Annotated in this window: 391 protein-coding genes, 1 pseudogene, 1 riboswitch and 1 other annotated feature (2 of these 394 cut by a window edge); of the genes and pseudogenes, 99 read left to right on the top strand and 293 right to left on the bottom strand. The window is 47.7% G+C overall.

Translation table 11 applies throughout. The features are described from left to right. From FHS17_RS16150 to FHS17_RS16140, 3 genes are all read right to left on the bottom strand, one after another. Nucleotides 1-951: the 5' portion of an FAD-binding oxidoreductase gene (locus FHS17_RS16150; protein ID WP_167279419.1), read on the bottom strand. Its footprint begins 495 nt before the window's first position; the window shows 951 of its 1446 coding nt (coding positions 1-951); it begins with the start codon at nt 949-951; the stop codon falls past the left edge of the window. 128 nt (nt 952-1079) lie between these two features. Beyond that, entirely contained in the window at nt 1080-2150 is a 1071-nt protein-coding gene (locus tag FHS17_RS16145; protein ID WP_167279418.1) for a Gfo/Idh/MocA family protein, read from the bottom strand. A gap of 111 nt (nt 2151-2261) precedes the next feature. Next, complete coding sequence (locus FHS17_RS16140; protein ID WP_243865401.1) at nt 2262-3191, bottom strand: MBL fold metallo-hydrolase; 930 nt, start codon at nt 3189-3191, stop codon at nt 2262-2264. Between the two features lie 225 nt (nt 3192-3416). Here FHS17_RS16140 and FHS17_RS16135 point away from each other — a divergent pair, with 225 nt between their 5' ends. Next, nucleotides 3417-4562 (top strand): virulence factor, encoded by a 1146-nt coding sequence (locus tag FHS17_RS16135; RefSeq protein WP_167279416.1) that lies wholly within the window; start codon nt 3417-3419, stop codon nt 4560-4562. Between the two features lie 58 nt (nt 4563-4620). Here the strand turns inward: FHS17_RS16135 and FHS17_RS16130 are convergent, their stop codons facing one another. Next, the gene (locus tag FHS17_RS16130) at nt 4621-5763 is read right to left on the bottom strand and encodes a transglutaminase domain-containing protein (RefSeq protein WP_167279415.1); all 1143 of its coding nucleotides are present in this window, start codon (nt 5761-5763) and stop codon (nt 4621-4623) included. Nucleotides 5764-6309: 546 nt separating this feature from the next. Here FHS17_RS16130 and FHS17_RS16125 point away from each other — a divergent pair. Beyond that, entirely contained in the window at nt 6310-8175 is a 1866-nt protein-coding gene (locus tag FHS17_RS16125; RefSeq protein ID WP_415639851.1) for an LTA synthase family protein, read from the top strand. 64 nt (nt 8176-8239) lie between these two features. Here the strand turns inward: FHS17_RS16125 and FHS17_RS16120 are convergent, their stop codons facing one another. From FHS17_RS16120 to FHS17_RS16040, 17 genes are all read right to left on the bottom strand, one after another. Beyond that, nucleotides 8240-9997, bottom strand: a complete 1758-nt coding sequence (locus FHS17_RS16120) for a glycoside hydrolase family 2 protein (protein ID WP_167279413.1) — start codon at nt 9995-9997, stop codon at nt 8240-8242. Between the two features lie 81 nt (nt 9998-10078). After that, nucleotides 10079-12526 carry a glycoside hydrolase family 43 protein gene (locus FHS17_RS16115; protein ID WP_167279412.1) on the bottom strand — a complete coding sequence of 816 codons (2448 nt, stop codon included), beginning with the start codon at nt 12524-12526 and terminating at the stop codon, nt 10079-10081. Nucleotides 12527-12530: 4 nt separating this feature from the next. Beyond that, nucleotides 12531-13370 carry a carbohydrate ABC transporter permease gene (locus FHS17_RS16110; protein ID WP_167279411.1) on the bottom strand — a complete coding sequence of 280 codons (840 nt, stop codon included), beginning with the start codon at nt 13368-13370 and terminating at the stop codon, nt 12531-12533. Between the two features lie 14 nt (nt 13371-13384). Continuing rightward, on the bottom strand, nt 13385-14278 hold the full coding sequence (locus FHS17_RS16105) for a carbohydrate ABC transporter permease (protein WP_167279410.1): 894 nt from the start codon (nt 14276-14278) through the stop codon (nt 13385-13387). Between the two features lie 86 nt (nt 14279-14364). Continuing rightward, the gene (locus FHS17_RS16100; RefSeq protein ID WP_167279409.1) at nt 14365-15777 is read right to left on the bottom strand and encodes an ABC transporter substrate-binding protein; all 1413 of its coding nucleotides are present in this window, start codon (nt 15775-15777) and stop codon (nt 14365-14367) included. 298 nt (nt 15778-16075) lie between these two features. Next, nucleotides 16076-16999: an ArsR/SmtB family transcription factor gene (locus FHS17_RS16095; RefSeq protein ID WP_167279408.1), complete on the bottom strand. Its 924-nt coding sequence runs from the start codon at nt 16997-16999 to the stop codon at nt 16076-16078. A 406-nt stretch (nt 17000-17405) separates the two neighbouring features. Then, nucleotides 17406-17891, bottom strand: coding sequence for a hypothetical protein (locus FHS17_RS16090; protein WP_167279407.1), 486 nt, complete (start codon nt 17889-17891; stop codon nt 17406-17408). A gap of 287 nt (nt 17892-18178) precedes the next feature. After that, complete coding sequence (locus tag FHS17_RS16085) at nt 18179-18499, bottom strand: cupin domain-containing protein (protein WP_167279406.1); 321 nt, start codon at nt 18497-18499, stop codon at nt 18179-18181. Nucleotides 18500-18521: 22 nt separating this feature from the next. Next, nucleotides 18522-20828: a DUF4962 domain-containing protein gene (locus FHS17_RS16080; protein ID WP_167279405.1), complete on the bottom strand. Its 2307-nt coding sequence runs from the start codon at nt 20826-20828 to the stop codon at nt 18522-18524. 48 nt (nt 20829-20876) lie between these two features. Then, complete coding sequence (locus tag FHS17_RS16075; RefSeq protein WP_167279545.1) at nt 20877-21644, bottom strand: SDR family NAD(P)-dependent oxidoreductase; 768 nt, start codon at nt 21642-21644, stop codon at nt 20877-20879. 36 nt (nt 21645-21680) lie between these two features. Next, entirely contained in the window at nt 21681-23525 is a 1845-nt protein-coding gene (locus FHS17_RS16070) for a cache domain-containing sensor histidine kinase (protein ID WP_167279404.1), read from the bottom strand. Beyond that, nucleotides 23522-24556, bottom strand: a complete 1035-nt coding sequence (locus FHS17_RS16065; RefSeq protein WP_167279403.1) for a response regulator transcription factor — start codon at nt 24554-24556, stop codon at nt 23522-23524. The genes FHS17_RS16070 and FHS17_RS16065 overlap by 4 nt, the downstream gene beginning before the upstream one ends. 144 nt (nt 24557-24700) lie before the next feature. Further along, entirely contained in the window at nt 24701-26296 is a 1596-nt protein-coding gene (locus FHS17_RS16060) for an extracellular solute-binding protein (RefSeq protein WP_167279402.1), read from the bottom strand. A gap of 145 nt (nt 26297-26441) precedes the next feature. Continuing rightward, nucleotides 26442-27317 (bottom strand): carbohydrate ABC transporter permease, encoded by an 876-nt coding sequence (locus FHS17_RS16055; protein WP_341805838.1) that lies wholly within the window; start codon nt 27315-27317, stop codon nt 26442-26444. 81 nt (nt 27318-27398) lie between these two features. Then, nucleotides 27399-28283 (bottom strand): ABC transporter permease, encoded by an 885-nt coding sequence (locus FHS17_RS16050; RefSeq protein ID WP_167279543.1) that lies wholly within the window; start codon nt 28281-28283, stop codon nt 27399-27401. A 200-nt stretch (nt 28284-28483) separates the two neighbouring features. Next, entirely contained in the window at nt 28484-29476 is a 993-nt protein-coding gene (locus tag FHS17_RS16045; RefSeq protein ID WP_415639850.1) for an aldose 1-epimerase, read from the bottom strand. 5 nt (nt 29477-29481) lie between these two features. Continuing rightward, nucleotides 29482-31374: a beta-L-arabinofuranosidase domain-containing protein gene (locus FHS17_RS16040; protein WP_167279400.1), complete on the bottom strand. Its 1893-nt coding sequence runs from the start codon at nt 31372-31374 to the stop codon at nt 29482-29484. A gap of 185 nt (nt 31375-31559) precedes the next feature. Here FHS17_RS16040 and FHS17_RS16035 point away from each other — a divergent pair, with 185 nt between their 5' ends. After that, nucleotides 31560-32432 (top strand): helix-turn-helix transcriptional regulator, encoded by an 873-nt coding sequence (locus FHS17_RS16035; protein ID WP_208420400.1) that lies wholly within the window; start codon nt 31560-31562, stop codon nt 32430-32432. On the opposite strand, the gene FHS17_RS30615 is transcribed toward FHS17_RS16035, so the two are convergent. The 12 genes from FHS17_RS30615 to FHS17_RS15980 all read right to left on the bottom strand — a co-directional run bounded on the left by FHS17_RS30615 (nt 32425) and on the right by FHS17_RS15980 (nt 46187). Next, a complete protein-coding gene (locus FHS17_RS30615) occupies nt 32425-33489 on the bottom strand; it encodes a glycoside hydrolase family 76 protein (RefSeq protein ID WP_243865374.1) in 1065 nt (354 codons plus the stop codon). The two genes, FHS17_RS16035 and FHS17_RS30615, sit on opposite strands and share 8 nt — an antisense overlap. Next, complete coding sequence (locus FHS17_RS30610) at nt 33489-34553, bottom strand: glycoside hydrolase family 76 protein (RefSeq protein ID WP_243865373.1); 1065 nt, start codon at nt 34551-34553, stop codon at nt 33489-33491. The genes FHS17_RS30615 and FHS17_RS30610 overlap by 1 nt, the downstream gene beginning before the upstream one ends. Before the next feature lie 27 nt (nt 34554-34580). After that, nucleotides 34581-35735, bottom strand: a complete 1155-nt coding sequence (locus FHS17_RS16025) for a glycoside hydrolase family 76 protein (RefSeq protein WP_243865372.1) — start codon at nt 35733-35735, stop codon at nt 34581-34583. 14 nt (nt 35736-35749) lie between these two features. Next, entirely contained in the window at nt 35750-36673 is a 924-nt protein-coding gene (locus tag FHS17_RS16020; RefSeq protein ID WP_243865371.1) for a carbohydrate ABC transporter permease, read from the bottom strand. Between the two features lie 15 nt (nt 36674-36688). Further along, entirely contained in the window at nt 36689-37576 is an 888-nt protein-coding gene (locus FHS17_RS16015) for a carbohydrate ABC transporter permease (RefSeq protein WP_167279399.1), read from the bottom strand. 84 nt (nt 37577-37660) lie between these two features. After that, complete coding sequence (locus FHS17_RS16010) at nt 37661-38974, bottom strand: ABC transporter substrate-binding protein (RefSeq protein ID WP_208420425.1); 1314 nt, start codon at nt 38972-38974, stop codon at nt 37661-37663. A 122-nt stretch (nt 38975-39096) separates the two neighbouring features. Then, entirely contained in the window at nt 39097-40392 is a 1296-nt protein-coding gene (locus tag FHS17_RS16005) for a glycoside hydrolase family 125 protein (protein ID WP_167279397.1), read from the bottom strand. Nucleotides 40393-40668: 276 nt separating this feature from the next. Continuing rightward, nucleotides 40669-41820 carry a GntR family transcriptional regulator gene (locus FHS17_RS16000; protein ID WP_167279396.1) on the bottom strand — a complete coding sequence of 384 codons (1152 nt, stop codon included), beginning with the start codon at nt 41818-41820 and terminating at the stop codon, nt 40669-40671. A 137-nt stretch (nt 41821-41957) separates the two neighbouring features. Beyond that, nucleotides 41958-42647, bottom strand: coding sequence for an SDR family oxidoreductase (locus FHS17_RS15995; RefSeq protein ID WP_167279395.1), 690 nt, complete (start codon nt 42645-42647; stop codon nt 41958-41960). 24 nt (nt 42648-42671) lie between these two features. Beyond that, entirely contained in the window at nt 42672-43532 is an 861-nt protein-coding gene (locus FHS17_RS15990) for a family 43 glycosylhydrolase (protein ID WP_167279539.1), read from the bottom strand. A gap of 506 nt (nt 43533-44038) precedes the next feature. Next, nucleotides 44039-45055, bottom strand: coding sequence for a LacI family DNA-binding transcriptional regulator (locus FHS17_RS15985; RefSeq protein ID WP_167279394.1), 1017 nt, complete (start codon nt 45053-45055; stop codon nt 44039-44041). Between the two features lie 112 nt (nt 45056-45167). After that, nucleotides 45168-46187, bottom strand: coding sequence for a PocR ligand-binding domain-containing protein (locus tag FHS17_RS15980; RefSeq protein ID WP_167279538.1), 1020 nt, complete (start codon nt 46185-46187; stop codon nt 45168-45170). A gap of 214 nt (nt 46188-46401) precedes the next feature. Between FHS17_RS15980 and FHS17_RS15975 the strand changes: the two genes are divergently transcribed. From FHS17_RS15975 to FHS17_RS15965, 3 genes are all read left to right on the top strand, one after another. After that, nucleotides 46402-47535 (top strand): glycerol dehydrogenase, encoded by a 1134-nt coding sequence (locus FHS17_RS15975; protein WP_167279393.1) that lies wholly within the window; start codon nt 46402-46404, stop codon nt 47533-47535. Nucleotides 47536-47539: 4 nt separating this feature from the next. Then, the gene (gene dhaK / locus FHS17_RS15970; protein WP_167279392.1) at nt 47540-49303 is read left to right on the top strand and encodes a dihydroxyacetone kinase subunit DhaK; all 1764 of its coding nucleotides are present in this window, start codon (nt 47540-47542) and stop codon (nt 49301-49303) included. A 169-nt stretch (nt 49304-49472) separates the two neighbouring features. Beyond that, a complete protein-coding gene (locus FHS17_RS15965; RefSeq protein ID WP_167279391.1) occupies nt 49473-49667 on the top strand; it encodes a hypothetical protein in 195 nt (64 codons plus the stop codon). Between the two features lie 147 nt (nt 49668-49814). On the opposite strand, the gene FHS17_RS15960 is transcribed toward FHS17_RS15965, so the two are convergent. From FHS17_RS15960 to FHS17_RS15930, 7 genes are all read right to left on the bottom strand, one after another. After that, nucleotides 49815-51419, bottom strand: a complete 1605-nt coding sequence (locus FHS17_RS15960) for a response regulator transcription factor (protein WP_167279390.1) — start codon at nt 51417-51419, stop codon at nt 49815-49817. Between the two features lie 86 nt (nt 51420-51505). Further along, nucleotides 51506-53212: a sensor histidine kinase gene (locus FHS17_RS15955; protein ID WP_167279389.1), complete on the bottom strand. Its 1707-nt coding sequence runs from the start codon at nt 53210-53212 to the stop codon at nt 51506-51508. Then, nucleotides 53209-54756, bottom strand: coding sequence for an ABC transporter substrate-binding protein (locus FHS17_RS15950; RefSeq protein WP_167279388.1), 1548 nt, complete (start codon nt 54754-54756; stop codon nt 53209-53211). The genes FHS17_RS15955 and FHS17_RS15950 overlap by 4 nt, the downstream gene beginning before the upstream one ends. 134 nt (nt 54757-54890) lie before the next feature. Continuing rightward, complete coding sequence (locus tag FHS17_RS15945; protein ID WP_167279387.1) at nt 54891-61286, bottom strand: S-layer homology domain-containing protein; 6396 nt, start codon at nt 61284-61286, stop codon at nt 54891-54893. Between the two features lie 77 nt (nt 61287-61363). Continuing rightward, nucleotides 61364-62194, bottom strand: coding sequence for a carbohydrate ABC transporter permease (locus FHS17_RS15940; protein WP_167279386.1), 831 nt, complete (start codon nt 62192-62194; stop codon nt 61364-61366). 19 nt (nt 62195-62213) lie between these two features. Beyond that, nucleotides 62214-63089, bottom strand: a complete 876-nt coding sequence (locus FHS17_RS15935) for a carbohydrate ABC transporter permease (protein WP_341805837.1) — start codon at nt 63087-63089, stop codon at nt 62214-62216. Between the two features lie 72 nt (nt 63090-63161). Then, complete coding sequence (locus FHS17_RS15930; protein ID WP_167279384.1) at nt 63162-64508, bottom strand: ABC transporter substrate-binding protein; 1347 nt, start codon at nt 64506-64508, stop codon at nt 63162-63164. A gap of 238 nt (nt 64509-64746) precedes the next feature. Between FHS17_RS15930 and FHS17_RS15925 the strand changes: the two genes are divergently transcribed. Both FHS17_RS15925 and FHS17_RS15920 read left to right on the top strand, forming a co-directional pair. Further along, a complete protein-coding gene (locus FHS17_RS15925; RefSeq protein WP_167279383.1) occupies nt 64747-66282 on the top strand; it encodes a glycoside hydrolase family 31 protein in 1536 nt (511 codons plus the stop codon). A 25-nt stretch (nt 66283-66307) separates the two neighbouring features. After that, entirely contained in the window at nt 66308-67612 is a 1305-nt protein-coding gene (locus tag FHS17_RS15920) for a Gfo/Idh/MocA family protein (RefSeq protein WP_167279382.1), read from the top strand. 309 nt (nt 67613-67921) lie between these two features. Here FHS17_RS15920 and FHS17_RS30905 read toward each other — a convergent pair whose 3' ends face one another. The 3 genes from FHS17_RS30905 to FHS17_RS15905 form a co-directional block, all read right to left on the bottom strand. Next, nucleotides 67922-70768: a fibronectin type III domain-containing protein gene (locus FHS17_RS30905; protein ID WP_167279380.1), complete on the bottom strand. Its 2847-nt coding sequence runs from the start codon at nt 70766-70768 to the stop codon at nt 67922-67924. A gap of 264 nt (nt 70769-71032) precedes the next feature. Then, nucleotides 71033-72082 (bottom strand): substrate-binding domain-containing protein, encoded by a 1050-nt coding sequence (locus FHS17_RS15910; RefSeq protein WP_167279378.1) that lies wholly within the window; start codon nt 72080-72082, stop codon nt 71033-71035. Between the two features lie 123 nt (nt 72083-72205). Further along, on the bottom strand, nt 72206-72904 hold the full coding sequence (locus tag FHS17_RS15905) for an FHA domain-containing protein (RefSeq protein ID WP_167279377.1): 699 nt from the start codon (nt 72902-72904) through the stop codon (nt 72206-72208). A gap of 499 nt (nt 72905-73403) precedes the next feature. On the opposite strand from FHS17_RS15905, the gene FHS17_RS15900 reads away from it, so the two are divergent. The 3 genes from FHS17_RS15900 to FHS17_RS31120 all read left to right on the top strand — a co-directional run bounded on the left by FHS17_RS15900 (nt 73404) and on the right by FHS17_RS31120 (nt 78286). Next, the gene (locus FHS17_RS15900) at nt 73404-74756 is read left to right on the top strand and encodes an ABC transporter substrate-binding protein (RefSeq protein ID WP_243865369.1); all 1353 of its coding nucleotides are present in this window, start codon (nt 73404-73406) and stop codon (nt 74754-74756) included. Nucleotides 74757-74845: 89 nt separating this feature from the next. Beyond that, nucleotides 74846-75856 (top strand): ABC transporter substrate-binding protein, encoded by a 1011-nt coding sequence (locus FHS17_RS15895; protein WP_167279537.1) that lies wholly within the window; start codon nt 74846-74848, stop codon nt 75854-75856. A gap of 228 nt (nt 75857-76084) precedes the next feature. After that, entirely contained in the window at nt 76085-78286 is a 2202-nt protein-coding gene (locus tag FHS17_RS31120) for an Ig-like domain-containing protein (RefSeq protein WP_167279375.1), read from the top strand. Between the two features lie 127 nt (nt 78287-78413). Here FHS17_RS31120 and FHS17_RS15885 read toward each other — a convergent pair whose 3' ends face one another. The 8 genes from FHS17_RS15885 to FHS17_RS15850 all read right to left on the bottom strand — a co-directional run bounded on the left by FHS17_RS15885 (nt 78414) and on the right by FHS17_RS15850 (nt 88924). Then, a complete protein-coding gene (locus tag FHS17_RS15885) occupies nt 78414-79019 on the bottom strand; it encodes a hypothetical protein (protein WP_167279374.1) in 606 nt (201 codons plus the stop codon). Nucleotides 79020-79174: 155 nt separating this feature from the next. Next, the gene (locus FHS17_RS15880) at nt 79175-81046 is read right to left on the bottom strand and encodes a cache domain-containing sensor histidine kinase (RefSeq protein WP_167279373.1); all 1872 of its coding nucleotides are present in this window, start codon (nt 81044-81046) and stop codon (nt 79175-79177) included. Further along, nucleotides 81039-82676, bottom strand: a complete 1638-nt coding sequence (locus tag FHS17_RS15875; RefSeq protein WP_167279372.1) for a response regulator — start codon at nt 82674-82676, stop codon at nt 81039-81041. Before FHS17_RS15875 ends, FHS17_RS15880 begins: the two co-directional genes overlap by 8 nt. Before the next feature lie 30 nt (nt 82677-82706). Then, entirely contained in the window at nt 82707-83951 is a 1245-nt protein-coding gene (locus tag FHS17_RS15870; protein WP_167279370.1) for an FAD-dependent oxidoreductase, read from the bottom strand. Between the two features lie 74 nt (nt 83952-84025). After that, nucleotides 84026-85579 (bottom strand): extracellular solute-binding protein, encoded by a 1554-nt coding sequence (locus tag FHS17_RS15865; protein WP_167279368.1) that lies wholly within the window; start codon nt 85577-85579, stop codon nt 84026-84028. 152 nt (nt 85580-85731) lie between these two features. Next, the gene (locus FHS17_RS15860) at nt 85732-86604 is read right to left on the bottom strand and encodes a carbohydrate ABC transporter permease (RefSeq protein WP_167279366.1); all 873 of its coding nucleotides are present in this window, start codon (nt 86602-86604) and stop codon (nt 85732-85734) included. Between the two features lie 13 nt (nt 86605-86617). Continuing rightward, on the bottom strand, nt 86618-87529 hold the full coding sequence (locus FHS17_RS15855; protein WP_167279365.1) for an ABC transporter permease: 912 nt from the start codon (nt 87527-87529) through the stop codon (nt 86618-86620). Nucleotides 87530-87892: 363 nt separating this feature from the next. Beyond that, nucleotides 87893-88924, bottom strand: a complete 1032-nt coding sequence (locus tag FHS17_RS15850) for an NADH:flavin oxidoreductase/NADH oxidase (RefSeq protein ID WP_167279364.1) — start codon at nt 88922-88924, stop codon at nt 87893-87895. 218 nt (nt 88925-89142) lie between these two features. Between FHS17_RS15850 and FHS17_RS15845 the strand changes: the two genes are divergently transcribed. Both FHS17_RS15845 and FHS17_RS15840 read left to right on the top strand, forming a co-directional pair. Further along, nucleotides 89143-90024: a LysR family transcriptional regulator gene (locus tag FHS17_RS15845; RefSeq protein ID WP_167279363.1), complete on the top strand. Its 882-nt coding sequence runs from the start codon at nt 89143-89145 to the stop codon at nt 90022-90024. Then, on the top strand, nt 90021-90938 hold the full coding sequence (locus tag FHS17_RS15840; protein ID WP_167279362.1) for a helix-turn-helix transcriptional regulator: 918 nt from the start codon (nt 90021-90023) through the stop codon (nt 90936-90938). Before FHS17_RS15845 ends, FHS17_RS15840 begins: the two co-directional genes overlap by 4 nt. 367 nt (nt 90939-91305) lie before the next feature. Here FHS17_RS15840 and FHS17_RS15835 read toward each other — a convergent pair whose 3' ends face one another. After that, complete coding sequence (locus FHS17_RS15835; RefSeq protein ID WP_167279361.1) at nt 91306-92445, bottom strand: copper amine oxidase N-terminal domain-containing protein; 1140 nt, start codon at nt 92443-92445, stop codon at nt 91306-91308. 217 nt (nt 92446-92662) lie between these two features. On the opposite strand from FHS17_RS15835, the gene FHS17_RS15830 reads away from it, so the two are divergent. Next, complete coding sequence (locus tag FHS17_RS15830) at nt 92663-93058, top strand: hypothetical protein (RefSeq protein WP_167279360.1); 396 nt, start codon at nt 92663-92665, stop codon at nt 93056-93058. Between the two features lie 86 nt (nt 93059-93144). On the opposite strand, the gene FHS17_RS15825 is transcribed toward FHS17_RS15830, so the two are convergent. The 10 genes from FHS17_RS15825 to FHS17_RS15780 all read right to left on the bottom strand — a co-directional run bounded on the left by FHS17_RS15825 (nt 93145) and on the right by FHS17_RS15780 (nt 106231). Next, complete coding sequence (locus tag FHS17_RS15825; protein ID WP_167279359.1) at nt 93145-94233, bottom strand: Gfo/Idh/MocA family protein; 1089 nt, start codon at nt 94231-94233, stop codon at nt 93145-93147. Between the two features lie 66 nt (nt 94234-94299). Further along, a complete protein-coding gene (locus FHS17_RS15820) occupies nt 94300-95517 on the bottom strand; it encodes an MFS transporter (protein WP_167279358.1) in 1218 nt (405 codons plus the stop codon). 317 nt (nt 95518-95834) lie between these two features. Continuing rightward, nucleotides 95835-96611 carry a GNAT family N-acetyltransferase gene (locus tag FHS17_RS15815; protein WP_243865398.1) on the bottom strand — a complete coding sequence of 259 codons (777 nt, stop codon included), beginning with the start codon at nt 96609-96611 and terminating at the stop codon, nt 95835-95837. Between the two features lie 231 nt (nt 96612-96842). Then, on the bottom strand, nt 96843-97310 hold the full coding sequence (locus FHS17_RS15810; protein WP_341805840.1) for a VanZ family protein: 468 nt from the start codon (nt 97308-97310) through the stop codon (nt 96843-96845). A 262-nt stretch (nt 97311-97572) separates the two neighbouring features. Beyond that, nucleotides 97573-98115: a YdhK family protein gene (locus FHS17_RS15805; protein WP_167279355.1), complete on the bottom strand. Its 543-nt coding sequence runs from the start codon at nt 98113-98115 to the stop codon at nt 97573-97575. A 32-nt stretch (nt 98116-98147) separates the two neighbouring features. Further along, nucleotides 98148-98777: a nitrite reductase gene (locus tag FHS17_RS15800; RefSeq protein ID WP_167279354.1), complete on the bottom strand. Its 630-nt coding sequence runs from the start codon at nt 98775-98777 to the stop codon at nt 98148-98150. Nucleotides 98778-98794: 17 nt separating this feature from the next. Beyond that, nucleotides 98795-101227 (bottom strand): heavy metal translocating P-type ATPase, encoded by a 2433-nt coding sequence (locus FHS17_RS15795; RefSeq protein WP_167279536.1) that lies wholly within the window; start codon nt 101225-101227, stop codon nt 98795-98797. Nucleotides 101228-101309: 82 nt separating this feature from the next. Then, the gene (locus FHS17_RS15790) at nt 101310-101513 is read right to left on the bottom strand and encodes a copper ion binding protein (RefSeq protein WP_167279353.1); all 204 of its coding nucleotides are present in this window, start codon (nt 101511-101513) and stop codon (nt 101310-101312) included. 21 nt (nt 101514-101534) lie between these two features. Then, complete coding sequence (locus tag FHS17_RS15785) at nt 101535-101852, bottom strand: metal-sensitive transcriptional regulator (protein WP_091186252.1); 318 nt, start codon at nt 101850-101852, stop codon at nt 101535-101537. Nucleotides 101853-102091: 239 nt separating this feature from the next. Then, a complete protein-coding gene (locus FHS17_RS15780) occupies nt 102092-106231 on the bottom strand; it encodes a carbohydrate-binding protein (RefSeq protein WP_167279352.1) in 4140 nt (1379 codons plus the stop codon). 2023 nt (nt 106232-108254) lie between these two features. Here FHS17_RS15780 and FHS17_RS15775 point away from each other — a divergent pair. Continuing rightward, a complete protein-coding gene (locus tag FHS17_RS15775) occupies nt 108255-108506 on the top strand; it encodes a type II toxin-antitoxin system HicB family antitoxin (RefSeq protein ID WP_167279351.1) in 252 nt (83 codons plus the stop codon). A gap of 524 nt (nt 108507-109030) precedes the next feature. On the opposite strand, the gene FHS17_RS15770 is transcribed toward FHS17_RS15775, so the two are convergent. Further along, nucleotides 109031-111073, bottom strand: coding sequence for a beta-galactosidase (locus FHS17_RS15770; protein ID WP_167279350.1), 2043 nt, complete (start codon nt 111071-111073; stop codon nt 109031-109033). Between the two features lie 180 nt (nt 111074-111253). Between FHS17_RS15770 and FHS17_RS15765 the strand changes: the two genes are divergently transcribed. The 7 genes from FHS17_RS15765 to FHS17_RS15735 all read left to right on the top strand — a co-directional run bounded on the left by FHS17_RS15765 (nt 111254) and on the right by FHS17_RS15735 (nt 117352). Next, nucleotides 111254-112099 (top strand): helix-turn-helix domain-containing protein, encoded by an 846-nt coding sequence (locus FHS17_RS15765; protein ID WP_167279349.1) that lies wholly within the window; start codon nt 111254-111256, stop codon nt 112097-112099. Nucleotides 112100-112295: 196 nt separating this feature from the next. Beyond that, entirely contained in the window at nt 112296-112826 is a 531-nt protein-coding gene (locus tag FHS17_RS15760; protein ID WP_167279348.1) for a MarR family winged helix-turn-helix transcriptional regulator, read from the top strand. 230 nt (nt 112827-113056) lie between these two features. Continuing rightward, a complete protein-coding gene (locus FHS17_RS15755; protein ID WP_167279347.1) occupies nt 113057-114514 on the top strand; it encodes an aryl-sulfate sulfotransferase in 1458 nt (485 codons plus the stop codon). Between the two features lie 11 nt (nt 114515-114525). Next, the gene (locus FHS17_RS15750; RefSeq protein ID WP_167279346.1) at nt 114526-115563 is read left to right on the top strand and encodes an ABC transporter substrate-binding protein; all 1038 of its coding nucleotides are present in this window, start codon (nt 114526-114528) and stop codon (nt 115561-115563) included. Nucleotides 115564-115575: 12 nt separating this feature from the next. Further along, nucleotides 115576-116400: an ABC transporter ATP-binding protein gene (locus tag FHS17_RS15745; protein ID WP_167279345.1), complete on the top strand. Its 825-nt coding sequence runs from the start codon at nt 115576-115578 to the stop codon at nt 116398-116400. Continuing rightward, entirely contained in the window at nt 116397-117176 is a 780-nt protein-coding gene (locus tag FHS17_RS15740) for an ABC transporter permease subunit (RefSeq protein ID WP_167279344.1), read from the top strand. Before FHS17_RS15745 ends, FHS17_RS15740 begins: the two co-directional genes overlap by 4 nt. 35 nt (nt 117177-117211) lie before the next feature. Beyond that, on the top strand, nt 117212-117352 hold the full coding sequence (locus tag FHS17_RS15735; protein ID WP_167279343.1) for an AbfB domain-containing protein: 141 nt from the start codon (nt 117212-117214) through the stop codon (nt 117350-117352). 62 nt (nt 117353-117414) lie between these two features. Here the strand turns inward: FHS17_RS15735 and FHS17_RS15730 are convergent, their stop codons facing one another. Next, on the bottom strand, nt 117415-118956 hold the full coding sequence (locus FHS17_RS15730; protein WP_167279342.1) for an alpha-L-rhamnosidase-related protein: 1542 nt from the start codon (nt 118954-118956) through the stop codon (nt 117415-117417). Nucleotides 118957-119333: 377 nt separating this feature from the next. On the opposite strand from FHS17_RS15730, the gene FHS17_RS15725 reads away from it, so the two are divergent. From FHS17_RS15725 to FHS17_RS15715, 3 genes are all read left to right on the top strand, one after another. Further along, nucleotides 119334-120728, top strand: a complete 1395-nt coding sequence (locus FHS17_RS15725; RefSeq protein ID WP_167279341.1) for an ABC transporter substrate-binding protein — start codon at nt 119334-119336, stop codon at nt 120726-120728. 82 nt (nt 120729-120810) lie between these two features. Continuing rightward, the gene (locus FHS17_RS15720; protein WP_208420398.1) at nt 120811-121692 is read left to right on the top strand and encodes a carbohydrate ABC transporter permease; all 882 of its coding nucleotides are present in this window, start codon (nt 120811-120813) and stop codon (nt 121690-121692) included. Then, nucleotides 121692-122522, top strand: a complete 831-nt coding sequence (locus tag FHS17_RS15715; RefSeq protein WP_208420397.1) for a carbohydrate ABC transporter permease — start codon at nt 121692-121694, stop codon at nt 122520-122522. Before FHS17_RS15720 ends, FHS17_RS15715 begins: the two co-directional genes overlap by 1 nt. A 52-nt stretch (nt 122523-122574) precedes the next feature. Here FHS17_RS15715 and FHS17_RS15710 read toward each other — a convergent pair whose 3' ends face one another. The 4 genes from FHS17_RS15710 to FHS17_RS15695 all read right to left on the bottom strand — a co-directional run bounded on the left by FHS17_RS15710 (nt 122575) and on the right by FHS17_RS15695 (nt 129877). Continuing rightward, nucleotides 122575-123879, bottom strand: a complete 1305-nt coding sequence (locus FHS17_RS15710; protein ID WP_167279340.1) for an ABC transporter substrate-binding protein — start codon at nt 123877-123879, stop codon at nt 122575-122577. After that, complete coding sequence (locus FHS17_RS15705; RefSeq protein ID WP_167279339.1) at nt 123872-125389, bottom strand: response regulator; 1518 nt, start codon at nt 125387-125389, stop codon at nt 123872-123874. The genes FHS17_RS15710 and FHS17_RS15705 overlap by 8 nt, the downstream gene beginning before the upstream one ends. Nucleotides 125390-125394: 5 nt before the next feature. Continuing rightward, a complete protein-coding gene (locus FHS17_RS15700; RefSeq protein WP_167279338.1) occupies nt 125395-127161 on the bottom strand; it encodes a sensor histidine kinase in 1767 nt (588 codons plus the stop codon). Nucleotides 127162-127378: 217 nt separating this feature from the next. Then, a complete protein-coding gene (locus tag FHS17_RS15695) occupies nt 127379-129877 on the bottom strand; it encodes a beta-glucosidase (protein WP_167279337.1) in 2499 nt (832 codons plus the stop codon). 149 nt (nt 129878-130026) lie between these two features. Here FHS17_RS15695 and FHS17_RS15690 point away from each other — a divergent pair, with 149 nt between their 5' ends. Then, on the top strand, nt 130027-131061 hold the full coding sequence (locus FHS17_RS15690; protein ID WP_167279336.1) for a helix-turn-helix domain-containing protein: 1035 nt from the start codon (nt 130027-130029) through the stop codon (nt 131059-131061). A 101-nt stretch (nt 131062-131162) separates the two neighbouring features. Here FHS17_RS15690 and FHS17_RS15685 read toward each other — a convergent pair whose 3' ends face one another. The 8 genes from FHS17_RS15685 to FHS17_RS15650 all read right to left on the bottom strand — a co-directional run bounded on the left by FHS17_RS15685 (nt 131163) and on the right by FHS17_RS15650 (nt 144283). Next, on the bottom strand, nt 131163-132299 hold the full coding sequence (locus FHS17_RS15685) for a bifunctional cystathionine gamma-lyase/homocysteine desulfhydrase (protein WP_167279335.1): 1137 nt from the start codon (nt 132297-132299) through the stop codon (nt 131163-131165). A gap of 14 nt (nt 132300-132313) precedes the next feature. After that, nucleotides 132314-133231, bottom strand: coding sequence for a PLP-dependent cysteine synthase family protein (locus FHS17_RS15680; protein WP_167279334.1), 918 nt, complete (start codon nt 133229-133231; stop codon nt 132314-132316). 43 nt (nt 133232-133274) lie between these two features. Next, nucleotides 133275-133916, bottom strand: coding sequence for a class I SAM-dependent DNA methyltransferase (locus FHS17_RS15675; RefSeq protein ID WP_167279333.1), 642 nt, complete (start codon nt 133914-133916; stop codon nt 133275-133277). Between the two features lie 168 nt (nt 133917-134084). Further along, nucleotides 134085-136325 (bottom strand): ATP-binding cassette domain-containing protein, encoded by a 2241-nt coding sequence (locus tag FHS17_RS15670; protein ID WP_167279332.1) that lies wholly within the window; start codon nt 136323-136325, stop codon nt 134085-134087. A gap of 175 nt (nt 136326-136500) precedes the next feature. Further along, nucleotides 136501-137559: an S-layer homology domain-containing protein gene (locus FHS17_RS15665; protein ID WP_167279331.1), complete on the bottom strand. Its 1059-nt coding sequence runs from the start codon at nt 137557-137559 to the stop codon at nt 136501-136503. Between the two features lie 55 nt (nt 137560-137614). Further along, complete coding sequence (locus FHS17_RS15660; protein ID WP_167279330.1) at nt 137615-142126, bottom strand: glycoside hydrolase family 3 C-terminal domain-containing protein; 4512 nt, start codon at nt 142124-142126, stop codon at nt 137615-137617. A 265-nt stretch (nt 142127-142391) separates the two neighbouring features. Further along, nucleotides 142392-143612, bottom strand: a complete 1221-nt coding sequence (locus tag FHS17_RS15655; protein WP_167279329.1) for an MFS transporter — start codon at nt 143610-143612, stop codon at nt 142392-142394. 71 nt (nt 143613-143683) lie between these two features. Beyond that, nucleotides 143684-144283, bottom strand: coding sequence for a TetR/AcrR family transcriptional regulator (locus tag FHS17_RS15650; protein ID WP_167279328.1), 600 nt, complete (start codon nt 144281-144283; stop codon nt 143684-143686). 179 nt (nt 144284-144462) lie between these two features. Between FHS17_RS15650 and FHS17_RS15645 the strand changes: the two genes are divergently transcribed. The 3 genes from FHS17_RS15645 to FHS17_RS15635 are packed head-to-tail and all read left to right on the top strand — an operon-like array spanning nt 144463 to nt 148274. Next, complete coding sequence (locus FHS17_RS15645) at nt 144463-145572, top strand: GerAB/ArcD/ProY family transporter (protein WP_167279327.1); 1110 nt, start codon at nt 144463-144465, stop codon at nt 145570-145572. Between the two features lies 1 nt (nt 145573). After that, nucleotides 145574-147019 (top strand): spore germination protein, encoded by a 1446-nt coding sequence (locus tag FHS17_RS15640; RefSeq protein WP_167279326.1) that lies wholly within the window; start codon nt 145574-145576, stop codon nt 147017-147019. Nucleotides 147020-147056: 37 nt separating this feature from the next. Further along, nucleotides 147057-148274 (top strand): Ger(x)C family spore germination protein, encoded by a 1218-nt coding sequence (locus FHS17_RS15635; RefSeq protein WP_167279325.1) that lies wholly within the window; start codon nt 147057-147059, stop codon nt 148272-148274. 1 nt (nt 148275) lies between these two features. Here FHS17_RS15635 and FHS17_RS15630 read toward each other — a convergent pair whose 3' ends face one another. Both FHS17_RS15630 and FHS17_RS15625 read right to left on the bottom strand, forming a co-directional pair. After that, the gene (locus FHS17_RS15630) at nt 148276-148494 is read right to left on the bottom strand and encodes a YczF family membrane protein (RefSeq protein WP_167279324.1); all 219 of its coding nucleotides are present in this window, start codon (nt 148492-148494) and stop codon (nt 148276-148278) included. Between the two features lie 138 nt (nt 148495-148632). Beyond that, the gene (locus tag FHS17_RS15625; protein WP_167279323.1) at nt 148633-149676 is read right to left on the bottom strand and encodes an oxidoreductase; all 1044 of its coding nucleotides are present in this window, start codon (nt 149674-149676) and stop codon (nt 148633-148635) included. Nucleotides 149677-149854: 178 nt separating this feature from the next. Between FHS17_RS15625 and FHS17_RS15620 the strand changes: the two genes are divergently transcribed. Continuing rightward, nucleotides 149855-150613: a DeoR/GlpR family DNA-binding transcription regulator gene (locus tag FHS17_RS15620; protein ID WP_167279322.1), complete on the top strand. Its 759-nt coding sequence runs from the start codon at nt 149855-149857 to the stop codon at nt 150611-150613. A gap of 332 nt (nt 150614-150945) precedes the next feature. On the opposite strand, the gene FHS17_RS15615 is transcribed toward FHS17_RS15620, so the two are convergent. After that, complete coding sequence (locus tag FHS17_RS15615; protein ID WP_167279321.1) at nt 150946-151875, bottom strand: glycoside hydrolase family 43 protein; 930 nt, start codon at nt 151873-151875, stop codon at nt 150946-150948. 256 nt (nt 151876-152131) lie between these two features. Here FHS17_RS15615 and FHS17_RS15610 point away from each other — a divergent pair, with 256 nt between their 5' ends. Continuing rightward, nucleotides 152132-153673 (top strand): acetamidase/formamidase family protein, encoded by a 1542-nt coding sequence (locus FHS17_RS15610; RefSeq protein WP_167279320.1) that lies wholly within the window; start codon nt 152132-152134, stop codon nt 153671-153673. Between the two features lie 63 nt (nt 153674-153736). On the opposite strand, the gene FHS17_RS15605 is transcribed toward FHS17_RS15610, so the two are convergent. From FHS17_RS15605 to FHS17_RS15595, 3 genes are all read right to left on the bottom strand, one after another. Then, complete coding sequence (locus tag FHS17_RS15605) at nt 153737-154186, bottom strand: Lrp/AsnC family transcriptional regulator (RefSeq protein ID WP_243865368.1); 450 nt, start codon at nt 154184-154186, stop codon at nt 153737-153739. Between the two features lie 79 nt (nt 154187-154265). Further along, nucleotides 154266-155123 carry a sugar phosphate isomerase/epimerase family protein gene (locus FHS17_RS15600; protein WP_243865367.1) on the bottom strand — a complete coding sequence of 286 codons (858 nt, stop codon included), beginning with the start codon at nt 155121-155123 and terminating at the stop codon, nt 154266-154268. 96 nt (nt 155124-155219) lie between these two features. Further along, nucleotides 155220-155792 (bottom strand): P-loop nucleotide/nucleoside kinase family protein, encoded by a 573-nt coding sequence (locus FHS17_RS15595; protein WP_167279319.1) that lies wholly within the window; start codon nt 155790-155792, stop codon nt 155220-155222. A 150-nt stretch (nt 155793-155942) separates the two neighbouring features. On the opposite strand from FHS17_RS15595, the gene FHS17_RS15590 reads away from it, so the two are divergent. After that, nucleotides 155943-157700, top strand: coding sequence for a glycoside hydrolase family 2 protein (locus FHS17_RS15590; RefSeq protein WP_167279318.1), 1758 nt, complete (start codon nt 155943-155945; stop codon nt 157698-157700). An 83-nt stretch (nt 157701-157783) separates the two neighbouring features. Here FHS17_RS15590 and FHS17_RS15585 read toward each other — a convergent pair whose 3' ends face one another. Continuing rightward, nucleotides 157784-158665: an SDR family oxidoreductase gene (locus FHS17_RS15585; protein WP_167279317.1), complete on the bottom strand. Its 882-nt coding sequence runs from the start codon at nt 158663-158665 to the stop codon at nt 157784-157786. A gap of 313 nt (nt 158666-158978) precedes the next feature. Here FHS17_RS15585 and FHS17_RS15580 point away from each other — a divergent pair, with 313 nt between their 5' ends. After that, the gene (locus tag FHS17_RS15580; RefSeq protein WP_167279316.1) at nt 158979-159368 is read left to right on the top strand and encodes a MerR family transcriptional regulator; all 390 of its coding nucleotides are present in this window, start codon (nt 158979-158981) and stop codon (nt 159366-159368) included. 69 nt (nt 159369-159437) lie between these two features. Here the strand turns inward: FHS17_RS15580 and FHS17_RS15575 are convergent, their stop codons facing one another. From FHS17_RS15575 to FHS17_RS15530, 10 genes are all read right to left on the bottom strand, one after another. Then, complete coding sequence (locus tag FHS17_RS15575; RefSeq protein ID WP_167279315.1) at nt 159438-160070, bottom strand: ABC transporter permease; 633 nt, start codon at nt 160068-160070, stop codon at nt 159438-159440. Between the two features lie 14 nt (nt 160071-160084). Continuing rightward, the gene (locus FHS17_RS15570; protein ID WP_167279531.1) at nt 160085-160981 is read right to left on the bottom strand and encodes a glycine betaine ABC transporter substrate-binding protein; all 897 of its coding nucleotides are present in this window, start codon (nt 160979-160981) and stop codon (nt 160085-160087) included. A 45-nt stretch (nt 160982-161026) separates the two neighbouring features. Further along, the gene (locus FHS17_RS15565) at nt 161027-161701 is read right to left on the bottom strand and encodes an ABC transporter permease (protein ID WP_208420395.1); all 675 of its coding nucleotides are present in this window, start codon (nt 161699-161701) and stop codon (nt 161027-161029) included. Then, a complete protein-coding gene (locus FHS17_RS15560) occupies nt 161698-162921 on the bottom strand; it encodes an ABC transporter ATP-binding protein (protein ID WP_167279314.1) in 1224 nt (407 codons plus the stop codon). Before FHS17_RS15560 ends, FHS17_RS15565 begins: the two co-directional genes overlap by 4 nt. A 259-nt stretch (nt 162922-163180) precedes the next feature. Further along, nucleotides 163181-164173 carry a cation diffusion facilitator family transporter gene (locus FHS17_RS15555; protein WP_167279313.1) on the bottom strand — a complete coding sequence of 331 codons (993 nt, stop codon included), beginning with the start codon at nt 164171-164173 and terminating at the stop codon, nt 163181-163183. 23 nt (nt 164174-164196) lie between these two features. After that, on the bottom strand, nt 164197-164643 hold the full coding sequence (locus FHS17_RS15550) for a CBO0543 family protein (protein ID WP_167279312.1): 447 nt from the start codon (nt 164641-164643) through the stop codon (nt 164197-164199). Between the two features lie 153 nt (nt 164644-164796). After that, nucleotides 164797-165534 (bottom strand): class I SAM-dependent methyltransferase, encoded by a 738-nt coding sequence (locus FHS17_RS15545; protein WP_167279311.1) that lies wholly within the window; start codon nt 165532-165534, stop codon nt 164797-164799. Nucleotides 165535-165554: 20 nt separating this feature from the next. After that, nucleotides 165555-166079 (bottom strand): AAA family ATPase, encoded by a 525-nt coding sequence (locus FHS17_RS15540; protein ID WP_208420394.1) that lies wholly within the window; start codon nt 166077-166079, stop codon nt 165555-165557. A gap of 18 nt (nt 166080-166097) precedes the next feature. Then, complete coding sequence (locus FHS17_RS15535) at nt 166098-166601, bottom strand: AAA family ATPase (RefSeq protein WP_167279310.1); 504 nt, start codon at nt 166599-166601, stop codon at nt 166098-166100. Nucleotides 166602-166649: 48 nt separating this feature from the next. Further along, nucleotides 166650-167522, bottom strand: a complete 873-nt coding sequence (locus FHS17_RS15530; protein ID WP_167279309.1) for a nucleotidyltransferase domain-containing protein — start codon at nt 167520-167522, stop codon at nt 166650-166652. A 334-nt stretch (nt 167523-167856) separates the two neighbouring features. Between FHS17_RS15530 and FHS17_RS15525 the strand changes: the two genes are divergently transcribed. After that, nucleotides 167857-168582 (top strand): alpha/beta hydrolase family protein, encoded by a 726-nt coding sequence (locus tag FHS17_RS15525; protein ID WP_167279308.1) that lies wholly within the window; start codon nt 167857-167859, stop codon nt 168580-168582. A 2-nt stretch (nt 168583-168584) separates the two neighbouring features. Here the strand turns inward: FHS17_RS15525 and FHS17_RS15520 are convergent, their stop codons facing one another. Genes FHS17_RS15520 through FHS17_RS15510 form a run of 3 tightly spaced genes read right to left on the bottom strand, consistent with a single transcriptional unit; the run spans nt 168585 to nt 171320 of the window. Then, nucleotides 168585-169217 (bottom strand): bifunctional 4-hydroxy-2-oxoglutarate aldolase/2-dehydro-3-deoxy-phosphogluconate aldolase, encoded by a 633-nt coding sequence (locus tag FHS17_RS15520; protein WP_167279307.1) that lies wholly within the window; start codon nt 169215-169217, stop codon nt 168585-168587. A 13-nt stretch (nt 169218-169230) separates the two neighbouring features. Further along, a complete protein-coding gene (mutY, locus tag FHS17_RS15515) occupies nt 169231-170433 on the bottom strand; it encodes an A/G-specific adenine glycosylase (protein ID WP_208420393.1) in 1203 nt (400 codons plus the stop codon). Next, entirely contained in the window at nt 170433-171320 is an 888-nt protein-coding gene (locus FHS17_RS15510; RefSeq protein ID WP_167279306.1) for an AraC family transcriptional regulator, read from the bottom strand. The genes mutY and FHS17_RS15510 overlap by 1 nt, the downstream gene beginning before the upstream one ends. Before the next feature lie 136 nt (nt 171321-171456). Between FHS17_RS15510 and FHS17_RS15505 the strand changes: the two genes are divergently transcribed. Then, nucleotides 171457-171795 (top strand): c-type cytochrome, encoded by a 339-nt coding sequence (locus FHS17_RS15505; RefSeq protein WP_167279305.1) that lies wholly within the window; start codon nt 171457-171459, stop codon nt 171793-171795. A gap of 69 nt (nt 171796-171864) precedes the next feature. Here the strand turns inward: FHS17_RS15505 and acpS are convergent, their stop codons facing one another. The 7 genes from acpS to FHS17_RS15475 form a co-directional block, all read right to left on the bottom strand. Beyond that, nucleotides 171865-172260 (bottom strand): holo-ACP synthase, encoded by a 396-nt coding sequence (acpS, locus tag FHS17_RS15500; protein ID WP_167279304.1) that lies wholly within the window; start codon nt 172258-172260, stop codon nt 171865-171867. Nucleotides 172261-172268: 8 nt separating this feature from the next. Beyond that, nucleotides 172269-173078, bottom strand: coding sequence for an ammonia-dependent NAD(+) synthetase (gene nadE, locus FHS17_RS15495; protein WP_167279303.1), 810 nt, complete (start codon nt 173076-173078; stop codon nt 172269-172271). A gap of 30 nt (nt 173079-173108) precedes the next feature. After that, nucleotides 173109-173543, bottom strand: coding sequence for a BrxA/BrxB family bacilliredoxin (locus FHS17_RS15490; protein WP_167279302.1), 435 nt, complete (start codon nt 173541-173543; stop codon nt 173109-173111). An 81-nt stretch (nt 173544-173624) separates the two neighbouring features. Continuing rightward, nucleotides 173625-174002, bottom strand: a complete 378-nt coding sequence (locus FHS17_RS15485) for a DUF3905 domain-containing protein (RefSeq protein WP_167279301.1) — start codon at nt 174000-174002, stop codon at nt 173625-173627. An 11-nt stretch (nt 174003-174013) separates the two neighbouring features. After that, a complete protein-coding gene (locus tag FHS17_RS30900; protein ID WP_279590358.1) occupies nt 174014-174145 on the bottom strand; it encodes a hypothetical protein in 132 nt (43 codons plus the stop codon). A 74-nt stretch (nt 174146-174219) separates the two neighbouring features. Then, nucleotides 174220-175881, bottom strand: a complete 1662-nt coding sequence (locus FHS17_RS15480) for an ATP-binding protein (RefSeq protein ID WP_167279300.1) — start codon at nt 175879-175881, stop codon at nt 174220-174222. A 103-nt stretch (nt 175882-175984) separates the two neighbouring features. After that, nucleotides 175985-176818: an alpha/beta hydrolase gene (locus FHS17_RS15475; protein WP_167279299.1), complete on the bottom strand. Its 834-nt coding sequence runs from the start codon at nt 176816-176818 to the stop codon at nt 175985-175987. Nucleotides 176819-176957: 139 nt separating this feature from the next. Between FHS17_RS15475 and FHS17_RS15470 the strand changes: the two genes are divergently transcribed. Further along, complete coding sequence (locus FHS17_RS15470) at nt 176958-178238, top strand: BaiN/RdsA family NAD(P)/FAD-dependent oxidoreductase (protein ID WP_167279298.1); 1281 nt, start codon at nt 176958-176960, stop codon at nt 178236-178238. Between the two features lie 30 nt (nt 178239-178268). Here FHS17_RS15470 and FHS17_RS15465 read toward each other — a convergent pair whose 3' ends face one another. Next, nucleotides 178269-178661 carry a hypothetical protein gene (locus FHS17_RS15465; protein WP_167279297.1) on the bottom strand — a complete coding sequence of 131 codons (393 nt, stop codon included), beginning with the start codon at nt 178659-178661 and terminating at the stop codon, nt 178269-178271. A gap of 193 nt (nt 178662-178854) precedes the next feature. Between FHS17_RS15465 and FHS17_RS15460 the strand changes: the two genes are divergently transcribed. Then, nucleotides 178855-179751 carry a helix-turn-helix domain-containing protein gene (locus tag FHS17_RS15460; RefSeq protein WP_167279296.1) on the top strand — a complete coding sequence of 299 codons (897 nt, stop codon included), beginning with the start codon at nt 178855-178857 and terminating at the stop codon, nt 179749-179751. Nucleotides 179752-179760: 9 nt separating this feature from the next. Here the strand turns inward: FHS17_RS15460 and FHS17_RS15455 are convergent, their stop codons facing one another. The 3 genes from FHS17_RS15455 to FHS17_RS15445 all read right to left on the bottom strand — a co-directional run bounded on the left by FHS17_RS15455 (nt 179761) and on the right by FHS17_RS15445 (nt 182677). Further along, nucleotides 179761-181455: a methyl-accepting chemotaxis protein gene (locus FHS17_RS15455; RefSeq protein ID WP_341805839.1), complete on the bottom strand. Its 1695-nt coding sequence runs from the start codon at nt 181453-181455 to the stop codon at nt 179761-179763. A 251-nt stretch (nt 181456-181706) separates the two neighbouring features. After that, nucleotides 181707-182450, bottom strand: coding sequence for a twin-arginine translocase subunit TatC (gene tatC / locus FHS17_RS15450; RefSeq protein ID WP_167279294.1), 744 nt, complete (start codon nt 182448-182450; stop codon nt 181707-181709). After that, nucleotides 182447-182677 carry a MerR family transcriptional regulator gene (locus tag FHS17_RS15445; RefSeq protein ID WP_167279293.1) on the bottom strand — a complete coding sequence of 77 codons (231 nt, stop codon included), beginning with the start codon at nt 182675-182677 and terminating at the stop codon, nt 182447-182449. The genes tatC and FHS17_RS15445 overlap by 4 nt, the downstream gene beginning before the upstream one ends. Nucleotides 182678-183061: 384 nt before the next feature. Between FHS17_RS15445 and FHS17_RS15440 the strand changes: the two genes are divergently transcribed. The 3 genes from FHS17_RS15440 to FHS17_RS15430 are packed head-to-tail and all read left to right on the top strand — an operon-like array spanning nt 183062 to nt 185455. Then, nucleotides 183062-184666 carry a flavin monoamine oxidase family protein gene (locus FHS17_RS15440; RefSeq protein ID WP_167279292.1) on the top strand — a complete coding sequence of 535 codons (1605 nt, stop codon included), beginning with the start codon at nt 183062-183064 and terminating at the stop codon, nt 184664-184666. 15 nt (nt 184667-184681) lie between these two features. Next, nucleotides 184682-185242, top strand: coding sequence for a RidA family protein (locus FHS17_RS15435; RefSeq protein ID WP_341805835.1), 561 nt, complete (start codon nt 184682-184684; stop codon nt 185240-185242). A 27-nt stretch (nt 185243-185269) separates the two neighbouring features. Next, a complete protein-coding gene (locus FHS17_RS15430) occupies nt 185270-185455 on the top strand; it encodes a twin-arginine translocase TatA/TatE family subunit (protein WP_167279291.1) in 186 nt (61 codons plus the stop codon). A gap of 426 nt (nt 185456-185881) precedes the next feature. Here FHS17_RS15430 and xylB read toward each other — a convergent pair whose 3' ends face one another. Both xylB and xylA read right to left on the bottom strand, forming a co-directional pair. Continuing rightward, nucleotides 185882-187378, bottom strand: a complete 1497-nt coding sequence (gene xylB / locus FHS17_RS15425; RefSeq protein ID WP_167279290.1) for a xylulokinase — start codon at nt 187376-187378, stop codon at nt 185882-185884. 37 nt (nt 187379-187415) lie between these two features. Beyond that, nucleotides 187416-188729 carry a xylose isomerase gene (gene xylA / locus FHS17_RS15420; protein WP_167279289.1) on the bottom strand — a complete coding sequence of 438 codons (1314 nt, stop codon included), beginning with the start codon at nt 188727-188729 and terminating at the stop codon, nt 187416-187418. Between the two features lie 215 nt (nt 188730-188944). On the opposite strand from xylA, the gene FHS17_RS15415 reads away from it, so the two are divergent. Continuing rightward, the gene (locus FHS17_RS15415; RefSeq protein ID WP_167279288.1) at nt 188945-190108 is read left to right on the top strand and encodes an ROK family transcriptional regulator; all 1164 of its coding nucleotides are present in this window, start codon (nt 188945-188947) and stop codon (nt 190106-190108) included. 42 nt (nt 190109-190150) lie between these two features. On the opposite strand, the gene FHS17_RS15410 is transcribed toward FHS17_RS15415, so the two are convergent. From FHS17_RS15410 to FHS17_RS15390, 5 genes are all read right to left on the bottom strand, one after another. After that, entirely contained in the window at nt 190151-190978 is an 828-nt protein-coding gene (locus FHS17_RS15410) for a hypothetical protein (protein ID WP_167279287.1), read from the bottom strand. Nucleotides 190979-191138: 160 nt separating this feature from the next. Beyond that, on the bottom strand, nt 191139-196937 hold the full coding sequence (locus FHS17_RS15405; RefSeq protein WP_167279286.1) for a hypothetical protein: 5799 nt from the start codon (nt 196935-196937) through the stop codon (nt 191139-191141). A gap of 725 nt (nt 196938-197662) precedes the next feature. Continuing rightward, entirely contained in the window at nt 197663-198871 is a 1209-nt protein-coding gene (locus tag FHS17_RS15400; protein WP_167279285.1) for an S-layer homology domain-containing protein, read from the bottom strand. Between the two features lie 180 nt (nt 198872-199051). Then, the gene (locus tag FHS17_RS15395; RefSeq protein WP_167279284.1) at nt 199052-200272 is read right to left on the bottom strand and encodes an MFS transporter; all 1221 of its coding nucleotides are present in this window, start codon (nt 200270-200272) and stop codon (nt 199052-199054) included. 27 nt (nt 200273-200299) lie between these two features. Then, nucleotides 200300-201379 (bottom strand): lactonase family protein, encoded by a 1080-nt coding sequence (locus tag FHS17_RS15390; RefSeq protein WP_167279283.1) that lies wholly within the window; start codon nt 201377-201379, stop codon nt 200300-200302. A gap of 160 nt (nt 201380-201539) precedes the next feature. On the opposite strand from FHS17_RS15390, the gene FHS17_RS15385 reads away from it, so the two are divergent. Both FHS17_RS15385 and FHS17_RS15380 read left to right on the top strand, forming a co-directional pair. Beyond that, the gene (locus FHS17_RS15385) at nt 201540-201902 is read left to right on the top strand and encodes a LytTR family transcriptional regulator DNA-binding domain-containing protein (RefSeq protein WP_167279282.1); all 363 of its coding nucleotides are present in this window, start codon (nt 201540-201542) and stop codon (nt 201900-201902) included. 110 nt (nt 201903-202012) lie between these two features. Further along, nucleotides 202013-203017 carry an aldose 1-epimerase gene (locus FHS17_RS15380; protein ID WP_167279281.1) on the top strand — a complete coding sequence of 335 codons (1005 nt, stop codon included), beginning with the start codon at nt 202013-202015 and terminating at the stop codon, nt 203015-203017. 47 nt (nt 203018-203064) lie between these two features. On the opposite strand, the gene FHS17_RS15375 is transcribed toward FHS17_RS15380, so the two are convergent. From FHS17_RS15375 to FHS17_RS15365, 3 genes are read right to left on the bottom strand one after another with little or no spacing between them, the layout of a single operon-like run. Beyond that, nucleotides 203065-204033, bottom strand: a complete 969-nt coding sequence (locus FHS17_RS15375; protein ID WP_167279280.1) for a 2,3-diaminopropionate biosynthesis protein SbnB — start codon at nt 204031-204033, stop codon at nt 203065-203067. Further along, entirely contained in the window at nt 204030-205034 is a 1005-nt protein-coding gene (gene sbnA, locus FHS17_RS15370) for a 2,3-diaminopropionate biosynthesis protein SbnA (protein WP_167279279.1), read from the bottom strand. The genes FHS17_RS15375 and sbnA overlap by 4 nt, the downstream gene beginning before the upstream one ends. Beyond that, nucleotides 205031-206293, bottom strand: coding sequence for a phenylacetate--CoA ligase family protein (locus FHS17_RS15365; protein WP_167279278.1), 1263 nt, complete (start codon nt 206291-206293; stop codon nt 205031-205033). Before FHS17_RS15365 ends, sbnA begins: the two co-directional genes overlap by 4 nt. 155 nt (nt 206294-206448) lie before the next feature. Between FHS17_RS15365 and FHS17_RS15360 the strand changes: the two genes are divergently transcribed. The 3 genes from FHS17_RS15360 to msrA all read left to right on the top strand — a co-directional run bounded on the left by FHS17_RS15360 (nt 206449) and on the right by msrA (nt 208879). Continuing rightward, on the top strand, nt 206449-207198 hold the full coding sequence (locus FHS17_RS15360) for a YheC/YheD family protein (RefSeq protein ID WP_167279277.1): 750 nt from the start codon (nt 206449-206451) through the stop codon (nt 207196-207198). 330 nt (nt 207199-207528) lie between these two features. Further along, entirely contained in the window at nt 207529-208194 is a 666-nt protein-coding gene (locus tag FHS17_RS15355) for an ABC transporter ATP-binding protein (RefSeq protein WP_208420392.1), read from the top strand. Between the two features lie 163 nt (nt 208195-208357). Further along, complete coding sequence (gene msrA, locus FHS17_RS15350) at nt 208358-208879, top strand: peptide-methionine (S)-S-oxide reductase MsrA (protein WP_167279276.1); 522 nt, start codon at nt 208358-208360, stop codon at nt 208877-208879. A 41-nt stretch (nt 208880-208920) separates the two neighbouring features. Here msrA and FHS17_RS15345 read toward each other — a convergent pair whose 3' ends face one another. Both FHS17_RS15345 and FHS17_RS15340 read right to left on the bottom strand, forming a co-directional pair. After that, the gene (locus FHS17_RS15345; protein ID WP_167279275.1) at nt 208921-209925 is read right to left on the bottom strand and encodes an acrylyl-CoA reductase family protein; all 1005 of its coding nucleotides are present in this window, start codon (nt 209923-209925) and stop codon (nt 208921-208923) included. Between the two features lie 75 nt (nt 209926-210000). Beyond that, nucleotides 210001-210672: an O-methyltransferase gene (locus tag FHS17_RS15340; RefSeq protein WP_167279274.1), complete on the bottom strand. Its 672-nt coding sequence runs from the start codon at nt 210670-210672 to the stop codon at nt 210001-210003. Between the two features lie 140 nt (nt 210673-210812). Between FHS17_RS15340 and FHS17_RS15335 the strand changes: the two genes are divergently transcribed. Continuing rightward, a complete protein-coding gene (locus FHS17_RS15335) occupies nt 210813-211709 on the top strand; it encodes a LysR family transcriptional regulator (protein ID WP_167279273.1) in 897 nt (298 codons plus the stop codon). A gap of 56 nt (nt 211710-211765) precedes the next feature. Here FHS17_RS15335 and FHS17_RS15330 read toward each other — a convergent pair whose 3' ends face one another. The 3 genes from FHS17_RS15330 to FHS17_RS15320 form a co-directional block, all read right to left on the bottom strand. Beyond that, nucleotides 211766-218230 carry an S-layer homology domain-containing protein gene (locus FHS17_RS15330; protein ID WP_167279272.1) on the bottom strand — a complete coding sequence of 2155 codons (6465 nt, stop codon included), beginning with the start codon at nt 218228-218230 and terminating at the stop codon, nt 211766-211768. Nucleotides 218231-218552: 322 nt separating this feature from the next. Beyond that, complete coding sequence (locus tag FHS17_RS15325) at nt 218553-219101, bottom strand: GNAT family N-acetyltransferase (RefSeq protein ID WP_167279271.1); 549 nt, start codon at nt 219099-219101, stop codon at nt 218553-218555. 18 nt (nt 219102-219119) lie between these two features. After that, a complete protein-coding gene (locus FHS17_RS15320) occupies nt 219120-219956 on the bottom strand; it encodes an AraC family transcriptional regulator (protein WP_243865366.1) in 837 nt (278 codons plus the stop codon). A 122-nt stretch (nt 219957-220078) separates the two neighbouring features. Between FHS17_RS15320 and FHS17_RS15315 the strand changes: the two genes are divergently transcribed. After that, nucleotides 220079-221152 (top strand): Gfo/Idh/MocA family protein, encoded by a 1074-nt coding sequence (locus tag FHS17_RS15315; RefSeq protein WP_167279270.1) that lies wholly within the window; start codon nt 220079-220081, stop codon nt 221150-221152. A gap of 14 nt (nt 221153-221166) precedes the next feature. Then, the gene (locus FHS17_RS15310; protein WP_167279269.1) at nt 221167-222324 is read left to right on the top strand and encodes a Gfo/Idh/MocA family protein; all 1158 of its coding nucleotides are present in this window, start codon (nt 221167-221169) and stop codon (nt 222322-222324) included. Between the two features lie 1076 nt (nt 222325-223400). On the opposite strand, the gene FHS17_RS15305 is transcribed toward FHS17_RS15310, so the two are convergent. Together FHS17_RS15305 and FHS17_RS15300 are read right to left on the bottom strand one after the other, a co-directional pair. After that, the gene (locus tag FHS17_RS15305) at nt 223401-224879 is read right to left on the bottom strand and encodes an alpha-N-arabinofuranosidase (protein WP_167279268.1); all 1479 of its coding nucleotides are present in this window, start codon (nt 224877-224879) and stop codon (nt 223401-223403) included. A gap of 192 nt (nt 224880-225071) precedes the next feature. Next, on the bottom strand, nt 225072-225389 hold the full coding sequence (locus FHS17_RS15300; RefSeq protein ID WP_167279267.1) for a DUF6171 family protein: 318 nt from the start codon (nt 225387-225389) through the stop codon (nt 225072-225074). A gap of 65 nt (nt 225390-225454) precedes the next feature. Here FHS17_RS15300 and FHS17_RS15295 point away from each other — a divergent pair, with 65 nt between their 5' ends. Beyond that, a complete protein-coding gene (locus FHS17_RS15295; RefSeq protein ID WP_341805834.1) occupies nt 225455-226312 on the top strand; it encodes a helix-turn-helix transcriptional regulator in 858 nt (285 codons plus the stop codon). Between the two features lie 2 nt (nt 226313-226314). Here the strand turns inward: FHS17_RS15295 and FHS17_RS15290 are convergent, their stop codons facing one another. After that, nucleotides 226315-227157: an AraC family transcriptional regulator gene (locus tag FHS17_RS15290; RefSeq protein ID WP_208420391.1), complete on the bottom strand. Its 843-nt coding sequence runs from the start codon at nt 227155-227157 to the stop codon at nt 226315-226317. A 111-nt stretch (nt 227158-227268) separates the two neighbouring features. On the opposite strand from FHS17_RS15290, the gene FHS17_RS15285 reads away from it, so the two are divergent. Continuing rightward, nucleotides 227269-228072, top strand: a complete 804-nt coding sequence (locus tag FHS17_RS15285) for a phytanoyl-CoA dioxygenase family protein (protein ID WP_167279266.1) — start codon at nt 227269-227271, stop codon at nt 228070-228072. A 69-nt stretch (nt 228073-228141) separates the two neighbouring features. On the opposite strand, the gene FHS17_RS15280 is transcribed toward FHS17_RS15285, so the two are convergent. The 6 genes from FHS17_RS15280 to FHS17_RS15255 form a co-directional block, all read right to left on the bottom strand. Beyond that, nucleotides 228142-231942, bottom strand: coding sequence for a GH32 C-terminal domain-containing protein (locus tag FHS17_RS15280; RefSeq protein ID WP_243865393.1), 3801 nt, complete (start codon nt 231940-231942; stop codon nt 228142-228144). 99 nt (nt 231943-232041) lie between these two features. Beyond that, nucleotides 232042-232941, bottom strand: coding sequence for an ROK family protein (locus FHS17_RS15275; protein WP_167279265.1), 900 nt, complete (start codon nt 232939-232941; stop codon nt 232042-232044). A gap of 16 nt (nt 232942-232957) precedes the next feature. Then, nucleotides 232958-234436, bottom strand: coding sequence for a glycoside hydrolase family 32 protein (locus FHS17_RS15270; protein WP_167279521.1), 1479 nt, complete (start codon nt 234434-234436; stop codon nt 232958-232960). A gap of 107 nt (nt 234437-234543) precedes the next feature. Continuing rightward, nucleotides 234544-236157 (bottom strand): ABC transporter substrate-binding protein, encoded by a 1614-nt coding sequence (locus FHS17_RS15265; protein WP_167279264.1) that lies wholly within the window; start codon nt 236155-236157, stop codon nt 234544-234546. 78 nt (nt 236158-236235) lie between these two features. Then, a complete protein-coding gene (locus FHS17_RS15260; protein WP_167279263.1) occupies nt 236236-237117 on the bottom strand; it encodes a carbohydrate ABC transporter permease in 882 nt (293 codons plus the stop codon). Nucleotides 237118-237133: 16 nt separating this feature from the next. Continuing rightward, complete coding sequence (locus tag FHS17_RS15255; RefSeq protein ID WP_167279262.1) at nt 237134-238075, bottom strand: ABC transporter permease; 942 nt, start codon at nt 238073-238075, stop codon at nt 237134-237136. A 479-nt stretch (nt 238076-238554) separates the two neighbouring features. On the opposite strand from FHS17_RS15255, the gene FHS17_RS15250 reads away from it, so the two are divergent. Further along, on the top strand, nt 238555-239595 hold the full coding sequence (locus FHS17_RS15250; RefSeq protein ID WP_167279261.1) for a LacI family DNA-binding transcriptional regulator: 1041 nt from the start codon (nt 238555-238557) through the stop codon (nt 239593-239595). Nucleotides 239596-239680: 85 nt separating this feature from the next. Here the strand turns inward: FHS17_RS15250 and FHS17_RS15245 are convergent, their stop codons facing one another. The 18 genes from FHS17_RS15245 to FHS17_RS15160 form a co-directional block, all read right to left on the bottom strand. Continuing rightward, entirely contained in the window at nt 239681-240739 is a 1059-nt protein-coding gene (locus FHS17_RS15245) for an LLM class flavin-dependent oxidoreductase (protein WP_167279260.1), read from the bottom strand. After that, on the bottom strand, nt 240736-242202 hold the full coding sequence (locus tag FHS17_RS15240) for a DHA2 family efflux MFS transporter permease subunit (RefSeq protein WP_167279259.1): 1467 nt from the start codon (nt 242200-242202) through the stop codon (nt 240736-240738). Before FHS17_RS15240 ends, FHS17_RS15245 begins: the two co-directional genes overlap by 4 nt. Then, nucleotides 242199-244226, bottom strand: a complete 2028-nt coding sequence (locus FHS17_RS15235; protein WP_167279258.1) for an ABC transporter ATP-binding protein — start codon at nt 244224-244226, stop codon at nt 242199-242201. Before FHS17_RS15235 ends, FHS17_RS15240 begins: the two co-directional genes overlap by 4 nt. A gap of 16 nt (nt 244227-244242) precedes the next feature. Further along, nucleotides 244243-245136, bottom strand: coding sequence for an ABC transporter permease (locus tag FHS17_RS15230; RefSeq protein ID WP_167279257.1), 894 nt, complete (start codon nt 245134-245136; stop codon nt 244243-244245). A gap of 22 nt (nt 245137-245158) precedes the next feature. Then, nucleotides 245159-246079: an ABC transporter permease gene (locus tag FHS17_RS15225; protein WP_167279256.1), complete on the bottom strand. Its 921-nt coding sequence runs from the start codon at nt 246077-246079 to the stop codon at nt 245159-245161. Nucleotides 246080-246100: 21 nt separating this feature from the next. After that, nucleotides 246101-247762, bottom strand: a complete 1662-nt coding sequence (locus tag FHS17_RS15220; RefSeq protein ID WP_167279255.1) for an ABC transporter substrate-binding protein — start codon at nt 247760-247762, stop codon at nt 246101-246103. Between the two features lie 18 nt (nt 247763-247780). Continuing rightward, nucleotides 247781-249124, bottom strand: coding sequence for an LLM class flavin-dependent oxidoreductase (locus FHS17_RS15215; RefSeq protein ID WP_167279254.1), 1344 nt, complete (start codon nt 249122-249124; stop codon nt 247781-247783). A gap of 592 nt (nt 249125-249716) precedes the next feature. After that, complete coding sequence (locus tag FHS17_RS15210; protein WP_243865365.1) at nt 249717-250940, bottom strand: M20 metallopeptidase family protein; 1224 nt, start codon at nt 250938-250940, stop codon at nt 249717-249719. Continuing rightward, nucleotides 250937-252265: an LLM class flavin-dependent oxidoreductase gene (locus FHS17_RS15205; protein ID WP_167279253.1), complete on the bottom strand. Its 1329-nt coding sequence runs from the start codon at nt 252263-252265 to the stop codon at nt 250937-250939. Before FHS17_RS15205 ends, FHS17_RS15210 begins: the two co-directional genes overlap by 4 nt. Then, nucleotides 252265-252759, bottom strand: a complete 495-nt coding sequence (locus tag FHS17_RS15200; protein ID WP_167279252.1) for a DinB family protein — start codon at nt 252757-252759, stop codon at nt 252265-252267. Before FHS17_RS15200 ends, FHS17_RS15205 begins: the two co-directional genes overlap by 1 nt. Nucleotides 252760-252832: 73 nt before the next feature. Next, the gene (locus FHS17_RS15195; protein WP_167279251.1) at nt 252833-254020 is read right to left on the bottom strand and encodes an amidohydrolase; all 1188 of its coding nucleotides are present in this window, start codon (nt 254018-254020) and stop codon (nt 252833-252835) included. Nucleotides 254021-254031: 11 nt separating this feature from the next. Continuing rightward, on the bottom strand, nt 254032-255042 hold the full coding sequence (locus tag FHS17_RS15190; RefSeq protein ID WP_167279250.1) for an LLM class flavin-dependent oxidoreductase: 1011 nt from the start codon (nt 255040-255042) through the stop codon (nt 254032-254034). Nucleotides 255043-255098: 56 nt separating this feature from the next. Beyond that, the gene (locus FHS17_RS15185; protein WP_167279249.1) at nt 255099-255851 is read right to left on the bottom strand and encodes an amino acid ABC transporter ATP-binding protein; all 753 of its coding nucleotides are present in this window, start codon (nt 255849-255851) and stop codon (nt 255099-255101) included. Beyond that, nucleotides 255848-256558 carry an amino acid ABC transporter permease gene (locus FHS17_RS15180; RefSeq protein WP_167279248.1) on the bottom strand — a complete coding sequence of 237 codons (711 nt, stop codon included), beginning with the start codon at nt 256556-256558 and terminating at the stop codon, nt 255848-255850. The genes FHS17_RS15185 and FHS17_RS15180 overlap by 4 nt, the downstream gene beginning before the upstream one ends. Then, a complete protein-coding gene (locus FHS17_RS15175; protein ID WP_167279247.1) occupies nt 256548-257348 on the bottom strand; it encodes an amino acid ABC transporter permease in 801 nt (266 codons plus the stop codon). The genes FHS17_RS15180 and FHS17_RS15175 overlap by 11 nt, the downstream gene beginning before the upstream one ends. Nucleotides 257349-257387: 39 nt before the next feature. Then, nucleotides 257388-258260, bottom strand: a complete 873-nt coding sequence (locus tag FHS17_RS15170; protein WP_167279246.1) for a transporter substrate-binding domain-containing protein — start codon at nt 258258-258260, stop codon at nt 257388-257390. Nucleotides 258261-258321: 61 nt separating this feature from the next. Further along, nucleotides 258322-258855 carry a GNAT family N-acetyltransferase gene (locus tag FHS17_RS15165; RefSeq protein ID WP_167279245.1) on the bottom strand — a complete coding sequence of 178 codons (534 nt, stop codon included), beginning with the start codon at nt 258853-258855 and terminating at the stop codon, nt 258322-258324. Nucleotides 258856-259013: 158 nt separating this feature from the next. Further along, a complete protein-coding gene (locus FHS17_RS15160; RefSeq protein WP_167279244.1) occupies nt 259014-259898 on the bottom strand; it encodes a LysR family transcriptional regulator in 885 nt (294 codons plus the stop codon). A gap of 130 nt (nt 259899-260028) precedes the next feature. On the opposite strand from FHS17_RS15160, the gene FHS17_RS15155 reads away from it, so the two are divergent. After that, nucleotides 260029-260559 (top strand): GNAT family N-acetyltransferase, encoded by a 531-nt coding sequence (locus tag FHS17_RS15155; RefSeq protein WP_167279243.1) that lies wholly within the window; start codon nt 260029-260031, stop codon nt 260557-260559. 592 nt (nt 260560-261151) lie between these two features. Continuing rightward, entirely contained in the window at nt 261152-262600 is a 1449-nt protein-coding gene (locus FHS17_RS15150; protein ID WP_167279242.1) for a family 43 glycosylhydrolase, read from the top strand. 282 nt (nt 262601-262882) lie between these two features. Here FHS17_RS15150 and FHS17_RS15145 read toward each other — a convergent pair whose 3' ends face one another. Beyond that, complete coding sequence (locus FHS17_RS15145; protein WP_167279241.1) at nt 262883-264577, bottom strand: alpha-L-rhamnosidase-related protein; 1695 nt, start codon at nt 264575-264577, stop codon at nt 262883-262885. A gap of 158 nt (nt 264578-264735) precedes the next feature. Further along, the gene (locus tag FHS17_RS15140) at nt 264736-266124 is read right to left on the bottom strand and encodes a family 4 glycosyl hydrolase (protein ID WP_167279240.1); all 1389 of its coding nucleotides are present in this window, start codon (nt 266122-266124) and stop codon (nt 264736-264738) included. A gap of 167 nt (nt 266125-266291) precedes the next feature. Between FHS17_RS15140 and FHS17_RS15135 the strand changes: the two genes are divergently transcribed. Then, complete coding sequence (locus FHS17_RS15135; protein WP_167279239.1) at nt 266292-267128, top strand: helix-turn-helix transcriptional regulator; 837 nt, start codon at nt 266292-266294, stop codon at nt 267126-267128. A gap of 7 nt (nt 267129-267135) precedes the next feature. Here FHS17_RS15135 and FHS17_RS15130 read toward each other — a convergent pair whose 3' ends face one another. The 5 genes from FHS17_RS15130 to FHS17_RS15110 form a co-directional block, all read right to left on the bottom strand. Next, nucleotides 267136-267906 carry a response regulator transcription factor gene (locus FHS17_RS15130; protein ID WP_167279238.1) on the bottom strand — a complete coding sequence of 257 codons (771 nt, stop codon included), beginning with the start codon at nt 267904-267906 and terminating at the stop codon, nt 267136-267138. Continuing rightward, nucleotides 267887-269725: a sensor histidine kinase gene (locus tag FHS17_RS15125; RefSeq protein WP_167279237.1), complete on the bottom strand. Its 1839-nt coding sequence runs from the start codon at nt 269723-269725 to the stop codon at nt 267887-267889. Before FHS17_RS15125 ends, FHS17_RS15130 begins: the two co-directional genes overlap by 20 nt. A gap of 79 nt (nt 269726-269804) precedes the next feature. Further along, nucleotides 269805-270833 (bottom strand): TRAP transporter substrate-binding protein, encoded by a 1029-nt coding sequence (locus tag FHS17_RS15120; protein ID WP_167279236.1) that lies wholly within the window; start codon nt 270831-270833, stop codon nt 269805-269807. A 99-nt stretch (nt 270834-270932) separates the two neighbouring features. Continuing rightward, a complete protein-coding gene (locus FHS17_RS15115) occupies nt 270933-272228 on the bottom strand; it encodes a TRAP transporter large permease (RefSeq protein WP_167279235.1) in 1296 nt (431 codons plus the stop codon). Then, nucleotides 272228-272725: a TRAP transporter small permease gene (locus tag FHS17_RS15110; RefSeq protein WP_167279234.1), complete on the bottom strand. Its 498-nt coding sequence runs from the start codon at nt 272723-272725 to the stop codon at nt 272228-272230. Before FHS17_RS15110 ends, FHS17_RS15115 begins: the two co-directional genes overlap by 1 nt. Nucleotides 272726-272927: 202 nt before the next feature. Here FHS17_RS15110 and FHS17_RS15105 point away from each other — a divergent pair, with 202 nt between their 5' ends. After that, nucleotides 272928-273245, top strand: coding sequence for a cupin domain-containing protein (locus tag FHS17_RS15105; protein ID WP_167279233.1), 318 nt, complete (start codon nt 272928-272930; stop codon nt 273243-273245). 116 nt (nt 273246-273361) lie between these two features. Here the strand turns inward: FHS17_RS15105 and FHS17_RS15100 are convergent, their stop codons facing one another. Then, nucleotides 273362-273760 carry a DUF1259 domain-containing protein gene (locus FHS17_RS15100; RefSeq protein ID WP_167279232.1) on the bottom strand — a complete coding sequence of 133 codons (399 nt, stop codon included), beginning with the start codon at nt 273758-273760 and terminating at the stop codon, nt 273362-273364. Between the two features lie 335 nt (nt 273761-274095). On the opposite strand from FHS17_RS15100, the gene FHS17_RS15095 reads away from it, so the two are divergent. From FHS17_RS15095 to FHS17_RS15085, 3 genes are all read left to right on the top strand, one after another. Continuing rightward, nucleotides 274096-274899, top strand: coding sequence for an alpha/beta hydrolase (locus FHS17_RS15095; protein ID WP_208420390.1), 804 nt, complete (start codon nt 274096-274098; stop codon nt 274897-274899). 451 nt (nt 274900-275350) lie between these two features. Continuing rightward, nucleotides 275351-275965 (top strand): TetR/AcrR family transcriptional regulator, encoded by a 615-nt coding sequence (locus FHS17_RS15090; RefSeq protein WP_208420389.1) that lies wholly within the window; start codon nt 275351-275353, stop codon nt 275963-275965. A 51-nt stretch (nt 275966-276016) separates the two neighbouring features. Next, entirely contained in the window at nt 276017-278383 is a 2367-nt protein-coding gene (locus tag FHS17_RS15085; protein ID WP_167279230.1) for an MMPL family transporter, read from the top strand. A 46-nt stretch (nt 278384-278429) separates the two neighbouring features. On the opposite strand, the gene FHS17_RS15080 is transcribed toward FHS17_RS15085, so the two are convergent. Both FHS17_RS15080 and FHS17_RS15075 read right to left on the bottom strand, forming a co-directional pair. After that, the gene (locus FHS17_RS15080) at nt 278430-279269 is read right to left on the bottom strand and encodes an SPL family radical SAM protein (protein WP_167279229.1); all 840 of its coding nucleotides are present in this window, start codon (nt 279267-279269) and stop codon (nt 278430-278432) included. 126 nt (nt 279270-279395) lie between these two features. After that, entirely contained in the window at nt 279396-280247 is an 852-nt protein-coding gene (locus FHS17_RS15075; protein ID WP_167279228.1) for a sugar phosphate isomerase/epimerase family protein, read from the bottom strand. Between the two features lie 189 nt (nt 280248-280436). On the opposite strand from FHS17_RS15075, the gene FHS17_RS15070 reads away from it, so the two are divergent. Together FHS17_RS15070 and FHS17_RS15065 are read left to right on the top strand one after the other, a co-directional pair. Next, the gene (locus tag FHS17_RS15070) at nt 280437-282107 is read left to right on the top strand and encodes a ribonuclease J (protein WP_167279227.1); all 1671 of its coding nucleotides are present in this window, start codon (nt 280437-280439) and stop codon (nt 282105-282107) included. A gap of 93 nt (nt 282108-282200) precedes the next feature. Continuing rightward, nucleotides 282201-282383 (top strand): hypothetical protein, encoded by a 183-nt coding sequence (locus FHS17_RS15065; protein ID WP_167279226.1) that lies wholly within the window; start codon nt 282201-282203, stop codon nt 282381-282383. 73 nt (nt 282384-282456) lie between these two features. Here FHS17_RS15065 and FHS17_RS15060 read toward each other — a convergent pair whose 3' ends face one another. The 12 genes from FHS17_RS15060 to coxB form a co-directional block, all read right to left on the bottom strand. Beyond that, entirely contained in the window at nt 282457-282630 is a 174-nt protein-coding gene (locus FHS17_RS15060) for a hypothetical protein (RefSeq protein WP_167279225.1), read from the bottom strand. Between the two features lie 166 nt (nt 282631-282796). Beyond that, the gene (locus tag FHS17_RS15055; RefSeq protein WP_167279224.1) at nt 282797-284098 is read right to left on the bottom strand and encodes an ABC transporter permease; all 1302 of its coding nucleotides are present in this window, start codon (nt 284096-284098) and stop codon (nt 282797-282799) included. Further along, nucleotides 284091-284996 (bottom strand): ABC transporter ATP-binding protein, encoded by a 906-nt coding sequence (locus FHS17_RS15050; protein WP_167279223.1) that lies wholly within the window; start codon nt 284994-284996, stop codon nt 284091-284093. Before FHS17_RS15050 ends, FHS17_RS15055 begins: the two co-directional genes overlap by 8 nt. Nucleotides 284997-285021: 25 nt before the next feature. Beyond that, nucleotides 285022-285921 carry an ABC transporter ATP-binding protein gene (locus FHS17_RS15045; protein WP_167279222.1) on the bottom strand — a complete coding sequence of 300 codons (900 nt, stop codon included), beginning with the start codon at nt 285919-285921 and terminating at the stop codon, nt 285022-285024. Between the two features lie 3 nt (nt 285922-285924). Next, nucleotides 285925-286314: a GntR family transcriptional regulator gene (locus tag FHS17_RS15040; RefSeq protein ID WP_167279221.1), complete on the bottom strand. Its 390-nt coding sequence runs from the start codon at nt 286312-286314 to the stop codon at nt 285925-285927. Nucleotides 286315-286332: 18 nt separating this feature from the next. Further along, nucleotides 286333-287067 (bottom strand): hypothetical protein, encoded by a 735-nt coding sequence (locus FHS17_RS15035; protein WP_167279220.1) that lies wholly within the window; start codon nt 287065-287067, stop codon nt 286333-286335. Between the two features lie 171 nt (nt 287068-287238). Beyond that, entirely contained in the window at nt 287239-287700 is a 462-nt protein-coding gene (locus tag FHS17_RS15030) for a DUF420 domain-containing protein (protein ID WP_167279219.1), read from the bottom strand. 199 nt (nt 287701-287899) lie between these two features. Continuing rightward, nucleotides 287900-288832: a cytochrome c oxidase assembly factor CtaG gene (gene ctaG, locus FHS17_RS15025; RefSeq protein ID WP_167279218.1), complete on the bottom strand. Its 933-nt coding sequence runs from the start codon at nt 288830-288832 to the stop codon at nt 287900-287902. A gap of 83 nt (nt 288833-288915) precedes the next feature. After that, complete coding sequence (locus tag FHS17_RS15020; protein ID WP_167279217.1) at nt 288916-289239, bottom strand: cytochrome C oxidase subunit IV family protein; 324 nt, start codon at nt 289237-289239, stop codon at nt 288916-288918. Nucleotides 289240-289242: 3 nt separating this feature from the next. Then, nucleotides 289243-289860 carry a cytochrome (ubi)quinol oxidase subunit III gene (locus FHS17_RS15015; protein ID WP_167279216.1) on the bottom strand — a complete coding sequence of 206 codons (618 nt, stop codon included), beginning with the start codon at nt 289858-289860 and terminating at the stop codon, nt 289243-289245. Next, nucleotides 289857-291701 (bottom strand): cytochrome c oxidase subunit I, encoded by a 1845-nt coding sequence (ctaD, locus tag FHS17_RS15010; RefSeq protein ID WP_167279518.1) that lies wholly within the window; start codon nt 291699-291701, stop codon nt 289857-289859. The genes FHS17_RS15015 and ctaD overlap by 4 nt, the downstream gene beginning before the upstream one ends. A gap of 67 nt (nt 291702-291768) precedes the next feature. After that, entirely contained in the window at nt 291769-292815 is a 1047-nt protein-coding gene (coxB, locus tag FHS17_RS15005) for a cytochrome c oxidase subunit II (RefSeq protein ID WP_415639823.1), read from the bottom strand. Between the two features lie 359 nt (nt 292816-293174). Between coxB and FHS17_RS15000 the strand changes: the two genes are divergently transcribed. Beyond that, nucleotides 293175-293921: a hypothetical protein gene (locus FHS17_RS15000; protein ID WP_167279214.1), complete on the top strand. Its 747-nt coding sequence runs from the start codon at nt 293175-293177 to the stop codon at nt 293919-293921. Between the two features lie 67 nt (nt 293922-293988). Here the strand turns inward: FHS17_RS15000 and FHS17_RS14995 are convergent, their stop codons facing one another. Beyond that, nucleotides 293989-295134, bottom strand: coding sequence for an MFS transporter (locus FHS17_RS14995; protein ID WP_167279213.1), 1146 nt, complete (start codon nt 295132-295134; stop codon nt 293989-293991). Nucleotides 295135-295203: 69 nt separating this feature from the next. After that, entirely contained in the window at nt 295204-296178 is a 975-nt protein-coding gene (locus FHS17_RS14990; protein ID WP_167279212.1) for an aldo/keto reductase family protein, read from the bottom strand. Nucleotides 296179-296332: 154 nt separating this feature from the next. Between FHS17_RS14990 and FHS17_RS14985 the strand changes: the two genes are divergently transcribed. Then, the gene (locus FHS17_RS14985; protein WP_167279211.1) at nt 296333-296671 is read left to right on the top strand and encodes a winged helix-turn-helix transcriptional regulator; all 339 of its coding nucleotides are present in this window, start codon (nt 296333-296335) and stop codon (nt 296669-296671) included. 419 nt (nt 296672-297090) lie between these two features. Here FHS17_RS14985 and FHS17_RS14980 read toward each other — a convergent pair whose 3' ends face one another. Genes FHS17_RS14980 through FHS17_RS14965 form a run of 4 tightly spaced genes read right to left on the bottom strand, consistent with a single transcriptional unit; the run spans nt 297091 to nt 301364 of the window. Continuing rightward, nucleotides 297091-298386: a GerAB/ArcD/ProY family transporter gene (locus FHS17_RS14980; RefSeq protein ID WP_167279210.1), complete on the bottom strand. Its 1296-nt coding sequence runs from the start codon at nt 298384-298386 to the stop codon at nt 297091-297093. 10 nt (nt 298387-298396) lie between these two features. Beyond that, nucleotides 298397-298621: a hypothetical protein gene (locus FHS17_RS14975; protein WP_167279209.1), complete on the bottom strand. Its 225-nt coding sequence runs from the start codon at nt 298619-298621 to the stop codon at nt 298397-298399. A 1-nt stretch (nt 298622) separates the two neighbouring features. Further along, nucleotides 298623-299813 (bottom strand): Ger(x)C family spore germination protein, encoded by a 1191-nt coding sequence (locus FHS17_RS14970; RefSeq protein ID WP_243865364.1) that lies wholly within the window; start codon nt 299811-299813, stop codon nt 298623-298625. Nucleotides 299814-299837: 24 nt separating this feature from the next. Beyond that, a complete protein-coding gene (locus FHS17_RS14965) occupies nt 299838-301364 on the bottom strand; it encodes a spore germination protein (protein ID WP_167279208.1) in 1527 nt (508 codons plus the stop codon). A gap of 128 nt (nt 301365-301492) precedes the next feature. Here FHS17_RS14965 and FHS17_RS14960 point away from each other — a divergent pair, with 128 nt between their 5' ends. Further along, nucleotides 301493-301636, top strand: a complete 144-nt coding sequence (locus FHS17_RS14960; protein WP_167279207.1) for a DUF6254 family protein — start codon at nt 301493-301495, stop codon at nt 301634-301636. Between the two features lie 252 nt (nt 301637-301888). On the opposite strand, the gene FHS17_RS14955 is transcribed toward FHS17_RS14960, so the two are convergent. From FHS17_RS14955 to FHS17_RS14930, 6 genes are all read right to left on the bottom strand, one after another. Continuing rightward, nucleotides 301889-302791 (bottom strand): carbohydrate ABC transporter permease, encoded by a 903-nt coding sequence (locus FHS17_RS14955; protein WP_167279206.1) that lies wholly within the window; start codon nt 302789-302791, stop codon nt 301889-301891. Beyond that, entirely contained in the window at nt 302788-303201 is a 414-nt protein-coding gene (locus FHS17_RS30590; RefSeq protein WP_167279205.1) for an AraC family ligand binding domain-containing protein, read from the bottom strand. The genes FHS17_RS14955 and FHS17_RS30590 overlap by 4 nt, the downstream gene beginning before the upstream one ends. 85 nt (nt 303202-303286) lie before the next feature. Continuing rightward, the gene (locus FHS17_RS14945; protein ID WP_167279204.1) at nt 303287-304027 is read right to left on the bottom strand and encodes a GTP cyclohydrolase II; all 741 of its coding nucleotides are present in this window, start codon (nt 304025-304027) and stop codon (nt 303287-303289) included. Between the two features lie 66 nt (nt 304028-304093). Then, complete coding sequence (locus tag FHS17_RS14940) at nt 304094-305026, bottom strand: hypothetical protein (protein WP_167279203.1); 933 nt, start codon at nt 305024-305026, stop codon at nt 304094-304096. A gap of 137 nt (nt 305027-305163) precedes the next feature. After that, a complete protein-coding gene (locus FHS17_RS14935; protein WP_167279202.1) occupies nt 305164-305364 on the bottom strand; it encodes a copper ion binding protein in 201 nt (66 codons plus the stop codon). A 20-nt stretch (nt 305365-305384) separates the two neighbouring features. Further along, the gene (locus tag FHS17_RS14930; protein ID WP_167279201.1) at nt 305385-305714 is read right to left on the bottom strand and encodes a metal-sensitive transcriptional regulator; all 330 of its coding nucleotides are present in this window, start codon (nt 305712-305714) and stop codon (nt 305385-305387) included. 171 nt (nt 305715-305885) lie between these two features. On the opposite strand from FHS17_RS14930, the gene FHS17_RS14925 reads away from it, so the two are divergent. Then, complete coding sequence (locus tag FHS17_RS14925) at nt 305886-306617, top strand: glycerophosphodiester phosphodiesterase (RefSeq protein WP_167279200.1); 732 nt, start codon at nt 305886-305888, stop codon at nt 306615-306617. A 5-nt stretch (nt 306618-306622) separates the two neighbouring features. On the opposite strand, the gene FHS17_RS14920 is transcribed toward FHS17_RS14925, so the two are convergent. The 8 genes from FHS17_RS14920 to FHS17_RS14885 form a co-directional block, all read right to left on the bottom strand. After that, nucleotides 306623-307489 carry a YitT family protein gene (locus FHS17_RS14920; protein ID WP_167279199.1) on the bottom strand — a complete coding sequence of 289 codons (867 nt, stop codon included), beginning with the start codon at nt 307487-307489 and terminating at the stop codon, nt 306623-306625. A gap of 131 nt (nt 307490-307620) precedes the next feature. Continuing rightward, nucleotides 307621-308619 carry an ABC transporter substrate-binding protein gene (locus FHS17_RS14915; RefSeq protein ID WP_167279198.1) on the bottom strand — a complete coding sequence of 333 codons (999 nt, stop codon included), beginning with the start codon at nt 308617-308619 and terminating at the stop codon, nt 307621-307623. 69 nt (nt 308620-308688) lie between these two features. Further along, nucleotides 308689-309681, bottom strand: a complete 993-nt coding sequence (locus FHS17_RS14910; RefSeq protein ID WP_167279516.1) for an ABC transporter permease — start codon at nt 309679-309681, stop codon at nt 308689-308691. A gap of 174 nt (nt 309682-309855) precedes the next feature. Then, the gene (locus tag FHS17_RS14905) at nt 309856-311355 is read right to left on the bottom strand and encodes a sugar ABC transporter ATP-binding protein (protein WP_167279515.1); all 1500 of its coding nucleotides are present in this window, start codon (nt 311353-311355) and stop codon (nt 309856-309858) included. Nucleotides 311356-311570: 215 nt separating this feature from the next. Then, nucleotides 311571-312569 (bottom strand): substrate-binding domain-containing protein, encoded by a 999-nt coding sequence (locus tag FHS17_RS14900; protein ID WP_167279197.1) that lies wholly within the window; start codon nt 312567-312569, stop codon nt 311571-311573. Next, nucleotides 312566-314362: a cache domain-containing sensor histidine kinase gene (locus tag FHS17_RS14895; protein WP_167279196.1), complete on the bottom strand. Its 1797-nt coding sequence runs from the start codon at nt 314360-314362 to the stop codon at nt 312566-312568. Before FHS17_RS14895 ends, FHS17_RS14900 begins: the two co-directional genes overlap by 4 nt. Before the next feature lie 9 nt (nt 314363-314371). Then, a complete protein-coding gene (locus FHS17_RS14890) occupies nt 314372-315988 on the bottom strand; it encodes a response regulator (RefSeq protein ID WP_167279195.1) in 1617 nt (538 codons plus the stop codon). 568 nt (nt 315989-316556) lie between these two features. Continuing rightward, entirely contained in the window at nt 316557-317378 is an 822-nt protein-coding gene (locus FHS17_RS14885) for a PaaX family transcriptional regulator C-terminal domain-containing protein (protein WP_167279194.1), read from the bottom strand. Nucleotides 317379-317513: 135 nt separating this feature from the next. Between FHS17_RS14885 and FHS17_RS14880 the strand changes: the two genes are divergently transcribed. Continuing rightward, a complete protein-coding gene (locus tag FHS17_RS14880) occupies nt 317514-318200 on the top strand; it encodes a metal-dependent hydrolase (RefSeq protein WP_167279193.1) in 687 nt (228 codons plus the stop codon). Between the two features lie 23 nt (nt 318201-318223). Beyond that, the gene (locus FHS17_RS14875; RefSeq protein ID WP_167279192.1) at nt 318224-319150 is read left to right on the top strand and encodes an AEC family transporter; all 927 of its coding nucleotides are present in this window, start codon (nt 318224-318226) and stop codon (nt 319148-319150) included. Nucleotides 319151-319168: 18 nt separating this feature from the next. Here the strand turns inward: FHS17_RS14875 and FHS17_RS14870 are convergent, their stop codons facing one another. The 3 genes from FHS17_RS14870 to pruA form a co-directional block, all read right to left on the bottom strand. After that, nucleotides 319169-320857: a glycerol-3-phosphate dehydrogenase/oxidase gene (locus tag FHS17_RS14870; protein WP_167279191.1), complete on the bottom strand. Its 1689-nt coding sequence runs from the start codon at nt 320855-320857 to the stop codon at nt 319169-319171. 108 nt (nt 320858-320965) lie between these two features. Then, the gene (gene glpK, locus FHS17_RS14865) at nt 320966-322462 is read right to left on the bottom strand and encodes a glycerol kinase GlpK (RefSeq protein ID WP_167279190.1); all 1497 of its coding nucleotides are present in this window, start codon (nt 322460-322462) and stop codon (nt 320966-320968) included. A 105-nt stretch (nt 322463-322567) separates the two neighbouring features. Further along, nucleotides 322568-324115 carry an L-glutamate gamma-semialdehyde dehydrogenase gene (pruA, locus tag FHS17_RS14860; RefSeq protein WP_167279189.1) on the bottom strand — a complete coding sequence of 516 codons (1548 nt, stop codon included), beginning with the start codon at nt 324113-324115 and terminating at the stop codon, nt 322568-322570. Nucleotides 324116-324204: 89 nt separating this feature from the next. On the opposite strand from pruA, the gene FHS17_RS14855 reads away from it, so the two are divergent. Then, nucleotides 324205-325119 (top strand): proline dehydrogenase family protein, encoded by a 915-nt coding sequence (locus FHS17_RS14855; protein ID WP_167279188.1) that lies wholly within the window; start codon nt 324205-324207, stop codon nt 325117-325119. Between the two features lie 158 nt (nt 325120-325277). Here the strand turns inward: FHS17_RS14855 and FHS17_RS14850 are convergent, their stop codons facing one another. Further along, nucleotides 325278-326387: a M24 family metallopeptidase gene (locus FHS17_RS14850; protein ID WP_167279187.1), complete on the bottom strand. Its 1110-nt coding sequence runs from the start codon at nt 326385-326387 to the stop codon at nt 325278-325280. A 488-nt stretch (nt 326388-326875) separates the two neighbouring features. On the opposite strand from FHS17_RS14850, the gene FHS17_RS14845 reads away from it, so the two are divergent. From FHS17_RS14845 to FHS17_RS14835, 3 genes are all read left to right on the top strand, one after another. Then, entirely contained in the window at nt 326876-328108 is a 1233-nt protein-coding gene (locus tag FHS17_RS14845) for an aminopeptidase (protein ID WP_167279186.1), read from the top strand. Between the two features lie 521 nt (nt 328109-328629). Then, complete coding sequence (locus FHS17_RS14840) at nt 328630-328809, top strand: hypothetical protein (RefSeq protein WP_167279185.1); 180 nt, start codon at nt 328630-328632, stop codon at nt 328807-328809. Nucleotides 328810-328866: 57 nt separating this feature from the next. Beyond that, nucleotides 328867-329043, top strand: a complete 177-nt coding sequence (locus FHS17_RS14835) for a hypothetical protein (RefSeq protein ID WP_167279184.1) — start codon at nt 328867-328869, stop codon at nt 329041-329043. A 67-nt stretch (nt 329044-329110) separates the two neighbouring features. Here the strand turns inward: FHS17_RS14835 and wsfD are convergent, their stop codons facing one another. Continuing rightward, nucleotides 329111-330529, bottom strand: a complete 1419-nt coding sequence (wsfD, locus tag FHS17_RS14830; RefSeq protein ID WP_167279183.1) for a glycan biosynthesis hexose transferase WsfD — start codon at nt 330527-330529, stop codon at nt 329111-329113. Between the two features lie 184 nt (nt 330530-330713). After that, nucleotides 330714-331223, bottom strand: coding sequence for a DinB family protein (locus tag FHS17_RS14825; RefSeq protein WP_167279182.1), 510 nt, complete (start codon nt 331221-331223; stop codon nt 330714-330716). A 191-nt stretch (nt 331224-331414) separates the two neighbouring features. Here FHS17_RS14825 and FHS17_RS14820 point away from each other — a divergent pair, with 191 nt between their 5' ends. From FHS17_RS14820 to FHS17_RS14805, 4 genes are all read left to right on the top strand, one after another. Further along, nucleotides 331415-332089, top strand: a complete 675-nt coding sequence (locus FHS17_RS14820; protein WP_167279181.1) for a PspA/IM30 family protein — start codon at nt 331415-331417, stop codon at nt 332087-332089. Between the two features lie 117 nt (nt 332090-332206). Continuing rightward, nucleotides 332207-332608 (top strand): DUF350 domain-containing protein, encoded by a 402-nt coding sequence (locus FHS17_RS14815; RefSeq protein WP_167279180.1) that lies wholly within the window; start codon nt 332207-332209, stop codon nt 332606-332608. 30 nt (nt 332609-332638) lie between these two features. Beyond that, complete coding sequence (locus tag FHS17_RS14810) at nt 332639-333145, top strand: DUF4178 domain-containing protein (protein ID WP_167279179.1); 507 nt, start codon at nt 332639-332641, stop codon at nt 333143-333145. Nucleotides 333146-333229: 84 nt separating this feature from the next. Continuing rightward, nucleotides 333230-333964, top strand: a complete 735-nt coding sequence (locus FHS17_RS14805; RefSeq protein ID WP_167279514.1) for a DUF4247 domain-containing protein — start codon at nt 333230-333232, stop codon at nt 333962-333964. A gap of 378 nt (nt 333965-334342) precedes the next feature. On the opposite strand, the gene FHS17_RS14800 is transcribed toward FHS17_RS14805, so the two are convergent. The 5 genes from FHS17_RS14800 to FHS17_RS14780 all read right to left on the bottom strand — a co-directional run bounded on the left by FHS17_RS14800 (nt 334343) and on the right by FHS17_RS14780 (nt 341420). After that, nucleotides 334343-336043, bottom strand: coding sequence for an extracellular solute-binding protein (locus tag FHS17_RS14800; protein ID WP_167279178.1), 1701 nt, complete (start codon nt 336041-336043; stop codon nt 334343-334345). A gap of 66 nt (nt 336044-336109) precedes the next feature. Further along, nucleotides 336110-337024 (bottom strand): carbohydrate ABC transporter permease, encoded by a 915-nt coding sequence (locus tag FHS17_RS14795; RefSeq protein ID WP_167279177.1) that lies wholly within the window; start codon nt 337022-337024, stop codon nt 336110-336112. 70 nt (nt 337025-337094) lie between these two features. Next, nucleotides 337095-338054 (bottom strand): ABC transporter permease, encoded by a 960-nt coding sequence (locus FHS17_RS14790; RefSeq protein WP_167279176.1) that lies wholly within the window; start codon nt 338052-338054, stop codon nt 337095-337097. Between the two features lie 1081 nt (nt 338055-339135). Then, a complete protein-coding gene (locus FHS17_RS14785; RefSeq protein WP_167279175.1) occupies nt 339136-340431 on the bottom strand; it encodes a UDP-glucose dehydrogenase family protein in 1296 nt (431 codons plus the stop codon). Beyond that, nucleotides 340428-341420 (bottom strand): sugar phosphate nucleotidyltransferase, encoded by a 993-nt coding sequence (locus tag FHS17_RS14780; protein ID WP_167279174.1) that lies wholly within the window; start codon nt 341418-341420, stop codon nt 340428-340430. The genes FHS17_RS14785 and FHS17_RS14780 overlap by 4 nt, the downstream gene beginning before the upstream one ends. Nucleotides 341421-341613: 193 nt before the next feature. Between FHS17_RS14780 and FHS17_RS14775 the strand changes: the two genes are divergently transcribed. The 5 genes from FHS17_RS14775 (at nt 341614) to argS (ending at nt 346986) form a co-directional block, all read left to right on the top strand. Then, complete coding sequence (locus FHS17_RS14775; protein WP_167279173.1) at nt 341614-342636, top strand: glycosyltransferase family 4 protein; 1023 nt, start codon at nt 341614-341616, stop codon at nt 342634-342636. Nucleotide 342637: 1 nt separating this feature from the next. Further along, nucleotides 342638-343327, top strand: a complete 690-nt coding sequence (locus FHS17_RS14770) for a glycosyltransferase family 2 protein (RefSeq protein WP_167279172.1) — start codon at nt 342638-342640, stop codon at nt 343325-343327. Nucleotides 343328-343647: 320 nt separating this feature from the next. Next, nucleotides 343648-344601: an L-lactate dehydrogenase gene (locus FHS17_RS14765; protein WP_167279171.1), complete on the top strand. Its 954-nt coding sequence runs from the start codon at nt 343648-343650 to the stop codon at nt 344599-344601. A 41-nt stretch (nt 344602-344642) separates the two neighbouring features. After that, nucleotides 344643-344963 carry a thioredoxin family protein gene (locus FHS17_RS14760; RefSeq protein WP_167279170.1) on the top strand — a complete coding sequence of 107 codons (321 nt, stop codon included), beginning with the start codon at nt 344643-344645 and terminating at the stop codon, nt 344961-344963. Nucleotides 344964-345007: 44 nt separating this feature from the next. Beyond that, nucleotides 345008-345243, top strand: a binding site (T-box leader). A 48-nt stretch (nt 345244-345291) separates the two neighbouring features. Beyond that, a complete protein-coding gene (gene argS, locus FHS17_RS14755) occupies nt 345292-346986 on the top strand; it encodes an arginine--tRNA ligase (protein ID WP_167279169.1) in 1695 nt (564 codons plus the stop codon). A 42-nt stretch (nt 346987-347028) separates the two neighbouring features. On the opposite strand, the gene FHS17_RS14750 is transcribed toward argS, so the two are convergent. The 3 genes and pseudogenes from FHS17_RS14750 to FHS17_RS14740 form a co-directional block, all read right to left on the bottom strand. Then, on the bottom strand, nt 347029-347421 hold the full coding sequence (locus tag FHS17_RS14750) for a hypothetical protein (RefSeq protein ID WP_243865363.1): 393 nt from the start codon (nt 347419-347421) through the stop codon (nt 347029-347031). 46 nt (nt 347422-347467) lie between these two features. Next, nucleotides 347468-347788 (bottom strand): annotated as a pseudogene (locus FHS17_RS31240) (RNA polymerase sigma factor); the annotation flags it as partial. Nucleotides 347789-347997: 209 nt separating this feature from the next. Then, the gene (locus FHS17_RS14740; RefSeq protein ID WP_167279166.1) at nt 347998-348276 is read right to left on the bottom strand and encodes a hypothetical protein; all 279 of its coding nucleotides are present in this window, start codon (nt 348274-348276) and stop codon (nt 347998-348000) included. 173 nt (nt 348277-348449) lie between these two features. On the opposite strand from FHS17_RS14740, the gene FHS17_RS14735 reads away from it, so the two are divergent. Beyond that, a complete protein-coding gene (locus FHS17_RS14735; protein ID WP_167279165.1) occupies nt 348450-349463 on the top strand; it encodes an LLM class flavin-dependent oxidoreductase in 1014 nt (337 codons plus the stop codon). A 268-nt stretch (nt 349464-349731) separates the two neighbouring features. Here FHS17_RS14735 and FHS17_RS14730 read toward each other — a convergent pair whose 3' ends face one another. Together FHS17_RS14730 and FHS17_RS14725 are read right to left on the bottom strand one after the other, a co-directional pair. Further along, complete coding sequence (locus FHS17_RS14730; RefSeq protein WP_167279513.1) at nt 349732-350478, bottom strand: SDR family NAD(P)-dependent oxidoreductase; 747 nt, start codon at nt 350476-350478, stop codon at nt 349732-349734. A 19-nt stretch (nt 350479-350497) separates the two neighbouring features. Further along, nucleotides 350498-351403 (bottom strand): DNA-3-methyladenine glycosylase family protein, encoded by a 906-nt coding sequence (locus FHS17_RS14725; protein WP_167279164.1) that lies wholly within the window; start codon nt 351401-351403, stop codon nt 350498-350500. A gap of 155 nt (nt 351404-351558) precedes the next feature. On the opposite strand from FHS17_RS14725, the gene FHS17_RS14720 reads away from it, so the two are divergent. Then, on the top strand, nt 351559-352128 hold the full coding sequence (locus tag FHS17_RS14720; RefSeq protein ID WP_167279163.1) for a bifunctional transcriptional activator/DNA repair enzyme AdaA: 570 nt from the start codon (nt 351559-351561) through the stop codon (nt 352126-352128). Further along, nucleotides 352125-352634 (top strand): methylated-DNA--[protein]-cysteine S-methyltransferase, encoded by a 510-nt coding sequence (locus FHS17_RS14715; protein ID WP_167279162.1) that lies wholly within the window; start codon nt 352125-352127, stop codon nt 352632-352634. Before FHS17_RS14720 ends, FHS17_RS14715 begins: the two co-directional genes overlap by 4 nt. Before the next feature lie 95 nt (nt 352635-352729). On the opposite strand, the gene FHS17_RS14710 is transcribed toward FHS17_RS14715, so the two are convergent. From FHS17_RS14710 to FHS17_RS14625, 18 genes are all read right to left on the bottom strand, one after another. Beyond that, nucleotides 352730-355102: a glycosyl hydrolase family 95 catalytic domain-containing protein gene (locus FHS17_RS14710; protein ID WP_167279161.1), complete on the bottom strand. Its 2373-nt coding sequence runs from the start codon at nt 355100-355102 to the stop codon at nt 352730-352732. 27 nt (nt 355103-355129) lie between these two features. After that, the gene (locus FHS17_RS14705; protein WP_167279160.1) at nt 355130-359929 is read right to left on the bottom strand and encodes a X2-like carbohydrate binding domain-containing protein; all 4800 of its coding nucleotides are present in this window, start codon (nt 359927-359929) and stop codon (nt 355130-355132) included. Nucleotides 359930-360135: 206 nt separating this feature from the next. Continuing rightward, nucleotides 360136-361806, bottom strand: coding sequence for a right-handed parallel beta-helix repeat-containing protein (locus FHS17_RS14700; protein WP_167279159.1), 1671 nt, complete (start codon nt 361804-361806; stop codon nt 360136-360138). Between the two features lie 96 nt (nt 361807-361902). Beyond that, nucleotides 361903-363546, bottom strand: a complete 1644-nt coding sequence (locus FHS17_RS14695) for an extracellular solute-binding protein (protein ID WP_167279158.1) — start codon at nt 363544-363546, stop codon at nt 361903-361905. Nucleotides 363547-363679: 133 nt separating this feature from the next. Continuing rightward, on the bottom strand, nt 363680-364588 hold the full coding sequence (locus FHS17_RS14690; protein ID WP_167279157.1) for a carbohydrate ABC transporter permease: 909 nt from the start codon (nt 364586-364588) through the stop codon (nt 363680-363682). A gap of 17 nt (nt 364589-364605) precedes the next feature. Next, nucleotides 364606-365541: an ABC transporter permease subunit gene (locus FHS17_RS14685; protein ID WP_167279512.1), complete on the bottom strand. Its 936-nt coding sequence runs from the start codon at nt 365539-365541 to the stop codon at nt 364606-364608. 376 nt (nt 365542-365917) lie between these two features. Then, entirely contained in the window at nt 365918-367576 is a 1659-nt protein-coding gene (locus FHS17_RS14680) for an extracellular solute-binding protein (RefSeq protein WP_167279156.1), read from the bottom strand. A gap of 31 nt (nt 367577-367607) precedes the next feature. Then, complete coding sequence (locus tag FHS17_RS14675) at nt 367608-369914, bottom strand: helix-turn-helix domain-containing protein (RefSeq protein ID WP_167279155.1); 2307 nt, start codon at nt 369912-369914, stop codon at nt 367608-367610. A 208-nt stretch (nt 369915-370122) separates the two neighbouring features. After that, complete coding sequence (locus tag FHS17_RS14670) at nt 370123-370902, bottom strand: SDR family NAD(P)-dependent oxidoreductase (protein ID WP_243865361.1); 780 nt, start codon at nt 370900-370902, stop codon at nt 370123-370125. 248 nt (nt 370903-371150) lie between these two features. Then, on the bottom strand, nt 371151-372551 hold the full coding sequence (gene thrC, locus FHS17_RS14665) for a threonine synthase (protein WP_167279154.1): 1401 nt from the start codon (nt 372549-372551) through the stop codon (nt 371151-371153). Between the two features lie 111 nt (nt 372552-372662). Beyond that, on the bottom strand, nt 372663-373715 hold the full coding sequence (locus FHS17_RS14660; protein WP_167279510.1) for an undecaprenyldiphospho-muramoylpentapeptide beta-N-acetylglucosaminyltransferase: 1053 nt from the start codon (nt 373713-373715) through the stop codon (nt 372663-372665). A 769-nt stretch (nt 373716-374484) separates the two neighbouring features. After that, nucleotides 374485-374859, bottom strand: a complete 375-nt coding sequence (locus FHS17_RS14655) for an ArsR/SmtB family transcription factor (protein WP_167279509.1) — start codon at nt 374857-374859, stop codon at nt 374485-374487. Between the two features lies 1 nt (nt 374860). Beyond that, nucleotides 374861-375295: an SRPBCC family protein gene (locus FHS17_RS14650; RefSeq protein ID WP_167279153.1), complete on the bottom strand. Its 435-nt coding sequence runs from the start codon at nt 375293-375295 to the stop codon at nt 374861-374863. 18 nt (nt 375296-375313) lie between these two features. Continuing rightward, nucleotides 375314-375712, bottom strand: a complete 399-nt coding sequence (locus tag FHS17_RS14645; RefSeq protein ID WP_167279152.1) for a hypothetical protein — start codon at nt 375710-375712, stop codon at nt 375314-375316. 81 nt (nt 375713-375793) lie between these two features. Further along, nucleotides 375794-376876, bottom strand: coding sequence for a PQQ-dependent sugar dehydrogenase (locus FHS17_RS14640; RefSeq protein WP_167279151.1), 1083 nt, complete (start codon nt 376874-376876; stop codon nt 375794-375796). A 101-nt stretch (nt 376877-376977) separates the two neighbouring features. Then, nucleotides 376978-377613, bottom strand: coding sequence for a DUF2306 domain-containing protein (locus FHS17_RS14635; protein ID WP_167279150.1), 636 nt, complete (start codon nt 377611-377613; stop codon nt 376978-376980). An 86-nt stretch (nt 377614-377699) separates the two neighbouring features. Beyond that, nucleotides 377700-378590, bottom strand: coding sequence for a DUF72 domain-containing protein (locus tag FHS17_RS14630; protein WP_167279149.1), 891 nt, complete (start codon nt 378588-378590; stop codon nt 377700-377702). 150 nt (nt 378591-378740) lie between these two features. Next, entirely contained in the window at nt 378741-379520 is a 780-nt protein-coding gene (locus FHS17_RS14625) for a glycerophosphodiester phosphodiesterase (protein WP_167279148.1), read from the bottom strand. Nucleotides 379521-379800: 280 nt separating this feature from the next. Between FHS17_RS14625 and FHS17_RS14620 the strand changes: the two genes are divergently transcribed. The 3 genes from FHS17_RS14620 (at nt 379801) to FHS17_RS14610 (ending at nt 383091) form a co-directional block, all read left to right on the top strand. After that, a complete protein-coding gene (locus tag FHS17_RS14620) occupies nt 379801-380766 on the top strand; it encodes a carbohydrate ABC transporter permease (protein ID WP_167279147.1) in 966 nt (321 codons plus the stop codon). After that, a complete protein-coding gene (locus FHS17_RS14615; protein WP_341805832.1) occupies nt 380763-381602 on the top strand; it encodes a carbohydrate ABC transporter permease in 840 nt (279 codons plus the stop codon). Before FHS17_RS14620 ends, FHS17_RS14615 begins: the two co-directional genes overlap by 4 nt. A 79-nt stretch (nt 381603-381681) precedes the next feature. Next, nucleotides 381682-383091 carry an ABC transporter substrate-binding protein gene (locus tag FHS17_RS14610; protein WP_167279146.1) on the top strand — a complete coding sequence of 470 codons (1410 nt, stop codon included), beginning with the start codon at nt 381682-381684 and terminating at the stop codon, nt 383089-383091. Between the two features lie 100 nt (nt 383092-383191). Here the strand turns inward: FHS17_RS14610 and FHS17_RS14605 are convergent, their stop codons facing one another. The 4 genes from FHS17_RS14605 to FHS17_RS14590 all read right to left on the bottom strand — a co-directional run bounded on the left by FHS17_RS14605 (nt 383192) and on the right by FHS17_RS14590 (nt 388699). Then, nucleotides 383192-384361, bottom strand: a complete 1170-nt coding sequence (locus FHS17_RS14605; protein ID WP_167279145.1) for an aminotransferase class I/II-fold pyridoxal phosphate-dependent enzyme — start codon at nt 384359-384361, stop codon at nt 383192-383194. Nucleotides 384362-384381: 20 nt separating this feature from the next. After that, a complete protein-coding gene (locus FHS17_RS14600; protein WP_167279144.1) occupies nt 384382-385293 on the bottom strand; it encodes a D-alanine--D-alanine ligase in 912 nt (303 codons plus the stop codon). Nucleotides 385294-385332: 39 nt separating this feature from the next. Further along, complete coding sequence (locus FHS17_RS14595; RefSeq protein WP_167279143.1) at nt 385333-386796, bottom strand: aminotransferase class I/II-fold pyridoxal phosphate-dependent enzyme; 1464 nt, start codon at nt 386794-386796, stop codon at nt 385333-385335. Nucleotides 386797-387082: 286 nt separating this feature from the next. Continuing rightward, a complete protein-coding gene (locus FHS17_RS14590; protein ID WP_243865360.1) occupies nt 387083-388699 on the bottom strand; it encodes an S-layer homology domain-containing protein in 1617 nt (538 codons plus the stop codon). A gap of 231 nt (nt 388700-388930) precedes the next feature. On the opposite strand from FHS17_RS14590, the gene FHS17_RS14585 reads away from it, so the two are divergent. Together FHS17_RS14585 and FHS17_RS14580 are read left to right on the top strand one after the other, a co-directional pair. Beyond that, entirely contained in the window at nt 388931-389035 is a 105-nt protein-coding gene (locus FHS17_RS14585; protein ID WP_167279142.1) for a sporulation protein YjcZ, read from the top strand. A gap of 276 nt (nt 389036-389311) precedes the next feature. Beyond that, nucleotides 389312-389941, top strand: coding sequence for a M15 family metallopeptidase (locus FHS17_RS14580; protein ID WP_167279141.1), 630 nt, complete (start codon nt 389312-389314; stop codon nt 389939-389941). A 396-nt stretch (nt 389942-390337) separates the two neighbouring features. On the opposite strand, the gene FHS17_RS14575 is transcribed toward FHS17_RS14580, so the two are convergent. The 8 genes from FHS17_RS14575 to FHS17_RS14540 form a co-directional block, all read right to left on the bottom strand. Beyond that, entirely contained in the window at nt 390338-390946 is a 609-nt protein-coding gene (locus tag FHS17_RS14575; RefSeq protein WP_167279140.1) for a polysaccharide deacetylase family protein, read from the bottom strand. A 90-nt stretch (nt 390947-391036) separates the two neighbouring features. Next, on the bottom strand, nt 391037-391444 hold the full coding sequence (locus FHS17_RS14570) for a VOC family protein (RefSeq protein WP_167279139.1): 408 nt from the start codon (nt 391442-391444) through the stop codon (nt 391037-391039). A 50-nt stretch (nt 391445-391494) separates the two neighbouring features. Then, a complete protein-coding gene (locus FHS17_RS14565; RefSeq protein ID WP_167279138.1) occupies nt 391495-391950 on the bottom strand; it encodes a hypothetical protein in 456 nt (151 codons plus the stop codon). 14 nt (nt 391951-391964) lie between these two features. Further along, on the bottom strand, nt 391965-392396 hold the full coding sequence (locus FHS17_RS14560) for a hypothetical protein (protein WP_167279137.1): 432 nt from the start codon (nt 392394-392396) through the stop codon (nt 391965-391967). 90 nt (nt 392397-392486) lie between these two features. Further along, nucleotides 392487-392960 (bottom strand): MEKHLA domain-containing protein, encoded by a 474-nt coding sequence (locus tag FHS17_RS14555; protein WP_243865359.1) that lies wholly within the window; start codon nt 392958-392960, stop codon nt 392487-392489. A 29-nt stretch (nt 392961-392989) separates the two neighbouring features. Continuing rightward, on the bottom strand, nt 392990-393679 hold the full coding sequence (locus tag FHS17_RS14550; RefSeq protein WP_167279136.1) for an HAD family hydrolase: 690 nt from the start codon (nt 393677-393679) through the stop codon (nt 392990-392992). Between the two features lie 86 nt (nt 393680-393765). Beyond that, a complete protein-coding gene (locus FHS17_RS14545) occupies nt 393766-394230 on the bottom strand; it encodes a heme-degrading domain-containing protein (protein ID WP_167279135.1) in 465 nt (154 codons plus the stop codon). A gap of 124 nt (nt 394231-394354) precedes the next feature. Beyond that, a complete protein-coding gene (locus FHS17_RS14540; protein ID WP_167279134.1) occupies nt 394355-394618 on the bottom strand; it encodes a hypothetical protein in 264 nt (87 codons plus the stop codon). A 144-nt stretch (nt 394619-394762) separates the two neighbouring features. Here FHS17_RS14540 and FHS17_RS14535 point away from each other — a divergent pair, with 144 nt between their 5' ends. Further along, nucleotides 394763-395104, top strand: coding sequence for a winged helix-turn-helix transcriptional regulator (locus tag FHS17_RS14535; protein WP_167279133.1), 342 nt, complete (start codon nt 394763-394765; stop codon nt 395102-395104). Nucleotides 395105-395280: 176 nt separating this feature from the next. Next, on the top strand, nt 395281-395970 hold the full coding sequence (locus tag FHS17_RS14530; RefSeq protein ID WP_167279505.1) for an SDR family oxidoreductase: 690 nt from the start codon (nt 395281-395283) through the stop codon (nt 395968-395970). A 159-nt stretch (nt 395971-396129) separates the two neighbouring features. Here the strand turns inward: FHS17_RS14530 and FHS17_RS14525 are convergent, their stop codons facing one another. From FHS17_RS14525 to FHS17_RS14515, 3 genes are all read right to left on the bottom strand, one after another. Further along, nucleotides 396130-396951, bottom strand: a complete 822-nt coding sequence (locus FHS17_RS14525; RefSeq protein ID WP_208420385.1) for a squalene/phytoene synthase family protein — start codon at nt 396949-396951, stop codon at nt 396130-396132. 435 nt (nt 396952-397386) lie between these two features. Then, nucleotides 397387-398037, bottom strand: a complete 651-nt coding sequence (locus FHS17_RS14520; protein WP_167279132.1) for a DNA-binding response regulator — start codon at nt 398035-398037, stop codon at nt 397387-397389. 251 nt (nt 398038-398288) lie between these two features. Further along, a complete protein-coding gene (locus tag FHS17_RS14515; RefSeq protein WP_167279131.1) occupies nt 398289-399038 on the bottom strand; it encodes a YheC/YheD family protein in 750 nt (249 codons plus the stop codon). Nucleotides 399039-399254: 216 nt separating this feature from the next. Here FHS17_RS14515 and FHS17_RS14510 point away from each other — a divergent pair, with 216 nt between their 5' ends. Both FHS17_RS14510 and FHS17_RS14505 read left to right on the top strand, forming a co-directional pair. Next, nucleotides 399255-400304, top strand: coding sequence for a YheC/YheD family endospore coat-associated protein (locus FHS17_RS14510; protein WP_167279130.1), 1050 nt, complete (start codon nt 399255-399257; stop codon nt 400302-400304). Nucleotides 400305-400317: 13 nt separating this feature from the next. After that, complete coding sequence (locus tag FHS17_RS14505) at nt 400318-401385, top strand: CapA family protein (protein WP_167279129.1); 1068 nt, start codon at nt 400318-400320, stop codon at nt 401383-401385. 218 nt (nt 401386-401603) lie between these two features. On the opposite strand, the gene FHS17_RS14500 is transcribed toward FHS17_RS14505, so the two are convergent. From FHS17_RS14500 to FHS17_RS14425, 16 genes are all read right to left on the bottom strand, one after another. Further along, nucleotides 401604-402113: a C40 family peptidase gene (locus FHS17_RS14500; RefSeq protein ID WP_167279128.1), complete on the bottom strand. Its 510-nt coding sequence runs from the start codon at nt 402111-402113 to the stop codon at nt 401604-401606. A gap of 299 nt (nt 402114-402412) precedes the next feature. Further along, the gene (locus FHS17_RS14495) at nt 402413-403525 is read right to left on the bottom strand and encodes an alpha/beta hydrolase (RefSeq protein ID WP_167279127.1); all 1113 of its coding nucleotides are present in this window, start codon (nt 403523-403525) and stop codon (nt 402413-402415) included. 55 nt (nt 403526-403580) lie between these two features. Next, on the bottom strand, nt 403581-404597 hold the full coding sequence (locus tag FHS17_RS14490) for a KamA family radical SAM protein (RefSeq protein WP_167279126.1): 1017 nt from the start codon (nt 404595-404597) through the stop codon (nt 403581-403583). A 184-nt stretch (nt 404598-404781) separates the two neighbouring features. Then, nucleotides 404782-404918: riboswitch (cyclic di-AMP (ydaO/yuaA leader) on the bottom strand. 84 nt (nt 404919-405002) lie between these two features. Then, nucleotides 405003-405377 (bottom strand): hypothetical protein, encoded by a 375-nt coding sequence (locus tag FHS17_RS14485; RefSeq protein WP_167279125.1) that lies wholly within the window; start codon nt 405375-405377, stop codon nt 405003-405005. Between the two features lie 37 nt (nt 405378-405414). Next, nucleotides 405415-406242 (bottom strand): bifunctional hydroxymethylpyrimidine kinase/phosphomethylpyrimidine kinase, encoded by an 828-nt coding sequence (thiD, locus tag FHS17_RS14480; protein ID WP_167279124.1) that lies wholly within the window; start codon nt 406240-406242, stop codon nt 405415-405417. A 27-nt stretch (nt 406243-406269) separates the two neighbouring features. Continuing rightward, nucleotides 406270-407379, bottom strand: a complete 1110-nt coding sequence (gene thiO, locus FHS17_RS14475) for a glycine oxidase ThiO (protein WP_167279123.1) — start codon at nt 407377-407379, stop codon at nt 406270-406272. 41 nt (nt 407380-407420) lie between these two features. Then, on the bottom strand, nt 407421-408200 hold the full coding sequence (locus FHS17_RS14470; protein ID WP_167279122.1) for a thiazole synthase: 780 nt from the start codon (nt 408198-408200) through the stop codon (nt 407421-407423). A 4-nt stretch (nt 408201-408204) separates the two neighbouring features. Beyond that, a complete protein-coding gene (gene thiS, locus FHS17_RS14465) occupies nt 408205-408402 on the bottom strand; it encodes a sulfur carrier protein ThiS (protein ID WP_167279121.1) in 198 nt (65 codons plus the stop codon). Next, nucleotides 408386-409030, bottom strand: a complete 645-nt coding sequence (gene thiE, locus FHS17_RS14460) for a thiamine phosphate synthase (protein WP_167279120.1) — start codon at nt 409028-409030, stop codon at nt 408386-408388. The genes thiS and thiE overlap by 17 nt, the downstream gene beginning before the upstream one ends. A gap of 41 nt (nt 409031-409071) precedes the next feature. After that, nucleotides 409072-410094, bottom strand: coding sequence for a thiazole biosynthesis adenylyltransferase ThiF (locus FHS17_RS14455; RefSeq protein WP_167279119.1), 1023 nt, complete (start codon nt 410092-410094; stop codon nt 409072-409074). A 294-nt stretch (nt 410095-410388) separates the two neighbouring features. Further along, nucleotides 410389-411417, bottom strand: coding sequence for an ABC transporter substrate-binding protein (locus FHS17_RS14450; RefSeq protein ID WP_167279118.1), 1029 nt, complete (start codon nt 411415-411417; stop codon nt 410389-410391). A gap of 39 nt (nt 411418-411456) precedes the next feature. Beyond that, the gene (locus FHS17_RS14445) at nt 411457-412209 is read right to left on the bottom strand and encodes an ABC transporter permease (RefSeq protein WP_167279117.1); all 753 of its coding nucleotides are present in this window, start codon (nt 412207-412209) and stop codon (nt 411457-411459) included. Continuing rightward, the gene (locus FHS17_RS14440) at nt 412209-413009 is read right to left on the bottom strand and encodes an ATP-binding cassette domain-containing protein (protein WP_167279116.1); all 801 of its coding nucleotides are present in this window, start codon (nt 413007-413009) and stop codon (nt 412209-412211) included. The genes FHS17_RS14445 and FHS17_RS14440 overlap by 1 nt, the downstream gene beginning before the upstream one ends. 11 nt (nt 413010-413020) lie before the next feature. After that, nucleotides 413021-413707 (bottom strand): thiaminase II, encoded by a 687-nt coding sequence (tenA, locus tag FHS17_RS14435; RefSeq protein ID WP_415639826.1) that lies wholly within the window; start codon nt 413705-413707, stop codon nt 413021-413023. A gap of 249 nt (nt 413708-413956) precedes the next feature. Further along, a complete protein-coding gene (locus FHS17_RS14430) occupies nt 413957-414136 on the bottom strand; it encodes a DUF3934 domain-containing protein (RefSeq protein ID WP_167279114.1) in 180 nt (59 codons plus the stop codon). Between the two features lie 86 nt (nt 414137-414222). Beyond that, complete coding sequence (locus FHS17_RS14425; RefSeq protein WP_167279113.1) at nt 414223-414825, bottom strand: TetR/AcrR family transcriptional regulator; 603 nt, start codon at nt 414823-414825, stop codon at nt 414223-414225. Between the two features lie 149 nt (nt 414826-414974). Here FHS17_RS14425 and FHS17_RS14420 point away from each other — a divergent pair, with 149 nt between their 5' ends. Together FHS17_RS14420 and FHS17_RS14415 are read left to right on the top strand one after the other, a co-directional pair. Further along, a complete protein-coding gene (locus tag FHS17_RS14420; RefSeq protein ID WP_167279112.1) occupies nt 414975-415874 on the top strand; it encodes an ABC transporter ATP-binding protein in 900 nt (299 codons plus the stop codon). Continuing rightward, nucleotides 415874-416686 (top strand): ABC transporter permease subunit, encoded by an 813-nt coding sequence (locus FHS17_RS14415; RefSeq protein ID WP_167279111.1) that lies wholly within the window; start codon nt 415874-415876, stop codon nt 416684-416686. The genes FHS17_RS14420 and FHS17_RS14415 overlap by 1 nt, the downstream gene beginning before the upstream one ends. A gap of 43 nt (nt 416687-416729) precedes the next feature. Here FHS17_RS14415 and FHS17_RS14410 read toward each other — a convergent pair whose 3' ends face one another. From FHS17_RS14410 to speD, 5 genes are all read right to left on the bottom strand, one after another. Beyond that, complete coding sequence (locus FHS17_RS14410) at nt 416730-417527, bottom strand: hypothetical protein (RefSeq protein WP_167279110.1); 798 nt, start codon at nt 417525-417527, stop codon at nt 416730-416732. Between the two features lie 314 nt (nt 417528-417841). Further along, entirely contained in the window at nt 417842-418372 is a 531-nt protein-coding gene (locus FHS17_RS14405) for a hypothetical protein (protein ID WP_167279503.1), read from the bottom strand. Further along, complete coding sequence (locus tag FHS17_RS14400) at nt 418362-418955, bottom strand: P-loop nucleotide/nucleoside kinase family protein (protein ID WP_167279109.1); 594 nt, start codon at nt 418953-418955, stop codon at nt 418362-418364. The genes FHS17_RS14405 and FHS17_RS14400 overlap by 11 nt, the downstream gene beginning before the upstream one ends. Before the next feature lie 13 nt (nt 418956-418968). Continuing rightward, a complete protein-coding gene (locus FHS17_RS14395; protein WP_167279108.1) occupies nt 418969-419457 on the bottom strand; it encodes a CYTH domain-containing protein in 489 nt (162 codons plus the stop codon). A gap of 150 nt (nt 419458-419607) precedes the next feature. Then, nucleotides 419608-420417, bottom strand: a complete 810-nt coding sequence (speD, locus tag FHS17_RS14390) for an adenosylmethionine decarboxylase (RefSeq protein WP_167279107.1) — start codon at nt 420415-420417, stop codon at nt 419608-419610. Between the two features lie 153 nt (nt 420418-420570). Between speD and FHS17_RS14385 the strand changes: the two genes are divergently transcribed. Beyond that, the gene (locus FHS17_RS14385) at nt 420571-420789 is read left to right on the top strand and encodes a hypothetical protein (protein ID WP_167279106.1); all 219 of its coding nucleotides are present in this window, start codon (nt 420571-420573) and stop codon (nt 420787-420789) included. A 97-nt stretch (nt 420790-420886) separates the two neighbouring features. Here the strand turns inward: FHS17_RS14385 and FHS17_RS14380 are convergent, their stop codons facing one another. From FHS17_RS14380 to FHS17_RS14360, 5 genes are all read right to left on the bottom strand, one after another. Then, on the bottom strand, nt 420887-421264 hold the full coding sequence (locus FHS17_RS14380) for a DUF779 domain-containing protein (protein WP_167279105.1): 378 nt from the start codon (nt 421262-421264) through the stop codon (nt 420887-420889). A 5-nt stretch (nt 421265-421269) separates the two neighbouring features. Continuing rightward, on the bottom strand, nt 421270-422790 hold the full coding sequence (gene adh, locus FHS17_RS14375; protein ID WP_167279104.1) for an aldehyde dehydrogenase: 1521 nt from the start codon (nt 422788-422790) through the stop codon (nt 421270-421272). Between the two features lie 187 nt (nt 422791-422977). Next, nucleotides 422978-424861 (bottom strand): molecular chaperone HtpG, encoded by a 1884-nt coding sequence (htpG, locus tag FHS17_RS14370; protein ID WP_167279103.1) that lies wholly within the window; start codon nt 424859-424861, stop codon nt 422978-422980. Between the two features lie 123 nt (nt 424862-424984). Then, entirely contained in the window at nt 424985-425323 is a 339-nt protein-coding gene (locus FHS17_RS14365) for a hypothetical protein (protein ID WP_167279102.1), read from the bottom strand. Nucleotides 425324-426020: 697 nt separating this feature from the next. Next, nucleotides 426021-427385, bottom strand: a complete 1365-nt coding sequence (locus FHS17_RS14360) for an MATE family efflux transporter (protein ID WP_167279101.1) — start codon at nt 427383-427385, stop codon at nt 426021-426023. 174 nt (nt 427386-427559) lie between these two features. Here FHS17_RS14360 and FHS17_RS14355 point away from each other — a divergent pair, with 174 nt between their 5' ends. After that, nucleotides 427560-428435 (top strand): AraC family transcriptional regulator, encoded by an 876-nt coding sequence (locus tag FHS17_RS14355; RefSeq protein ID WP_167279100.1) that lies wholly within the window; start codon nt 427560-427562, stop codon nt 428433-428435. Then, on the top strand, nt 428432-428725 hold the full coding sequence (locus FHS17_RS14350) for a cupin domain-containing protein (protein WP_208420384.1): 294 nt from the start codon (nt 428432-428434) through the stop codon (nt 428723-428725). Before FHS17_RS14355 ends, FHS17_RS14350 begins: the two co-directional genes overlap by 4 nt. 413 nt (nt 428726-429138) lie before the next feature. Here the strand turns inward: FHS17_RS14350 and FHS17_RS14345 are convergent, their stop codons facing one another. Further along, nucleotides 429139-430218: a glycoside hydrolase family 172 protein gene (locus FHS17_RS14345; RefSeq protein ID WP_167279099.1), complete on the bottom strand. Its 1080-nt coding sequence runs from the start codon at nt 430216-430218 to the stop codon at nt 429139-429141. 45 nt (nt 430219-430263) lie between these two features. Then, nucleotides 430264-432672 carry a glycoside hydrolase family 2 TIM barrel-domain containing protein gene (locus FHS17_RS14340; RefSeq protein ID WP_167279098.1) on the bottom strand — a complete coding sequence of 803 codons (2409 nt, stop codon included), beginning with the start codon at nt 432670-432672 and terminating at the stop codon, nt 430264-430266. A gap of 123 nt (nt 432673-432795) precedes the next feature. On the opposite strand from FHS17_RS14340, the gene FHS17_RS31115 reads away from it, so the two are divergent. Beyond that, a complete protein-coding gene (locus tag FHS17_RS31115) occupies nt 432796-433644 on the top strand; it encodes a helix-turn-helix domain-containing protein (protein ID WP_167279097.1) in 849 nt (282 codons plus the stop codon). Between the two features lie 51 nt (nt 433645-433695). Here FHS17_RS31115 and FHS17_RS14330 read toward each other — a convergent pair whose 3' ends face one another. The 19 genes from FHS17_RS14330 to FHS17_RS14240 form a co-directional block, all read right to left on the bottom strand. Beyond that, nucleotides 433696-434373, bottom strand: coding sequence for a VOC family protein (locus FHS17_RS14330; protein WP_167279096.1), 678 nt, complete (start codon nt 434371-434373; stop codon nt 433696-433698). 101 nt (nt 434374-434474) lie between these two features. After that, a complete protein-coding gene (locus FHS17_RS14325; RefSeq protein WP_167279095.1) occupies nt 434475-435122 on the bottom strand; it encodes a hypothetical protein in 648 nt (215 codons plus the stop codon). Nucleotides 435123-435226: 104 nt separating this feature from the next. Beyond that, entirely contained in the window at nt 435227-437419 is a 2193-nt protein-coding gene (locus FHS17_RS14320; protein ID WP_167279094.1) for an alpha-galactosidase, read from the bottom strand. A 36-nt stretch (nt 437420-437455) separates the two neighbouring features. Next, complete coding sequence (locus FHS17_RS14315; RefSeq protein ID WP_167279093.1) at nt 437456-438475, bottom strand: LacI family DNA-binding transcriptional regulator; 1020 nt, start codon at nt 438473-438475, stop codon at nt 437456-437458. Nucleotides 438476-438621: 146 nt separating this feature from the next. Next, nucleotides 438622-439161: a hypothetical protein gene (locus FHS17_RS14310; protein ID WP_167279092.1), complete on the bottom strand. Its 540-nt coding sequence runs from the start codon at nt 439159-439161 to the stop codon at nt 438622-438624. Between the two features lie 71 nt (nt 439162-439232). Beyond that, nucleotides 439233-439769 carry a hypothetical protein gene (locus FHS17_RS14305; protein ID WP_167279091.1) on the bottom strand — a complete coding sequence of 179 codons (537 nt, stop codon included), beginning with the start codon at nt 439767-439769 and terminating at the stop codon, nt 439233-439235. A gap of 351 nt (nt 439770-440120) precedes the next feature. Continuing rightward, nucleotides 440121-440792: an ABC transporter ATP-binding protein gene (locus tag FHS17_RS14300; protein ID WP_167279090.1), complete on the bottom strand. Its 672-nt coding sequence runs from the start codon at nt 440790-440792 to the stop codon at nt 440121-440123. Further along, nucleotides 440789-441916, bottom strand: coding sequence for an ABC transporter permease (locus FHS17_RS14295; protein ID WP_167279089.1), 1128 nt, complete (start codon nt 441914-441916; stop codon nt 440789-440791). Before FHS17_RS14295 ends, FHS17_RS14300 begins: the two co-directional genes overlap by 4 nt. 65 nt (nt 441917-441981) lie before the next feature. Beyond that, on the bottom strand, nt 441982-443331 hold the full coding sequence (locus FHS17_RS14290) for a sensor histidine kinase (RefSeq protein WP_341805831.1): 1350 nt from the start codon (nt 443329-443331) through the stop codon (nt 441982-441984). Between the two features lie 26 nt (nt 443332-443357). Continuing rightward, nucleotides 443358-444035 carry a response regulator gene (locus FHS17_RS14285; RefSeq protein ID WP_167279502.1) on the bottom strand — a complete coding sequence of 226 codons (678 nt, stop codon included), beginning with the start codon at nt 444033-444035 and terminating at the stop codon, nt 443358-443360. A 128-nt stretch (nt 444036-444163) separates the two neighbouring features. After that, a complete protein-coding gene (locus tag FHS17_RS14280; RefSeq protein ID WP_167279087.1) occupies nt 444164-444544 on the bottom strand; it encodes a 4Fe-4S dicluster domain-containing protein in 381 nt (126 codons plus the stop codon). Continuing rightward, nucleotides 444541-446175 (bottom strand): FAD-dependent oxidoreductase, encoded by a 1635-nt coding sequence (locus tag FHS17_RS14275; RefSeq protein ID WP_167279086.1) that lies wholly within the window; start codon nt 446173-446175, stop codon nt 444541-444543. Before FHS17_RS14275 ends, FHS17_RS14280 begins: the two co-directional genes overlap by 4 nt. A gap of 192 nt (nt 446176-446367) precedes the next feature. Further along, nucleotides 446368-447042, bottom strand: coding sequence for an alpha/beta hydrolase family protein (locus tag FHS17_RS14270; protein ID WP_243865358.1), 675 nt, complete (start codon nt 447040-447042; stop codon nt 446368-446370). Nucleotides 447043-447077: 35 nt separating this feature from the next. Then, on the bottom strand, nt 447078-448148 hold the full coding sequence (locus FHS17_RS14265) for an ABC transporter substrate-binding protein (protein ID WP_243865357.1): 1071 nt from the start codon (nt 448146-448148) through the stop codon (nt 447078-447080). Nucleotides 448149-448194: 46 nt separating this feature from the next. Then, entirely contained in the window at nt 448195-448527 is a 333-nt protein-coding gene (locus tag FHS17_RS14260) for a 4Fe-4S dicluster domain-containing protein (RefSeq protein WP_167279085.1), read from the bottom strand. Continuing rightward, nucleotides 448524-450140, bottom strand: coding sequence for an FAD-dependent oxidoreductase (locus FHS17_RS14255; protein ID WP_167279084.1), 1617 nt, complete (start codon nt 450138-450140; stop codon nt 448524-448526). The genes FHS17_RS14260 and FHS17_RS14255 overlap by 4 nt, the downstream gene beginning before the upstream one ends. Before the next feature lie 80 nt (nt 450141-450220). Beyond that, nucleotides 450221-451120, bottom strand: coding sequence for an ABC transporter permease (locus FHS17_RS14250; RefSeq protein WP_167279083.1), 900 nt, complete (start codon nt 451118-451120; stop codon nt 450221-450223). A 17-nt stretch (nt 451121-451137) separates the two neighbouring features. Next, a complete protein-coding gene (locus FHS17_RS14245; RefSeq protein WP_208420411.1) occupies nt 451138-451935 on the bottom strand; it encodes an ABC transporter permease in 798 nt (265 codons plus the stop codon). 273 nt (nt 451936-452208) lie between these two features. Next, nucleotides 452209-453660: a DHA2 family efflux MFS transporter permease subunit gene (locus FHS17_RS14240; RefSeq protein WP_167279082.1), complete on the bottom strand. Its 1452-nt coding sequence runs from the start codon at nt 453658-453660 to the stop codon at nt 452209-452211. A gap of 179 nt (nt 453661-453839) precedes the next feature. Between FHS17_RS14240 and FHS17_RS14235 the strand changes: the two genes are divergently transcribed. Further along, entirely contained in the window at nt 453840-454526 is a 687-nt protein-coding gene (locus FHS17_RS14235; protein ID WP_167279081.1) for a TetR/AcrR family transcriptional regulator, read from the top strand. 49 nt (nt 454527-454575) lie between these two features. On the opposite strand, the gene FHS17_RS14230 is transcribed toward FHS17_RS14235, so the two are convergent. The 6 genes from FHS17_RS14230 to FHS17_RS14205 all read right to left on the bottom strand — a co-directional run. Beyond that, nucleotides 454576-454872, bottom strand: a complete 297-nt coding sequence (locus tag FHS17_RS14230; protein ID WP_167279080.1) for a hypothetical protein — start codon at nt 454870-454872, stop codon at nt 454576-454578. A gap of 217 nt (nt 454873-455089) precedes the next feature. Beyond that, nucleotides 455090-455770 carry an SdpI family protein gene (locus tag FHS17_RS14225; protein WP_167279079.1) on the bottom strand — a complete coding sequence of 227 codons (681 nt, stop codon included), beginning with the start codon at nt 455768-455770 and terminating at the stop codon, nt 455090-455092. A gap of 3 nt (nt 455771-455773) precedes the next feature. After that, nucleotides 455774-456040, bottom strand: coding sequence for an autorepressor SdpR family transcription factor (locus FHS17_RS14220; RefSeq protein WP_167279078.1), 267 nt, complete (start codon nt 456038-456040; stop codon nt 455774-455776). A gap of 182 nt (nt 456041-456222) precedes the next feature. Further along, nucleotides 456223-460317 (bottom strand): discoidin domain-containing protein, encoded by a 4095-nt coding sequence (locus FHS17_RS14215; protein WP_167279077.1) that lies wholly within the window; start codon nt 460315-460317, stop codon nt 456223-456225. Nucleotides 460318-460637: 320 nt separating this feature from the next. Then, a complete protein-coding gene (locus FHS17_RS14210) occupies nt 460638-460961 on the bottom strand; it encodes a lipid-A-disaccharide synthase N-terminal domain-containing protein (RefSeq protein ID WP_208420382.1) in 324 nt (107 codons plus the stop codon). Between the two features lie 2 nt (nt 460962-460963). Continuing rightward, nucleotides 460964-461373, bottom strand: the 3' portion of a protein-coding gene (locus FHS17_RS14205) for a glycosyltransferase family 2 protein (RefSeq protein WP_167279076.1). 298 nt of this gene lie beyond the right edge of the window; the window shows 410 of its 708 coding nt (coding positions 299-708); its start codon lies beyond the right edge, outside the window — the gene reads right to left on this strand; the stop codon is at nt 460964-460966.

The raw sequence follows: 461373 nt of genomic DNA, 5'->3' as shown, positions 1-461373 counted from the left end.
CTCCCCTGACTGCTCGGTAAAATACTTCGTCTGAAGATCCCAAATCAAAGACTTCCCCCAATCAAACGAACGGTTAAACTGGAACAGCAGCTTGCCCGGTGCGACCAACGGTTCACGAATAATCAGCTTGTTATGCTCCTCCAGCGGCTCAGTACGGTCGAGCGTATAGTTTTTCGCAAACATTTTTGTCAGAAAACGATCAGGTGCTACAGATAATCTGGCGATATGCATTCGGATATCCGGATCAGTCCGCACCTTCGCAAGAAAATAATGAACATAGTCAACTGTTGGCATCGTTTCTGTTGTTGAGGAGTATAACTCATCATCATCCAGCAGCAGCGTGACGTCCAGAATAATGCCAAATAAGCCATAACCACCTAAGGCAAGAGGGAACAGCTCAGCATTCTCGCTGCGGCTGACCTGCTTGATCTCCCCATCTGCCATTAGCAGCCGAAAGGACTCCACGCTTTTGATCATCGAACCATTACGAATGTCACGCCCATGCGCATTCACGCTGATTGATCCGCCAACGGTAAACGTATTTTGGGACTGCATCGTGCGGATAGCCAGTCCATAACGATTGACGGCATTCTGAATATCCTCCCATGTTGCACCTGCCTGGACAGTAATCTTCTTCCCCTTTGGATCAATGGACAATATCCGGTTGTAGCTAGTCATATCCACGACGATACCGTCTTTGTAGTAGGTGTGTCCGCCTTGGCTATGCCGCTGCCCCGCAATCGACACCTTCAAATGATGCTCCCTTGCATCCTTCAGCAGATGAATGAGCTGCTCCTCTTCTTTCCCTTGTACGACACGCTCCACCTTCACCGGATGAAGCCGGCTGTAATCTGTCATCAGATACGGATCCTGATCAGCAGCGCTTGTGTTGTAGTACGTGAAAATTCTGAGTGAAATAAGCAGAATCAAGGCGACCGCCTTTTTGACCATCCTTTCACCTCGATCTATCATTCTTGACTCTATTGGAACATTTTTGAAAGTTTGGCGTCAACTCTCTAAGATAGATCGCGGAACGGCAAAAAAAACAGGCTGCCATGTGACATGACAGCCTGTCCTTATTAATCCCAGTTCAGCTTTACTTCATTGCCTGTACGGGACGATTCATATATCGCATCCAGAATACGGCTGTTTGTGTAGCCCGAAAGCGCAGAAGAGATTGGCTCTTTGCCTTCATTGATACATTCAATGAAATGCTTGCTCAATAATACGCGGTCCTCTTCGCCTTCCAGCGGCTCGATAATGCTCTCAACAACCTCGTCACCTTCATGGGTTACAAATTTGCCGTCATTGCCAACGAGTGCAGCACCGCCCTCTTTGCCCATCAGATGGACGAATGGATCTTGGCTCATGCCAGCTGCATGTGCAGCCCAGCTTACTTCAAGTGAAAGCGTTGCGCCATTGTCCAGCTTAATAAGTGCTGTTGCAAGGTCCTCAACGTCATAATAGCCGTCCCAGTTTGGTGTTCCCCAAGTGCCAATTCCGCGGCGCTCTGGACCAAACTCCGCATACGTCGAGCCATAAACGGATACTGGCTTTGGATTACCCATCAGATACAGGGCTAAGTCAAGCATATGAACACCGATATCAATCAGTGGGCCGCCGCCAGCCATATCTTTACGAGTAAACCAGGAGCCCCAGCCCGGAATGCCTTTCTTTCGGAACCAGCCTGTTTTAACATTATAGATTGGGCCGAGATCGCCATTCACAACCCGTTCTTTAATCGCACGGTTAATACCGGTCCAGCGCATTTGCTGTGCCATCATCAGTATTTTGCCAGAAGCCTTCTGTGCTTCGTAGATCGTGCGGGCAGCTTCAGCATCAATAGCCATCGGTTTCTCAAGTAAGACATGCTTGCCCTGCTTCAGTGCTTCGATTGCGAGTGGCGCATGGAATTGGTTCGGAACACCGATAACAACTGCATCGATAGCCGGATCCTCAAGCAGTGCCTGCGGATTCACATGAACGGTCTTAATTCCAAACTCCTCTGCTCTTTGTACCGCAAGCGGCAAATATGCGTCTGTAATCGCGGCTACATAGACCGACTCTGCACCTACCTTTGCGAATGTTTCCAGATGAACTTTACCTATAGCTCCTGCTCCAATAATGCCAAGACGGATTGGTTGACTCATGTTCTCTAGTTCCTCCTAAAATGAATGATTACCTAATTAGGCAATCAATTATATCCATGTATATATTAAGTATAGCTTGAGGGACTTTGTCCGTCATTGCGCTTATTTGGCTTACTCTTGTTCTCGTTTGTTATTTTCGCTCCGTTTCGGGCAGCGCCATGTCTCCCCATGCGGCAGTACCATAACCTTCTTCTCATCGATTCCTCGTTTAACCCGGTCCCGCTCCAGTCGGTCAAGCGCCTCGCGAGGTGTATCATCGGCAAGCTTGAAGGCGCCGTAATGCATTGGCACGAACCACTCAGCTCCGGTATCTTCGAACGCCTGCAGCGCTTCCTCCGGCGTTACATGCTGATCCCCCATGAACCACTCCGGATCATAAGCACCAATCGGCATCAGGGCAATATCTATCTGGAACCGTCGGCCAATCTCCTTGAAGCCTGGAAAATAACCGCTGTCCCCGGCAAAGTAGATCGTTGGGTCAGAAGATTCCTTCTCCACCGGTTCTAGAATCCAGCCTCCCCAGTGGGAGCTGTTCGTGTCCCAAAGATTACGGCGGGTCCAGTGCTGGGAAGGTACAAAGGTAATACGAATCCCATTTATCACAACGGATTCCCACCAGTGCAGTTCTCTTACGTTTGTAAAACCTTTCAGCCTAAGCTTCGAACGAAGCCCTGCGGGTACAAGCAGCTGCTTACGGCCTTGAAGCCGGCGCAGCGATTGAATATGGAGATGATCATAATGGGAATGAGAAATAAGAATGAGATCAACAGGCGGCACATCATCAATCGGTATGCCCGGCGGTGTTAATCTTCGCTGAAAAGCCATCTGCCCCGCCCAGACCGGGTCGGTCATGATGTTCTTGCCAGCTAACTGAATAAGGAAAGAAGAATGCCCCACCCACGTTAAAGCGGGCTCATTTTTATTATGATGCAGGAATTCCAAATCCGGCTTTACGTTAGGAACGGAATAGGAATAATCTTTCGTTTTCACTTTACGAAGACGTTCTTGCCGCTCTAGCCGCCAACGTTGCAATTGCTTCATGGAATTATGCTGCCGAACTGGCTCGCTATTCGTAAATTTCTGATGCCTCAACCGTTCATCCCTCCCGTTTGTCATGTCCTGTACCTTAAAGATACCAAGTTGAGGATGCCGAGGCAACTGCCTCAAGGCTGACTACTTTCTGATTAGGTCTATTCGCACAAGCGGTTTTTTTCATGTACACTATGATTATAATATCGAGTTAGTGAACAGGAGGGCATAATTAAGATGAAACTTATTTCTATAGAACCAACACCAAGTCCAAATTCCATGAAGCTGAATATGGACGAGTCGCTGCCGCGTGGTGTTAGACAATCCTTTACGAAAAAAGAAGCGGAGTCCGCCCCAGAGCCGCTCCGCTCACTTCTTGCCATAGATGGCGTGCGCAGCATCTTCCGCACAGCCGATTTCATTGCCCTCGACCGCGTATCGAATGCGGACTGGGCGCGTATTCTCGCCGATGCAAGAGCACTGCTGCTCGGCGGGGCTGACGGTGACACCGCAGGTGGAGCCGCACTTGCTGCTGAGAGCTACGGCGAAGCACATGTGCTTGTGCAAATGTATCGGGGAATCCCGATGCAGGTGCGCGTGAAGACGGGCGAGCGTGAAGCACGCTCCGCGCTGCCGCAGAAGTTCACCGACGCTGTAACCGAAGCGGCTGGTGCATCCATGATCCGCGAACGGAAGCTCGAGGAATTTGGTGTCCGTTATGGCGAGCTTGAAGAGATTGCTGCCGAGATCGTCAAGGAGCTCGAAGCAGCATATACACCTGAGAGGCTTCAGGAATTGATCGCAGCAGCACAGGTGCAAGGTCCGGGCGAAGAAGCTCTTGCTCCAGCAAGACCGGCACCACTGTCCGCAGTTGAAATCTCAGAGCGTCTGGATTCGCCGGAATGGCAAATCCGCTATGCCGCGCTTGAGCGGATGTCACCGGAGCCGGAGCTGCTTCCGCTGATCGCAAGAGCACTGCATGACGAGAATATGTCGATCCGCCGACTTGCTGTTGTCTACCTTGGTGATCTTCGTACGCCAGAGGCAATGCCATACTTGTTCGAAGCGCTACGTGACAAATCCGTATCTGTGCGCCGTACAGCAGGAGACACGCTGTCCGACTGGGGCGACCCTGCTGCTACCGGCCCGATGATTGAAGCGCTTCGTGATCCAAACAAGCTTGTCCGGTGGCGCGCCGCACGCTTCTTGTATGAAGCCGGTGATGAAAGCGCCGTGGAGGCTCTGCGTGAGGCGGCGAAGGACGCTGAATTCGAGATTCAGCTGCAAGCGCAGATTGCGCTGGAGCGGATTGAACGTGGCGAGGAAGCCGCTGGATCAGTCTGGCAGCAAATGACTGCGGCCCGGAACCGTGAACAGCAATAAGCATCTTAACCAAAAGAGCCGTATCCCAAGCAGACGCTGGGGATACGGCTCTTTTTTACTATTGATAGTCTAACTGAATCTGAACCAGCATCGAACCATCATTGCTGTATGGCTCGTAACGAGCGGAGTATCGTACCGATACATGCGCTGCCTTGAAGGCAGCCGTCAGATCAGCAGCCAGCTGTGAGCCATGGAGATAGCGGAAATGCATACTTGTCTGCTGCTCCATAACCGCCTCACGAATGTCTTGTTCGAGCTCAACAAGGCTTGCTACCGTATGCTCAGGCTCCGTCCATTGAAGACCAATTGCGGTTTTGAGCTTCTCATACACCGAGGCTTTAGCGCTGTCTGTGCTCTCAAGCTTTTTCAGCTCTTCACTATACGAATGGTTCGCCGTTGGATAGGTTTTCACCCATTGATGATCGACATGAATCTCATCATCTGTCTTCAAATAATAATTGTAGCTGATAGTGGATGCGGCCTGCGTCTCTGTACCAGCCTGCTTAACAATAGGATCATCCCATGTTAGATCCAGATGGTACCAATCGCCATTCAACTGCACCATATTCCAAGCATGGTCACCTGTTTTTACTTTGCCTTCTGCAATCAAAACCGGAATTCCGACAGCTTTTAGCATTTTGTAAGCCAGTAGTGAATAACCTTGACATACAGCCGTTCCTGTCGTTAAAGCGTCATAGGCAGTATAATGCTTCAGCGTTTCATCATACTGCAGCTTTTCAATGATCCAGTCGTGGATGGCTTTTACTTTCTGATGCTCATTCATTCCCGGGGTAATAATCTGGGCGATCGCTTTCGTCACTATCTCGTCAACAACGGCCGTTTGCTCCGTTGTCTCGCGATATCTGGCTTCCAGCTTAATTGTCGACAGATTCCCCCAGCTGCGGATTGTATACAAATAGGAGTCAAGAATGTACGCTGTGTAATCATCCTGTGCCAGCGCCAAATTTATCGTATTCTGCAAGCCGTCAGAAAGCTTGTGCTTGTCTCCTTTATATTGCAGTGTAAAATGTTCGGACCTGCTTTGAAATTGCGATGCCAGCTCCTCTTCAAGCTGATCAATCGTGCCGCCTCTTTCTGAGGCTGACGCAAACACAGAGAACAGATCGGATTTCATGTTCAAACCAATTGAAGCAGCAAGAAGCACTGCTACTGCCGTAACTTTCCAACCTGTTTTTCGCATAGGTACCTCCCGTTTGCGGGAATATTAGTGTATTACTCCATTTTATGCGATTCCCTTTTGTGTTAAACACAGCAGTACCTAAAATTTATATAAATGTTATATCTACCTTCATCATAACGCTAATTCTCACTATGGCAAGATAAGATTTCGTTGTTAAATTATTGATAGTTTCGTATAGCTTTCCAATGTAATTGCTGGAGTGGCTTTTCATCATCTTGCTTTTCATAATAGCAATGAATTATAGTAGTAAAGTAATAATTACTAGCAGAATTTATTTATCATATTAAAGATTTCTACACCGTGCTCGGAGGTTGATGCTTTACCGTCAAACACCCCGCAGCACTTTTTCGTCTGTAGCGATGCATGTAAGTTTGAAAATGAACAAAGCTAATTAAATAAGAAGCAAGTTGCGTGCTGTTTACGGTACATCACGAATGCAGCCGTTCATGTTATAAAGCTTACCCTTCGTTATTACATTAAGGAAAAGGGAGACGATTGGTTTTGAGTAACGAAACAGGATGGAAGGCGCTTCTTAATAAGCCGTTTATGGTCTTTTCCATCATCATGATTTTAAAAATGCTTATCGTCTGGATCATCGTATTTGATGGCGGGACCGGAGATATTATCAAAATGCTGCTCACTGGCATTTCATCTATTGGATTTATTTTCTGCTTAATCGAGTCCTTTGCTTATCGGAAGAAATTCATGACCTATTTAATAAGTGACCTTATTCTAACTGCTATTTATTTTGCTGTTATTATGTACTACAAGTATTTCGGCGTTATTGTAACTTATCATGAATTACGTCAAGTCAATCAGGTGGGAGAAGTGAACAGCAGCGTATTCTCGCTGATGGATCCGTATTTCCTGTTTATCTTCACCGATATTGTCGCTTTGTTCATCCTGTTTGCCAGCAAAAAACGTTTCCGTGCATGGAGCCGCACCTTGTCAGTGAAAGGAAAACGGACCTGGTTCGTCGCTGGACAAGTGCTTGCGGTTGCAGCTTGTGCCACAGCTATTATTCCTTATCGCCAAGATATGAATGAGTTCCAGCAAGCGAAAAACATGGGGATCCTGAACTACGAGATCTATGCAACATTTGCTCCATCTAAAGACTTACCAATCAATGCAGAAGAAGTCACACCTGCGATGGTTGAGCAAGAAAAAGGAAGCGCACAGCCCGCGCAGCCTGCCTATTGGGAAGCTGCTAAAGGGAAAAATGTCATTATCATTCAGCTTGAAGCATTCCAGAATTTCTTGATTAACTTAAAAATCGACGGCAAAGAAATTACGCCGAATATGAATAAGCTGGCTGCTGATCATTTCTACTTCCCGCATTTCTTCCAGCAGGTTGGCCAAGGTAATACGGCTGATGCCGAGTTCGTCGTAAATACATCGCTTTATGTTCCGCCAAATGGAGCTGCCTCTGAGGTTTATGCGGATAAAGAACTGCCAAGCATGCCGAAGGCTTTCTCCGCTAACGGCTATCAGACTGCATCCTTCCATACAAATAATGTTATGTTCTGGAATCGCGATCAGCTGTATAAGGCGATTGGCTGGGACAAATATTATGATGACACCTTCTTTGGTAAAGAGGATCCTGTTGCTTTTGGCCCTTCTGATGAAGTGCTTTATGCCAAATCAGCCGATGAGCTCGCTCGTATGCAGCAAACCGGCCAGCCGTTCTATGTACAGCTCATTTCCATGTCCGGCCATCATCCATTCCGTATTCCTGAAAGCAAGTATAAAATGGAGCTGCCGGAGCGTTATAAAGATACACTTGTTGGCGATTATATCGAATCCCAAAACTACGCTGACTACGCGCTTGGCCAATTTATTGACGAGCTTAAGAAAAATGGCGTTTGGGACAACAGCGTTATCGTCTTGTACGGTGATCACCAAGGCTTGCCGATCTACTCGCTCAACAACGATGAGAAAAAGCTGATGAAAGAAATTTACGGCCGTGATTATACACTGCCTGATATGATGAACATCCCGCTTATTATGTCTGTGCCTAATGAGCAGCATCAAGTGTTTAATCAAGTTGGCGGACAATCGGATATTTTCCCGACTATATCTAACCTGATGGGCGTATCCATTAAAGATCAAGTCCACTTCGGACAGGATCTGCTGAATCATACAAGCAACATCTTGCCTCAACGTTATTATCTGCCTTCCGGTTCGTTTATCTCGGATCTAGGCGCATTTGTACCAGGCTCCGGTTATGCGGATGGAATCACTTATCCGTTAGCAGGCGGACCTGTAACAACTCCGCAGGATACAGAGGACACGTATACGAGAGCACACAGACTGATCAGTATGTCTGACGAATATGTCGCCTCTCTTCCAGAATGGGATAAGAAAGTAGTTAAATCGGAGGACGATGATAAGCAGGTTGCATCAAGCAAATAAACAGTTAAACAAAAAAGGCCTTGCGGGGATTGTACCTGCAAGGCCTTTTGGCTTTTGTATCACACTACATCATATTAACTTCGCGAATTTTCTCGAGCGGGATTTTTGGTTTGCGATCTGCAGTCAAAAGACCGTTAACCTCCTGCTGAACATCAGTAATTTGGGTATAGCAATAGCCTACGATGTAATCCTGGTCCTTAATCGCCTGATGGATATTACGGAACCGATTCAGGAATGCATCATCGGATGTGACCTGATTGCCATATCCCCACCCTGCTTCCGTCTGGAAGGCGATACCGCCAAACTCGCTGACGATAACCGGCTGTCCTTTATATTCGTACCCATCTGCAAAAGCATATTTCCAGTGGTTGAATGATATCTCGTTGTTCAGAAGCTCATCCTTATTACTGTAACGCTTCTCGAACTCTTCCTTTGTCTCCACATAATCATGGAGCGTTAGAATATCCGATACGGTATGCTCCCAGCCATCATTCGTAATAACCGGACGGTATGGATCAAAGCTTTTCGTCAGATGATAGATGGCTTCGGTAAACTTCTGCTGCTTCTTGTCCTTCTTAATGTTCATGACACCCCAGGATTCATTAAACGGTACCCAAGTGATGATAGAAGGATGATTGTACTGCTGACGTACAACCTCCATCCACTCATTGGTGAACTTATGAACGGCGTTGTCATTAAATTCAAAGGTCGCAGCCATCTCCGACCAAACAAGCAGGCCTTTAACATCACACCAGTACAGGAAGCGTGCGTCTTCTACCTTCATATGCTTACGGACACCGTTGTAGCCCATCGCTATAATGAGATCAATATCCTCAATCAGCGCTTCCTCCGATGGAGGCGTCAGATGGCTTTCCGGCCAATAGCCCTGATCCAAAATAAGACGCTGATACAAAGGCGCATTATTAAGCAAAATACGTCCTTTATCGATCGAAATCTTTCTCATGCCAAAGTACGAATAGACATGGTCCAGCTTGGTGTCATCCTTGTACAATATAAATTCAACATCGTACAAATTCGGATGCTGCGGCGACCAGTGGCTATGCATCCAAGGTCCGTTCATTTCATGAACCAGATCGGCATCCAGCTGCAGCCAAGGGCGGTCGATGCTTAGGCTCATACGCTTTACTGGCTTGCCCTTCAGGCTGATGATCGTCTCAAGACGAATGTCAGCCTGCGAGAAGTCACCTTCTACCTGATATTCAAAACGAACCGTACGAGAATCAATATCCGGCGTCATCTTAACAGAGTCTACACGGACGGGCGCTACAAATTCCATCCATACCGATTGCCAGATTCCCGTTGTCTGTACATAGAAGCATTCAAAGTTATCCTTCACCCAGCGCTGCTTGCCGCGTGGCTGTGTAGCATCCATGCTGTCTTCTACTTTTACCGTGAGCTGATTCGCTTCGCCAACTGTGATATACGGCGTAATATCAAAGGAAAATGCCGCATAGCCGCCTTGATGGGAGCCAACGTAGGAGCCGTTAATCCATATTTTCGCGATGTAGTCAACGGCCTGGAAATGCAGCAGCACTCTTGAGTCTTCCACATCTGCCGGAATTTCTAAGGTACGGTTGTACCAAACATAAGGATGATGACTTTCGTCACCAATCCCGCTAGCCTGTGTTTCGTAAGTAAAAGGTACATTGATTTTCAAATCACCAGTGAATGCAGCGGGCAAATGAGTCTCGCCGGTATTCGCGTCATCAAAGGCAAAATTCCATTCCCCGTTTAGATCAACCCATTGCTCGCGAACGAATTGCGGCCGTGGGTAATTTTTGATATACATTTTTGTTGTCATACAGCTTCTCTGCTCCCTGTCACGCTTTTATATTGCTGCGTTGTATTTATGAAATTATTTATGAAAAAATTTAATTATCATTTAATTATCAGTTGTTACTGTCATATTGCTGAACAGCCAGCCTGACGAGCTTGTTCTTAGACCTACCCTGCCATGCAGAAATGCGTTCCGGTCTGTCCATTCCAGCAGCGGCTCCTTCTGCTTACCGTCATACACGCTGATCTTGGCACCGTCCAGCTTGACTCTAAGTGCTCTGGCTTTGCCGTTCTCCAGCTCCAGCACACCTGAAGTCAGCTCCTGATTCACTTCATAGTTGATTTTCCGCAGGATGATTCTGCCGTTACGCAGAGCAAGCTCATAACCGATGAAAGAATCAGCTACCTGATCACGGAATGAAGATTCCATCGTTGTCCGCAGCAGGATCGAAGCTTCACCTTCCGCTGTATCAGTCTGTGTAACCTCGACACCAACCTCCATGTCCGTCCAGCGGGTATCTCCGCCGAAGATCATGGCATTATTGCCGTCCAGCAGCAGTCCAGTCGTCCCGTTATCTTCCTGCCAATCTCCAAAGGTTGAATCCGGGTCGAAGCTGACCTCCTGCTTCCCTTTGGATATAGCTGCTTCACTCGTTTCTATGAACCGGATGTTTGGACTACCTTTCCCGTTCGTGACGGTTAGCCACTGCAGACCTTGCTTTAATGAGAATTGACCAAGCGGAACCTTCATCCATTCTGAAGAGTCATCCTCCGTTACGAATGCCTCCGCCTTCAGCTTCACAGACCGTTTCACACCACCCGCCTCGACCTCAAGCGTCGAGCCAACTGAAGCATCGGATACCATCGCTGCGATGGTATAGTCACCATCCGCGCGTACATTTACCGGGAAGGAAAGCTCAGCATCAGGGCCAGTGAGCTCAGCCGAATAGCTGCCGTCTGGTGTACCTTCTTGATGAATCGTAATACCTTCCTCACCAATCGATGTTGCATGAACTGCCTCCATCGTACCTGGCACTTGCTTAATCGCTTTATTGTCGCTGCTGCCGCCCGCTTCATTGGCGAACGCTGTGTAATGAAGCTCCGGCGTAAGTCCGCCTTTCCAGGCATAACCGATCCGTCCAGCTTTCGCCGTCAGTTGCTTATTGTCGATAAGCAATAATCCGTCCCAATACACTCTCGTACCGTTCTGGTCGGCTTCTACCCGAAGCGTATGCAGCTTGGCTAAGTCCATGCCTTCAGGTAATGCTGCCTGCTGCAGCACCTCATCTGCTGCTGTATCCCGTAAGGCAATCGATTGGCTGCCCGGATCAATGCGAACACTGCGGTAATTGTCTTCATCGGTATAGGAGAAGATCGTTTCTAATTCACCAGCTGCCTTTGAAGCCTGCCCTTTGTCCAAGACTACGTTGTACTCCGCAGTAAACCGGTCTTCCGTCGACGTTTTGCTCAACCAAGCTGCATCTGCTCTTGAAACTTTCACCGATTCCCACTGCTCTGTCTCCGGAATATCGCCAAGCGAATCCCAAAAGGCCGGAAGCGGTGGAGCTGGAGCAGACATGCCATGCGTGGGACCAAGCACCGACATTTTATCGCCGTTGAACGTCAGCCGATCCATATTGAGCTTTCTGACTGGCGGCCCTTCAGCCGATTTGCCTGCCAAATTGTGATAAACGATGTAATAAGCGTCCATATCAGGGCCAAGTACAGTCGCACTGTGGCCAAGTCCGTTAAAATCTCTATCTGTTGAAATAATAATAGGATTATTGTCAGGTATCGTATAAAGGCCGTTTGGCGACTCATGTCCCACCGCGTAGTTCACACGGTAACCCTTGGAGAATACATGGTTGCCGGTATAAGTCATAAAATAAGTACCATTTCGCTTAATAATCATCGAGCCTTCCGTCCAATGCCCAAGGGAAGTATTCAGCTTGTCACCCGCATCCATCGTATAAGGGGCACTCATACTGCTGGCCATAATCCCACCGGATTCCGCATGGGTAAAATACCATTTGGCATCATCATCGATGAAGACGGAACCGTCTATGGTCAGGCCGAGATTCTCAGTCTCCACAGTGAAAGGTCCTGTTGGACTGTCGCTGCGCAGTACATAATGCCCTTTCCCCGCAGGTGAGGTGTACATATAGAAGGAGCCGTTCCAATAGACTACCTCCGGTGCATAAGCACCTTCAGTGAGAGGATCTTCCGTTACCAGCCCTTCATAGCTCCAATTGACCAAGTCATCGGAGCTCCAGGCTTTTATGCCAACCCGCCAATCTTTGGTGCTGCAGTACAGATAATATTTGCCGTTGTACCGGAGCACATAAGGATCACCAATACCGTAATCCTCCCATTCCTGGTCGAGTGTCATTGGATTCTGAAAGGAGCGGTCCATGGTTACGGTCCCTCTAGCCTTCACTTGATCTTGATCTTGATCCTGCTTCTGCGTCATCATCCATATCCCCCCTCCTCCTGCTGCCAGTACAACCGCGATGCCAATGCCGATCAATGATCGTTTCATTTGCGATGCGCTCATGTGATTACCCCTTAATGCCGCTGATTGCCATCGATTCAATAAAGTAGCGCTGCGCCATAAAGAACACGATAACAACCGGTACAAGCGCAACCACCGATGCCGCCATCAGAGACGGGTAGTTCGAGGTGGAGATATAGTTGGACTGCATACTTGCGATAAGCACCTGAATCGTTTGACGCTCTGGCGTATGCAAGTAAATAAGCGGACCCATAAAGTCATTCCAGATACCCATAAAACCAAGTGCTGCCTGCGCGGCAATTGCGGGCTTCGCGATTGGCAGCGCAACCGTTGTAAAGGTACGGAAATATCCGCAGCCGTCGATTTTGGCCGCATCAATCAGATCGTTTGGGATAGCCCCCTGCATAAACTGCCGGAAGAAGAAGATCGTTACGATATTACCGAATAAGCCCGGTACGATCAGAGGGGCAAGCGTATCGACCCAGCCCAGCTCGGAGAAGCCGATATATTGCGGAATCATAACGACTGAGTACGGGATCATCATTGTTCCGAGCAGAGCCATAAAGATCCATTCCTTGAATGGAAATTCAAACTTGGAGAACGCATATGCGGCCATTGCTGCCACAAACAAGCCGACAGTCAGTACGCATACTACGACGATGGCACTGTTCATAAACCCATATAAGAGAGGTGCCTTCGACCAAACATCCTTATAGTTGAGCCAAGTCGACGGATTAGGAATCCATTGCGGCGGAACATCAAACACATGCTTCTGTGTTTTAAGCGAAGTCGATACTGTCCATGCAAGAGGGCCCAGCATAATAACGGATCCCGCAAGCAGCAGCACGAAAATAATTGTATCTATAAGACGGCGTTGATTGGCCATAGCGTAGGGGCCTCCTAATCCTGATACACCCACCGCTTGGACAAGCGGAATTGTACCAAAGTAATGATAAATATAAGGATGCCAAGCACCCAGGCTACCGAGCTTGCATAACCCATGTTGAAATATTTGAACGCTTCTTGGAAAATGTAATACACAATTGTCGCACCGCTGTATTCAGGACCTCCATCAGCAGCCAGTATGTACATCTGACTAAACGATTGGAAGGTGCCGATAATACCCATAACAACAACGTAGAAATGAATCGGCGACAAAAGTGGAAGCGTAATATGCTTGAATTGATGCCAACGGGTAGCCCCGTCAACTTCTGCTGCCTCGTAATAGGTAGAAGAAATGCCCTGGAGACCGGCCAGATACAGCACCATTGTGCCGCCTACACCGCCCCATAATCCCATAATAATGAAGGATGGTTTTACCCAATTCGGATCGCCCAGCCAGTTCGGCCCCTGTGTTCCGAATATTTTCCAAATAAACTCGTTAACCAGACCGTAATCATAGTTCAGCATCCACTGCCACAAGAGTGAAACGGCAATAATAGGTGAGATGACTGGGATATAATAGATCGTCCTGAAAATCGAAATCCCTGAAAGCTTGCGGTTCATCATGATAGCCAGAATCATCGAAATAACCATGCCAACCGGGATGCCAAGAAGCAGGAAGAACGTGTTGTACAAGGACTTATAGAACTTCTCGTCATTAAACATATAGTTGAAATTATCAGCCCCGACAAACTTCGATGGCGTCAGCATATCCCAGGACATAAAGCTAAGCCCAAACGAAGTGAGCAGCGGTGCCAGCCCAAAGATCAGAAATCCGAGAACGGGCGGCATAACGAATATAAGAGACCAGATCATTTCTTTGCGCCGGTATCCGACTTTTGTATTCTTCATTATTAATCCTCCCTGGCCGAAGGTGAGAAGGGCAAAGACGATGAATGATCATCTTTGCCCCACTGCCTCAGCAAGTTCAACCTGCTTTACTTATTGCTTTCGTCATACAGCTTTTGAAGCTTCGGCTGCTCAGCTTTCACAAATTCAGCTGCGCTTTGCTTGCCGTTCCAGACAACGCTTGCATCCTGCCAGAACGTATCAAGCCATTTCGTGTTTTTCGAGCTGTTCTCAATTGGAGGACGGCCGTAATCGGAAATAATATCAAGGAATACTTGGCGGTTCTCTGGTTTTTTGTCCATTTGCAGGAACTCGCCTTTTGCCATATCTATCAAGTTTGGTACCGCTTGGCCAAGCTCATAGTTTTGTTTTTGTGATTCTTGATCAAGGCTGAGGTAAGCAGCAAGGCGGAAGGCATCGTCAGGGAACTCTGTTTTGTCCGATACAACAAAACCAAGTGATCCAAGCCATGTTGCTGTTTTACCTGTGTTCGGGCTAGCTGGCCATGCTGCGATATCCCAGTTGAATGGCAGATCCCAGAAGCCTGGCTGATCCCATGGTCCCATTGGGAACATCGCGATTTTGCCAGCTACGAAACGTGCATAGCCATTTTGTGCTTTCTCGTCATCCGGGGAAGGACTTACTTTATTAACAAGGCTAAGGTCAGCAACAAATTGCATTGCTTGCGCAAATTCAGGAGTGTCGATAGTGATGGTTCCTTTGCCGTCTGTCCAGTCGCCGCCATTTGCCCATACAGCAGATTCAGTGGAGTAACCAGCAACACCAAAGGTATCAATTTTACCGCGATCATTAGCAACGGTCAGTTTCTTCGCATCGGCAATCATATCGTCCCAAGTGTACTCGCCTGCTTTGGCACTTGGATAAGGAAGACCTGCTTTGTCGAACAAATCTTTGTTATAAGCAAACGTCCATGGGCCAACGTCTTTCGGCAAGCCATAAATGTCGCCTTGGCCAGTTGTTGTGCCGTCAAAACGATAACGGTCCAGCCCTGCTGGCCATACATTGGTTTGGTCAACCAGGCTGCTCGAATCCAGCATCGGCTGCAGGTTTTTCAGAACGCCGCTGGCTACGAGCTTGTTAAAGTTCGCGCCACCTGCGTAGAACACATCCGGTGTCTTTTTCGCTGCAATCAGCGTATCAAGCTTTTGATAATATTCAGCTGAAGGTACTACTGTGTACTTCACCTTTTTGTTCGGGTATTTCTTCATATAAGCATCGATCAGCTTTTGGAAAACAGCTTTCTCCGTATCGCCGCCCCAGCCCATAAATTCGATACTGGACTTCGCATCAGCACCGCCATCCGTAGCTGCGTTTGTTGCACCTGTATTCGTAGAATCCTGCTCTGCTGCTGCATTGCTGTTGTTTTTACTGTTGTTCGTGTTTTCCTTGCTGCCACCGTTATTGGAACTGCAGCCTGCCAGCACGATAATGAGGCAAAGCATTGCGGCCATCCATACCTTACCGTTTTTCCATGTCGCCATTTGTTACTTCCCCCTTCATAATGAATGAACGATTCCCCGTAACCCCTAACCCCTAAACAGATAAGTTTTGATCCGTATGTACAGTCCGATCGGCCCCCGCTAGCGTTCCTTAAATCAGGCTCGATTAAACCGACATATTTTTTAATTTGTTACAACTTATTTGTTTATAAACAAAATATACAATCGCTCAATCATAATGTCAACGCTTTCTTTCAATAAATCTGTATCATTCAATAAAAAAGTTCCAGATGCCTGTGTTCCCACAAAACATCTGAAACAATTGGACAATCTATCCCATTTATTCGTATTGCATTCGCATGATGATGCCCTGCGCATAATCGCCAAATGATTTACCGAACAAATTCATACCACCTTGATGTTTAGCGTCCTGCTTCAAACCAATACGGAAAGTGATATATGGCTTCTGATCCAGATTCAAATCACGGAGTGTGGTCAATGAGCTTTTATCGTTGTCGACCGTACTGCGGCTTTCGTCCACTGCCCATGTCTTAAGCAGACCATGCTGGGTACTGGAATCATTCCACCACGGTGGATTCAGCTTGCCCCGATGATCTCCGAAATCGCCCGGCGAAATCCAGGAGCCTACCTCTACATCATTCACCCAGACTGTAATTTCGGAAGGCCAGTCATTATTATAGTTCGGCGCTTCCGAGCATAATTCGAGCGAGAACTCGATTGACTTCACCTTCGCGCCTGCCGGAACCTTCTTCGGAAACCGGTACTCGATCCAGCCCTTGCGGAACCAGATAATCTCTGCCGTCCGGCTGTCCGGATGATAGAAGTTATCCGGCTCGTCCTCCGTAAACAGCATACCTGTCGTATTTGCCATTCCGCAGGTCGGTAGGATATCAAAGTTGATGAAATGGCCAATCGGCATTTCAACTTCAACGGCTTTGCTCGTATTCTGGTAAAAGGCAATTGGATTAAGTATCATGCGCACATCATCGAAATTACGGCTGCACACTTTCATCGCTCCGCGTGAAGCCGGCTGCAGTTCGGTTAAGATCAGCTCCGCTTCCTCAAGCACCTTCACATTGGTCGCCGCTGTGGAGACCGGAATATGAAGGGCTTCGGCAATTTCGATAATGTTCAAATTCGGTTTGGCAAGCAGCAGCTTTATGATGCCGATTCTTGTATGTGTACTGAGAGCATGCGCGACCTTTACGAGACGATCGGGCTCGTCTATCGTTAATTCTAACAACGCAAAGTCCCTTCTTCCTCTTATCTGATAAGTTTCTTACAATAAGATTAGCGCGATCAGCCTGATTTGTCCAGTTTAATTGTAACAAAATATAATTTATTTTTTGTTACAGATTTATTGGATGATAAAATTTTAACTGGCCAGGATAGAGCTATGCTGGATTATATCCAGTATAATTCATTGCAAATGAGCGACAGATTAAGCTGTATTGGATTTAATACAGTAGAATTAGCTCTATTTGAATGATATAACCTTTTACCATGAAATCTACTGGATGAAATCCAATATAGCTGTTTATCTTTTTAGCTAGATCCTGCTCCTGCTGGAAAGAATCCAACGTAAAAAGCCTGACATAGAAAGAGGGTTGTCCCGTAAGTCATCTTTATGACTTATGGGACAGCCCTTTTTATTTTTCATATGGAGCTTTAAGTTGTTTTAGCTCTTCGGCTACTTGTTTCGCCTCTTCTATAGTACTGGCAGGAGAACTGACAACCAGTTCAGATGCGCCATCATAGCTTTCTGAAGTTATAAGCTTATAAATCACAGGGTCTGTTACCTCAAAGGATAATCTTAAACTTTTATGATCAAAAAACCCCTGACCTATAGAAGTTCGTGTTGCGCCTTCGTAAAATCTTAAACTGAATCCATTCGTGATCATAACATTTTCGAGCTTGATATTGTCCCCTAACGTTAATGTACCGATGAAACTATAATTCCGCTTATCATAATGCCCGTCCAGAGTAAGCCTAGTCTCTTGATTAAATTTATCACCGTATATAATTGCAGGATTGTCGATGTGTATTTTCTGATAGGGATCCGTGCAGCCTGTCATAGAGAGAGCGATAAAAAGTGAAATGACTAATATAGTATAAAGGCTTCTCAGCAAAACCACTTCCTTTTCTCATTAGTATTGTAGGTCAGCACTCCATTCTTATTCATCTAAAATTAGTAGCTTTACAATTATAACGAATCCTCATATCGTTATTTAGTTGATTAGAAGCAGAGCAGGGCGCTTTGGCGGACAATAGCGATATGAGGATTCATTAGCAAACCTAGCACTTAACATAATAACGCATAACCATCCTATGAAGTTCCATTTATAGTTGAAATCATCCATCCTTACTAGTTATACAAAAAAATAAAAGGCCGCGATATACGCGACCTTTTTTGTCTAGAACTTTACCCACGCTTCAGCAAATCAAGCCGAATCGGCGTAAACGTATCTAGCAGTGCGGAAGGCTCCAAAGCCTTCGCGCCATGCAGGGCGTTGCTTGGGATATAGATCGTTTCCCCTTGCTTGATGACCGTTACGGTACCGTCGATTGTGAAAGCCATCGCTCCTTGTAGGCAATAGGACATCTGCTCATGCGGATGCCGATGCTCGTAGCCTTCTGCTCCGCTCTCGAAGTGGACCTCCATCATCATAAGACCACCCTCAGCGCACAAGATTTTACGTTTCACACCTGGCTCAGCTGCTTCCCATACTCCAATGTTACTCATGAACGCATCACCGCCTCCTCCGTCAATACGCCTTCGGCACCTCTATCATACGTGTCGTGCCGTTCTCATTCGTGAAATACAAATGAATGCCATGATCCTGATCATCAATGAAATACGAGACAAACTTGTCATCGCCCCTCTTCATCGGCACGAGCAGCGTAACGATGCGATGGCTCTGAGCTTCATTCGTTTCTGCCACCAAATGCCACTGGCTGGGCAGCCCTTCATACTCGGACGGATCTACGTCCGTGAACTGATTATGCTGGCTGATCTCCATATCGCCGGAGGATACATACACAAACCGGCCATCCAACTCTGCTTTAGTGCCAGCGACTCGAAACGTCTGACTTTTTAATTCCATGCCATGCAGCGAATGCATGAGCCAGGAAACACGCGCCGGCCGTTCCAGATCGACAGCATCTACGATGACAGCATACGAGTCGTCCAGCCAATGAACTTCACGGATGAAACGCTTCAAATACGGCGCTGTCTCCCGGTACGCTGCCGTTGCGTTCATACGGACGCTGGCAAAACCGGGCTTAGATACTACCTCTTCGACAATGCCATAAGCCTCCTTACAAAGCACCTTGTCCGTACCTGCATACTGACCCTGGCCATCAATGAGCAGACTGTTTTTTGAGATGGTCTGTCTCCGCCAATTACGGTGCATCGTACTGCCGTGCGCAACGTAATAGCCGCTGTCGATGGCGAGCGGTTCACCGTACGCATGAAGCAGGAATCCGTTCTGGTCACCGTGGCTGTGGCTAAGTGATCCATAAGGACTGCTCTTGACGATCAGTTGGATATGCTCCTCCGGGTCGTCCATCCGACGATGAAAGGCAACCCATCCGACATCGCGGAACCACTTGACAGACTCCATGCTCTCCGGCACCGGAACCACGGCTTGAACAGCCGGATAATCATGGTTGTATATCAAGTCGTCAAACCGGAAATCCCACCATCCATAATTATAAAATTTCGTATCTGCGTCTTTATCCCGCTCCTTCACTTGCTCGTAATACCATTGGTACAGCCCGTTGCCCGTTAATCCCGCGAATTGGCGAATGTTATAGGCGGTCTTCAGGCTTGGCGGCTCTCCGAGAGTGGACTGATCGCCAAAGCTAGCTCTTACTGTATCCGGGCTGTGCACATACAGCGGAAAATCCCCTGTACGCTCAAAGAAGGGTCTTTGGAACAGGTCGATTCCAACATACTGGCGAATCAAATTAAACGCGTCGATCAAGTAAGCCAAACCGGTCGTCCAGTACATCGGACCTTCTGCCCATCCGCCATCCTGCCCGCCCCATGGCGAATACAGGCAAGCGTAATATTCCAGCGTATAATCGAGCCATTCCCGTGCTTTCGGCTCTTCATGCAGCATAGCAATGCAAGCCGGCACGAGCACCGAAGAAAGTGATCGGACCGCATGGCTGTCATAAGGTACACGGTGAATCCTGGACCGATCAATAACATGATGAGCAACCTGCTCCGTACGGATGAGCAAATTCGCGCGAACCGCAGACCGTTCCTCCTCCGACAAAATCCCGTGCAGCCAGTCGTATCCCCACGCCACCGCTCCGGCAATCCGGAACGCGGCTTCATCGTTGTAATCCCTTGAAGTTGTTCCTCTCGGATCCCAGGAGACGACATGCAGCAGCCAGCGTTTTGCTTGTATCAAAATGTCCTCATCCTCGAGCAGCACCCCCGCTACACTCAAATGGCGAATAGCGTACAGGGTTTCCTGGCAGTCCATATACATTTTGCGCCATAGCTTCGCGACACGTTTGTTGTCCGGATATCTCTCCGGCTCAGCGATAAGCTCCCTTTCCATCCATGGCCTAACCGATTTCTCATAGAAGACATCCCAGCCGCAGACGGAAACATCCTCGCGGATCCGTACCCGGAGCGCTTCGATCCGATCAGGCTGCAGCCATAGCCGAGAATGGGACGCGTTCGTATCCGCATATCGCGTCTCCCGCGCAGGCAGCGGCGTCGATGGCAAATGCTCCGGTACAAAGCACGACCTCACCTCACTCCAATCGGATTGCAGCGCCGTTCCATCTTCTTCTGCCAGAGCATACCGCCAGTAATACGTTCCGGACTCAAACACATGATTTGGTGTGTAAAAGTTATATGGAAGTGGTCCAATCTGCTCCGTTGAATCTGACTCAAACCCCTCAGAAGAGGATATCTGCAGGAAGTACCGGTCATCTTCGGACTTCGCAGGCATCCAGGTGAATCTTGGCGGATTCTCCCTTAGCTCAGACTTCTCGTTTGGCTCATAAGGTACGGTCAATAATCCGCTGACCGGTTCGAATAGCTTCCCCATGACAATCCCTCTCTTCGCTCGTCTCTATTACTCTACACGGCCCAACCATCAACGCATGAACATGCCGCCATTAACCTCGATCGTCTCCCCTGTCAAATAAGCCGACAAATCGGAAACAAGGAATAAGGCTGTGCCTGCTACATCTTCAGGTGTCCCCTCTCTCTTCAAAGGAATGCTTTGAATCGTTGCTTCTCTTGCTGCAGCTGGCGTGAATGTAGCATGGAACGCCGTGTTCCCAATAAAGCCGGGAGAAATGGCATTGACACGAATGCCGTTTGCAGCAAGCTCTTTGGCCAGCCCCTTCGTATATGACAGTACCGCGGCTTTGCTCGCGGCATATATCGAAGCACCAGGTCCGCCTCCGTTATGAGCAGCGACAGACGTCATGTTCACAATACAGCCTCCTCCGGCTGCTTTCATGCCCGGAATGACTGCTTTTGAAACGAACACGGCGCTTTTCAGATTCACGTCCATGATGCTTTCGTACAGCTCCTCTGTCATTTCCTCATTTGCTATTCGCTGCACAAGATGACCCGCATTATTAATAAGCAAATCGACAGGACGTCCGAATGCGTTCTCCGCCTCTCCGACAAGCCGCTCTGCTTCCTCGGACTTCGATACGTCGGCCTGTATCGCGACTGCTTCTCCACCGTTATTCCGAATGGATAGAGCCGCCTCTTCGGCTGCCTCCCGGCTATTCAAATAGTTAAGAATGACTTTGGCGCCGGATGAGGCCAAAGCAACAGCAATGGCTCGCCCGATCCCACCACTTGCTCCCGTCACAAGTGCAACTTTACCAGTCAGATCAATGACCATTTCAATCGCCATCCCCTCTCGTCTTCTATGCATTCGCTAACTCAAGCTCCGGTCTAATTGCGAATGAACCTCACTCGGCATTCTCAGCACGATCCGCGTCCCCTCGCCAAGCGAGCTTTCAATGCTAAGCCCAAATTCATCGCCAAAAACCATCTGTATCCGCCGGTGAACATTCACCAGCCCAATCCCGCCACGGCGTCCTTGACTTACCGGTGCCTCTTCAACCAACTGGTTCCGATCTAGTCTTTTTCTTAACTTCGCAAGTCTCTCTTCCGTCATGCCTACTCCGTTGTCCTCCACAATGACAAGCAGCTCGCCATCTTCCAAGCGGGTATCGATTCGAATGTAATGCCAGCCCTCGAGCCCGTCCGCAAACGCGTGATGAAAAATATTTTCCACGATCGGCTGCAGCGTCAGCCTAACCATTCTTGAAAGCAGCAGCGAAGGCGGCGTCATTACTTCAATCTCGAACTCATGTCCAATACGATGAGTCTGAATAATCATAAAATGACGGACGTGATTCAGCTCATTCGCCAGAGTCACTTGTTCGAGGTTAGTCTGAATCGAGTAGCGAAGCATGAACGCCATTGCCTCGACCATTTCAGAAATTTCATCCGAATCCTGTACGATCGCGTAGCAATTAATAGTTTCCAGTGTGTTGTATAGAAAATGGGGATTAATTTGCAGCTGCAGTGCCTGAAACTCCGCCCTTTGCCGCTCCAATTCAATGGCCTGCAGCTGAAGCTTCGTTTTCTGACTAATCAGTTCCGTATCATACACTCGTTCGATCATGTCTGATAGACGGCTTACCATGAGATTGTAGCTGTGAATCAGTCCTCCGATCTCATCGTTACGACGACTGGTCTCAATACGGACCCAGTTTCCTTTCTCGGTCTGGCGCATGCCGTTCTTAAGCGTCCGAATCGGATGAACGATTGAGTTACCGAATCGGTAGGCCAGGAATAACGCAATAACAAGCGTCGCGAGTCCAACCGATATAGTCGTAGACCGAATACCGGAAATCGGTTCACGCAGCTCTTCTAAAGGCATCGCTACTGCGAGGCTCCAAGCGGAATAACCTGATTTATGTGAGACGATCAGCATATCCTTCCCGCTCACCTTTTCAATGAACCGCGTTTTCCCGCCGCTTGCAATCCGTTCGCCAAGGTCTGTCCTCGCCACCTCGCTCCGCGTACTGCTATCGGGCGAGTAAACGATGGAGCCTTCAGCGTCCAGGATGAAGAAGAAGCCGTTCTCACCTAGATCCACATTATTCCACAACGTCGACAGTTCGCTTTCGTTCAACTCGATAGCAAGAATGCCTTTCACTGCGTAAGAAGAGTAACCCCTGATTTTGCGTGCGATAGTGACGACACGTTCGCCATCCAGCATTGCCGTGTTTAATATCGCGATACCTCCGTTATCTGGCGTCTTGGCTTTCAACTCCTCATACCGAGGTGACGGATCTACAGTTATGGAAGAGAAGCTTTGGTTCTGATCAAAAATGGACAGCCCATGGTCGCCCAAAATATAGATCATATGAATTTGAGTTGGATAAGTAATGAAGATTTTCTGAAATACGTCTTGTCTGATGGTTTTCGTGAAGTGGTAATATTCGTAGCTGTCTTTCGGATCCATATCTAAAAACTGTTTGACGGACTGCTGGGACAGAATCGAGTTGCTCACCCTCTCAAACGTTTCGAGTTGAAGATCCGTTTGCGCTCCTGCGTTCTCGATAACCGTGGAAATATATTTCTCTACCTGCTTGTCAATCGCCGCAGACGATTTGAGATAGGTGAAGATGCCGACCGTGGACAGGGAGAACAAGATGACGATCAGAAAATAAAGGAACAGCTCCCTGGAAAGGCTCGGCTTCATCATCCTTTGATCCCGAGCGATTCCCTATATTCAGAAGGTGTGAGCCCACTGTGTTTTTTGAATGTTTTCGTGAAGTGCGGGTGATCGGCAAATCCGACTTCTGCAGAGACATCCGTAATTTTATGATGAGGCATCGAGAGCAGCAGTTTAGCTTTCTCCATCCTTCGTTTTGTCCGGTAGTATACAAACGTTTCGTTTGTCATTTGTTTGAATAACTGACTGAAGTACGTAGCACTGAGACCAAGCTTATCGGCCACTTCCTCGAGTGATAATTCACGGTTCAAATGTTTCTCGATATAGGCTTTAGCCTCTTCGACCGGTTCCTTCAGATTGCCTTTTCGCTTTAGTCGCAATTGCTCCATCATCCCCATCGCCGTATCACAAAGCCAGTCGAAAGCAACAGCATCCCGCTCTGCAGGCCTCTGCGGCGCTTCGAATGGATACACATGGCGTGCGTTCAAGCGATCTGCCAGTTTAACGGCCAAATCCTGCGTCAATTCGCATAACATCCGGGCATCCAGCATGCTGGCTGTGCAGTAGTGCTCCATGCTTGCCATTGCCGCCTTGATGGACTCAGGCTGCAGATGCCAGATAGCGTCTTGCAGTTGAATCAGCCAATCTTCCGTCTTGGACAAAGGAATATACGCCATTTGCCGCCGGGCTTCAAGCCCGCCGATCAGCTTTAATACCGCCTTGTTCACCGCTGCCTTTGTTACTGGCTTGAGCAAATATTCCTTCACGCCAAAAGACATGCATTGCCTGGCATACTCGAAATCGCCATAACCCGAAATAACGACAACAGGTAAGTCGGGATAGCGCTCATTGACTTGCCTGCATAACTCCAGACCGTCCATCTTAGGCATTTTAATATCGGTAAACAGAAGGTCGGGGCGGCTCGCTGCGATTTTCTCGAGTGCGTCTACCCCATTGTCTGCCGTTTCGGCATGGCAAATCGAGTGATCAGATTCCCCGATAAGCTTCTGTAGTCCTTTGCGAATCATCGGTTCGTCATCAACGACTAAAATGCGGTACATGGATGTGTCCTCCTCGTTTGCGAGCGGAAGCTATACAGCTTCAGGAGCAATCGTTTATGGAGTAAGATGCTCCCCCGCTCACAAGTAAAACACCCAGCAAGGAGAGCACCCAATCTCTTACTGACATTCTAGTTTATACAAGCATTATTCGAAAGCGTTTTCTTTACTGTTGTAACGGGTTGTTGCCTCTTCAATTAATTCACTTCCGCCCTTGGATAAGTACTCCTCGAGCACCTTATCATAAGTATCAATCGACTCTTTACCGTATACCATCTTCAGCACGTGTTCCAGTACGAGTGGCGGAAGCTGATCGGATAGAGGGCTCAAATCCGGGTATTTCACAAGTGCTTCCAGACGTGGATCAAACTCTATACCGCCGCGGCCTTCCTTCGTTAGCAGATTGTCGAATGCGTCCACCATTTGTTTGCCTGGCTCCGAAAGCTCAGCAATACGCTTATTGTAGGTTGTGTCCTGTACCATCCACAGCCAGTAGTTCAGGAATCGCTGTTTGTTCGTGCCTGCCTCATCCGTAGGCGGGCTGTACGTAATCGTGCCGCCATCGTTTTGGTAGTCCTCGCCTTCAATCCCGTAGCTGAAGAACAGCTCAGCTTGTTCACTAACCATCCAGTCGAAGAACTTTACGATCTCAGCCGCCTTGTCCTTAGCGCTTATGTTAATAAAGTAAGATCGTGTTACTGGATTGTAGTAGGCATAACCGCCTTTGCCATCGTCGCCCACAGGGGAAGGAATAAGTGCGACTTTCGCGCCGGGAACATTTGTCATCAGCTGTGTACCCCAGATCGGCAGCTCATTAGCGTTCATCGACCACATGCCTGCTTTGCCACTTGTAACGATACTCTTGAAGTCTGCACTTTCGATCGTCGCGAACTCCTTACTGATCAAGCCTTCATCGAACATAGTTTTATACGTTCCGACTGCTTTTTTCATGGCATCAGCATCAAAGAAGCTTGGTTTTACTTGACCATCCGGGAACAGCTTGAATTGATTCAAATAACCAAAGACATCGTAGGAACCAAAGAATGTATCCGCATACTTGAAGTTTTTGCGGCCCATATACGGATGCTCAACTCCAAGCTCTTTGAACGCCCTTAACACGTCGATTGTTTCCTCTACAGTTGTTGGAATTTGTTTGCCCGCTTTCTCTAGCAGGTCGGTTCGGATCCAGGTTGCCCGTCTCGACGGATTGCTGAGCACTTCCGGGATGCCGTAAATGTTGCCAGTTTTCGCATCTGTCAGCCGATCCCATGCCTCTTTCGGGAGAAGCTTAAGCAAGTTCTGCCCATACTGCTCTAGCAGATCGTTCAGCGGCAGGAATACACCGTTTTGTACAGCACCAGCCAGCTCCTGCCCGCTAATCCCGCCGCTGCCTTGAACAACATCCGGAATATCATTTGTAGCGAACATTTGGATCATCTTGTCTTGATACTCATTGTGAGGGATCAGCCTGATATCGAGATCGGTATTCGTCATTTTTTCAAGCTCAACCACGTATTTGTCTTTGTTAATGTCCGGATTCTGCTCCACGTAAGGCACATTAAGCGTTCGCATGGAGATCGAGAATTTAGTTGGTTTAGTTTCTTCAGGCTTATTGTTATTAGCTGCAGTTGAATCAGACGGGGTATTCGACGCCTTGGATGGTTCATTGTTCTTGTTGGAGCACCCGGATATCATCGAGACGGATAGTGCAGCAATCGCGGCAAGTACGAACAGCTTTTTCATAAATCCCCTCATCTCCTCAGTCGAATTTATTTCGATAGAGCGCTTTCAAAAATGATACCCTCAGTATAGTTACGAACGATGTGCAGCCACAATGGAGTTTGTTAAGCTTGGTTTGTCATTTTTTAATATCTGACTGATTCATCAACTAAGATTTAATAGAGCCTATTAACATGCCTTTTATAAAATATCGCTGCATAAAAGGGTACAGCATAATAATCGGAAGGGTGGCAACAAGGATAACAGCCATCTGAACGCCTTGCACCGATTGCGAAGCAATATCGAATGGCAGATTGCCCGTATCGACTAGATCATCGTTAATAAGCAGCTCCCGCAGCTTGACCTGAAGCGGGTACAGCCCGCGCTCATTCAAATAGTACAAGGCGTCCATATATTTATTCCAGTTAGTCACCGAATAGAAAATGCCAACCGTCGCGAGGGCAGGCTTGGACAGAGGCAGCATTAAGCTCCAGAGTATTCTCATCTCGCCACAGCCGTCAATCCTAGCGCTATCGATTAACTCGGTCGGGATTTGCACAAAAAAGGAGCGAAGCACGATTAGGTTAAACGCGCTGATTGCCGTTGGAATCATAAGCGCCCAGAGCGTATTGACCAAATGGATTTCCCTCATAAGAATGAACTGTGGAATCAGTGGCGCTGTGAAGATCATGGTCATTAACACAAACAGAAGCACATATTTACGTCCCACATATTCCGTTCTTGACAGCGGATAAGCAAGCGACGAAGTAGCGGCTAAGTTAATGAGCGTGCCAAGCACCGTAATATAGACAGTAATACCAAATGCCCGCCATATGGAAACATCATCGAACACGTACTGGTAATAATTGAGCGTGAAATCAACAGGCCAGAACATAACGTCTCCTCTGTCGATTGCCGCTGCTCCACTAAACGACTGCGCGATCACATTCAAGAATGGCAGCAGCATCGTAAGCGACAGTCCTGTTAAAAACAAATAATTCGCAATAAGAAACCATTTTCTGCTCCAATGCTCACGCCTAATCACGGCCACCCCTCCTAAAATGAATGATCACCACTATGACCGTACTGCGATTATCGTGATGATTCATACTTCGAAAGCGTTCACCTAATACAACGATTCTCCTGTTGCCTTACGGCTTAATGTGTTGGCGATCACAAGCAGGAACAAGCCAACAACTGATTTGAACAGTCCGATCGCAGTTGCATAGCTGTACTGCATCTGCTTCAATCCTGCTTTGTAAATATAGGTATCCAGGATTTCGCTGTTCGTAATGTTCAATGGGTTCTGGAAGACAAATACACGCTCGAAGCCATAATCCATGAAGTCCCCGATCTTCAGCAGGAACAATACGGTTATGACAGGCAGCAATGCAGGGATTGTAATCTTCAGCGTCTGTTTCCAGCGGCCCGCGCCGTCCATTTCGGATGCCTCGTACAGCTCGGGATTAATACCGGTCAAGGCAGCCAAATAGATAATGGTTCCCCAGCCAACATCGCGCCACAAGCCGGAGCCAACCAATATGGTACGGATAAATGAATTTTCACCGAGAAAATAGATCGGCTCGACACCGAACCAGCCTAGGATAACGTTTACGATACCGGAAGAAGGGGACAGCATTCCCGTGAAAATCCCACTAACGATCACCCATGATAGAAAGTGCGGTGCGTAGACAACTGTCTGAATGATTTTCTTATACAGAACAAGCCGAATTTCGTTCAGAAGCAGCGCCAAGATGATCGGAGCCGTAAACGCAATTAGGATGTCAAGGAGACCAAGCATAAGCGTGTTTTTTAAGATGCGAATAAAATCATAATGCTGGAACATTCGCTCGAAATGCTCGAGACCCACCCATGGGCTGCCGCTGAAGCCGGCGAATAGGTTGTAGTTCTGAAACGCAATAACGGATCCGAGGAGCGGTAAATACTTAAAAACGAGAAAATAAAGAATGCCTGGGATCGAAATCAAATATAACGTCCGGTACTTCCACATGAAACCGAACAAGAGCGGTCCCTCCTTTGTGATGAGCTTGTGTGCATAGTCTTATCCTAGCCGCTTAAGGGGAGAACCAACAATGGAGTCGCTTTAATCTCGCTTGTGTTTTTTTAAGGTCTCGTTAAAAGTGACTGTACAAAAAAAAGACTGTCCCATAAGCCATTGGCTTATAGAACAGTCTACTTTCGTATATAAGACTAGCCTTTGATCACATAAAGTCTGCTGGATTCCTCAAAAATCTCCCCAGGAGCTAGGCTCAGGAGGCCGATCTCATCTGCAGGCAGATCCACATTAGGAGCGTTTACCAGATTGATCTGTGGTTCCGGACAGAAGAAGCCTTCTGTTGCGTTATTGTTCCAGATCATCCACTGCTTGTAGGATGTTCCTACATCATAGACAAGCTTGATGTTAGCCTTGGTATCCGTAAGCTCCATTCGGTTACGTCCGTTCTGCGAGCGGGACGTGTAATGATTATCCATTGCTTCGAAGAATGGATACACGCCTTCGCCTTGCATTTGGAGCTCTTCTTCCTTCAGCGGCTGATATTCCTTAGTAGGAAGCATCCGATCATCCAGTTCCCAGCGCTCGCCGATTGTCATATGAATGCGGTAATCCTGAGCTTGTCCTCCCGGCACGAATGGTGCATTCACCGAGGTATGGAAAGCAAGAAGGCATGGCATATCCGATTGCCCATCATTGCGGACCGTAACCTGCTGAAGCAGACCGTTCTCGCTTAATGAGTAACGAAGCTGGATCGTGTAGTTGAACGGGAAGCTTTCATAAGAAGGATGCTGCTCATCCACTTGAACGGATACAACTACGTAGCTTTCTGTTTTCGTAGATCCATAGTCATCTACCTGCCATGGTGTTTGATAGAGAAAACCATGCAGATGATTGCCCGTTGCAGGCTCATTTACAGCGAACTGAAGCGTCTTCCCAGCCCAAGGGAATTTGCCGTCCTCATAACGATTCGGTGGGAAAAGCACAGGAATACCATGGATCATTGGTCTTGCCTTGAAGCTCTCCATCTCCTCCATTGTTGGCTCATGCAGAAAACGGTGCTCTGCTTCTACATCCCGGAATGCAATCAGATTACCGCCAATCTCCGGAAGCAGCGCCGCTTCATATCGTCCTGAACGCAGCCAGATCGCACGTTCGCCATTAAACAATCCTTCATTCGCTTGATTCATCGTCTTCATCCTTCTCCTCTGCTGTTCATTCTAAATGTCTTACGTTCACCAATCAGCGGGAATTCCCCGATTCGAAGCTTGGCTCCGCCATAAGGTACAAGCTCAAGATTTACTACTGGCTGATCATCTGTTGCTGGAGCAAGCGGCGGAGTTCCCGCGTTATTACCTTCCATCCGCCAATCTGGCACCAGCTTGCCTTGCGCCTCCAGCTTAATTGGAGAATCCACAGCCAAGAATGGCTGATAAGGCAGGTCCCCTTCATTCACGACTACCTTGAACTCGGTATTCGCAAGCAAGCCGTATTTCCATGGTGAAGCCGGATACAGCTCATAGTCATGGAACCGCTCGCGCTTCCGCAGCAGCTGCCAGTTCTCCTCCAGAGGAAGCGCATAAACGAGAGGGCCACGTTCCACGCTTACGGCAAACAGATTACGTGACACCGTTTTCGCTTCCATCGGCAGCGTCAGCTCCACACGATCACCAGTGCGCCATTCGCGGTCAATTGTAGCATATCCTTGCTTGATGGCAACCGTAATTTCTTCTCCATTCACCTTAACAACCGGAGAACTGCACCATCCTGGAATTCGCAGCTGCATAGAGAAGTTTGCCGAACGGTCCAGTTGGATATCGATTTTCACCTGCTCCCGGAAAGGATACTCTCCCGATACACGAAGCTCAGCCTTTACGTCTCCGGCAACCGTTGCATGTACGAGACAAGGAGCGTATGACACCGCTGCCAGTCCACCTTCATTGTCCTGCATCCATAAATGCGAGACCAGCTTAGGCCAGCCTTGATGCATATTTGCTGTACAGCAGCCGAAATTCGGCTCAAGGCCAAACACATTGGCATAAGGTCCGTTGCTCCAGGCGCGTGGTGCGACATTACAAATAATCTGATTCACCTGCTGATCGTATTGATGGGAAGTCCAGTCCGCCGAAATAGCGGCAGGCAGCGCGTTAAAGGCCACTTTTTCCAGCACATCTGCGAACTTTCCATCTCCAGAAATCCGTGTCAGCTGCTCAAGCGTGTACATATATTCAACAACCGCGCATAATTCAACGCCTTGGCTTGGGTCTGTTCCCGACAGCCATTCATCGCCAGAGAACATACCATGCGCTTGGCCGTGGTAGGTCATTAGACTTTCAATCCCGCGGTACACCGCTTCCAGCTCATGGCTGTCCTCTGTCAGTTCGTAGAGCACTCCGGGAGTTTTGAGTCCCATGGCCACATTCACCACATGTGTTCTCCAATCCCACTGTTCTACCTTCCGCCAGAACGGAAAATCGTAAAAAATATCGGTCCAATCCGTTGTCTGTTCCTTCACAATAGAAGCGAGCTTCAGCAGCTCTTCTTTCTTAGTCCGCTTATACAGCCAGACGAGGCAGAGCAAAAGTTCCGCTCCACGGGCTTTCGCCCATCCACGCAAAGGGTGCTCTTCGATCTGTCCGGACACATAATCTGTGAATTTCGTCAGGAAAGGAATGACACGGGAATCACTAGTCGCTTCTTCATACTGCATCATCACCTTGAGCATGATCATGAAGTGCCACCAGTCCTGCTCCTTGTCTATATCGTTATTCACAGTCTCAATCCGTGCCGGCCCGAACATACCATTCTCCTGCTGACTGTTCAGTGCCCACTCGACCCAGCGGCCCGCCTTAGCGATCAGCTTCTCGTCGTTTAAGATATAGGCAAGCGGCAGCAATCCGTCCAAATAATACGGACCACGCTCCCAGCTTTCACCGTTTCCACCAATCCAGCCGTTATCAGGACCTACATCTGCCCAATGCTCCTCCAGATGCCCCGTTAATCCGTCTGCCTGAATCCGAAGCTGGTTGTACAGCCACCCTTCCGCCTGAATACTGCCAAGCGGCAGAGCCTCAAATGCACTCTTCATCGCTAGATTCCCTCCCTTTCTGTTGCAACTCCTTCGAATATACCACTAGAGCCGTCTGCCGATGGATAGACAATCGCAACTACTATTTATCCGATTACAACATAATAGGGATAATCCGCTTATTTACGAATCTCTTGTATTTACTTATACTGGAACCATAATTCCGTGATATGAGGAGAACGATAATGTTTCATTTTGAATGTCCGCCTATGCCCCACTTCATCCAAATTGGCCAAGATACCTACAGCATCGGCAGAAAACATCCCGACCGCAGCAGCATTGGTGTATTTGACCTCCTGTTTGTGACAAGCGGCTGTCTGTATCTGGCTGAAGGCGAGCATGAGCTCACCCTGCCAGCCGGACACTTCGGCATCCTTCGCCCGGATTTGGAGCATCGCACCGTCTCCCCTTGCAGGGAAGAAACGCATTTCTATTGGCTGCACTTCCAGACAACCGGACAATGGCAACACGATTCCTATGAAAAAGAGCCCTTGCCGCCTGAGCAAGAGCATCTATATTCTCCTATCGAATACTTCTCCTTCTATTTGCCTCGATCAGGCTCTGTACAAAGCCTTGGGCTCACAGAAGAGCAATTCCGTGAGCTCCTTCAGCTATATCAGAATCCCTCCGGCAATTCCCGGTGGCAGGAGCAGCAGCAGTTCCATGCTATTCTGCTCCGGCTTCAGGAGGATAGTAAGGAAGAAGCGGCACAAAGCTCTCATCTTCAGCTTGCCGAGGAAGCCGCCCTCTACTTGCGTAAAGTTTACCGCGACCCGCTCAGCTATAAACGGATGGCGGAGGAGCTGCATTTTCATCCGAATTATATCGCCTTATGTATGAAAAGAACGTTTGGCTGCACACCACTTGATTATGTGACCCAATTCCGGATCGAGCAGGCGAAGCGGCTGCTTATTCATACGAATGAACCTGTTGGAACTATTGCGGAGGAGACTGGCTTTGGTTCCTTCCCTTATTTCGTCCGTTGTTTTCACAAGCGTACCGGCAAGACCCCAAAGCAGTTCCGGATGCAGTACCGACAGCACTCGTCTTCTACTTAGGATCCAGAAAACCCGTTCTTTCCAGCTCCGCCATTGCTTCAAACAGCATCACTCCACTAAGCTGACCGCTGAGCTGGACCTCTGGTTCCGGCTCTCCTGTCCAGGATAAACTGAACAATCCGGCCTCTGAACGTCCGCGCTCCCATAAGGAGATTGCATTATGTTGGATCAGATTGATCCATGGCAGCGATAAATCTGGCTGAATGTGAATGAGATTCACAAGATAACGGATAAGGATCCCTTTGAACAGACCACAATCATCATTACCTTCACGCGGCAGCATTCCCGTGTCTGGATCTACAAGCTCCTGAACAGTAGCTGCTGCAGTTCTCTGTGCATCTACTAGATAGCTTTCATCTCCCGTACAGTTGAAAAGCTCAATGCCGGCGCCAATAAAGACACCTTGGCAATACGTATACTTCCAGTCGTAATCGATTTGGCCATCGCCCAGACGGTTCATGCCGTCCCAGACAAAGCCAGTCTTCGGATCAACAAGGCGTTCCTTATTGAATTGATAGATGCGCTGAGCCCATTCCAAATCTTCTTCCCGGCGATCCATTTGATAGATTCGTGCAGCTAGAATAGAAGCAGGAGCATTAGCGGGAGTATTCTTGTAATCCAGCTGATCCTTTTTCCACGCCATTCCGCCGCCCATATTGTCGTTCCAGGCTGTCTTGATATCTTCCCAAAGCTCAAGTACGCCTTCCTTATAGAACGACTTACCTGTCTTATGATAGGCACGCAGAAGCGCCAGTGCCATCCATTCCATATCATCATAGTAGTTATGCAGCAGCGTATCGCCGTTCCACTTCTTTGCACCGCGGAACGCTCGCTCCAGCAGCACTTCATCCTCACTTGCGTCTGTGCGCTCAAGAGCATCGACCAGCACATCCACAACATGCGCATGCCACCAATAAATATAATGATCATTACAGGTACCGTTACATGGCACCACCTGATCCATCACACCACGATCTTCACTCCAGAACAAACGCTTGAAGTCTTCCTGCGCGATCGCAGCGCGTTGTGCCCAATCCACTTTAACTTGTACAGTCATTACTTGCGTGCCTCCTCTGTCTGTTCTGTGTTGATCAAGCCGCGCTGTTCCAACGTTGCCAGCTGCTCCAGCAGCATAATGCCGCTAAGCTGCGTGCTGAGAGTGACACGTTCCTCAGGCTGAATAGCCCAAGAGGTGCTGAATACTTTGCGCGAAGCATCGCTGCCATTTTCCCATAGTGTCTGCCCCTGCTGCTCTAGCAAAGCTGCAAGCTCCTCCCGATCCGCAGATACGGCAGCAAGCTCTCCCAAATAACGGACGAGTATCCCCTTAAACAAACCGCCGTCCCCATTACCTTCATCAGGCCATAACCCGTCACTGAGCAGTTCATCACGAGCTGCCTGTGCCGTACGTTCAGCATCCTGCAAATAATTAGCGTCACCTGTAATCCGGTACAATTCTACGCCTGCTCCAATAAAGACACCTTGGCAGTACGTAAATTTCCAGTCTTTATCGATCGAGCCATCTCCGGTACGGTTCATACCATCCCAGACAAAACCGGTCTCCGGATCAACAAGCTTAGCCTTCAGCCAGTTATAAATGTTGCTTGCCCAAGCCAGATCTTCTTCTCTGCCGAACGCCTGGTACAGCCGTGCTGCCAGAATAGCAGCTGGTGCATTCGCAGGAGTATTTTTATAATCCAGCTGCGACTTCTGCCAAGCAATTCCTCCATCCACATGATCATTCCATCCGGTCTGGATATCGTCCCACAATAGGAGGGCCGCCGCCTTATACTTCTCTACACCGGTTGCCTGGTAAGCCCTGAGCCAAGCAATTGCCATCCATTCCATATCGTCATACAGCTCATTTGGCCAAGCGCCGTCGTTACGCTGCAGGATTCCTTCGTAAAAAGCAGCCAGCCGCTCTCGATAGGCTGCGCTGCCCGTCCGGTTAAGACCATCTGCCAAGGCGTCTACGGCATGCGCCATCCACCAATAATGAAAGATCGTATTACAAGCACCATCCGGGCATGGGATCTCGATGTCATACATGTTAATCGAAGGATTCCAATATAATTGCTCCAATGCCTGCTGCGCTTCTTCCGCCCGTGCTGCCCACATCATAGTTCTCACTCTCCCCTATCTACTGCCCTAATGTAATTGTCCGTTTTTCTCCAATACAGCCATCTGCTCAAGCAGCATAATGCCGCTTAATTCCGTGCTTAACTGCACCACGGGGTCCGGCGTCTGTACCCATGAATTGCTGAATACCGCTTTATCCTCCGCTTTACCGTATTGCCATAAGCTGTCCGCGTTTGTCTCAAGCATACCAATGAGCTCCTTCTGCTCCGGACCATCCGGATCAGCAGCAATCAACTCTCCTACATAGCGAACTAATACACCCTTGAACAAGCCTCCGTCCCCTTCACCTTCCGAAGGGAGCATGCCGGTTGCAGGAGATAGGAATATGTCCTTCAGATTAGCCGCCGTTTGACGGGCATCCTTCAGATAATCCTTATCTTCTGTCGCGTGGTATAGCTCTACGCCGGCTCCGATGTACACACCTTGGCCGTACGTGAATTGCCAGTCCTTATCGATATTGCCATCACCAGTCCGGTTAATGCCATCCCATACGAGCCCGGTATCCGGATCAACGAGCGTCTGTTTTTGCCAGTTGTAAATCTTCCTGGCCCAGTCCAGATCTTCCTCGTTCTGAAAATGTTCATAGAGACGCGCAGCCAAAATCGCAGCTGGCGCATTCGCCGGCGTATTCTTATAATCGATTTGCTCTTTGCGCCATGCGATGCCGCCGCCCATTTCCTCGTTCCAGCCGCCTTTAATTTCTTCCCACAGTTCAAGCGATGCCTGCTTATACCGCTCATCTTTGGTCGCATCATAGGCTCTTAACCAGGCGAGTGCCATCCATTCCATATCATCGTAATAATCGTTTATCATAACGCCGGCATTACGGTCGAGCAGTCCCTGATAAAGCTTGGCGATCTGCTCGGTATACCGTTCATCACCGGTACGTTCATAGCCGTCTGTTAGTACATCAACAGCATGAGCCAGCCACCAGTAATTGAACGGATCGGTACACAGCTGCGCAATACATGGTGCCGCATTACTAAACAGTCCACGTTTCTCGTCCCAGAACGATCCCGAGAGTTCAAGCTGCGCTTCCTCCGCCCGTTCCTGCCATACAGCAGAGGCTGCCGCTGGTTCATTGTTACGTGCGAGCTGCCAGACTAAAGCTGCTGCAAAAACCAGCAGCACAGCCACGCTGGCTATTATCTTCTTTTGTTTCAACTGGATTCCCCCGCTTACCCTTTTGTTCCCGTAAACGCAATACCTTGTACGAAGTACTTCTGAAGCAGGAGGAACAAGACGAGAATAGGTAAAATCGCAATGAGTGCCCCGGCCATCATTGGTCCAAAGTCGGTTTGATGGTTAAACGAGAACGCCTGCAGTCCCATCTGTATGGTTGCTTTCGCCGGATCATTCAGGATGATCATTGGCCACAGGAAGTTATTCCAGCCTCCTTGGAAGGTGAAGATTGAGAGTGTTGCAAGTGCCGGCTTCGTCAGCGGCAGGTAGATGTTCCAGAAAATACGAAACTCTCCAGCGCCTTCGATCCGTGCCATCTCCATCATGTCAGAAGGCAAGGTCAGGAAGAACTGCCGCATGAAGAAGACCGCGAAGGAACCCGATGCACCTGGCAGAATAATCCCCCAGAAGGAGTTCAGGAAGCCATTGCCTCCAGCGCCAAGCAAGTCATTTCCGCCAATAAGCGGGAAATGCTTCAATACATAGAAGCTTGGAATCATCGTAACGATGCCCGGAATCATCATCGCTGCGAGCAGGATACGGAACATTGGCTTATTCAGCTTGAAGTTCAGCTTTGCAAAGGCGTAGCCGCTGATGGAACCAAAGAACAGATTACACAGCACGCCGGCTGATGCCAGGATAAATGAGTTGGCGAAATACCCCGCAAACGGCACCGTTGTAAACGCTGATTTATAGTGCTCTAAAGTAAGAGTGGAAGGAATCCACTTAATCGGCACCGAGAAAATTTCATTACTTGGTTTGAATGATGTAATCAGACTCCAGAAAAAAGGTAAAAACATTGCTACCGCTATCGCCACTGTGACGACGTAGAACAAAACTGTCGCCAACACCTTTTTTAAGGCGTAAGAAGGCGGCTTTGGTGCGCGTACTGCAACAGATTTAACAACAGGCTGTACCATGTGCTGTATGCCCCCTTACACGATTGGCTCTTCGGATTTATTAATGCGCATGTTAATGAATGAGAAGATCAGAATGGCAACTGCCAGCACAAAGGCTTGAGCCGAAGCATAGCCCATCTTAAGCTGGTTGAAGCCTTGATTATAAATTAGGTATACCGGTGTTTTGGTCACGTTGCCCGGACCACCTTGCGTCAGAACAAATGCCTGGTCGAACATCTGAAGTGCCCCGATAATCGCCATCGTGCTGACAAGGAAGGTTGTTGGTCTAAGCTGCGGCCAAGTAATGTAGCGGAAGCGATTAAAAGCAGTCGCGCCGTCAAGTTTAGCCGACTCATATAGATAGTCTGGTACACCTTGCAGGCCAGCGATATAGATGACCATGTTAGAGCCAACTGACTGCCATAAGGTCACCATAATAATAGACAACATTGCTGTTTCCGTCTGAGCGAGCCAAGCCGGACCTGTAATACCGACATAACCAAGGAGATTATTAACTAAGCCAAACTCCGGGTGAAGCAGCCAGATCCATACGGTTGCTGCTGCAACGGAAGAGGTCAGTGTCGGTAGATAGTTCATTGTACGGAACAGCTTAATGCCAAACCGTTTGAAGTTAAGAAGCATGGCAAGCAGTAAGGAAATAATGATGTTGAGCGGTACGAAGATTACGGCATAGAAGAATACATTTTTGAACGTTGTCCAATACAAATCGTCATCCAGCATCTTCTTGTAGTTGTCGAATTTAACGAACTCCATCCGGCTGACCACATCATAATTCGTAAAACTTAAATAGAGCGCCATGACGACCGGTATAATGGTAAAAGCGATAAACAGCAGCATCGTTGGTGTAACGAACAGATAGGCCATGCGGGCCTGATGTTTGTTCAGCTTGCCCATTGAAGACATCAGCACTCCTCCTTTCCTTGTGAGAAAGGATAAAGGGAGGTCTCCCTCCCTTTATCTCTTCCTTATAGCTTTACAGAAGCGGTATTATTTCACGTCTACGTTGTCAGCGAGCTGCTGATCCCCTCGCTCTTGCGCTTTCTTCAGTGTATCCTCTGCTTTTTGCTTCTTCTGCTGGAACAACTCCAGATTCGGAATAAGTGCTTCCGTCTCCATTACGGAGTAGCCAGGGTGAGATGGACGAACTTTTGCGAATTCAAGCGTGTCAAGGAATGGCTTATAGAGCGGATCATCTTGGAAGAACGGATCTTCCAGCGCCGGTTTGTAGCCAGGGATGTTAAGACTTGTTTTTGCCCACAACAGTGCATTGTCTTTGTTAGCCGTCCACCATTTGATGAACTCCCATGCCTCTGCCTGATGCTTCGAAGCTTCTGGAATTACAAGGCCAAAGCCACCCATCACGCCGCCCTTGTCACCATTTGGTCCTGCTGGAGGCGGAACAACCCCGAAGTCCAGATCCTTACCGTATTTCTTATAAGTGCTGAGCATCCATGGACCGTTATAAGTCATGGCAACCTTGCCAGTTGCGAAGGCATCCGTACCTTCACCAAGCCCTTGCTCAAAGCCGACTTTATACACTTTTTCCTCGTTCAGCATACGATCCCAGAAATTAAGCACCGCTAGGCCTTTTTCATTATTAAAGTTTGTTTTGCCATCATCGGTCAGCATTTGGCCGCCCGCCTGTTGAAGATACATATTAAAGAGGCCATTGTCGCCAAGCGAGAAGCCGGCCACTTCGAGCTTGCTGCCGTTCCACTTGGTTGTCTTGACTGCAGCTTGTTCGAGCTCATCCCATGTCGTAGGAGGCTGCGTTACACCTGCATCGCTCAGAAGCTTTTTGTTATAGAAAAGAGCGCGGGCATCAACCGTTAAAGGAAGGCCGTACAGCTTGTCACTATTGGTCAATTCCTTCAGCGCTTCGCCGTAGAAATCATCCTTGTTCAAGCCGTCCTGATTCATGTAATCATCAATCGGATGAAGGACATTTTTTGGTGCATACAGCGGTGTACGCCATCTATCCCAGAGCAGAACGTCAGGTGCGCCGCCGGATGTAGCAGCCGTCAGGAACTTCGTAATCAAGTCCTGCTGCAGCACGTATTTAACATGGATTTTATCCTGCGACTTGTTAAAAGCATCAACCATCGTCTGGAACTGCTTCTGGCCGTCACCAGCCCAGTCACCCCAGAACGTCAGCTCTACTGCCTTGCCGCCTCCAGCATTCCCTGATGCGTTATCTGTTTGCTCGTTCGTACCAGTGTTTGCATTTGTATTGCTGTTACCATTGCTGCTTGTAGATGTGTTTGCGCAGCCAGCTGTTGCTACAACTGTGACCAAGGCCATTATCGTGATCCATTTTTTCACTTTTCATGCCTCCCTTTTTTAGTAACCCAATGAGTTTCTACTTGAACCTTTATATTTCGAAGAAAGCCGCCTTAAGGGCAGAACCTTCTATGAAACCGCTTTTATTTTGTTTGCACTTGAATCCCACAATAATCCAGCAGAAGCTCGCTGAACATCATGTTCGCCCAGGAGAACCAAGGACGGCTGAACTGGTACGGATCATCCACATGGAAGCCTTCATGCATGAAGCCGGTACCGGCTGTTGTTGCCTCCATGAGAGTAAGCAATCTTTCCTTCTCGGAACGATCTTCCGTCGTTAAACCCTGCATCGCCAACGCAATATGCCAAATGTATTGGTCAGGCGTATGTGGACTTCCGATTCCGGCCGCTGCTTCGCCTGCGAAATAATAAGGATTGCTGCTGCTCAAGATAAAGCTTCGAGTATTGCGGTAAATCGGATCCTCCTGTGAGGTATAGCCGAGATATGGAATCGATAAGAGGCTTGGTACATTCGCATCATCCATAAAATTGTAATGGCCAAGTCCATCTGTTTCATAAGCGTAAATTTTTCCAAATTGCGGATGCTCGGTAATACCGTAGGTTTGGATGCCTTGATCGATTTCCTCGCCAAGCTTAGCTGCGCGTGCTGCAAGCTCCTCGTCGCCAAGTACTTCTTCCGCAATTTCCTTCAAATATTTCAGCACAACAACCGCGAACATATTCGCTGGAATGAGATAGCCGTATGTACAAGCATCATCGCTTGGGCGGAAGCCGCTCCATGTCATGCCGGTATAGCCAGTCTCTGTTCCTTTCCCCTCACGGAGAAGCGTATCCGTTGGTGCGCAGTTAAAGCGCTGGAACCGGTAAGGAGAAGCGGTCTCGTGATTTTGCTCCGTTGTCCATAGATTCAAGATCGCATCTGCCGCCTGCCTGAACGTCTCATCAAATTGCGAGGTCCGGCCGGTATTTTTCCACAGCAGATAACTGAGCTGGAGCGGGTAACAAAGCGAATCAATTTCGTATTTGCGTTCCCAGATGGATGGGCCTGTATCTGTCAGGTCATCCTGATGACCTTTACCCGTTGGTCCGTTGTTGAAGGCATTTGCATACGGATCAATGAGCACCGAGGCCATTTGTCTTCGTACCAGACCTTCGATCAGATCAGCCAGCTCGGCATCCTCAGATGCCAGCACCAGAAACGGACGAAGCTGAGCCGCCGAATCACGAAGCCACATAGCTGGTATATCACCTGTTATAACAAATGTCGTACCATCCGGCATCCGCTGAATAGTTGTCTGCAGTGTATTGTGGATCGCCTTCTCGAATATTGCGGCCCAATTGGGGTGGTCCGGTAATTTATCCTTTATACGATCCACCAGTTTTGTGAGGGATGCCGGGATTTCTGTCGATTGAGCCATGCTATTCCTTCCTCCTTGTTGCCGTTAATCAATGATTTGTAAAACGCTTTCATTTGATATTGCTATTATATTGGCATGTATATGGTATGTCAATATGTATTTTTCTATATTGTTTATACCAATCTTTTATACTATTTACACAGGACTAATGGCTCACGAAAAAGCTCCTTATCTCGAAATTTGAGCGTTCTTCCGCCATACTTCGACAAATCACTACCTGGACTCAACAAAAAAACAGCCTCCGAGAATGGAGGCTGTTGTCGCTTTAATCATGTCTTATTGCTTAGCCTGACCTGTCGAGTCGCTGATGACAAGCGAAGCATCCAGCAGGATTTTATTTGGCACGGATTGTCCACCCCAAAGCTTGAGCACGTTCTCAAACGCAACCCGCCCCATCTCATGCTGGTTCTGACTAAGGTGAGTGAACGGATAACGTCCATTCGTCTCTGGACAGTCAAAGCAGACGATTGAATAGTCCTCAGGTACAGACTTGCCCATCTGCCGCACCGCTTGATAAGCAATCTGCCCAATATTATATTCGGTCGCAAACAGCGCAGTAATCTGTGGATGATTAATCAGATGGTCAATAATTTTCTGAATATCCATCTGCTTATTCTCTTCTGTATTATGCTTCGGAAGCGTTGACGTAATATTCTCCATCCAGATCTCACGATCCACAACAATGCCTTTCTCCGCATGGGCTTGAATAAACCCTTCAATCCGCTCCTCAATCGCGGTTGTATCAACCGGCGGAGGGGTCAGAAAGGCAATAAATTTGTGCCCAAGCTCGAACAAATGGTCTGTACCATCCTTCGCTGCGCCTACATTGTCTGTTGCAATTGAACTCGCCGAGATGCCTTTCAAATGGCGGTCGACAAGCACAAATGGGAACTGGTTGATGACCAGCTTCAGGATCTCCGCATTAAAATATTCGCCCTGCGCAGGGAAAATAATGAGACCGTCTACCCCAAGCTCCAGCAGCCCCTTGATCGCTTCCTCTTCAAGTGCCGGATTACCAAACGTCCGCCGAAGGACCAGATAGCAGTTGTGCTGGCGCGAAGCCTCTTCCATGCCATAGATCAATCCGTTGCCGTAGCTGTCCGCAAAGTCAGTAATGACAAGGCCAATCAGCAGCCTGCCGTCTTCTTTACGCGTCTTTTGAGCCGGAACGCTAGCGACAGCGGAATGCTTCGCTTGCGGCGTTGGCTGATCCGACACGAACGAGCCGCGGCCCGGCTGCCTAACAATATATCCTTCAGTGGCCAGCAGCTCAAGCGCCTTCTTGCTTGTGATCCTGCTGACATTGTATTCGTCGCCCAGCTCCTTCTCGGAAGGAACTCGGTCGCCCGGTTCATATTTCTTCTCACGAATGTCTTCGCGGAGTGCTTCAAATATCCGTTCATACATCGGTTTCGATGATTCATTCATCCTGTTCGTTCCCCCGTCTTCCACCTGACAAGTGTTCAATATATATAATAATATATCATGATATATGTTATTTGCCAAGTTGAATTGACATATCAACTTCGGAAGCGGAGAAGGAGAAAATGCAGAGAATGTAGCGTTTAGATTGGCATTTCCTTACCTGTATAATCTACAAAGTTGAACTTCCCTTGAGGAACAATTCGCCCCTCGATAATATCGAGAATTCCCTTCGAGCTTTGCCGTGGATCAGTAGGAGCCTGCTCCCCACCCATGTCTGTCTTCATCCAACCCGGATGCACGCTCACCACTTGAACTCCCCGCTCCTTCACAGCGGAAAGCAGCTGTTGAGTGAACATATTTAATGCCGTCTTCGTTATACCGTATGGATAATCGCCTGGATAAGCATTCGTTATACTTCCCGCTTCAGAGGAAATATTCATAATGGCTGCTCCTGGCTCCGTTAAGAGAGGAAGGAAATGCTTCACAACCCGCATCGGACCAAACAGGTTAATATCAAAAGATTGCAGAACATCGTTCATATCAAGCTCTTCGATAGATGTATTCCGCGCTGCTAGAATCGCTGCGTTATTAATGATGGCACCTAACGTCCGATCCTGCTCCTTCAGGGTAGCCGCCAGAGCAGCTATTCCAGCTTCATCCGTAACATCGAGTTGTACCGTCTCAAGCTGCTCACCATACTGCTCTTGTAAGCCCGCCAGCTTTTGACTTGCCTGTCTTGCTCCTGCTATAACATGATGGCCGCGTTCAAGCGCCTCAACAACCATTTCATAACCAAGTCCCCGATTAGCACCCGTAATTAGTATATTCATTATCCTATTTCCTCCCTTATCCTATTACTCTAGACAGGCATCTACATTAACGATCAGCTTGCCATCGATAAATTCCATCTTGCTAATACATGTCTCACGAAGCACGGTTGTCTCCGGATCAATCAGCCGGTGGTAGCATAATACCCAGCCATCCTCATAGCGGGCCATTGAAGCGTGACCAGTGCCAAAGAACTTCTCTGACGGTGTTGTCACGCGATTATCCTCAGGCGATTCATAAGGCCCAAAGATATGGCCGCTCCTCGCAAAACAGATTTGATAACGCGGATCCCGTGTATCGTAATTGCTCCAAGTCAGCACATACTCGCCGTCGATTTTTTGCAAATGAGGACCCTCATTATAAATACCGTTATCCGTCATAATTGGATCAGCCCCTTTATTACGATACAGCTGATCAGACAGCAATACCGGCTCCGTCTTGAAGGTTACCATATCATCCTCAAGGGGAACGATCCAACACTTTCCTTGCCCCCATAGCAGATACGGCTGGTTGTCATCCTCGATGAATAAATCCGCATCAATACTTTGACATTGATATTGATCCTTCGTAATAAGCGGCCGGCCAAGAATATCCCGGAAAGGGCCAAGTGGAGAATCCGCAACAGCTGCGCCAATCTGCGCTTCTGCAGAGAAATACATATAGTACTTGCCATTGAATTTGTTAATGCCAGGCGCCCAAGCTCTCGAGCTGGCCCACTCTACATCGTTAAGATCCAGAGCAAGATAAGGGCCATCCCAATTAATCAGATCCTTACTGTGAAAAACATGGAATTTCTCGTACAGCCATCCTTTGCTGTCCTTCGTTGGGTATAGATAATAGTCATCGCCGTCTTTAAGCAGGAACGGATCTGCCCATTCTCCCTTGATTGCCGTTTATTGATTCGCCATCATATTCCCCTCCATATTTGCACAATCCGGGATGTTGAGATCGCTTTCATAACTGACTGTCGCTACCAGCTGTCTGGTATTCGTCCAAGTCCCCTATGTCAATTAATGATAACATCTGGGGGAGATTGTTCAATATAAAACTAGAAAATCACGACAAATATGAAAAAAGAAAAGCAGTTCGCACGCCTAATGCTATGTTGGATTTAATCCAGTAGAATTCCAGCTGCTAACCTTACTCTCTCGGCTATGTTGGATTCTATACAGCATAATGAACTCATATCAGCTAGTAGCAATGTATATTGCTTAATTACGTTGGATGGAATCCAGCATAGAGGCTAATTAGCAGCACTAAACTTGCGTATACTGGAGAAATTCCAACATGCGACGAGCAATAGATCATTACAGCGATATAATGTTCAAACCTCCTTCACCTCAATATGCAAAAAATACGTGACAGTCCAATTCCTTTGGGCCGCCACGCATTTTCATATGTTATGTATGCAAATATCCCTAACGGTCTGCCGCTCTACAATCTCATGCGGAACGACTTGGCTTGAAACTGTACGACCCGTTTCAATCATCGTGATCAGCTTGCTGACTGCTTCCTGCCCCAGTTGCAGTAATGGCTGCCCTACCGTCGTCAAGGCCGGATAAATCATTCTAGACAGCCGGATATTATCATATCCGATAAAGGAAATCTCTTCAGGGATTCGGATCCCTTGCTGCATAGCATAATTCATAGCACCAACCGCCATTTCATCACTTGCAGCAAAAACCGCCGTAATCCCTTTATCTTGCTTCAACAGAGTCTCCATCGCTGTCATTCCACTGTCATAATGGAAATCGCCATACACGACACGAGATCTGCGGAATGCAATTCCTTTATCGTACAAAGCATCCCTATACCCTTGTTGACGTAACGTGCCGGCGATCGGATCCTCTTGTGAACCGCTGATCATCCCGATGTCCTTATGTCCCTTCTCGATCAAATAACGGACCGCATCGTATGCAGCCTGCTTGTCATCCACCCTTACGTACGGAATATGGGGATCATCAGTTACTGAAGACACGAGTACAATCGGCACCTTCATCGCCTCAAGCAGATTCTTATGCTCATTATCCAGCACTTCACATACAAATACGATGCCATCAATCTTCTTTTCCCTCAGCACCTGCAAATATTTCATCGTCTGGTTCCCGTCAACGGCCGTATTGCAGACAAAAACGCTGTAGCCGCGCTCCAGCGCATATTCTTCAACTCCCTGCAGAACTGCAGAGGCAAACTCGTTAGTTACAGCAGGGATCATGACCCCTATTGTCTGGGTGCGTCTATTATTCAAGTAACGCGCAATCGCGTTTGGATGATAGCCCATATCCTCAATCGTCTTAATTACCTTTTGTTTGGTTTTGTCGGAGTATCCTGTTAATCCGTTTAGAACGCGAGAAACGGTCGCAATTGATACATTAGCTTCTCTAGCTACATCTCTGATTGTCGGTATCATAGACCATCCTTCTCATTCCCGTTAGTCGTGTCGCAAGTTTAAGTAACCGGTTTCTCAAAGTATATGGGCGTGAAAAAGTTATTGCAATCGCGCAAGTATAGTTAATTTTTTACTAAAACTCTCGATTATTTCGATAGATTTTCCGATAGGCAGCAGGAGTAAGGTTCTCGAATTTCCTAAACGTCTTGATAAAATAGCCTGCATCAGCGAAGCCCAGCTCATCGCTGATCTGATTAACGGCCAGCTCCGTTGTCTCGAGCAACTCCTTCGCCCAGCCAATCTTCAAATGAGGGACAAACACCGAGAAGTTCTCCCCTGTCTCCTTGGTGAAGATCCGGCTGAAATAACTTGGACTGACGTGGCATAAGGCAGCCATGTCCTTCAAGTCAACATTCTCATGCTTATGCCGGAATATATGGTCAAAAGCAGGCTGCAAGAGCGAATTACCAGCCTGATAAACATTAGAAGACTTCTTGATCTTCTTTTCAATTAAGGTGTTCGACAGCTCACTTTGCAGCGCTTGAATATGCTCATAAGAAGAGTCTGGTGCATGTGCCGGATGCTCCAACGTTATAGAATTACGGTACATCTCAAGCATATCGCTCTTCCGAATTGCTTCCTCTACGATATAGTTGCATAGATGGAACAGCATATCCGCAATCTTCTCAACCTCTTCGAAGGACAAGACTGGCAGCGATTCATATTCCTCGCGCAACGCTTTAAACTTTTTATCTGTCTCCACATTTGAAGGTCTCGTTACAATCTGCTCGATTGGCACATCCGGATCTCGAAGCTTAACCTGCCCCGCCATGACGGCACCAATATATTGATCATCGACTACAATTGGAATGGCGATATCAAGAATTTGAAAATGGCACTGATATATATAAGGCTTATTCGACCGAACCGCCTCAAGCCCGCCTCGCGCATCACATTTCTGGCAATAGGAAGATAAAGCGGGATCCTTCCTCACCGCAGAGCAGAATGCCTGGCACTGGCTATGCTTTGATACTGGGACGCCTTTGTAATCCACTGTAATAATAGCCATCTTCGTAACAAGCGACATCGAGTCCTGCAGCTTATGCCATTTATCTATATCCATAATTTGCTTCAAATCATACCGTGAATTCATCATGTTCACCCCAAACGCCCAGCCTAATGTGTACAACAATATTATACTCGAAGGCAGACTGAGGACAAAATAGTACAATTCCAGGTCGTTTTGCACAAAAAAACACCATCAGATACTGCATGAATTTGCGCTTATCGTACAATGAATCCCCTTTCATCAACGCTTATAATGGCAGTAATCAAATAAGCTAATTGATTTCAGGAGGTTATCCATAATGAGAAAAGCATTTATTAGTCCAAGTAAATATGTTCAAGGTGAAAACGAACTGCTGAACCTGGGGTATTTTATTCAAACGTACGGTGATTCTGCCCTTCTTATTGCTCATCCAGATGATGTGAAACGCGTAAAGGACAAGCTGGACTTCACTTCAAATAAATTCAATATTACGCTGGTAGAAAGCGGTTTCCGCGGAGAATGCTCCCGTGATGAGATCGGGCGGCTCAAGGACCTCGCTCGCGAGAAAAACTGTTCCTGTACAATTGGTCTTGGCGGAGGAAAAGCGATTGATACGGCGAAATGTGTAGCGGAGGGCGATGCGCTTATTATTGTTCCAACCATTGCCGCTACTGATGCTCCAACAAGCCATTCTGCTGTTATTTATTCGAATGAAGGAGCTTTCGAGGATTACGCTTACTTCAAACAAAGCCCAAGCATCGTGATGATCGACACTACCGTCATTGCGAATGCTCCAACCCGCTTCCTCGTATCCGGTATGGGTGACGCGTTGTCGACCTATTTTGAAGCAAGAGCAACTTCCCGCTCCTTCTCCAAAGTGAATGCCGGCCTGCCAAACGGCGTTCACGCTGGTGCAGCACCAATTGCACGTGGGACAAAAGCAGCCCAAGCATTAGCAAAGCTGTGTTATGAAACTCTGCTTGAAGATGGTATTCAGGCGAAAGCAGCTTGCGACAGCAACAAAGTGACGCCTGCTCTCGAAAACATCATAGAAACAAACATCCTTTTATCTGGTCTTGGATTCGAAAGCGGCGGTCTTGCGGCAGCCCATGCCATTCATAACGGCCTGACTGTACTCGAAGGCACTCACCATTATTTCCACGGCGAGAAGGTTGCGTTTAGTACAATTGCTCAGCTCGTTCTTGAGAATGCGCCGAAGGAAGAAGTGAATGAAGTACTCGAGTTCTGCGTATCTGTTGGACTCCCGGTATGTCTTGCTGACATCGGTGTAAACAGTATGACGGATGAGGAGCTTGCTAAGGTAGCTGAACTGGCCTGTATCCCAGAGGAATCGATTCATGCTATGCCATTCCCGATTACGGAGGAAGCTGTAGCTGCTGCGATCATTGTAGCTGATCAGCTCGGCCAAGCTTTCAAACAAGGAAGGAACTAAAAACATGAAAAAAATCATGAATCAACCGGAGACGCTTGTAAGAGAAATGTGCAACGGTTTTGTCATGGCACATCCGGGTTTGGAATTTGTCTCTAAATATAAAGTGATTAAAAAGCAGGACATTAATACATCCAAAGTGACGTTGATCAGCGGCGGCGGCAGCGGACATGAACCCGCTCATGCCGGCTTTATCGGCAAAGGTATGCTTGATGCTGCCGTATGCGGCGACGTATTTGCTTCTCCATCTCAAATTCAGGTGTACCAAGCAATCAGGTCTACAGCGAGCGAACAAGGTACACTTCTTATTATTAAGAACTACAGCGGCGATATGATGAATTTCAAAAATGCCGCTAACCTTGCAGCGGAAGATGGCATCCGGGTCGACTATGTCAAAGTGGATGACGATATTGCGGTTGAGGACAGCCTGTATACAGTTGGACGCCGCGGTGTTGCTGGGACCGTACTCGTTCATAAGATTGCAGGTGCAGCAGCGGAAGCAGGCATGACTTTGGAGCAGGTGAAGGCAGCTGCTGAAAATGCGATTACTAATGTCAGAAGCATTGGATTTGCTTTTACCTCCTGTACGGTTCCTGCCAAGGGCACTCCAACGTTCTCGATCGGCGAGGATGAAATGGAGTATGGCGTTGGCATCCACGGTGAGCCAGGTATCCGTAGAGAAAAGCGTATTTCCGCAAACGAGCTGGCAAATCGTATGGTGTCTGAACTATTAGCGAGTCTGAGCTTGAAAGACAATGCTGCAGAGGAAATTGCCGTACTTGTTAACGGCTTTGGCGGCACTCCACTTCAAGAGCTCTACCTCTTGAATAACGCTGTAATGCGTGAATTGCATGCGAAAGGCTTTGCCGTAAATAAAGTATTTGTCGGTAATTACATGACTAGTATCGATATGGCTGGAGCATCACTCTCCATTATGAAGCTGGACGAGCAGCTGAAGCAGCTCCTGAATGCAGAATGTGATACGCCTGCTTTCCTTGTACGCGGCGAAGATAATTCCGAGCCCGTGTCCTATGTGGCGTTGGAAGAGCCAGAACAAGTGGGTAAATCGGTGTCTTACCGTGTAGAGACAAGCGAAGAGTATGCGGTAGTACAAAACAATAAGCTGTCGCTCAACAATATGATTTATCTCATCGATAAGATGAGCGAGATCATTGTCGAGAACGAAGTGCCTTTCTGTGAGCTGGATTCCCATGCCGGCGACGGTGACTTTGGCATGAGTGTAGCTAAAGGCTTCAAGCAGCTGAAAGCAGAATGGAACGATATTATTGATGAATCGCAAGATATCGGCGGCTTCCTGCATGCCTGCTCTCTTATCATAATGGAGCATTGCGGCGGCGCATCCGGTCCAATCTGGGGCTCGGCTTTCCGTGCAGGCGGCAAATATGCTGAAGGCAAAACAGAGCTTTCGGTTGCAGAGGTTGCAGAACTGCTCGACGCTGTTGTGAAGGGCATTCAAGCAACAGGCGAAAGATCGTTTGGCCGCGGCGCTGTAGTAGGCGATAAGACTTTGATCGACGCGCTGATTCCTTATACGGAAAGCTGGAAGTCGGCTTCTGTAGCTGGAACAGAGCTGAAGGCTGCCGGTATTGCAGCTGCTGAGGCTTCTGTTGAAGGTGCCAAACAAACCGAGACGATCGTTGCCCGTATGGGCCGCGCCGGCACGGTTGGTGAACGCAGCATCGGTTATCCTGATGCCGGCGCTTATGCACTTGGTGTTATTTTCACGGGACTATCGGTTGTGTTGAAGTAATAACTGTTAGATTTTAAAAATAAAACTACAGCAGTCATGGGTAAAAGCCTAACTGCTGCTGTTTTATTTTTTGTTTATTTATAAATAAGAAGCGAATAATGAGTTGGGTTTATTGCGAGAATAACAACGAAGTGCAGCATCATATGAGTAAAGGAGAGGCGTTTAGTTAATGTCAAATAAGAAGAACTACTATTCATTCGAAGATACAGCTGGCACTACAATTGAATTTCAAGCCACAAGCTTACAGCAGGCCATGGTAATTAAGAAGAACAAGGCCCTAGAACTTGGGATTCCTAAAGAAGCCTTCGAGCTAGTGAGCATTCGCAAAAAACCTACCCAAAACGAAATCGCTATTTCAGAGTAAATAAACGGTGAGTCCATTAGGAAGCACACTAAACTAAAGCGAGACCAATGGAAAGCCCTAGACAATTGGAGAACATCTGCCTTTGGTTAGGTGTTCTCCAATACCGTTAGTCAATCAGCGTCATAACCCTCCTGCCATAAGTCCTCCTCATAGACTGTTCTTAAACTCTTGCGGCGTCATCCCATATTGCGTTTTAAACAGCTTAATGAAATACTGCGGCTTCTGATAGCCGACTTCATGAGCAATTTGACTGATCCTCAAATCCTTGTGATTCAACAGTTGAACCGCTTTCTCCATTCGCAGGCGCAGCACATAGTTTGAAAAATTCTCTCCTGTTTCCTGTTTAAATAGGTTAGATACATATACGGGATGCAGATTGACATGATCGGCTACCGTTTGAAGGGTGATATCTATAATATTCTCTTGTATAAATCGGCGAATCCGTTCCATCAAGTCTGATCGAATATTGTCCGAACGTCTGTCGCTGTAAGCTTTGATTTGGACATAACTGCTAAACGCCCATTCTTTTAACGGCTCCACACTCCAGCTGGCATCAATTTTCAACATCTTCTCAATATCTCTTCCAAACACATCAAAGATCCGTTTACCTTTCTTGTGCAAATAATAGGAGTAGGCTTGCAGCAAGGTAACGTAGATTTCAACCCCGTATTCACGGGCTCCGCTGCCTGCACCTTCAAGCTCATCAAATATCCGGTTCAGCTTAGTCTCAAATGCCGTCCACTGTTCGAAATCAATTAACTCCATAAAAGTATGGGAACGATAAAGCTCCGCAAGCGGCTGGATTTCAAAAACTTCTTTTTCTTGCGTCGCATGAAAAAAGCTTTCCGTCTGATAGCCTATGTAATCGGTATAGATCGATAATGCAGAGTGGTACATGGGCATGATGTCCTTCGGGAATCCTCCCCAATTGCTAAGCACAATAGAAACCTTCGACTTTAAATATAATTTGATTTGATGTTGGGAGAGCCTCGCCAAATCTTCTATACTAGCTTTGTCCGCTTGTTCTATTTGATTGGCTTGAACCAGGAAAATCAAATAATCATGTGAATCTTTACAATACATCACATTAAACTTGTTCGTGAAAACTTCTTCTACGATGTTAAACATGGCATATTCGATCAAAGAGAGACTATAAAGATCCGTATTCGAATAATCCTCCTCTACTCTCATACATAAGAGGATAGCCTCCTTGTCAACAGAAAAGGGAAGACCATATAACTGGATCTTATTCTTCAAATCAGATAGGGGATAATTTTTGCCTGCTATCAAATCAAATAAGAACATTTCTCTTAATTTGGGCAAGCTCTCTCGGAAGCGATAAACAAATTTTTGTTGATTGAGCAGCTCATTTCCCTCTTCTGTAATCCGATCGATAATATTTCGAAGGGTTTGTTCCAATTCCTCGTTTGATACCGGCTTGAGCAGATAATCGCATACTTGCTGTTGAAGGGCTTCTCTCGCATATTGAAATTCATCATAGCCCGTTATAATAACAGCCTTTGTGTTTTTCCATTTCTCGTTTATTCTGGCAATCAACTCGAGTCCAGTCATCCCGTTCATATGGATATCCGTCACCACAATATCAACGGAGCGGTAATTCAGCAGCTCGAGTGCCTCTTCACCGGAATAGGCCTTATAGACATTGGAAATCCCCATTTGCTCCCACGGAAGCCCAATCGCTAGACTATCAACCAAGTGGGTGTGATCATCCACAATTAATATTTCATACATGCTGCTTATTCCCCCTAAAAAGAATTGTCACCTTTACAGCTTAATTTAAGCTGTGTGTGATGATTCTTACTTCGAAAGCATCAGAATCAGCTTTCCTTACTGCTCCAGCTTAATTGGACGCTAAGTCCACCTAAATGGGATTGACTAAGCTGTAAGCCTGAATCGCTGCCGTACATTAGTCGTAGACGTTGATGAACATTTTTCAGCCCGGATTCTATTTCTTCGCTGCTCGAATAGATCTTCTTGCGGATAGACTCGATTACGGAATAATCAATTCCAGTACCCGTGTCCTCAACGGCTACATGATTCATTCCATCTTCACTCCAGCACCTGATTTGAATCATTCCGTAACCTTGTTGATTATTGAACGAATGAATAATCACATTCTCAACAAGCGGCTGTACAATCAATCGCGGTACTTCAAGATCCTCCATCTGCGGCTCGATCTCGATATGAAATTCAAAGTCATCTCTAAGCATACAATGGATTTCCAAATAGAAATGGATCAAGTCCAGTTCTTCTCGTAACCGCACCATCTTGTTCCCTGTCTTTGTTGTATAGCGATAATATTTGCTTAAATTCATGGTCATCGAAATGGCGGCTTTGTTTTCATTGAGCTCAATCATACTTTTAATATAAGCAAGCGTGTTGTATAGAAAATGCGGGTTGATCTGCGATTGCAGCTGCTTCAGCGTTGCATCCTTCGATCGAAGCTGTTCTTTATATACATCGACGATCAGTTCTTCTATTTTTGAAGCCATGGAGTTAAAACGCTCATAAAGAAACCGATACTCCCCTTTGGGCTTGTCTGTCATTCTGACGGAATAAATCCCTTTTTCGATCAAATTCATGTTCCGAATCATCTTCCGGAATGGAATCTGAATATTACGGTACATAACAAAAGCAAGATAAGCCCCCATAAACAGAAGCATACCGCTTATAACATAAAACATGGTCTGGTTCCGACTAATAGGCGCCATGATATGGCTGATGGGTACGTAATCAACAAGGTACCAATCTAATGATTCCAGCTTTTGATAATGAACCTGAAACTTCGTTTTATCGGATTTCAGTAACAGGTATCCACTTTCTTTCGAGGGATCGATCTCCTTAAGCCGTGGTAAAAACTCGTCAATTTGCTTCACATTAACTGAATAATTATAAATAGGTTCTGCACTTGGATGGTACAGGAACGGATCTCCCGAACCATTGGCTTTAAATTCAGATAAGGCGCTTCTTAGTGATGCTATACCAAATTTCAGAACGACTCTCATATGTGCCTCACCAAACTCCGCTGAGTTCTCAGGATAGGACAATATCTCCATGAAATAATCCTCGTTAGCATCGGAGTAGTATTGCCAAAAAGTATCTTGTGCGGGAAGCTCTTTGGGGAGCGCATTCAAGCTGGAGCTGCTTTTGATGACGATTTGGGTCTTCGGATAAACAACAGCGATCACGGCTTTCCAATCCCCATAACCGGCAAGCCTATTAATTTCTTCAGATACGGTTCGATTGATTCTATATTTACCTAAGACATCGTCCAGCAAATCAGGATAAGCTAAATTTCGTACATCCGTACTTTCGTACAACATTTTCTTATAGGTATCCAACCGGAAAAACAACTGATCCAATTGATTCGCGAACGTTTCAATCTGATATCGCTTTACCTTAATAATCTCGTCCGTTAATACATCCGTACTTGTGCGATTCGACACAGCAAATAGGAGTAGGATTGGGATAAGTAAAATTAACAAAGTAGCTATCAATTTGGTGAATATATTGAATCTGCTCATGATGGATTATCCTCTCCACTTCGGGCCTGGAGCTTAAATTCAGAGAATTGCTTTTTCAATTCGGCAAAAACAATGTCAAAGCCCGCCTTCTTAAGGGCTGCGAGGGCATCTTCATAATATTGATTGTAACTGGCCAGTCCAAAATTGATCGGCTCGAATTTCTCTTTATAGACCGCCATGACTTGCGCGATTTCATTCTTGACGGGGGCCTCGTTGAAATGAAAGCCAAATAGTTTGGAAATGCGAGAGTTCTCGTCGTTCTTCAGCATATCATCGATAATGTCGTCCTCTACACTAGCGGGCGCGATAAAATAGTCCTTGTTCCGCCACATCCATTCGTACATAAGCTGATCATTGGTCAATTGCTTAATTTTACCGTTCTCCAGCTCATAATCCTTGCCTTCTACCCCATAAATAATAAAATTGTAATTTTCTTTGCTATGCAAAATCCAATTCATAAACATCATCGCGCGTTCAGGATTTTTTGATGCGGAGGTAATCATAAAGGCTTCATTGCTTGGGGTCGTAATATACTTGGGTTTCGCCGTTGCAAGATAATACTCACGGAGTCTTGCATTTGGATCGGCATTCCGTGCTGTTTGCAGATTTTCCATGGCTCTAGAGACCGCACCTACACGGAAAAGAAGCTTACCGGCATTCTCCTGGTCGATCTTCGCTGCTGGATTACCTACTAGATTCTTATCAATAATCCCTTTATTCACCCATGACTCACGTAATTGAGCTACTTTTTTGAATAAATCAGATTCCACGTAGCTTAACATCTCTCCAGAATCCTCATCCACCATAAATAACATTCGCTCATCCAACGAAGAATAGTTGCGATCTGTTAATTCACGCCACAACAATTCATGACCGCGATCGGTTTCCAAATAACCGTAATAACTTGGATCTATCGCATGCATGCTTTGGTAAAACTGTTCTAAATCTGAGATCGTCTTAATGTCTGTCATGCCAACCTTCTCCAGCAAATCCTGGCGGACCATAACAGAAGAGAATTTCCCGGCGGACGTAAAGGCTTGAGACGGTATCGCCCAAAGCTTCCCGTCAATCCGGTTCTGCTTGAAGTTTTCATCGGGGATATGTTGAATCAGATCCTGACCATATTGGTCAAGAAGCTCATCTAACGGTTGAATATAACCTTTCGTGGAGTAGACAGAGACAAATGGTGCACCGTACCAGAACAAATCGTAATCTTCTCCCGTTGATAAGGCGAGCTCCAGCTTTTGCTGGTAATTCGACCATGGGATATACGTCAATTCAAGATTCATATTCAAATCTTTCTTCAATCGCTCGTTTAATTCATTCTCAACGAAGTCACCCATACGCGAGGACTGGTCGCCAGGCATAATCATTTTTAGCGTCACAAATGATTCTGGCGCGCCCTCCACTTTGTTATTCGCTAGATCAGTATTAGGGGATCCTTGCGAACGTGATTGGCCTGGGCTATTAGAATGGTTGAATAAGATGTACACAAGAAATAAGAATAGTATCGCAACACTACCAATTACAGCAGCAGGCTTCATCTTATAATGCTTCCCCTTCACCATAGAGTCTCAATGCTAGTCTACACTAATTCTATTAAGGCGAATACGCTTACCATCATAGAACAGGAGCACATGATTACTAACGTCATGTGCTCCTTATTCACTTCAAAAATTTAGTTTATAAATTGTACGAACTGCAAGAACCGTTTGATCATAACAGCTGCTTCCGCTCGACTTGCAAACGCAGCAGGATCGATTGTCGTGTCTGATTTCCCTTTCATAATTTGAGAAGTGAGTAATTCATCAATGGCAGGTTTAGCCCATGCACTAATGGAAACTTTATCCGTATATTTCTCAAGAGCATTTCCATTTACTTCGACGGATTTGTTCACATAGCTCAGCGCTCTAGCTAGCATAACAGCCATTTGTTCACGGGTGACTTGTTCATTTGGTTTGAATGAACCATCCGTATAGCCGTTAACGATTCCCGCATCAACCGCTGTTGCAATCACATCTGTGAACCAGTCACCTTTGGCTACGTCACTAAAAGTGGCGGCCTTATTAGGAACACGGAGTCCAAGGGAACGAACAAGTATAGCCGTGAACTCTGCACGAGTAATTGATTTGTCCGGTGAGAAGCGATTAGGTGCTTCACCGTTTATAATCCGCTTGGCAGCCAACAGTTCGATATCTGATTGGGCCCAATGGCCATCAAGGTCAGCGAACGTTTTGCCATCCGCGCTAGACACCACTGCATAAATGCTATTCCCATTTCGTTTAATGACAACTTCGGTATGCCCCCCGTTATCTTGAAGGACCGATGGAACAAACGTAAATGTCCCTGCAGCCGGGTCGAATAGAAGTGCAGTCGTGTTCGCTTGTTCAAGAGTTCCCGGCACAATAACTGTTCTCTCGAGGTAAGTGCTGCCGAAGTTGGTTATCTCGATTGACTGTCCTTTTGCTTGAGCAAAGATTTTGTAATCCAGAGCAGGCGTAAGTAAGTTCAGCCCTTCTTTACCAGCCTGTTCAGTCAATAGATCCGCCGTCTTGCCTGCAACTTTGTCGATGACAATACTTATCGTCATATCTCCAGTACTCACGCCTAGCTTTTGTGCTAAAGCTGTGAGGCCTAACGATTGGACAGGAACCTTGTAGCTGCCAAAATCCGTCTGTACTAGGATTGATGCGTCTAACCCTGCATCTACAAGCGCTGATGACGGAATGTTGACCTTCACGCTTCCACCATTGTTTTTCAATTCGATAATCACCGAATTTGACTTAACACTAGTTGGTTTGTTGTGAAGAGCTTGGAACGCATCCAGAAGCTTCTTCGAATCAATAGTTGCTTCAATTACACCATTTGTTGATGGAATAATGGTTACCGCATTTTGTCCCAGCTTGATTCCGTTCTCCGTAAACACTGAAGCTGGCTCAGAAGATGTGCCGCCAGTGGACGGGTTCGAAGTTGAACCAGACGCAACCGTCACCTGGAATTGCTGTTCCAGATTACCGTCAGAAGACCTAGCCGTAATAACGGTGCTGCCAACGCCAACAGCCTTGACTAAGCCAGTAGCAGATACATAGGCGACCTTCGTGTTTCTCGAAGACCATACTACTCTTTTATTGCTAGCTTCTGCAGGTGCTACTGTCACACTAATTTGGGCACTGGAGTCTGGAGTCAATTGAATTTGGTTTGACGTATTCGCCGTTAAACCCGTAACCCTTACTGGTGCCGCGGCATCACTATTCGATACGTCTACACGACCCAGATTCAGCCATCCATCACTATTCTGCTCCGCATTAGCGAAACGGAATTTCTTCGCGTCTGCATTGATCTGCTCTAGTGGATTCACGTAACGCATCAATATTTGATAGCTTCCATTACTTAACTCCGGATTAATAGTGGATTCAAACAGCTTGTTGTTATCGAATCCATTCGTATTAGGAAGAACATCCTTCAGATCCCATTCTGGTTCCCATATTTTCACAATGCCATCTTCTGATTGCGCAGCAAGCTCTACCTTCCAGTTGTAGTAGAACGGTGCTACTCCTTTATTTTCAAGTTCTACTCCTACCTTCAAGCTTCCATCCGATGCGTCCAGATAGGTTGCGGGCACATAATATTCATAGCCCATGCTGCGTGATCCTTCTGTAGCTCTTGCTAGTGCCGCAGACTCCAGTGGAGTTTGGAATATTCCTTGTGCAATTAACCAGGATGCATGAGTCAAATCTAGACTTGTGTAGTAATCTTCACCTTGGGCACCCTCGATAGGTGTCGATGGTTCATTGTACACTGGCGGATCATTGTCCCACATCTTCACCTGAATTTCCGGTCTCATCTCTCCGCCCATGCTGTTTGTTTTCCAGAAATCCGTTACCCCAGCATCGTTAACTCTTCCCCAGAAGTGCCAGCCTTGCCCTCCAAGACTTGGCGGGAGTGTCTGGAACGCAAAGGAATCATCATGATAACCAACATCGAAATCTTTGGTTTTGAGGGTACTGTTATCCATCGGGTAACGCAATACGAGCTGTGTTTCGTTGAATGCATTATCCATGTCGGTAAGAACCCGCTTCAGATTGACGTCGGTTGGCATTAAGTTTGGTGATTTGATATTCCCGTCATAAGGGTACGTATGCCATTCACCCCAGAAGCCGATCAATCCGATCATCAAAGATCCGATACGAGGATCGCCGTCATAACGTGCTCCAAGCGCCTCGATGAAATTGTCCAAAGCTTCCATCAAATGTTCATCATTATAATTAGGCGCTAGACTCGTGGCATCCTTACCATTGTTGTATTCCGAATAGGTATACGTCTCCAGCCCTTCATCTAACAGGAATTGCGGTATACCTGAAGGCTTATTCGGATAGTCCAGATAGACCCTAAATACGGCATGATTACCTCTGGATGCTACAGCATCAAGCCGTTTGTCCAGCTCCGTCCAATTAAAGTCATTCAGGTTGTTCATCAGCTTATTAAGCGGCAGATAGAAGAACTCCATGCTATAAGGCAGCTGTGTTGGCTGGTCTCTCCAATCATCGCCCTCCGTGAAATAAGATTCCTCCGCTGCATCATAGAAAGGAAGGAAGCCCTTGAGCGGATTGTCTACAGGTGCACTTTGATAAGCAAGCGCATCCGTTCCTGCAGATGTTGCCCAAGCTGGCGGTGCCGGGTGGTCAACAGGCTCTGTTGTTGAACCTCCCCCTGATCCGCTGGTTCTGCCGGCTAACGCATAGAGGCTAATCTGGTCAATGCTGAGAACATTGTCAGATTGGTTTTTTGGACCAAAGCCGAATTGAATTTGAAGCACTTTGCTAGAGTTGAACACAGCGTCACAAGCGTCGCAGCCTTGCCATGACGATTGGATGAATGAGCTCCAAGGAATTCGAACCATTCCTTTGTAACCTGCAGCGATGGATAGGGAGCCTCCACCAAGAGTGGTTGATACCCAGCCCTCAGCAGCTTGATAGAACTGTACGGTTCCTCCTTGTTTTAAAGAAAACTCGCCTTTTGGCGCATCAGTTACAAGCGAAATGTTCAGGTCCATTGCTTTGCTGCTTGGCGACGTATTGTTGACCCAGAAGGTGAGTCCGTCAAAAGCAGACCAATCTGAATCCGCCTGGTTAAAGGCTGCACGTTTGATGTTTACCCAATCGGATGTCGTTTTGCCCGGAGGAGGAGAAACAGAAAACTTCATTGCTTGACTGCCATTCGAGACATTCACATGGTCAATCGTACGAAGCGTAGACGGCTCTCCGGATTCCCAGTCTATCTTCCAGATATTTTGCAAAGCTGCATCATCTGCATACGATTCAAAATCATCCAATATTTTATCTGCCCGATAGAGCATGATGTCATCTATGGTGATGACGTTATGACTATAGCCCGCTGGCGGGTATCCGAACTGAAGTCCGGTTACTTCGCTTGGATCAAGCGCGGCTGCGCAGTCTGCCTGAACACCGTCGCACTGCCATGCGGATTGAACAAATTGATCCCAAGCAATCTTCACGACACCCTTGAAACCTGCAGGAACATTAAGCGAGCTTCCATTAAATGCTGCAGGGTGCCAGCTTCCATCAGATGAGATCGTTAAGGCCGACCCGCCTTCTTTCAGCCCAAACTCGCCTTTCGCAACAGGGGTTTGAAGTGCGACATTTAAGCTGAAATCCTTATTATCGTTTGTTGTATTGTCCACCCAGAAGCTTAACCCGTCATACTTGGACCAGTCTTTCTTCTCTGTAGGAATGGAATGAATGATATTCGACCACTCCGAATCAGCAATTGCAGTCGAAAGCTTTAAGCCCTTGCTTCCGCTCGACTCTCCAAGTGCTCTTGTAACGGAGCCAGGTTTGTCTGACCATGCTTCCGTCCATGCTTGCCCAAGAGCAGCGTTATCTGCATAGGATTCGAAATCGTCTATGAGCCCCGGTTTGTCAGAACCAGAACCTGAACCAGGATTGGTGCCTGGATCAGTGCCGGGATCCGTACCAGGATCCGTATCTGATTCATACTTGTCTGTAAAGTAGATTTCATCTATATAGATTGTACCGGTAGTATCCCAAGCAGCTTGTGAGATCGCAATGCTCCAGATCGTTTGTGATAAATCTACTTCTTTAGCAGGCAAGTCGATTACGATATCTTTATAGCTTGTTGTTATCGTATCCCCACTGAATTGTGCGAGTGTTTTCGTCTTACCACCAATACTGACATTGACCTGATTCTCTTCGCCTCCGGCGGCTCCTTTCACCCGGATAACCAGTTTGCTTGTATCTGCAAGGTTTCGTCCGATATTGGTCTCCATACGTGACATATTCTTATATTGCAGCGTTAATGCGCCATTCTCAACAACACCAGCGCCATTCCCATTGGCAAAATTGCTAGATCCGGTCCATTGGTTCAAATCATTTGCAGTCTCTCCAGACCAGGCTGGCGTACCGTCATAATCATCTACGAGTAAGCGCTTTGGCGGCGCCGGCGGTGAAGTTGGAGGCTCCGAACAAGGTGAAGTGCAATCTCCTACCCGTACTGGCCCCAAATTCAGCCAACCTGCACTGTCTTGATCCGTATTCGCAAATCCTACCTTTTTCGCCTTATTGCTAATAGCCTCTAACGGATTAACGACCTTCATCACTAAATAGTAGTAACCATCATTCAAGTCTGGTTCAGCAATTGTTGTATCGAAATAATAGGGTTCACCAAATGGGACATATTTCGGATCGCCAGATACATTCCATTCGGGGTACGTTCTGATCTCCGAAGGCATAATTTTGGTCATATCCCATGTTGTATCCCACTGCTTAACAAGCTTACCCGATGCACTCTTAACTCCCAGCTCTACTTTCCAAGGATAAGAGAAAGGTGCAACACCATTATTCTGAATGGTTACGCCAACCTTAAGCGGGTCACCTTGAACAACGTCATTATAGTAGGAGCTCTTCACATTCAAGTCGTAGCCCATCTTTCTCACGCCCGCGGCAACGACTGCATTGTTAGCATCATAGTTGCTGATACCACCCTGGTTAATCATCCACGTCGCATGAGTCAGTTCAATATCATCCATGGCATCATCCACATTAGCGCCGCCAGTAAAGAAATTGCTCTGAATTTCTGGCCGCACTTCACCGCCAACCGATTCCGTTATCCATTTGTTCTCCGAACCAGATTCCAGCATCTTGGTTAAGAACGAATAATAGGCTCCGCCCATACTCTCAGGCTGCGTTACGCTTTGCAGCGGATCACCTTCCTTATATCCGAAGGAGTCGTCGTGATAGCCCATATTGTATTCCGATGCGCCAGGCAGGCCTGGATATCGGACCTCTAACTTCGTTTGATCGAAAGCCGTATCATATGCGGTGAAAAGTTCTTCGATTGTATCTGCACTTGGCATGTAGTTCGGCAGCCCGTCTGCATCATCCTCATCATAAGGGTAAGTATGCCACTCCCCCCATAAACCAACGAGACCCATATGAATAAATCCAATACGCGGGTCTCCGTCATACTTTGCACCAAAAGCTTTAATAAAGTTTGTCAAATACGTTACCATTAACGGATCGTCATAATCAGGTTCGTCCTGGTTAAAGGTATCGTTATGACGCATAGCAACACCACTGTCGTGAATAAACGCCGGTATAGCATCCTCTTTACCCGGATACTCCAGATAGACTCTAATCGCCGCCTGATTTCCTCTTGCCGCAATGGCATTTAGCGCTGGCTCAAGACCAGCATCAAAGGTATAGGAATCTGGGCCATTCATTACCGCTTTCAGCGGGATATAATACCATTCCAAGCTGTGGGGGAATGAAGTCTCCGTTTCCCACGGATAGAACGGGGCAAAACCTTTTAACGGATTGTCCAGCGGGCTTGGGGCATAGGTCAGGTCATGCTTGGTTAGCGCACTATCCACCGCAGGACTCGGATAGGGATTCGTTGGTACACTCGCCGAAGCGGGGGCTGGGTCCGCACTTACTCTGCTTGGACTATTCCCAAAGAACGTACTCAATAGCAAGCTTACAATGAGCATCACTTTTAATGATGATTTCCTAAGATCTTGCACGGATAATCGTTTCATCAAAATCCTCCTTTAAATTTGAAAGCGCTATCAATGCGCAACAAGTTAATCCGGACTCACAGAAGTCCGGATACCTATTAACCTTTTGTCGCACTGAAGGCAATCCCTTCAATAAATTGCTTTTGGAATACAAAGAAGAGAATAATCATCGGAACTACCGCCATAAAGGCACCTGCCATTAACACCGGGTAATCTGTTCCAAACATAGACACTAACGTCGCTATGCCTGATGATAAGGTCATCTTCTCTGGAGAGCTGTTAATAATAAGCGGCCATTGCAGCTCATTCCAAGCCCACTGCAGCTGAATAATAACAATAGCTACTAAAGCCGACCTAACTAATGGAAGCATGATATGCCAATAAATTTGGAACGGGTTGCAGCCATCCAGAACGGAGGCTTCTTCCAATTCCTTTGATATGCCCATGAAAAATTGCCTTAGAAGAAAAGTAGCAAACGGGCTGATCAATGAACAAATCCAAAGAGCAGTAACGGTATTGACGAGTCCCAAGTCACTCATCATCATGTATTGCGGCGTATAGAAAACAGGATTCGGCACCATCATGACCGAGAGAAGCAAAACAAACAGAAAGGAGCTTCCTGGAAACTTTATTCGAGCAAAGGCATACGCCGCCATTGAACTAAAAATAACCGGAAACACGGTCTTCATTACCGCTGAAATAATCGTATTGAGGTAATAATGCGGAAACTCTGATTGCTTGATTGCCTCAATATATCCTCTAAGGCTAGGAGCATCCGGAAAATAACGGATCGGAATTTGCGTAGCCTCCGTCGTTGTCTTCAGCGAAGTCAGTACCATCCATACAAATGGAACAAGCATAGCGATGGCGCTGATAATAAGAATGATATGAACAACCAGATTGATCTTCCTAGGCGATAAGCTGTGCATAGTTAGGTCTCCCCCTCCCTTAGTCGTAGTAGACCCATTTTTTCTGGAATGCAAATTGAATGCCTGTCAACGCAAGGTTAATCATCAGTAATACGTTGATAATGGAAGCGCCATAATTGCGATCATTATAAATGAAGCTGTTTTGGTAATAGGCATATACAAGCGAGCGAACCGACGGAAGCGCAACATTCGTCTTTCCGATAATCAGATAGATAGAGTCGAAGATCTGCGTCGCTCCAATTAATAGGATGATACTTGTGAAAAACAAGGTTGGCGTTAACATTGGAATCGTAATAAAGCGAAACTTGTTAAATCGCTTGGCGCCGTCAATATCTGCCGCTTCATAAAGGGATTTCGGTATCCCTTGCAAGCCTGCGAGAACAAGCAGCATATTCATGCCGATGGCCCCCCACACGCCAACGATAACGAGCACGATCATCGCATAATTGCCATTAGACAGCCACGCAACATGCGTCCCCAATAAATGGTTGATAAGTCCAAAGTCCTTAGCAAATAAGACAACCCATACCATCGCGGCCGCGGCAGGCATAGTCACCTGAGGCAAGAAAAAAATAACACGATAAAGGGAAACCCCTTTGACCTTCGTATTTAGCAGAACAGCAAACAAGGTAGAGAGCACGAGTGTAACGGGCACAAACATAGCCACATAAAGCAGCGTGTTACGTAAATTCTGCCAAAACTCTTGATCATGAACTAACTTGACATAGTTATCAAATCCAACCCAATGGTTAACGGTTCCGAAATTTGAAGAATGCTGGAATCCCAGCAAAATCGATTGAACAACCGGCCAACCCCAGAAAACCAATGTGCCTATGAGAGTTGGCGCAATCATGAAATAGGCCCACACATATTTGCTTCTGGAATTCAAATTCACCACTCCCTATTCATTCGAGACGTTCCTAATTGCTAGGAACGTCTCCTGAATCACTTTCCTTTTGGTCAATACTTACTTTGTATCCGCGATTGCTTGATTCATCATCTCAGCAACCTTCTTCGCAGCTTCTTCTACCGAGATCGCTCCACCCCATGCTTGGGACATAATCTCAGGCTCTTTCGCGAACCATACCGGATACGCCATCGAACCACTTGGATAAGGAGTTGCATCTCCTACTTGCTCCGTGAATACTTTCAGATTCAAATATGGTCTCGAAGTCAGCCATGCATCTTGTGTACCGTTGAATGCTGGTATAGCTGCACCCATTTGAGCTGTAATTTCTGCTGCTTTTTGGGACCCCAGGAACTTAAGGAACTGCCAAGCCTCTTCTTTGTTTTTACCGCTTGCAGCCATAACGTTGCCAAGGCCGTTGATGATATTAGCTCTTTTCACTTTGCCCATAGGCAATTTCGCCCAATCCCATTTCCCCTTAATAATATCGCTGCTATCAATATCGCTGATCCGCCAGGATCCGTCGAAGATCATCGCTAATTTGCCGGATTTGAACATCTCAGTTGCTTCCATATCCGTCATTTGTTGATGAGTTGGAGAAGCTCCGTCAACCGTCATTTGATAACGAGCTTGCAAAGCTTCGATTGAAGCTGGGTCATCGTACCCCGACTTGCTCATATCATCGGCAATAATTTTACCGCCATTAGCCAAAATATCGTTCCAATAGCCGGTTTGCGTGTCCATCTTCGCTCCGAAACCATAGATGCCTTTGTCAGGTTGGCTCAGCTGTTTAGCAACTTCAGCCAGCTTTGCATAAGTCCAAGTGTCATCTGGATAAGCAATGCCCGCTTGGTCGAACAGTTCTTTGTTATATGCCAAACCAATTGTGTCAAAATCCTTAGGAATGCCATAGTTCTCGCCGTTCAGCGTATAAATGGAAGCAAGATTCGCAGCATAGTTGTTCAGATCAATTTCTCCAGCCTCTACCTTACTAGTGATCGGCTCAAGGAATTTACCAGATGCATAGGTAGCGAATTGACCTCCGTGCATCCAGAACACATCAGGCAATGTTCCTGCAGGAGCAGCAGCGGACATTTTTGTCCAATAATCGCCCCATGGGATGACTTCGACCTTCACCTTAATATTTGGATTTTGTGCAGTGAACTCTGTCGCAATGGCTTCCATCGCTGGCTGTTGAATTTTATCCCAAATCGCATAGGTAAGCGTGACGTTCTTTTTAGGCGCTTCAGTTGCTTCCCCGGCATTGTTGCTTGCACTGTTGTCTGGTTTGTTACTCGGTTTGTTGTTCGAGCTGTTGTTCGAGTTGTTGCCGCATGCTGCAGTAATTAAAGATAAGACCATCATCACAGCCACTAACATGAATGAAAATTTGTTTCTCTTCACCATTTGACATCCCCCTAATGAATTTGAGTGTTTAGGCAAAAATTTGCGTAAATGCAAATTGTGTTGCCTCTTTACATGTTTAGTGTAATCGATATGTATAACCGCTTTAAATGCCCCTTTTTTAAGATTACATGCCTTATTGTTAAGATGAAAAAAGGTTTGCATTCGATTACATATTCCTCCATAATATCAGTAAATAATTGCGCAAATTATTTCATAACACAGATTGGGAGTGTCTGCGATGACGATTACTGTATTGCAAAGAGAGCCAGGAGAATTCTGGTGGGGAGGCGTTATAAATGAAGGACATCTTATGCCGTTTGGCGACGGGCCGCATTCGCGTGACTTGCGTTTGACGGACGATAACCAAGCTTCCCCCTTATTACTTTCTAATCTAGGAAGATATATTTGGAGTGAAGAACCGTTTGCTTTCTCTTTTAATGAGGGAACCGTTACAATCAACCACGAGCAGAAGATTAAGCTTGAGGAGGGTCATATTACTCTTCAAGGCGCTTACCAGCATGCATGCATGAACCATTTCCCGCCTTCCGGCGATACGCCTGACAAACTAGCCTTTTTGGCGCCGCAATACTGCACTTGGGTAGAAATGTTTTATGAACCAACTCAGGACAAACTTCTTAATTATGCGAGATCTATTATTGAGCACGGCTTCCCACCAGGTGTGTTAATCATTGATGATAACTGGATGCAAGACTACGGAACGTGGGACTTTGAGAAGCATCGATTTCCCGACCCTGCTGGAATGATTAATTCCCTGCACGAACTAGGGTTCAAGGTGATGCTCTGGGTATGTCCATATGTAAGTCCTGACAGTATCACCTTCCGGCAATTACGTGACAAAGGTCTATTAATGAAGCATGCTGATGGCACCCCTGTCCTAAGGAGATGGTGGAATGGGTACAGTGCGGTCGTTGACTATACAACCACAGAAGGATCCGCATGGTTTAAGCGGCAATTAGATAGGTTAGTAGAAGATTATGGAGTTGACGGCTTCAAGCTCGATGCGGGAGAACCTGTGCTGCCAGGCCTATTGGATGACGTTTCCCAGGATGTTGCATGGTCACGTCCTATCCTCCCAATGGAAGATTGCGAATGTTATGCCCGCTTGGGAATCGGATATTCTCTTAGCGAATTACGCATGTGCTGGAAGCTCGGAGGGCAAGCACTCATTCAGAGGCAGCGCGATAAAACACATACATGGGATGCGACTGGACTCGGGGGATTAATCCCTAATGCCATCGCTCAAGGCTTGATGGGATATGCCTATAATTGCCCTGATATGATTGGCGGCGGAATGGATGGTGACATTAATTCACCGGATTTCTGTTTTGATTCTGAGCTCTTTATCCGTTTTGTTCAATGCTCTGCTTTATTCCCAGTCATGCAGTTCTCCATGGCACCTTGGCGTGTACTAAATGGAGATGAATTATCCTGGTGTATGGACGCTGTACAGATCCGAACGAAGGTAGGCCCTCATCTCTTTGAACTTGCGAGCCTAGCTGCTGAAGATGGACTTCCTATCATGCGCAGTTTGGAATTTGTTTTTCCGAAGCAAGGCTATCATACGATTCAAGATCAATTCATGGTTGGTGACTCCATTCTGGTAGCTCCGGTGTTAATAAAGGGACAGAGAACTCGAGTGATTCAATTCCCGGAAGGCCGATGGCTTGGTGACGACGAAAGCATAGTTGAAGGCCCTGCACAAATCGAAGTGAATACACCTCTTTCCCGGTTGCCATGGTATCGAAAAATATAAATCGTTACTTTGAGGAGATCAGCTTATGAAAACAATCAAACTAGCTGTAATAGGAGCAGGAGCACGAGGCTTCTTATCCTATATGCCGTATGTTCAGAGGTTTCCCCGCGAGGTAGAGGTGGTCGCCGTTGCCGAACCAAACGAAGAGAGAAGAATGAGATTTGCTGAAGCCCTAAACCTAACCTCAGAGCAGCTTTATTCCACATGGGAAGAGTTCTTGAACGAGCCCAAGCTCTGTGATGCGCTCCTTATCTGTACGCAGGATCAGATGCATTACGAGCCTACGGTTGCCGCACTCAGAAAGGGCTATCATGTTCTTCTAGAGAAGCCAATGTCCAACAACCCGAATGAGTGCGTCGAAATGGAGGCCATCGCCCGTGAAGAAGGGCGCTTACTCTCGATCTGTCACGTTTCGAGATACACTCCTTTCTGGCAAAAAATGAAGCAGCTCATCAGTGATGGTTCTATCGGAGAAGTTATGTCCATTCAACATAACGAAAATGTCGGCTACCTCCATTACGCTCATAGCTTTGTCCGAGGCAATTGGCGGAACGACACTCTCTCAAGTCCAATGATATTGGCCAAATCTTGTCACGACATGGATCTGATTCGCTGGATTGTTGATGCAGACTGTACGAAGGTTAGTTCCTTTGGTTCGTTAAGCCACTTCCGGATCGAAAATGCGCCGGCGGGCTCGACTGACCGATGTACGGATGGCTGCGAAGTAGAATCTACCTGTCCCTATTCGGCCTTAAGATTCTATATGCAAGATATTGAAACTAACCCTTTTGCAGCACTAATAGCTGATCCCCCTACCGAGGCAAATAGAATGAACGCCATACTGGGAGGTCCCTATGGCAAATGTGTCTATCGGACGGATAATAATGTCGTCGATCATCAAACGGTAAATATGGAATTCGAGAATGGCGTTACCGTTATGTTCAGCATGAGCGGGTTTACGCGGGATATGAATCGGATCGTCCAAGTGATGGGAACCAAAGGAGAAATTCGCGGCGATTTACTAAGCAGCACTATCGATCTATTTGAGTTTTCAACCGGCATGCAGACTGTCACTCAAATCCCAATCAGCAAAAGCGGTCATCAAGGCGGCGACGACGGGATCATGCGGCAATTTGTCTCCGACCTGCGGAATGAGCGATATATCGATACGTTGACCTCCGCCCAAGCCTCACTGGAAAGTCATCTGATGGCCTTCGCTGCCGAGGATTCCAGGCTGAATGGCGGCGCCGTTGTAGATATGAAGCTGTTCCGTCAATCTTTTGCACCAGCTTCTAGTCCGTCCTCCCTTACGTTGGATATACTCCACTAAAATCAGATAATGAGGATGCTGCCCGAAGCTACGTTGGAATTACTCCAGTAAATATCAAAAAATGGACTTCTGTCATTCAAATGAATGGAATTATACTGTATGCAATCCAACATGGCTTAAGTTACTGTGCGAAAAAGCTTCATTTTAATGTATATAATCCAACATAGCTCAAATCTTGAGTACACTCTGAATACATCACTCCCCCGACAAGGTCATTACGTTGGATCAACAAGAAAGAGAGGCAGCATGATGCTGCCTCTCTTTTCATGTTTGCCCAGTAACTTTTTATTTGAGCCTATTTTGATTCATTTACTCGAAACCAATCTCGTCTATCCAGATGGTGCTGTTGCCTCCGTGCCAAAATGTCATCGTCAATTGGCCAGGGGTGGTGCGATCCACACCTTTTGATACCAGATTAATAGCAATATCCTTATAGCTCGTTGTAACCGTATCCCCGCTGAAATCCGCCAGTGTCTGAGTTACTCCGCCAAGCGTGAGCTGCATATGACTTTGCTCACCGCCGTTTGCACCTTTGATGCGAATAATCATCTTCGAGTAACTGCCGATGTTTTGAGTAATATCCGTGCCTAACCATCCGTTATTGTTATACTCGAGCTTTAATGCGCCTGAATCAATAACGCCTGCATTATTTACGAAACTGTTTGCACCTGCCCATTTGCCAAGATCGTTGCTACCAGGCCAGCTCGGCGAGTTATCAAAGTTATCTACCATCAATGTTCCTCCAGCTGCTGCATTGGTCGTTACATTAATCCCTGCACTAGCAGCCGATAGATTGCCAGCTGCGTCCTTAGCTTTTACCGTATACGTGTATGCTGTGTTGGCATTCAAGCCTGTGTCCGTAAAACTAGTCGCTGTTGACGTGCCGACTTGATTCCCGTTTCTGTAGATGACATACTGCGATACGCCGACATTGTCTGTTGAAGCAGTCCATGCTAAGCTCACACTGCTCGATGTTTTAGCAGATAAGCTCAGATTCGTTGGCGCAGTTGGTGCTTGCGTATCTCCGGCGCTACCGCCGCCGCTGATCTGAATGCGGTCAAAATCAGGAGCCCATCCTGTTGGGTTAGAGAAATGGATGGTATTATTGCCTGCATTCAACTGTACTTGCGTCGTAACGGTGCCAATTGCCGTCCAACTTCCTGTGCTTGGCATATTGAGTGTTGCAGCTGAGCCGCCGTTCACACGTATTTGAGCGGAACGAGCCTCGCCGCTGAGGTAAGAAACGGTCATTGTATACGATCCAGCTGCTGCCGCACTTACTCCGTTAAATTGTAAAGTGCCATCATTATTGCCGACATACCCGACTTTCGAGCCTCCTGAACAGGTGCTGCAAGTGGAAATAACCGCCGCTCCAGTCCGTGTATTTGCAGCAGCCTCTGCTTCATAAGCCGTTGATGTACCTCCTCCTCCGGAAGCGCTAGTGGTCACACTTACAGAGCTGCTTGCACTGGATGTGTTCCCCGCTCCATCCTTTGCTTTGACAGTGTAGCTGTAATTCGTACTTGGGCTAAGTCCCGTATCCGTAAAGGCGGTGCCTGTCGCTGAGCCTGCCAATACGCCCCCACGGTAAAGATTATAGCCGGTCACACCTACATTGTCGGTTGAGGCCGACCACGTCAGACTGACACTACTTGAAGTCGTGCCGCTTACTGCCAGATTCCCCGGAACACTTGGTGCCTGAGTATCTGTGCTTCCGCCGCCACTATAGCCGCCATCATATGCTGTTTGGGTCAGGTTATACGAGAGCGTATTATCTGGCTTTAACAGATTGAAAGGCCCGATATTTTGATCAGCGGGATCCATACCGATTCCCACTTTACCAAGCGGAGTTCTGCCGCCTGTATAGTAGTTCGTATTGGCAAATCTAGCGCTTGGCTTATAACCAAATGGGTCAAGAATGGAAAGCGCCAAGGTATATGTTCCCGCCGGCATATTCGATGGAATGGTAAATGCACCGGAAACCTGTTGAACGGCTGGCGCTTGATTGTATTGACGGGTCGTGCTATTCCAATCGTCACCCGGCATCCAGTTCCGAATGTCAGCACCATTAAATATACCCTTCCAAGCTACGGTACGATCGCTTCTCAACAAGCTGGCTTCTACAGGCCAGTTGTAGTAGAACGGTGCCGACCCTTTGTTCACGACGGAGAAGGAAACATTCATCGAACCGCCTGGCTGCACGCTTCCGGAATATGTAGCCTGGTTGATGACGAATTGATAACCAAATTCCTTCTGCATCAATGCTGCTCCTTGCGAGACAGCGGTATTGCCTGCATCGTACAGATCAATCCATCCCAAGCTTGTTGTATGTGTTTTTTTGATCCAGTCGATGACATAGTTCCGATGGTTCGGATCGCTTAACGTATCATTAGGCGAATCTCCCGGCTGAATTTCCTTCTGTCCCCAATCGTAAGCAACCTCGCCACCGTTAACTTGCGTTCTCCAAACATTTCTTGCAACAATGCCTTCTCCTCCTGAAAGATCATCGATTAAAGCGAATGAATCCCATAGGAAGCCGAAATTATAATTTGTGAAGGTATCGGGATATCGCACTTGAACCTTTTTGTTCTGAAAAGCTTGCGAAGCAGCGTCACCTAACGCGGTCTGGAAGGTGAGCGGCATCCGGTCAGTCCCGTCGGCAAGCTTATCCGGCCAAATATGATGCTCTCCCCAATTCCCCCATAAACCTAACTCAACATAAGCGACTCTGGGGTCATTATCCCATGCTTGACCAAGCTTCTGAATAAAAGCTGTCAGACGGTTTTTCAAGGTTTCCGTTGTCCATTGTGTCGTCACGTCTCCATGAGGAACGCCTTCCGGCCAATACTCCCCGCCATTCGGGTAGACGATAAACACGCGAGGGATGACCTTTTTATTCTGATTTTCAATCCCTGCCCAGGCCGTATTGCTCCAATCCTTAATCTTCTGGACGGAGTCAGATGCTGCATTCTCCAGATCGGTGTATTTGATATAGTGCTTAAACACAGTCCCGTACTCTTGATCCGAAAAACTGGTGTCATTCATGAACCGGGTTGGCCTAAATCCCTTTAATGGATTTTTGAACGCCTCTTGCGTTTCCGTTAAATTAACCGTAATTGGACCAACCGCTGCTGACGCTTTATCAGGAAACGGCAACACAAAACCTCCTGTCAGTAACACAATTGATAGCAAAACAGAAAACGCTTTCAATACTGACCTTGAATAAATCCCCTTCATCAATCATCCCTCCCAGATTAGTGAATTTACGCAAATTAGTTGCGCAACTAATTTGCGCTCTTAGTATATTCTACCATCGTTTGCTTCGTCAATGAGAATCATTCCGAAAATGAAAAATAGCCGTCCTCCGATCATCATATGATCGGAGGACGGCTATTCGGATCCATTCACAAAGAGAGCTTTTTACAGCTTAGCCACTACCTTTGAACATGATTCCCGCTCAATGAACTCGGTCTTAAGACTAATGAAAACCTCTGAGATGTTCTTGTTTGTTATCAATTCAGTCAGTACTTTTACGATAATTGAACTGATATCATATCTAAACCTTCGAACGGTCGTTAATGGCGGAACCATGAACTCCGAGAGCTTTAGATCATCAAAACCAACCAAGGAGACATCCTTAGGAATACGGAAATTCATCTCAGCCAAAGCCTTCATAGCCCCATATGCAATGATATCGTTAAATGCGAAAATCGCCGTTATTGACGGCTGATCACTCATCAATTGTTTCACTGCCTCATAACCATGTGCAGGATCAAATGAGCCCATCACAACATTGGTGTCGGTCCATGGCATTTCTAAATCACGAAAGGCGTCTTTGCATCCATCCAGCCGGTTTGAGTTCACTAGATGATTTTTAGGCCCTGCAATCATCCCGATTTTCCGATGACCCAATCCATGCAAATATCGAATGACCTCATAAGCGCCTTTTCGGTTATCGTAGTCAATATAGTTTTGACCGGACTTATAGACCCTACCATTCGTAAACAAATACGGAATTCCGAGCTTATTAAATTCCTCAAACATCTTATCGCCCACAAAAGGGTCAAATATGATGGCTGCGTCTACTTTTTCCTCACTCAAAAGCTTATAGGCTGGAGAAGAATGCATATCCGTGTAATGCTTCACAATATGAATCTGATGACCGTATGCTTCAAATTCATCCTTTAAGTGATTCAAGTCCGCAGAGGTAGAAGGGTCATTATCAAAGAAGTCATTATCGCCTGGTACGATTACGACGATATTATAGGATATACCTACGAGCTTGGAGGGAGCGGTCCCTGGCTTTAAATGTTCATTCGCAATATCCAATACTTTTCTGCGAGTTTCCTCGCTGAAGTTGCCCTGATTGTTTATGATTCTGGAGACTGTACTAATTGAAACATTTGCTTTTTTTGCAATCTCTTTGAGTTTGATACGAGCTCCCTCCAATTCTTGCGAAAATTTTTGCACAATAAGGAAATTATAGCGTTTAATAATGTGTCCAGTCAATTAAAGCGCAAATTTTTGTGTAAACTTAGGAGACTGCGAATTAAAAGAAGATGACTCCTGAAAACATTCAGAAGTCATCTTCTTTTATGACGTTATTAATTCCGATTCCAGCAGGTATCCGCTGCCGCGCACCGCACTGATTAGGAAAGTATCTTTTCCGTATTTTTTACGTACCCGGTAGATCAAGGCGTTTAATTCGTCAAGCGATACATCTGGGATACCTCCTGCCCCAGGCAAACGTTCCGGCCATACCCTTACTTTGATTTCTTCAAGAGGGACAAGCCGGTTCGCATTCTCATATAGAATGCGAATAAGTAAAAATTCCTTCTCAGACATCGGGATTCGCTTGCCTTCCACCACACATTCCCTCTTCTCCCAATGAAACGACAATGACGATTCCGGGACTTCTGGCTTCCTCGTAGTACTGAACGGTTCAATCTCGATCGTTTGATCGGCAAACAGATACGAAAAATGAATGACCGTCATCCCTTTGGCGAGCTTAATGATATCAAAGTTTTTCAGCGGATAAGGCGTATATGAGGTTAACCGTACTCCGTTAATTTCCGTACCATGACGGCTTCCCAGATCATAAAGCACTGCCTTATCCTTCTCTTTTCTAATTACGAGATGCTTTCGGGAAAGAAAAGGGTTCGTAAAAGCGATATCCGGCGTCATCTGATTAGATAACCGGCCGACCAGCGTCTCATCCTCGTTCAGATTAATGCAGGTGCCCGATCGGTATGGCTCACCGCGAATGACATACAAGCATGCAAAGCCTTCCATTGTTGCACCTCCGTTTTTCTATGACAGATTCCCACCAATTATAGGAAAAACTCTATCATTATCGTATCTCAAACGAAGGTTGATTATAATCGCATTCGACTGACGGAACACTCACGTTTCAATAATAATATGGTAAACTTTACCTCTATCTAATCTGACCAACATGCTCATTTCGTCTTACGTATCGTCATATCGAATTGGCTTTGCTATAATACAAACAGACCAACTGATAATGATTATCAACGAAGAGGAGGAGAAAGCAATGTCTATCCCCCATCCTTTTTATATGCCCGTCTCCATAACGAATTTGAGGTCTGTAAACTATAATAGCGAAGAGGTAGGAACGCCCTTTTCCCGTATCCTAATGGTATGGGGTGGGAACGGTACACTTTGCGTATACGACCAGGAATATGACATTTCACGAGGAAGCGTATTTCTATGCAATACCATTCCACCATTGGATCTAAGGCTTCATTCTCATACATCCATTAGAGGAATCATGATCACATATAAAGGTATCGCAGCAGATGGTTCCAAGCCATTGGGATTAGAGCATCCTGTTCCTCTTCACCGTTGTCCTGCTAATATAATCAGGCTGGCGGGTGAATTAGAAAGCCTGTGGAATGAGCCTAACCCTTCAACTCCATTTCGACTGCAGCAGCTTTTTGTTGATCTTCTTGCCGAGTTGTCAAAGGAGATCGCTGCTAGGACTCAGCCATCCAGCTTCTGGCTTCAGCAGATTCTACAATTTATGAATACACATTATAACGAAGATTTATCAAGAGAACAGATGGCTGGACTGGCCAATATTAGTCCGGAGCATTTTTCGCGCATGTTTCGTAAATATATGGGACGTACCTTTCATGCCCATCTGACGCTGCTCCGAATTCGAAGCGCTCAACGCCGTATTTTAACAGGGGCACCTAATTTAAATACACTTGCACAAGAGGTTGGCTATAAGGAAGGTTTATATTTAAGTCGGAAATTCAAAGAATCCGTTGGACTATCCCCTACCGCCTATCAACGAAAGCATAAACGTATCGCAGCATTAAACCTGAACCACACCGCATCTCTAATTGCTTTAGGTATTACGCCAGAGCTTGGAGTGTATACGAAATGGCTGGAACAAATGCAACAAAGAACAACGGGTAAAGTTGGCCAAAAATTTAATCCCTATGGGCACTCCCCTGTTACGTACTATGATGCAATTGCCGCTGCTAATCCCGATATCATTATCAGCTACAACAACTCCGAGGAACATCATCGCTTCCTTCCTCTCGCTCCCGTCCTAGAACTGCCTTTCTTGACCATGAACTGGCGTGAGCAGTTCCGTCTGATTGCAGACATTGTAAATAAAAGACTGAAAGCGGAGGATTGGTTAGCGCATTATGATGAACGAGTAACAGGTATTAATGATCAGCTTGATCGAGAGCTTGGTTTGCGCGGAACCGCCATTGTATGGGAAATAGGTGCTAATACAGCCTATTGCTTCAGCTCGAGCTATGGAAGAGGCTGCCAAATCCTTTATGATGATCTTGGTTTTCGTCCACCTGCAAAGATACTCGAACAGGGGATATTGGCACGTGGCTATGTTGAGGTCGATATTGAATCCATATCCTCCTACCCTGCAGATCATATCTTTATTACCGCGCTTCCCTCCCACTCGGATATTCGAAAGCGCATCTACCAATTATTCCGTTCAGCAGATTGGTTAAAGCTTGAAGCCGTACGCCAAAATCGAGTATACGTGCTTAATGATACCGAATTGTTCTGCGGATACGACCCGCTCTCTTCTCAAGAGCAGCTTAGCAAGCTAATCAGAGTAATGTCGGAGCATCATAAATTTGCATAACCCCATATCATTAAAAGGTATAGTCATTTGTTTGCGAATCCTTTAAAGTTTGGTTTGAGAATGATTATCATTTTTAAACCGGGGAGGATATACCATTGTTTTCGCAACAAAAATACACTAGGCTTGTCTTTATTTCTATCATACTTCTATTAACCTTTTTCACTGCCGCTTGTGGAGCCGCTGATTCGAATTCGAATAACACCGCCGCAAATGCTGGTAAAAATGTAACCGAAACGCCAGTAGCAGAGGCAACAGAGTCCCCTGCCAATTCGGATGAAGTTAAAACCATCACAACCGTTAACGGAGATATTGAAGTACCCGTTCACCCGCAAAGAATTGTAGCAGAAGAATATTTGGGCAGCTTGATTGCTCTAAATGTGATTCCTGTTGGCGCACCAGGCTTGACACTTGAAAACTATTATTTTAAAGAAGCGCTGCAAGGTGTCGCAGATACAGGCATCTACGGTAAACCATCCGCGGAGCAAATCCTTGGATTAACTCCAGATCTGATTATTACAGCTAATGGAGACAGCTACGCTCAGCTAAGTAAGATAGCACCAACTATTGTGATTCCATTTGGAGATTTGAAAAACGCTCATGAAGAATTGACCTACTTTGGTGAACTGTTAGGCAAGGAAGCCGAAGCGAAAGCTTGGTTAGAAAAATATGATGAGCGTATTGCAGCAGCCAAAGCTAAGGTTAATGCCGTTATTCCTGCTGATGCTACCTTCTCGATTATGGAGAATGCTGATAACAAGACTTGGGTATACGGCGATAACTTTGGTCGTGGCGGTCAACCTGTCTATCAAGCTCTGGGTAGAACTCCCCCTGCTGAGATCAAAGATGAGATCATGGAGAAACAGTGGGCTGAGGTTTCAGCAGAAGTACTCGACAAATATGCTGGAGATTATATCATCTTGACCTCCAACACCTTAACAGTAGACGACTTTAAGAAAGAACCAATCTGGAGCAGCCTCCCTGCTGTCAAAAACGGACATCTCTATGTATGGACAGAGGAGCATTCCTGGTACTATGACCCGATTGCTGTTCTTGCCCAAACGGAAGAGCTTGCCGAATGGCTTGTCAACCAAGCGAAATAAGGATCAATCCTATTTTAAAAATGAAAGCAGCACGTCCTCATCCGAGGGCGAGCTGCTTTTGTTCTATCTGCAACTAAAGTTACTTACCATTCGTTTAAAAACTTGTATGTAAAATATGACAATATGTTTACATACTGTAATGTTTCGCATTTAAGGTTCATTTTCACCTTTCAAATGCCGTAATCAATAAAGAGTAGAAACATTTTCCAAGGAAAGGGAAGGGATGTAGTGAAAGAGAACAGCAAGAGAATTCTGTCGTTCAAGTTAGCCCGCAGATGGATGGCAGCCGCGTTAGTCATGACGCTAGTCATGAGCAATCTGGCTGGAGCCGCCTATGCAGCGGAGGATACCGTGACCGGCATCGAATGGAGCTACGAGGACTCCGATTACAATACCGGCACGTCGTCACTGGAAATGTTCGTGGAGGACGGCACCGTCGGGCTCAACGTACTGGCTACTATATCGGGCGCGACATCTAAAAAATCAGTAACAACAGACGCAACCTGGAAATCATCCAACAGCTCTATCGTCAAAGTCGACAAAGGCGTGTTAAGTGGTGTAGGTAAAGGAACAGCCACGATCACCGCTACCTATAAAGGCTTCTCCATAACCATTAAAGCGACTTCGGATTACGTGTACGACCAAGTCACAATTATGCAGAACGGTCTATCCGCTCCTGCTGCCTTAACGGATGTGCTTCTTGGACAATCACTTGTCTTCACGCTTGATGGAGACGGCGAGAACATTAGCGATGACGCGACGTGGAGCACGTCAAGCTCATCCGTTGTAACCGTCGACAAAGGTGTCATCACGCTTGTTGGCGTTGGCACGGCTACCATTACGGCCAAATATAAAGGCAAATCAGACTCGATTAAACTGACCGTCTCATCGCCTTACAAGTCTATCTTAATCAGTCCCGAACCAACTAATAATCTTCTGGAGCTCGAGGTTGGCGGTGATGATTACCTACTGAAAGCAACCGCGGTACCTAACTCAGGCGGAACGCTGGATGTGACCAGCATTGCCAAATGGACAAGCGCCAATACGAAGGTGCTGACTGTGGACAAAGGTGTCATTACCGCAGTGGGCGCAGGCAAAACAATCGTTACGGTGTCCCACCTCGGAGTAACCGATACACTCACTGTTGTTGTTCGGACGCCATACCAGTCTATCAAGATCTCTCCCGACAAGGAGTACCATTTGCAATTGCAGGATGCGCCTCTACAGATTAAAGCCGAGGTGCTTAGCAATTCGAATGTTACATCAGACATTACGACTGTAGGCGACTGGACATCGTCCGACGTTACCGTCGCTACCGTCTCACAAGGCAAAGTGACGCCAAAAGCAGTTGGCACAACGAAGATCACGGTGTCTTACCGGGGCGTAAGCCGCAGCATGGATGTCACGGTATATCCGAGCATTACCAAGCTGAAAGCAGAAAAAACGACAATTGACAGCTTTAAAGGGATTGAAGATGAGCTGCCGAAAGTAACGGCAACTACGTTCGACGGTTCCAGCATTGACGTTTCGAAGCTTGTGAAATGGACGGTTTCAGACGATGAAATCGCCGATCTAAAGGAAGGTGTCTGGACAGCTAAGCAGCTAGGCGAGACAACCTTCACGGGAACCGTGCAGGATCTGAAGGTTGAAGTTAAGCTTATCGTTCATTTGAAGCCGATTAAGTTATTGACCGAAACAAAGGATCTGAGCATTATTTTGGGCAAAGAGACCGACTTCCCGAAAGTAACCGTCGTCTATGAAGATGGCAAGGAAGCCGATATTTCGGAAGCGATCGAATGGAACACAACCTCCGACAATATCGTGCTTTTAGAGAAAACGATGAAAGGTCTGGAGGCGTCAAGCGTTACGCTGACGGGCACTTACTTAAGTAAAACGGTCTCTGTTCGCGTCAAGATCGAAGAAGAGATTGTAAAGTTAGTCGTCGAACCAACAAAGCTTGAACTGAACCCAGGACGATCCAAGTCGATCAAGGTCACAGGTTACTACAAAAGCGGCAAGAAGGTATCCATCGGCACGAAGATGAATTGGGTCGTCGGAAGCGAGAAGATCGCAACGATCAGCGGCTCCTCATCCGTTAAAGCACTCAATGTGGGGACGACTACAGTGAAGGGTACTTATCAAGGCAAGACGGTTAAAGTCCCTGTCACCGTCACGCCAAAGCTGAAATCTCTGCAGCTCTCCAGCAAATCCGCACAGTTGTTGGTTGGCGATACGCTAACGGTCAACTTGCAGGCCATCTACTATACCGGCAGTCCGGTGACAGCGACGGATAGCGCCGTATGGAGTTCCTCCAATACGTCAATCGCAACCGTCAAGGATGGTAAAATTACAGCGGTCCGCAAAGGCAGCACCACGATCAAAACAGCCTTTGGCGGTAAGACCGCTTCGATACGAATTACGGTGAAATAACACGCGTGTCGTACAGATAAATAAACAGCCCTGCTCGCAACGTCTTTGACGTATGGGCAGGGCTGTTTTTCATAGCTTATGCTTTATTTTCACTTACCCAAGATTTTAAATCTTTTTTCAATTTACTTCAAAGTTTCTTACCACGCCTCTTTAATGAAACGGCCAGTAGGATGAGCAATGTAAGGAAAGCTGCTAGAGCTATTATGATTATGATGAATGAGCTATCTGTTCCTTTGTTATCAGAAGAAGTGTCTGAAGGATCCTTTTGAGGGAGTGTGATCTTGGCGGGTTCATAGCCTTCTCCCAGTACTTTAAGATCCTCTTGTGCGGCTGCAAGAGTCTTATTCCCTTCACATAGTCCAGTTTCAAGATGATCAGGTTCCCCATATGCAAACACGATAAATTCTTCATTCACGTCGAAATTCTCATATCCGCAACTCGCTGAACTCCTTGTTGTGTAAACAGTCGTCTGAGAGCTTACCTCTCCCTTCCACACTGTTTTCACTTCGAATTGAACCTTTACTGCATCTGCAGTGGATACTAGGTTTCTTTTAGCAGGTTCGGTTATACTCACTACTTTCCCCGTAAAAATAGCGGTTTTTCGGTTCAACTGATCCTCGATGTTAGGTGTTGTTGCACAAGAGCATGCATGGACAGGTTCACGCTCAACCATAAACCATGTGCCAAACACGACTAAATAAATTAGAAAGAATTTAGGTAACAACTTCCGCATTTTATCACTCCATCCGAATTCCAACATTTACCTAATAGACGGAGTTAGCCTAGTTTTGTTGCAGCACCAATACTATCATCCTGCTAACGAATCAATTGGTATACAAAATAAAGAAGCCGCATTTTATGCGGCCTCTGTTGTACGAATGCTTCGTATTATTCTTGCGGCAGTTCTGCTCGCAGGCGAATGGTCACCGTCGTCCCGGCCCCTAGCTCCGAAGTAATGGAGAGCCCGTAGTGATCTCCCGCGTACAGCTTGATGCGCTCGTTCACATTAAACAGCCCATAGGAGCTGCCGATTCCGTCCATTTTCTCCTCTGGCAGCGGTGCTGCCCGCAGCAGCTGCTGGCTGCGTTCCTCATCCATTCCGATACCGTTATCGGATATCGTAATAATCAGATCGCCGCTCTCCTCTTTGACGATAATGGAGATCAAGCCACGTTTATGCTTCATTTTCCGGATACCATGCAGCAGTGCGTTTTCAACGATGGGCTGCAAAATCAGCTTCGGAATCTGACAGCTTGCGATCTGCGGATCTACCTCAAACTGGACATCAAACGTGTTCGGGAACCGGCTTTGCTGGATATTAAGGTACACCTCTGCCAGACGAACTTCATCTTCTACACTGACGATGCTCTTGCCCTTGTTTAGACTTAAACGGAAATATTTCGCCAAGCTGTCAATCATCTGACTAATATCCGTCGCGCCCTTGCCGATGGCAATCCAATTAATCATATCCAGTGTATTATACAGAAAATGAGGATTAATCTGCGCTTGAAGCGCCTGCAGCTGAGCCTCACGTTCATGAATTTCGGCCAAATATTTCTCTTCGACAAGCGTACGTACACGCAGGATCAGGTGATCCACACTTCGTTCCAGCACGAGAAAATCACTATTCGATACAACTGCCAGCTCTTCTAGACTATCAGTCCCTTCCCTGCGGATAACCGTAATGACCTTCCTCACCCTTTGGTTCATTCCCCGTACGATAATGGCGAGCAGAACAAACGGCAGCAGTGTGAACAATGCGAAATATTCCAAAAGGGAAGTCAGGCTTGACCGCTGAGTCAGCTTTACCGCCTGCGGCGACAGTTGGCCCCCGTTGCTTTGCGCTACCAGCTTCCAGTTCGTAGGAGAAACGGTTGTAAACATGACTTCATCCGAATTCTTGTGCAGCCGGAAGGCATGGCCGTCACTGTCACGGCTCGCATTAAGCCGATCTCTTATCTCGCTGTCAATCTGGGTCCCAATCCGTGCCCGGTCAGTGTGATCAATAATGGTACCTGCCGAATCCACCAGGTAGACCTGCGTTCCAGATGAGAATTCGAGTTTGGATAATAAGTCGGAGACCATCTTCTCCTTCACATCAATCATCATAACTCCCGAAATTCTATCGTAATGATCAGGATCACGCAGCATCCGGGCTGACGAGAGCACATCGACATTACCCGCTTCCAGGAAGGTTTGCTCATAAATACCGCTCCAAACAATACTGCCATTGGCTGCAATAATATCGTTGTACCAAGGCTTGTCCATCAAGCTTTCAAGTGAGAAAAAGTTCACCTTCTCTCCCGCGTACAGCTTCGACTTGTCCACGAACAGCCTTACACGGAATACATCTGAATTCGATTGAACGGATTCAACCAAATTCCGCAGATCCTTGACTACTTCAAGCTGGGTATCAATGAGGCTGTCGGTATCACTGACGGATAAATATTGGTGCAATTTATTATTCATGAAGGCAGCATCGCTGATCTCTTCAATATGCTCCAGCCTGTAGGACAAATTGCTTCCCGCCTGTTCGAGCGTCAGCTGCATCGTCCGCATGACCTCGTTCTTCAGAATCGTAGCGGAGCGTTCATAGTAACCGTATAAGATTACAGCTGCTGGAATCACAATGAGTATGAAATAAGCGATCAGCCACTGGCGAGGGATCGCAATACGGCGAAGAAGGCGACGGATCCATCCGCCACCTTCATTCTTATATGAGCGCTTCTTCAGGCGCGCCTCCCCTGCCTGCCTATACATATTTCTCCCTGTAGCCGCTTGGGGTTAAACCTGTCATCTTCTTGAACAGCTTGGTGAAGTAGCTCGGATCTGTATAGCCGATCGCATAACATATATCGTAAAACTTGTATTGCGGATCACGCAGCATCTCCTTCGCCTTCTCCACACGTACTTGCGTCATATATTCGCCTACCGTCTGTCCTGATTCTTGTTTGAATAACAGGCTGACATAAGTAGGAGTCAGAAATACCTCCTTGCCGATATCCGTTACCGTCAAGTTGCCATTCGCATAATTGCGATCAATAATGGCTTTGACACGCTCGACGAGATTAGCTACCTTGCCCGTGCGTTTCTCGCGGATACGCTCACAGACAGCAAGCAGATAAGATTCAAGAATCTGCCTGATCTCTACAAGCGTCTCCCGCTCGAACAGAGACTCCCATACCGAGGATTCCACCGTTTCCAGCTCTTCGGACTGCATATTTAATTCCAGCAGCAGCTGACCTGCGGCCAGAAAAATTTGCATACAGACATTGCGTCCATACTTTAATCCGTCAGGACGGTTACGATTCAAATCAACAAAGATCGAATCCAACACTTCGTGCAGCTTCTCTGAATCCGCTGCTTTTAGCGCGGAGGTAAGCTCTTCGTTATAAACAAATTCGTACCGGCTGGAGCTTCCGCTATGCTGCTCCGGTGTTTCCAGACTATCCATCGTAATGATGCGATTTTTCCCCAAGTACCACTTATGATTAACCGCTTCGCGCGCTTGCTTGTAGCAATTGGTCAAGTTGCCCAGACCCGTTACACGGTCGCTGATCCCGATGGTCACACTAATTTTCAGCCAGCACTCAAGATTGTCGCGGATCTTGCCGGCCAGCTCAAGCAGAACCTCCGCGGCATCTCTTACTCCTTCGCCATCCATGTTCAATCGCAAAATCCCAGCAAACTCACCCGTATGATGTTCAAAAACATAGCCGTCCATATGAGTGTCTATCAGCTCCTGGCAAATATTATTGATCGAATACCAAAGCAGCTGCCGGTCTCTCTCGCTCCGGACGCTTTCGACAGTAGCCAAATCATCAATCGAGATGACAAACGCCCAATAGGAAGCATCTTCAGGCAAGTTTAGCTCAAGAAAATGGATCCTCTCCCGAATGTCTTGTTTCTGAACACCGCTGTTGATCAGCGACAACAGGAACCTTTCCCGCAGCAGCGGCATTCCTTCCTTCAGCCTTACCTGAAGCTCTTCCTTCCTCTGCTGCTCGGTACGCGCTTCATCCAGATCGCTTACGACACGTTTCAGGACAGAGCCTAACTCCTCCAGATTTACTGGCTTGAAGATATAGTCGACTGCACTGACTTTCATCGCGGATTTCAAATAATCAGCGTCATCATACCCGCTGACAAATATAATTTTCACCTGGGGATAATGTTCGTTAATCAGGCGTGACAACGTAATCCCGTCCATATTCGGCATGCGGACGTCCGTCAGGACAAGGTCGGGGGTTTCCTGTTCAATCATTTCGTAGGCTACATCCCCGTCGTCCGCCTCTCCCATAATTTCAATGCCGAAAGAGGACCAGTTGAAGTAAGATTGCAAGCCCGTCCTGACCGTTATCTCATCATCAACAATGAGCAGCTTATACATGGTCATGTCCTCCTTCTTAAGCGGTTACATCTATTTCATAAACTTAACACCTTGATCTTCCAATATGTTATGCAGTTTGTCCATGGATACCTCTTCCATTCTGACAGCGTTATCAATTGACAGAGAAGCAGCGATACCAGCAGCCTGCCCAAGTGCATAACAAGTTGCCTGCACACGCATTGAGGACATCGCTACATGAGTAGCGGAGATTGAGCGGCCCGCTACGAGAAGATTATCGAAAGCTTCCGGCACCATGCAGCGATAAGGAATATCGTAGCCGTCGATTTTGCGCTCGTCAGTTGTTTTCTTCGCATCAGGGCTATGAATATCGATCTCATAATTCGTTTGTGCAACAACGTCCGAGAATCTGGCGCCGCTGGTCAAATCCTGCTCGGTTAACGTATAGAGACCGACGATCTGGTTAGTCTCACGGGTACCGGTTTGAGGTGCGATATGGGTCAGAGCATAATTCTCAAAGCCGGTCTTCTGGAGATAGTAAGCAATGGAGAACACCTGTCTGAGCGCTTCCGTCTCTGCGTAATTAATGTCTTCGATCTTGGATCCATTCGCTTTGACACGCGACATGTTGACGAGCAGCGAACCGTCATTGTTCTGCTCCCAATACAATCTTCTGCCTTGTGGCAAATCGGATAACTCTTTGTATTCATAACAGCCTTCCGGCAAAATTGGCGTTACCGGCTTGCCCGTGTTTTGCATCATAAACATAAGAGTCATCGGCTGCGTCAGCCCATCACTTTCACGACCTGTCGTGTATGGTACACCAGCGTCGATTGCCACACGAGCATCACCCGTACAATCGATAAACGTTTCTCCTTCAAATGCTCTTAGACCCTCCCGGGTCGACAAGATAACGGCTTTGATCTTACTGCCCTCCTGAACCGTACCGATAAATTCACAATGGAAGTAGACATCCACCTTTTCTTTCTTCATCTTCTCATTCATATATTGGCGCATGAGGAAAGGTGAATATTGCGGCGCTATCGATTCGTCATGACCTGCCGGAAGTGACTCAGCCAGCATCTCGGCAATCAGCTCTCGGTAAATACCTGTCACGTTGCCAATCGGCATAAAAACACTAACGTTAGCGATAGTCCCCATACCGCCAAGCTGTGCTGTTTTCTCCAGCAGAACAACTTTTTTGCCACTGCGGGATGCGCTAATGGCAGCGGCTGTTCCGGCTGGGCCTCCCCCTATAATGACAACATCAGCATGCTTGTAAGTTTCAACTTCCCGCGAGAAAGAATAGCTAGTCATATTAATTTCTCCTCTCCAATTTGAACGCAATAGAGGGCTTTTGAATAAGCCCTTCTTGCTGAATTTTTAATTACTTATTTCGAAGTGTACCAAGCGTTAACTTCTTTGGCGCTTGCTTCTCCGCCTTCGGCATTAAACTTCTTCTGGAAATCAGCTAGACCATCGATTTTTTCTCCGCCAGCAATAAGCTTGACCGTATAGTCCCCGGACATCGTCTCGAGCTTCAGGTTATTTTTAGAGTAGTTTTCCAAGTATGGTGCAACACTGAGCTCATTCAGAATTTTATCGGAATCGGCTGTCTTGTTGTTAAGTGTGTCAAATGCTTCGAACATAACCGGATTTTTGTGTACACGTGCCTGCCAGTATTGCGGATAGTTGGCTTCGTCCGTTCCAACCATATAGTTGTTCGCCAGGTTGCGTTCGTCGTTAAAGATCGGAAGAATTGGCATGTACGCGCCATTGTCAACCGTATAATGCGTGCCTTCTACACCAATAGCAAGTTCTTTGAAGGTATTTGATTCAAGACTTGCATTAATCCATTTGATTGCGTCCTCTGGATTCTTTGCGGATTTCGGAATAAAGCTCAGACGGTCAAAGCCTTTGTTCGCTCCAAAACCGGATTTGCCATTAGGACCTTTAAGTGCAGGCAAGTAAGTGAATTTAGCATCAGGAACCGCTTTCGTGAGTGCGTCGGATACGCCCGGAATGTCCGCCCAGTGGATAGCAATAGCTCCTGCTTTGCCGCTGGAGAATTTCTCTTTGGCAGTTGCGTCTTTGTTCACGACAAACTCTTTATCAAGCAGTCCACCTGCATAGAGACCTGCAACATAATTCGCATAGTCAGGGAAGGACGGGTCAAGAACACGAGGAACAAGCTGTCCGTCAACATCATTCCATGGGTTAGGCATACCGAAAGCGCCTACAAGATCATCAATCATTGGCAAGTCACCTTTGATGGTAAAAGGAACGTCCTGGCTGCCATTGCCGCCTGGATCCTTGTCTTTAAATGCCTGCAGAACAGCTTGGAATTCATCTGTTGTTGTTGGCATCTTCATGCCAACCTTGTCGAGCCAGTCTGTACGAATAAGAATGCCTGTACCTACAGGATAGGTAATGATGTTCGGAATGCCGTACAGTTTACCGTCAACCTTAAGAGCATCCATCGATTGCTGAGAGATCGCGGTTTTAATATTTGGACCAAATTGATCAATTAGAGGTGTCAGATCGATAAGTGCACCTTTTTTCGCATAATCCGAGTACAGAGCCATATCGATGTACGAAGTAACGATATCGTAAGGCTCGCCGGATGCCATAAGCAGATTCAGCTTTTGCGCCGGGTTATCCTGCGGAAGCATATCGTATTGCACTTTGTAGCCCGTCTTTTCTTCAAGCAGCTTCGCTACCGGATAATTGGCATAATCTTCGCCTTGGAAGACATCGAGGCGCTTCAGCGTTGGAAGATTGGCATTGGAGTCTGTAGCTGCAGCATTGTCTGTGGTTGCTGCCGGTGCATTAGATGCCGCCGCATTATTAGCATTGTTATTCGAATTCGATGAACAAGCGGCCAAGGAGCTAGCCAGAACAACCGTTGAAGCAGCAATTGAAAGCACTTTTGTCATTTGTTTCATGTGTGACCCTCCATTTAGATATAATTTATCATCAAACCGCAATTATTGAAGTGGAACCCTTCAATAATTGTCGGTAAACCGCAATTATTGAAGTGATATTCTTCAATAATTGTCGGTAAAACGCAAGAGTTGAATACGAAGTTAGGGTTGACTCAACCTTTTACGGAGCCAATGAGTACACCTTTAATGAAATACTTTTGCAGGAACGGATAGACAAGCAGAATTGGGACGGTAGAAGCAATAACGGTCGCAGCCCTTACTCCTTCGGCTGGGACATTCATCATATCCTCCGCGCTCATCTTGAAGCTTGAGGAATCGGCGTTCATCACAATATCCTGCAAGTACAGCTGCAGCGGCTTTAGCGAAGTGCTGTTGATATACAGCATGGGGTTAAAGTAGTCATTCCAGTAATAGACCGCGTAGAAAAGTCCGATTGTCGCGAGCACTGGACCGCTGAGCGGCAAAATAATGCGGAACAGAATCGTATAATTGCGTGCACCGTCAATCTTTGCAGACTCTTCCAGGCTTGGCGGAAGACTTTCAAAATAGCTCTTAATGACGAGCATATTAAAGACGCTGATTAATGCCGGCAGAACGAGAGAACCAAGGTTATCAATCAAGTCCAGCTGACGGATAAGCAGATAGTTCGGTATGATACCGCCGTTAAACATCATCGTAAAGACAAACAATATGATGATGATGCCGACACCGGGCAGCTCTCGCTTGGAGAGCGGGTAAGCCGTCATTGCCGTAATTAGCAATGAAGCTAGTGTGCCTGCAACAGCCACGAGAGCTGAGATCAACAGGGCATGCAGAAATTGATGGTTCGTTACGACGTATTGCAGCGTATCAAGCTGGAAGCCGACGGGGAATAGATTAACTTTCCCGGATGTGATCGCCCATTCTTCACTGACCGACTTCGATAACACCGTGATAAAAGGAAGAAGCGTCGATAAGCCCATCGCAATCAAAATCACATAAATGACGGTATCGAGTGCATAATCACTGATTTTTTTACTGTGCATGGTATTGCCCTCCCTACCAGATACTTCTCTTTAAGAACTTCTTGCTAAGCATGTTGCCGCTAATAATCAGAATAAAACCAACCAAGGAGTTAAACAGGCCAACCGCTGTGCTGAAGCTGTAGTCCTGCTGACCAAGACCCATCCGGTAGACATAGGTTCCGATGACATCTCCGGAATCATAGACTAGCGGGTTGTACATCGTTAGAATCTGTTCAGTACCGGCTTCGAGCAAGCTGCCGATCCGAAGAATTAACATCAGTACAATGGTTGGCATAATGCCTGGAAGCGTTATCGAAATCATCTTGCGAATGCGTCCAGCCCCGTCAATCGAAGCTGCTTCATATTGTTCCTGATCAATGCCTGCGATTGCAGCGATGAAGATGATGGCGTTCCAGCCGATTTCCTTCCATCCAGCTGTGAATACAACAACACTTCGGAAGAATGAATTATCCTGGAGGAATGAGATCGGCTTACCTCCAAAGGCTATGATGATCTGGTTAACCAGGCCGTCTGTTGGAGAGAGAAGAGTGACGAACAAGCCGGAAATAACCACCCACGACAGAAAGTGGGGCAAATAAATAATCGTTTGGATCGAGCGCTTGAACAGCATTTTGCGAACCTCGTTGAGCAAGAGCGCAACGACAATCGGAATCGGAAATAAGAGCACGATCTTGTACATGCTAATAAGCAACGTGTTCGTCAGTACCTGGAAGAAATCATCCGAGTGTATTAGCTTCTGAAAATGCTCGAAGCCTACCCATTCGCTGTCTCCAATCCCGCTGAAGATGTTGAAATCCTGAAATGCAATGACAACGCCGTACATCGGCGTATATTTGAATACGAGTAAGAAGATTAATCCTGGTACAAGCAGCAAATACATATCCCAATTGCTGAGCGCCAGCTTCCAGCGGCTGTTTCTATTCAATTTTCCTCACCTGCTTTTCTCTAAATGTTATATCTGTATTGTAAGAGATCAGGTGGGGCCGTTCGTAGAATGTAATCCTTTGATTTCTGGTTGTTTTCTATAAATTAATGAAAAATACTATGGTTAAATAGCAAACTGCGCATTCGAATGTTCTTCCGATCGCCATTGCTCGAGGATTCTACTCTTTTGAACTATGTTCAAAGTGATGGAATCCTCAGAGCAAAAGCGAGCGCTGCGCTTCTCCAGAGCATTTGAATTCTCCGTTTGGGTTTACCCTATAGAAAAAGACCACGGATCAAAGGATTTGAGGGCATAAAAAAAACGGTGCAGGATTGTCCCTGCACCGTTTTTTGAATCGCTATATTAGACTTTTGGGAAGCCCAATTGGTATTGTCTAGGCAGTTCGGTTTCTTTGTGGAGCACGGTTGCTGCTTCAAGAGTCCAATAAGGATTGCGTAGCATACCTCTGCCTACGGCTACGAGATCGGCGTCTTCGTTGCCGATAACGGAGTTGGCGAGTGTTGGTTCATCCAGTCTGCCTACTGCAATGACCGGAACATTGAGCGCTTCTCTAATTGCTCGTGCGAGAGGCACTTGGTAAGCGGCATGTGTTCCTGGTCTGCCCGCTGCGGCGATTGGCCCTTCTCCGCCTGCACTAATATGGAACAGATCAACACCAGCTGCTTGATATTCTTTGGCGAATGCAATACTTTCGTTGATGCCGTATCCGCCTTCCACATATTCTTTTGCAGAAATCCGCATAATTAAAGGCATATCTGCGGGCATTTCGCTTTTCGCAGCTTCAATGACTTCTTTGCCAAACAACGTCAGCTCTTGACCATATTTATCCGTTCTCTTATTCGTCAGCGGGGAATGGAATTGATGAATTAAGTAACCATGGGCACCATGAAGTTCAATTGTATCTACGCCCGCTTGAACAGCTCTGCGTACAGCCAGACGGAATTTCTCAACCATCTCTTCAACTTCTTGCGTAGACAGAGCTCTTGGGGTTTTGGATTTCTCATCAAAAGGAATCGCAGATGGCGCTACAGGTACTTCCGCATCTTCGGCTTTACGTCCCGCATGTGCGATTTGTATACCTACTTTTGCACCGTGCTGATGGCTGGCTTCAATAATACGGGCTAATGCCGGAATTTGCTCATCAGACCATAACCCGAGATCGAAATCCGAAATACGGCCATCCGGTTCAACATCGGTCATCTCTATAATAATTAAACCTGTGCCGCCTACGGCGCGGCTTACATAATGCGTATAATGCCAGTCGTTTGCAATACCGTCTTTTTCGGCTACCGAGTATTGGCACATCGGCGGCATAACAACACGATTTTTAAGGGACAAGCCCTTGATCTCATATGGGGTAAATAAGTGCTTCAAATTCAATCTCTCCTCTATTCATTCATTCCATGAATTCCATGCCAACTACAATAATAATGTACCCAGCATTGGACAACTCATGATATGGCTTTATGAAATGGATGATACTGAGCCATTATACATCCACCATGACAATAAAACGAATTATATAAATTGTAATGATTCATAAATATATTTATAATTCGATTATGGATAAAACGCAGGGGATGAATAGATTAATGGTAGATTTTGAATGGTACAGAAGCTTTATTGCAATCTATAAGCACCACTCCGTTTCTGAAGCGGCCAAGACCAGGATGATGACACAACCAGCTATGAGTCAGCACCTCGCTGCCTTGGAAGCGGAAGTAGGCGAGGCTTTATTCGCACGGGTGTCCAGAAGGCTTGTCGCAACTGAACGGGGAAAAGAGCTCTATTCCCGGTTAGCTCCACTTGTTGAATCGCTGGAGGAAGCAACCGCCGGGCTCAAATCCGCCTCCCTTCCAAATAACAAGGTGTTCCGAATCGGCTTGTCCCTGGAGTATTTCCAGGAGTGTCTTCTTCCCAAGCTTACGGATGCCGGCATTTGCAGTGTGTCTTACTTTGGAACAGCTGATCAACTAATTGAGCTTTTGAAGGAAGATCAGGTCGAGCTGATTATTACGCCCAAGAAATTCGCCGTACCCGGCATTGAGTATGAATGGCTTATGGAAGAGACGTTCACGATTATCACTCCAGCTGCTTTTACCATTCCCGAGCTTCACAATTTGAAGGAAATAGAAGAATGGCTGTCCGCGCAAAAGTGGATTTCATACGGGCTGGAGCTCCCCATAATTAGACGTCTCTGGAGAGAGCATTTCAAGAGACGGCCTCTTATTAAGCCAAAGCATGTGATTCCCAATATGCATGCTGTTATCAAAGCCGTCGAGGCGGGAGCAGGCATCAGTGTTGCCCCTACCTATCTGTTCGAGAATTCGAATACCAACCTTCAAACTTGCTTCGATAGTTTAACGGTTAATAACGAGCTGTTTATCGGTTATAAGAGCAAGCACAAGCATATGCATGAGCTGCAGGAGATCATTTCGATTATTCGAGATGAAAAGGTGGTGATTCTTTCTTGAAGCTGGAAAGACTGATATCCATTACATATATGCTGCTGAACAATGAAGTCGTTTCTGCATCGGAATTGTCATACAAATACGGCGTCTCGCAAAGAACCATTTACAGGGACATAGAGGCAATCTGCGCAGCCGGTATTCCTGTTGTATCCTATCAAGGCGTAAACGGCGGTTATGGGATCATGAAGGAATACAAGATGGACAAAAGCCTTCTAGGTTCCGATGATATTGCCTCTTTAATTACCCTTCTGAATAGCACAACAACCATATTTCAAGATGAGCGGGTTCAGGAGACGATTCAACGCCTGAAGACCGTGCAGACCGATAGCAGCAAGACCCCGAGCCTGACGATGGATCTAGGAAGCTGGAGATCTTATGCCTGTCTGCTCCGAATTCTCCGCTCGGCTATTAATGCCGGTCAGCTCGTCCACTTTCATTACATCAATGCCAAGGAAGAACGGCAGGACCGAATCGTTGAGCCTGTCAGTCTGGTGCTTAAATACGACACTTGGTATTTATATGGTTACTGCCGTTCGCGCAGCGATTATCGGTTGTTCAAGCTGACGAGAATGTCGGAGCTAACTGCCTTGGAGGAAGTGTTCGAACGGAAGCACACCGTCCATGCCGATAATATTTTCTCAGGCGGCGTGTATGATCACGACCAGACTGAACATGCCGTCATTCATTTCACGGCTGGTTCGCTTGCCAAGGTGCTCGACGAATTTTATCTGGACGAGAAGCAGTTCAATGAAGACGGAACACTTACGCTAACCATTGTCCAATCCATCGACACCGACTGGCTCATTCAAAAGCTGCTTACCTTCGGCGAGGACGCCGTTGTGCTCGAACCACCAATGCTCAGACTTCGGATCAAAGAGAAAATCGAAAAAATGTTGGACCGTTACGGAGAAGTGTGACACTATGCTGTCATACTTTCTTTTTTATAATAATGGAAATCGTTGGATTGACCATTATTATAAAAGGGAAGTGAATACGTTGTTAAATCATCCTTTTTTCTTTGAAGAGCAGATGAGACTTAAAAATTGGGAACTCAAACAAATTGATAAACATGCCTGGAAATGGGTTCACTTTAATAAAAGGAAGCCTGCGCTTCCTCTGTCTCTCATGATGTCGTCGTTGTGGGCTTTCTTATTTGCTCGCTTTTCGGAATAAACAAGTTCTTCTCCTTTATTCTTACCATACAAAAAAAGTGCTTGCCATTAATGGAATGGCAAGCACTTTTGGGTGAGTTAAGCCGGCTTAATAGCCAAAGCTATTTGCATGTTATTGCCCGGACTCGGCGGCCTGAGCGGTTACTTTGATATCATCAAAGTAAAGGGTAGTCAGCCCTTCGAATCCTGAATCCGCGCCAATAAGAATAAAAATCTCGCCCTTGGCATTTGCCGTCACCTTAGCGCTGTAATCAAACTCAACACGCTGATAACCATCCTTCTCCACATCAGGTTTAGCAGCATTGCCAATTACCTTGACGTCCTTGCCGCCGGTTCCTTGACTGCCGATGTCCACGTTCATTCTGTAGTACTGCGATCCTTCGGAAGAGGTTGGAACAGATAACGGTTCGTTCGCAAGAATACCAGCCTTCAGGAATACGGATTCAGCTGGAGAGCCGCCAATTCCGATCATTCCTCCTCCCGCGTCGGTATACATCGCAAACTTCAAATTAACGTTATAGGAAGCATTTGGTTTGAACCCTTCCATGCCTTTGGAAAGATACATAAACAGATCATCGCTGCGATTATGCCCCGAGAGCTTCAGACCATAATTAGCGGTATTGTTTTGGACGGGAAGTAAGTTACGGGCGAAGTCCAGTTCGTAAATCTCTTTATCATAATCGACCGGCATATCGGCAAAGCCCCCCTTCCATCCTTCCGTATCCTTGGCAAATGGATAATTAAAGTTTATTGAACCAGGCGATTGCGCTTGATTTGCGAGAGTGATCGTATCGGTTGCAGGCTCCCATTGCAGACGGACGCCCATCAGTGTTGCCAACGACCGGGCAGGGACGAACACAGTGCCCTTTGCCTGGCGCACCTGCTCGGGCAGCTTGATTTTCTCTCCCTTGGCATTCACCGCATATGACGAATTCAAAGTGAACTGAATACTGCCGAAGCCTGCGCCCGACAAGGTAATCCTCTGGTTCTTGTTATTCCAAGTTATCGACGCGCCTAGAGATTCAGCAGCAGCTCTGACGGGAACCATCGTACTTCCGTTCTTAACAAAAGGGGCTGAAAGCAGGCTATGCTTACCGGTGCTATTGCTATAATGAACATCGTTTATTTTAAAAGTAACGGCAGAGGGCGCGGCAGATTTGCTCTCGGCTCCGTATGCTAATGGCGCGCTGCTTGCAGAAATGACGGTCGCAAATACAAGACTGGACAGCATGAGATTTTTTCTATTTATCATTTATATTCTTCCTTTCTCTGCTCAGATGTAACTATCTAGACGTAATGATTAATTTAAAAGTTACAGCTGTTACAGTGTTAGGTAAAATAGAACAATTGCGGATTCAGGGTATAAATGACGTCTATAGCAAATCTAAAATATATTAATCACGTATATGATGCCTTTTCGTATTATAGTGAAACTATCAAAACACATGAAATGGATGAAGGAGAGAATTATGATGGGACATTACTATAAAAAGGCTCACATTTTTTGGGATGATGTAATTGAATCTGTTGTGATTCGGTGGAATTCCTTTGCTATAGGGGACGATTTCCGCGAACCTTTAGATAAATTGATTGAATTGGCTGTCGTTAAGAAGGCAAAGAAAGTTTTATTTGATAACAGTCATTTATTGACCTTGGAAGAAGACATGAAATGGTTGTATGATGAGTGGCTCCCCAGACTATTGAATGCAGGCATTCAATACACAGCTGCTGTTAACCTAACGAATTCATTCTCCCACAGCGGTTTGAATAGAGAAGCTACTGAAAAGGATACAACAACATTGCTGTACCATGAATTCGAAGGTGTACACAATGCAATAGTATGGTTATCAGAAATTGCTGCGTGATAAACAAGAGAAACCGCCCTTCTCAGGGCGGTTTCTCTGCTCCTCGAAATACCGACGAGCTGAATGTCATAGTAATGCGGTTGTTATCATTCGTTATCAGCCCATGGTTGTCGAATTGATACTACTGTCTCCCCGGATCTAATGGCCTGCTCAATCAGCATTCCGATATAGTGGTCCTGCGAAGCTTCCGGAAGACCATAAAATCCGGGTCCTCCCTCGGCATAAACCGCCATCTTCTCCAAACAGACCGCAATAGCAATTTCATCGTCATAAAGCCTAGCAGGCATGTAAGGGTTTTCGTATACCCATCGTTCTCCAGCCATAATTCCTTTAAGGAAGTAGCCTTCCGCGTTCTCATACTCACCTTTATTCATTCGCTTTAATTCCATTTGAATCTGTATGCAGGAAGGATCTTGTATGCTGATCCGATTATCGAATATTTCCCCCCGCTCCCCCCGTACGCATAAATGGTTCGAACGGGTCCATGAACGATGTTGATCCTTGGTGAAATCGTAAATCCCCAGCTTTCCGCCAAAATTCAACCAAGCCAAATCTCTCTCCGACTTGATTAATTTATCTTCTGCAGGCGGACCGCTTCGGTTCGGTCCAGCGACCCAATCAGATTCAAACCTCATTCCCTTTATAGTGACTTCTTCAAAGCGCACTCCCAGCATTTTCCGAATTAAGCTTACTGCATGATATAAATGAGATATGGATACCGTCACTTGATTAACATTGCCTAACTGTCCAGACATAATAAAGTTATGCCGGGCTTCCTGTATAGGATGAAACTGGTACTGTTCAGCAACTTGAATTCGCGCACCTTGACGGGTAAGCTTGTCGTGGAGCTGCAGTAAACCGTCCAGATCAGGTGCGGGAGGTGTTTCAGTAAGTACAGGAATTCCTCGTTCTGCCAGCTGCAGCATATAATCGATAGCGGCAGATGCATGGATAGATAGTACAACAAAGTCCGGTTGTTCATTAACCAAGAGCTGATCCAGTGTCCGGTAACTAGTCACTTTCCATAACTCTTCCATCGCCCTGCCCTTGGATTCATCACGAATGACCATTCCGCTAACACGAAATTGCTCAGGAAGTGCCTGTGCAATTCTTAGAAAATATTGTGCGCGAAAGCTTCCGCCGCCTATGATGCTGAATGTTATGGCTTTCCCCATTTATTTCACCGCCTTCTTCGGTTATAGTTCCGTTTTAATCAAGTACTATTTTGAAAAAACATTCTATCATGCGTTTTTTGAAGAGGTGCCTGATGCTATACTCGATGATTTGCCAATACCAGGCAGTTTTCTTAGCATCACTTGCCCTAGTAAAGCAGTCACACACCCCAGCAATCCAACGATCACAAAGCCCTCCCGCAAGGTTAGCCAATCCCCCGCAGCCCCCATAAATAAAGGACCCACGAACATGCCCAATCCATAGATCGCTTGATAGAATCCCATAGCCGTAGCTCGTTTCTCCGGCACCATATGCTTGATGCAAAGAGACATAAGAACGGGAGACGTAAAGCCCCTGCCAAAGCCGGCAAGTGATTGGGTCACAATAAGAAACCATAAGGAGCTGGTAAAAGGAATAAAGACCGTAAACAAGCCGCTCAGAATGAACCCTAGAATAATAACCCTTCGTTCTCCAAGCTTACGGGCCAAATGCCTGCCGCCTATCCAGGAAGCAAGTGCTGTAGGCAAAGTTGAACAGAATGTAAGCAGCCCCATATCCAGCTTGGTTGCCCCAAGTGACTGGGCAAACACGGGGGTAAAACCGAAGACGGTTGCAAACGTCAGCATTTGAAATAAAATCGAGAGAAACGAGACGGTCAGAAGAGTGCGGTCACTTGCCACCTCTTGTATCCCCTGCAGGGTTATAGGGGCCGCCTGATCATCGAACTTCTCCACGATGAAGAAAGAACCCGCTATCCCAACCAATCCAACAGCGGCTCCAATGAGGAAAGCCGACTCCCAGCCATATTGATCCGCAAACCATCCCCCGCATAATATCCCCAGCATCTGTCCCAAAGAATTATATACGGCAATCGTTCCCATGGCACGGGTCGTTTCGTCATTGGCGTAGTAGCTGGCAAAAAGAATTGTAAAGTCCACCCATGTCGAAGCCGCGATCCCCGCCGCAACTCTAAGGAATAGGATCCAGTTTAGATCATGCGTCAATAGAATACCTGCCCCTGACAGGGTAGAGAACAATAACCCGATCATTATAAACAGCTTCCGCTTATGAATCCGATCACTCAGGATGCCAACCGGAATACGTAACAGCATTTGGCTTAGCCCGTACATCCCTACGATCAGTCCTGCCATCTTATTCGATGCACCCATGCTTTCTACATATGCGGTTAAAATTGGAACACAGGTATACATCGAGAACCAGAATAACAAAGTAACTGCACAAAAAAGCGGAACCCGGTAATTGGCAGGCTGAATTTCAGAACGCATAGTCCACGACCCTTCGGCATTTAAATATTAAGCGTCACTCTATGTATAAAACTAGACTCCTGATCCATTATAGAACGACCGCTTCCCATCTGAAAGAAGTGAAAATATTATCAGCATGTTACCTCGAGTATAGCTACTCCATAGAATCGACATCACCAAACCGATTCCTGGGATGGACCTCCGATGTGCCTGCTCCATCCGGCCGAAGGCTCCCCTCTGACTCAGCCAATACCTGGTCCAATAGAAAAAGACTGCCGATAGTCGGCAGTCTTTGAGCGGTCAATTCCGGAAGGATCAGTAAAATCGGCGTCGTGTTGCTAGCTGGAATGAATGGTGATCGTCAGTTCTTCCTTGAACCCAACCCTTTGATAAACCTTTCGTCCCATAGGGGTTGCATGGATAACCGCCAGCTTCGCGCCTTTTTGTTGTACGACATCTAATGCATGTGTTAGCACCGCTTGAGCCATTCCTCTAGAGCGGTAGGCTTCTACCGTTGCAATGCTATAGATTCCTGCGACATCGCCATCGATAAAAGTACTGAGCGTAGTCACAGGCACGCCTTCCAAGTAAGCAATATAATGTTGAATCATGGACGAATTCTGACTGGGGCCATCTACAAACACTTTGCAAAAAATATCTGCCATCGGCTCTGGAATGCTAAATCCGGCCAAGATGGTCTTTCTATAGTCCTCCAACTCTTGCGGTTCCCGTACAGGTCGAACCTCCAGACCCGGTATTTCCGGTAAATCCAACCGCCATCCCTCCAGATCAAGTCCCAAGCCGAAAAGCACGTCGCTCTGCTTCAAATCATTAGCTGCAAGTGCTTGATTAACGACTTCATCAGGCTTGTGAGAGTAAGTCAGCCAACGCAATTTCTGGCCGCGATTATGGTACATTGACTTAATGGCTTTAATTTCTTCTATAAGGTCGATCCCTTCTGAATGCTCATAGTTAACTACACTATTGAATAATTCAAAAGGGACATCAGATTCAAAGCGTTGTGTGCGATCCGTTTTAATAAAGGTGAGCAGCTGACTGAGTTCGCCTAGTCTTTCATAAGCGCGAATTAAGTTATTAACGATTAGATTTTGCATTGACGACAATTCAATCTCCTCCACCATTTCTTTTTCCAAACATAAGTGCCAAGTAATTGTAACCCCTCGCTCGGCCACTGCTGTGGTTCGAGCGTCACCAATTAGACAAAAAACGTAAATGATCTATATGCATACATTAGACCACTGGACAAACCTTGTAAAGTGTATACATAACAAAAAAAGTACCCAACCTTGCAAGGAAGCAAAGTTGAGCACGTGCAATAAAGATATTCAGAACCTCATTTTTATCATGAATAATAAGAAGTATATAACTGGTAACCCTACGATGGCAGATAGTACGGTTATTACAGTTTGTACTTTCTTTTTATCTCGTATTACAAATAATAAAGACTTATACACTACGATACCAATCCATCCAACTAAACCATTTAGAATGATATCATTAATATCTGCTGCTCCAATGCCTAATAGCCCTAGAATGACTTCAACAAATAAACTTACCATACATATAAACAACAGATTGATTATTACTTTTTTATTGCTCTTAAATAATGCCACATATACACCAAGGGGAATAAAAATAAGTATATTGCCAACCACATTACCAAAAGCGAATTGTTTTAAGTTAGCAGAGCTGCCGGATATAAATTCACTTATGCTATTGAAAGGAATGAGATTCATTGATCTAACTAAAGTCCTTTGGCTGTTAAATAGCTCTCCTTTTTTTCCCTTCTCAATTTTTTTCTTAACTACCTCAGTTTAATATGATCCTCCCGTTTATTCCATATAAGTTATGCTATCCTACCCACACGTTTAACAACAAGACAGCGGCCTATTAATTATCGGCAGCTGTCTGTTGTGTCTTATGGAATATGCAATAGTAATCGGTTCCTATGCTTGGCGCACTAAAAAAGAGTCACAAACAAAATCCCACTCCTTTGACGAAGCGGGATTTTCAACAGATCTATTTTTATTACGCTATCCATCCATCATCGGTAAATCATTCTACTAATGGTGACAACTCACTTTCCGTTACCCACATATGATTTTTTACCGGTGCTCCGCCAGTTGTTGGTGTGTAATCAACCATGTACACAGTAGTTTTCTCAGCAGATACAATCTCACCTGTTGCTCCCTTCATCCCAGGCATATGATCAGCATCAAGGATAACTTGAGCACCTGGTTGCAGATCCTTTTCCCCGGCGTCTTTTATTTCTTGTTGGATTACCCATTTATGATCGTTTACTTTTTCCCCGCCATTTGTAGGCGTATAATCCACTACATACGCTGTTGTTTTATATGCCCCAACAATCGTTGCCGTTGCACCTTTCATCCCTGGCATGTGATCATCTTGTATAACAGCTTGACTTCCAGTTTTATAGGTAGGGTTTATTTCCTCTTTTAAACCTGCGGGTACTTCACCCGAACCGGAATGGTTCATTTCGGAATGTTCCATATTGGAATTCACCGCGTTTTTTCCACATGCGCTTAATACTGCAATCATTACGATTGCAATCATGATTAATATCGTTGTTCTTTTCATTTCAATTAGCCTCCTAGTGATTATCAGAGTAATTAATTAAAACAATGACCAGTTACTTTGTGTAACTCTTCTATTGTTAAACGTTGTACGAATTTCGAAAACTTCTCTTTCTTTTTGCCCTGCTCTTGAAAAACCTTAATCAGGCCAGTAACAACGGGAATGACTTGATCCTCAGGAAGGCTAGAAACGAATAGCTGTCCAAGACGGGCTTTTATCCCCTTGGCTTCGCCACCGACATATACATCGTAAACTTTATTCATTTTGATCACTGAGATATCTTTTAGCAAAGGTTCGCTCGTACCAAGTGCACATCCGGCAAATCCGATTTTTAATGGACTTGGTACCTCTTTTCCGGCAACAGCCTGATCCAACCTTTTCGCCAGATTTAAACCAGCGTCTTCAGCTCCCCTGCAAAAATTGCAGGCAATTAAGTTTTTGGTATAGAATCCTGCTGGTTGAATGTCCAAACCTGCCAGTCTTAATTGGTCTTGTACGGCTTCGAATAGGTTTTCGTCCAATTCTACATACAATTGCTTAAAAGTGGTTAGTTCAATCTTAGCATCAGCACCCACTATGGAACCAAGCATAGCGAGTTGTTCGGGCTTAAAGAGAGAGCCGCCTTCCTCGAAGCCCGGAGAAACTGCAAACTTCTTGTACGCCAATCTATCCACGCTCCCTCTTATAATTTTACCCGTTGCAAACGGAGTGCATTAAGCACTACAGACACGGAGCTGAAAGCCATCGCCGCCCCTGCTAGCCACGGAGCCAAGAAGCCAGCCGCTGCAATCGGGATGCCGATCACGTTATAAGTGAGTGCCCAGAAAAGATTCTGCTTTATATTGGTCATCGTTTTCTGGCTTATCAAGATAGCATCCGGAATGCTGTTCAAGTCACCACGCATCAGCGTCACATCAGCTGCTTCCATAGCCACGTCGGTACCCGTACCAATGGCCATACCAACATCGGCTGTTGCCAGTGCAGGGGCATCGTTGATGCCGTCGCCAACCATGGCTACTTTTTTGCCTGCCTGCTGCAGCTTCCTTATTTCTACTGCCTTGCCTTCTGGCAAAACCTCTGCAAGCACATGCTCAATTCCAACCTGATTGGCAATTGCCTTTGCTGTTCGTTCATTGTCACCAGTAATCATGATCACCTCAAGCCCCATCTCTTTGAGCCGCTCAACTGCACGCTTTGAACTATCCTTGATGGTATCGGCAACGGCAACTAGACCGGAATAATGACCGTCAATGGCAACCAGCATTGCCGTTTTTCCCAACTCTTCCAGCACAGACATTTGCTCAATGGCCGTATCTACCTGTATCTGATTATGGGCCATCCATTTACGTGTTCCGATAAGCACCTCTTTCCCACTCGCAACTGAACGAATGCCAAATCCCGGAACTGCTTCGAATGCTTCAGGTTCTAAGAAAGCGATATTTCGTTCCCGTACACCAGTAACGATGGCCTCCGCAAGCGGATGTTCTGAGTTTTTCTCGGCAGAGGCTATGAAAGCAAGAAACTCTTCTTCTGGAATGGATGAAGCAACGATTATGTCTGTAAGTTCAGGTTTGCCTTTTGTCACTGTACCTGTTTTGTCCAATACAATTGTGGTTAATTTCTGTGTTGATTCCAGATGTTCTCCGCTCTTAAACAAGATACCAAATTCTGCTGCGCGACCAGACCCCGCCATGATTGAAGTTGGGGTGGCTAAACCAAGTGCGCATGGGCATGCAATTACAAGTACCGCAATAGCCTTTTCAAGAGCTCCGGCGAAATCGTTAGGATCTATTATAAAAATCCATACCAAGAAAGTGGCGACTGCAATTCCAACAACAATTGGCACAAAAGTACCTGATATGACATCAGCTATACGTTGGATTGGGGCTTTTAATCCTTGTGCCTGCTCAACAACTTTAATAATTTGAGCAAGGGCCGTTTCTTTCCCGACCCTTTCCGCTTGAATCCGAAGCATACCGTTTTTATTGATTGTTGCCCCGTTTACAAAATCATCCTTCTTTTTGCTGATTGGCATGCTTTCACCAGTGAGCATAGATTCATCCACCGTGGAGGAGCCTTCCAATACAATGCCGTCAACTGGTACTTTTTCGCCGGGCTTTACGATGATAACATCACCCACGGCCACGTCATCAATTGGAATAACGACTTCCTGCCCTTCTCGAATCACTAAAGCCGTTTTCGCTTGCAGGCCCATTAACGATTTTATCGCTTCCGATGACCGGCCTTTTGCTAAAGCTTCGAACAACTTTCCAAGGACGATTAGCGTAATGAGGACCGCGCTGGTCTCATAATACATGGCTGGCGTGTTATGAGCATGTGCTTCGTTGGACCAGTCTATCGTCAAATACAAACTGTAGAAATAGGCTGCCGATGTACCAAGGGCCACAAGCACATCCATATTGGCGGTTCCTCCGCGAAGCGCTTTATATGCGCCCATATAAAAAGTACGACCAATGATAAATTGAACAGGAGTAGCTAGCAGCAGTTGGAACCAAGGGTTCATAAACAAATCCGGCACCCAGATCCAAGACGTAAATGAAAAATGTCCAACCATCGCCCAAAGCAGCGGCAGCGATAAGACAGCCGACAACAAGAACCTTTTTCGCTGCGCCTGAATTTCTTTTTTTCGATGGTCTTCTGTCCCTTGCCGCTCCTGTTTAACTTTTGCCGTATATCCGATCTTCTCTACTTTTTTCATGATATCTAAAGTGGATACTTCTGCCGGCAAATATTCGACCCGAGCTGTTTCTAAAGCCAGGTTTACGGTCGCATTCGTTACGCCAGCCATTTTGTTAAGCCCCTTCTCAATTCGCGCAGCACACGCAGCGCAAGTCATGCCGCCAATGTCAAAATCAACAGCTTCTTTTACAGTATCGTAGCCGATATCCTGGATTTTCTTCTCAATTAGAGGGAGGCTCACTTTATCCGGATTGTAGGTCACAGACGCTTTTTCAAGAGCAAAGTTTACATTTGCCCCGGTAACGCCCTCCATTTTATTTAAACCTTTCTCTATTCGATTTGCACATGCTGCGCATGTCATGCCCGTTATTTGCAATGTTGCCTGCTTGTTTTGCTGTGCTTCAGTGCTTTGCATCATTTTATCACCCTTATTCATATATACCCCATGGGGGTATTAAAATTTGTGAAAAAAAGGGCCACCAGCGTGGCCAGATTATTTAACCCACAACGTCATACCCTTGTTCTTCAATCGCTGTTTTAATATCATCCATGGATAATTTATTTTCGTTATATTCCACGGTCACTTTGTTATTTGACAGATCTACAAGAGCAGAACCTCCGATTTCTTTGATCGCTTTCTCAATAGAATTCACACAATGTTGACAAGACATTCCGTTAACATTCATTATTACTTGTTTCATTGATAATCCCTCCAAGTCAAATTATTTCATTAATTTATTTACCGTAATCAATAGCTCGTCAATGACTTCATTTTCCCCAGCCTGAATACGCTCCACCACGCAACTTTTCATATGGCCCTCGAGCAGCAGTTTTCCTACACCGTTTAAAGCCGACTGAATTGCAGCGATTTGATTCAACACATCATCACAATAAGTATCGCGTTCGATCATGGCTTTCACTCCGCGAATTTGTCCTTCAATTCGATTTAACCGAGAGATTAAACTCCCCTTCATTTTATCCGAATGATGACTCTTTCTTTCGTTATCTGAAGAGCAGCAGACATCATTGATTTCGTTCATTGCAGCTTCCTTTTGGTTTACCAAAATGATCACCTCACATCCGAACTATACAATACCCCCCTAGGGTATGTCAATTGAATGATTGTATTTCGTTCAAAAATAGGAAAAACGGTTGGTGAGAGAAAATATACTGCCTTCATAATTTCTTATTCAATAACGCAAAACGTCCCCGCACCGAAGCTCCTTCGGTACAGGGACGTTCTTATTAGTTAGACGCCTCTTGGCATGGGCATTGTCGGCTACTTGCCCAGATTTTCGCTCCACACGTCAATGAGTGCGTTAACGCTCCGATTAAGCGTTGTCTTGGCTTGATCGGAAACCTCTTCCTGCTTCTTCTCTTTATTCAGCTGACTCAGCAAATTCTCCAGATGCTTGATCCCCTGCTTCCAGTCCGGCTTCTTCTTGCTGACCGCATCAGCTGCATGCTCAAGCTCCTTATCCAGCTGCTTCCGGATCTTCTCGTCTAACTGTCCGGCTGAGCCAAACAAATCCAGCAATTGACCGATTGCAGGAGCGTTAATGGAAGCAGGGAGAACCGTGAAATTATCATAGCTTGTTTCATTCATGAATGTCCGCATGCCGACCTTGCCGTGTGTAAATGGACTGCCGCTAGTGTCTGTATAGTCGATAACCGGCTTACTCATATCATCGACATACACTTGGATGCGTGCACCCTGCGCAACGACTTTTACATGCTTCCATTCACCTGTCTTCACCTCGAGCGGCGCCCCTGTCAAATAGGACCAGCTGTAATTCAGCTTGCCGAGATGAACGCCCTGATTGTTCAGGTACGCGACATATCCTTGCACGAAGTTCGCATTGTTCTGATTCAGCTCCTTGCCATGAGCCGGGTTGCTCGCACGGAACAAAATGCCCCCGTCACCGGAATCGCTAATCAGCTTGATATCGGACTCCACGCTGTAATCCGACCAATTAGCATCACCGATCGTCGTCTTCGCGAAGCTGCCGACCGCTGCCTGATATTCGCCGGTATGAACAACCTTCGGTTCGATTGGATTCTGATGAATCCGTATTCCTTGGAAGTCGAATTCACCCTTAACGGTTTCGACCTTCAAGGTATGTGCGCCCGCCGGGAGATAGATGCCTTGCTTCGTTGTTGTCGCCCAGTTCTCCCAGGTGACGGAATTCGGAATATCGACTTCACCGGTTAGATCGGTTACACCGTCGAGCCACAGCCGGACCTTCGCACCGTCCATCGATGTAGCGGTCACGAAATCGACGTTGTACACGCCGGCCTCGGCAATATCTACGTTGTAGGCCAGCCATTCGCCGGTAGAGTTCCACCCCACATTGTAGCTGCCACCCGCATTTCGGCGGATGTCGACCGCTTCATTCCGGTATTCCGTACCGATGTTAGCGGGAGTAAGATCATGGTAGCCCGTACCTTCCCCACCTGCCTTATAATCAGCAGCCTGGATAAAACCGGGCAGCACGTGCGGCTTATCGAATTGGGTGAGCGACAGTCTCGTCATATCAAACTCGCCTTTCACAATTTCGACCTTCAGTTCATGATCGCCGGCCGGCAGCAGGATACCGGATTTCGTCACCGACTTCCACTTATTCCAGTCGCCGGAAGCAGGAACGCCTAGTACGCCTGTCAAATCAGTCGTGTCATCCAGCCATAGCCGGACTTTTGCATCCGTAAACGTCGTAGCTGCCCATAAGTCGAGATCGTACAGTCCCTCTTCCGCGATGCGGATGTTGTACTTCAGCCATTCGCCTGTTTGATTCCAGCCTACGATCTGATCGCCGGATGCAGCGGATCGAATATCGACCTTATCGCTGCGGTATTTGCCCCCAATGTTCGCAGGAGTCAAATCATAGTAGCCTATGCCTTCACCGCCGGGCTTGTAGTGCTCGGCTTCGATAACGCCGGGTACTGGTATCGGCTGATCCATCCTCGTCAGCGCTATACCTGCAAAATCAAATTCTCCGCGGACCGTCTCGGCTTTCAGCGTATGCTTGCCTGCCGGGAGTGTAACACCGGATTTTTGCACCACATTCCAGATGTTCCAGTCACCGGTCTTCGGAATGTCCACGATGCCGGTAAGATCCGTCGTATCGTCCAGCCACAGCCGGATCTGACCTCCATCCAGCGTAGTAGCCACTTTGAATTCTGCGTTATAGGAACCGGCTTCCGCTACGTCAATGTTATACTTCAGCCATTCGCCCGTCTGGTTCCAGCCGACGTTGTAACCGCCGTCGACCGGATTGGAGCGTATGTCGACCGAATCTCCCCGGTACTGGCCGCCGATGTTTTCGAGTGTATTTTCATGATAACCGACACCTTCGCCGCCGGAGATATAGTGGACCGTACCAATCGCACCAGGGATCGGATGATAAGCGTCGTAAGCCTCCTCCTCCTCGGCAATGTCGCTCTTCACGCTCCAGAAACCTTCATACCGTTTCCAGCCGTCATCCTGTCCATCATCGAAGTTATCAAAGAGAACGGGAACGTCCACGTGCCGGTGGAATGTCAGTTTATCCAGCGATATAGTGCCCGATACCGCAGCGACCTTCAAGGTATGAACCCCTGCTGGCAGTCCTACCCCTTTCAGCTGTGCGGTTTGCCATCCTGCACCAGCAGCGTCAGTGTCTCCTGCCAGCTCAAACTCGCCCAGCGGCTGTCCACCATCCAGAGTGAGCTGTACCTTGCTGCCCGGGGCTGCATCCGCATAAGAAAGATCGATATCGTATTTGCCTGCTTCCGCGATGTTCAGCCGGTATTGAAGCCATTCGCCTTTCTCAAAAGCGGTGATATGTGAGGTGCCGTCATCTGCTTTGCCCGTATCCACACCTTCTCCGCGGTAATCGCCGATTGTACTAGGTGTCTGGTCGTGATACCCGACCCCTTCGCCGCCTGACAGGTAATGAACGGCCTCGACTTGACCCGGAACCGGTTTCACGGCGTCAAAATCGCTGCTGCCATTCACGTCGTTGCTGAAAGCAGCATAACCGAAATTAGCCTTTGCATTCTCCGTGACATAACCGATGCTGCCGCCGTCAAGCATCACGCTGCGCGTCTGCTTCAGCATACCGTCGACGTAGATCTTGAACGTATCTCCTGCTTTCTCAACCCGGATATTGTGCAGCTTCGTATAATCGTACCCTTCCGGAAGTGTGCTCGCCACCCATCCCAGATCGGCGCCGTTCACCCGGAACTGCGTCTGCAAGGAATTGCTTGCTGGATCTAACAGCGCTGTGCCGAAATCGTTATCGCCCTTGTAGGAGAATACGACCCCAAGCCGCGGGCTGCCGGTATCGCTGGACTCAGCCAGCTGCAGGTTAAATTCTGCCGTATAGCTGCTTCCGGTCGTAGCAGTGGTCACCAGTCTGCTAGTACCGGCGGTTTGCTGCCGCAGATGGCCGGAATCAACACTCCAGCTGCCACTGTCCGGATTCGTCCACGCCGGGCTGAGTTCCGCGCCATTGAATCGGTCCTCGAAATCTGGCATCTCCGGATCCGGCTGCTCGGTTGTCGTTGGCCCGAGCACCGACATTTTATCCCCGTTGAACACGATCCGGTCCATCCCCATATGGCGAAGAGGTCCGACAATGCCCGGTCCTTCGAGATTATGGTAGATGATATAGCGGGCATCCAGGTTCGGGCCAACAACGACCGTATTATGGCCGAGACCGACTGTCGGACCTTCCGTACTGATCAGAATCGGGTTATCCGTATCACGCACGAATCCCGTAAGCGGGTTTGTGCTGACCGCGTAGTCGACCCGATAGCCATTGCTGAATACATGATTGCCGGTATACGTCATATAGTATTTGCCGTTGCGCTTGAACAATGTAGAACCTTCCGTCCAACCGTTCATGCTGGCACCTGTATTGACGCTGTTGCCGATCGTCGTCGGCGTAGGCATCGTAGCCGCGAGAATTCCCGCTCCGTTCGCATGATAGAAATACCACTTGCCATCATCGTCAATAAAGACGTTGCCATCGATCGAATGGCCCAAATTGCCCGTCTGCACTGTAAACGGACCTGTCGGGCTCTCGCTGCGCAGCACGTAATGACCTTTGCCAGCAGGAGAGGTATACATGTAGAAATATCCGTTCCAATAAACGACTTCAGGAGCGTAGGCTCCCTTCGTAACCGGATCTGTTGCGGCCAATCCTCCATAGCTCCAGTTGACAAGGTCTGGCGAGCTCCACACTTTGACCCCGATATCAGTATCTCTCGTGCTCACATACAAATAATAGGTACCATTAAACTTCAGCACATAAGGGTCGCCAAGTCCATATTGTCCCCATTCGTCTGGCAGCGATGCCGGATTCTTATAGGCGAATGCCGCCTGCGGGGCAATCAAGAGCAGCACACACAGAATTGCCACTAAACTTCGTTTCAACATCAAACTTATCACCTCATCGAATTAATTAAAGCGCTTTCATCAATGACTGCTCGTGTTGATTTTCACCTTACACCACCGTTGTCTCATCACCTCATCTTATCCAATTAATCTAATATATCGAGAGTATATCGGCATTTTCCAGGCAAAGTCAACAGTTTGTTTCAAATATATTGAATTATTCAATGAAATTTTCGCGTTTTTAGTTTTTAATACAATATTATTGTAACAAATGAGATAACTAAAGGAGCTATCCACGACAGCTCCTTCAAGATTTTAGTTAATCAACATCATCAACCTGACTTCCTGCTTGAGCGGCAGACAGTCAGGACTCATTGCGGCTGTTTTCGTTAGCTGTAACTTTGTATTTGTAGGTTTGGCCATTATTAAACCAGCTGTAGTCGAGTAGGTCGTCTCGAATCATGAACGGTTGCGATAAGAACTCCGTCGCGGTAAATCACTTCTGGTGAGAGAAAATAAAGTTGTTTATCGGGGATCCAGTAGAATCAAGGGTTTTCAGGGATTCAATATGGCCATAAAAAATTTAAAGTAGTTTAATGGAATGAGATTAAACCAACAACGCAGCCGGAATTGTGAAAATAAAGGTGTTTAATCAGGGCCAATAATATGCCAGATTTGAAATTAAAGTTGTTTAATGCTAAATGGCAACCAGAGCAAACAAAAAAAGTGCCCAAACCTTGCAATAGAGCAAAGATGGGTACTTTTGTTTATATCTAAGCCTCTATGAGGCCTTACATGAGTGGAATCAATAACTCCATACTGGGTTGTCACTGTTCCTGTCGGTGATATCTGTAATTTCACGTTTACACATCTTTACTACCTAAGTAATGAAACTTCTTTGCTCATTGTTTTAACTATTTCATAGAATTCTGCTTGCGCCCATCATAGAACAAGCAACAAGTTCCGCAATAGCACAATAATAAGCGTTGTCCACTTCAGGCAGCAGGTGATAAAATGGATTCGAAGCTCATAGGGGTGTTCACCTCCAGCCGTCTAATCAGCGAACGCAGGACGGCAACAGCAAGCCTCTCAGCTCTTTCCGATGCTGAGGGGTTTTCTTTATTTTCGGGGTTACGCCACTTATATCCCCTTACTATTAATGAGGCTAATAAATGCGGATTTGGGCCGTACTGCCCGATTCGGCTGGAAAATGGAAATAGGCACCGGCTTAGTTGTGCTCGGCCATGTCAGCGCCTGCAGATTCGCCACCGCCAAATTCTCATATGGCCGACCTTGACATATACGACTGCTCACTCGCATTCGACACGCTATTTCCAACGTAATAGCCGCCGGCCAGATTAGCGTTAGCCCTGTTTAGCGGCCAGGGTTTGGCGTACCGGTTCTGCTGGGCAATGGAGACGGTACTTATTCCCAAATTCAGATATTCTCGTATACTGACCCTGCAGGAGAAGGTGATTCCCGAGCCGGGTTCGTTCGACGTCACCTTCGACACCGTACGCGGGTGTAACTACGCAGAGGTATTGTTCCGCAAAGGCCCTTATAGCGGCATCTCTATAATCATTACGTTAAACATGTTACTTCTTTAATTCAGCTGAGAGTTACAACGCTGAATTATAAGAAAGCATTACTGGACGAACAAGCAAAGAAAAAGGACCCAAGCGTTTCGCAGCGCTCGAAGTCCAGCCGTAGAAAGTGATTTACAAAAGGAGGGTTAATCCCTCCGCCTTACGATTCTTTATAACAAACCGGAGAGTGATTTGCAAATGGATGCTGTAAAGATGATTCTAACCACCGCAACGCTAATTGTATTAGCCGCCACTATAATTATCATGATCAGAACCGAGCGCCTAAAAAGGAAGAATAAGCGGTAATCAGTGCTAAAAGGGATAAGGAAAAAGATGCAGCGTGGCGCAAGGCGAACAACACACGGCTAGTGGCCGATATAGACAAGGAAACGGCAGTCGAACTTAAGCTGGCTTAAATCAAAGAATATGTCATATCAGGCATGGCTAAAAAATAAGATAGCAAAGGCGTTGAGCGAATAATGATATTGTATCCGATTATTTTAACGTATGAAGAAAACGACGGTTATCTGGTCTATGTGCCAGGCATGGAGATCAATACACATGGGGCTACAATTAATGAAGCTGCTGAAATGGCCGTAGACGCGATTACACATTGCGGACTAGCCTATAAGGATCTAGGCAAAGAGATCCCTACACCTGCAACTGACCCGAAACCTGCAGACGGTGAAATGCTGGTATGGGTACAGATTGATTTTGAACGATACGTATAGAATTAAAGTACGGCCCCTTCAATGGGGCCTTTTGCATATCAAAGAAAGGAGACATAAAAAGGATGAAAACGATAGTTCAGATGCTACAAAAACATTTGGAGGAAAACTATACATTGCGCAAGGATCATCGTGGAAGGTGGACGTAGTAATGTCCAAACCTCCGAAAATCGTACTTAATAGCTCTTATAATTATAAAGAAACCATAAACCCAATTTATGTATAATTGGAACTATTCTGCCTGTTAATAAATGTGCAATCAGGGGAAACAACTTTATTTTCAATTAAAGAACTTTGTTTTCTCACACCAACTTCTACCATTCGTATATTCAGAATGAATTTTTGTAACGCTCCTGTAATATTCCACTCAGGTTCATTTCATGATTGGCTCCTATAATAAAGGACAAGACCCCCCTTTATTTATATATTTCTCTTTTATAGCCTGTGGCCCCCGTGCCACAGGCTCTTTTGTTTCTTAAATAGAGCAGCCCCCGTGGGATTATCCCGCGGGGGCTTGCTCTTTATTATTAAAGCTCCAGAATTATAACACCGTACGCCGGCATCTCAACCTCATTCTCAATTGTTGCTCCTGTTAGAAGTTCTTTTGTTGCCCGCTTCACTTGAAGAGCAGCTGGCTGATCCGAGTAGTTCAGCAGGAAAGCATACGATGCATCTTCTGAAGAACGAATGCCAAGCTCTACTGCGGCAGGAACTTCTAACCAGTCTGCGATTGGAGTAGCGATGCTCAGCTCATCCAAGATAGCATCTACAACCGGCTCACTGTAAGCTGCGCCGTAATACCATACCTCACCTTTACCAACTGTACGCCGGGTTAAAGCTGGCTCACCTTTGTAATATTCCGACGCATAATGAGCTACTACCTCCGCTTCCGAATTTTGAACGTTCAGTACCTCATTAAAAGCAACGGCTTTTGTTCCTGAAGGAACACGCCCTTCCCAATTCAACTCTGCCGGTTGAATCGTCCCTTTGATTAAAGTGAAGTCCTCCACCGTTATGCCGCATAGCTCTGCAACTGGACCTGGGAACGGCCGCATGTAGCATTGTCCCGTCGGATTCTTATAGCCTGTACGTGCGCCAAAGAACAACTTGCCGCCTTGCTCCACATATCTCGTAAGGAGTTCAGCTGTCTCATCCGTCATAATCGCCGCATGCGGGTAAACGATCACTTTATATTTCGATAAGTCCTCTAAAGTTGTGTTCGACCGTAAGGTAAGGAGATCGGCTGGGATATGACGGTATTGCAGCTGCTTGTACCAGGAGCCCTTACTTTGCCATTGCAGCGGGCCATGCCATTTGTCCATCTCTCCATCCCAGAGATTATCATAATCCTGCATGATGGCCACTTCCGCTTGATATTTCGTCCCTGCAATTAAGGCACCAATCTTCGCGAATTCCCCGCCAACCTGTGCAACTTCTCTAACCCGTCTGTTCGGCCGATTGTGGTAATCATTGATCCCATGCCAATAAATTTCTGTCCCCATCGTTGCTGTACGCCAACGGAAGTAGACCAGTAGATCCGTGCCATGCAGAACCGATTGATAAGACCATAACCGAATTTGCCCTGGTCTTGGAGATCCCATCTCTATCCGGTCTACCCAGCCGCCTGGACCAGATTGCTGCTCCATCACGCAGAAGTTTGGCGAGATCGAACGAACTTTAGACAAACTCATGCTCCAGCCACGATCTTTGAGTGAGTTCTCATCATTTCCCGGGAAAATCGTCGAAAACTGCGGGTACGAATCGTAAGAGAAGAAATCGAGCAACTCATCGGTCAGCTCATGACTGTCCAGATGTCCGAATAAACCGTTTGTTGTCACCCAATGCTGCGGTGCTAGCTCACGGATAATGTCCGCTTGAAGCTTAGCAAACGAGATGACATTATCCGAGATAAAACGCTTCTCATCTAACGCCAGATGTGGATTGGGCGACTCGGTCTGCGACAGGTGCAGCTGCTCCCAAGCCGTATATGTCTGACTCCAGAAGACGGTTCCCCAAGCTTTATTTAAATTGTCCAAAGTCTCATACTTCTGTCTGAGCCACACCCGAAATGCGGCATGATCAGCCTCGGCATAAAACACATTCTTCTCGCAGTTGAACTCGTTATCGATCTGCCAGCCAATAACTGCAGGGTGATCCTTGTAAGCGCTGACCATGTTACGCACGATAATCTCACAAAGCTCACGGTATTTCGGACTGGAATAATTATAATGACGTCTCATGCCGTGCTTGATGAGCTCACCATTCTGATGGGCGTTTAATACTTCCGGATACTTATGCGTCAGCCATGCCGGCGGCGTTGCCGTTGGAGTACCTAAGATAACCTTCAGCCCATATTGATGTGCCAGGTCCATCACACGAGTGAAAAAACTAAAGTCAAATACGCCTTCCTCCGGCTCCAGCATCGCCCATGCAAATTCCGCCATCCGAATGACCGAAATATTCATCTCCTGCATCCGGTGGAAGTCATCTTCCCACAATTCCTCCGGCCAGTGCTCCGGATAATAACATACGCCTAACGTTAACTCGTCCATTTGGATCGATTTTGCCATTTCAAGTCACCCTCCCAGCATCTCTTGTACTACCCTCTATTTTAGTTGAAGCCCGATCAGTTAGGATATGACAAAAACATGCGATGTGTATTAATATATTGTCATAATGATCAAACAACGAGTTTGTTAATAGCCATTCCATAGAAATATTTATGAAAATATTGCGTTATGAGGTGCTTGATGAAGGAACATATTTTTCTACCTAAGCCCATCTTCCAAAGGCATAGCTGCTTCCCGGATTTTATCGGAGGCTACAGTGATTTTCCCGAGCATGATGTCAATCGCGAATATGCCACTACTGAAAATAATCTGGACCGCTACTATAATCTGCATATTGTTCTTGGAGGCAAGGGTTATCTGCATTCGGACAGCATGACGTATGAATTGACTGAGGGACAAGGCTTCCTGTATGGTCCCGGTCTCCGGCAAACGTATCATGCTGATTCCCGGGATCCATGGAATATTCGTTGGGTCCATTTTTTCGGCGTTCGCCTGGAGGAATTATTGGACGGGAAAGGGCTGGATGAGCCATGGCTGTTTCAATTATCTGATCCCGCTCCTGTAGGGTCGTTGATAGATAGACTGCTTCAGCTAGGCAGAGGCTATGAAGTAGATGATGAATATGCGGCTGCCGCCACGCTGTACGAGCTGCTCACCAGAATTCAAGCCACCGCTGCCCAGCTTAATGTGTCTGTGAATCAAGCTGCCGACAAAATACGTGCAGCGGCCAACTATATACGCGCCCATTGCAGCGACCCCTTCACACTGGAACAGGCCGCAGCCATTGCCGGGTTCAGCCCGCATTATTTCAGCCGCAGGTTTAATAAAACGTTTGGCAAATCTTTTTCCGATTTTTTGATGGAATCCCGAATCCTACAGGCGAAGCGCCTGCTTGCTTCTACCAGCTTGTCCATTAAGCTCATTGCACTGGAAACCGGTTTTTCTCAGACCAGCTACTTCAGCAAATGTTTTAAGAGCCTCGAGGGAATGACCCCTCTGCAGTTCCGGGAAATGCATAAAACCTAATATTTTTAAATACCACTTGACGTATCGGAATTATGGAGTTAATATCAATCCATAATCCTTCAACGTTCATTCTTTTAACGTTGAACTAATTTCATAAAGCCGATTGGATAACCAAAGGCCCAACTCACGTACCTGAACACAGGACGTCTGTTGCGGCCTTTTTTGTTTTCTTAGAGGAGGGAATCAACTAGTTATCATGACAGATCTCATATCTCAAATGGAAGAAAATGATTGGCTGTTCAGGCGGATGGTTCGAAGATTCGTGAAGGAACGGGACAAAATCTCAATTGAGGACATCGCACTGCCCGGCTTTCTTATTCTTCGGACCATACAGCAAAGCGGCTTGCAAAAGCTTGGAGACCTTGCGGAGCAGCTGGATCTAACCTCCGGTGCAATTACCGCGTTATGCGACAAGCTTGAAGCGAAAGGCTTCGCTGAGCGGCGTCGTATGCAAGGTGATCGAAGAAATGTATGGCTGGACATTACAGAAGAAGGACGACAGGTGTTAGAACGATATCCTAATCTCGGTCAGCGAGGTGTGAAGCTGCTATTTGGCGGCTTTACCGAGGATGAACTAGCATGTCAGAAAGAGATTTTCGAGAAGATTTACGCCAATCTGGAAAGCTTCTCCGAGGATTACATGGCACTAATTAAAGAATACGAGCAGCAGGAAAAGCCAGCAGTACGGAAGCCGGCAGCGCCAAACAAGAATTTTTTGAATTATTAATCTACTTAATTTCATTAGGCTTATTCTTACGAAGTATGAATCATCACGAACAGCCATCCGGCTGTTTGGGTGACAATTCATTAGGCTTATGCTTACGAGGTATGAATCATCACGAACAGCCTTCCAGCTGTTTGGGTATCAATTCATTAGGCTTATGCTTACGAGGTATGAATCATCACGAACAGCCTTCCAGCTGTTTGGGTGACAATTCATTTAAGGAGCTGTTGAACATGGGACATCCCACTATTTATCCAACTGGAGCAACTGTTTATTTGCCTGAGAAAGCGTGGAGCGGCTACACAATCTTCCAAGCAGCTAATGTAGGTGCACTGCTGATTGATATGAATGGTAAAGAGGTTCATCTGTGGAAAGGGCTTCGCGGCTTCCCGAACAAAATTTTGCCAGGTGGTTATGTGGTAGGCAGCACGAAAGAACGTGATCCGAAATATGGCTTCCAGGACGAAGCCGATCTTGTCCAAGTGAATTGGGAGGGCGAGATTGTATGGAAATTCAACCGTCTGGAGTACATAGAGGATCCAGGCTATGAGCCGCAATGGATGGCACGTGCGCATCATGATTATCAGCGCGAAGGCAATCCAGTCGGCTATTATGCACCAGGACAGGAGCCGCAAACAAATGGCGGACGCACTCTCATCCTTGCCCACCGCAACGTGACAAAGCCTGAGATTTCGGACAAATTGCTGCTGGACGACGTCATTATTGAAGTTGATTGGGAAGGCAATATCCTGTGGCAATGGGCGGTAAGTGATCATTTTGAAGAGCTGGGCTTTGATGAGGCTGCCAAAAATGTTCTGTTTAACGATCCAAACGGTCGTCACTTCGGCAACGACACTGGCGGCGATTGGATGCATATCAACTCCGCTTCCTGGGTTGGCCCAAATAAGTTCTACGAGGCTGGCGACGAACGTTTCCACCCGGACAACATTATCTGGGATGCGCGGGAATCCAACATTATCGCCATTACAGACCGTCAAACCGGCAAGATTGTATGGCAGCTTGGTCCGGACTACTCCAAGCCGGAAGTGAAGCATCTTGGCTGGATCATTGGTCAGCATCATGCTCACATTATTCCGCAAGGTCTGCCTGGCGAAGGCAATCTGCTCGTATTTGATAACGGCGGCTGGGGCGGTTACGGCGACCCGAATCCAGCATCCCCGGATGGGCTGAAAAATGCTGTACGCGACCACTCGCGTATTCTTGAGATTAATCCTGTAACGCTGGAAATCGAATGGCAGTATACGCCAACTGAAGCTGGATTTACGGCTCCACTCGATTCCTATCGTTTCTACAGTCCATATATCAGTTCGGCGCAAAGGCTGCCTAACGGCAATACCCTCATTACAGAAGGCGCAGACGGCCGGATCTTTGAAGTTACACGTGAGCATGAACTAGTCTGGGAGTATGTCTCCCCTTACAAAAATCCATTTATTAAATCCAATATGGTCTACCGGGCTTACCGTGTTCCTTATGAATGGGTACCGCAGCTTGAAAAACCAGCAGAAGAGGCCATCATTCCACTTGATGTTGCGGATTACCGCGTACCAGGCGCCGCAGCAAAAGGAACTAACTCGGTTGTAGAAGTGGTCGGAACTCTATCTTTCGAAGAGGGTGCGTTCTGCGTACCGACCATTGAGGAAAAACCAAATCAATCTGATGTAGAAAGCTGAGGGGAAATTCCATGAAAAAGTTTGGAATCCTAGCTACAGTCATAGCCGTTACTTTCACCCTTGCCGCATGCGGCGGCAAGGACAATCAGCCCAGCCAGGCGGCGGCTGATCCAAATAACAATCAGCAGGCAGCAGCTGCAGCTGATCCTATCAAAATTAAGATTGCCGACACTTCAACCAATCCCGTCTTCCGTGTTGCGAAGAACAAAGGCTTCCTCGAGAAATACGGCATAGATGCTGAGATTATTACCTTCGCTACACCGGCAGAAGGCATTAACTCCTTATTCATCAAACAGGCGGATATCGGCTGGGGCGCAGATTTTCCGTCACTCAATGCTGTAAGTAAAGGTGAATTCTCCATTATCGGAGCAACAGGTACGGATACTGAACAAGCGGCAGCACAATGGAAACTTTTCGTCCGTGACGAGATTACATCTGCAGCAGAACTGAAGGGCAAGAAGCTCAGTACGCTGCGCGGCACTTTCCTTCCTTATCTGTGGGAGGTGTATCTGAAGGATAATGGTGTAGCCATTGATGATACCAAACAAATTGGCCAAGGCGGCTTTGACGAGTCTTATGTCGCTCTCAAAAAGGGCGAAATCGACGCCAGCTGGGTTATAGGTGCGACGCTTGTTGATAAATTCAAGGCGATTGAAGGTGTTCACGAGTTGACCGATATGTCCAAGACATCGGTCCGAATCGGCGGTACTCTTATCGCTCCTAATTCCTTGATTAAGGATCATCCTCAGGCGATTGCAAACTTCCTGAAGGCACTTGATGAAACCTCGAAGTTCATTGCGGCTAACCCTGATGAGACGGCTGATATCCTGTTCAAAGAAACAAAACAGCCGAAGGAAGCAACCATTCGGGATTTGGCGACCAACAACTGGACAGTTGGCTTCACCCAGCAGTCATTCGACAGCTTGACGAATCAGAAAAACTATATGGTTGGAGCAGGCATTATCCAGAAAGACTTCAACTTAGCCGATAAGCTGAGCCTGGACGGTATCAAACAGGCCCTTCCTGATTCATTCACCTACAAAGAATAGGAGGGATTACAGATGCTGAATACAAATACAAATACAAATCCATCTCCAAATACGATTACGATTGAACGGCTGAATAAGAGCTATTCCGAGCTGAAGCCGGGCACGAGTGGATCTGTACACTATATCATTAAGGATATTGATCTGGTCGTGAAGGGCGGAGAGTTCTTCGTTCTGCTTGGCCCAAGCGGCTGCGGCAAATCTACGCTGCTTAATATGATTGCAGGCTTTGTCTCCAAGACTGGAGGCAGCCTGCGCGTTGGGAACGACGAGGTCGACAAGCCCGGCAAGGAAAGAGCAGTTGTTTTCCAACAGGCGGACTCCTCCCTCTTCCCTTGGCTGACCGTACGGCAAAACGTAGAATTTGGCCTAAAAATGAAAAAGATGCCTAAAGAGCAGCGGAAAGAGATTTCGGATCGGTATATTCGGCTGGTCGGATTGTTTGGCCACGAGAACAAATTCCCTCGCGAATTATCCGGCGGCATGAAGCAGCGTGTCCAGCTTGCCCGCGTATTAGCTAATGATCCAGCCATTCTCTTGATGGATGAACCATTTGGCGCGCTTGATGCGATGACAAGAAGAATCATGCAGAAGGAACTAAGCCAGATTTGGCGGGAGACCGGAAAGACCGTTATTTTCGTCACACACGATATTCAGGAAGCGCTGCTGCTTGGCGAACGGATCGCCGTGATGTCTACCGGTCCTAATGCTCGTATTTCAAGCATCTATCAGGTTCCGCTCGAGTATCCGCGTGACCCGGCCTCACCTGCGCTAAACGAGCTGCATCGCCGGATTCAATCTCACTTTGATGCCGAGCTGGAAGGAGGACTGTATCCGTGAAGATTTTACAGAAAAAATGGGTTACCATTCCTCTGCTCTGGCTGTTGACGTTCATCGTCTGGCAGATTGGTGCATGGATTTATGGTCCAGAGATTATTCCCGGCCCAGTCGCCACTTGGCAAGGTGCGCAGGAACTAATGAGCGACGGCTCCTTGATGCGATATATCGGTATTAGTTTTTACCGAGTATTTGCCGGATGGGCGTTAGGCAGCCTTATTGCGATTCCGATTGGACTAACCATTGGCAAAGTAACCGCGATCCGCGTATTCGCGGAGCCTTTCCTTAACTTCGTCCGGTTCATCCCTCCTATCGCTTTTATCACCTTGTTCCTGGTGTGGTTCGGTATTGGGGAGCAGTCGAAGATCGCTCTTATTATGTACGCGACTTTATTTATCGTCATCATTAATACCTTAACTGGTGTACTCGCGATCGAGGAAGACCGGATTCGTTCGGCAAGAAGTATGGGCGCATCTGAGTGGCAGATTTTGCTCCATGTCGTTATTCCCGCTACAACGCCTTATATCTTCACCGGTATTCGGCTTGCGATGGGTACTTCCTATATGGCGATTATTGGTGCTGAGATGATTGCCGCGAACGAAGGCGTTGGCTTCCTGATCTGGAACTCCAGACTGTACTTCCGAACAGATTGGATCTTTGTCGGCTTAATCAGTCTTGGCCTGATGGGCTTCCTAACAGACCGTGTTGTCGGCTGGCTCGGCAGCAAGCTGCTGTTCCGGTATGGTGTTATCTACTCTACCGCGGTTCGCCGGCGTTAGAATATGGCTGCAACAAACAAAAGGAGCTGTTTCCTATGGCCACAATGGCCTGGAGAACAGCTCAGTCGTACAACAATCCTACCCGCTACATCCGTCACTACAATTATGTGCTGAGGATCGACCTGATCTCTACGACACAGGAGAAAGCCGATACGACTTTCCGGGAAGTGACTTAACTAGTTGTAAAAAAGCAGCCCTCTCTTCTTCCTAATTGGAAGTGGAGAGGGCTTCTCTCATATTAGATCAAATATTTCCGGATGAAATACGTAGGTGTACAGCTCCACGCATGGCAATAGCTGTTGATCAGGTTGCTGCCGTATGGGGACAGCTTCTTGTCCTCCGGATTATACAGCTCCCAGAACGTATCCGCTCCATCCTTGATCATCTCTCCCCAATAGGCTTGCATCTGCTCGGCAGCTTTCTCGCTGCTGCCTACCGAGAATAAAGCTTCAATTAGATGATGGTACATATAAGGTGTGGTCATCCCGATTGCTGGCTGCTCCTCGAACAATCGGTTGAGTAACGCGGCATTCTCTTCCACAGGCAGCACTTCAGCGAGTACTAGCCAGATTTGCGAAGCCCACGAAATCTGACGTTTGACCCCGCTAACAAAGAAGCCTTTCTTGTCATCCCATAGCTCCGTTACTGCCGCTTGGGTTGCCCGTTCAATCTGGCCCTCAATATATTGCTGCTTGTCCGTCAGACCAAGGATACGTGCCAGCCCCAAGCCCCGTTTCAGACAATAAATAAGAACGCCCTGCGTTGGCGCCTGCTTGTTCAGATCCGGATGCCAGTCGATAAAGCTCCACCAGGTCTCATCATCACGTACAATTCCTTTCTCATCCAGCCGCTGCACTGCTATCTCGATCTGCTCCAGCGCAATTGGCCACAACTCCTGCAGCGTTTCCAGATCTTCGGATGCTACATAATAGTCATACAGACAAGCTACGAAGAACAGTGAGTAATCATATAGCCTTGTATCATCCACATGAGCATGCGGCTTCTCAAATACACATGCCCCAACTGCTCCATCCGGAAGGCGCATCCCTGCAAAAAGGTACAAGCAGCGCTTCACCAAATCGAAGTTATTGAAGGTAAGATAGTTCGCCTGTGCCTGCAGCCTTAGATCACCAATCCATAAGCGCCGGTCCCGCTTCGGGCCGTCCTCAAACACCGATTGCATACAGTCCTGCAACGTCTTGATTGCTATTTGGTCCATCAGAGCGAGCTCATCAGACAGCTTTTCCGGCAGTGGAGCAATGTTAGACGGATCACCGGAAGTAACTGCTATACACGCCACTTGCTCGAACGACACGTTATATTTCTTCGATGTATCAAGAACATCAATCTTAATAAACCGGAAGGTGTACCGTCTAGGGAGCTTAATTTCAGCCGGCAGAACATCAATAAAGATCGTTTCCTCCTGCAGCCACGAGCTGCTCAGCCAGCCATCATAGCTGTCGAAAGGCTCTGCGATTTCACATGGCATTTCACCAAGCGTCAGCTTCAGCTTCAGCGGTGCATCAGGTGGACTGCCTACCGCTTTTACCTTTAAGCTCACATACCCGACAAGATGACCTTCGAAGTCCAGAACAAAGCTGTCTCCCTTGCTGAGAACCTGCTCCTGCCAGTTCTGCTTCTCCGCCTGATCAACTCTCCACCCTTGAAAAGCCGTCTCATCGGCAACAATCTCAACTACTGCTTTTGGCTCTGCCAGTGAAGTAACTAGTTCAGGTATTAAGGCCTCTGCCTTATCGACCATGGATTGATTAATTAGCATGGATAAATCCCCTTCCGAAATTCCTGCTGTTAACGCTATATTCAATATTCCTTACGATCATCGTATGCGCTTACAAACCATAACACAATAGTCTTACTTTTTGGATAAACATCCGATTTTTTTAGATGTTTAAGCAAGATAATGTCTGCTATTTTTAGGTGCGGTGTACGATTAATTTGGGCTGCCTCCCCAAACCCCGCGTAACTGCGCGGTGACCTAAAAAAAGCAGACACATCTAAAAAATGCGGCGCTTAACAGTAAAAATGAAAGCCTTTACACTTAGGTCCACAGGGCTCCGGAACCCCGAACATCCAACCTAATCAGCAATTTCTTGAACCGTAGTTTACGCTCGAACATTACAAGGAGGGTATATCTTAATGGCTCAATCTAAAAAGAAAACTATTCTCGCTCTGACAGGAGCAGTACTTCTCACTTCCGCTTTAACAGCATGCGGCAGCAATAACAATAATAACAACACAGCTGCAAACGCTAATGCGAGCAAATCTCCTGAAGCAAGCCAGAACGCAGCAGCCGAATCTCCGGCTGCATCAAATGACACTGCCTCGGAGCGTTACGAAAAGCCGGTCACTCTGAAGCTGATGATCGACAACCAAACTTCGACAGACGGCATTAAAGCAGTTGCTGACGAAATCGAGAAGCGTTACAACATCAAGACTGAATTTGACCTCCGTCCGGGTGGAGATGAAGGCGACAACCTGGTCAAGACCAGACTCGCTACCGGTGAAATGGACGACCTGAGCTTCTACAACTCCGGCTCCTTGTTCAAGGCGCTGCAGCCTGAGAAATATTTCATAGATTTGACCAGTGAACCGTTCATGCAAAATGTACTGGATTCCTTCCTGCCGACAGTAAGCGTTGACGGTAAAACCTATGCGGCTCCAAGCGGCGCATCGCAAGCTGGTGCTTGGCTTTACAACAAAAAGGTGTATGCGGAGCTTGGCTTGAGCGTTCCGAAAACATGGGATGAGCTGAAAGCAAACAGCGATAAAATCAAGGCTGCTGGTAAAACAGCCGTCATTGGTTCCTACAAGGACAGCTGGACTTCGCAATTAATTTTCTTGGCTGACTACGCAAACGTACAGGCAGATGCCCCAACGTTTGCCGATGATTTCACGAACAATAAAGCCAAATTCGCTGATACACCAGCCGCACTGCGCAGCTTCCAGAAGCTTTCCGAAATGAAAGATTATATGAACAAAGATTACCTTGCAACAACTTATGACCAAGCGCTCAAAATGCTCGTTGACGGTACTGGCGTACAATATCCGATGCTGACTTTTGCACTCACTAATATCTTTACAACTTACCCGGATAAAATCGACGACATCGGCGTATTCGCACAACCAGCTGACAGCGCGGACAAAACCGCTCTGACGGTATGGATGCCTGCTGGAATCGCAATCTACAAAGACGGCAAAAACATCGAAGCTGCGAAAAAATGGATTAACTTCTTCGCTTCACCGGATGGCATGGCACTTCTGGCAAGCAAAGCGAAGCCGGAAGGTCCTTATGTGATCAAAGGTGCTACACTGCCGGATGATGCTTACGCAGGCGTTAAAGAAATGATGCCTTACTTCGATAACGGCAATAACGCACCGGCACTCGAGTTCTTGTCTCCGCTTAAAGGACCAAGCCTGCCGCAATTGACCGTTGAAGTCGGCGCAGGCATGAAGTCCGCAGAAGATAATGCAAAAGCTTATGACAAAGATGTTGAGAAACAAGCGAAGCAGCTCGGTATCTCCGGCTGGTGAGTTAGCATAAACAAGCAGCCCTGCCCTGCTCATCAGGCAGGTCAGGGCTTTTGTAAAGAAAGTAAGATGGGAGAGATTCACCATGCAGAAGGCTTCCATAACAAAGACTTCCAAAAAGTTTTATACGTATAAGTTTTTGTTGCCCGCCGGCATTATCTATTTCGTACTATTCCTGCTGCCTACCATCATGTCCTTCTTCTTCAGTATGACGAGATGGGATCTTGTGGACTGGGATTATATCGGCTTTGATAACTATAAGACGTTCTTCTCGGAATCATCGCTTAACATCGGGTTCCGCAATACACTGATTTACGCAGTTGTAACCTGCGGCCTTAAAGTCGTCCTGGGACTCATACTTGGGGTTGCATTGACATCCGGTCTCCGGATTAAAGGATATTTGCGCTCTGTCGTCTTCTTCCCGACTCTGTTATCTACGATTGCCGTTGGTATTGCCTTCAGCAGCATGATGCATCCAACGCAAGGTCTGATTAATAAAAGCCTGTCTCTGGCAGGCATCGTTGGTCCTGACTGGCTTGGTGATACAAGCATTGCCTTGTTATCCGTCGCTATTGTTGATGTGTGGAAAGGCGTCGGCATGGCTACCGTTATTTTTATCGCGGGCATTATGTCCATTCCAGAAGAATATTACGAAGCGCTTCAGATCGACGGCGGCAACTCATGGGACAGATTCAAGCATATTACGAATCCGCTTGTTGCTCCCGCGATGAACTCTGTCATTATTCTCGCCTTTATCGGAGGCTTGCGTTCCTTCGACCTCGTATGGGCGATGACCAAAGGCGGACCGGGCTTCAGTACGGACTTGATCGCTTCTATCATTTATAAACAATATCAAGGCGGTTTCTACGGCCTTTCTACAGCGGGCAACGTGATTCTCTTTATCGGCGTATCTCTGCTGGCCTTCCCTCTGCTTAAGCTGCTGTCGAAAAGGGAGGTTGATTTGTAATGAAAATGAAAGGCACCAAACGGCTTATTTTCGAAATCATTGCCGTTCTCTTATCTATCGTCATCTTCTGGGTACCATTCATATTTGTCATTATTAACTCGCTCAAAAACAAGACGGATGCCTCGCTTCTTGATTTGAGCTGGCCAACTTCCATCCAATGGTCGAACTATAAGGAAGTCCTTACTGCCCAAGATCATATGGTTCTGCGCTCGTTCATGAACAGTACGCTCATTACGCTGCTGTCCATCGTTGTTCTAATCGTGGTCAGTGCCATGACCGGCTATGTGCTGCAGCGCCGTAACGACCGCTGGTCTGGCATTATCCAGTTTCTTGTCATGGCCGGGCTTATGATTCCGCCTGCTGTTGTTCCAACCATATGGGTGCTTGATTCTATCCATCTGTTCAAGACGATGACCGGGATCGTAATGGTTGAAGTTGCACTTGGCATCTCCTTTGCCGTCATGCTGTACCGCAGCTTTATGGCAACCATTCCAAGAGAAATTGATGAAGCGGCTGTCGTCGACGGCTGCGGCAGCTTGAGGATGTTCTTCCAGATGATCCTCCCGCTCCTTATGCCGGTAACGTCAACGGTTGTCGTCCTGTCTTCCGTCGGCATTTACAATGACTTTGTTAACCCGCTCTACTTCTTCCCGGGAGCGAAGAATGCCACCATCCAGCTGACGCTGTACAATTTCACCAGCATGTACAATACATCCTGGAACCTGCTGTTCGCAGATATTATTCTAATCTCGCTTCCGCCGCTCATCCTCTTTATCTTCTTCAACAAACGGATCGTTGCCGGCATGACAGCCGGTGCAGTCAAAGGTTAGACGAACAAGAAGATCCCGCAACCTGCGACGGCTGCGGGATCTTCTCTACTTATTATTGCTGTTTATCCAATGCAGCTTGTAAATCCTGCATATACATCTCCGGCGTATAGTCTTTGCTTGCAATCAGCAGCTGGGCGTTATTCCAGGCGATCGTCTGCGTATCGGGATCAAACAAAGCCTCAAACCATAAGGCGCCATTCTTTACGCTGTCGATCGTCTTCTGTGCCAGCTGCGTAAGCCTCGGCACATCGGCCGGCATATTTTGTACATTAAAGCCTGATATAACGCCATATTCTTTCATCGCTTTATCCCCGTAACCCGTAAACACCGCTTTCAGCCATTCTTTCATGGTATCGTCATAAGAAGCTGCCGATAATGTAGTGGCAAGACCTGCATTCATCAGCCAGTCGTCCTTGGTCCCCACACCGCCGTTGACCAGGGGAATATTGAACAATCCAATAGCATCCGTCCCGATCTCATTTTTGAGCGAGCTGTTGAAATCCCTGAGGCTCCAGCTTCCGGTATAAAACATAGCCACTTTTCCCTCGAGGAATAACGTTGAGGCTTCATCCGTCTCCGTTGTATTCACATATTTGCCGAAATATCCTTGCTGCGCCATCTGTTGAACAATAGCCGCCGCTTCGACAAATCCGGGCTCTGTCACCTTCAGCTCCTTACGGGCTACACGCTGCATCGCATCGTAGCCATATTTCCGGATGACGTAACCGTTTATGAGCCGGGTAATCGGCCATTTATTCGCACCAGCCAGCGCAAACGGCTGAATACCATGTGACTTGAACACCTCCGCCACATGAAGCAGATCATCCCAAGTCTCTGGCACAGCTAGTCCATATTCAGCAAACAAATCCTTGTTATACCAGAACCCCTCGATATTGATCTCGAGCGGAAGGGCATACAGCCCTTTGTCTCGAACCATTGATTTCAGCAGCTTCACGGCCGCCGGATTTAATTCATTTTGCAAGCCAAGCTCACGAAATACTTTCTCGATATCCAGAATAAACCCGTTATCGGCCAGCTGCTCCAGCGGTCTGCCGGATTCATAGGAGAAAATCTCCGGCAAATCATTGCTTGCCGCAAGCAGCTGGATTTTTTGCACAAGATCCGAGGTATTGACGCTCTCGAATTCATATTTGATATTCGGATGCTTCTTCTCATATTCACGTGCCTGTTCGCTAATGATCCGAGGCTGCTGCTCCTCAAGATCGGACGATACATAATGAATAACCCGTGTCGGATCAGAGATTTGTTCATCGGATCCATAAGAGCCGCCAGAGCAGGATACCAGAAGCAGACATATCGCTGTTAATACGCCTATAGCAGAAGCCGGCTTACTCATGATCGCCCACCTCCTGTACCGGCTCATGCGATTTGCTAATGCCATGCCCTTCCCGGAACTGCCCTGGCGTTACGCCTGTATATTTCTTGAATAGCTCCGTAAAATGCCTGTAATTATAGTAACCAACCTTCTTACTGACATCATTAACAAGCATGCCTCTCAGCAGCATAATCTTCGCTTGCTCCATCCGCAGCTTGGTTACATATTTAATATAGGAGGTTCCTACCTTCTCCTTGAACAGCAGGCTTAAGTACGTCGCATTCATGCCGACATGCTCTGCCACCTCCTGCAGGGTGAACGACTCCAGGTAATGTTTTTCAATAAAAGCAAGGGCTTTCTCCACCGCATTATGCTTGGATGCATGCTTATCTTCCCTCATAAAATTATGAAGCTGCTCCATCTGCTCCCGAAGCCACTCGAACATCTCGTCTCTTGACGACATTCCACCAAGCTCCCAATGCGGTACAAGTGTCCGGGCCTCCCCGCCTGCTTCCATCGCAACCTGATACCCGATATAGGCAAGCTTCATAACCTCTTGTTCCACCAGCTCCGGACTCAACCTCTCAGCTTCCATCCAACGTTTATAGTCATCCAACTGGCGAAGCAGCCCGTCCTTATTGCCCGTTCTCATGCAAAAGACGATTTCTTCCTCACGCTCGCTGAGACCCTTCGGCAGACTTTCCTCGGCAGGCTCGAAACGGGTCCAGCCCTTCTCCTCCAGAAATACCGCGTAACGTAAAGCTCGGACAGCTTCCTTGAGGCTTGCTCCTGCTTCCGCCAGATCCGTATAGGTTTGGCCGGAACCAACGGTTTCCTGCATCTGGGGAGACATGATCGTAAGCTGCTCCCATAATTCCTCAGCATGGAGCGTGTAATGAAATACCGCCATGATCCATTCCTTCCCATACGAAAAGGAAACGATGCGGTAAGAAGGATGCTCATCCAGGAGATTTAGCCTGCCTGTTGATGCAAATACAGTAACTCCCGTTACCCGCTCCGCCTCCGCTTTGCCAAAGGCAGCCCTCCAACCAGGAATGGCTTCCGTGCCAAGCAGCAGCAAATCAAGAGTCGCCTTCTCCAGCAAAGCTTCTTTATTGGCCGATACCTGCGTCTTTAATTGGGTATGCTCCTGTTGATGGCCAATTCTCTCGATGGTCCGTACAATGGCCTCATCGATTTTCTCCAGTGTAATCGGCTTATCCAAATAATCAATGACCCCAAGCTTTAACGCCTTACGGATATATTCGAATTCATTAAACCCGCTGAACACAATACAGGCTGTATTGGGCTTTTCCTTCGCAATCTCTTCAATAAGCTGCAGTCCGGTTAACCCGGGCATACGAATATCGGTCATGACAATGTCAGGCGCAAGCTCCCGAACCATTTGCAGAGCGGAGATGCCGTCATCGGCTGTGCCGACTAGCTCAATGCCGTATCGAGACCAGTCAACCATCATTTGAAGCCCTTGTGTCACGATATACTCGTCGTCGAAAATAACGGCCTTTAACATGACTCTCAACCCTCTCTGATTTCATTTGGCCGGAATCTGATCTCAACGACCGTTCCTTTTCCCGGTTCACTGCTTACCCGAAGCGAGCTTCTCTGACCATAGTACAGCATGATACGTTCCCGGACATTTACAAGCCCATACCCCTTCTCCGTAGCCTGAATATCCTCCATCCCAACGCCATCATCTTCTACCGTGAAGACAGCCGTTCCGTCCTCCATTCTGCCTGTAAGCCGAATCGTTCCTTCACCAATCTTCGGCTCCAGCCCGTGATAGATGGCGTTCTCCACCAGCGGCTGCAAAATAAGCTTCAGAATTTCAATGCTCATAAGCCCTTGCTCAACATCCACTGTGTATTGGAACCTCGACTTATATCGAAGGTTCTGTATCGTCATATAATGCTCGATATGCTGGAGCTCCTTGAATACCGGAATCGTTTCTTTCCCTTTGTTCAGACTGATCTTGAAGCTTTCCGATAAAGCAATGGTCATCTTGGCGATATCCGCGTTATTTTGCAGGATAGCCATCCAGTAAATTGAATCAAGCGTATTATAGAGAAAATGCGGCTTTATCTGCGCCTGCAGCGTCCGAAGCTCCGCTTCCCTCTCTTTTAATTGTGAGTGAATCAGTCTTTCATTGAGCTGGATGTTCTCCGTCGAAATTTTACGGAACGTCTCCCCAATTGCCCCTACTTCATCCTCCTCAAAGGAAATCAGATGTACAGAGGCACCGGAGCCTTTGGACCAGTCAACCATCATCTTCTTCAGTTGCAGCAGCGGCCGGGTAATGCTTCCCGAAACAAACATCGACAGGATAATGGCAATAAGCGCAATAAAAGCAGCAATAAGAGTTGTATACGTACCAATCCGGTTCGAATCCTGCAGCAGCACATTCGCCTTCACAACATGCAGGAAGGTCCAATTCGTTGTCGCGTTATGATAACCAACCGTCAAATAGCCATGCTGATGCAGCTCCTGGAGTACTGCAGCTTCTCCATCCTCCCGATCGATTAGATTCGCAATAGAATCATTTTGCGCATATACGCTGCGTGACAGCTCCCCGGTCGTATCCAGCACGACAAAATCCCCGTCATCCCCCATCGCTTGCTCAAATATCGTTTTCTTCAAATTAATAATCAGCAGCCCAATGACACGGAAATTCGCCGGGTCACGCAGCAGCTTCACGCTTGAAAAAGACATGCCTGTATTGCCCGAGTTAAGGGACTGAAGCACATTGTAACTGAAAAACACTTCTCTGCCGTTAGCAGAAGCAGCACGCTTGTACCAATCTGTCTGACCAATTAACTCCCGGCTTGTCTCATCATCATAAATACCCGCATTAGCTTCAACACTTCCGTAACAGACGGAATGGAAGCCGCGATCAAATAAACAAATCGAGTCAATATGGCGGGTATCAATTAAATTGCGTACAACGAGATTTTGCAGACGGTTAGCCGTCCGGATATCAAGTACATGGCTTTCATCTGCCGCACTATCCTTCAATTCTTCCCGAAGCTGATCATTCGCCAGAATCAGCCGGTGCATATTAATCACGTTTCGAAATAATAAATCCGCCACTTCGCTGGCTGTCTGCAAATTATGCTTGTTATTGTCCAGGTGGTTATGCACGATCGTATCCTTCGAGATATTAAACGAGATATATCCTAGGATAATGAGCGGCGGCACCGACAATAAAACAACGGCCAGGAGTATTCTTGTACGAAGTCTGCGGGGACGATACTGCCTTAGAAGCGAGGATAAGGAAAATAAACGCATCCGCTTTGATCTCCTTGGCCGATTCGGCTCGTAATGATGTTTCCTTCATTGTAAACGAATACATGGCGAATATCACGGCGCCTTTTTTTAGGTGGAGTGTCTGCTTTTTTTGGATTCGTTGGGTGGAAAAAAGCTCTGTAAGACTCCTTAGGGAGCTTACAGAGCAATTACAGAGCAATGATTGCTTACAGTATTCAGGCTTACCTAATAATGGCTGTTAGTATACCTGCTTCCAGCCGTGTATGACGCTGTCACAGCGTTCGACTGCCTGAGCAAGCTCCAGAGACGGGATGACAGTTGTCTGTAGAACAAGCTGCTCGGAGGACTCGCCAATTAGAATAGTGAACTCTCCAGCTGGAACCACCCATTTATTGCTTGTAGTATTCCAAATGCTGAAGGCTCTTGGGTTTAGAAGCATTTCCGCTTGGACTGCCTGTCCTGCCGGAACCGCTACTTTCGTGTAGCTCCTCAGCTGCACCGGCGGTTCACCAGCAGCTGCCGGGAAGCTCAGATACAGCTGTGAGACGGCATGGCCGTAGATCTCACCTTCATTTCGAATCTCGAAGGTAACTCGTAAGAATGGTATTCCCGCATGCTCCATTTGCGCCGTTAGCAGATCACCATAGCTGAAAGAGGTGTATGAAAGACCATGGCCAAACGGGAATAACGCCTTCTCTCCGGATGCAGCAAACCAGCGGTAACCAACGTCCAGCTTCTCGGAGTAAACCGTGTCGAGCCCTATGCCCGGATATTGTCCTTTCGTCACGATTGGACCTTTTTCACTTGATGCCGGGAAGCTGATCGGCAGATGCCCTGACGGATTCGTATCACCGAACAATACTTTGGCTATCGCCTCTCCGCCTTGCTGACCGGGATACCAAGCTTCCACAACGCCTTTCACTTTGTCCACCCAAGGCATCTCAACCGGGCCGCCGGTATTCAGCACTACAATCGTATTCGGATTAGCTTCGGCGACCGCTTCAATTAATTGATTTTGTGCGCCGGGCAGCCTTAGATTCGGCTTATCGAAATTTTCGGTCATGTAGTCATTTACGAATACAACTGCTGTATCCGCCAGCGTTGCTGTCTTAACTGCCTCTTCTATTAAAGCTTCATCCGTTCCTGCATACCACTCCAGCGTAATAGAAGGAAGAGCTGCAGCTTCTCCGCTGGAAGAGGTATAGTGAACCTCCATTGTGACACGGCTTCCTGCTTCTAATCTCTTGACTCCGGTCTGGTAGAGAGACTGAAAATTCCAGTTGTCGATTATAAGCTCTCCATCTACATATAAACGGGTCCCGCCTGAAGCCGGGACGTAAAACGTATAATCTGCCGTCTTCTTCGGAATCAGTGTACCAGTCCACTTCGCAGATGGAGTATGTGGAACACCGTCAAACTGCCAGTTCAAGCAAAGCTTCTCCATCGTTTGTGTGCGCACAGGCTCACCGCTTAAATCTGCAGAATCATATGCCTCCATCAGCAAACCATTCTCGAACGCTTCGGCCGGAATCGTATTGCCTGCATTCGGAGACGGATAGATAAAGGAAGGGCCAGAAGGAACAGGCGCTGTACCAGGTACGTAGCTAACCCGCCCATCAGGTCCAGCACGATGCTCGATAGCTTGAAACGGAGTAACCGAGCCTGCATAAGGCACATGGGCGCTGCCTCCGCCTGATGCAATCAGGTTTACAGCCGCTTGTCCGATAATCGCAATGGAATTGACTGGCGCAAGTGGAAGGATGCTGTCATCGTTCTTCAGCAGAACAATTGATTGTTCCGCAAGAAGCAAAGCTTCCACATCATGCTTGGAATAGACTTTCCTTTCACTGCCTGCTTCGTACGATTCCTGGTCAAATAAGCCGAAGCTGAACATTTTCCTCAGGATGCGGCCGGCACTGTCATCAATCTTCTCCATCGGTACTTGCCCGCTGGCTACAGCCTGCTTTAACGGTTCGCCGAAGTACCGCTTAAAGGGAATGGTAAGCTCATAGTCCAGCCCAGCGAATATCGACATGACTGTGCTTTGGGTAGCTAGAAAATCGGAGACAACAAAGCCGTCGAACTCCCAATTTTCTTTCAGTACCTGATTGAGCAAATGGTGGTTCTCTGCACCGTATGCTCCGTTGATTTTATTGTAGGAAGCCATGACGGATGCGGCATTGCCTTCTTTAACCGCCGCTTCGAAAGCAGGAAGATAAATCTCGCGCAGCGTCCTCTCATCGATAATACTGTTCTGCACCATACGGTCTGCTTCCTGATTATTGGCTGCGTAATGCTTGATGCAGGCCATGACGCCCTGCTCCTGAATCCCTTGAATAACAGCCGTTCCGGTTACAGCAGACAGCATCGGGTCCTCGCCGTAACCTTCAAACGTCCGTCCATTAAGCGGAGTTCGAGCGATATTAACCGTTGGACCAAGCAATAACGATGTCCCGCGCTCCCGAGCGTCTTTGCCTATAATCTCCCCATATTGAAAAGCGGCCTCTTGATTAAATGCTGCCCCCATTGCAATTGGAGCAGGCAGCTGCGTCCCTACCTTTTCATGAGGCCCAGTCACACCGCCAGGTCCGTCGTTCAGCTTTAGCAGAGGAATGCCTAATTTTTCATCAGGTGTGCCGCCATGCATCATGGCTAGCTTATCATCAAGCGTCATAGCCGCAAGCAATTCCTTCACTCTTTGTTCAATGCTAAGCGTTGTGTCCATCCATCGTTTCATCTTCTGTTCAACCCTCTCCAGCATTCTTCGATTGCATGCAGTGTTCATATCGCGATATTCTTATTAAAACGCTTTCTATCACTCCTAACAACTCCGCTTTTACGGATATCGTTCTCCGATTTACAGATGATGAAGACAGGGGGATTATGGTGAACCACCAACAACTGGATAGGTATTTAAAAGAAGTCAATGAGACGGAAGCAAGGCAGCTCGAGTGGAAGGAGAATGTGAATGACATTCCTTCTGCACCACGGCAGCGGGAAATAAACGTCCCCTTCCGGATGCCAGATTCTCCTTTTTTCACCAATGGACCGATTCATATCCGCAAGCATAACCGTTTTGCTCCAATGCCGCCGCATTATCATGATTTTATCGAGCTGAATTATATCTATTCCGGAACGTGCAGGCAGACGATTAATGGTGAAGAAGTAGTACTTCGAGAGGGACAGGTTTGTCTTCTGGATTCCGAGGTCGTTCACAGTATCGAAGCTATGGGGGAAGAAGACCTGCTCATTAATATAATCATGAAGAAAGACACCTTCACTTCCTCCTTCTTAAGTCGCTTCGGATCGAGGGGAATTGTCTCGGATTTCCTGGCTAATGCGATTACGGAGAATACGAATCATAACCGGTACATCGTCTTTGAGTCAGAGGGGCATGCGGACCTGCAGCTATTCATGAAAAATATGATGGGTGAAGCGTTTGGCAGCCGGGTCTACGCACAGGAGATGATCTATAACTACACCATGCTCATCTTTACAGAATTAATGAGAGTTTATACTGTCAGAACGAACAACGGCTTGCAAGGGGCTGCCAAAGCCGACCTGATCCAGATTCTTGATTATATCGAGAAGAACTATCGGGACTGCAGCCTCACCCAACTGTCGAAGGCCTTCAGCTTTAATGCCAATTACATCGGCAATATGCTCAAGAAGAGAACCGGCAAAACGTTTATCGAGCTAGTCAAAACCCAGCGTCTGATCCATGCGGCTGGCCTGCTTGCGAACACAGACCGTCCCATCGAGGACATTGCCCATGATGTGGGATACAGCAGTCTCGGATTCTTCTACCGAATATTCGCCGAGCAGTATCAGATGACTCCTATGGCTTATCGGAATGATCGGCGAACTGGTGCAACTCAAATTCAACATAAGTCCGGCCAGGGTAACCGCAAGTTAAATTAGACTGTAGTAAATCCAACTTACACCTCCTGATCGGACTTAAAGAGCAGCAAAAAAGGCTGTTCCACCAGCCACACTGGCTTGGAACAGCCCCACTCCCCACACTACTCTCCCAAACTCTGAGCCAGATCTTCGATCAAATCCTCTTGGTCCTCGATGCCAACCGAGATGCGGATCAGCCCATCGGTAATGCCAAGCAGCTCTCTTCGCTCCTTCGGAATTGACGCATGCGTCATTCGTGCAGGAACAGAGATAAGGCTTTCTACCGCGCCTAAGCTTTCAGCCAGTGTAAAATATTTCACTTTCCGCAGCACTTCCGCCGCCCGCTCCGCGCTTCCGACATCAAAGGAAATCATTCCGCCGAAGCCAAGCGCCTGCTGCTTCGCCAGCTCATGCTGCGGATGATCTGGCAATCCAGGATAATAAACCTTCCGTACCGCTGGATGGTCAGCAAGAACACTAGCGATTGCGCGGGCATTCGCCTCATGCGCCTCCATACGAAGCCCTAATGTTTTCATCCCTCGCATTAGAAGCCATGAATCATGAGGGCCAAGCACGCCGCCAACGGCATTCTGAATATAATGCAGCTCTTCGCCCAGCTTCTCGTCAGCCGTTACAACCAAACCAGCAACAACATCGCTGTGCCCGCCCAAATATTTGGTCGCCGAGTGAACAACAACATCAGCGCCAAGTGTCAGAGGTGTCTGCCAATACGGCGTGCCAAACGTGTTGTCTACGATAAACATCAGGCCATGAGTCTTCGCCCAGGCGGATACGGAAGCAATATCCGTCAGCTTCAGCAGCGGATTCGTTGGCGTTTCGACCAGCAAAGCTTTGGTATTAGGCCGTACCGCCTCCCCTAGTGCAGCCAGATCCGCCGTATCCACGAAGGTAGCCTCGATGCCAAGCCGCGCCAGCACGCGAGTTACGATCCGGAACGTTCCGCCATACACATCATCGGTTACAAGCAGATGATCACCGCTATTGAGGCGGGACAACACCGTATGAATAGCGGCCATTCCCGAACTAAAAGCAAGCCCGCGCGCTCCTCCTTCGAGCTCCTTGATCAATTCCTCCAGGGCATGCCGTGTTGGGTTGCCCGTACGTGAATATTCGTAACCGCGGTGAACGCCAATATCATCCTGTTTATAGGTGCTGGTCTGATAGATCGGCACACTTACCGCACCTGTATGCGGATCAACCGGCGTGCCGCCGTGGATCAGCTTCGTTAATCGCTTCATCCTTCGCAGCCTCCTTACTCCCCGTAAATCTGCTTGCTGAGATACCTCTCGCTGCCATCAGGGAACACCGTAACAATCCGGCTATCATGCGGGGCAAGCTCCGCTTCCCTCAGAGCAGCTTCAAGCGCAGCACCGGAAGAGCTGCCGACAAGCAGTCCTTCCAGCCTTGCCAGCTCCTTCACACGGGCAAAAGCATCATCATCCGTTATCGTATGAATAGCATCGAAATAGGAAGGATCCATAAACGGAGCCAGCTTTTCCACGCCAATTCCCTCCGTCCGGTGGGAACCTGCCGCTCCGCCTGCCAATATCGAACCCTCCGGTTCAACAATCACAGTCTTCACAGACGGACTTTGCTCCTTCAAATAGCGTGCTGTCCCCATAAAGGTACCGCCGGTTCCCGCACCTGCAACAAAGATATCAATCTGCCCCTCCAGCTCCTGCCATAGCTCCGGACCAAGCGTTGAATAATAGGCAGCAGGGTTAGCCGGATTGGAGAACTGTGACGGTGTATACGCTCCCGGAATGCTCCGTACAAGCTCTTCCGCTTTACTTATTGCTCCGAGCATCCCTTCTGAGGTTGGAGTATGGACAACTTCCGCACCAAGCGCACGCATTAATGTCTGCTTCTCGATGCTGAATTTCTCAGGTACAACAAACATCACTTTATAGCCAAGCCCAATCGCGGCAAGTGCCAAGCCAATTCCAGTGTTGCCGGCTGTCGGCTCTATTATGGTTCCCCCAGGTTTCAGCTCTCCCCGCTCCGCCGCGTCGTTAAGCAGCGCAAGCCCAAGACGGTCCTTCACGCTGCCCCCGGGATTCATCATCTCCAGCTTAGCGAATAACCGGATACCTGCGGGTAATGGAAAACGGGTCAGTTCAACGATTGGTGTATTTCCGATCAGCTCATGGACATTGCGATATACAGCCATGTAAGCATCTCTCCTCTGCTGTTCCCATCTGGAGGTGCAGTTTCTAGGCCAGCTTGACTGCTTCCAGCAGCCAGACATAACGATTGAGGCGGGTAAAGCTGACCGTAAATCCATGCCCCATAAACAGCTTATTCAGGATCTCCAAAGACGTATAATATTCCGTGCGCAAATCTTGATAAAGATTCAAAAATCCCGCTTCAAGCGCAGATTGTTCAATCTCATGCCGCTCCTCCGCACTGGCAAATGACGTATCTGCGAATACAACACGCCCTCCAGGGGCAAGCAGCTGGCTGTACAACGCGACTGCCCGCTCTTTCTCCACATCCGTCAGATGGTGAAAAGCATACGTGCTTACAATCGCATCAATCGAAGACGGCAGTGCCGGAAATTCCAAAAAGTCGCCGTCCAGGAGCTCCATCGGCAGTTCCCGCTTGAGTACTTCACGGCGCATCCCTTCTGAGGGCTCTATTCCGTATACTTTATCGCTCTTCGCAAGCAATTTCTCGGTCAAATTACCTGTGCCAACGCCAAACTCTACAACCGTGCCGCTTACCCTCTCCGCTACCGCTTCAAGGATGCGGTCATATCCTTCGAATACTTCCCGATATTCCACATCTTCCCCGGCAACCGTACGATCATAAGACTCCGACCATTCGTCAAACAGCGCTGTAAACTCTCTGCCCATCTGTACGTATGCTCCCCTCGTGCTGCCACAATGTGTTGCTTGCTATCAGCATATGTAGCCGGGCTCTATTTGTTCTCAATATCCAATCCGTTTAATCGGGTTTAAAAAAAGAAACAGCCCTGCTCAGCTTGACCAATAGCATCAAGTGAACAGAGCTGTAAATCTATCCTACAAATACTTTGCCGTAACCGAACGCTCGCAGGTCAAGATCCCTTCCGGCGGTCCTTCGTATATCATTTCCCCGCCGCCTGAGCCGCCATCCGGCCCCAGATCAATAATCCAATCGCTCTTGCGAATCACGTCCAGATTATGTTCAATCACAATTACTGTATTGCCTTTCTCAACCAGCTCATTGATAATATTCAAAATGTTGGACACATCCGACATATGAAGACCTGTTGTTGGCTCGTCGAGAATATAGATATTGCCTTTCTTGTTCAGCTCTTTACCCAGCTTCAGCCGTTGGCATTCGCCGCCTGAGAGCGTTGAAAGCGGCTGGCCTAAAGTCAGATAACCAAGACCCACCAACTCCAGACCCTTCAGCTTAGTCCGGATGTCTTTAGCTTCGAAGAAGTCTTCTGCTTCAGCAATCGTCATTTCCATGACAGCAACAATATTTTTCCCTTTGTACTCATATTGAAGCACTTCCTGCTTGAATCGGTTGCCGTTGCATTCGCTGCATTCGATCTCCACCTTATCCATAAACGACATGTTCAGCTCAATCGATCCTGTTCCGTTGCAGGCCTCACAGCCGCCCTCGGAGTTAAAGCTGAACAGCCCGGCTGACACGTCATTAGCATCCGCAAATGCTTTACGGATCGACCCCATAATATCAGAATAGGTTGCTGGATTGGAGCGGATATTGCCGTTTACTGCGCTTTGATCAATCCGAATCGCCTCGGGAAAATCATGCGCAAACACTTGATTAACAAGGGTACTTTTACCTGAGCCCGCTACACCAGTAATAACCGTGAAGACGCCTTTAGGAACGGAGAGGCTGACGTTCTTCAAATTATGAAGGCTGCTCCGCTTGCTTTCATAGAATTCCGAGACTGGCCTAGGATTAGCATTTAATTCCTCATGACGAGTTAAATACTCGCCTGTAAGGGTACCCGATGTTAGCAGACCCTCGTAGCTGCCGCTGTACATAATCTTTCCGCCGCCTGAGCCAGCTTTGGGTCCAACATCAATGATATAATCTGCCACTTGAATGACATCCGGGTCATGCTCGACGACGAGTACAGTGTTGCCTCTGTCACGGAGCTTGACCAGCAGTTCATTCAGACGGTATACATCTCTTGGATGCAGACCCGTACTAGGCTCATCGAAAATGTACATTAGCCCGGTTAAGCTGCTCGACAGATGCTTGACCATCTTCACCCGCTGGGATTCACCGCCGGACAATGTTGCCGTCTCCCGAGTTAAGTCCATATAGCCAAGTCCGATTTCAACCAGATTTCGGAGGCGCTCCACAAGACCATCCACGATCGGCTTTGCCACCGGGTTGTCGAGGCGTTGCAGTACATGAATCAGCTCATCCAACTGCAGGACGGTCATGTCGTAAATCGAATAACCCATCATTTTAGAGGATAGAACCTTCTCGTTATACCGTTTGCCCTTGCAGACAGGGCATCTGCCGGTCGTTGTAAACTTGCTTAGCTTATCGGCACCTTTGGAGGAAGTTACCCTGTCGGTCTTTACATTCTGACGCATAAACCGGACTGCAAGCCCCTCATAGGTAGCGTTAATATCGCTCTCCTGATAAGTGACGGTAACCTTTTGCGGCTCTGCGAACAGCAGCTTGTCCAGTTCTTCTTCACTAAAGTCTTTAATCTTCTTATCGTTATCGAAGAAACCGGATTCCCCGTACGTCTTCCACTGCCAAGTACCTGGCGCAAAAGCCGGAAGCAGAATAGCTCCTTCGTTTAAGGATTTATCCATATCCAGTGCGGCTTCCACATTTAGCGTAATCGACCTGCCGATCCCTTCGCATTCGAGGCACATACCGCTTGGATCATTAAAGGAATAAGCATTGCTGTAACCGATATGCGGCTCGGCAAAACGTGAAAACAACAGACGCAGCAAAGAGTTAATGTCCGTCACTGTACCAAGCGTAGAACGGGCATTACCGCCAAGCCGTTTCTGGTCAATTACAATCGCCGTAGCTAAATTTCTAATTTCATCAGCTTCCGGCCTGCTGTAACGCGGCAGGAAAGTCCGGATAAAGCTGCTATATGTTTCATTTAACTGCCTTCCTGCTTCCTGGGCAATCGTATCAAATACGATGGATGACTTGCCTGAACCGGATACCCCTGTGAAGATCGTGATCTTTCCTTTCGGGATCTGTACACTGACGTTCTTGAGATTGTTCACTCTTGCGTTAACGATTTCAATAAAATCCTGATTCATAGATTGGTATAAGCCTCCTTCGGATTTGGCACTACTCTTTCAGGCAGATGTTCAGTCTATCAGTAGGAGATACGAGATTTCAAGCGAAAATATTCAGTATTCGCAAACTTTACGCAGAATATACGAAGAAGCCCGGAATCACTAGGATTCCGGGCTTCTAACTGTGCAGTATCAGCTACTTTTTATAATCAACAATTCGCAGGATCATCGTCACAGCTTCGGCCCTATTCGCAGAATCTGCAGGTACAAACTTGTTATTACCCCGGCCGTTCACAAGACCGGCTTTAACTGCAGCTGCAACAGCCTCCTTCGCCCAAGACGGTATGCTGACTGCGTCTGCGAATGTAAGCTGACCGGCTTGCTCCGTATCCAGCTTAAGCGCGCGAACGGCTATGACAGTCATTTCCGCACGGGTGATCGGAAGATCAGGACGGAACGTTCCGTCTGCAAAGCCCTTGATCCAGCCTGCAGCTACTCCGCTCTCCACATAAGGCTTCGCCCAATTGCCGATTTTGTCATTATCCTTAAAGGCTGCAGCCGAATTATCCCCATTAAGAGGTAATTGCAGCGCACGCGCCATCATCGTCACAAATTCCGCCCTTGTAACCTGCTTAAGCGGTTTAAACGTACCGTCTGTATAACCATTGACGAAGCCAAGCTTAGCCGCTCTCGTAATGGCCTCCTTCGCCCAGAAGTTTGCAGCAACATCTTTAAATTCGCCGCTGACATTCGTGGAAGCCAGGATATTCACCTGTACGGTTTTATTTGGCGTTTGCTTATCGGCTGTCAAATCCGAGCGGACAATCTTAACGGATTCAATAACTACCGAAGCCTTTCCTTCTGCTAATCCATTAAACGTAAAGGCAGCTAGAGACTTAGCCCCGGAAGCACCTGAAACTGAACCCACCTTCGTATAAGCGAACGTCACTTTATTTCCCGATTTAATAGGAGAGATTGCGAAGCCGTTTTGTTCGGATGTACTGTTTTTCGGCAAAACATTATTCGCTGATTGAAAGGAAAGCTTGCTTGTATCATAAGAAAGGACGATCTCATAGCCATAGACATCCTTCAAGTCATTCCCGTTAACCGTTACGATTAAAGCATTATTTACGCTGACGCTCGTCTTATCCGTACTGATAGAATAAGAAGCTTCTGCCGCTGACACCGAATTAACCGCAACACCGGATAATAGCAAACATAAGGCGATTGTAGATAAGAACCATTTCCGCAGCATCGATAATCTCCCCCATGAAAGCAGGAGGAAGGGTCACCCCCTCCTCCTCTTTGAATTAAGATTGCAGAATTTTTTGCGCGATCATGACGAGGTCGGAAATATCGATAACGCCGTCATTATTAAGATCCATCCGTTTTATCGCATTCCAATCTGTGGATTGCGATGTTTTGCCATAGTTGACGGACACTTGAGCCAGGTCGAGCACGCTGATTCTATTGTCACCATTCACATCGCCTACAACCTGCGTTACAACAAGCTGCTTGAACGCTTGAAGCGCTTGGCTAAGGGCTGCAACAGCATCTTGAACCTGCTGCTCAGTTGGTGTACCTCCAGCAACTGTAATCGCTGCATCAATTGCCGCTTGCAGAGTTGCTTTGGAGCCTGCAGGGTATTGACCAAGTGCTGATCCTTCAACTGCAGCATCATGGAAGGCTTGTGCTTCTGTGATTTTATCAAGCAGCGCATGATTATTGACGTACAGAATTTGAACGCTTAACGAATCACCCGGTTCTGCCGTAATCTCCGTAGTACCATCCGAGAATAAAGCGTTTGTAATCGCGAAGGCTGCTGTTTGGTTTTGCGTAAGCGCCTTGGCTTTCAAATTCAACTTAATCACATTACCATCGGCCGATACGGCATGGTCCGGACCTTCACTGACAAGCAGGATCCGCACGGTTCCAGGATTATCTGAATCTGTACCAACAATGCTCACACCATCCGTCAGAGACTCCGCACTTAGGAACTCAACCGCGCTTGAATCATAGCTTACCTCAATATCCTGAGCGAGCAGCGGTGAAGATACATGGCTTAAACCAATGTTAAGGCTAAATGGAGCATTGGAGTAGACTTGATTGACTCCGTTCAGGGAGGCTTTAAAAGCTCCCGCTGCGTTGACAACCAGTGAGTTAGTGACGGAAATCGAAGTCGTATTGGCATCCGCAACCGTAATCGTCACCGTATACGGGCTTGCTTCATTGGTTCCTTCAGCAGGAGTTCCGGTAATTCTTCCGGTCGCTGGATCGAAGGTCAAGCCATCTGGAAGTCCCGTCACGCTCCACGTATAAGGAGCGGTGCCGCCAACAGCACCAAGCGTCAACTGCTGATCGTAAGCACTGCCGATCTCTGCGCCCGGCAGAACCGCATTAGCAGCTGGAGAGCTTATCGTAAGCTCATTTTCCGTTACCTGCATATTGTCGATACGCAGATCCGGCGAGTCGAACACGACATATACCGTGTGCTGCCCTTGCGGTGCATCATCAATTGTCGCTTCAACTTCGGTAAATCCAAGCTCTCTAACCGTTTGATCCGCTGCAGTCGGCATCGTGTAGGTGGATACACTCGTTACCGGCACTGCGATTGTTGCAAATGGCTCATTGGTCGGAGAGTCGGCTCTTAACGTAATGTTGCCGCCGCTTCCATTGCTCGCAACGCTGGCTACTAGCGTGTTCGCTCCGGTAAAGTCAGCTTTCGGCAGGGCAACCCAGGAGCCTTGTTTCTTCGAATTAACGGTGTAGTATTCACCTGCAACTTTGTCGTCTCTCAAGCTCTCTACCGTCCGGGCTTTGGAAGCCTCCGAATAGTTCACATAGCTTGCAGCAAAGGCATGATCGAACACATTAAACTTATCTGTTGCAGGGAGGGTAGAAAGCTGATCACCTGCAATCGTAATATTACTTGTGTAGCGGATATCGTCTGACGAGTGGCCTACCATAAGCGAGTAGGAGCCGTCCTCTACGATGTAATCTCCCTTATTCACATCCCAGATAGCGAGATCCTTAGGATCTACAGTCAGAGTAACCACTTTATGTTCACCTGCTGTGAGTGATACTTTCTCGTAACCAACAAGCTTCTTCTGAGGTGTCTCGGCACCGTATGCGGAGCCGTTTTTCTTCGCATACAGCTGTACTACTTCTGATGTTGCAATATTGCCCTCATTCGTAATTTCAACGGACACGTTGAATGGAGAGCTGCTGTTGGTTGTAGACGGAGAGACGAAGTCTTTGTAAGTAAATTCAGCGTAACCAAGTCCATATCCGAATGGGTACGTAACTGGAGCACTCGTATACATGTACGTTAATTTCGTTTCAACCGGATCTGCATTAAACATATCAACCGTATAACGCGGATCGATCTGGCTTAATGTTGTTGCATTGCCTTCTGGAATCGAATACTTATCGATTGCTGGAAGTGCAGACATATCTGCATACCAAGTGGAAGACAATCTTCCCGTAGGTGCATAGTCGCCATAGAGTACATCGACAAGACCTTGGGCATCGAACTCGCCGGAATATGGCTGTTCGATGATGGCAGATACGTTAGGGTCATTCTGAATAGCTTCCATAATAACCGGCGAGCTTGCAAGCAGTACCACAATCGTTTTCTTGTTCTTCGCTGCGAAAGCCGCGGCTGCGTTCTTCACCAGCTTGTAATCATTAGCCCCAAGGTACAAATCGGCACGGTCATTGCCTTCTGCCGCACTGTTGCTTGGATGCGCGCCTACGAATACAAGGGCATAATCTTGTGTTTCTGCCATTGCTGCTGCGTCCGCGCCTGCTTCCTTCACTGTTGTTTTCTCGAACTTCACGTCATCGCCGCGTATATTCAAATTCGATTGATTACCGATAGCTGCAGCGGCAGTTGCGATCTTGCCATCCCCTGCAGTTGTCAGGAATCTGCCGCTGTATACGCCAGTCTGGAAGCCTAATCCGCCGGAGATAATGGAGACGGAATTGTCCGCATTGCTCTCGAAGCGAAGCTTGGCAGGCACAGTGCTGTTATTGCCCAGAGAAGTAAGGGTAGACCAGTCCGGGTTTGTCAGCAGCAGGTTTGCTGTTGCCGTATTCCCAACGGCCGAGTTATTTGCGGTTGGAGCTGTAACCCAACGGCTGTTCTCCTTGGAGACAAGACTTGTCGCTTGCTGACCCCAATCATAAACCTCGAACAGCTGGGCGTTGTTGAAGGTCTCTCCAGCTGGCGTATAGTCAGCTGACAGTTGTGCTCCTGCAGCCGTTCCAGCAGTCAAGTACTTGCCGTTTGCCTTAGATTTAAGCGCGATAACTTCGCCGCCTGTATTAAATTGCACATTGGAAGCGCCAATCGTGTTCAAGATAGAGAATAATGGTGTCTTCCCTGCCGTCGGAAGGCTTGGAGTGCTCGCCGAGTATTGGGCTTTCATACGCATATCGGCATATGCTCCGATGACAGCTGCCTTTTTATTTTTCGCCAGCGGGAGCGCATTGTCCGTATTTTTCAACAGTACAACGGTTTCTCTCGCTGCCTGCTGAGCAACCTCTTGATGGGCTGTGGTGCTAAAGCTGGTGAGATTAGAGGATACATCCTTTGCCTGGCTGGCAAACGGATAATATTTAGGAATACCGTTCTGATCCACTTCGTTAAATATACCTGCGCGGACAAGCTGATTAATAAGTGGACGACCAGATGCTTGAACATCCTGCAAGGTAATACCGTACAAACCTTCTTTGACAGCGTTCGCCAGCGTCACGACATCTGTCTTATCCGTGCCGCTTGCCCGAACAGATTCCGAATGACCAAGCACCATAAGCGCAAGCGCATGTTTGCGGTCCAAGGTGTATTGCGTGTCATAACCATTCCCGAAGCTTGTGTTATACAAATGCTGCTCCCCGTTAAAGTCCGGCGAGGAGTACATGCCATATTTGGCCATGTTATCGCCCAGAATCATGTAAGGAGAAATAATATTAGGAATACCGTTTGTACGCCCGAATGAGGTCATGATGCCAGATACTGAACCCGACTGTAATCCCTTAAACGCAGATGGAGTCTGATACTCGTAAATGGATCTTGCTCCGGCTGCCGTACTGGAAGATTGCCGGTACCACTCCGCGTTGTACATGGAGAAATGCTTGGTTCCTACAATTGCCCGGATCCAGAAGCCGTCTTCACTCGACCTTTGATCCGTACCGGACAGGCCTGCTGCCATATTGTCGATCATCGTTGCCGACAAATACGGATCTTCACCATAGCCCTCTGGGAAACGTCCGTTAAGCGGGTTAATACGCATATCCGATAACGCGGTGAAAGCAATCAGTCTGGACGTATTAGAACCGTTGTGAATATTAGCTGTGCCTTGTTTTACATTGTTTTGGCTGATTTTCTCACTGCCCATCACTTGCCCTACTTGAGTCAGAAGCTCCTTATTCCAAGTCTGCCCCAAGCCTACAAGTGCAGGAAAATCCGTTGATACTCCGTACACGTTATCTGCCGCAGATATGCCCCCGGGTACGGTCTTCCCCTTGACCGGATTGTCATCCATAACGAACGTATAATTGTCGCGGATACCCGTTGCATACAAGGCTGCACCTTCAAGCCCGACATAATTAAAGTAAGTATCGACGAATGCATCCAAGTGCGAAGGAACTCCATCAAACAATGGCATTCCATCAAAAATGCCGCCAACCTGCGTGTTAAAGTTAACCGCATCTGCTGAGACTTTACCGGGCATTACCTGCAGTGAACCGCTAAGCAATAATGTACCTGCCAATAAGACCGACGTTACTTTTCTTCTCTTTAGCCCCTTCGTACTGACCATGCTGACACCATCCTATTCATCCCAATTTAATGATTGTGACTGACGATGGATGCTTGCTAAGCTTGCAACGGCTAGCCTTCCTCCTCTCGGAAGTATACAACTGATTTGTCGACACCTTTAGTGTAAACGCTTACTTTAAAGTCGGTAAGCGCCTCATTTTTTGGGATAAGTTGCTCTTTTTTTTGATAATGGCATTAAATAAAAAAAACAGACGCCGGTATAAAAAATACCGACGTCTGCAGGAAAGAACGGAAAATCAATGAAATTACGAAGTTGAACGTGCTCCCTGCAGGCTGCGCTTCTTCTCCCGCAGGGTCAGCATGAAGCTTAGCAGCAATACAATACAAGCTAACCCGTACGGATAGTTAATATCGATATCAAACAAGAATCCTGCGATGATCGGTCCAGCAATATTGCCAAGACTAGTGAAGGCTGAGTTAAGGCCCGCTACATAACCCTGCTGATCCTTGGCTACCATCGACATCTGTGTACTGATCGCGGGTCTTAGTATATCGATCGCCAGGAAAATAATAAACGTAACGGCAAACACCATCCAGAATTGATGGACAAACAGCGTCAGCGCAATAAACAATCCAGCGAACAACAAGCAGATCGAAATGACACGCTTCTCGCCAAACTTTTCCAAAATCCAGCTGAAGATGGTCACCTGGACCACAGCACCAGCGATCGAGCCAAACGTTATAATAAAGGCGATATCCTTAGGCTCATAGCCGAATTTATGATCAACGAACAATCCAAATACGGTCTCAAAATTCGCAAGCCCAAAGGACAAGACAAATACAATAATCAAGCTTAAGAAATAAGGCTCGCGATAGGAATGCTTCAGCTGGCTAAGAAAGCCGCCCTGTCCTTTTGCTTTAATTGTAGACGGGGCATTGGAGGACTCTCCCACTTCCTTTACCGGTCTCGACTCCCGCAGACTCACCAGATTGATGAAGGCTGCAACAAGACCTGCTGCCCCCGCAGCATAAAACGGTGCACGAATTCCGAATTCGGCAATATAGCCGCCAATACCAGGACCGATAATAAATCCGGTTGTAATCGCTGCGTTGATAAAGCCCATTCCCTTGGCACGTTCTTCTTTGGTTGTAACATCAGCTGCATAAGCCATAACCGCAGGCATAATCATTGCTGCAGCAATGCCGCCGAGCAACCTCGACACAAACAGCAGGACGGAAGAAGAAGCAAATCCGAACATTGCTTCTGATACAGCAAAAACAATCATCCCAATGACGATCATCTTTTTCCTGCCGAATTTATCCGACAGACGTCCGGCGAGCGGCGAGAACAGAAGCTGCGTCAGCGAAAAGGCAGCGACGAGAAGGCCTACAATCCCTCCCGTAATGCCCAGCGTCTCCATAAACTTCGGCATGATTGGGATAACGAGCCCAATCCCCGTGAAGACTAGCAGTAAATTAAACATCAGGATGAGCATTGCTCCACGATTTTTAAGTAATAACGTCATTCTTTATTCCCCCGGTTTCCAAGCTGTCATAATACTGAATATTCATTCTAGATTATTGCGTAAAAAAAGGCCTAGCGGCCCGTCTTGGCAATGCCGTGCAAGAACACATCTATCGCCAGCCGGTAAGCCGCCAGCGCTTCATACCGTTCCATTCTTCTCGTATGCTGATTTAGACCGTACATCAGACTATCCAGAATAATAGCGAGTCCGGTCACATTCGTCGTTTCGAATTCACCATTATCGATCCCCCGCTGCAACAGCTCTCGGTTAAAATCAATATAACCTTTAACCATCTCATTAATGCGCTCTTCTACTTCAGGATTTTTCTCTGCATTGTAAAAAAACTCATCAACGGCTTTAGTAAGCGGGTGATTCAGCTGATCTTCCGCCAGATGCTCTGCCATCCCATACAGCTTATCGATGGTTGTCGGGTAAAGAGGCTCCTTCGCCAGCCAGTTCACTTCCCACTCCGTATTCCAATCCTCGATCAGATGCAAGAACAGTCCTTCCTTGCTTTTGAAATGATAATAAATGTTGCCGGCACTGCAGCCGGTCGCTTTCACAATATCTTCAATGGAAGTCGCCTTGTAGCCCTTTTGCACGAATAAAGCTCGGGCGGCATCAGCTATCTTCTTCTTTGTCTGCTCGGTTTGCTGCTGCTTCTTATTCATCTAGTCTTCACCTCACTTGAGCTCCGATCATTCATACTGAACATTTATTCAGTATTGTAATGGATACACGCTGAATTGGCAACTCGCCAATTGAATGATTTACTTAAAGGTTACATATTCCAGCTTGTTCTTGGAAATAATTAGCGAGAAAATCTGCTGACTTCGGGAGGGAAATGATGTTGGGGAACAAACAAACCATTAGCTCTAAGCAGCTGCTTTCCCTAATGATATTGTTCGAGTTCGGCACGGCTATAGTCGTTCATATCGGACTTGAGTCAAACCATGCCACTTGGCTGTCCATCTTGATCGCACTCCCTGGAGCACTCCTTCTATATGGACTTTACCGGTATTTATATCGTCAATATCCAGACCTCATTGTGAGTGGTTATATCCGAAAAATCGTCGGTCCCTATCTCTCATGGCCATTAAACTTGTCTATCCTTGCTTATTTTATATACAACGCTTCCCGCAATCTGCGGGAAGCCGGCGATTTACTAATCGCTTCCGTCTATGATGAGACTCCACTCTTTATTATTAATACGACTATGGCACTTGTCATGATTTATGTACTTAGCAAAGGAGTTGAGGTTTTATTCCGGCTTGCCCAAGTCTATATATTGGTCATCCTGTTTCTTGGAATAACCGGGCTGCTAGCCGTATCTTTCTCAGGTGAAATGGAATTTTCAAATCTATTTCCGATTAACGGAGGAGACTGGCGTAATGTCATCCAAACCGCTTACCCGTCTATACTCCTATTCCCGTTTAGCGAGCTGTTCGCCTTCTCAACCATCTTCCCGCTGCTTAATAACTCTAAGGAAGCAGGAAGAACGGGAACTGCCGCCATTCTCTTCAGCGGGTTAGTATTATCCCTGACACAAGGCGTGCAGCTTCTCGTGCTTGGAAACAGCATCTATGTCCGCTCTACCTTTTCGCTTCTTACCACGATATCGGTCATTAATGTGGCTGATTTTCTGCAGCGGCTGGATGCGATCGTTATGCTGTTGCTGATTATATGTGTATTTTTCAAAATGAGTTTGTACTGTTACGCCGTGATGGCCATATGGGGTGATTTATTCCGGATTCCCAATACTAACAAGCTTGCCGCACCTGTGGGAATTGTCATCCTCTTTATGTCTATATTCTCGGCTTGGAGTTTTCCGGAGCATACGGATGAAGGCCAAAGATCTTCGATGGTGATGTTGTTTCTTGTAACCGTTGCTATCCCCTTGTTCCTTCTACTCGTACACTTTGCCAGAAAAACATTCCGACGCCTCAGGGAGGTTAGCTAAAATGAATAAAACCATTTCTGCAGACCGGATCAGCACGAATCTGGAGATGAATCTACACGAGATCAAAGCTTCCTTAGGTTCAAGCTCAGATCTGGTATTCAAAAGATTTACTCTTGAGGGCATTCAGGCTGCCGCGGTGTATGTCGACGGGCTTATCGATAGACATATTGTTCATGATTTGTTGTTTGATTCTTTTTTCTCGCTTACCTTTGACGTTCCATCTAAGTCTCCTCTTGAACAAATCAAGCATAAGGGCTTGTCCAGTATTAATGTTCAATCCATGAGCACCATAAATGATATCGTTCTAGCTATTCTTTCCGGTAATACCATCTTGTTGCTGCAGCAGTGCGAAGAAGCTTTAAGCTATGAGACATGTGGCGGAGAAGTAAGGCCCGTAACGGAGCCTTCCTCTCAAATCGTAATTAGAGGGCCAAAGGACGGCTTTAATGAATCCATCAGCACGAATGTCGCACTTGTACGAAGAAGGATAAAAAATTCTAATCTTTGGCTGGAAACGATGCAGGTTGGATCTGTTACGCATACGGAAGTAGCCATCATGTATCTCAATGGTACGGCGAAACAGGAAATCATTGATGAAGTCAGGCGGCGCCTGCAAAACATCGATTACGAGTCCATATTGGAATCTGGCTATATCGAAAATTTGATTGAAGAGCAGACCTATACCCCTTTTCCGACCTTGTTTAATACGGAAAGACCAGATACGGTAGCCGCGCATATTTTGGAGGGGCGGATCGCTGTTTTCGTAGACGGCACGCCATTTGCACTTGTTGCTCCAACGACATTTTTCATGTTTTTTCAGTCTGCAGAAGATTATTATCATCGAACAGACGTTTCCTCGGGCATTCGATTGTTAAGGTATATCTCTTTATTTATTTCCATGTTTGGCCCGTCAATTTATATCGCTTCCATCACGTTCCACCAGGAAATGATCCCTACGCCTCTGCTTCTGTCATTAGCCTCACAGCGGGAAAGTGTTCCCTTCCCTGCTTTAGTCGAAGCGCTGATTATGGAAGTATCCTTCGAGATCCTTCGGGAGGCAGGCATACGGATGCCAAGGGCAATTGGGCAAGCCGTATCCATTGTTGGAGCATTAGTACTAGGACAAGCAGCGGTCCAGGCCGGGATCGTATCCTCAGCAATGGTTATTGTCGTTGCTCTAACGGGGATTTCCAGCTTTACGACCCCTTCCTTTAATGCCGCTCTGTCCATTCGGTTATTGCGTTTTGCCGTCATGTTTTGTTCTGCATTTCTAGGTTTTTTCGGCATAGCGATGTTCAGCATCTTAATGATCGCTCATATGTGCGGATTACGTTCATTTGGTGAACCCTATTTGTCGCCTCTTACTCCGCTTCGGCCCAATGAGCTGAAGGACACCTTTGTCCGCAGGACGTTCAAACGATCCTCATCAAATCGAAGACCCAATTAACTTACCCTGAGCACATCTAACGGAAGGAGGCCATGCTGTGAAACGAATCGTTGCGATTCTGGTTCTGCTCTCGGTTTGTTTACCTGTAACCGGATGCTGGAATAGCAGAGAGCTAACGGATATGTCCATCGTCGTTGGCATGGGGATTGATTCTGTCCCTAATTCCAACGATTATTCCGTATCCTTTCAGATCGTGAATGCCGGAGCGTTATCCGCACAAGGAGGAGCTCAGGTCGGCATGGGCGCTCTTCCCATTGTAACTTACAGCAGTCAGGACAATTCTTTATTTGGTGCTCTTCGTAAAGCGTCAAGAAAAGTGCCAAGACGGCTCTTTTTTGGTCATATCCAGCTTGTCGTTATTGGTGAGGAGGCAGCAAAAAAAGGAATTAATGACTTGTTTGATTTCATGGAGCGGTCACACGAGGTGCGTCTAAGCTCTACAGTTCTCATCTCCAGAGGAACAACTGCTGAAGAGATCGTGAGTATTGTGACTCCACTGGAAAAGACCCCTTCTATCGGAATCTCCAGAAAATCACGGATTACTTCTCAAGTGTGGGCGGAAAATGCCGACACCAATGTGAAGGAGATCATTAATGATCTTGTTGGGCCAGGGGAGCCCATTATCGGGGGAATTCAGATTATTGGAGATCGCAAGCTTGCCTCTACGGAAAGAAACGCAAAAAACGCCCAGCCGCCTTCATACGTCTTAATAAACGGTATTTCGTTAATGAAAAAAGGTAAATTGATTGGATGGATGGATAACCATTTGGCCAGAGGAGTCATGTGGACGAGAAATGAAATGAAAGGAACCGTCATGAATCTTCCCTGCGAGGAGGCAGGTACAAAGGATGTTGTTGTCGTTGTTCGATCGATAACAAAAGTGAAGCCAAGCCTTCAAGAAGGCAAACCTAAATTCCTTATTCATATCAAAGAGGAAGGTGTCCTTGGTGAAACGACTTGTTCGGATGATCTGAATAATCGAGATGCCATGAAGCGAATCCAGGACAAATGGGCGGCCCAAACGAAGAAGGAGGTCGCAGCAACCATTACAGCTGCGCAGAAGGCGGAGTCGGATGTGCTTGGATTTGGTTCCTTCCTGCAAAAGTCTTATCCTAAACAGTGGAAAAAGCTTGAGAAGAATTGGCCTCAGACGTTTGCTGAGAGCGAGTATGAAATCCAAGTAGAGACTTATATTCGAAGGGCTGGAATGAGAGGGTCTTCTTTCAAGAAGCAAATGATCGAGGCGGAAGAATAACTTATTTCTTTTTTCCGTTCCAGACCATGATAACAAATGGTGAGATGGCAGCAAGCGGGATCAAAATATATTCAAATGGTGTTACGATGGAAAAGGTATGGCGAATGATATTTAGTGCCTCAGCTAACGACATTCCTGAAATGAGATCTGACAAGACAAGGATCGCCAACCCGATCAAGGCTAACAGCAAATATGACCATGCATATTTCAAATACACCATCCCACCTCCCTCTGATTAACTATTTCCAGTTTCCCGTTTTTTTCAAGATAATATGTATTCATGCAAGTAAACAAGTCAAAAAGCGCTTACCACGGAATGACCATGTTAAGCGCTTTTCTACTTCATGCAATAGTTGCTTTAATTAAAAGGCAAAGCTCTTTTCTCCGCGCTGCTTTGCATCGCGAGTTCAATGACTCTGATCGTATTCCTTGCATCTTCCGCAGCAACCGGCACAGGCTTATTGTCCGTTATCGCTTGGAACATCCCCTCATAGAAGCGTTCATAACTTCCTTGGTGGGTCTCAACCTTACTCGTCTCAGCTTTACCGTCAGCCATTAAAGTAAGCTCGCCGTACCACTCTACCCGGTCTTTGCCCCAAGCAGGCTGCCCTGGCAGGCCGCCTTTTCGCAGCGTCTCCTCTTGCGAATCCAGACCATACTTGATAAAGGTGCCTTGGCTGCCGTGCACCTGGAACCTTGGTCCATGCTGCATAACAAGAGAACCGCTATGGAGAATAACCCGCATATTCTCATACGTCAATACAAGGTGGAAATAATCAACGACCTCAGAGCCTGTTCTTTGAGCAAACAGATCCGCATACACACTTACCGGCTTCCCGAACAAATGCAGCGCTTGATCAATCAGATGTGCACCCAAATCGTATAGCATTCCGGAACCTGGACCAGCCTGCTCTCTCCATCTGTCAGATACTTGCGGCCGGTAGCGGTCATAATGCGTCTCGTATGAGGCGATATCTCCTAATTCACCGGAAGCAATAAGGCTCTTCACAGTGAGAAAATCATTATCCCATCTCCGGTTCTGATACACGCTGAGCTTCTTGTTTTGTTGTTTTGCCGTCTCGATCAGATCTTCTGCTTCTTCCGATGTGATAACAAAAGGCTTCTCTACAACAACATGTTTACCAGCAAGCAAGGCTTGCTTGGCAAATGGATAATGCGTCTGATTAGGCGAAGTGATAATAACGAGATCGATGCTCTCATCAGACAGCAAGTTATCCAATGAAGCAACGACTGCCGCATTCGGTAAGTATTGCGCCGCCTTGTCCGGGTTGCTTGAGACGACCTTCACAATGTCCATTCCATCTATAGATTGGATAATTGGAGCATGAAAGACTTGTCCTGATAATCCAAAACCAACTAATCCTACGTTCACTTTGTTCATTTCCGTACACTCCTTCTCCGTCATTTACTTTTCATCAGTATAAGAGATATCATGCAGGTTTTCAATAAAATTTAATTATTACACTTAAGAATATAAGCGAAATACGCATAAAATAATTGTACATAAGACACCTGCTTGCTTATAATGAGAGAAGAAGCACTTATAAGGTGGGCACAATATGAACCAAGAAGAACGGATCAAATCGATTATCGAATATTTGAAGCTGAATCAAAATATAAGTATGACCGATATTTGTAAGATGTATGAGGTCTCCTATGATACAGCCCGGCGTGACTTGGTCAAAATGGAATCGGAGGGTCTGATCCTCCGCGTACGAGGCGGTGCGATATTGCCATCCATGACCAAACATATCAACAGCTATAAAGAACGGCTCACCGATGCTGGCAGCAAGCGTTCCATTGCTTTGTCCGCGGTATCGCTAATCAAGAACGGTGATTATTTGATGCTGGATACAGGAACAACGACGCAATATATTGCGGAGTTTATGTCCACCCAAGACAACGTCGTGGTCACCAATTCGATTGATATCGCCGCTATTCTTTGCGACAAGCCGCATACAACAACCCACATGCTTGGCGGCGAGCTTCACGCCTGGCATCGATATGCATTTGGCCCACGCACCATCGAGATGCTAAGCGATATCCGAGTAGATAAGCTCTTTTTGGGGACATGCGGGATTACTACCGAGGGCTTATTTGCACCTACAGTGGAAGAGGCCTACATGAAACGGGAAATGATCAAGCGGGCTAATCAAGTTATTCTTCTGGCAGACTCGGCCAAATTCGAGAAAAACCTTTTTCACCGCGTATGTCCATTTGACGATATCGACGTACTAATCACAGACGCCGAGCCGCCTGCTCCATTTAATAAAATATGCAGCGAATACGATATTCAAGTGATTGTTACATCGGAGTAAACAGCTGCTAATAAGCACAGCAAAAGAGTCTGTCTCATAAGTCATGGTCTCTTTGTTAGAGAGAGTCTAAAGTGCTGCGTAAAAGGGTTTGGACCTCCGATCGCTGTTGTTCACGGATTTCTTGATTACAACTCGCGTAGCGGTTGAAATCCGAGAACAAAGGCGAACGCTGCGCTTCTCCGGCTCAAACCTTTTACTCCGCACTTCGTCTCCCTCACTCTGCATACCCGTTCCTAAAAATACAGCCTTCGTTTGGAATAGGGATGGTAGGAATAAATTAAAAAAAGGCTGCCCCATAGTCATTGTAATGACTTATAGGACAGCCCTTTGTTTTAATTGGCGGCCAACGTGCCCCATGCTTCCACTAATGCTTTATATTCATCACCAGTAAGGTTCAAGAACGATCCATGTCTCTTCTTTGCTGCTCCAAGGTCGTACTCTTCCGTGTTCAAAACACGGAATTGACCGCTAGATAGGTCCTCTGTAATAAGCGGCAAATACCCTTTGCCAGCTGCATACTGATCCACCATCAGACACCATTCATTCCGGTCATTAAATTTGAATACCTCAGGTCCTTCAACCCCGAACAGATTGTCCAAAACAGATGATCGCTTAGCCACGAAAGCATCACGGGATAAAGAGCTGCTCTCTTCTACCGTAATACACTTCGTTGTTTCATCCTTCGAGTAACGGTAATACGTATTACCCTCTTTGATAATCGTCGTGTCAATGACATGATTGCCACGCTCGATATACTTCTCAGGCCTCGTGAAAGTAACAAAATCCTTCGTTCTGGAGCTGTAAATGATCTGCTTAGGCTCCTTGTCTCCCTCTTTCACCATCGAAGCCCAGAACATGAGATGTTCACCGGCTTCCTCATCAAAGATTGTCTCCGGCGCCCATACGCAGCCCGCATCCGGAACATCAAGCTCCACACTTCTTTCCTTCGACCAATTCACTAGATCAGAAGACTCCCAAACGATAATTGAGCGGCTGCCGCGGTGTTGCGCGGTGTCCCAGCCTTTATCATTTGCAATCCGCAGATCCGTAGCAATGATATAGAACTTATTATCCAATGGAGAACGGATGATAAATGGATCCCGCACTCCCTTTTCACCAATACCAGATTTTAATACAGGCTGGCTTTGATTTAGATCATTCCAGTGCAGCCCGTCCTGACTTACAGAGAAATAAACCTGCTCTCCATCCTCATGCTCGCCGGTAAAATGCACAAAAAGATAAGCTTCATAATCCAATGTCATCTTGTCCCCCTCCTACCTCTACATATTAGGATATAACGGGGCAGCTTGATAATCACTTTTTATGCTATGAATTGACCTATTGTACTTAACGCTAGCTGTTAATTAAATTTTTAAACAAAATAACCACATTCACTTAATATATCAAATTTTAAAACTATAAAAAGTTTATATTGTTAATCCCAAAACCTTCTGCTATACTCAGCTCATTAACATGTTAGGAAAACTCACACACATTATTAGAAAAGGAGTTTTGAGTATGGGGAAACGGATGTCATGGAAGATTGGAACGGCTTTATCTGCATTGATGGTGCTTAGCTCGCCTGCTTATGTCGCGAATGCTGACACGAAACCTCTGCCAAAAACACATTATCTTGCAGCAAACGCAGATAATGTCCGTTGGGGGAATATCGGAAAAGGCGATCCTGTGCTTACGGTCAATTCCGGGGACATCGTAACGGTCGAAGCGATCACTCATCATTCCGGCGATGATTATGAGAGAATGATTGAGGGTGATGCCGGCGTAGAGGATATTTTCCACTGGGATAGTGTTGAGAAGAATGAGGATCTACGTGGACCTGGTGTACATATTATGACCGGACCTATCGCTGTCGAAGGGGCAGAACCGGGGGACGTCCTTGAAGTGAAAATATTGGACATGAAGCTTCGACCTAACGGCAACGAGAAATATGCAGGCAAAACCTACGGCGTCAACGCTGCCGCCAACTGGGGGTACTTATACGGCGACATGGTCGAGGAACCAAAGAAACGTGAGGTTGTCACGATCTATGAGATGAGTTCTGACGGGGTAACGGATTATGCCACCGCAGTATACAACTTCAAGTGGGAACCTCAGACCGATCCGGATGGCAAAACACACCCAACGATCGATTATCCAGGCGTGATCGTAGACCACGACAAAGTTGAAGAGAACTTTAATGTGCTGAAAGGCGTGAAGGTTCCGGTAAGGCTGCATTTTGGCACGATGGGTGTTGCTCCAAAAGAAGCAGATATCGTTGACTCCGTCCCTCCATCCTACTTTGGCGGCAATGTTGATGATTGGCGCGTAACCGAAGGCGCATCGATGTACTATCCGGTTTCCGTACCAGGCGCACTTCTGTCGGTAGGCGATCCACATGCTGGCCAAGGGGATTCGGAAATTAACGGAACAGCAATCGAAACATCGGTGACTGGCGATATTCAGGTCATTCTTCATAAGAAAGCAGATCTGGACAAGAAGCTAAGCAACCTCAATTACCCGCTGCTCGAGAATGAGAACGAGTGGGTTGTACACGGCTTCAGCTATGCGAACCACTTGGAAGAGCTTGGAGATAATGCGCAAAAGGACATTTATAACAACTCCTCGATCGATAAAGCAATGAAGGATGCTGCGCTTAAAACAAAGGATTTTCTGATGAAAGGCATGGATCTAACCGAAGACGAGGCTTACTCCCTCATGTCAGTATCCACTGATTTTGGCGTGACGCAGGTAGTTGACGGTAACTGGGGAGTTCATGCCGTGATCGGCAAAGAGCAGTTTGGTGAGACGGAACAAAAAACAGTAAGCCTGCGTAGCAGCTTTGAAAGCTTTGGTGCGAAGGTCGGCTGGGATAACGCAACTCAAACCGTTACCATTAGCTATAACGGCAACAAGCTTGCCTTTAAGTTTGGAGAAACAAACGCAACGTACAATGGAGAAAAGATTCAATTGATCGCCCCTGTAAAGCTGTCCGACGAAAAAGCAGTAGTCAGCGACTACTTTGCAAGCTTCTACAAATCCGTATTATCGAAAACAAATTAACTAGAAGCACTCATCCCTTACTAAAAAGAACCGCCGGACTTCTAGCCTCCGGCGGTTCTTCCTTTAAATATTCAAGCCGTCCTGATTCTTGTGACGCTTGAGCAGAATTTGGTTCTCGACGCGCAGGATCCCTTTCAGCGAATAGATGGATTCATGCATGAATCGATCCACCTCGTCCATGTCCTCCACCAAATAATGAACATGAAGAAGACAAGGCCCTGTCATTTCATATAGAACAACGACACGTTCATTCGCCTTTAGTGATTCCAGAATTTCATCCAAATGCGCAGGCTCTACCTCAAGCTCCAAGTAGGCGGATATCTTTTTCCCCAGCTTCTCGGCATTGATAACAATCGAGAACTGCTCGATAATGCCTTGATTTACAAGCCTATCGATCCGTTCCTTCACCGCTACCCCCGACAAGCTCACTTCCTTGGCTAAATCGGTATATGAAATCCGGCTGTTCTGAGACAGCCTGAGCAAAATATGATTATCGATCGAATCCAGCAGCATGGCCATCACCTCTTTAGACGTTATTGTAACAGATCTAAAGAAAGATCGTAACATGGCCAGACAATGTGCTGTTAAGCCGTTATCTTGTTTTCTCCCAAAGTCTTCTAGCTGTATTCAAAAAGAACAATGACTGCTCCCATCGGTCGCTAATTTCATTGGTACGTCCGGCGTATTCATCTGTCGTAATCGCATAGGATGGCGGACCAAGCTCTACAACAAATGGCAGCACAGCTCCTTCTACCGCTCCCGATCGCCAATTATTCATGCCATCGCTCCACCAACGCTCGAAGTGTCTCATCATAGGGTGTTCCCCTGTTTTCCCTACGTCGACCTGCACTTGCTCACCATTAGACACCCGGGCGTGGAAAGCCGAGCTGCGTGTCAGAACCGTCTGAATGAACTGCTCCGCTTCATCCGAAATGGTATGCAGCTCGCCAGCCACCACATAATGAGATAGATCAATCGTCAGGCGAAGAGTATCAAGCGCTTTAATGTAATCAATCGTACGCAGGAGATCCTGCGTAATTGTACCGTGATGCGTCTCGATATAGGTTGGAATTCCTGCCTCCCGCGACAAAACATCAATAGAACGAAGAAGCTGAACAGCAGGTTCATCTATAAGAAAAGGCGTCATCACTTGAACGTTGATATGTTGAATGCCGCCATATTCTTTTGCCCTTTTCAGGAATTGCTCCATGTCTTCAGAAGTCTTCGGGTATGCATTCACACTAAATGATAATTGATGACGCTCCAGAAGACGTCTCCATGTATCTTCATCCTGTGGAGCCGGGATAAATCCGTTAATACCGTCAAAACCCGCTTCCGCAATCATTTCTACCTGTTCTTGGGCACTGCGTTCCACAGTGGCTGCTAATCCTGACATCCCCCACCATGACATCTGCACATCAAGTCTCGGATTTTTATTATTCTCTTTCAATGTCTTCTCCCCCTCACAATAAACCCTATCCTCTAGTATATTTATTAGGCATAAAGAGGGGCAGTAACGATCCTGCTTTTCACTCACTGTATCCTGCTATTCATTTCTCCCAAGCGCTGTGATAACACGCTCTAGTAAATCCGCATAATCACAATCGGTTGTTGTATTCAACTCAACAATTGTTCCGCCAATTGACATAGGCTCAAGTTTCTCATGTAAGAGCCGTTCCTTATTGCCCTCTTGTTCAATCCACTCCTGGTCCTGATGACCAACATGCCGTTCTGCAGATCCCATCCGGGAGTAATAGCGTTCTAACAGCACTTCTCCATCGGCTCTGCACATGATCTGAAACGGTTCATAATCATACGCCTGTTTCAACTTGAGAAACTCAGCACCTCTTAATTCCGGCCTGCCAAAAAAGCCTTCAATAATCATCGACTGTCCAGCTGCCAGCAATGTACCTGCAAAAGAATATAAAAACGTAAAGGCTGCTGGTGCCAGCAAAGGCGGTGATCCATGGGTCCCACAATCTAAAGCATCAAATAGAGTCTCATAAATACCATCCCGAGACAATAAGGGCAGCCGTACGTCTTGAGAAAGCCGCTTTGCTAATGTTGTTTTTCCTGCACCAGGAAATCCATTGACGACAATGATTAAAGGTTTATTCATAATTGTCTTCCTCCTCCATTAGTTAACCATATGGTTTATTAATTAACCTTTGTATTGACATAATGAATATCCTAAAACATAATATGAACTAGAATCATAAAGTCATTACTTATTATATTAACCTATCGGTTAACAAAAGGAGAGAAAAATATGACCAGCACGCACAAATATGTTAAGGATTATCCGCGGCCGCAATGGGTGCGCGATGAATGGCAATTATTGAACGGTGAATGGAGCTTCCGCTTTGATGATTCATTTGAAGGCGAACGCAGCAAGTGGTACAGCAAGCTCGATGCGGACCTGAAAATTCAAGTCCCGTTTACATATGAAACAAAAGCAAGCGGAATCGGCGAGGAGAAATTCCATCCGTGCGTCTGGTACGAACGCAATGTCAATATTCCTGAGGAAACGGGAGACAAACGTGTGATTCTCCATTTCCAAGCGGTAGACTATTTGGCAAAGCTATGGGTGAACGGCGTTTATGTCGGTTCGCATGAAGGCGGATATGCCGCGTTCTCCTTTGATATTACAGATGCTGTGCAGCTTGGCGGAGACAACCGTATCACGGTCTGTGTCGAGGATACCAACAGCACCATGCAGCCGCGCGGCAAACAGCGCTGGACAGATAAAAACTACGGTTGCTGGTACGTACAGACGACTGGCATTTGGCAGTCCGTATGGCTGGAATACGTTGATGTATACCATGTTAACAGAGCGAAAATTACACCTAAGCTGGAAGAAGCATCGGTTACGTTCGAATACGAGCTGGGCTGCCGCTCCTTCGAGGGTTTAACTCTGCAGACGATTATTCGATATGACGGCGAACTAATCCGCTCCATGGAAATGAATGCAGACCGAAAGTTTCTGAAGCTGGACTTAAGCGTCATGAACGATGTTAACGAATGGAAAATTCATTCCTGGCACCCGAATCATCCGAATTTGTACGATGTAGAGGTTGTTCTGAAGAAAGACGGCCAGCCGGTTGATACCGTATACTCCTACTTCGGTATGCGTCGTATTCAAATTAAAGGTGATCGTATTTTACTAAATAAACAACCGCTTTATCAACGTCTTCTGCTCGATCAAGGCTACTGGGAAGATACCCATCTGACTCCTCCGTCTGAGGAAGCAATTATTGAAGATATCGAGAAAACGCTGGCGCTTGGCTTCAACGGCGTACGTAAGCATCAGAAGCTCGAGGATCCAAGATACTTGTACTGGGCAGACCGCAAGGGCTTGCTCGTCTGGTCAGAAATCGCTGCTACTTACGAATTTGGTGATGACGCAGTAGAGCGGTTCACTAAAGAATGGATGGAAGTTGTTCGCCAGCACTACAACCATCCAAGTATCGTGACTTGGGTGCCATTTAATGAATCGTGGGGCATCGGACAAATTTTCACAGACCGGAAGCAGCAGCAATTCACGGAGTCGATCTATCATTTGACTAAAGCTTATGACCAGATGAGACCTGTTGTTGTAAATGACGGTTGGGAGCATACCATCTCGGACATCATCACGCTGCATGACTACGAGGAGCTTGGCTCCGTGCTCGAAGCACGTTACAAGGACAAGGACGCGCTGCTCAGCAATGACTTCGCCCATGATAAACACCGCTACCCATTCGCTAACGGCTATAGCTATCAAGGCCAGCCAGTTATTATCAGCGAATACGGCGGGATCGCGTTTACGAGCGAGTCTGGATGGGGCTACGGAAACCAGGTGAAAACGGAAGAAGACTTCCTGACCCGTTATGAAGGTATCACCCAAGCCATTAAAAACCTGGATTACGTCAGCGGCTTCTGCTACACCCAACTGACCGACGTACAGCAGGAGGTTAACGGGTTACTCACCATTACTCGTGAACCAAAGATTGATATGGAGAAAATCAAGAAAATCAATTTGAAATAATAAAAAATGATTAAAACAAAGAAGGTACTGCTCTCCGGAAATCTGGAGTCAGTACCTTCTTACTGGTCATTTGGACTTTATTATTAAAGGAAGTAATGTCCCTCTTCGAGGTCCACAATGAGTCCAGTGTGTGATGGCCGCCAGCCCAAGATTTCTTGAGTCCGTGCACTAGACGCCCAGCTGTCAGCTTTGGCAGCGAAGGAAAGCCAGCCAAAGTGGTTGTCAGCCTCTTCGGGAGAAACACTAACCAACGGCAAGTTCAGGTGACGGCCAATAACGCCTGCAATTTCACGGAACGGAATCCCCGCATCGCCTACCCCGTGTAACCGCGCGCCAGCCGGTGCGGCTTCCACCGCCAGCCTGAACAAGCTTGCCGCATCAAGACGATGCACGGCTGGCCAGCGGTTAGACCCGTCACCGATATATGCAGAGACACCTTTGCTTCTAGCGATATCGATCAGGACCTTTACGAAGCCATGATCACCGAGACCATGTACAGACGGCGCGAGACGAACAACCGATGAGCGCACTCCTTGCTCAACCAGCTTCATCGCTGTTTGTTCGGAGCGCCGAGGTGTAGATGGAATCGGAGCAGCTTCCTCTGTATTAAGACGTCCCGGAGGCAGCATTAGCGTACCCGATGTACCAACGAAAGGTTTGCCTGTGCCTTCAAGTGCTGCTCCAATCGCCTCGATCGCCAGTCTATCGGTCTCAGCAGCCGCTTCAAAGTTCAAGAAATCGTGATTAAAAGCAAGGTGAATAACACCGTCCGCTGCAGCGGCGCCTTCGCGCAGGCTGTCAAGGTCATCCAGAGCCCCCCGATGTATGTCCACTCCATTTTCTTTCAACTCTTGGGCAGCCTTGTCCGAACGGGCAAGTCCAACAACCTGATGTCCTGCAGCGAGAAGCTCTTGAACAACCGCTGAACCGATGAAACCTGTAGCTCCAGTGATAAATATACGCATAATGAATTCCTCCTAAGATGAATTATCACCCAAATAGCCGTGTTATGGCCATTGTGATGATTCATTGCTTCGTAAGCATAAGCTTGATGAATTATCACCCAAATAGCCGTGTTATGGCCATTGTGATGATTCATTGCTTCGTAAGCATAAGCTTGATGAATTATCACCCAAATGGCCGTATTATGGCCATTGTGATGATTCATTGCTTCGTAAGCATAAGCCTGATGAATTAATAAGTGACCTACAATTGAAAGGATAAAGTATAGAGCGCACTCGATAGCAATACCTTTTGAATGAATGCTATAATGAAAAAATGGAAAATTATTATTCGAGCAGACAAGTCTCTGAAAGAACCGGGCTAAGCATTCACACCTTGCGATATTATGAGCAAGTAGGTTTAATTGATGGGATCACACGAGACAGTAACGGGTATCGTCAGTATTCGGAGTCTGATATCTTTTGGTTCCAGGTTTTAAATTATTTTCGATCCATCGGGATGACGATCCGGGAGATGCAGGAGTATGCTTCCTTCAACAATAGTGAGGTCCCTACCATAACAGCGCGGCGAGAGTTCATGGAAAGTTACCGCAGGAAAGTTGTAGATCAGATGGCGGAGCTCGAGAGGTCGCTGGATAGAATCGATGAAAAAATCACCTTTTTTAAAAATCTGGAGGATTCAAATAAGCTGCTGCAGGACAAATAATCAGCATACAAAACAAAGAGAAACCAGCATCTGAAACAGACGCTGGTTTCTCTTTGTTTTGAAGACGATTTATCTGCTCGCAACCTTCGTCGCATTCTGAAGCCGCTCTAAGGCAAGGTCAGCAAGCAGCGCCAGAATCGCGGCAGGTATAGCTCCTGCGTACAGACGAGCAGAGTTATTCATATTGATACCTGAATAAATTTCCCGTCCCAGGCCGTCTCCGCCTACAAGCGGAGCAATGGTCGCAACTCCAATCGCAATAACTGCTGCGATTCGTATGCCCGTCAGCATGAATGGCAGCGCAAGTGGCAGTTGAACATTCATCATGATCTGCAGCGGGCTCATGCCGACACCTTTGCCCGCTTCCATAATCGACTTATCCACTTGGGTCAATCCAACGTACGTATTCCGAATGACCGGCAGCAGCGAATATAAGAACAAACCAACAACAACGGTTGTCGTCCCAAGGCCAAAGACAACCATCAAGAGCACCAAGAGCGCAAGGCTGGGGAATACTTGAATGATATTCGCCACCGTCAGAATAATCCGCGCGCTCACCCGATTTCGTGATGCCAATATCCCAAGAGGAATGCCAACGACAAGCGCAAGCAGCAAGCCAATCAGCACCATCATAATATGCTGCCCTGTGAATACAAGCAGATCAACCCAATTTTCTCGCACATAGCGGAAAAACAATTCCATCTCACTTCACTCCATTACTTCAGCAATCCGATCTTTTTCAAGTAATCCTCGGCTACCCTTTTCTCATTACGTTTGTTCACATCAACCTCGTAGTTCAGATCAATCATTGTCTTGGCATCCAGCTTGCCGATGAGAAGGTCAATGACCTCCTGCAGCTCCGGATGTTTCTCCAATACTTCCTTCCGAATAACAGGAGAAGCATCGTAAGGCGGGAAGAAATGCTTATCATCCTTGAGCGTAACGAGCTCGTACTGCTTGAGGCGTGCGTCTGTGGAATAGGCGACTACGATATCCATTTTATTCGTTGCAATTGCACTGTAGACAAGCGCAACCTCCATTGGATACACCTTGCCGAATGAAATACCGTATACTTTCTGGAAATCTGCATAGCCGTCACCCGCACGTTCAAGCCATGACGTATCGACACCAAGCCTCATCGATTGTGCTTTATCTTTCACATCAGATATGGTCTGAAGCTGCTCCTTCTCTGCCAAATCCTTTCGAACTGTGAATGCATACGTATTCTCGAAGCCATAGGAATCGAACCATTTGAGCCCATAATGCTTATCGAAGCCCTCTTGTGCCTGCTTTAGAATACTAGCCCGATCATTCGTACGCTCAATCGGAAAATAATTATCTAGAATAATTCCCGAATAAAGCGACGCCATCTGAATGTCATCCCTTGTTAAGGCATCAAGTACAACCGTGCTTGTCGCCAAATCAGGCATAACCTTCACCTTCATATTCGTCCGGTCCTCAATGAGGAGCTTGTACATATTCGCGATGATCTTCGGTTCAGAGAAGGTCTGCGTCCCGATTATAATCCTATTGCTGTTACCGCAGCCTGACAGCAAGATACAAACTGCGATTAACGCAGCTCCAAACGGCGCAAGTCTCGCCTTGCCTTTCATTCGTATTAGCATCTGTTTATGTCTCATTCCAATTCCCCCATGCTGTCATACCGTACCGGATGCCGGTGCGCTTCTCGTCTTGGCTGTGACCCATTTCTCCGCGAGTCCCAGAAGGAAATCTGCTGCAAGTGCCAGAAGAACAGCCAGAATAGCTCCAGTCACAATCAGTTCTGTCTTATTGACACCCATACCGGAGAAGATGAGCTGCCCAAGTCCGCCAGCTCCTATTAATGTCGCAAGCGTTGCCCAGCTGATAATATATACCGTTGTTACTCGCAGCCCCGACATAATGTAAGGGAAAGACAACGGCAGCTGGACGCGAAGCAATCGCTGCAGGCGGCTGTAACCCATCCCGCGAGCCGCTTCAATGATATTTGGATCAACGGCCTTAAAGCCGGAGTACGTGTTGCGCATAATCGGCATTATCGAATAGAGAAACAGCGCGAAGACAGCTGGCGTACGGCCGATCCCTAGCAGCGGAATCAAAATGGCGAGCAGCGCCAGGCTCGGAATCGTCTGCAGGACATTGGCAATGGTGAATATGATACTGTTTAGCCAGCCAATCCTGCTTCCACCAAGCCATATGCCAACCGGGATTGCAACAATCGCTCCAAGGATTATGGAAAGGGCAGAAATATAAATATGTTCACGCAGAGCAATCAGAATATCCCCCTGTCTGCTCGACAAGAAAGATCCATAATCAGACAGCCACTCCATCATGTGCGCCCTCCCCCTTCTTGATCAGCCTCAGCCGGTTCAAGCGGAGCTTCCTCCTTCAGCTTTTCCGCTTCCGCAGTAAGCTCCTCCAGACTCATATCGTCCGGATTATACATCTCAGCCATATGCCGCACGACACTCCCCCTCGTAACGAGCCCTACTAGTTGTCCATCCCGAACAACAGGTACATAAGGCAAGCCGTGCTCATTCATCAGTGTCAAAGCAAGCGCAACCGATGAACCAGATTCCACAACATGAACAAAAGGTTTCATAATGTCGGCCAGACGACTGTCTTCATGTCTATATCCCTGCAGAACATTGAATATAGAGACATAACCGAGCAGCTCTCTTTTTTTACCAACAATAATTAAGGAATCCACCCGATGCCTTTCCATGAATTGGATAGCAGCCGCCATCCCTCGCTCAGGTGAAGCCGTAACAGGATTGACCGACATGACGTCATCAACGATCATACCAGGGTCAAGAGTATCGTTCGTCAGATGCTTCTTGCCGATAAAGCTCGTAACGAATTCATTCGCTGGATGACGTAAAATATGCTCAGGTGATCCAGTCTGTACAACCTCCCCAGCCTTCATCAATACAATCGTATCGGCGATTTTGATCGCTTCATCCATGTCATGCGTTACGAACACAATCGTCTTCTTCAGTTCCTGTTGAAGGCGGATCAGCTCATCCTGCAGCTGTTCCCGGCTGATCGGATCAAGCGCACTAAACGGCTCATCGAGCAAAATGACATCTGGATCAGCTGCAAGCGCTCGAATAACACCAATCCGCTGCTGCTGTCCACCACTAAGCTCCGAAGGATACCGATTCCGGTATACATCAGGATCGAGATTGACCATACTCAGAAGCTCATCGACCTTACTCGTAGTAACCTCTTTATCCCACTTGAGCAGCTTTGGTACAACCGCTACGTTTTTCGCAATATTCATATGCGGGAACAATCCAACATTCTGAATGACATAGCCGATGCTTCTGCGCAGTTCAACAGGATCAATGCTGGAGATGTCCTTGTCACGAATATAAATTTTGCCGCTGGTCGGATTGTTCAAACGGTTAATATGCTTCATAAGAGTGGACTTACCACAGCCGCTTGGACCAATCAATACCGTCAATTCGCCTTCTTTGATTTCCAAATTAATCATCTTTAATGCTTCAAATCCATCATCGTATGTTTTTTTGACGTTCTCAAATCGGATCATCTATTGTTCAACCTCCGAATTTTCTTATGCTTAGACTTTCCGATTCGTGGACATAAAATGCCAGCTGTACAAGATTAAGGTGAATTTTTCTTGAGAATTACTATTACCCCTTATCGCTACCGGAAAAATGCATTTCCTAGTTATTACACTCTATATGGAATGTTGAAACACTTTAAGTGCAATAAAACAAAAAAAGTGCCTAACATTACAAAATGTTAAGCACTCTTTGTGACCGCTTTTTTAAAATCGCTTATTTCTTTTATGTATTAACCGGCTCCGGATTCCAGTTCCTCACTCCGTTATCTTCAAGAATTCCTATCGTTACATCCGCGATCTCCGTTTCATTTAGAAGGGAATCTTTAATTTTGAATTTAATATCATCTGCATCAGCAAGCGTTAATCCGGGTCGCAATTCAACTTGCCCCTCTACGTGATAATAACGCCCCTCTTGAAGAACTCGCATTTGAAAAATATCAGTAACATAAGGATTTGAAAAAATAATCTGGGCAACTTTATCCTCCACATCCTTTGGGGCAGAAACACCAATAAGGCCAACCATATTGTCGTAACCAACTTTAAAAGCAACACCAAGCATTAGTAAGCCGATCAGGAGTGTAGAAATTCCATCAAGCAGTGCAAAGCTAGTAAACGATGTTACAACAACCGCAAGAAGAGCTAGGAGTGCACCTGTTGTAGCTACCAGATCTTCGTAAAACACTAAACGTGTTGGGGGCGCGGCCCGACCCACATTTTTAAAGGCTTGCCGTACCATCGCTAAGCCCTTTGCTTCTACCCTTGACTCATGAACGATTTCCTTAGTCGCTTTTATTAGTACAAATCCATCAACTGCTACGGATAAGAGTAATACAATAAGGTTCAACCAAAAACCATGTGATTCCGATGGAGGATGAGCTAATAAATGAAAGCCTTCTTTAATTGTCTCATAAGCCATAACGGTTACAACAATAACGGCCACCATACAGAATAGGTTGATTACACGCCCAAACCCGGTTGGGAATTGACGAGTAGGCTTTTTCTCTGCTAAGACACTTCCGGCATATACAAAAGCCTGATTCACTGTATCGGCAATGGAGTGCATGGTTGATGCAAACATTGCTCCACTACCCGTAGTTACAGCAGCAAAACCTTTAATAATTGCAATTCCGGCGTTACCAAGTGCAGCAGCTGCTGAAGATGTGTTTCCTTTTTTTAATACATGAATAAACCTGTTTTGCGTACTTTCTGATTCCATTAGAAGCTTTACCTCCCGAATAATTACAGTTTCCTATTTGATTTGCTGTACAGGTATACAATTGAGAATGCCACAATGTATGAAATTAAAGTCCAAGTGATATGCCAGCCATTGTCATATACAACCCTTCCCATCGCTACAAGGACGTACTCCGCAACCGTAATCCCTATACTCCAAATACAAATAAAAATAATAGGTGACCAAATACGTCTCTCAATAAAGTAGATGAGGAATATTCCCCATACTGGATACAAACCTAAATTATATGGTATCGCCGAGTAGGATTCGTTCTCATCAAAAATCGGCTTAACAATCCAAAAGCCATGTTTTACAAAAAAATCGTTAAGAAGAAATGCCATGAGCGAGCTAATTGGTAAAACACGAAGGACTAATTTTAGTTTATTGGGAAGTTGTGCAATAACAAGGCATATCCAAGGAATGATGAACCCAACGATAATATTAAAAATCATAATTACACCTTACCTGCTCTTTTTACAAACAGTATGGTCAAAAGTTAACCTAAAAAGACGAAGAAGCAGCCGATCATCTGATCGACTGCTTAATGGAACTGCAATTTGAACATTCAAAGCTGGCGAAAAACTACTCCTTGATATGCCAGGTTCTTAGCTAACTCCTTTTGTTCGGCTAGCGACAAAGACAAATTCAAGACCCGGACGATCGGGAGCTTCTCGAACCTCATCCACGGATAGTCCCACTTCCAGGAGTGAATTCACAATCTCTTGGCGGCTTCGAAAGCGTAACGTCGAATCTGACGTGATAAGAGCACCATCGCTCTCGAAGATATAAGTCCACCGGAAGGATACGAAGGAATTTTCAACATTAGTGACCTCGACCCATCCCTCCACATTGCCATAGCTGGGCACCATAATGCAGCGATAGGTGTTCTCCTTAGTCCATCTCTGCCATGCCTGCGCGCTAGGGTCCCGTACTTCAAAAACGAAACGTCCTCCAGGGCGCAATGATTCGTGCACTGCACATAGGGTTTCCTTCCACTCTCTATCAGTCAGGAAAACCTGGGCGACGTTGCCGGTCATAATCGCAATGTCCACTGCCCTAGGAGAAAGGTGTGTCGCATCGCCAAGAATCCACTCGACACGGTTGGCCCAAGTTTTCGTTCGAGCCACATGAAGTGAGGCTGCGGCTGGATCAACTCCGATCACCTTGATACCCTGGGCTGCGAGACGACATGCAAAAGTTCCTGTTCCACAGCCGATGTCGAGCACAGAATGCGCTCCAAACTCGTTAACTATTGCCTCATAAGCATCGAGGTCGGAACGGTCAGAATCAAATGCGTCATAAATGGCTGCGAGACGAGAATTTTCGAAAAGTTCATCGGCCATAGAAACATACCTCCATATATCTATTGATAGGGGAGCTCTCGCTCCTCGTTAGTCAAATCGACGGAAGTTTCAAGTTCCTCTGGTGAAGGTGGCTCAAAAATTTGCATCCATTCTTTAAGTTTTGCTTTGGGTATGAAAAAAGTTTCCCCTTGGTTCATCACATTTCTAGCTTCTAGACGTTCCAACAACACCTCTTCAGGCACATCAAGAAAATGAATTTTAAACTCAACTCCAAGGTTATTAGCTCGAGAACGAAATTCGTCTCGTTGACTTCGAACCCAGCACCCAAAATCTAAAATAACATCAACACCAAGAATTAAAACTCTAGATGCCACTTCCCACATGAGGGATTCCACAGCATCATGTCTAGAGTCATGCTTTAATTCGTCAGCTTCCGTCATGTTGTCCCCGAAGTCATGTCCAAATACACGGATATGCCATTCATCAGGAGTAAGGCGAATGGCAGAGTATTTCGTTTCCAGTTGACGAGCCAATGTAGTCTTACCGCTACAAGGCAGACCAACCATTAAATGAAGGGACGTCACGAGATTCCACCTCCTCTATCATTGACGTGTATTCCCTTCGCTTTGACGGACAATCTCGTCAACGACTTGCGCGATCGGTGCGGTGGCGTCAATTATAATTCCGTTGCTCGGAATGTCTTCTTTCGTCTGGTGCAATCGTGCAATGAGTTCCCGCTCCGTTTTCTTTCCACCCCACTCATTTTCCGGTCGTTCTTCAAGCCGCCTGTTCAATGTGTCAAGATCGACCTCGAGGACAAACACGCCGTCAAACAAATCTATGAATTTCGAAAAGTTCCTTGAACCACCGCAGAAAAATGTTACCGGCTCATCCTGATTGTCGACCAAAGCATTTACTTTATCTACATGCCATATGTGGTTCTCGTGCGTGGCTCCATCCGTCCGTGTACCAGTTTCTGGATCGCCTTGATAAGCCAATTCACGATCACCATTAATAGCATGGTATCCGCGCCGCTGCAATTCTTTGCAGACCGATGTTTTGCCGGTGCCGGAGACACCTTCAATTAGATAATTCCTAATACCCATAACTAAACCCTTCTTTCAACCGGATAAGCACATAAAGTATTGGATTTCTTACATAGGATTACCAGGCTCATTATAATACCAAACCCTGGGATTCATAAGATTTTCTGTTTCCTGAATTAGCTCACGTATTATGTTAATCGCTTTATTTAATCCATTTTGATCTTCTGTGATTAAAGTAAAAGCCTCATTAATTCGATAGAAGTATTTACTTGGCACTGAGCTAAATGTATCGGCAATAGCTGCAGCTCCCTTTTCATTCATCAAATAGGTTTCGTTTAATGCAAACAAAACCTGATTTAAACAAGATACTGACCTGAAGCAACATCCGGCGACATAAGATAAATCTTTTTTGTAGATCCCCTTATAACCATTATCTAAAGCAAAGGATGCCTCCCAGAAAAATTTTTGGATGGTAGCTTCTCGAAAAACGGTTGGATATGGGGTTGTTCTACTTTTCAGATTACCTACAGCCCCGAACGGATCCCATAACACTTTACAAAGCGCTATCTCAGCCAAATAAATAGAGTTGGAAAATCCATGCGGATGTCCTGGTTGATAAGCCATTGTGATATTCCCCATGACACATTCCTCAATGACATATGACACTTTATTTAGATCTCGAAATAAAAAATCAACCGGAAATTGATTAACTTTCAACCAGCCGCCGCCATTAATCCATGGTCCCCAGCCGCCTATTTCCGTAACTAGGTTTTCTCTATGGTCATCATCAATTGCCGCCGCAACCAGGCGAAGCTGGGTAATGTCCAGCCCTTTTTCGGGATCATAGTAGATACCAATATCAATATCAGATTCTGGGCTTTCCGTTCCCCTAGCTCTTGAACCGCCGAGAACCAGAGCACTTATTCCACTGACTTGTTTTAACCTGTCAACAATATTCGAAACGGTGTTCTGCACATTCATAATTCTCGCTCCAATCTTGCGTTCGATTATGTCCAGAATAATGAATTACTGTCTTCTCTTCAAGGGAGAGAATGTATAAAAAGCTTAGTATCTGAGAGAATGCTCATAGAGTCACTAGATTGTAATCATCCTGTAACATGGCACTCAGATTCCTTTCATTTACACAATCTATAATAAAGGACATGACCCCCCTTTATTATATTTCTCTCTTGCAGCCTGTGGCCCCCGTGCCACAGGCTCTTTGTTTTTTTAAGGAGAACTTTAAGTTTAGGAAGATTTCCACAGGAAATGATGATAGTCTAAATAGGTGATTGTTATTTGTCGGAGGGGAATTATGAATCCAAATCAAACAAGTATTGCTGATGTGCCTTGCTTGCAGTTCGAGCCCGCAGGACAGCCAATTGGCACCGTTCTCTTATATCATGGCTGGGGCTCTTCAATGGAAAGCTATCAGTTCTTCGCCTCCCTTATTACAGGCTGGGGTTACAAGGTTGTTGTCCCCGAACTGCCGTATCACGGACAGCGGGGCAAGCTGGATTATGCGAATCCAGAAGTGCTGGAAAAGCAGTTCCTGGAGATTGTGTTGCAAGGGGTAAAAGAAGCTCGCTCAATCGTCGATGAGATCTCAGATTCCAGCGCCCGTATCGGCATCATCGGTCATTCGGCTGGTGGATTTATCGCGGCTGGATCATTTGCGAAGCATGCGGCGCTGCAAGCTGCCGTCGTCATTAATGGATCCTGTGCGTGGATACGATTCGAGGAGAAATATCTTGAATATATGGGCAAAACGCCGCTCACCCCAGAGGAGCGAACGGCGCTTAGAGCCCATGATCCGTTCACGCAATTAACGTTTGAGGATGAGCGGGCATTGCTGCTGCTTCACGGCAAAGAAGATACAACCGTTCCGATCGACAGTCAGCGTTATTTTATGAGCAATAAGTCAGCTATCGCATCCCAGCAGCTCCACATGATTGAATACAGTGGAGTGAATCATCAGATTACACTCAAGATGCTCGAGCAATCTAAGCTATGGCTGGATCGTCATGTAGCACGTCTATAGTTCTACAAAGGACGGACCGCATCAACAAATTGACGGGCACGCTCTGTAATCAGTTCATACTTGCCTTCACGAACCCATTCCAGGTTCAAGAGCTTGCCGCCCAAACCAACAGCATTTGCTCCAGCGGCAAAATACTCAGCAATATTATGTAGGTCTACGCCGCCAGTCGCCATAATCGGGATCGAATCAAGCGGTCCACGGATTTCGGTTAAATATTTGGTGCCAAGCGTCCCCATCGGGAACAGCTTCACTGCTTCGGCACCAGCTTTCCAGGCTTTCACGATTTCCGTTGGCGTCATAACGCCCGGCCATACCGATACACCCTTCTCAAGTCCGTAGCGAATAACTTCCTCATCCAGATTCGGTGAGATGAGGAACTGTGCGCCAGCAGCGACAGCCGCCTTCGCCATATCCACATCCAGCACCGTTCCTGCGCCTACGGATGCTTGACCGTCGAACCGGCTCCGCCAACGTTCGATCATGACAGCAGCTCCCGGTGTATTCATCGTAATTTCCATCAGGCGAATACCGCCATCAATCAAGGCTTGTCCAGCAGCATCTGCTTGATGGTCTTCAATTCCTCTTAAAATAGCTACAATCTTATGCTCCAGCAATAAATCCAGCATTTCACTCATGTTATTGTCCCCTTTACGTCCAATAATCTCGCAATATGCGTAAGAATACATTTGGAAAAGCTAATGTCTCCATATCCTTCGGACCAATCCAGCGATATTCGTCTCTTAAGCCGTCAACCTCATAGGCTGCCGCTGTCTCTGCGGCCAAGCTTGCGCCTGATGCCTCTGCCATCTCTGCATGAGGACCTAAGTCAGCCAGATAAACACGCATCTTCCAATGAATATGGCTGAAAATATGATCCGTATCCATAAACCAACCGCGAGGGCGAATCAGGATGCCCGTATCCGTTTCCAACGACCGTGTCAGCCATTCTCCGGCTGCCGCATATTCCGTGCTGCTGCCGCTGCCTTCACCTGCCGCCTCAACCACTTGCTCTTGCTCCTTCGGCACCAATAAATGCGGTAGCTCCCACATCTGGGCGAGCAGGCCTGTCTCCGGACGCTGACGGACCAGAATCTTACCTTCGTTTACACCAGTACCGGCAACAATAACGGATACCCGCTTCTCAGGACGAGGCGGCTTCGCCTTTGTCTTAATTGGAAGCTCTGTTTCTCTTCCGGCAATGCGGGCTGCACAATGCTCCATTACGGGACATGGCAGGCAGCTTGGCGACTTTGGCGTACAGACAAGTGCACCAAGCTCCATCAAGGCTTGGTTGAAATCACCAGCTGCCCCTTCAGGAATTAAGGATGCAGCAAGCTTTTCGATCCCGACGCGAGTGGCGGGCTTCGCAATATCTTCCTCCAAGCAGAAGTATCTGGACAGAACACGCATCACGTTGCCGTCAACAGCCGGCTCTGGACGATTAAAGGCGATACTCATAATCGCGCCAGTTGTATAAGGGCCGACCCCTTTTAAACCCGCTACCGATGCCTTATCATCCGGCACCACTCCGTCATAACGCTCGACTACTTCACGCGCCCCTGCCTGTAGATTACGGGCACGCGAATAATAGCCAAGTCCTTCCCAGCACTTCAGTACTTCCGGTTCTGGCGCTTCCGCAAGCGCACGAACGGTCGGGAACTTACTCATGAACCGTTCATAGTAAGGGATAACAGTATCTACCCGGGTTTGCTGCAGCATAATCTCAGACACCCATACCCGGTATGGATCCTGATTCATCCGCCACGGCAGATCCCGCTTTATCCTTCTATACCAGATCAACAGCTCACGGCTGAAATAGGCTTTTGCCTCCTCGTTATTAATGGCTTCCATTAATCTGTCACCTCATTATTTCCATCGCCTGGTTTAATATTATGAATATCCACCTGCATCAACCGGCGATATTGCTTGGGTGTAATCCCCGTCTGCCGTTTGAGCAGCCTTGGCAGATAATGATTAAGCATACCTACCTTACTTGCAATATCGGAGATCGGCAGATCAGTCTCCTTCAGCAGCTTCTTCGCCATTTCGAGACGTCTTTCCGTCACATATTGAATAGGTGAGCAGCCCATTACCGTCTTGAATGAGGTAATCAAATAGTTCGGATGAAGATAGGCGACCTTAGCCAAATCCTCAATTTGAATATTATGATGGAGGTTTTTCTCAATATAATCAATAACCTCGGCCCATTTCTCTCCGCTTTCAAGCATCTCATAATAATTAGCTTTGGACAACATAAGAGCACTATTATCAATGTAGAAGGACATTAACTCCAATATCGCTGCTTTTAACCTCAGAGGGCTTGTAATCGACTCCTGATTAAAAGCATCCATCATACGCAAAATGATGTTTATTACAAACTCCCCATCTGGTAACGGAACCGAGGCTGTGAATGGTATTCTGAGCAGCTTAATAAACTTGAAATCCTGTGTATCCAAGGAAAAATGGCACCAATACAATTTCGCCTTTTGTTGTACGGTAATTTCATATGTTTCATTTGTTTTGGGTCTGAGCAAATACAATCGCTTAGGTTCAATGTTATGAGTAACACCGTTAATCTCGACAACAGCTTTTCCCTCAGTTGCATAAACAAACCGGTAAAAGTCCATACCATCCCGACTGTCGGTCCATCCAACATCTCTTTCGGAATAGGCAGCCATAATAACCTCTGGATCTAGCAGAGAAAATTGCCTTTGTAATATTCGTTCATTCGTGTCCATGACTACCCCTGTTGTCTTGTCTAGTTTTCGTAAATTATTTACTTTATTATATAGTCTATGGAGATAAAATCATATGGAAGTTAAATCATTTATTTAGATTCATTTTAATCTAGAGAAGCAGAAAGAAGGATCATCAATGTTTTCCAAAGGAATTCTACTCTCTACAACCGTTGCTGTACTGCTTACTGCCTGTGGAAATAATGGAGGGACAGGCTCCTCAGCCATCTCAACCAGTCATATGGACGCACCAGAAAAGACAGGAGCTGTCTATCGGGCCAATTGCGTCAGCTGTCATGGTTCAGATCTGCAAGGACGAATGGGCACACAGACCAATCTTCAGAAGGTTGGTGCAAGAATGACTAAGCCCGAAATCGTGGAACAGATCAAGCATGGCGGACGCTCTATGCCGCCCCAGGATCGGCTGACAGACGAACAGATCGAGGGCCTCGCCGAATGGCTTGCAGGCAAATCCTGAATGAGAACAACAAAAAAAGGCTGATCGTTAAGCAGCTGCAGCAGCCGCTTAACGAATCAGCCTTTCTATCTATTCCACCTGTTCCACAATCGCCACTGCCGAAGCAATAGAACGATCATGTGTAATCGTAATATGAATGCGATACCTTTCGCGCTGCATCTCCAGCCGCTCCCAGGCAGCGCCGGACAAATAACACTCCGGCTTCCCGGCAGGCCCTCGCAAAATCTCAATATCATTAAACCCTGCTTTAGCACCAATGCCGCAGCCAAGCGCCTTCACTACAGCTTCTTTCGCCGCAAATCGTCCTGCCATAAATTGCGCCAGACGTTTGCCATCATAGCCGTCAGCCAGATCCCGCTCCCGGCTTGTTAACACTCGCCCCAGGAACCTCTCGCCTGCCTTGCCCGCAAGCAAAGCAGCTATCCGGTCCATATCCGTTACATCATGCCCGATACCTGCAATCATCGTTTGGATCAGACGCCCGGAATCGGAGAACGTTTATGCTCAGTACGCAAGTATTGCTTCTCAAGCTTCGCTTTCGCTTCCGCTCCGATTTCTTGGCCTTCGAGATAAGCGCTGTTCTCATCATACAGAATGCCCAGCTCAGACTCGTCGGTCTGTCCTTCCCAAAGACCCGCTGTAGGAGCTTTGTCCAGGATGCTTTGCGGCACACCTAGCACGCTTGCCAGTTGACGTACTTGACGCTTGTTCAGCGAGCTAAGCGGTGTAATATCAACCGCTCCGTCTCCCCACTTCGTGAAGAAGCCGGTAATAGCTTCGGATGCATGGTCCGTACCAACAACAAGCAGGTTCAAATCAAAAGCCAGCGCGTACTGGACAACCATCCGCGTTCTAGCTTTCACATTCCCTTTGCCGCCGCGGCTTAGATGGCGGGACATCCCGATTGATTTGAAGGCATGCTCTGTCTCAAGCGCAATCTCATCTACCGCTTCACCGATATTCGTCTCCACCTTATACTTCAGCTGAAACGCTTCCGCTGTCGCATAGCTGTCTTGAATATCTACCTGCTCCCCATAAGGCTGGAACACGCCAAGAGTCATATACTCCTGGCCCGTCTCAGCAGACAATTCATCCGTTGCCATCTTGCATAAACCAGTTGTAACCGCGCTGTCAATACCGCCGCTGATGGCGATCAGGAGGCCCGTTGTACCTGACTTCTTCACATATTCCTTTAAGAAGTCTACACGTTTCCGGATCTCCACAGCTGGATCAATCTCCGGCTGGACGCCGAAGCGCTCGATTATTTCCTGTTGTAAACTCATAGCACAGGCTCCCCCTACCCAAATAGCGAATTAACGGCAGAAACGGTCAAATGCGTTTGTCAGATCTTCCGCAATCTCAGCAGCAGAACGATTCTCGATTTGATGACGTTCGATAAAATGAACAAGCTCGCCATCTTTCATCAGAGCGATCGATGGGGAAGAAGGCGGGTACGGTGCGAAATATTCACGAGCCTTAGCCGTAGCTTCTTTGTCTTGACCTGCAAATACTGTGTACAGGTGATCCGGTGTAATATCATGTTGCAGCGCCTCAGCAACGCCTGGGCGGCATTGTCCTGCAGCACAGCCGCATACGGAGTTAACAACAACAAGTGTTGTTCCTTTTGCTTCTGGCAGCGATTCCGCTACTTCTTCAGGGGTACGAAGCTCTTTGATCCCGATTCGGGTCAAGTCATCACGCATTGGTTGAACCATATCCAGCATATATCTTTCAAATGACATCGACATTTGAAACACACTCCTTTTTAATAACCTAATTTTAGTTACTATTATACCGCCCGCTATGAAAATAAAGCAACCGGAGTGCACTCACTCCGGTTGCTTTGGTGACTCTTCTTCCGTGCTGAGGAGGGGATCTCCAGCCCGGTAAGCACTATTTTTGTCCAGATGCATAAAAATCCCCGCCTGAGGCTCAATTCCCTGTTCGAAATATTCCCTGTTCTCGGCGGTTTGGAACCCGATATCCTTATACGGATGAACCCACTGGTCACCAGCCATTACAGCCGGATCCGTATCGGTGCTCCACTGATTAAGCGGCGAATCAGGTGAATCATAGTCATGATCCCCGATTACAACTCCATGTTCGTTCACGAACGGCTCATGCGGGCCTCTTCCCTCACGAAACTCCGGAAGGAAGGCGATCTCGAACGGATCAAGTGACGGATCGTCCTCTTTGCCCTTACCCATTGATGTATACCTTAAATCGAAGGGCGGTTTGGCCCATCCAGCTTCTTATCGAAGCCTGCCTCGCCAGGAGCTGCCGAGCCGGCTTTATTTTTAGCTGCTTGCTGGGACTGCTCGTTTGAGTTGCCTTTTTTGTTTTGTACCATCGTAGAGGACCTCCTATGTGTGACTGATCTTCCAACGATAGTATGTACGCAAGTCTCAAGCATTATGTTTGGAGTTACGCCGATTGACGTGTAAACGAAACGATAAAGGTTGTTCCGACCCCTTGCTCCGATTCAACGTTAATTCGACCATTGTGGCGTTCTGCGATACTGACACATAGCGGAAGGCCAAGTCCTGTTCCTTGCGTCTTGGTTGAGAAGAATGGATCAAAGATCCGCTTCTTTTGCTCTTCCGATATACCAGTCCCTTGATCTTGAATTCGAAGCACAATTTCTTCTTTGTCAGCTATGTAAGTCGTATGTATATACAGACGGCCTTTCTCGTTCATGGCTTCCATGCCGTTGCGAGCCAGGTTCAAGAGCAGCTGCTTGATTTCTTTTTCATTAAGCGGAATAAAGGGAATGTAATCGCAAAGCTCTACATCAATGGTCTGACCCCGCATATTGGCATCCGCGTTTAAAAGCGGAACCATTTCTCGGATAATATCATGCAAGGAGCCTTCCTCCATTGTCAGTGCCCTGTTCTGGGCCAGCGACAAGAAGTCACTAATGATCGTATTCGCTCGGTCCAGCTCGTCCATCACGATGCGGAAATAGGCCTGCTGATTGTCGGGGCTTCGCTCCCGCATGAGCTGCACGAAGCCTCGAATAACCGCCATTGGGTTTCGGATCTCATGCGTAATGCTCGCTGCCATTTGTCCGATCAAGCTGAGTCGCTCCATCCTGCCAACTTCACTACGCAGTAAGGATAATTCCGTAATATCCTGTGCTAGCAGCACCGCTCCTGTAACGACATTCGTTTGCAAATTGCGGATACAAAACGCCGTCTTAAGCAAAGTGCTGTTATCCTCGATCTGCAGAAATTCATGAACAGGGCTTTGGCCACGAAGGGCTTCACGCAGCAGCCTAATATTCGTTTCATGCTTTCCTTCGCAAAAAAATTCATGGAAGTATTGTCCGATAATATCGCTGAGTTCGTACTGTCCATCAATCAATAGACGTATACCCATCTTGTTCACATGGGTGATCTTTCCATGCTGGTTAACAAGAATGATCGCAATATTGGTCTGATCAATTAATTGCTGGAGTTTCTCTACTTCCTGCTGATAGCTGTTAGAGACCCGTTTCACATCATAATGAAGCTGAGTATTCTCTTTATAGCTCTCAACTGCATAGACCGATATCCATGAAGACATCACCGACATAACAAGCATGAGAATGAAGAGCAGTACAAACTCCGTTGTCACAGGCATATTTGTCGTTATAACAGCAACCGTAAAGGATAAAACTACAAAACCACATATACCCGAGATGAGCTGCATCACCATTCTAATCTTGCTGCGCTGGTTCGCCCGCTGGAATGGTCCTATTACAGCCAACATGCCAATAATAAAGATCAGCATAAAGGCAACAAATACAATTGTTTCCCCGGTACTATCGAGATATGGAATTCGAAGCGCCGTATATACGCCGCTTAATAGTAGAAGATAGTATGGTCCTCCATACAAAGAACCAATTAATAATGGTGTAAGCCTGAAATTCAGTTCACAACCGTAATAGTCCTGCGTAAAAATCATGCACAATGCCATAGCAATACAGCTGGACAAACCCATAACGACGGGAATACTCCGCCAATATCGGCTGGAGTTATGCCATAATTGAAAGGCAAAGGCAGGCACTAGCGTAATAAAGAATTGTAATAGCAATTCTTTTAACACAGACGATCAGTCTCCCCAAAACGGATTCTATATTTATGCGTCATGTTATAGTAAATAACCTGTCTTTCCCTGATAGTCCGATTAAATCATACCTCTCATTATTTTACAATCGCTTTGTAATCCAGTTAGTAACAATATTTAATAAATGAACAGCAAAAATATCATTATGAAGCTCATGATAGCCGCCATCATACGTAACAAATTTACACCGGTCTTGAAGACGATCAGCTACCTCTTTGCTTGCCGCATACGAAGTTACCTTATCGCCCGTCCCATGAACCAGTAATACAGGAACCTGCAGCTCATCGCTATGCGCGATAGCCCACTCTCCAGAGTCCGTCATAATATGGAATGTCCTGATACTAATGGAACTATGGCATAGCGGATCATTCATAAACGGAATGGCATGATCGTATCCAGGACGATACAGATCATCCGGGCTGATCCCCGTTGACAAAGACAGCTTTGGAACAACACGTACGAGAAGTCGGGCGAGCACCTTCATTACAGCATTTGGCCCTTTTGCAAGACGCAGCCATGGGCTGCTCAGAATTAGACCATCAATATCGGGTTGAAGACGCAACACACAATTGATGGCAACATTGCCCCCCATACTATGTCCGTAAAGAAAGCATGGCAGATGCGGATGACGAGCGCGTGCCTGCTCCATCAACAGCGATGTATTCTGAACGGCTGCTTCTATAGAAGAAACATGCCCCCGTTGACCAGGTGAACGGCCATGCCCTTCCTGATCATGGGCTAACACCGCATAACCATCGCTTGTCAGTCTCTCCGCTACAGAAGCATAACGCTCTCCATGTTCGCCCATCCCATGCACGATACATACGACGCCTCGTGGCTCTTTCACGTCAGGCAGCCACTCTCTTGCATATATCTCCCCATTTGCTCCGCTGAACCGCCAGTCCGTCCGAATCATGTGCCTCGCTCCTTTATGGTTGAACGTGTGATCGTTATAATTCAATTATACTTTCTTCTATTTTAGAAAAGAATGTTACAATGTATCTCAAGTGTAAACGTTAAACGTTATATATGTAGGAAAGGCAGTGGAATAAAAGATGTTTGATGTCATTATTATTGGCGGGGGGCCATCTGGCTTGATGGCTGCTGTAGCAGCCAGCGGCGCAGGCGCTTCAACCCTTCTTATAGATAAAGGCGATAAGCTTGGGCGTAAGCTTGGTATATCCGGCGGAGGCCGGTGCAACGTCACGAACGCGAATGAAATGGATGAGCTGATCAAGAATATCCCCGGGAACGGACGGTTTCTGTTTAGTGCCTTGAACCAATTCGGCAACCGCGAGATTATCGCCTTTTTCGAAGGGATGGGCATTGCCTTAAAGGAAGAAGACCGTGGTAGGATGTTCCCAGTGTCAGATAAAGCAAAAACTGTTGTAGATGCATTGATTCGGAAGGTAAAAGAACAAGGCGTCGAGATCCGCACAAATATGCCAGTAAAAGAAGTGCTGTACGAGAACGGTGCGGTTCAAGGCATTAGACTCGCTTCTAATGAAGTAATCCATACCAAATCGGTCATTATCGCAACCGGCGGCAAATCCGTCCCACATACAGGCTCAACAGGTGATGGCTATCCTTGGGCGAAAAAAGCTGGTCATACGATTACCGATCTGTACCCAACAGAAGTACCACTCACCTCTGCTGAGCCATGGATTCGCAGCAAAGAGCTTCAAGGTTTATCGCTGCGCAATATTACACTAAGCGTCTGGAACGCAAAGAATAAAAAGCTGGTCTCCCATGAAGGCGATATGATCTTCACTCACTTCGGCTTATCCGGACCTGCTGCTCTGCGCTGCAGTCAATTTGTTGTTAAAGAGTTAAAGAAAGCTGCCGAAAGCGCAGAAGAAAAAAATACCGTACTAGTAACTATTGATCTGCTTCCAGACCGCTCGGAATCCGAGATATTCGATGAAACACTACAGCTCGCGAAGCTGGAGCCTAAAAAGGCAATCAAAAACGTACTGCGCACCTATATCCAGGAAAGATTGCTGGAGCTTCTGCTTCGTCAATGCGAGATCAGCGGCGATACAACGTTTGATCATATTCCAAAAGAGCCTTGGCGCGAGCTTGCAAAAAGAATGAAGCAATTCCCTGTTGCAGTGAACGGGACTTTGTCGATAGAAGAAGCTTTCGTGACAGGAGGCGGGGTGCATCTGAAGGAGATTGATCCGAAGACGATGCAATCAAAGCTTGCTCAGGGTCTTTTCTTTTGCGGCGAGGTACTTGATATCCATGGCTATACTGGAGGCTATAATATTACGGCTGCCTTCACGACAGGCCATAGTGCAGGAACAAGCGCAGCATCCTCTGCTTTAAGCAGCTGATGCTGCGCTTTTCTTTTTGTCCACGCTTAGCTAAATATGAACATCCCCTGAGAAATGACCATACTCCCCGGGATCCGGCAGAAATTCATTGCTCGTATCCGCTTCATCATCCCAATTATGCAAGCCAGGAGCTTCTTCGGCCTCTACCCAATCCTCATTCACGATATGTGCAGGAATCGTAATGGCATTCATGGAATAGGCGGAATCCGTTACCGCACCACTCTGGATTGCAGACTGTTCCACCAACTGACCGCCATGAGACATGGCAATTTCCAGTGCCGATGTTAAATCTACACCATCCACATGAATATGCAGACGGTTTCCTTCGTGCATCAATGGTTCATAGCCAAGCTCCTGCAGCGTATCCCGCGCCAGTGCAGCGCTGAAGGAGTCTGCGAAATCAAATAAAATTGCTGAACTCATCGCCATCATCTCCTTTCATTTGCTTCCAGAAAGTTAGGCTTCCCCAACATCAGCCATTTTATTGACCAAAAGGTGTTGTTATTTCGGCAAATCTTTATATAATGGTAGTTATACTAAGTGACGTTATATTTATTAACATTTGATGTTATGTATAGGTTTTGCTGTAAAATACTTCTAGGATGGTGACGTTCAGATGGATAATGTGTTCTATTTATTAGGTGATCCGATGTTTATCGTCGAGTTGGAACATAATCGATGGTATATACGCGATATAAATTATGCCTTCACAACGTTAACCGGGTACAAGAAATCCGAATTAATGGATGCTGACCCTGACGGGCTGTTAAGAATAGGTTTTTCCTTTGGCGGGCTCATGACACGACTAGGCGAGGATAATGAACCATCGATTGAGCAAGTACTGATCTCGAAGTCGACCGCTTCAGTCCCTGTACGGTTCACCAGCCGGCGCCTCCCCTCAAGCGAACAAAACTGCTTTATTATTATTTGTAAGGATTTATCCGAAGAGAAATATATCGAAGAATTCGCAATGGATAATCAGGTACTAATGAGCATCGGAGTGTCTGGACAATTCCGGGTTACAAGTGCTAACCGGTATTACTCACCAATCAAACAGCGAGGGGCCAACCTGATTAATCAGGTCATATTCGACCATGTCGCAGAAGAGAGCCGCAAGCCGCTGCGCCGTATTATGGAATACGCCCGCACCCATGGTACAACTGAGAACACAGAGATCCGTCTGCATGTGGGAGACCAGATGCGGATGACAACCGCCGTCATTAAACCCTTTTACTCCGGCAATAAAGAATTTAAAGGTTATGTCATCTTGCTGACAGGAATACTCCAGCCCGTGCCGGTACGGGAAGAAGACCCAGCTTATAAACTACGTATGCTGATGTTAACCAAGAACATAACAGCTACTTCACTTGCCCAATCGACGCTCATTTCCTTAACTACCATATCGAAAATTCGGAATGGTAAAATTAAAAAGCCCCAGCGTCTCACAGCCGAACTAATAGCCGGAGAGCTGGGGGTAAAGCCGGAATCGATATGGAGTGGCTACAAACGATAATTCGATTGACTAGAATCGGAACTTCATCACCTGATCGTTCAAATCTTGAGCAATATTCGTCAAACCGCTCGCGGCCGAAGCAATCTCTTCCGCCGAAGCGGTTTGTTTGTCTGCACTAGTCGCAACCGTTCTAGCAATATCATAAGTACGATGTGCAATCTCCACCAATTGCTCAATGGATGCTGATACTTCCTCGGAGCTTACGGCAAGCTGCTGAGCTGCCGCAGCAACCTCCTCGATTTTTCCTGACACATCACCGGTTGCTGCTGTAATCTGACGGAACGATTGCCCTGCAGCATTCACATTCTCCAGTCCTCTTATTGTTTCCGTGCGGCTGGCATTCATTTTATCAACTGTTACTGTCGTATCGGCTTTAATCTTTCCAATAACATTGGCGATGTCGGATACGGATGCTGCCGTTTGCACAGACAACTTGCGCACCTCTTCTGCAACAACCGCAAACCCTTTGCCCGCTTCACCAGCACGAGCCGCCTCAATAGCCGCATTCAGAGCGAGCAGGTTTGTCTGCTTCGAGATCGAGCCAATAAAATCTGTTATTTTGCCAATATCGTTCATATGCTTCTCAAGCAACGAGACATGCTCGGCAGCCGACCGAACGGTCTCATCAATTACACTCATCGTCTGAACCGCCTGCCCAATCGTGTCGGAGCCTTCTTGTGCTTGCCGCTCCGCCTTTGACGAGAGCTCTGCAGCTAAGGAGCTACTCTCCGCAATTCGCTGCGTCCCAAGTGCCATCTCTTCGGTAGATCTTCCGATTTCCTCAAAGCTGTGCAGCTGCTCTTGCGAACCGGATGCTGCTTCCTTGAACATCGCGGCCGCCTGCTCCACCGTACCTGCATTTTGCTCCGAAGCAGCCAGCATTTCCTCTGATGAAGCAGAGATATTGGTCGAAGCCGTTTGTACGCTTTGCATCGTTTCACGAAGCGATACTACCATCTCATCAAGAGCACGTACCATAACACCAATCTCATCCCGTGTTCTTACCTTAGGAATAGTGACGGATAAGGAGCCGCCGGCCACCTCGGCAAGTACATCTGAAGAACGTTTGATCGGAAGCGATATCGTCCTGCGTATGTAATACAGCAAAGCCAGCACCAGCACCAACGCTGAGCCAAGACTGCAAGCAATAGCTAATACCGCTTCGCGGTTAATCTTCTCGCTTGAATTCTCCGCTGCTTTCGCCCCTTCTTCATTCATCCGGATTAATGTATTAATATAGGACTGCATCGTACTGAATGATTGCTCGGATGCCATCAAAGCATCGGTAATCTGCTTCTCATCCTCTTGATTAGAATAGCGGATCACGTTGCGGTATAAAGCCAGATAGGCTTTCCATTCACCTTCCAGATTACGGGATAAGTTCATATCATCGCCGGATTTCGGAAGAGCCATAAATTCCTGCAGCTTCTTTTGCAAAATGACAATCGTGTACTCTCCATCCTCCACCAGCATCTTACGTTTCAACGGATTACTCTCACCCGCCATCTTGTATTGAATCGTCAGCATGTGCTCATTCAAATAATTGATCTCATTGATCGCTTTGATATTAGCGAGCCATACCTGCGATATTTCCTGCGCATTGTCCGTCAGCTTATCCATCCGATCAAAGCTGAGTGCGCCATTGCCCGCCATAAGGATAACAATTACGAGGAAGGATAACGTCAGCCGCTGACTGACTGATATTTTCCACTTCCATTTACTAGTGAATGTTGGTTGAATATGAAGCCCTCCCCTGGACTTGCTCTGATATAATGTCAGTATATCTCACATATAGATAACAACCAACATCTTCCGCTAGCGATAAAACGTCGAATACACCGCATTTGCTCATTTTTTGTCTATCACAATCGAATTAACGAACAAAAGGTTAAAGCTTTTACTTTTTAATAAAAAAACAGCCTCGGCATGAATGCCGAGGCTGTTCTGCTGTAGGTTTATGCTTCAACCAGCGCTGTCGTTTTCCTTCGTCCGTATACCACACGCGACAGTAGTACACTGATCTCATAGAGCACGACGAGTGGAACAAATACGAGCAAATGAGAGATGAGTTCTGGAGGCGAAATTAGGCTCGCCACGATAACAAGCACCAGATATGCGTACCTTCTCATTTTATGAAGCACCTGTGGAGTAAGGATTCCAATCTTCGTTAAGAACATAACAATGACGGGCAATTCAAACGCTATAGCAAGCGGTATAACGATATTCATCATAAAACCGAAATATTGAGCAACTCCGTAGGTTTCGACCAAGTCCATACTTTTTGTAATTTTGGAAGTGAAGGAGAAGCTCATTGGAAGAACGACAAAGTAACCAAATGCAAGTCCGGTAAGGAAGCAAATAACACTATAAGGAACATAACGCAAAGCGGCTGTACGTTCCTGTTGATGAAGCCCTTGTTTCACAAAGCCCCACAGCTGGTACAAAATATAGGGCAGCGACACCGTAAGTGCAATAACAAGTGCAATGGACATATACATCCGAATGCCGTCCCAAGGCGAGAACACATTCCAGGTCATCTCAGAGCCAGGCGGCACACTCTTCAAATAACGTAGTAACTTAGGCGCCAAATACAAGCCGCCCCCCATTGATAACAATACGACAGCAAGACTTCGCCAGATGCGACGCCTAAGCTCGGTCAGATGCGAAAGCAGCGTCATCGTTTCCTCAATCCTCTTCATTCGCTGCACAACCTTCCCGGTTTTCTAAGCTCAAAGGTATGGAAGCCATCCCGAAGCTTATCATTAATTTCTTTTAAGCGATCCACATCTTCAAAAGAGTACTTGCGTGCGCCTCCCTTGGATCTCCCCGGGAATATCAATTGCTTCTCCTCATAATAACGAATTTGCCTTTCCGTCAAGCCAGTTAAGTCACTTACGATTCCAATGCCGATTACCTTGTCTTTCATCGCCGGACGCCTCCTCTAACGAACATGTAAGGAAATCTAACATAAGTTCTCTTGAACGAGATATTATCAGGGCTGCCAAATTCCGTCAATGGGACTGATTGCCCTTGTCAGACAACCTGGTGTCAGATGAGATTATGTAACAAAACGAACAGAACAGATGTTCAAACGCTCATTTTACTTGAGTTTTTATGAAACTCACTGTCTCAAAACACACCTATATATGGTTATAATTACCTAACAGCTATTTAGTGATCGATTATTTTTATTGATTATATAAATTTTATCTATGTCAACCTTCCTGACAAAACGTTGGCTAACACTTGAAAATCCGTGTTACATTTTTTCCCGAGAGAAGCAAACGATCAAGCGAAGGAGCTGAAGGGCATGGAAACAAAAGAGACACCTAATGAACTATCGCGCAGACAATTTCTGACGACAGTCGGCAAAATCGGCGGGGCAGCCGCGGTATTTAGTGTGATGGGGACAATGGGGCTGTTTACACCGGAAACGCTGAAAGCAGCAGACTATACACCCCCATCCAGCTGGGATCTGAAAGGCACGAGCCGTTCCGGTAAAAAAATCGTGATTCTCGGCGCAGGTCTCGCTGGTCTAACAGCTGCTTATGAGCTTGGCAAAGCAGGTTATGACTGTACCATCCTGGAAGCTCGTGCTCGCTCCGGCGGGCGGAACTGGTCTGTACGCCGCGGTACAACTGTTACGGAAATGGGCGGCCAAAAGCAGGTTGCACGCTTTGATGACGGCATGTATTTGAATGCAGGCTGTATGCGTATCCCTCAGTTCCATGTCACGATGGATTATTGCCGTGAGTTCGGCATTATTATGGAGCCGTTCAATAACGTCAATGATAGTGCCTACTATTACAATGAGAATGTCGGCGCCTTATCCGGCACTCGAGTTCGGAAACGAGCTGCAAAGGCTGATTATAGAGGCTTTGTCAACGAGCTGCTCGCCAAAGCTATCAATCAACCCGGCCTCGATCTTCCGGTTACCGCAGAGGAGAAAGCGAAGGTTGTTGCTTATCTCCGCTCCGAAGGCAACCTTGATGCCGACTTGTTCTACAAAGGCTCGTCCCGCGGTGGTTATAAGGATGAACCAGGATCAAGACTCGATGCCGGTGTCATTCGCGATCCATTCGACATGAAAGCGATCATTAACTCCGGATTCGGCAATTTCTTCTCAAGTGAATACAGCTACGATCAACAAATGATGATGTTCCATCCGGTCGGTGGAATCGATGCCATTCCGAAGGCTTTCGAGAAACGGCTTGGCAACAAGATCAAGTTCAATTCCGAGGTCAGTGAATTCAAGCATGTCGGAGAAAAGGTACAGGTTACCTACAAAGACCTCTTGAATGGAGAAACGAAACAGATCGAGGGCGATTATCTCATCTGTACGATTCCACTCACCGTGCTGAAGAACATCAAGCATGACCTCTCTCCAGAGATGACTAAAGCTATCAATAATACCAAGTACGCTAACGCCGGTAAAATCGGTCTGCAGTTCAAACGCCGGTTCTGGGAGGAAGACGACCAAATCTATGGCGGTAACACGTTGACGAACATGGATATCTCCTCTATCTACTATCCGCCAACGAACTATTTTGCCAAAAAAGGCTTGCTGCTTGGCTATTACGCTCAAGGTTCAAACGCGGATACAATTGGTGCTTTGTCCTTTAAGGAACGCGAAGCACATGCGCTCGCCCAAGGCGGGAAGATTCATCCGCAATACTACAAGGAATTCGAATCATCCTTCTCCGTTAACTGGAAGTCGATTAAATATAATGAGGGCAGTTGGGTATCTTACTCTGCGGATGACCGCAAAACGAACTATCCAGTGCTCTGTAAGCCTGACCGCCGCGTATATCTTGCCGGTGAACATATCAGCTATATTACCGCTTGGATGGCAGGCAGTATTGAATCCGCGCGTGAGGTTGTCACAGACATCCATGAACGCGTCATGAAGGAATAGCCTAGGAGGGGTCAAATGATGAAGATGACAGGTAAAATGAAAGTTATCGCAGGTGCCGTTATTATTTCCTGTATGGCCGCAACGGCCAGTGTATACGCAGCGGTTACACCAAACAAATATCCGCTTGCACCGATTCATGAGCCTGAATTTTACGGCAGCCCGCAGTCTTCGATCTCAAGCGCGGTAGCGATGCCGGCAGGCACTGCAACCTTCGAGACGAGTGGCACGGTCCCTTCTGTCATTAACAAAGAAGGCAAAACAATCTACGATCGTTATGGCAATACAGAGACGCAAGGCCTTAGCATTCTGAAAAACATCGAAGCCCAGCTGAAAGAGCAAGGCTTATCGATGAAAGATGTTACTTATCTGCGCGTATACATAGCGCCTGATGCTGCCAAAGAAGGCAAGTTCGATTTCGACGGATGGAACAAAGCTTACGCTAAATATTTCAACACAAAAGAAAATCCGACTAAGACAGCCCGATCTACCGTTGGTGTAGGTGGACTCGTCAACTCCGATTGGCTTATTGAGATCGAAGCAGTAGCGGCCTATCCAAGCAATCATAACCAAGACTAATAATAAAAATCGAATGGAGATGATCGTATGTTGCAAAACGTAGGTTTCCCAGGACTCATGATGATTCTTGTAGTGGTATTGATTATATTTGGACCTTCCAAGCTGCCTGAACTTGGCCGTGCAGTAGGCCGTACGCTTCATGAATTCAAAACATCGGCTAAGGAACTCGTGTCGGATTCCAAAGAAGAAGTATCGACTGAAGCGAAGTCTTAATCCACCACATGCAAAAAAAGGCCGTATCCCGTCGCAGAGCTGACCGGGAACGGCCTTTTTTTCCTTGTATTACTTACTTCCATTCTGCTTTTTCAAGAATCTTTGGCGTAGCATTTGAAGTAGTAATGTAATCCACTCGGCGAACATCACCCCTACATTGGAATTTGTCCAACGTAAATCATCCCAAACTCCCACTGACGCTAGCTATCTTGGATTCTATCCAGTAACTTTTTCCATAATAGACTCCTTTCTGTCCAAACCAGCCGATCCCATTGGGAAGAATCCAATATAGCAAAGGCCATCGGTCTCGGTGCACCATTTTGCTGGATGAATTCCAACGTAGACGGCCATGATTCGCAAAAAAAGAACCGTTCCTCCCAGTTAAACGGAAGAAACGGTATCAACTCGCGTTATAGAGTAAAGCTATTAACCCCGGTAAGCAACAAGCGCTTCGTTCATGCCGCGCGTTTGTGCATACACTTGCTGGTAGATGCGGAACAGCCCTTTGTACGTTTCAACAGCTTCAGGCTGTGGCTCGTACGAAGCAGCATGCTTCACGAACTTGTCTGCACAAGCTTCAAGGCTTTCGAACCAGCCGCAGCCGTACGCTGCCAGCATTGCTGCACCAAGGCCTGGGCCTTGTTCATTCTCAAGTGCAACAACTGTTGCGTTGAAGATGTCCGCTTGCATTTGCAGCCATACTGGATTTTGCGCGCCGCCTCCAATGGAGATGACTTTATCGACTGTCTTGCCAACGCTGCGGAATAGATCTACGGACTCGTTAAGCGAGAACGTAATCCCTTCCATAACAGCACGGGCAAAATGAATCCGCTCATGCGAGCCGTCCACGCCAATAAAGCTTGCGCGGATTGCCGGATCGGCATGTGGTGTACGTTCGCCAACGAGGTAAGGCGTGAACAAAAGTCCGCCAGCACCAGGTTGTACTTCACCTACACCTTGCAGCATTTCATCAAACGATTCGTTAGGAGCAAAAGTCTTCTTGAACCAGCTCAGGCTGTAGCCTGCTGCCAAAGTAACGCCCATTGCATAGAAGGAGTCTTCTTTGCCGTGGTTGAAGAAATGGACTTTGCCTTGGAAGTCTTTGTTCTTGTCATTTTCATAAGAGAGAATAACGCCCGAAGTACCGATACTCGACAGGGTCAAGCCTTCGGACAAAATACCTGCGCCAATCGCTCCGCAAGCATTGTCGGCGCCGCCGGCAAATACTTTCGTCGAAGCCTTAAGGCCCGTGCGCTCAGCAATCTCAGAAAGCAGCGTACCTACTAGGCCATGCGATTCTACTAGCGGCGGGCAGAAGCTTGCAGGCAGACCGAATGCAACCAGCACATCGCTGCTCCATTCTTTTGCAGCAACATCAAGCAGCAACGTACCAGCAGCATCGGAAATATCCATATGCAGCTCGCCAGTTAATGCATAACGTACATAGTCTTTCGGCAGTACAAACAGCTTTGCTTGCTCGAAGGCTTGCGGCTCATATTGACGAACCCACAGGATCTTAGGCAGCGTGAAGCCTTCAAGCGCCGGGTTGCGCGTAATACCAAGCAGCTTGTCGCCAAGCGTGCGTTCGATCTCACGGCATTGCTCCGTCGTACGTGTGTCATTCCACAGAATGGCATTACGAACAGGTTTGTTTTCTCCGTTCAGAAGCACGAGACCGTGCATTTGACCAGAGAAGCTAATGCCTTCGATTTGTTCAGCAGAAATTCCATTAGCTGAAGCAACCTCATGAAGAGCTTCAATTGTAGCAGTTACCCAATCTTCCGGCTTTTGCTCGCTCCAGCCGGAATGCTCGTGGAACAGCGGATAGCTGCGGGATGCTTCCGCAGCTACCATTCCGTTCTTGTCAACGAGCAGTGCCTTAACAGCACTAGTACCTAAATCTATACCAACAACATAACTCATTGACATAATCCTCCCGTTATCCGGTTATAATCAGCGATTAAACGCTGAAGATAACTTCGCTGAGCATCAGTCTCATGCGCTCTTGTTTACCGGATTTGTTAACGATTGGGTTGTTTTGCATTGCGTAAGCTTCCAGGGAAGCCAGGGATGCTTTACCAGCAACAACTTCAGCGCCGATGCCGGATTTGAAGCTGCTGTAACGATCTTCAACAATGTTGTCGAAGATTCTTTCTTCGATCAGCTTCGCAGCAGCTTTCAGCCCCCATGCGAAGGAATCCATACCAGCGATGTGAGCCAAGAACAGATCTTCAGCTTCGAACGAACCACGACGTACTTTTGCGTCGAAGTTAACGCCGCCACGGCCGATGCCGCCAGCTTTCAGAACTTCAAACATAGTCAGTGTAGTCGAGTACAGGTCAGTAGGGAATTCATCTGTATCCCAGCCAAGAAGCAGATCGCCTTGGTTCGCATCAAGCGAGCCCAGCATGCCGTTGATTGCAGCTGTACGGATTTCGTGCTCGAAAGTATGACCAGCAAGTGTTGCATGGTTCGCTTCAAGGTTCAGCTTGAAATAGTCTTTCAAGCCGTATTTTTGCAAGAATGCAATTGTTGTAGCGGAGTCGAAGTCGTATTGGTGTTTAGTTGGCTCTTTTGGCTTAGGCTCGATCAGGAATTGTGCGTCGAAGCCGATTTCTTTCGAATAAGCGATAGCCATGTGGTACAGACGAGCCAGGTTATCAAGCTCGAAGCCCATATCTGTGTTCAGAAGGTTTTCGTAACCTTCACGGCCGCCCCAGAATACATAGTTTTCTGCGCCCAGCTCTTTACCAACTTCAAGGCCTTTTTTCAATTGTGCACCAGCGTATGCATATACGTCGGCGTTACAAGTAGTACCTGCACCGTGAACATAACGCGGGTTTGAGAACATGTTAACTGTATTCCAAAGCAATTTCTTGCCGGATTGTTGTTGTTGGTCTTTCAGCATAGCAACAATTACGTCGAGGTTTTTGTTCGACTCTTGCAGTGTTGCACCTTCAGGAGCAATATCCACATCATGGAATGCATAGAACGGCGCGCCGATTTTGTCCAGGAATTCGAAGTTAGCTTCTACGCGTGCTTTCGAACGATCCAGACCATCGAATTTATCCCAACCACGGAACATTGTTGCATTACCAAACGGGTCAGTACCGTTAGCGTTAAAAGTATGCCAGTAAGCAACTGCGAAGCGAAGGTGCTCTTCCATCGTTTTGCCCATTACCACTTGGTTTGGATCATAATGTTTGAATGCAAGCGGATTGTCGGAACCTTTACCTTCGAATTGGATCTTGCCGATGTTAGCGAAATAAGTCATGAGATGAATATCCTCCTTTAAAATGTACGAGTATAATTGCAATCTTCTCGTTAGCTAAATGTGTTTTGAAAACGCTCACCAATAATATAGCACCTGCAACTTAGTTTGTCTATTAAACAAACTAAGTTTTTATGTTAAAATATTTTACAACAGCCTCACTTCGCAAATTCTGATACAATAGGCTGAATGGACGACATGGACGGAGGCAACTGCAGTTGAAAGTGACGACGACAGGCGATTTGACACTGATCAAAAAAATAAATACTTCCATCGTGCTCGAAGCCGTGCTGAAAAATGCCCCCCTCTCACGGGCGCAAATTTCCGAGCTTACTGGGCTGAATAAAGCGACTGTCTCCAACTTGGTGCAAGATTTGATCGACAGTCATCTTATAATAGAGATTGGTCCTGGGGAATCAAGCGGCGGCCGCAAACCGGTTATGCTGCTGTTCAACGGACAAGCGGGTTATGCTGTAGGCATCGACCTTGGTGTTAACTATATTCGCGGCGTGCTTTCCGACCTTGAGGGCAATGTTATTGCAGAATTGCAGAAGAGCCTCAAGAAGCATCAGCTTGAGTTTACCCTTAAGGAACTCGTTCAATGTATTGAAGAACTAATTGGCAAAGCACCGGTAAGTCCGTATGGCATCGTTGGGATTGGCGTAGGTGCTCCTGGTATTGTTGATGATCAAGGCTCGATCCTATTTGCTCCTAACTTGGAGTGGAAGCATATTGAACTGCAGAAGCTGCTTGAGGAGCGGTTCCAGCTTCCAGTGACCATAGATAATGAAGCTAATGCCGGTGCGCAAGGCGAGCAAAAATACGGTATTGGCCGCGGTATCGCCCATCAAATCTATGTCAGCGTCGGGATTGGTATTGGTACAGGCATCATACTTAATAAAGAATTATATAAAGGGGCGACCGGATTCTCCGGTGAGCTTGGGCATTTGTCCATTGAATACAACGGTAAGCCTTGCCGCTGCGGGAATGAAGGCTGTTGGGAGCTGTATGCTTCCGAGAATGCCCTGCTCGAGCAGGCTGCTCCGCTTGGCTTTGATAATTTGGAGGATCTGCTTGAAGCAGCAGAAACAGGCAACGAAGAGATTCGCGCCTTGTTTTATAAAATTGGTGAGTATATGGGTGTAGGCATTTCGAATATCGTCAACGTGTTTAACCCGGATGTTGTCATCATCGGCAACCGGATGAGCCGGGCGAAAACATGGCTGGAGGAAGCGGTTCAGTCCTCCGTCGCACGCCGGACTTTGCCTTATCACCGCGAGCGGCTGAAGATTTTGTTCGCTGAGCTGCAGGATCAATCCGCTGTACGCGGCGCGGCGTATTATGCGATCAGCAAGTTTTTCACGAAAATAAAGAGTGGATAGAATAATGGCTGCCCCTGTTTAGGGACAGCCATTATTTTATTATTAAACTTTATGATCTATGCTGAACGTAATGTTTTTTGGTTTCAAAACTTCATTCACATCAATATACTCAGCAATTTCTTTTGTTGTACCAACGAATGTTGTTCCTATGTATTCATCATAATAATAATACTTCACGATTGTAATATCGTATTGATCGTAGTTCATCCCGCCATAATGATCCCGCGAGTTATATGCAGATTCTTCAGGTGGACCTGTCCACGTATCAGATGCTGTGTAAGTTTTAGAAGCTGTCCCGCTTTCAGAAAGGTTTAAAGCAGTCTTAACAAGTTCTATAACATGACTATTATAAGTCCCTTTTATAAATAATGCGCCAGTAACAGAAACGTTTTGTGATGGGCTGCCGCTTGAATGCCCATTTGCAACACTCACAATAAACTTCTGATTATCTATTGGCCCAACACTGATCCCTACTGCAGTCAGTTTATCAATGGCATAGACTGTTTTTTTATAGACACGATGATCACCGGCACGTGAAGTGGATGTATCATCGTTACCTAAGTGTAACGGGTCAACAAATGATACTATCGCATTCTGAGTAACGCCAGTATCATATTCTTTGTAGCTAGTAATCTCTGAGTCTTCCCCAATAATAGCTCTGAGGGAAGCAGGAGTTGCCTTCTCCTGTTCAACTGCTGGAATGGACTTTTCGGTCTTTTTAAATTCAATTACAGAGGCATCTGCTAAATGAGTTTCAGCATTGATAGAGTCTAGATTCGTCGTTTTATCGGCTGTTGAAAAAACTTTCGTCCCCAATAGTAAGGCTGCAGCGGCAATTAGGACTATTAGGGGGTATATCGATTTCTTCAAAATCCTCAATCCTTCCAATCTCGGTTTGCTCTCATAACATCACTACATAATACCTCACTTCCATAATTTATGAAATCTATTGTTGCAAAACTAGCTTTTCCAAAAAAAACAGACTCCGTTTTATTCGGAGTCTTGTCCAGAGTGGGACAGCAATATTCCATTATTTCAATCGATGTACGCCTACGATATCGTACACATTCCCTTCAATTTGTATCGTGACCAAGTCCCGCTTCACAATGCCATTATTATAGTAAGCGGTAAATTCAAAGTTCAGTGCCCCTTTCACAAACTCCTCGAATGAAGCATCCCACATTTCCCCTTGCCAGCTAGTGCGGGAGGAGTTCGATGATGACAATGACTCAGAGTAAGTCTTCATCTTAACCTCAACTCGATCAACTTTTGTTGCGGTCCCCGTATTTGTTGTTACTGCGGAAAGCATAAATTTCTCCCCCGACCAGAATACGTTATAACCGCGTGGCGACAGCTCGCTGCCGCTTTGCTTCTTGTTGAATTCTTTTCTCTTATCATCCCATTGATCTGTATGCTTCACGTATCCTGTTAATCCAAGTGCGAGTACTTTGACTTTCTTCTCTGTTTGAACAGTTTCCATCCCATCGCTTACGGCAAGCAGCATCGTCCATTCCCCTGTTTCGGTCATACGATATGCCGGCCCCGTTGATGGATAAGGATACTTGAAGGAGTAAGAGAAGGTCTTTGTTACGCCACTTGGGCTAGTAAGTTGATACGTAATTGATAGATCATTGCCGTCAGGATCGTCTACTGCAGTTGTGAATGCAACCGTATCCCCTTCATAGACAGGTTTTGGCGACCAGTCGAAATCAGCTGTCGGCGGGCGGTTCGTCGTAAAATAAATGTATTGATATTTCCCCATGTTACCGGCAATATCCCAGTCTACAACCATCAGACGGTACTTGGCTCCAGCAACTAGTCCACCTACCGAATAGCTGGTTGTCGAATTAGATAGCGGGATGCTGTTTTCCACTGTTCCATTACCGTTCAAATCGATGTTGGTTGTTGAACCGTTATCATTAACCTTTTGCATGTAAAAGGCTCTTGTCGCATGCCCCGATGACGGATCTGCATCACTGAACGGATTAAAGCTGACTTTCACCGAAGTTGGTTTGATATCGAGCTGCTCATTCGTATCATCTGGCGGAATGGTATCTACAAAGAAATAGCCATTCTCGGAATAACTGCCCCACGCAAAGCTGTCATTCGCCCTCGCCCTCCAGTTATGAAGTCCTTCCTTCAGCGCAGATGATGTATAGGTTGTTGTGCTGATCGCACTATTTGTATCTACAACAAGTTCGCCTGTCGCATTATAAAATACCTCATAATCCACTTTGGACACCGGCTGTCCATCTACATCAGTAACAGATACTTTCAGCATCGGCTTGTTATTATTCGTAAAAATGGGAGCTGAAGCTTTCAGTCCATTAAAGCTAAGCAGATGAGTTACTGGCGGTGTATTTAGGATGAAATACACGGTATTGCTGTCATCCGACCAATAACCTTTCGAATACACGCGGCCCTGTACTTTTATTTTCCGCCCCTGCTGAATGCCTTCATCCAGAATAAAGGACGTATCATCACCGGGGTAAGTTCCTTCCATAATCGTTGCTCCATTGTCCACATAAGAAACTTTTAGATAAAACTGCTCCTGCTGATCATGGTCAACGTCATTATAAGTCCAACGCACAATTGGTTCACTGCCAAGCAAAGTTGGAGCAGCTAATGTACCACTTGGGTAAGTAATGACCATTTGTGGTCGATGTTGATTCGCTGTCGGGAGTGCATCTTTGTAAACTCGAGTTTCCGCCCAATAGGACCACACCCCAAAGCCATCCTGCACTTGCTCTTGAATGATCAGTTCTACACCAGGGCGGCTGTAAAGCTCGCGCTTGCCGGACGTCCATGTTGTTTCATCTGCCCATCTTGTCCGGAATGAGCGATTTGCTAAGTAATCCGGAATATCCGGATCGTAAGAGGTATCAAAAGTGGAGTAATCCAAGGTCTCCCCTTCCGGATACACAATACCCGTGAAACGAACATCCGGCTGCGCGTTCGGCCGTCGATGCACATAAAGCTTTTTAGTCACTGGTTCAGACCATTCTTCATACTCATCTATCCCTGGATTGTCTTTTGCCTTAAAGGTGATGTTATAGAGACCCGGCTTATCCAGCATTGGAAGCTTGGTATCGAAGGATTTTCCATCAAATGCACTCAGTCCAAGTGAATTAGCGAAGTAATTCGGATCATGCTGGTAACTCCAATTTTCTAATGACTCCGGATCCTTCTCGATGTCGTCAAAGATAGCATCATACTTGATCTCTTCTCCTACGAGGACGGATTCATGAGTTTCTTCTACATAATAGTCACCGTAGTTTTTTATCTTCACATCACTAAACTTCGCTTGCTGCTGACCAAGTGACATGACGCCTACCGAACCTTTGCTATAGGTGCTGTCTGAAACCTCAATTACCTTAGTATGGTTGATGTAGACGCGCAGCGTTCCATTAGAAGCTTCAAGATCAAACGGATACGTTATAAATGGTGCTCGTTGGTAATCGACCGATTGAAGAACCGTTTTAGAACCCGCTGCAACCTTATACAAAGTGAGCTTGTCTTTGGTCCACTCCGCTGCGTACATATTCTTTCCGTCTTGTACATGGATTGCTGCACCAACTGGTTTATCGTTACCCGCATCATTTACAGCTACATTAAAAGAAAGGCGATCGTTCTTCAGCTTTGTCGCCGGATCATACCATAGTCCCGCCCAAGTTGAGTCAACGGTTTCAACGGTATTATCGTCAATTACTTTCGGATAATCGCCGCTGCCACTCGCAGGTACAAAAGGAAATACATATTGAATACCAGATGCTTGGCCAGGTGCCGAAAAGCCATAGAACGATCCGTCTGGAAGTATGGATGTGTTTAATGTTGGATCTTTCTGAGCAGCACTAGGAAAAGTGTAGCCCGTATCTAAAATCTCGCTTTGATAAACCTTATTGCCATAGTAGTTATTATAGCTATCTACCGGTACTCTACCTGCAGCTGCTATACCTGCATATGGCTTATATGTAGCCGTGGCATAATCCGCAGTAGCACCGTTAATTGGATAAGAGATTTTACCGCTTGGCATTAGAAATGCTTTTGTATTCCCGATTCTATTGCCTCTTGTATTTTCAAAGGTATACTTGGAGCTATTGTATTGAAAATATAAAGGGTTTAAACCACTATCTAATTTGAAATCTCCATACTGGTAACGAACGGTAGAATAGAGTGTTCCATCTGGATAAATAATCGGTGTTGCTGCTCCCCATGATTTTAAAGCTGTAAAACTATCACAGTAAGGGTAGTCTTCACAACTCCAGCTTTCAAATCCAGTAGAAGTTGGTGAGGAAACATTTGGATAGCCAATCCTCGATAGATTACCCGTTGTCTTATTCCAGGAGTATCCATAGATCCCTGTACTCATATAACTATCACTCGAATACATGGATTGAACGTATGCACCAACGGTGAAATACAAATACTTGGTATTCTGATTGATAGACGTTGCTACGATATAAGAAGGGTCCGATTGGTAACTAGTAAATGAACCATAACCCATAACCCCTGTTTCACCATTTACGGCCATTGCATACGTTTCGTAGCCATCATAGGTTGTATAGGTTCCCCAAGTGAGATATAAATCTCCATCCGAGTCTATAACCCCTTTATAGTTCTGTAATATTGTCGGGCTATATCTCATTTCGTTCGTTTTTACGTCCCATTTCACTGACTTATCCAGCATTGAATATTTTACAGCATGAACATTCCAGTATTCTTGAGTCATACCAACCCTTGCACGGTAGGCCATATAGAAATTTTGCCCGTCATCCGAAACCTCAAAGTACATGACGTAAGAAATACCTGTTGATATCGGTATGGTATAGCTGGCAGAGAGTTGACCCTGATTGTTAATTTTCTTGAGCTCATAGGTTGTTGCTTTTGAAGAATCACCAACCCATGCCCCATAATAAAAGTTCTCGTTTTTATCTGCCCCTAAATAGGTTAGACCATTTACTTCGGACAAAGAAAATCTGCTCATTTCCGTACCATTTTTCGCATTGCGTTCTACCATGTCCACGCCTTCACGAGAATACAGGCGATGACCGGCATAAATGTATGGCACAGCTACAGCACCTGCTGGTAATCCCCAAACAGGCAGGTTAGTTAGATCGGCAGCTAATTCGTACTTCGAACGACTATTAGCCCCTAACCCCATATTGGGATACTTAATAAAGAAATCGGCCATCTTTGCATTCTTTGTTTGAAGTGCACCATTGTTCGTTTTCCAGCCGATAGGTTTATTCGTGTTGGTCGTGTATGGCTGAATTAACTTCCACGATCGCATAATCGATTCGCCTGTATAAGCCAAATCTTCAGGTGCACTGTCATCACCTTGATCTGGCTGCTGCGTAAGTCCAGAGACATCAAAGTCCACAAACGGTGCATAGTTAAGCACATTCGTCGCAGCAATCTCAGATGTAGCCGATAATCCGTAATCCTCAGTTACGCTCGCTCGATATTGTCTCTTCCCTACACTTGTATAAGTGATGGGATAGGTATCCTTGAATGGCCCTGTATAAAGGATTGTCCAAGGCTCTTCCTCGTAGTTCCCATCGTTATCATGATCATAACGCTCTTCGAGTTTCATATTGGCTAAAGTATCGCCGTCCACACTTTCGGCCTCAATAAAGACCATAGATTCATTGAAGCGATAAGTCTGTTCCGGAGCCATTATACTCACTATTGGCGGCTGATCGGGAACAACCTCGAATAGATGAGTTCCCCAATCACTCTCGCGTCCTTGAGAATCAAAAACCTTACCCTCAACGGAATAATCCCCAAGGCCAGACGGCCCTTTGGATGGCCAGCCTTCCGTATATCCAGGATCACCAACCTTCTTGAAACGCATTTGATTTTTAGTAAAATCGATGGTTACCCCACGATCTCCTAACGGAGTATACGAGTTAAATAGATGGAAGATACTCGTAAAATCCCTTCCCAGAATAACCTTAGTCGGGCCTGTCACCACTGCAACCGGCTTTGGATCAATAACCTGCAGCGAGGCTGTATCCCATCTTGTTTCTGAACCATTAGTAACCATTATTTTCGCTTGATAGAAGCCAGGTTTATCGAACTTCACATTAGGATATCGATATTGGCTGGAATCCGTTATAACCTCTTGTAAGTTGCTAGAGAATGTCCATTCCATGGATGTATAACCATCAGAGTTATTATCTAGCGTGGATTGATCACCTGTAATGATGGTATTGGGTATAAACCCAACATCTGCGGTTACCGGTGGCGCTGGTGGCGGAGTTGGTGTTCCTCCTGGATTTGGTGTGGAAGTTCCTTCTCTTACCACTGTTGTCATACATTCAATTGGCTCTTCGGCTGTTGTACCATCCGTGAAGTTTACCCGAGCACGCATGACCCATGTCTCGGTATAGCTGTTGACTCCATCAAGCTTGCTCTTGGATATGGTGAAGCTGAACTTCTGCTCGATGCTCTCCAGCCCGTAACCTATCGTTGAAGTCGTGTACTGACTGCCATCATCAGCACGTCCATAAACCGTCCAATTCTTGACTGTCTTATTGCCTTTTCCTGAGAGTGAAGCTGACAGCGTTGCTGTCACTTGTACATCTTTGTCGGCAAACGTTATGTTGTCTGGTTCTGCGGAGCAGTCACAGGATACGGTCGGGGTGTCCTTTGGAGGGAGTGGTTCGTAGGTGACTCGGACTTCGCCTTCGTAGTAATAGGTTTCAGCAGACCAATCAAGCTCCGTCTGTAAACTATATTTTTGGGCAATTGCATTTCCTGAACAACCTGGACAATCCGCCTTATCTAGATAAGAGCTTCTAATAGGAGGGATAGCAACTGTTAGCATCCCTTTCCCTGCTGTCCCTTTACCTTTACTTTCGACTCTATGTTGTGCTCTACCTACTGGTGTCGCCTTCGTAACAGTAAAAGAATCTTGAATTAGACCTGTTTTATAAATATTTGACCCATCAATTGGGGAAATAAAATAAACAGGTGCTTCTACTCCATCACTGACGGATTTAATCCAACCATCATTTGTCCTGAGTTTTTCCCTTATAGCTTGTCCATTATCATCTGTTCCCGGTAAGAATCCTGTGCATATAGAAAGATTTCCACTCCAACAAGCATCTCCCGATTTAGGCGTTACATTATAGGGACCCACTCCGTTACCTTCAATGACCCACTGTTTACCATTTGATCGCCTGTTTATAACTACATACATATCTGACGGAACGCCATCTGCGGTGACTTTAATTTTTGTTCCGTTAACTTTACTTAATGCAAGCTTATTACCGGTAACTGATGAAGATGATTGCAGCGTTAGCTTTGTATTCCCACTACTATCGGCAACCATCATCCATAATTGATATGATTTAGGTTGATAGCCGGATGGTATTGTCAAATCCACAGAAATATTAGATAGCGAAGCGTTGGCATTATATTTTTCACTAGCCTTAAAAGATATAGATTGTAACTTAATAATGCTTGATGCAGAGGCTGTAGTTACGGCGGTATGAAAATTAAATAGACTGAACAATATTACTAGAACAAGAATCTGTGACAGAATCCTTTTTAATGGGCCCATTTATCCTTCACGTCCGTCAAGTAAATTTGTTCTCCACTTCCAAAAGCAACATTATACTTAACTAAATGAATCGGAAATCCACCGTACTTATTAATTTGATTTTGTACATATTCTTTCGGAATTAAGTGGTAGATAAAATTATGGGCTGTACTGTTTGCTTTTTTAAAAGTGAACTCTTCGTTGTTATAATATAAACCTACCCTTTCAACCAATCTCCCATCTGCATACATGTATTGAGAGGCAAGATCTATCATACCTGTGTTTCCTTCAGTATATGTCTGAAAGCTACTAGTCATTGTTATTCCAGATCCATCTGCAACTAAACTTTTCCCGATAATTTTATAAGCAAAGACGTAGCCGTCACTTGGTTTCTCAGCTTTGTTCACCGGATAATAAGTCGCACCCTTCAAATACTCCGCATAATACCCTTTCGTATCCGCAGGATCTAAAACAATCAACTTATCAATCGTCACATTATACTTCTTGCTGATATCCACCGAGTAAGGCAACTTCACCAAATCATTCTGATCAAACATCGTGATCATATTATGCCTATGCCAAGCAATCTCCGCTGCACTTGATGCTCCTTGGTCTACGGTTAACGTACCGCCATTAGCCAGCTTAAGCAGACGAGTGACCAGCACTGCTGCCTCCGCACGCGTCGTCGTGCCTTCTGTATTAATGGTCTCAGCTTTTGTGCCAGAACGTGAAAGGATCCCCTTGTTAACAGCACGGAACATCAGCTCCGCAGCACTTAGCTTTTTACTCCGATAATCCGTATACTCACCACGTACTGCGAGCTTTGCCATCTCATTACGCGTCGCCGGATTGTTGAGATTGCCCGGGTAATCACCCTCCATATATACGCCAGCTTTCGACAACGCCGTTTGGTAAGGTGAGTACCAAGTAGATCCGCCTGTACCCACTTCGAGCTTAAATGTCAGAGCCATTACTTTTAACAACTCTGCCCTCGTGATTGTATTATTCGGCTTATAAGTACCATCCGTATAGCCGTTCAACACTCCTGCCTTTACCGCTGTCTCAATTGATGATTCTGCCCAATGGCCGCTAATATCTGTAAACGAAGGCTTAGCCGCAGCCACCGCATTTTCCGCTTTACCTATCAATCCCGATCCTGCCAAACTCCCCGCCAAAACCACACCAGCTAATGCAATCGATACCCAACCATTTCTCACAATCTATCATCTCCTTCGCTAATTTAGGGCCTATTAACCTACCTTTTCCCCTCCGTATACACAAAATTGGATAGAAAAAAAGCACACAAAAAACCTGTAAGGCTTTTGGCGTGCTTCGCTCAAAAATTATTTCTATAATATCGTATTTTATCTTTTTCTGTCAAATGTTACCGATTACTATTATTCTCTTCGATCTTTCGGAAGCAAAATGGATAACAAGCCAACCAACGGCAGGAAGCTGCTCGCTACCATCGTATCGATAATGCCATAATGATCGGCTGCGGTACCGAGTACAATTGAACCAAGGCCGCCCATGCCGAAGGCAAGACCCGTAATTAGTCCGGATGCCATACCTACTTTACCCGGCAGAAGCTCCTGCGCATACACGACACTTACCGAGAAACCCGACTGCAGGATAAAACCAAGAATAAAAGTAACTGGATATACCCAGCCGAGCGACACATGTGGCAGCAGCAATGCGAATGGCGCCGATCCTGCGATTGAGAACAACATCATTCGTTTCCGACCGAATCTGTCAGACAGGATTCCACCGAAGAAGGTACCTAGTACGCCCGCCGCCATAAAGATAAAGAGCGGAACCTGAGCAGCTTTTATGGACAAGCCATACTTATCCTGCATGTAGAAGTTATAAAAGCTTCCGATCCCAGCCGAATACCACGAGCGTGCGAAGACAAGAACCAGCAGCAGGGTAAGGGCGAAAGCGATCACTTTACTGTTGTACGGTGATACCGCTGGCGCGGAGCCAGCCGCCTTTTTCTTAACTGGAGCACCATTCTGTGCAAGCTGCGCCCCATACCAAGGAACAACTCTCAGCAACACAATAATCGCAGCAATAGCCAGGAAAGTACCTAATACAGCACCCTTCTGACCTAGCGGGACAAAGATATAAATCGTCATCAGCGGCGCAAGCGCCTGGCCGAAGTTACCACCAACCTGATAAATGGACTGTGCAAGTCCACGCCGCTCACCCGCAGCGAAGAACACAACCCGGGAACCTTCCGGATGGAATACGGCTGAACCAAAGCCTACAAATACAACGGCGAGAAGCAGCATCCAGAAGCTAGGCGCATAAGCGAGTCCTGCCATACCGACCAAACTGCAGGCCATCCCCACCGGAAGCATCCAAGGAGCTGGTTTTTTATCCGACAAGTATCCAACTGCAGGCTGCAGTACGGAAGACGTCATATTAAGCGTAAAAGCAATCCAGCCGATCTGGCCGAATTTTAGTCCAAGCGAATCTTCGAAAATCGGGAATAAAGCGGATACGACTGATTGCATCGCATCATTAAGTAAATGAACAGAGCTTATGGCAAAAAGAATAGAATATACCGTCCCCAGCTTGACGGCTGGAGAGATTTTCGCCGAATTGCTAACTGACATGAACAATTCCTTCTTTCTTGTACCAAGCTACTCAGCTGCTCCTAGGCGAATACATACCGGGCTTGGCACTTCGAATATCGTTCCTTTTGATTGTATAAGTCCCGTCTCCGGATCAACCGCAAACAACACAATATTACCTGTTTTCTGATTCGCAACAAGCAGCTGTCCGCCGCCTGGCAGCACGGCAAAGTTACGAGGTGCATCACCTTCGCAGGAAGCATTCTGAATGAGAGTCAAACTTCCATCTGCCTGATCAACCGTAAACACAGCAATACTGTTATGACCACGGTTCGAGCTGTACAAGAAACGACCTGATGGAGACAAATGAATATCCGCCGCATCATTGTAACCAGCAAAGCCTTCCGGCAATGCAGATACCGTCTGAACCGGAGTCAATTCACCATTGTCCGATGATACAGTCAGAAGTGTAATTGTAGAGTCCAGCTCATTCATCACATAAGCCGTGGACAAGCTTTGATGGAAGACGATATGACGAGGTCCTGCTCCACCATGCAGCTTGCATGAGCTTTGCAATGTCAGCTTCGTTCCTTCTTCGATTTTAAACGTATGAATCAAGTCCGTTCCAAGATCGTTCAGATACACATAGCCGCCGTTCACGACAATAGCATGCGCATGAGGCGCATCCTGGCGCGCAGTATTACTGCCAAGAGGAGCTTCCTCACGGACAATAGACGTTGCAGGAGCAATCGTACCATCCTCATTTATCGGGAGAAGTGATGCGTTACCGCCTGAATAATTGGCAACAAGCACAGCTTTATTCCCTTCATCAATCGTTATGTAACAAGGGTCTGCGCCATGCGTCAGCTGGCGGTTCAACTCCGTCAATGTCCCGCTGCCTTGTTCAATAGCAAAGGATACGACCGAGCCGCCAATTTCAGCACCTGTACGGCCGGTTTCACTAACCGCATACAAATGAAGGCCAGATGAACCTACCGCCAAATACGATGCATTTTCCACACCCGTAACTTGCTGCTTTACCGTGATTTCTCCCTTATCTCCGTCAAATGCACAAACGAGGATCGTTGGCTCCGATGATGCTCCGTAAGAGCCAATATAAATCGTTCTATTAAGAGATGCGCCCATCATTCAACACCCTTTCCGATATAGAGTACAGTAAAGTGAACATAGCACATGCGAACACTCGGATCAACGATTTTTAAAAAATGTCTTTTCATCCATGAATAGGCGTGTTATAATGTAAGCGCTATCAAAATCAGTAGTTCACATTTCTTGAGGGGGAATCGGAATGATGAATACTACGCTGAGCGGCCGAAATGTTTATGAGGATTTCGAACTGGAGTCAGACGTGCTTTACTTTAAACTTGGGACACTTGGTTTAGTAAGCTTCCACGGCAGAAACTACAACATAAAGAAGAGAATGACTGCCGAACAGATCGAGCAGCTAACAGCTAATAGCAGTTTCTACCCGGTGAATACGAATTGCTACATTAATATCGGCAAGATCAAGTCCATTGCTGGCGGCGTCGTTTATTTCGGCTCGGAATATTCCGAATCGAAGCAGGTACCGGTCCCTAGAAGAAAACAATACGTGCTTCAGCAGCTCTTCACGCAACGTACCATTAATAACGAGCTGCGCATTACGCCATAAGCTTAGCCTGTATAGACAACCGCCGCGTTTCCACTAGGGAATGCGGCGGTTGTCTGTTCAAGTTCATCCTGTTATTCTAATGAAAGATTGATTATAAGGAGGCAATAACTTTGACTACGCAAGGAAAAGCATTCGAGCAAGTGTATAAAGGCGAGCCAGCGGTATGGCTGCAATGGGGTTCTTATGAAGCTGCCGTGCTTCCTGAAGTTGGTGCGAATCTAATCGCTTTCCGTGATACAAGCAAAGGTTACCATATTCTTCGCGAGCCGGCGGAGCAAGAGATGGAAGCTTTTAAAGCTAATCCAGGTATTCATGGTATCCCAGTGCTATTCCCGCCTAACCGTTACGAAGATGGCCGATTCGAGTTTAACGGCAGAACATACAACTTCCCAATTAACGAGCCAAAAACAGGCAACCACCTGCACGGCTTTGCCCATACGGCAATCTGGAACGTTGAAGATTATGGCGTAAACAAAACAGAAAGCTATGTAACACTAGCGCTGTCGGTTGACGAGAAGCATCCAATTTTCGAATTCCTGCCTCATGTCTTTACCCTTCGTCTTCGTTATGCCCTGAATGATACAGGCCTTCTTCAACATATTTCCGTACATAATGAAGGACAAGATGCAATGCCTTGTATGGTCGCTTTCCATACTGCGGTTAATGCACCATTCGCTCCAAACAGTACACCTGAAGACTGCTCCTTCACCATGACAATCGGCAACCGTTGGGAAATGAGCGAGCGCATGCTGCCTACCAGTAAGTTCCTTCCTTTGTCCGATGGTGAAAAAGCGATCCAATCCACTGGTGTACCTACTTATTGGGAAGCCATGGACAACCATTATACAGCTGAGCCGCGTAATGGCCGCAACCAAATGGTGCTGACGGACTCGCGCGAGCAAGTATCGCTCGTATACGATGTTGGTACTGCCTTCAAACAATGGATGGTATGGAATAACAATGCGACAAAAGGCTTCTTCTGCCCTGAGCCGCAGCTCAACCTGGTTAATGCACCAAATGTGGACCTGCCTGCTGACGAGATTGGCCTTGTAAGCCTGGAGCCAGGCGGCATCTGGGAGAACTCGAGCCGCTTCTACTTAAGAGCAGCGAAGTAATAGAAATACGAAAGGAGCCTGGCAATTCATTGCCTAGGCTCCTTTATTTACTCTAATCTTTTCCCAACCCCGAGACGAACAGCTGCATTAGCATAATGTGCCGCCACTGCAACATCGAATACAGCCAGCCCCATTGGAGTGAACAAAGTTGGTCCTTCTGCCCGAATAACCTGCTCCAGCGGAAGGGCAATGGCTTCCGACAACGTCATCGTATCCTTTTCCTGTAAACCAGCGGACAGATGCAGCCTCTCTGTATCCGTATCCGCACGACATACCTCTTCCCAGCTGTCGACAATGGTGGTTCCTACATTACTCAGTGCAGTCAGATGATAATCACGCAGCGATACATGCATCAGAATTGTACCCGGCGCTGCAGCTTCATCTATATAACGTTCCGGTGCTGCGGTACAAGTGAACACAACATCGGCACCACGATAAGCGTCCTGCCAAGTGGCTGCCTTCTCGACCGGAATCGTCACCGGCACACCATTCAGCCATTCCACTACATCTATGTCACGCCGGTCAAAAGCCACAATCCGGCTAATCCGGCTGCTCAGCAAGCCATTCAGCATATGAACATGCATGCGGCCAATTGGCCCCATGCCAATCAATGCAACACGGAGCGGCCTCTCGCCTCCAGTGACCAGCTTACGCAGCAAAGCACCGCTGACTGCTGCTGTGCGAATGGCACTGATGAGACTGCCTTGAATTAAAGCTGTGGGAACTCCTGTATCTGGATCGTTCAGCACGGTGACACTATTCGCCCGCGGCAGTCCCATATCGATGTTGCCAGGGAAACTAGCAATCCACTTCAAGCCTGCAGCACGTACCGGGCGGCTGACATAAGCCGGCATGGCGATAATTCGATTACGCTCGTTGCCATATTTCAGATATGGTTTGATCGGCTGTGCACATTCCTCCGCTGCAAAGGCAGCTGAAGCTTCTTCAATCACTCGAGCGAGTTCAGCCCAGTTAATACCGATAAGCTCCAAATCCCGCTCATTCAAATAGATCATTCTTCAATCGCCCCTCCTTGCTTATGCAGACCAGCCGTAAAGTCATTGCCGAACCATTTCGAGACCCATGTGTCGTCATATACGGTATTCAAGTATCTTTCTCCCCGGTCCGGCAGCAGCACAGCACAGGTTGAACCAGGCTCGATATAAGGACTGTATTTTTCCACCGCCCTGATGACGCCGCCCGAGGAACCACCTGCAAGGATCGACTCCATACGAACCAGCTTCCGACAGCCGGTAATACAATCTCGGTCATTCACTTTAACAATTTCATGAATACCCTCATCCGGACACAGCCCTGGCTTGATCCCAGCTCCGAGCCCTGGCAGCATGCGGGTAACCTTGCCTTTCTCCCCGCCAAAAATAATACTGCCCTCTGCATCCACCGCAATCACTTTTGTCTTCAGTCCGTTTAACCGAATATAGTCCACGCAGCCACGAATCGTTCCGCATGTACTTACACCACAAAACAAATAGTCGAGATGCGGCAGATCGGCAGCCATCTCTGCCATCGTCGTCTGCTGATGGGACAAGGAGTTATTCTTATTGCCATACTGATTCGGCCAGAATGCATCCGGAAGCCGCTTCAGCCAGCGGCGAACACGGGCAAGCCTTGCAGGAACAAATTCTCCTGTCTCCGGGTCCGGCTTTTTGACCAAGTCAATTCTTGCACCGTAGGCGCGAAGCACCCGTAAGTTTGCTTCCGTTGTTTTGGGGTCAACAACGCAAATAAATGTAAAACCCATCGTATTGCATAATTGCGCAAGCCCTACTGCCAAATTACCTGAACTGGATTCTACGATGACGGAGCCAGGTCTGATCCGGCCTTCCTCCAGAGCAGCTAGCAGCATCGCTTTAGCTGGACGGTCTTTCACACTGCCTCCGGGATTATGCATCTCCAACTTCGCATAGATGTCAAAATGGGCATGCTCAAACAGTCTTCCTAGCTTCACCATAGGGGTATTGCCGATCATCGAGGCTATATTATTGTAAACGGTCATTGACCATCACTTCTTTGGCTTGCTTGCTGCACAAACAGCTTCTTCTGCTTAATCGGTTTTTTACCTGATCCCTCCGGTGATGGATCGTCCATATCATTACTAAGGAATACAACATCCATCTCCTCAAGGAGTCCACCGCGGATCATCGCGCCAATTGCAGGTATCGTACTATGCAGTTCGTCACGAATCACCTCTCTTAATGCTTCATTAATGACTTCAACAGTCGTTATCATTACCTGCAGTTTGTTGCCGTTTACGAGAACCTTAACGACTGCTTGCTGAACATGTTGAAAGATCGCATTCTCAATATCGTAAATACTGATTTTTTCGCCATGCTTCAGCTCAGGTCCAACCCGCTTCACGATAGCCTCAAAGGTGGTGATCAACTTGCCATCTTGCTCCTCGACTCGCAAATCCCGGACTACATCATAAGTGACGAAACGGAGTGCCGGGAAACGCCGACGCACAAGTGATGTGAGGACCAGCAGTTGCTCGCCTGGAGGAAGTTCAACATCAGGCAGTCCCGCTTCAGCAGGCGTAACCCCTTCTGCGATAACGCCATCCATCACGACATAACGCTCAATTGACTGATCATAATAAGCGATCGTCCCAATCTCAATGCTGCCGAGTGTATCCATTACATCATGCTCGGTAATCCCAAGCCTCTCCGCAACCCTCTGCCTCCATGCAGGTGGAGCCGGTTCCCCAACCAGAATCACACATTGCAGCCCCCACTTGAAATCCGGTGGAGCGACACGAAGCATCCCGTCCAGAAGCGAAGGCATTGTATACAGCACATCCGGCTGGTAGTCGGCAATTCGCAGCAAATGAGCCGCCGCCGGCAGCCCGAATGGAACAGACTCACACGCAAGGCCAATTCCTTCGAAAATTTGCACAGCCGTAGCCTCTGCATGACCTGTCCCCATATCACTCAGCGCCCGAGACACGTTATAGCCTTTCAGAAGTTCCGCAAACATCTCTATTTTATACTGAATATAAGCTTCTTCATCTATCGCATCATAGTAGATTGCCTTACGTTTATTGCCGCTTGTACCTGATGTTCGATATACATTCCACTCCTGTGGGACAGCCTGCTCATCACTCTCGTAATAGGGAAGCAAACGTTCCTGCGTCAGAAGTGGAATATCCCCCCAATCCATCGCATCTCTATCTCCCGTGATAGATTTATACCAAGGATAAAACTGTCTCACTTCCTCCCATTTGGCTTGAAGAGAGAGTTTATTCTTAGAAATAGGCATGAAGCATCCTCCATTTCAGTCGATCAATATCCCTCCATCGTATGCGCCCCAATACGGAATCGCCCCGTACAAAGCCCACTCGTACAAGAAAAGGCAAGCATATGTTATTTCTGTAAGACTATCATGTCAGGAAGACGGAGGAAGATAGTGTCCCTATGAAAAAAAGAAGAGGCGTCTATAACAAATGGGCAAAAACCGTTGTGCTTAATAAAAAAGCGTCAATCCGAAGTCATGTCCCGCACACACTCCTGTTCAGTGAATACTCCTTGAGGAAAATGCTTCATCTCTATCACATGGTATATGTAAAGCCGAATAAAGGCTCCCATGGCGTAGGTGTCATGCGCGTCGAATCTAATAACGGCACCTATTCCTATCAGATCGGCGCAAAAAGAAAAAGCAATCTGAGTTGGGCACAATTAACAGCCTCCTTGAAGCGTAAAATTGATAACACCACTTACATCGTTCAACGAGGCATCCATCTATCGAGATACAAAAACCGAATTTATGACCTGCGTGTTGTGCTGCAGCTGAACGAAAGCCGCGCTTGGCAAATCACCGGTATTGTCGCAAGGGTCGCTAAACCCGGAATGGCTGTAACGAACGGTGCGCAAGGTGCTGATACTCACACTTTTGAATCCGTCATAGCTGCTCAGGGAGGCACCGAGTTGGTTGAAAGGCTGAGAGCAGAGTTCCATAACGTATGTATCGATTGTGCGCATCTGCTATATGCCAAGTATCCTTACCTTAATGAACTTGGATTTGATATTGCTCTCGATCATCAGATGCATCCCTGGATTCTGGAAGTGAATACAACACCTGAGGCTACTCCATTCCGCAAACTTGCGAATAAATCGATGTACAATCGCATGATGCAATTGCGCAGGCTGAATGCACGCAGATCTTAATGAAAACAAGCTGGAAAAGCGGAAAAATAAAGTGTAAACGGCTGCGCCTTCTTTAGAAGGAGCAGCTTACGTTTTCGCGGGTGAAATATAAGCCCAGCATAGAGAAAACTTATACACTTTCTGATATTTTGAACAAGCTGTTTGAATAGCCTCTATAGTAGGTCAATGCTTACGAAGTAAGAATTGAGTCGTGCGCCAATTTTCTTTAGGTCAACGCTTACGAAGTAAGAATTGACGCCAAAAGCATGCGCCAATTCTTTAAGCCAACGCTTACGAAGTAAGAATTGACGCCAAAAGCATGCGCCAATTCTTTTTAGGAGGAGGATCAAGATGGCCATCGTTCAAATGGAGCAAATTACGAAGCATTACCGAATGGGCGGGCAACGTTATACGGCCTTGCAGCATATTTCTCTGGAAGTTGCTCAAGGGGAGTTTGTTGCCATTCAAGGACCGTCCGGCTCCGGTAAATCAACGCTCATGAATATCATGGGCTGCCTGGACACTGCTGACAGTGGTACTTACATGCTGGAGGGCAAACGGGTATCGGCGTTGAGCGATAATCAACTGGCGGATGTACGTAATAAACGGATTGGATTTATTTTTCAAAACTATAATCTGATACCAAGTTTAACGGCTTATGATAATGTCGAGCTGCCGCTTATTTATAGGGGAGTTTCGGCCAATACGCGAAAAAAAGCGGTGCTGGAGACGCTCGAATCGGTTGGACTCAGCGGACATATGAACCACCGCCCGGCGGAATTGTCTGGAGGACAGCAGCAACGGGTTGCTATTGCGAGAGCGCTTGCAACGAATCCATCGATTCTGCTCGCAGATGAACCTACAGGGGCGCTCGATTCACATACGGGAAAAGAAATAATGGCTCTGCTTGCCAAACTTCATGCGGAAGGCCGCACCATTATTCTCATTACTCATGATCAAACGGTGGCCGCCTGCGCAGACCGTATCCTTTATATTCGAGACGGTGCTATCGCATAGTCAATTCATTCGTAAGCCCCATCGCGCTCTCCATTTTACATGGGAGGCAATGGGGCTTATCTGAGTTTACATAGCGGTAAATTGACTTCTTTCGCTCGGCAAGTTACTTTTAGAGGAACGATGGTTCATGCAAGTAAGTCGCTATAAGAGAGGGTTAGGTAAGATGCAATTACAGCAAGCAACATTTGCCGGTGGCTGCTTCTGGTGTATGGTTACACCGTTTGAAGAACTCCCCGGGATTCATGGAATTATATCTGGTTATATGGGAGGCCATGTGACGGATCCAACTTATGAGGAAGTAAAAAAAGGAACGACCGGTCATCTCGAGGTCGTACAAATTACGTTTGATCCAGCGTTGTTCCCCTATGAACGCCTGCTGGAGCTATTCTGGCCTCAGATTGATCCAACCGATGCAGAGGGACAATTCCAGGATCGCGGAAGCCAATATCGCACCGCTGTCTTTTATCATAATGAAGAGCAGCATGAGCAGGCACTTGCTTCCAAGCAAGTATTGGAGCAGTCCGGCCGCTTCGATAAGCCGATTGTGACAGAGATCCGTGCAGCCGAAACGTTCTATCCGGCAGAAGAGTATCATCAGGATTTCCATAAGAAAAACCCGAAGCATTATAAGGAAGACCGCGCGCAATCTGGACGTGATGAGTTTATCGAACAGAATTGGAAATAAAAAAAGGGGCAGCTCATGAATTTCATGATTGCCCCTTCTTCCTATACTTCCCCAATTTTGACAATGGTTCTGCCTCTAACCTGACCTTGCAAAATGCTGGATAGTTCTTGTGGCAGCTGCTCCAGAGTAATTTCGTTAACGATTGTTGAGCTTAACATCGTTGGTTTCAGGTCCGTTCCAAGTCGTTCCCATACACGCCGGCGAAGCTCCATCGGGCACTCAACCGAATCAATGCCAAGCCAGTTTATGCCTCTAAGAATAAACGGATAGACGGAAGTCTCTACTTCGATGCCTCCGGTTAATCCGCTGGTTGCAACCGATCCGCCATATTGGAGAGTGCTGAGTAAATATTGAAGCGTTTTGCCGCCTACGGGATCAACCGCTGCTGCCCATAACGGACGACGGATGGGCTTGCGCTCCGAAGATTCCGTCAGCTCATTCCGATGAATAACATGAGCGGCACCAAGCTCCTTCAAATAAGCTTCTTCACTAAGCCGTCCCGTGCTTGCCGTTACCTCGTAACCACGTCCCGCGAGAATGTTCACAGCCACACTGCCTACTCCCCCGCTTGCGCCAGCAACAACAACCGGACCTTTATCCGGTGTCAGCCCATTGTCTTCAAGCCGCTGGACAGATAATGCAGCTGTGAAGCCTGCTGTGCCAAGAATCATTGCTTCACGAAGTGTCAGCCCCTCCGGCAGAGGAACAACCCAGCTGGCAGGAACACGAGCTAGCTCACTGTATCCGCCATAATGTGAGACGCCAACGCCATAGCTCGTTACTATTACGGAATCGCCCGACTTATAACGAGGGTCGCTTGATTCAACTACGGTACCGGATAGATCGATTCCCGGAATATGCGGATAGCTTTTCACCATTCTTCCTAGTATCGCTACCATTCCGTCTTTATAGTTAACACTGGAGTAAGCTACTCGAACGGTAACTTCCCCTTCCGGCAAATCTGCTGCTGTTAGACTCTTAATGGTAAGCTCTGGCTGTTGCCCTTCTCCATTGCTATCTGCTACTAAAGCACGAAAGTTATCCACTCTTGTATCCACTCCTTTGATTCGTTTCCTCTTTCTATTTTATCGCAAAGGAAAGAGGAGAGCCAATGAAGGAGATTAGCTATTAACAAGGCCTAGTACAAATCCGTCATAACCTTTGACGCCAACCGTTTGAATCGCTGTTGCTGTCACCCGTGGTTCCTCAGAGAGCAGATCGTAAAATGTTCTTACTCCTTGAACTCGAGGATCTGTACTGTTCTTGTTTATCACTTCACCATCTCGAATAACGTTGTCGCCGATAATAACCGTACCAGGGTGAGAGAAACGAAGTGCCCATTGCAAGTAGTTAGGGTTATTTGGTTTATCTGCATCAATAAAGATCAGGTCAAATGCTGCCGCCCCTTCCTCCTCCAGCTTCGCCAGTTGCTCTAAAGCATCTCCCACTCTTATCTCTACCTTTTCCGCTAGCTGGGCTAAGTTAATATTCTCTTGTGCGACCTGTGCATGGAATGGTTCAAGCTCGAGGGTAATGAGTTGACCGTCTGTTGGCAGTGCTCTAGCCATCCAGATCGTGCTGTAGCCGCCCAATGTTCCTATTTCCAAGATTCGTTTAGCACCAATCATTTGCGCATATAGATTCAATAGCTTACCTTGATTTGGTGCTACATCAATCGCCGGCAGCTCTGCCCGCTTATTGCTTGCAAGCACCTGCTCCAGCACAGAATCCTGCTGAACAAGGCGGTCCGTAATGTAAGCATCAACTTTTTCCCAAGTGTGTATGGAACTCATAACGATCACTTCTCCTCGTTGTGGGGTTAACTTCTACTTCTATAGTAAGCGAGTTATAATGATAAGAATAATATATGTTTTTCTTAGACTTATATATAAAATATATGATATTACAAATATCTCAAGGAGGCGGCTTTGCCTTGAATTTACATGCTTTGCGTTTATTCCATACAATTGCTGCTGTTGGCAGTGTCACTCGCGCATCGGAATTACTCAATATCAGCCAGCCTGCTATTACTGCGCAGATCAAGAAGTTCGAGAAAGAATTATTGATCTCGCTGTTTAAGCCACAAGGCCGAGGTATTGCATTAACCGATGCGGGAGAAGAGCTTGCTGTGTTAGCCAAAAGACTATTCGCCGTCGAGCAGCAAATCGAGCAGTTTGCATCTAATTACAGCAACGGTGCGATAGGCAGTATCCGCCTCGCTGCAACTTATCTGCCCGCACACTTCCTGATCCCCGCTTGGATTGCAAAGTTTAAGCAGCAATATGAGCAGGTCGAAATGAAAATTACAACAACCAACTCCAGTGATGCCTTGAAGCAGCTGTTAGATGTAGAGGTCGATATCGCGATATTCGGAGGTATAGCCGAGAACTATCCGGATACAATTCAGACCGAAGAGTTGTTTCAGGACGAACTATGGTTTGTTGTAGCACCAGGTCATCGCTATGCCAATCAACGGGTATCGCTGCCCAACATGATGAAGGAGCCTTTTGTTATGCGTGAGGAGGGCAGCTCTACTCGGGAACGGCTTCTCTCTTTATGCCGTACTTACAATTCTTCCGCACCAACCATCTCTCTGCAATTTAACGGCCTGCATGAAGCGATCACCGCCGTTATTGCCGGTTATGGAGCCAACTTTGTCTCCTCCCTGGTCGTACGCGATTATGTCGAGCGCGGCGAACTTGCTCGTGTGTACGTGGAAGGCATCGATCTCAAAAATACGATCGCGATCTGTACCCGCAAGAACGAAAAGCTTCCCGCTTCCGCCATGAATCTGGTGCAGATGATCCGCCAGAACCCTTATGTGAAATAGGGGGCAAAAAATAAAGCTGTCCCCCCATCATTCAGGGGGACAGCTTTTTACTGCTGCTATACACCTAGCAGCTTATAGATCACTTTCGCGCTTTCGGCGCGTGTCGTGTTGCCTTGCGGGTCGAACTGACCTTGGCCTTTGCCACTCAGGAAGCCAAGCTTCACGGCTGCTTCAATGGAGGCTTTTGCCCAGTCGTGGATAGCAGCTGAATCGGTAAACGCACTAACTGATTCACTGCTTTCTGCTTTCTTACCCGTCTTCACTTCATACGCACGCATAAGCATAACTGCCATCTCTTCACGTGTAATAACGGCATTTGGAGCAAAGGTTGTTGCTGTACGGCCGCGGATGATTCCCGCTTCAGCAGCTGCGTTAACGCTCTTAGCATACCAACTGCCAGCCGCTACATCCGTGAATCCTGCTGACTTTGTCGCCTGCAAATTCATCGCACGAACAAGCAGCGCTGCAAATTCCGCACGTGTAATGCTGCGTTCCGGCTCAAACTGATCTGCTGTCACACCTGTGATCACATGCTGAGCAGCGAGCTCCTTAATCATTCCCGCAGCCCAATGGGAGGAAGGAATGTCCGTAAACGCCTTGTCGTACTCCAATGCAGCGTACTGAGAGAAGTGATGAATGTCTGCCGTCATCGTACCATCTGCATTTAACGTTCCTCCGACATATTCAAGCACACCGTTGTCCGCCACATAATAGATACCGGTCAGCTTCTTGTCTGCTTCGCCATTTAATTTAAACGTCAGCTTAAGCGGTTCATCAAACTTGCTAAGCACCGTTATTTCTTTGCCGCTGTCATCAACAAGCGCAAGACGGAAATCAAATACCGTTGAAGCTGATTTCAGTTTCACATCTCCTGCCGCAGCAGCTTTATCTAGCAGCTCTTGCTGCGTTTTCGCATCGATTGGCTTAAGCTGTAAGACGATATGCGAGGAAGCGCTTGTTCCTCCAGCCTGTTTAAGCAGCTCCTGAAGCACGGCGCTAGGAACTTGGAGTGTCAGGCTGCCTTGCTTCAATTCAAGCTGCTTACCAGCGAGCAATTCGGCAGTGTTAGCAGGCAATACAATCTCTGTTTTACCTTCAACAGCAATTGTTACTTTGCCATCACCGGACTGCTTGATTGTATCCTTTAATTGCTGCTCCGTTACGGTCACGGACGAAGAATCCGGCGTTACTCCACCACTTCCACTGCCGTTACCGTTACCATTCCCATCACCATCGCCGCCGCCATCTCTCGTAATAGTGAGCTCCATCGTTTTAGTCGCTTGAGCAGCACGGCCCGCATCGGTATACCAATCCTGGGCTAGTGTCTCGGCGCTTGGCTCAATATGAAGCGTGAAATGGTTCACTCCCTTTTGAAGCGGAATATCCTCTATTAGAACATTACCGTAAGCATCCATTGCATCGCCGTCAATTGGCTGCTCATTAATGGTAAAGTCTACGCCGTATGGCACATTCGACCGGAGAGTAAATGTCTCATCCGTCGTATCGTAAGAGATATCCTCACCATACGAGATACGCGGCATCGTTACGATCATCGGCATATCGACCCAGCGCAGCACGTAATCGTCAACAACCATCGTATTGCCGCCTTGGTTCTTTATCGTCAGCCTCATGTTCGTATCCGTCGATGAATACGCATAGTTACCCGCATCTACGGTATCATTCGCTAGACGGGCATGCGAGGTAAACGCCTCCGTCTCCCATGTGCCGCGTGTATATTTGTATTGAATCGACTTGCCAGCCATCATTTTGAAGCTGTATTCTACCACATCACGTGTTGTTGCACCGCTTGGAACATTCAGTTTATTCCCCGAAGAATTCCAGCCATTCAGATCACCAGCGAGATAAATATCATCTTGTACCGGCGTATAGCTCGGCAGGTGAACGCGAAGCTTCACATCAACCATAACCAGCTTTGGCGTAACGGTCTGCTCACCTGAGAAAGCACGATTATATGCACTGTCTACAGCAGCTACTTTGTACGTGTAAGTTGTATCATTACTTACGGTGAAGTCTACATAAGAGACATCCGCCTTGCCGGCAATCGTGATTTTCACAAATTCAGAATCAGCCGTCTTGCGGAAAATCTCATAATGATCAACCGTTGTTTCCTCAGCATCCTCTGTCCAGTTAAGCAGAACACGGTTCGATTCAACCGCAATATCTGCGAGTACTGGTGCCTCCGGTGCATTTGTATCCGAGCTGTCAGCTTTAGCAATCAGCGAAGCTTCATCAGACTCCTTGAAGGACTCACTGTTATCCGTGGATACTCTGGCAAAATACTTATATGTTCCCGCTTCCGTTGGTTCAAAAGCTGCCCAGTATACTTTTTGGCCATCTTCCGTATCCGTTTTGTAACGAAGCTTTGTTTCTTCAGCAATCGCTTTGCTTGAGCCATCTTTATAGAAGGCAAGACGGGCAATCACATTTGGCGCTTCTTTAGCCGCATAGGCTTCGTCATCCGTCAGACCTGGAATATTAATTGTTACTTCAATCTCCGAAGTTTTGTTGCCAACACCTAGCGTAACCTCATCCGATGACTTCGTAATCGTTACACTACTAACCGGAAACGACGGTGTAGCGGAGCCGTATTCACTGAGCGGGCTTTCACCATTTTCCGTTACTGCTGTTACTGTATAGTAATATTTCTTGCCGTTTACAACATCCGAATCAGTAAAGCTTGCCTCATCCGGCTGACCAACCAACTGCAATTGTCCGCCTTCAATCGCTGCACGGTATACGTTATAGCCCGTTGCCCCGGATAAAACATTCCAAGTCAACGTCACTTGACCATTGCCGCCAGCTGCGTTTACATGCTGTACCTGTGGCACTTGCACCAATTCAGTCGTCGAAGTCATCATCAAACCGCTCATAGCCTTAATGGTCAACGTAATCTTACCGCCTGTAACCGCTGCTTTAACCTCGCTGCCAAGTTGATCTGCCAGCGTCAAGCCTTCCGGCAGGAAACCCGCTACATCAGCCTCAATCGTAACATCCGTTTCACCGCGGTTTACAACAACAAGCCCCGCCTTACTGTCTGTTTTACGAGCATAAGCAATAACATCACCCGCATAATAAGCTGTTTTCAGCTCGCCTGTACGGAATACTTCATTGTTATCTCGGATGCTGCCCGCCTTTTGATACGTATCAAACAGATCCGCATAGCGGCCTACTCCTTCATACGAACCTTCAGTCCCTGCTACACGTTCCCAAGGGAAAGTACGTCTGGAATCCGGATCCTTTGTCCCTGTAAGACCCACTTCATCTCCATAGTAGATCGTTGGTGCACCCGGATATCCCATTTGGAAAATCGCCGTCAGTGCCTGCATCTTCAGTGCTTTGTCCGAAGCATCAGGTGCAATCGCCAAGTGCTCTTCTTCCCATTCCGGCTTATCGTATTTCGTAATCGAACGGACGGTATCATGAGAATCGACCAGGTTCAGCATCACTTCCCATGCTTCAGCCGGATAATCCTCACGGATCGATTCCAGTGCATCGTTGAATTGCTGCGCATTGCCGTTAATAATAAAGCTTTGCAGAGCGCCGCGGAAACGGTAGTTCATAACCGAGTCAAATTGATCCCCAAGCAGGAACTTTGTTGCTACTCCCCACTCTTCACCAAGAATAATTGGTTCTGGAATCGTCTCGCCATTGCTGTCCACACGGCCTTCTGTCGACTTCACTGCTTCGCGGAACTTCTGCCAAGTGCCTGCCGATACATCAGGAGCTACGTCTAGACGCCAGCCGTTAGCGCCCATCCATTCCCAGCGCTGCGAGTTGGACTTCTGCATCAAAGCTGAAGCTTCTTCATCGCTTTTGCCAGTCAGGTCATGACCGATAACAAGATCGCGGTAACCTTGAATGTTCCATTCATGATTGCCTTCAAGCCCTTCTGTATCACCCACTGCAGCTGTTGGCGCATCGATGACAGGCAAGGAATCATACCCCCACCAGCCTTCGTATTTGTAATGACCTTCCACTTTTTCATTGGATACCGTAAACCATGTTGTAAAATCAAAATCCGCCGGGTAAGCATAATGCTCGCCTGTTGCCGGGTTGATCTGCGCCGTGAACGAATCAACCACCTGCTGTTTCGCTGCTTCCAGCGCTGTACCTTTGTCATTGACCAGATCGTACACTTTAGCCCAGAACTCATAAGCACCAATCTCGGGATATTTCCCATAGCGGTCAAAATAAATCGAGTCGTCGCCAACATGGTTAAATACGCCGTCAACAATCAGCATGATGCCCATGTCATGGGCTTTTTTCGCAAAGTCGGTAAATACACGGTCGGATGCTACCCGAGTCGCTTCATAATCCAGCCCGGAGTTAGGATCACCAGGTGTGTTGTACACAGGCTCGCCAAACATCGGATCAAGATGCTCGTAGTCTGTTGCATCGTATTTATGATTTGAGCTTGCCCAAGCAATCGGATTGAAGTAAATGACGTTCACGCCAATTGACTTCAAGTAATCGAGCTTCTGCGAAGCACCTTGAATATCACCGCCGTAAAATTCATTGGTCCATACGCCATCCGATTTGGCATCCGGGAAGTATGGCTTTTGCTCCGGTGTAATCCGGTCCGGATTTTCCGGAGCAGTCGACCATGTGCCATCCACTTGATTTGGCGTTGGATCATTCGTAACTCCGCCGTCGAAGTACTGCAGCTCGTACCCGCCTTTAGAGGTTACGCCTGCCGTTGTTGTGTCGCCTTGGACAGGACCACGATAGCCGTCTTTGGTTTTTGCACGGTTATTCGTCTTGTCTCCGTCGAAGAAACGATCAGGGAAAATCTGATACACAACCGCATTTTTCATCCAATCCGGAGTTGTGAAATCTTTATCGTAGACGGTCAAGTCATAAGGCAATACGCCTTCATCCGCCGTAGTGCCTGTCGCACCACGTGAGCCGTCATCACCGTATTCCACCTTTACTGTTCCATCGATTAGAATAAACTTATATCCCCATACGCCAATGCCTTGGAAAGCCGCGCCCGGAATCGTTACTTCCCAGTAATCCTGGTTATCAAAAGAAGTCGCCTTGTGCATATCAAATGCGGAAGCAATACCTTCCGGATTGCTAAGCTCAACTCGTACCACCTGCGCGTCACCTGCTTCTGTCGCAATGCGCAGCGTAACATCTTCGCTTCCTTCTTTTATAGCGCCAAACGGCTTCTTATAAGTAATCGAGCGGGAGTCAAAAACCAGCTTATCTCGCTTGATCATCCCGTCAAACTGGCTGTCCGCTGGTTTGTAATTGCTAGTAATCGTCCGATCCGCAAGCACAGTGCTGAAAGTGATATCAGCAGGATCAAGTGTGGTTAGAATAAAGTTATCATTGCCTGCTCCATAATTATTCGACGACCAGTTGTCGCCCTGTATAACCTTCATCTCATAACGGCCTGCCGGCAGTGTCCGCTGCAGCTTGTAAATGGAGCCGTCAAAGTTATAGTCAACAAACATTTGCTTCGCTTGATCCGGCGCCCAAGTAGACTCATCAAACGCTGCTTGAATGTCACCAACAAGACGAGGCCATTCTGCCGCAGTCAACACAGGCACATATTGCGAGACACCACTCACGTCAGGCAGGTTGATACGAATTTGTCCGAGCTCATCATTTAAGTAGAAATTCACTTTCGTTGGAGCTTTAAGAACAAACGCGAAGTTATTGCCATTATTCGAATAACCATCCCATGATCCTTGGCGTACAAGCTTGAACTCATAGCTGCCAGGATCCAGCACAGTCGAATACGCGTAGTACTCACCGACCAAATGACTCATTTGCGTGACTGTTGAAGCATTGTTCCATTCTTGGAACGATCCAACGACTACCCATTTGGCATTGCCGCCTGGCTGATTAACGAATACATCCGCTGCTGGTCCTTCCGCAGGAGGCTCGCCTACAACAATTTTACTATTTCCGTTAGATGTCGAATCGTTCGTTGGATCAGCAAACCATATACTTGGCAGCCCATCTGCCGCCGAAATAAATTTATACATATAAGTGCCGTCTGCCAGCGAATCTGCGGCAAACGTGTAATTACCTTCATCAAGCACCATCTCATGCTGATCATCAAAAGCATTAGCGTCGAAGCTGCCCGCCACCTTAATTTGTGGGGTATAGCTGAGATGAATGATACTATTCTCGTCCGACGTAACACTCAGGTTCGGATTATCCAGCCAATTGCCGTTGACGAGAAATTTATAGCCATAAGCTTTGTTAGGCGCATCACCTGTCACTTCTGCCGTAAAGGTGCCGTCCCCATCCTCATCTGCCAGCACAACCTCAGGATCGCCCCAGCTGTTGAAATCCCCTTTTGCCGTAACGCTGATTGCCGACTTTGGCAATACAAAATGGATCGTGCCGTCTTCCGCATAAGTCCCGTTGATAGCGCTTGCATTTGCTTGCTGCGGTAATTGTCCAAAACCTTGAATAACCATAAGAATAGCCAGCATGAATGACCAGACACGGGCCCTTTTCCTGCTTCGTAATTGTCTCTTCATATGTGTGTAATCCTCCCTAAATCAACGAAATGAGCAAACGATTGCACAAAAGTACGTCAAATCTCCTTTCCGCTGATAAAAAAAAGCTATCCCTCGGATTAGAAGAGATAGCGGGGTTGTTCCGATTTTTTTTCGAAAAATCAGAATACATTGCCCTTAAATTAGGCGTTTATCAGCATGTATTAACTATTCCCATCCTATTATGAAAACGCTTTACAGTCAATAAGGAGTTAGAAGAAATTCACTATTCGACAGGATTGGAGAATTTATGAGCAACCGTTTGCGCAATTTGAACTAGGAAAATAGGTGGAGTGATCCCCACCTATACGTCTGGCCGATCATAGACCATCATCCAGCAGTCGCGATATTCACCTTCATGCCATTCATGCTTTTCGAGCAGCTTCACTTTCTTGAAACCACACTTCTCATAGACCCGTAAAGCCCTCATATTCCAGGCCTGTGGATCCAAGACAATCTTCCCTGCTTTACAATCCTCAGTAAGATAACGCACTGTTTCCTTGATGAGCTCCGAGCCTATTCCCTTGTTCCAATAGTCCGGCTCGCCGATAAACTGATCCATTCCATAGATGACGCCTTTATGATCGGAGAGGTCATACTCTTCTTTTTCATCTTCCTCAATCTCATAGAATTGCAGATAACCGATGTCGATACCATGATGCTGTATAATACAGGACGTTATCCCTTCCCGATCCTCGTAAAAATGCTTCTGAACAAGCGCTTCGTCATGCGGATTATCCCTGCCCTCATAGAATTCCAGCACAACAGGATCACTTAACCATCGAACAAGCAGCGGTACGTCCGATAACTCAAGCGTCCGCAAATTGATCTTTTTCCCCTGTAGAAGGATCATATCATCACCTCATATCCTTTATTTAAGCAGGTGCTGCCGGTAGGACAAAGGGGCAACCCCCATAATCTCGCGAAACACTTTGCTGAAATACGAGGCATTGGAAATGCCCACCTGATAGCCGATCTCCGATAAAGGCAAGGAGGTTTTGCGAAGCAGTCCGCAGGCATATCGGACTCTTGTCGCCTGGGTATAAGCAACAATAGTTGTTCCCGTCGATTCCTTGAATAGATGGGCTACATGATACGGTGACAAATGAAGGGCACTAGCCAGCTCCTCCAATCGGAACGGTTCCATATAATGCTCTTCAATCCATTGCATGATATCTTCTACGTGATGGTTATGCTTTTTCAGAAAAGATGCGTCACCTTCTGGGTTTTGCTTGAGCTGATGAACGAGGCTAAGCAGAAAGACACCCATATTTTCCTCAAATTCACCCTCACGCATGCTGGTGTTTGTTTCGTTGAATTGCCTTAGCAGCGCGACAAACGGCGTGTTTTCCGCCATCGCATGGACAGGATGTATATTGGACTGCTGACGCAGAATCCGTTGAAAAAAGCTTCTTAGTGAAGGAAAATCATTCAAATAGCTTTGCAGCACAGCCGGCTCGAACAACAACACACTTCGTATAAAAGGCTCCTCTTGCGTCACCTGAATTTGAATCCGGTGCATCTGAAAGGGCGGAAACAGGAGCAGCGTGTTTGGCTCTATAGAATACGATTTTCCCTCTATAATTAACAGTCCTCGGCCTTGATGCACATAAGTAAGTTCCATTTGCGAATGAGCATGAAAGACTTCTTTGAAAAATTCTTTTGATGTTCTCCGGTATTCATAGTTGAACCATTCTGTCGGAAACAACCTTTTCCCCGCCCTTCTCTCATAACCGCAAGATATAAACATTTTAGCGCAAAATGGAGCCATTCACCCTCTCTTTTTTCATCTATTCTATTATCAAATCCAATTAAGGAGCTGTTAGTGACGTGAATAAGGCGGATGGCATGAATTATGCACCACAGGGTAAACCAAATCCAGTCGTAAAGCCTGGGGAGTTCCAGTTTGCCGCAATAGCGCTGGATCATGGGCATGTCTACGGCATGTGCAACGGACTGATCGAAGCTGGAGGAGAGCTTGTCTCTGTATATGATCCCGATCCAGCGAAGGTAGCCCAATTCGTTCAGCGTTACCCGCATGTAAAGGCAGCAGCATCAGAAGAGGAAATTTTCGCAGACTCCCGTATTCAGCTGGTCGCATCAGCCGCTATTACTTCCGAGCGTTGTGCCCTTGGCCTTCGGGTCATGCAGGCGGGCAAGGACTATTTTACAGATAAAGCACCACTGACAACCTTGGAGCAGCTTAAAGACGCCAAGCGGGTTTCCGCTGAAACCGGGCGTAAATACATGGTCTACTATGGTGAACGGCTTCATAACGAGGGAGCAGTTTTCGCAGGTCAATTGATCGAGCAAGGTGCAATCGGCCGGGTCGTACAGGTTATGGGCTGGGGACCACATCGCACGAACGCCAAAGCAAGACCGGAGTGGTTCTTTGAACGGGAGAAATACGGCGGTATCTTATGTGATATCGGAAGCCATCAGATTGAGCAATTTTTATACTATACAGGTGCGAAGGATGCGACAGTCGCTCAATCTCGAATCGCCAACTACCATCATAAGCAATATCCCGAGCTTGAAGATTATGGTGATGTGATGCTGACAGGCGATAATGGTACGGCCTCCTACTTCCGAGTGGACTGGCTCACACCAGACGGACTCAGCACATGGGGAGACGGACGAACTCTGATTCTTGGTACAGACGGTTATATTGAGATCCGCAAATATGTCGATCTCGCACGTGATCCACAGGGCGATCAAGTGTATATGGCTAATCATGAGGGAGAGCATCATTTTTCCGTAAGAGGAGAAGTTGGCTTCCCATTCTTCGGTCAGCTTATTCTCGACTGCATCCATCGTACCGAGAATGCAATGACACAGGAGCATGCCTTCAAAGTTGCCGAGCTTAGCGTATTATCCCAGAATCTTGCGGTCCGCATGGAATAGGAGATGGTCTAATTATGTTGAAAGTTGCTATTATTGGAGCCGGAGCGATTAGCAGAGCACATATCGACGCTTATCTGAAGTTTCCTGATCGATGCCAGGTTGTTGCTGTTACCGATATTTATGTCGATAAAGCCGAGAGCCGCATTTCACAATGTCAGCTACCCGGTGCAAAAGCATACGGCGATTACAAAGAATTACTAGAGCAGGATATCGATCTTGTCTCGATCTGCACTCCACCTTACACCCATGCTGAACTTGCTGTGGAATTCCTGCGGGCAGGCAAGCATGTTTTAGTCGAAAAACCGATGGCCTCTTCCCTTGAGGAATGTGATGCGATGAACCAAGCGGCTGAAGAAAGCGGCAAACTGTTATCGATCGTCGCCCAAAACCGCTTCCGCACGCCGATGATGAAGCTCAAGTCCGTCGTGGATAGCGGGCTGATTGGTCCAATCGTTCATTCCCAGATCGATTCCTACTGGTGGCGCGGCCATTGCTACTATGACCTGTGGTGGCGCGGAACTTGGGAGAAGGAAGGCGGCGGCTGCACACTCAACCATGCCGTCCATCATATCGATGCGCTGCTATGGATGATGGGACGCCCAACCGAGCTGCAGGCCTTCATGAGCAATACGTCGCATGATAATGCAGAGGTAGAGGATCTGTCGATTGCGATGCTGAAGTTCGATAACGGTGGCCTTGGCCAAATTACAAGCTCCGTTGTCCATCATGGCGAGGAGCAGCAGTTGATTTTCCAAGGTAAGGCAGCTCGGATCTCCGCCCCATGGAAGCTGGTAGCCTCTAGTTCGATGGATAATGGCTTCCCGACTCGGAACGATGTTCTCGCGGAGGAAATCCAAGCCTATTACGATAATCTGCCTGAGGTTGCTTATGAAGGACATACCGGTCAGATCGATAACGTCCTATCGGCTATCGAGCGTGGAGATTCCCTGCTCATCGACGGACATAGCGGCCGGGCAACGCTTGAGCTCATTCTCGGTATCTACAAATCGGCAAGCACCGGCGAAAAAGTTCGCTTCCCGCTCCATGCCGATGATCCGTTCTACACACGGAAAGGCATTCAGGACAACGTCCCGCATTTCTATGAGAAAAGCGCCTCCGTTGAGAACTTCCAGGATCGTACGATTACGACCGGGAGTAGTTTGAAGGGATAGACGATTTTAAGCCAGAGGCAATAAGACCCTGACGGGGTCTTATTGAATCTCAATATACTCTACTACTGCAAAATAAGACCCCGTGAGGGTCTTATTTCATCTGTTCGCACCCGAGCTGGGCTAGTTTTTACACTTACGTGGACCAATAAGACCCTGACGGGGTCTTATTGCCTCCCAAGTTACTCTACTACTGCCGAATAAGACCCTGCGAGGGTCTTATTTCATCTACTCGAACCTAAGATTGGCTAGTTTTCACACTTACGCCGACCAATAAGACCCCGACGGGGTCTTATTGCCTCTCAATTCACTCTACTGCTGCCGAATAAGCCCCTGCGAGGGTCTTATTCGGCAGCAGTAGAGTGAATTGGGCTAGATTGTAGATTAATCGACTAGTCCGGCAAGTTAAAGTCCCTGAAGGACCTTAACTCGTCACGCAGAGGCATCATGCGCCGACTTAAGGTCTCTCAGGGACCTTATGTACCCGTGAACCCACCGTTTTCACCGCATAACTGACCAATCCCGGCAAGTTAAGGTCCCTAAAGGACCTTAACTCACCAAGCAGAGACATCATGCACTGCCTTAAGGTCCCTCAGGGACCTTAAGTACCCGTGAACCCGCCGTTTTCACCGTTTAACTGACCAATTCGACAAGTTAAGGTCCCTAAAGGACCTTAACTCATCACGTAGAGGCATCATGCACTGACATAAGGTCCCTCAGGGACCTTATGTACCCGTGAACCCACCATTTTCACCGCTCAACTGACCAATCCCGGCAAGTTAAGATCCCTCAAGGACCTTAACTCATCACGCAGAGGCATCATGTACTGACATAAGGCCCCTCAGGGACCTTATGTACCCGTGAACCCACCGTTTTCACCGCTCAACTGACCAATCCCGGCAAATTAAGGTCCCTACAGGACCTTAACACATCAGGCAGAGACAGCATGCGCTGGCTTAAGGTCCCTCAGGGACCTTAAGCACCCGTGAGCCTGCCACTCTAGCTGCTTAAACGGTAAAAGAAATATTAAAAGCCGTTAAGACCCTTTCGGGTCGTAACGGCTTCTATTTTTCGCCCGACTATTGCTCCAGTCGCAATGTTACCACTGATGCAGCCGGCAAATTGAGGCTTAATTTACCGTTCTCGATCTTAGCTTCGTAGAATGACTTCACGCTTACTTTTGCCGGATCCTCGAAAGTATTATGAGCATGAACGGTATCTGCTGCAAGCAGCTTGCCTGTGCACTTGAAGCTTCCTTCGGTGCCACGAAGCTCCAGGCTGATGTCTGATTGCTCGGACGGATGCAGGTTGTACAGGCTGACATGGATAACGCCATCTTTCTTCGACGCCGTAATGCCAACTTGATCAAGCTCCTTACCATCGGCATCTACTTTGCCAAACTCGCCGTGAATCGCAAGCGCCTCAGCATCTTGATGGACATTGTACATCTCAAGCACATGATACGTTGGTGTGAGCAGCATTTTGTCACCTTCGGTCAACACAACTGCCTGCAGCACGTTAACCATCTGCGCGATGTTCGCCATCTGCACCCGATCGCAATGTTTATGGAAAATGTGAAGGTTAACCGCAGCTACCAGTGCATCACGCATCGTGCTTTGCTGGTAGAGGAAGCCTGGATTGGTGCCTGGCTCTACGTTGAACCAAGTTCCCCACTCGTCGACAATAAGGCCAACACGTTTGTTCGGATCATAACGATCCATCTCCGTGCTATGGCGGGTGAGGAGCTCATCCATATGAGCCGCTTTTTTCATCGTTACCAACCAGTCGTTCTCATCAAACTCGGTTGCTGAGCCTTTATCCGCCCAAGTGCCAGGCACCGTGTAATAATGGAGGCTCAGACCACTCATGAAACGCTCCGCTTTGTTCATCAAAACATCGGTCCATCTATAATCGTCGGAGTTTGCACCGCCAGCAATTTTGTACAGCTTATTGTCGCCGTATTGACGGACATATGTTTGGAAATTGCGGTACAGATCCGCATAATGCTCCGGAAGCATTTCACCGCCACAGCCCCAGTTCTCGTTACCCACGCCAAAATATTTCAGTTTCCATGGCTTCTCACGGCCATTCTGACGGCGAAGGTTCGCCATTGGGGAATCGCCGTCAAAGGTCATATATTCCATCCATTCGGACATTTCCTGAATCGTTCCGCTGCCTACGTTGCCGCAAATATACGGTTCAGCGTCAATCAGCTCACATAGACGGAAGAACTCATGCGTACCGAAGTGGTTATTTTCCACAACGCCGCCCCAGTGTGTATTAACCATTCTCTTACGAGTCTCACGAGGACCAATGCCGTCCTTCCAGTGATACTCGTCCGCAAAACAACCGCCCGGCCAACGGAGAACAGGAACCTTCAGGTTGCGCAGAGCCTCAATGACATCATTACGAATACCGTCCGTATTTGGGATCTCGGAATCTTCCCCTACCCACATTCCTTCATAAATACTTCTGCCCAAATGCTCTGCAAAATGGCCATATATGTTCTTATTAATCGTACCGATACTCCAGTCCGTATGTACAACTGCTTTATTCATCCTGTTTTGCCTCCTAAAAAGAATGATTACCTAAACAGCCAGTGGCTGTTCGTGATGATTCTTACTTCGTAAGCATTAGCTTAAAGAATGATTACCTAAACAGCCAGTTGGCTGTTCGTGATGATTCTTACTTCGTAAGCGTTAGCTTATAGAATGATTACCTAAACAGCCAATGGCTGTTTGTGATGATTCTTACTTCGTAAGCATTAGCTTAGTTGATTGATCCCATTGCTCTCGAACAGCCTGCTGCGGGTGAGGGCATCCCTTGTCCTTCAGCTTGGCGCGTACCTGAACCAGACATCCGCAATGCATGCAGGTTGTTTCATAAGCCAGACTCGCGCAATTTCCGCATGCCTCAAGCCGCTTTGCATACAGCTCATCGGTCACGCAGGCATCTGCTTTAATTTTGGATATCAGGCGCTGGATCTGCTCGTCCGTCACTTTCACATCAGCTGAGCATCCCTTACAGCCATCCCGCTCTTTCTTACTGACAGATTCTGTGGTTGTCATGTTTGCTTCAGCTCCGTTCGCAGGCAGGACATTATTTATTTCCTCTACTAAGATTGTATGGGATTGTGGAAGCGTCAACAATTAACTATAATGAGAAAAAACTGACCTATCCTGCTTTTTTTCGAGAAATGGAGTTGTTCATCATTATCCGATTAGACCGTTGCGGCTACCGGTTCGTGCATCCTAATGGCATATCCATTATCCGGCCCCATGGCTCGGGAGATTATGCTTTTGTCTTGTTCAAGAAAACATCTGAAGTGATTGTAAACGGAGTACAAATGATTGCCGACAGCGACTCGTTTATCCTGTTCCATCCGGATACGCCCCATTCGTACAAGGAGATTGATCTGCCGTTCATTAACGACTGGTTTCATTGCGAAGGAGAAAAACTAGGGGAGCTTCTTAACGAACTAAATTTCCCGCTCGATAAGCTTGTACCCGCTGTTGATCCGATGCTGATCTCCCGAAGCATTATGGAACTGCACCGGGTTCAGAAGCAGGGTGGGCATTTGATGGAGCGTATTCTGGATACCGACCTTCGGGCGCTTCTAATGAAGCTGAGTAACCTATATGAACTGTCTCAGCATCCTGAGAGACCAGGCCGGTACATCCGGCAGTTCTCGGAGCTTCGAGATGAGCTGTATAACTCACCGCAAAGCCATGTAACCGTAGAGATGCTGGCCGACCGCGTTCACCTCAGCAAGTCTTATTTCCAGCATCTCTATAAAGATATATTCGGCTGCTCAGTTGTGACCGATATGATTAACGGCAGACTGGAGCTCGCCAAATATCTGCTTAAGAACAGCTCCTTAACCGTATCTGCAATAGCCGCACGATGCGGCTATGAGCATGAGACGCATTTCATGCGGCAGTTCAAAAAGTTCGTTGGCATAACGCCCAGCCAGTTCAAGGCGAAAGTGTAGGCTCATTCATTATCCGTCTTCCGCTTATACTCCGCTGGTCCGCATCCGTACCGCCTGCGGAACAACGCGGCAAAATGGTTATAGCTTTGGAAGCCGACGTCAAACGCGGCTTCACCGGCTGTCCGGCCTGCTTGCAGCATAAGCAGTGCGGCCTGTTCCAGACGCATGTTGTTGAGCGTATCTACAATGGATCTGCCGGTCTCCGCTTTGAACAGATGCGACAGCCGGGAGGCGGACAGCCCTACCCGTGCCGACAGCTCGTTAATGGACAAAGGCTCCTGCATCTGGGCAGATAAAATACGCATAACCTGGCTCACGCGGTAATCCAGCTTATCCGCCAGTTGGCCGGCCATCAGCAGAATTAAGGCACTCAGCTGATTGTCACAAAGCTCCTGCCAGAAGCCGACTTGCGCCCTGGAATCATGAAGCAGTGACCGGAATATTCGGAGTACTCGCCGCTGCAGCTCACTCGAGGGCAGCGGGCAGATCAGCACTTCCTCATCTGGAAGCAGAGATGACTCCGGTACCCGCTTGAAATGTACCCACATGAAATTCCACGCCCCCCCTTTTACCGTACCATATGTATGAGGAACGCCCTTTCGGAGCAGCACCAGCTCGCCTGCTTTGCATTCCTTCTCTCCGGCAGGCGTATGGAAATAGCCCTGCCCCTCCAGTGTAAAAACAAGCAGCCAATCCTCTCGCCCGCTAGGCCTCGCCATGGAATACGTATCATTTTCCCGGAAATGTCCGGTTAGAATGCCATTCTTCGACTCACTTGCCACTGCCTCCACCTGCCTTCTCTCGTTACCATAAGCGTAAGGCTTAACAGAGCATCCGTCCAGCATAATAGCAGAATCCAAGTAGTAATGAGCATAATCCCGACTTCAATCTACCCCCTTAATTCCATACAATTAGAGACAAGAAGAAGCAGCAACCAAAGGAGAGGGGCAGTCGAAATGACACAGTCACTTAAAGTGCTTACCGAAGAGCAGATGAAACAGTTCGAAACCGAAGGTTATGTCATCGTAAAAGGGGTTTGGAACAAGGAAGAAATAGAGGAAATTAAGGCAGAATTCGAAAAAATCAGTCTTACTCCTGTACCCGGCTATTTTGAGCCTGTAATGGAAGGTGAGCAAGAGGATCCGCTGCGTCGCTATCCGCGAGTGATGCATCCTCACCGGTTCAACGAGCTGAGCAAAAGCTATATGCTTCATCCTGGTGTTCTCGAAATCATGCATGATCTGTACGGAGAAGAAGCTCTTGCTGCGCAGAGTATGTTCTATTACAAACCGCCGGGCTCACGCGGGCAAGCGCTACATCAGGATAACTTCTATTTGAAAGTCGAGCCGGGTAACTGTATTGCCGCTTGGGCAGCAATCGACCGCTGTGACGAAGAGAACGGCTGTATGCTGCTCGTACCAAAAACGAACACCTATGACATCGTTTGTCCAGAAGAATCGGATTCTAACGAATCATTCACCAACCACTACGTGAAGCCTCCAAAAGAAGAAAAGCCGGTTGCCGCTATTATGGAGCCTGGCGATATCCTGTTCTTCAATGGCAATCTGATTCACGGCTCTTACCGTAACAAATCGAAGGAGCGCTTCCGCCGCGCGTTTATTTCCCACTATGCGAACAGCAGCGCGCTGTCGATCTCGCACTGGTATAACCCGCTTTATAAAGCAGACGGCTCTGAACTGTCTCTAGAAGCTAATCCGGATGGCGGACCTTGCGGTATTGAGACTCCAGCGTATCACTAAACAAAATAAAGGGAGGCATCGGTCACATTGGATCGCTGCCTCCCTATTCCTTAACCGCAATTAATTAGTCTATTTCTGCTCCATTGTCCATTCCTGCCGCGCTAGCCCAGCTTGTTCATCATTCAGCGTAAGTGTTGTACCATCCTCTGACACTTCAATCGCCTTGCCATTGTGAACGGATTTAATCGTTACTGTCCCATTCGAATTCGGGGTAATGATCCACCGCTGGTTATTGTAGCCGAGGTAACTGTAGAGCTGTATCGTATTCTGTCCAGTATTAAGATCAAGTGCCTTTCCGCCTTCCGCCCGAATCGAATAGGAGCCCTGTTCATCACCTGTCGGTACAAACGTCCATGCGGAAGTTCCCCCCGCCTGAATGATCACAGGCTCACCATTCTGCTGCCCGTTAACATAGAGGGACTTGCCTGTCACTTCGTTCGTCAATAGAGCGGAAGTCAGATCAGCCCCTTCCATATTGCTAGCCATAACATTCTGATAGGACGCCTGACCTCCAAACACATTCACACCGAAATGCCCTTCAGCAAAGGTTCCATCCTGAACGTCCATGATGCGTTGTCCATTGACGGAGATGATCAAATGAGGGCCGTTTGCTTGAATGTTCACATGATAAGTAATACCACGTTGCAGGAAAGCAGGTACTCGCGCAAGCACCATCCGGTCTTCGAATGCTCCGTCAACCTTATAGAAAAGCCGGTACGCCTTCATATTCGGATCAAGATTAAAGTAATAACCACTGCGACCGTCAGCGCTAGCGCGGAACAGAACCGAACCAGCTCCTCCGTCCTTGCCAAGTGTCACATCCGCTGCATAGCTGAAATTGCCTGCCGTCTCTTGAGCGATATAATTCGCATCGCTGGAGTAGCTGCCCCGAATACCATTCTCCGTCACTACCCAGCTCGGCAGCGATAGGTCCGGCTTCCAGTCGGTCAGATTTGTAACGAATTGCCCGGCATACACCCGGACCACTGTACTGGCGTATGCTTTGCCATTCGGAGTAGATACTTTGATTACGGCTTCTCCCGGACTGCCAGCCTTTAGTATCGCCTTACCTTGCTCTGTGGAGCTAATCCGCACCACATCTGGCTTACTGGATACCCACTTCAGCTGCTGCTTCTTCCCCTTGTCCCCATCAACCGCAGCATACAGCGATTCGCTTTGACCTGGACCAAGCTCTCTGTCACTCGTGTCCATGACAATTCGGGTATCATCACCCTTCAGCTCATTCCATGTATCTGCAAGAGCATGCACCTTTAGCGACACAACCGTAACCGCTCCACCCTTCGTATAGAAGCTCATGCTGCGGCCTGCCGGATCGGGAAAAATAACATCGGAGAACACCACCTCACCGTCATTGCCAAATAGCTCAATGGAGGAGTCATCTACAAAAATATTCATTTTCACCCGCTTGGCTGCCGGTTCGAGTGGAACTTCCTGATAAGTAGAGAACTTGCTGGAGAAATCTGTTACACCAGATTGACTCCGGTCAATAAACATTTGTTGATCTAGGACACGATAGCCTGCAACCGTTTTGTTGCCTTCGGCCCCTTCTCTTACATTAAAGCCAAATTCCGTTACAGCACTGCCGGCCTTAATCTCAATCTCGGCTTCGATTTCAAAGGCTCCTGCCGACAAGTCCTTAAGAAGATTGGCACTGTCTGCCGTTACCCGCTTATTCGTTGCCGTATACATCGTCGTGCGTAAAGACTGCAGTTCCTGAACAGGAGCCTGCACAAGCCGCACACCGTCACTTGTGTTCCGGAGCGTCAGCTCTCTTGGAATCGTAAGCTCACCCTTCCAACCTTCAGTAGGAAAGGCAAACGGATAGTCCCAATTCGTCATCCAGGCAAGCATAATTCTTCGGTTATCCGGCAAATCCGAGAAGGACATCGAAGCGTAAAATTCCTTACCGTAATCGGTTCTTAGTACTTCTCCTGCCGCATTATCATTAACAAATTTGCCCTCTGCCGTCAGCTCGCCGATGAAATATTCCGCATCGGAGCCTTCTGTTGCGGGATTGGCACCGGTGCTGATCATCAGCACCCACTTCTTCTCCTCTGTCCCTTCCACAGACAATTCGAACAGATCAGGACATTCCCATACGCCGCCTCGCACATAACCGCCATATCCAAAGCTGTCAGTATGTGTCCAGTCAATCAGGTTTGTCGAGGTAAAGAAGCGGATATGATCACCACCGGAAACAACCATGATCCACCTGTGATTGGCCTCATCTCTGACGACCTTCGGATCGCGGAAATCCCAGCCGCCCGGATCCCCGCCCTGCTTGCCTGGATTCTCAATAACGATCGGATGCTCAGTCGAATATTGCCATGTCCGTCCTTGATCGGTGCTATAGGCAAGCCCGACACGCTGATTACCGTTATAAGCGTCAGGGTTATAAGAGGTATAGTAAGCTATCAGGCCACTACCACCTGAGCCAGTAAACAGACCGGAAGCATTATTCAGATCAGCAACCGCCGAGCCGGACCAGACATGCCCGTTATCATTCCAAGGCAAGGCTATCGGCAGCCTTTTCCAATGTACCAGATCATCGCTAACCGCGTGCGCCCAGGTCCCTCCATCCTGATGAAACAGATGGTATTCCCCTTCATAATAGACAAGCCCGTTAGGATCACTCGCAGAACCGCGGGCCGGTGAATAGTGATAATCCGGACGGTAATTTTCCGTGTAATAGTCGGAGGTCGGAACTATATACACATTTTGGAAATAACCATTGCCCGCCAAGACGGCCAGCCCTGCATGCCCTTTCGTGTAGCGGCTGTCGACTGCTTGAACGGCCGCGTCCGCGTAGCCGTCTACATATAAGGTCATTCGGCTGCCGTTCGCTGTAATCTCCAGATGATGCCTTGCCTCATCCTGTGTCGGATACACCTGCCCGGAAGTACCGATTACAGTGCCATCTATTGTCATTAGACGTGCAACAACGCCGCTGCCTTCCTTCTTCAAGGAAGCCAAATACCCTTGTGTACCTGCATCATTCATCCGGAAAGCAAGAGCTGCTTCAGACTGCCCGGAATCAAAGGCGATATCGCCTTCATACACGAAGTCTGCCGCCTCCTGACTATAGACCTGAACGGCAGCCTGGGCTTCAGCTGCTCCTTGCCAGCCTTTCAGATCCGGCTCCCAGCTGCCTGAGGTATAAACAGCCGTCCCCAGATTACTCTTCAGCTCGCTCACTTTTATATTTTGGAATAATGCCGAGCCGTCCCATACATTTAGTCCAAAAAAACCTTTTGTGTAAGCGGTGTCATTTATGTCGATAACAGGCTTGTATTGGCTATCCCAGTACACCTTCAAGCGGCTTCCGCTTGCAATGACTTTCAGATGATAAATTTCTCCTGCTTGGAGTTCAACCTGCCGCTCTTCCTTCAATGCTGTATCACTTGCCGCATCTCTAAGCCGAATAAGTCCTGCAGCTGGAACGATTTGCAGCATATAAGAAGCCCAGCCATCTTCATTAGATCGGAACACCAACGTGGCATCCGCCTTCATGTCGGTTACTTTCACATCCGCCTCATATACGAAGTTATCTGCCGCAACACCGGATATTGCCATTACATTCTCCTTCGGATCGGATGTCAGCACCAATCCCTCCTCTGTATTCTCCAGATGTCCACTTCCTTTCACCTGCCAGTTTGTTAAATTCGTCTCTGTGTTGGTTGCGCTTACAAGATTGTCCGGAGCTGTCTCCGCCTGTATGCTTGCATCTGCTTTGGTATTAGCCGCCCAGCCTTCTGCAGGATTAACCGTTGCTGCGACGGAAGAAATAGCCAGCACACTTGAAAGCATCATTGCTGCTGCCCAACTCTTCGACCTACTCTTTCCCTTCATCATCATCCCTCTTTTCTTATAGATGCTCACATCTCATATCCTGCAAAAGAACCAAGGGATTGCCGCAACTGCCCCGGCAAATCCCGCTGTTCTTGTCTGTTACAATGCACCTTCCCTCGCATGCGCTTGCTGATAAGCCTGCAGACCAAGCGCCAGTGCACCGCATAACCCGGCTTGCTGCCCTAATCCCGGCGGTACGATATAGCGGTCGATATTCTCTGTAATCTCGGCTGCACTAACGTAGCCGTTCAAATTACGTTTCACCGCTTCCTGGATATGAGGGAACAGCTGCATCTGCTTCATAACGCCGCCGCCAAGTATAATCTTCTGCGGCGAGAGCATCAGGATAGCTCCGGTAATGGATTGGGCGATATAATAAGCTTCCATTTCCCATGCCCTATGGTCTGCCGGAAGCTGATCCCCCTTCTGCTCCCAACGGGCCTCGAGAGCCGGACCAGCCGCCATGCCCTCCAGGCAATCTCCGTGATAAGGGCACAACCCCCGGAAGTGGTCATCCGGGTGCCTCTTGACCGGCACATGTCCGCCTTCCGGATGGACAAGTCCATGGACCAGTTGGCCCTCAGCATATACCCCGATACCAACGCCAGTGCCAATCGTATAGTACAGACAACTCTGCAGCCCTTTCGCAGCACCCCATACCGCTTCCCCATAGGCAGCCGCATTAACGTCGGTATCCCAGCCATAAGGAACATCAAATTGCTGCTTCAATGTTCCAAGGAAGTCAAAGTTCGCCCAGCCTGGCTTTGGCGTAGTTGTCACGAAGCCATACTGAGGATTACCCGAATGAAGTCCAATCGGTCCGAAGGAGCCGATGCCAATAGCCTCTACTTGGTTTTCCCGAAAATAGTCAATCACCTTGCCAAGCGTCACCTCTGGCTGCTCTGTCGGAAAGCTGACTGAATGCTCGATCACGCCATACTCATTGCCAACACCACAAACAAATTTGGTGCCGCCTGCTTCAACCGCTCCAATACGCATAACCCTGTGCCTCCTCTTATTCGCCCTTGGCCGCAGCCTGCGGAACGAGCTCATAAATGTTCAAGGAAGAGAGCACCACATTGGCTTGCTCCGAGAAGAACGAGATGCCCGTCGCATCTGCATCCGGATAAATAAGATCCGTAATAACGGCCTGCCCTTTATTAGCGAATACCTCCACAGATGCAGCGTCAACAAAGATGCGGAGATCTATGCTGTCGCCGGCAGATACAATCTTCGCTGCTTGAATGCTGCGGAATAGCGGATGGAAGCTGTGCTCGCCCGAGTTGGTACGGTCTACATAAACGGAGTCCGTTGCAGCATCGAAACCAACAACTGTCCCATTAGCCGCCCCGGTCCGGATCCTAAAGCCAGACGAATGATCCGTTGAAAGCTCAGCATGGAGTTCATAACTGACAAGCTGCAGCTTTTGTAACACCTGTTCTGCTTCAGCAACTGTTACTCCTTGCAGCGCAAGAACAGGCTTCCTGATTGATTCCAGCTCTGCGGCCGGCTTCTGTATCAGGGTAACAACTCCCTCTCTTGTTTCCAGCGACATTTCCCTTACAACCGTCATCGCTCCCCGGAAGCCTTCCGTAGGTGTCTGATTGGCATATTGCCAATTGCTCATCCAACCAATCATCAGACGTCTGCCATCCGATTCAGGAATATCCGACCATGTGACACCAGCATAATTGTCGCGACCATGGTCCACCCATCTCACTTCCGAAGAAGCGGCATCCGGCGTAAAGGCAATTCCGTCAAAATCTCCGGTGAAATATTGCGTTCTTGATCCTTCCACGAAGGCCGGATCCGCACCGATGCTCACAATCATAACCCATTTCGAATTCGCAGCATCGCCGTCGATAGCAAGCTTGAACAGATCCGGGCATTCCCATACGCCGTCATGCGATCCGATTCCGTCACCAAACTCACTGCCAAGTGTCCAGTTAATAAGATCGGGAGAATGATAGAGACAAACCGTCTGGCCACAAGCAATAATCATTACCCAACGATTTGTCTCTTCATGCCAGAACACCTTCGGATCTCGGAAGTCAACAAAAGTTTCATGCGTCAGCACCGGATTACCAGCATATTTGACCCAAGTTCTTCCTTTGTCAGTACTGTAAGCCAAGCTCTGACGTTGAATCGGATGGCTCCCTTGGACATCCAGATGGTGGGTGAATATCGCAACCAATCCCGGGCCGTCCGAGAACAGTCCCGATGTATTGTTCCAATCGACTACTGCGCTGCCAGAAAAAATCATGCCATGCTCATCCGGGGCTAGAGCGATATCCAGTTCTTCCCAATTGACCAGATCCTTGCTCACTACATGCCCCCAGTACATAGGTCCATGAGTGTCTCCATAAGGATAATGCTGATAAAATAAGTGATATTCGCCTTCATAATAGACCATCCCGTTCGGATCGTTCATCCAGTTCACTTGAGGCGAGATATGGTAAGCACCTCTGAAGTTTTGTTTAGCCATTATAGACATCATCGTTCCTCTCCCTTGCTCCTGTTTTTATCTCTTTCATTCAAAAAAGAAGGCCCTGCCCGGCAGGTTCCCCTGCCGGAACACGGCCATTGCCATGCGATACGCAACTAGCCTTTTGTCGCTCTGTCGTAACCGCCTTGTTTGATCTTGAGCCATTCCTGCAGACCAAGACGATCCAGCTCTTTCAGATAATCATCCCATTGCTCATTAATTTTGCCATTCTGGTACCATTCGGTACGCATTCTGAGGACGTAAGCAAACAGATCTGTTTCAATCGTTGTAAGACGGTCAAGCTCTTCAATAGAGTTAAATACGCTAGGCATCACATTGTCAGCTTTCATATGCGGAGCCATAATATTTTTGATAATATCCATCCGGCCCTTCGCATCATCCGGCATAGTCGTATATTTGCCATAGTAGGAATCCAGAATCGCGAGTGGTCCGCCAATGCTTGTTTTCTCACGAAGCTCAACCGGCGCTGTACCTTCAAGCGGCAGATGCTTCAGCATATTGCTTGCTTCATCGTATTCGAAAATATTTTGCTGCTTATCATCGCCGAAGGTTCCCCAGTTATCCTGTACCGATTGAACCGGATCATAGAGCTGATCGACCCACTTCGCCGTTGTTTCTACGTTCTTGTTCGCGCTTGTAATAACCATCTTGCCGCGGCCAAGACCAAGACCATTTGTTCTTGTTACATTAATCTCACCATCAGGTCCTGCAATCGGAGGCATTACTTCATAAGAATCATTCGCACCGGTAATATTTGCTTTATCCCACGAGAAGTACAGTCCGTACTTCTGATCCTTACCTTTCGCCAGATAGGTGCTCCAGTCTTGGGTATAAGCTTCAATATCAATCAAGCCTTCTTTGTAGAGCTCGTTCACAAAGGAAACTGCTTTCTTGTAGCCCTCATCTGCAGCTGTAAAAATAACTTTGCCGTCATTCGATACAACCGCGTGGTCAGGATTCTCACCTAATCCAAAGGAAGCGAACAAGAAGGCCAAATCCTCTGCACCTGGTTTATTAATGAAGGACAATGGAATTTCATCCGCTTGGCCGTTGCCGTTCGGATCCTGTGTCTTGAAGGCAATCAACACCTTCTTCAATTCTTCCGTTGTGGTCGGCATCTTCAGGTTCAGCTTCTTCAGCCACTCCACGTTTATCCAAGGCATGCTGTCCACGGCCTGGATTCTTTCCTTGCCGCTTCCAAGCTCCTCAATCCAAGGGAAGGCATAAATATTACCGTCCGGAGCCGTGATCATGCTTTTATATTCAGGAGCCTCCTCCAGCACTTTCTTGAAGTTAGGCATATATTGATCAATCATATCGTTGAGTGAAATGATCGAGCCATCCTTAGCAAGCTTTAGGAGCTCATAATCGCTGTAATCCGCATTAAAGATCGCATCCGGCAGATCGCCGCTTGCTACAGCAAGATTTCTTTTCTCTACAAAAACATCATTCGTGAAGTTCTTCCAGTTGATATGAACATTCGTTTTCTCTTCGAGCCTTTTATTAACAAGCTTGTCATTCGGATCAGCAGGTGCAATAGCAGAGCTCTGCGTAATAAAGTTAAGGGTGACTTTACCGTTCGGGTCTTGTTTCTTGCTGGCAGCACTGCCTCCGCCTCCGCCGCTGCAGGCAGACAGAAGAAGGATTGAAGCAAGAGCTGAAGCCGTAGCTGTTCTGGTCATAAATCTGGATTTGTTCATTGTACTCATTACCGATGACCTCCCAAAATTAATAATGAATAATAATTTCTATCTCTCGCATGGCCATGCGTATGTGAAGATCTGTCCCTACTTGAGGGAACCGACCATGACACCTTTCTCGAAGTACTTCTGGAAGAACGGGTACATAATAATAAGAGGCAAGCTGGATACAACAATAGCTGCATATTTAATAATTTCTGATAATCGCTTCAATTCAGCTGCCGCCAGTTGATCGTTGATCATGCCCGGATCGACCTGGTTCTGAATCAGAATTGAACGAAGGACAAGCTGAAGCGGATGGAGAGTCGGATTATCGAGATAAATCATCGCATCGAAGTAGGAGTTCCACTGCCCAACGAAAGCGTACAGAGCAAGAACAAAGATGATTGGCTTCGACAGCGGCAGAACGACCTGCATGAAAATCCGCATCTCCGAGGCTCCATCCACATTGGCCGCTTCCTTCAGCTCCAAAGGCACTCCTTTGAAAAAGGTCCGCGACAAGATGATATTCCATACGTTTACGGCACCCGGTATAATGACAGCCCATACGGTATTGAGCAGGCCCATATTTTTCACAAGTAAATAAGTAGGTATAAGCCCTCCGCTGAAGAACATCGTGATGATGAATAGGGTCATGAACAACCCCTTACCCTTTAGCCGGTTATCCGACAGGGAGTATCCGGCACAGACGGAGACGACAACCGTCAGGACGGAAAAAGAAACAGCATAAAAGACGGCATTGCCGAAGCCGCGAATCATCGCCGGATTGGACAAAATCTTGTTGTACCCTTCAATAGACCAGTCTGATAGCTTGAAGGACAAGCCTCGGCTCAGCAGGGTGGACGGATCCATCAAGGAAGCAATCACCACATAAAGCAGAGGAACAACGACGATGAGTACAGCAAGCGTCAGGAAGATTCCGTTTAATATAAGAAGTAAGCGGTCCAGTCTGGAATGCTTGATAGCCATGTATACATCTCCTTTCTTAGTAGAGGCCGTCGCCCTCGTTCAGCTTTTTCACAATGAAATTAACTGTAATGAGCAGCAGGACGTTAATCGCGGAATTAAATAATCCAACCGCCGCAGAATAAGCATAATCACCGGATTGCAGCCCGATTTTGTACACATAGGTTGGAATAATCTCCGAGGTTGGGAGGTTCATGGCTGTCTGCATCAGATAAGCCTTCTCGAAGCCAATCGACATAATACCGCCGGCAGCCAAAATAAACACAATCGCCATAATAGGGCGAATCGTTGGCAAATCGATATGCCGGATGCGCTGAAGCAGGTTTGCCCCGTCTAGGTTGGCCGCATGATGAAGCTCCGGATCAACGTTTGCAAGTGCAGCTACATATATAATGGAAGCCCAGCCTGCTCCGGTCCAAATATCCGACAAAATGTAGATGGCACGGAAATACTCAGGACGCGACATGAACATCACGGGTTCGCCTGTTATTAGGGTAATCAAATGGTTAATCGGACCTGTCGGGGACAGGAAGATAAACAGCATCCCCACCACAACAACAACCGAGATGAAGTTAGGGGCGTACAAGAATAGCTGTATATTTTTCTTAGCGCCGGTATGTCTGATCTGATTCAGCATAAGCGCAAGAAGAATGGGGATTGGAAATCCGAGAATAAGGCCGAAAAAGCTCAATTTAAGCGTATTCATAAAAATAACATCAAAATTCGGTGACGACAGAAACTTCTCGAAGTTATAGAGCCCTACCCAATCGCTTCCCATGATGCCCTTGATCGGACTGAAGTCCTTGAATGCAATAATGGCCCCATACATCGGACCATATTTGAATACCAGTGTCAGAATTAGTGCCGGAGCGATCAGGATGTAGAGAAAGTAATGCTTCCTCCAATAATCAAGGGTTGCGTTTCCGGACCTTGCTGCTGTTTGAGCCTGTTTGGCTTCCATTGCGTTAGACTTACCTCCGTTCATTTACAAAAGTATTCTATGTTTGTGCAGTAAGGGCTTTCATTGTTAGCCTTTTTGTTTACTTGCTGCATTTACAATTTATCAAACGGCTTTGCAAACGTCAATATATTTTGTAAAAAATAATTTGCGCATTTGGAAGGTCGAATTGTTCAAAATAGAAATAAAACCCGCTTCATTTTTGACATAATGTTGGTTTTAATTGGAAATAGGATGAAGAATTCAGTTAAAAGCTAAGCAATACATTATATTCAAAAGGAATTACACTCACATTTTGCACATTTCAATTTACTTATGACCATATTTAATTAATTCATTTGTAAAGCCACTTGTGCATTTGTAAGATTTTTATTGCTATTTGTCGCAAACTATTATACATTTGTATTACCTATATGAATGAATTTAGTTTACAAAAACACATTAATAGGAGAACAAAGATTGCAAGAGGTGAGCAGACCTGCATGACTAAGGAAAAAGTAACCATTCAAGATATCGCCGACGCGCTTGGCATATCCAGGAATACCGCCTCCAAGGCATTAAATGGCCGAACCGAAATTCCGGAGGAAACACGCAATAAAGTAATCAAAAAAGCTATTGAGTTAAAATACAAGCAATTTTCTTATCTGGAGAGCGAGCAGCTTTTATCCAAAAATTCAGGGAATATCGCTTTATTGACAGCTAATCTTCCGAACACCTCTCATTTCGGCTCGACTCTGATCAGCGGCTTGGAGAAACAGATCAGTGCCGAGGGCTACAACCTGTCTTTTCATATTATTAGAGAAGTGGATCAGGCCTCGTTATCCCTGCCTAACAATTTCGATGTGTCGAATGTAGACGGCATTATTTGTATTGAAATGTTTAACCCTGCTTATAGCGAATTAATTACAAGCCTTGGCGTGCCTACTATATTTATAGACTGCGCTTCCACGGTATGTTATCCCGAATTCAAAGCGGATATTCTTCTGATGGAAAATCAGCATAGCGTCTATCAGCTTACAAAAGAGCTGATCACAAACGGTTACTCCAGCTTCGGATTTATCGGTGATTATAACCACTGTCTCAGCTTTAATGAACGCTGGCTGGGATTCAATCGGGCTCTCAGCGAGGCCGGAATACCGCTTGATCTTGGCCAATGTATAGTAGACGACGATCGCCTCTTCTTTTCCAGGCCATCCTGGCTGGAGGAACGTCTTAATGAGATGCAGAAGCTGCCCTCCGCCTTTATCTGCGCCAATGATTTTATTGGAGTGAGCTTCATGAAGGTGCTAAAAAACAAAAACATCTCCGTTCCTCATGATGTTGCAATCTGCGGGTTTGATAACGGGCCGGAGTCGATGATCGTCGAGCCCCATCTTACAACCGTCCATATTTACAGCAACGAAATGGGCGTGAAGGCAGCTGAAATGCTGCTCTCAAGAATCAATGATCCGGAGCAGCCTTATCAGGTAGCTCATATCTTTACGAAACCTCTTTTCAGAGAGTCTACTGCGGGGATTCGATAAAGCTGAGGAGGCGGTTTAAACCGGCTAGCGGAAACAACAATAAGCCCCTATCCTCGGATAGGGGCTTTTCGTTACAAAAACAGGGTTATACCGATACTCTCTTCACTTGCTCCTCCCACACGCTGCTCGGTACCTCCCGGCGCAGCACGGGTGCAATGTCCGCTGCAAACCGCTCCATCTGCTCGCGCTGCTCGGCTTCGGATAAGCCGTCTACGCTGAGGGACAACACCTGATGACCAAAGGCCGCTTGGTAGTTTAGTATTTTCTCAATGATCTGATCCGGGCTTCCGATCAGACTTGGACCCCTCGCAATGTTATCCTCCAGTGAAGTAAACGGTGATTGGTTATGCTGAGCCGCGGCTGTTGCTTGGAATGCCTGATAATAAGGGCGGTACCGGCGGATCGCCTCTTCCGTCGTATTAGCGATATACAAGCTGCCTGCACCGGCACCAACTACAGCTTTCTGAGGATCGTGACCGTAATAGGCTAGCCGCTCGCGATAATGATCAATTAGGTCTTTGTATTTGGCCTGAGGATGAAAGCTGTTCGAGGAAAATATCGGCTCACCGTAACGTGCAGCAAGTTCAGTGGACCTTGTGCTGGACGCGCTTCCATGCCAGATCGGAATCGGCCGCTGAAGTGGTCTTGGCTGCGTGGTCACCTGATGAAGAGCTGGCCGATATTTCCCTTCCCAGCTCACATTCTCCTCCTGCCACAGACGCCTCAGCAGTTCATACCGCTCCTCCATCGAATCCCACTGTTCCTCTTCCGTAATGCCAAACAGCGGATAATGCCGTGGATCATTACCTTTGCCGATGATCATCTCGAGTCGTCCGCCGGACAAATGATCAAGAGTCGCGTAATCCTCTGCAACCCGAACCGGATCAAGCACACTTAGTACGGTTACAGCAGTAAGCAGTCGGATACGGGAAGTCCTTGCAGCTATAGCCGATAACAGCAGCGGCGGTGAAGACGACAGGAATGGCGCTCCATGGCGCTCACCAATGCCATAACCATCGAACCCCAGCTGTTCGGTAAGCTCAGCCTGCTTGATTATATTTTCAAATTTTTCACTGGTCGTGAACTGCTCGCCTGTCAACGGGTTTGTGAGATTCATGACAAGGCTGAACCAGATGAATTTCATAAGCTTTCACTCTCCTTTGGTGTCGTAACGGGCGCCGGCATTCGTCTGCCAAGCAGCAGCGCAATTGGAATTGCACAGACCACAATGATGCTTGATACTAGAAAGACATCATGAATGCTATGCATGTAAGCAAGGCGATATTGACTGGTTCCCTCACCACCGCCGCCTAATTCAGATTGATGAAGCTCTAACCGAGAATAAAATAACGAAGTACATAATCCTAACGCCATAGCGCTAAATACTTGTCTCAGCCAATTCAGCAAAGCGGATGCATGCCCGATCCACTCTTTAGGAACAGCTGACATGCTTGCGTTTGTTGTTGGTGTCGAGGCAAGGCCGGTTCCGATATTACGGACAGCCAGCCAAATAATAATCACAACAAGACTGGTTTCCGAAGGCATCTTACTAAAATAATAAGTACTTATGAACAAAATCGTACAGCCAATCATAATGAGTCTGGCAGGACCAATACGGCTGTACCATCTTCCTGCCGCAAACGTAGCAACGGTTAAGCATCCGGCTGCAGGCAGGAACAAGAGCCCTATCTTGAAAGGCGATAAGCCTTTCATCTCTACTAATAACAGCGGCATGAAATAGACAACCGCATAAAGTCCAAAAGATAAGATGAGGGAAGCCATAAGACTAAGCGAAAATCTCGGATTGAGCAGCAGCCGAAGCTGCAGGAGAGGATGATCACTGCTGCGCTCCTGCCGTACAAAGAAAACAAAACAGCCAACACCAACAATCAGCATCGTCCAAGTAAGAATGCTGTCCCATCCCCATGCGTTCATGTTGCCGAAGAGCAGGAGCAGAGCAAGACTTCCACCCGTAGCAAGCAGCAAACCAGGCCAATCCAGCCTTGCAAGGCCGTTCGCCTGGTCCTTCGGAATGACAGCTGCACCTACAACCCATGCGATGATCCCAACAGGCACCGTCACAAGAAAAATAAGATGCCAATCAAAGCTTTGCAGCCAGCCGCTTAACGACGGACCAATCGCTGTACCAAGTACAGTCGCGAACGACCATACACTTAGGGCAAAGGACTGTTTCTCCACTCGAATTGATCTGTAGATTAAAGCCAGAGAAACCGGCTGGATAAGCCCGCAGAAGAGTCCCTGCAAAATACGAAAGGCAATAAGCGCCTCAACATTCCACGCTTGTGCACATAAAAACGAGCTTACGGTAATGCCCCCGATTGCGAATAGGAATAAACGCTTGCAGCCGAACCGTTCCATCGCATAACCGCTGATCGGAACAACGATGCCGCTTGCTAGTGTAAATCCGGTCATCATCCACTGGACGGTCTGCAGCTCCGTACCAAATATACGAATAAAACCGGGGAGCGATACGTTCAGGGAGACGACATGATACATGCCGACGAAAGAGCCAATGAATATAGCCGTCAGCACCGGCCAGAACGCTGGAAAAGACGAGGCCGACTCTTGCTGCTGATTCTGCTTCATATAAGTGTGTAGTGGCAGGCGGCGTATCGATCCTCACCTAGTGGGCGAAGCTCCGGCTGCTCCTTCCTGCATCGTTCCGTTGCAAACGGGCAACGGGGATGGAACCGGCAACCGCTAGGAGGATTGGCAGGTGATGGAATTTCACCTTGGATGGCAGCAACGATGCTATTCTGACCTGGAATAGGCTGCGGAATCGAGTCAATGAGCAGCTTCGTATAAGGGTGAGCTGGACGACGGAACAGTTCATCACTAGGCGCAATTTCAACTAACTTGCCTAAATACATAACGCCAATCCGGTCTGAAATATGTCGCACAACCTGTAAGCCATGAGCGATGAATAAGTACGTCAACCCTAGCTGCTGCTGAAGCTCTTGAAGCAAATTCACAATTTGTGCCTGGACGGAAACATCAAGCGCAGATACTGCTTCATCTGCAAGAATAAAGCTTGGATTCAAGGCGATTGCCCGGGCAATGCCGATCCGCTGCCGCTGACCGCCCGAGAACTCATGTGGATATTTGCCGCTGCTGGCCGCATCAAGACCAACCAGCTGCAGTAATTCCTCCACACGATGCTTACGCTCGTAACCCGTCATCACACTATGTACCTTAAGCGGCTCGGCAATACTGTCCCCAATCGTCCATCTTGGATTAAGGGAACCATAAGGATCTTGAAAAATAACCTGCATATCCCGTCTCATGGAACGAAGCTCAGCGCCATCAAGACTGGTCAGTTCCCTCCCTTGAAACTGCACTTTCCCTGAAGTAGCCTGCTCCATCTGCAGCAGAACACGACCTAGTGTAGATTTACCGCTTCCTGATTCCCCAACCAGACCAAACGTCTCGTTTTTCCGAATGGAGAAGGAGACATCGTCTACCGCCCGGATGAAGGCACGAGGGGCTGTAAAGCTTTTACGCTTGACCGGATAATATTTATGCAGATGCTCTGCCACAAACAGCGTTTCGCTTTCACTGCGGGACTCAGCTTCCGTGAACTGTCCTTCCAACAGAGCCGGCTCATCCATTCGAATATTCCCTTTATGAAGAATGACTGCCGCTTCTGCAGCAACTCGATCTTCATGCCAGCAGGCAGCCCCGCTGCCATTCCGCTCAGTAAGCGGCGGCGCTTCGGCTCTGCAGCGATCGGTCGCATACTCGCAGCGAGGGTGAAACAAACAGCCGCTCGGCAGTGCAGCCAGTGACGGTATTGATCCTTGAATAGCATACAGCCGCTCACCACGTACACTATCTAGAGGCGGAATGGATTGCAGCAGTCCTCTTGTGTACGGATGGCGCGGCTTCGCGAATAGCTCTGCAGCTGTTCCTTGCTCGACGATCTGACCAGCATACATAACGACAATTCGGTCAGCCATCTCCGCAGCAATACCCAGGTCATGAGTAATGAGCAGAATCGACATCCCAAATTCCCGCTTCAATTCCTGCAGCAGCTGCAAGATTTGAGCCTGAATTGTCACATCAAGTGCGGTCGTTGGTTCATCGGCGATTAGCAGCTCCGGCCCACAGGAGAGTGCCATTGCAATCATGGCCCGTTGAAGCATGCCGCCGGATAATTCACCGGGATACTGCTTCATCCGAATGGCAGGCTCAGGTATTCCAACACGGGTGAGCAGCTCGGTGCCTCGTACCCAAGCCTCTCGCCGGCTGATCCGTTCATGCTGTATAATCGTCTCCACAATCTGTTGTCCAATGGTGAAGACAGGGTCAAATGCCGCCATTGGCTCCTGAAATACCATCGCAACCCGCTTCCCGCGTAATTGCCGAAGCTCAGCTTCCGGCAGCGATGCTATATCCCGCCCCTGCAGCACAATACTTCCATGTGTAATTGAGCCATTCTCATAATCAATCAGCCGCATAATCGCTTTGGAGGTAACGGTTTTTCCGCTGCCCGACTCGCCAACAAGACAGACAGTCTCCCCCGGCTGTATGGAGAACGATATATTCGTAATAGCTTGCAGCGGGCCATGCTTCGTACGAAACCCTACAGACAGCTCCTTAATATCAAGCAATGCTCCCGCCTCCTTCCTACCTCATACTTTTCTTCGGATCCAGCTGATCTCTCAACCTGTCGCCAATGATATTGACCGCAAGCACAAACAACGTAATCGCAACGCCTGGGAAAGTACAAATCCACCAAGCTACCGTCAGATAGCCGCGTCCCTGCGATAGAAGTGTCCCCCAATCAGGTACTTCCCGAAGAACACCAAGACCAAGAAAGCTAAGTCCTGAGCCAGTCAGAATTGATGTCCCTACGCCGATTGTCGCCATCACAAGCAGCGGAGAAAGCGAATTGGGCAGGACATGCTTCCAGAAAATATGAAGCGGTGAAGCGCCAGCCGCCTGTGAGGCTTGAATAAATGTCCGGCCCTTAATACTAATGATCTGCGATCTCATAATACGGGCATAACCCGGAATGGAGGCTACCGCCACAGCCAGCACAATATTAAACAAGCTTTTTCCAAGTGCGCCTGCAATGGCTAGTGCCAGCAAAATACCGGGAATCGTCATCAAAATATCATTGCAGCGCATCAGCACTGCATCAAGCCAGCCTCCTGCATAACCCGACAAGGCGCCAATAGCTCCGCCTGCCAGCCCGCCAACGATAACGGATGCGAACCCGATAAACAAAGAATCACGGCTTCCGTACACAACAACACTGAATATATCCCGGCCAAAATAATCCGTCCCAAACAGGTGAGCCGCACTTGGCGGCTGCATGATACTGTCCGTTAACATCTCCGTTGGTGAATAGGGGGCGATGATGGAAGGTACGATGGCACAAGCCACGATGAACAATACGACAGTGACAGCTCCAAGCACGAACAGATTAGATGCCGTAAATCGTCTAAACCGAATAGCGGCAAGCCGCCGCCCTCTTTGCTTCTGCCAGATCGTACTGGCTGTAGCTGCTTCACGCATGCGAATTTCAGCTCCCTTCTCCTTACGTAGAGCGCCTTACTCTCGGATCTATAACGGTGTATGACAAGTCGACAAGCAGATTCACGATGACATAGATCAGCGCTGTGAAAAAGATAACGCCCTGCACAACCGGAAGATCCTTCGCCATCAGGGCATCAGACATAATCCGGCCAATGCCCTGGCGCGAGAATACCGTCTCAATGACAACGGTACCTGCCAGCATTTCCCCGATCAGCATGCCGACCATTGTCACAGCTGGAATAAGCGCGTTGCGCAGCGCATGCTTATACATCACAATTCGTTCGGACAATCCTTTGGCGCGTAGTGTCAGCATAAAATGCTCATTGATAATATCAAGCATGCTGCTCCGCACCATCCTTACGATGAAGCCAGCCCCAACTATTCCAAGTGTTAAGGCCGGAAGCACCAGCGTTTTCCATCCGCCAGATCCCATTGCCGGGAACCAGCCCAGATTAAGACTAAACAATACAATGAGCAGAATACCCGACCAGAAGGTCGGCATAGAGATGCCGAACAGTCCCACAACTCGGGCAATCAGATCAATTGGGCCATTCCGATGAATAGCCGAGAGGACACCTAATACGAGGCCAAATACAGCTGCAACCAAAGCACTAACTGCCGTAAGGGCAAGCGTAGCTGGAAAATGATCGATGATTTTATTCAGCACCGGTTCGGAATTTAATAGGGAGTTTCCGAAATCCCCCCGCACCATATCGCTTATATACCGGGAGAACTGAATATAGAAGGGTTGGTCTGTACCTAATTGATGCTTCAAATTCGCAACCATCTCAGGCGTGGCAACCGACGGATCAAGCATTGTATCCGTCGGGTCGCCTGGGAGTACATAGAGAATCGCGAACACCAGCACTAAGGTGCCCGCGATGACTAGCAAGGAAGATAGAATGCGTCCGGCGATGAACATGAAGAGCCGCCTCCCTTCCGTTTATGAACCGATTGATACCGCATTGAACAGTGGATAGCCAAGTGAATCAAAGACAAGTCCTTTCACGGATTTATCCGCCGCTACTGTGTATGGGAATACATAAATTGGAAGGATGACTGCCTGATCGATAATATAATGCTGAATTTGTTTATAAATGTCCGCCCGCTTCGTATCATCCGTTTCTATACGCCCCTGCTCCAGCAGCTTGTCGATTGACGGATCGGATAAGCGCGTGAGCGACGGCAGAGCCTTCGGATCAGTAGAATGATAGAAGGAATAGAGCGCATTCGGATCCGAGTTTACTTGGCTGTTGCCATAGAGATCATAACTGCCGTTCGTATAGACAATTGTGCGGATATCCTTCGTAATCTCCACCTCAACCGCAACGCCAAGAGCCTTCAACTGCTGTTGAATGATAACTGCGATATCATTGCGCTTCTCACGGTTTGGTGTTCCGTCCACATAATGCAGACTAAGCTTCTTACCGTCCTTCTCGCGAATACCATCTGCTCCTTTTACCCAGCCAATCTCATCCAGCAGTGCTCCTGCTTTCTCCAGATCAGGCTTCACGCTGTTCTCAAGCGTTGGATCATAACCGAAGGTGCCCGGTGTTAGCGGCGACCATGCGCGGTCATATGTACCGAGGTAAAGGGTCTTCACAATACTGTCTACGTCAACAGCCAGTTGTACCGCCTGTCTGGCTTTGACATCATTCCACGGTTCGTGATCCTGATTAAAGAACAACGTATACGGCAGACCAACGGTATTAGCTTCAAACAGTTGAACTTTCGAATCACCTTTTAAGGCAACGATATTTTGCGGTGGAACGGTTTCTGCTGCTAACACTTGACCGCTCTGCACACTGCCGATCCGAGTGGCTTCCTCAGGTACGATTTTGAAGGTGATGCCATCCAGATACGGTGCACCTGTATTCGTTACAAGCTCCGATGCCCATTTATAATCAGGATTACGTGTCACTTGAATTTCTGCGTTCTCTTCCCATTTCACGAACTTGAACGGACCCGTACCAACAGGGTTTAGACCAAATTGATCGCCATCTTTCTTCGCTGCTGTTGGCGATACGATACCAAGCAGTGCTTGGCTTAGATTACCGAGAAATGCTCGTGACGGCGTGGCCAGATTCAGCTTAACCGTATATTCATCAATAACCTCCGACGACTGATACGGCACAAGAAGTGCTGCGGCATTAGCGGCTTTCGTAGCCGGATCGAGAATACGATCGAAGTTATATTTGACCGCTTCCGCATTAAACGGTGTGCCGTCCTGGAACTTCACATCCTGACGGAGCTTGAAAGTATAGCTCAGGCCATCTTCGGAAATCTCCCACGAAGTAGCGAGCCACGGCTTGATCGAATTATCCGGTAACTGAACAACCAGAGAATCATAGATCGTACGAATGACACGTACGGCAACAGCTAGACCGCTGCGATGTGGATCCAGTGTATCCGGAGAAGTTGCAAGTGCGTAGGTGAGCTCTCCTCCTTGTTTGACTTCAGTAGCAGCAGTGGTTGGTGTATCCGACTGCTGCGCTTGCTGGCTCTTATTGTTCTCTCCCTTATTCGAAGCGCACGCCGACAGCACCAGTGCCAATACCAACAGTACAGCAGCCGAGCTTTGGAATCGTGATCTATTTCTATTCATGGTATCTCTCCTAATTGGTTAGTTGATGGTAACGCCTGGCTGTTTACGAGCTGCTGCATAACGGTTCTCAGGAACAGGGATACCAAGATTGCCACGAAGGGTGTCTGCCTCATACTCCGTACGGTACAATCCGCGCTCCTGCAGAATCGGAACAACCTGCTCTACAAAATCATCCAAGCCGCCCGGCGTTGCTGCTGCAATAATAAATCCATCTGCCGCTTCTTCTTCGAACCACTGCTGGAGCTGATCCGCTACATATTCAGCAGTTCCGATAAAAGCGTTGCGCGGCGTTGCTGCCTGCAAGGCTACTTCGCGAAGCGTAAGTCCCTGCTCCTTAGCACGACGTTTGATTTTGTCCGTTGTACTGCGGAAGCTGTTCGAACCGAAATCGCCAAGATCCGGGAACGGTGCATCCAGCTCATATTGCGAGAAGTCATGATGCTCGAAAAATCTTCCCAAATGGTCGAGAGCCTTCTCAATTGTGACCAGGTCAGCAATCTGACGGTACTTCTCTTCCGCTTCTTCCTGCGTAGCGCCGATAATTGGTCCGATGCCTGGGAAAATAAGCGTATGCTCTGGATTACGACCGTTATTAGCAATCCGCTGCTTCACATCATGGTAAAACTCCTTCGCATCCTCAATCGACTCTGGCCCTGTAAATACCGCATCTGCTGTCTTCGCAGCAAGATTACGTCCGCTCTCGGAAGATCCTGCTTGAAATACAACCGGCTGTCCTTGCTTCGAACGTGCAATATTCAGTGGTCCTTGAACGGAGAAGAATTCCCCTTGATGGTTCAAGCGGTGCAGCTTCTCTGGATCAAAGAATACGCCTGATTCTTTATCCCTGATAAAAGCATCATCTTCCCAGGAATCCCACAAGCCTTTTGCTACTTCCAAATACTCCTCTGCAATCCGGTAACGTTCCGAATGTGCGGGATGCTGTTTGCCTCCAAAGTTAAGCGCACTGCCTTCAAGCGGGGATGTAACGACATTCCAGCCTGCGCGGCCGCCGCTGATATGATCGATCGACGAGAATTGACGTGCAACCGTAAACGGTTCGCTATAAGAAGTGGACAACGTGCCAACAAGCCCAATGTTCGAAGTGACAGCGCCAAGTGCCGAGAGAATAGTAATAGGCTCGAAACGATTCAAGAAGTGAGGAATCGATTTTTCTGTAATATACAGACCATCAGCTATAAAGAGGAAATCAAATTTGCCTTCCTCTGCTTTAAGCGCCTGCTGTTTATAAAAACCGATATTAACGCTTGCATCAGATGGAATATCTGGATGCCTCCAGCCTGTGCTGCCTCCGCCGACACCATGAATAATAGCTCCCAATTTCAGTTCTCTCTTCTTTGTCATATACACTCCGCCTTTTATCCAAATTTGTTTAAACTTCCAATATATCTAATAACCAATATGTTTAGTAGGTTTTTACCTTGGCAATACTGTATCACCCAGCCTCAGGCCGCACAATAGCGTATAAATCTCTTCTATCGACCATTAGTAATCATCTATGGGTGAAGGATTTACGGTATAAAAAGGGACCTCTCATACGTCATATAATGACGATGGGAGGTCCCGCTTTTGAATAAAGTAGGGAGCAGCTAGTGTTGTTTTAACTGTTTCTTCTTCATGAAAATAACTTTCTCATCCTTTCGTTGGACTTCATCCAACGTAATCGATCTGGCAATTGTACTACCTCGGGTTATATTGGATTCCATCCAGTCACTTCAACGCATTTATGAGCTATCTCCGCCTCTGTACTATATTCTGCTGGATAGAATCCAATGTAACCATGTTTGCTTGGCTCGGATGCATCATTCTGTTGGATAAAGTACATTCTGGCGTCGGTGCATTTTCGCACCGTACTGACTTAGCCTAGGAGGATTGGCAGATGTGCAATGCAGCCACATGTCGGATTCAGTTAAAAGCTGAAACAGTCCCGTTTCACCTATGATCCTGCAGCGAGTTGAACAAGCAGTCTAGTACCATGGACGAGTATAGCTTCATCCAGATTAAATCTGGGATGATGCAGCCCCTCCTGGTTGCCAACTGCCTCATCTCGGCAGCCCAGCAAAATAAAAGCACCCGGCACACGGTCAAGATACCAGCCAAAATCCTCACCGGCAAGGCTTGGCGTGTGCTGCTTCAGCACGTTTTCCTCACCAAGAACAGCAGTACCGGCTTGGACAACTTCATCTACAGCTTCACTGTCATTAACCACTGCGATACCCTCACGAAGCGCAATTTCATAGGAACCGCCATAGGAAAGAGCTGCCGCACGCGCATGACGATCGAGTCCATCGGTTATCGCTGCTACTGTTGATTTGCTGAAGGCACGGAAGGTGCCATTTATAACACTCTGCTCCGCAATCGCATTAATGACCGTCCCAGCACGCACCGTTCCAAACGCAAGCACAGCCTGCTCCTTCGGATCGACGCCATTTGCCATCAGCCCGTTTACTGCTGCGATGTAGGAAGCCGTCATCTGAATAGCATCTACCGCGAGATGAGGCGTACTGTGATGCCCGTTTTTTCCGTGGAACGTCACGTGGAAATGAGAAGAAGCTGCCATCGCATAATGCGGATGAATGCCGATTGTTCCGGCAGCAAGCTCCGGCCATACATGCAGCGCATAGCAACGGTCCACTCCATCCAGAATACCCGCATCAATCATATCCCGTCCGCCGGAGAGCAGTCTTCCGTCAAGCGGACTTGGCAATGCTCCCTCCTCCGCCGGTTGGAAGACAAACCGGACCTCACCAGCAAAGCTCTCCCGATAAGCTGCAAGCGTCTTTGCCGCTCCAAGCAGCATAGCCGTATGTGCATCATGGCCGCAGGCATGCATAATCCCATCGATATGGGATCGATAGTCGACATCATTCTGCTCCGTGATCGGCAGAGCGTCCATGTCCGCCCGCAGCAAAATCGTCCGGCCGCCTTCCAGTCTGCCGCGCAGCACGCCAACTACGCCTTTGCCAAAATGGGGGCCGACGCCAGTAGTGACGTCGATCCCCCATTCCTTTAGAAGCTGCGCTACGATACTTGCCGTGCGGTCCGTACTGTACAACAGTTCGGGATGCTGATGCAGATCACGCCGAATAGCTACAAGCTCTTCCTGCAGAGTCCCCGCAAAATCAAGCATCGCATTTACTGCTTCCCTGTTTAAAATCAAACGTGCTCAGCTTCTTTCGTGTAACGGTTAGCCGGAATCGGCAGACCCAGATTACCGCGTAGCGTATCGCCTTCGTACTCGGTGCGGAACAACCCGCGCTCCTGCAAGATTGGCACAACATGCTCAATGAAATCTTCAAGTCCATGCGGTACCGAAGATCCGACCATAAATCCGTCAGCAGCACCTGCTTCGAACCATTCTTGAACCCGGTCTGCGACCTGTTCTGGCGTACCAATAAAGATAGGACGAGGAGTTGCTACCGACAATGCCACCTGGCGAAGCGTCAGGCCGCGTGCCTTGGCATTTGCTTTGATTTTGTCCGTGCTGCTTTGGAAGCTGTTGCGGCCGAGATCTCCCAGATCCGGGAATGGCGCATCCAGATCATATTGAGAGAAGTCATGATGCTCGAAGAAACGCCCAAGATAGAGCAGAGCATTTTCCGCTGATACCAGATCACTAACCTCTTGATATTTACGTTCAGCTTCTTCCTCCGTGCTGCCGATAATTGGACCGATACCCGGGAAGACGAGGACATTGTCCGGATTTCGTCCGAATCCGACTGCACGATGCTTCACGTCCTGGTAGAACGAAACAGCCTCTTCAACGGATTCATGACCCGTAAAGATCGCATCCGCATGCTTCGCTGCATAATCTTTGCCAACTTCGGAAGACCCTGCTTGGAAAACAACCGGCTGCCCTTGCTTCGAGCGAGCGATATTAAGAGGACCCTTCACCGAGAAGAACTCGCCTTCATGATTTAAGGCATGCAGCTTGGCTGGATCAAAGAATACGCCCGATTCTTTGTCACGAACGAATGCGTCATCCTCCCAGGAATCCCACAAGCCGCGTGTAACTTCCAAATATTCCGTCGCGATCCGGTACCGTTTATCGTGGTCGGGATGCTCTTTCTTGCCATAGTTAAGCGCGGAGCCTTCAAGCGGGGAAGTGACGATATTCCAGCCTGCACGGCCGCCGCTGATCACATCAAGCGAACCGAACTGGCGTGCAACTGTAAATGGCTCACTGTAGGAGGTCGACAATGTGCCAACGAGACCAATATGCTTGCTGACTGCTGCCAGTGCACTCAATATCGTGATAGGCTCAAAGCGGTTAAGGAAATGCGGGATCGATTTTTCATTAATATAAAGACCGTCAGCGATAAAAGCCAGATCAAACTTACCCGTTTCCGCTTTCTCTACCCATGATTTGTACAGCTCAAAGTTCACGCTTGCATCGGATGGAATCTCCGGATGTCTCCATAACGAAGTACTGCTGCCGACACCATGAAGCATCGCGCCAAGCTTTAATTGTTTACGAGTCGCCATTACACATTTCCCCCTTGTGCTACCGAGCTTTGAGCCTGGTAAGCTGCTTTGATTCGGTCAATCTGTCCCAGATGGTGGTGTACATGCTTCGTGAAGCCTTGAATAATATCACGTACGCGGACCGTTTCGCCTTTGAAGTTGATACCCGTCTTATCTAGATCCTGCTCGCTTAATCGGCCAAACAGCAGACCGTTATATTGCAGCAACGCCCAGAATACGTTCAAAATATCAGCTGCATTACCGTCATTGGAATGTTGACCGGATACCCAAAGGTCTTGATTAAAAGCAGGAAGCTGCGCCTTCGTATCGGCTAGAATGTCGCGAATACGGAATGATACTACAATATTGTGATCGGCCAGATGAGAGAGAACTTCCGTTACACTCCATTTGGCTTCGGTTTCTTTCCATTTCAACTGCTCTTCGTCTAACCCTGCGATAGCCTGAGTCAGTACTAGATGTGTATCCAAATAGGCTTGAATATCGATTGCACTCATTGGAATCCCTCCGATTGTTATGAGTTGGCTGGTGTTGACGCCGCCTTCTTAAAGCGTGAAAGTGAAATTAGGCTTAAGCTTCCGTCCCCTCGCCTGCTTCAGAAGCGAGTTCCGTAAGTGCACGCAGTGCCGTTCCCGCAAAGAAATCAGCAGCAATCGGCAATGCACGTTCGTCCAAATCAAATGCTGGATGATGCCACTCTCTTGGGCCATCCGTCCCTACAAAAACAAACAGACCCGGCACCAGCTGCTGGTACGCGGCGAAGTCTTCTCCTGCCAGCGATGGTACGGGAGCAATCGGAAGCAATTCCAGATGCTCTGCTTCCCGCCATGCCAGCTCGGCCAATCCCTCATCATTGCTGACAGGGGGTGGACCTTCGATCCAGCGAACTTTTGCTGTAGTGCCAAAGGCAATTGCAACTCCCTCGACAACCTGATCGAAACGTTCACGCACCCGGCGGCGGACATCAGCGTCAAAGGTGCGAATTGTCCCTTCCAATACAGCCTTTTCCGGAATGACATTCCACGCGGTACCACTGTTCAGCTTCGTGACACTAATAACTGCGCTATCAAGTGCACCTACATTACGACTCACAATCGATTGCAATGCGGTGACGATATGCGACGCCGTTACAACCGGATCATTACCAGCCTCCGGAACAGCGGCATGCGATCCTTGACCCGCTACTTCAACTACAAAACCGTCTGCCGCTGCCATAAGTGGCCCGCCTTTAATACCAATCGTGCCAACCGGCAGATCCGGCTTATTATGCAGACCAAATATAGCCCGGACACCTTCCAGAGCACCGCTGGCAATCACTTGCCGCGCACCTTTCGCCTTCTCTTCAGCCGGCTGGAAGATCAGCCGAACTGTACCCTGCAGCTCATTTTCACGTTCTTTCAACAAATAAGCGGTTCCGATAATCGCTGCCGTATGAAAATCATGACCACAGGCATGCATCTTCTCCGGTACGGTGGAAGCGAACGGCAGGCCGGTCTCCTCCTGAATCGGAAGTGCATCGATATCAGCCCGAAGGGCTATAACCGGACCAGGCCGCTGCCCGCCGATCTCTGCAATAACACCAGTCTGCAGAGGATACTCGGCAATTCTAATTCCGGCTTCTTTAAGCCACCTGCGAATCCGAATGGTCGTCTCGAATTCCTCATGAGACAACTCCGGGTTCTGATGAAGCTCCCTTCGTATATCTGTAAGTCGGCCCGCCAGTGCAGCAGCGCTGCGAACTCTCGTTTCGTTACTCATTGGTTCCCCTCCTAAGCCGTTACTTCTGCGAATGCCTCGCTCAGCAGCTCATAAGAGCGAATCCGTTTCTCAAACGGTGCAATATTCGTAGTCACAATAAACTCATCTACGCCTGTTGCCTCCTGCAGAGCAAGCAGCTTGCTGCGTACCAATTCCTTAGTGCCTGCCGTAATAAGAGGTTCCTTCTCTTCAATCGTATAAGACTCGCCGGACTGCTGACCGTAAGCTTCTGCTTGCTCGATCGTACCAAGAGTAACCTTACGGCCGCTCGCCAGATGCACCTTCACCAGCTTTTGTGGTGGTATCAAGCTAATCGCTTCTTCATCCGTATCCGCTACAATAGCAGATAAGGCTAGAATCGCTTGAGGAGATGTACCAAGTTCGTAGTTGAACTCATTCTTGTATTTAATGACCGAATCTATCGCCGCCTGCTCGTCTCCACCGATAAACAAGGAGAACACATAAGGCAAGCCTAGACTTGCAGCCAGCTCTGCACTATCAGCAGATGCCCCCAGCACATACAGCTCTGGTGCAACAGCTGGAACAGGACTTGCTTTTAATCCCGCAAGCGGCCCTTCCTCTTCGGTGCGTCCCTCTACATATCCGCGAAGTTCGATGATTTTATCCGTAAGCGACCTCGGATTTGCAATGTCCCGCTGAAGCGCTTGTGTGCTGCGCGGCAATCCGCCAGGAGCACGGCCAACGCCAAGATCAACCCGACCCGGTTCAAGGGAAGAGAGAACATGAAAGTTTTCCGCTACTTTATAAGGGCTGTAATGCTGCAGCATAATGCCGCCGGAGCCGATGCGGATCTTATTCGTACGAGCGAGCAAATAGGAGATGAGTACCTCCGGTGAAGACCCGGCTACATACTCGGAATCATGATGCTCCGATACCCAGAAGCGGTGGAACCCAAGGGCTTCTGCTTTTTGCGCCAGTGCTACCGTATGGGCGAATGCTTCCGCTGTGCTCTCCCCTGGATAAACTGGACTTTGATCCAAAATGCTTATTGTAATGGACATGAGATATGCCTCCTAAAAAGAATGACTTGGATTAAGCTGTTCGTGAGAGTCTTGCGCTAGATCGAATAACTGAATTCTGGCGAATATCGTTTGAGAAACTGTTTGGTCCGTTCTTCCTTCGGATTACCGAACAGTTCGGTCGGATTACCCTCTTCAACCACAACGCCGCCGTCCATAAAGACAACGTGATTCGCAACATCTTGAGCAAAGCTCATTTCGTGTGTGACGATAATCATCGTAATGCCTTCCTTGGCAATCCTGCGGATAACAGCCAGCACTTCGCCAACCAACTCAGGGTCAAGTGCTGAAGTAGGCTCATCGAACAACAGAACCTCAGGCTCAAGCGCAAGCGCTCTTGCAATACCAACACGCTGCTGCTGTCCACCCGACAGTTGGCTCGGATAAGCGTCCAGCTTGGCACCGAGACCTACCTTCTCGAGCAGTTCAATGCCACGTTTACGTGCTTCTTCCTTGCCTATTTTCTTAACCACAATCAGCCCTTCAATTACGTTCTCAAGTGCCGTTTTATGGCTGAACAGATTGTATTGTTGGAAGACCATAGCAGAACGCTGACGAAGGGCGTATATATCTTTCTTGCCGGCATGCTTGCAGTCCAGCGTAAACTCGCCGATCTCAATTTCACCTTCGCTTGGCTTCTCCAAATAATTGATGCAGCGCAGCAGTGTTGTTTTGCCGGAGCCGCTTGGCCCCAGGATCGCAACAACCTCGCCCTTATTGACTGTAAGATCAATACCTTGGAGCACCTCATTGCGTCCAAAAGATTTACGAATACCAGTTAGCTTAATCATGCTACTCCTCCCTTGCTGTACACGTTGATTCTTCGCTCGATGAAGCCGGTCATTCGTTCAATACAGATTGTCAGTCCCCAGAAAATGAGTGCCGCTGCTATATAAGCCTCGAAGAACTTCCAATTCGTTGAAGCCACGATTTGCGCTTTCGCATTCAAATCAACGACCGAAACGGTGAAAGCAAGAGTTGATGCGTGCAGCATACCAATAACCGAGTTGGACAGATTCGGAAGGCTGGCAGCAAGTGCTTGCGGGAATACTATTCGCCGCAGTGCCTGTGGTGTTGTCATCCCAATAGACCAAGCCGCTTCCATCTGGCCGCGTTCAACGGAAAGCAGACCAGCACGTATAACTTCTGACAGATAAGCGCCTGCCGTAATGGAAAATGAGATGTATGCAAAACCGATCATCGGAATTTTGGCGGAATTCCATCCAAGGCCAAATTGATCAGAGAGACCGTCCACAACCATCGGAAGACCAAAATAGATAAGCAGCAGATGCGTCAGCATCGGTGTTCCTCGGATGAAGGTTACATAAGCGCTCGACAGCTGAGACAACACTGGAATCCGGTAGATTCGGGAGAGTGCTGTTATGGTACCAATGACGAACCCGACAAGTACAGACACTAGAGTAATCAGCAGTGTAGTCGGAACCGCAGACCATAACTGCAGGAAAGCGGTCCAAATAAAGGATGGATCAAGCTTCATAACGAGGCACCTCCTTGTTGTCCAGCTTGAGTTCACGGGTTAAACGACCTAACGTAACACGTTTGCGCTTTCGGGCAAAGAATCGGTTCTTCTCGCCGGAATCACGGCGCAAATGGCGTGACAATCTGCGTTCTGCAATAAGCATGAGACGCTCCAGTGTAATACTCATAACGAGATAGATAAGGGCCAGTGCAATGTACGTTTCGATAAAATGCTGAGAAAGCGAGCCAAGCGTTTGTGCTTTGCCCGTCATCTCCATCACGCCAAGCGTAAAGGCCAGCGATGTATCCTTCAGCATAGCGATAACCAGATTACCGAATACAGGAACGGCAATCCCTATTGCCTGCGGCAGTACAATCCGGGTAAACGCCTGATATCCAGTCATACCGATGGAATATGCGGCTTCCACTTGCCCCTTGTTAACAGCAAGTACAGCTGCCCGGATGGTCTCCGATACAAAGGCACCTACATTGAGTCCAAACGTCAGAATGACAAAATAAATAACGGACAGTTTCGAAATATCAATACTGATCAGCTTCAAAATTTCTGGTAGACCATAATAGAACAGGAACAGCTGAATGAGAATCGGCGTGCCCCGGAAGAAGGATACGTACACCATCGATACATTCTTAAGCACCGGTACGTGATAGAGGCGAGGCAGAGCCACCAGAAAACCAACAAGCAGTCCCAGTCCGATAGCCCCTGCCACGATCAACAGCGTAATATTCAACGTACTCAGCAGTTTGGGAATAAAATCAATTACATAGTTAATATCGAAGCCATATTCCATCTTGCCGTCTCACCTCTCATTACTGTTCAAATCACAATGCTATTTCGTGCTGTCTGCGGTAAAGTCGCCGCCCAGCCATTCCGTGCTCAATTTGCCAAGGGTACCGTCTGCTTTAAGCTCCTTCAAAGCAACGTCAACTGCATCAGACAGCTCTTGAGATGCCGGGTCGTTCTTGCGGAACATGAACAGGATATCTGCATCCGACAGGTCATCACCTGTTGTCTTCAGCTTGGTTTGCGGGTCAACCAGCGACAGCGTAAAGTCTGCGGCTAATGTAGCATCTACGCGGCCTGTTGTAAGTTGGCTGACCGTATCGTTGGCTGCACCGTTCTGGTACACGATATTGATCTTCTTGTCATGATCTTTGTTATAATTCTCAAGAATTTGCGCTTGTGCGCTTGTCGCACCAACCAGCACTTTTTTACCTGCCAAGTCGTCAAGCGAATGGATGGTATCATTATCTTGTGGAACAACAATTTTATTTCTCCAGTGAGCGTACGGCTCTGTGTTGAACAGATACTTCTCTTCACGCTCCGGATTTTTCTCCATCTCATGAGCGACGAGATCAATCTTGTTCGTGTCCAAGCTCAGAAGCAGGTTCGCGAAATCCATCGTCTGCAAATCGAATTCGTATTGCGGCAGACGGTTGTCGATCTCTTTAATGAGCTCAACGTCAAAACCAGTCAGCTTCCCATTTTCATCAATAAAGCATACTTTCGGGAACGCTGTACCTGTGCCAACGACGATTTTCGTTACTTTACCGCCAGTATTGCTTGATGCCGTTACATTAGCAGCCGCTTTATTTGTGTTTTTTTCCTCGCTGCTGTTATTCGATTTATTATTGGAGCCGCATCCAGCAGCCACCAGAACTAACGATAATGCTGCTGTAACGACTAGTGCTTTTTTCTTCATATGGATATACCCCCGTCTATTCTTCGTTTATTGTTAGGTCTTTCCCCGGTATTGCCGGGCATTAATTGGCTGCGGCTTGCTCTCCGCTTGTTTGCTCGAATTTCAGCGGGTCTACAATCTTGCGAAGCAGATGCATGGGCCCGTCACCATTGCCAGCATCAAAGGATTTGATGCTTTCATAACCCCTGCGCTGGTACATCGGAAGCAGCCAAGGATGTTTCTCGGCCGTACCAAGTGTCACTCCAGGTGCGCCTTCTTTATCGCGGATAATCGTATTCTCGACCCAAGTGAGCAGCTTATCTCCGTACCCTTTGCCTTGCTCGCTAGGATGAACGGCAAACCATTTGATAAAAGGCAAATCCGTAATCGCCTTTACTTCATCTGTCTTCGATAAAGTAATGGTTGCAACGATCGTTCCGTCCGCTTCCAGCACATAACACTCATTTTGTATAATGTTGTCTCGTATTTGATCCAGATCGGCATTGGCAGCAGGCCATTTCAGCTCCAGCTCCCGAATGAGCGAATAGGCTTCATAGGTTACTTCACGCAGACGCTCTGCATCCTCTACACCAGCTTGCCTAAACAATTCACTCATGTTTTCCACCCCTCAGTCGTCTAATTACATAATTCCTATAAACTTAGTAAGGATTAAGTTTATATAAATGTATCATCTACTTAGCCCACGCGCTAATAGACTTTCTCTATCGATCGATTGATTATCCCGGTTTGGTGTATAGGCTGTATCAAGACATTCTAAATGCTGTAAAAGCTTAAGTTATCCTTAGGCAGCAAAGCTTGAATAAACTCTTCATTCTCGCCAGTCAGGGCAATCAGATTCGTCTGAAGAGAGATCCCCTTCGTCTCCTCAATCTCGATCGGAATAAGTTGGCCCTTGCTTACTTCCTCCTTCGCGCATAAGCCCGGAAGGAAGCAGATGCCTGCCTTCTGCAGCACCAGCTTCTTGGCCGTCTCGGAATTATCCGCATGGAAGACGATATGGGGAGGCTGCTCCAGATGCTCGAATACACGGTGCAGACGCAGCCAATCCAGCGACCCGCATTCAAAGAAAACAAGCGGCTGATCATGGATGGCCTCAATAGATACTTTCCCCTCCGCCGCAAACGGATGCCCCTCGTAGACATATAGCCGAATCGGATCATCGTAATACGGATACGACTGCACGGATGGATGGGCCAGCTTTCTGACAAAAGCAATATCGATCTCCCGATCAAGCAGCTTTTTGACCAAATCATCCGAAGGTGCCGTCGTTAATTTGAACGTCAACCGAGGGAATAACCGCTGTAATCGCGGGAGTAGATCGGGAATTAAATAATTGGAGACCGACACGGTGCTCCCGATCCGAATCTCTTGAGGACGGGCTCCCTTCTCCTGTAGATGGAGACGGCCTTTTTGAATCGTCTGAAGAATCTGCTGGGCGTAAGGGAGAAACTGCTTGCCCTTCTCCGTCAGCATAATTTGCTTGCCAAGCCGATCAAAGAGCTTGCAGTCAAGCTCCCTCTCAAGTGTCTGTATGCGTGCGGTAACAGAAGGCTGTGACAAGAAGAGCACCTCCGCTGCTTTATTAAAGCTGCCATAGTGATTGACATATACAAAGGCTTCAATGTTCTCGATATTCATAGACGAATCCCTCCTGCTAATCTATAGACTTTCTCTATACATCATTTTAAATTATTTTTATCATATAGGATTAATCGGAATTAGGGAATATACTTATTGTAAATAAATTCAAATAAGGAGTGTATCTACAATGAGCACAGACGAAATTGTTATCCGTGATGCTACAGAAGACGACCATGTATCTTTTATTGAAAGCTTAGTGAGTGCCTATAGACAATACGCAGAGGTACTCCCTGGACCAGTATGGGAGCAATATGAATCAGGACTTCGAGCATCATTCTATGAAGGGAAGCCGATCGCCAGAATCGTGGCCGTATCGAAGGGCGACATCATTGGAAGCTTCCAGCTGTTTGCCTCCTCAGAAGAAGCATACGGTCAGCCGGAGCTGGGCATTCATAACCCGATCATACGATACTTAGCTGTCTCCCCCGAAGCCAGAGGAAAAGGAATTGCAACACTTCTTATTCGGGAAGCGATCAAGCGCACACATTCGATTGGCGCTGGAAGACTTAATCTACATACTTCCGATATGATGGCTTCCGCCGTTCGACTGTACGAGCGCTTGGGCTTCGAACGTGCTTACGAGACGGATTTATATAGTGGAGAGGTGCTCGTGAAAGGTTTCCGGCTTGAACTGAACGAGGCTGCACTTCGCTTATAGTTTGCAGCAACTTATAAGACCCTGACAGGGTCTTATCCCGCTGATCTACGCTACCACAACACACAATAAGACCCTGTCAGGGTCTTATTGCTTCTAGAAACAGCCACTATCGCATGTTATGCCACTGCTCACCGACTTATAAGACCCTGCCAGGGTCTTATCCCCCAATACTCAGCTGCCCCAATGCACAATAAGACCCTAGCAGGGTCTTATTGTGTATCCTATCTTATATCTGTCTACTCTTGCACAACAGCAGCTCCGGCTGGGAGTTGGATGCTTGAATCTATTATCCTGCTTAAATCGTCCATACAATTTTCGATATTTTTCTAGATTAATAGTCGAAATAAGGTACTGTTGGAACGACAACTTTTGCCTAGAGGATGTGTGTAACTTCGACCTTCTTCTATCTGTTTCGATTCTCAAAAACAATCCAAATGAACTAGTCATAATCCATGAAAGCGCTTGTAGAATATTAGAGTTGGTCGGCGTGCAATTACCGTCTTGACTTGCTGAAGGGAGTGATGAAACGGGTTTCATGATTCTTGTGTAACCGATAGGAAGAAAACCCTATTAGAGCGGAGGCTGTTAGAAGATGACTCAAGTTCACTGTGTTTCGAAGCTATTTATTAGTGTTGCTTTACTGTTAGCCTTGTTTCTTACTGCACTGCCTAACGTGAGTAATGCTGCAAGCGTTACTATTACGAATGGTCCAGTATGGAATGATACAACAGGCGGATCCATTCAAGCCCACGGAGGAAGTATTATTAAGGTCGGCTCCACCTATTATTGGATTGGTGAAGATAAGCTGAACAATTCGGCCAACTTCTCGAATGTGGTCTGTTACTCCTCCACTGACCTGAAGAACTGGGCATGGGTCAGCTATCCGCTTAAGACTACTTCCGCTGCTGAGCTCGCTTCGAGCAAAATCGAACGACCAAAGGTCATCTACAATTCCACAACTGGCAAATATGTCATGTGGATGCATTATGAGAATGGCACCGACTACAGCCTTGGCAGAGTAGCCGTTGCATCGAGCAGCTCCGTCTGCGGTAGCTATACATATCACGGCAGCTTCCGTCCGATGAATTATGAGTCCCGTGATCTTACCGTCTTCAAGGATGACGACGGAACAGCCTACCTCGTATCTGCTTCCAACAAAAACGGCGGCGCTAATGATACAATGGCGATCTTCCAGCTGAGCTCCGACTACTTGAGCGTTGCTTCGTTCAAGACATGGTATTCAGATAACGGCTACAGAGAAGCACCCGCTGTCGTGAAACAGGGCGGCAAATACTTCTTAATCACTTCTCAGGCTTCCGGCTGGTATCCGAACCAGGGCGGCTACTCAACCGCAACCTCAATGGCGGGTCCTTGGACAGCGGTTGCACCTTTAGGCAACACTTCTACCTTTGCGACACAATCTACTTTTGTCCTGCCTATTCAGGGAACCTCTACAACATCGTATCTGTACATGGCAGACCGGTGGAATTCCAGTGCACTTGGAACCTCCCGGTATATCTGGCTTCCGCTTACCTTAAACGGCTCAAGTGGGACGGCATCCCTGGAATGGTACAGCAGCTGGAATCTTGATGCAGCAACCGGTTCGGTCACCTATCCGTCCACTCTAACGAATCTGTCTCAAGGCAAGACCGCAACCGCCAGCACATCAGCCTCCGGCTATGCGGCAAGCAATGCCAATGACGGCAATTATCAAACGAGCTGGAAAGCATCCGCCGCAACCTGGCCATCCTGGTGGCAGGTCGATCTAGGCTCGACCAAGACCGTCAAGGAAATCGATATTTCCTGGTATATGGTAAAAGGCTCGGAAGGCTATCACCAGTATAAAATTGAATACAGCACCAACGGCACAAGCTATACAACCATCGACCGAACGTCGAATACAACCTACGGCTTCACCACTGATAGCTTAAATATCTCCGCTCGTTATATTAGGATCCAGCTCGTTAATGCAGTACTTTGGAACAATCCGAGCAACTGGTATACACCTACCTTATGGGAGGTTAAGGTACTGGGTAGCTAATTAAAAAGGCGGTGCAGGAGAATGATCCTGCACCGCCTTTTGGCGTAAGCGAGTGCTGCGCTGGATTCTATCCAACGTAATTTTCCCGTGGGCGTAACACTCTTGATTACATTGGATTTCATACAGTAAAATGAACTATTTCATCGGAGTAACCGCTTAAAGGGTTCTATTATACTGGATAGAATCCAGTATAAAGATAGTTAAGCAGCTACACGGTATAAATATAATGGATGGTATCCAGTGTACGAGCAAGAAATCATGCTGCTGAGCTAACCTGTAAATCTAATCTGTAACCACAATCACTCCAGACGGCACCATATATTCCGTCCGGACGCGGCCATCCGCCTCCCGCTCATGCCGAACATGGATGAGGCCATGTGGCGTTGGATAAGTCCCTTCCACCCACGCTAGATCGGCCAAGTGTGGACGAATTCTAACCTTGCGGAATCCAGGCTCGAGGGGGCTAACACCCAGTACATATTCCGACAGCCACGCCGTTGGTCCTGATGCCCAGCCATGACAGAGGCTATGCCGGTAGCCCTTATAGCAATAGCCGCCGTATGTACCGTGAACATCGATTTTGCCTGGAGGTGTCAACTCATCAATCCTAGCCGCCCCCTCCATCCACGCCATGTCGAAATCTTCCCAGAACGTTGTAGCTCCAAGCTCAAGCATACCGCCCCAATAAGCGCGAATGCTGTTTAGACTTCCCGTTATATCTCCCGCTTCTGCTCGGGCGCGAAGCATGTAATAGCCATAGAAAGTCGAATAACCGCTTGGTGCATGAGGTGCAATAACATCCCGGTTAGCGGCAACAGGATCCATCAGTCCAGCAAGTGCCTGCAATGCGGCTGCCTGCTTACTATCTGCATGATGCGGAATATTCTCTTGCAGGCGCCGTTCCAGTGCTTCGCATTGCTCAGCAGTCTCTTCTTCGCCAAATAGCCGGCAAAGCATTGCCCCTGCTTGCATCCCAAGCACGAATAGGGCATGGACTCCAGCAGTTACGCCAGCCGGATTAGAAGAAGCCGGCCAATCGAGGAACGGACGAAAGACGTTAATCGTGCCATCCGGTTCCACTTTGCCAATCAGCTCACGCAATAGTCCACTAATATAATCACGTTGTTCTAACAGATAAGCCTCGTTCCCATGCTGCATATACCAGTCATGCTGAACGAGCAGCCACCAGATTGAATAAGTTGGCATATCCATTAACATCGGCAGTGGAGAACGGTTCCGCTTGAAATCCATGCTTTGCGGAACGATCTCGTGCTCTCCGAAAACAGTGCTGATGGTAGCAACTTCAGGATGCATATCACCGGTCCAAACCATTCGGTCCCGCTTAATGCCGTCCCACAGATAATCCTGCATGTTCAAGTGGACGGTGTAAGCCCCCGTCTCCCAGATCTTCTCCAGCAAAGGATCGCTGCAGCGGAAGCTTCCCTTGTATTCTATCTCCCGGTACACAAACACAGCCTGGACGCTCTGAAGTTCGATCTCTCCTTCATCAAGCAGATCAAGGCGCACGAAACGGAACCCGGTTGTACCGAACTCGGCTCCGCCAAGCAGACTAACATCCACGATACTGTCGCGGGACACATGATCATTAGTCGCATTTGTTGGGCCGCCTAGTTCGCTCATCGCCTCCATAGCCGATTCCCCGAACCGGACCCGCATACGTATGCTCCGTTTACGCTCTGGAGTACGCCCCTCTACAACTGCAATCCGGACCCCACCATGCAGCTCCGTCCCAAAGTCTAGCAGAACGCCCGGCGACTCTCCTTTATGACGAAGAAGACACGCATTTGGCGCTTCCTTCGTCACTTGCCAGCCATTCCCGCCCAGCAGTCCCTCTGGATGAATAACCTCAGAAGTTTCATCGCAGCCGGAGGTCCAGATCAGTCGTGTTGGCTCCAAAAAGGCCCGTGTGCGAGGATCAATGACGAGCCCTCTTGCTTGAATTTCTTTCATACTCATGCCGTGAATTCGTCCCTTCCTTATATGTCCTGTTCAATACGTTCTACCTGGACTATAAGCCGTGTCTTAAAGAAGACACAATAGACTTTTTTCTGCCAAGTTATCCGATTTCCGAATGAAAGAGCCCGGCTTTCCATCTGGAAGGCCGGGCTTATCTATTATTGGTACCAGTCTTTTGGAATTCTCTCTTGCTCCTGCTCTAGGAGCTCCTTAATAATCATGTCTGCATCATGGATGGAATTCACAAGCGGGTCGGTCATCATCGCTCTGCGCAGCTTGATGAAGCTCTGTTCCACAACCGCTTCAGCTGTCAGTTCATGCGTATCGAGTACAAGCTCCTGCATCCCGCGAATACCACGCGGCATCTCTCCTACATGAAGCGGCTTAATGCCATCCATGCTGACCTCACTCAACAGCTCCAGGAAAGAATCATCATTCATGTTCGTTACAGCGCCGCTATTGAGTGTGTTAATGAAGAATCTTTTGCCCAGGTTCCCAACCATATTCTCAATAATATCCGTCGCATGATCGGGACCAAAGCTTCCCATATAGCTGTTAATAGGGAGCTTCCCGGAAATAAAGTCATCGACCTGCTGCCACATTTCCTCATGACGCTTGTAGCGATCCTCCGTCTCCCAGATCGATAATGGCGGAATCGCATCCTTCGTCACGCCAAGCCCCTGCCAGTATCTGACGTATTCTTTGGTGTGCGCCGTACAGGTCGGAATAATGCCGAAAATATCATAAAGCTCGTAGCTAATAGCATCGTTATGAAGCGCCTTGGCACCTGTATCTCCGCCATTGTTTTCCGTCCCTGCTGATTTCTTAAGCGAAGCGGCGATCGTGGCCATGAAGTCCTTCCCGTCATATTCCGCCTTTAGCAGCCAAGTGAAATGATTAACCCCGGCTATACGGAAGTCGAATTTACGGTCGATCTCCTCTGTAAACTCACTTGGGTCTTGAATAATGCCCGCTCGAACCGCGTAGTAGGCTTTTTTATGAGGCATATGATGGCTGTCGCAAAGCGCAAACGTCTTCAGGTTTGGCGCATAGCGGCTCAGAGCCATCCCATGAACAGTAGAAGGATTAATATAATTGATCACCCAGGCATCCGGACATAACTCTTCGATATCTTTTGCACATTCCATAATGACCGGTAATTCTCTCATTGCTCGGAAAATCCCGCCAGGACCAATCGTATCACCTGAGCACATGCGAATGCCGTATTTCAAGGAAATCTCACAATCGATGCCGCGATACTTCACTGTATCTTCCGCAAAGCTGAGGACAACAAAGTCTGCCCCCTTCAGTACATCTCTTCGATTCGTTGACCCTTCTATCTTCAGAGGCACCTGATTCTCACGCGCTACCATCTCAGCGAGCTTAACCAATTTAGCCAGCTTTTCTTCGTTTGTATCCACTAGAGTTAAAGTCCCGTTGTTCAAATAAGGGGAATGAACCATCTGCCAAATCGACTGACGGCCGAAAAACAAACTGCCTGCTCCGATAACTACTACTTTTGGCTGCAACACTTTCGAATCGCTCACATTAAGCCCTCCTATTTCGGATATACCCTCATTATAGAGAAGCCTACAGAAAGCAGAATATGCGATAGTTCCACAAACATGTCAAATAGTAAGAAGATTGATGGGCTTAAAACCCGCTGATATAATGAACGAAAGCAACCGATGTCTAATAGTGGAGGAACACTTACATGCCAGACATAGACATGGAACTATTTAACGAGCTGTCTGAATTTATTACGCTGCGCATGAAATCATGTCGAGGGGAAGAACATAGCGGAGATTGGATTGAGCATAAGGCACACACCGATTATGATATTTGGTTTATTCAATCCGGGACTGCCAAGATTCAAATCGCAGGTATTGAACATACGGCGAGAGAGGGCGATGTCATCTTCTTTTACCCCCATATTCCCTATATAGCCTCCTCCGAGGAGGGATGCCATCTGGTCTATGTTCATTTTGATTATGGAATTGGTGCGCAGCAGCGGATCTTGAATGACTATCAGTTATCAGGAATTATCCCTTACGCATTCATATCCGAGGAAGCTGATCTGTTTAACAAATCATTTACTCAAATGGAGAAGCAGCATTCGGGGAACCGCCTATATCTGAAGGCCAGCCTATTAGCCGTTATTGCCAAAATCATTGAACTCCACGGACACGGCCATTACACCGGCTCTTTCCTAAACGGCAGAAAGCTGAGGAAATCAGAAGGCTCACTCGATGTTTTACAGCCAATCTTCCAATACATCTATGACCATTTGAACAAATCAATCAAGATGAGTGAGCTTGCCGCACTTGCGGGAATCTCGGAGAAATATTTTATCTCATATTTCAAAAAAGCCCTCGGCATTACGCCGGGGCAATATATCTATCAGATCAAGATGAACCAAGCCCGCGATTATCTCTACCAAAAGAAATACACGGTCCAACAAATCGCGGGCTTTCTTGGTTATCCTGATCCATTTACGTTCTCAAAAGCTTTCAAAAAATACTATAACGTGCCGCCGTCCAAGTTCGATTGAGCTGAGCTCATAAGATGCTCCGCTGCAATAGCTCCTGCTTGCGGAAATCAAGCGGGCTTTTTCCGGTTGTTCTTTTGAATGTGCTGCTGAAATAAGCAATGTCACTGTACCCTAGCCTCTCCGCAATTTCCGAAATACGGAGCGAGGTGCGAGCGACAAGCATCTTCGCCTCTTCCATCCGAAGGCCAGCAACGTAATCGGTAAAATTCCGACCGGTATGCTGCTTAAAATATTGGCTTAAATAACTCGCATTCATATGAACCTGGGCTGCAAGCTCAGTTAGGCTGACATGTCCGGGACGCTCGTGAATCAGCTGAAGTACCCGCTCTATTATTTCGCTTTTGCCTTCTTCCATGCCTAAGGCGCTAGAGCCCTGCGAAGCCTCCTGCTTCCGTTCCTGCTCCTCCATCCATTTGCCAAGCGTCTTCGCCATCTCTTCAACCTCGACCGGCTTCATCAAATAATCAATCACTCCGCATCGAAGCGCCTTGCGTGCGGCATGAAAATCATCGTAGCCGCTTATGAAAACAACAGGAGGTCTATTCTTTAAATCGGCAAGCCGTTCGATAAAGGAGACACCATCCATAACAGGCATCTTAACATCAGCCAGCACCATATCGACCGTATGTCCTTGCAGCCAGTCCAAGGCTTCGAGGCCATTGGTACACTCCTGTACAATTTGAAAAGGCAGCTCTGTCTCGCGGAGAACCTCCCGCAGAACAACTCTTACCCAACGTTCATCCTCCACCACCAATACTTTATACGGAGATTGCGTCATGGCTGCATGCCTCCTTCAGCGGCAAAGTAATCGTAACGGTAGTCCCTGTCCCCGCTTGGCTTGTAAGGCGTAAGCCGTACCGTTCCCCAAACAAATGCATCATGCGGCGGTGGACGTTAATAATGCCGATATGTGCCCCGTCGGTCGACAGCTCCTTCTCCTGTAAGTCCCGCTCGATAAGTTTTAAACGATCAGGCTTTATACCTGATCCCGTATCAGCCACCGTAACCTTATAATCGGAACCATTCAATTCAGCGGATATCGTAATCATCACTCTGGAAGTGCCCGTTTCCGTGCCATGAATGACGCAATTCTCAACAAGCGGCTGCAGCGAGAACTTGGGAATGTATTGTTCAAGCGCCTCATCTGGAACATGAATGCGGTAATGCAGCTTTTCCTCGAAACGGAACTTCTGGATATCCAGATACATGCAGCAAATGGCCAACTCTTCACGAAGCGTCACAATTGGAGAAGCATGACTCAAGTTGTAGCGGAGCATCTTCGCAAGTGAGGTCACAAGCTTGGAAATATCCGTTATCCCTTGTTCAAGCGCCATACCACGCACCGTTTCCAGCGCATTGTATAGAAAATGTGGATTCACCTGCGATTGGAGCACCTTCAGCTCCATTTCCTTTTGCCTAAGCGACAGATCTGCTTCCCGCAGCTCAGAGGTGTAGACCTCCTTCATCAGCTGTTCCACCTTCTCGACCATCTGGTTGAAGTCATTGGTTAGAATACCAATCTCGTCTTTCGACTCGACCTTTGCCCGCTCCGCGAAATTGCCATCCTTCACCCGCTTCATGAAAAACTGCAGCTTACGAATCGGAGCAACGATACTAGCAGCAAAGGCAGCTGCCAGCAAATAAGCCATAACCAAAGTAATTAATACAGTAAGCAAAATCGTACGCCCAATATAAGCGACGCCCCGATTAAGCTCCTCGTTAGGCATAACCGTTACCAGATGCCAATTCAAATAGGAGGAGCGGTTAAACGTATAAAACGGTCCTTTCCCGCTTTGGAAATAACCATCATCCTGCTGCAGCATCCAATCCGCGTAGCGAAATTCGGCCTTGCTGCCAATCATGGACGGGTCCGGGTGATAAATGTACTGCCCATTCTCGTCTATAATCGCCATATAGCCCGAGCGGCCAACGGTGACGTTATAGGCGATTTCCTGAATCCGTTTGAAGTTGATATCCATAATTAACATGCCTACCGGCTCCAGCGTCCTGGAATCAATAATTCGCTTTACGATCGAAATGACGGGCTCTGCAGCACTACCACCTCGGCTGGACAGACGACTGATCAGCTTAATATCACCGTTCATTGGAACGGTATCATACCAAGTCTCCTGCTCCAGCTTGGCAGCAAGCTGCATATCCATATCGTTCCCGGTATCAAAGACAGCTCTATTCTCTACCAGCAATGTAATTCGGGAAATATCCGGGCGTGAATAAGCAATATCCTTGAAATGCTGCATAATGGACGGACGAAAGGTTTGGAGCTCATCCGTGCTGTCTGCCAAAAGCATGGTCTTCATCTCAGGCTGATTGAGCAGCTTAATGGAATCGATCTCGAAATCACGGATGTAATATTCAATATGCGATTTCACCTGCTCAATAATTTGCCAGCTGCTGCGGCTGGCAGCATCCTTCAGACTCGCTGACGAATTGCTATAAGAGATCAGCCCCACAACCGTCAAAGGCACAACAACAAGCAAGGCCAAGAACACAAGCAGCTTGACCGCAAGCGGCCGGTCTTTCAAAAACAGCAGTTTATGCAGTGCCTGCCCTAATCGGTAAGCTTGTTTCAGACGCATACCCGGTCCCCCCCTGAATTGACGCGTCGCCAAATCAAACCTATCAGAAGGAAACCGGGAGTCAGCCTCTCTTCATTGTTTATTCGGCTTTCTCAATCGCGTCCAGAATATCGCTATAATCGGCTCGGTACTTCTCAATGACCGGCTTCACCGCTTCTTTCCAAGGTGTAAAATCAGTTACCTCGGTAATAGTGACACCAGCTGCCTTAATTTTCTCTTCCGACTGCTTCTCGAATCGATCCCATTCCGCGCGTTGTGTCGCTACTGACTCCTGCGCGGCTTCGCTCATAATCTTTTTATCCGCATCGGAAAGTTTATCCCAAGTAATCTTGCTGACAAGCAGCACTTCCGGTACCCGCTGATGCTCATCAAGAATCAAGTTTTTGGCCTGTTGATAGTGGTTGGACGTATCATAGCTTGGGTAATTGTTTTCTGCGGCATCGATGACACCCGTCTGCAAAGCGCCAAATACCTCACCATAAGCCATCGGTGTTGCATTGGCTCCAAGTGCTTCCATCAGATCGATGTTCACTTTATTCTGAATGACTCGCACCTTAAGACCCTTCATATCTTTAATACTGGTAAGAGGCTTCGTCGAGTAGAAATTGCGAGCGCCGGAGCTGTAATACGCAAGACCCTTCATGCGAGAAGACTCCAGGCTGCCCAGCAGCTCTTTGCCCTTGTCACTCTCCAGGAATTTCCACAAATGCTCATCACTATTGAAGATATATGGCAAGCTGAATACTTCGTATTCCTTGTTGAATCCGCCAAGCGCACCTGTGCTGACACGCGTAAGCTCAATTGCACCGAGCTGCACCTGCTCGATAACCGCTTTCTCTTCACCCAGCTGAGACGAAGGGAATACTTCCACTTTAATGCGGCCACCGGATTTTTCATTCACCAACTCAGCAAACTTCCGGTCGCCTACTACTGTCGGATAACCCTCCGGATGTGTATCTGCCAGACGGAACGTATACTTAGGCCCTTCGGCGGCGCTGCCTCCCGAATTGGTGCTATCGATCGTTTCTTTCGTATTAGAACTGCAGCTAGCAAGCATGATAGCACACATAGAAACGGCTAGAATAGATCCCCATTTTCCTTTGTTCATAACAAGTTCGCTCCTCTATTTTTGAATTATACGATAAAGCCTTCCTTTTAGGAAAGCGCATACATTGTTAGAATCATTTAAATAGTTCCAATTACATATCTATTGCACCATATTGGGCAGCCACATTACAATTCCCGGTATATAGGTAAGGATAAGCAGGACGATACATAATACGTAGAAGAAAGGCATCATCGCTTTGGTTGCTTGTGATATGGAGATGTTGCCGATGGCCGCACCCACAAACAGAACGGTTCCAACCGGAGGGGTCAGCAGCCCAATGCCAAGGTTCAACATAAGGATGATGCCAAAATGAACAGGGTCCATCCCAATCGATGTAACAACCGGAAGCAGGATCGGCGTCATGATCAGGATCAGTGGTGCCATATCCATCGGAGCACCCAGCAACAGCAGAACGATATTAATGATGAGCAGAATAATAATCGGATTGTCTGAGATGTTCAACATCCAATCCGTAATCATGCCCGGCACCTGCAAATAGGCAAGCACCCAGCTGAAAGCAGCAGAGGCAGCGATCAGGAACAGCACCATGGATACCGTTCGGAAGGTTCTTTTCAATATAACGGTCATACGCTTCAACGGAATATCCCGGTAAATAAAGAAGGTAAGGATAAAAGCATACAGGCAGGCAATCGCGCCGCTTTCCGTTGCGGTAAACCAACCGGTAAATATACCACCCAAAATAATGACCGCCGTCAACAGCGACATAAAGCCGTCAAACAAGATACGCGGAACATCTTTGCGAGCGACGGGATCGTCCTTCTCATAACCACGTTTCACAGCAAAAACGTAGCTGGTTGCCATAAGCGCAGCACACATCATAATGCCTGGAACAATGCCTGCAAGAAATAAGCTTGTAATCGAGATGCCCCCACCTGCTGCGAGCGAATACAACACCAGGTTATGGCTCGGAGGTACAACGACGCCCTGAATGGCTGACGATACCGTCACACCAACTGAATAATCCGTATCGTAACCCTTCTTCTTCATGGACGGAATCATAACCGAACCAATGGAGGACACGTCCGCGATGGCCGAACCGGATATATTGCCGAAAAACATACAAGCTACGCAGTTCACCATAGCAAGCCCGCCCCGAATACCGCCTACTATAAGCTGAGCCAGATTGATGAGGCGCAGAGCCATTTTCCCTTCACTCATGATCTGCCCGGCCAATATAAAGAACGGAATCGTAAGTAGCGAATACGAATTCATGCCTTGAATCATAGTCTGACCGATTGTTGCAAGCGGCACCTTCAGATACAGCAGAGTTAGGATTGAAGAACCCGCCAGCCCAAGCGCAATCGGGAACCGAAGCAGGACGAACAAGATAAAACTCCCCGCAAGTATACATGTGGCAATTGCCGTGCTGTCCATTATTCATGCCCTCCTATTTCCCGGTGCCTTCTCGTATCGATCCCGATTAATTGCAGAAATGCGTAGATGCAGACTAACACGCCCGTAATCGGCATTACGAGGTACAGCAGGCTGTTAGGCCAGCCGGTTGCCGGGAGCTCGGATTCACTCATCAGCTTCGTAAAGTCCCAGCCGTAATAAATGAGATACACGCCAAAAGCAAAGATGGTGATGCCGATGATTTTATCAAGCACCAGGTTAACGACCTTTGGCAGCTTTGCTGTAAAAGAATCAATCCCCATATGCAAATACTCTCGAAAGCCAAAAGCGATGCCGAGGAAAGAAAACCAGACCATAAGCAGCATCGTAATTTCTTCCGAGCTGTGAAACACAAAATTAAATACCTTGCGGGTAAACACTTGCACGGTAACGATGATAATCATCGTTAGAAGACCAATAAGCGTAATGGATTCCAGTACCGTGTCTATAGCCAGCGCAATTTTTTTAAGCGTTTTCATTTATCCTCCCCCTACAATTTGTAAGGCACATGGCCTGCATGTTTATTGTAGCGGCGAGGTCCCTAAAGCCGTATTTGGGTAATCTTATATTTTTTTGTAGTTTTTTTAGTTTCTTCCCATTGGCACTGCCCGAACAGGGCAAACTGCGTTACACTGCACGTATGAGCACTAGTGAAATTTCAGTTAAGGAGAGTGATTTGCGATGAGCAACATAGGAATGTGGGAAAAAGCGGAGCCCGGCGTTACCCGCTGTATCAAACAGGCTGGCGACAGTTTGATGATGATGGAGGTGCATTTTGAACCAGGAGCTGAAGGTTATGAGCATAGTCATCCGCATGAGCAGATGAGCTACTGTATGAAAGGAAAGATAGCGTTCCGGATTAATGACGTGGAAACAGTGCTCTTAGCAGGCGATACGATCTGCATCCCAGGTGGAGCGAAGCATGGTGTAACAGCGCTGGAAGCATCCGTCCTGCTGGATGTGTTCACACCGGTGCGTGAGGATTTGCTGAAACGCTAATTATGCAGAAAAATAGGGTGCCCCCTGTTTGGGACACCCTACTCTCCTATCCTTTTTCGTACTCACCGCGTTTAATTGAGGAATACTTGAAGAGCTGGTCTCTTACAGAAATCTAATTAGCCTGATGACCGGACAGAACTCAACGCTCGTCTAACTTTTCTGGCGAAATCTAATGGTCTAGCAACCGTTTCAATATTGATATAAATCAAGCGGGGATGCTCGAAAAGCCATTCATTGCGGATAGATGTCACTTTTATCCCTTGTTTGCGAATAGCCGTAATGAAAGGATTGACTTCTTTCTCTAAAAATGCGGCTCTCCCTAAACAAAGCGCTCTGCCCGTTTTCTCGCTTAAGGATTCATATGAAAAAGAAGTCGTAACTCTAAATTTTTTTCCCAAGATTGTTGCACGTATTTTATTTCGATTTATCGTGGAAACGCATTTTCCTCCAGCAAAGCCAGGCAGCCCTCCGATAATCCTTGAAAACTTCTCGCAAAGTGTACCATTATTGGGCATCCGTCTTCCCCTCCATGTTTTTATCCTCCGTTAGACTACAGTTGGGAAATACCTATCAATATATTTTTATATAGGATTACGTTAAACTCAAGCCGATGGACTGTGCATCTGCCCTTGGGCAGAATCACCATCTTTGGATATTGTCTAATTGATGGCACACTGTTTCTAGGCACAACAAAGAACCCCCGATGCCGCGGAGTGGTTTCCTCTCCTTAGGGCACCTTCTTCTATTACAACTGCACAAAATAGAGCGAGAATCTCGATGGAAATTGCGCTAAGCTTGGGAGAGATTGCGGAAATTATTAAACGACAAATACAGGGGGATATGATAATCGATGAAGCTGGATACGATTAAACTAGAGCACAGTAGTGGGGCAACATTGACGCTTTATTTGCACGACATTGTGGAATTGAGGGAAAAAGCACGTCCTATTATTTTGATCACTCCCGGAGGTGCGTACCGATTCGTATCTGAACGGGAAGCCGAGCCGGTTGCGATTGCGTTCTATAACGCGGGCTATCATGCAGCTGTCCTCCGTTACTCCTGTCAGGAGGATGCCAGAAATATGCAGCCAATGATCGAAGTTTTAGAATCGATCCGGATTCTGAAAGAGCATGCTGAAGAATGGCGTATTGCAGCGGACAAGATCGCAGTTTGCGGATTTTCTGCTGGAGGACATCTGGCAGCAGCAAGCGGTACGATGTGGAATGAACCTACCCTTATGGAACGACTGGGTTACACAGGAGATGCATTGAAGCCAAATGCTATGATTTTGGGGTATCCCGTTATTACCTCAGGCGAATTCGCCCATCGGGAATCCTTCTACAACCTGAGCGGCTCATGGGAAGACGATCAGATATCCGGCTTCTATTCCATTGAGAAACGTGTGAACAGTGAAACGCCTCCAACATTCATCTGGCATACAGAGGATGATCAGGCCGTGACGATCGAGAATGCGCTGCTCATGATCAGTGCTTTGCGCCGAGCAAATGTATCGTTCGAATGCCATATCTTCAATAAAGGACAGCATGGACTTTCCTTGTGCAACACCGAAGTGAATACGCCTAATCCCCATTGCGAGCATTGGTTCGGATTATGCGTGGAGTGGTTAGACTCGATTGGGTTTGGTTTAGAGTAAGGGCGGGATTGCACCGGTCAACCGACCGGCTGACCAACCTTCCCCAGCCCATCAGCCCGCCTGCCCGCCTGCCCGCCAAAGTGTACGAATCGTAGTAATGTTATTTGACCTATATCAAACAAACTAGAATTCTAAGGAATCGTAGTAACACTATTTCGGCAAAATACTTATTAGACTGGGCATGTAAGGTCAAATAAGAATATAATGGTTCGTTAGATTTTAAAATCGGTCATTTTCGGGCAAATAAGAATATGTCGATTCGTTAGAACATACGAATGGGGTTGTCCATAAGCCACTCGGCTTTGAGGACAACCCCTCTTTATTTGTAGTATTTTCCCATTGCCACAAAACCGTCAAACTCTTCCCATTGTGCATCTTTGCCCAATGGGCAATAATGTAGGATATAGAGATATTTATTCGAAAAGAGGTGAAGGCATACGGCCGAATAACCATGAACAAGCAAAGCTTGCGCGACGTCAAAAGAGAGGCGACCGCTAACGCACTTGCCGAAGCCGCGTTTGATCTCGCGATGGAACTTGGGATGGATGGCTTTGTTGTTGAGGATGTTGTGCAGCGCGCTGGATACTCGAGAAGAACGTTTGCGAATCATTTCTCCTGTAAGGAGGAAGCGGTTGTGATGGGTGCCTCCGCCTTCAACAATGTGGATGAGGTTCAGCAGTTGCTCGAGAATCTGCCGGAATACTCCACTCCGCTTGAAGTATTGGAGCAACTGGTCAGAATGGAGCTTACCGCCGGATTGTTCAAAAAAACGCGCGAGCTCGTCAAACTATCCAAGCAGCATCCTACGTTAGAGCCCTATATTCTTAGCGCTCTCCATCATCATCAAGGCGATGCTCAGGAATTACTTATTGATTTATTCGAAGACAAATATGCAACTGGCTATATCCAACTGCTTGTTGGAGCTGTATATGGTGCTGCATTGCCTATGCTCTACGGAAACAGCAATATCCAGTTTCCGGGTCAATCAAAGGATGAGTCGTCAGAGTCTATCCTGTTAGATCAATATTTGGACGAAATCTTCGGTTATTTAAAGAACGGTTTCTAAGTTACCGTACTGTACTATCATTCCGTATATAAAAAGGAGAATCACACTGTTATGTCTACTTTCCTGTACAAAATAGGCAAAACCGCTTATAACAAGCCTTGGCATTTTATTATTGCCTGGGTTGCTATTCTTGGTATTGTTGGCGCCTTGATTGGCATTAACGGGATCCACACCAGCTCCGAGATGAAGATTAAAGGTACGGAAGCACAAAAGGTACTCGATCAACTGGCAAAAGAACTGCCTGAAGCATCCGGTGGTCAAGCAAGCGTTGTCTTCACCGCTCCAAATGGCGAACGTCTGGATACTCCGGAACGTATAACCGCCGTTATGAAAGCGATCAATGATGTGTATGGTATTGAATATGTGATTAATCCTGCTGATGTAGCTGCGGCACAAGGTGCAACGGCAACTGATGCTCAAGCAGGAGCTGCTGCTTCCGATAGCACGCAAGGTGCAGAAACAGATCAGGCAGCCGCGGCTCAGCAGGCTCCATACGGCCCACTGATGGTTGATGGCAATCCTGTTCCTGGGGTTATGATCTCGTCTGACGGGAATGTAGCCTTGTTCCAATTCCAGTTCACCGTTCAGCAAATGTCACTGCCACAAGAAGTTATCGACTCTGTTGTTGCTGACGTTACAGCTGTTGAACAAGCGAACTTAGGCATTAAAGCCTTGCCAAGCGACACGCTTGTAGGTAAACCGGCTATTGGCGCAACCGAAGGAATCGGGATTGTTGTTGCAGCTGTCGTTCTATTTATCACACTTGGCTCTGTTGTTGCAGCCGGCCTCCCGCTTGTAACGGCACTTCTTGGTGTAGGTATTAGTGTAGGCGGCGCATACTCCCTCTCCAAATTCATTCCGATGACTGATATCACTCCTGCACTTGCCATGATGGTTGGTTTGGCTGTTGGTATCGACTATTCCTTATTCATCGTGAACCGTCAGCGCCGCATGATCCTGGATCAGGGTCTAAGTGCACGTGAAGCTGCAAGCAGAGCGGTTGGTACTGCCGGCAGCGCTGTATTCTTCGCAGGACTGACCGTAATTATCGCGTTATGCGGCATGATTGTTATGAATATTGATTTTCTTTCTGCAATGGCGCTTGTCGCAGCAGCGAGTGTATTTATCAATGTCCTCGTAGCTTTAACTTTGCTGCCTGCACTGCTTGGTCTTGTAGGTGAACGCATCTGTTCAGACAAAGCACGGAAGAAAAACAAAGAGCAATCTAAAGTATCCCGTCAAGGTACGGCACACCGCTGGGCGAATGGGGTTGTAAAACGCCGCTGGCTCGTTATTCTTGGTGTAATCGTTGTTCTTGGCGCAGCAGCAATTCCAGCTGCCGAAATGAAATTAGGCATGCCTTCTGGAGATACAGCAAACCTTGATACGGCAGCAAGACAAAGCTACGACGCCATCTCTGCTGGCTTCGGCGAAGGCTTCAACTCTCCGCTATTGCTAGTTGCTGAACCCGCAAGCTCTTCTGACAAAGTCACTCCTGAGTTGTTAGGCAAGCTTGTTCAGGATATTCAACAACATGATGATGTCGCGATTGTCTCTCCAATGGGTATTAACGAGACTGGTGACATCGGTATTATCAGTGTCATTCCAAAATCAGGTCCAACAGACGAAGCAACAAACAAACTTGTTCAAGAGCTTCGTGATCAAGACTCCAGCATCTCGCAAAATAACAAAGTGACACTTGGCGTGACCGGCTTTACCGCGATCAACATTGATATGTCTGCGAAGCTGGCTGAAGTGTTCCCGATCTATATCGGTATCATTCTTATCCTGTCGCTTATCATTCTGCTTCTCGTATTCCGTTCGATTATCGTTCCGATTAAAGCAACAATCGGGTTCCTGCTTAGTATCTTGGCTACCTTCGGTATTACAACCGCTGTGTTCCAATGGGGCTGGCTGCATGACCTGTTTGGCTTTGATACCGGCGGCCCGCTGCTCAGCTTTATGCCGATTATGGTATCCGGTATTCTCTACGGGCTTGCGATGGACTATCAAGTATTCCTTGTCAGCTCCATGCGTGAGGCTTATGTCCATGGTCACAAAGGAACTTCAAGTGTGGTTGATGGCTATCAACAAGCTAGCCGTGTTGTAGTCGCGGCAGCTGTTATCATGGTATCCGTCTTCGCCGGATTCATTCTAACCGAAGACATTATGCTCAAACAGATCGGTTTTGCCCTCACCATCGGCATTCTGATTGATGCGTTCTTCGTTCGTATGGCACTTGTTCCCGCTATAATGGCTGTCTTTGGCGACAAAGCGTGGAGCATGCCAAAATGGCTTGACCGCATTCTTCCGAACCTTGACGTGGAAGGCGATAAGCTGATTGCAGAGCTTAACAAATCGGAGAATCAAAAAGATAATAAAGAAATGAAGAAGGCTAAACCAAGCCGGGCACATTAACTGTAAAATCAAGAAAGGACCACTGACGACAGTGGTCCTTTCTTTGTCATGGCTTCAATGGGAAAGCTTCACTCTTGCTCACATGAATCATCTCTGAAGGGAAGAAGGAGCGAAAATACGTCTCTACCCTGGAGTGAATATCGCTTCTATACCAATCCGTCAGATCATGGTCATCAAACAGTTGAGGCATGCCTAATCGCTTCGATCGTTTCCCCATCGAACCGTCCCCGATGTTTAAGGTATCGATCCAGATACGATCCGCTATTCCTTCTAGTGTCTTTGGAAAATCAGGCGTAAACGGCAGCACAGGTGAAATCGCAGCTTGCGTCATAATCCCTGCAGCATGTACCTCTCTTAATGCCTTCAAACGAAGCTTGATGCCCGGCGCATAGGGAGCAAACAGCTGCTTCATATCTTCACGGTCCGTCTCTACCGTCATCGATACTAGAACCTCGCATTTGTCCTTCAACTGTACAATGAGATCCAAATCCTTCAGAATAAGTGGACTTCGCGTCTGAATTTGGACAAGATCAGGTGGTGACTCCAGCATTTCCTGCAAGATCCGACGGGTTATCCCCGCTTCCCGCTCAATAGGCTGATAAGGATCGGTCGCCGAAGACATAAAGATATTAATCGGTTTGTTTTTCCGGCGAAGCTTAATCACTTCATTCCGGTAAATCTCCGCCGCATTCGACTTGATGTCCACCCATTCTCCCCATGGAGTTTGCTTGAACTTCTGAATCGGCATTTCTCTAACATAGCAATATTTGCAGGCAAACGCACAGCCGCTATAAGGATTAAGGGAGTGGGTAAAGCCAATATCTAAGTAACCCTTAGCTTCACTAAGGATGCTCTTGGACAGGATCTCTTTGATTTCAACAGCCATTTCAATTCCCTCCATTCACAAAAAAGGAACACTTGTTCTTATATTATACCTAGAGAGAATGAATTATTCAAATAAGAAAAAAGAGAAGCAGACATGCTGCTTCTCTTAAACAATTATTATAGAAGTTTAAAGTGATTCCCAAATCGTTTTCAATTGATTCAAGCCCTGCTGCGTTGCGAATACACATGGTTCAAGCCCCTCGAACTCAACTGAAATATAGCCGTCATAGCCAGATTTCTTAACGATGCCTAACACACGACGCATGTCTATATCTCCATGACCTACGATAGCACCCCGCAAATAATTGCCATGGGAGGAACGGAACCAGCCTTCTGCAAGATTGCTTTCAGGATGACGTACATAAAAGTCCTTCACATGCACCATGGAAGCATAAGCAATGTTATTAGTAACCCCAGAGGCCGGATCCTCATCAACACAGAGGAAGTTTCCTACGTCAAGAGTGGTTTTGAAGTTACTTCGGTCCGTTGCATGAAGGAGAGCTTGTACACGATCGCTTGCTTGAAGGAAGTAACCGTGATTTTCCACACTAGTCGTAATCCCCTTCGTAGCTGCATAGTCAGCAATTCGGCGGCAAGCCTCAGCCAGCTTGGGCAGTTCCTTATTAAAGTTCCCGATCGACGTATCCGGTGACGAAGCAACATCATGTCGCATCAGCTTAACACCAAGTGCTGCAGCAATGTCCACTTCCCCCATTACTCTATCAATCTCCTGCTCGTATTCGACCTCACTCTTGCCAGCAAAATTCGCACCAACACAATAATTGGAGATATCAATGCCAACCTCATCCGCTTTACGGCGAATAGCTTGGATTAGTTCTTCGGTTAAATCGAAACCTAGAGGCACAATCTCAACATGCTCTCCGCCAATCTCCGCTATGTTACCTATGACACCAAGTATGTCTAATTCCCCTGACCTTAGCGCTTGATAATAGCTGTATGTACTGACTCCAAACTTCATAACTGAATCTCCCTCCCGTGTGGCTGACTCATAAAATAGAAATAAACGTTATGAGAATAATAACATGTTTTGGATACAGCGAATATCTGTTTTTGCATCAATCCCCAAATCTCCATAGAGAATAAACCAAGTGAACACTGGGAAAAACAAACCAATTGGAAATAACTATTCAGATTTGCGGAGGTTAAAATGAATAATCAAAAATTATCAATCATCCCTCTTGGCGGAGTAAACGAGATTGGGAAAAACATGTATATTATTCAAAGCGGAGACGATCTAATTGTCGTAGACTGCGGCTCGAAATTTCCAGATGAAAGTCTGTTAGGAATTGATGTCATTATACCTGATATTTCTTATTTAATTGAAAATCAGGATAAAGTCAGAGGGCTTGTCGTTACACATGGACATGAGGATCATATAGGCGGTATCCCATATATCATCAAACAATTGAACATGCCTATTTATGCTACGAGATTAACACTTGGCTTAATAAAAGGAAAACTGAAGGAGCATGGACTGCTCGGTACAACGATCCTGCATCAGATTGATCCTCACTCCGAGATTACCTTAGGCAGCGTTCCTCTCAGCTTCTTCAGTACTAACCATAGTATACCGGATTGTCTGGGCATTGCCTTTCATACCCCACAGGGAACAGTCGTCCACACCGGAGACTTCAAATTCGATTTGACTCCGGTAAATAATCAGTACGCTGATATTCACAAAATGGCTGACATCGGAAAAAAAGGCGTATTAGCTCTATTGTCTGAAAGCACCAACGCGGAGCGGCCCGGATTTACCCCTTCGGAACGTTTAGTTGGCGCCAATATTCTCGAAGCCTTCGTTAATGCGGAAGGGATGATATTCATAACGACCTTCGCGTCTAATGTGCATCGGCTGCAGCAAATTATCGATGCCGCCATTAAGACGGACCGAAAAATCGCTTTAGCAGGCAGAAGTATGGTCAATGTTGTAGAGATTGCATCAACTTTGGGTTATTTGAATATGCCCTCAAACATGCTGGTTGATCTGGCCGAAGTAAATAAATATAAGCGGGATGAAATCGTAGTAGCTTGTACAGGCAGTCAAGGAGAACCAATGGCTGCGCTAGGACGCATTGCCAGTGGCAATCATCGGCAGATTTCTGTCTCTGCTGGAGATACTGTTATTTTTGCATCCTCGCCCATTCCCGGCAACGAACGGAACGTAGCTCGTATCGTAGATAACCTCTTTGAGAGAAGAGCGAAGGTTATCTATGGCTCAGGATCAAATACCGGAATGCATGTATCCGGTCATGCCAGCCAAGAAGAATTAAAGCTAATGCTTACTTTGATGAAACCGGAATATTTTATCCCCATTCATGGCGAATACCGCATGCTCCACTTGCATCGTCTGTTAGCCGAATCCGTTGGAGTTAAGTCGAGTAATATTTTCATCCTGAACAACGGTGATGTGGTAGATTTCGCAGGATCAGAAGCTTTTCAGGAACGGAGGGTTACCAATGGGGACACTTATGTTGATGGTCTTGGAATCGGTGATGTTGGTAATGTTGTCTTACGAGACCGTAAAGTACTGTCTGCAGATGGGATCTTAATCATCGTCATCACCTTTGGAAAGTCAGACAATAAGATCGTATCTGGTCCTGACATCATTTCCCGGGGCTTTGTATTCGTTAAGGAATCGGAAGGATTAATGGAAGAAGTGCATCGCATTACAATGCAGCAGATGGAGCTTTTGCAGGAAACAAATCTACACAAGCCTTGGAATCTCTACAAGCAGAATATTAAAGAATCGGTCGGAAAGTTTTTATATGCTAAGACCAAGAGAAGACCCATGATTCTCCCTATTATCATTCAGGTATAGCCTTGTCTTTGTCTGATGGAATGGGGAGTTGCTGGATATACTACCTAGGTCGATAAGATCGGCTGTATGAAAATGTGAAAGGTGGAGAATCAATTGACGTCTAGCCGCAGCCATCAAGGTGCACATGGAATTGGACAAGTAGAGAAGCAATTGAATCGTCAAGCACAAGCTGCTGAAGAGATTCAAGGCACTAATCATACGGACCAAGAAATAATCGCAGCAAGCCATGAGCAGTCCTCTGTACTGGAAGAAATCGTTGATACAGAGAGCGAATAAGGGATAATTTCTGAGTAAAAAAACAAGCTGATTCCGGTTGTTAAACCGAAGTCAGCTTGTTGTTTTTTCTACTTTATTCTTTTTTACTTAGAAATTCATTTTGCACAGCTTCACCATTAGGATTACTATTCTTAATCTGGCTTAGACGTCCATTATGAAGCTCGCCTCCATGAACGTCATTCTGCCGCTGTCCATTATTATCGGTATGATCATGCTGATTGTGATTATAGTTTTTGTTATTTGCCATTTATCCGTACACATCCTTTCCAAGAGAATTAAATCTAGATTGTGAATTTCTGATTAGAATCATACAATCCAAGTATTGCTTAACTTAATCCTTCAATGGACAGATGTATTGTTCGATGGAATGGCTATACTAACAGTTGTTGTTGTCGTCTCAACCGTTTTTGCTTTTAAACTTTATAAGCGCGCATCGCTTTTCTTAGTTCTTTCCAACTAGGTCGTTTACCATATAGCAGTACGCCGGTCCGGTAGATCTTCGCCGACAGCCAGCCTGCTGCGTAAATGCTCACAACCAGGATCGCAATCGATACGAGCACCTGCCAGATTGGCGGGCTTGTGAGTCCCACTCGCAGCAGCATAACGAACGGCGAGAAGAATGGGATAAACGAGGTTACCTTCACAAGCATCGTATCCGGAGTTGAAATACTGAATGTCGTGATATAAAAGCCGGCAAGCGACAGCAACGTGATTGGCATAACCGCCTGCCCCAAATCCTCGGTGCGGCTGACGATCGAGCCTACTGCAGCAAATAAGCATGCGTAGACCAAGAAGCCCAATACATAAAATAACAAGCCATATACGAGCAGAGTCGGATCTACTTTGGACAAGTCGATGTCATATTGCTGGAATGCCGAGTTATTATGCGGCAAGTTTATGTTAATGATTACGACAACAACATAAGCCAGAATTTGCGTCAGCCCTACGACGAATATGCCGAAGATTTTACCAAACATCTGCTTAAGCGGCGATACACTTGTTACGATGATCTCCATTACACGCGAGCTTTTCTCAGCCGTAATTTCGGAGGCGATCATTTGTCCCGAGATCATAATTCCGAAGAATAATAACATCAACAGGAAGGTTACAAAACCGATATCGACCCCTTTCTGGGCCTCGGTCTTGCCTGTACTTGCACCATCTGCCGTAATTTGCAGAGCATTAATAACAACCGGGCTGAGCAGCATTGTCTTCTGTTCTTCCGTTAACCCGCTGTCTTTGAGCACCATCTCTGTCTTCACGACTTGAATGCCTTGTTCAAGAGACTGTCTGGTCTTATCACTCAGCTCTTTCTCGGATTTATAAGTAAGGTCAGGCAGACCAGACTCGTTAACTGAACTGAACACGAGGTAGCCTTTAATGCTCTTATCTGCGACTGCTTCTCTCAAAGCTTTCTCATTCTGCTCGGTCGAGCCTGCGTCCGGGAATTCAATCAGCTTAATAGCCGGCTTCTCCTGACTTGCATAGGTTTCCCTAAGCTGCTCCGCAATCTTAGTTCCCTCTACTGCTCTAGCATCTATCGCATAACCGATACTAGTGGCTTTGCCGCTGCTTTTATCAAACAACGAAATAATATAAGGCAAGTTAGCACCAATAGATAAGATAACAACAAAGATCAAAGTCGTAATCAGAAAAGACTTCCCTTTAAACTTGTTCTTCATCGTAAAACCAGCTACTGTCCAGAAACTATTCATGCAAATCACCACCTACCGCTTTAATAAAGATTTCGTTTAACGTTGGCTCCATAATTTCGAACTTATTAACAATCGTCTGTTCAAGCGTATGACGTAAAATATTAGCTGCAGCTGCTTCATTCACAATGCCTACTTCATAGCCGTATTCATGCTTCTTCACACCTGTAACTCCGCTGATTCCTTCAAGGCCTGTTACTTCATCTTCCGTTCGCAGGATGACTTTTTCCCGAGGATAACGTTTCTTAATCTCTCTTATACTGCCTTGCAGAACTGGATTCGAGCGATGAAGAATTGTAATGTTCCGGCACAGCTCTTCCACGTGCTCCATACGGTGAGTCGAGAACAGCATCGATGTTCCGGAATTCCGAAGATCCTTAACCGTGGACTTGAGCAATTCAACGTTCACCGGATCAAGACCGCTGAAGGCTTCATCCAAAATAACGATTCGAGGACGATGAATAACAGAAGCGATAAACTGGATTTTCTGCTGATTCCCTTTGGATAGCTCCTCAATTCTTTTTCCGTAATATTCCGGCACTTCGAATCGATCAAGCCATTGCTTCAGATTAGCGTCAGCATCATGTTTCGACATCCCGCGCAGCTGTGCAAGGTAGATCAATTGGTCGCTCACCTTCACCCGTGGGTATAACCCGCGCTCTTCCGGCAAATAACCAAGCATGCGGAGCTGCTCTTTCGTATATGGTTTTCCATTGTACAAAATCTTACCTTCGTCCGGATAAATCAGTCCCAGTACCATCCGCATCGTGGTTGTTTTGCCGGCACCATTCGCTCCCAGCAATCCGTAAATTTCTCCTTCTTCAACCTGAAAACTGATTCCATTGACCGCTTTTTTATCTCCATACTGCTTATGCACCTGGTCTACTAGTAATGGCTTCATCTTATCTATCCCCTCTCGAATTAGACTATGATCTCAACCTCGTCCGTTCCTGCTCTACCAATACAGCTAGAATATCATCTAGTTGCAGCGCCTGCCGATGTGAGATTGTAATGGCTTCCTTCTCGCACCACGCTTCTGCCTCTGGCGCCTGCCGCGTAATTACTCGCAGCATGCCGCCACCCGCTTGCTCAATTCCACATTGTCCCGGCATCGTTTCGGCGATTTTACGATCACCTTGCATATAGAAAGCATGCCAGCTGCCGAACAACTCATCCTTCTCGTATACACCAAGCACCCGCCCATGAATCATAAATACGATATAATCGGCAAGCCGCTTCACTTCTTCAATAATATGAGAAGCCATCAAGATCGTACGGTCACCTGGCTCCATATAGCGGTGCAGCACATCGATCATCGTACGCCACGCCAGCGGATCAAGCCCAGAGGACGGCTCATCAAGAAGCAGCAGTTCAGGATGATGAGACAATACTAAGGCCAATTCGTATTTGCGCCGCATACCTTTGGACATCCTGCCCAGCTTGATACCGTCATCTACCTCAAACAGCCTAAGCAGCTCCTGATACCGATTCACATCCCAGTTCGGGTACCACTTCTTCACAAAATCTGTTTTAAAGGAAGCTTTAACTTTATCATCATGCTGGGAGAACATCTCCGGCAAATAACCAACCTTCCCCTTCGTTTGCCAATCCTCCTCACTTGCGATGCTCTCACCGAGCAGCATAATGTCCCCATTGTCAGGTTTTAATAGATCGAGGATCAGCCGGAACGTCGAGCTTTTGCCCGAACCATTTGGCCCTACAATGGCGGTCACATAACCTCTCGGCACTTTAAGGTGAATAGGTCCCAGTTGAAAATGCTGGCGTCTGAGCTCCACATCCGTCAAACTTATCGCATGGTCCGTCATCTTCTACCCCCTATATTTTCGCTCAAGTATCTCTTGGAATAGCTTCATCAGCTCTTCCTTCGTACATTGCACAAGCTTACCTGCATCAATAGCCGACTCTATTCCTTCAATAACAGAATCCAGCCGGAAGCGGTCCATCGCATTCTGTTCGATACGGGCTACATAAGTTCCGGTTCCTTGTTTTGTTCGAAGCAGCCCTTCGTTCTCAAGATCCTGATAGACACGCCGTACGGTAATGACACTGCATTTGAGCAGCTGTGCAAGCTCCCGTATAGAGGGTAATAAAGTTCCTTCTTCCAGCTGCCCGCTTACGATCAGTGCTCTTAGTTGCACTTCAATCTGGTAATAGAGCGGTTCCGCACTTTGTTCGTTAATATGAATTGGCAGCCACACAGCTTCACCCTCTTCCAATCAAGAGCTCATCGAGATTTTCTTATTTATATAATGACGATGCTTAAGCCGCCTTTTGATAATCTTAAATCCTGTGAACAAAGTAATGATGCAAACAAGGAAAGCTGCTGCCGTATACCACCAATGCCCCTCTTCAAGTTCATTAAGAAGACCTAGCACAATGTTAACTTTTGCAATACCAATCACCAGACAGATCAAGGCAAACACCACAACACTGATATAACAGAACAACGCGTATGCTTTTCCCGTATGTCCAATTTCCCAATATACATAAGTAACCGCCATCGATAACGCATAGAAGTACCAAAATAAAACGAATAAGAGATACGCACCAACGGAAATTTGATCATGCAGACGGTCAACGAGTACATATTGAATGGTGAAAAATACCGTAAGCACCACAGTCAGCACAATAACCAGCTGCATCAATCTGCCTATTACCAGATGAGAGAGTGGAATTGGCAGTGTCCTCCACTCCGCCAGCTTACCTGTGAAGGTGTCTTCCTTCCAAAACTTCATCGTTGTTCGATTCATGACAAATCCAAGACTTGGAAACGTTACAATGAAGACAGTATCCAGTATCCATGGCAGTGCTTTCGCACCATCCTCATCGTTGTATACTGCAGTAGTGATCAAAGAGAGATATAAGCAAAATAAAACGGTAAACACGATTCCAATCCAGTCTCTGCTTAGCTCATGCTTCGCAATATGCCAGGCTCCTTGCCGAGTATTCAAATGCCCCTCTCCTTCCGAAGCACAGTCATTATACTGTGTATATCCATAAGCACAGTATACTTACAGAAAGGTTAAGAGTCAACAGAAATTACCAAAACTAAATTTAACGATTTAAAAAAGAATGCCCATCTCTCACATTGAGAGACAGGCATTCTTTATTAAATCGTTTTCCTAACCAAAAATCGCATCAATCATCGGTTTGGTATGACCGCCTGGATACATCATATAAAGCAAGATGTACACGGCAACACCAGTTATTGCGGTAAAGAACCAAATCACCGAAGTGATTCTTCCCCATTTCCTGTGCTTCGCAAACTTGCTGTTAAAACCTAGCACAAGTGTTGTTATACCGAACCCAGCCGCAACCGTAGCAAGGACGATGTGGAAGATCAGGAAGGTTAAGTAATAGGGCTTCAGATTATCAGGTCCACCCCATTCGGTATTGCCAACAATAATTGTCCGTGATGAATAGATAATGAAGAATATAATCGCAGCAATAGCCGCTGCAATCATCACCTTCTTATGTTGATCGAGCTTCCGTTTAATTGCCAGATTCCAGCCGATCGCGACCAGAATCGCGCTTATGACGATAAAGCTCGTACTGATCGTAGGAAAAAGTGTGTACTTATCCAATGACTATCCCACCTAAAAAGAATTATCACACGAATGTCTAGGAATAGACTGTTCGTGATGATTCTTGCATCGTAAGCATACGCTTAAAGAATTATCATACAATTGTCAACAATCGACAGTTAGTGATGATTCTTACATCGAAAGCTTACGCTTTAAGAATTATCACACGGAAGTCTATTATCACATCTGCTCTGCTCTATTATACCGTGCCTTTGTTCAAGTTGGGTAACTCAATTGGCGCTTCATTTGTCACATTTGTTACATCGTCATCCTTATGCTCACGTTTGAACCAATGGAAGAAGATATAGGCCAAAATAACGCCGTACATGAACTCTTGCAGCAGCTTCATGACGATACCGCCAAGCTGTTGATCCTCTGCCGGACTGGACAGAAGATTAAAGAACTGCGGACCACTAAACTTCTCAAGCAGCACGGATGGATCACCGGTTACGCAATACCCCATCGCCTTCACCCAAGTATCGGGATCACTATACACCGCATACATCGGAGTGCTGGCGAAAATAATAAAGGCACATGCAGGTGTGAGTAATACACCGTTCGCAAATACGTAAGCCATCTTCTTCAGATCAGTCAGTCGATTCCATGCAGGAACAGGGTTCGCGATCTGCGCCCACATTAGCATGGCAGCAACTAATAAGATGAGATAAACAAGTCTGTGAAGCCAAAAATGTGTCATCACATAGTCATTGATAAGCGGTACATGGTACATCGAGAACAGCATATTAAAAGTCAGAATAGAAGCGATTGGATGCATCATAAAACTGAGCTTCTTCCAGCTTTGAGCAGCAAACATTCGCTGCCAGATGTAGCTGGGAATCGAGAGAAGCAGCATAGGCGGCACAATCAAATAAGAGACAGACATATCAATCATATGGAACGTAAACATCATGTGACCCATCAAGTTGAAAGGTCCTCCTTGTACAAGGTAGAACATGATTGCTGCAGCTACGAACATGATCTTTTGCCACATCGTTGCCTTATCTTCCTGTGGTGCATGCTTCTCCCGCCATGGTCCGATCAGATAGAAGTAGAGAATTACAACGGCGATCATGAAGAACATAAACCATGGGGTCCACAACTCTTCAAAGCTGAAATACTGTAAGCCTAGCATTGATGACAGCTCCTTTCAAATATCTGCAAAAGAGGAGGGACCCAAAAACTGGGAACCCTCCTCTTTTCAATTATGCGTTAATGTTACCACCAAGCCCAATACTCGGCCATGATAACACAAGTGAATACGACGAATACGCCGAACAAAATACCGATTATCGCGAAAGTGTGACCGCGATCCTTCATATGCATCCAGAACGCCATCTGTACAAAGACTTGCAAGATTGCGCAGCCGATAAGAATGATGTAAATGAAGTCTTTGTTAATCTCACCGCCGGCAACTGCCGCGAATGCGATCAGTGTCAGCAGGATCGAGAAGATAAAGGAAATGATGTGTTTCTTAGGTCCTTCGACCTTATGGCGTACCGGACGTTGTTCCTCCGTGGAGTTGGAGAGATTGCTTGCCATGGATTAGCCCACCTTTCCCATCAGGTAAACGACGGTGAAGATAAATACCCAGACAACGTCGATAAAGTGCCAGTAAATGCCGGCCACGTACGCTTTTGGAGCCGTTACGACCGTCAGGCCTTTCTTCATCAATTGTCCGATCAAGAGCGAGATCCACACGATACCAAACGCTACGTGAGCGCCGTGGAAGCCAACCAGCGTATAGAACGAGGAGCTGAATGCACTCGTTGTAAAGCCATGGCCTTCGTGTACATAGTTCGAGAACTCATAAATCTCAAGACCAAGGAAGCCAAGACCAAGGATTACGGTAATGATCAGCCAGCCGATCATAGCTTTAACCTTTTGCATGTGCAGTGCTTGTGTAGCGAATACGCTCGTCAAGCTGGATGTTAAGAGCAAGCCTGTTGCAAGTGCAACGAGCGGAAGCTCGAACAGCTCTTGCGATGTTGGTCCATCCAGCACTTGATCGCGAAGTGCCAGGAACGCTGAGAACAGCGTTCCGAACAATACCGTTTCCGCACCAAGGAATAACCAGAAACCAAGAATCTTATTGCGACCCTCGAGGGTTGCTTTTTCAGGCTCATGAGGCAATTGGCCTTCAGTATGGGAATGTGCACTCATGCTTTTACCCCCTTATCTTGCAGTTCTTCTGGTTCGATATGGAAGCCATGATCGTCGATCAGCGAGCGGATAATCATACATGCGAATGTAATGATCAAACCAATACCGCCTACTACAAATCCTGCTTCAATACCAGCAATTTTACCCCATTCGCCATGTGAGTACATAAGACCAAGACCTGTAATAAACAAGCCAATCGCCATGAACAAAGGCAGAATAGATGGGGATGGCATATGGATTGAACCAATCGGCTCAGCCGGTGTCATTTCCGTATGACCGTCCATTTTTTCTTTCCAGTATGCATCATAACCGCGAACAAGCGGAGTTTGCTTGAAGTTGTATTCTGGAGCTGGCGAAGGAATCGTCCACTCCAAAGTACGTCCATCTTCCCAAGGATCGTTTGCTGCGTTCTTAGGTTTGAATGCAGTAATAACGACGTTCAGAAGGAAGAAGATTGTACCAAGACCCATCAGCATTGCGCCAACTGTACTAATCATGTTCATTTCGTTGAAGCCAAGTCCGTCCAGATAAGTCCAGATCCGGCGAGGCATACCCATCAGACCAAGGAAATGCTGGATGAAGAACGTTAAGTGGAAGCCGATAAAGAATGTCCAGAACGTCAGCTTTGCAAGACCTTCATTCAACATGCGGCCAAACATCTTAGGCCACCAGTAGTGCAAGCCTGAGAATAGACCAAGTACAAGTCCGCCTACGATAACGTAGTGGAAATGCGCAACTACGAAATATGAATCATGGTACTGGAAGTCCGCAGGAGCAGCAGCCAGCATAACGCCGGTTACACCACCCATTACGAATGTTGGGATAAAGCCAACAGCGAACAGGTTCGCTGCTGTGAATTTAATCGAGCCGCCCCAAAGGGTGAACAGCCAGTTAAAGATCTTGATACCAGTAGGTACAGCGATCAGCATTGTTGCAATGGAGAACAAGCCGTTCGCAACTGGTCCAAGACCTGTTGTGAACATGTGATGCGCCCATACCATGAAGCCAAGGAAGCCGATCAGGATGGTAGCGAATACCATCGAGCTATAACCGAACAACCGTTTACGTGAAAATGTGCTGACAACCTCGGAAATAACACCGAAGGCCGGCAGGATGAGGATGTAAACCTCAGGATGCCCGAAGATCCAGAAAATATGCTCCCAGAGGACTGCGTTACCGCCGCCTGAAGGATCAAAGAAGTTTGCATCAAATACGCGGTCGAACATGAGAGCCGCAAGGCCAACTGTAAGAGCTGGGAATGCGAACAAGATCAGTGCCGAAGTAATGAATACCGACCATGTAAACATCGGCATACGCATGAAGGTCATTCCTGGAGCACGCATATTAATAATCGTTACCAAGAAGTTAATACCACCAACAAGTGTACCAATACCGGCGATCTGCAAACCAAGTACGTAATAGTCCATACCGTGGTCGCCGTTGAAAGTAGAGCCCGAGAGCGGAGCATAAGCTGTCCAGCCACCATCTGGTGCTGCGCCAGTAAACCAGCTTACATTCAGGAGTACTGCTCCAAAAAAGAATGTCCAAAAACCAATTGCGTTTACGAATGGGTACGCAACGTCACGTGCGCCAATCTGTAGCGGCACAATCGCATTCATCAAAGCGAAGATGACTGGCATCGCCGCTAGGAAGATCATTGTTGTACCATGCATCGTAAGCAGCTCGTTATATGTATCCGCACTAACGAAATCATTAAGCGGCTTCCATAATTGAATCCGAATAAGTAGCGCTTCCAAACCGCCGACAAGGAAGAAAAAACCTCCGGCGATTAAATACAAAATACCGATTTTTTTGTGGTCAACCGTTGTCAGCCAGTCCATCAGGCCGGAATAACGTTTAACCGCATGTCCATGAGCCAAGGTAGGTACCTCCTTTAATCACCGATGATTATTGTTCGTAGTCGAGTTTAAGTTCCGATAAATATTTCGAAATTCCGTCAAGCTCTTGTTGTGTTAAGTCAACCTTAGGCATAAGTGTGCCAGGTTTTACAGCCGACGGATCTTCTATCCAACGATGCAGGTTGTCATAAGTCGAACCTTCATTGGAATATTTCGGATCATCAGTGTTAACGAGGATACCGCCGACAGTCTCACGGCTACCAACACCTGTCAGGTTAGGGAATGCAGGACCGCCTTGATCGCCTACAGCGTGGCAAGTCAAACATTTGCTGACAAAGGCTTCTTTAATAGCTGGGTCGCTTGGAAGCGCAGTCGGAGCCTGCAATGCTGCAGTCCAACGGTCGAACGAAGACTCGTCCACCGATTTTACTTTAAAGTCCATAAGGCCATGCGAAGGTCCGCAAAGCTCAGCACATTTACCTAAGTAAACGCCTTCTTTTGGAGCCGAGAAGTACATAATGTTAACGTTTGCTCCTGGGTTAGCATCGATTTTACCGGCAAGAGACGGAATCCAGAACGAGTGAAGAACGTCTGCTGATTTCGCTTCAATGGAAATTGTCTTGCCTTTAGGAATAACCAATTCCTGCGCAGTCTTAATACCGAGTTCAGGATACTCGAATTCCCACCAATATTGGTGAGCCGTAACGACAACCTTAACCGCATCCGGATCTTTTGTGTGATCCTTTGAGAGGTTAAATACCGATTGAATAGTTGGTACACCAAGGATAATCAAGAGGATAATCGGAATAACTGTCCAAATAATCTCCAGCTTATGGTTACCTTCTACTTGCTTCGGAATCGTCTTGTCGCCAGGACGTCTGCGGAAACGAATAATTACATAGAAAGAAATCGCAAACACGACAACAATCACGATTAACATGATCGAGATCGCCAGCTTCATCAGTCCGAATTGCTCTTCCGCTACAGGACCTTGGGGCCTCAGCGTGGACAGGTCACTCCGTCCGCATGCCGACAGCACGAGCACCATCAAGGCCAGAAGCGGCGCAAGCTTTCTAAAAAACTGCCACCGATTCATCAATAATCAACCCCACTTTTGACGTTTTCGCAGATGCTATCATTTAAGGAATAATGCGGCAAACTGCGTGTTTCACAGATGTTATGACAACTACTGGAACTAAATCACTTTATTAAATATAAAGTTGCTGTACTTATTTGTCAATGTTCCACAGAGAGTTCACAAATTGTTCTCAAAGCTGTCAAAAAGCCCGTATTTTCATGGCTTCGCGGGTTTGACAAAGCATTTTCTTACACCGTTTCCCTACCCTACATTGTGCACCAAACCCATGGTCAATTATGTATGGAGGTTGAAGCGTATATTTCATCGTTCCCTACAGAACCTATTCCTATAACCGCCCGAATGGAGGCTGATTTGTCTTGAACAAACGAGTGGCCGGATTATTGATTTCTTGTTTACTAATTAGCATGACTGCAGCGTGTGGCTATGAGAAGCAAATCCAAAGCAGTGACCATGATTATGGCAGCCGTAAAGCCGGTGATGCCAAAATGCATGGCAGTAAGATGTATGGTACCTCTTCCGCAAACAACCCGTATCAGCATGACAACACCTTTTTCGAATACAGCAACACACTTTCTAATGAAGTATCTAAGCTTGGCGGCGTTGGCTCATCAATTGTCATGCTGACCGACAAGAATGCTTATGTTGGCCTTGCGCTTGACTGGACCGCTGTTGGGACCAAAAGTACAGGCCATACTGACGAGCAGAATCGAAGTGGTTCAAGCGAAGGCGTATACAACCATGATACAGGCAGCCAGCGTTGGGATAATCGCCAGCTGGTTAGTCCGTATAACTCCTTATTTACTGTTAATGATCACAGCATGCTGTCCGATGAGCTTAAACAGACCGTAGCCGTAAAAGTAAGGGAGCTTGCACCTGCTGTTCAAGAAGTGCATATCTCCGCAAATATGGATTTTGTAAATGAACTTAATGAATACGCCAAGCAGGCTTGGATGAATCATTCTCTAACCCCATGGCTTCAAGACTTTAACACCTTGGTGAAGTACCAGTTCGCTGGAGGTAATATTATGCCGCAGCAAATTAAAGATTACGAAAATATGCGTGCCAAGCACCGTGGCGGACAGTCCATTATCCCGACAAATTAATCCGCTCAAGCTTAAACGAAAAAATCTCTTCCTATTAATATAGTGAAAAAAAAGGATCAGGTCGCCATTAGGTCGCCCTGATCCTTTTTTGATTGTTTTGTATAAGTAATCCGCTGCATACCCCAATGAAGGATAAGACTGACATGCATACATAAAGCGCGGGTCCCCCTATCCAATCAAACAGCCAGCCGCCAACTGTAGAAGATATAATACTTGATATGCCAAACAGCAGCATGGCGAGTATCGTTTGTCCGGTTGCTTTCCATTGCTCAGGGATTAAGGTATATAGATATTGAATAGATGCAGCATAGAACAAGACGAATGATAACCCTTGCAGCAGTTGAAGCCACACTATAGCTACCGGATCATCCCACCAGGCCGACAGCGCAAACCGAATGACGTAAACACCTGCGGCAAGCGAGATGACCTGGAGCTCTTTGCCCGGTTTGATAAACCGATGGATCAGAGCAAAGAAGACCACCTCAGCCAGGGTCATAATAAACCAGGCCAGCCCCACCATCCCTACTCCTCCGCCAAGGCTTTGAACATACAGGCCAACATAGCTGTCATTCATCCGATGCGGGATCGCAATTAACAAGACGAGCAGTAGAAACTGTACCGTACGCTTGTCCCGGAAAAAGGGCAGCATATCACGCCAAGCAACTGGCTTCCCTGCTGCAGGTGTTTCTGGTAACGAAATACACAATACCAACGTAATGACTCCATAAGCAGCATACAAATACACGAAGCTGTCCATGCCGTACTGGTCACCAACGTAACCAATTATATAGGAAGCAACGGCATAGCCTAGTGCTCCATACATGCGGATTGAACCGAAGCTTACCCCACTCTTTTCCGCGAGACGAAAATTCATGCTCTCCGTCAAAGGATCAGCAGGCATTAAGAAAAAGTACATAGCAGCAGTCAAAACAAAAGCCGCAGACAGGAGCGAAACCGAGAATAACAAAATGCCTAGACCAATGGATGCGGTCAGCAGGATCAGCAGAACAACTTTTATCGTTTTATATTTATCGCTGATCATCCCCCATAACGGCTGGGAGATTACGCCGATAATGCTGCCCGTACCTAATATCATTCCGATCTCTGATGCCGAAATGCCTTTCGCCGCGAAGTACAACGGAAGGAAGGACAAGAACATCGCGAACATCGAGAAATAAAAGAAGTTATAACCTCTAAGCAAATACAGCTTCATACGTTCCATCCCTTCATTGAACCCATCATACCTTATTTAAATGAAGGAATGAAATAATATGATTGACTCTTAACGAAGTGGAGCAAAGCCGTTAATCTCGGACAAAATCGCATCTGCACGCGCAAGAATATCAGACGTTAAAGTGAGATCAACAGCCTTCAAATTTTCCTCGATTTGTGAAGGACGACTCGAACCAATAATAGCCGAGCTTACTCCAGGCTGACGAAGCACCCAAGCAAGCGCAAATTGCGACAACGTCGCTCCGATTTCTGCTGCGAGCTGCTCCAGCTGCTGCACACAAGTCAGGACATCATCACGCATATAGCTGTTAATAACAAAGTTCGTCTGTTTATTGGCTGCACGGCTATCCGAAGGAGCTGCTTGACCCGGTTTGTATTTCCCCGTCAATACGCCCTGCGCAAGTGGAGAGAACACAACCTGACCTAATCCTTCACGTTCACTCACTGGCAATACTTCTTTCTCAATGTAACGCTCAATCATATTGTAAATAGGCTGGTTAGACACAAGCGGACGAAGGCCAAGCCGTTTGCCAATTCCGACAGCGTCCGTAATTTGAGCGCCTGTCCATTCGCTAATACCCGCATATAGAATTTTGCCAGAAGCAGCAAGATCATCTAAAGCACGCAGCGTTTCTTCGACAGGTGTTTCCGGATCATAACGATGGCATTGATACAAATCGATGTAATCAGTACCAAGTCTCTTCAGACTTGCATCACATTGCTCGATTACGTGCTTACGGGATAGTCCACGGTCATTGGGTCCTGCATCCATAGGGAAATATACTTTGGTAGCAAGCACGTAGCTGCTGCGACGATAATCCTTTAGCGCATCCCCCATGACCTTCTCAGCTTCTCCACGATTGTAGGCATTAGCCGTATCAAAGAAATTGATACCGCTCTCATAAGCAAGCCGGATACATTGTCCTGCCGTCTCCTTCTCCGTCGCATCTCCGTATGTGAGCCAGCTGCCTAGTCCGATCTCACTTACTTTAAGGCCGCTGTTCCCAAGTCTTCTATATTTCATCGTCTGTTCATCCCTCCGCCTAGTATCTTTCAAGGCTTAGTGTATGACAGTCCGTATCTTTTTTAAAGTAGTGAATGTTTTTTTAATTTATTATTTCTAATATATATACTATACTAAATGTAGTTACATATCCTTATGTAAGAAAGGGGCTTGAATGAACATGCATGCTGATAATTACGTACCAAAAGAACCTGTCACCATTGAATGCAATATTGAGAAAACGCTGGACGTTATCGGAGGAAAATGGGCTTTTCTCGTAATCAGAGAGCTGTTCTGCGGCACAAGGAGATTTGGCGAACTGCAGCGTCTAATTCCGGCTGTTAGTCCACGAGCGCTCACTAGTACCCTTCGCCATTTGGAGGAAAAAGGAGTGCTTGAGCGACACGTATTCGCGACTGTTCCCGTTACAGTAGAATACACCCTAACACCTAAGGGTGAGGATCTCCATCATATCTTGAAGCAAATGAAGCTTTGGGCCGCAAAGTGGACCTAACAATTTTTGTATTTTCCTTGCTTTTTCTGGCTGATCGATATATACTATAAAAGTTGTGTTATATTTAACCCCTGTATATCCCTCCAAAACAGAAAAATTCAAGATTTCCTCGAATAAGATTTTTCTTTTCTGTTAATTCCAAATCCTTACGTACAGTAAGAACTTTGATTCACACTGGCGCGGTCTAGGAGCCGCAAGGACGGAAGAGAGGCAGGGCTTTCGTTGTTTTAAAGTATGCTTACAAGCTGCTTTGTCCGTTACACAAAGCAACCCAAAGTATGCGCAAGATAATCATCTCACATTAATCTTGTTGCAATTAACAAGGGATATGAACCTGCGGTCAGTACATACTACCGCTGAGGTTAAATATACGTTACACAAACCAACGGCACCCGATTCTCGGGTGCCGTTATCCATGTCTATGTCCTTTTCCCTATTGCTTTAGCAAACTCCCTCATACTGAAATACACACATACCAGCAGGAAGCAGACGAATAGACAAGCACTAGTCAGACCGTAATAACCATGCTGATTGCCAACCGTAGCACCAGCAATAATAGCCGCTGCTCCCCCGGCCAGCATCAGCCATACCCCGATCCCTGAACCGTTTACTTTGAGGTCAGCTGGCTGACTTTTTCTCTTCTTAATCCCTAGACCAATAAATAAGCCCGCAAGGAATATGAACTGAACACAAATCGAGATTGGCGTAATACCAAAGGCGTAAAACTGTGAAACTTCATCTGTGTTATTGAACGTTATTGATGCCAGGATGGTAACTACAATCCCTACCGGCAGATTAATAAAGTCGAACTTTTTTTGTTTCGTATAAGAAGCAATCCCCGTCAAAATAGCAATGTACACCGCAGCAAATTTGATGAGGAGGATCGGAACATACAAACTGATTAGAAACAAATCAATTCTATCCAAAAAGTCTGTCACATGAATCTGCTGAACGAGAATCCAGCCAATATAGATGAGCCGTGTAGAAAGGATCGGGCTGACGACACTGACAACACAGAATAACCAGATGGTAAGCATAAACGCGGAGTATATAACACCTGTTTTCATCGCGATATAAATGTCTCGAGGCTTTCTCACATGGTGAAGAAACGCACCAAACACAATAAGATCCGTAAAAGAGCCAATGGCTAAAAATCCTCCCTTTAACGGTTGAATAACACCATTACTAAGGGATGGCTGAAGCTTATTCAAATCAATTTCATTAAGCAGAAATATGGGAGTCAGCGTGTAGAACCCTATGAATAAGGTTATAAACACAACATTTGTCCTGAACAAATGCTCCATGGAGCCCCCTGCATAATAGGCCAGCAGCAGCATCGTCATCAGCAGGATGTAAATCTGCGGCGTTCGCAGTAAGATGGAGGAACTAAAAAAATCACTATAGATGCGAAGCTGTGTGATCAAATCCATAGACAAATACGCAATTAATACCCCGTTCATCAATCCTCCAAACCACTTACCCAAGGATTGCTGCATGATTTCATACATGTTTTTCTCCGGGCTGGAGCGTACCAATCTCCACATGATATAAGCCATTCCGATCCCGTATGGGATCGAAAACAAATAAGCATACCATGCATCTTGTTGAGCCGCCATCGTTAACGCCGTTGGCATCGTAATCATATTTGAAGCAATAAGCAACGATGCGACGAGCAGCGACATCTGCAGCGCGGTTACTTTCATACGATCTTGCATATTAGCTCCCCTATTCTTTCATCAAATCATACAAGCCCATCACCATATTCCGTATGACGGACACACTCATGATGGAGTACGCTTTATGTTTGATGCAGATGATGATCAGTATTACAATCAAACCGACGATGGTGAAAAACATCATCTTGCTGGATAAATTTTTCATGTTTTTCCATTTAACCACAGCGGTACCGATCAATAGAACGATCACAAATACGATAAAACCAATATCCATCCTACTGATCCTTCCTTCCCAGGTTCTCACCGCTCATGCCTAGTCGGAACAAATTCGCTGTCGCTGTAACTTCAAACTTGGTCTCTCTGAAAATCGTCTCCCACTCATCACGATATTGCTTGGTCCATAGCTGTGGAAAGGCACGATGCACATACAGACCAAAACCGATTGCATCACTATTTGCACGTTGCATGTTCGCAATAGCGAGCTTTATATTATCAATGACCCGTTGCTGCACGATCAGCTCAATCTGCCTGCGCTGCTTATAGTCATCATAATTCCGATCTAAATTGCGATCTTCATTTACACTTGCTTTCACTGTCGAATGAATTCGGAAAGACAACGTCCCGTTCGTCATCACAGGCTTGATACTGACATCAGCCTGATTAATCGCTATAGTAAGGTAATTCCCTTCATCGTTAAACGTCTCGTCGTAGCTGCGGAATTGGTGATTCAGAAGTCTCAGACCAATAGCTGCATTGCCATTGAGTACACCTTTCATCTTGCCGTCATGGGTCAAGGCAAAGCCCTCAATCAAAATATCTTCCGCTTCCTGACCTTTGATTTTCGTCTTCACCTTCTCCATATAAGGAAAGAATGCATCATTTCCGACAGCAATAACCTTGCTGATGACATCCTTTAACGAAACACGAACACTTGCATCCGATTGAAGCAGTTCCCTCATGGACTCCGCTGAAAAACGTTCGAGACGTGTATCTGCATTAAGGAGATCCACCGCTTTGCCTTCGGAGATCGCGATAAAGGCGGTTAACCGGTTCTCGGGTGTACGGGTTACGGCATCAATCATTGTCAATATCCCTTCTTGCTTCGCCAGATCCTCCCCAATAATAATGACCCGACGATGCCCAAAGAATAAATGCCTAGGCAGGCGGAATTGGAGTTTCGATACTGCTTCACGGACGGTTTTCCCCGTATCTGTCTTGATCGCGAATGGCTTTTGCCCGCCAGAGCCTCCACCTCCGCCGGAGCCGGTGCCCCCCATATTCCCGGGAAGTGGAATAAGAACACTCACTCGAATATTATCGCCTTCTTTATCAATTGCGCTGGCCAGTACGAACGCCACGTCATTAATTTCACGCCGATCCCAACAGCTCGACAGCAGGAGGAGCATGCCTAGAAGGACAATTCCTATTAAAGACTTGCGCATTATTCTGATTATCTTCATCTTCATAGACAGGACTCTCCTCCTCTACTGTTATTGCTGTGGATCTTGGCGCCTAATATTATCTGTCCCCAAATATTTCGGACGTTTTCTCATCTTCCACCATGGAGCACGCACCAGGACATCTTTCAAATCTGAAACATCAACCGGTGTTACTGGCGCAAGGTAAGGAACCCCAAATGTTGTGAGCTTCGCCAAGTGACCAACTATAACCATCACGCCAATCATAATGCCAAGCAGGCCAAAAACGGAGGCAAGCAGCATTAATGGAAAACGCAGCATCCGAATGGAGATAGCCGCGTTATAACGTGGAAGGGTAAAGGAAGCAATCCCCGTCATCGATACGACAATAACCATTGCAGCTGACACGATCCCTGCTTGTACCGCAGCTTGACCAACAACCAGTGCTCCCAAAATACTGACTGCTTGACCGACAGTTCGAGGGAGCCGGACGCCCGCTTCCCTCAAAGCTTCGAAGGCAATCTCCATAATGAGTGCCTCTACAACGGCTGGGAAAGGGATCGCTTCACGTGATGCTGCGATACTAAGCAATAGGTTTGTTGGAATCATTTCCGGATGAAAAGTCGAGACCGCGATATATAATGCTGGGGACAGTAAGGCAGCAAACAAGCTTGCCATTCTGAGCCACCTCAATAAAGTGGATACCATGAACCGCTCATAGTAATCCTCACTGGCCTGCAGCCACTGCCAAAAGCCAAAAGGAGCGATTAAGGCAAACGGCGTTCCATCGACCATTATCGCAACTCGTCCCTCTAATAGAGCGGCTGCAACCGTATCCGGTCGTTCTGTTGTCTGTACTTGAGGGAAAGGTGAGTAACCTTGATCCTGGATAAATTCTTCAATATATCCGCTCTCCAACACACCGTCGATCTTGATTCTGCTTAAACGCTTCTCCGCTTCTTCGACTAATTTCGGATTCACAATTCCGGCCATATAGGCAAGAATGACGTTGGTATTGGTCTCTGTCCCAATCACAAAAGATTTCATCTTTAGCCGGGGAGACTTGATTTTACTTCGTACTAATGACGTATTTGTCCGAAGATGCTCATTAAAGCCTTCGCGTGGACCACGAACAACCGTCTCTGTCTCAGGCTCAGCAACACTGCGGCGTATACCGCCTCGCAATCCCAGGCAAACTGCGTTATCCTGTCCGTCTACGAACAGAACGCTGTCACCTGACAAGAGGTTAGTTAAAAGCTCTTTAAAGAACTGGATCTTGGAGGCTTGGGTAACCGGAAGTGTCTGCTCGGCAATCCGGTCAATGGTAAAAGCGTCACCTTCAAATATCATAAGCGCCTGCAATGCAGCATCAACGGCACTCGTCGTTACCATACCGTCAACGTAACACAGCATTGCTTTGGGGCCATTTTCGATATCAAATTTACGGAGGACGATATCCGAGCTGTCCTTAAACAGCTCTTCCATGATTTTATTGTTCTCTTCGATGGTTGATCGGATAGGTACGTCCTTGAATTGATCAATGGCGTGATGATCCAATTGGCCCTCTGGCATACTTCTGGCTTTCGGTTTCGTCGGCACTATTGTCACCACCGTTCATTATTACAGGTTATCATTTCCTAATTCGCCTAAATTATGAGGAGCGTTCTCTTCTGCATGATTCACCGCTCAAAGCGCCAACCTATAGCTTAGGAAGGGAGGTTATTATCATGACATCGCCAAAAAACCGCAGAGAAAACGCATGGAAGCAACGCAAGCATACGCAGCATCCTACACATGGAAAAGTGAAATCATTCGAGGAATTAAGTAAAGAAGTTGGCCGTAATAATCCTAATAATGTAGAGATTTATTAAAGGTGAGTTGTCGCTGCGCGGGCATAACGTCCTTCCGATCGCTGTTGCCCCCGAATTTCTTCGAATTATCCGCTTAGCGGATGAAATTCAGGGGCAATGGCGAACGCTAAAAGCTTTCTGAAAGAAAGACTAAAAAAGCAATAGCGGTACAGGAGTTATTCCTGCACCACTATTGCTTTTGATTTTTTTATCCTACAGGCTTCCACGAGTAATGGCGATCGGAAGAATGCGCAGTTTGCGTATAATGCCCGACTATTCTTTTACGCTACCAAGCTGCATACCAACCACGAAGTACTTTTGAAGGAACGGATACACAACCAGGATTGGTACGGACGCTACGATCGTGATTGCAGCGCGGATGGAGAGTGGTGTAACCATCGCTTTTGCCGCGTTCGGGTCGGCACCATTCTGGAGAGCCGGGTTGCTGTTCGAGTTCATCGACGAAGAGAGAAGCTTCATCAGCTCGTACTGGAGTGTGCTGAGCTCCTGCTTCGAAGACGTGAACAGGAAGGTATCAAACCAGGAATTCCACTGTCCCACCGCTACGAACAAAGCCACGGTTGCAAGCACTGGCTGGCAAAGCGGAAGAATAACCTGCATGAAGATGCGGAAGTCGCCTGCGCCGTCTACTTTTGCTGATTCGATCAAGCTTTCCGACAACGTACCAATATAGGTACGGATAACGATCATATTAAATGCGCTGACAAGACCCGGCACAACGTACATCATGAAGGTATTCAACATATGAAGATCCTTGATCAAGAAGTAGTACGGGATCAGACCTGCGTTGAAGTACATGGTCATAACGATAATAATCGTAATCACCTTACGGAAGGCATATTCCTTCCGGCTGACGGTATAAGCCAGCATCATTGTCAGGAACAAGCTGAGCAGCGTTGCTATTATCGTACGAGCAACCGAAATATAGAAAGCATTAAACACTGTCCCTGTTATAAATACCGCTTTGTAGTTCTTGAGAGTCCATATCCTCGGCCAAATATAAATACCGCCTCGAATCGTATCTAGCCCCGCATTAAAGGATACGGCGAGCGTATTCAAGAAGGGATAGAGTGTAACTACGGCCAGCGCAATCATAATAACCGTGTTGACCGTACCGAATATCGCTGGCTCTAGCTGGACTGTTCTTTTTCTCATCGTTTATGGGGCATCAGCTGCAGCACAATCGTTGAACCTGCTTCGAACAGGTGCTGCTCAATCCGGCCGAGCAGGTAATACAAATCTGGATCATCTACATCAAGATGCAGTGCGAAATAGGACATTGGCTCATCCGCCGCGTTGCGGCTGTAATGCAACTCATCAGGACGAATGAGCAGTAAATCTCCTGCCTGCTGCACATATTCAACACCTGAAACCTTCGTTAGCTGGCGCCCCTGCAGCATCAGATTCAGCTCCAATAGCGGATGCTGATGCTCGAAATAGGACCAGCCCTTGTCTACTGTCCGCCAATGCGTACCCACCAGCTGGAACGCTAAACGGAAGTTTTCAAGAGCCATTTCACCTTTCACTTCAGGTATTGCCCCGTCCCGATTCGATTGCCAAGTCACGCGATTCGCCCCCGCTTCCATCGCTTCGCTTTTAGATGGATTATATCATAGCACGGGTAAAATAGGACGAATGTACGATGGACAGCTACTGATCCGGACAGCCGCTGACCAGATGGCCGGACCGGTTGATTTTGGTCTGCAAATATTTCTCGTTATATTCAGAAACATCACCCCACAGCGGGATTCGGTCCTCCACATCAAGCCCCGCAGAACGGAGTGCCTCAAGTTTTTTCGGATTGTTCGTAATCAGGGTCACCGGCTTGTTCTGTGGCCGCAAGGCACGCAGCACGCGGATCGCATCACTGTAGTTGCGTGAGTCATCAACAAAGCCCAAATTCAAGTTTGCCTCTACCGTATCGTAGCCCTGCTCCTGCAGTAAATACGCCATCGCTTTGCTGAACAGGCCAATGCCGCGGCCTTCATGATTAGCCAGATAGAATAACGCTCCCGAGCCATGCGATACGATCATCTTCATCGACTGATGCAGCTGATAGCCACAGTCACAGCGCTTGCTGCCGAAGATATCGCCGGTATGGCAGATGCTATGCATCCGGATAAAGGCCTCTTCCGCATGCTCGAAATCGCCATAGACAAGTACGCTGGACTGCTGCATTTCCGCGAGATTAGCGCCTGACAACTTGTGAATAATATCTTCCAGCTTATCCGTCTCTTCCTTGCACAGCAGCCAGCAGTACCAATGGAAAATGACCGTTTCCTCATCAAGATTGACCGGCAGCTTGATTGGACCAACCAAATAAATTTCGCCGTCCTCACTCTCCACATGCCGAATTTTGCCTTCAAGAATCGAGATTATCTTATCGTTCATGATTCACAAACCATCCCTTCACTTCCATTATTGACCTAGGTTGCTCAAGGGTGACTGCTGCTATGCTTATTCCCCAACTTTTAAAGTGAAGGAAACGATGAAGTTATCGCCATGCCGTTGGAATTGGCCCCATACTTTATAGAGACCCGGTGCAGGAAAACTTGTTTCAAATGCTGCCACCGGTCCAGCTGACTGCCCTTCCTTCGGATGAACATGTAAGTACTGCTTGATGTCAGAGCTTATAATGACGACATGCCCGGCCGCACCAAGATAAGGCTCCATATCCTGTACGGGCTTGCCGGTAACCGCGTCCTTGAATGAGAACGTTAGTGTATTCTCTTGTCCTGCCCGGAGCGCTTCAATTTCAAGTGTCACCTGCGTTCCCGCTATCGTCTTAACCAGTTGTTTGTCAGGGACAAGCGGCTGTGCAGCAGCCGTCTTACCTCCTACCACAACTTCAGTCTGAGCGACCTGATGCTCGCCACCCGCTGGGATAAAATCAGCAAACAGCTTGTACGTTCCGCTTTTCGGGAATATAGCCTCAACCATAAAATGACCTGATCCTTCATCCGCCGGATGAAGATGCTGAAACTCACTTAAATCGCTGCTGACAGCAATTAAATGGATCTCCTTCTCATGGTTAAGCGCAAAGCTTTGAACGGGCTGACCATTTCCATCAGCAATAGCAAGTTCAATAAGGGTACTCTCTCCAGCAACTGGCTGCTTCGGCGAGAAGCTCCACTCCACAGCAGCTTCTTGCTTCTGGCCATCTTCATTAGCTTGATTGTGATGTTCTGTATGGTGGTGATGGGATTCGGTCTCTCTATCTGTTGATCGATTGCTGACTTGACCAAAACTTGTTAAAGCTGAGGCATCAGCCTTAGAAGCAGAAGCCGCCCAGCCTGTGTTACCCGTTGTATAGCCAGCGGATAAGAGAACCGCCATAAGTCCTATATGTAATGTGCGATGCCGATTTTTTCGATGTCGTTTCTGTTGCATTATTTCATTCGCTCCTTCCATCGTCCCTATCAATATACCCACAGCCGGTATTTGATAATCAGCAAAGAAGCCTCCAAACTCGCTTTAATCAGCGGTTTAGAGGCTTCTTAAGAGGTGCTGTTAGACGCTTTCGGAGCTTAAACTACATCGTACCCTTGTTCTTCAATAGCACCTTTGATCGCTTCAAGGGTTACTTTCTTATCGTCATACTGAACAGTTACTTTGCCCGCTGCCAGATCAACTGAACCACTTGCTCCTGCTCCGGTAACTGCCTTCTCAACTGCACTCACACAGTGTCCACACGACATACCTTCTACCTTCAATGTAACGTTTGCCATAACTTAAATCCCTCCCGATCTTATTTCATTAATTTATTTACTGTCACAAGCAGCTCGTCGATTACTTCACTTTCTCCCGCCTGAATGCGTTCCATCACGCAGCTTTTCATATGACCTTCCAGCAGAAGCTTCCCAACACTATTAAGTGCCGACTGCGCCGCAGCAATCTGATTAAGCACATCATCACAATACGTATCCTTCTCAATCATCGCCTTTACACCACGAATCTGACCTTCGATTCGATTCAGGCGAGATACAAGATTAGATTTCATTTTATCGGAGTGATGGCTCTTCCGTTCTTTCTCCGGCTGTTCTTGATGGCAATGCTCGGTCTTCTCTTGTTCAATCATCGTAAATACCTCCAGGGGGTATGCCTTAGATCTATCATATCATACCCCCTAGGGGTATGCAATCCGCGATTTTAGCATAAGAATAAATGAAGATTAATACACAGCAAACAAATCCAAAGTAAAGTGGAATTAATTCAATTTTATGATGGTGATGGGAGAGGGAGAACGACTATGACGACATTAATGAATTATGCTCATCGAGGCGCTTCCGGCAACTATCCGGAGAATACAATGATCGCATTCGAGAGAGGGATCGCGCTTGGCGCAACTGGGATTGAGACAGATGTCCAGATGACAAAGGACGGTAAACTTGTACTCATTCATGATGAGAAGCTGAAGCGGACGACGGGTGTGAACGCGCTTGTCGCTGACGTCCAGTCCGAGGAGCTGCTGTGTCTGGATGCCGGAAGCTGGTTCTCTCCTGCATTCAAGGACGAACGGATTCCAACGCTCGAGCAGCTTCTTACCCTGGCGAAGCGGACTCAAACCTTCGTCAATATTGAGTTAAAAAACGGTATCGTGCAATACCCCGGTTTGGAGCAAAAAGTCATCGATACCGTACGTGCCTTCGGCATGACGGATCAGGTTATACTTTCCAGCTTCAATCACTACTCGCTGATCGAATGCAAACGGCTTGCGCCTGACATTCCAACTGGCATTTTGTATATGGAAGGCTTATACCGCCCGTGGAAATATGCTTTATCGATCGGGGCAGCCGCACTGCATGCCTCACATTACGCAGTACTGCCGGACTGGGTCGCAGAAGCTGCCCAGCAAGGGGTTATTTATAATGTATTTACAGTCAATGAACCGGCCGAGATGACTCGCCTGATACAAGCAGGAGTCGCAGGCATCATTACCGATTACCCGGACCGGCTCACTGCTGTGCTAAGCAAGCTTTGAGCCGCTTAGTGGATACTCTTTTTCGTAAAACCGCCGCCCTGTACGTCTGCCACATTCTCAATCGCGATAAACGCACTTGTATCAATGTCATGTACAATGGCTTTCAGCTTCGCAACTTCCAGACGGCTGACTACGCAATAGACCATTTGCGTCTCTTCGCGGGAATAACCGCCTCTAGCTTGGATATAAGTCGTACTCCGTCCAAGACGTGTCATAATGGTCTCGGCAATTTCTTCATAAGCGCTTGAAATAATCGTAACTGATTTCGATTCTTCAATACCTTCAACAACGATATCCATCACTTTGGTAGCCAAATAATACGTGACCATCGAATACATCGCGGAATTCCATTCAAACACAAATCCAGCGAGAATAAAGATGAATACGTTAACAATCATAATGATTTGCCCGACCGGCATACCAAATTTCTTGGATGCAAGAATCGCAACAATTTCCGTTCCGTCAAGCGAGCCGCCAAAGCGAATAGCAAGACCAACACCGGCACCAAGTATAATACCGCCAAATAGAACGGCAAGCAGCTTTTCTTCCGTAAAAGCATCTACATGGTGAAGCAGCTGAGTCGTAATTGACATAACAGCGATACCGTAAAGGGTAGAAAAGGCAAAGGTTTTGCCGATTTGTTTAAAGCCAATGAACAGGAATGGAATGTTCAAGAGGAATATGAATAGACCAAGGGGTAAGTGGGTCAATTCGGATACCATAATGGAAATACCGGTAATACCACCATCAATTACATCATTAGGTACGAGGAATAATTCCAGTGCTACACCCATTAATACAGAACCAATCGTGATAAAAATGACCCTTTTCAACATCTCTAATGCAGACAATTTTCTATGCTCTTTTGCCATCGTGACCTCCAGCCTTTTCTTTTAAGCCTAACACAATCCTAAGATCATTTCAAAAAAACGGGCAGAAAAATAGCAGCTTCGCGTCAGTAAATATGACACTCGGCTGCTATTTTTATCTACTATTCCATTTCTTATTCGTATAATACCGCTTTAATTTCTTCGTTATCCATATTGGTTTTGTCGTAGTAATAGAAGCCTGTATCGATCGTAGACTCGACCTTCTCGCCGCGAATCGCCTCTACCGCAGCTTTTACTGTTTCGTATCCGATTCCAACCGGATTTTGGGTGATCGCTCCAGCCATCACACCGCTCTTAATTGCATCAATTTGTGCTTTACCGGAGTCAAAGCCTACTATTGTAATTTGGCCTTCCTTCTTCAGCTCGGTAACCGCGTTAATCACCCCAACTGCAGAGCCTTCATTTGAGCCAAAAAAGCCTTTCAGATTCGGATGCGCCTGCATCATCGCTTTCGCAAGATCCGTCGATTTCAGGTGGTCGCCGCCGCCATATTGAATGTCGACAATCTTAATATCGGGATATTTCTCTTTGATCCGGTTCACGAAGCCGTCACGACGGTCAACGCCGGTTACGGAAGTCTGATCATGGACAATGACACCAATCTCGCCAGATCCGCCAATCAGCTCAGCCATTTTGTCAGCTGCAAGCGCTGCAGCAGCTACGTTATCTGTCGAAGCCGTCGTCAGCGGAATGTCGCTGTCTACGCCGGAGTCGAAGGCAATGACCGGAATACCTGCGTCCTTCGCTTTTTGCAGGAGAGGAATCGATGCTTGGCTGTCGAGTGCAGCAAAGCCAATCGCGCTAGGCTTCTTGTCGAGAGCAGCTTGCAGCATTTCGATCTGTTTATCGACCTGCGCTTCTGTCTCCGGTCCTTCGAACGTAATTTCGACGTTGAACTCTGTTGCTGCTTTCTCTGCCCCGGATTTGACCGCTTGCCAGAACTGATGCTGGAACCCTTTTGAAATAACCGGAATATAAATTTTGTCCCCGCTTGCCTTAGTTCCTCCGTTGCCCCCGCTCGACTTGCTGTTTGCATCATTGTTCGAGCCACATGCGCTAAGCAGCAGGACAGCCATTGCCGTAACAAGCACTAATGCCGTAAACTTCTTCACCGAAATCTCCCCTTTGATTTGGATAGTTTCATTTATAGAATCTCTGAACGACCAGAGTCTCTAGCGATTCTAAGCTTTCCTGCGGCGCAGAATATCTGCATACACCGCAAGCAAAATGACGATCCCAACAACAACGGTCTGCCATTCCTGCGGCACAGATAAGATACGCAGCCCGTTCGTCAGCACACTCATAATGAGAGCGCCAATGACCGTACCTACGATAGTGCCTTTTCCGCCGCTAAGTGACGTTCCCCCGATGACAACCGCAGCAATTGCTTCAAGTTCATAACCGGAGCCAAGCGCAGGCTGGGCGGAATTGAGGCGGGAAGCAATCAGAATACCTGCAAGACCGGTGAAGATACCGGTAATGGTGTAGATGACGATTTTCCAATAGTTCACGTTAACACCCGACAGCCTTGTGGCTTCTTCATTGCTGCCGAGGGCAAAGTTATATCGGCCAACAATCGTCTTCGACAAGATCACACTTCCGATAATCGCAGCGATAAAAAAGATAACGACCGCATTCGGAATCGCGAACCCCGGAATAATCTTGTCAAACAATGAACCTTGCGACACTTCGCTGAACACGGGATCATCATTGAAGTAGATTGGCTTCGTGCCTGAGATAACAAGAGCAAGACCTTTGGCGATCATCATCATCGCAAGGGTTGCGATAAAAGGCGGGATTTTAAGCTTGGCTACCATCACACCGGACAGCAGGCCGCAGATCGCACCGGTCAAGATGCCCCCAACAATGCCAATTGGAACAGGCAGTCCCCAATACGTAATGAACACGCCAGTCATAACCGCACTTAAAGTCATCACCGTTCCGACAGACAGGTCAATGCCGCCGGTTATGATGACATAAGTAGAGCCTAGCGCCAGAACGCCGGTAACGGCTGTCGAGAGCAGAATGCCGACGATATTCGAGAATTGAAAGAAGTTACTGGATGCGAACGTAAATACGAGAATAAGGACGATCAGGCTGGCAAAAGCAAGCACCTGTTGCAGGGCGCCCGGCTTCAGAATAAGGCCGGTCTGTTTACTGCCAACCCCGGCCATTTCGGCTTTCGGCTGCATTTTCATCTGTGAATCCTCCTAAAAAGAATTATCACCTTAGATGGCTATATGCCATCTGTGATGATTCTTACTTCGTAAGCATGACCAAAGAATTATCACCTTAGATGGCTATATGCCATCTGTTATGATTCTTACTTCGTAAGCATGATCTCTACCTTAAGCTCTTAAAGTCGCATATCGCATAATTTTCTCCTGCGTCGCTTCCTCGCGATCCAATTCACCGGTGATGCGCCCCTCACACATGACAATAATGCGGTGGCTCATCCGAAGAATCTCCGGAAGCTCGGAAGAGATCATAATAATCGACTTGCCTTTGGCAGCCAGATCATTCAGGAGCTTATAAATTTCGCTTTTTGCCCCTACATCAATCCCACGTGTTGGTTCATCGAAAATAAGAATATCGCAGTCTCTGGTCAGCCATTTGCCAATGACAACCTTCTGCTGGTTGCCGCCTGAGAGAAACTTAACCTCTTGGTCAATATGCGGCGTCTTCACCTTCAGCATGTCGACAATCTGATCAGCCGCCTTCGCAATTCTCGCTCTGTTCACCCAGCCAAAAGGATTAGCATATTGCCTAAGCGAAGCGACAGCGACATTGGTCTTCACATCCATCTCCACAATACAGCCATAACGCTTGCGATCTTCGGACAAGTAGCCGATACCAGCCTGCACAGCGTCAAATGGCTGTCGCAATACAACCTTGCGTCCCCGCACAGTAATCTCACCTGCATCTATCGGATCAGCACCAAAAATCGCCCTTGCTACTTCCGTTCGCCCCGCTCCAATAAGACCAGCGAATCCGATAATTTCCCCTTTACGAAGCTTGAAGTTAATATCCCGTAGCGCGCCTTTACGGCTGAGGCCCTTAACCTCCAGAACGGTCTCACTCGTACCCTCTATCCGATTCTGCTTTGTGCTGTCATAAATTTCACGTCCGACCATCATCGCGATGATCTGCTCATTTGTCACATCTGCCGTTGGAACGGTATCGATATAACGACCGTCCCTCATGACGGTAATGCGGTTGGTAATTCGCTTCAGCTCATCCATCCGGTGCGAAATATAAACAATGCCAACCCCGCTGCTCCTCAGCTGATTAATAATGATGAACAAGTCATCGATCTCTGAATCACTGAGCGCTGCCGTTGGTTCATCCATAATGAGCACCTTGGCATCATAAGATAAGGCCTTGGCGATCTCGACCATTTGCTGCTTCGCTACGGTCAGATTTGCAACAGATTCATTAGGATCGAGATCCATATTAAGCCGTTCGAATAATCGCTCCACTTTGCGCTTTAGCTCCTGCTCATCAAGGAACAGCCGTAGTCCCCGCCTTGGCTCGCGGCCAATGAATATATTTTGGGCAACTGTCAGATCGGGAGCGAGATTGAGCTCCTGGTGAATAATTGAGATTCCGAGCTTCTGCGCGGCCTTCGCATTTGGAACCTCCACCTCGATCCCGTCGTACAAAATCCGGCCCGTATCCTTCTGGTAGACCCCTGTCAGCACCTTCATCAGCGTCGACTTGCCAGCCCCATTTTCTCCAACAAGCGCATGAACCTCGCCCCGCCTTAATTCGAAACGGCAATCCTTCAAAGCCTGAACGCCGGGGAACTGCTTATCGATGTCTTCCATTTGAATGAGCACATCATCCATACCAACACCACTCCATCCCGCTGTTACTAAGCTCATTGTAAATCTGCGTCCTCAAAGCCAGAATGGAATAATGTATTTGAATAGTTGAAAAATATCTGTTTCGGCAAGGTGAAACGGCTTCGCCGACTTTGGCAGCGAGGCGCGTTTCATTCCGGAGAATTCTAAGCCCTAATTATAGGATGAAACTTATAAATTCTTAGAGTTTGAAAAAAAAGCTACTCTCCCACAAAGGGGAAGAGCAGCTTCTGATTTTGTTCCGTATACATATTGTCTTCATTTATGATGACCGATTCCGTATCGATCTGCTTCGGAATCTTCTTCCCCCGTACCGCCTCTATTGCGGTCTTCACACTAAGATAGCCCATATTATAAGGCTTCTGCACAATCGTCGCCTGCAGCACGCCGCCCTCGATCAGTTTCACTTCATCCACAGAGCTGTCGAAGCCAACCAGCTTTACTTTGCCGCTAAGGCCCAGATCCATAATTGCCTTTCCAGCGCCAACCGTTGAAGGTTCGTTCAGCCCAACAATACCTTTGATGCTTGGATCTTTAGATAAAAGCTCCTTCGTCCGGTTATAAGCTATGTCCAGCTGTCCCTCGCTGTAGTACGTGTTAGCGACTTCAATTTGCGTATTGTTCTTTAGCCATTGACGTACACCCTTCTCCCTCTCTATCTGTGAGGAGGTCCCGTAGACAAAGCTCATAATGGCGATTTTCGATGAATCCGTACTCGGCAGCAGCTTAGCCATTTCCTCCCCGGCCTTCTCCCCTGCTGCAATATTATCCGTAGCGATAGAACTTAACGAGTCGTCGCTGTTAATACCCGAATCGACTGTTATTAGCTTGATGCCTGCCTTAACGATTTGCTCGGCTATCGGGACCAGCCGATTATAATCGGTTGCTGCCATTACAATCGCGTCGGGCTTCTCTTGAATCGCCTGCTCCAGCTGCTTAATCTGAACATCAATCTCCGTCTCGGAAGGAGGGCCAATGACCGATACATTCGCCCCAAATTCATGGGCAGCATCCTCGACGCCTGTAATAAGCACCTTCCAAAAGTCGATCATCTGCCCTTTTGCTTTTACCGTAACGATGATTTCTACTGACTTCTCCGTCTTCTGGCTGACCGCCCACTTGTAGATCCCAAAAACGGCAGCAAGTATGAGGATCGTTGCAAGTACAGCTGATGCTGATCTGCGCCGGTATTCACTCATGCGCCAAGCTCCCCTCCTCCCGCATAACCATCACCTTCGATTGCCGCGATTCGGACCATTACGGTTGTCCCTTCATCCGGAATACTCTTGTAGTAGAGGCCATAATCTTTCCCGAAATACAGCTGAATCCGCTCATGGACATTAACGACTCCGACCCCTTTGCTTTCCCGATCGCTTCGTCTTGGCTCCAATATAGAACGGAGTGCTTCTGCCTCCATGCCAACGCCGTTATCACTGACCTCGAACCAGATATAGCCGTCTCTTTTGCCCCCGGTGACATGAATCGTGCCCGTCCCAATCTTATTCTTGATGCCATGGTAGATCGCATTCTCAAGCAAAGGCTGCAGCAGCACCTTAAGCGTACGGTAGTGGTAAATTTCCGGATCCACCTCAATGTGAAAATCCAGCTTGTCCTTGTACCGGATCTTCTGAATAGTCAAGTAATTGGCGACATGATCAATCTCTGTCCGGATCGAGACAAGCTCCTGTCCTCTGCTGATCGAAGATCGGAATAACCGCGCCAAGGCGGAGGTCATGAGAACAACCTCGTCGGTCTTTTTCCCTTCCGCCATCCAAATAATTGAATCCAGCGTATTGTACAAAAAATGCGGATTAATCTGTGCCTGAAGCGCCGTCAGCTCGCTCTTCCGCTTAATCTCCTGCTCACGGACAACCTGGCTCATCAGCTCCTCAATCTTGACGACCATCAGGTTAAAGGTACGGGCAAGAGACGCAATTTCTCTTGGATTGCCGATTGGCACCCGAATGTTGAAGATCCCTTTCTCGACCTTCTTCATATGCTCCTGCAGCTGCTTAATCGGGCGCGACAGATTACGGGAAATAAAGACAGCGAGTAATAAACCAACGATGAGACAGAAAATACCCGCAGCTACCATGGATAACTGCATCTCACGCTTATTGCCGATCAGTTCGTTCGCATAGGATACTCCGACGATTTTCCAGCCAAAGCCGGTATCCTGAATCGTATAAATTCGGCTTGTCTTTCCTTCATCGGTCATAAAGCTGCCGCTTCCCTTGGCCAAAACTTCATCGATTTTCTCCGACTTCAAGTTGCTGTAGATGAGCTGCTGCTGCGGATGGTACACGATATTGCCGTCCTCATCAACGATGAACACATATCCCCGCTTACTTAGATCAATGTTATTCAACGTATCGTTGATGACGCTGAAGTTCAGGTCCACCAGCAGCACTCCACGCGGCTCTGTCTGGTCCTTGCTCCACATCTCCCGGCTGAGTGACACCACCCAATCGTACTCATCCTTGTACATATGCTGAACATGGGAGGAGGAAACGACGATCCGGCCGGATGCTTCTTGCGCGCTTTGATACCATGGCTGCTCCTCCAGCCTGATGCTTGGATTGAGCTCCGCATGCTCACGATCCGAGACAAATCGGCCATTGTAGCCGATGACGTTAATCGAAGCAATATCCTTGCGAGAGGCCATAATCGAGTGAAAATAAGCCGAGATCCGCTTCTCACGGGCGAGCTCTTCCGCGCTTGTATTGCTATGTCCTTCTTCACTTACCAGCTCACGCACGTCTTCGTTACTGAGCGCGAGCATCGATATATTTTCCATGCTAGTGATATAGGTCTGAATATTAGCATTTACTTGGCGAATCAGCTCTGCGGTGTAATCTTGAGCGGTTTCACGAACGGATGAGGCCGATAATTGATAAGAAATGACCCCTAGCAGAATAGCGGTTAATAGAATAAGGCAGGCCGAAGCAGCGGCAATGTTGGTCTGAATGCTTTTAAATTTAAATAACTCCATATGCGCACCTCACGCCTGTTCCGCAGCTGTTCTGTGGCGGTAATCCGTTGGTGATTCCCCCGTATGCTTCTTGAACAATACACTGAAATACTGCGCATCGCTGTAGCCGGTTCTGGCAGCAATCTCATAGGTTCGTAAGCTAGTAAACTTCAGCAGCTCCTTCGCTTTGTCCATACGGATAGCTGTGAGATATTCAATAAACGTCCTGCCAGTCTGGGCTTTGAAGGCCGCACTGAAATAGCTGACGCTCATAAGGACATGTTTGCAGACGGCTTTGACCGATAGATCCTCATCCTCATAATTGTTCTCCAAATAGGAGATGGCTTCCTCAATTTGTGAACGGCACTGGTCACTTCGTGTGGCCGTTACGCTATAAACTGCCTGGCGGCATGCCGTCTTCAGCCAATCCCCGATCTCTTCCATCGTCCTGAATCGGTAGATTTCGGTCATGGGATTTACACCCACCCCGAAGACATCTGCTTCCTTACAGCCGATATCACCAAGGGTCTGCATGACCGCGAGAATCGTCTTCTGGATACGCAAATAACATTGATCAATGCTTGTAAGCTCCGCTTTGTTATGATTGATAAGTGCTTCGATCGCACGCTCAACCTCATCTGTTGTACCCGTCTTAATACCGGCTATTAATTCACGGTCGAATTCCGGCGGATGCCCTGCTGGCGAGCTTCGGCGCTTTTCCATATCCGAGATGCTGATGATGCTGTTATCACCAAGGATTAACCGGTAGTCCAGCGCGGCGACAGCTTCTTTACAGGAAGTTCTTATCCGTGCATATCCTTCGACCGTTGTCCCGATTCCTGCCGATACTGTCAGCTTCAGAAATTGAACCGCCAATTGCCGAATCCGATCCGCAAGCTCCTGTGCCTTCTCCTGAAGAAGCTCCTCACGCTCTCCTCCCAGGATGACCATAACCCGTTCTTCTCTGCTTCGGAACAGCGCGGAATCTGGCTCCTCGCTTACAATTTCCTGTGCAATATTGTACACGGCGAAACGGAGCAGCTCCTTGTCCGTATCCGCCCCACCTTGCTCATCTAGACGATCGGTATCGATGGCTAGTCCAATATAGTAAGGTCCTGTTAGAGTAATCTGAAAATACCGCAGACGCGACGCCATCTCCTTCTCGCTTAGCGCCATTGTCGACATTCGTTCGAGGAAGCGCTCCTTGAGCAGCGGCATACTCTCGTTCAGCTGGCTTTGCAGCCGGGCCAGATCTTCCCGTTCCTGCTTCTCCTCATCGAGCTCCAGGCGAAGCTTATGCAGCATCGCTGACAATTCGGCAGCCGTAACCGGTTTCAGAATAAAATCCTTCACCTTCAACTTAAGTGCCTGCTGCGCGTACTCGAAATCATCGTAACCGGTCAGAATCACAACCTTCATATCCGGATAACGATTCATCACTTGCCGGGATAACGCCAGCCCATCCATAAACGGCATATTAATATCCGTCAGCACAATATGCGGCCGCAGCCGCTCAATCTCCTCCAAAGCCTGTACGCCATTCTCGCAATCCGCCACGCACTCGAAGCCAAGCTCCCCCCATGGGATGCGCTCCCTGATGCCTTCCCTTACGACCGCTTCATCATCGACCAGCAATATCGTATACAAGGTAGTTCCCCCTAGTACCTATCAGGATTGGAATTGTATGCGCTTTAATTATAATCATCGGGTGCGGTTAACTGTCAATCTGTGCATTCGAATGTTCTGCCGATCGCCATTACTAGGGGATTCCATTGAATGAACGAATAAGGTAGGAATCCCTAGCAAAAGCGAACGCTCAAAGCTTTCTGTAAGAAAGCTGTTTCGGAAGCATACTCTTCGCTTCTACAGTTAAGCGAGTGAATACCTTTCGGTTACAATAGGACTTCAACTAAACTGTGACACTTCTGCTGGCAGCACAGCGCGGAAAAACCTCACTATTAGTGAGGTTTTTCGCCAAGTAGATAGCTTCTATATGCCATTTTATACGTATTAGTGACGTTTTCCACCTTATTCACACGTTTCATCTCACTAATTGTGAGGCTAACCTCATAGTTACTCCAAAAACAACTCATTAGACAACCTACAACGCGAAATGCCTCACTAATTAGTGAGGCATCCTCATTGTTGCAGCACTTGTAGCATTTCAGCATAGGCAGTAGTAGGAAGTTACCTCACAGCCTAGCAACTCTGTGCACTACCGTCCCAGAAAATGCGCCACAAAGGCGCGGTATGGAGACTGCTCAGGTATCGCCAGCGCTATTTGCCGCAGGCTGGCCTGGAATTGCTGCATCAGTTGCTTGCCTGTCCAATTGTCTGGAAGCAATTCATTAGGGAGCATAGGATCTCGTAGGCCGAGCTCTGCGATCACATCACCAAGTTCAAGGAAATAGACAAATAGCTGCAAACCCTCAGTTGATCCCGTATCTTCAAGCCGCGCAAGAGCTGGCTCTAAGTATTCTTGGAACCAGCTCTCTTTTCTCCGATACATCTCCTGCAATTCTTCAATCGGCCATAGATGAATCGACTGCTCTGACGTGATGTCATTATGCACAATACTTGTATTTGTCACAGTTATGTAACTGCTGACATCGCACTGCTCGCCAAGCCGGATGACCTCTTCCCGGTAATCCCATGGCGAGACATAGACGCTTTTGTAGAGCGAGCCGAACCCCAGCTGCAAAAGCTCAGTCCGGAAGCTGTCCCTGCGCCGACGCTCCGATTCTGGTATCTCGAAGAGTACCATGCACCATTGCCTATCCCATTCCTTCTCATATAGACCGGGCTTGGCATTAACTATCCGGATAAACTCCTCACCAAGCGGTGTCGCCCTATACCGGGAGCGTTCCGCCGATTCGGCATACCCTTCCTTCTTCAGCTTAGAGAGCGCGTTACGCACGATCTGATGAGAAATCCCCCGCGCTTCATACACCTGAATAAGACGGCTGACAGCCGCACCCGCCCCAGCTCCATCCCCGCTTGTAAGGAGATAGAGCAACTGTTTTTCTATCGACAACAACTGTCCCACAACTCCCCTCGAGAAAAAAATATCAGGAAATGATTGACATACTTGAGTTATTAATAATATAACATAAATATAAACGTTCGTGTTAATTTATATTATAATATACCATCCGAAAGTGAGGTCTCTCTTATGGATATTGTTTATCATGGCCATTCCTGCATCCAAGTGACCCAAGGCAACTATTCTGTGATCATCGATCCATTCTTGACCGGCAATCCGCTCGCCATTGAGCGCATAGAGCAGGTTAAAGTTCAGTACATTTTGCTGACACACGGTCATTCCGATCATATCACCGACGCCATTCCATTGGCAAAACAAAACAATGCCCCCATTATCGCCGTTGAAGAGCTGGCGATCCATTTGGGACATCAAGGTATTCAAGCCGAGCCGATGCATGTTGGCGGAGCCTGGAACTTCCCGTTTGGGCGCGTCTTCCTGACGCCTGCCCTTCATACTTCATCTTCCCTCTCTGAGGAAGGTAAGGTCATCTATACAGGATCACCAGTTGGCATCATTCTGCAGATGGGCGGAGCTACCCTTTACCATGCCGGGGATACGGGATTATTTGGCGATATGCGTCTCATCGGCGAACGATTTGATATTGATATTGCTTTTCTGCCAATTGGAGGACGCTTCACAATGGATCCTGGTGATGCCGCTATTGCCTCGGAATGGCTTGGTGCCGGCTGTGTTGTCCCCATTCACTACAATACGTTCCCGGTCATTAAGCAGGATGCACCCTCCTTCGTTCACATGCTTCAGCAAAAAGGGCTCACCGGCAAAGTGCTTTCACCTGGTGAGCATCTGACCATCTAAACAACGTCAAAGGAGATGAACTCATGATTATACTGCATACATTCCTGTACATTATCGTTCCAATCCTTATCCCGCTCGCGATCGGTGCGCTGCTTCACCGTAAGTTCAAGTTCGAGCTTGGCGGCTTTTCCAAAATGCTTATGTATTACTACATCCCTGCACTTGCCTTTGTAAAAGTGTATGAAGCCGAGCTTACCGCTTCTCTGATTGCTACCATATTCGTATTCCTCGCCGCGCAATTTGTAGTTATCGTGCTGATCGGCCAAGGTGTCAGCCGGATCCTTCGCCATCCGAGGCCGTTTGCCGCCAGCTTCTCTAACAGTATCGCCTTAACAAATAACGGGAACATTGGGATTCCCGTCAATGCAATGGCGTTCAAGCATGATCCGTTCGCGATGTCGATCCAGATGATGGTCGTTACCTTTGAGCTGTTCGCCACCTTTACCTTTGGTCTAGTTAATGCCAGCAGAGCAGCAAGCGGCCTTAAGAAGTCCCTGCTGCAGTTTGTTAAAACGCCCGTGCTCTATGCCATTATAGCCGGCTCTCTCCTGCGCCTTGCCCATATTGAGATGCCAGAACCACTTCTGACACCTTTAACGACTATTGCCGACGGAATGCTCAGCTTCGCTTTACTCACAATCGGTGCACAAATGGCTTCTACGATGCTGTCGCTCCACACGATTACCGTCATATGGAGCAGCCTCCTTCGTCTCATAGCAGCCCCAGCCATCGCATGGTTGCTGCTTGAACTCATGCATGTGCATGGTATAACCGCACAGGCACTCTTTATTGCAAGTGCGATACCAACTTCACGGAACAGCGCCGCACTTGCGCTGGAGTACAATTGCGAGCCAGGTTTTGCCGCTCAAACGGTGCTGTTCTCCACCCTGCTCAGCAGTGTAACATTAACAATCATTATTCAACTGTCGGGGACTCTTTTCCCAATATAGGATAGGAGCTGCTTCACTCTACTCTTCAGGGGTAACCGCCATTCGCAGCTCCCGTTCCAGCTCATCCGCATAGGCGACGCTTACTCCATCTGACCAGCCGAATAGCTCCGCCATATAGCGGTGAACGCTGTCCTTGCAGCGCAGCACACGGCTGCGGTCGAACAGGAGACTGCCACTCCGGCGGATCCAGAAATCAACAGGCCTGCAAGTCATCTCATAACGAATCGCATAGAGAAGCTCCAGCAGAAGTGTCACCGGCAGCCTTCTGCGGATCGCTTCTTCCTGCGCTTCCGGCATAAGACGAAGAACGGTATCCATATTCGAGCCAAAACGCCGCACAAACCGCTCCGCATCTGGCTTAGCCAGCCCGGCAGCGACGGCGGCGGCTGTTTTGTCCGCCACATACGCCTCATAACCAGCTGACCCGCCAACATCGCCGCCCGAGATTGGCAGCGTCATCGTTTTGCTCTTGCCAATGCCTTCCCGCCCTGCCTTAGCGAACTGCTCTGCGGCCTGATTCAAAACTGTTTCGGCCATTTTCCGATAGCCGGTCAACTTGCCGCCTGCCATGGACAGCAAGCCCGACGGTGACACCAACACCTCATCCTTCCGCGAAATCTCCGAAGGACTTTTCCCCTCCTGATGAATAAGAGGACGTACACCCGCCCAGCTTGATTCAACATCTTCCGCCTTCAGCTTCAGTGATGGAAACATGTCATTAGCCGCATTCAGGATGTACTGCCGATCCTTGGTTGTCATACGTGGATGGGCAAGATCAAGCCGGTAATCGGTATCGGTCGTGCCAATATAGGTCTTCCCGTCGCGAGGAATCGCAAACAGCATCCTGCCGTCGTCGGAGTCGAAATAGATCGCTTGCTCCAGAGGGAAGCGCTTCTGATCAAACACCAGATGAACACCTTTTGTATGATGAAGGGTTTTCCCTTTCTTGGAGTCGTCCTTCTCCCGAATGGTGTCTACCCAAGGGCCCGCAGCATTAATGGTGACAAGAGCTTTCACCTGGCCGATCTTGCCCGTTAATTGATCTCGAAGCTCTGCACCTGCAACCCGCCCATTCTCATAAAGAAGCGAATTAGCTTTCACATAAGAGATGGCATGTACTCCAAGCTCCACGGCTTTTTTCAACACTTCGATCGTCAGTCGTGCATCATCCGTCCGATACTCGACATAATAGCCGCTGCCCTTCAGCCCCTGCTGCTTCAAAAGCGGCTCACGGCGAGTGGTCTCGCTCACACTAAGCATCTTCCGCCTCTCGCCGCGTTTGACGCCAGCAAGGAAATCATAGAGACGTAATCCTATTGAAGTGCTGAATGTTCCAAATGTTCCGCCCTTGTAGATCGGGAGCAGCATCCATTCCGGCGTAGTCACATGTGGCCCGTTCTCGTACACAATGGCGCGCTCTTTACCAACCTCAGCTACAACGCCAAATTCCTTCTGCTTCAAGTATCTAAGTCCGCCATGCACCAGCTTCGTGGAACGGCTGGACGTACCCGCAGCAAAATCCTGCATCTCCACAAGCGCAGCCTTCAGCCCACGTGTCGCTGCATCAAGTGCAATTCCCGCTCCTGTAATGCCACCACCGATAATAAGCAGATCATACTCCTGGGCCAGAAGCTTATTAAACTGCTCATCTCTTTTTAATGCGTTAAAATTGTCTGCGCCGCCCTGTTGCCCGTTCCCGCTTGCCATCCTCCAACCGCCCCTATCGCTTATACTAGCCAAAAAAGAAAACCGCGAACATTCTTCATTATGCTATTACGCATCATGAAGAACTGCCACGGTTCCCCTTCTATCTTCTTATCGAAAAGCTAATGCTGCCTGCACGGCTTTCTGCCAGCCTGCATATAACTCGGTTACTCGCTCTGGCGCCATTACCGGCTCAAATACGCTTTCAAGCTGCCTCTGCTCTAGTATTTCCTCACGGCCCTGCCAGTAGCCTACCGCCAGCCCCGCCAAATAAGCGGCCCCAAGCGCCGTTGTCTCGCTGACTACCGGTCTTTCGACTGGCACTTCAAGCAGATCACTCTGGAACTGCATAAGCAGATTGTTGCGAATGGCACCGCCATCCACACAAAGTGCCTGCAGCGGAATTCCCGCCGACTGTTCCATTGCGTCCAGCACATCCTTTGTCTGGTAAGCAATCGACTCCAGAGTCGCCCGGACAAAATGCTCACGCCGCGTCCCGCGCGTCATACCAAACGCTGCACCGCGTACTTCGCTATCCCAATAAGGCGTGCCTAGCCCCACAAAGGCCGGTACAACATAGACGCCTTCGGTCGAGTCGACCGACGCGGCTAGCCTTTCGCTTTCTTCTGACGTTTCAATCATTTCCATTCCGTCGCGAAGCCACTGTACGGCCGAACCCGCCACAAAAACACTGCCTTCAAGTGCATATTCAACCTGCCCATTAATGCCCCAAGCAATTGTCGTCAGCAGCCCATGCTCCGAGCGAATCGGCTCAGCACCGGTGTTCATCAGCATGAAGCAGCCGGTTCCGTATGTGTTTTTTGCTTCACCTTTCTCAAAACAGCCATGCCCGAACAAAGCCGCCTGCTGATCACCCGCAGCGCCTGCAATCACGATCGAGCCGCCGAACAAAGCAGCATCCGTTGTTCCATAGACCTCCGAATTTGAGCGAACCTCTGGCAGCATCGCAGCCGGAATGTCGAGCCATTCCAATAGCTCTTCATCCCATTTCAGCTCGTGGATATTATATAGCAGCGTTCGCGAAGCATTCGAATAATCCGTCACATGAACAGCCCCGCCGGTCAGTTTCCAGATCAGCCAGCTGTCCACGGTACCAAACAACAGCTCGCCAGCCTCAGCTTTGTCGCGTGCTCCCTTAACCTCATCGAGCATCCACTTCACCTTTGTACCGGAGAAATATGGATCAATCAGCAGTCCTGTTTTCGACCGTATTGCTAATTCATGACCGGATTCCTTCAGCGCTTCACAAATGCCCGACGTCTGGCGCGACTGCCAGACCACTGCATTATAGATCGGATTGCCCGTTGCTTTCTCCCAAATGATGGACGTCTCCCGCTGATTCGATATACCAATCGCGGCGATCCGATCCGCTGTCAGCCCCTCCGTCGCAAGCAGCTCGCGGATGACCTGAAGCGACGTTTCCCACAGCTGCTCGGCATCCTGTTCGACCCAGCCCGGATGAGGGAAGGTACAATCTACGGCCGTTTGAGCAACAGCACGTGGAACCCCCTCTTTATCGAACAAAATCGCACGTGTGCTTGTCGTTCCTTGGTCAAGCGCGATAATATACGTTTCCTGCTGCGTCATTGTCATCGATCCCCTTTTTACTATCCTGCAGTCCCAAGTATTACAAACTATTGTATTCTATTCGAGGCGCTGAGCCAAACTCCCTTTGAGAGCGTTCACATTTCGTTAATATCTTTCCGATACAATCTTCGCCTGCGTGAAGAGAAGCAGATAATCCCGTCCACCCGCCTTGGAGTCGGTACCAGACATATTAAACCCTCCAAACGGATGAGCGCCCACCAGCGCCCCGGTACATTTGCGGTTCAAATACAAATTCCCTGCCATAAAATCCCGCCGTGCCAGCTCCAAATGCGCCCGGTTATTCGAGATAACCGCACCGGTTAAGCCAAACTCAGTATTATTGGCGATCTGGAGGGCATCCTCGAACGACTCTGCTTTTGTAAAAGCCAGCACCGGACCAAAGATTTCCTCCTGCGAGATTCGAGCATCCGCCGCCACATCCGCAAAGATCGTTGGTTCGATGAAATAGCCTACTGAATCATCAGAGGCACCGCCAACTACAAGCTGTCCTTCCCCTTTGCCTATCTCGATATATTCCTGGATTTTACGGAAGGCTTTGTCATCAATAACCGCTCCTACATTTGTTGAAACCGCAGCAGGATCTCCGACAGTAAGCTGCTGTGTCCGATCGATCACCTTGGCAAGCACTTCGTCGTACACTGCTTCATGGACGATCGCCCTTGAGCAGGCCGAACATTTTTGCCCGGAAAAGCCAAATGCCGCAGCGACGATGGAGTCTGCTGCCAGATCAAGATTCGCATCATTATCCACGATAATGGCATCTTTCCCGCCCATCTCGGCGATTACACGCTTGATCCATTTTTGCCCCGGCTGTGTCTTCGCTGCCCGCTCATTAATCCGTAATCCAACCTCACGAGAGCCGGTAAAACTGATGAATCGCGTGAGCGGATGGTCAACAAGATAATCACCAACTTCACTGCCTGGACCCGGCAAATAATTGACGACACCTGCGGGGACACCAGCTTCTTCAAGGAGCTCGACGAACTGCGCAGCAATAACCATAGTTGGGCTGGCTGGCTTCAAGACAACCGTGTTGCCACATACGAGAGCGGCAGTAGTCATGCCCGCCATAATGGCTAACGGGAAATTCCACGGCGGAATGACAATACCGACGCCAAGCGGAATATAATAGAGTTGATTCTCCTCTTCATCAAGAGGGGTTAGCGGCTGCGGCTTACTAATACGCTGCATTTCTCGTGCATAAAATTCCATAAAATCAATCGCTTCCGCCGTATCAGCATCGGCCTCTGCGCGTGTTTTGCCCGCTTCAACCGTCATCCACGCGGAAAATTCATGCTTCCTCCGCCGCAGCAGCGCCGCTGCTCTATATAAATAACGAGCGCGCTCATCTGGAGCTGTATGCTTCCAGCTGTCAAAAGTACGTGCCGCCGTCTGAATGGCTTCCTCCGCAAGGCTTGCGTTTGCTTGCGATACGTTGCCGATGATTTGATTTTTTGATGCTGGATTCGTTGATGTAGCGATACGCGTTGTTGTTACCCGGTCACCGCCGATAATCAGCGGATAATCCCTGCCCAGCTTCGTTCCCACCAGTGCCAACGCCGCATCGTACGCCTTATTATTCGATTCAAGCTGAAAGTTTGTGAATGGCTCGTTCTTAAATGTTGCCCTCATACCCGCATCCCCCTTCGATACATGCTCACTAATTCATTTATAGTTCATCCGGCAAGATGATATGTCTTATCTGGAAGGAGTGATAGACAATGGGTGCTGGCCTTTATCGCCGAACATTGCTGACGATTTCAAACAATAAGCTTGTGGAGCATTTGTCCATCCGCTACGGACGTAAGCTTGCTTCCAAATTTATTGCCGGTGACACGTTAGAGGAAGCAATGGATCGAACGGAAGAACTGAACGGGCAGGGCATTATGGTAACGCTTGATCATCTTGGCGAAGGGATTAAGGATCTCAGCGAGGCTGCGGGCTATCGGGAAGAGTATCTGAAGATCATTCGGGAGATTGCCAAGCGGAAAGTGAATGCGAACGTGTCGCTGAAGCCAACTCAATTTGGCCTGGCGCTGGACCCGGAGCAGTGCTATGCCAATATTCGGGCGGTAGTATCGGAAGCCAAGTACAGCCGGATTTTTGTCCGTCTCGATATGGAGGATACCCCTTATACGCAAGCCACCATTGACATCATCCGGAAGCTCCATGAAGGCTGGCTGATGAATGCCGGGACGGTCATTCAAGCTTATTTGTTCCGATCAGAAGAGGACGTCAAGGCACTTAGCAAGGAGAAGGTAAATCTGAGGCTGGTAAAAGGGGCTTATAAAGAGCCTGCTGAAGTAGCTTATCAGAATGCGGGTCAGGTGCTCGATAACTTCAAAAAGCTCATTGAGCTGCGGCTGAAGAACGGCATCTATACAGCAGTCGCTTCTCACGACGACAAGATCATCAACTGGACCAAAGATTATGCCGCGAAAAACAATATTCAAAAGGACACCTTCGAATTCCAAATGCTATACGGGCTTCGAATGAGCAAACAAGCCGAGCTTGCGCAGGAAGGCTACCGCGTCCGCTGCTACGTCCCTTACGGTGCCATGTGGTACCCGTATTACACTCGTCGACTGGCAGAGAAACCGGCGAATTTGATGATGGTTTTGAAAAATATGTTTTGATAACCGCAAAGGGCAAGGTCTACACGAAATCGTGTAGACTTTGCCCTTTGTCGGTGGGTGCGCGGTCGGTTGGTGCGGGGTCGGTTGGTGCGGGGTCGGTGGGTGCGGGGTCGGTGGTGCGCGGTCGGTGGGTGCGCGGTTAGAATTCCAGACAGCTGCTAGTTACCCAGTAAAACAAGCTCTTTTGGATAGCTGGTCAACACTCGCACGGAACCATCCGCTTGAATGTACACATCATCCTCAATTCGAACGCCGCCGATGACCGGATCATAGATACCTGGCTCAATCGTAAACAGCAGTCCTGGTTCAATCAAAGACTGATTAAGCCCGGACACAGATGGCTGCTCATGTACATCCATACCAAAGCCGTGGCCAAGGCGATGTGTGAAGAGTGGTCCGAAGCCTTGCTTCTCGATAACAGCACGAGCAGCTTTATCAACAGTTGCCAGCGTTACGCCAGCTTTTGCCGCAGCAATCCCGGCCATATTAGCTGCTAGCACCGTATCATAGATCACACGCTGCTCTTTTGAAGCTTCGCCCATCACAAACGTTCTTGTAATGTCCGAGCAATAGCCGCCTGTCTGCACGCCGATATCGATCAGCACGAAGTCGCCATGTTTAATCGTGTCATAACCCGGTGTACCATGCGGTAGCGCAGATCTCGCACCAGTCAGTACGATTGATTCGAAAGCTGGACGATCTGCACCAAGCTTACGCATTTGATACTCAATCTCCGCTGTCAGCTCCAGCTCGGTCATACCGAGTTTGACATGGGAAGCTGCATGGGCAACGACTTTTTCAACCATGACGACTGCGTCCAAAACCTTGCTGATCTCTTCTTCGCTTTTGTTCATACGCAGCGACAAGATGAAGCTTTCCAAATCTGCGAAGCGCGCTCCGCCCAAAGCTTCGCCAAGCCGTTCGGCTTTTGCGATTGAAACGGCTTCTTTTTCAATTCCTACTACAGATACACCTGCTCCGGTCTGCTGCTTCAGCACGTCATAAGCGTTCTCCGTATCGGAGATCGGTACTAGCTTCGCATCACCGCCAAATGGCTCCGCCGCGGAAAGATCAAGCAGCGGCATATACAGCGTTTCTTCACCCGTACGTGCATCCAAAGCCAGCGCTAAGAAACGCTCATGCGGATTGCAATAAAAGCCCGTAAAATAGTATACATTCGTCGAAGACGTAATAAAGGCGATATCTATGCCGTTCTCTCTCAAATAAGCAGCCAGCTGCCCTTTTCTTTGTTGCCAAATGGATTCCATAATCGATCACTCCGTTTCTTAACTTGAAGCCAACTTGCTACTTAGCTATTATAACGCCGTACCGTGCAAGTAACCAAACGATAACAAGCCAACATACCCTCGCTCATTTCCTTCTGTCTCACCAGCCTGTTTCAAATACACTTGAGCAGCAGAAAACCTCACTATTAGTGATGCTTTCCGCTGTATCACCACGCTAAGACCAGCTCATCCCACCAATTAGTGATTCTCTCTTATTCACACGTTAACCCTCACTAACTATGAGGCTAGCCTCACTGTTACTCTATAATGACCCCTTATGGGACGCCAGTCGGCGATTTCCCTCACTATTTAGTGAGGCAGCCTCATTATCACTCCAATGCAGCACCTGCACGATTGCCAATTCCCTTCCGCCTCTAGCATTTTTGAAATTACCCAAAAATAAGTTCATACTATAGCTATAGGGTCCACAGGAAACTATACATATTTATAACGAGAGAGGAATGAAGCCCATGCTGACTTTTGAGCAAAAATTAAACAACTATGCGGACATCATCGTAAAAATCGGAGCGAACATACAACAAGGGCAATCGGTTATGGTTAATGCGACAATTGAAGCGCCTGAGCTCGTTCGACTCGTTGTCAAGAAGGCGTACGAAGCTGGCGCTTATCAAGTGAAGGTGTTCTGGCAAGATGACGTGGTATCCCGTCTTCATTATGATCTTGCCCCACTCGAATCCTTCCTAGAAGAGCCTAAATGGTCTGCCGGGGAAAAAACCGAGATGGCGGAAAAAGGAGCAGCCTCCATTACCATCGGATCTGCCGATCCCGATCTGCTCCGCGGCGTACCACAGGAACGTATCCGCACGGCTGACCGCACGGCACGTACAGCAAGCGAGAAATACCGTCAAATGGCACAAGCCTTCAAATTCACTTGGTCTCTAGCTACTGCACCGTCTGCCGCTTGGGCAGCTAAAGTATTCCCGGATCTACCTGAGGAAGAGCAAGTTGCAAAGCTGTGGGATACGATTTTCCAAATGGTACGTGCCGATCAGCCTGATCCAATCGCAGCTTGGGAAGCCCATATTAAGCAGCTCAAAATCAAAGCCAAATACTTAAACGATAAGGCTTATAAATATCTTCACTATCAAGCACCAGGCACTGATCTCACACTTGAAATGCCGAAGGATCAAGTATGGCTTGGCGGCAGCAAGCAAAATGAACAAAGCACTTGGTTCGTTCCAAACCTGCCTACGGAAGAAGTCTATTCGGCTCCGCTACGCACTGGCGTTAACGGGACGATCTCCAGCACGAAGCCGCTCAGCTACAACGGCAACATCATCGATAACTTCTCGTTCACCTTCGAGAATGGCCGTGTTGTAAACGTAACAGCAGAGCAAGGCGAGGAAGCACTCAAAGGCCTGATTGAAACCGATGAAAACGCCAAGTTCCTCGGTGAAGTCGCACTTGTGCCTCACAAATCTCCAATCTCGGACTCGAACATTTTGTTCTATAAAACCATCTTCGACGAAAATGCTTCCTGCCATCTGGCGGTCGGCAGCGCTTATGCCTCCTGCATCAAAGGCGGCGCCGGCTTGTCGCGTGAAGAGCTGCTCGAAAGAGGCCTCAACCAAAGTATGGCTCACACCGACTTCATGGTTGGCTCCGCCGAGCTCAACCTCTACGGCGTCACCGAAGACGGCACCCGTGAACCAATCCTGTTGAATGGCAACTGGGCGTTTTAATCGACGGGGGTTAATCGACTGTGATCCTGCAAAGAAAGTATCTCCTTCCAGTTGCTGTTGAAATCGCGGGGGTTAATCGATCGTGATCTCATAGAGAAATATCTCCTTCCAGTTGCTGTTGAAATCGTGATAATTTGATTGGAATGGTTTTGGTTTTATCACGATTTCAAAGGCAAGCGTTACACTCTTCCAGGAGATATTTTCTCTTTGGATCCTATCGATTAATTTATAAAAAATATAGGGTGGAACAGGTCATTACTTCCTGTTCCACCCTTTTTGTTTCCCCACCAATTGATATGGTATTGAAGAAATAGTATCTCCTGGAGGAGCGCAGCGCTTGCCTTTGTTATCTTGATATTACCGGCTAGAGATATCATTCAAAATATCAAGATAACAACAGCAACCGGAAGGAGATACTTTTCTTCATAACCCATCATCAATACCCTATCAATACGCCGATACGGAATCTCTCAATAGAACATAGATTATAGAGGATGCTGCTGTCAGGAGGAGGAATGTCCTTGAATCATCAAAATGTGAAAACCTATCGGTACCGTATTGGCGCTAATAACTACATCGTCATTAATATTTATCAAAGCGCCTCAGCAACTGCCGAAGCTGGCAATGTGCTCGCAAGCAACGCCGTTAATGTGCAAATTATGAAGCAACTCATGAAGCAAAAGAAACACAAACGCAAATGATTCTACCAGCCTCTTTAATGATCAATTAAGGCCATCCATGGCGAGGAGGTGATTCAAATGGGTCGTAAAAGAACAAAATCCGCTGATAAAAACGTTGTCAAATGGAGCTCAGGCACAACTAACGTACGTGTTGGTCAATCCGCTAAAGCAATAATCAACCAAGGTGGCAATGCGTTTGCCATCAATGCTTCCGAGATTGGTGTTGTCCGTATTCGTCCAGGTGCGCAACGCTAATCATCTGTAACAACAACAGGGCTGTTCAAATGGAGTCTCCTCCGTTTGGACAGCCCTGCTGTTTGTCTCAGCTTTTTCGAGATAATAGCTTCGACATTCTCCACACCACGTACAACAAGCCCGTCACCGCCATCATATCGAAGCAGACGTTAAACAGGAACAAATGCTTTCCCATATCCGCCTCTCCGTCGCCAAGCACCGGGACCGCAAAACCAAACATTCCAACCAAAGCCAAAACGAGCAGGGTTTCTAAAAAAAGCTTCTGCCGTACCAAGCGCCTCCGCCTTACATATTCCATACCCAGAATCACTAGATAAACAGCAGCAAATACCGCCATAAAACCTAGATTATTCGGCATATGCTTAAGCTTGTAAGCACTCCAGCCACTATAGGTGTAGCTCACTTCACCATAAGGCTTGCCCGCAGACTTCTCGTAGCTGCCCAAGTATAGCGGCCGGATACTCATTCCGTTCTCTGAGGCTCGCTTCAGCTTTTGCACGAATCTTGAAGGATGCTTCGTATAATACAAGAGAACGTCTTTGTGACTAATGCTGCTTAGCGCCTCCAGGATACGAGGATCATTTTGCTTTATGATGGTATCTGGCTGAAAAAAGTTCGTCCCTGCGTTCACCTTAAATTCCTCCGGCAAACCAAGCTCCTTCAAATCTGCTGCTGGATCAGGAGAATCCTTCAATATGCCGAAGAACACGGTCTGATACAGGTTAATATGCTTGAGCTCGCTTGGCGCGGCGGCATACATCGTCACTGTGGTTAGCAGTAAAATCGTAGACCAGGCCACTATCGCTCTGCGCCATGCTTGATCGGCCCGAAGCTTCCAGAAACGCAGACCAAGCAAGAGAAGCAGAATGCCAATTGGTGCATTTTGCAGCTTGGTGCCAATAAGGCAGACAGCCGATAGGAAGAAAGCCGTCTGCATCCAAATCGAAGGCTTGTCCACGCGTGTTAAGGCTAGCGCAAACCCAAAAGTAAGCAGCATAAAAATCAGAGTAACTGCTTCTCCGAAGAAAGAGTTGAAATAAGCGATGTAGCCGATATCCAGAAAAATCAGCGACATACTGAATATAAGTGCTGTATTAAACAGAACTGAGCGCTCTTTGTTGTATTTAACCAGCACATATAAAGCCGTGATATAGAGGAGAGAATAAAGGAACGCCAGAATCCGAATGTCGAACTGCTCCGCATTCATCAGCCTGCCGATCATCCCCGCTGCGAACACAACAACAATCTGCGAGGAGATATAACTGCCCACGGAGAATGGCCCATAATGATACGCCGCATGAAAATACCCAAAGTATTTATCGTGATAGGACTCACCAGTATCTGCGAAGTCTATTCCACCCGCAAGCATGATACGGTAAAAGTCGCCGTTATTCGCAATGCCAATTGGGCTTAGGAATAATAGTGGCAATAAGACAACAACTGCGGCGATCACAACCAGCCATTCCAACCGAATCCAAGATTTCAAATGAACCTCCGACAAATCTCTACCTTTTTTGCATATATCAACCTGACTTACGGCCTAGGACTTTATGTGGACAGTCTTTGTTGTGGATATGTGAGCAATTTTTGCAAAAGCTTATTTTTATTGGGGAATCAGCTATGTTGATAATGTGGATAACTCTGTGGATATCTTTTCCTTGAGGTGTATGCTAGTTATATTGTCCGTATAGAAAAAATATATAATCCGTTGCTACGCCTGGATGTCCCTGTTGTCTTAGTATTGCCGTCACATTACCCCGATGATACGTCCCATGATTCACAACATGTTGAATAAGGCCAGATATTGGCGCTGACATGGATCCATAACGTGGATGCGTAATCGTTGTAAGCTTGTCCAGGTCGTCGGTACCTGTCATATAATCGCGGAAACGGTCTGCCAGATTGGCGTAACGCTCTTCCATTTCCGAGACCCCAATACCTTTTACCTCTTCCGTAAGCCGGTTAACCAATAGCATGACTTGATCTGTACTCTCTCCCGAAATAACACCAAGCCACATCTCTTCTCTTACATATAAATGCTCCAGCACAGCCGAGATGGATGGGAATACACTTTGAACCTCTGCATGGTATACTTCCTGTGGCAGCTGCTTCAAGTGCCCGAACAACTTATTGTTTGCCCAAATATGATAGTCGTACTGATTGCTTATTTCATGACTCATTCTGCTCATCTCCCTTAATTATGAATGTTGGACTTCCTTTAATTTTACCAAACTTTTCTAATTTAGTTCAATCATTCACTGGCACCACTTTTTCCCGAGCTATCGAAATGAAACTATTTCAGGCGTATAATCGTATGTAGGTGTTATAAGATCAAATATTGAAAATTGAAAAATGCGGGAGGATGTCCAAAATGTCTGTATTCAAACGACTGCGTGACCTTACTTTATCGAATGTGTATGCTCTGATTGAGAAAGCTGAAGATCCGATCAAACTGACTGACCAATATATCCGTGACATGCAAGAAGACCTCGAAGATGCGGAGAAAGCGGTAGCCGCTCAAATCGCCCTCGAGAAGAAATTCAAACAACTGTATGAAGAGCAAGCTCAACTTGTGGAAAAACGCGGTGAGCAAGCGCATATCGCAGCACAAGCTCAGAACATTGACCTTGCCCGCCGTGCTTTGGAAGAGAAGAAAGCAGCAGAAGCAAAAGCTGCAGAGTACAAAACAAGCTTCGATAACAACAAAGCAATGGCTGACAACCTTCGTGGGAAGCTCGACGAAATGCGTAAACAGCTGACAGATATGAAGAACAAACGTGAGACGCTTGTTGCCCGCTACCAGGCGGCGAAAGCGCAAGAGCATATCAACAAATCGCTCGCAGGCTTCAGCTCCGATTCGGCAAGTGCAGGCCTGAAGCGTATGGAAGAAAAAATGCTTCAAGCGGAAGCTCGCGCAGAAGCAAGCAACGAGATGGCACAATCCAAAGGCAAATCGCTGGATGATGAGTTCGCCGCTCTTGGCAAAGACAAAGCGGTTGAAGATGAGCTTGCTGCTCTGCTTAAGCAATACGAGAAGAAGGAATAGCTCATAACCGTATTGAATAAAATGGACTGACGTATCATGTCCGCCGGCGCTAGTGCTTTTCCGGCAGCGCCGGCGGATTTTGCAGTTCTACTACTTTTTATTGGGGGAAAAATTGTAATGACTTGGACGGATCTGTTGCAAATTCCGGTATGGACCGGCGCTGGGGCGCTTCTGCTGTTTATCCTCATGTATTTAGACTCGCTGTCCACGAAATACCATGATTTTAAGGAAATGAAAGATGGTAATATTGCAGTAACGATTCGTTTTGTGATGAAGCTAGGCGCGCAGGCGTATATTTTAGCCTCGTCGATCGGACAGGCGACTTACATGTGGGAAGCCCTTGTGATCTCGCTTGTATCGTTCATTACGCTGCTCATTGTTGAAGCTATTTTCCGTATTATCTTTGGCGCAGTCGCTGGTATCCAGCTGGATAAAGGCATTCATGATGGCAAGATCGGCTTCGCGCTTATCGCGGGTTCCCTTCATATTGCAGGCGCCCTGATCATTGGATCGGTATAACAGAACGAACGTACGAAGGAGTAAACCTTAATGAGTATTTTCAAACGGATTAAAAATATTATAGCCAAGCCCGAACCAGTCAAAGTGGAGAAAAGCATTCTGTCACTCGCACCAGGCGATGTCTGTGAAGTCTCGCTTGTGACTTACCAGGTGACAGGCAGCAGCCGGAACCGCAGTCGTAACGCTGTAGTTCTTACGCTGCAGGATGGGACAGACATTCGTTATCTGTCGATAGAAGAACGTGAGCGTACCGTATACGCCCTGTATGAGCAGATTGACGGACGTCTCGACACCTTTGATGAGGTGCCAACAACACTTGAGCTGGACGATCGGGCTTATCACATGGAAGAGAACTTCTCGGGCGTTATTGCAGCAAACGGCAAGACGCCGTTTATGCAAGGCGGCGAGCAGTACGTGTGGCAGTATCAATCCGACGATATGAAGCTGCTCCGTGTGGAATGGCTCGATGGGCGCTTCATGCTTTATGTTGGTGAATCGGTGCTCCCTGCTGATGTCCGTGTCATTCGGGGCGCATAGCTTACGAAGCATAGAGCTTTGCTTACGAAGTAAGAATTACCACAAATACCATGTGGAAATTCTTTTTAGGAGGAAAGAAGCATGATGAGCAAGAAATGGTGGCTTCATAGCATCAAAATCCTATTATTAATCAGCTTCATCGTTCCAATGCTAGCTGCCTGCGCCATCTCTGACACCGTAAAGGAGCAGTATCCGCTTGAATCGGTGAACGGCTCAGGCAATCAGACGTCTTACGTCTACCGTGCAGCGGATCAGACCGTTCCAGAGGTCGCGAAGCAGCTTGTTGATAAGAAAAAGCCGGAGCAGCAATCCGCGGAAAGTACCGAGCGGATGTTCCTCGTCTACAACGACGAAGTCATCCAGATCCAGCAGGCTCCGGATGATCCAGCCGATACGTTGATTGAGATCGACTCCAAGGAATATGTACGCAATAACTACAGTAGCAGCTTCCTGCAAGGTTATTTGCTCGCCAGCGTACTTAATGATTTGTTTGATCATGGCCGGTATGGAAAAGGCACTTATCGCGGTTATTCGTCGAAAGACACTTATAAACCAAAAACGACCTATCATGCGCCAACCGCTCAGGATTTGAAAAAAGCACCTCCAGTGACCGTCAATCGGACCGGAACGATCTTCAAGCGTTCGAAGAACGCGGATTCTTCTGCAGTTGGTTCCGGCAGCGGTTCAAGCGGCTCAACCGGCAAGGTCGTTACCGGAGGCTCCTCTTCTTCGAAGAAGTCGGGCTCCGTGTTCACCAAGCCGAAGAAGTCGACGCCGAAGATCCGCAAAGGCTCCGGCCGCATATCGCGACGGCGATGACGCTATAAGGTTTAAAGCCAAAGCCAACCAGAAACCTGGTTGGCTTTTTTTGTTGGGCTAGGCCAACGTGAATAGGTGGCTCCGCTCACCTAAACCAGCTACTTCCCACCGTTTTCTGCCACTTTGCCCTTGCTTAATGATGTGCGACATCGTTAAGCTCATCTTGATCAGGTGCTTCTAATCGGTTCCCACCGTTTCCTGCCATACTCCGTACAAGCTCCGGCACTCCGAAGACGGCATTCCCGTCTTCTTCGCGGAAACACGGCTTGGCCCCCGAGGGTTTGTCTTTGCCTGTGCAATGACACAAAAGAAACCGCCCGAGCTTTACATCTATCGGGCGGTTTCTTTATTATAAGTTACGATAATGTCAGCCTGCTTTTAGTAACCAATGTCATCCCGTTCTGCCGCTTTTTGAGCGACAAACTCGGTCATTTCTTCCACCCCAGCATCCTTGAATTTGTTCTGGGCATTATGAAGGATTTTCAAAGCTTCTTCATCCGATTTCGCGAAGTAGGCTTTCTGTAATTCCGTATTGAAATCGAAGCCGTTTATTTTATCACGATATTGCTGATATTTCGGCCATTCTCTTTCAAGATAGCTGGCGCTTACTTTATCAATAATTTTAATTGGCATTTTTACCGAGAAGCTTTCCTCCAGCTTATCCCATTGCGTTTTTTGATCGTCCGTTTTTGGCCATGTCACAGTATCAGAGAATGCGCCAATGAATCTTCCCGGAAGGAAGTTAAGTCCTTCGTCGCGCTTCAAGTCCGGATTCTCGTCAAACTGTTTCTTCACGTCCGGAATCCATTGCGGCTTTCCGTCCACCAACGTATAATCCTTGCCTTCAATACCCCAGTACGCGAGCAGACGGCCTTCTTCGCTGTTTACAAAATCAAGATAACGCAGTGCCGCATCCGGGTCTTTGATCTTCGCGCTCAAGAAGATAGCTGGGAATCCGGAACGTCCAGGTTTCTCAACCTGCGTCGCGATTTCGCCTTTTTTATTCTTCATTGGACCAAGCAGCTCGTATTGCATTTCCGGATTGGTTTTATACAGCGTTTTTTGCAGATCGAGGAGCAGAGGTTGGGCTCCAAATACAGCCAGCTTACCGGTAGTCAGCTTCTCTTTGGCTGTCGTGTCGGTGTTGCTGAACGCTTCAAGATCAAATAATCCGTCCTTGATCAACTTGCGCATATACAACATTTTGTCTTCTTCGTCTTTGGATAAAGCCCAGAAGTTCAGCTTGCCGTCTTCCTCACGGAAGTCCGAAATATTGTAATCCGTCCAGCCCTTCGTGAATTGGCTGGAATCCCAACCGTTGTGCATCGTGCCGGCAGGGATAACCGGCTTGCCGCTGATATCTTTGAAATTGCCGTTTTTGATCTTCTCCAGCAAGTCGTACAGCTCTTCCTGCGTATCAATATCCGCCGCATTTACATTCAGTGCCTTCAAAATATCTCCGCGGGCAAAAAGGCCATAATTCCAGTTATGAATGCTTTCGATTGAACCGTCAGGCGTTTCCGTTGGAATAATATATTGCTTGCCTTCCAGATCGGGACTGTTCATGTCAAACTCGGCAAAGTCCTTGGCAATACCAGTTGTGACCAGTCTCTTAACATTCGGATATTTATCGAGATAAGGCGTTAAGTCAAGAAGCTGACCTTCCAGCGCGGCTTTTTTAATAACTTGTCCTTCACCGCCGGTTGTCGACCAGTACGGAGCGTTTACGATATCCGGAACCGTGCCGGAAGCGAAGATTGTATTCAGTTTCTCGACCTCACTTGTCGTGATCGATTCCATCTTGAGCGTTACGCCCGTCTTCTCTCTTATCGCTTTGGCTACCGGATTGTTCACTTGGTCCTGCGGGAAGCTTGCTCCACCACCATTCCAGGCACTCAGAAAGGTTAACGTTACCTGCTTGGGTGCATCTGCTTCTTTTTGCCCCGTGTTCGATGTGTTCCCCGTGGTCGCATTAGGTTCATTGTTTCCTCCATTACCGCTGCACGCCGTCATTGACAACGCAAGTACCGGGATCGCAACCGCTAGGCTAAGAGAACCTTTCAATCTGGTCATACGCATTTGACTAGCCCCTTTCGTTTTTTAATTTATATATAAAAGGCAGTGTGCCTTTTATATTCTTCGCGACTACTCCTTGAGCGAACCTACCAGTACACCCTTTACAAAGAACCTTTGAAGGAATGGGTACACGCAGAGGATCGGAGTGGTAATGATGATGACAAAAGTCATTCGGAGTGCTTCCGGCGTTACGCCCCGCAGCTCCATTTGGGATTGACTCATGTTTTGGATAGTCGAACCACTGCCTGAACCCGTCATCGACTGGAAGGACGCTTCGCTGATCATTTTGTTCAGGAACGTCGCTGCAGGCTGAAGGTTTTCTTTCTGGATGAAGAACTGCCCGGTAAACCAGTCGTTCCACACGCCAACCCCTACAAACAAAGCTATGGTAGCCAACACCGGCATGGATAGCGGGAGAATGATTCGTGCAAATACCTGCAGTTCGCTTGCCCCGTCGATTCGGGCCGACTCTGACAAGCTAGGAGGGATCCCGTCAAAGAACGTCTTCATGACAATTGCGTTAAAGAAGTCATACAGTACAGGCAAGACTAGCACCCAATACGTATCGATAATATGAATTTGCCGGTACAAAATGAAGGTTGGAATCAAACCGCCGCTGAACAAGGTCGTAAAGAAGAAGAAAAAGACGATATACTTCCTTCCGGGTAGACCTTTCCGCGAAAGACCATAAGCGAGCAAAGAAGTCAGTATGACGGAAGATAGGGTAACGATTAAAGTCCGTGAAATGGAAATCGTAAAGGCATTTAAGATCTGCGGATTATTAAATGCCTTGGAGTAGTTCTCAAGTGTAAAAACTCTAGGGTAGAAGTAAATGCCGCCTTTCATGGCGTCATAGCCATCATTGAACGAAAGCGCTAAAAAATAAATAAAGGGGTACAGTGCCGTCAGGCAAAATATGAGCAGCACGGTATAATTCAAGCTCGAATAAATTTTATCGGCTGTCGACAATTTTCTCATGCCCATTCCCGCACCTCCTGAAATGAATTGTGAAGCAATTCATACTTCGAAAGCATAGTCTTAAAATTGTCATTCCTCACCATAAAGACACGTCGCTTACCTTCTTGGCTACCTTGTTAACCGTTATAATGAGGACCAGCGAGATCGCCGATTTGAACAAGCCGATCGCCGTGGAATAAGCAAATTGTCCTTGCTGGATACCTGTTTTAAGCACGTAGGTGTCCAATATCTCAGAGACGCTTAATGTAGCAGGCGTCTGCATTAGCCATATTTGGTCAAATCCAGCATTCAGAATGCCGCTTAAGGAGAAGATCAGCAGAATACCGATCGTAGGTACCAAGGTTGGCAGCGTGATTTTGAACAGCTTGCTCCAACGGCCCGCCCCGTCCATTTCTGCGGCTTCATACAAGTGTGGATCAATGTTGGTTAGTGCGGCCAAATAAATGATTGATCCCCAGCCGATGCCCTTCCAGATGTCAGAGGAAATGACGAGAGGATAAAATAAGTTTGGCATGCCCATAAAAAAGATCGAATCCAGGCCCATTTTTTCACGGATGTCATTAACAAGTCCCACGTTGGGAGAAAGAATCTTTTGCATCAGGGTTACGACAACGACCCATGATACAAAGTGGGGCAGATAAGAAATCGTTTGGAAGATCCGCTTTATTTTGCTGCGCATCACAGCATTAAGCATTAAAGCAAGGACTAATGGCGCCGGAAATCCGAATAACAGCTTAAGTCCGCTGATGGACAGCGTATTTTTGAGGACAGTATAAAAACTAGAATCATTCAAAAACTGCTTGAAGTACCGCAGTCCTTCCCATGGACTTCCCATTATTCCGAGGTTGTACTTAAAATCTTTAAATGCAATCAAAATGCCATACATCGGATAATAGCTGAACACCAGATACCAGATAACAGCTGGCAGCATAAATAGATAGGCAGCCCTGAAGCTCCAAACCCTCGACCAAGTCGTGTTCTTTTTTGGCTTTACGGCCTCGACTCTTGCCTCAACCCTTGCTTCATTCACAATCATTTTCCATCCACCTCCTAATAGGTTTAAGGCTAATGTGCATCCCATACGCAGCTCTTGCTCTTCATGTGGTTTTAGCTTCTTTCCCCCATTCCAAGAAAGCGGTTTCATCTTCTGATATAAATATAATATATTCAATATGTTATTTCAATACTTATTATGGACGATTTTAGGGATTTTTGGGTGAAAGAGCTTAATTTTCTAACATACTCTCACATCCACCCTCCTTTTGTGCCAAGTTCAATTCAAATAAACCTATAAAACATATTTAATATATTTGTCGTATTATGTTAGAAAATGAAGAAAATAATTTGCACATCCGCCTATATAACTTGGACTAAAGTACCATAACCAGCATCTTACACCTGATGTTCATCCACCTTCTCATCAGCTTCCTGACGCGATTACTCTTACTTCCCTTGTATTTATGTCGGATCGGATTCCATCCTAATGGTCCCGCGATCTGAAGGAGAAGCAGTGGCAGCTGGCGTCATCGAGATGCTTATTGATGTGATCATCGAGCAAAGGAAAGCTTCTTTTTTAAAACGCTGAGTTCGGCGAAAATTGATCATGATCGGTGTTTTTGTTCCGTGGAGCAATTGTATTTTTCCTCTGTTTGCATCCAATTTAATCGGTATAAATTTAGACTTATCTTTGGATTTCTCCGTTTTCCGCCCCAACTTAACGTTTAAGGCACCCAGACATATGTACTGCTGTAGAGGAAACTAATGTAAATTCTAAAGAGGAGTGATACTTGAATGAACAGAAGCGAAAAATCGGAGTGGTCGAAACCGAGAGGCTTATGAGTTATCATATAACTCTATTCTTAAACTAGCCTCGTCAAAAAGGAATTAAGGCTCTCGATATAATAACTAAGAATGGAAAAACAGACGATAGGAGCTGCCGAGGCAACTCCTTTTACAGCTTCACAAAACTATAGCTGGATAAACTGCTGTCGCGCATCAGATTGTCCTGCTTTTTAGTTTTTATCTCAAAAACATGTTGTTGCCCGCCTGTCACATCCTTTATATTTCGCACCTAAATTAATAGATACAGTTATTCTTTTTGTCCGAGCGAATGATTCTTAATGATCGCTGCCGATACCTTGATAATAATACCCGATCCCGCGCATCCGCTTAGCATCCAACATATTACGCCCGTCAAAGAAGTTGGGTTGCCCGAGAAGTCTCTTCGCTTTCTTCCAATCCAACTGGCCGAACTCGGGCCATTCCGTGCATAGTATAATCGCTTCCGAGCCTCGCAATGCTTCTTCGGCTGAGGAACAGACCTTCACTGCCCTGTAGGAAGCGTGCCCCGGTAAAGCCGCAATCGGATCGAACAACTGAACGTTGGCCTGTTCGAGCAGCAATTGATCGATAATCCTTATAGCCGGCGCTTCCCGAATATCGTCCGTATCTGGTTTGAACGCAAGTCCCAGTACCGTAATGTTCTTGCCCGCAAAGCCCCCCAGCCGCAACCGCACCTTGTCAAGCAAATAGGTGTACTGCGTGCGATTGACCTCTATGACTCCCTCCAGGATACGAAGATTTACATGATGCTTTCTTGAAGTCATAACCAATTCCGAGACATCTTTAGGAAAACAGGAACCTCCATACCCTAAGCCGGCTTGTAGAAAGCTTGACCCGATCCGGGGATCAAGGCCCATCCCTTCAGAAATCTCTTTTACGTTGACCTCCAGCTCGTCGCAGAGCTTTGCCAGCTCGTTCATATACGATATTTTCGTTGCCAGAAACGAATTGGAAGCATACTTGATAAGCTCTGCGGTCCTCGGCTTGGTTATGATCCAAGGGCATACAAAAGAGCTATATAGCCTTTGAAGCTGCTCGGTTGCCCGCTGACTATCAGTGCCGATCACGATACGGTCGGGCCGCAATGCGTCTTCGACGGCCTTGCCTTCCCTCAGAAATTCGGGATTGGAAGCGACATCGAATGGAATAGCATCTTGCTGCGCTGCTGCTATCCACTTTTTTATTTGCTCTTGCGTTCCGACGGGAACAGTGCTTTTCGTGACGATAAGTTTATAGCCTTTCATAGAACGTCCGATATCCTTGGCCGCTTGCCCAATGTAGCGCAGGTCCGCGCTTCCATCCGGCAGCGATGGCGTTCCGACGCAGAGGAATATAACGTCGTGTTCTTTAATGGCGGTTTCCTTATCCGTCGTAAACTGCAGTCGGCTGTTTTTCACATGCTTGGCAATCAAATCTTCGAGGCCAGGTTCGTGAAAATGCAGGCGTCCCTGTCTCAGCCGTTGGATTTTTCCTGCATCGATATCAAGTCCGGTTACTTGCCAGCCGATCTCGGCAAAAACCATTGCGGTCGTGGCCCCTACATAGCCCGTACCGATAATCAAAATTTTCAAGGCTCTTTCACCTCTTTATCAATTAGTGCCCCGGCGACAATGGAATGTTCGCCGATAATAACATTTTTAATAGGGAATGGGATGTCTTTCATATGAACCCCATTCAAAATGACGCTGTTCTCGATTTCACAGTTCTCCAGCTTGGAGCCCGCGCCCACCGAAACGTAAGGACCGATCCGGCAATCCTTCAGCACGCTGTCTTTCTCGATCGATACCGGCTCTACGATTGTGCAGCGCTCCAGCCGGACAGAGTCGTGAACCCGTTTCTTTAATGCCTTTGCGTCCAGCATTTTTTGATTGGCCAGCAGCCATCGATCCATCGTGCCGACGTCGATGTTCAATTGGTCGGTAACATGATAAGCGACGGCTTGCTGCTGGTCGATCAACCACTGAATCGCATCCGTTATTTCATACTCGCCACGCTTAGAGGGCGTAATTTCGTCGACCGCGTCGAAGATCTCTTTCGTAAACGCGTAACCCCCTAATACCGCCAAATTAGACTTCGGATGAACAGGCTTCTCTTCCAGACCTATGATGCGCGAATCTTGGATCTCCGCGATACCGTAATCCTGTGGGACCGCAACTTCCGCGAGCAGCAAGGATGCCTGTACACCCCCAAGCTCGACGTCGCTCTTCAGATCGGATAACGGAGCGGAAATCAAATTATCCCCCAGAAGAAGCAGGAACGCATCGCCTGATATATAGTCTTTCGCTTGTTTTAGCGCATTCGCGATTCCCTTGGCCTCATGCTGATAGATGTACGTAATCGAGATGCCAAGCGCTTCTCCCTCGCCGAATTGCCCGCGAATGTCGGCTTCTTGGGATGGATGAATGACTATGCCGATATGAACTATTCCAAGCTCCATTAATTTCACGATTGATAATTGCAACAAGGGCGTATTTGCGACAGGTATAAGCGTCTTTGGCCGATTATTGGTAAACGGATATAAGCGACTTCCTTTCCCTGCACAGAGAATTAATCCTTTCAACAGCTTCTCACCTCTTTCTATCAATATCTACTATTCTATGAAAACTACTTTCATTCGGTATAGGCTATACCCTGTACACGGTTTAAATTAGACCGCTGAGATTGGTGAAAGCGCCGTGCCCTGCACAGGAGTCCATTCATATCCTACAAGGAATGCCTATGGGAAGTTATTGACCTAAGGAGTTGAGAGACATTTGAGAATTGCTCAGATATCGACGAATACAATTCCTGTGCCACCGAAGGATTATGGAGGCACGCAGCGCGATGTGCATTATTTAACGGAAGAGTTGGTCAACCGGGGGCATGAAGTAATTCTGTTTGCCAAAAAAGGATCGACCTCGAATGCGACCCAAACGTTCGAATACGAGTCGGATGATCCGAAAGAGCAGTTGGACTTCATTATTAAAAACCTCCCGCCAGACGTGGATATCATACACGATCACTACGGCATCGTGGCGAAAGCGAATCCGCCTATTCCGACCATCTCCCAATCCCATTCCAAAGGGATCAAGGGAGACGCGCAGCTTCGGGTATACGTCAGCAAATTCATCCTTCGTAAATACGGAAAACAAAGAGGTTATGCCGTCCATAACGGCATTCGACTGGAGGATTATACGTTCACGAAAGACAAACAGGATTACCTGCTCTTTATGGGAAGATTAATCAAGGAGAAAGGCGTCCACCTTGCCATCAAGGTTGCCAAAAAAACAGGGATGCGGCTTATCATAGCCGGCACACTAAACGACAAAACCTATTTCAATGCTAAGATCAAGCCTCATCTTGGCAAAAAAATCAGCTATATCGGCCCCGTCGGAGGAGACCGCAAACGCGAGCTGCTCGCCAATGCAAGCTGCGTCTTGTTCACGTCGACTTGGGATGAACCCTTTGGGCTAGTCCTCATCGAAGCGCTGGCCAGCGGCACGCCCGTTCTAGGCTTTAAGAAAGGCGGCGTTGCCGAGGTGCTTAAAGGAATGCCTCAGCTCCTATGCAGAACGACATCCGATATGGCGATGAAGGTCAAATACCGCAAACGGCTGCCCGCAGCCCGCGAATGCAGACGCTATGTCAGAGACCGCTACTCCGACAGCATCATGACCGATCGATTCCTAAGTCTGTATCAAAAAATCATCGATAAAAAGTTGTACAAAATCAAAAAAAATACATTATGGAACCGTCGCAAAGCCAAGCTTCTAGCCGCGCCTAAGGAGATGGGTTAAGATGATCACCGTAATCGCATGTACGATGAGATCCTCATTCATTGATAACGTATTCGAGAATTACGACCGGCAGCTTTGGAAGGACAAACAAATGATTATCGTCTTGAATAACGACAAAATGGATATCGAACCCTATCAGGAGCGGGCAAGCCAATACCCGGAGAACGAAGTCAGAGTGATCCAGCTTCCCCAAAAATATAAGCTCGGCAAATGCCTGAACCACGCCATAGAATTGGCCGAGGACGGCATCATCGCCAAGTTTGACGATGACGATTATTACGGACCCAAGTTTTTGCGTGAAGCCGCCCGTGCTATCAAAAGCGGCAAAGCGTCCATTGTAGGCAAAAATACCTCTTTCATTTACTTCGAGGCGAATCGTGCATTGATGGTTTTCCGCAAGGGGGCCGAAGAGAAATACGTGCGCAGCATCAAGGGCGGCACGCTGGTCTTCCGGAAATCGGTCTGGGAGCGTGTCCCGTTTCCCGAGTTCAAAGAGGTCGGTACGGATTCCGGCTGGGTCGGGCGGTGCATCCGCAGAGGCTTTCGAGTGTATTCCGTATCTAAGCGGCACTATGTTTGTATTAGAAGAAAAGATACTAATAGCCATACGCAAAAGAAAAGCACGCGCCTCTATATGTCGCACTGCAAGCTTGTTCGTAAGACGAAGCATTACAGACGGTACGTAAACTAGGCATGGCATGCACAGTAAAAGAGTGGCCAATTCTAGAGCTTGCATGCGGGCCAGTCTGTGGACAAAACAACAAATTGAAAATTACCGGGGTGCTCGTAAATGAGCGTCCTTTTTTTACTTTTATCACCGAATAACACGCTATTCATAAGTGGAACAGTTTCACTCTTTACAGACAAACTGTTACAGTCCTTAGATTCCGCTACAGACAAGGAATACGAGCACTCCGTGTCACCCTTCTTCACACCTACCTATCTTTGTCACATGATTCGTATGCAAGCCCATATATTAGAGTAACAACATTTGTTAAGGGGCTGGATGGCATGAGGAGCAAAGCGCGCAAGGTAGCGATCGTTGGGGTTGGCAATGTAGGTTCAAGCTGCGCGTATTCCCTTATCAATCAGTCGATATGTGATGAAATCATGCTTATTGACCGGACGCCGGACCGCGCGATCGCACAGGCACTCGATATGACGCACGGGATGGACTTCGTTCACAGCCGTACCAAAATATACACAGGCACATATGAAGAATGCTCGGATACGGATGTGGTCATCTTATGCGCCGGAGGCTATCCGCCGAAAGGCCAGGACCGGATGGGCATGCTAAACTCGATCGCTGACATTTACAAGCATATTATTCCGCAGATTATGAACAGCGGATTTAGCGGTATTTTTCTTGCGGCTGCTAATCCTGTTGATGTCGTTACTTATGTCGTATGGAAGCTGTCTGGGCTTCCCCGCAGCTCTGTCATGGGTACTGGCACCTCCATTGATTCCGCTCGCCTTAAAACACTGCTCTGCGAACATTTCCCGGTTGATCCGCGAAGCGTCCATGGGTATGTGCTTGGCGAGCATGGGGAATCACAGTTCCCTGCCTGGTCACATGTGACGATTGGCGGGAAACCGATTCATGATATTTTGACCCAGCATCCGGTCAGGTTCGGCCATCTTAAGCTTGATGAGATTGCACTTCAGACCAAAAACGCCGGCTGGGAGATCTACACTCGTAAAGGCTCAACACACTATGGTATCGGCAACGCGCTTGCCTATATTACCCGATCCATTCTGAACGATGAGCACCGCATCATCGCTGTCTCCTCGGTCCTGGAGCAGGAATATAACCAGACTGGCATTGCAGCTGGCGTTCCCGCTATCATTACCCACAACGGTGTCAAAGAGATCGTCGAGCTGAATTTATCTCCGGAGGAAGAGCAGCAGATGACATTCTCATGCAGCACGATTAGGAGTGCAATTGAGCAGTTGTCACTTGGATGATACAATGGTAGGCATCATTCCAAATCTGGGAGAATCCTAACATGTCATTAAATCAGTATACCGATCTGCAGCTCCAAGAAGAGATCCAGCACGGAGGCTCCGTGCTTGTTCTATACCGCAGTACCTTTTGTACTCCCTGCCACACCATTGCAGGACAACTTGAGGCCGTCGCCCCTGCCCTTCGTCAGGAAATGACCGTTACTTCGGTCAATATTGATCTTTTCCCGCAGACTGCCGCTCCTCTGGAGCTTCGTTCTGTCCCTGCCCTTGCGCTCTACAAAGATGGCCAGCCGATTACCGTTATGCGCACCTTTGTGGCCTGCCAATCGTTCATTAACATTCTGAGCAGTCGAACGAAATAATAGATTGATTTTTCAGATAATATCCAGTATGATGCTCGTTATAACTAATATCGAGGAACGGGACAGTATCCTTATGATGTTCATGAGCAGCGAGCCGGGGTGGTGAAAGCCGGTGATGACAATTAAGGTGAAGAGGACCCGGGAGATGGCTGGCCGAACTTTACAGTAGGCCCGCCCGGTTCAGCACCGTTACAACGGCGAGATGCTTATAACGACGCGACTTCCATAGTCCCTCTATAAGCAACAAGAGTGGTACCACGGATTCAACCCCGTCTCTTTCTGAGACGGGGTTTTTTTATGTTTTCACAAACAAGTTGGAGGTCTTCTTATGTTAAAAGAAATGATTGTCGCATCATTAGCAAAGCATTGTTCTTTAACCGAGCAGCAAATCTATGAGCTCTTGGAATTTCCACCTAACGAACAGCTTGGTGACGTTGCTTTCCCCTGCTTTGCTCTTTCCAAGACGTTGAAGCAAAGCCCCATTCTAATTGCTGAGCAGTTAAGTGAGTCTGTTCAAAGCGAGCTGTGGACTGCAGATGCTGCCGGTCCCTATTTGAATTTTAAGTTTAACCGTGCTGAGGTTATTAAGCAGTTCGCAAATGAACACCGTGAGAAGGGTCTGCGTTTCCCCAAACTGGGGTCTGGCAAACGTGTTATTATCGACATGTCTTCTCCCAATATCGCAAAGCCATTTGGCATCGGGCATCTGCGGTCGACGATGATCGGCAACGCCCTTTATCATCTGCTAGGCAAGGTGGGCTATGAACCGGTAAACGTTAATCATCTAGGCGACTGGGGAACCCAATTTGGCAAAATGATAGCTGCTTACCTTCATTGGGGAGATCCTTCTCAGAAATCCGAAGACCCGATAAAAGCCTATCTCGAGCTTTACGTCCGTTTCCATGAAGAAGCAAAACTCCATCCCGAGCTGGAGGATGAGGCGCGTGAATGGTTCGTGAAGCTGGAAGCCGGTGATCCGGAGGCGCACCGCTATTGGCATCTTTTCATCGATGACAGCCTCGCAGCGTTTAATCAGCTATACGACCGTCTTGGGGTTTCCTTCGATCATTATCTTGGAGAAAGCTTCTATAACGATAAAATGGACGCTGTCGTCGAGCAGTTGGCACAGCTTGAGCTGCTTGAAGAAAGTGACGGCGCTATGGTCGTCCGCCTCGATGAGGAAGGATTGACGCCATGCATCATCAAGAAGTCTGATGGCTCCTCGATTTATGCAACCCGTGATCTTGCAACAGCACTTTACCGGCATGAACAAATGGGTGGAGACGAGCTGCTGTATGTCGTAGGTGCGGAGCAGTCGCTGCACTTCCGCCAGTTATTTCTCGTGCTGGAGCGGATGGGCTTCGACTGGGCGAAGCAATGTAAGCACATTCCGTTTGGACTGATGCTGATGGATGGGCAGAAAATGTCTACTCGCAGAGGCAAAGTCGTGTTCCTCGAGGATGTATTGGATGAAGCATCAGCGACTGCGCTGCGCATTATCGATGAGAAAAACCCTTCTCTCACCGATAAGGGTGAAGTTGCAGAAGCGGTTGGTGTTGGTGCCGTTATCTTTGGTGACCTGCTCCATTCACGGCTGCATGAAGTAAACTTCTCACTGGAGGACATCGTTAACTTCGAGGGTGAGACTGGGCCATACGTACAATACACCTATGCCCGGACGCAAAGCTTATTGCGTAAAGCAAGCTTGCAATCCGAAGCAGCTGGTACCGCGGCAATATCCGACTTCAGCTTCGTTTCTAGCGATTACGCCTGGCAGCTTGCCAAAGCTCTGATGCGCTACCCCGATGCTCTTACGCAAGCCGCACAGCGGTATGAGCCATCAGTAGTCGCCCACTATCTAATCGAATTGGCTCAGACGTTCAATCGGTTCTATCATCACGAGAAGATCATTACCGGTAACACAGCCGAGCAAGGAGCAAAGCTCGAGCTTGTCTACATGACGACTGAATGTCTTGAGGATGGTCTGCAGATGCTTGGGGTTAAGGCTTTAAAAGAGATGTAAATCAAAAGGGGCAGGTTCGCTATAACGAACCTGCCCCTCATTCTATTCTCCAGCCTGCTTAATCATACTCTGAGCGATCCGTATGAAATCCTTCCGGGTTAGTTCGCTGCCCGTACTATCCATAATCGAATAATAGACGTTCTTCTGCTCATCGTACCAGAACAAATAGTGAGGGATATCAGCGCCCAGACCGTCGTCACTCCTATAGAGAAACTCTTGTTCTCCGATCCGGACGGTCTCCGAGGTGGCGGAAGCTGACTGAGCTACAGTTGCCTTCGCTCCATGCTCCGGATTGTCAGGACCAATTTGAGCCATTAGATTTAGTACAGTGGATCCGTTGGTAAAGCCCAAATTCACGCCAAGTGTATTCGTCCAGTCCACCGGCTGGATAATAAGCTTGTCCGTTCCTTTCGCTGCGGCAGCTCGTTCCAACAAACTTTAAGACGGAATCAAGTGGTGGGCTGAATAACTGTCGATCTACGATCTCTTCAGGACTCTCTACGGATTTGTCCGGCTGGAACAAAGCTCGCTTATGTAGTTGCAAACGACGCCTTCGCAGAACATTTAAGCAGTGCCGATAGGCGATCTTGTATAACCATGCTGAGAACCCGGCCGTTGGCCTATAGCTCTGAATCGACTGATACGCTTTTACGAAAATATCCTGTGCCGCGTCCTCTGCCTCCTGCTCGTTCTCAAGCATCCTGCAGCAGTATATAAAAATCCGGCGTTGGTACAACTCGACGATTGCCGAATAATCCTCAGTGCGCCCGTCTTGTACCGAGACAATCCACTTCTCAATCATTTCCGTATCCGTCTATGCCTCCCCCTTTCCTTTCCGTTTGTTCTATATAACACCTCGCCTATGCTACAAGGGGACAATGCGCGAGAATAACATTTGTATAACTCTATACGAAAACGACAAACGGCTTCGTCCCAGCGATGAACCGACGCTGTCTTAATAGACAGTATCGATTCACGCTTAGACGAAGCCGTTTCATCATGTTATAAAGCTTAAGCTCTCATGGATGCAGGAATCAATTCATTCTCAGTCACTTGACGGTCAAAAAAGGCTGCATTTTTCTCAAAGCAGTTGCAGTAGTAGTCTTTCATGCACAGCGGGCATGGAACGTTGAGCAGACGAGTTACGCCTGTCAAATGCCACTCAGGCTTGGAGTTGTAGAAAAGTCTTGCTTTGGAACCGTCTGCAAGCGTCATAATGTACTGGAATAAACCGGATTTCATGTCTTTGTCCGCTAAGGTTACGCTCTTAATTTGAAGTTTCGAATTCAAGATTTTCACCCTTACTGTTCGTATTCAAGCTTGTGTAATAATACCCTTTATAGCGCCCGAAGTCAATATTTACGCCCTAGCACGAGCTACTGTACAAAATTTTGTAACAGTTATTAAATTAGAGTATAATCTAGTTTACACATACTTACTTGCATAGGAGGTGCAGTGCACTCATGATCAAACTGGGTATTCTCGACCAGTCTCATATTAACGAAGGACAGACTGCAGCAAGCACTTTGAAAGACACCACTCGTCTGGCACAGGAAGCCGACAAACTCGGTTACGGCCGGTACTGGATTTCGGAGCATCATGCAGGACGGATGTTATCCTTCTCTAGTCCGGAAATTCTGATCGCCCATCTGGCAGCAGCTACATCACGCATTCGCGTGGGTTCCGGCGGCATTATGCTGCCACATTACAGCTCCTACAAAGTTGCCGAAAACTTTAAGCTGCTTGAAGCGCTTTATCCTGGTCGTATTGATGTTGGTCTTGGCCGTGCTCCAGGCGGTATGCCGATAGCTACAAGAGCGCTGCAGGAAAACAAATACGTTGATATTAACAAGTATCCACAACAAATCATGGATTTAATCGGATATTTGCGCGGCAGGCAGCCGGAAGGCCATCCTTTTGCCGGTTTGCATGCAGCCCCTGCCATCGAGCAGATTCCCGAGGTTTGGCTGCTTGGGTCCAGCTACGAGAGCGCACGTATTGCCGCCCAGCTTGGAACCAGCTACGCCTTCGCGCAGTTCTTCGGGACACCGGGTGGAGAAGCAGCGATGAAGCATTACCAAGAAAACTTTGAGCCGTCTGTCATTAATGAGAAGCCGCATTCGATGGTTGCTGCTCTTGCGATCTGTGCAGATACACCGGAAGAGGCGAATGAATTGGCGCTTAGTACCGACCTCTTCTTCCTCCTGCTTCAGAATGGCGTTGATCAAATCAGCTTCCCTTCTGTTCAAACTGCCTACGACTATCCTTATACGGAGGCCGATCTGTACCGCATCAATTCCGCGCGGGAACGCCGGATTATCGGTACACCGGACCAGGTAAAAGCTGGTATTCTACAGCTTGCAGAGCAATACAACGCCGACGAGGTACTCGTCATGAGCTCGATCCATAACTTCGACGCACGCGTGAAGTCGTATCGGCTGATCGCTGAGGCGCTTGGTCTGCAGGGGTCTAAGTAAGCTGCCGGCTACATTGGATTCCATCCAGTAAAATGAACACTCAAAAGAGGCGAATAGATGCTGCGTTGGATTCCATCCAGCGTTTTGCGTTCTATTCGCCTCTTTGCTTCTAAAGCAGTTGATTGCGTTGGATGAAATCCAACCCAGCAGTAACTGGACAAGTTGACAGCAGATTGTGCTGTACAAAATCCAACATAACTTCAGAAGGAATTACACCAGCACCAGACTGCAGCAGAACGCGGCTAGTGTGGCGGAGTCAGACTGCCTTCTACTCCTCGTAGATCATTTTCCGCGTCATCCCGCCGTCGATTACCATATTGATACCGGTTACGAAATCATTGGCCGGATCGGTTAAATAAAAGCATGCTCTGGTAATGTCGTCAGGCCTGCCGACACGTCCTGCAGGATGCTGCAAATGATCTTCTGGACGTAGCGCATCGTAATCTCCGTTCTCGATCCAGCCCGGGCTGATTGCATTCACCCGTATATGATCGGGACCTAGCGACACAGCAAGCGCATGTGTGAGCGCGACGATCCCGCCTTTTGACGCCGCATACGCTTCAGAGTTAGGCTCGGACATAAGCGCACGTGTTGACGCCAAATTGACGATCGCCCCTCCTCCATGCTGACGCATCCGCTTGGCTGCTTCCCTTGCACATAAGAACGTGCCGCGCAGGTTTGTGTTTATTACATAATCCCATTCGTCCAAGGCCAGGTCAAAGGGGGATTTCCAAATCCCTAGTCCCGCGTTATTGATCAGCACATCTACTCGTCCAAACTGCTCTTCAATGGCCTGAAAGATCGCTTCAATCGCCTCCGGGCGGCTAATATCTGCCGTAAAGGCTGCCGCCTGCCCTCCCGCTTCTACAATACTTCTTACCGTCTGCGCCACGAGCTCCGCGTCACGTTCGACAGCCGCAACACGTGCACCTTCGGCTGCATAACCAGCAGCAACTGCAGCTCCGATCCCTTTGCCCGCACCGGTAATGACAACAACTTTCCCATCAAACCTCATCTTCATCTATACCCCTTCCCTAATAAAGCATTCGCCACAAATAAAATGTCGCATAAGACTCCCAGCCCTTCCAGCCTTCCGCCATCTGCCTAATCTCTTTAATCGTTGGCTTCACACTGCTCCCGGTAAGGGCCTTAATCGAGTTGTGTAAACCTACATCCGCGATTGGAAAAGCATTCGGCAGCCGAAGGCAGCGCATAAGCGCATAATTGGCCGTCCAAGGCCCGATGCCGCGAATGCCCGTCAACCTCTTCTCTATGGTCTCAAAATCGCTAAGCGCCAGCAGCTGCCGCTTACTTAATGAACCATCCGCCATCAATTGCGCAACACCAATCAGATACTCGGATTTTTTGACTGACATCTGCATAGGGGCCATATCCTCCGGCTTTAACGCCGCAATTGTCTCGGGAACCGGGAACCGCCAGAATGTCCGATCTTCCCTCTCAGTACTTTGTCCATAGGCCTCCACAAACCTGCGCTTCAACTTGTAGGCAAACGTCAGATTAATCTGCTGTCCGATAATCCCCCAGCATAATGCCTCGAATAGATCAGGAATCCCAATATTCCGAAGACCGTGGAAACGATTGATTGTTTGACTAAGCAGAGAATCCTGACGGGCCATCTCGTAAAATGGCAGCAGATCATGATCGAAATCAAACCATTCCCTGATAAAAGCCTTTATTTCCATCTGCCGCTGCTCACTAACCGCTTCCTCACCAATTATCCGCAAAAGAAGAGTTCCGCGATCAGTGGACTCTTCGATCTCAACTACCGTTGGCTCTTCCCCTATTGGGATAAGCCGATAAACCTTATCGCCTTCCACCTGATATAACGGCTCGTTTGGTGATCGCTGCAGGTAGCTGATTGTCTCACCATAACTAAAAGGCTCTGGCACCTGTATTTGAAGCAGAGCTGACTTCGTCATGGATATCCTCCTTTTATGTGCTAATACAATTAATTCTACTACGACTATTCAACCATACCAAACAGACCGGCTGCTTTCGTATTCTTGCGGTTTCATTCACACTTGCTAACGAATCCTTCCCCATTCGAGGTATACTGAGCGTAGAGGTGACGAAAATGGAAAATAGCATAACAGCCAGCATTCCGGAAGACAAATGGCTTGCCGTTCTGTCGAATGACAGCACTTATGATGGGCAATGGTATTATGGAGTGACCACAACGGGAATCTTTTGCCGGCCATCCTGCAAGTCCAAGCCTCCTAATCGTGAGCATATTCGAATTTTTCATCATGCAGAGGAAGCCATGTCTAAGCAATTTCGTCCATGCAAACGATGCAAGCCCGCTTCGCAGCTGCTGCCGGATGAAGAATGGGAAGGTCAGGCCCGCACTTATATCGAACAGCATTACAACGAGCCGCTTTCCTTATCGGTGCTTGCAGATGTGCTTCACTTGAGCCCTTACCATTTACAGCGAACCTTCAAAAGATTAACGGGTGTAACACCCGCTACCTATATTCAGCAAATCCGAATTCAAGAGGCGATGAAGCTTCTTGCCTCCTCCGACTTGCCTATTACGGACATAGCAGGTCAAGTAGGCTTTATGAACGCGGCTCATTTTGCAACAAGATTTCAAGCTATAACTGGACTAACCCCATCCCAATACCGAGGAGCTGAATTTGAACGATGACTAAAAACGTATATTGGACCCTGCTTCAACATGATGATTGGAACCTGCATTTGGCCGCTACAGATAATGGCCTCTGTTATGTAGGCTCGCAAGGAGCCTCCTTCGATGAGCTGGCCGAATGGGCGGAAGCCCGCCTTCCGGGATATGAATTAGTGCGGCATGATACGGAGATGGAGCGGTATACGCATGAGTTCTCACATTATTTCCAAGGAAGCCTGGATGTCTTCACTCTGCCTCTTGATCTCGTAGGTACTCCGTTCCAGCAGCGGGTGTGGCAAGCGATGAGCGAGGTCCAATATGGCAATACAGCTGCCTATTCCGAATTGGCTGAGACCATCGGCCGGCCGCAGGCTGCACGTGCAGTAGGGGCGGCAGTAGGCGCCAACCCACTTTTGATCGTCCTTCCTTGTCACCGGATCGTTGGCAAGACGGGATCGATGACCGGCTACCGCGGAGGCTTACCGATGAAGACAGCCTTGCTAGAACTTGAGCAAAAGCGCGGCTAACGCATCGTTCGAGCTGGAGTGGATTCATCAACGCTTCGAAAGCAAAAAAGGACGCCGGCGATTCGGCGTCCTTTTTCTAATTAACAAGTACTCTATTAAGCCCTTGTCATGCGAATAGTCTCGCCCTTTGCCGTGTCCAGCTCAAGAACCGGCCCTTCCAGACTTTCTTCGCGTTCGCCGATCCGGCAAATCGCTCCACCTTCCCACGGATTGTAAGCCCGCAGCCGCGAACCAGCTTCACTGACGATTTCTACCGCCTGCACCTGCCCATTCTCGAAGGCTGCGCTGACGAGGAATCCGCCGACGGCCCGCAAGGTCTCGAAGGAAGCCCGCCGATCCGGTGGCCAGTTCGGGAACAGCCGGATGATGCCGTTATAACTCTGCATCAGGCACTCGTTGATGACAGCAGGAAGCGCGAAGTTCTCAAACCAGATGCCCATCGGAGCCATGTAATCGAACGGGGTCGTATCCGAATACCGCCCGCCGGATTCCAGCAATTTGTCCGTGCATGTGCCATTGGGTAACAGGCAGTAGTTGATCTGTCGTTTGAAGCGCTCCAGATCTAACTGCCCAAGCCGCGCGCCGGCCATATGGTAGAAGACGAGCTCGTTGCCCCCTTCGTTACGGTGGTTACGATACGAATTGACCGCGACCTCGTAATCCTCCGGCGAAGAATGCAGGCCATGCTCCTCTCCCGGGAACACGGTCGTTATGCTGTTCGGCACGTTATACACGACTTCGGGATCCTCGCCTGGTACAGATACGAATACGGTACCCCGCTGCGACTCTGCAGTCGGATAATCCGGGAATCTGCCCAGCACCTCGCGGATCTCGTCAAGCAACACAGCCTCCTCTTCTTCCCACCCTAGCACTTCGCACGCCTTCTCGAAGGCGAGGAACAAAAACTTCGTCAGGGTCAGATCGACGATGCAGTCGTGGTTCTTCTTGAAGCCAGGCGTCAGCTCGTACAGCTCCGGCACGACAGTCGGGAACACGTGGTAACGGTCATCTCCCCAAGCCTCGCCCTTAGCGTCCGGCCGCTTCATATAATCGACCATAAACAAGGCAGCTTCCTTCATCGGCACAAAGGCGCGCTCTTCCAGAAAAGTCCGGTCCATCGTATAAAGGTAATGCCACCAAAGGCTTTGCACCGTCCACGGCGTCTCGCATACCTCCCAGCCCCAATGCGGAACAGGATACGGCATAACATTCATTTCGACTGGATAAGCGGAATGCGGGAAATATGCCCCACGCAGGCCGTAATAGTCCTTGGCCCATTTGCGGCTGATCGGAAGCACATGCTCAACCATGCTGACGTACGCCAAATGCTTATCGATATGATTGCTGGAAAAAGCGAGCCAGAACGGCTGCTGTGTGTTGTAATTCATATGATAGTCGCCATGCCATTCGGATCCGATCTTGCCGTAGCTCCAATTCGCGAACAACCCCGGGCAAGTCGCATCCGGCTTAACGGAACAGTGGAAAAAGTACAGATTGCGGTACCATACCTGCTCGATAAAATCGTCTTCGAGAGTCACGCTTGACCGCGACCAGTATTCGCTCCAGCTTGAGCAAGCCGTGGCGAAAGCTTCGGCAAAGTCCTCCCTGGATGGAGTGACCTTCGTCAGTGCTTCTTCGGATACTTCGGCATCCAGCCCCTCCTCCAGCTCGACGCAGACGACGAAACTGTCGCTTGCCGCAAGCTTTGCTTCGAGCCCTTCGACGTTACCCGCAAGCTCGGCGGATGAAGCGACAGTCACGGATAGCCGGAAGGCCCGATCCCGAGTATCACCTGCGCCCCAGTCCGCCTCCCGGCGGGAGTAAGGCAGCCTTTGGCGGAACGTTAACCTTCGCGAGGAGTCGTCGACGAAGCCTAGCGGACTCGGCAGCTCTTCCGGTGTATTTGGATCCGGGATAAGCTTAATCCGATTAAACAGCGACGCGGCGAGGTCCGGACGGTCCGTCTCCCCGAAGGCGATCCATAAGCGATCTGCCTCCTGATCGACGAATAGCTGCACCGAAACGGGATGTCCCTCCACTAAAAACCGGATTTCGCATAAGCCGTTCCCGATGCGAAGCGTATGCCCAAGGACCTCTACCCTGCGCCGGTCAAAGCCCAGCAGGAGTGAACCACACGGCATTGGACGGGGATAAGGATTATTGTAGTTCTCACTCGTCATCGCGACGTAATCGCGATACCAGTCCTCCTCGCTGAGCAACTTGAAGTCTGCTGGAATTTCCTTCAGCCTAGCGAACAGGCTTTCGAAATCCCCTATTTCATCAAGGTGGTCCTCAGCAATTCGAATATCCCATACGTTGTTATGGCCAAAATGAATGACGACAGCATCGGGGCGGGTCGTTACGACCGCCCCCATACCTCCGTTGCCCAGTAGTGCCCCTTCGAAAAAGGTCGGCGCCGGCTTGCTGTAGATCAAATCATGTCTGCTAATTCGTTCATGTAAGTTCAACCCTTTGCCCTCCGCTTCACTGTCTCGTTACTCGATCCATTGTTCGCCGCCGCCAGTCCGAGCCTTGAACGCGTGTTTCGTCGTCGCTTCGACGATATCGCCGTACGCCCAGTGGCTTGGCTGCACGTCCTTCCAAGGGGACGTCTTTACGCCTTCAAGCGGCCCTCTGCCGAGGATCCGGTTAATGATGGTCACCGCTTCGGCGCGAGTCAGCACTTTATTCGGCTTAAATGTACCGTCTGCATATCCCTTCATGATGCCTGCAGCCTGCACGGCCTGAATATGCGCCTTCGCCCATGAGCCTTCAATGTCCGCAAAGCCTTTGCCTTCGCCTACAGGCTTTTCTATAAGCAGTGATGCCAGCTTCGCCATTTCGGCGCGGGTAACCAATCGTTCCGGTCCGAATCTGCCGTAGCCGTAGCCTTGCATCAGGCCCATCTTCGTCACAGCTTCGATTGCCTTTTTAGCCCAATGGGAAGAGCCCACGTCGCTGTAAACAAGCGCCGTTTCACTCGCATCAAGCTCAATTACCCTTGATAGAATCGCTGCGATCTCGGCACGAGTGATGTTGTTATTCGGCCTGAAGGAGCCATCGTCGTAACCATTCATATAGGCCGTATGTTGTTCAGTAGAGGACGGCGTTCCCGGATTGCCGGAGTTATCAGGCGTTGGGGTTGGCGTCACGGTATCCGCTTTGACGCTGAAGTCGAGGCCGTCCACAAGCATTTCGGCGCCCGATTTTTTAACCACCTTAACGGTATGAACGCTGTTGCTAAGCCCGGACAGACTGTACACGCTCTGTTTCGTCAACCGGCTTGCATGGTAGGTATCCACAGTCGTCTTCCTCTCACCGTCCACGTACACATCGATCTCACCTTGCGAAGGCCCCTTTGGCATGATCAATTCCAGCCCGGTTCCCTTAAAGGCATACTCGTAATAATCACCGTCGTTCATCGTGTAATGCACATCGTTGTGACGGTCGCCTCCGAAGGAAAATGTCAAGCTGACCGAGCCGCTCGGCCGAGCCGCCAAATATTCCTTCTTGATCGTGACCTGACTGCCCGACATCGTATAATCAACTCCCGCTGTCAAGGCCACTCCACCGTTCGCAATACCGATCAGGTTACTGCCGTCCACAACAAGTGTCGTCGTTATATCAGCAGCACCAGCCTTATCGAAGCTAGCTGAATCCGGGCCTAATAAATCGGCTGTCTTCACCTTGAATTGATCCAGCAGCATGTAGTAGCCCGATTTCTTGATCGCTTTAATCGTGTGCGTGCCTTCGGTCAGCCCATTAATGCTATATACAGACTGAAGAACCTGCTTGCTTTCATTGTAAGTACTGATCGTTTGCTTGAACTCGCCGTCAATATAAATATCCATATCGCCTTGCGACGGATCCTTCTCCGTAATCAGTTCAATGCCCGTTCCGAAGAACGAATATTCCAAGTAGTCATTGTCTTTCTCGGTGTATTGTACATCGTCCTTGTAATCGCCAAGGCCTCTGTTCCGACTGCTCTGCCAAGCACCTTTATAAGAAATACCAGTATCGTCGTTATTTACTGCGACATAACGGCCTCTGTCCGAATCGCTCACGGTGACCGCCAGCGTCTGCGGCACCCCATCACTGAACGTCAAGGTCAGGTTCGTCATCCCATTCGGCTGCTGCGCGAGATATTCTTTCTTGATAGTCACAACGTTGCCGAAAAATGTATAGTCGACGCCTTCCGTCAGATCAGCGGCCCCATTAGACACGCCAGTCAGGCTATTGCCGTTGAGTGCGATCGCGGTTGCTACGTCTGCCTGCAAGGAAGTCTTCTTGTCAAAGCTGCGCTGCGACGGCGTAATCGAGCTGTTCTTCGGCGTCGAGTCGCTCACTGTAATCGAGAGCTTCTGCGAAGCGCCTCGGTCGAAGACGAAGGTCAGGCTTGTGACGCCAACCGGCTGTGCTGCTAAATAATCCTTCTTAAGTGTGACTAGACTATCCGTTACATCGTAGTCGGTGCCTTCCTGTATGAGCGTGGCGCCATTCGAAACGGAGCTAAGCACATTGCCTGCCAAATCCATTGTAACCGTAACATCCGCCTGCGCTTCCTGCTTCTTGTCGAAGCTGCCGCTCGTTGGACTGATCGTGCTGTTCGAAGCCGACGAATCACTGACGACAACGGTCAGTGTCTGCGTCGCGCCTTGAGCGAATGTGAACGAGAGAGCGGTCGTGCCGACCGGCAGAGATGCCAAATATTCCTTCTTCAGCGTAACCTCGTCGTCCGCTGCTGTATAATCGGTATCCTTCGCGAGCGTAGTCGCACCGTTCGTGATCCCGCTGAGACCGCCGCCCGTGCCCGGTGCCTCGATCGTGACGTCTGCTTGCGCACCTTCTGCTTTATCGAAGTTTACGACAGCTGGACTAAACTGATCAGGGACACTTACAACGAACCGGTCGAGCAGCATGAAGATGCCGGATTTTTTGACGGCCTTCAACGTATGCTCGCCATTAGGCAGCCCCGTGATGTTATATACAGGCTGCTGAGCCAGTCGACCGAGGTTTGACGTGCTAACCGTCTGCTTAAACTCACCATCCACGTAAATATCCATGTCGCCCTGCGAAGGGTCAAGCTCCGTTACGTACTCGACTCCCGTTCCCGTGAACGTAAATTCGATGTAGTCCTGGTCATTCTTTTCTGCAAAATGGACGTCATCCATAAAATCGCCTAATCCCCGGTTATAACTCCGATTCCAGGCGCCAGCATAATGAATGTCGGGGTGATCGTTGTTATAGGAAATCGTTCCGCCTGCAGATGTATCCCTGACGACCAACGCAACGCGCTGATTCTCACCGCCGTCGAACTCGAACTTGAGCTCAGACGTGCCCGTCGGCAACGCCGAGAGATAGCTCTTAGGTATAGTGATTTGAGTATCAACCGCCGTATAATCGGTGCCTTCTGTCAGCGGCGTACCGCCCAGGCTTACTCCCGTCAAAACATTACCGTTCGGCGAAACCGTCAGGAGGATGTCACTGCCTACCTTCTTGTCGTAGCTTACTGCGCCCGGCGTCACCCGGCTGTCCCGCGTCGTTGTGTCACTAACGGCTATGGCAAAGCTTTGGGCAGTACCGCCGCTGAAGGCGACGGACAAATTCGTCGTTCCGACTGACCGCGAGGCCAAATAATCCTTCTTAATTGTGATTACATTGTCCTCTACCGTATAGTCAGTGCCTGCCGCTAGTGCAGCTCCACCATTCGTAATGGCGACCAGCGTATTGCCATTCAGCGTCATTGTCGTCTGGACATCCTTCTGCTCAGACTCCTTCTTGTCAAAGCTTGCCGACACCGGGCTGATGGAGCTGTTCTCCGCCTCCGAATCGCTTACACCGATCACGAGGTTCTGCTTGTCAGCGGCCATTTCCTTGCCGCCGTTGCGCGTCCATTCCCCCGTATATTTCATACCGGTATCGTCGTCGTTAACGGCGACCTTACCGTCCAATGCGGTTACCTTCAGAAGGCGCGAGCCATGTGATGCGAGATCAGCCGAGCTGAATCCACTCTCGAACTCGCCGAGCTCCTTATGGCTCCATAGATCACGGACGGAAGCCGGACCTGTGAGACCGATGTCGCTCCAATGAACGGATACCGTCGCTTCCTTGCCTCCAAGATTGAACAAGCCGACCGTATATGTCCCATCACCATTATTGGCATACCACACCTGCTGCTCGGTATCGATCGACACCGGGCGTCCTGGATGTCCTGCCTGATTAACAGCGATCACCTCTTCGTTCGTAAGCAGCTCCAGACCGTAATCGTCCAGCTTGGTCATATCATTACCGATATATAACTGAGCCGACGAAACTGCCCAGAACGACATCGCCGTCTTACGCTCTTCCGGTGTAATACCGTCCATCGAGCCGTTGCCGATGTTGAGTGAATCGAAATCGTTCCAGCCACCCGGGCCGGCATGACGCCAAAACTTCTCCGCTATCGGGAACAGCCGTGAGATATTCGGCCATGCGGTCAGGCCGCCGTTACCGCAATAGCATTCGATATCCCAATCGACACGCCACCCGTTGGCGTACTTTTTCCAGTAATCGATATACTTGATATCGAGCGCCCAGGACAGCTCCAGCCAAATATCATGCGGCTCAAGTGCCTGTGACCAGGCTTTCACGTCATCCCGCGCATCCAAGGACAAGTCACTAATGCCCGAACCCGGCGTGACGCTGTCGAACTTTAAAAAGTCGACGCCCCATTCAGCATAGAGATTGGCGATTGAATCGATGTATTTTTGTGCACACGGGCTGGAGTAATCGATCTTGTAGCCGAAGCCCCAATAGTCTGATCCCTTTGTAGGGTCGCCAATATCCTTCATCGAACAACCGGGAGCATTATAGATGGGGAGATCCTGTTTGTAAGCATCCGGTGACAAGCCCGGAATGCCGTACAGGCCGAACTTCTGCCCGTTCGCATGAACGTAGTCGATGACATCCTGCAGGCCATCGGGGAATAGCGTTGTGCTTGGAATCGGCCGTCCGTATCCATCCATTCCCCCGTTCCACGCCGCATCCACGTTAATATATTCATAGCCGTACGGCTGCAGCTTCACATGCATCGCGTCCGACTGCGCCTTGATCTGCTCTGCAGTAATCCATTGACCGTTGCCGGAGTAGACCTGCATGCTGTAGCTGCTCCAGCCCATATACGGTTTTGCCGCCAATTCCTTCTTGGCTGCCTCTGCCACCCCGCTTCCAGGTGCGACGACACCAACACCGATACCGAACTGCGCCACCAATACGATAATTACCAATAACCGTGTTATCCTCATCCATCCGTTCAATCTTTCATCCCCTTTTCATCTAAAATGGCAATCCGCTTAATTTCCCTCCCTAGGCAAATACCCGTTTACATAATGACAGCGCTTACTTTCAAATCGATAATAGCTGAATGCAGGTCTGCTCCAATAGGTACATTTTTTCATTTTCCGTACAATCCTCCTGCTTCGAGAGGGGCAATCCCCCCTTTCGGCGTACGAATTGCCGCAAATCAGATATAGTGGTTGCATGACAGTGACACTTCGTCACAGCCCAGCAATCGTATCGCTGCTCCGGCTTCCCGAGCCTGCCCGTGAAGAGCGATTCGATTATTCACAAACGTCAGATCCCTCGTGTAACGAGCATCAAGGACGGGTGTAGCCCTCATCTCGAACTGGTTGTCTTCGATCTTAATGTGGGCATGCACAAACGATGGTTCTGTATTCTCGGGAGAAATAGCAATGACAGCATGATCCGCCTCGCCGCACTCAAAGAACGAATTACCCCGAATCGTCAGGTTATTTACACGCCCGGATTCATACCAGCTTCCGGCATCGCCCGCGACAAGCACCGCACTCATTGTGATCCTCTCGAATCGGTTTTCCTCAATCAGTGCCCTCCGGCTAGTCGTAACCAATACACCACGAGTCGGGATGCGGGACATCTGGTTACGGACAATCTCCACCTCGGGTGCCCACGTCACGTTCTCCGCAACGTCGTCAGAACGTATATCCTGCGGCGCGTCCCTATCCAGCTTCACCCGCATGACGCGTGGCTCAAGGAGCTCCGCTTCGGACACAACAGCCTCCGCGAAGCTGGTCAGCGTGCCAGCACGAACAAATGCGATGCGATCTCCTGGAAAAAACGCGGGAAAGCCGTAGGTTTGCGGGTGCATGAATCGAAGCAGCACCTCATCTGCCGCAGGCAGTCCCGCGACACGCATATACGTGCCATGCACATTAATAGCATCGTCATGAGCACCAACGAATCGACTGTCCGCCACGCGGACAACTCCCCGGCAGCCCGATACATGGATGCAATCGGCGAAAGCCGCGACGGTCCGCCCTGTCTCCGGACGCGGAGCCAGCTCCATGCGTTCGAATGATATATCCTCGCTGAATTGGCAGACAAGGCCAAGCCCATGCATGAAATGGACGCCAACATCGCTCCACGCAATCTTGCTGCTCTGGACGATAAACGCGCCGACCTGGTCGCGGATGCCGTCTCTAGCTTGGAACACTCGCCCGACTGACGTCGTAGGCATACACCATGCCTCATAGAACAGCCGAAGCTTCCCTGGCCCTCTCTCCTCGACACGGACCGCCGAGGCCGATAAATTGCCGGTTCGCCAAGTCGTATCCGTCAGCGTGTCGTGCTCCTGCATTGGCCCGTCCCGGAACCGCCATCCCTCGCCGAACCAATATAACGCTCCGCTTACGATTTCATACCGGCTGTCCGGATGAACCGCCATGTCAAGACAATTAACGCCTATCGCCTCCACAGTCATCTCGACAACCGTCGGATAAGCGAAATCCATACGCAAATTACGAATGGCAATCTGTTCGCAGCTGTCGATTACGATCATCGTCTGTTTGCCATGGAAGACGAACAAGGAACCATTTCCATCCAGCATCATGTTCCGTATGCCATGCAGCAAGATTCCGATCGTCCTTGTAACGTCAGGGTTCTCCTCTTCACTGGCTGTATTTGAAATGTAGTACTTTGCTCTGGCCGCCTGCTCAGGGTAAAAATCATACAGTCCCTGCTCGCAAGCGAGTACAACGGGGCCTTCAATAACAGAAGCTGCTTCAAGCGCACCGCGCATCGCCGCTGCTGCGTCCTCTCCCGAATTCGGTCTGCCCCCGAAATCAGCCAATCGGATTATCGTAGGAGAAATGTCCATTCGATCCCACCTCGCTTGTCGTTCTGCTCTGCCTGCAATAGAATCGGACGCTTCACAAAGAAGCGTCCGATTCTGTTGTTCCTATGGTTACGCCGTTTACTTTGCCGAAGCGTCGTAAGCAGCTTGCAAAATTTCGAGGTAGCGATCAAGCTTGAGGTTTTTCAAGCCCTCTACATAGCTATCCCAGTCTTTGTCCAGATCCTTGTTACCTGTAACGAATTGAAGCGCATTCTGTTCGATGTAGTCGCGGATGTTCGTCTGCAGCATGCTCATTTCATCGCTTTGTGCAGGGTCAACCCAGATCGACCAGAACGGGAACAGCTCCTTCGGCTCGCTGCCTTCGTACAGCTTCGTCGCTTCATACAGCCTGCGTTCATAGTTTGCTGAATCATAGATGTCCTCTCCTTGCACCCAGCTGTCTCGGTACTCCTTCGGCATGTAGAAGTGACCCATGCCGGACCAGCCTGCGTTCCGAGGCTTTTCACCCTCTTTGCTCGGAATCGTTTTGACCATCGGCTTAACGTCTTCACCAAGTGCCTTGTCGCCAGGTGCCGGGTCTTCCCAATCAATGCCTTTCATTCCGGAGCCTGCATTGGTCTGTCCTTCCGGCGTGTACATGTAGTCCACGAGCTTAATGAGTGCGATCTGCTCCTCTTCACTCGCCTTGTTCGTGATTACGAATTTACCGCCTGGAGAGACTCCTCCATTGTCATGTGTACCGAAGGCACCGTTTGGCCCTTTCAGAGGTGGTACCGGATTATATTTTGCAGAACGAGGTCCTCCCAGATCGATGAAGATAGCCGGGTGCATGCCAGCGCCAGCGCCCAAGATTTCAGCGTCAGCATTTTCGCCGATTTTTTTGAATGCTTCCGCGTTTTGCGTGAATGCGCCTGGATCAATCAATCCTTCATCATACAAGGATTTAACGTAAGTAAGCCCTTCCTTCCATTCGGGCTTAATCGCCGCAGATTCCACTTTACCGCCTGACATATTCAAATAGTTACGGTCATCATCGTAGACGAATCCGTTCATCAGGAATGGAAGTACGCGTACGCCAAATTCCTCAGTAGAACCGCTCAGCGCCACTTCGTCCGCTGCGCCATTGCCGTTAGGGTCTTGTGTCTTAAACGCTTTCAGGACATTTTTGAATTCCTCCGGCGTTGTTGGCATATCTAGGTTCAACTTTTTCAGCCATTCGCTATTAATCCACATTTTGCTTGGATAGGAGCAGTGGAAACATTGTGTATAGGCAACAAGCCCGTAAATTTTGCCGTCCGGTGCCGTATTCAGCGTCTTGAGATCCGAATTAGACTCCATGGCTGCCTTAATGTTCGGCGCGTACTTGTCGATAAGATCGTTTAAAGGTACAATGACACCCTGCTTGCCGTATTTTAACAAGTCCGCTTGCGAGAACTGATCGATATAATGAGTCAGAATGTAGGCATCCGGATAATCTCCGCTCGCAAGCGAAATTTGGCGTTTCTCCTTGGCACCATCAGAAGGTACCAGCTCGAATTTGAATTTAATGTTGAACTTATCCTCCACAAACTGCGTGTACTTATTCGTTGGCAGGTCGATACCTTGCTCCTGTACAGCGAATACACTGACCTCTAGCGGCTTGGTCGAAGCATTCGTCTCTGACGAATTACCTCCGGACTGACCGTTATTGCTCGAGCAGGCCGACAGCGCCATAGACAGGATGAGTATAATCGACAATAAACTCCAGCTCTTCATTTTCATTTTTTGCTCCCCTTTGCATAGTAACCGTAGTTGTGAAGCCGAATTCTTTGGGCTTGCAGCATCAAACATTGTGATGGTTCACATATGGCTACATCGCCCCCACCTCCTTAATGAAATAACCGCCAAACGGCTATCAGCCCTTAACAGAACCAACTAGCATACCCTGCACGAAGTAGCGCTGTACGAACGGATAGATGATCAGGACAGGCAGCGTAGCTACAACGATGAGCGCATATTTGAGCAGCTCCGCTAGCTGCGCCCTCTGCACCTGCACGCTGATATCCATCGCACCAGCACTGTTGTTCTGTATGATGATGCTTCTAAGCACGAGCTGCAGCGGATAAAGATTGTCGGATTTCAAGTAGATCAGCGCGTCGAAGTACGCATTCCACTGCCCAACGGCGTACATGAGGACGAGTACGGCCAATATCGGCTTCGAGAGCGGGATGACGACGCTCGCCAGAAATCGCCAGTCGCTGCACCCATCGATTTCACTTGCTTCAACCAGTTCACTTGGAATCGTCGTTTGAAAGAAGGAGCGCGCGATGATGACCTGCCATACCCAGATCGCATTTGGTATAAGCAGTGCCCAGCGGGAATCTATCATGCCGAGCTCCCTCACAACCAGGTAAGTCGGAATCAGCCCTCCGCCGAACAGCATCGTGAACATAACAATCATGAGAATGCCATTGCGGCCAAAAAACGTCTTGCGCGACAGCGGATAAGCCAGCATGACCGTCATAATGACGCTGATGAGCGTCCCCACCGACATGTAGAAAAGCGAATTGCCATAGCCAGTCATGATGAGCGGCGTTTTCAATATCGTTTGGAAGCCCTTGAACGAGAGGTCTACCGGCCAAAGCCAGACCTTGCCGGATACAACGGCCGCCGGGCTGCTGATCGAGCTGCTGACGATGTAAATAAGCGGATACAAGACGACGACGAGCACGAGGCTCAATATCACGTAGATCGCGAAGACAAAGATGCGGTCGCCGACTGATTCCCGAATTTTTGATTTAGGTGCTGCCATTGATTTTGCCATGTCCCATTCCCCCTTGCTTACCAGATGCTGTTATTCGATATTCGTTTCGCCAAGCTGTTCACCGTGACCAAAAGGATAAGGTTGATGACGGAATTAAGCAGGCCAACTGCCGTGGCAAAGCTGTAGTTGGCGTTCAGAAGACCCATGCTGTACACATAGGTCGCGATGACCTCGGACGTAGGCAAGTTCAGCGAATTTTGAAGCAAATAAATTTTCTCGAAGCCAACTGACATGATGTTGCCGACGTTCAGGATCAGGATAATCGTAATGGTTGGAAGAATACCGGGCAGATCGACATGCCAGATTTTCTGAAAACGTGATGCTCCATCAACCTTGGCTGCCTCATACAGCGTCGGATCGATGCCCGCAAGTGCCGCAAGATAGATGACTGCTGCGTAACCTGCCGTCTGCCAAATATCCGACCATACGTAGATCGACCGAAACATACCCGGCTCGCCCAAGAAGTTAACCGGCTCGAACCCGAAGTATTGGAGCGCAACGTTGATAAAACCAAGCCGTGGTGCCATGAACAGCATGATCATGGACACCATAACGACCGTGGATATGAAATACGGTGCAAATGTGACCATCTGCACGAATCGCTTGAAGCGGCCATTCCCTATCTCATTCAGCATGAGTGCCAGCACGATTGGTATCGGGAAGCCGGCCAGCAGCTGATAGAAGCTTAGAAGCAGCGTATTGCGGATCAGCGTCCAGAAGATCGGATTGTCGAAGAACATCCGGAAATATTTCAATCCGACCCAAGGGCTGCCCCAGATCCCTTTGACGACGTTGTACTCCTTGAATGCCAGCACCGCGTTCGCCATCGGTACATATTTAAAAATAATGAAAAACAGCAGCGGCGGAATGACGAGCAAATATAGCTGCCAATGCGACCGCAAGCTTTTGGCAAACTGCCTGCCATACCCATTCTTCGCATAGACGGGCTTAATGGGTTGATGTTTGGTGGTAGGTTGTTGCAGCAGAACGATCCCTCCTCAAAATGTTGTACCCTGTTGCCTGACGTTGCTTACCCTTGGCATCTGAAGCGTATTGCTTCTTCATGTAACGACTCGATGCCTGCGCTTTGACAGCGCTTTCTATACCCCTGATCATAGGGGAGAGCACTCTCATGCAGGTAGGTACATTTGGGTCGTTTAGCGTACAAATCCTCCATTTTTGAAGGGCCAATTCAGCCGGAAAACGTACCTTTTCCGCATAAACAAAGGGTACCGTCAACATGGAACATGGAAAGAGCTCACACATCAGCCAATATGAAAAATCGCCATAAAAATAGCGGCTCAGGGTGCTATCCCTGAACCGCTATTTTTATGGCGATTTCCTTTTCTCTTTGTTGTAATCATCATACGCCTGCTGCATCAACTCCACATACCGGCCGATCTGCAATTGTTTCAGCCCTTGTACGTACTCGTCCCAATCCTTATTTACATCCAGGTTGCCTGTAATGAACTGCAGTGTGCTTTGTTCGATGTAGTTTTTAAGATTCGTTTGAAGCATAGCCACCTCGTCTGCTTCTTCGGGAGCGATCCATACTGCCCAGTACGGAAACACCTCCTCCGGCTCATGCCCTTCGTAGAGGAGCGATGCCTCATACAGTCTGCGCTCGTAGCCAGTATTTGCGAAAATATCCTTCGCTGCCACCCAGCTGTCACGGTATTCCCTTGGCATGTAAAAATGTGCCATCCCGCTCCAGCCGGAATTTTGTCCGTGCTTGCCCACCTCGTTTGGAATGGCCGCATACTTCGGCTGAACCCCTTCACCCAGCGCAATTTCTCCGGCTTCCGGCTTTCTCCAGCCTGTTCCTTCTAGACCCGACTGTGCGATCGTTTGTCCGTCCGGCGTATAGATGTAGTCAACCATCCGGATTAACGCAATCTGTTCTTCCTCCGTTGCTTTGCTTGTGATGACGAATTTCGCCCCTGGACTAAGGCCGCCTCCAACGAACGACGCATAAGCAGCATGCGGGCCAGCGAGAGGAGGAAGCGGTTCGTAATCAGCGCTGCGCTCACCGTAGACGAATATATCCGGATGCATGGCAGCTGCGGCGCCAAGAATTTCCGCTGCTGCGTTCTCGCCGACTTTTCGAAGCGCTTCCGAGTTTTGCGTGAATGCGCCTGGATCGATTAATCCCTCGTCATATAAAGACTTGATATAAGCAAGCCCTTCCTTCCATTCCGGCTTGTCAACAACCGTATACAGCTTCCCGTCTGCCAAGCCGAGGAAAGTACGGTCATCATGATAAATGAAACCGTTCATTAGGTAAGGAACGATGTGGACGCCGAAGTTCTCGGTCGAGCCGCTGAGCGGCACCTCATCCTGCAGGCTATTGCCGTTCGGATCGCCGAGCTTGAAAGCTTCAAGCATATGTTTGAACTGCTCCGTTGTTGCCGGCGGCTCCAGGTTCATCTGCTTCAGCCATTTGGCGTTGATCCACATTTTGTTTGGATAGGAACAATGAAAGCAATCCGAATAACTAGCGAGGCCGTATATGTTGCCGTCCGGTGCCGTATGCAGCGCCTTTAACGCCGGATCCCGCTCAAGCGCGGCCTTAATATTGGGTGCATACTGCTCAATAAGTTCGTTAAGCGGTATAATGACCCCTTGCTTGCCGTATTTCATTAAGTCGGCCTGTGAGAACTGGTCAATATAGGTAGTTAACCAATACGCGTCAGGATAATCTTCGCCAGCTAGCGAGATTTGCCGCTGCTCCTTAGCCCCTTCCCCCGATACGATCTCCCAGTCGAACTTAACGCCGAATTGCTCCTCGAACAGCTTCGTGAACGTATTCGTCTCCAGATCGATGCCATTCTCCTGCTGGGCAAATATACGAATAGCCAGTGGTGCGGTTGCCTCACCCGTAACGACTTCTCTAACATCCATAACTGCCCCGTCCGTATTTGCACAAGCTGTCAACAGCAGGATGCCTGCCAGGGTGGTAACAACGCTGCTTATGATGTTTTTGATCATAATAAAATCCCCCTTGATCCTTAGCAGCACCTCAAATTTTGATGGACTGCCGGTAAGAGCTTGGCGCGATACCCATTACCCGCTTGAACGCTCTGCGGAAGGAATGAGCACTATTATACCCGACGCGTTCAGCAATTTCGTCCACCGTGTATGCATTCGTCCTTAACAACTCGGATGCATGTTCGATTCTGACCATTTCCAAATAATCTGAAATGTTTGTATCTGTCACTTCCTTGAACAATTGAGAAATATACTTCTCTGGCCTCTCCGAATTTTCTGAGATCCGGTACAGCGTCAGCTCCGGATCCCCATACGACACGGCTATGAACTGTTTAATTTCCTCAACAATTTGGATATGAGCATGACTTTTCTTGCTGCTAATGACACCGCATAGCGCATCGACGATTGCAATAATCTCCTCTTGGATGACAGCTGCCGGATTCGACGCCTGCACACTTACGATCTGATTCTTGAGTGTAAGCTGCAGCTCCGATTCCAGGAATGCCTTCTGATCAAGCAGCTTAAGCAGTGTTCCCTTCAGCTCACCTACCAGCTGCTGCTTCATCTCAATCGACAGCTGGCGGTTATCCGTGTTTTTCTCGATGACGGATTGCACCATACGCCCCGCTTCTTCCCGGTCGCCCGCCCGGATCGTGCTGATCAGGCGCTGCTCAATATCAAGCGGATAATAATACGTAGCCGTCTCCAGGTGCGAGTCTCCAAACCATACGATGCTCTGCTTGTTATCGTAATCAGCATAATCCATCGTCTGCTTCGCCTGCTCAGAAGAATGACTCACCTCGAGCAGTGTTTGAAACAGTTCACCGAAGGATGCAGTAAGATGAATTTTGTAATCCCGGTAGGCAAGCTCTATCAGCTTCTCGAACGTATCCGTAATTATCTCCCGTTCCGTCTTCTCCTCGAATTCGTTCTCCTCACGAGTTGCCGGACAAATCGCTACGATCCGATCTGACCCAAGATCCGTCATAAGAAAGTCACTGCCAAGTTCAAGAAGCATCTGCTTCACGATCAGCCGCGCGGCTGTCAGCTCGTTAAGAATTTCGACACTGTCCATACCGGAGTAGCCGTTAATTCGCAGCATGCCGACGAACCCTTGCTGCGACTGGAAATGTGCGTCTGCTTGCGCAGCAGCCGCGGCAATCTCCTCTCCTGACTGGAACTCACCAGCGATCAACCGTTTCAGGAAGCCGTCACGGACGAGCGGTAGCTGCCGGTTAAGCTCGTTCTCCAAATGCCGGTTGCTTGTAATCATCCTCGAAATGTTCCCCTGCAGGAAATCGAATTCATTCCGCCCCGTTATGCCTTCCTTGCCAAAGTGCTCCTTCATGACACCTAGTAGGCGGTTGATTGGTACGCTATTTCGGTACGCAAGCAGCAAGCCGGCAAGCAAACCGAGCAGAAGGGCAGCACCGGTCACAAGCCATGTCATTGTTCTGATTTGATTCGCATTCTCCATTAGGACGTGGCGCGGAATGCCCGCCTGATATACCCAATCATTCTTGTCTGAGTGAATCGTAATAACGAGGTCGTTGTTGTAGAACTGACTGACTTTGGCCGGGTCGAAGCTAGCGTCCCTGCTTAGCAGAAGTGCTGCCTTTTCATCGATGCCATGCAGACTGACTGTATTTCCCTGCGCATCGCTGATATGGGTCCAACCTCCATACCGCTCCTCAAGTCCGGAGAGCAGACTCGATATATTCTCTTCATCTATGATGACAACTACTGTCGCAGGCGACGTGCCGCTGAAGCTGTCCAGCGGAAGGGACTGCATATACGTCACGACCGAGGTTTGCTTTGTATTGTTAGTAAACGGGCGAAGCGGCATAATTTCACTGCCATGATGCTGATCCAGCACCGTACTTTTCCATTCAGCTAAAGACATATCGTTGTAGCGGAAATTGTCGTAGTAATGCTCCGGCCGGAAATAAGCGGAGCCTTGCGACAAGATGACGTCGTAGTTACTTAAGTAAATAAAATAATTTTGCAGGAAGTCATTCGTCTGGCTGAAAGGCATGACCTGCCTCATCACGTTCCAGATGCCGTACACGTTCTCTTTATCTCCTTCAATCTTCTCGTTCATCAGCGTGTTCAAATCTGGATTCAAAGCCAGCTGCCTCGTGAAGCCTTCGACCTCTGCCATCCTTCTCTCCAATATTTCTTTGCTGCGCTCCAATTGTGTAACGCCATTCTCGATAGAGACAGACTGTGTAACTTCGATGGACGTGCGGTAAGATACGAAGCCGGCAATACTCGGTATGATTAGAATGATTAGGTACGAAACGAGGAATTTGCGAAAAATGGTGGAATGCTTCGTCACAGAATAGCCCCCTCCTGTATTTAAAGCGCTTACATTATAACTTGAAAGACGGTTACTATCTTCGGAAATCGGCTTCCTATCTCTATATAAATAACCACAATTTATGCAAAAAGACAACTGCCATTAGATAGATTCACAGTTGTCTTCATCAAGTTATTCTACTGGATACGAAGCCTCTTCGCTTACCGTCCGGTTCCTTTGTATTTAGTTAGTAGCCGAGCGAGGCGCCGCCTTCGACGGGCAGGGCGACCCCAGTCACGAATGCCGCCTGCTCCGACGCCAAGTAAAGCACCGACTGCGCGACCTCCTCTGAGGTGGCCGGGCGTCCGAGCGGATGCATGTCGCTTAGCGACTTCGCCGCTGCCGCCGGGTCGGCCTGCTCCCTCGTCCACGCCTCGAGCAGCGGCGTAGACACGCCGGCCGGGCAGACGCAATTGACCCGCACGCCATCCGGTGCGAAGTCGAGCGCGAGCGACTTGGTCAGCGCGATCAATCCGCCCTTTGATGCAGCGTAGATGGGATTATTCCGCTGGCCGACAAGTCCGCCAAGCGAAGCCATATTAACAATCGAGCCTTTCGAGAGGCGCAGAAGCGGTATCGCATGCTTAATCATGAAGTAGACGCCCTTCAAATTAACAGCAAGCAATCGGTCGAAATCAGACTCGCTTATCTCCTCAATCGGCTTCAGATGGATAACCGCCGCATTGTTAAATAACACGTCGAGTCTTCCGAACATTTGCCTCGTCCGTTCCATTAACGCAGCGACGGACCTCTCCTGGGATACGTCTGTCTGGACTGCAATCGACCGGGGAATCATGCTGCTAAATTCCGCATTCAACGATGCGGCCACCCGCTGCCCATCCTCTTCGTTCCAATCGGCGATGACAACGAATGCCCCTTCGGCAGCAAACAGACGCGCGCTTGTCTCACCGATTCCCGATCCGCCGCCCGTGACAATGACGATCTTCTCCTTAAACCGCATGGACATTCTTCTCCCTCCCTTCCCAGCAACGCTTATATTTACATCAACTTGTTGTTTTATCCGCAACAATGCAGGACTTCCTCCGTCTATGCTGTAGATATTCTATCATTTATATAGAATTTCGTATTTGATCAGAATTCCATTAAGTTGACGATTAATCCGTTAATTCCAGCGCGATAAAACAAAAAGGGCTGCTCCGAACAATCCGAATGTAACATTCGGTTGCTCGAAGCAGCCCTTTTTCCAACTATCGATTAAGCGTTATAGAACTTCACGATTTCTTGTACGATTGCTTCCTGCGTGCCATCCACAAGCGTCTGACGCTGTGGTTTGTTGAAGAGCGCTTGAATTGGTGCAGGGAACTCCTGCTCAATACCAACCAGCTCGATCGCTTCGTTGAACTTCGCAGGGTGAGCCGTTGCCAGTGAGATGGTCACTGTGTCAGCATCTGCGTATTGATTCGATGCCGCTACACCACATGCGGAGTGCGGATCCAGCAGATAGCCTGTCTCTTTGTTATAAGCAGCAATAGTGTCGAGGCATTCTTGGCCTTGTACGCCATGTGCAGCGAACTCTTCCTGTACCTTACGGAGCGCATCGCCGGATACAACGATTTGCCCATCTGATTTGAAGCCATCCATGATGGAACGGATTTGCTCCGGATTTTCACCCAGTACATAGTAGAGGTAACGTTCAAAGTTGCTGGCAACCTGAATGTCCATCGAAGGGCTGTATGTCGAACGGAAATCGCCCGGCTTGTACACACCTTCCTTGATGAAGCGCTCCAAAATGTTGTTTTCATTAGTCGCCAGAATCAGCTTATCAACCGGCAGACCCATACGTTTCGCCAGGTAGCCTGCGAAGATATCGCCGAAGTTGCCTGTTGGAACGCTAAAGTTCACTTTCGCATCCGAGTTGCCTGTCTGCTTCGCTACTTGGAAGTAGGAATAGAAGTAGTAGACCGTCTGCGCCATGATACGCACGAAGTTGATCGAGTTGATCGCGCACAGATGGTTCGTCGATTTGAATTCCAGATCAGCGAACAGATCTTTAATAATGCGCTGGCAGTCATCGAAGTTGCCTTCAACGGACAGGTTCAGGACGTTGTCCTCTTGAACCGTCGTCATTTGCAGCTCCTGCACTTTACTTACTTTGCCGTTCGGATGCAGAATGCAAATTTTGATGCCTTCTTTACCTTTGACACCCTCAATCGCCGAAGCGCCGGTGTCGCCGGAAGTTGCGCCCAGAATATGAATTTTCTTGTTCTGCTTGCTGGACACATACGTATATAATTGGCCCATGAACTGGAGCGCAATGTCCTTGAATGCAAAGGTAGGACCATGGAACAGTTCCAGCAAATAGAGGCTGTCGCTGAGTTTATGCACCGGCGTTACTTCCGGATGGCGGAACGTCGAATAGCCGTCGTATACCATTTTCTTCAGATCTTCATAAGGAATTTCATCATTCGTATAAAGCGAGAAAATTTCAAGCACCAGCTCTTGATAGCTGAGCTCCTGCCATTCTTTCAGCTTAGCCGCGGAAACGACCGGAATTTCATAAGGTACGAGAAGACCGCCGTCGTCTGCAAGACCCATAAGGAATGCGTCGACAAAGCCGATTTTGCCCACATTACCGCGAGTACTGATATATTCCATTTGTAATTCCCTCCTACTATTGCCTAACCTTTCCCCTATTATAGAAAAAGACCGCCATAACCACAAGACATACTTGCTGGTTAATAGCGGTCATTCGAGTTCATTCGACGATTATTTTGCCGTCTTTTTGATGAGGCCAATGAGCTGGGACAAAGCGTCCTTGTTATCATTTTTCTGCATATTATCAACGTATTTATCTCGGTTCGCATGCAACTCGGTTACGCTGCTCACGAGCGTCTCTGGGGTCATGTTCTCCTCGTAGAGCACTTCGCAGAAGCCTGCCGACTGGAACGAGCGCGCATTCAGAATCTGATCGCCGCGGCTTGCTTCCTTCGTTAGAGGGATAAGCAGCATCGGCTTACGCAGGTACAGGAACTCAAAGATCGAGTTCGATCCTGCACGCGAAATGATCACATCCGACATCGCCAGCAGATCAGGCAGCTCCTCATTCACATACTCGAACTGTTTGTATTGAGGGGACTGCAGGGAAGGCTCAACCTGCCCTTTGCCGCATAGATGGACGATCTGGAATTTCTCTGTCAGCTTGCTGAGCGACGCACGAACCGCCTGATTGATCTTGCGTGCACCAAGGCTGCCGCCCATAATGAGCAGAACCGGCTTGGTGGACACGAAGCCAACAAACTTGCGGCCTTTTGCCGCGTCGCCTTGTTTCAATTGATCGCGGATGACCGCTCCAACGTAATGGGACTTCCCGTCAGGAAGATGCTGCTGCGTCTCCGGAAATGTCGTGCATACCCCCGCCGCGAACGGAATCGCAATCTTATTCGCCAGACCCGGCGTCAGATCGGATTCATGAATCAGGACCGGCACCTTGTTCAGCCTTGCACCAATCACAACGGGAACGGACACGAAGCCACCCTTGGAAAATAGCACGTCGGGCTTTTGTTTTTTTATAATTCGGTACGCCTGGAACGCTCCCTTAATGACTTTGAACGGGTCCTTGACGTTCTGCCAATCCAGATAACGGCGCAGCTTGCCCGTTGCAATACCATGGTAACGCACATTCTGGAGCGGCTCGATGAGCTGCTTCTCAATGCCGGCTTCCGAGCCTATGTAGTCCACCGACCAGCCTTCTTGTATAAAATGGGGGATCAACGCCAGGTTAACCGTTACATGCCCTGCCGATCCGCCGCCTGTAAACATAATTTTACGCACACCGCTCAACTCCTAAAAAGAATTATCACCCAGGCTAGCTTATCTTAGCTAGCTGTGATGATTCTTGCTTCGAAAGCATTATCCAAAGAATTATCACCCAGGCTAGCTTATCTTAGCTAGCTGTGATGATTCTTGCTTCGAAAGCATTATCTAAAGAATTATCACCCAACCATCGGTCGTGATGATTCTTACTTCGAAAGGATAAAGGCCCACTTATCGAAGTCTATTGTAAGCCAGCAAGCTTGTAAATTGCCAGTATGCGTGAAAACTTTCCATCGGGAGTGAGCATAGAGGCTAATGTCTTTGCACGGCTTACCACCTTTAAGCGTTTGATCGCTGTAAGGATGATTTCAGCCTTATGGCTATCATATCCCCACACAGCAGCTGCTGTAAGGCCGATTTCGGACTTACGGCTCCTAAACAGCCTCAACTATTGCATTTGGACCGAGCTGTAAGACTGAATTCAGCCTTACGGTGATGGTTTCTCCGCGTATTTGCCTCTGTAAGGCTGTTATCAGACTTACAGCTCTCAAGCAGCCTTAGCTATTGCGTTTTGACCGAACCGTAAGGCTGAATTCAGCCTTACGGTTATGTTTTCTCCGTGTATCTGCCTCTCTAAGGCTGTTTTCGGACTTACAAACCAAGAAGGCGCATCCCCCTGACTGATTTGGCCCTGTACATCTCCCACAGCAGCTCCCAGCGCAATAAAAAACCGCGATCTTCCGAGCATAAGCTCGTCCAATCGCGGCTTCTTCCGCTATTCTTCCTGCTTTCCTTCAACAACCTGCAGAGGACCTGACGGCTCGCCGGCTGGCATATCCTCTTCGACGAAGCGCTTGAGCGCCTGAAGCTTGTTCTCCCAGAAGCGCTCGTAGTAGCTGAGCCAGCGCTTCAGCTCAAGCAGTGGTTCCGGCTCCAGCCGATAGCGTGTCTCACGCCCGACTTTGCGCTCCTTCACCAGTCCCGCTTCTGCAAGTACACGGAGATGCTTCGACACCGCCGTCCGGCTCATTGAATAATGACCGCTGATCACATTTACCGGCATTTCCTGATCGACTAGCAGCTGCAGCAGGCTGCGGCGAGTTGGATCAGCAATAGCCTGGAAAACGTCGTGCTTCGGCTCCGCCGCCATATTATCCAGCTTCGACAACGCTGACAAACTTCTTCATGATGCCAACCCAGCCGCCGGCCATATGCTCGCGTACTTGCGTATGCGCTTGTCCAAACTCGGTAACCTTGTCTGCATCCCAGCCGCCATGGATCAGCGTAAACTCGGTCTTGCCGGCTTCCAGCTCTTTCAACTCAAAAGTCAGCGTCCAGTCCTTAGCCCAGTTGAAAGACAAACGGTTCGGAGGATCCACTTCTGTCACTTTACATGGGGATTGGCCGAACTGGCCGGATTCCAGATGGAACTCACAGCCGATCTCCGGCTTGAAATCACTGCTTGGCGGCATGAACCAAGCTGCAATCCCTTCTGGAGTAGATACCGCGTTCCATACTTTTTCAATTGGTGCGTTCACTTCAACTGTCTGACGAACGTCAGGCAATGTGTTTGTCGAGTTACTCATTATTAATCAAACCTCCGATTAGTTTTTAGATTTCACTTTTTCCTTCAGGCGAAAACGAAGCGCTGACCATTTCTCATCCACTGCAACGTTGCTTACCGGCCGGTATGGCGTCGATTCCTGTACAGCAGCTGCAAGAGTATCCCGATTAAGGTCTGATTTCACCTTCGAGCTCTGCTTCGGATAGGTAATCCAAAACACCGCATCTTCCTCAAGCAAAGAAAGCACGCCAGGAAGACTATCCTCAAGTTCTGCCGCATTATTCACGAACAGCTGCACAAACTCAAATGGACCAACTGCTTCCGATCCTGTATCCGAAGCAGCTGCCGTCTCAATCCCAAGACGATAGCCCTCAGGTGCATGGATCACCGAAGCTTGTCCGGACTTATAGCGAAGCTTCTTCACCAATTCCTCATTCATCCTGTACTCGATTCCTCCAATAGGAAACGTTTTGGTTTCGCTTTTCATTATAGGAAACCATTCGGTTTCCTGTCAATAACCTTATTTCGCCAGAAGCAGCAACCGATCATCCTTATCAGATGGTGTCCCTCTGCCATCGGTATTATTCGTGATGACATATATACCGCCATTATGCACCTGAACATCACGCAGCCGTCCTTCACCCTCAAGTACAACGGACATCTTTTTGGTCAGCGTATTGTAGCGAAACAGCTTCTCTCCCCTAAGTGCAGCGATCAGCAAATTGTTACCCGAATTCATCGCAATTCCCGATGGCGCAATGGTATCCTCCCCTGTGTGAAAGACGGGATCAATCAACCCATCACGATGCTCGCCCCCAATAACGACCGGCCAGCCGTAATTCCCTCCAGGCACAATACTATTAATCTCGTCATGCCCACCGGGGTCCCCTGATGGTCCGTGCTCCGCGACAAACAGCATACCAGAGCTGCTCCAAGCAAGACCTTGCGGGTTACGGTGTCCATAGGAATAGACGTAGGAGTCGGGAAAAGGATTGCCTGGCGGAATCGTTCCGTCCAGCTTCATACGAAGGATTTTACCTGCGAGACTTCCCCGGTCCTGTGCCAGCTCGTCTTGACCCGCATCTCCTGTTGTTATGTATAGTAACCCGTCCGGACCAATCGCCATCCGCCCGCCATCATGATTAAACGAACCCGGAATACCTTCAAGCAGCACCTTCGACTCGGTCCAAGTGCCCTTCTCCAGCTTCAACACAATGACACGGTTCAGAATTTTGCCGTTCTCTTCATAAGTATGGTAGGCATAAGCCTCCTTCGACTTCTGAAAATCAGGAGCAAGAAGGAAACCGAGGAAGCCTCCTTCACCCTCAGCATGAACGTTCTTACGGAACTCGACGGGCATACGTGTCTGCTTCCCATTTTCAACCCGCACAACATTACCGTCTCGCTCGCTAATATAAATTACGTCACCGTCAAAAGCGATCACCCACGGCGCCTGAAGCTTCTCCGCCACAACTTGGTAAGAAGCCTGTTCACCAGATACTTGCGTGCCTCCTGTTTTGACAGACGACTTATTACCGTCACAGGAGGTAAGCCATAATGCCCCTACTGCAAGCAAAACAACGGACATTAACCTCTTTTTCATTCCCATCACTCCTCTATTCCATAGTTACAGAGGCTGACTGAGCTTGATGTACTTACTCTTATTGTGGTCAAAAAAGATGAAAAGAAAAGACCCTGAAGCGGTCATTCTGATGTCCGTTCCGGGTCTGTCATCCTTGTCCTTATAATTAGCTCAGCAATCAGCAGCAATAAAATAATCGTGCTGTACACCGCAATCGTATAGCTTGTTGTATAGGTGATGCCGAATCCCTTGTTCATGACCGATGTAATCACGTGTATGAACATATTTGTGAACACAAATGCATAACTGCGGATCATCCACTTCCGATGGGCCTCGACTTCTTTTTTCCGAATCTTCACGATTGCTATAACGGTAACTGCCAACCAAATGATATTCACCATATTAAAAGCGACACTGTTGATCTTCCCGCCTGTCGAGTATGGGGCCATGTATCCGGAGGTCAGATCAACCACAGCTACAGCAGTCACGTACACATAGCCGATTTTGCGGTGAACCTTCGCGTAGTTCATTCTTATCCATCTCGAAAAATTTAGCAGTCCCGCAATCATCGCCACGCAGGCACCCGCAATGTGAACATCCATAACCTTGAGCCAAACAGAAACATGCTTCATGTTTGTTTTATGACCAAGGAACCCGGACGCCTCGGGATCACGAATGAAGTTACTATAAGTCGTATATAGAATAAAGACACCGGACACGATGGCCATGGCCAAGTATAATGTTCTTGTTTTTTTCATAAAACAACCTCGCTTAACCCAGCTAAAATAACATCTCTAAGTGTACCACGAGGTATGCCAGCTTCATGCTGCATATTAAGGCGGTATTAGAACAGATCGAGCTGCTCATATTGGGGAGGCTCTTCAATTGGTTCAAGCGGGTCCCGTCCGTCAGGGCGGAGCAATCCAAGCTGGTTCATCATTTGCTTCGCGTTATCCGCAGCATCACCGCCGGAGTTGTTGTTGAAAATTACGCAAATATGCTCACTTTTCTCCTGAAGCTGCCCAAGATAATCCGCCCATTGCTGCAGCTCGTCCGAGTTATAGCGGTACAAATAACGGACATCCCGCCAGTTCGGCGCGCCGCCCTGATTCCAGCCGCTCGCATTACGGCCATGAAACCGAACCACTGTCATAGCCGCATCCGTTGTTTCAAGCACAGTTGGAATCGACCCCAAACCTGCCTGCGGCTCATCACATACGCTATGAATCCAGCCTTCCTGACGCATGAAATCTAGCGTCCGCTCCCGGTACTCGGGTATAAACCAGCTCTGATGCCGGAACTCCAGCGCAACAGGGATGCCTTCCATCCGCCGCTTCGTCTCGCGCAGCAGCCGCACATTGTCCCGTGTGCAATCAAACCAAGGCGGGTACTGGAACAGAGCGGCTCTAAGACGCCCAGCTTCCATCACAGGCTCAATCGACTCGCGGAAAGCCGCAAATGTAGCATCCGGATCATTGGCCGCAGCAGCCGCTGCCGGGCCACGCTGATGGCCAGTCATCCCTTGATAGGCTTTTATGATAAAATGCAGCGACTCCGGCGTCTCCTCCGTCCACTTGGCGAACCGCTCCCGCGGTTGAATCGCGTAGAAACTGCTATCCACCTCCACCAGAGGAAAATGCTTCGCATATTCCTTCAGACGATCCTTTGCTTTCACACTTGGACCATAGAGCGCATCCTGATCTCCCCAGCCCGCAAGCCCGATATGTATAGGCATCTCATTCACCGCCCCTCTAACATTAACTATTAGTCTAGTATCTCGCACAAGCGCCTTCCTTCATACTATACCCGCTGCCCAGTCGTCTGCAACGTTCCAACTTCGTTGAAAAACAGTTTGTCATTGCAAAAAAAGAACAGCCTGCACGGGTTATCCGTGCAAGCTGTTTGTTGTGCCTATGAGATTAAGCCGGCTTAGATGTCCCTTCAATCGACCCGGATAATCGGTAATGATGCCTGTTACGCCAATAGAGAGAAGCCTGTCCCAATCAGCAGAACGATTGGCCGTGTAAGGATAGATGTGAAGCCCCGCTGCGACCGCATCTTCGGCATCGCATGCCCCGATGAGGCCATGATGCGGATGAAGCGACCAGACCTCCGTCTCCAGCAGCGCTGCATATGAAGCATGATGGATGAGATCTGCAGCATACAGCAGTCCGATGCGAAGCTCCGGTTCTGCCTGCTTCAGCCTAAGAAGCAGTTTGTGGTCGAAGGAGGATACGACTGTGCGATCTATCCGATTGTTGCCGCGCAGGTAGTTCAGCAGAACTTCATCAAAAAGCGCTCCTCCGGAATCCTTCACTTCAACATTGATTTCAATGTGCTCCGGGAGCAGGTCATAGACTTCCTCCAGAAACGGAACTCGTTCCCCGGCAAAGGAAGGCGAGAACCAGCTTCCCGCATCCGCCTCACGGATAACATCCGAATGCAAGGAGCGTATCGCCCCGGAGATATCTGTCGTCCGGTCCAGCGTATCGTCATGACAGACGATGAGCTTGCCGTCCTCCGACATATGGATGTCCAGCTCTACCATATGGCTTCCTTGCTCAGCTGCAAGCCTGAAGCTTGCCAGTGTATTCTCTGGCGCTTCTCCGGCTGCGCCTCTATGCCCAATTACGATTGGACTGTTCACCATTATGCTTTGCTCCATTTCCCCTAACATCCTTTTGTCTCCTCCCGGCACGGGCTTCATTTCATTACAATTGGCAATCCCGTTGATCACGATTATAGACCCTCTCGTAAAGTCTGTCCCTGCTAAAAGGTAATGTAAATAAATCTTTAGAAAGATACGGTTCATTTTCAATAAAACGTTATCACCTTTCCTAATCTTAATAAAACGCTGACATTGAGGTTACAAAAGGTCGTTATTGTTGGACTTGCCAAGCCGAATCCGGCTAAACAATCTCTAGGAAGGGCGGTTTCAGTCACATATGAACACATCCCTCTATTCGGACAAGTCTAGTCAAGTCTTGTCTCCGGCCTCCGTAGTCTCGGCCGGAACCACGAGCAACGCAGGCAGGTTAAGACGGTTGCGGGAGCAGCTGCTAGGTTACCTGTTCCTGTCACCTAGCCTGGTCGTATTCATCTTGTTTTTATTTTACCCGATGGTTCGGTCCGTCTATTTGAGCTTTCAGCTCACCGATCCTCGCGGCAGAGTAGCCGCTTATGTGGGTTGGGACAATTATTCACGGATGATAGAATCCTCCGCTTTCTGGAACAGCATCTGGATCACGGTCAAATTCACACTGCTGACTGTTCCTGCCGGACTTGTCCTTGGCTTGCTATGCGCCAGCCTTGTCCATTCCACAGGCAGAGGAAGCAAGATCTTCCGCTTTATCTTCTCCATTCCGCTGGCACTCTCGGTCGGAACAGCATCTATTCTGTGGATGATCCTGTACCATCCGTCACTCGGCATGCTTAATTACTTGCTTGGTGAATTCGGTATCGGACCAATTGAGTGGCTGACCGATCCCGGATCGGCTCTTGGTTCCGTCTCCCTTATGACCATATGGATGAATTCGGGGTTTCCGTTTGTCCTGCTCCTCGCTGCCATTCAGGGACTCGACAACGATGTCATGGACAGCTCACGTATCGACGGCGCTTCGATGTGGAGAACATTTTTCTCCATTAAGCTGCCACTGCTGTCGCCGACACTCTTCTTCCTTGCGGTAGTGTCCATCATGAGCGCCTTCCAATCGTTTGGGCAAATCAATATTCTCACCCGCGGGGGACCTGCTGACTCCACAAATGTACTGGTGTACTCCATATATCGGGAAGCGTTCATCAATTACCAGTTCGGAACCGGCAGTGCGCTGGCCATCGTCCTGTTCATCTTGATGCTTCTCTTGACGGCGGTACAATTCCTCGCACTTGGAAAGAAGGTGCATTACCAGTGAAGGCACTTAGTCATCCGCGTAATCCGCTACGGTTATTCAGCCATTACGGCCTGCTTATTCTCTTAACGCTTCTCGTGCTGGGACCACTGCTGTATCTGCTTACTCAGATCTTCATGACTCCGGACGAGGCAAGCCAATATCCGCCTAAGCTGCTTCCTTCCGGTCTTTACACGGGAGAGCTGAAGAACGCGATCGAAACCGTACCTATTTTCGGCTTTATCTTCAACAGCTTTGTTCTGGCGACGGCGATTATGGTGCTTCAAGTCCTAACTGCCGCTCTCGCCGCTTACGCATTCGTATATATCCGGTTTTCTGGCAGCCGCTTCTGGTTCGCCTTGTTCATAAGCACCATGATGATTCCATGGGAAGTAACGATTATTCCCAACTATTTAACGGTCAAAAGCTGGGGTTGGCTCGATTCGTTCCAGGGACTTATTGTGCCGTTCGCAGCCTCGGCATTTGGTGTGTTCCTGCTCCGTCAGTTTTTCATGCAGCTGCCCCGTGAGCTTTTCGAAGCGGCGCGCATCGACGGCTGCGGGCATTTCCGTCACTTTGTTTCCGTCGTGCTGCCGTTATCTGGACCAGCTGCTGCATCGCTTGCTGTATATGTGTTCCTGAACGGATGGAACCAGTACTTATGGCCGCTGCTCACTACGAGCAGTGATGCCATGAGAACGGTCCAGATCGGAATCGCTATGCTCCAGTTTGAGGAGTTGACAAGCTGGAATCTTGTCCTTAGCGGTGTGGCGCTCGTTCTGGTGCCTTCTTTCGTTCTTCTGGGGCTTGGCTTGAAGCCGCTTGTGCGTGGCATAACCGCTGGCGCGGTTAAGGGCTGAATTTGATCCGGGTACTCGTCCTACGGGACTTACCACATATATAAATATTTTTTCAAATGGAGAGGGAGAGGGATTCAACATGATTAATCGCAATTGGAAAATGGTATTACCTGTGGCGGCTATGCTCGTGCTGCCTCTATCTGCATGTGCATCAAATCCGAATAACGGCGCTCAAAACAACGATCCGTCACCTACTGTATCAGCTTCCAATACGGAGAGCACGGCTAATGCTGGTGCAGCTTCCACGGAACCAGCCAAAGAGCCGGTCAAGGTGGTCTGGTGGCATTCCATGAGCGGCGAGCTTGGCACAGCGGCGGACAAGCTGGTCAGTGACTTCAACGCATCACATCCGGACATCAAGGTAGAAGGTGTCTTCCAAGGCACTTATGACGAGAGCTTGAACAAGCTCAAGGCTTCCATGGATTCAAAGTCCGGCCCTTCCTTAATCCAGGTGTATGAGATTGGTTCGAAATTCATGATCGATTCCGGTGCGGTTACGCCCGTGCAGCAATTCATCGATGAAGAAAAATATGACGTGTCAACGCTTGAACCAAATATTAGCAGCTACTACACGTTTGACGGCAAGCAGTACTCCATGCCTTTTAACACTTCCAACCCTATTCTTTACTACAACAAGGACCTGTTCAAAAAAGCCGGTATTGAAAATCCGCCAACCACTTACCAAGAGGTTGCTGACGATGCCAAAAAACTGACCGAGGGCAACGTAACAGGAGCGTCCTTTGCCATCTACGGCTGGTTCATGGAGCAACTGCTCGCTAATCAGGGCAAGGACCTCGTCAATAACGGCAACGGCCGCGAGAGCTCCGCTACGGAATCACTCGTGAACCAGGAAGCAGCTGCGACTACGCTGACTTGGTGGAAGAGCATGGTAGATAACAAGTCGGCTCTGAATCTTGGACGCAAGACAGATGATACAAAGAAAGCGTTCCTGGCCGGCCAAATCGCCATGACGCTGGATTCCACTGCATCGCTGCGCGGCATCGTTGATGGTGCAGCAGGCAAGTTCGAAGTTGGCACAGCCTTCCTTCCGAAGCCTGACACCTCTTCCGAAGGTGGTGTTGTTGTAGGTGGTGCGAGCTTGTGGGTTCTGAATAACAAGTCGGCTGAAGAGCAGAAGGCTGCTTGGGAATTCATCAAGTATCTGGCTGAGCCAGCTGTTCAAGCGGAGTGGCATATCAGCACAGGTTACTTCCCAATCACAACAAAAGCTTATGACGAGCAAATTGTAAAAGATAATTTGGCGAAGTATCCACAGTTCCAGACAGCTGTTGACCAGCTTCATGCCTCCAAGCCAAGCACAGCAAGCCAAGGCGCCGTTATGGGCGTATTCCCAGATGCTCGCCAGACGGTGGAAGGTGCGATCGAAGAAGTATTCTCAGGCAAGAAGGATATTAAGGCTGCGCTTGATGATGCGGCAAAACAAATTACAGAGAAGATCGATATCTATAACAAGACGGTATCCAAATAAGCAGCGAAAGCTGCTTCAAACAGAAACAGCCCTTGGGACATATACTCCCAAGGGCTGTTTTTTGTTTTATAGCCGATTGTTACTTTGCTAAAAGGCAAAACTACACTTCCGTTCTGATCCAGCGGCTTATACGTTCCAACGCTTCAGTCAGATTCGTTACTGAGGAAGCATAGGAGCAGCGGATGAAGCCCTCTCCGCCTCGCCCAAACACCGAGCCTGGCACAGCAGCTACCTTCGCTTCCTGCAGCAGCCGCTGAGCGAACTGCTCGGAGCTGAGACCCGTTGAAGCAATGGATGGGAAAGCGTAGAACGCACCCTGCGGATCGCGGCAAGTAAGCCCAATCTCGCTCAAGCCCTTGATAAACAACCGCCGGCGCTGATTAAACGCTTCAACCATTTCATCCTTATCCTCCATGCAGTTCCGCAAACATTCAATTGCCGCAACCTGACCGATAATTGGAGCACAAAGCGCCGTATACTGATGGATCTTCGTCATCGCCGCGATCAGCTCCTGACCACCACATGCATAACCTACCCGCATTCCTGTCATGGCAAAAGCTTTGGAGAAGCCGCTGATCACAACCGTCCGCTCCTTCATCCCTGGCAGAGAAGCAAAGCTCGTATGCTTGCTGTTATACGTCAGCTCGGCATAAATCTCATCGGACAATACGATGAGGTTATGCTCTTCCACAAGCTTAATGATCGGAAGCCAATCTTCATACGTCATGACTGCCCCCGTCGGATTGCTTGGGAAGTTGACGAAGAGCACTTTGGATCGAGGGGTAATGGCCTGCCGCAATGCCTCTGCCGTCAGCTTGAACGATTGGTCCGCTGTCATCTCCAGCTCTACAGGGACCCCTCCGTTCAACGTGCAAATTGGTGCGTAAGCAATGTAACCAGGTACTGGAATAATCATTTCATCGCCAGGCTCGAGAATCGCACGCATTGCCAGATCAATCGCCTCACTTCCGCCTACCGTAACCAGCACTTCCTTGGCCGGTTCATAGCTTACACCGAAGTTTCCGTGCATGTACGCTGCAATCTCTTCCCGCAGCTCCATCAGCCCTTCGTTAGGCGTATACATCGTCCGGCCCCGCTCAAGTGCGCGGATACAGGCTTCTCTGGCCAGCTTTGGCGTTGCAAAGTCCGGCTCCCCAACCCCAAGCGATATGATTTCCTTATTCCCCTCAGCCGCGTTAAAAAACTTGCGAATGCCCGATGGCGGCAAATCGCGTACAAGCGGCGATACCCAAGTGCTCTTCGTCAGCATATTAATCTCTCCCTAGCCGACTATTTCTCTTTTCTCTCCTCAAGAGAATAGTCGATGATGTAATCAAGCAGCTCGCTGAATGTGATACCAGCTGCCTTTGCCGCTTTTGGCAGCAGGCTGTTCTTCGTTAAGCCTGGCAGCGTATTTGCTTCCAGCACATATGGAACTCCGTCTGTAATAATCATATCGATACGTGCGTACACGCTGCATTTTAGTGCTTTATAACAGCCTAAGGCAGACGCTTCAACGCGTGCATGCACATCGGCAGGCAATTCGATAACTTGCTCTGTCGCTCCGCCATCTTGGTACTTGGACTCGTAATCGAAGAAATCTGAGTTCGCTTGAATCGATACGATTGGCAGCAGCTTGCCGTTCAGTACGGCACATGTAATTTCATCCCCGCCAACGAACTGCTCGATCATGACGGACTCATCCCAATGCAAGGCTTCCGCTACCGCTTCCTCAATGGCTTCCTGCGACTTTACTAGACGTGTCGCAATACTAGAACCACCTGAGTTAGGCTTAACGACTACCGGCAGGCCAAGACGCTCTACGTTCGCCGCTGCGAGTTCTTCCATGCTGGCGACATTAATCCAATCTGCTGTCAGGATGCCGTCAAAGCGGATCAGCTTTTTGGCCAACTCTTTATCCATACTCACACTGCTCGACAACACGCCGCAGCCAGAGTAAGGAATACCCAATGATTCCAGAGTCCCCTGCACAGTACCGTCTTCGCCGTATTTGCCATGCAGTGCAAGCAGTGCAAAGTCGATGCCTGCTGTTTTATCAATCAAATCGCGTTTGCTGTTAATCTCGATCGGCAATACTTCGTATTTGCTGCGATCCAGATTCGCGATCATTTCTTGGCCTGTTAATAACGAAATTTCTCTCTCGGACGAAATACCGCCCATAATAACTCCGATTTTCTTCATGATGTGTTTAGCCTCCTAAAAAATTTTCACAGAAAATTGTTAATACCCTAAAATATCTTTCGCAGTCTTGCCTATGATTTGAATCCCTTTGACGATATTCTCATCGGATACGCGGGAGAAACCAAGCCGCATCGTATGCTGTCCTCCACCATCGGTGTAGAAAATATCGCCTGGCGTGAACAACACGCCTTCATCGGTACAAGCCTGCAGCAGTTCCCTCGTGGAGAATGCCTCTTCAAACTCAACAAACAGGTGGAGTCCTCCATCGCCTGAAAGCCTCTTTAGCGGCAAATACGTCTTGCAGCTTTCCACAGCCAGCTCATATTTGCGCTTATACTCCGATTTGGCTCGCTTTAGGTATTTCTCGAAATTGCCGTTATGAAGATACTGATACAGCAAAGACTGATCGAGTGTCGACGTATGGATCGTGCGTGCACGTTTGACGCTTTCGAGGTAGTCGATCAGCTCTTTATCCGCCAGAATCCATCCGACTCGAAGGCCGGGGAATAGGATTTTAGAGAAGCTGCCTAAGTAAATCGTCCCGTTATTTCGATTGCCGCCATAGGCGATAAGCGGAGCGACATGAGCACCAGAGTAACGCAGCTCTTCGTTAAACCCGTCTTCAATAATTGGGATTTGACACTCGTTCAGCAAACGGATCGTCTCCGCCCGCTTCACATGGGACATCACAATCCCTGTCGGGTTATGGTACGAAGGGACAAGATAAGCAAGATCGTATTCCCGCTTGCCAAGCTCGTCTTCAAGCTGGTCTAGGCTAATGCCGTCAGGCTCCATATCTACGCCAGTAATGGCGAATTGGTGCATCTTTATATTTTTTATTGCCGTATGGTGAGTGGGGTTTTCACAAAGCGCATTCCCGCTGCGCTTCCCTAGTGCAGACAGGACAAGATCGAACCCTTCCGTAAAGCCATTTGTAATAAGCATATCTTTGCCAGCCAGCTCGACACCTTTATTCTCCATATAACGCATCAGGAAATCGATCAACGGTTTGTAACCTTTGGCATAGCCATAATTCAATATAATGTTGCCTTCAAGTGACATCCGGTCGAGGAATGCACGCTTTACATTTTGCAGATCAAACAGCTTCTCATCCGGAGCGATACTGGTAAAAGAAATAGCCCCCCGCTTCGCGCGGATGCCATGCTTCATCAGATCATGCTCCTCGGCTGTGCGGGCAAAGTTGCTAACCAGGTCCCGCCATTCCAGCCTTTTGCCACTTCCATCTTCAGCAGCAACGCCGCCCGCCGATTGAGTGACAAAGTTGCCCCTGCCTTTAACGGCATAAATAAAGCCTTCTTCCACTAAATCCGCATAAGCGGTCACGATTGTATTGCGGCTGACATTCATCAGCAGTCCTAGTTCTCGTGTGGACGGGAGCTTCTGATTCGCCTGCAGCGCGCCCGTTATCATTAGCCGTTTCATATAGTCCTTAACCTGCATCGATACCGGCCGATCGCCCGCAAATTGAATATCAGAATACACCCGATCACCTCCTAAAAAGAATTGCCGCTGCTCTTTGGCGGCGATTCTTACTTCGTAAGCATAAGCTTAAAGAATTGCCGTCGCTTTTGACGGCGATTCTTACTTCGTAAGCATAAGCTAAAAAGAATTGCCATCGCTTTTGGCGGCGATTCTTACTTCGTAAGCATAAGCTTATCATGGCAATGGCCGTTAACAAAAGAACCACGCCAGACGTCTTTCGACTCTGGCGTGGTTCTTAGACAAGTTATTTAGATAAGTTAATGAATAATGGCATGAAATTGATGAGTTAGTCAAAAGATAATCCGTAGAAACGTTCCGCATTACTAAGGCTTGTGTAAATATCTGGGCTTGCGCCTCCCATATACCAATAAGCAAGGCCAGCCAGATTATGATCCATCACCGTTTTATACTTGGCAGCAAGAGATCGACCGTCCTCCACCCATATTTGATGCTTAAGGGTGTTTAGCTGATAAGAGACCGTGTATTGCTGCACAGCAGCGTCCCAGGTCGGCCTTAGAGCTCGCTTTCGGACTAGACTATCCTGCTCAACCAATGTCAGCTCCGAAGCTATAACACTGCCGTCTTTGGCGATCGTCCAGTCCCGATTGTAATAAGGCAATGCCAGAATGACTTTTTTAGCAGATACGACTTTGAGCAGCGTTGTCACGGCATTGTTCACGTAAGGCATTGATGAAACTGACCCCGCCTTCGGGCTGGTGCTCCAATGTTCGTCATAAGCCATCATAACAATATAGTCAGCCACCGCGCCAAGCGCTTGGTAATCGAAGCCATCCGTCCAGTCACTTCCTAGATCAGGGGAAACACAGACAGAGACAACAGCACCAATCTTGTGCAGCTGCGTACTTAGTTCCGTGATAAAAGCCGTCATCGACGCGCGATCCGCAGGAGCGAGATTTTCGAAATCAATATTAAGTCCCTTGAGCCCATATTTCTGTACGTAACTCGTCAGTTGACTTACAACTTTCCCGCGGTAAGTTACGTTAGACAAATTCTGATGCGTAACTTCCTGGTTCGAACGGTTGCCGACCATCGCCCAGATCTGCCTCTTATTTTTGCTCGCCCACGTGACGAGTGATTGATCTGCATTATCTGCTACCACACCATTTGGATCGAAAAAGAACCACCTTGGCGATAAAGTTGTCACCTTGGCTTGGAAGACAGATTGTTCGAATTGAGCAGTCGTTTGGCCATATTGCCAGCCCATCTGGATCCGCGTCGCATTTGATTGCTTATTAAGTGCTGCAGCCCATTTCACATTTTGCAGTACACGATCAATGACCGCAGCCATTTCCTGCCTGCTCATTCCGTCACTAGGGCGGAATTGATCATTCTCGTCACCACTCATTAGTCCAAGTGTCCGGACGGCGCCAACTGCCGAATCCGCCCAGCTTGCGATCTCTTCTTCATCTACATAAGCCGATGTCGAACCATTAATACCTGTCTGATTGAGCGCTCTGACCAGCAGAACCGCTGCCTCCTGCCTGGTAACAGCCTTCGCTGGTTCAAAGGTATGTGCACCTGTCCCATCAGCTAGTCCAACCTGGACAGCGGCTGTGACCGCATCATAATACCAGGCTTTTTCCGATACGTCCTTAAACGGGTTAATTGCACTATGAACAGGCTCTATTCCAAGAACTCGATCGAGAATGATAACGAACTCAGCACGTGTAACTGATTTTTTTGGTGAGAAGGTACTCTCTGTGGTACCACTTAATATTTCTTTATTATATAAACGTACTATGGCATCCTTCGCGAAACTGCCTGCGATGTCGTTAAAAGGCAGCTTGTTAGAACTTGCTGCAGCACCTGCCGATATTGCCCCCATGAAACAAGACACAGCCGCAGCACCTGCGATCCATCTCTTAAACTTGTCCTGAATCAAGAGATTGTCCCCCTATTAGCTATAGATACTCTCTTCATGGTAACAAAGTTCAACCTTCGGATCATCGGCAAGAAAATGGCAATCAGCGTTTACGGCTGCTGTCCGTCCGGTACAGGCATCATTAATGTGCATTTATAATTAGTCAAATGCCTCAGGAACAAACACCCAAGCACCATGGAGCAAATCGTCATAACTTATAGAGTACTCAAGACGTAAGGAGGTGCATGTATAATGTCCGGTTACGTTGGTGGTGTTAACTCTACAGGTTTCATCCTGGTGCTTTTCATACTGTTGGTGATCATTATTTGTGGTTGTGGCTTTGGCGGTTACCGTTAATTAATCCAATAATCGCACCAGCAGAAGCACCTTAATCCTCACTCAGAAGGCCCATTTTATGGGCCTTTTGTGTTTTTTAAAGAGACTGCTTCCGATCACTTTAACTGCCCACTCGCCAGCCAGTTCCAAAGCAACTCCCCTACCTTGGGCGGGGGTAGCATGTCCTTCACTATGTTACAATATAACGATCCGAACGTTTAATGACGTACATAATTGCGCATGATAGATAGAGAGAGTTATAGATTACTAGAGATAGATTGGAAGGAGAAGCAAGCAATGCTCGAACCTATGTCCCGGCGAGAAGCCACGGTTGGCCGAATAAACCCGCCTTATATGAGACCGGCGCAGAAGCGCAACAAAGTAATGACTTCACTCATTCTGATCGCTATTATCATAATGGGCTGGAGATGGATAGATTCTATACAGGACCAACCGGCACCAGCCGCACCGGAAGCCGAACGAAGCACGTCGATCACCTCCCTTAACCCAATTGTTGCACAGAAAGCGGATGCACTTGTCGCCCAAACCGGCAAGATCGGTATCAAGATCCTGATCACGGATGACTATCGCTCAAGCGAGGAGCAGAATGTTCTCTACAAACAAGGACGTTCAGAGCCTGGACAGGTGGTGACGAACGTCAAAGGCGGCGCTTCATTCCATAACTATGGGCTGGCAGTCGACTTTGCGCTTGTGAAGCCTGACGGCGATGTGATATGGGATATGAAATATGACGGGAACAGCAACGGAAAGGCTGACTGGATGGAAGTAGTTACAACCGCGAAAAAACTTGGTTTTACCTGGGGTGGAGACTGGACAAGCTTCAAAGATTACCCCCATCTGCAAATGGACTTCGGCTATTCAATAAAAGATCTGCAGAAAGGCAAGCGCCCTCCTACTGCAGAGTAAAATAAAAAAAGCCATGACCTGCTGCGATTGCAGCGGGTCATGGCTTTTTGTTTTGCAGGGCATCTGCCAAAAGCTTCATTCACCGGGAGTTTACCCCCTTAACGATGCCGCGCATCGTTAAGCTACCTCCAAACTGCGGCAAACCATCCATTCTCCCGGTTTTTCACACCCTTAACGATGTCGTGCATCTTTAAGAGCGATGAATGAAGCCAATTTAGCACGCTTAACGATGTCACGCATCGTTAAGCTACCTCTAAACTGCCCCAAACCGGTCAATCTCCCGAGTTTTTACGCCTTAATGATGTCGCACATCATTAAGGGTGATGAATGGAGCCAATTTAACTAGCTTAACAATGCCGCATCGTTAAGCCACCAATTGTCTTCGCAAGTATAAACTTACTCCCCCATACGAAGCAGTTCACTCACCGTCACTAACCGATAACCTTTTGCTGTCAGCTCCTTCGTGAGTACACGTACCGCCTCCACTGACTGTGAACGGTCGCCGTAACCGTCGTGGAAGATCAGCACACTTCCATTACGGACGGTGTCACGCGTATGGTCGAGAATATGCTGGACGCCAGGCATGTCCCAGTCCTTCGCATCCATGTTTAATGCCCCTAGTGCTGGATAGCCTTCCCGAACTAGAAGGGCATGAACTCTCTCGTCACCTGCCAAATAAGGAAGCCGCATTGTGGCAGCACGCGAACCTGTCACTTGCTTGATAAGCTCCTCCGTACGGGACAACTCGCTTAAGATTTCTTCATCAGACAGCTCTGTCATATTTGGATGTGTATACGTATGATTACCGATCTCATGCCCTTCTTCATGAACAAGCCTAGCAGTCTCCGGATGGGCAGCCATCTGCTCGCCGATCATATAGAAGGTCGCCTTACCGCCGGCTTCAGCAAAAATCTCAAGCAATTGCGGAGTATAAGTCGGATTTGGACCATCGTCGAATGTAAACGCAACCACTTTGTTCGTCGTATCCACCATTTGAATATTCATAATGCTGTTTCCCCCTTCAAATCAGTTATTGTAAAAAAGACTACCTATATCCTCTCCTGTCAGCAGGAGCTGCGAATAGTCACTATTTTATTAAACCTGTGCCTTCGGCTCTGTGCTGATCTGCCATTTGATGCCGAATTGATCTTCCAACCGGCCAAACAACGTACCCCAGAATTGCTTCTCAAGCGGCATAATAACACGCCCGCCTTCAGACAGATTAGCAAATGCCTGCTGCGCTTCTTCGTCCGCCTTGAACTCCAGGTTCAAATCATAGCTGGTGCTGCGTCCCGGAGGCTCGTGCATCGTATCGGCAATGTAGAAGGTAACACCTGCGGCTTTGAAAACCATATGTATGATCCTGTCCTTCATCGATTCATCCGTGCCCGGAGCTTGTCCGTAGGTCATTTGATCAATGATCTCACCACCAAGCGCCTGCATATAAAATCCCGCTTGTGCCTTGGCATCTTCCGAATAAAAGTAAGGTGTCAGCTTTGCCATTCGACTATACACGTCCTTTGTCCATAATTGAGTTCTTCATCTATTCTAGCCTACACCGCTCGATAGCTTACAATCAAGACAATATGAAGCAATAGCAGCAGCCCCGCTCCGATTCCTGAGAAAGGCCAATGTCTGCGGATAAGAAAAGAAGCTCCAAACACGATCATCGACATGAATGCCCCAACCGAGCCAGCAATCACAATAACTGTAGCATCCCACCAGAAAAACGGAACAAAGCCTCCCATCAAGTAAAATACCGGCAGAAAGAAGCTACGTCCTCGCCTCGTTAAGCGTGCCAAATAATCAGCCAAGATAGAAAATAACAAAGCATATCCATAGAAAAAGGTCCAGACCGGATAACCGATCAACTCCCTGCTAATTGCTGACCATACCTCCGGATTGAAGCCCATGAACATAAAGTAAAAGACAAGCAGCCCTACTCCTACACCAAACAGCTTGGAAGACACATATTCAATTAGCCAACGCCATGATATCGATTGCGGCATAAATTCATCCCTTTTCAACTTAAAAGCAATCCAAGATAGAGAAGTAACAATAGAGCAGCACCAATCCCCGAATATGGCCAATGCTCTTCAATAAGATATGAGGCTATTAAGACGATTAATGACATAAAAGCTCCAATTACACCTGCAATCATAATGAGTCCCGGCCCTCCTATAAGAAAAGGAAAAAAGCCGCCCAGAATATATAGCACCAGCGCACTAAAACTGCGTGAATGCCGCACTGTGCCTGATAAATAATCAGCTAAGAGGGAGAATAGAAGCCCATACCCATAAAAAAAACAAAAAGGAATAATCAATTGTTTGCCTGTACATTGCTCCAAATGAAAACCTGAAAAAATCAGCAGAAAAACAAGCAGTCCAACTCCAACGCCAAACAGCTTGGCAGAAAAATATTTGATAAATCTGTACCATGGTATCCGAATCAACATAAAGGCACCATTCCTTTAAATAAAGTATGGAACGCCTTTATCGTATCAAGACTATTGCTGCCCGTGCAGTTCTAACTTTTGTAGAACCCCTTATAGGTTCCGGTAATCTTGGAAGGTTGCCGCTTGCCCACGATAGACTCCGTCCTCATCTACCAAATTCCAAACGGTTGCATTGACGATATAGAAACGCCGCCCTGTGCTGGAGATCCGAATGCCAGTGTAATTGTCGACATAACCATTCGCTGTAACTTGCGTGAAAAACCGCTCACGCTCCGCCCGCTCCATAGGCTCAGCTGTTAAACGGGACGGTGTGCTCGTCATTTGCTCCCAGTCCATCTCCCAAAGCTCCAGCGCCATTCGGTTGCCGTAATTCAATACCGGATCCTTCTCTGTACCGTGCGATAAAATAACCCGTGAAGCGTTAAAAAGCTGCTCCTCTAAGCCCTTCTCTGTATCCAATTCTACATGCACCAAATCTTGGCCTGTCCATCTGCGAAAGCTGTCCAGGAGCAGCTTATTGTGCTCGTAGGTTGCTCCTATCCCTGAAAGTGGTCTGTTCATCATTGTAGCCCTCCTTGCTGTTATCCTTTGTTCTATTCCATAGCCTGAAGCATCCACTGCTCTGCCTCTGTTAAATCATGACAAATAAAGTCCGGCTTCGCCCCTTGTGGCTGCCGCTTATGCAGCCGATTCAACCAAATCGTATTAATGCCTAGCTTATTTGCACCGCCAACATCACTTACATAAGAGTCACCGATATGTACGATCTCCTCCGGCTTTAAGCCGCATCTTCTCATAGCTTCAAGGAATAACTCCGGGCGAGGCTTATAAGCCCGTACGTCTTCACTCGTCAGAACATCTGTGACCTCAATGCCGTGAAAAGCAGCCGCAGCTGCAATATCAGCTGTATCGATATTAGATAAAATAAAAATCGGGAGATGGCTGAAAGTCGTGAGGAACGAGAGCGTATCCTCATATAACTCGGGCCTCATCCAATGCTCAAACTGCTGCCCGATAAGCTGCTTTGCCGAACTGCCAGATTGGAAATATTCAATAGTCTCAGTAAGCGACTGTAGTCCAAGTTCCCTCTGACTTTTGAAAGCATCCCCATAGCTGACGGAAAACAAGCTGGAGAGCGACTTCCACCAGTATTGACCGATCTCCCGAGCGTCGCAATCAACGGAAGAGCTTTGACGAATCTCCTCGTAGATCGGAGGCAAAATATCGTCATCCTCATGCACTAGCGTTCCATAAAAGTCGAGAAATATCGCCTTTATCCTCATCGGCAGCCTCCAAATAACGAATGAAAAAACACCCCAGTATTCAAGATGCTGAATCGGAGGTGTTTGTTCTTTGCGTAATTATGTATTTATTTCACCAAAAACTTACGGATCCCGTCAACCGCCGCTTGATGATCTTCCTCACCAGTTAGACCGGATACCGTAATAGTGCCGATCTTTCCTTGGCCGCGGACAACAATCGGGAACGAGCCGCCTTCCCCTTGGTATTCCGACAGTGGAAGACCGGAGCTTTCCGGGAAAGTTGTCCCTTGATCACGGAACATCTCACCAACATATAAAGAGCTGTGGCCAAAATGGTTCACAACATTTTTCTTCGTATTCACCCAATAAATATTTTCCTTTGAAGTACCCGCCATGTAATGGGTATAGAGCGGATGCTCATCGTTCTCGATATGTACGGCGATCCCTTTGCCAATAACATCCTTCGCATGCTGCACGACGATATTTCCTAATTGCAGTGCATCATCATGCGTAAATGAGTCGAACTGCAGCTCTTCTTCCTGCGCAAGTAATGTTTTCATCAAATCGTTCATGGTTACTTCCTCTCCCTGCATCCGATTGCTAACAACCACATCTTACTATAAAAAGCCTCCTCTTGGATACCGTATGGCTTGGCCATACCTGGCCCTTCCAATCGGCTCCAGGAGGCCGAGCAGTTTAAATATCCTGTGCCAAATGCGGTTTGCTGTAATGACTGATGCCGCCTGAGCCTACGATGACTTTGCCGCCCTTGTTAAAGGTAATCAGCTTTCTCGCCCCTGTAGTCAGCAGCACCGTCACTTGAGCATGGTTTCTTTGTGCAATATAGACGACATACCCGCTTCTCGTAATGACTGTCTTCCAGTTCTTATCGAATTCCGATCGAACAACCCGATTCGAATAGACCTGGTTTTCCAGCACACCTTTACCTTTAAAGCCCATGTCCACTCCCCCTTTTACTAGAGAATACTTGCCTTTTATCGTATTCAGGGATTGGTAATTGGCTTGGACATGTACGCCTACACAGCAGCCTATTATGATGCTACTATGAGAGAAATAAAAGGGTCAGAAAAGGATGGTTTCAGCATGCTAGAACCGATTGTATTAAATAAAGGGACTCCCGGTGAGCCCTGCCCGATTGAAGCCACACTAGACATCATCGGTACAAAATGGACGTTTCTTATTGTCCGTGATCTGCTGCTGGAAGGAACCTTGCGTTTCAGCGATCTTCTGAAAGGAATGGAGGGCATCAGCCCCAAGACGCTGTCGCTAAGGCTTAAAGAACTGGAGGCACAGGGCATCGTTAAACGAACCGTATATCCGGAGGTTCCTCCAAGAGTGGAATATATGATAACTGAGCGAGGCAGGCAGTTGGAAAGTATTTTTATAGAGCTGAAAAGGTTTGGACTTACCCTGCAAGGAAAATAATTTCAGCACCGTGTATGCCGCATTGTCAGTCAAAACTTACTTTTCGGAAACTATATGAATAAAATAACACTACTTCCCAAATGGAATTATTGAAGCTATGCTTTGCTCATCGAAAGATTAGTTTCAAATCATTTCCACTTGGGAGGAATCGGTATGCTGCATAATCAAAGGTTGTTATTATTGGAGGGAGCTCGGGAATTGGACTGGAAACGGCACGGCAAGCTCTTGAACAAGGCGCTGATGTGGTCATCGCAAGTCGCTCAAAGGCAAAGCTGCAGGCAGCTAAAGAACAGTTAAATGGTTCTGTTTCCATTCATGTACTGAATACGACGGATGAAGAACAAGTGAGAGGGTTTTTCGAGGAGATCGGAAGCTATAATCATTTGGTAATCAGCGCAGCGGAGACATCGGGAGGTAAGTTTCTGGAGACAGACTCTGAGGCATCCCGCCAATTGTTTGAGAATAAGTTCTGGGGGCAATATTATGCGGCCAAATATGGAGCTTCACAGTTGACCGCAAACGGATCAATTACTTTGTTTTCTGGAGTGGTCGCTTATAAAAAGATGGTTGGTTCCGCGGCGCTTGGTGCGGTGAATGCCGCCATTTCGAATCTCGGACAGACGCTTGCCCTTGAGCTAGCTCCAATTCGCGTTAACGTGGTTTCGCCTGGTATTATCGATACTCCATCTCGCAGCAAGATGTCGCTGGATGCCCGCGAGCAATTTTACGATACGATTGCCGATAAGCTTCCGGTGAAACGTGTTGGCTCTGCATCCGATGCCGCTCAAAGCGTATTGTATCTAATTCAGAATACTTTTGTTACAGGAACCGTCCTTCATGTGGATGGCGGGCATAGACTAATTTAGGCAACTGGAATCGTTTGGTTAATATTTGTAACATATTCGCAATCTAATGTTCATCTTTCTTTAATGAACATCGCCTATAATAGGTCTCAACCCCCCTTTTAATAATATAAATACTTAGCCCCACAGCCCGATGCTGTGGGGCACTTTCTTTTTATAAGGTTACTTGATCTTGCTGACGATCTTCAGCACGGCATCCCGAGTCAGTTTATTGCCGCCGATAGCAATAAGGTTAGTCGTAGCATGTGCAAGCGACAATGGAATTTGGCAGAAGCTTCGCGCAGGACCTTTTTTCAAATCAGCAAGATATTCATCTGCCTTCTTCAGGTTGCGGCGAGTGTAACGCAGCATATCCTTCAAATCCCAGCCATCCGGGAAGAAGTCAACACCACGCTCCAGATCCTCCGCACGGTTGCGCATAATATTAACCGCTTGCAGACCACGGCCAAATGCTACTGCTTTGTCCCGGTCAGTCTCGGTTCCGTCATACCAGCGCCAAATATCGGACAACATCTCGCCAACCATACCAGCAACGCTGTATGTGTATTTGTCCAAATCCTCTTCCGTATGGATATTCCACGACGTGCCAACCCACTCCGACATCTGCTCGGCCATCATCCTAATATAGTTGAATACCGTCGGTGCGATGCCTGCGGGGCAAAGCTGCGCCCATTCGTTCATTCGCAAAGTTACTTCTGGCAGCGCATCGCGGTGAGGCTCCCATAACTGGTGAAGCGCTTCCTCCATGTTTGGCGATTTCATCGCCTCAGCTACTCCAAGCAGCAGTTCTTTCTTGATGGGAGCTGGCATTTTCTCGTCATCCTCGACCTCATCAATCGCTCTCATACAGAGGTAAGCAGACGACACTGCTTCTCTCAATTCAGGTATCAGCTTGCTGATTGGAATATAAAAAGTCCGGCTTGTCAATTTCAACATCGTCATTGCATCGTTCAACATAATGTTCGTAATGGGAATTCCCTCCATACCACGGTAATCTCACGTAAACTCTATGTATCCATCATACTTTAACGGTTCCCCAAAAGTAAAATATTCGACGTAATTCGACCCAATTATAGTCTAAAAGGAGCTGATTTTTAACCGAAAAACTCGCGGGAGGGTATCTTCATGATATTCCGTATCGTTATGAGGCTCTTTTCAATCCATTTCACGAGTAAAATGAGCCTTGTCATACTGCTTAACGATGCGCGACATCGTTAAGATGCTGTTTTCCTGCTTTTGCACCTACCTTAACGATGTGCCGCATCGCTAAGAGGTCTTTTTCTTCCCATTCTACAGGAGAAATGGGATAATTCGCTCTGCTTAACGATGTGCGACATCGTTAAGATGCTGTTTCCCCACCTTTTCACCTGCCTTAACGATGCGCGACATTGTTAAGCTCTATACCAACTGACAATCAACTTACCGAGCAAGCTTTCTTTTCCCTGTGCGGTAATAACGAATGCGCTCCCCTTTAGATGCAGATATGAGATATTGTTTACTTACCAGATCCTGCATGAGTTTTCTCGCGAATTGCGTGCTGATGCCTAGCATGGTACTTATCTCAACTGGCGATACAGGCTTTGATTGGTAAGATACGATTCGAATTACCTCTCTTTGTTGAAGCGTAATGTCCTTCTGTATTTCTTGACTATATAACTTGCCTAATAATTGCTGGATCATTTGCTGGCACTGACGTGGTCTCTCCTTCACATCATCAAATGAAAAACGAAGCAGCCGCCAATCATCAAGTATCAAATGGTTTTGCCGCATCAAACGATCTGCGAATCCTCGTCGATCAATGTCACGGTTATGTGGACCATATCCGTCTATCTCTATTGCAATTTTATGCGGATGCCGCAAGTAGGCAAAATCCAGAAATCTTACACCATCTTTAAAATCATTGACCTCATACTCCCCGTTCAAATCCTCAAGCTGTCCAAATACCGGCCACCAAACCTGTTCCAAAAATAGTTTCTCCGCATGACCATGCTCTCGAAGACGCCGCTGCCGTTCACTGCTCCCAGCTACCATTTGCTCCTTCAACCACTCATCATAAGACACCTCGTACATACAAATCCTCCTCTGAAAATAAAAATAACCGCCCCTCTCCGTCAGTGACGGAAAAGAGCGGTGTGCTTCACACGCTGTTTAACTTCCATTATACACCATCCATTGTTGTTGTAACTACGCTTCCAGTTCATTCATCCACCCGGATATGCTTCACCAAAGAAGCAATCTGCGCGTACAGTCTTCGATAGCGTGGTAGCGGAACAACTGGAACTGTCGCCTGATTGTATTTGCTTTTATAACTACGCTCCAGCTCACTCTTCCGCCCGGATATGCTTCACTGAAGAGGCAATCTGCGCGTACAGCTTTGGATTGGCGTGGTGGCGGAACAGCTGGAACTGAGGCCTGGTGTTAGCTTCCAGCAGCCAAATGTTATTGCTCTTATCGATAGCGATATCAAGGCCAAGCTCACTAATCAGCGGGAAATGCTTTTTCATCCCCAGCGCGATCTTGTAAGCATAATCGCGCAGCTTTTTCTCCCATGGCTCGCATTCCTGCTTCGTGATGCCCAGCGCATGATGCAGCCGAATCGCTTTTCCGCCGCTGCTGCGATTGGTCACAAACCGGTTAGGTGCTGCCACCTTGCCCATAACGCCAAAAAACTTCCACGTTCCATCCCTCCGCAAATGCATTAGGATACGAAAATCAATAGGGTTCCCATCGATCTGAATCAGATCAATGCCTTGCTGCATAATATATCTTTTCGATCCGATCAATTGCTTCAGCTTAAAGGCCGCCACCTTCGTACTTTGGTAGGAATAACTTTTCCCTTCGGTACGAATGACAACTGTTCCGTCTTTATAGGTGACTTTCATAACGCCCTGACCCTTCATACCGAGATCCGGCTTCACGAACAGTACAGGATAAAGTTCAATCATGTTAATGAAGCCTTTAAGCGTGAACTGCTCCGTATCCGGCAGTAAATCCGAAATTTCCTCTTCACCTGACAGCGCCACGTGCTTTAACCATTTTCTCCCCGGATATTTAATCATATAGCCTTTCATGTTGGAATCTCCTCCGTTGGCAACAGCGGTTACATGTCCTTATACATTAGGCTAATCGCTTGCTCCATACTATTCCTTGAATGAGTAAAAAGTACCTTCAATAGCCTCCTGCCCGTTTAGGAATAGGCATTTATCCCATGCCGGACAAATGTCATGCTTCATATGATAATATACAGTTCCGATTTCAGCCCAAGCCACAGGACAGGAGAACGACAGATGAGCGACATCTTAGGAATCATGACTCATCGGATTGGCCATCCGGGCAGCTTTGCCAGACATGCCAAATCGGCTCTCACCGAGAAATTCAGCGGCATTCTTGTATACACCCCTAGGGATGTTAATTTAACGACCAGAAAAATTACCGGCCACATTTATCGCGGAGGAACCTGGAGCAAGCAGACCATGCCATTTCCAAAAATCAATATGGATATCGGGTTTTATACAGGATCCGATGTCGCTAGAGCTACTCTGGTCAAAAAAGCACCTTCTTTCCCTTTTACCGGCTACGGCATCGGCAATAAGATCCGGATCCAGAAGCATCTGGTCTCGTCTTCTGTACTGAAGCCTTATCTGCTTCCCACAGAACTGGTGAAAAATGCGGGCAGTTTTATCCTCTTTCTTAAAAAATATAGAAGCGTGATGCTCAAACCTATTAACGGCTGGGGCGGAAGAGGTATCGTTCGCGTAACCGTGGAGAAGGATCATTTCAAAGTTCAGACCAACGGAGAGATGACACAAACGATGCATGCCGCGGGTCTCCGTTCTTATGTCCGAAGGGTCATAAGCAAAGAACGGCATATCATGCAGCAGTGGATCGATATCCGTAATAAGCAGGGTATTGTCTTCGATATTCGGTCGCTTATGCAAAAGAGAAACGAAGGGGACTGGCAAACGACGGGGATCGCCGTGCGTGAAGCAAGGCGTGGACGAATTACCTCCAACCTGAAGAGCGGCGGTCATGCTTTTGAAGCAAGAGCCTATCTAAAAAAAGAATTTGGTGACGAAAAAGGAGACGCTCTCGCCAATTCAATTCGAGAGGTTTCAGAATACATTCCTTCCTTTATGGAGAGATCATATCGTTCCCGGCTCTGCGAGCTTGGGATCGATCTCGCAGTTGATACACACGGCAAACTATGGCTGCTCGAGGTTAACATCAAGCCAGGGAAAATGATAATGAGGCAGTTATACGGCCAAAAGGTGTGGGAGCAAACCCTGCATACACATTTTCAATATGCCCGCAGCCTGCTGCCGAAAACCATCAAGTAAACGGAGATGAATCATGAGTACGGAAATAACGATAACCGCGGTCGGGGATTTCCTGATGAAGACGCGAATCATCAACTCTTGCAAAGGCGAGAAGGGTTATTCCTTCGACCATTTGTTTGAGCCAATTGCCCCTTACCTGCGTAACGCCGATCTGACCATCGGTAACCTGGAAACCGTATTCGCGGGCAAAACATCCGATGACGCTTACAGCGTAGTGAAGCGGCATCCGCGGACGAACTGGCCGATGTTCAACTGTCCGGACGCTTTTGCCGATACACTCAAAAATCTTGGCTTCGACTTCGTCTCAACGGCCAACAACCATTGTATGGATAACGGTATTAATGGTCTGAAACGGACACTCCGAATACTAGATAACAAAGGTATTGCCCATACCGGGACGTATCGGACACCTAGTGAAGCGCAGCATGCTGTTATCAAAGAAGTGAAAGGAATCAAGATCGGTTTCCTTGCTTATACGAAAACAACGAATAAAATCCCTGTCCCTTCTGATCACAAATGGGCAGTAGACCTTATTAATCCGACCAAAATGGTCTCGGACTTGAAACGGCTGAAAGCTAAAAAAGTCGATCTGATCATCGTTTCTCTCCATATGGGAAGAGAATATGCCAATTATCCGGTTCAAAAGCAGAAGGACATGGTGCAATTATTATTCAAACACGGCGCAGACATTATTCTGGGAGCTCATTCGCATACGATCCAGCCGGCTGTTTTCTATAAAAGTGGCTCAGGTATCCAAAAATTCGCTATCTATTCCCTCGGTAATATTATCTCAACACGCCTCTACTACAATGACCACACCCTAACAGGACTCATTACACAGCTCCAAGTTCGCAAATTGGACGACGGCTCGATCCGTATCAAAAAGGTCGACTTCATTCCAACGTGGACACGAATATCAAAATCAGGCGGCCGAAGTGCATTCAAGGTCGTCCCGTTATCCCAACATCTCAAAAAGCTGGATTCCACCAACCCAGAAGCCATCCGTATGAAGCGTATGCTCCAGCATGTTAAGCATCATATCGTTAGCGATCCCTCCTCCGTCAACGCGGAAATCATATAAAAAATGGCCGTACGGATATCCCGTACGGCCATTTTTGCATACCCTATTTGTAATTAAAAATAGATTAAAACCCAAACGGAGCAATTCGTATGATTCTGTAGAAGCGTTAGCGTCCGCCTTTGTTCGGGGATTCCCTCCTATACTGCTTCAATCATGGAATCCCCGAACAACAGCGGTCGGAAGAACATACGAATGCGTAGTGAGGCTATTTAATCAAACTATTTAATTACACGACGTCCCACGATGAAACGCTCTTTATAATAGCTAGAGTTAACACTCGAAACAATAACATCGCTCGACGGGCTTGCGTTGTGAATCATTTTGCCATTGCCGATGTAGATACCGACATGACCTACGTCTTTATGGTTTTTCGAACCGCTGTTCCAGAAGAACAACAGGTCGCCTTTTTTGAAGTTGCCGTAGCCTACTTTTGTACCTACTTTAGCTTGATCATCATCATCACGGTTTACAAGTTTAACGCCAACGTTAGCAAGTTTATATACAAGTGCAGTAAAGCCGGAGCAATCTGTTGCGTAAGGTGCTTTCTTCTCTTGACGGTTCTGCCAGCTTACATAATTGACATGACCCTTCAAATTCATTGCAGTTTGGACGATCTTCGCTCTCTTAGCATCTGCAGACGAAGCGGCATCCGCCGTCGTATGTAGCAGCGCTGTTACTGGTAATGCGATAGCCACCAAGAGCATCGCAATTTTTGTCGTAAATTTCATTTGTTGTTCACTCCCTATCTTTGTTGATAGGGCTAATTATAAAGAGGCTCAGAGCTGGATAGTACCCGCAAAAATTGGAAACGAGCGGTAAATGAAAGCGTTATGAATGCTGAAAACTAGGCGTTTCATGGGGTTCATCCACTTTCTGAGAATCATATGAGCTTTGATGAGTATTTTCTTACTTGTTGCTTCGTGGTTCGTATGCTATAATCCGTAATTTTCATATTTTCTCACAATTAAGCCCACTCTCCATAATTAGAGAGCGGGCTCACTTACGGCTTAAAGCCGTGTCTCTTCTATTATAATTCTTTTAAAGCTTCGGCAATTTCGATACACAGATCCTCGGCTTGCGGTACAAAGCCTAAGCGATCGATGAATGCATGGGTACAGCCTTTATAACGAATCGTCTTAACCGGAACACCCGCTTCAGCAAGCTGCTTGCTGTAAACTTCCGACTGAATTCGCAAACCATCGAATTCTGCTCCAATGCACAGCGTGCGCGGCAATCCTTTGCTGTCCCCTAGAAGTGGACTGACATATGGATTGCGAACGTCCTCCTCACTTGGCAGATAGTTCTTCCATGCTTTTTTCCCTTCAGGGTCAGCCTTCGTTGGTCGTCCGATACCAAGCATCGGATCAATCATCGCCCTTTGCTCCTCCGCCATCTCGAACTGCGACAGCTCCCAGCGATAGCCTTTCACATCATTAAGGAAGGTGACACATGGATAGATCAACACCTGCTGGGCAATCATACGAGTGCCTAGATCCCGGTCTTTGAGCGCTGCTGCTGCAGTTAAGTTGCCACCTGCACTATCGCCGCCAACCGCGATCCGGTTCCGGTCTATGCCATACTCCTCCGCATGCTCGTAAATATATTGAACGGCGTTAAAGCAATCATTAAAACCATTCGGGAATTTATGCTCCGGGGCCAGCGAATAATCAATATTAAAGACGACGGCATCCGCCAGTTCGGCAATCAGCCGGCATGGATTCTCAACCGCAAATACCGTTCCGCCGATCCATCCGCCGCCGTGAATATAAATGAGACAGGGTTTGTTCGGCTTGCGCATCGATTTACGCGGATAATACCGCCAAAGGCCAACCTCATTATCGCCAAGCTGTATCCGTTCATAACCCGTGTATATCTCGATCGTATTCAAGTTCCGATTCGGAAAACCCATTGAATCTCGAATGAGCTGAAGCTGCTGCTCCGGAGTAGGTGGCGCGGCAGGTGGGGCCTGTTGCTGTCTGGCCTCAATCCCCTGCCTGATCAGTTTAAGCTCATACGGATCCAAGTAACCTGCTCTTGTCTCTTCCGGATTACCTTTTACAATAACCGATGTTCCGTTCAAAATTACTTCTTCCTGCTGAGCCTGCAAAGCATTGACGAGTTCTTGACTGTACTCTCTCATTAAATAGAAGCCTCCCGGGATGTGAGTTACTATCCCTAACTACTTCTACTTCAATTCAAGAACATCCTTTATTCACTTTAGGAAGTTGTTCCTGCGATATATATACCGTATGGTCATCATGATCGGTCAAATCATCAATCCAAGCGGCTTCAGGCGGGCAGTCGAGCATCATGAAACGTCCATTGCCATATTCTTTATAATGATGATATTTCACATAGGCTTTGCCGCCTTCAATATCAAGAAGCTCAATTTTGCCGTAGGTATGTGCCATTAATAATCTAATGCGCTGACCAAGCTCTGCGGTCAGTACTTTTGCTTGCTCTACAATGGAATAAATGCTCTTCAGAGACAAAACGGAATCAGCGTATGCGGTATGAGGACGGTTAACGATAAAGGAATAAGGCGTAATCCCGGCTCTGGACAATTGATCGATCAGCTTGCCTAGTACAAGCGGGTCATTATTGACGCCTTTAACAATAGGGGTTTGATTGACGACTACAGCTCCTGCCTGATGCAGCGCATTAAAGGCTTTCTTCGCTTCTGCCGTTATTTCGCGCGGATGATTAATGGAAGTCATGATATAAATCCGTTTCTCTGGACTTGAGAACTTATGAAGCATATCTAACAGCTCGGAATCCTCATAGATCCGCATCGGGTTAAAGATCGGAATTCTAGAGTCCAGTCGGATCGTACCTACATGATCCATTTCCCGCAGCTGTTCAATAATTCGGCGCAGCTTGGATGTAGCTAATAAGAGGCTGTCTCCACCAGTCAGTACAACTTTATGGATTTCGGTATGTTCTGCAATATAGGCAAGTCCTTCTGCAGCATGGGAGACGGAGAGCAACGCCATCGAATGGTAGACATGCTTACAGCCACTAGTGTCCTCCAAAGTCTCTCCGTGAGCTTCCCCGGCTGTTGCAATCAGGTGCTTACGGATCGGATCCTTCGGATCATCCCAGTCAATCAAGTTTAAGTAGTAATCATTGACGCGAAAATGCTTCTTAAGCCGCTCTCTCTCCGCCTCTGACAGCCCTGCCGATCTTCCTTTATCAGCCATTGGTTGTACCATTCGTCATCCCTCCAAAAGGTTTGTTGACTTTCTCACCTACTTGCCGGGAAGTCCATCCCACCCCCACAATAAATAAAAAAAGACCCCAGCAGCACAGAGCATAGGCATGCTCTGTGTGCATGTGGGCCTTTAAACAGAAAAAGACCCTGTTAAAGGGTCTAATAATTCGCAATGTTATTCGCAAAAGACCCATCTCAAGCTGACGAGGTTAGCTGACGGGCTCGGGATAGATGGTTCCCTACAGCCAAAGACTGGCTGATTCGCCCCAAAAGATTGGTTTCCCCGCTTCTCGGCGTACCGAGAACTAAGCTTATTGTAATTATCTCACAATTCTTAATATTGTCAATAATTAAGTAAATAAAAATCCCGCCCAAATTTCGCGGTCGGGATCCCTGCTATGCTCACTCACTTTTTATCCACCTGAAGAAGAGATAAGTGCTTGACGGAATACGTATCTTTAATTGTATCTTCTGAGATAACATTCAGCTTAATCAGACCGGCGATTTTGGAGGAGTCAGGCTTTGAGAGCAGCCGCCATACTTCCGGATCCGGAAGAGCTGCGAACAGCTTTGTCTCGTCGAATTCCTTGCGCTCCTGTGCGACAATCTTCACTTTATAGCTTCCAATCTCAAGTTCCGAGAGCTCCTGCTCGGTACAATGCTTCACAATTTCACCGCGCAGCTCAGATAATTCCTGCTCAATCTCTTTCTGCTTCTGCTTCAATCGGTAATATCGTTTAACCGTCTTGTCTTCCACATTATTCACGCTCCTCTTTCTCATATATATGATCAAAAGAGCGGAATTAGGACAAGACATGCTATTGCGGGACAGGTCCTCTGCGGCGGTAAGCCCAGTGGTTGGTCGGGCCATGTCCACTGCCGATAGAAATGCTATCCTCAATAGCCGCTTGAATGTAAGCTTTTGCTTGACGTACTGCTTCCTCTATTCCAAGTCCCTCTGCGAGGCCTGCTGTCAGAGCTGCCGAATACGTACAGCCGGTGCCATGTGTACGCGCTGTCTCGATTCGCTTGCCCGACAACTCGCTGAAGCTGCTGCCGTCGAACAACAAATCAACTGCTTCTGCTCCTGCTTCATGCCCACCCTTGATAAGGACATATTTGGCGCCAAAATCAACAAGCTTCTTCGCTGCTTCTACCTTATCGGCTTTATTGCGGATTCCCATCCCAGTTAGATACTCAGCTTCTGGAATGTTAGGCGTAATAATCATCGTAAGCGGGAGCAGCTTGCGGGTGAGCGCTCGGATCGCATCCGCTTGAAGCAGTGAAGCTCCTCCTTTGGCAATCATCACAGGATCAATCACTACCTTCGTCCAGCCGAAGAAAACAATCGCCTCTGCGACCGCCTCGATGATCTCCGCGCTGAATAACATTCCTGTCTTTATCGCATCAACACCAATATCGCTGCCTACGGAATGAATTTGTGCTGTTACTGCTTCCTTTGTCAGCGGGAATACGCCTTGAACACCAAGTGTATTTTGCGCAGTTACTGCAGTCAGGGCAGACATGCCGTACACGCCTAGCTCCTGGAACGTTTTCAAATCTGCCTGAATACCGGCTCCGCCGCCGCTGTCTGAACCAGCAATTGTCAAAGCTCTTGCCACGTTCCCTTTTATGTACTCCGACATCTTAAGTCTAACCTCCTTTCTATTGTATTAATGAGTAAAACGTTCAGGTGCAAACGCCGATAACGGACTGCCACCACCATCGATATAATCGGCAACAACCTGCGCCGTTACCGGGCTAAGCAAAATACCATTGCGATAATGGCCAGCCGCCATAACGACACGGCCGGCAGATTGCTTTAAAGGGCCGAGCAGCGGAAAACCATCCTGCGTGGAAGGCCGAAGGCCTGCCCAGCGATGGAATGGCTCCTGCTCCGCCAGGAACGGGAACGCCTGCTTATTCCATTTGCGCAGCCGCTCGATTCCGCGCTCCGTAACGCTCGTATCAAACCCCGCTACATCCTCGGATGCACCGCAGACAAGTGTGCCGTTCTCCTTGGCAACCAGGTATCCTTGATTGCAGAACACCATATGCTGTACCGGCTTCACTTCCGCCTCATACGCACAGATCTGTCCTCGGATCGGGTATACCGGAATGCGGATATCAAATGCCTCTTCCAGTTCCTGCGCCCACGCGCCGTTGCAGACAACGAGCCGATCGCCAGTGAAGCTTTGGCCATCCTGCGAGGCAACAACGATATCATTACGCCATTCGGCAACAGTCACCTTACCTAGCTGCTCAAAGATCTGAACGCCGATTAATCGGCATGCATGCTCAAGTGCCAGAACATAATCCGGCGCATACACGTGGCTTTCCTCTGGTGTGTATAGGGCTGCTTTCACATCGCGCGACAACATCGGCTCCTGACGGAACAACGCATCCCCCTCCAGCACAATACCACTTGAAGCATGCTCATTCTGCCAGAGACGCCGCCCTTCTAGAGCAAGGCGATCAGCTTCATGGTAGGCAATATAAAGGCTGCCCGATTCGGTATATTCAAAGGCTCGACCGGATATGCGGCGAACCTCATTCCGCCAAGCCGGATACAGCCGTAAGCTTTCCTTGCACAGATGGAAAAAGTCATCCGGCCCTTCTACATTTTCCGAGTAAGGCGCCAGCATCCCGGCAGCAGCACCGGAGGCTTGCCCGCCGCAGCGGCCAATCTCCAGTACAGTCACTTGATGCCCCCGCTTCTGCAGCTCAAAAGCGCAGGAGAGACCAACAACGCCTCCGCCCATAATGACAATTGTTTCTCCCATGGTTAAACCAGCTTTCTATTTATTAATCCAAGATGATAGGACTATTTCACAATAAACTGTTCATGCCCGCTGCTTGCAGAGGCGTAACGTTTCTTCGATATCCGTCCAGACAAATACGACAGACGGCCTGCTTCAATGGCGAGTCTCATCGCCCGAGCCATACCAACAGGGTCCTTCGCCTTCGCTACCGGCGTATTCATTAATACGCCAGAAACACCAAGCTCCATCGCCTGCGCGACATCGCTGACCGATCCGAGACCTGCATCCACGATAATCGGCACCTTCGCTTCTTCTACGATAAGGCTAATATTATAAGGGTTCAGAATCCCAAGACCTGTACCTATAGGGGCAGCGCCAGGCATAACCGCTGCTGCTCCAGCTTCCTCCAGCCTTTTGCACAGAATCGGATCATCCGACGTATAAGGGAGAACCGTAAAGCCTTCTTTTACGAGAATTTCCGTTGCCTTCAGTGTCTCAAGCGGATCCGGCAGCAGCGTGCGCTCATTTGCGCTGATCTCTACCTTAATCCAATCGCTAAGCCCTGAAGCACGAGCTAGTCTTGCGATCCGCACCGCTTCCTCTGCTGTGCTGGCTCCCGACGTGTTCGGCAGGTATTGGAACGATTCACCTTCCACGTGCTGCAGAATCGAATCATCCTCCGTTGATGCGAGGTTAATCCTGCGAATAGCGAAGGTTAATACTTCCGCCCCGGACTCCCGGATTGCTTCCTTTTGCACATAAGGGCTTGGGAATAATCCCGTCCCGATAAAAAAGCGCGAGGTCAGCTCATGTCCTCCAATATGCCATACATCCTTCTTCATCTGCTCAGCCTCCCCCAACAAAATGAACCAGTTCGATCTTCATCAGCGGTCGAACCTCGATGTCCGGCCACTGTTCCTTCGCAACAATCTCGCCGTCCGCTTCCACGACAAGCGGCCGTCCTTCTAAGCCAAAATGAACAACAACATCCTGAATCGTCGTTGCGTCCAGTTCTTTGGCCTCACCATTAATGATCAGCTGCATGAGATTGCCCCGCTCCTTCCAGCTTGCGGAGGAAGGCCTGGCAGGTACCTGCGACATCAGAGCTTCCGACGATCTCGCTGACCGCACAAATACGGGTAGCTCCTGCTGCAATAACCTCATCCACGTTGCTGAGCTTAATACCGCCAATCGCAACATATGGGATATTAACCCGCTCCGTAACCTGCTTCACATAATCAACCGTCACCGGATCAACAACGTCCACCTTCGTCTTCGTTGCGAAAACCGGACCAACCCCGATATAGTCGGCGCCTTGCTCCTCTGCAAGCAGCGCTTCCTCAATCGCATGCGTGGAAATTCCGATGATTTTATTGCCGACACGGCGTCTTGCTTCTACAAGCGATACATCATCCTGTCCGAGATGAACACCGTCTGCGTCTACTTCCAGCGCAATGTCGATATAATCATTCACGATAAAGGTCACACCGTATTTACGGGTCAGCTCGCGCAGCGCTTTTGCTTTGCTTAGCACTACTTCAGGGCTGCTGTCTTTGTCCCGCAGTTGAACGATGTCAACGCCGCCCTTCATCGCTTCCTCCATCACTTCCAGCATCTCCCGGCCCGGGTGGAACTGTTCTCCCGTTATCGCATACAGACGAAACTCCTTCATCCTGCTCTCATCTCCCTCTTATGTGTTAATGAATGATTTTCTTAATAGCCGATATACCGGGCATACAACGTCTTGGCGCGCACAATATCCTCTGTCCCCTGCACAAGAACTCTGCCATCTGGGAATAGGACAAGCCGTTCGCCTTCCGGCAGCTCAGCTTTCAGCAAATACGCATTAAGCTCTACCTTTACCGCAGCAGGCTCCAGCCGTTTATGCCATTGCTCCAGATTAAGAGGCCCATGTCCACTGATCTGAACCGTACTGCGTCCACATAACGAGACTGTCTGATCCGTCTCCGTCACTTGCAGCGCCGGGTACTCCTTGAGCTGGCAGCAAGGGCATTCTTTTGCCGCTTCACCCAGCTTCATCTCGTAGTAGTAATTGCTCCACAGATCAAAAGTGACAAGACTGTTTCGTCTTGCTTTGTCCGCTTCAACCAAATATTTAAGCGCCTCTACCGCTTGGTAGGAGGCGACAATATCAACAACCGGCGCAATAACGCCAATGGTATCGCAGGTTTGGCCGCCGCTGTCCGCCGAAGGCAGGAAGCAGCGCAGGCAAGGCGTCTTGCCCGGCACCAGAATCGCGCTCATGCCGCGCGAGCTTACTGCACCGCCATAGGTGAAAGGAATACCTCTGCGGAAACAGGCATCGTTCAGCAGGAACCGTGTCTGGAAGTTATCAGTACCGTCGAGCACCAGATCCATACCGCCCAGCAAATCGTCGATATTATGGACCGTTACATCCGCCACTACCGCTTCAATCTTCACATCCGAGTTGATGCGGCGAAGCTTCCGCTCGGCAGCAATCGCCTTCGGATACCCCTCCCGTACATCATCCTCATCGTACAGCATTTGACGCTGCAGATTACTTTTCTCCACATAGTCCCGGTCCACGATCCGAACCATTCCGACGCCTGCCCGAACCATATGATTGGCCAGTACGGTACCAAGCGCGCCCATGCCAATGATGCATACGGCGCTTTCGCTCAGCTTCTGCTGACCACTTTCGCCGATAGGGGCGAACAGCATCTGCCTTGAATATCTCTCCAGTCTCTCATCCATCTGCCAAACCTCCTAAAAAGAATTGTCACACTAATGGCTCTTAAAGGCCATTGTGGCAATTCTTACTTCGTAAGCATTCGCTTAAAGAATTGTCACACTAATGGGCTCTTAAAAGCCATTGTGGCAATTCTTACTTCGTAAGCATTCGCTTAAAGAATTGTCACACTAATGGGCTCTTAAAGGCCATTGTGGCAATTCTTACTTCGTAAGCATTCGCTTAAAGAATTGTCACACAAATGGCCTCTTTAAGGCCATTGTGGCGATTCTTACATCGCAAGCATCAACCAATATTGCCTACAAATTGCGGAAAGCATCCGCCGCCTTTACCGGCGTCTTAATCTGATCTTGCTCTGTCAGCCAATTGATCACCTTGTTCCAGGACTCCTCCGTCTGGCTGCCAAAAGCTTCTTCACCCGCGTCCATCAGCGGGAGCAAAATAGATAAGCTTTGCTTCTCGATATCAGCATCCAGCGGGAAGTCTGTGCTCTGCTTATCGAGCAGCAGCTGTAAGGCTTCATCCGGATGGCTTGCCGTATACGCTTGGCCTTTGGCTGCGGCTGCAAGGAAACGTTTTATCGTGTCACCTTTGCTGTCCAGCTCTTTCTCACTTGCCGTCAGTACAAGCTCATAATAATCCGGTACGCCATAATCCGCTGGATTGAACGAGGTAAGCTTCTCGCCTTCCTTCTCGAGCAGCAGCTTCTCATGATTGATATAACCACCAATAATACCGTCAACACGTTTTGTCGTCATCGCCGGGATCAGATCCCAGCCGATATCTACATAATCTAATTTCGACGGATCGCCTCCGTCTGCCTGCACCATCGTGTTAACAAGCGCTTCATCAAGCGGAACGGATGGATACCCGACTTTTTTTCCGATAAGATCCTTAGGACTCTTAATACCCGAAGCCTCAGTTACAAACAGCTGATTCAACGGATGACGGACGATCGCCCCAACGGAGACAACCGGAATCTCTTCCGCTCGTGCTAATGCAACTTGCATTTGATAGCTGAGCGCCAGATCAGCCTTGCCTGTAGCTACAAGCTTCAGTGCATCTGTCGTATCGGCAGGCATCTGCAGCTTAACTTTAAGCCCTTCTTCTGCAAAATACCCCTGCTCCTCCGCCGCATACAAAAAGGTATGTACCGCATTCGGATACCAATCCAATAAGACGGTCAACTCTTCCGTTTCTTTTTCTTTTCCTGCGCTGCTGCCGGAATTATTGCTGTCCTTCGTGGAGGAACAAGCTGCCAGCAGTAAAGTGAATACGAGTCCTACGGCTAATCCTGATTTGATGAATCGATTATTAGACCAAAACATAATTAAAACTCCCTTCAAATGCCTTTCAAATGGCTAACTCTAGCCATTTCGACGGTGCCCAAGCATCAGTCTCTCTATGAATTGTGCAGCAACAAACAAGGCAACTCCCATTAGGGACAGCAGCAGTACTCCGGCGAACACATCATCGCCGCGCAGCATATTTGCCGCTCGTTTCGTAAATACGCCAAGGCCAGCTTCTCCGCCAAGCCATTCGCCAAGTGTTGCACCTCCAACACTGATCGCGGCTGCCATCTTGAGTCCAGTGAAGAAGGAAGGCAGCGCGGAAGGGATCTTCCACTTGAGGAACAGCTGTGTTCTTCCCGCACCCATCGATCGAAGCAGTTCTCCGATCTCGCGATCTGCTGTACGGAATCCGTCTGCGGTATTAACCGCAACTGGGAAGAATGTAAATAAGATAACGACCGCAACCTTGCTCCCCATCTCATAACCAAACCACATGACCATAATTGGCGACAGCGCGATAATCGGAATCGTCTGCGAAGCAACGATCAGCGGGTAAATCGTTTTACGAGCGAGGCTTGAGCTGTCAATCCAGATCGCAGACAACATGCCGCATAGGATGGAGAAGGTTAGCCCAAGCAGCGCTTCCCACAGCGTTATAACAAAATGCTTGCCTAGAAGTGCTGCGTTATCCCCTATCGCGGCGAAAACATCCGACAGTCTCGGAATGATATATGGTGGAATATCGAATACCATCGTTCCAACTTCCCAGCACGCCGCTAAAAGAACAATGAATAGAACGATCGGCAGCTTCTCTATCCATTTCCGCATCAGCTGTTACCTCCTTCCAAGGTGGAGGTAATCCGGCCAAGTTGCGAGAGCAGCTGCCGCTTGAGCGCCACAAATCGTTCATCCAAGGTGGTCTCGTATGTACGTGGACGAGGCAATTCTACCTCTAACGGCTCCAGCTTGGTAATCGGCCTTGTTGCTGCAATTAACACTCGATCCGACAGCAGAAGCGCTTCGTCGATATCATGTGTGATGAACAGGATTGTCTTCCGATGCTTCTCCCACACCTGGAGCAGCCATTGCTGCATGCTTACCCGTGTCATAGCATCAAGTGCGCTAAACGGCTCATCAAGGAGCAGCAGTTCTCCGCCGCCTAGCAGCGAACGGAGGAAGGATACCCGCTGCCGCATTCCTCCAGACAGCTCATGTGGATATTTCGTTTCCGTACCGGCAAGCCCCAATTCCGGCAGCAGTTCAAGCACTCTGCTTCGGGCATCCCGCTTTGATACTCCTGCAAGTTCTAAGCCTATTGCTGCGTTATCCAGCACAGTCCGCCAAGGCATCAGGCAGTCACGCTGAGGCATGTAGCCAATCCCGCTGCGGCTTCCTTGCCCATGCCCTTGCCCAGCCCCGGCTACACGAATCGTGCCGGCGTTTGGCTGAAGCAGACCTGCCAGCAGGCGGAACAGGGTTGTTTTGCCCATACCGCTTGCCGCTACGATACTGACAAATTGCCCTTGTGGAATGTCCAGGTCAAGCCCTTCGAACAACGGCTCCTCGCCATCAAATCGGTAGGTTAATCCCTTAATCGATAAACCTGCATGCCTTTCTTCTACAGTCACTTGCTGCCCGCTCACACCGGCCAGCCTTTCAGCCTGTAAGCCATATCCCAGAACATATATTCAAGCTTGGAAGCCATGATAAAATGCTGCTCGAGCTTTGCAAGCTCCTGCTCTGGCAATCCGTCTGCCAGTTGATCCATGATGCCGATGCACCAGTCCGTCAGTTCGCCAAACTCATCAGAGCTGTACATCAGAACCCAATCACGGTAAAGCGAATGGTCCATTACGCCAGGCCCAGCAGCTGCGAACAAAACGCCAATCTCGCGGTAGCTCCACATACAAGGCAGCACCGCAGCCGCAACCTCAGCAAGAGAGCCATGTGCGGCAACGTCGAGTAAGTATTTGGTATAAGCGATTGTAGTTGGAGAAGGTTCCGTTCTCTCTAGCTCTTCCTGGGTGACGCCAAAGCGCTCGGCATACTGCCGATGCAGCCCCATCTCCACATTAAGAATCGAGTGGCACAGCTCAGAGAACTTCCCCATCGTTTGGAGGTCGGTTGCCTTAATGCTGCCGTAAGCGAACATTTTGGCATAATCGATTAAGTAGATGTAGTCTTGCTTGAGGTAAAAAATAAACTTCGCGGGATCCAGCGTCCCAGCCTTTAATTCCTCGAGAAAAGGATGCCGATGGCTCTGTTCCCAGATCATCTTCGAGCTCTCATACAGTCTTTCGCTAAACTTGCTTGTTTGTGTTTGCATTTGCATTGTTCCTTGTCACTCCTCTGCTTTAGTAACCATTGGTAACTAAACATGAAGGCGTTCGAACAACAGAAAAAACCACTCGAGAATACACGAATGGTTACAATTCAATCGGTTCTCTACGCCAGCATTACCTGGTTCAGATTAACGGTCAGGCAAACAAGTTACCTATCTCAGCCGGACTTTATCCAGCACCCGCACGCATTATGCAATTGAATCAACTATAACGGATATGTGAAATTTAGGCAATCACTTGCTTACTTTTTCTCCGCCTCCGGCTCCGCCAGCTTCTTCCTTCTTGTCAGTTGCAGCTTTGGTTCCTTTGCCGAAGATCCGTTTGGCGCTCTTCTGCTTTGCTGCTTTATCCCAGCGGCTCCAGCCCTTCTTGCCCGTTCCTTGCCCGATACCGCTCTTCTTTGCTTTCGTCAATCGATACAGCTCCCTTGTCTTCTCTACTACGGTGTATTGTACCAATAGCAAGGCAGGAATAGCAATCTAACAATAAATCCATTTGCCTAGAGGCTTGGCTCAATCCCACATATGCCGTAGAAGAACAGATGAATAAACTCTTCGAAAAACACATCCCCTTGGCCGCTATGCTCTGCTTGTTCAAGCAGCATACGAGATTGTGCGTTAAACATGTTGATATAAGCCAATATCGCAGTCGTAGATACTTTATCCGAGATTTCTCCCTTTTGCTTGTAGCCTTCAATCAGCTTGGTGACAAGCGGCAAGCCCTTCGTCCGGTAAATCTCATCGATATCCCGGCTGATCTCTTCATCCGAACGCATCATTTCCTGAATGGCAGCTGGTGTGAATTTACGGAAAGCCTCCTTATCCTCCAGAATGATGTACTCCACAAACTGCTTAAAGGACGGCTGACCTTCAATAAAACGTTCAAACTCCTCTACTTTGCCCCAGTAATATTGCTTGAAGACATCCCGAATAAGCTCTTCCTTGCTGCCAAAATAATTATAGATCGTTACTTGAGACACACCCGCTTCTGCGGCGATATCGGCAATGCGAATATTTTTAGGCTCACAGGTTTGAAGCATCTCCAGAACGACTGTCCTGATTCTTGCTTTCAACTGCTCGGCTCTTTTTTCAAATCCGTTCATTTTACCCTCCGGCTTTAATAGGAATTAATGAAATTATAGCACATAAATATTTCATAACCCATTGACTTACGTTTGGGCCGAGCCTATCATAATTATGAAATATAAGACGTTAATTATTTCATAACTTTTCGAAAAGAGGTGCGGTCAGCATGCTGGTCGTAGACGGTTTAACGAAGCTTTTTCAAGGTGGAAAAGGGATTACTGATGTCTCCTTCACTGTGGAGCAAGGTGAGGTATTTGGCTTTCTTGGACCTAACGGTGCGGGCAAATCCACAACGATCCGCCATATTATGGGCTTCATGAAGCCCGATCGCGGCAGTGCAGCCATTAAAGGTCTTAATACTTGGGAGAAGCAAGGTGCGGTTCAGAAGCTGGTCGGGTATTTGCCGGGAGAGATTGCGTTTATTGAGGGGATGTCGGGGAAGGAGTTTCTTGATTTTCTAGCCCGTATGCAGCGCGTGGACAGCTCTGTGAAACGCGAGCAGCTAATTAATCGGCTTCAGTTCGATGTGAATACTCCTATCCGGAAAATGTCCAAAGGGATGAAGCAAAAGGTTGGCATCGTCGCTGCCTTTATGCATAGCCCGGAGTTTATTATTTTGGATGAGCCCACTTCCGGCCTTGATCCATTAATGCAGCAGCTCTTTATCGAGCTTGTGCTGGAAGAGAAAGCCCGGGGCACAACTTTTCTTATGTCCTCGCATAGCTTCCCGGAGATCGAACGGACTTGTGATCGCGCCGCAATCATTAAGGATGGACGCCTAGTGGCAACAAATAATATTCATGAGCTGCAATCGATGCAGCGGAAGCTGCTTGTGATTGTATTCGAGCATGTGGAAGATGCGGGTGCGTTCATGCAGAACGGCAATGTGCCGATAGAGTCACATGATGGAAGAAGGGTAACCGTGGCTGTGCAGGGTAATTACAACGAGCTTATTCATGAAGCCGCGAAATATAAAGTACGCAGCCTGGACATCACGGCGCAAAATCTCGAAGATGTCTTTATGCAGTATTACGACCGAAGCGCTGACAAGGGGGCTGTTAGCTGATGAACCTCCCATTATTCAAGCAAATGATGAAGATTCATGCGAAGGGGATGAGCAATTATGCTTTTGGCTCAGCCTTCTATATTCTGCTTATGTTCTGGCTTTATCCCGGTATTGCGGACAATACGGGAGCGCTGAATGAACTGCTGAAATCGATGCCTGAGGGCATCGTAAACGCCTTTAATATTCAAGGCGGCTTTGGCAGCATGGAAGCCTTCATCTCTGGCGAATATTACGGACTTATATTACCTCTTCTGCTTTCTATTTTCAGCATTATGCTATCTACTGGACTGATGGCCCGCTTGGTGGATCAAGGCTCAATGGCTTACTTGCTCTCCACACCAACAACCCGCCGGCAGATTGCCACAACGCAAGCAGGCGTGCTGTCCACAGGACTTCTGCTTATTATGGTTGTGACAACTGCAGCAGGAATGCTCGGGTATATCTGGTTTATTGGCGATAAATATGAGTTTAACGGTGCTCGATATATTCAAATGAATGTCGTTGCTTGGATGCTGTTTATCGCTGCAAGTGGCATCGCTTTTTTCCTGTCTTCGATCATGAACGATGAGAAAAAAGCACTCGGAACCTCCGGTTTTATCGTATTTGGGATGTTTGCCCTCGATATGCTCGGTAAAATCAGCGGCAGCGTCGAGTGGCTGCGATACGCCTCCATCTTCTCGCTGTACCGGCCAAGCGATATCGCTGCGGGTAACGGACATCCGCTGCTCGCAGCAATAATCTTACTCGCTATTGGTCTCGCCAGCTTTGCCGCAGGTATTATCGCCTTCAGCAAACGTGATTTGCCGCTGTAGCGGCAGTATTTACCGGGATTACTGACGATTTACGTGCCTTACATTAAGCGTTGGTCTCGGCAGCTGTAGTATCGTCTGTTTCTGTTTGGGCTTTCTGTTTCATGCCACCACCATGATGCGAACCGTCACCTTTGAGATTGAATTCACCGTTTACGATGCTTTGAGCTTGTGCGGCAGTTTCTTCTTTCTTCGTTGCTGCTTCATTCGCTGTCAGCTTACCATCTGTGACGGCTTGATCAATTTCAGCGTTAATCGCTGTTTCGAGTGCTGCAGTCACCGTATCTTCGCTGATGCCTTTTTCTTCGGCTAAGTCTGCAATGGTTTTACCGGCTTGCAGCTCTGTTTTCAGCTCATCTTCCGTCATATTCAGTGCAGTCGCAGCTGCATCCAGGGTATGTCCAAAACCACGTCCTCTGCGGCCTTCACGTCCCTCGGATAGCTGTTCATTATTGATCAGATTATCTAAATTCGCAGAGAATTGACTCTTATCATTGGTTTGGCGCTCTTCGAATGCTGAGGTTAAAACCGCCTTCAGATCATCACTCGCCACACCTTGCTCTGTTGCGATTTCTGCAAGCGTGCTGCCTGCAGCAAGCTTCTTATTGAGTGTTTCACGATCCAGGTTAAGTAACGTCAATACAGAGTCGGAGATGAATTTACCGCCAAATCCACCACGACCATGCATCCCATCTGCTTGTTTCGTACTGCCATCAGCTTGGACTTGTGCCGATGCAGCAGCTCCTGCTGTCGATGATGTTGGGCTGGTTGCCGCGAATGCGCTTAGTGGCACCATTACCGCCAGGGCTGCTGTTATACCAAATGTTTTTACGTACTTGTTCATGTTCATTTCCTCCTCAGTAGGTTTAAGTTTGTCCTGCTTACAAAACCTATTATGGAGTTAGAACCTTTAATGAAACTTAACTGCAAATAAGGCCCTCTCAGGGTCTTATAATTACTTTTCCTACTATACTTTGATCCAATAAGGCCCTCTCAGGGCCTTATTGCTTGTGCAGGCACCCACCTTCTTTATCGGTTCCTGGAAGTAAATAAGACCCTGTCAGGGTCTTATGATTACTTTTCCTACTATGTATTGGACAAATAAGGCCCTCTCAGTGCCTTATCGCTTGTCCGTCATCATGAGGTGCGTCTTTCATTTTACAGGAGCTCCAGCGCCTCAAGCGTCAATATCATATGCTCAAGTAGCTCAGGCAAGTCGTTTATCTGCTCCTCGTCAATGCGGCGGTTGAAACGAAGCTCCACCGTATTACTGTAACGGCCGCTTTCTTCACCATAGATGAAGCTGAGCTTTTGAGTGAGCAATAGCTCCGTTCCCCATTTCTCCCTGACAGCCTCTTCAATCAAGCGGCATTGCACCTCCACATTCGTCACCGACAGATGATAAAGCAAGCGGAGCCTGCAGCCCGGCGGATCTCCTTCCTGCAGCTCCAGCAGCTCAGTAGCCAAATCACGAAGTGTCGTATCAAGCTTAACCTCGGCTTTCACACACTTCTCCCGTTCCGCACCAGCCAGCACAAACTGCAGCGCAAACTCGCGGGACATTACTGCCATATCCAGCTTGTCTACACGATCAACAACCCGGATTCTTTCATCCAGGTTATCCAAATCATAGATCTGGTTCTCCAAAGCGACCTTCAAATTATCAAATATCGTAGGATCAAATAACATCACCAAACACGAACCTTTCCAGGTGTTCTAACGCCGATTCATCTAACTCCCGCGAATTATCATAGTACAAGACCGATGACTCCGGCAGCTCCCAAGCGAGCGTTCGTCTGACAAGCGAGCGGCTGAAGGAGTCCCAGTGTTCCAGCTTATATTGATCGGTCTCAAGCCCACGCTGCTCAATCCGGCTATAATGCAGCCGATCATCCTGCAAATAGACGATAACCGCCTTCACGTCTACATCATGAAGGGAGGCGCCAATCGCCGCTAATTCCTTCACAATCCAAGACGGATCGCTTGTTTCTTTGGTGAAGGGTCCGATGACAAAGACATCGCTACCTATCTCAATATTTTCGAGCGCGGCATCCATCGTAATCCGGTACCCAAGGTCTCGGCATAGCACCTTATACTCTTCTGAATCACGGTCATTTGGATCAAGCCCTGCAACAGTCATAATCTGTACGGCAGCCGGGCGCAGCATTGTGTCCATATCCAGTACCGTCACACCACGCTTACGTGCCAGCGCTTTGGCCAGCGTTGTTTTCCCTGCGCCTGCTCCGCCAACGAAAAACACAAGCTTCCGCATGTCCCTCGCCTCCCTACTTCTGCTGCAGCTGCTTCCAGACCGTCTTATTGCTGTATTCCTTCGATCTGCTAATATCTTCACCAAACCAGTCCGGTGCAGCAAACGAATTCGCCGCTTCTTCGGAATCAAACTCCACTTCCAGCACCGTCAGTTGAATTTGGTCATAAATATCGATCTCAATAACGATATCGTTCCAGTCCGCCGTAATCCGATTTTTCGTCAGAGCTACCGCTCCAAAAGCCGTCACGACCTGCTCGTACAGCCCTTTATTAATCGAATACTCCACTTCCTCGCGTTTAATGCCAAAGCCCTTCTTGAACGTATGGGTATAAGTCACTTCACCACTGCCTACATCTGTAATCCGGCGAACACGTAATTCTTGATCCTCTTCCAGTGCCAAATAAGTCTGCTCAATCCGCTGCTCCGAGCGCACCTGAATGCGATCTCCAATAGACTCATAAGGAACTGCGAGCAGAAACTTCCGTTCGATCTCAAATGCCATAAAACATTCTCCCCCATAATTATGAATTTGCTTAATCATACCACAAGGTGATTTCGCCATCTATTGATGGCGGAGCGCGTTTCATGCTGGTTAGCGGCTATAAGGACGTGCCAAAAAACCGGGAGAAACCTGATCCCCCGGTCCGTAACCTCATTTAATATTTTTGCCGTAAAAGATCTCATACATCTCGTCCGTCAACCGCTCCGTAATTTCCTTCTGCTCGTCCATGCTCAGCTTGTCCTTCGTATAGCCAAACAGATAATTGTTCAGATCAAACTCCCGCAGCTTGCATTTGGTGTGGAAAATATTTTCCTGATACACATTAACGTCAATCATGTCGTATTGGTCAATAACCTCATCCGGAATATAGTTCTGGATTGAATTGATATCATGATCAATAAACAGCTTGTTACCATTAATATCCCTAGTAAACCCCCGCACCCGGTAATCAATCGTCATAATATCCGTATCAAACGAATGGATCAAATAATTAAGCGCCTTAAGCGGCGAGATCTCTCCACAGGTAGCGACGTCAATATCGGCACGGAATGTACTGATCCCTTCACTTGGATGATATTCAGGATACGTATGTACGGTAATATGGCTTTTGTCGAGCTGGAGCACAACATTATCCGGAAGCGGCCCCGGCGACTCATCATACGTAGATTCCGTCGGCACTTCTACGATAGGCCCTTCCGAGACAAGAATCGTTACACTAGCGCCCTGCGGAACATAATCCTGCTTCGCGATATTCAACACATGCGCTCCAATAATATCGGCTACCTGCTTCAAAATTTTCGTCAGGCGATCCGAATTGTACTGCTCATCGATGTAAGCGATGTATGCCTCGCGCTCTTCCTTCGTCTTCGTAAAACAGATGTCATACATATTAAAGCTAAGTGACTTCGTCAAATTGTTGAAACCATGCAGCGTGATCCGCTGCTCGGGTGTAAACTTCACCTTGAATCCCCCCGTTCCTTACTCCTCCACTACTATTACCCATTTTTCCGCGACTGATTCAAATATTGGCATGAATCTCAATCAATGAGAGGCACTGAATAAGCCCAATATGGTATACTGCTTCAATAACAATTGCATAGGAGGGCCTGCAAGTTGAAAACTTTTGTTGTTCTCTCGTTCACGGAAGACGGGATGGAAAATGTATACGTCGGTGACGACGAGGAAAAAGTGCTAGCACTGAATGCTGAAGATTTCGAGAACTGTGATGCACTGTTCGTCGAGGTTTGGGAAGACGGCGAGAAGACGGATGATTACCGCGTTGGCGCTTATGGTGAAGACGAAGAAGATGAGGAAGACGAAGCAGTAAATTAAATCGCGCACACTAAAAACGGTCTCCGCAATGCCTGTCGCAGGCAAGGCGGAGACCGTTTTTCTTCAATATAAGAAAGTATAAGTTTTCTCTAGGCGTTTACGCTTGAAGCAAACCTAAACTGCGCAGCTCATCAGCGGTAAAAATACGAGACCTCGTCAAGAAGCGGAGTCCCTCTGGTCCTTCCAGCGAGAACATCCCGCCGCGGCCAGGTACAACGTCGATGATGAGCTGTGTATTTTTCCAATAATCGTATTGCGCTTTACTCATATAGAAGGGTGCGCCGCCAATCTCGCCAAGGTGTTCATCCTGCTCACCAATCAGGAACTCGCCTAGCGGAAAACACATCGGCGAGCTGCCATCACAGCACCCACCAGATTGATGGAACATGACGTCGCCATACTTCGCCCGCAGCCGATCGATCAGTTCAAGCGCACTTTCCGTGGCGAGTACCTTTAACACGGATTCCGCTGCCATGACACTTAGAAAAAGCCAAGCGAGTCAGGGCTGTAGCTGACGAGCAGGTTCTTCGTCTGTTGATAATGCGATAGCATCATCTTATGGTTCTCGCGTCCAACGCCGGACATTTTGTAGCCGCCAAATGCCGCATGTGCCGGATAAGCATGATAGCAGTTCGTCCAGACGCGTCCCGCTTCAATCTGCCGTCCCATCCGGAACGCTGCATTAATGTCCCTTGTCCAGACGCCTGCGCCAAGACCATACAGCGTATCATTCGCAATGGCGAGCGCCTCCTCCGGCGAACGGAAGGTCGTCACAGCAACGACCGGCCCGAAAATCTCCTCTTGGAAAATCCGCATACTGTTGTCCCCGCGAAGCACTGTCGGCTGAATGTAGTAGCCATCTGCGATGTCGCCTCCAATTGCTGCTCGGCCTCCGCCAATCAAGCATTCGGCCCCTTCCTGGCGTCCGATGTCGATGTAGCTTATGATTTTCTCCATTTGCTCTGTCGAGACTTGAGCCCCGATCATCGTATCCGTATCCAGTGGATTGCCTTGTTTAATGGATGCGACTCGCCGCAGCGCCTTCTCCATAAAGCTGTCGTAGATCGACTCTTGAATCAGCGCACGGGACGGACAAGTACACACTTCCCCTTGGTTCAGCGCAAACAGCGTGAAGCCTTCGAGCGCTTTATCAAAGAGAGCATCATCCTTCGCCATAATGTCCTCGAAGAAGATGTTTGGAGATTTACCGCCAAGCTCCAGCGTGACGGGAATTAGATTTTGTGAAGCATATTGCATGATGAGGCGGCCCGTTGTTGTTTCGCCGGTAAAGGCAATCTTAGAAATCCTCTTGCTTGAAGCAAGGGGTTTTCCGGCTTCCAGACCGAAACCGTTTACAATATTCACCACACCTGCAGGCAGCAAATCTTCAATCAGCTCCATCAGAACACAGATCGACGCAGGTGTCTGCTCGGCTGGCTTAAGGACAACGCAGTTGCCCGCCGCAAGCGCTGGCGCAAGCTTCCAAGTCGCCATCAAGAGCGGGAAGTTCCAAGGAATGATCTGACCAACGACACCTAGCGGCTCATGATAATGATAAGCAACCGTGTCGTTGTCGAGCTGGCTGAGCGAGCCTTCCTGCGCCCGGATACAGCCAGCAAAATACCGGAAATGATCAACAGCAAGCGGCAAATCCGCCGCAAGGCATTCACGGATTGGCTTGCCGTTATCCCAAGTCTCTGCAACAGCTAAAGTCTCCAGATTGCTCTCGATCCTGTCCGCAATTTTGTTCAATATATTAGCGCGCTCTGCTGCAGATGTCCGTCCCCAATCGGCTTTCGCCGCATGTGCCGCATCAAGAGCAAGCTCAATATCCTCCGACGTGGAGCGAGCTATTTCACAGAAAGCTGCATTGTTCACCGGAGATACATTGTCGAAATATTGGCCTTGCGTTGGCGGCGTCCAGCGGCCCCCTATGTAGTTGTCGTACCGTTTCTTAAACGAAATCTTCGAATCCTGCTTGCCCGGCTCAGCGTAAATCATTGGCTAACCATCTCCCTTTTCGAAAAGTAGCTTGCTAGCGTTATTGATAGATTCCGTCGCATAGATATTTGTAAACGCTACCATAGTGATACAAGCTTATGCGTGGCAGGTTGATGTTAGAACGAATGCAAAAAAGCCGACCCCAGGACATTGTCCTAAGGTCGGCTTCTACTGCTGATGCAGACGATTACACCATGATTTTACAGATATCGTTTGTAAATTGAACCGGATCCTGCACTGTCAAACCTTCAATAAGAAGGGCTTGGTTGTACAAAATGTTCGTATACAGGTTCAGCTTCTGCTGGTCATTGCTATAAGCTTCTTTGAGTGCTTGGAACACTTCATGGTTAACGTTGATCTCCAGCACTTTGTCCGCTTTCACGTCTTGGCCGTTAGGCATAGCCTTCAGCACTTTCTCCATCTCGATGGTTACTTCGCCATCTGACGACAGACAAACCGGATGGGATTTCAGACGTTTCGAAGCTTTTACGCCTGTAACTTTGTCGCCAAGCAGCTCTTTCATCGAAACAAACAGATCTTTGTTCTCCGTTGCTGCTTCTTCCTCAGCTTGCTTTTCTTCCGCATTCGACTCGATACCGAGGTCGCCGCTTGATACGTTCTTGAAGGACTTCTCTTTGTACGTTCCAATCATCTTGATCGCGAACTCATCGATATCGTCTGTGAAGTACAGCATCTCGTAGCCTTTATCCGCCACGATCTCTGCTTGCGGCAGCTTCTCCAGACGGTCAATCGACTCGCCAGCTGCATAGTAGATGTACTTCTGATCTTCCGGCATACGCGATACGTATTCATCCAGCGTAACTTGCTTCTTCTCCTTCGAGGAGTAGAACAAGAGCAGGTCTTGCAGCGTATCTTTGTTCGCGCCGTAGTCGTTGTACACGCCAAACTTCAGCTGTCTACCAAACGACTTGTAGAAGCCGTCGTACTTCTCACGGTCTTCCTTCAGCAGGCTTTGCAGCGTGCTCTTGATTTTGTTCTTAATGTTCTTCGCAATAAGCTGCAATTGACGGTCATGCTGCAGCAGTTCCCGGGAAATGTTCAGCGACAGATCCTCGGAATCAACCATCCCTTTCACGAAGCTGAAATAATCCGGCAGCAGATCCGCGCATTTGTCCATAATGAGGACACCGTTCGAATACAGCTCAAGACCTTTTTCAAATTCCTTCGTGTAATAGTCGAATGGCGTATTCTCTGGAATAAAGAGAATTGCGTTATAAACAACAGCACCATCCGCACTAATATGGAGATGCTTCAGCGGTTTATCAAAGCCGTAACGCTTCTCGAAGTAGAAGTTATCGTAGTCTTCCTGTGTCAGCTCGCTTTTATTTTTCCGCCAGATCGGCACCATGCTGTTGACGGTTTGTTCTTCTTGGTATTCCTCGAATTCGCCTTCGCTGCCCTCTTTCGGACGCTGGCCCTTCATATCCATCTTGATTGGGTAACGGATGAAGTCCGAGTATTTCTTGATGATGGCTCTGAGGCGGTATTCCTCAAGGAACTCATCGTAGTTATCGTCCTCGGTGTTTGGCTTGATCGTCATAATGATGTCCGTGCCAACCGTTTCTTTGTCCGCAGGTGTAATCGAATAGCCGTCAGCGCCTTCCGACTCCCACTTGTAAGCCTCTTTCTCACCAAGCGCTTTACTGATTACTTCAACTTTGTCCGCCACCATGAACGCTGAGTAGAAGCCTACGCCAAATTGACCGATAATGTTGTGGCCATCCTTCGCTTCGTTCTCCTTCTTGAACGCCAGCGATCCACTCTTCGCGATAACGCCAAGGTTGTTCTCCAGATCTTCCTGCGTCATGCCGATGCCCGTATCAGAGAGAGTCAGCGTACGATTTGCTTTGTCAGCTGTTACTTTTATGTAATAGCTTTCTTTGTTAAATACCAGTTGATCATCTGTCAGTGCCTTATAGTAAATCTTGTCGATCGCATCACTGGCATTCGAGATCAGCTCTCTTAAGAAAATTTCGCGCTGTGTATAAATAGAGTTGATCATCATCTCCAAGAGGCGCTTCGATTCTGCTTTAAATTGTTGCTTTTCCATTGAGATAACGTTCTCCCTTCAGTTATTTAACTTGTTCGTTAGCACTCTCAATATCAGAGTGCTAATCCATAATCTAACTATATAATAACGGGTTTTTCGGTGTCAACCGGAACGACGTCCTTCTTATTCCAATGCGATGCCATTACCGTCATAACCTACATCGAATTCATCCGCGTAACGCGCGGCTTTCTGATCTTCAACCGCAATCTGACCTCTAGGTATTTCTTTTGTTGAGTATATAGAATATTCGATTGAGCCTTCATGCTTGTACGAGACGGGGGCACTCACTTTATAGCCATCTGCGAGGAGCTTTGCGCTTAACTGATTGATCCGCTCCTCTATGCCCGAGAAATAATATTGCTCAAGTGCGATTGTTGAACTGCTATTCTTTTGAATTATGTTAGTCTGGTTGCTGCAGCCTGCCACTAGCACAAACACGAGTAATAGAACATACCGGTACAATTACATTCCTCCAATGCTTGATTAGCATAATAGTTCAAGCTTGAAGCTGGTAATCCCTTCATTTGGGAGTATGTGATGCACAGCACCGGTGCTGCTCTAGGGCCACTTTACTTCACTTTACTTCACTTTACTTCACTTCAAAGCCATCCCATCGCTGCCCGCCAAACGCAGACTGGATTTCGTACAACGTAATCGCTCGTATTCACACCACTGTCAATCGCAGACTGGATTTCATCCAATAGAAAAGACCTCAAGAGAGCAAATTGCCTCTATAGCGTCCATATCATTGGATGAACTCCAACGTGGCATTTGAGCAGCAAATCCATCCGCCATTATACTGGATACTTTCCAACGTAGGGCTCCGCTGCCCCCAAAAAAAGGGTATCTCATAAGTCATTTAAAAAGACGATGGGATTTGGCACGTGGATGCATAGCGATAAGACCCTCACAGGGTCTTATGATTACTCATTTCACTTAACGATCACCCGATAAGCCCCCCGCAGGGTCTTATTGGACCTCATACCGATTACAACGTGGCAGTTTTCTGCCAATTTCAAAAAAATAAGACCCTCGCAGGGTCTTATGATTACTAACTTCACTTAACTTTCACCCGATAAGACCCTCGCAGGGTCTTATCGCATAACACAGCTAATCTCCCCAGGAGTTTCCTCTTGTGAGATAGCCACCCAACATTCGTCTACACTGTCTGAACAGCAGTTGGCTGCTCGACTTGCCGTGGCAGCTTGCGGCGGCCGAGCCAGCGCCAACCGACAAGGATCGCACGGAGGAACTCGTCGAGCAATAAGCCGAATAATACGCCTTTGACGCCCATTCCGAGCACCACGCCAAATACATAAGCTCCGCCTGTTGCAAAGATCCACATGCCAAGGACACTACTCAGCGCAACAAACCTAGCTTCACCTATCGCCATCAAAGACTGATTGAATGAATAAGTCCATGTACGCATCGGCTGCCAGACTATACACCAGAGGAATAATGGCAGCAGCAAGCTCGTAATCTCCTGATCCGAAGTGAACCACCCGACCGTCGTATTCCCAAATACATATAGCAGAACCGCAAGCGTAAGTGTCGGTATAATTCCAATTGCTGCAGCTTTATAAGGCGCTCGGTATACCTGGTCATACCGCTTTCCGCCGTATAGCTGACCACACTGAATTTGAACGGCCATCCCAATTGAATTACCAATCAGCCAAGGCAGCTGCTGGGTAATGTTGAAGTAAGAAAATGTCGCGAGCTGGACTGCTCCCATCGAGGATACGATGGCCAGCGTTACGATCTGGGAATACCCCCATGATGCAGCATTACCCAGATTCGGCAGACCAATTCCGATCATTTCCTTCAGCAGCGGACGGTCGAATCCACGCCAGTCATTCCGCTGAAACGGACTCGGGAATGATCGAAGCAGCAGCCATACTCCAACGATTACCGCAAGCAGGCGGCTGATGATGGTCGAGATCCCAATCCCTTCAATCCCCATCTGATGAAAACCAAACTCTCCGAAAATAAACACATAGTTCAGTAGAACATGGACTGCGTTCATCCCAATAGCAATCATCATCGGCCCACGCGTATTGCCTGTATTTCGGATCATCACCGTCAGCATCATGGTCATCTCTGTCAGAATGGAGCATGCTCCAATAAACGTCATATAGGTAGTTGCCTGTGGCACCACTTCGGCAGGTGTACCCATGAGATGCACAATCGCCCCCGAGCCAAAAGCAAACAAGACACTGACAAGCGCTCCACTAATAACCCCAACTTTTATAGCCATAGCCGCTGCACGACGTGCTGTATTCGGGTCGCCTGCTCCCCATTTCCGTGCAATAATAATGCCTACACCACCGTTAATCAGCACAAAGATGGTTAATAACGAACGCATAACCTGATTAGATACGCCTACGGCCGATACCGCGTTATCCCCAAGCTTACTGACCATCAAGGAGTCCACAGTTCCCATTAGAAATTGTAAAATCAACTCGATGGCAATCGGCCAAGCGAGTGTGTATAACGAAAGAGACTTATCTGTCTTGACGCGCACCATTACTGTCTGTTGCCTCCCAGCTTGTTAAACAATTTTGCTCAACGAATCGGATATCCACCATTTCATGAATCTGTGATAACATTAATCAATATAGAACTTTCGACCGTTAATGTCTTAATACTTCTTGTTCTTTATTATCCCGATCTTGCTAATCTAATTGCTGGAGGCAGCATCATGCGAAGAGACCTATGGGAAAATACGATCATGACCGATCCTGCTCTGCCGATCAATGTGTTTCACCCCACCTTCCGGCCAGGATGCTCACTGCGCCTTCATTGGCATGAGCATTTCGAGTTGATCTATGTCGAGAGTGGTGAAGTCGTCTATCAAATCGGGGGACGGCCGTTCCCGACCAAACCTGGCGATATGCTGTTCGTCAACAGCGGCGAGCTGCACTCCGCCACTTCGCTTCATCCGAATGAACCGTTCACGGTCTACGCTTTTGTGTTTAACCCGTCTATGCTGGGGCTGAAGGAGCCGCATATTGTTGGCTTGGTCGCTCCTTATACGAACGGATTATCGGCGATTGCGAACAGGATCGAGCAGACAGATCCCTTTTATCCGCTTTTGAAACAAATCGCCATGCAGCTTGCCGACGAATTCGAGCAGAAACGCCACGGCTTCGAGCTTGCCGTCCGCTCCTATTGCCAGTTACTCTTCACCTGGCTCAGCCGAGAGTTTACCGTGAAGCAGCGCAGTGACACGGAGATGAATGCTTTCCGCACGAAGACTGACCAGTTCAAGGAGTTGCTTACTCTTCTTGAATCTGACATGACTGAACGTGTCACCGTTGAGCAGGCAGCTTCCTTCGTTCATTTGAGCCCGTACCATTTTTGCCGGATGTTCAAGAGAATGACTGGCCAAACATTGGTCCAATATATGAATCTGAACCGAGTCAATAAAGCAGAGTACCTGCTTAAAAATACATCGATGAGCGTCACAGATATTGCCGCCGAAGTCGGATGCAGCAGCATTAACAGCTTCTCGAAGCTGTTCCGTCAGCTTAGGGGCTTATCTCCACGCGATATGAGGAAGGGGCAGCCAATATGAATATCATTTCATCACCGTTAGCTGGGCAATTATTAGCGAATGCAGGAGCAAATCTCGTCATGGCAGAATGGACGGCCGAGGGATGTACAGCAGGGGCTGAGCCAATGAAGATTGCCCCGCTGCATATTCATCACGAGGATGACGAAGCCTGGTACATTTTGAAGGGGACACTTGGCTTCCAAATTGGAGAGCAAGTGATTGAGGCAAAGGTTGGTGATGCAGTTATCGCTCCTCGGCCCATACCTACTGGAATCCGGGGACGGAGGAAGCAAGATATCTCCTCATCATGACAACTCGAATTAATGAGTTAATTGAGGCCATACATTCAACCTCCGATAGAAGTATGGAATCTATGAAACGACTGTTTGAACGATACGAGTCAGAACTATTGGACCTGTAATAAAAGAAAAGGGGCAAAACCGCCAAAAAGCGTTGCAGGGAGCTATCCTTGCAACGCTTTTTGGCGGTTTTGATTTTTAAGAAGTTAAGGACAGGTTAACGGCAGAACGGAGCAATTCGAATGATTCTGGAGAAGCGTCAGCGTTCGCTTTTGTGAGGGGATCCCTACCTTACTTCGTTGATTCAAGGAATCCCCGAGCAATGGCGATCGGAAGAACATTCGAATGCGCAGTTTGCAGTTTAACCCGATAACAACGGGCTGTCCCATCGTCATATTAATGACTTATGGGACATTTTCACAAAGCTAAATAATCTCCAATTCATCAATGCCTGGCATAGCCGGATGAGCAGCATGCGGCTCAAGCTGATACCAATAAGCAACCGACGCAATGTCGTCCTGCAGCGGCAGATAACGTCCATGCGAGCGCCAGCCTAGTGCCTGCACCGTCACTTTAAAGTCTTCCTCGAAACGGATCGGATCCATCACATGGAAACGGTACATACCAAAGCGCTGGTTCGCCTTGTACAAGCCATCCGCCTTAATCGCCTGATGCATGCCAAGGAACGGCGTGGAGTACGTTACATATTGCCCGTTCATATCCCAGTTCCAAGCCCCGCCGAAATAATCCTCGGTACCTGTTCCACAGATTGTTGGATAATCCTTATCCCCATCCATGTAGAATTTCAGCTCGCCTTCTCCCCACCAGTTGTTGCTGTTGACCTGCCAGGCGAGATAAGTACCTACAAAATGGCCTTTACCTTTAATGCCGTCAACAATCGTATGGACGTCCATATATTTGACTGGATTGCTGCGGCGCCACTGCGCGTGGAAATAAGCCATATCCTCTGGAATTTCCGTCAGCGTGTAATTAATCTGGTAATACAGGAACGTAGATTCATGCGACAGATTGGTCATGACAATACGTGCCTTCTTGCGGAAAGGCATCTCCCAATAACTGTTGAAGCCTCCAGCTGGATTAACCGAGATTGGCAGCGAATTGACAAGCGCCCGCTCACCCCATCCGTTGCAGAAGAAATCGCCTACCGGCACACATACGGATGGATCCTCTTCCTCATCCCAGTAAATCTTGAAAATAAGGGATCTCACCGCCTGATGAGGACAAGTCAGCCAAATATTTTGAATCATACCCGGCCCATCGATGACACCCATCGTAAACTCTTCATGTCCTTCGATTTTTACGGAAGGAGACACTTTCCAGCCTAACCCTAAGTCGCGGGCCGCCTGAGCACCCGTTCCTTCCGTCGCCATTGCTCCCTTACCCTTCTCGCCCGTAAAATTCTCCGGCGATATCGACCGCGTTACCGCGTTTGACACCCGTGCCAAATTACCAAGTCCCATACCTAGTCCGTTAAATGCGTTCATATTAGCTAAATCCCTCCCATGAGATGAATAGGCTGCGATGCCTGCTTATGCTTGCACGGTTTCTACAATATCTACCGATCTGATCGTTATCTTCGTAGTCCCTAGTCCTTCTGCCTCTGCAGTCACGACGATCTCACCAACCTGCGTTGTTGTTCTTACATAGACAAGAAGTTTGCCGTGATGGGCTTTCCGAGTTCTTGAGCTATACGGCTCCAAATCTTGAATATTGCCATTCTCCATTCCGATAATTTCACCAGGACCTTCAATGGACAGGGCAATAGGATGTTCAGCCGTATAGACTAGTTGACCATCTTCATCCGTAATCTGGATCTCGATATGGGCAATATCTTGACCATCGGCATGAAGCTCAGCCGCATCAACGTTCACCTGCAATTGAGCCGGTTCAGATACGGTACTTAGCGTACACGTATGGATTGCTCCGTCCTTCCCTTTCGCAACCACCACTAACGTACCTTCTTCATAAGCGATTTCCCACGTCAGATACAATTTCGGAGCATCCGCCAGCTTCTTACTGCCAAGCGACCGCCCGTTCAGGAACAGCTCCGCCTCTTCACAGTTCGTATGGCAGCTGACCCTCATCAGCTCTCCCGCTTCAAAGTTCCAATGTGGATCGCCGCCGGTCCATCTTCTTGATCCCTTCTCTGCTTCGTCTGCTTTCATCGCCGTGAGGAAGACTACCGGCTTATCACTCCATAAGCTTTGACGGTAATAATAGCTCGTCTTCTTAAATCCGGCCGTATCCATAAATCCGGCACCAGCTACCCGCACTGGCCAGCCTCTTGCTTCACCCAAATAATCAATGCCCGTCCAGATGAACTGGGCACTTATCGCATCATTATCCCGAACAGCAAGCCAGGCTTCGAGGCTGGAGCTATTTTCGCTGCCGTAAGTCACCCGATCCGGATATTGCTGCAAATCATCTTTATACATATGCTCTTTGTAGTTGTAGCCTACGATATCGAGCGCTTCCGCATAGCCCGTTAAGTTTGATAATTCCGGGAAGGCTAGTGCGGCTGTAACCGGTCTAGTTGTATCACATTCCTTGACTGCTTTCGCAAGTCGTCTCGCAATCGTTGCCAGACGATCCGCGTTTGGCTTATTCGGATCATATTGCCGCTCGGCAGCCGGTTTATTCGCATCATTATTGCCGGTCATTGTCTCGAAATAAGGATGGCAATACGGATCATTCGGGTAATCGACCTCATTGCCAATGCTCCACATGATGATCGATGGATGGTTGCGGTCACGCAGTACCATCTCCTTCAGATCAATCTCACCCCACTGCGGGAAATCCTCATAATAGCCAAAATGCTTCGGCGGGTAGACGTTATGGCCAGTTGACCATTTATTTTTTACGCCTTCCCACTCATCAAACGCTTCGTCAATAACGAGGAAGCCCATCTGATCGCACAGATCCAGCAAATTAGAAGCTGGCGGATTATGGCTCATCCGGATCGCATTACAGCCCATTTCCTTCAAAGCTTCAAGCCTGCGAACCCATACTTTTGCCGGAACAGCGGCACCTAGACCACCTGCATCGTGATGAACGCAGACACCCTTCATTTTCATATTAACGCCATTAAGGAAGAAGCCTTGAGCGGGGTCAAAAGCGAACCAACGAATGCCGACCGGGGTCTCTACATGATCGATCAACTCGCCGTCTTTGCTCACTTCTGTCCGCATGGTGTAAAGATAAGGAGTATCCGGCGACCAAAGCTTCGGATTCGCAACAATCATGGACTGCTCCGTATCTTTTGTAGACTTACCCGATACCGTTACGCTGTTGTTCACGGTTTGAACGATTTGCCCTGCTTGATCTAAGAGCACATTTCGAATCTGTACAGACTCATCCATGGCATTTCCATTCGATAATCGAACGTCAACAGCCACCGTTGCCTGCTCCTCCGACACTTCTGGCGTGGTGACAAACACACCGTATGTATCAATATGAACCTGATCCGTAACGGTCACGTATACATCTCTATATATACCGGAGCCAGTGAACCATCTGGAATCTGCAATGTCCTTATGGTCGACTTTCACCGTAATGACATTTGGGCTGTCGCCAAATGAAATAAAATCGGTTATATCATAAGTAAACGAGCTGTAGCCATAAGGCCTTTTCCCGATATAATAGCTGTTGCACCACACCTGCGAATTATTGTAAACGCCTTCAAAAGTAATGAAGACACGTTTACCTTGGAGATCCGAAGGGAGGGATATCGATTGCCGGTACCAGCCTATGCCACCCGGCAAGTAGCCGGTTCCGCTGGAATGCTCCTCCGAGAACGGCTCCTCTACCGACCAATCATGAGGAAGAGTGACATTGCGCCAATTGGAATCATCAAAGCCTTTATACCAAGCACTAGGCTCATCGCCTCTATAAAACTTCCAGCCCAAATTGATATTATTAATGATACGCCCCTTGTTCATCTTCTTTCCCCTTTCGCATTCACAAAATTGCGATTCACCTAGATTATAGAGCTATAATAGGGAATATAGAATGAATCAAATTGCTGTAAACATACACAAAATTGTTTCAGGAGTGTGAGGCTTGTGATCAGTATTTCCGGCGATGCGCATAGTTGGCAGGAGCATGGCCTTAACAATACAGAGCAATTTCTAGCGGTCAATTGGTGTGGTTATCAAAGGCTTCAAACCAAGAGCCTGTCGCGTAATCGGGATCAAGGGCGGGTTGATTTTCAACTGATCTATATTACAGGGGGAAAAGGATTATTTCGCTTTCAAGATGAAACGATCGAGGTGACAAGCGGGAACTTCGTCATCTACACCCCGGGGCAGCCACAGCATTACAGCTATCAGGCGGAGGATGGAACGGAAGCTTATTGGATTCATTTTACCGGATATAGTGCTTATGATTACTTGCAGCAATTTGGTCTGCTGAAGCAGTCCATTCATACGATTGGAATCATAGACGAAGTGATTGCATTGTTTAAAAAAATCATACAAGAACTAAACAGCCACATGCCGCTTCGTGGTCAGCTGACAACCGCTTATCTGCTCGAGATGCTCACCCTTCTAGGAAGAAGACTGCAGTCGACAGACGAGCTGGGATCACAAGGCCGGCATCCTGATATTAATCAGATGATTGCTTTCATGCATGAAAAATACAGCGACAACTTAAGCATCTCTGATCTCGCAGGAGAATGCAGCTTAAGTGTATTCCGGTTTATTCATAAGTTTAAGGAAGTAACCGGCATGACGCCGATGAAATATATTACCGACATTCGGATGAATGAAGCGAAAAAGCTCCTCTCCGAATCCTCTCTCCATGTGAAGGAAGTTGCAGCTGTTGTTGGCTACGATAATCCGCTGTACTTCAGCCGGATCTTCCGCAGCACCGTTGGTATTCCGCCAAGCGAATATAAGAAGCAGTTTCTATAAATAAGGAGTCGGGAGCAAATAAAAGCCCTGTTTCGGGAACAAGGCGCGCAATTATGCTGGAGAGATGGTTGTTATAATCTTATAGGGATAGCCCGGGATAATTGACACCTGTTCGTTTGACCCGGCTATCGTTACCGTGAAAGGTGCTGCCTCCGCCTGATCCTGTGTAGGGAACCATGCACGATCTATCGTTGCCACAATAAACAGGCCATGCTCATCACCTATAGGCTGGAAGGTTGTCCCGTTGCCGCGCCAAGGCGCAAAACCAAGCTCATTCGAGCAATAAAGAATAGTGTCCGCTACAGCTTCTACCGGCATGCCAAGCTCACTGATACCTATCAGATCATGGATGGAGAATGCTCCTGCCGATTGGCTCACCAGGTTATGCCTAGCAATAAATTCAACGATATTACCTGCAGCGTCATAGAAGTAACAGGCATGGGCATTCCAATCTTTGAAATGAAAGATCTCATCTTGCCCTTCGCTAAGCAGCGGGGTTCGCTCCTTCAAGAAGTGAACCGCTGACTCCAACTTATTTTCTTCAATATTAAAGGCAAAATGATAGATACTTCTGTCATTAGCCTGCTTAAACGTTAATCGCGTATACCCGGCAAGGACAGTGAAGGAGTCGGCTGTTTCCTCTGTCATTTGCATACCCAGTACCTGGGTATAAAAGTTTTTTTGCTCTAGTAAGAGCTGCGTATTAAGTTCCAAGTGTTGGATGATCATCTGTCTCTCTCCTTCCAAGCGAGCATTTAGTGCAATGTAACTTTAGCTAATCATGTTAATTATGCTGTATTGGTGCAACATAGGCTTTGGCGGTCGGCCATCTACTCTCGCTCGTATTTAACCAGATTAAATCCTTCATACTTTAACGTTAATCCACCGTTCAAGCCCTTCAGCTGTTCGGTTGGGATAAAGACTTCCCGGCTGCTATTCCCGTCATTAATCGGGATCACACTGCCGTCATCAGCATAATACTTTGGAAGAAACATCACATCAGCATAGCTATGTTCCTCTTTAAATATAGTACTCGTAACAAAACTGCCCTTGCTGTACAGATAGGTAGGATCAAACTTTAATGTAATGTAGATATTATCTGAATTCTTAGGCGGGTTGTGCCAGGCAACCGTCTCCAGATATATTTTCGTATGATGATGATTATAGATCAGTTTATGTAGTTGAAACACCTCTCCCGGCTTACGTGGAATGTCGGCAGGATCAATTCGGAACTCAAGCTTAATCGACTGCTGCTGGCTGGTGATCCGGTAACGGTTCTGGGAGAATATATTGTCCTCAATGACAGACTGGGAGTAACGCTCCTGGAGCATGGCATGTATGGTCCAAATCAAAGGAGTCAGCATGAAAGCAATCAGCAGAGCGGTCAGACTCCTCGTTGTCATCATCCGGTTAAGCGGATAACTGCGAATATTCACCTTCATCATAACCTCCTTCGTTTCCGATTGACTTACTACCATTGTACTTGTTCCCCGTTCCATACATATGCGCATTAGCAAAATTTATACAAACCTTCGCACAAAAAAAAGACTCTGAAAGGAACTGTCCCTTCAGAGCCTTCTATTTATTTCACCGCGCGGAAACGGTATACCTTACTTGAATAATCACCATGGAACAGTGGTGTCTGCAGACCTGCGTGCATCAGCTCGTCGCCGCCATACGCACCATCTTCTCCATCAAGTGCATATTCAAGGTTAGGATCCAGCCCTTTCAGGCGGATACGATCAAGTTTAGCGTTCGCCTCTTGTAAGACAGACACGTAGACAACGAAGGCTTCACTCTTGTCCTTCGATACGAACATCCATGCCGTCTCATTACCCTCAAATGGGCTGAGCAGACGATAGAAATCACCGAATTGCACGAGAGGACGCACATCTTTATAAAGAGCAACCTGCTCCTTCACAGCTTCTTTCTCTTCCTCTGTGAACACCGTCAAGTCTAGCTCATAACCAAAGTTACCAGACAAAGCTACATTTCCTCTTGTCTCAAGAGATGCTTTACGGCCTACCTGATGATTCGGAATCGCCGATACATGGGCGCCCATCGTGCTAATTGGATAGACGATACTTGTACCGTATTGGATTTTCAGACGGGATACCGCATCGGTATTATCACTTGTCCATGTTTGCGGCATGTAGTACAGCATACCTGGATCAAACCGTCCGCCGCCGCCCGAGCAGCTTTCGAACAGGATATGTGGGAACGAAGAAGTGATTGTTTCAAGCACTTCATAAAGTCCCAGCATATAGCGATGAGCAGTCTCACGCTGGCGATCCGCCGGCAGAAGAGCCGAACCAATCTCCGTCATATTGCGGTTCATGTCCCATTTTACATACGTAATTGGCGAGCTCGACAGAATATCCGATACGGTCTTCACGATGTAGTCTCTAACATCTTGGCGGGAGTAGTCGAGAATAAGCTGATTACGGCCCTGCGATCTGCGGCGTCCTTCTACATGGAGACACCAATCCGGATGTGCCTTGTACAGCTCGCTCTCCGGCGAGATCATCTCTGGCTCGAACCACAGGCCAAACTGCATATCCAGACGTTTCACCCGATCAACAAGATCCTCAAGTCCGTTCGGCAGCTTGTTACGGTCAACAAACCAGTCGCCAAGCGAGGTGGTATCTGCATTCCGTTTGCCAAACCAGCCGTCATCCAGCACGAACATTTCGATGCCCAGCTCTTTGCCGGCTGTTGCGATTGCTTCGATTTTGTCCGCGTTGAAGTTGAAGTACGTTGCTTCCCAGTTATTCACGAGGATTGGACGAGTCTTATCACGGAACTCACCACGAACAAGTCTTGTACGATACAGCTCATGATAAATGCGGGACATGCCGCCAAGTCCGTCTGGCGAGAAGACCATAACGGCTTCTGGTGTTTGGAACTGCTGGCCTGCTTCAAGCTTCCAGTTAAAATCGAATGGATTAATGCCAATAAATAAACGCGAAGAGTGATATTGATCAACCTCAACACCTGCGATAAAGCTACCGCTATAGACAAGATTAACGCCATAAACATCGCCATGATCCTCTGTTGCTCCTTCAGCAAGCAGCGCGAGGAACGGATTTTGCATATGGCTGGAAGAACCGCGGCGGCTCTCAACAGACTGCATGCCAGGCTCAAGCTTCCGTTTGTGCACATAACGCTCACGCGCCCAAGCGCCGGACAATTGCAGCATTTCGAAACGGTCATGAACAAAATCAACGCTCATGCTAAGCGCACGCTGCAGATCAAGAGTCATTTCACCACTGTTGATGAATTTCACAGAACGCGTAATCGCGTCATGATTCTCGAATACGGTATAGGACAAGACCGCCGTAAGTCCTGTCAGATCATCCTTCAGCGTCAGTTCAAGCGTCTGAGCTTCCGAGTCGGATTCTACGTAAACGGCAGGCAAGCCGTCGAGTTTCTTTTTCCCGTTGTAGATCTCATGGGAGTCGTAAGTCAATTCGCAAATGGTCGAGCCGTTTGGCAGCTTCACTTGGTATGCCGGCGAGCGGAAATCCGTAGTTCCGTAAGAAGGGAACTCTTGCGGCAGTGCATCCAACGACAGATTCAGCTGACCTTGATCAGGGTTCGGACTAAACGATGCTCTTTCTTTGATCTGAAGAAGACGATCAAGCTGCAAGCCTTTTACTTTACGGCCCCAATAGATGTGAGCGGGATAACCTTGCTTCAGAATTTGAAAAGCATAGCTTGTATTCTTTGATTGCAGATGAAATAGATTTAGTTCCTTATCGTAAAAAATAGCCATTGTCTTAGTTCCTCCCCATGTTTGGTAAAAGTTTGTTTACTTACTTCCGCAGCTCTCACGGACAATCAGCTTAGTATTAATCGTGATATGCGAGGCCACTTCTCTGCCCTCTGCCCGCTCGAGCAATAACTGCACTGCCGTCCGACCCATCAACTCGGTATGGACACGAACGGTAGTAAGCGGCGGTGTGAGAAAAGCGGAGACCTCAATATCATCAAAGCCTATAATCGCTATATCCTCAGGTACTTGCAAACCACGCTCATGAAGAGCGCGAAGAGCACCTACCGCCATCGGATCGCTGGCTACGAAACAGGCCGAAGGCTTATGCCCGGCATCCAGCATCCGAAGCATCGTTTCGTACCCTCCGTTCGAGGACCAGTCCGTGAGATACATAAGCTCCGGATTATAGAATCCGCGCTTCTGCTGAAGCTCTGCGAATATCCTTGTACGCGGATCCTCCTGATACCCCTGTTCCTGCTGCATGACAGGATTCGAGCTGCCTCCGATAAAACCAATCTCCGTATGCCCAAGCTCGTGCAAATGACGGAGCACTTCCTTCATCGCCTGCCCGAAGTTAAGCTCAACGGAATCACAGTCATCCGGAGCAAGATCATGGTTTACGAAAATAATTTTGTCCCGATGCGGATAAAGTCGGTTAACCTCCTGATCATCAACTGAGCCAACGACAATAAGGCCATCCAACTCGTTAAGCGGTGTCATATCGGACTTCAAAGCACCTCGTATAACCTTGTCAATCGCAATGCCAAGCTCCTCACAATGCGTCTCAATCCCGCGCCGGATGGCGCTGAAATAAGGATCACTATGCTCATCTTCAAGCGTTGACCACATAACGAGGCCAATCTTTAACGTCGATAGCAGCTTGTCCTGCTTCATTCGCTTAAGGCGCGATGGCTTATATTGCAGCTGTTCGGCAATATTAAAGATGCGGCTGCGTGTCTCCTCGCTGACACTTAGCGACAAGTCGTTATTCAGCACACGGGATACCGTCGCAGACGAGACGCCTGCTTCGCTTGCAATTTGTTTAATCGTAGCCATATATGCCTCATCCACTATAAATTTAGTTAATAAATTTACTAAACAACAATTCTATTGTAGCAAATTAGCCGAAAACAAACAAGAGCGAAGCTTGCGGGTGGCCTGATTGGCCATCGCTTACTTCGCTCGATTTTTAACATATTTAATTAATCTTGATTCCGCTCCTTGTATTGACGGTCTAAGGCAAGAGCACTTTCGTAATCAGTCGCAGGTGCCATGATCTTAAGGTCTTTGGTTGCACCTTCACTTTCCCCAACGGGTTCAAAGAGGAGAAGCTTCATACTTTCAAACTCTCCCACTTTCCAAATGCTGCCCATCCCGATTGTATATAATCTTTTAGTTGCACCATTCGGTTTATAGTCTGCACCAATATAATTCAAAAAGCCCCCGCCATTATTAATGACTTTACTGAAGATAATCGGATCCATTCTCTCCTTTGTTGCTTCATACTTCGTAATCTCAATCTGCCCAGTGAATTTTCTTTCTTCATGGAACAGCTTCCGATGCAACGTCCCTTTAATCGTTACCGTTGTCTTATCTACCGAAGACGGATCTCCCGCCCTGAACTCGACTGCTGGATAAGTAAGATTAATCTTCTTCGGAAAATCATACTGCCATACAATCAATCCGGCTGCAGCCAATAAAATGAGAAATACAATTCCGGTTATTTTCAAAACTCTGCTCATGATCAATGCTGTCCCTTCTTGTGTGTGGCCAGGTTAGCCTTCGCATGCTTCGCTCAATTTCATGTGTATAATTATTTCTGATCTCGTTCTTTATATTGTTGGTCCAATGCAAGAGCACTTTCGTAATCAGTAGCCGGGGCCATGATCTCGAGGTCTTTTCCTTGACTTGGACTTTGTCCAACTGGTTCATTGAGCAGCAGCTTTAAGCTCTCAAACTCACCTATTTTCCAAACTGAGCTTAACATTACAATAATTGAACTTTTAATTGCCCCCGTCGTTTTATAGGCTTCATTAAAATAAGTTAAAACGCCCCAACCATTATTTATTTCTTTATGGAAGATGAAAGGAGCCATCCTCGACTTTGTCACTTCATACTTCGCAATCTCAATCTGCCCTGAAAAGCTTTCATTGCGCCATAGCTTCCGGTGCAACGTCCCTTTAATCGTTATCGTTGTCTTATCCACCGAAGACGGATCACCCGCCCTAAACTCCACGGCTGGATAAGTAAGATTAATCTTCTTCGGAAAGTCATACTTCCACACAATCAATCCGACTGCAGCCAGTAGAATGAATAATACGATTCCGGTATTTTTCAATGTTCTGTTCATGATCAATGCTGCTCCTCTCCACTCCTAGAAATTACCATACGAGTTATAACGAGCACAATGGTGAAAAAGGTTCAAATAAAAACAAGGCTCTAGAGTTCATCAGACTCCAGAGCCTTGTACATTGGATTTCCTCCAATAAAAGATGGCCAAAATAAACGACGGCTTAGCTACGTTGGATTTCCTCCAATTAAAAATCGATGAATGGAGCTTCTACCGCCGAAACAATCGGATTATACTACATGAAATCCAACGTAGCTCAAGTTCCCGAGAGAGAACGGAGCCTTATCCTGCATGAAATCCAACGTAGCGCATTCCATTCAGTTGGCGACCAATAGTAACGCGCTTTTAACGCTAGACCAGACGCCCATCCTCCAAATACAACACTCGATCGCAAAGCGGTAGAACTCGATCGTCATGTGTGACCATGATCGCGCTTTTCCCTTGCTCCTTCACCTCATCTGCAATCATGCGCACAACGTCCACCCCCCGGTTCGCGTCCAAACTTGCCGTTGGTTCGTCAGCCAGGAGTACAGCCGGATCATTCATAAGTGCTCTAGCAATGGCGACACGCTGGCGTTCCCCTCCGGACAGCTTATCTGGATAAGCTTGGCTGCGCTGGCTTAAGCCCAGTTTTTGCAGCAGTCCCCTCGCTCTTCCAGTTGCCTGCGCGTTTTCCATACCGCCCTGTTTGGCGACAAATAACAGCTGCTCTTCAATCTTTAGATAAGGAAGTAAATTCGCACTTTGAAAAATAAACCCGATCTTATGCAGCCGCATATTCGAGAGTGCCTGCTTATCTTTACCGATGATCGATTCACCATCGAGCAGAACCTCTCCACTTGTAGGCTCAAGAAGTGCACCTGCAATGGACAGGAAAGTGCTTTTACCGGAACCAGAAGGTCCCATTACAGCAACCAGCTCCCCTTCCGACACAGACAAATTCAACTGATCAAGGATCGTACGTTGTATTCCGCCATCCTCGAATTTACGGGTTATATTATGAAGAATTATTCTTTCTCTCATGCCGCTGTCCTCCCAATTGCATCAAGGGCGTCAATTCTGGCCACTTTCCATACGGAAAACAAGGAGCCTGCGAGAGACATGACGAGAAAAGCACCACAAGAAATGGCTAGTGTAGAAGCATCAAGCTGAAACGGCATGCCGCTTGGCAGCATTGCTTTTACCCCAAGAACGAGCAGTACGCTTATGATAAGACTGCCCGCGCATATGAACAGCACTTGCAAGGTGACGCTTCGTAACAAGTAAGTCGTACGTGTCCCGATGGCCTTCAGAATGCCAAACTGACTGCTCTTTTGGATGGTAATGACGTAGAAGAACACCGCAAGCACAAATGCAGAAATGACAAACAAAAATGCAATCATCATTTTAAGCGATCCTTGTTCTTCCTTGTAACCCGGGATTGCAGAGACTGCAGCCGATTTGGTCACGATCTCTGCATCCGGCAAGGCGGCCGCAAGATGTTCAACTTGTGCCTTATCTGCATGAATGGCAATGGCGCTGTAAGCTTTATCGGTATCCATCCCGCTGACACCCGGTCGCGTCGATGATAGCAACTGAAGCTGCTGCCAGTCTCGCTCACTTAAGAATACCGCAGGTGAATGACTGAATGATTGCTGGGTTACAAAACCACTGACGGTCCACTTCATACCAGATGTCTGGTCTACGATTACCGTACCGATTCGAATCCCCGAATCCTTCAATTTGTCGTCCACAAGCACTTGTCCTTCACTCTTCATTGTGAGGGTATTCCCCTCAATGACCGATGGCATTAGCCAGCCTTCAGGTTTGACCGCGAGCAGCGTTACGTCAAGCTTGAGGGTCGCAGCTTCGGCCGTCACCGTTGTCATTCGAACACCCAGTGGCTGCACGTTATTCTGGCCGACTATAGCCTCCGCCTGGGTCAGCTCCTGCTCCTTAATCTGAGACCGTGTAAAGCGATGATTGGAATCCTTCTCCATAATAAAATGCGTAGCATTCATATTCTGAATGGAAGCTGCATTATCATAGGCTAGACCTTGCGCCAGCCCGGTAACGAACAACACAAGAAAAGCGACCAGCAGCATAATAGCTGCGATCAACGAATATCGAACTTTGGCGAATCTTATCTCACGAATGGCCAGATACATGATGCTTCCCTCCCTTTAATGGCTCAAGTTTAGGAAGCGAAAATGAACGGCGTATGAACGGATCATTACAATTGGGGGAGTTTCACCGTAAACCAAGTGCCTTCACCAAGTGAGCTGCCTGCTTCGATTTCCCCATCGTGCAGCTGCACAATCTTTTTCACGATGGCAAGTCCCAGGCCAGTCCGGCCCGAAGCACGCTCGCGTGCGCGGTCGACCCGGTAGAACCGGTCAAACAGAAACGGCAGATGCTCGGAAGGAATACCGTCACCTGTATCCGCTACAACAATGATGATATGGGATTGCATCTGTTCCGCCCGAACTTCAATACTTCTCCCTGGTGGAATATGATTCACTGCATTACCCAGCAGATTCATCCACACCTGCTGCAGCAGCACCTCATCTCCGTAAAGTGTGATGGACTCGGGAATGGACAGCTTGAGCAGCAGTTCCTTCTCCTCGAGCTGCCACTGCATAACCTGTGCGGCTTGGCGAATGTGTTTGTACAAGGGGAAGTGCTTCTTGTTTAACGCCTCCTCCCCTTGTTCCAACGAAGAGAGCATCAGCAACTGCTTACTAAGTACAGAGAGGTGACGACTTTCAGCTTCAATGATCGAGGCGTAATGCTTACGCTCCTCCTTCGGAAGCTCTTGTTCAGCTAATACATTGGCAAACCCTTGGATAGAGGTAAGCGGCGATTGAATTTCATGCGAGACATTCGAGACAAACTGCTGACGTGACTGATCAACCCGCTCGAGCTCCTTACTCATTGTCATAAAATGCTCGGCAAGCTGCCCGATTTCATCACGCCTTCTTTTTGGCAGGCGAAGATTGTAATTCCCTTGTGCGATCCGTTTGGTGGCCTCCGTCAGCCGTGTAATGGGCTTGACCAAATAACGTGTACTGATCAGGAAAAACAACACGCTGATGATCACCGTCAACAACCCAATCAGGGCAAAGAAGGTACGAAGCTCGCCGAACTGCAGCAGAACGTCAGGGCGCATAAACAAGGCATATTTCTTATCTGGTGATTGTACGAGCACGCCAACGGTGTTGCTTAAACGATTTTCGAAAAATCCGGTTATGAACGGCTTATTCGGAAACTGTGCTACGCCGTGGTATACTCCTCCACCAAGAACAGCTGCAACAGCCTGATTGTCCAAGTCATGCTCACGAAAGCTCCGGCCATAATCATGCGATTCTCCCTGCCCGTCCGTCACATAAATCTCATAGCCAAGAGTTGCTGCATTTCGTAAATAACGATCCATATCGGCAGGCTCCGCCTCAATGAAATCCTTCATCTGCTCAGCAATACTAATCAGCTTGTCATCGTTATAAGGCTTAAGCTTTATATGATAATAATAGTTAGAGACCAGAAACCCGAGTATACTGCTGACAAGAATAACCGCTAATGTCATGAAAAACACCCTGAAGTACAAGGACTTCATTTGCCCCTCACCTCTACCTTGTAGCCAATTCCCCGTACCGTCTGTATCGTAAAATCATCAGCATAATCGGCAAAACGCTGGCGGAGCCGCTTAATGTGAACATCAACCGTCCGGTCATCGCCCTCGAAATCCGCCCCCCATACAAGACGAATCAGCTCGTCACGAGAGAAGAGTCGGCCCGGATACTGAGCAAGCTGGGCAAGAAGCTCGAATTCTTTCATTGGCAGCAATAAAACCGATTTCCCATCGGTAACTTCTACGTTTTTACGGTCAATCGTTATACGATTCATTCGGATGATGTCATTGGATACCTTTGTATAACGGCGAAACAGCGCCTTAACCCGATAGAGCAGCTCCTCCGGCTCGAAGGGCTTGGTCACGTAATCATCCGTCCCTCTGAGATAGCCTTGCTCTTTATCAATCAGTTGATCCTTGGCTGTAAGCATAATGATCGGGATATCATAATGCTCCCGAATATATTCGCAAAGCTCAAACCCATCCAGATGCGGCATCATGATATCAATAATGGCCAGATTAATAGGTGCGCGTGTCATCACCTCTATCGCTTCAGCCCCGTCCTGCGCTTCATGTACCTGATAACCTTCACGGGTCATAACGAAACGGACAAGCGCTCTAATATTGGGATCATCATCAGCCAGGAGAAGGTGATTTATCATATTAACCCCCTGTCTATTTCCAGTACTTTTTCGTTGCTAGCATAGCACAATACCAAACAAACCAAAACAAGGCCCAGGGTCTCTACGATTCCCTAGGCCTTGCTCCTTCCATCTATCCCATTCATTTAGCTCCCGCCACGCAGCACTTCCGATACACCTTGCGGACGGATGGTCCGAGGAGGCAGGATCCGGTCAATGAACGGCGTCGTATCAATCGCTGCGATCTTCGTACGACCTGGTCCCCAACCGATAATCGCACGCCAGCTGCCCAGGACACCTTTGTCCGCAAGCTCCTGCTCGTTGACTTCTACCGTCTGCTCGGCATACGGAGAGACATAAAGCGCATCTGCCGGGCAATAAACTTCGCAGATAAAGCAGGTCTGGCAATCGCTTTGCCGGGCAATGACAGGCACGCCGTCTTCGCCTTTATCAAAGACGTTGGTCGGGCATACCTTGACGCAAATGTTGCAGGATATGCAACGCTCCTCACTTACTAACTCAATCATCCCGCCTGCACCTCCTCGGAAGTAGCGGCCACAGCTGTTACGGCAACACCGGATACCGGCACCTGTTCCGTCCGGACACTGACCTCTTCCAGTCCAGATACGAGAAGCCTATGCTGCTGCTCCTCGTCCTGTCCCGGATATTCCGCCAGCCCGTGCAGACCTCCACTTCGGGTTTCCTTCCGGGACAGAGCTGCTGTATACATCCAACGGGCAGTTGCGGCCATTGCCGCCGTCTCTCGTGCACGGACCTGCTCCCTCACATTCTGAGGAGTTTGACTGTTCACTCGATTCCATACGTTATCGAGACGATGTAATGCTTGCTTCAGCCCCTGCTCCGTACGGAAATAATTAATGGTCAGCGGCAGCACCTGATCCTGAATCTCCTTAATCAACTCCTGCGAAGGTACGACATTCTCGAACGAAGAAGCAACGCCACCAAGACCGTATCGTCCGGCCGGCTTCAAATCACGTGTCGCAGCGCTCTGACGATGGGATAAGGCATGAGCAGCCGCACCTTTGCCTGCCCAAGTTCCCGAGCAGATCGCCCACGAAGCATTAAACGCACCTCCTCCGGACGCCGATCCGGTAATCCGCTCACGTGTTGCTGCATCGCCTGCAGCAAACAATCCGCCAACAGTTGTGCTGCAGTCATCGTCTACAATTCGAATGCCTCCTGTACCGCGGACTGTTCCTTCATATCGAAGCGTCAGCGGGAAAGGCTCGGTGAACACGTCGATGCCCGCCCGATCATACGGCAGGAAGAAAATCGCATGGGATTTTCTGAGGAAAGCCTGCTTCTCTGGGGTATCTGCCTTATTCATAATGGCGTAGACTGGTCCCTTCAGGAGGGCTTCTGCCAGAAAATCTCCCTGCCGACCGCCAACAATTTCATTGCCGTCGCTATCATAATAAGTCGCCCAGCCAAGCAGCCTTGAGCGCGTATTTGAGCCAAATGCCGGAGACGGTGCATATTTGCGAGTAAATTCCATTCCCGACAGCTCAACACCAACCTCACCTGCCATCAGGTAACCATCGCCAGTCAGAACATTGCAGCCAAGCCCATTGCTCAAAAATGCACAGCCACCGGTTGCGATCACAACGGCATTGGCACGAACCTCCCATGTCAGGTCATCCTGACGGGATACGCCGCGGGCACCGCCTACGCCAAACTCATCGACTAATAACTCTAGAGCCGGTGATTGGTCGAGAACTTTCACCCCAGCCCGTTTGACGACCTTACGCATAATCGCCATATATTCCGGACCATGCAGATGGTCACGCATTGGCGTTCCATTCTCATCGCGGACGAAAGGATAGCCCCACTTCTCAATCAGCTCCAAGTTCGTATAGACCTGATCGAGTACCCGATGAATCCATGCCGGTTCAGCCAGATAGCCGCCTTGCTTCATCCTGCTTGCTACTGCTTGCTCTCTCATTTCCTTGTCCGGAGGCAAATAAAGCAGGTTCGTTCCACCTGGAGCGGTTGCACCGCTGCTGCCAAGGTAACCCTTGTCTACCAGCACAACCTTTGCCCCATTTGTTGCGGCGCTCCACGCCGCCCAAGCACCCGCGGGGCCTCCGCCAATGACCAATACATCAGCCGTCAGCTGACGTTCTGCTGAATCACTCATTCTTGTCCTCCTTCTTGGCTTATCCACATCAAAGAGGCACTTGAATCGCTTCAAGCGCCTTTTTTCTTAATCCAATTGCTTCTTGAAAAAGTCGATTGTCGCCTGCAAGGCAACTTGCAGCTGCTGAGTTGCCCCTTCGTATGGATGTACCGCATTAAAGGTATGGTCCGCTCCTTGTACAAGCACATATTGCTAATGTGGTGCCTCTTCCTGGAAGTGGCGAAGCTGCTCCAAAAGCGGCTCGCGGTCTTGATCACCCTGCACAATAAGGGCGGGAATCCGCAGGCCGGTGAATGCATCACGAACATTAAAACGCTGTTCATTCTGCTTCCAATCCTCCTGAACGACTTGCTCTAACAGAGACAGTTCCGATTCGCCTGCCTGCGGCTGGCGGGAAGGCGGAGGACCGCCATTCCATACAGCCAGCGCACTCACCTGCTCAGCATGTTCACCGGCTATCACAATACTGCTTCCGCCAGCTCTGCTGTGGCCAAGCAGCCCGATTCGTGCTTTATCCGCCGCATAAGGAAGCGGCAAATCGCCGCCCTGCAGAGCTTCAAGAATTAAATCCAAATCATCCAGCTCTTGAGAGAAGGTAGATGCTGCTTCAACAGCTCCTTCTTCCAACCCGTCTTCCTTAGCAGAAACACGAGAGAAATTATAGCTGACCGTATAAAAGCCCTCTTCAGCCAAACGGCTTGTAACTTCCGGCCAGAACGCCCAGTCCTTATGTCCTCTAAACCCATGGCTGACAATAATAGCTGGGTGCGGCAAACCGTCATCCAGTACTTTTACTTCTCCTTGCAAACGGCTCCCCTTGCTTGACACTAATGTGAATGACTCAATGGTCAGCGTATGATTCCCCATGCATATCCCTCTCCTTCGTCCCGTCCTATTACGAGTTACTTCACTTCCCAATCCTCAATCTTGTAGTCCTTCTTCGCCAGACCTTCCTCAACGAGGAAATCCTTTGTACCGGTAATGCGCGTAATGCCATCTGTCGTAAATGGTTCAACGGTAATATCACTGATCGGGCTTACCTTCTTCGCCAGATCCACCGTTGTTTTATTCAGATCAGCAATAAACTGGTAGTACTCCTCTTCATGTTGTTTTAAATCCTCAAGCGCTTTTTGACGAGCTTCGTTCCATACCTTTGGAAAGTCAGGGAACTTCTCCAGATAGCTCTCCGATACAACGGTCACTCCTGTTCCATGCAGCTCAGAATGCCTGGTCGAATCATCGATCAGCGTATACCCTTGAGCCAGCAGCTTTTGGGCAGTGTAACCCGTATTCGTCAATGCATCTATGTCGCCTCTTGCTAGTGCAGCCTGCGCATCCGGGATAAGCATATGAACCAGCTTGTAATCCGTTACCCCCGCCTGCTTAAGCAAGCCCACAACATAACGGTGCATATAGGAGCCTTTTTGAATCGCAATCGTTTTCCCCTTCAGCTCTTCAATCGTCTTAGGACCATCAGGTCCGGAAATTAAGTAAGCGACATTGGTAATATTGGTTTGATTGATCAGTCTTGTTTTTGCACCAGATCCATGCGCAATAATTGCAGGAGTATCACCCAACCCGCCAAAATCAAGCCGTCCGCTAATTAGTGATTCCGTCTGGTCCGGACCGTTCGGAAAGCCCGTCAGCTTCACTTCTTCGATGCCGTACTTTTTCAATTCCTCTTGAATGATGCCTTTATAAAAGCCCCAGCCTTCCGCTCCGCCGGGAAGATTCTTATCATTGCTTCCAATATAGCCGTAGTTCAGCACAGACGGGACTTTACTGTTCGTATCCGCCGCTGCCGCTGTCTCCGTGCCTGTTGAAGCACCCGCATTCTTTTCCTTCGAATTCGAATTCGAGTTACCGTTAGCTCCGCACGCCTGCAGCCATACCGTTGCCAGAATCAGCATCGCCATTAAGGCGAGCCTAATCGGTCCACGCAATCCTCTTTGATTTTCTCTACTCTTCTTCATAAGACTGACCCCTCTCAGTGGTTAAATAATCAATTACAATAAATGGTTAGAACCTTGCAAACAGCGACAGCCGGTACATGTAATCATGCGAAGCAACAGGCTTTCTGCCTTTGCCCCAGCCGACCTTCTCCCGATAGCCGCCAAGCAAGCCTTGCTGCTCAGCCTCCTGCTCCGAAATACCAATCACCTGCTCCGAATCCGGCGCCACATACAGCGCATCAACCGGGCAATACAGCTCACACATGAAGCAGGTTTGGCAATCGTCTTGTCTGGCGATGACGGGAATGCCATCCTCCCCGCGGTCAAATACGTTCGTCGGGCATACCGATACGCATTGGTTACAGGAGACACACCGGGACTCGCTTACTACCTCAATCATGGTGCGATAACCTCCTTCACTGCAGGTGTTTCATTGACGGCTTCCGGCTTCACCCATACCTGATCTAACCCGCCGCTGATCAGACGATAATGCTGCCCCGCATCCAATGTCGGGAAATCTTCACGCTTGTGCATGCCGCGTGTCTCCTTCCTGGCAAGTGCGGAATTGTACATCCATCTTGCCGTAGCTGTCATCGCAACAGCTTCTCGTGCTTTTACTCCCTTAGCCGAGCGCTCCACCGCCTGATTCCGCTGGTCATTCCACAGCCCATCAAGCCGCTCGAGCGAGCCTTTCAGCCCTTGCTCCGTACGGAACAGATTGCGATCATACGGCGTAACCTCATCCTGCACCGCACGGACAATTTCCTCCGTCTTACCAGAAGACGAGGCTGCAGTACTCGTAATGACTGAAGTGGAAGCACTACGAAGATTGCGATCGGTTGCATGGTCTCCTGCTTTTTTCGCATAAGCGGCAGCGCCTTCCCCAGCGAATGAACCAGAGGACATCGCCCAAGCCGCATTATGACTGCCACCGCCAGTGAACCCGCCGCAGATCAGCTCACGCGTAGCTGCATCGCCGGCTGCATACAAGCCAGGCACTGAAGTTGCGCAGGTCTCGTCTGTAATGCGGATACCACCGGTACCACGAACAGTCCCTTCCAGCCTCAGCGTTACCGGGAACAAATCTGTAAACGGATCAATTCCACGGCGGTCGAACGGCAGGAAGAAATTCGTTTGGTTCACCCGCAGCAGAGGTTTAATTTCCTCCGGAGCAAGATCCAGCTTCGCGTACACCTGTCTTCCCTCCTGAAGCTTCCGGGCAATGATAGAGCGACCGCGTTTCGAACCTGCGCCTTCCACCGGCGTACCATCCTCGTAATAAAATGAAGCGTAGGAATAATAAGCCGTCTTCGTAACGGATGAGAAGGTTGGGCTGATCGCGTAAGCGTTCGAAAACTCCATACCCGACAGCTCAGCGCCTGTCTCAGCTGCGAGCAAATATCCATCACCAGTCAAGACATTGCAGCCAAGTGCCCTGCTGAGGAATGCACATCCACCCGTCGCGATTACAACGGCACCCGCATGTACCGTCCATGCATCTCCGGTTTGCGTCTGTACGCCAGACGCGCCGCCAACACCATATTGATCCACAAGCAGCTCGAGAACAGGACTGTGATCCAAAATTTTCGCGCCTGCTTTCTGTACCAGCTTCCGCATTAACCGCATATATTCAGGCCCTTGCAGCCCTCTCTTGTGCAGATTGCCGTCATCATCCTTCGGAAATGGATATCCCGCATGGCCCAGACGGTTCATGTTCTCGTACGTACGGTCAAGCACTCTATCCATCCAACGGTGCTCAGCTAGGCGGCCGCCCATTTCGTAACGACTTGCCTTTGCCTCCTCACGCAATCGATCATCCTGTTTCACATACCAAACGCCGGTACCGGATGGAGCTGTTGCACCACTTGATCCGCAATAGCCTTTGTCAACCAGAATGACCTTCGCTCCTTGCGAAGCAGCTGTGATCGCCGCCCATGTTCCCGCTGGTCCACCTCCGATAACAAGTACATCCGCTTGCAATTGAATAGCACCACTTGGTGATAAAATCGACATTTCCTTTTCCCCCTCATTAAATAATTAATTGAATATTTCGACTATTATAGAGCTTGCAGGGCGAGGACAGCTTTCAGTCGTTACCCTTTATAGCTGTCACGCCAGTTCAGCCATCTGCTCTCAAAACTTTTCATGAAAGAATCGATAAGCTTGCCAATAACCGCAAATATAATTATGCCAACGAAAATAATAGAGGTTTCCGAATTCTGCTTCGCCTCATTGATGAGGAAGCCGATACCTGACCGAGAGCCTATTAACTCAGCTACAACAAGCCCAATCCAGGACACGGCCAGCGAGATGCGCACACCAATCAGAATATCAGGAAGCGATGCCGGAATAATAAGTCTAATCAGTCGCTTCAGCGGGCTGAAGCCTAGTATGCTTGCCACTTCAAACAGCTTATTGTCCACATTGCGGATCCCTAGAAACGTATTGATGTACAACGGGAAGAAGGAACCGGTCACGATTATCGCTATTTTCGAGGTCTCTCCAAAACCGAACCAAAGGATAATAAGCGGTGCGATGGCGAGATGCGGAACTAGCCGAAGCACTTGAATGCTTGGATCAAGCAAATATTGAGCTTTCCTGAACAGTCCGTTTAATAATCCGAGAAGAAGCCCTGCTGTTCCTCCGATCAGGAAGCCAAGGCCGGCTCTGCCCATGCTGACCAGCAGATGATGCAGCAGATTTCCCGATGTTACAAGTGTCCAGAAAGCCTGCAGAATGGATCCCGGCGACGGCATGAACATCGGGGAAATGTATCCGGCCGATGCTGCAATCTGCCAAAAGATGAGGAGAATAACTGGGATAGCAGCACCAATCGCTATATCCTTCAGTACGACTGCTGCAAGCTTCGATAGCCGCCATTTGCGCCTTGCCGCTCCGCTTCTAACCACTCTCTCCTGTCCTGCTGGCCCCGTTCCATGTTCAGCTTCTGTTGCCACTTGAGGCGGAACGATTGCTTCGATAGAATTGCTCATACTTTTAACCCTCCTGTCTATCCGCCATAACGGTCTTTCCATCTCAGCAGCCGTCGTTCGATCACAGCGAGCAACGAGTCCGTCAACAGCCCCAGTATCGCGAAAGTGAAAATCCCTACGAATACAACCGGTGTATCAGCAAACTGCCGCGCATCCGACATCATATAGCCGATCCCTGAGGTTGAAGCAATCAGCTCCGCTACAACCAAGCCCAGCCAAGAAAGTCCGATTGAAAGCCGTGCACCTAAGATGATGTTCGGCAGCGCCGCCGGCAAGATAAGCCTTGTCACTTGCTTGAGACGACTGAAGCCAAGCACTCTTGCCACTTCAAACAGCTTATTATCAACATTACGGATCCCAAGAAACGTATTGATATAGAGCGGGAAAAAGGCGCTTTTGGCAATAAGCAGTACTTTGGATTCCTCACCGATACCGAACCACAAAATAAACAGCGGCACAACAGCAAGACTTGGAATCATCCTAATCATCTGAATGGAAGGATCAAGCAGCTTTTCTGTCCTTCTGAACAGTCCTACTCCGATACCAAACACCAATCCAAGCGATCCTCCAAGCCCAAATCCCAGCAGTGCCCTTATGACGCTGATTCGAATGTTCGTCCATAAGTCTCCGGAGGCCGCCAAGGAAATACCAGATTCAATAATCGTATACGGCGTAGGGAACAGCAATTCGGAAATATAGCCGTAATGCCCAAGTACCTGCCATAAGACAAGTAAGGTTACCGGAAAAACAAGCGCAAGTCCTGTAAGTGCCAGCTTGCCTGGCGTTTTGATCGCTGCTGCAGCTTGACTGCTCATCTTCATCACCACTTTCGCCATCTCATTATGAGGGACAGGTAGAAAACAAAAAGGAGGCATCCTCATCATGCGAGAGAATGCCTCCGATAGAACGGTAGACGATATGATTAATTTCATTAATTCCTATTGATTAACTGTGGTTTAAGATTAGCATGGAGATATTTTACTGTCAATAACAAAAATACGACCATAAACTAAACAGAAACCCGAAAGGCACTTCTCAAAGTGTCTTTCGGGTTTCTATTATGAATCATGATGTTTCTCTATTATTAATCAGGCAGCAGCCGTAACGGTTTTTGCTCGCATCGCTTTTTTACGAATAACGAGCGTAAACGGAATGGCTACTACAGCAATATAAGTCGCAATCATAAAGACATCGTTGACGCTCAGAGTAAAGGCGAACAACGGTATCGTTTTCGCACTCTCTTGGCCAGCTTGTGTCAGATCAGTAGCATGCGTAATCGTATGGGAAGCAAGCAGTGATGTAAATAAGGCAATCGCAAAGGATCCACCCACATTACGTACCCAGTTCGTTACGGAAGAAGCGTGACCCACCATCTGCGGTTGAATCTCCTCCATACCGGCTGTGCTTGTTGCAGCAGCAGCAAACGATACTCCAAGGTTACGAACAGCCATCCAGAAAATAATATAGAAATGCGAGCTGTCCGTATGCAGATGAGTCATCTCATAACTGCCCACAATAATAAGTACAAGCCCGCCAATGGTCATCCATTTGGCACCAATCCGCGGATACAGTTTACCAGCGATCGGCATAGCAAGCGCCATAACAAGCGAGGATGGGAGCAGGATAAGTCCTGTGTCCATCGCCGTAATCGCCTGGACGTTTTGTAAGAACAAAGGCACTAGCAGCGTACCGGAATACAAACTGATCGTAATGATTGTATTCGCAACTAACGTAATGGAGAATCGATAGTTCTTAAATACTCTCAGATCAAGCAACGGATTCTCTGCCTTAAGCTCACGCCATATGAACGCAACCAGCATGAGAGCACCAAATACAAACAAGCCAATAACTTTACCGGAATCCCAGCCCCACTGCCGGCCTTCGCTCAAAGCCACCAGCAGTGCAACACTGCTGAGAACAACGGTAGCAAGACCAAGTTTATCTAACTGTTTGGCAACACCTAACCTAATATCCGGAATCATCGCAATAATAAACAAGATCGCAACGATACCAATCGGCACATTCATGAAGAAAATCCAACGCCAGTTAAATTGCTCGATCAGCCAGCCGCTAATCGTTGGCCCAAAAGCTGGTGCAAGCATACCCGATAAGCCCCAGATACTAACGGCAAATGGCTGCTGCTCTTTCGGAATGGTTTGGAAAATAATCGTCATTGTCGCTGGCATAACAAGCCCTGTAAAGATACCTTGAATAATACGGAAGGTGATCAGCGATCCGGCATTCCAGGAAAATCCACACAATAAGGAAAATAGAACAAAACCAATCATTGCGTAAAGATAAACATTTTTATAACCGAACTTATTCCCCAGGAAACCTGTCAGTGGCGCTATTGTCCCTAAGGAAAGCATAAAACCGGTTAAGGTCCACTGCACCGTACTTAGGTCCGTATGAAAGTCCTGCATAAAGATCGACAACGCCACATTAATGGTGCTGATCCCAAGGATACTTAGAAAAGCACCAAAAAATATAGCAATCATAATCGGCCAGAATCGAATATTCTGGTTGGATGAAGTACTCATATGTTTCTCTTCTCCTGTTCTCTATTGGCCAATTAGCCTATTGTAGAAATGATCATACTGCAAAATCTAGTCAAAGTAAACTCATTTACACAAAATTAGTTTACTTTGACTAACCAGTCCATTTCTTTATCCGAAAAAATCATGTATACTCCTTACATAGGAAGTGAGTGTGAGCGCGTATGGAAACAACAAACGAAACGCAGAGCTGCCGATACACCGATGAAGCAACTAAAAACAAATATGTCGCCAAGCTGTTGCATCCCATAAAGGCGAACGGCTTCCAAGGACTTCGCATGGATGACATCGCTAAAGCGATGGATCTGTCCAAAGCGACATTATATAAGTACTTTCCTTCTCGCGATGAGATTATTGAACGGCTGACTGCCCTTTATATCAGATATGTCGTATGTGATGAAACCCAGCTGAAGGAAGGCAGCAGTGAAGCTTATATTCAGGGCTTTCAGTCCACCTTTGCCCAGACGCTTCTAATTGCAAACTATGGTACGGAAGCCTTCTTCCATGACTTACGTGAGGTATATCCTCAGCTGATGGCCTCGATCGAGGTGGCGATTAGTGATCGAAACAACCGCTTGCGGTCATTTTATGAGCGAGGTATTGCCGAAGGGTATATGAATGATTTGAACGCAATGCTGTATATTTTACAGGATGAGCTGATCTTCCAGAAGCTGCTCGATCCCCTTTATCTCATGAAAAACAACCTTACGCTGCGCAACGCAATCTGGGACTACTATTTAATTAAGAAGCAGCAACTCTTTAAATACGATGTAATTCCTCAGATTAACGATACAGCGATGTCGGAAAAAGTAGACTATTTGGTTCGTAAAGTTACTTTTGGTGTGGCTTAGTGGAATTTAGACAGACAATAAAACCCATCACTCAGGTGATGGGTTTTTCTTAGAACAAGTATCGATAGATAAGAAAAAAAATAAAGAATGAACTTCCAAGCATTCGGTAAATCGCTGTTGATTTATTCTGCGCAAGTGTATCAATCATGAGCAGAATAAAGCAAATGCTGGACAGTACCCAACCAACAGCAGTAGCTTGACCGTTGGTAATAATGTCGTTATCGTGGCAAAACGCAAGCCCAAACATTCCAATAACAATAAAGGCGACGGCAGCGAAGACCAATTTCTTCGTTTTTTGCGGATCAAGTCCCTTTACTAACGGCCTGGATTCTTTCTTAATACTCAATTTAAATCTCTCCCCCAATGCTTTAAAATACATATCTATATTTTTAAAGAAAAAAATGGATAATCAAATAGGTATTAGTAATTAAATGTATACACACAAGGTACTATGCGGATATAGAAAGCTTTCGTAGTGCTCTACATATTTGTGGGTTCTTTAAAATACATAAAAGTGGCGTAGGGATTCATGCTCCCTACGCCACTTTTATGTGTAGACCTTGTTACTGTGTCTTTTTCCCACGGGTATATAAAAGATAGGAATAAATATATGGTATCCCTGCACTTATCAGAACGCCAAGAGCAAGAACAATTAAAAGCCATTTAGCTGGAAACAGGCATGCACCAAGGAGCATCAGAATCCCCGCAACAACCCATAACCGGGCACTTATTCGGTGCGTGCTTCGCCAATTATTCTCGTCGGCGATTGCCCAAGGTGTCTTAATTCCTACAAAGAAGTTGCTGCGGATCTGTCCCATTCGATTACCGATGACCATCCACATTACACCAAGTCCACCAATCACGATATTAATAAAAGGCAGATCATAATCGAGATTTTGCAGCATCATAAGCACAAAAGCACCATGGATAAACAAACTTATGGTCCAGCGAATGAGCATGTAATAACCGCTGAACTTTGCATAATTCTGACGACGCGGATCAATATTTTTTACCACCGATAGAAAGACTGGCAGAGCAATGCCGATACCTGCGTATACGAGCCACATATTCGATTTGGACATCGAACCGTCCTGCTCGCCATTAATGTTGTAATGACTTCCCACTATATCGGGAAGCTGATGATTAAACAAAAGAAATACAATGCCAAAGATAACGGCATTAACAACAAGCAAAATCCAATCTTGCTTCGACCATCGTGAAATTTGATTCGTTTTTTCATTCATGGTTCATTCCCCTTTCTTCCCAAGCATCCCGAGAAACCAGCCCATCGCTTCCTGCACGACGGTCATATTCAGCGAGTATACCCGGTTCTGCCCTTGTCGTTCTTCACTAACTAGCTTCGCTTGCTTGAGCAAATTCAAATGATGAGAAATGCTCGGCTTGGAAATATTAAATTGATCGGCGATTTGCCCGGCGGATAAATCCTGTTCCTTCAGCATCTGGAGGATCTGACGACGAGTTGGGTCGGACAACGCCTTGAAAGCATCATTCAAATGGCTCACCTTCTTATAAATCTTTCTATTCGATATTTAGATAATAATCTAAATATCGAATTAAAGCAAGCAGTATAAGTACCCACTTTATGTATTTTCTCCTCAGGCTAACTATCCCATTCCATAAAGAAAGCCCTGAGGCCAATGGCCACAAGGCTTCACATTCAAGAAATTATAAAGAATTAATACCCATACACATCAAAACTCCAGAGCGAGTAACCCCATTGCGTCCCGCGTTCTGTGCCAAGCATACGGACATAACGGCCGTTGCCATCCACATTCTGATCCAGGTCACTGCCTGTACCCGTTGTTGTGCTGTACAGATCGGTCCAGCTATTGCCGTCAGTTGAGATTTGCAGCTTGAACGACTTCGCATAAGCAGGCTCCCACTTCAGCTTAATATTCGTTACCGTGCGATTCTGCCCAAGATCAACCGTAATCCATTGGGGGTCCACACCTGTTACCGAACCCCAGCGTGTGCCTGGGTCGTTATCAAATGCCGAAGCTGCAACGAATGGATCCTGGTAAGATGATGCGGTTGCTGTCTTCCCTACGGACAAAAGCGAAGAGTTCGACGTTGCTGCCGTATGGCCATATACCTCAACTTCATAAAGCGAATAGCCGTAAATCGTGCCACGCTCGGTCATATTGATTCGGACATAACGTCCTGTTCCTGTCACGTTAAAATCATCGGTTCCACCGTCGCCGGTTGTTGTCGTGTAAATATCGGACCAATTCGAGCCGTCAGCAGACACTTGTACTTTATACGATTTGCCGTACGCTGTCTCCCAGTTCAGCTTCACACGGCTCAGTTGCTGCGAGGAACCGAGATCAATGGTAAGAGTTTGCGGATCGGCGCTTGTTACAGAAGCCCAGCGCGTTTCAGCATTACCGTCTACTGCATTTGCACCGGCAAATGGTGTTTCTGTCGTTGATACCGTTACCGTCTTGTTAAGGGCTACGTTCGTGTCTGTGCCATTGTTGCCGCCATTGCCGTTCTCGCCACCGTTGTCTCCGCCACCGCTTCCAACTGGAGCCCAGTTATCACCGGCATTCGAATTCACCATCGGATTAACCGTTACGAGCGATTTCGCAGCTACAATTGCAGTTCCTGTTGTTCCAGCAGCGTTCTTGAACGTTACCGTTACAGGACTCGCCGTCGGATTCCATACCTGCGCTGTATAAGTGGTTCCTTTCTTATACACCGTTGCGCTTGTCCAGCCTGTTGCCCAGACGTCTTTCGTACGGGAACCAAGTGTTGCCATGTTATGAACAAACCAGTACGTGTTGAAAATCTCATTTTTCTGCATACTTGTCGTGCTCCATTTGTTAATGACCGCTTGCGGATCACTTAACGCCTGGATCGGCCACACGATATGATACCAGTCTGTCTCCTGACCGCCGTTATCGGCGACAAATCCGTTGTACAGACCAGCCGCTTTGCCCTGTGGAAGACTGTAGCTTGTCAGATACTCAGCCGTTGGAAGCCAGTGGATACCGTATACATAAACCGGATCTCCGTTGAAGAAAGTGCCGAAGAAGTTAGAGGCACCATACACTTGTCCAACCGTTTTGTGCGTATATTGCGGAAGCCAGTTGTCTCCGTCGTAGTTGAACCAATATTGCATAACGGCATTTAACTCTGTCGTAAAGCCATAAATGGCCGCATTGCGGAACGCCGTATCTCCATTGGTCAAACCCCACAAGTATTGGCCTACCCAGCCAAACAGTGATTCGCCTGCCGCTTCCTGGTTGTTGCCGTTGTCATTATCCGCATAGCCGCCTGCCCATGAATGTCCTTCATACGGGTCAAAGCTGCGGAAGAACGGGAACATGGAATCGGTACGTGATGGGTTCGCGTAATCACGAACCAGATGGTCAATCATTGGTCCGTATTGCGTTTTGAATTCATCATCGAACGTAGCAAGTACAGCGGAAGCAAAGACATAGTAGCCATACGTAAAGTGATGGTCCGTAATGCCGTTGTTGGCGCCAAACTCACTGGATTTGTAATACGTTGTACCCCAATCCGAGTTGTAGTACAGGAAGTAGTCCGGTTCACCATTCGTGTACGTATACCAGTCTGTCAGAATGGACTTGATCCGCGACAGGAATTTATCCCGATAAGCCGTCTCACCAAGCTCATTAGCGGCAAGTACGCCCATAGCAAGCGGATGAAGCTTCTTGCCTTGCCAGTAAGCATCGGCAGCCATTAAGTTGCTTGTTGTTTCCTCATCCAGCGCTTTCAGATAAGAAACCATAAGTGACTTGTCATAAGCCGAATCGGTTGGCTGTGTGAACTGCGGTACGATACCGTAGAAACGGTCCACCGTTGTAAATGTATTGCCTTCGCGCACTTTCAACGTCCCGCGGACCGAAGGATAAGTCAGCGTTGTAAGTGGTGTCGAAGACACTTTCCATTGATGCGGAAGCAGCGTTGTCAGGGCTTGATTTGAGAAGCCTGTACGCTTAAGCGCAGTCGTCAACGTGTAATCTGTTGTGACCTGCGAAGTTGATTCGTTGTAGTTGTAGTTCACTTTCGTATCCGTTACGTAGGCATAGGCATGCTGGTAGAAGTAGTTCAGGTTCGAAGCTGTTGGCATTGCACCAATCGACAGGTAATTCCCGCCGCTGCCAAGCTGGATTTTTACCTTAGCTCCAACCTTCTTAAACACTGTTCCGGCAGGAGCGAAAATCCCATAGTATCGGGTAAAGGATGCACCGCTGCCATCCGTATTCGTAAGCTTAACCCCAATGTGGTCAGCCGTCAGTGTTGCGCCTTCTGTTGTCAGAACGGAATTGCCGTTATCATCGAATAATTGTGTGATAAGCGAAGAATAGATCTCTACCGAGTTTGGATCAGCAAATGTGTTATACACGTAAGGTGAGCCTTTGACAAAAGTAGATTTCATCTTGTCTGTTGCGTCATCACTTACAACAGCGTCTACCGACCAGTCTCCATATCCGGTGACGCGAGTTTGAATCTTCGAAGTATTAATGCTATTCGACATAACGTAGAGATCCGGGTTGCCATCTGCATTAACCGCTCTGCCGTCTGGAGACAGCCAGCCTGCTCCTGGATTCAAAATACCAAGACCTTGCTGGAAGTACTTCGATTTCAGCGGCAATGTCACCAGATAGTCGCCATATGGCTTGATCAGGAGGGATTGCCACCAGTCATTCGATGGGATTGGTGTCGTAATATTGGATGATTTGTTTGCCGGATATTTTGGCTGAGGCATATGCAAATCATTCGTCAAATAGCTGCCAGAGCCCGATTGTACAGCTGTTGGTGTTGGCAAAGCTGGAATCGTATACGTCGGCTGAGGCTGGCCCGCGATATAATCATAGACTTCAAGCTCAAGCAGCGAATAACCAAAGCTTGTTGCACGTCCGATACCGTTCATCCGAACATAACGTCCGTTTGTATATAGCGGGATTTCTTGCTTGCCTCCCGCCCAGTGGAGCTCACGGTAGACCGTTGTCCACTGCGAGCCGTTATTCGATACTTGAACATCATAAGCCCGTCCGGCTGCGGCTTCCCAATTCAGGACAACCCGGCCGATCTGATGGGCTGCACCAAGGTCCACATAAATCCATTCACTGTCTGTCGCATTGGACGACCAGCGAGTTGTTACATTACCGTCAACAGCATTGGAAGCAAGCGTTGAGCCTGGCGGCAAATAGGCGGAATTTTCAGTCGATGAAACCGTGACTGGTTTGTTCAGCGCAACGTTTGGACCGTAGTTAACCGGAGGCGCTGTCGAGCCGCCTGTACCGTATACTTCAAACTCCAGAATGGAATAACCATATGCGGCAAGAGCACGCTGCGTGCCATACATTCTTACATAACGTCCGCTGCCTGTAAGAGTCAAATCATCCACACCACCGTCTCCAGTCGTTGTGGAGTAGACGTCCGTCCATGTGGATTCGTCGCTTGATACTTGAACCTTATAAGCCGTTGCAAAAGCGCCTTCCCACTGAATCTTTACACGGTCAATCGCAGCATTTGCACCAAGATCAACGTACAGCCATTGCGGGTCAACGCCCCATTGGCTTCCCCAACGTGTCCCTGTTGTCCCGTCGACTGCTAGATTTGCTGCATTTCCGCCTTCTACCGAAGAGGCGTATGCGGTTTTGTTTTGCGATAATAAATAAGAGCCCGCGGCGTGTGCTTCGCGGATGAACAATGACGATACGAGTGAGACCAGCATGACAGCGCAAAGCGTCAGGACAAGCAGCTTGTTCGTCGTCGTTGTCCGATAAATGGTGTACATTCGTTGATTTCCTCCCTAGTTTAAATAATCATTTCATGGCTTGGGTTAATGTTGGAGTCAATCGCATGATTTGCCTCCTGTCAGCCCTCCTTTCCAAATCAACGATTACTGGCAACGCTTTCATCACCATGCACGGATTAGTATACTTCTAGGGCATAAAGGAAGAACATGCCAATAATTAGCGTTTTATGCCACGATCTCTTGAGCTTGTCCTTTTGTAATCGCATAGTCCTGGTCAAATAAAAATGCACCCCCGGAAAAATCCACCGGATTACCTAAATAGGTAAGCCGATGATCTTGTCCAGAGGTGCATCAAACGTTCATAGATCAACGGAATTGCTGTTCGAGGTTTGCAATCGTGCTTTACGATTGAGCATAATATTGCGGAAATAGATGAAGACGCTTGGCAGTTGACCAAGCAGGAATACCGGGTCCTTGCGATAAATCGCATAGATGGATAATACGGCGCTGCCTAGAATGCTATAGATCCAAAAAGACTGAGGAATGACGGTTTGTTTCGCTTTTTCGCTTGCCAGCCATTGGGTTATAAACCGCATCGTGAACATGATTTGCCCAATGAAACCAAAGATAATCCATCCCATGTTGCCAGCCGACACATTGCCTATTATCGAATGCCACCACATGATTAATGGCCTTTAATCTGATAGCGAATGACCCGTTTACGGAGCCAGCCAATGACGATTGCATCCATAAGTCCTACGAATGCCCGATTCAATACGCCATATTTGGAAACGCCATGCTGTCTTTCCTGGTGGGATACCGCAACCTCAATCACCTTAAAGCCGTTGATCTTCGCTAATGTCGGCAGGAAGCGATGCTGTCCCTCGTACAAATAGTAGCTGTCTGCCACTTCACGCTTCATCAGCTTCATCGGGCAGCCCGTATCATAAATTTGATCACCCGTCAGCCAGTTACGTACACCATTCCCGACACGTGAAGATACTTTCTTCACGACCGTGTCTCTTCGTCTAACGCGTTTGCCGTTTACGAAATCCATGTTCGGAATGTAAGGCATCAGCTTGAAAATATCACGTG

This window comes from Paenibacillus lupini (genome assembly GCF_011761355.1).
In the GTDB taxonomy this organism is placed as follows: Bacteria; Bacillota; Bacilli; order Paenibacillales; family Paenibacillaceae; genus Pristimantibacillus; species Pristimantibacillus lupini.
This window is presented reverse-complemented; position numbering and strand designations above follow the sequence as displayed.

Coding starts and splice junctions, on each gene's coding strand:
- FHS17_RS15695 (WP_167279337.1), bottom strand. CDS start 129,877: ATGAAACGATGGATGGACACAACGCTTAGCATTGAACAAAGAGTGAAG.
- FHS17_RS14450 (WP_167279118.1), bottom strand. CDS start 411,417: ATGTTTTGGTCTAATAATCGATTCATCAAATCAGGATTAGCCGTAGGA.
- FHS17_RS14825 (WP_167279182.1), bottom strand. CDS start 331,223: ATGAGTCATGAAATAAGCAATCAGTACGACTATCATATTTGGGCAAAC.
- FHS17_RS14380 (WP_167279105.1), bottom strand. CDS start 421,264: ATGGCAGCGGAATCCGTGTTAAAGGTACTCGCCACGGAAAGTGCGCTT.
- FHS17_RS15700 (WP_167279338.1), bottom strand. CDS start 127,161: ATGCGTTTATTTTCCTTATCCTCGCTTCTAAGGCAGTATCGTCCCCGC.
- FHS17_RS14980 (WP_167279210.1), bottom strand. CDS start 298,386: ATGCAAGATCGTATGAAAGTAACCGCGCTGCAGATGTCGCTGCTCGTC.
- FHS17_RS14245 (WP_208420411.1), bottom strand. CDS start 451,935: ATGAGCAGTCAAGCTGCAGCAGCGATCAAAACGCCAGGCAAGCTGGCA.
- FHS17_RS16070 (WP_167279404.1), bottom strand. CDS start 23,525: ATGATGAAGCCGAGCCTTTCCAGGGAGCTGTTCCTTTATTTTCTGATC.
- FHS17_RS15860 (WP_167279366.1), bottom strand. CDS start 86,604: ATGCACAGTAAAAAAATCAGTGATTATGCACTCGATACCGTCATTTAT.
- pruA (WP_167279189.1), bottom strand. CDS start 324,115: ATGAGGGCAACATTTAAGAACGAGCCATTCACAAACTTTCAGCTTGAA.
- FHS17_RS15200 (WP_167279252.1), bottom strand. CDS start 252,759: ATGAGTGCAATCGATATTCAAGCCTATTTGGATACACATCTAGTACTG.
- FHS17_RS15845 (WP_167279363.1), top strand. CDS start 89,143: ATGGTAGATTTTGAATGGTACAGAAGCTTTATTGCAATCTATAAGCAC.
- FHS17_RS15435 (WP_341805835.1), top strand. CDS start 184,682: ATGATGAAGATGACAGGTAAAATGAAAGTTATCGCAGGTGCCGTTATT.
- FHS17_RS16010 (WP_208420425.1), bottom strand. CDS start 38,974: ATGGCCTTGGTCACAGTTGTAGCAACAGCTGGCTGCGCAAACACATCT.
- FHS17_RS14605 (WP_167279145.1), bottom strand. CDS start 384,361: ATGCTGACGAAGAGCACTTGGGTATCGCCGCTTGTACGCGATTTGCCG.
- FHS17_RS15310 (WP_167279269.1), top strand. CDS start 221,167: ATGTTGAAAGTTGCTATTATTGGAGCCGGAGCGATTAGCAGAGCACAT.
- FHS17_RS14660 (WP_167279510.1), bottom strand. CDS start 373,715: ATGTTTACAGGCGGCGGATCGGCAGGGCATGTAACGGTTAACCTGGCG.
- FHS17_RS15430 (WP_167279291.1), top strand. CDS start 185,270: ATGTTGCAAAACGTAGGTTTCCCAGGACTCATGATGATTCTTGTAGTG.
- FHS17_RS15655 (WP_167279329.1), bottom strand. CDS start 143,612: ATGACGTTATTACTTAAAAATCGTGGAGCAATGCTCATCCTGATGTTT.
- FHS17_RS15670 (WP_167279332.1), bottom strand. CDS start 136,325: ATGAATCAGGATTTTATTGAAATCGTTAACGCAAGAGTGAACAATCTC.
- FHS17_RS15305 (WP_167279268.1), bottom strand. CDS start 224,879: ATGAATAAAGCAGTTGTACATACGGACTGGAGTATCGGTACGATTAAT.
- FHS17_RS14295 (WP_167279089.1), bottom strand. CDS start 441,916: ATGTATCTGGCCATTCGTGAGATAAGATTCGCCAAAGTTCGATATTCG.
- FHS17_RS14425 (WP_167279113.1), bottom strand. CDS start 414,825: ATGAACGGATTTGAAAAAAGAGCCGAGCAGTTGAAAGCAAGAATCAGG.
- FHS17_RS14585 (WP_167279142.1), top strand. CDS start 388,931: ATGTCCGGTTACGTTGGTGGTGTTAACTCTACAGGTTTCATCCTGGTG.
- FHS17_RS16075 (WP_167279545.1), bottom strand. CDS start 21,644: ATGGTCATTGATCTGACTGGTAAAGTTGCACTTGTGACGGGAGCAAGT.
- FHS17_RS14330 (WP_167279096.1), bottom strand. CDS start 434,373: ATGATCATCCAACACTTGGAACTTAATACGCAGCTCTTACTAGAGCAA.
- FHS17_RS14445 (WP_167279117.1), bottom strand. CDS start 412,209: ATGCGGAAATGGATAGAGAAGCTGCCGATCGTTCTATTCATTGTTCTT.
- FHS17_RS15125 (WP_167279237.1), bottom strand. CDS start 269,725: ATGCGTCTGAAACAAGCTTACCGATTAGGGCAGGCACTGCATAAACTG.
- FHS17_RS15510 (WP_167279306.1), bottom strand. CDS start 171,320: ATGGACACGAATGAACGAATATTACAAAGGCAATTTTCTCTGCTAGAT.
- FHS17_RS14490 (WP_167279126.1), bottom strand. CDS start 404,597: ATGGTACAACCAATGGCTGATAAAGGAAGATCGGCAGGGCTGTCAGAG.
- FHS17_RS15460 (WP_167279296.1), top strand. CDS start 178,855: ATGGATAATGTGTTCTATTTATTAGGTGATCCGATGTTTATCGTCGAG.
- FHS17_RS15355 (WP_208420392.1), top strand. CDS start 207,529: ATGGCCATCGTTCAAATGGAGCAAATTACGAAGCATTACCGAATGGGC.
- FHS17_RS15250 (WP_167279261.1), top strand. CDS start 238,555: ATGACTAAGGAAAAAGTAACCATTCAAGATATCGCCGACGCGCTTGGC.
- FHS17_RS15055 (WP_167279224.1), bottom strand. CDS start 284,098: ATGAATAGTTTCTGGACAGTAGCTGGTTTTACGATGAAGAACAAGTTT.
- htpG (WP_167279103.1), bottom strand. CDS start 424,861: ATGGAAAAGCAACAATTTAAAGCAGAATCGAAGCGCCTCTTGGAGATG.
- FHS17_RS15135 (WP_167279239.1), top strand. CDS start 266,292: ATGCCAGACATAGACATGGAACTATTTAACGAGCTGTCTGAATTTATT.
- FHS17_RS30615 (WP_243865374.1), bottom strand. CDS start 33,489: ATGACTGTACAAGTTAAAGTGGATTGGGCACAACGCGCTGCGATCGCG.
- dhaK (WP_167279392.1), top strand. CDS start 47,540: ATGAAAAAAATCATGAATCAACCGGAGACGCTTGTAAGAGAAATGTGC.
- FHS17_RS14850 (WP_167279187.1), bottom strand. CDS start 326,387: ATGGAATCCATTTGGCAACAAAGAAAAGGGCAGCTGGCTGCTTATTTG.
- FHS17_RS14350 (WP_208420384.1), top strand. CDS start 428,432: ATGAATATCATTTCATCACCGTTAGCTGGGCAATTATTAGCGAATGCA.
- FHS17_RS14700 (WP_167279159.1), bottom strand. CDS start 361,806: ATGGACATTTCTCCTACGATAATCCGATTGGCTGATTTCGGGGGCAGA.
- xylA (WP_167279289.1), bottom strand. CDS start 188,729: ATGACTTATTTCGCTAACATCGGCAAGATCCAATTCGAAGGTAAAGGT.
- argS (WP_167279169.1), top strand. CDS start 345,292: ATGTTAAAAGAAATGATTGTCGCATCATTAGCAAAGCATTGTTCTTTA.
- FHS17_RS14240 (WP_167279082.1), bottom strand. CDS start 453,660: ATGAGTACTTCATCCAACCAGAATATTCGATTCTGGCCGATTATGATT.
- FHS17_RS15955 (WP_167279389.1), bottom strand. CDS start 53,212: ATGAGCAGATTCAATATATTCACCAAATTGATAGCTACTTTGTTAATT.
- FHS17_RS15795 (WP_167279536.1), bottom strand. CDS start 101,227: ATGCAAAGCACTGAAGCACAGCAAAACAAGCAGGCAACATTGCAAATA.
- FHS17_RS15640 (WP_167279326.1), top strand. CDS start 145,574: ATGAATAAAACCATTTCTGCAGACCGGATCAGCACGAATCTGGAGATG.
- FHS17_RS14300 (WP_167279090.1), bottom strand. CDS start 440,792: ATGAGAGAAAGAATAATTCTTCATAATATAACCCGTAAATTCGAGGAT.
- thiE (WP_167279120.1), bottom strand. CDS start 409,030: ATGAAGGAGTTTCGTCTGTATGCGATAACGGGAGAACAGTTCCACCCG.
- adh (WP_167279104.1), bottom strand. CDS start 422,790: ATGATTTACGCTGAGCCGGGCAAGCAGGATTCGAAGATTTCGTTTAAG.
- FHS17_RS15150 (WP_167279242.1), top strand. CDS start 261,152: ATGACTCAAGTTCACTGTGTTTCGAAGCTATTTATTAGTGTTGCTTTA.
- FHS17_RS14630 (WP_167279149.1), bottom strand. CDS start 378,590: ATGCCTATACATATCGGGCTTGCGGGCTGGGGAGATCAGGATGCGCTC.
- thiD (WP_167279124.1), bottom strand. CDS start 406,242: ATGTCGGAGTACATAAAAGGGAACGTGGCAAGAGCTTTGACAATTGCT.
- FHS17_RS15085 (WP_167279230.1), top strand. CDS start 276,017: ATGTCTACTTTCCTGTACAAAATAGGCAAAACCGCTTATAACAAGCCT.
- FHS17_RS14215 (WP_167279077.1), bottom strand. CDS start 460,317: ATGTACACCATTTATCGGACAACGACGACGAACAAGCTGCTTGTCCTG.
- FHS17_RS14535 (WP_167279133.1), top strand. CDS start 394,763: ATGCTAGAACCGATTGTATTAAATAAAGGGACTCCCGGTGAGCCCTGC.
- FHS17_RS15985 (WP_167279394.1), bottom strand. CDS start 45,055: ATGATACCGACAATCAGAGATGTAGCTAGAGAAGCTAATGTATCAATT.
- FHS17_RS14935 (WP_167279202.1), bottom strand. CDS start 305,364: ATGGCAAACGTTACATTGAAGGTAGAAGGTATGTCGTGTGGACACTGT.
- FHS17_RS15745 (WP_167279345.1), top strand. CDS start 115,576: ATGCTGAATACAAATACAAATACAAATCCATCTCCAAATACGATTACG.
- FHS17_RS14315 (WP_167279093.1), bottom strand. CDS start 438,475: ATGGCTACGATTAAACAAATTGCAAGCGAAGCAGGCGTCTCGTCTGCG.
- FHS17_RS16080 (WP_167279405.1), bottom strand. CDS start 20,828: ATGGGGAAGCTATTCGAACCGGTCAGCGGATTATTGACCGTACCTTAT.
- FHS17_RS15825 (WP_167279359.1), bottom strand. CDS start 94,233: ATGGGGAAAGCCATAACATTCAGCATCATAGGCGGCGGAAGCTTTCGC.
- FHS17_RS16000 (WP_167279396.1), bottom strand. CDS start 41,820: ATGAATGAATCATCGAAACCGATGTATGAACGGATATTTGAAGCACTC.
- FHS17_RS15930 (WP_167279384.1), bottom strand. CDS start 64,508: ATGGTGAAGAGAAACAAATTTTCATTCATGTTAGTGGCTGTGATGATG.
- FHS17_RS15225 (WP_167279256.1), bottom strand. CDS start 246,079: ATGTTCATCGCCGGACGCATTCTATCTTCCTTGCTAGTCATCGCGGGC.
- coxB (WP_415639823.1), bottom strand. CDS start 292,815: ATGAATCGGTGGCAGTTTTTTAGAAAGCTTGCGCCGCTTCTGGCCTTG.
- FHS17_RS15580 (WP_167279316.1), top strand. CDS start 158,979: ATGGAAAATTATTATTCGAGCAGACAAGTCTCTGAAAGAACCGGGCTA.
- FHS17_RS15490 (WP_167279302.1), bottom strand. CDS start 173,543: ATGTCGATGTCATTTGAAAGATATATGCTGGATATGGTTCAACCAATG.
- FHS17_RS15615 (WP_167279321.1), bottom strand. CDS start 151,875: ATGACATTGGATTATGAAGCTTATCTTTTTGTGCATTTTACCGGCGAG.
- FHS17_RS15705 (WP_167279339.1), bottom strand. CDS start 125,389: ATGTTAAAGGCCGTTATTTTCGACGACGAGTATATCGTGACACAAGGG.
- FHS17_RS14345 (WP_167279099.1), bottom strand. CDS start 430,218: ATGAACGCATTTAACGGACTAGGTATGGGACTTGGTAATTTGGCACGG.
- FHS17_RS15680 (WP_167279334.1), bottom strand. CDS start 133,231: ATGGCTGTATATCGCAATGTCCATGAGCTGATCGGAAATACACCAATC.
- FHS17_RS16125 (WP_415639851.1), top strand. CDS start 6,310: ATGGTCTTTTCCATCATCATGATTTTAAAAATGCTTATCGTCTGGATC.
- FHS17_RS15665 (WP_167279331.1), bottom strand. CDS start 137,559: ATGCTGCGGAAATGGTTCTTATCTACAATCGCCTTATGTTTGCTATTA.
- FHS17_RS14510 (WP_167279130.1), top strand. CDS start 399,255: ATGAGCGACATCTTAGGAATCATGACTCATCGGATTGGCCATCCGGGC.
- FHS17_RS14645 (WP_167279152.1), bottom strand. CDS start 375,712: ATGAATGAGGAATTGGTGAAGAAGCTTCGCTATAAGTCCGGACAAGCT.
- FHS17_RS14455 (WP_167279119.1), bottom strand. CDS start 410,094: ATGGATGAGAGACTGGAGAGATATTCAAGGCAGATGCTGTTCGCCCCT.
- FHS17_RS14655 (WP_167279509.1), bottom strand. CDS start 374,859: ATGGCGGCGGAGCCGAAGCACGACGTTTTCCAGGCTATTGCTGATCCA.
- FHS17_RS15195 (WP_167279251.1), bottom strand. CDS start 254,020: ATGAGTAACGAAACGAGAGTTCGCAGCGCTGCTGCACTGGCGGGCCGA.
- FHS17_RS14845 (WP_167279186.1), top strand. CDS start 326,876: ATGCTGACTTTTGAGCAAAAATTAAACAACTATGCGGACATCATCGTA.
- FHS17_RS14420 (WP_167279112.1), top strand. CDS start 414,975: ATGCTGGTCGTAGACGGTTTAACGAAGCTTTTTCAAGGTGGAAAAGGG.
- FHS17_RS15255 (WP_167279262.1), bottom strand. CDS start 238,075: ATGGAAGCCAAACAGGCTCAAACAGCAGCAAGGTCCGGAAACGCAACC.
- FHS17_RS15020 (WP_167279217.1), bottom strand. CDS start 289,239: ATGGCAAGCAATCTCTCCAACTCCACGGAGGAACAACGTCCGGTACGC.
- FHS17_RS15875 (WP_167279372.1), bottom strand. CDS start 82,676: ATGTATAAGCTGCTCATTGTTGATGATGAGATAACGGTCAGGACGGGC.
- FHS17_RS14895 (WP_167279196.1), bottom strand. CDS start 314,362: ATGGAGTTATTTAAATTTAAAAGCATTCAGACCAACATTGCCGCTGCT.
- FHS17_RS16105 (WP_167279410.1), bottom strand. CDS start 14,278: ATGAAGAATACAAAAGTCGGATACCGGCGCAAAGAAATGATCTGGTCT.
- FHS17_RS15730 (WP_167279342.1), bottom strand. CDS start 118,956: ATGCTAATTAATCAATCCATGGTCGATAAGGCAGAGGCCTTAATACCT.
- FHS17_RS14930 (WP_167279201.1), bottom strand. CDS start 305,714: ATGATTGAACAAGAGAAGACCGAGCATTGCCATCAAGAACAGCCGGAG.
- FHS17_RS15880 (WP_167279373.1), bottom strand. CDS start 81,046: ATGTATAGGCAGGCAGGGGAGGCGCGCCTGAAGAAGCGCTCATATAAG.
- FHS17_RS15145 (WP_167279241.1), bottom strand. CDS start 264,577: ATGAGTATGAAAGAAATTCAAGCAAGAGGGCTCGTCATTGATCCTCGC.
- FHS17_RS15830 (WP_167279360.1), top strand. CDS start 92,663: ATGATGGGACATTACTATAAAAAGGCTCACATTTTTTGGGATGATGTA.
- FHS17_RS14995 (WP_167279213.1), bottom strand. CDS start 295,134: ATGAAGCTGTATTTGCTTAGAGGTTATAACTTCTTTTATTTCTCGATG.
- FHS17_RS15575 (WP_167279315.1), bottom strand. CDS start 160,070: ATGGAATTGTTTTTCCGCTATGTGCGAGAAAATTGGGTTGATCTGCTT.
- FHS17_RS15605 (WP_243865368.1), bottom strand. CDS start 154,186: ATGCTGCTGGATTCGATCGATAATCATATTTTGCTCAGGCTGTCTCAG.
- FHS17_RS14355 (WP_167279100.1), top strand. CDS start 427,560: ATGCGAAGAGACCTATGGGAAAATACGATCATGACCGATCCTGCTCTG.
- FHS17_RS14520 (WP_167279132.1), bottom strand. CDS start 398,037: ATGTACGAGGTGTCTTATGATGAGTGGTTGAAGGAGCAAATGGTAGCT.
- FHS17_RS15980 (WP_167279538.1), bottom strand. CDS start 46,187: ATGAATTCACGGTATGATTTGAAGCAAATTATGGATATAGATAAATGG.
- FHS17_RS16060 (WP_167279402.1), bottom strand. CDS start 26,296: ATGAAAAAGCTGTTCGTACTTGCCGCGATTGCTGCACTATCCGTCTCG.
- FHS17_RS30900 (WP_279590358.1), bottom strand. CDS start 174,145: ATGGTACAAAACAAAAAAGGCAACTCAAACGAGCAGTCCCAGCAAGCA.
- FHS17_RS15280 (WP_243865393.1), bottom strand. CDS start 231,942: ATGAAGGGAAAGAGTAGGTCGAAGAGTTGGGCAGCAGCAATGATGCTT.
- FHS17_RS15325 (WP_167279271.1), bottom strand. CDS start 219,101: ATGATCCTTCTACAGGGGAAAAAGATCAATTTGCGGACGCTTGAGTTA.
- FHS17_RS15365 (WP_167279278.1), bottom strand. CDS start 206,293: ATGCCTATTTCTAAGAATAAACTCTCTCTTCAAGCCAAATGGGAGGAA.
- FHS17_RS14975 (WP_167279209.1), bottom strand. CDS start 298,621: ATGGATATTGGTTTTATCGTATTTGTGATCGTTCTATTGATCGGTACC.
- FHS17_RS16100 (WP_167279409.1), bottom strand. CDS start 15,777: ATGGCGACATGGAAAAACGGTAAGGTATGGATGGCCGCAATGCTTTGC.
- FHS17_RS14275 (WP_167279086.1), bottom strand. CDS start 446,175: ATGAGTGATTCAGCAGAACGTCAGCTGACGGCTGATGTATTGGTCATT.
- FHS17_RS15465 (WP_167279297.1), bottom strand. CDS start 178,661: ATGAGTTCAGCAATTTTATTTGATTTCGCAGACTCCTTCAGCGCTGCA.
- FHS17_RS14575 (WP_167279140.1), bottom strand. CDS start 390,946: ATGAATATTCAAATGGTGGATACGACGAACAAAGTGGTTGCGTTTACA.
- FHS17_RS15765 (WP_167279349.1), top strand. CDS start 111,254: ATGAAGGAACATATTTTTCTACCTAAGCCCATCTTCCAAAGGCATAGC.
- FHS17_RS15120 (WP_167279236.1), bottom strand. CDS start 270,833: ATGAACAAAGGAAAATGGGGATCTATTCTAGCCGTTTCTATGTGTGCT.
- FHS17_RS14265 (WP_243865357.1), bottom strand. CDS start 448,148: ATGAAGAAGAGTAGAGAAAATCAAAGAGGATTGCGTGGACCGATTAGG.
- FHS17_RS15525 (WP_167279308.1), top strand. CDS start 167,857: ATGAATCCAAATCAAACAAGTATTGCTGATGTGCCTTGCTTGCAGTTC.
- FHS17_RS30610 (WP_243865373.1), bottom strand. CDS start 34,553: ATGATGTGGGCAGCACGGGCGGAAGAAGCGCAGCAGGCATTGGAGCAA.
- FHS17_RS16065 (WP_167279403.1), bottom strand. CDS start 24,556: ATGTACCGCATTTTAGTCGTTGATGACGAACCGATGATTCGCAAAGGA.
- FHS17_RS15160 (WP_167279244.1), bottom strand. CDS start 259,898: ATGAATATCGAGAACATTGAAGCCTTTGTATATGTCAATCACTATGGC.
- mutY (WP_208420393.1), bottom strand. CDS start 170,433: ATGGAAGCCATTAATAACGAGGAGGCAAAAGCCTATTTCAGCCGTGAG.
- FHS17_RS15770 (WP_167279350.1), bottom strand. CDS start 111,073: ATGGCAAAATCGATCCAAATGGACGAGTTAACGTTAGGCGTATGTTAT.
- FHS17_RS14790 (WP_167279176.1), bottom strand. CDS start 338,054: ATGATTGTGAATGAAGCAAGGGTTGAGGCAAGAGTCGAGGCCGTAAAG.
- FHS17_RS15330 (WP_167279272.1), bottom strand. CDS start 218,230: ATGAAGAGACAATTACGAAGCAGGAAAAGGGCCCGTGTCTGGTCATTC.
- FHS17_RS15230 (WP_167279257.1), bottom strand. CDS start 245,136: ATGCGTGAAGCAGCTACAGCCAGTACGATCTGGCAGAAGCAAAGAGGG.
- FHS17_RS15775 (WP_167279351.1), top strand. CDS start 108,255: ATGATATTGTATCCGATTATTTTAACGTATGAAGAAAACGACGGTTAT.
- FHS17_RS15675 (WP_167279333.1), bottom strand. CDS start 133,916: ATGGGCAGAGAGTTTACAGCGCTGTTTGACGAATGGTCGGAGTCTTAT.
- FHS17_RS16110 (WP_167279411.1), bottom strand. CDS start 13,370: ATGGCCAATCAACGCCGTCTTATAGATACAATTATTTTCGTGCTGCTG.
- FHS17_RS15960 (WP_167279390.1), bottom strand. CDS start 51,419: ATGTATGAAATATTAATTGTGGATGATCACACCCACTTGGTTGATAGT.
- FHS17_RS15790 (WP_167279353.1), bottom strand. CDS start 101,513: ATGAAACAAGTAATAATGAATGTTAACGGAATGTCTTGTCAACATTGT.
- FHS17_RS14855 (WP_167279188.1), top strand. CDS start 324,205: ATGGGTGCTGGCCTTTATCGCCGAACATTGCTGACGATTTCAAACAAT.
- thiS (WP_167279121.1), bottom strand. CDS start 408,402: ATGCAGCTGATCATTAATGGTGAGGCCAAAGAACTGGACGCAACGACG.
- FHS17_RS15100 (WP_167279232.1), bottom strand. CDS start 273,760: ATGCCCAATAATGGTACACTTTGCGAGAAGTTTTCAAGGATTATCGGA.
- FHS17_RS14600 (WP_167279144.1), bottom strand. CDS start 385,293: ATGAAGAAAATCGGAGTTATTATGGGCGGTATTTCGTCCGAGAGAGAA.
- FHS17_RS14955 (WP_167279206.1), bottom strand. CDS start 302,791: ATGAGAAAAAGAACAGTCCAGCTAGAGCCAGCGATATTCGGTACGGTC.
- FHS17_RS15650 (WP_167279328.1), bottom strand. CDS start 144,283: ATGAATAAGAAGCAGCAGCAAACCGAGCAGACAAAGAAGAAGATAGCT.
- FHS17_RS15995 (WP_167279395.1), bottom strand. CDS start 42,647: ATGAATATACTAATTACGGGTGCTAATCGGGGACTTGGTTATGAAATG.
- FHS17_RS16020 (WP_243865371.1), bottom strand. CDS start 36,673: ATGGTACAGCCTGTTGTTAAATCTGTTGCAGTACGCGCACCAAAGCCG.
- FHS17_RS15685 (WP_167279335.1), bottom strand. CDS start 132,299: ATGAAGCGATTAACGAAGCTGATCCACGGCGGCACGCCGGTTGATCCG.
- FHS17_RS14415 (WP_167279111.1), top strand. CDS start 415,874: ATGAACCTCCCATTATTCAAGCAAATGATGAAGATTCATGCGAAGGGG.
- FHS17_RS15105 (WP_167279233.1), top strand. CDS start 272,928: ATGAGCAACATAGGAATGTGGGAAAAAGCGGAGCCCGGCGTTACCCGC.
- FHS17_RS14765 (WP_167279171.1), top strand. CDS start 343,648: ATGAGGAGCAAAGCGCGCAAGGTAGCGATCGTTGGGGTTGGCAATGTA.
- FHS17_RS15950 (WP_167279388.1), bottom strand. CDS start 54,756: ATGAAGCCTGCTGCTGTAATTGGTAGTGTTGCGATACTATTCTTATTT.
- FHS17_RS14555 (WP_243865359.1), bottom strand. CDS start 392,960: ATGATGAACAGACCACTTTCAGGGATAGGAGCAACCTACGAGCACAAT.
- tatC (WP_167279294.1), bottom strand. CDS start 182,450: ATGAAGAGGATTGAGGAAACGATGACGCTGCTTTCGCATCTGACCGAG.
- FHS17_RS14360 (WP_167279101.1), bottom strand. CDS start 427,385: ATGGTGCGCGTCAAGACAGATAAGTCTCTTTCGTTATACACACTCGCT.
- FHS17_RS15115 (WP_167279235.1), bottom strand. CDS start 272,228: ATGGACAGCACGGCAATTGCCACATGTATACTTGCGGGGAGTTTTATC.
- FHS17_RS15585 (WP_167279317.1), bottom strand. CDS start 158,665: ATGCGTATATTTATCACTGGAGCTACAGGTTTCATCGGTTCAGCGGTT.
- FHS17_RS15555 (WP_167279313.1), bottom strand. CDS start 164,173: ATGGAATCAGAAAGTACGCAAAACAGGTTTATTCATGTATTAAAAAAA.
- FHS17_RS14650 (WP_167279153.1), bottom strand. CDS start 375,295: ATGAGTAACTCGACAAACACATTGCCTGACGTTCGTCAGACAGTTGAA.
- FHS17_RS14635 (WP_167279150.1), bottom strand. CDS start 377,613: ATGAAAAAAACAAGAACATTATACTTGGCCATGGCCATCGTGTCCGGT.
- FHS17_RS16005 (WP_167279397.1), bottom strand. CDS start 40,392: ATGGCTCAATCGACAGAAATCCCGGCATCCCTCACAAAACTGGTGGAT.
- FHS17_RS14985 (WP_167279211.1), top strand. CDS start 296,333: ATGAACATGCATGCTGATAATTACGTACCAAAAGAACCTGTCACCATT.
- FHS17_RS14250 (WP_167279083.1), bottom strand. CDS start 451,120: ATGAGCAATTCTATCGAAGCAATCGTTCCGCCTCAAGTGGCAACAGAA.
- FHS17_RS14800 (WP_167279178.1), bottom strand. CDS start 336,043: ATGCGTATGACCAGATTGAAAGGTTCTCTTAGCCTAGCGGTTGCGATC.
- nadE (WP_167279303.1), bottom strand. CDS start 173,078: ATGAGTTTACAACAGGAAATAATCGAGCGCTTCGGCGTCCAGCCGGAG.
- FHS17_RS14760 (WP_167279170.1), top strand. CDS start 344,643: ATGTCATTAAATCAGTATACCGATCTGCAGCTCCAAGAAGAGATCCAG.
- FHS17_RS14325 (WP_167279095.1), bottom strand. CDS start 435,122: ATGGTAGTAAGTCAATCGGAAACGAAGGAGGTTATGATGAAGGTGAAT.
- FHS17_RS15395 (WP_167279284.1), bottom strand. CDS start 200,272: ATGTCAGTTAGCAATTCGGCGAAAATCTCTCCAGCCGTCAAGCTGGGG.
- FHS17_RS15175 (WP_167279247.1), bottom strand. CDS start 257,348: ATGGAATATGGCTTCGATATTAACTATGTAATTGATTTTATTCCCAAA.
- FHS17_RS15445 (WP_167279293.1), bottom strand. CDS start 182,677: ATGAAAGACAAGGTAATCGGCATTGGAATCGTAAGTGACTTAACTGGC.
- FHS17_RS14670 (WP_243865361.1), bottom strand. CDS start 370,902: ATGTCCATGCGGTTTAAGGAGAAGATCGTCATTGTCACGGGCGGCGGA.
- FHS17_RS15015 (WP_167279216.1), bottom strand. CDS start 289,860: ATGAGTGCACATTCCCATACTGAAGGCCAATTGCCTCATGAGCCTGAA.
- FHS17_RS15545 (WP_167279311.1), bottom strand. CDS start 165,534: ATGGCCGATGAACTTTTCGAAAATTCTCGTCTCGCAGCCATTTATGAC.
- FHS17_RS16130 (WP_167279415.1), bottom strand. CDS start 5,763: ATGCGAAAAACAGGTTGGAAAGTTACGGCAGTAGCAGTGCTTCTTGCT.
- FHS17_RS15520 (WP_167279307.1), bottom strand. CDS start 169,217: ATGAGTGAAATGCTGGATTTATTGCTGGAGCATAAGATTGTAGCTATT.
- FHS17_RS15505 (WP_167279305.1), top strand. CDS start 171,457: ATGTTTTCCAAAGGAATTCTACTCTCTACAACCGTTGCTGTACTGCTT.
- xylB (WP_167279290.1), bottom strand. CDS start 187,378: ATGAGTTATGTTGTTGGTATAGATTTAGGTACTAGTGCTGTTAAGGCA.
- FHS17_RS14260 (WP_167279085.1), bottom strand. CDS start 448,527: ATGATTGAGGTAGTAAGCGAGTCCCGGTGTGTCTCCTGTAACCAATGC.
- FHS17_RS15710 (WP_167279340.1), bottom strand. CDS start 123,879: ATGAGTAAGCCGGCTTCTGCTATAGGCGTATTAACAGCGATATGTCTG.
- FHS17_RS15865 (WP_167279368.1), bottom strand. CDS start 85,579: ATGAAACAAATGACAAAAGTGCTTTCAATTGCTGCTTCAACGGTTGTT.
- FHS17_RS14495 (WP_167279127.1), bottom strand. CDS start 403,525: ATGAGAGAGTACAGTCAAGAACTCGTCAATGCTTTGCAGGCTCAGCAG.
- FHS17_RS14970 (WP_243865364.1), bottom strand. CDS start 299,813: ATGAAGATGAAGATAATCAGAATAATGCGCAAGTCTTTAATAGGAATT.
- FHS17_RS14235 (WP_167279081.1), top strand. CDS start 453,840: ATGGAAACAACAAACGAAACGCAGAGCTGCCGATACACCGATGAAGCA.
- FHS17_RS15290 (WP_208420391.1), bottom strand. CDS start 227,157: ATGCTGGACGGATGCTCTGTTAAGCCTTACGCTTATGGTAACGAGAGA.
- FHS17_RS16140 (WP_243865401.1), bottom strand. CDS start 3,191: ATGAAGCAATTGCAACGTTGGCGGCTAGAGCGGCAAGAACGTCTTCGT.
- FHS17_RS14485 (WP_167279125.1), bottom strand. CDS start 405,377: ATGAGAAAGAGGAGCGTGAATAATGTGGAAGACAAGACGGTTAAACGA.
- FHS17_RS14880 (WP_167279193.1), top strand. CDS start 317,514: ATGGATATTGTTTATCATGGCCATTCCTGCATCCAAGTGACCCAAGGC.
- FHS17_RS16035 (WP_208420400.1), top strand. CDS start 31,560: ATGTTTCATTTTGAATGTCCGCCTATGCCCCACTTCATCCAAATTGGC.
- FHS17_RS14320 (WP_167279094.1), bottom strand. CDS start 437,419: ATGGCTATTTTTTACGATAAGGAACTAAATCTATTTCATCTGCAATCA.
- FHS17_RS14960 (WP_167279207.1), top strand. CDS start 301,493: ATGACATCGCCAAAAAACCGCAGAGAAAACGCATGGAAGCAACGCAAG.
- FHS17_RS14820 (WP_167279181.1), top strand. CDS start 331,415: ATGTCTGTATTCAAACGACTGCGTGACCTTACTTTATCGAATGTGTAT.
- FHS17_RS14570 (WP_167279139.1), bottom strand. CDS start 391,444: ATGGCAAAGCTGACACCTTACTTTTATTCGGAAGATGCCAAGGCACAA.
- FHS17_RS14730 (WP_167279513.1), bottom strand. CDS start 350,478: ATGAGGTTTGATGGGAAAGTTGTTGTCATTACCGGTGCGGGCAAAGGG.
- FHS17_RS15835 (WP_167279361.1), bottom strand. CDS start 92,445: ATGATAAATAGAAAAAATCTCATGCTGTCCAGTCTTGTATTTGCGACC.
- FHS17_RS15080 (WP_167279229.1), bottom strand. CDS start 279,269: ATGGCTGTTGAAATCAAAGAGATCCTGTCCAAGAGCATCCTTAGTGAA.
- sbnA (WP_167279279.1), bottom strand. CDS start 205,034: ATGACCGTTTACAATAATATAGCCTCGATGATCGGCAATACCCCTATG.
- FHS17_RS15185 (WP_167279249.1), bottom strand. CDS start 255,851: ATGATTAAGCTAACTGGTATTCGTAAATCTTTTGGACGCAATGAGGTG.
- FHS17_RS14550 (WP_167279136.1), bottom strand. CDS start 393,679: ATGAGGATAAAGGCGATATTTCTCGACTTTTATGGAACGCTAGTGCAT.
- FHS17_RS14525 (WP_208420385.1), bottom strand. CDS start 396,951: ATGGAGGGAATTCCCATTACGAACATTATGTTGAACGATGCAATGACG.
- FHS17_RS15390 (WP_167279283.1), bottom strand. CDS start 201,379: ATGATGGGCGCATCTCTTAATAGAACGATTTATATTGGCTCTTACGGA.
- FHS17_RS14580 (WP_167279141.1), top strand. CDS start 389,312: ATGCTCGAACCTATGTCCCGGCGAGAAGCCACGGTTGGCCGAATAAAC.
- FHS17_RS15590 (WP_167279318.1), top strand. CDS start 155,943: ATGACCAGCACGCACAAATATGTTAAGGATTATCCGCGGCCGCAATGG.
- FHS17_RS15440 (WP_167279292.1), top strand. CDS start 183,062: ATGGAAACAAAAGAGACACCTAATGAACTATCGCGCAGACAATTTCTG.
- FHS17_RS14680 (WP_167279156.1), bottom strand. CDS start 367,576: ATGATCAAAAACATCATAAGCAGCGTTGTTACCACCCTGGCAGGCATC.
- FHS17_RS14410 (WP_167279110.1), bottom strand. CDS start 417,527: ATGAACAAGTACGTAAAAACATTTGGTATAACAGCAGCCCTGGCGGTA.
- FHS17_RS14945 (WP_167279204.1), bottom strand. CDS start 304,027: ATGAACGATAAGATAATCTCGATTCTTGAAGGCAAAATTCGGCATGTG.
- FHS17_RS14225 (WP_167279079.1), bottom strand. CDS start 455,770: ATGAATGAAAAAACGAATCAAATTTCACGATGGTCGAAGCAAGATTGG.
- FHS17_RS14815 (WP_167279180.1), top strand. CDS start 332,207: ATGACTTGGACGGATCTGTTGCAAATTCCGGTATGGACCGGCGCTGGG.
- FHS17_RS14990 (WP_167279212.1), bottom strand. CDS start 296,178: ATGAAATATAGAAGACTTGGGAACAGCGGCCTTAAAGTAAGTGAGATC.
- FHS17_RS14835 (WP_167279184.1), top strand. CDS start 328,867: ATGGGTCGTAAAAGAACAAAATCCGCTGATAAAAACGTTGTCAAATGG.
- FHS17_RS14305 (WP_167279091.1), bottom strand. CDS start 439,769: ATGAACAGAACATTGAAAAATACCGGAATCGTATTATTCATTCTACTG.
- FHS17_RS15270 (WP_167279521.1), bottom strand. CDS start 234,436: ATGTCTATAATGGCTAAACAAAACTTCAGAGGTGCTTACCATATCTCG.
- FHS17_RS14290 (WP_341805831.1), bottom strand. CDS start 443,331: ATGACATTAGCGGTTATTCTTGTCAGCAGTATACTCGGGTTTCTGGTC.
- FHS17_RS14565 (WP_167279138.1), bottom strand. CDS start 391,950: ATGCCGCAATCGATATCATGGCGTTGGCTAATTGAATATGTGTCTTCC.
- FHS17_RS15190 (WP_167279250.1), bottom strand. CDS start 255,042: ATGTCCATTACAATAAGCATTTTGGATCAAAGTCCAGTTTATCCAGGG.
- FHS17_RS15820 (WP_167279358.1), bottom strand. CDS start 95,517: ATGCGTTCTGAAATTCAGCCTGCCAATTACCGGGTTCCGCTTTTTTGT.
- FHS17_RS14770 (WP_167279172.1), top strand. CDS start 342,638: ATGATCACCGTAATCGCATGTACGATGAGATCCTCATTCATTGATAAC.
- FHS17_RS15620 (WP_167279322.1), top strand. CDS start 149,855: ATGAACCAAGAAGAACGGATCAAATCGATTATCGAATATTTGAAGCTG.
- FHS17_RS14405 (WP_167279503.1), bottom strand. CDS start 418,372: ATGTTATTTGATCCTACGATATTTGATAATTTGAAGGTCGCTTTGGAG.
- FHS17_RS16145 (WP_167279418.1), bottom strand. CDS start 2,150: ATGAGTCAACCAATCCGTCTTGGCATTATTGGAGCAGGAGCTATAGGT.
- FHS17_RS15470 (WP_167279298.1), top strand. CDS start 176,958: ATGTTTGATGTCATTATTATTGGCGGGGGGCCATCTGGCTTGATGGCT.
- FHS17_RS14795 (WP_167279177.1), bottom strand. CDS start 337,024: ATGGGCATGAGAAAATTGTCGACAGCCGATAAAATTTATTCGAGCTTG.
- FHS17_RS14695 (WP_167279158.1), bottom strand. CDS start 363,546: ATGAAAATGAAGAGCTGGAGTTTATTGTCGATTATACTCATCCTGTCT.
- FHS17_RS15735 (WP_167279343.1), top strand. CDS start 117,212: ATGGCCACAATGGCCTGGAGAACAGCTCAGTCGTACAACAATCCTACC.
- FHS17_RS14310 (WP_167279092.1), bottom strand. CDS start 439,161: ATGAGCAGAGTTTTGAAAATAACCGGAATTGTATTTCTCATTTTATTG.
- FHS17_RS15170 (WP_167279246.1), bottom strand. CDS start 258,260: ATGAAGAAAAAAGCACTAGTCGTTACAGCAGCATTATCGTTAGTTCTG.
- FHS17_RS15215 (WP_167279254.1), bottom strand. CDS start 249,124: ATGACAAAGAAGAGAGAACTGAAATTGGGAGCTATTATTCATGGTGTC.
- FHS17_RS15565 (WP_208420395.1), bottom strand. CDS start 161,701: ATGATGGAGTGGCTGTCTGATTATGGATCTTTCTTGTCGAGCAGACAG.
- FHS17_RS16050 (WP_167279543.1), bottom strand. CDS start 28,283: ATGTGGAAGTACCGGACGTTATATTTGATTTCGATCCCAGGCATTCTT.
- FHS17_RS15720 (WP_208420398.1), top strand. CDS start 120,811: ATGCAGAAGGCTTCCATAACAAAGACTTCCAAAAAGTTTTATACGTAT.
- FHS17_RS14900 (WP_167279197.1), bottom strand. CDS start 312,569: ATGAGTGAATACCGGCGCAGATCAGCATCAGCTGTACTTGCAACGATC.
- FHS17_RS14805 (WP_167279514.1), top strand. CDS start 333,230: ATGAGCAAGAAATGGTGGCTTCATAGCATCAAAATCCTATTATTAATC.
- FHS17_RS14515 (WP_167279131.1), bottom strand. CDS start 399,038: ATGAAAGGCTATATGATTAAATATCCGGGGAGAAAATGGTTAAAGCAC.
- FHS17_RS15260 (WP_167279263.1), bottom strand. CDS start 237,117: ATGGCTATCAAGCATTCCAGACTGGACCGCTTACTTCTTATATTAAAC.
- FHS17_RS15385 (WP_167279282.1), top strand. CDS start 201,540: ATGATGAATACTACGCTGAGCGGCCGAAATGTTTATGAGGATTTCGAA.
- FHS17_RS15570 (WP_167279531.1), bottom strand. CDS start 160,981: ATGAAAGGCAAGGCGAGACTTGCGCCGTTTGGAGCTGCGTTAATCGCA.
- FHS17_RS14540 (WP_167279134.1), bottom strand. CDS start 394,618: ATGGGCTTTAAAGGTAAAGGTGTGCTGGAAAACCAGGTCTATTCGAAT.
- FHS17_RS15375 (WP_167279280.1), bottom strand. CDS start 204,033: ATGATCTATTTGAATGAGCGGGATTTGGAGCTTATCGGTATTAACTGG.
- FHS17_RS15975 (WP_167279393.1), top strand. CDS start 46,402: ATGAGAAAAGCATTTATTAGTCCAAGTAAATATGTTCAAGGTGAAAAC.
- FHS17_RS15240 (WP_167279259.1), bottom strand. CDS start 242,202: ATGAAGCAGAATCAGCAGCAAGAGTCGGCCTCGTCTTTTCCAGCGTTC.
- FHS17_RS15965 (WP_167279391.1), top strand. CDS start 49,473: ATGTCAAATAAGAAGAACTACTATTCATTCGAAGATACAGCTGGCACT.
- FHS17_RS15180 (WP_167279248.1), bottom strand. CDS start 256,558: ATGAAGCTTGATCCATCCTTTATTTGGACCGCTTTCCTGCAGTTATGG.
- FHS17_RS14255 (WP_167279084.1), bottom strand. CDS start 450,140: ATGTCGATTTTATCACCAAGTGGTGCTATTCAATTGCAAGCGGATGTA.
- FHS17_RS15925 (WP_167279383.1), top strand. CDS start 64,747: ATGACGATTACTGTATTGCAAAGAGAGCCAGGAGAATTCTGGTGGGGA.
- FHS17_RS15815 (WP_243865398.1), bottom strand. CDS start 96,611: ATGCAAAATCTAATCGTTAATAACTTAATTCGCGCTTATGAAAGACTA.
- FHS17_RS15805 (WP_167279355.1), bottom strand. CDS start 98,115: ATGAAAAGAACAACGATATTAATCATGATTGCAATCGTAATGATTGCA.
- FHS17_RS15300 (WP_167279267.1), bottom strand. CDS start 225,389: ATGACAACCACAGAATCTGTCAGTAAGAAAGAGCGGGATGGCTGTAAG.
- FHS17_RS14905 (WP_167279515.1), bottom strand. CDS start 311,355: ATGGATGATGTGCTCATTCAAATGGAAGACATCGATAAGCAGTTCCCC.
- FHS17_RS15725 (WP_167279341.1), top strand. CDS start 119,334: ATGGCTCAATCTAAAAAGAAAACTATTCTCGCTCTGACAGGAGCAGTA.
- FHS17_RS15905 (WP_167279377.1), bottom strand. CDS start 72,904: ATGGAAGGCTTTGCATGCTTGTATGTCATTCGCGGTGAGCCATACCGA.
- FHS17_RS14620 (WP_167279147.1), top strand. CDS start 379,801: ATGAACACATCCCTCTATTCGGACAAGTCTAGTCAAGTCTTGTCTCCG.
- ctaD (WP_167279518.1), bottom strand. CDS start 291,701: ATGGACTGGCTGACAACGGTTGACCACAAAAAAATCGGTATTTTGTAT.
- FHS17_RS14400 (WP_167279109.1), bottom strand. CDS start 418,955: ATGCGGAAGCTTGTGTTTTTCGTTGGCGGAGCAGGCGCAGGGAAAACA.
- FHS17_RS15630 (WP_167279324.1), bottom strand. CDS start 148,494: ATGGTGTATTTGAAATATGCATGGTCATATTTGCTGTTAGCCTTGATC.
- FHS17_RS16015 (WP_167279399.1), bottom strand. CDS start 37,576: ATGTCTTCAATGGGCAAGCTGAACAAACATCAGGCCCGCATGGCCTAT.
- FHS17_RS14715 (WP_167279162.1), top strand. CDS start 352,125: ATGACTAAAAACGTATATTGGACCCTGCTTCAACATGATGATTGGAAC.
- FHS17_RS15920 (WP_167279382.1), top strand. CDS start 66,308: ATGAAAACAATCAAACTAGCTGTAATAGGAGCAGGAGCACGAGGCTTC.
- msrA (WP_167279276.1), top strand. CDS start 208,358: ATGCAATTACAGCAAGCAACATTTGCCGGTGGCTGCTTCTGGTGTATG.
- FHS17_RS15475 (WP_167279299.1), bottom strand. CDS start 176,818: ATGATTCGGACGGACTGGCGGTTCAGCGGAGCAAATGGGGAGATATAT.
- FHS17_RS15760 (WP_167279348.1), top strand. CDS start 112,296: ATGACAGATCTCATATCTCAAATGGAAGAAAATGATTGGCTGTTCAGG.
- FHS17_RS14690 (WP_167279157.1), bottom strand. CDS start 364,588: ATGGCAAAATCAATGGCAGCACCTAAATCAAAAATTCGGGAATCAGTC.
- FHS17_RS14610 (WP_167279146.1), top strand. CDS start 381,682: ATGATTAATCGCAATTGGAAAATGGTATTACCTGTGGCGGCTATGCTC.
- FHS17_RS16040 (WP_167279400.1), bottom strand. CDS start 31,374: ATGAAGAGTGCATTTGAGGCTCTGCCGCTTGGCAGTATTCAGGCGGAA.
- FHS17_RS15130 (WP_167279238.1), bottom strand. CDS start 267,906: ATGACGCAATCTCCGTATAAAGTATTGGTGGTGGAGGATGAACGTTGG.
- FHS17_RS14940 (WP_167279203.1), bottom strand. CDS start 305,026: ATGCAACAGAAACGACATCGAAAAAATCGGCATCGCACATTACATATA.
- FHS17_RS15165 (WP_167279245.1), bottom strand. CDS start 258,855: ATGAGTGAATTGTTTAGGCAAGCTGGTGTAGAGGATGCAGAGCGTCTG.
- FHS17_RS15550 (WP_167279312.1), bottom strand. CDS start 164,643: ATGATTTTTAATATTATCGTTGGGTTCATCATTCCTTGGATATGCCTT.
- FHS17_RS14870 (WP_167279191.1), bottom strand. CDS start 320,857: ATGGCAAGCGGGAACGGGCAACAGGGCGGCGCAGACAATTTTAACGCA.
- FHS17_RS14640 (WP_167279151.1), bottom strand. CDS start 376,876: ATGAAAAAGAGGTTAATGTCCGTTGTTTTGCTTGCAGTAGGGGCATTA.
- FHS17_RS15045 (WP_167279222.1), bottom strand. CDS start 285,921: ATGACGGACCATGCGATAAGTTTGACGGATGTGGAGCTCAGACGCCAG.
- FHS17_RS15715 (WP_208420397.1), top strand. CDS start 121,692: ATGAAAATGAAAGGCACCAAACGGCTTATTTTCGAAATCATTGCCGTT.
- FHS17_RS15560 (WP_167279314.1), bottom strand. CDS start 162,921: ATGATCCGATTTGAGAACGTCAAAAAAACATACGATGATGGATTTGAA.
- FHS17_RS15485 (WP_167279301.1), bottom strand. CDS start 174,002: ATGGGTAAGGGCAAAGAGGACGATCCGTCACTTGATCCGTTCGAGATC.
- FHS17_RS15780 (WP_167279352.1), bottom strand. CDS start 106,231: ATGTTGAAACGAAGTTTAGTGGCAATTCTGTGTGTGCTGCTCTTGATT.
- FHS17_RS15610 (WP_167279320.1), top strand. CDS start 152,132: ATGGGGAAACGGATGTCATGGAAGATTGGAACGGCTTTATCTGCATTG.
- FHS17_RS15205 (WP_167279253.1), bottom strand. CDS start 252,265: ATGGCGACTCGTAAACAATTAAAGCTTGGCGCGATGCTTCATGGTGTC.
- FHS17_RS16085 (WP_167279406.1), bottom strand. CDS start 18,499: ATGAGTAACATTGGAGTATGGGAAGCAGCTGAGCCAGGTGTGAAACGT.
- FHS17_RS16120 (WP_167279413.1), bottom strand. CDS start 9,997: ATGACAACAAAAATGTATATCAAAAATTACCCACGGCCGCAATTCGTT.
- FHS17_RS15220 (WP_167279255.1), bottom strand. CDS start 247,762: ATGAATAGAAATAGATCACGATTCCAAAGCTCGGCTGCTGTACTGTTG.
- FHS17_RS15625 (WP_167279323.1), bottom strand. CDS start 149,676: ATGAACAAAGTGAACGTAGGATTAGTTGGTTTTGGATTATCAGGACAA.
- FHS17_RS14925 (WP_167279200.1), top strand. CDS start 305,886: ATGACGACATTAATGAATTATGCTCATCGAGGCGCTTCCGGCAACTAT.
- FHS17_RS15660 (WP_167279330.1), bottom strand. CDS start 142,126: ATGGTCAGTACGAAGGGGCTAAAGAGAAGAAAAGTAACGTCGGTCTTA.
- FHS17_RS15885 (WP_167279374.1), bottom strand. CDS start 79,019: ATGCGGAAGTTGTTACCTAAATTCTTTCTAATTTATTTAGTCGTGTTT.
- ctaG (WP_167279218.1), bottom strand. CDS start 288,832: ATGCTAGGCTTACAGTATTTCAGCTTTGAAGAGTTGTGGACCCCATGG.
- FHS17_RS14875 (WP_167279192.1), top strand. CDS start 318,224: ATGATTATACTGCATACATTCCTGTACATTATCGTTCCAATCCTTATC.
- FHS17_RS15530 (WP_167279309.1), bottom strand. CDS start 167,522: ATGAATGTGCAGAACACCGTTTCGAATATTGTTGACAGGTTAAAACAA.
- FHS17_RS15750 (WP_167279346.1), top strand. CDS start 114,526: ATGAAAAAGTTTGGAATCCTAGCTACAGTCATAGCCGTTACTTTCACC.
- FHS17_RS15155 (WP_167279243.1), top strand. CDS start 260,029: ATGAGCACAGACGAAATTGTTATCCGTGATGCTACAGAAGACGACCAT.
- FHS17_RS15405 (WP_167279286.1), bottom strand. CDS start 196,937: ATGCTAACAGTTGCTATCCCTCCTATTAGAAGCTCTTATCTAGATAAG.
- FHS17_RS15595 (WP_167279319.1), bottom strand. CDS start 155,792: ATGAATAAACCTTTAATCATTGTCGTCAATGGATTTCCTGGTGCAGGA.
- FHS17_RS15245 (WP_167279260.1), bottom strand. CDS start 240,739: ATGAAATTCATCTGGTTCAGCCTTGTCATGAATCTCACAAACCCGTTG.
- FHS17_RS14210 (WP_208420382.1), bottom strand. CDS start 460,961: ATGTGGTGGCATTCGATAATAGGCAATGTGTCGGCTGGCAACATGGGA.
- FHS17_RS15755 (WP_167279347.1), top strand. CDS start 113,057: ATGGGACATCCCACTATTTATCCAACTGGAGCAACTGTTTATTTGCCT.
- FHS17_RS16115 (WP_167279412.1), bottom strand. CDS start 12,526: ATGAGCGCATCGCAAATGAAACGATCATTGATCGGCATTGGCATCGCG.
- FHS17_RS14470 (WP_167279122.1), bottom strand. CDS start 408,200: ATGAAGAAGGATGTATGGCATATTGGAGGACATGAGCTGACCTCGCGC.
- FHS17_RS14735 (WP_167279165.1), top strand. CDS start 348,450: ATGATCAAACTGGGTATTCTCGACCAGTCTCATATTAACGAAGGACAG.
- FHS17_RS14725 (WP_167279164.1), bottom strand. CDS start 351,403: ATGACGAAGTCAGCTCTGCTTCAAATACAGGTGCCAGAGCCTTTTAGT.
- FHS17_RS16045 (WP_415639850.1), bottom strand. CDS start 29,476: ATGAATCAAGCGAATGAAGGATTGTTTAATGGCGAACGTGCGATCTGG.
- FHS17_RS15285 (WP_167279266.1), top strand. CDS start 227,269: ATGACACAGTCACTTAAAGTGCTTACCGAAGAGCAGATGAAACAGTTC.
- FHS17_RS14810 (WP_167279179.1), top strand. CDS start 332,639: ATGAGTATTTTCAAACGGATTAAAAATATTATAGCCAAGCCCGAACCA.
- FHS17_RS14910 (WP_167279516.1), bottom strand. CDS start 309,681: ATGGCCGGGGTTGGCAGTAAACAGACCGGCCTTATTCTGAAGCCGGGC.
- FHS17_RS14560 (WP_167279137.1), bottom strand. CDS start 392,396: ATGTTGATTCGGATACCATGGTACAGATTTATCAAATATTTTTCTGCC.
- FHS17_RS15265 (WP_167279264.1), bottom strand. CDS start 236,157: ATGAGTACAATGAACAAATCCAGATTTATGACCAGAACAGCTACGGCT.
- FHS17_RS14920 (WP_167279199.1), bottom strand. CDS start 307,489: ATGGCAAAAGAGCATAGAAAATTGTCTGCATTAGAGATGTTGAAAAGG.
- FHS17_RS14270 (WP_243865358.1), bottom strand. CDS start 447,042: ATGGGGAATCATACGCTGACCATTGAGTCATTCACATTAGTGTCAAGC.
- thiO (WP_167279123.1), bottom strand. CDS start 407,379: ATGGGAGAAACAATTGTCATTATGGGCGGAGGCGTTGTTGGTCTCTCC.
- FHS17_RS15090 (WP_208420389.1), top strand. CDS start 275,351: ATGAACAAGCAAAGCTTGCGCGACGTCAAAAGAGAGGCGACCGCTAAC.
- thrC (WP_167279154.1), bottom strand. CDS start 372,551: ATGGAATATATCAGTACTCGCGGTAATGTGGGCAAAATCGGCTTTGTC.
- FHS17_RS15070 (WP_167279227.1), top strand. CDS start 280,437: ATGAATAATCAAAAATTATCAATCATCCCTCTTGGCGGAGTAAACGAG.
- FHS17_RS15535 (WP_167279310.1), bottom strand. CDS start 166,601: ATGGGTATTAGGAATTATCTAATTGAAGGTGTCTCCGGCACCGGCAAA.
- FHS17_RS14395 (WP_167279108.1), bottom strand. CDS start 419,457: ATGGCATTTGAGATCGAACGGAAGTTTCTGCTCGCAGTTCCTTATGAG.
- FHS17_RS15360 (WP_167279277.1), top strand. CDS start 206,449: ATGAAAAAAAGAAGAGGCGTCTATAACAAATGGGCAAAAACCGTTGTG.
- FHS17_RS15110 (WP_167279234.1), bottom strand. CDS start 272,725: ATGAAAACGCTTAAAAAAATTGCGCTGGCTATAGACACGGTACTGGAA.
- FHS17_RS15870 (WP_167279370.1), bottom strand. CDS start 83,951: ATGACTAGCTATTCTTTCTCGCGGGAAGTTGAAACTTACAAGCATGCT.
- FHS17_RS15095 (WP_208420390.1), top strand. CDS start 274,096: ATGAAGCTGGATACGATTAAACTAGAGCACAGTAGTGGGGCAACATTG.
- FHS17_RS14625 (WP_167279148.1), bottom strand. CDS start 379,520: ATGGAGCAAAGCATAATGGTGAACAGTCCAATCGTAATTGGGCATAGA.
- FHS17_RS14340 (WP_167279098.1), bottom strand. CDS start 432,672: ATGAACAAGGGGCGTATCATTAATAATATCAATTTGGGCTGGAAGTTT.
- FHS17_RS14545 (WP_167279135.1), bottom strand. CDS start 394,230: ATGAACGATTTGATGAAAACATTACTTGCGCAGGAAGAAGAGCTGCAG.
- FHS17_RS15785 (WP_091186252.1), bottom strand. CDS start 101,852: ATGAACGAAATCAATGATGTCTGCTGCTCTTCAGATAACGAAAGAAAG.
- glpK (WP_167279190.1), bottom strand. CDS start 322,462: ATGACGCAGCAGGAAACGTATATTATCGCGCTTGACCAAGGAACGACA.
- FHS17_RS15060 (WP_167279225.1), bottom strand. CDS start 282,630: ATGGCAAATAACAAAAACTATAATCACAATCAGCATGATCATACCGAT.
- FHS17_RS14505 (WP_167279129.1), top strand. CDS start 400,318: ATGAGTACGGAAATAACGATAACCGCGGTCGGGGATTTCCTGATGAAG.
- FHS17_RS15940 (WP_167279386.1), bottom strand. CDS start 62,194: ATGCACAGCTTATCGCCTAGGAAGATCAATCTGGTTGTTCATATCATT.
- acpS (WP_167279304.1), bottom strand. CDS start 172,260: ATGATTGCAGGTATCGGGCATGATGTAACGGATATGGACCGGATAGCT.
- tenA (WP_415639826.1), bottom strand. CDS start 413,707: ATGCAAACACAAACAAGCAAGTTTAGCGAAAGACTGTATGAGAGCTCG.
- FHS17_RS15900 (WP_243865369.1), top strand. CDS start 73,404: ATGATCACATATAAAGGTATCGCAGCAGATGGTTCCAAGCCATTGGGA.
- FHS17_RS16135 (WP_167279416.1), top strand. CDS start 3,417: ATGAAACTTATTTCTATAGAACCAACACCAAGTCCAAATTCCATGAAG.
- FHS17_RS14280 (WP_167279087.1), bottom strand. CDS start 444,544: ATGATTGAGTTAGTAAGTGAGGAGCGTTGCATATCCTGCAACATTTGC.
- FHS17_RS15945 (WP_167279387.1), bottom strand. CDS start 61,286: ATGAAACGATTATCCGTGCAAGATCTTAGGAAATCATCATTAAAAGTG.
- FHS17_RS15050 (WP_167279223.1), bottom strand. CDS start 284,996: ATGAAGCCATTACTAGTAGACCAGGTGCATAAGCAGTATGGAGATAAA.
- FHS17_RS15340 (WP_167279274.1), bottom strand. CDS start 210,672: ATGAGTTCCATACACACTTGGGAAAAAGTTGATGCTTACATTACGGAC.
- FHS17_RS14500 (WP_167279128.1), bottom strand. CDS start 402,113: ATGAAATTTACGACAAAAATTGCGATGCTCTTGGTGGCTATCGCATTA.
- FHS17_RS15275 (WP_167279265.1), bottom strand. CDS start 232,941: ATGCGTATTGGAGCGGTTGAAGCAGGCGGCACCAAATTTGTTTGTGGT.
- FHS17_RS15075 (WP_167279228.1), bottom strand. CDS start 280,247: ATGAAGTTTGGAGTCAGTACATACAGCTATTATCAAGCGCTAAGGTCA.
- FHS17_RS14720 (WP_167279163.1), top strand. CDS start 351,559: ATGGAAAATAGCATAACAGCCAGCATTCCGGAAGACAAATGGCTTGCC.